Origin of the sequence: Sphingopyxis sp. Root154 (assembly GCF_001427105.1) — a bacterium.
In the GTDB taxonomy this organism is placed as follows: Bacteria; Pseudomonadota; Alphaproteobacteria; order Sphingomonadales; family Sphingomonadaceae; genus Sphingopyxis.
This window is the reverse complement of the sequence record NZ_LMGI01000003.1, coordinates 339,737-795,446: the sequence shown is the minus strand read 5'-3', so window position 1 is coordinate 795,446 and position 455,710 is coordinate 339,737. Positions and strand designations below refer to the sequence as shown.

At 64.3% G+C, this 455,710-nt stretch carries 426 protein-coding genes, 9 tRNA genes and 1 pseudogene (2 of these 436 cut by a window edge); 197 read left to right on the top strand and 239 right to left on the bottom strand.

Annotation, left to right across the window (positions count from 1 at the left end; translation table 11 throughout):
- Both ASD73_RS19320 and ASD73_RS19315 read left to right on the top strand, forming a co-directional pair.
- Positions 1–366, top strand: partial view of a YARHG domain-containing protein gene (locus ASD73_RS19320; protein WP_056374999.1) — the final stretch only. Its footprint begins 816 nt before the window's first position; 366 of the gene's 1,182 nt are visible here — the last part of the coding sequence; its start codon lies beyond the left edge, outside the window; its stop codon occupies positions 364–366.
- Positions 363–2,144 (top strand): adenylate/guanylate cyclase domain-containing protein, encoded by a 1,782-nt coding sequence (locus ASD73_RS19315; RefSeq protein ID WP_056374997.1) that lies wholly within the window; start codon positions 363–365, stop codon positions 2,142–2,144. The genes ASD73_RS19320 and ASD73_RS19315 overlap by 4 nt, the downstream gene beginning before the upstream one ends.
- Here the strand turns inward: ASD73_RS19315 and ASD73_RS19310 are convergent.
- Entirely contained in the window at positions 2,136–3,437 is a 1,302-nt protein-coding gene (locus ASD73_RS19310) for an RsmB/NOP family class I SAM-dependent RNA methyltransferase (protein ID WP_056374995.1), read from the bottom strand. The two genes, ASD73_RS19315 and ASD73_RS19310, sit on opposite strands and share 9 nt — an antisense overlap.
- Positions 3,438–3,492: 55 nt before the next feature.
- On the opposite strand from ASD73_RS19310, the gene ASD73_RS19305 reads away from it, so the two are divergent.
- Positions 3,493–3,702, top strand: a complete 210-nt coding sequence (locus tag ASD73_RS19305; protein WP_056375317.1) for a DUF1674 domain-containing protein — start codon at positions 3,493–3,495, stop codon at positions 3,700–3,702.
- 95 nt (positions 3,703–3,797) lie between these two features.
- On the opposite strand, the gene ASD73_RS19300 is transcribed toward ASD73_RS19305, so the two are convergent.
- Positions 3,798–4,577, bottom strand: a complete 780-nt coding sequence (locus ASD73_RS19300; RefSeq protein ID WP_056375315.1) for a SapC family protein — start codon at positions 4,575–4,577, stop codon at positions 3,798–3,800.
- Between the two features lie 132 nt (positions 4,578–4,709).
- The gene (locus tag ASD73_RS19295) at positions 4,710–6,134 is read right to left on the bottom strand and encodes an FAD-binding oxidoreductase (RefSeq protein ID WP_056374993.1); all 1,425 of its coding nucleotides are present in this window, start codon (positions 6,132–6,134) and stop codon (positions 4,710–4,712) included.
- A 189-nt stretch (positions 6,135–6,323) separates the two neighbouring features.
- Here ASD73_RS19295 and ASD73_RS19290 point away from each other — a divergent pair, with 189 nt between their 5' ends.
- Positions 6,324–6,848, top strand: coding sequence for a hypothetical protein (locus tag ASD73_RS19290; RefSeq protein ID WP_056374991.1), 525 nt, complete (start codon positions 6,324–6,326; stop codon positions 6,846–6,848).
- A 114-nt stretch (positions 6,849–6,962) separates the two neighbouring features.
- Positions 6,963–8,378, top strand: a complete 1,416-nt coding sequence (locus tag ASD73_RS19285; protein ID WP_056374989.1) for a DEAD/DEAH box helicase — start codon at positions 6,963–6,965, stop codon at positions 8,376–8,378.
- 23 nt (positions 8,379–8,401) lie between these two features.
- Here ASD73_RS19285 and ASD73_RS19280 read toward each other — a convergent pair whose 3' ends face one another.
- A complete protein-coding gene (locus ASD73_RS19280; protein WP_082521685.1) occupies positions 8,402–9,418 on the bottom strand; it encodes an NADP-dependent oxidoreductase in 1,017 nt (338 codons plus the stop codon).
- A gap of 97 nt (positions 9,419–9,515) precedes the next feature.
- On the opposite strand from ASD73_RS19280, the gene ASD73_RS19275 reads away from it, so the two are divergent.
- Positions 9,516–9,591, top strand: a tRNA-Ala gene (locus tag ASD73_RS19275).
- Positions 9,592–9,608: 17 nt separating this feature from the next.
- Here the strand turns inward: ASD73_RS19275 and ASD73_RS19270 are convergent.
- The 5 genes from ASD73_RS19270 to ASD73_RS19250 all read right to left on the bottom strand — a co-directional run bounded on the left by ASD73_RS19270 (position 9,609) and on the right by ASD73_RS19250 (position 16,116).
- Entirely contained in the window at positions 9,609–10,772 is a 1,164-nt protein-coding gene (locus ASD73_RS19270; protein ID WP_056374987.1) for an acyl-CoA dehydrogenase family protein, read from the bottom strand.
- Between the two features lie 19 nt (positions 10,773–10,791).
- Entirely contained in the window at positions 10,792–11,841 is a 1,050-nt protein-coding gene (locus tag ASD73_RS19265; RefSeq protein ID WP_235534605.1) for an aspartyl/asparaginyl beta-hydroxylase domain-containing protein, read from the bottom strand.
- Positions 11,842–11,893: 52 nt separating this feature from the next.
- The gene (locus ASD73_RS19260; protein WP_056374983.1) at positions 11,894–12,835 is read right to left on the bottom strand and encodes a DUF4349 domain-containing protein; all 942 of its coding nucleotides are present in this window, start codon (positions 12,833–12,835) and stop codon (positions 11,894–11,896) included.
- A gap of 73 nt (positions 12,836–12,908) precedes the next feature.
- On the bottom strand, positions 12,909–15,221 hold the full coding sequence (locus ASD73_RS19255; RefSeq protein WP_235534604.1) for an ATP-dependent helicase: 2,313 nt from the start codon (positions 15,219–15,221) through the stop codon (positions 12,909–12,911).
- Between the two features lie 10 nt (positions 15,222–15,231).
- Positions 15,232–16,116, bottom strand: coding sequence for a Rossmann-like and DUF2520 domain-containing protein (locus tag ASD73_RS19250; RefSeq protein ID WP_056374981.1), 885 nt, complete (start codon positions 16,114–16,116; stop codon positions 15,232–15,234).
- A gap of 131 nt (positions 16,117–16,247) precedes the next feature.
- Between ASD73_RS19250 and ASD73_RS19245 the strand changes: the two genes are divergently transcribed.
- From ASD73_RS19245 to ASD73_RS19230, 4 genes are all read left to right on the top strand, one after another.
- Positions 16,248–16,454 carry a ParD-like family protein gene (locus ASD73_RS19245; RefSeq protein WP_037515180.1) on the top strand — a complete coding sequence of 69 codons (207 nt, stop codon included), beginning with the start codon at positions 16,248–16,250 and terminating at the stop codon, positions 16,452–16,454.
- A gap of 1 nt (position 16,455) precedes the next feature.
- Entirely contained in the window at positions 16,456–17,235 is a 780-nt protein-coding gene (gene map, locus ASD73_RS19240) for a type I methionyl aminopeptidase (RefSeq protein WP_056375309.1), read from the top strand.
- Positions 17,236–17,305: 70 nt separating this feature from the next.
- The gene (locus ASD73_RS19235) at positions 17,306–17,872 is read left to right on the top strand and encodes a septal ring lytic transglycosylase RlpA family protein (RefSeq protein WP_056374979.1); all 567 of its coding nucleotides are present in this window, start codon (positions 17,306–17,308) and stop codon (positions 17,870–17,872) included.
- A 78-nt stretch (positions 17,873–17,950) separates the two neighbouring features.
- The gene (locus tag ASD73_RS19230) at positions 17,951–19,210 is read left to right on the top strand and encodes an MFS transporter (protein ID WP_056375307.1); all 1,260 of its coding nucleotides are present in this window, start codon (positions 17,951–17,953) and stop codon (positions 19,208–19,210) included.
- Positions 19,211–19,215: 5 nt separating this feature from the next.
- Here the strand turns inward: ASD73_RS19230 and ASD73_RS19225 are convergent, their stop codons facing one another.
- The 3 genes from ASD73_RS19225 to ASD73_RS19215 are packed head-to-tail and all read right to left on the bottom strand — an operon-like array spanning position 19,216 to position 21,619.
- Entirely contained in the window at positions 19,216–20,160 is a 945-nt protein-coding gene (locus ASD73_RS19225) for a DMT family transporter (protein ID WP_056374977.1), read from the bottom strand.
- A gap of 56 nt (positions 20,161–20,216) precedes the next feature.
- A complete protein-coding gene (gene rsmD, locus ASD73_RS19220) occupies positions 20,217–20,759 on the bottom strand; it encodes a 16S rRNA (guanine(966)-N(2))-methyltransferase RsmD (RefSeq protein WP_056374974.1) in 543 nt (180 codons plus the stop codon).
- Positions 20,759–21,619, bottom strand: a complete 861-nt coding sequence (locus ASD73_RS19215; RefSeq protein WP_056374972.1) for a pseudouridine synthase — start codon at positions 21,617–21,619, stop codon at positions 20,759–20,761. Before ASD73_RS19215 ends, rsmD begins: the two co-directional genes overlap by 1 nt.
- 131 nt (positions 21,620–21,750) lie before the next feature.
- On the opposite strand from ASD73_RS19215, the gene ASD73_RS19210 reads away from it, so the two are divergent.
- Both ASD73_RS19210 and ASD73_RS19205 read left to right on the top strand, forming a co-directional pair.
- Positions 21,751–22,212, top strand: a complete 462-nt coding sequence (locus tag ASD73_RS19210) for a response regulator transcription factor (RefSeq protein ID WP_235534603.1) — start codon at positions 21,751–21,753, stop codon at positions 22,210–22,212.
- A 122-nt stretch (positions 22,213–22,334) separates the two neighbouring features.
- Complete coding sequence (locus tag ASD73_RS19205) at positions 22,335–24,047, top strand: AmpG family muropeptide MFS transporter (RefSeq protein WP_235534602.1); 1,713 nt, start codon at positions 22,335–22,337, stop codon at positions 24,045–24,047.
- Here the strand turns inward: ASD73_RS19205 and ASD73_RS19200 are convergent.
- The 8 genes from ASD73_RS19200 to purB form a co-directional block, all read right to left on the bottom strand.
- Positions 24,019–25,335 carry a bifunctional folylpolyglutamate synthase/dihydrofolate synthase gene (locus ASD73_RS19200; RefSeq protein WP_056374968.1) on the bottom strand — a complete coding sequence of 439 codons (1,317 nt, stop codon included), beginning with the start codon at positions 25,333–25,335 and terminating at the stop codon, positions 24,019–24,021. The genes ASD73_RS19205 and ASD73_RS19200 overlap by 29 nt on opposite strands.
- 148 nt (positions 25,336–25,483) lie before the next feature.
- Positions 25,484–26,335, bottom strand: coding sequence for an acetyl-CoA carboxylase, carboxyltransferase subunit beta (gene accD, locus ASD73_RS19195; RefSeq protein ID WP_056374966.1), 852 nt, complete (start codon positions 26,333–26,335; stop codon positions 25,484–25,486).
- Complete coding sequence (gene trpA, locus ASD73_RS19190; protein ID WP_056374964.1) at positions 26,332–27,123, bottom strand: tryptophan synthase subunit alpha; 792 nt, start codon at positions 27,121–27,123, stop codon at positions 26,332–26,334. Before trpA ends, accD begins: the two co-directional genes overlap by 4 nt.
- 187 nt (positions 27,124–27,310) lie before the next feature.
- Positions 27,311–28,522 (bottom strand): tryptophan synthase subunit beta, encoded by a 1,212-nt coding sequence (gene trpB / locus ASD73_RS19180; protein ID WP_056374960.1) that lies wholly within the window; start codon positions 28,520–28,522, stop codon positions 27,311–27,313.
- Positions 28,519–29,151, bottom strand: a complete 633-nt coding sequence (locus ASD73_RS19175) for a phosphoribosylanthranilate isomerase (protein ID WP_056374958.1) — start codon at positions 29,149–29,151, stop codon at positions 28,519–28,521. The genes trpB and ASD73_RS19175 overlap by 4 nt, the downstream gene beginning before the upstream one ends.
- Positions 29,152–29,266: 115 nt before the next feature.
- A complete protein-coding gene (gene pyrF, locus ASD73_RS19170; RefSeq protein ID WP_056374956.1) occupies positions 29,267–29,941 on the bottom strand; it encodes an orotidine-5'-phosphate decarboxylase in 675 nt (224 codons plus the stop codon).
- Positions 29,938–30,282, bottom strand: a complete 345-nt coding sequence (locus ASD73_RS19165; protein ID WP_056374954.1) for a lipopolysaccharide assembly protein LapA domain-containing protein — start codon at positions 30,280–30,282, stop codon at positions 29,938–29,940. The genes pyrF and ASD73_RS19165 overlap by 4 nt, the downstream gene beginning before the upstream one ends.
- Before the next feature lie 68 nt (positions 30,283–30,350).
- Complete coding sequence (gene purB / locus ASD73_RS19160) at positions 30,351–31,667, bottom strand: adenylosuccinate lyase (protein ID WP_056375303.1); 1,317 nt, start codon at positions 31,665–31,667, stop codon at positions 30,351–30,353.
- A 515-nt stretch (positions 31,668–32,182) separates the two neighbouring features.
- On the opposite strand from purB, the gene ASD73_RS19150 reads away from it, so the two are divergent.
- The gene (locus ASD73_RS19150) at positions 32,183–32,650 is read left to right on the top strand and encodes a hypothetical protein (protein WP_056374950.1); all 468 of its coding nucleotides are present in this window, start codon (positions 32,183–32,185) and stop codon (positions 32,648–32,650) included.
- 62 nt (positions 32,651–32,712) lie between these two features.
- Here the strand turns inward: ASD73_RS19150 and rnk are convergent, their stop codons facing one another.
- Both rnk and radC read right to left on the bottom strand, forming a co-directional pair.
- Complete coding sequence (gene rnk, locus ASD73_RS19145) at positions 32,713–33,078, bottom strand: nucleoside diphosphate kinase regulator (RefSeq protein WP_082521726.1); 366 nt, start codon at positions 33,076–33,078, stop codon at positions 32,713–32,715.
- Between the two features lie 251 nt (positions 33,079–33,329).
- The gene (gene radC / locus ASD73_RS19140; RefSeq protein ID WP_056374948.1) at positions 33,330–34,007 is read right to left on the bottom strand and encodes a RadC family protein; all 678 of its coding nucleotides are present in this window, start codon (positions 34,005–34,007) and stop codon (positions 33,330–33,332) included.
- 169 nt (positions 34,008–34,176) lie between these two features.
- On the opposite strand from radC, the gene ASD73_RS19135 reads away from it, so the two are divergent.
- From ASD73_RS19135 to ASD73_RS19100, 8 genes are all read left to right on the top strand, one after another.
- Positions 34,177–37,335 (top strand): YdbH domain-containing protein, encoded by a 3,159-nt coding sequence (locus ASD73_RS19135; RefSeq protein ID WP_082521684.1) that lies wholly within the window; start codon positions 34,177–34,179, stop codon positions 37,333–37,335.
- Positions 37,332–37,547, top strand: coding sequence for a YnbE family lipoprotein (locus ASD73_RS19130; protein WP_056374946.1), 216 nt, complete (start codon positions 37,332–37,334; stop codon positions 37,545–37,547). Before ASD73_RS19135 ends, ASD73_RS19130 begins: the two co-directional genes overlap by 4 nt.
- Positions 37,547–37,963, top strand: a complete 417-nt coding sequence (locus ASD73_RS19125; protein ID WP_235534601.1) for a YdbL family protein — start codon at positions 37,547–37,549, stop codon at positions 37,961–37,963. Before ASD73_RS19130 ends, ASD73_RS19125 begins: the two co-directional genes overlap by 1 nt.
- Before the next feature lie 233 nt (positions 37,964–38,196).
- Positions 38,197–38,526, top strand: a complete 330-nt coding sequence (locus ASD73_RS19120) for an AtpZ/AtpI family protein (protein WP_037515490.1) — start codon at positions 38,197–38,199, stop codon at positions 38,524–38,526.
- A gap of 60 nt (positions 38,527–38,586) precedes the next feature.
- A complete protein-coding gene (locus ASD73_RS19115; RefSeq protein ID WP_056374944.1) occupies positions 38,587–39,339 on the top strand; it encodes a F0F1 ATP synthase subunit A in 753 nt (250 codons plus the stop codon).
- 42 nt (positions 39,340–39,381) lie between these two features.
- Entirely contained in the window at positions 39,382–39,612 is a 231-nt protein-coding gene (locus ASD73_RS19110; protein ID WP_037515205.1) for a F0F1 ATP synthase subunit C, read from the top strand.
- 71 nt (positions 39,613–39,683) lie between these two features.
- Positions 39,684–40,181 carry a F0F1 ATP synthase subunit B family protein gene (locus ASD73_RS19105; protein ID WP_056374942.1) on the top strand — a complete coding sequence of 166 codons (498 nt, stop codon included), beginning with the start codon at positions 39,684–39,686 and terminating at the stop codon, positions 40,179–40,181.
- Complete coding sequence (locus ASD73_RS19100) at positions 40,174–40,719, top strand: F0F1 ATP synthase subunit B family protein (protein ID WP_056374940.1); 546 nt, start codon at positions 40,174–40,176, stop codon at positions 40,717–40,719. Before ASD73_RS19105 ends, ASD73_RS19100 begins: the two co-directional genes overlap by 8 nt.
- A gap of 167 nt (positions 40,720–40,886) precedes the next feature.
- Here ASD73_RS19100 and ASD73_RS19095 read toward each other — a convergent pair whose 3' ends face one another.
- Positions 40,887–41,540: a glutathione S-transferase family protein gene (locus tag ASD73_RS19095; protein WP_056374938.1), complete on the bottom strand. Its 654-nt coding sequence runs from the start codon at positions 41,538–41,540 to the stop codon at positions 40,887–40,889.
- 10 nt (positions 41,541–41,550) lie between these two features.
- A complete protein-coding gene (locus ASD73_RS19090; protein WP_056374936.1) occupies positions 41,551–42,270 on the bottom strand; it encodes an SDR family oxidoreductase in 720 nt (239 codons plus the stop codon).
- A 68-nt stretch (positions 42,271–42,338) separates the two neighbouring features.
- Between ASD73_RS19090 and uvrC the strand changes: the two genes are divergently transcribed.
- From uvrC to ASD73_RS19050, 8 genes are read left to right on the top strand one after another with little or no spacing between them, the layout of a single operon-like run.
- Positions 42,339–44,273 (top strand): excinuclease ABC subunit UvrC, encoded by a 1,935-nt coding sequence (gene uvrC, locus ASD73_RS19085; RefSeq protein WP_056374935.1) that lies wholly within the window; start codon positions 42,339–42,341, stop codon positions 44,271–44,273.
- Positions 44,274–44,283: 10 nt separating this feature from the next.
- Positions 44,284–44,676, top strand: a complete 393-nt coding sequence (locus ASD73_RS19080; RefSeq protein WP_056374933.1) for a PaaI family thioesterase — start codon at positions 44,284–44,286, stop codon at positions 44,674–44,676.
- Positions 44,664–45,401, top strand: coding sequence for a DNA repair protein RecO (gene recO, locus ASD73_RS19075; RefSeq protein WP_056374931.1), 738 nt, complete (start codon positions 44,664–44,666; stop codon positions 45,399–45,401). Before ASD73_RS19080 ends, recO begins: the two co-directional genes overlap by 13 nt.
- 48 nt (positions 45,402–45,449) lie before the next feature.
- The gene (gene leuB / locus ASD73_RS19070) at positions 45,450–46,496 is read left to right on the top strand and encodes a 3-isopropylmalate dehydrogenase (RefSeq protein WP_056374930.1); all 1,047 of its coding nucleotides are present in this window, start codon (positions 45,450–45,452) and stop codon (positions 46,494–46,496) included.
- Between the two features lie 5 nt (positions 46,497–46,501).
- Positions 46,502–47,710 (top strand): trans-sulfuration enzyme family protein, encoded by a 1,209-nt coding sequence (locus ASD73_RS19065; protein ID WP_056374928.1) that lies wholly within the window; start codon positions 46,502–46,504, stop codon positions 47,708–47,710.
- A gap of 23 nt (positions 47,711–47,733) precedes the next feature.
- Positions 47,734–48,135: a Co2+/Mg2+ efflux protein ApaG gene (apaG, locus tag ASD73_RS19060; RefSeq protein ID WP_082521724.1), complete on the top strand. Its 402-nt coding sequence runs from the start codon at positions 47,734–47,736 to the stop codon at positions 48,133–48,135.
- Complete coding sequence (locus ASD73_RS19055; RefSeq protein WP_056374926.1) at positions 48,132–48,926, top strand: LysR family transcriptional regulator; 795 nt, start codon at positions 48,132–48,134, stop codon at positions 48,924–48,926. The genes apaG and ASD73_RS19055 overlap by 4 nt, the downstream gene beginning before the upstream one ends.
- Before the next feature lie 57 nt (positions 48,927–48,983).
- A complete protein-coding gene (locus ASD73_RS19050; RefSeq protein ID WP_056374924.1) occupies positions 48,984–49,463 on the top strand; it encodes a YkgB family protein in 480 nt (159 codons plus the stop codon).
- Between the two features lie 6 nt (positions 49,464–49,469).
- Here ASD73_RS19050 and ASD73_RS19045 read toward each other — a convergent pair whose 3' ends face one another.
- From ASD73_RS19045 to parE, 4 genes are all read right to left on the bottom strand, one after another.
- Positions 49,470–50,786 carry a serine hydrolase gene (locus ASD73_RS19045; RefSeq protein ID WP_056375290.1) on the bottom strand — a complete coding sequence of 439 codons (1,317 nt, stop codon included), beginning with the start codon at positions 50,784–50,786 and terminating at the stop codon, positions 49,470–49,472.
- Between the two features lie 2 nt (positions 50,787–50,788).
- Positions 50,789–51,358, bottom strand: coding sequence for a hypothetical protein (locus tag ASD73_RS19040; protein WP_056374922.1), 570 nt, complete (start codon positions 51,356–51,358; stop codon positions 50,789–50,791).
- Entirely contained in the window at positions 51,355–51,879 is a 525-nt protein-coding gene (locus ASD73_RS19035) for an RNA polymerase sigma factor (RefSeq protein ID WP_056374920.1), read from the bottom strand. The genes ASD73_RS19040 and ASD73_RS19035 overlap by 4 nt, the downstream gene beginning before the upstream one ends.
- A gap of 81 nt (positions 51,880–51,960) precedes the next feature.
- Positions 51,961–53,940: a DNA topoisomerase IV subunit B gene (parE, locus tag ASD73_RS19030; RefSeq protein ID WP_056374918.1), complete on the bottom strand. Its 1,980-nt coding sequence runs from the start codon at positions 53,938–53,940 to the stop codon at positions 51,961–51,963.
- A 158-nt stretch (positions 53,941–54,098) separates the two neighbouring features.
- Between parE and ASD73_RS19025 the strand changes: the two genes are divergently transcribed.
- Entirely contained in the window at positions 54,099–54,932 is an 834-nt protein-coding gene (locus tag ASD73_RS19025) for an outer membrane protein (protein WP_056374916.1), read from the top strand.
- Between the two features lie 54 nt (positions 54,933–54,986).
- Here the strand turns inward: ASD73_RS19025 and ASD73_RS19020 are convergent, their stop codons facing one another.
- Genes ASD73_RS19020 through ASD73_RS22960 form a run of 3 tightly spaced genes read right to left on the bottom strand, consistent with a single transcriptional unit; the run spans position 54,987 to position 56,322 of the window.
- Complete coding sequence (locus ASD73_RS19020; RefSeq protein ID WP_056374913.1) at positions 54,987–55,385, bottom strand: PaaI family thioesterase; 399 nt, start codon at positions 55,383–55,385, stop codon at positions 54,987–54,989.
- A gap of 10 nt (positions 55,386–55,395) precedes the next feature.
- Positions 55,396–56,088 carry a GcrA family cell cycle regulator gene (locus ASD73_RS19015; protein WP_056374910.1) on the bottom strand — a complete coding sequence of 231 codons (693 nt, stop codon included), beginning with the start codon at positions 56,086–56,088 and terminating at the stop codon, positions 55,396–55,398.
- Between the two features lie 3 nt (positions 56,089–56,091).
- The gene (locus ASD73_RS22960) at positions 56,092–56,322 is read right to left on the bottom strand and encodes a hypothetical protein (protein ID WP_162248165.1); all 231 of its coding nucleotides are present in this window, start codon (positions 56,320–56,322) and stop codon (positions 56,092–56,094) included.
- Here ASD73_RS22960 and ASD73_RS19010 point away from each other — a divergent pair.
- Positions 56,213–57,085, top strand: coding sequence for an ABC transporter permease (locus ASD73_RS19010; protein WP_056374909.1), 873 nt, complete (start codon positions 56,213–56,215; stop codon positions 57,083–57,085). The two genes, ASD73_RS22960 and ASD73_RS19010, sit on opposite strands and share 110 nt — an antisense overlap.
- A 6-nt stretch (positions 57,086–57,091) precedes the next feature.
- Here ASD73_RS19010 and hspQ read toward each other — a convergent pair whose 3' ends face one another.
- Entirely contained in the window at positions 57,092–57,466 is a 375-nt protein-coding gene (gene hspQ, locus ASD73_RS19005; RefSeq protein WP_037515235.1) for a heat shock protein HspQ, read from the bottom strand.
- A gap of 180 nt (positions 57,467–57,646) precedes the next feature.
- Here hspQ and ASD73_RS19000 point away from each other — a divergent pair, with 180 nt between their 5' ends.
- Entirely contained in the window at positions 57,647–58,270 is a 624-nt protein-coding gene (locus ASD73_RS19000; protein ID WP_056374907.1) for a Yip1 family protein, read from the top strand.
- Positions 58,271–58,334: 64 nt separating this feature from the next.
- On the opposite strand, the gene ASD73_RS18995 is transcribed toward ASD73_RS19000, so the two are convergent.
- Both ASD73_RS18995 and ASD73_RS18990 read right to left on the bottom strand, forming a co-directional pair.
- A tRNA-Ser gene (locus ASD73_RS18995) sits at positions 58,335–58,424 on the bottom strand.
- 91 nt (positions 58,425–58,515) lie between these two features.
- Positions 58,516–61,758, bottom strand: coding sequence for an amidohydrolase family protein (locus tag ASD73_RS18990; RefSeq protein ID WP_056374905.1), 3,243 nt, complete (start codon positions 61,756–61,758; stop codon positions 58,516–58,518).
- 141 nt (positions 61,759–61,899) lie between these two features.
- Here ASD73_RS18990 and ASD73_RS18985 point away from each other — a divergent pair, with 141 nt between their 5' ends.
- The 7 genes from ASD73_RS18985 to ASD73_RS18955 all read left to right on the top strand — a co-directional run bounded on the left by ASD73_RS18985 (position 61,900) and on the right by ASD73_RS18955 (position 69,915).
- A complete protein-coding gene (locus tag ASD73_RS18985; RefSeq protein ID WP_056374903.1) occupies positions 61,900–63,078 on the top strand; it encodes a CaiB/BaiF CoA transferase family protein in 1,179 nt (392 codons plus the stop codon).
- Positions 63,079–63,152: 74 nt separating this feature from the next.
- The gene (gene yghU, locus ASD73_RS18980; RefSeq protein ID WP_056374901.1) at positions 63,153–64,028 is read left to right on the top strand and encodes a glutathione-dependent disulfide-bond oxidoreductase; all 876 of its coding nucleotides are present in this window, start codon (positions 63,153–63,155) and stop codon (positions 64,026–64,028) included.
- Between the two features lie 170 nt (positions 64,029–64,198).
- Positions 64,199–64,642 carry a TadE/TadG family type IV pilus assembly protein gene (locus tag ASD73_RS18975; RefSeq protein WP_056374899.1) on the top strand — a complete coding sequence of 148 codons (444 nt, stop codon included), beginning with the start codon at positions 64,199–64,201 and terminating at the stop codon, positions 64,640–64,642.
- A gap of 2 nt (positions 64,643–64,644) precedes the next feature.
- A complete protein-coding gene (locus ASD73_RS18970; protein WP_056374897.1) occupies positions 64,645–66,288 on the top strand; it encodes a TadG family pilus assembly protein in 1,644 nt (547 codons plus the stop codon).
- Positions 66,289–66,408: 120 nt separating this feature from the next.
- A complete protein-coding gene (locus ASD73_RS18965; protein WP_056375288.1) occupies positions 66,409–67,308 on the top strand; it encodes a PAS domain-containing protein in 900 nt (299 codons plus the stop codon).
- A gap of 172 nt (positions 67,309–67,480) precedes the next feature.
- Positions 67,481–68,674: an acyl-CoA dehydrogenase family protein gene (locus ASD73_RS18960; RefSeq protein ID WP_056374895.1), complete on the top strand. Its 1,194-nt coding sequence runs from the start codon at positions 67,481–67,483 to the stop codon at positions 68,672–68,674.
- A gap of 101 nt (positions 68,675–68,775) precedes the next feature.
- Positions 68,776–69,915, top strand: coding sequence for an acyl-CoA dehydrogenase family protein (locus ASD73_RS18955; protein ID WP_056374893.1), 1,140 nt, complete (start codon positions 68,776–68,778; stop codon positions 69,913–69,915).
- Between the two features lie 50 nt (positions 69,916–69,965).
- On the opposite strand, the gene ASD73_RS18950 is transcribed toward ASD73_RS18955, so the two are convergent.
- The 5 genes from ASD73_RS18950 to ASD73_RS18930 all read right to left on the bottom strand — a co-directional run bounded on the left by ASD73_RS18950 (position 69,966) and on the right by ASD73_RS18930 (position 78,347).
- Positions 69,966–72,473 carry a TonB-dependent receptor domain-containing protein gene (locus ASD73_RS18950; protein ID WP_056374891.1) on the bottom strand — a complete coding sequence of 836 codons (2,508 nt, stop codon included), beginning with the start codon at positions 72,471–72,473 and terminating at the stop codon, positions 69,966–69,968.
- Between the two features lie 2 nt (positions 72,474–72,475).
- On the bottom strand, positions 72,476–73,408 hold the full coding sequence (locus ASD73_RS18945; RefSeq protein ID WP_056374889.1) for a FecR family protein: 933 nt from the start codon (positions 73,406–73,408) through the stop codon (positions 72,476–72,478).
- Positions 73,398–73,919 carry a sigma-70 family RNA polymerase sigma factor gene (locus ASD73_RS18940; RefSeq protein ID WP_056374886.1) on the bottom strand — a complete coding sequence of 174 codons (522 nt, stop codon included), beginning with the start codon at positions 73,917–73,919 and terminating at the stop codon, positions 73,398–73,400. The genes ASD73_RS18945 and ASD73_RS18940 overlap by 11 nt, the downstream gene beginning before the upstream one ends.
- Before the next feature lie 234 nt (positions 73,920–74,153).
- Complete coding sequence (locus ASD73_RS18935; protein WP_056374884.1) at positions 74,154–77,369, bottom strand: autotransporter outer membrane beta-barrel domain-containing protein; 3,216 nt, start codon at positions 77,367–77,369, stop codon at positions 74,154–74,156.
- A 126-nt stretch (positions 77,370–77,495) separates the two neighbouring features.
- Positions 77,496–78,347, bottom strand: coding sequence for a class I SAM-dependent methyltransferase (locus ASD73_RS18930; protein ID WP_056374882.1), 852 nt, complete (start codon positions 78,345–78,347; stop codon positions 77,496–77,498).
- A gap of 152 nt (positions 78,348–78,499) precedes the next feature.
- Between ASD73_RS18930 and glk the strand changes: the two genes are divergently transcribed.
- The 4 genes from glk to ASD73_RS18910 all read left to right on the top strand — a co-directional run bounded on the left by glk (position 78,500) and on the right by ASD73_RS18910 (position 82,740).
- Positions 78,500–79,471 (top strand): glucokinase, encoded by a 972-nt coding sequence (glk, locus tag ASD73_RS18925; RefSeq protein WP_056374880.1) that lies wholly within the window; start codon positions 78,500–78,502, stop codon positions 79,469–79,471.
- Positions 79,472–79,548: 77 nt separating this feature from the next.
- On the top strand, positions 79,549–80,289 hold the full coding sequence (locus ASD73_RS18920; protein ID WP_056374874.1) for a gamma-glutamyl-gamma-aminobutyrate hydrolase family protein: 741 nt from the start codon (positions 79,549–79,551) through the stop codon (positions 80,287–80,289).
- A gap of 118 nt (positions 80,290–80,407) precedes the next feature.
- Positions 80,408–81,781 carry an aspartate aminotransferase family protein gene (locus ASD73_RS18915; RefSeq protein WP_056374872.1) on the top strand — a complete coding sequence of 458 codons (1,374 nt, stop codon included), beginning with the start codon at positions 80,408–80,410 and terminating at the stop codon, positions 81,779–81,781.
- A 20-nt stretch (positions 81,782–81,801) separates the two neighbouring features.
- Entirely contained in the window at positions 81,802–82,740 is a 939-nt protein-coding gene (locus ASD73_RS18910; protein WP_056374871.1) for a DUF808 domain-containing protein, read from the top strand.
- Positions 82,741–82,755: 15 nt separating this feature from the next.
- Here ASD73_RS18910 and ASD73_RS18905 read toward each other — a convergent pair whose 3' ends face one another.
- The 9 genes from ASD73_RS18905 to ASD73_RS18865 form a co-directional block, all read right to left on the bottom strand.
- On the bottom strand, positions 82,756–83,415 hold the full coding sequence (locus tag ASD73_RS18905; RefSeq protein WP_056374866.1) for a hypothetical protein: 660 nt from the start codon (positions 83,413–83,415) through the stop codon (positions 82,756–82,758).
- Between the two features lie 20 nt (positions 83,416–83,435).
- On the bottom strand, positions 83,436–84,566 hold the full coding sequence (locus ASD73_RS18900; protein ID WP_056374864.1) for an ABC transporter ATP-binding protein: 1,131 nt from the start codon (positions 84,564–84,566) through the stop codon (positions 83,436–83,438).
- A 2-nt stretch (positions 84,567–84,568) separates the two neighbouring features.
- Positions 84,569–85,411, bottom strand: coding sequence for an ABC transporter permease (locus tag ASD73_RS18895; RefSeq protein WP_056374863.1), 843 nt, complete (start codon positions 85,409–85,411; stop codon positions 84,569–84,571).
- Positions 85,411–86,316 carry an ABC transporter permease gene (locus ASD73_RS18890; RefSeq protein WP_082521683.1) on the bottom strand — a complete coding sequence of 302 codons (906 nt, stop codon included), beginning with the start codon at positions 86,314–86,316 and terminating at the stop codon, positions 85,411–85,413. Before ASD73_RS18890 ends, ASD73_RS18895 begins: the two co-directional genes overlap by 1 nt.
- A 22-nt stretch (positions 86,317–86,338) precedes the next feature.
- A complete protein-coding gene (locus tag ASD73_RS18885; RefSeq protein ID WP_056374860.1) occupies positions 86,339–87,445 on the bottom strand; it encodes an ABC transporter substrate-binding protein in 1,107 nt (368 codons plus the stop codon).
- Positions 87,446–87,537: 92 nt separating this feature from the next.
- Positions 87,538–88,929, bottom strand: coding sequence for a glutamine synthetase family protein (locus tag ASD73_RS18880; RefSeq protein ID WP_056374859.1), 1,392 nt, complete (start codon positions 88,927–88,929; stop codon positions 87,538–87,540).
- Positions 88,930–88,936: 7 nt separating this feature from the next.
- Positions 88,937–90,280 carry an aspartate aminotransferase family protein gene (locus tag ASD73_RS18875; RefSeq protein ID WP_056374857.1) on the bottom strand — a complete coding sequence of 448 codons (1,344 nt, stop codon included), beginning with the start codon at positions 90,278–90,280 and terminating at the stop codon, positions 88,937–88,939.
- Complete coding sequence (locus ASD73_RS18870) at positions 90,277–91,545, bottom strand: NAD(P)/FAD-dependent oxidoreductase (RefSeq protein WP_056374855.1); 1,269 nt, start codon at positions 91,543–91,545, stop codon at positions 90,277–90,279. Before ASD73_RS18870 ends, ASD73_RS18875 begins: the two co-directional genes overlap by 4 nt.
- Positions 91,546–91,559: 14 nt before the next feature.
- A complete protein-coding gene (locus tag ASD73_RS18865) occupies positions 91,560–92,906 on the bottom strand; it encodes a glutamine synthetase family protein (RefSeq protein ID WP_056374853.1) in 1,347 nt (448 codons plus the stop codon).
- Between the two features lie 256 nt (positions 92,907–93,162).
- Here ASD73_RS18865 and ASD73_RS18860 point away from each other — a divergent pair, with 256 nt between their 5' ends.
- On the top strand, positions 93,163–94,479 hold the full coding sequence (locus ASD73_RS18860; RefSeq protein ID WP_056375284.1) for an aspartate aminotransferase family protein: 1,317 nt from the start codon (positions 93,163–93,165) through the stop codon (positions 94,477–94,479).
- A gap of 12 nt (positions 94,480–94,491) precedes the next feature.
- On the opposite strand, the gene ASD73_RS18855 is transcribed toward ASD73_RS18860, so the two are convergent.
- The gene (locus tag ASD73_RS18855; RefSeq protein WP_037515273.1) at positions 94,492–94,704 is read right to left on the bottom strand and encodes a hypothetical protein; all 213 of its coding nucleotides are present in this window, start codon (positions 94,702–94,704) and stop codon (positions 94,492–94,494) included.
- Between ASD73_RS18855 and ASD73_RS23320 the strand changes: the two genes are divergently transcribed.
- On the top strand, positions 94,703–94,906 hold the full coding sequence (locus ASD73_RS23320; RefSeq protein ID WP_156407338.1) for a hypothetical protein: 204 nt from the start codon (positions 94,703–94,705) through the stop codon (positions 94,904–94,906). The genes ASD73_RS18855 and ASD73_RS23320 overlap by 2 nt on opposite strands.
- A 24-nt stretch (positions 94,907–94,930) precedes the next feature.
- Here the strand turns inward: ASD73_RS23320 and infA are convergent, their stop codons facing one another.
- The 3 genes from infA to ASD73_RS18840 all read right to left on the bottom strand — a co-directional run bounded on the left by infA (position 94,931) and on the right by ASD73_RS18840 (position 96,835).
- Entirely contained in the window at positions 94,931–95,194 is a 264-nt protein-coding gene (gene infA, locus ASD73_RS18850) for a translation initiation factor IF-1 (protein WP_056374851.1), read from the bottom strand.
- Between the two features lie 4 nt (positions 95,195–95,198).
- The gene (locus ASD73_RS18845) at positions 95,199–95,405 is read right to left on the bottom strand and encodes a cold-shock protein (protein WP_056374849.1); all 207 of its coding nucleotides are present in this window, start codon (positions 95,403–95,405) and stop codon (positions 95,199–95,201) included.
- Positions 95,406–95,584: 179 nt separating this feature from the next.
- Entirely contained in the window at positions 95,585–96,835 is a 1,251-nt protein-coding gene (locus tag ASD73_RS18840; RefSeq protein WP_235534599.1) for a sensor histidine kinase, read from the bottom strand.
- Between the two features lie 131 nt (positions 96,836–96,966).
- Between ASD73_RS18840 and ASD73_RS18835 the strand changes: the two genes are divergently transcribed.
- A complete protein-coding gene (locus tag ASD73_RS18835; RefSeq protein ID WP_056375280.1) occupies positions 96,967–97,380 on the top strand; it encodes a hypothetical protein in 414 nt (137 codons plus the stop codon).
- A 57-nt stretch (positions 97,381–97,437) separates the two neighbouring features.
- Positions 97,438–98,439 carry a fumarylacetoacetate hydrolase family protein gene (locus ASD73_RS18830; RefSeq protein ID WP_056374847.1) on the top strand — a complete coding sequence of 334 codons (1,002 nt, stop codon included), beginning with the start codon at positions 97,438–97,440 and terminating at the stop codon, positions 98,437–98,439.
- Positions 98,440–98,498: 59 nt separating this feature from the next.
- Here the strand turns inward: ASD73_RS18830 and ASD73_RS18825 are convergent, their stop codons facing one another.
- From ASD73_RS18825 to ASD73_RS18795, 7 genes are read right to left on the bottom strand one after another with little or no spacing between them, the layout of a single operon-like run.
- Complete coding sequence (locus tag ASD73_RS18825; RefSeq protein WP_056374845.1) at positions 98,499–99,542, bottom strand: type II secretion system F family protein; 1,044 nt, start codon at positions 99,540–99,542, stop codon at positions 98,499–98,501.
- A gap of 14 nt (positions 99,543–99,556) precedes the next feature.
- Positions 99,557–100,525, bottom strand: coding sequence for a type II secretion system F family protein (locus ASD73_RS18820; protein ID WP_056374842.1), 969 nt, complete (start codon positions 100,523–100,525; stop codon positions 99,557–99,559).
- Between the two features lie 57 nt (positions 100,526–100,582).
- Complete coding sequence (locus ASD73_RS18815) at positions 100,583–101,854, bottom strand: pilus assembly protein CpaE (RefSeq protein ID WP_056374840.1); 1,272 nt, start codon at positions 101,852–101,854, stop codon at positions 100,583–100,585.
- Positions 101,851–102,492 (bottom strand): CpaD family pilus assembly protein, encoded by a 642-nt coding sequence (locus tag ASD73_RS18810; protein WP_056374838.1) that lies wholly within the window; start codon positions 102,490–102,492, stop codon positions 101,851–101,853. The genes ASD73_RS18815 and ASD73_RS18810 overlap by 4 nt, the downstream gene beginning before the upstream one ends.
- Before the next feature lie 25 nt (positions 102,493–102,517).
- On the bottom strand, positions 102,518–104,080 hold the full coding sequence (locus ASD73_RS18805; RefSeq protein WP_056374836.1) for a type II and III secretion system protein family protein: 1,563 nt from the start codon (positions 104,078–104,080) through the stop codon (positions 102,518–102,520).
- Position 104,081: 1 nt separating this feature from the next.
- On the bottom strand, positions 104,082–105,119 hold the full coding sequence (gene cpaB, locus ASD73_RS18800; protein ID WP_056374834.1) for a Flp pilus assembly protein CpaB: 1,038 nt from the start codon (positions 105,117–105,119) through the stop codon (positions 104,082–104,084).
- Between the two features lie 54 nt (positions 105,120–105,173).
- Positions 105,174–105,656, bottom strand: coding sequence for an A24 family peptidase (locus ASD73_RS18795; protein WP_056374832.1), 483 nt, complete (start codon positions 105,654–105,656; stop codon positions 105,174–105,176).
- A gap of 96 nt (positions 105,657–105,752) precedes the next feature.
- Here ASD73_RS18795 and ASD73_RS18790 point away from each other — a divergent pair, with 96 nt between their 5' ends.
- Together ASD73_RS18790 and ASD73_RS22460 are read left to right on the top strand one after the other, a co-directional pair.
- Positions 105,753–106,883, top strand: a complete 1,131-nt coding sequence (locus tag ASD73_RS18790) for an NAD(P)/FAD-dependent oxidoreductase (protein ID WP_056374829.1) — start codon at positions 105,753–105,755, stop codon at positions 106,881–106,883.
- Between the two features lie 89 nt (positions 106,884–106,972).
- On the top strand, positions 106,973–107,149 hold the full coding sequence (locus ASD73_RS22460) for a YegP family protein (RefSeq protein ID WP_082521682.1): 177 nt from the start codon (positions 106,973–106,975) through the stop codon (positions 107,147–107,149).
- 2 nt (positions 107,150–107,151) lie between these two features.
- Here ASD73_RS22460 and rnhA read toward each other — a convergent pair whose 3' ends face one another.
- Genes rnhA through ispH form a run of 3 tightly spaced genes read right to left on the bottom strand, consistent with a single transcriptional unit; the run spans position 107,152 to position 109,546 of the window.
- Positions 107,152–107,625 (bottom strand): ribonuclease HI, encoded by a 474-nt coding sequence (rnhA, locus tag ASD73_RS18785; protein ID WP_056374827.1) that lies wholly within the window; start codon positions 107,623–107,625, stop codon positions 107,152–107,154.
- Positions 107,622–108,584 carry a homoserine kinase gene (gene thrB / locus ASD73_RS18780; RefSeq protein ID WP_056374825.1) on the bottom strand — a complete coding sequence of 321 codons (963 nt, stop codon included), beginning with the start codon at positions 108,582–108,584 and terminating at the stop codon, positions 107,622–107,624. The genes rnhA and thrB overlap by 4 nt, the downstream gene beginning before the upstream one ends.
- A complete protein-coding gene (gene ispH, locus ASD73_RS18775; RefSeq protein WP_056374823.1) occupies positions 108,584–109,546 on the bottom strand; it encodes a 4-hydroxy-3-methylbut-2-enyl diphosphate reductase in 963 nt (320 codons plus the stop codon). The genes thrB and ispH overlap by 1 nt, the downstream gene beginning before the upstream one ends.
- A gap of 194 nt (positions 109,547–109,740) precedes the next feature.
- On the opposite strand from ispH, the gene ASD73_RS18770 reads away from it, so the two are divergent.
- The 9 genes from ASD73_RS18770 to tatC all read left to right on the top strand — a co-directional run bounded on the left by ASD73_RS18770 (position 109,741) and on the right by tatC (position 117,015).
- Positions 109,741–110,412, top strand: coding sequence for a hypothetical protein (locus ASD73_RS18770; RefSeq protein WP_082521681.1), 672 nt, complete (start codon positions 109,741–109,743; stop codon positions 110,410–110,412).
- Positions 110,413–110,545: 133 nt separating this feature from the next.
- Complete coding sequence (gene argS, locus ASD73_RS18765; protein WP_056374820.1) at positions 110,546–112,273, top strand: arginine--tRNA ligase; 1,728 nt, start codon at positions 110,546–110,548, stop codon at positions 112,271–112,273.
- The gene (locus tag ASD73_RS18760; protein ID WP_056374818.1) at positions 112,273–113,043 is read left to right on the top strand and encodes an SPOR domain-containing protein; all 771 of its coding nucleotides are present in this window, start codon (positions 112,273–112,275) and stop codon (positions 113,041–113,043) included. Before argS ends, ASD73_RS18760 begins: the two co-directional genes overlap by 1 nt.
- 107 nt (positions 113,044–113,150) lie before the next feature.
- Positions 113,151–114,158: a beta-N-acetylhexosaminidase gene (nagZ, locus tag ASD73_RS18755; RefSeq protein ID WP_056374817.1), complete on the top strand. Its 1,008-nt coding sequence runs from the start codon at positions 113,151–113,153 to the stop codon at positions 114,156–114,158.
- Between the two features lie 6 nt (positions 114,159–114,164).
- Entirely contained in the window at positions 114,165–114,938 is a 774-nt protein-coding gene (locus ASD73_RS18750; RefSeq protein ID WP_056374816.1) for a segregation and condensation protein A, read from the top strand.
- The gene (scpB, locus tag ASD73_RS18745) at positions 114,935–115,528 is read left to right on the top strand and encodes an SMC-Scp complex subunit ScpB (RefSeq protein ID WP_056374815.1); all 594 of its coding nucleotides are present in this window, start codon (positions 114,935–114,937) and stop codon (positions 115,526–115,528) included. The genes ASD73_RS18750 and scpB overlap by 4 nt, the downstream gene beginning before the upstream one ends.
- 25 nt (positions 115,529–115,553) lie before the next feature.
- The gene (locus ASD73_RS18740) at positions 115,554–115,790 is read left to right on the top strand and encodes a twin-arginine translocase TatA/TatE family subunit (protein WP_056374813.1); all 237 of its coding nucleotides are present in this window, start codon (positions 115,554–115,556) and stop codon (positions 115,788–115,790) included.
- 32 nt (positions 115,791–115,822) lie between these two features.
- Positions 115,823–116,218 (top strand): Sec-independent protein translocase protein TatB, encoded by a 396-nt coding sequence (gene tatB / locus ASD73_RS23470; RefSeq protein ID WP_056374811.1) that lies wholly within the window; start codon positions 115,823–115,825, stop codon positions 116,216–116,218.
- Positions 116,219–116,259: 41 nt separating this feature from the next.
- Positions 116,260–117,015 (top strand): twin-arginine translocase subunit TatC, encoded by a 756-nt coding sequence (gene tatC / locus ASD73_RS18730; protein WP_056375276.1) that lies wholly within the window; start codon positions 116,260–116,262, stop codon positions 117,013–117,015.
- 22 nt (positions 117,016–117,037) lie between these two features.
- Here tatC and ASD73_RS18725 read toward each other — a convergent pair whose 3' ends face one another.
- On the bottom strand, positions 117,038–117,166 hold the full coding sequence (locus ASD73_RS18725) for an entericidin A/B family lipoprotein (RefSeq protein ID WP_037515306.1): 129 nt from the start codon (positions 117,164–117,166) through the stop codon (positions 117,038–117,040).
- A gap of 220 nt (positions 117,167–117,386) precedes the next feature.
- Positions 117,387–118,838 carry a magnesium transporter gene (mgtE, locus tag ASD73_RS18720; RefSeq protein ID WP_200934979.1) on the bottom strand — a complete coding sequence of 484 codons (1,452 nt, stop codon included), beginning with the start codon at positions 118,836–118,838 and terminating at the stop codon, positions 117,387–117,389.
- A 156-nt stretch (positions 118,839–118,994) separates the two neighbouring features.
- Between mgtE and ASD73_RS18715 the strand changes: the two genes are divergently transcribed.
- Positions 118,995–119,441 carry a peptidylprolyl isomerase gene (locus ASD73_RS18715; RefSeq protein WP_056374810.1) on the top strand — a complete coding sequence of 149 codons (447 nt, stop codon included), beginning with the start codon at positions 118,995–118,997 and terminating at the stop codon, positions 119,439–119,441.
- Between the two features lie 36 nt (positions 119,442–119,477).
- Here the strand turns inward: ASD73_RS18715 and ASD73_RS18710 are convergent, their stop codons facing one another.
- Entirely contained in the window at positions 119,478–120,614 is a 1,137-nt protein-coding gene (locus tag ASD73_RS18710) for an NAD(P)H-dependent flavin oxidoreductase (protein WP_056374808.1), read from the bottom strand.
- A gap of 95 nt (positions 120,615–120,709) precedes the next feature.
- Between ASD73_RS18710 and nadC the strand changes: the two genes are divergently transcribed.
- From nadC to ASD73_RS18695, 3 genes are all read left to right on the top strand, one after another.
- The gene (gene nadC / locus ASD73_RS18705; RefSeq protein ID WP_056374806.1) at positions 120,710–121,558 is read left to right on the top strand and encodes a carboxylating nicotinate-nucleotide diphosphorylase; all 849 of its coding nucleotides are present in this window, start codon (positions 120,710–120,712) and stop codon (positions 121,556–121,558) included.
- Complete coding sequence (locus tag ASD73_RS18700; RefSeq protein ID WP_056374803.1) at positions 121,545–122,267, top strand: ribonuclease T2 family protein; 723 nt, start codon at positions 121,545–121,547, stop codon at positions 122,265–122,267. The genes nadC and ASD73_RS18700 overlap by 14 nt, the downstream gene beginning before the upstream one ends.
- Before the next feature lie 94 nt (positions 122,268–122,361).
- Positions 122,362–122,586 carry a hypothetical protein gene (locus tag ASD73_RS18695; protein WP_056374801.1) on the top strand — a complete coding sequence of 75 codons (225 nt, stop codon included), beginning with the start codon at positions 122,362–122,364 and terminating at the stop codon, positions 122,584–122,586.
- Positions 122,587–122,592: 6 nt separating this feature from the next.
- Here ASD73_RS18695 and ASD73_RS18690 read toward each other — a convergent pair whose 3' ends face one another.
- Positions 122,593–123,888 (bottom strand): MFS transporter, encoded by a 1,296-nt coding sequence (locus ASD73_RS18690; protein ID WP_056374799.1) that lies wholly within the window; start codon positions 123,886–123,888, stop codon positions 122,593–122,595.
- A gap of 135 nt (positions 123,889–124,023) precedes the next feature.
- Here ASD73_RS18690 and pgsA point away from each other — a divergent pair, with 135 nt between their 5' ends.
- The 3 genes from pgsA to ASD73_RS18675 are packed head-to-tail and all read left to right on the top strand — an operon-like array spanning position 124,024 to position 125,301.
- Entirely contained in the window at positions 124,024–124,596 is a 573-nt protein-coding gene (gene pgsA, locus ASD73_RS18685) for a CDP-diacylglycerol--glycerol-3-phosphate 3-phosphatidyltransferase (protein ID WP_056374797.1), read from the top strand.
- 7 nt (positions 124,597–124,603) lie between these two features.
- Positions 124,604–124,861 (top strand): molybdopterin converting factor subunit 1, encoded by a 258-nt coding sequence (gene moaD, locus ASD73_RS18680; RefSeq protein WP_056374795.1) that lies wholly within the window; start codon positions 124,604–124,606, stop codon positions 124,859–124,861.
- Positions 124,858–125,301 carry a molybdenum cofactor biosynthesis protein MoaE gene (locus ASD73_RS18675; protein ID WP_056374794.1) on the top strand — a complete coding sequence of 148 codons (444 nt, stop codon included), beginning with the start codon at positions 124,858–124,860 and terminating at the stop codon, positions 125,299–125,301. The genes moaD and ASD73_RS18675 overlap by 4 nt, the downstream gene beginning before the upstream one ends.
- On the opposite strand, the gene ASD73_RS18670 is transcribed toward ASD73_RS18675, so the two are convergent.
- A complete protein-coding gene (locus tag ASD73_RS18670) occupies positions 125,298–126,203 on the bottom strand; it encodes a hydrogen peroxide-inducible genes activator (protein ID WP_056374792.1) in 906 nt (301 codons plus the stop codon). The genes ASD73_RS18675 and ASD73_RS18670 overlap by 4 nt on opposite strands.
- Before the next feature lie 137 nt (positions 126,204–126,340).
- On the opposite strand from ASD73_RS18670, the gene ASD73_RS18665 reads away from it, so the two are divergent.
- Positions 126,341–126,808 carry a hypothetical protein gene (locus tag ASD73_RS18665; RefSeq protein ID WP_056374791.1) on the top strand — a complete coding sequence of 156 codons (468 nt, stop codon included), beginning with the start codon at positions 126,341–126,343 and terminating at the stop codon, positions 126,806–126,808.
- On the opposite strand, the gene trmFO is transcribed toward ASD73_RS18665, so the two are convergent.
- Positions 126,805–128,151, bottom strand: a complete 1,347-nt coding sequence (gene trmFO, locus ASD73_RS18660; RefSeq protein WP_056374789.1) for a methylenetetrahydrofolate--tRNA-(uracil(54)-C(5))-methyltransferase (FADH(2)-oxidizing) TrmFO — start codon at positions 128,149–128,151, stop codon at positions 126,805–126,807. The two genes, ASD73_RS18665 and trmFO, sit on opposite strands and share 4 nt — an antisense overlap.
- 74 nt (positions 128,152–128,225) lie before the next feature.
- Here trmFO and ASD73_RS18655 point away from each other — a divergent pair, with 74 nt between their 5' ends.
- Entirely contained in the window at positions 128,226–128,891 is a 666-nt protein-coding gene (locus ASD73_RS18655; protein ID WP_056375274.1) for a lysoplasmalogenase, read from the top strand.
- On the opposite strand, the gene ASD73_RS18650 is transcribed toward ASD73_RS18655, so the two are convergent.
- The 4 genes from ASD73_RS18650 to ASD73_RS22860 are packed head-to-tail and all read right to left on the bottom strand — an operon-like array spanning position 128,892 to position 132,295.
- A complete protein-coding gene (locus ASD73_RS18650; RefSeq protein WP_056374787.1) occupies positions 128,892–129,353 on the bottom strand; it encodes a host attachment family protein in 462 nt (153 codons plus the stop codon). It abuts the gene before it with no gap.
- A 51-nt stretch (positions 129,354–129,404) separates the two neighbouring features.
- A complete protein-coding gene (locus tag ASD73_RS18645; RefSeq protein ID WP_056374786.1) occupies positions 129,405–130,247 on the bottom strand; it encodes a TauD/TfdA dioxygenase family protein in 843 nt (280 codons plus the stop codon).
- A gap of 31 nt (positions 130,248–130,278) precedes the next feature.
- Positions 130,279–132,096 (bottom strand): DUF885 domain-containing protein, encoded by a 1,818-nt coding sequence (locus tag ASD73_RS18640; RefSeq protein ID WP_056374783.1) that lies wholly within the window; start codon positions 132,094–132,096, stop codon positions 130,279–130,281.
- A gap of 28 nt (positions 132,097–132,124) precedes the next feature.
- Positions 132,125–132,295 (bottom strand): hypothetical protein, encoded by a 171-nt coding sequence (locus ASD73_RS22860; RefSeq protein ID WP_156377456.1) that lies wholly within the window; start codon positions 132,293–132,295, stop codon positions 132,125–132,127.
- Between the two features lie 28 nt (positions 132,296–132,323).
- Between ASD73_RS22860 and ASD73_RS18635 the strand changes: the two genes are divergently transcribed.
- The gene (locus ASD73_RS18635) at positions 132,324–132,884 is read left to right on the top strand and encodes a peroxiredoxin (protein ID WP_056374782.1); all 561 of its coding nucleotides are present in this window, start codon (positions 132,324–132,326) and stop codon (positions 132,882–132,884) included.
- A gap of 31 nt (positions 132,885–132,915) precedes the next feature.
- Here the strand turns inward: ASD73_RS18635 and ASD73_RS18630 are convergent, their stop codons facing one another.
- The 3 genes from ASD73_RS18630 to gyrA form a co-directional block, all read right to left on the bottom strand.
- Entirely contained in the window at positions 132,916–134,985 is a 2,070-nt protein-coding gene (locus ASD73_RS18630) for an amidohydrolase family protein (protein WP_056374780.1), read from the bottom strand.
- Between the two features lie 150 nt (positions 134,986–135,135).
- Positions 135,136–135,447, bottom strand: a complete 312-nt coding sequence (locus ASD73_RS18625; protein ID WP_056374777.1) for a DUF952 domain-containing protein — start codon at positions 135,445–135,447, stop codon at positions 135,136–135,138.
- A complete protein-coding gene (gyrA, locus tag ASD73_RS18620; RefSeq protein WP_235534619.1) occupies positions 135,444–138,119 on the bottom strand; it encodes a DNA gyrase subunit A in 2,676 nt (891 codons plus the stop codon). The genes ASD73_RS18625 and gyrA overlap by 4 nt, the downstream gene beginning before the upstream one ends.
- A 304-nt stretch (positions 138,120–138,423) precedes the next feature.
- Between gyrA and ASD73_RS18615 the strand changes: the two genes are divergently transcribed.
- Genes ASD73_RS18615 through ASD73_RS18605 form a run of 3 tightly spaced genes read left to right on the top strand, consistent with a single transcriptional unit; the run spans position 138,424 to position 141,956 of the window.
- The gene (locus ASD73_RS18615; protein WP_056374773.1) at positions 138,424–139,638 is read left to right on the top strand and encodes a hypothetical protein; all 1,215 of its coding nucleotides are present in this window, start codon (positions 138,424–138,426) and stop codon (positions 139,636–139,638) included.
- A gap of 58 nt (positions 139,639–139,696) precedes the next feature.
- A complete protein-coding gene (locus ASD73_RS18610; protein WP_056375271.1) occupies positions 139,697–140,596 on the top strand; it encodes a hypothetical protein in 900 nt (299 codons plus the stop codon).
- The gene (locus ASD73_RS18605; RefSeq protein ID WP_056374770.1) at positions 140,589–141,956 is read left to right on the top strand and encodes a sensor histidine kinase; all 1,368 of its coding nucleotides are present in this window, start codon (positions 140,589–140,591) and stop codon (positions 141,954–141,956) included. The genes ASD73_RS18610 and ASD73_RS18605 overlap by 8 nt, the downstream gene beginning before the upstream one ends.
- Before the next feature lie 58 nt (positions 141,957–142,014).
- Here the strand turns inward: ASD73_RS18605 and ASD73_RS18600 are convergent, their stop codons facing one another.
- On the bottom strand, positions 142,015–143,298 hold the full coding sequence (locus ASD73_RS18600; protein ID WP_056374768.1) for a citrate synthase: 1,284 nt from the start codon (positions 143,296–143,298) through the stop codon (positions 142,015–142,017).
- A 38-nt stretch (positions 143,299–143,336) separates the two neighbouring features.
- Complete coding sequence (gltX, locus tag ASD73_RS18595) at positions 143,337–144,791, bottom strand: glutamate--tRNA ligase (protein ID WP_056375269.1); 1,455 nt, start codon at positions 144,789–144,791, stop codon at positions 143,337–143,339.
- Between the two features lie 83 nt (positions 144,792–144,874).
- Between gltX and ASD73_RS18590 the strand changes: the two genes are divergently transcribed.
- Positions 144,875–147,034, top strand: coding sequence for a ComEC/Rec2 family competence protein (locus tag ASD73_RS18590; RefSeq protein WP_056374766.1), 2,160 nt, complete (start codon positions 144,875–144,877; stop codon positions 147,032–147,034).
- Here ASD73_RS18590 and lexA read toward each other — a convergent pair.
- The 9 genes from lexA to ASD73_RS18545 all read right to left on the bottom strand — a co-directional run bounded on the left by lexA (position 146,988) and on the right by ASD73_RS18545 (position 156,482).
- Positions 146,988–147,668: a transcriptional repressor LexA gene (lexA, locus tag ASD73_RS18585; protein WP_056374764.1), complete on the bottom strand. Its 681-nt coding sequence runs from the start codon at positions 147,666–147,668 to the stop codon at positions 146,988–146,990. The genes ASD73_RS18590 and lexA overlap by 47 nt on opposite strands.
- Before the next feature lie 65 nt (positions 147,669–147,733).
- The gene (locus ASD73_RS18580) at positions 147,734–148,924 is read right to left on the bottom strand and encodes a molybdopterin molybdotransferase MoeA (protein ID WP_056374762.1); all 1,191 of its coding nucleotides are present in this window, start codon (positions 148,922–148,924) and stop codon (positions 147,734–147,736) included.
- Complete coding sequence (moaC, locus tag ASD73_RS18575) at positions 148,921–149,391, bottom strand: cyclic pyranopterin monophosphate synthase MoaC (protein ID WP_056374760.1); 471 nt, start codon at positions 149,389–149,391, stop codon at positions 148,921–148,923. The genes ASD73_RS18580 and moaC overlap by 4 nt, the downstream gene beginning before the upstream one ends.
- Entirely contained in the window at positions 149,388–150,182 is a 795-nt protein-coding gene (gene trpC, locus ASD73_RS18570; protein ID WP_056374758.1) for an indole-3-glycerol phosphate synthase TrpC, read from the bottom strand. Before trpC ends, moaC begins: the two co-directional genes overlap by 4 nt.
- A complete protein-coding gene (gene trpD, locus ASD73_RS18565) occupies positions 150,179–151,177 on the bottom strand; it encodes an anthranilate phosphoribosyltransferase (protein WP_056374756.1) in 999 nt (332 codons plus the stop codon). Before trpD ends, trpC begins: the two co-directional genes overlap by 4 nt.
- Complete coding sequence (locus ASD73_RS18560; RefSeq protein ID WP_056374754.1) at positions 151,174–151,764, bottom strand: anthranilate synthase component II; 591 nt, start codon at positions 151,762–151,764, stop codon at positions 151,174–151,176. Before ASD73_RS18560 ends, trpD begins: the two co-directional genes overlap by 4 nt.
- A gap of 151 nt (positions 151,765–151,915) precedes the next feature.
- On the bottom strand, positions 151,916–152,980 hold the full coding sequence (locus ASD73_RS18555) for an alpha/beta fold hydrolase (RefSeq protein ID WP_056374752.1): 1,065 nt from the start codon (positions 152,978–152,980) through the stop codon (positions 151,916–151,918).
- A gap of 35 nt (positions 152,981–153,015) precedes the next feature.
- On the bottom strand, positions 153,016–154,533 hold the full coding sequence (locus ASD73_RS18550) for an anthranilate synthase component I family protein (protein WP_056374750.1): 1,518 nt from the start codon (positions 154,531–154,533) through the stop codon (positions 153,016–153,018).
- 2 nt (positions 154,534–154,535) lie between these two features.
- Positions 154,536–156,482, bottom strand: coding sequence for a peptidylprolyl isomerase (locus ASD73_RS18545; RefSeq protein ID WP_082521680.1), 1,947 nt, complete (start codon positions 156,480–156,482; stop codon positions 154,536–154,538).
- A 182-nt stretch (positions 156,483–156,664) separates the two neighbouring features.
- On the opposite strand from ASD73_RS18545, the gene tpiA reads away from it, so the two are divergent.
- The 10 genes from tpiA (at position 156,665) to ASD73_RS18495 (ending at position 168,937) form a co-directional block, all read left to right on the top strand.
- Positions 156,665–157,417, top strand: a complete 753-nt coding sequence (tpiA, locus tag ASD73_RS18540; RefSeq protein WP_056374746.1) for a triose-phosphate isomerase — start codon at positions 156,665–156,667, stop codon at positions 157,415–157,417.
- Between the two features lie 70 nt (positions 157,418–157,487).
- Entirely contained in the window at positions 157,488–157,931 is a 444-nt protein-coding gene (gene secG, locus ASD73_RS18535) for a preprotein translocase subunit SecG (protein ID WP_056374744.1), read from the top strand.
- Positions 157,932–158,039: 108 nt separating this feature from the next.
- Positions 158,040–159,671 carry a CTP synthase gene (locus ASD73_RS18530; protein WP_056374742.1) on the top strand — a complete coding sequence of 544 codons (1,632 nt, stop codon included), beginning with the start codon at positions 158,040–158,042 and terminating at the stop codon, positions 159,669–159,671.
- Positions 159,672–159,696: 25 nt separating this feature from the next.
- Positions 159,697–160,380 (top strand): Crp/Fnr family transcriptional regulator, encoded by a 684-nt coding sequence (locus ASD73_RS18525; RefSeq protein WP_056374741.1) that lies wholly within the window; start codon positions 159,697–159,699, stop codon positions 160,378–160,380.
- A 407-nt stretch (positions 160,381–160,787) separates the two neighbouring features.
- Complete coding sequence (locus ASD73_RS18520) at positions 160,788–162,038, top strand: lipoprotein-releasing ABC transporter permease subunit (protein ID WP_056374738.1); 1,251 nt, start codon at positions 160,788–160,790, stop codon at positions 162,036–162,038.
- Positions 162,031–162,708 carry an ABC transporter ATP-binding protein gene (locus ASD73_RS18515; RefSeq protein ID WP_056374736.1) on the top strand — a complete coding sequence of 226 codons (678 nt, stop codon included), beginning with the start codon at positions 162,031–162,033 and terminating at the stop codon, positions 162,706–162,708. The genes ASD73_RS18520 and ASD73_RS18515 overlap by 8 nt, the downstream gene beginning before the upstream one ends.
- Positions 162,709–162,735: 27 nt before the next feature.
- A complete protein-coding gene (locus tag ASD73_RS18510; protein WP_056374733.1) occupies positions 162,736–163,212 on the top strand; it encodes a glutathione peroxidase in 477 nt (158 codons plus the stop codon).
- A 39-nt stretch (positions 163,213–163,251) separates the two neighbouring features.
- Positions 163,252–166,764: a DNA polymerase III subunit alpha gene (dnaE, locus tag ASD73_RS18505; protein WP_056374731.1), complete on the top strand. Its 3,513-nt coding sequence runs from the start codon at positions 163,252–163,254 to the stop codon at positions 166,762–166,764.
- Between the two features lie 59 nt (positions 166,765–166,823).
- The gene (locus ASD73_RS18500; protein ID WP_056374730.1) at positions 166,824–167,231 is read left to right on the top strand and encodes a GFA family protein; all 408 of its coding nucleotides are present in this window, start codon (positions 166,824–166,826) and stop codon (positions 167,229–167,231) included.
- Between the two features lie 107 nt (positions 167,232–167,338).
- The gene (locus ASD73_RS18495) at positions 167,339–168,937 is read left to right on the top strand and encodes a long-chain fatty acid--CoA ligase (protein ID WP_156377475.1); all 1,599 of its coding nucleotides are present in this window, start codon (positions 167,339–167,341) and stop codon (positions 168,935–168,937) included.
- Here ASD73_RS18495 and ASD73_RS18490 read toward each other — a convergent pair.
- From ASD73_RS18490 to ASD73_RS18475, 4 genes are read right to left on the bottom strand one after another with little or no spacing between them, the layout of a single operon-like run.
- The gene (locus ASD73_RS18490; protein WP_200934978.1) at positions 168,934–170,022 is read right to left on the bottom strand and encodes a PA0069 family radical SAM protein; all 1,089 of its coding nucleotides are present in this window, start codon (positions 170,020–170,022) and stop codon (positions 168,934–168,936) included. The genes ASD73_RS18495 and ASD73_RS18490 overlap by 4 nt on opposite strands.
- 46 nt (positions 170,023–170,068) lie before the next feature.
- Complete coding sequence (gene moaB / locus ASD73_RS18485; RefSeq protein WP_056374727.1) at positions 170,069–170,593, bottom strand: molybdenum cofactor biosynthesis protein B; 525 nt, start codon at positions 170,591–170,593, stop codon at positions 170,069–170,071.
- The gene (locus ASD73_RS18480; protein WP_056375266.1) at positions 170,583–172,337 is read right to left on the bottom strand and encodes a lytic transglycosylase domain-containing protein; all 1,755 of its coding nucleotides are present in this window, start codon (positions 172,335–172,337) and stop codon (positions 170,583–170,585) included. Before ASD73_RS18480 ends, moaB begins: the two co-directional genes overlap by 11 nt.
- A 12-nt stretch (positions 172,338–172,349) precedes the next feature.
- Positions 172,350–173,138, bottom strand: a complete 789-nt coding sequence (locus tag ASD73_RS18475) for a uracil-DNA glycosylase family protein (RefSeq protein ID WP_056374725.1) — start codon at positions 173,136–173,138, stop codon at positions 172,350–172,352.
- 120 nt (positions 173,139–173,258) lie between these two features.
- On the opposite strand from ASD73_RS18475, the gene ASD73_RS18470 reads away from it, so the two are divergent.
- The 8 genes from ASD73_RS18470 to ASD73_RS18435 are packed head-to-tail and all read left to right on the top strand — an operon-like array spanning position 173,259 to position 183,028.
- Positions 173,259–174,914 (top strand): electron transfer flavoprotein-ubiquinone oxidoreductase, encoded by a 1,656-nt coding sequence (locus tag ASD73_RS18470; protein ID WP_056375263.1) that lies wholly within the window; start codon positions 173,259–173,261, stop codon positions 174,912–174,914.
- A gap of 37 nt (positions 174,915–174,951) precedes the next feature.
- Positions 174,952–176,568 carry a tetratricopeptide repeat protein gene (locus ASD73_RS18465; protein ID WP_235534597.1) on the top strand — a complete coding sequence of 539 codons (1,617 nt, stop codon included), beginning with the start codon at positions 174,952–174,954 and terminating at the stop codon, positions 176,566–176,568.
- Positions 176,565–177,413: a 4-(cytidine 5'-diphospho)-2-C-methyl-D-erythritol kinase gene (locus ASD73_RS18460; protein ID WP_056374723.1), complete on the top strand. Its 849-nt coding sequence runs from the start codon at positions 176,565–176,567 to the stop codon at positions 177,411–177,413. Before ASD73_RS18465 ends, ASD73_RS18460 begins: the two co-directional genes overlap by 4 nt.
- Positions 177,410–178,141, top strand: coding sequence for an N-formylglutamate amidohydrolase (locus ASD73_RS18455; RefSeq protein WP_056374721.1), 732 nt, complete (start codon positions 177,410–177,412; stop codon positions 178,139–178,141). Before ASD73_RS18460 ends, ASD73_RS18455 begins: the two co-directional genes overlap by 4 nt.
- A 59-nt stretch (positions 178,142–178,200) precedes the next feature.
- Positions 178,201–180,060, top strand: coding sequence for a dihydroxy-acid dehydratase (gene ilvD, locus ASD73_RS18450; protein WP_056374719.1), 1,860 nt, complete (start codon positions 178,201–178,203; stop codon positions 180,058–180,060).
- Positions 180,057–180,446, top strand: a complete 390-nt coding sequence (locus ASD73_RS18445; protein WP_056374716.1) for a hypothetical protein — start codon at positions 180,057–180,059, stop codon at positions 180,444–180,446. The genes ilvD and ASD73_RS18445 overlap by 4 nt, the downstream gene beginning before the upstream one ends.
- A 25-nt stretch (positions 180,447–180,471) precedes the next feature.
- The gene (locus ASD73_RS18440) at positions 180,472–181,836 is read left to right on the top strand and encodes a bifunctional ADP-dependent NAD(P)H-hydrate dehydratase/NAD(P)H-hydrate epimerase (RefSeq protein WP_056374714.1); all 1,365 of its coding nucleotides are present in this window, start codon (positions 180,472–180,474) and stop codon (positions 181,834–181,836) included.
- Entirely contained in the window at positions 181,829–183,028 is a 1,200-nt protein-coding gene (locus tag ASD73_RS18435; protein WP_056374712.1) for a class I SAM-dependent RNA methyltransferase, read from the top strand. Before ASD73_RS18440 ends, ASD73_RS18435 begins: the two co-directional genes overlap by 8 nt.
- A gap of 1 nt (position 183,029) precedes the next feature.
- On the opposite strand, the gene ASD73_RS18430 is transcribed toward ASD73_RS18435, so the two are convergent.
- The 5 genes from ASD73_RS18430 to ASD73_RS18410 all read right to left on the bottom strand — a co-directional run bounded on the left by ASD73_RS18430 (position 183,030) and on the right by ASD73_RS18410 (position 187,813).
- The gene (locus tag ASD73_RS18430; RefSeq protein ID WP_056374710.1) at positions 183,030–183,464 is read right to left on the bottom strand and encodes an MAPEG family protein; all 435 of its coding nucleotides are present in this window, start codon (positions 183,462–183,464) and stop codon (positions 183,030–183,032) included.
- Positions 183,465–183,475: 11 nt separating this feature from the next.
- The gene (locus ASD73_RS18425; RefSeq protein WP_056374709.1) at positions 183,476–183,907 is read right to left on the bottom strand and encodes an MAPEG family protein; all 432 of its coding nucleotides are present in this window, start codon (positions 183,905–183,907) and stop codon (positions 183,476–183,478) included.
- A 66-nt stretch (positions 183,908–183,973) separates the two neighbouring features.
- Positions 183,974–185,128 (bottom strand): CaiB/BaiF CoA transferase family protein, encoded by a 1,155-nt coding sequence (locus tag ASD73_RS18420; RefSeq protein ID WP_235534595.1) that lies wholly within the window; start codon positions 185,126–185,128, stop codon positions 183,974–183,976.
- 77 nt (positions 185,129–185,205) lie between these two features.
- A complete protein-coding gene (locus tag ASD73_RS18415) occupies positions 185,206–186,531 on the bottom strand; it encodes an MFS transporter (RefSeq protein ID WP_056374705.1) in 1,326 nt (441 codons plus the stop codon).
- 88 nt (positions 186,532–186,619) lie between these two features.
- Positions 186,620–187,813, bottom strand: a complete 1,194-nt coding sequence (locus ASD73_RS18410) for a type III PLP-dependent enzyme (RefSeq protein ID WP_056374702.1) — start codon at positions 187,811–187,813, stop codon at positions 186,620–186,622.
- Between the two features lie 218 nt (positions 187,814–188,031).
- Between ASD73_RS18410 and ASD73_RS18405 the strand changes: the two genes are divergently transcribed.
- Entirely contained in the window at positions 188,032–189,726 is a 1,695-nt protein-coding gene (locus tag ASD73_RS18405; protein ID WP_200934977.1) for an FAD-dependent oxidoreductase, read from the top strand.
- Here ASD73_RS18405 and ASD73_RS18400 read toward each other — a convergent pair.
- The 4 genes from ASD73_RS18400 to ASD73_RS18385 form a co-directional block, all read right to left on the bottom strand.
- A complete protein-coding gene (locus ASD73_RS18400; protein ID WP_056374699.1) occupies positions 189,707–190,879 on the bottom strand; it encodes a carboxynorspermidine decarboxylase in 1,173 nt (390 codons plus the stop codon). The genes ASD73_RS18405 and ASD73_RS18400 overlap by 20 nt on opposite strands.
- Positions 190,880–190,894: 15 nt before the next feature.
- A complete protein-coding gene (locus ASD73_RS18395) occupies positions 190,895–191,245 on the bottom strand; it encodes a DMT family protein (protein WP_056374698.1) in 351 nt (116 codons plus the stop codon).
- Positions 191,242–192,330 (bottom strand): alpha/beta fold hydrolase, encoded by a 1,089-nt coding sequence (locus ASD73_RS18390; protein WP_056374695.1) that lies wholly within the window; start codon positions 192,328–192,330, stop codon positions 191,242–191,244. Before ASD73_RS18390 ends, ASD73_RS18395 begins: the two co-directional genes overlap by 4 nt.
- 99 nt (positions 192,331–192,429) lie before the next feature.
- Complete coding sequence (locus tag ASD73_RS18385; RefSeq protein ID WP_056374693.1) at positions 192,430–193,638, bottom strand: saccharopine dehydrogenase family protein; 1,209 nt, start codon at positions 193,636–193,638, stop codon at positions 192,430–192,432.
- Positions 193,639–193,702: 64 nt separating this feature from the next.
- Here ASD73_RS18385 and ASD73_RS18380 point away from each other — a divergent pair, with 64 nt between their 5' ends.
- From ASD73_RS18380 to ASD73_RS18360, 5 genes are all read left to right on the top strand, one after another.
- Positions 193,703–194,692, top strand: coding sequence for a threonine ammonia-lyase (locus tag ASD73_RS18380; protein WP_056374691.1), 990 nt, complete (start codon positions 193,703–193,705; stop codon positions 194,690–194,692).
- A gap of 53 nt (positions 194,693–194,745) precedes the next feature.
- Positions 194,746–195,195, top strand: a complete 450-nt coding sequence (locus ASD73_RS18375) for a hypothetical protein (RefSeq protein ID WP_056375257.1) — start codon at positions 194,746–194,748, stop codon at positions 195,193–195,195.
- Between the two features lie 124 nt (positions 195,196–195,319).
- Entirely contained in the window at positions 195,320–196,537 is a 1,218-nt protein-coding gene (locus ASD73_RS18370) for a DUF3419 family protein (RefSeq protein ID WP_056374689.1), read from the top strand.
- 2 nt (positions 196,538–196,539) lie between these two features.
- Positions 196,540–197,199 (top strand): class I SAM-dependent methyltransferase, encoded by a 660-nt coding sequence (locus tag ASD73_RS18365; protein WP_056374688.1) that lies wholly within the window; start codon positions 196,540–196,542, stop codon positions 197,197–197,199.
- Positions 197,200–197,246: 47 nt separating this feature from the next.
- The gene (locus tag ASD73_RS18360) at positions 197,247–197,837 is read left to right on the top strand and encodes a GNAT family N-acetyltransferase (protein WP_056374685.1); all 591 of its coding nucleotides are present in this window, start codon (positions 197,247–197,249) and stop codon (positions 197,835–197,837) included.
- Positions 197,838–197,841: 4 nt separating this feature from the next.
- On the opposite strand, the gene ASD73_RS18355 is transcribed toward ASD73_RS18360, so the two are convergent.
- From ASD73_RS18355 to murI, 4 genes are all read right to left on the bottom strand, one after another.
- Positions 197,842–199,095, bottom strand: coding sequence for a YceI family protein (locus tag ASD73_RS18355; RefSeq protein WP_056374683.1), 1,254 nt, complete (start codon positions 199,093–199,095; stop codon positions 197,842–197,844).
- Between the two features lie 74 nt (positions 199,096–199,169).
- Entirely contained in the window at positions 199,170–199,859 is a 690-nt protein-coding gene (locus tag ASD73_RS18350) for a nitroreductase family protein (protein ID WP_056374681.1), read from the bottom strand.
- Complete coding sequence (gene hemA, locus ASD73_RS18345) at positions 199,856–201,076, bottom strand: 5-aminolevulinate synthase (RefSeq protein ID WP_056374679.1); 1,221 nt, start codon at positions 201,074–201,076, stop codon at positions 199,856–199,858. The genes ASD73_RS18350 and hemA overlap by 4 nt, the downstream gene beginning before the upstream one ends.
- A 137-nt stretch (positions 201,077–201,213) precedes the next feature.
- Positions 201,214–202,020 (bottom strand): glutamate racemase, encoded by an 807-nt coding sequence (gene murI / locus ASD73_RS18340; protein ID WP_056374677.1) that lies wholly within the window; start codon positions 202,018–202,020, stop codon positions 201,214–201,216.
- Positions 202,021–202,167: 147 nt separating this feature from the next.
- Between murI and plsY the strand changes: the two genes are divergently transcribed.
- From plsY to ASD73_RS18315, 5 genes and pseudogenes are all read left to right on the top strand, one after another.
- Positions 202,168–202,788, top strand: a complete 621-nt coding sequence (gene plsY, locus ASD73_RS18335; RefSeq protein WP_056374675.1) for a glycerol-3-phosphate 1-O-acyltransferase PlsY — start codon at positions 202,168–202,170, stop codon at positions 202,786–202,788.
- Positions 202,785–203,870 (top strand): annotated as a pseudogene (dprA, locus tag ASD73_RS18330) (DNA-processing protein DprA). The gene plsY and the pseudogene dprA overlap by 4 nt, the downstream one beginning before the upstream one ends.
- 142 nt (positions 203,871–204,012) lie before the next feature.
- A complete protein-coding gene (locus tag ASD73_RS18325) occupies positions 204,013–204,681 on the top strand; it encodes a hypothetical protein (RefSeq protein ID WP_056374673.1) in 669 nt (222 codons plus the stop codon).
- A gap of 67 nt (positions 204,682–204,748) precedes the next feature.
- Entirely contained in the window at positions 204,749–207,313 is a 2,565-nt protein-coding gene (gene topA, locus ASD73_RS18320) for a type I DNA topoisomerase (RefSeq protein WP_056374672.1), read from the top strand.
- 164 nt (positions 207,314–207,477) lie between these two features.
- On the top strand, positions 207,478–208,602 hold the full coding sequence (locus ASD73_RS18315) for a lipase family protein (protein WP_056374669.1): 1,125 nt from the start codon (positions 207,478–207,480) through the stop codon (positions 208,600–208,602).
- Between the two features lie 9 nt (positions 208,603–208,611).
- Here the strand turns inward: ASD73_RS18315 and ASD73_RS18310 are convergent, their stop codons facing one another.
- The 4 genes from ASD73_RS18310 to lepB are packed head-to-tail and all read right to left on the bottom strand — an operon-like array spanning position 208,612 to position 211,446.
- Positions 208,612–209,049, bottom strand: coding sequence for a hypothetical protein (locus ASD73_RS18310; RefSeq protein ID WP_056374667.1), 438 nt, complete (start codon positions 209,047–209,049; stop codon positions 208,612–208,614).
- Between the two features lie 11 nt (positions 209,050–209,060).
- Positions 209,061–209,954 carry a GTPase Era gene (era, locus tag ASD73_RS18305; protein ID WP_056374665.1) on the bottom strand — a complete coding sequence of 298 codons (894 nt, stop codon included), beginning with the start codon at positions 209,952–209,954 and terminating at the stop codon, positions 209,061–209,063.
- Positions 209,951–210,631, bottom strand: coding sequence for a ribonuclease III (rnc, locus tag ASD73_RS18300; RefSeq protein ID WP_056374663.1), 681 nt, complete (start codon positions 210,629–210,631; stop codon positions 209,951–209,953). The genes era and rnc overlap by 4 nt, the downstream gene beginning before the upstream one ends.
- Positions 210,628–211,446 (bottom strand): signal peptidase I, encoded by an 819-nt coding sequence (gene lepB, locus ASD73_RS18295; RefSeq protein WP_056375255.1) that lies wholly within the window; start codon positions 211,444–211,446, stop codon positions 210,628–210,630. Before lepB ends, rnc begins: the two co-directional genes overlap by 4 nt.
- 197 nt (positions 211,447–211,643) lie before the next feature.
- Between lepB and pgi the strand changes: the two genes are divergently transcribed.
- The 3 genes from pgi to ASD73_RS18280 all read left to right on the top strand — a co-directional run bounded on the left by pgi (position 211,644) and on the right by ASD73_RS18280 (position 215,779).
- Positions 211,644–213,149, top strand: a complete 1,506-nt coding sequence (pgi, locus tag ASD73_RS18290; RefSeq protein WP_056374661.1) for a glucose-6-phosphate isomerase — start codon at positions 211,644–211,646, stop codon at positions 213,147–213,149.
- Positions 213,150–213,258: 109 nt separating this feature from the next.
- Positions 213,259–214,605, top strand: coding sequence for a glutathione-disulfide reductase (gene gor / locus ASD73_RS18285; RefSeq protein WP_056374659.1), 1,347 nt, complete (start codon positions 213,259–213,261; stop codon positions 214,603–214,605).
- 157 nt (positions 214,606–214,762) lie between these two features.
- Entirely contained in the window at positions 214,763–215,779 is a 1,017-nt protein-coding gene (locus ASD73_RS18280) for an NAD-dependent epimerase/dehydratase family protein (protein ID WP_056374657.1), read from the top strand.
- Between the two features lie 131 nt (positions 215,780–215,910).
- On the opposite strand, the gene ASD73_RS18275 is transcribed toward ASD73_RS18280, so the two are convergent.
- Positions 215,911–217,320, bottom strand: a complete 1,410-nt coding sequence (locus ASD73_RS18275) for a helix-turn-helix domain-containing protein (RefSeq protein ID WP_056375253.1) — start codon at positions 217,318–217,320, stop codon at positions 215,911–215,913.
- A gap of 203 nt (positions 217,321–217,523) precedes the next feature.
- On the opposite strand from ASD73_RS18275, the gene ASD73_RS18270 reads away from it, so the two are divergent.
- The 11 genes from ASD73_RS18270 to ASD73_RS18220 all read left to right on the top strand — a co-directional run bounded on the left by ASD73_RS18270 (position 217,524) and on the right by ASD73_RS18220 (position 228,521).
- On the top strand, positions 217,524–219,059 hold the full coding sequence (locus ASD73_RS18270; protein ID WP_056376122.1) for an acyl-CoA carboxylase subunit beta: 1,536 nt from the start codon (positions 217,524–217,526) through the stop codon (positions 219,057–219,059).
- Between the two features lie 124 nt (positions 219,060–219,183).
- The gene (locus ASD73_RS18265; protein ID WP_156377454.1) at positions 219,184–219,933 is read left to right on the top strand and encodes a hypothetical protein; all 750 of its coding nucleotides are present in this window, start codon (positions 219,184–219,186) and stop codon (positions 219,931–219,933) included.
- A 10-nt stretch (positions 219,934–219,943) separates the two neighbouring features.
- A complete protein-coding gene (gene mce, locus ASD73_RS18260) occupies positions 219,944–220,381 on the top strand; it encodes a methylmalonyl-CoA epimerase (RefSeq protein WP_056374652.1) in 438 nt (145 codons plus the stop codon).
- A gap of 187 nt (positions 220,382–220,568) precedes the next feature.
- Complete coding sequence (scpA, locus tag ASD73_RS18255) at positions 220,569–222,716, top strand: methylmalonyl-CoA mutase (protein WP_056374650.1); 2,148 nt, start codon at positions 220,569–220,571, stop codon at positions 222,714–222,716.
- Positions 222,713–223,150, top strand: coding sequence for a hypothetical protein (locus ASD73_RS18250; RefSeq protein ID WP_056374648.1), 438 nt, complete (start codon positions 222,713–222,715; stop codon positions 223,148–223,150). The genes scpA and ASD73_RS18250 overlap by 4 nt, the downstream gene beginning before the upstream one ends.
- Positions 223,151–223,172: 22 nt before the next feature.
- Positions 223,173–224,204, top strand: coding sequence for a biotin synthase BioB (bioB, locus tag ASD73_RS18245; RefSeq protein ID WP_056374646.1), 1,032 nt, complete (start codon positions 223,173–223,175; stop codon positions 224,202–224,204).
- A gap of 20 nt (positions 224,205–224,224) precedes the next feature.
- Positions 224,225–224,593: a lysozyme inhibitor LprI family protein gene (locus ASD73_RS18240; protein ID WP_235534593.1), complete on the top strand. Its 369-nt coding sequence runs from the start codon at positions 224,225–224,227 to the stop codon at positions 224,591–224,593.
- A 5-nt stretch (positions 224,594–224,598) separates the two neighbouring features.
- On the top strand, positions 224,599–226,605 hold the full coding sequence (locus tag ASD73_RS18235) for an acetyl-CoA carboxylase biotin carboxylase subunit (RefSeq protein WP_056374641.1): 2,007 nt from the start codon (positions 224,599–224,601) through the stop codon (positions 226,603–226,605).
- Between the two features lie 4 nt (positions 226,606–226,609).
- A complete protein-coding gene (locus ASD73_RS18230; RefSeq protein WP_056374639.1) occupies positions 226,610–226,981 on the top strand; it encodes a tRNA-binding protein in 372 nt (123 codons plus the stop codon).
- A 68-nt stretch (positions 226,982–227,049) separates the two neighbouring features.
- Entirely contained in the window at positions 227,050–228,060 is a 1,011-nt protein-coding gene (locus tag ASD73_RS18225) for an alpha/beta hydrolase (RefSeq protein WP_056374637.1), read from the top strand.
- Between the two features lie 53 nt (positions 228,061–228,113).
- Positions 228,114–228,521, top strand: coding sequence for an MAPEG family protein (locus ASD73_RS18220; protein ID WP_082521679.1), 408 nt, complete (start codon positions 228,114–228,116; stop codon positions 228,519–228,521).
- Here ASD73_RS18220 and ASD73_RS18215 read toward each other — a convergent pair.
- The gene (locus ASD73_RS18215) at positions 228,518–229,282 is read right to left on the bottom strand and encodes a cyclase family protein (protein WP_056374634.1); all 765 of its coding nucleotides are present in this window, start codon (positions 229,280–229,282) and stop codon (positions 228,518–228,520) included. The two genes, ASD73_RS18220 and ASD73_RS18215, sit on opposite strands and share 4 nt — an antisense overlap.
- Positions 229,283–229,390: 108 nt before the next feature.
- Between ASD73_RS18215 and ASD73_RS18210 the strand changes: the two genes are divergently transcribed.
- The gene (locus tag ASD73_RS18210) at positions 229,391–231,016 is read left to right on the top strand and encodes an MFS transporter (RefSeq protein ID WP_056374632.1); all 1,626 of its coding nucleotides are present in this window, start codon (positions 229,391–229,393) and stop codon (positions 231,014–231,016) included.
- A 43-nt stretch (positions 231,017–231,059) separates the two neighbouring features.
- Entirely contained in the window at positions 231,060–232,109 is a 1,050-nt protein-coding gene (gene alr / locus ASD73_RS18205; RefSeq protein ID WP_056374630.1) for an alanine racemase, read from the top strand.
- Between the two features lie 167 nt (positions 232,110–232,276).
- Here alr and ASD73_RS18200 read toward each other — a convergent pair whose 3' ends face one another.
- Positions 232,277–235,516 carry a TonB-dependent receptor domain-containing protein gene (locus tag ASD73_RS18200; RefSeq protein WP_082521678.1) on the bottom strand — a complete coding sequence of 1,080 codons (3,240 nt, stop codon included), beginning with the start codon at positions 235,514–235,516 and terminating at the stop codon, positions 232,277–232,279.
- A gap of 492 nt (positions 235,517–236,008) precedes the next feature.
- Here ASD73_RS18200 and phaR point away from each other — a divergent pair, with 492 nt between their 5' ends.
- The 6 genes from phaR to ASD73_RS18170 all read left to right on the top strand — a co-directional run bounded on the left by phaR (position 236,009) and on the right by ASD73_RS18170 (position 242,292).
- Positions 236,009–236,551, top strand: a complete 543-nt coding sequence (phaR, locus tag ASD73_RS18195; protein WP_056374627.1) for a polyhydroxyalkanoate synthesis repressor PhaR — start codon at positions 236,009–236,011, stop codon at positions 236,549–236,551.
- Positions 236,552–236,594: 43 nt separating this feature from the next.
- Entirely contained in the window at positions 236,595–238,121 is a 1,527-nt protein-coding gene (locus ASD73_RS18190) for an aminoacyl--tRNA ligase-related protein (protein WP_056374624.1), read from the top strand.
- Positions 238,122–238,192: 71 nt separating this feature from the next.
- On the top strand, positions 238,193–238,543 hold the full coding sequence (locus ASD73_RS18185; RefSeq protein WP_056374623.1) for a DUF6152 family protein: 351 nt from the start codon (positions 238,193–238,195) through the stop codon (positions 238,541–238,543).
- A 10-nt stretch (positions 238,544–238,553) separates the two neighbouring features.
- Positions 238,554–239,039 (top strand): DUF6644 family protein, encoded by a 486-nt coding sequence (locus tag ASD73_RS18180; protein WP_056376120.1) that lies wholly within the window; start codon positions 238,554–238,556, stop codon positions 239,037–239,039.
- 152 nt (positions 239,040–239,191) lie between these two features.
- Positions 239,192–239,926, top strand: a complete 735-nt coding sequence (locus ASD73_RS18175; RefSeq protein ID WP_056374619.1) for a hypothetical protein — start codon at positions 239,192–239,194, stop codon at positions 239,924–239,926.
- 47 nt (positions 239,927–239,973) lie between these two features.
- Positions 239,974–242,292 (top strand): ribonuclease R family protein, encoded by a 2,319-nt coding sequence (locus ASD73_RS18170; RefSeq protein ID WP_056374616.1) that lies wholly within the window; start codon positions 239,974–239,976, stop codon positions 242,290–242,292.
- A gap of 81 nt (positions 242,293–242,373) precedes the next feature.
- Here the strand turns inward: ASD73_RS18170 and ASD73_RS18165 are convergent, their stop codons facing one another.
- Positions 242,374–243,156, bottom strand: coding sequence for a helix-turn-helix domain-containing protein (locus ASD73_RS18165; protein ID WP_056375251.1), 783 nt, complete (start codon positions 243,154–243,156; stop codon positions 242,374–242,376).
- On the opposite strand from ASD73_RS18165, the gene ASD73_RS18160 reads away from it, so the two are divergent.
- Positions 243,130–243,663 (top strand): hypothetical protein, encoded by a 534-nt coding sequence (locus ASD73_RS18160; protein ID WP_156407337.1) that lies wholly within the window; start codon positions 243,130–243,132, stop codon positions 243,661–243,663. The two genes, ASD73_RS18165 and ASD73_RS18160, sit on opposite strands and share 27 nt — an antisense overlap.
- On the opposite strand, the gene ASD73_RS18155 is transcribed toward ASD73_RS18160, so the two are convergent.
- Complete coding sequence (locus ASD73_RS18155) at positions 243,660–244,115, bottom strand: universal stress protein (RefSeq protein ID WP_056374612.1); 456 nt, start codon at positions 244,113–244,115, stop codon at positions 243,660–243,662. The genes ASD73_RS18160 and ASD73_RS18155 overlap by 4 nt on opposite strands.
- A gap of 173 nt (positions 244,116–244,288) precedes the next feature.
- Between ASD73_RS18155 and ASD73_RS18150 the strand changes: the two genes are divergently transcribed.
- From ASD73_RS18150 to ASD73_RS18130, 5 genes are all read left to right on the top strand, one after another.
- Entirely contained in the window at positions 244,289–245,596 is a 1,308-nt protein-coding gene (locus ASD73_RS18150; RefSeq protein WP_056374611.1) for a pyruvate dehydrogenase complex dihydrolipoamide acetyltransferase, read from the top strand.
- 1 nt (position 245,597) lies between these two features.
- Positions 245,598–246,995: a dihydrolipoyl dehydrogenase gene (gene lpdA, locus ASD73_RS18145; RefSeq protein WP_056374609.1), complete on the top strand. Its 1,398-nt coding sequence runs from the start codon at positions 245,598–245,600 to the stop codon at positions 246,993–246,995.
- 21 nt (positions 246,996–247,016) lie between these two features.
- The gene (locus ASD73_RS18140) at positions 247,017–247,613 is read left to right on the top strand and encodes a hypothetical protein (RefSeq protein WP_056374607.1); all 597 of its coding nucleotides are present in this window, start codon (positions 247,017–247,019) and stop codon (positions 247,611–247,613) included.
- Positions 247,610–248,230 carry a phosphatase PAP2 family protein gene (locus ASD73_RS18135; protein ID WP_082521677.1) on the top strand — a complete coding sequence of 207 codons (621 nt, stop codon included), beginning with the start codon at positions 247,610–247,612 and terminating at the stop codon, positions 248,228–248,230. The genes ASD73_RS18140 and ASD73_RS18135 overlap by 4 nt, the downstream gene beginning before the upstream one ends.
- A 74-nt stretch (positions 248,231–248,304) precedes the next feature.
- Positions 248,305–249,639 (top strand): Xaa-Pro dipeptidase, encoded by a 1,335-nt coding sequence (locus tag ASD73_RS18130; protein ID WP_056375249.1) that lies wholly within the window; start codon positions 248,305–248,307, stop codon positions 249,637–249,639.
- A gap of 3 nt (positions 249,640–249,642) precedes the next feature.
- On the opposite strand, the gene ASD73_RS18125 is transcribed toward ASD73_RS18130, so the two are convergent.
- Together ASD73_RS18125 and ASD73_RS18120 are read right to left on the bottom strand one after the other, a co-directional pair.
- Positions 249,643–250,422, bottom strand: a complete 780-nt coding sequence (locus ASD73_RS18125; RefSeq protein WP_056375247.1) for a tyrosine-protein phosphatase — start codon at positions 250,420–250,422, stop codon at positions 249,643–249,645.
- Positions 250,423–250,424: 2 nt separating this feature from the next.
- Entirely contained in the window at positions 250,425–251,228 is an 804-nt protein-coding gene (locus tag ASD73_RS18120; RefSeq protein ID WP_056374603.1) for a crotonase/enoyl-CoA hydratase family protein, read from the bottom strand.
- Between the two features lie 51 nt (positions 251,229–251,279).
- Between ASD73_RS18120 and ASD73_RS18115 the strand changes: the two genes are divergently transcribed.
- The gene (locus ASD73_RS18115; RefSeq protein ID WP_056374601.1) at positions 251,280–252,419 is read left to right on the top strand and encodes an acyl-CoA dehydrogenase family protein; all 1,140 of its coding nucleotides are present in this window, start codon (positions 251,280–251,282) and stop codon (positions 252,417–252,419) included.
- Positions 252,416–253,117, top strand: coding sequence for an acyl-CoA dehydrogenase family protein (locus ASD73_RS18110; RefSeq protein ID WP_056374598.1), 702 nt, complete (start codon positions 252,416–252,418; stop codon positions 253,115–253,117). The genes ASD73_RS18115 and ASD73_RS18110 overlap by 4 nt, the downstream gene beginning before the upstream one ends.
- A 3-nt stretch (positions 253,118–253,120) precedes the next feature.
- On the opposite strand, the gene ASD73_RS18105 is transcribed toward ASD73_RS18110, so the two are convergent.
- From ASD73_RS18105 to ASD73_RS18080, 6 genes are all read right to left on the bottom strand, one after another.
- On the bottom strand, positions 253,121–254,251 hold the full coding sequence (locus ASD73_RS18105; RefSeq protein WP_056374596.1) for a CaiB/BaiF CoA transferase family protein: 1,131 nt from the start codon (positions 254,249–254,251) through the stop codon (positions 253,121–253,123).
- Positions 254,252–254,267: 16 nt separating this feature from the next.
- Complete coding sequence (locus ASD73_RS18100; protein WP_056374594.1) at positions 254,268–255,518, bottom strand: acetyl-CoA C-acetyltransferase; 1,251 nt, start codon at positions 255,516–255,518, stop codon at positions 254,268–254,270.
- Between the two features lie 56 nt (positions 255,519–255,574).
- Positions 255,575–256,357, bottom strand: a complete 783-nt coding sequence (locus ASD73_RS18095) for an SDR family NAD(P)-dependent oxidoreductase (RefSeq protein WP_056374592.1) — start codon at positions 256,355–256,357, stop codon at positions 255,575–255,577.
- A 12-nt stretch (positions 256,358–256,369) separates the two neighbouring features.
- On the bottom strand, positions 256,370–257,575 hold the full coding sequence (locus ASD73_RS18090) for an acyl-CoA dehydrogenase family protein (RefSeq protein ID WP_056374590.1): 1,206 nt from the start codon (positions 257,573–257,575) through the stop codon (positions 256,370–256,372).
- Positions 257,572–258,666, bottom strand: a complete 1,095-nt coding sequence (locus tag ASD73_RS18085) for an acyl-CoA dehydrogenase family protein (RefSeq protein ID WP_056374588.1) — start codon at positions 258,664–258,666, stop codon at positions 257,572–257,574. Before ASD73_RS18085 ends, ASD73_RS18090 begins: the two co-directional genes overlap by 4 nt.
- Positions 258,667–258,775: 109 nt before the next feature.
- Entirely contained in the window at positions 258,776–259,957 is a 1,182-nt protein-coding gene (locus ASD73_RS18080) for an acyl-CoA dehydrogenase family protein (protein ID WP_056374586.1), read from the bottom strand.
- 121 nt (positions 259,958–260,078) lie between these two features.
- Here ASD73_RS18080 and ASD73_RS18075 point away from each other — a divergent pair, with 121 nt between their 5' ends.
- Together ASD73_RS18075 and ASD73_RS18070 are read left to right on the top strand one after the other, a co-directional pair.
- Complete coding sequence (locus ASD73_RS18075; RefSeq protein WP_056374583.1) at positions 260,079–261,059, top strand: NAD(P)H-dependent flavin oxidoreductase; 981 nt, start codon at positions 260,079–260,081, stop codon at positions 261,057–261,059.
- A 114-nt stretch (positions 261,060–261,173) separates the two neighbouring features.
- On the top strand, positions 261,174–262,256 hold the full coding sequence (locus ASD73_RS18070; protein WP_056375246.1) for a flavin reductase: 1,083 nt from the start codon (positions 261,174–261,176) through the stop codon (positions 262,254–262,256).
- 1 nt (position 262,257) lies between these two features.
- Here ASD73_RS18070 and ASD73_RS18065 read toward each other — a convergent pair.
- Positions 262,258–262,347, bottom strand: a tRNA-Ser gene (locus tag ASD73_RS18065).
- Positions 262,348–262,559: 212 nt separating this feature from the next.
- Between ASD73_RS18065 and ASD73_RS18060 the strand changes: the two genes are divergently transcribed.
- From ASD73_RS18060 to mazG, 9 genes are all read left to right on the top strand, one after another.
- Positions 262,560–263,555 (top strand): lytic murein transglycosylase, encoded by a 996-nt coding sequence (locus ASD73_RS18060; protein ID WP_056375243.1) that lies wholly within the window; start codon positions 262,560–262,562, stop codon positions 263,553–263,555.
- Positions 263,539–264,540 carry a septal ring lytic transglycosylase RlpA family protein gene (locus tag ASD73_RS18055; protein WP_056374581.1) on the top strand — a complete coding sequence of 334 codons (1,002 nt, stop codon included), beginning with the start codon at positions 263,539–263,541 and terminating at the stop codon, positions 264,538–264,540. The genes ASD73_RS18060 and ASD73_RS18055 overlap by 17 nt, the downstream gene beginning before the upstream one ends.
- An 11-nt stretch (positions 264,541–264,551) precedes the next feature.
- Positions 264,552–265,775, top strand: coding sequence for a D-alanyl-D-alanine carboxypeptidase family protein (locus ASD73_RS18050; RefSeq protein ID WP_056374579.1), 1,224 nt, complete (start codon positions 264,552–264,554; stop codon positions 265,773–265,775).
- The gene (gene tmk, locus ASD73_RS18045; protein WP_082521674.1) at positions 265,772–266,389 is read left to right on the top strand and encodes a dTMP kinase; all 618 of its coding nucleotides are present in this window, start codon (positions 265,772–265,774) and stop codon (positions 266,387–266,389) included. Before ASD73_RS18050 ends, tmk begins: the two co-directional genes overlap by 4 nt.
- Complete coding sequence (locus ASD73_RS18040; RefSeq protein WP_056374576.1) at positions 266,380–267,369, top strand: DNA polymerase III subunit delta'; 990 nt, start codon at positions 266,380–266,382, stop codon at positions 267,367–267,369. Before tmk ends, ASD73_RS18040 begins: the two co-directional genes overlap by 10 nt.
- Before the next feature lie 38 nt (positions 267,370–267,407).
- Positions 267,408–268,997, top strand: coding sequence for a methionine--tRNA ligase (metG, locus tag ASD73_RS18035; RefSeq protein WP_056374574.1), 1,590 nt, complete (start codon positions 267,408–267,410; stop codon positions 268,995–268,997).
- Positions 268,997–269,773, top strand: a complete 777-nt coding sequence (locus tag ASD73_RS18030) for a TatD family hydrolase (RefSeq protein WP_056374572.1) — start codon at positions 268,997–268,999, stop codon at positions 269,771–269,773. Before metG ends, ASD73_RS18030 begins: the two co-directional genes overlap by 1 nt.
- Positions 269,774–269,786: 13 nt before the next feature.
- On the top strand, positions 269,787–270,551 hold the full coding sequence (locus tag ASD73_RS18025) for an MBL fold metallo-hydrolase (protein WP_056374570.1): 765 nt from the start codon (positions 269,787–269,789) through the stop codon (positions 270,549–270,551).
- A 238-nt stretch (positions 270,552–270,789) separates the two neighbouring features.
- Positions 270,790–271,563 carry a nucleoside triphosphate pyrophosphohydrolase gene (gene mazG, locus ASD73_RS18020; RefSeq protein WP_056374568.1) on the top strand — a complete coding sequence of 258 codons (774 nt, stop codon included), beginning with the start codon at positions 270,790–270,792 and terminating at the stop codon, positions 271,561–271,563.
- On the opposite strand, the gene hflX is transcribed toward mazG, so the two are convergent.
- From hflX to dusB, 7 genes are all read right to left on the bottom strand, one after another.
- Positions 271,541–272,830 (bottom strand): GTPase HflX, encoded by a 1,290-nt coding sequence (hflX, locus tag ASD73_RS18015; protein WP_443027987.1) that lies wholly within the window; start codon positions 272,828–272,830, stop codon positions 271,541–271,543. The genes mazG and hflX overlap by 23 nt on opposite strands.
- 59 nt (positions 272,831–272,889) lie before the next feature.
- Positions 272,890–273,390, bottom strand: a complete 501-nt coding sequence (gene hfq / locus ASD73_RS18010; protein ID WP_056375239.1) for an RNA chaperone Hfq — start codon at positions 273,388–273,390, stop codon at positions 272,890–272,892.
- A 118-nt stretch (positions 273,391–273,508) separates the two neighbouring features.
- A complete protein-coding gene (gene ntrX / locus ASD73_RS18005) occupies positions 273,509–274,888 on the bottom strand; it encodes a nitrogen assimilation response regulator NtrX (RefSeq protein ID WP_056374564.1) in 1,380 nt (459 codons plus the stop codon).
- Entirely contained in the window at positions 274,878–277,169 is a 2,292-nt protein-coding gene (locus tag ASD73_RS18000) for a sensor histidine kinase (RefSeq protein ID WP_235534590.1), read from the bottom strand. Before ASD73_RS18000 ends, ntrX begins: the two co-directional genes overlap by 11 nt.
- Positions 277,170–277,262: 93 nt before the next feature.
- Entirely contained in the window at positions 277,263–278,672 is a 1,410-nt protein-coding gene (locus tag ASD73_RS17995; protein ID WP_056374560.1) for a sigma-54-dependent transcriptional regulator, read from the bottom strand.
- The gene (locus tag ASD73_RS17990; RefSeq protein WP_056374558.1) at positions 278,669–279,760 is read right to left on the bottom strand and encodes a two-component system sensor histidine kinase NtrB; all 1,092 of its coding nucleotides are present in this window, start codon (positions 279,758–279,760) and stop codon (positions 278,669–278,671) included. Before ASD73_RS17990 ends, ASD73_RS17995 begins: the two co-directional genes overlap by 4 nt.
- Entirely contained in the window at positions 279,757–280,755 is a 999-nt protein-coding gene (gene dusB, locus ASD73_RS17985) for a tRNA dihydrouridine synthase DusB (RefSeq protein WP_056374556.1), read from the bottom strand. The genes ASD73_RS17990 and dusB overlap by 4 nt, the downstream gene beginning before the upstream one ends.
- A gap of 97 nt (positions 280,756–280,852) precedes the next feature.
- Here dusB and ASD73_RS17980 point away from each other — a divergent pair, with 97 nt between their 5' ends.
- A complete protein-coding gene (locus tag ASD73_RS17980) occupies positions 280,853–282,031 on the top strand; it encodes a bifunctional 2-C-methyl-D-erythritol 4-phosphate cytidylyltransferase/2-C-methyl-D-erythritol 2,4-cyclodiphosphate synthase (RefSeq protein ID WP_056374554.1) in 1,179 nt (392 codons plus the stop codon).
- A gap of 3 nt (positions 282,032–282,034) precedes the next feature.
- Complete coding sequence (locus ASD73_RS17975) at positions 282,035–282,592, top strand: CinA family protein (RefSeq protein WP_156377453.1); 558 nt, start codon at positions 282,035–282,037, stop codon at positions 282,590–282,592.
- On the opposite strand, the gene ASD73_RS17970 is transcribed toward ASD73_RS17975, so the two are convergent.
- Together ASD73_RS17970 and lipA are read right to left on the bottom strand one after the other, a co-directional pair.
- The gene (locus tag ASD73_RS17970; RefSeq protein WP_056374552.1) at positions 282,535–283,014 is read right to left on the bottom strand and encodes a type II toxin-antitoxin system RatA family toxin; all 480 of its coding nucleotides are present in this window, start codon (positions 283,012–283,014) and stop codon (positions 282,535–282,537) included. The genes ASD73_RS17975 and ASD73_RS17970 overlap by 58 nt on opposite strands.
- A gap of 7 nt (positions 283,015–283,021) precedes the next feature.
- Positions 283,022–283,957, bottom strand: a complete 936-nt coding sequence (lipA, locus tag ASD73_RS17965; protein ID WP_056374551.1) for a lipoyl synthase — start codon at positions 283,955–283,957, stop codon at positions 283,022–283,024.
- A gap of 62 nt (positions 283,958–284,019) precedes the next feature.
- Between lipA and ASD73_RS17960 the strand changes: the two genes are divergently transcribed.
- The 3 genes from ASD73_RS17960 (at position 284,020) to ASD73_RS17950 (ending at position 286,045) form a co-directional block, all read left to right on the top strand.
- Positions 284,020–284,658: a carbonic anhydrase gene (locus ASD73_RS17960; RefSeq protein ID WP_056374549.1), complete on the top strand. Its 639-nt coding sequence runs from the start codon at positions 284,020–284,022 to the stop codon at positions 284,656–284,658.
- A 13-nt stretch (positions 284,659–284,671) separates the two neighbouring features.
- Positions 284,672–285,250 carry a hypothetical protein gene (locus ASD73_RS17955; RefSeq protein ID WP_056374547.1) on the top strand — a complete coding sequence of 193 codons (579 nt, stop codon included), beginning with the start codon at positions 284,672–284,674 and terminating at the stop codon, positions 285,248–285,250.
- Between the two features lie 93 nt (positions 285,251–285,343).
- Complete coding sequence (locus tag ASD73_RS17950; RefSeq protein ID WP_056374545.1) at positions 285,344–286,045, top strand: DUF899 family protein; 702 nt, start codon at positions 285,344–285,346, stop codon at positions 286,043–286,045.
- Positions 286,046–286,411: 366 nt separating this feature from the next.
- Here the strand turns inward: ASD73_RS17950 and ASD73_RS17945 are convergent, their stop codons facing one another.
- On the bottom strand, positions 286,412–286,744 hold the full coding sequence (locus ASD73_RS17945) for a PaaI family thioesterase (protein ID WP_235534589.1): 333 nt from the start codon (positions 286,742–286,744) through the stop codon (positions 286,412–286,414).
- A gap of 118 nt (positions 286,745–286,862) precedes the next feature.
- On the bottom strand, positions 286,863–288,542 hold the full coding sequence (gene ettA, locus ASD73_RS17940) for an energy-dependent translational throttle protein EttA (protein ID WP_056374544.1): 1,680 nt from the start codon (positions 288,540–288,542) through the stop codon (positions 286,863–286,865).
- A gap of 130 nt (positions 288,543–288,672) precedes the next feature.
- Here ettA and ASD73_RS17935 point away from each other — a divergent pair, with 130 nt between their 5' ends.
- The 3 genes from ASD73_RS17935 to ASD73_RS17925 all read left to right on the top strand — a co-directional run bounded on the left by ASD73_RS17935 (position 288,673) and on the right by ASD73_RS17925 (position 291,206).
- Positions 288,673–290,073: a M20/M25/M40 family metallo-hydrolase gene (locus ASD73_RS17935; RefSeq protein ID WP_056375234.1), complete on the top strand. Its 1,401-nt coding sequence runs from the start codon at positions 288,673–288,675 to the stop codon at positions 290,071–290,073.
- A gap of 204 nt (positions 290,074–290,277) precedes the next feature.
- On the top strand, positions 290,278–291,090 hold the full coding sequence (locus ASD73_RS23310) for a VOC family protein (protein WP_235534588.1): 813 nt from the start codon (positions 290,278–290,280) through the stop codon (positions 291,088–291,090).
- 39 nt (positions 291,091–291,129) lie between these two features.
- Positions 291,130–291,206, top strand: a tRNA-Pro gene (locus ASD73_RS17925).
- A 17-nt stretch (positions 291,207–291,223) separates the two neighbouring features.
- Here the strand turns inward: ASD73_RS17925 and ASD73_RS17920 are convergent.
- The 4 genes from ASD73_RS17920 to ASD73_RS17905 form a co-directional block, all read right to left on the bottom strand.
- The gene (locus ASD73_RS17920; RefSeq protein ID WP_056374542.1) at positions 291,224–292,699 is read right to left on the bottom strand and encodes a M20 family peptidase; all 1,476 of its coding nucleotides are present in this window, start codon (positions 292,697–292,699) and stop codon (positions 291,224–291,226) included.
- Positions 292,700–292,778: 79 nt separating this feature from the next.
- Positions 292,779–292,854, bottom strand: a tRNA-Ile gene (locus tag ASD73_RS17915).
- Between the two features lie 69 nt (positions 292,855–292,923).
- Positions 292,924–293,961 (bottom strand): polysaccharide deacetylase family protein, encoded by a 1,038-nt coding sequence (locus ASD73_RS17910; protein WP_056374540.1) that lies wholly within the window; start codon positions 293,959–293,961, stop codon positions 292,924–292,926.
- A gap of 34 nt (positions 293,962–293,995) precedes the next feature.
- Positions 293,996–295,621 (bottom strand): histidine kinase dimerization/phospho-acceptor domain-containing protein, encoded by a 1,626-nt coding sequence (locus ASD73_RS17905; protein WP_056374537.1) that lies wholly within the window; start codon positions 295,619–295,621, stop codon positions 293,996–293,998.
- 184 nt (positions 295,622–295,805) lie between these two features.
- On the opposite strand from ASD73_RS17905, the gene ASD73_RS17900 reads away from it, so the two are divergent.
- Positions 295,806–296,279, top strand: a complete 474-nt coding sequence (locus ASD73_RS17900; RefSeq protein WP_037510868.1) for an Lrp/AsnC family transcriptional regulator — start codon at positions 295,806–295,808, stop codon at positions 296,277–296,279.
- A 76-nt stretch (positions 296,280–296,355) separates the two neighbouring features.
- Here the strand turns inward: ASD73_RS17900 and ASD73_RS17895 are convergent, their stop codons facing one another.
- Positions 296,356–297,657 (bottom strand): hypothetical protein, encoded by a 1,302-nt coding sequence (locus ASD73_RS17895; protein ID WP_056374536.1) that lies wholly within the window; start codon positions 297,655–297,657, stop codon positions 296,356–296,358.
- Between the two features lie 202 nt (positions 297,658–297,859).
- Positions 297,860–298,156, bottom strand: a complete 297-nt coding sequence (locus tag ASD73_RS17890; protein WP_056374534.1) for an Hpt domain-containing protein — start codon at positions 298,154–298,156, stop codon at positions 297,860–297,862.
- A 215-nt stretch (positions 298,157–298,371) separates the two neighbouring features.
- On the opposite strand from ASD73_RS17890, the gene ASD73_RS17885 reads away from it, so the two are divergent.
- The gene (locus ASD73_RS17885; protein WP_235534586.1) at positions 298,372–300,585 is read left to right on the top strand and encodes a hypothetical protein; all 2,214 of its coding nucleotides are present in this window, start codon (positions 298,372–298,374) and stop codon (positions 300,583–300,585) included.
- Positions 300,586–300,665: 80 nt separating this feature from the next.
- Here the strand turns inward: ASD73_RS17885 and ASD73_RS17880 are convergent, their stop codons facing one another.
- Genes ASD73_RS17880 through ASD73_RS17795 form a run of 19 tightly spaced genes read right to left on the bottom strand, consistent with a single transcriptional unit; the run spans position 300,666 to position 318,792 of the window.
- Positions 300,666–300,929 carry a DUF1467 family protein gene (locus ASD73_RS17880; protein WP_056374530.1) on the bottom strand — a complete coding sequence of 88 codons (264 nt, stop codon included), beginning with the start codon at positions 300,927–300,929 and terminating at the stop codon, positions 300,666–300,668.
- A 17-nt stretch (positions 300,930–300,946) separates the two neighbouring features.
- Positions 300,947–302,581 (bottom strand): ribonuclease J, encoded by a 1,635-nt coding sequence (locus ASD73_RS17875; RefSeq protein WP_056374528.1) that lies wholly within the window; start codon positions 302,579–302,581, stop codon positions 300,947–300,949.
- Positions 302,578–303,363: a type III pantothenate kinase gene (locus ASD73_RS17870; RefSeq protein ID WP_056374526.1), complete on the bottom strand. Its 786-nt coding sequence runs from the start codon at positions 303,361–303,363 to the stop codon at positions 302,578–302,580. The genes ASD73_RS17875 and ASD73_RS17870 overlap by 4 nt, the downstream gene beginning before the upstream one ends.
- Before the next feature lie 2 nt (positions 303,364–303,365).
- Positions 303,366–304,073, bottom strand: coding sequence for a biotin--[acetyl-CoA-carboxylase] ligase (locus tag ASD73_RS17865; protein WP_327196935.1), 708 nt, complete (start codon positions 304,071–304,073; stop codon positions 303,366–303,368).
- 17 nt (positions 304,074–304,090) lie between these two features.
- Positions 304,091–305,524: an NADH-quinone oxidoreductase subunit NuoN gene (gene nuoN / locus ASD73_RS17860; RefSeq protein WP_056374523.1), complete on the bottom strand. Its 1,434-nt coding sequence runs from the start codon at positions 305,522–305,524 to the stop codon at positions 304,091–304,093.
- Positions 305,521–307,074, bottom strand: a complete 1,554-nt coding sequence (locus ASD73_RS17855) for an NADH-quinone oxidoreductase subunit M (RefSeq protein ID WP_056376118.1) — start codon at positions 307,072–307,074, stop codon at positions 305,521–305,523. Before ASD73_RS17855 ends, nuoN begins: the two co-directional genes overlap by 4 nt.
- Positions 307,071–309,119, bottom strand: a complete 2,049-nt coding sequence (gene nuoL / locus ASD73_RS17850) for an NADH-quinone oxidoreductase subunit L (protein WP_056374519.1) — start codon at positions 309,117–309,119, stop codon at positions 307,071–307,073. Before nuoL ends, ASD73_RS17855 begins: the two co-directional genes overlap by 4 nt.
- 4 nt (positions 309,120–309,123) lie before the next feature.
- The gene (gene nuoK, locus ASD73_RS17845; RefSeq protein ID WP_039573822.1) at positions 309,124–309,429 is read right to left on the bottom strand and encodes an NADH-quinone oxidoreductase subunit NuoK; all 306 of its coding nucleotides are present in this window, start codon (positions 309,427–309,429) and stop codon (positions 309,124–309,126) included.
- Positions 309,426–310,037 carry an NADH-quinone oxidoreductase subunit J gene (locus tag ASD73_RS17840; protein WP_056374517.1) on the bottom strand — a complete coding sequence of 204 codons (612 nt, stop codon included), beginning with the start codon at positions 310,035–310,037 and terminating at the stop codon, positions 309,426–309,428. The genes nuoK and ASD73_RS17840 overlap by 4 nt, the downstream gene beginning before the upstream one ends.
- 12 nt (positions 310,038–310,049) lie before the next feature.
- Positions 310,050–310,538, bottom strand: coding sequence for an NADH-quinone oxidoreductase subunit NuoI (nuoI, locus tag ASD73_RS17835; RefSeq protein WP_037510831.1), 489 nt, complete (start codon positions 310,536–310,538; stop codon positions 310,050–310,052).
- Entirely contained in the window at positions 310,535–311,578 is a 1,044-nt protein-coding gene (nuoH, locus tag ASD73_RS17830; RefSeq protein WP_056374515.1) for an NADH-quinone oxidoreductase subunit NuoH, read from the bottom strand. Before nuoH ends, nuoI begins: the two co-directional genes overlap by 4 nt.
- Positions 311,575–311,712, bottom strand: coding sequence for a hypothetical protein (locus ASD73_RS22855; RefSeq protein WP_156377452.1), 138 nt, complete (start codon positions 311,710–311,712; stop codon positions 311,575–311,577). Before ASD73_RS22855 ends, nuoH begins: the two co-directional genes overlap by 4 nt.
- Entirely contained in the window at positions 311,709–313,721 is a 2,013-nt protein-coding gene (nuoG, locus tag ASD73_RS17825) for an NADH-quinone oxidoreductase subunit NuoG (protein WP_056374513.1), read from the bottom strand. Before nuoG ends, ASD73_RS22855 begins: the two co-directional genes overlap by 4 nt.
- A complete protein-coding gene (gene nuoF / locus ASD73_RS17820; RefSeq protein WP_056374510.1) occupies positions 313,721–315,010 on the bottom strand; it encodes an NADH-quinone oxidoreductase subunit NuoF in 1,290 nt (429 codons plus the stop codon). The genes nuoG and nuoF overlap by 1 nt, the downstream gene beginning before the upstream one ends.
- A 3-nt stretch (positions 315,011–315,013) precedes the next feature.
- Positions 315,014–315,682 (bottom strand): complex I 24 kDa subunit family protein, encoded by a 669-nt coding sequence (locus ASD73_RS17815; protein WP_056374509.1) that lies wholly within the window; start codon positions 315,680–315,682, stop codon positions 315,014–315,016.
- On the bottom strand, positions 315,682–316,938 hold the full coding sequence (locus tag ASD73_RS17810) for an NADH-quinone oxidoreductase subunit D (RefSeq protein ID WP_056374506.1): 1,257 nt from the start codon (positions 316,936–316,938) through the stop codon (positions 315,682–315,684). Before ASD73_RS17810 ends, ASD73_RS17815 begins: the two co-directional genes overlap by 1 nt.
- Complete coding sequence (locus tag ASD73_RS17805) at positions 316,935–317,834, bottom strand: NADH-quinone oxidoreductase subunit C (protein ID WP_056374505.1); 900 nt, start codon at positions 317,832–317,834, stop codon at positions 316,935–316,937. The genes ASD73_RS17810 and ASD73_RS17805 overlap by 4 nt, the downstream gene beginning before the upstream one ends.
- Positions 317,834–318,388: a NuoB/complex I 20 kDa subunit family protein gene (locus tag ASD73_RS17800; RefSeq protein WP_056375229.1), complete on the bottom strand. Its 555-nt coding sequence runs from the start codon at positions 318,386–318,388 to the stop codon at positions 317,834–317,836. The genes ASD73_RS17805 and ASD73_RS17800 overlap by 1 nt, the downstream gene beginning before the upstream one ends.
- A gap of 29 nt (positions 318,389–318,417) precedes the next feature.
- Positions 318,418–318,792: an NADH-quinone oxidoreductase subunit A gene (locus ASD73_RS17795; protein ID WP_056374504.1), complete on the bottom strand. Its 375-nt coding sequence runs from the start codon at positions 318,790–318,792 to the stop codon at positions 318,418–318,420.
- A 229-nt stretch (positions 318,793–319,021) separates the two neighbouring features.
- Here ASD73_RS17795 and ASD73_RS17790 point away from each other — a divergent pair, with 229 nt between their 5' ends.
- On the top strand, positions 319,022–319,504 hold the full coding sequence (locus tag ASD73_RS17790; protein ID WP_056374501.1) for a YbjN domain-containing protein: 483 nt from the start codon (positions 319,022–319,024) through the stop codon (positions 319,502–319,504).
- A gap of 134 nt (positions 319,505–319,638) precedes the next feature.
- Here ASD73_RS17790 and ASD73_RS17785 read toward each other — a convergent pair whose 3' ends face one another.
- The 4 genes from ASD73_RS17785 to thiE all read right to left on the bottom strand — a co-directional run bounded on the left by ASD73_RS17785 (position 319,639) and on the right by thiE (position 324,150).
- Positions 319,639–320,457, bottom strand: a complete 819-nt coding sequence (locus tag ASD73_RS17785) for an inositol monophosphatase family protein (RefSeq protein ID WP_056374500.1) — start codon at positions 320,455–320,457, stop codon at positions 319,639–319,641.
- Between the two features lie 123 nt (positions 320,458–320,580).
- Entirely contained in the window at positions 320,581–321,144 is a 564-nt protein-coding gene (gene efp / locus ASD73_RS17780) for an elongation factor P (protein ID WP_056374498.1), read from the bottom strand.
- Positions 321,145–321,252: 108 nt separating this feature from the next.
- Positions 321,253–323,211, bottom strand: a complete 1,959-nt coding sequence (locus ASD73_RS17775; protein WP_056374496.1) for an OPT family oligopeptide transporter — start codon at positions 323,209–323,211, stop codon at positions 321,253–321,255.
- Between the two features lie 300 nt (positions 323,212–323,511).
- Positions 323,512–324,150, bottom strand: a complete 639-nt coding sequence (gene thiE, locus ASD73_RS17770) for a thiamine phosphate synthase (protein ID WP_056374494.1) — start codon at positions 324,148–324,150, stop codon at positions 323,512–323,514.
- 35 nt (positions 324,151–324,185) lie between these two features.
- On the opposite strand from thiE, the gene ASD73_RS17765 reads away from it, so the two are divergent.
- Positions 324,186–324,584 (top strand): hypothetical protein, encoded by a 399-nt coding sequence (locus tag ASD73_RS17765; protein WP_235534583.1) that lies wholly within the window; start codon positions 324,186–324,188, stop codon positions 324,582–324,584.
- Here ASD73_RS17765 and ASD73_RS17760 read toward each other — a convergent pair.
- The 5 genes from ASD73_RS17760 to tkt form a co-directional block, all read right to left on the bottom strand.
- On the bottom strand, positions 324,581–325,237 hold the full coding sequence (locus ASD73_RS17760) for an O-methyltransferase (protein ID WP_056374491.1): 657 nt from the start codon (positions 325,235–325,237) through the stop codon (positions 324,581–324,583). The genes ASD73_RS17765 and ASD73_RS17760 overlap by 4 nt on opposite strands.
- A gap of 3 nt (positions 325,238–325,240) precedes the next feature.
- A complete protein-coding gene (locus tag ASD73_RS17755) occupies positions 325,241–326,110 on the bottom strand; it encodes a fructose bisphosphate aldolase (protein WP_200934985.1) in 870 nt (289 codons plus the stop codon).
- Between the two features lie 100 nt (positions 326,111–326,210).
- Positions 326,211–327,407: a phosphoglycerate kinase gene (locus tag ASD73_RS17750; protein ID WP_056374488.1), complete on the bottom strand. Its 1,197-nt coding sequence runs from the start codon at positions 327,405–327,407 to the stop codon at positions 326,211–326,213.
- A 17-nt stretch (positions 327,408–327,424) separates the two neighbouring features.
- Positions 327,425–328,432, bottom strand: a complete 1,008-nt coding sequence (gene gap, locus ASD73_RS17745) for a type I glyceraldehyde-3-phosphate dehydrogenase (protein ID WP_056374485.1) — start codon at positions 328,430–328,432, stop codon at positions 327,425–327,427.
- A 35-nt stretch (positions 328,433–328,467) separates the two neighbouring features.
- Entirely contained in the window at positions 328,468–330,435 is a 1,968-nt protein-coding gene (tkt, locus tag ASD73_RS17740) for a transketolase (protein WP_056374483.1), read from the bottom strand.
- A 168-nt stretch (positions 330,436–330,603) separates the two neighbouring features.
- Between tkt and ASD73_RS17735 the strand changes: the two genes are divergently transcribed.
- The 4 genes from ASD73_RS17735 (at position 330,604) to ASD73_RS17720 (ending at position 332,286) form a co-directional block, all read left to right on the top strand.
- Positions 330,604–330,810: a hypothetical protein gene (locus tag ASD73_RS17735; RefSeq protein WP_056374481.1), complete on the top strand. Its 207-nt coding sequence runs from the start codon at positions 330,604–330,606 to the stop codon at positions 330,808–330,810.
- Positions 330,803–331,249 (top strand): cell division protein ZapA, encoded by a 447-nt coding sequence (locus ASD73_RS17730; RefSeq protein WP_056374479.1) that lies wholly within the window; start codon positions 330,803–330,805, stop codon positions 331,247–331,249. Before ASD73_RS17735 ends, ASD73_RS17730 begins: the two co-directional genes overlap by 8 nt.
- A 216-nt stretch (positions 331,250–331,465) precedes the next feature.
- Complete coding sequence (locus tag ASD73_RS17725) at positions 331,466–332,059, top strand: 5-formyltetrahydrofolate cyclo-ligase (protein WP_056374477.1); 594 nt, start codon at positions 331,466–331,468, stop codon at positions 332,057–332,059.
- Complete coding sequence (locus tag ASD73_RS17720) at positions 332,056–332,286, top strand: DUF2842 domain-containing protein (protein WP_082521669.1); 231 nt, start codon at positions 332,056–332,058, stop codon at positions 332,284–332,286. The genes ASD73_RS17725 and ASD73_RS17720 overlap by 4 nt, the downstream gene beginning before the upstream one ends.
- 81 nt (positions 332,287–332,367) lie before the next feature.
- Here the strand turns inward: ASD73_RS17720 and ASD73_RS17715 are convergent.
- Both ASD73_RS17715 and ASD73_RS17710 read right to left on the bottom strand, forming a co-directional pair.
- Positions 332,368–332,444 (bottom strand) — tRNA-Asp (locus tag ASD73_RS17715).
- Positions 332,445–332,487: 43 nt separating this feature from the next.
- Positions 332,488–333,687, bottom strand: coding sequence for an AI-2E family transporter (locus ASD73_RS17710; protein WP_082521668.1), 1,200 nt, complete (start codon positions 333,685–333,687; stop codon positions 332,488–332,490).
- A gap of 259 nt (positions 333,688–333,946) precedes the next feature.
- Here ASD73_RS17710 and ASD73_RS17705 point away from each other — a divergent pair, with 259 nt between their 5' ends.
- The 4 genes from ASD73_RS17705 (at position 333,947) to ASD73_RS17690 (ending at position 341,658) form a co-directional block, all read left to right on the top strand.
- Positions 333,947–334,885, top strand: coding sequence for a hypothetical protein (locus ASD73_RS17705; RefSeq protein ID WP_235534581.1), 939 nt, complete (start codon positions 333,947–333,949; stop codon positions 334,883–334,885).
- 11 nt (positions 334,886–334,896) lie between these two features.
- Positions 334,897–335,361, top strand: coding sequence for a hypothetical protein (locus ASD73_RS17700; RefSeq protein ID WP_235534579.1), 465 nt, complete (start codon positions 334,897–334,899; stop codon positions 335,359–335,361).
- A gap of 74 nt (positions 335,362–335,435) precedes the next feature.
- Positions 335,436–336,500 carry a DUF11 domain-containing protein gene (locus ASD73_RS17695; RefSeq protein ID WP_056374467.1) on the top strand — a complete coding sequence of 355 codons (1,065 nt, stop codon included), beginning with the start codon at positions 335,436–335,438 and terminating at the stop codon, positions 336,498–336,500.
- A gap of 97 nt (positions 336,501–336,597) precedes the next feature.
- Positions 336,598–341,658, top strand: coding sequence for a hypothetical protein (locus ASD73_RS17690; RefSeq protein ID WP_235534577.1), 5,061 nt, complete (start codon positions 336,598–336,600; stop codon positions 341,656–341,658).
- 86 nt (positions 341,659–341,744) lie between these two features.
- Here the strand turns inward: ASD73_RS17690 and ASD73_RS17685 are convergent, their stop codons facing one another.
- The 4 genes from ASD73_RS17685 to thyA form a co-directional block, all read right to left on the bottom strand.
- Positions 341,745–343,016 (bottom strand): dihydrolipoamide acetyltransferase family protein, encoded by a 1,272-nt coding sequence (locus tag ASD73_RS17685; RefSeq protein WP_056374462.1) that lies wholly within the window; start codon positions 343,014–343,016, stop codon positions 341,745–341,747.
- Positions 343,017–343,020: 4 nt separating this feature from the next.
- Positions 343,021–344,025 carry an alpha-ketoacid dehydrogenase subunit beta gene (locus ASD73_RS17680; RefSeq protein WP_056375225.1) on the bottom strand — a complete coding sequence of 335 codons (1,005 nt, stop codon included), beginning with the start codon at positions 344,023–344,025 and terminating at the stop codon, positions 343,021–343,023.
- A 44-nt stretch (positions 344,026–344,069) separates the two neighbouring features.
- Positions 344,070–345,365, bottom strand: a complete 1,296-nt coding sequence (locus tag ASD73_RS17675; RefSeq protein ID WP_056374461.1) for a 3-methyl-2-oxobutanoate dehydrogenase (2-methylpropanoyl-transferring) subunit alpha — start codon at positions 345,363–345,365, stop codon at positions 344,070–344,072.
- A 93-nt stretch (positions 345,366–345,458) separates the two neighbouring features.
- Complete coding sequence (thyA, locus tag ASD73_RS17670; protein WP_268801118.1) at positions 345,459–346,394, bottom strand: thymidylate synthase; 936 nt, start codon at positions 346,392–346,394, stop codon at positions 345,459–345,461.
- A gap of 154 nt (positions 346,395–346,548) precedes the next feature.
- Between thyA and ASD73_RS17665 the strand changes: the two genes are divergently transcribed.
- Together ASD73_RS17665 and ASD73_RS17660 are read left to right on the top strand one after the other, a co-directional pair.
- On the top strand, positions 346,549–346,977 hold the full coding sequence (locus ASD73_RS17665; protein WP_056375223.1) for a JAB domain-containing protein: 429 nt from the start codon (positions 346,549–346,551) through the stop codon (positions 346,975–346,977).
- Positions 346,978–347,084: 107 nt separating this feature from the next.
- Positions 347,085–347,161, top strand: a tRNA-Pro gene (locus ASD73_RS17660).
- A gap of 182 nt (positions 347,162–347,343) precedes the next feature.
- Here ASD73_RS17660 and ASD73_RS17655 read toward each other — a convergent pair.
- A complete protein-coding gene (locus ASD73_RS17655; protein WP_082521666.1) occupies positions 347,344–348,219 on the bottom strand; it encodes an N-formylglutamate amidohydrolase in 876 nt (291 codons plus the stop codon).
- A 140-nt stretch (positions 348,220–348,359) separates the two neighbouring features.
- Here ASD73_RS17655 and cpdR point away from each other — a divergent pair, with 140 nt between their 5' ends.
- Both cpdR and ASD73_RS17645 read left to right on the top strand, forming a co-directional pair.
- Positions 348,360–348,737, top strand: a complete 378-nt coding sequence (cpdR, locus tag ASD73_RS17650; RefSeq protein ID WP_037510756.1) for a cell cycle two-component system response regulator CpdR — start codon at positions 348,360–348,362, stop codon at positions 348,735–348,737.
- Between the two features lie 71 nt (positions 348,738–348,808).
- Positions 348,809–348,883, top strand: a tRNA-Val gene (locus tag ASD73_RS17645).
- A gap of 43 nt (positions 348,884–348,926) precedes the next feature.
- On the opposite strand, the gene ASD73_RS17640 is transcribed toward ASD73_RS17645, so the two are convergent.
- Positions 348,927–349,718 (bottom strand): SDR family oxidoreductase, encoded by a 792-nt coding sequence (locus ASD73_RS17640; protein WP_056374457.1) that lies wholly within the window; start codon positions 349,716–349,718, stop codon positions 348,927–348,929.
- A gap of 106 nt (positions 349,719–349,824) precedes the next feature.
- Between ASD73_RS17640 and ASD73_RS17635 the strand changes: the two genes are divergently transcribed.
- The 4 genes from ASD73_RS17635 (at position 349,825) to ASD73_RS17620 (ending at position 354,746) form a co-directional block, all read left to right on the top strand.
- Positions 349,825–350,694: an alpha/beta fold hydrolase gene (locus ASD73_RS17635; RefSeq protein ID WP_056375219.1), complete on the top strand. Its 870-nt coding sequence runs from the start codon at positions 349,825–349,827 to the stop codon at positions 350,692–350,694.
- Positions 350,695–350,740: 46 nt separating this feature from the next.
- Positions 350,741–351,466 carry an energy transducer TonB gene (locus ASD73_RS17630; RefSeq protein WP_056374455.1) on the top strand — a complete coding sequence of 242 codons (726 nt, stop codon included), beginning with the start codon at positions 350,741–350,743 and terminating at the stop codon, positions 351,464–351,466.
- Between the two features lie 161 nt (positions 351,467–351,627).
- The gene (locus ASD73_RS17625; RefSeq protein WP_235534573.1) at positions 351,628–354,003 is read left to right on the top strand and encodes a TonB-dependent receptor; all 2,376 of its coding nucleotides are present in this window, start codon (positions 351,628–351,630) and stop codon (positions 354,001–354,003) included.
- Between the two features lie 59 nt (positions 354,004–354,062).
- Complete coding sequence (locus tag ASD73_RS17620; RefSeq protein WP_056374452.1) at positions 354,063–354,746, top strand: Fe2+-dependent dioxygenase; 684 nt, start codon at positions 354,063–354,065, stop codon at positions 354,744–354,746.
- Here ASD73_RS17620 and ASD73_RS17615 read toward each other — a convergent pair.
- The 14 genes from ASD73_RS17615 to ASD73_RS23445 form a co-directional block, all read right to left on the bottom strand.
- On the bottom strand, positions 354,743–355,675 hold the full coding sequence (locus ASD73_RS17615) for an FAD:protein FMN transferase (RefSeq protein WP_235534571.1): 933 nt from the start codon (positions 355,673–355,675) through the stop codon (positions 354,743–354,745). The genes ASD73_RS17620 and ASD73_RS17615 overlap by 4 nt on opposite strands.
- Before the next feature lie 26 nt (positions 355,676–355,701).
- Positions 355,702–356,544: a DUF4198 domain-containing protein gene (locus ASD73_RS17610; RefSeq protein ID WP_056374448.1), complete on the bottom strand. Its 843-nt coding sequence runs from the start codon at positions 356,542–356,544 to the stop codon at positions 355,702–355,704.
- A gap of 19 nt (positions 356,545–356,563) precedes the next feature.
- Positions 356,564–357,094, bottom strand: coding sequence for a DUF2271 domain-containing protein (locus tag ASD73_RS17605; RefSeq protein ID WP_056374447.1), 531 nt, complete (start codon positions 357,092–357,094; stop codon positions 356,564–356,566).
- Between the two features lie 12 nt (positions 357,095–357,106).
- On the bottom strand, positions 357,107–357,751 hold the full coding sequence (locus tag ASD73_RS17600) for a PepSY-associated TM helix domain-containing protein (protein WP_056374445.1): 645 nt from the start codon (positions 357,749–357,751) through the stop codon (positions 357,107–357,109).
- A 114-nt stretch (positions 357,752–357,865) separates the two neighbouring features.
- Entirely contained in the window at positions 357,866–359,227 is a 1,362-nt protein-coding gene (locus tag ASD73_RS17595) for an HlyD family type I secretion periplasmic adaptor subunit (protein WP_056374444.1), read from the bottom strand.
- Positions 359,224–360,978: a type I secretion system permease/ATPase gene (locus ASD73_RS17590; protein ID WP_056374442.1), complete on the bottom strand. Its 1,755-nt coding sequence runs from the start codon at positions 360,976–360,978 to the stop codon at positions 359,224–359,226. Before ASD73_RS17590 ends, ASD73_RS17595 begins: the two co-directional genes overlap by 4 nt.
- A 66-nt stretch (positions 360,979–361,044) precedes the next feature.
- Positions 361,045–366,762: a peroxidase family protein gene (locus tag ASD73_RS17585; protein ID WP_056374439.1), complete on the bottom strand. Its 5,718-nt coding sequence runs from the start codon at positions 366,760–366,762 to the stop codon at positions 361,045–361,047.
- 330 nt (positions 366,763–367,092) lie between these two features.
- The gene (locus ASD73_RS17580) at positions 367,093–367,848 is read right to left on the bottom strand and encodes a LuxR C-terminal-related transcriptional regulator (protein WP_235534569.1); all 756 of its coding nucleotides are present in this window, start codon (positions 367,846–367,848) and stop codon (positions 367,093–367,095) included.
- A gap of 162 nt (positions 367,849–368,010) precedes the next feature.
- Positions 368,011–368,973, bottom strand: coding sequence for a sensor histidine kinase (locus ASD73_RS17575; RefSeq protein WP_156407336.1), 963 nt, complete (start codon positions 368,971–368,973; stop codon positions 368,011–368,013).
- A gap of 82 nt (positions 368,974–369,055) precedes the next feature.
- A complete protein-coding gene (locus ASD73_RS17570; RefSeq protein WP_056374433.1) occupies positions 369,056–369,733 on the bottom strand; it encodes a winged helix-turn-helix domain-containing protein in 678 nt (225 codons plus the stop codon).
- 423 nt (positions 369,734–370,156) lie between these two features.
- Positions 370,157–370,789 (bottom strand): LysE family translocator, encoded by a 633-nt coding sequence (locus ASD73_RS17565; protein WP_056374431.1) that lies wholly within the window; start codon positions 370,787–370,789, stop codon positions 370,157–370,159.
- Between the two features lie 95 nt (positions 370,790–370,884).
- Entirely contained in the window at positions 370,885–372,048 is a 1,164-nt protein-coding gene (locus ASD73_RS17560) for an epoxide hydrolase family protein (RefSeq protein WP_200934975.1), read from the bottom strand.
- 4 nt (positions 372,049–372,052) lie between these two features.
- Positions 372,053–372,913, bottom strand: coding sequence for an MBL fold metallo-hydrolase (locus ASD73_RS17555; RefSeq protein ID WP_056375214.1), 861 nt, complete (start codon positions 372,911–372,913; stop codon positions 372,053–372,055).
- A 47-nt stretch (positions 372,914–372,960) separates the two neighbouring features.
- Positions 372,961–373,278, bottom strand: coding sequence for a cupin domain-containing protein (locus ASD73_RS23445; RefSeq protein ID WP_056374428.1), 318 nt, complete (start codon positions 373,276–373,278; stop codon positions 372,961–372,963).
- Between the two features lie 117 nt (positions 373,279–373,395).
- Here ASD73_RS23445 and ASD73_RS17545 point away from each other — a divergent pair, with 117 nt between their 5' ends.
- The gene (locus ASD73_RS17545; RefSeq protein ID WP_156377449.1) at positions 373,396–374,337 is read left to right on the top strand and encodes a LysR substrate-binding domain-containing protein; all 942 of its coding nucleotides are present in this window, start codon (positions 373,396–373,398) and stop codon (positions 374,335–374,337) included.
- A 286-nt stretch (positions 374,338–374,623) separates the two neighbouring features.
- Here the strand turns inward: ASD73_RS17545 and ASD73_RS17540 are convergent, their stop codons facing one another.
- The 10 genes from ASD73_RS17540 to ASD73_RS17495 form a co-directional block, all read right to left on the bottom strand.
- Positions 374,624–377,440: a TonB-dependent receptor plug domain-containing protein gene (locus ASD73_RS17540; RefSeq protein ID WP_162248172.1), complete on the bottom strand. Its 2,817-nt coding sequence runs from the start codon at positions 377,438–377,440 to the stop codon at positions 374,624–374,626.
- A gap of 132 nt (positions 377,441–377,572) precedes the next feature.
- Positions 377,573–378,469, bottom strand: coding sequence for an ROK family protein (locus tag ASD73_RS17535; RefSeq protein WP_056374421.1), 897 nt, complete (start codon positions 378,467–378,469; stop codon positions 377,573–377,575).
- Positions 378,466–379,329: an acid phosphatase gene (locus tag ASD73_RS17530; protein ID WP_082521662.1), complete on the bottom strand. Its 864-nt coding sequence runs from the start codon at positions 379,327–379,329 to the stop codon at positions 378,466–378,468. The genes ASD73_RS17535 and ASD73_RS17530 overlap by 4 nt, the downstream gene beginning before the upstream one ends.
- Before the next feature lie 43 nt (positions 379,330–379,372).
- On the bottom strand, positions 379,373–380,758 hold the full coding sequence (locus ASD73_RS17525; protein WP_056374419.1) for an alkaline phosphatase family protein: 1,386 nt from the start codon (positions 380,756–380,758) through the stop codon (positions 379,373–379,375).
- An 85-nt stretch (positions 380,759–380,843) separates the two neighbouring features.
- The gene (locus tag ASD73_RS17520) at positions 380,844–382,040 is read right to left on the bottom strand and encodes an SGNH/GDSL hydrolase family protein (RefSeq protein WP_056374417.1); all 1,197 of its coding nucleotides are present in this window, start codon (positions 382,038–382,040) and stop codon (positions 380,844–380,846) included.
- A gap of 146 nt (positions 382,041–382,186) precedes the next feature.
- The gene (locus tag ASD73_RS17515; protein WP_056374415.1) at positions 382,187–382,954 is read right to left on the bottom strand and encodes an SDR family NAD(P)-dependent oxidoreductase; all 768 of its coding nucleotides are present in this window, start codon (positions 382,952–382,954) and stop codon (positions 382,187–382,189) included.
- On the bottom strand, positions 382,954–383,946 hold the full coding sequence (locus tag ASD73_RS17510) for an ABC transporter ATP-binding protein (RefSeq protein ID WP_235534568.1): 993 nt from the start codon (positions 383,944–383,946) through the stop codon (positions 382,954–382,956). Before ASD73_RS17510 ends, ASD73_RS17515 begins: the two co-directional genes overlap by 1 nt.
- A gap of 70 nt (positions 383,947–384,016) precedes the next feature.
- Entirely contained in the window at positions 384,017–384,805 is a 789-nt protein-coding gene (locus ASD73_RS17505; protein ID WP_200934973.1) for a carbohydrate ABC transporter permease, read from the bottom strand.
- Positions 384,806–384,840: 35 nt separating this feature from the next.
- On the bottom strand, positions 384,841–385,728 hold the full coding sequence (locus tag ASD73_RS17500) for a carbohydrate ABC transporter permease (protein ID WP_056374410.1): 888 nt from the start codon (positions 385,726–385,728) through the stop codon (positions 384,841–384,843).
- On the bottom strand, positions 385,725–387,038 hold the full coding sequence (locus tag ASD73_RS17495) for an ABC transporter substrate-binding protein (protein WP_082521660.1): 1,314 nt from the start codon (positions 387,036–387,038) through the stop codon (positions 385,725–385,727). Before ASD73_RS17495 ends, ASD73_RS17500 begins: the two co-directional genes overlap by 4 nt.
- Positions 387,039–387,346: 308 nt before the next feature.
- On the opposite strand from ASD73_RS17495, the gene ASD73_RS17490 reads away from it, so the two are divergent.
- Genes ASD73_RS17490 through ASD73_RS17480 form a run of 3 tightly spaced genes read left to right on the top strand, consistent with a single transcriptional unit; the run spans position 387,347 to position 390,560 of the window.
- Positions 387,347–388,012 (top strand): response regulator transcription factor, encoded by a 666-nt coding sequence (locus ASD73_RS17490; protein ID WP_056374406.1) that lies wholly within the window; start codon positions 387,347–387,349, stop codon positions 388,010–388,012.
- The gene (locus tag ASD73_RS17485) at positions 388,009–389,421 is read left to right on the top strand and encodes a sensor histidine kinase (RefSeq protein WP_056374404.1); all 1,413 of its coding nucleotides are present in this window, start codon (positions 388,009–388,011) and stop codon (positions 389,419–389,421) included. The genes ASD73_RS17490 and ASD73_RS17485 overlap by 4 nt, the downstream gene beginning before the upstream one ends.
- Complete coding sequence (locus ASD73_RS17480) at positions 389,418–390,560, top strand: ABC transporter substrate-binding protein (protein WP_056374402.1); 1,143 nt, start codon at positions 389,418–389,420, stop codon at positions 390,558–390,560. The genes ASD73_RS17485 and ASD73_RS17480 overlap by 4 nt, the downstream gene beginning before the upstream one ends.
- A 187-nt stretch (positions 390,561–390,747) precedes the next feature.
- On the opposite strand, the gene ASD73_RS17475 is transcribed toward ASD73_RS17480, so the two are convergent.
- The 3 genes from ASD73_RS17475 to ASD73_RS17465 form a co-directional block, all read right to left on the bottom strand.
- Complete coding sequence (locus tag ASD73_RS17475) at positions 390,748–392,481, bottom strand: DUF885 domain-containing protein (protein ID WP_056374400.1); 1,734 nt, start codon at positions 392,479–392,481, stop codon at positions 390,748–390,750.
- Between the two features lie 73 nt (positions 392,482–392,554).
- On the bottom strand, positions 392,555–394,720 hold the full coding sequence (locus tag ASD73_RS17470) for a PQQ-dependent dehydrogenase, methanol/ethanol family (RefSeq protein WP_056374398.1): 2,166 nt from the start codon (positions 394,718–394,720) through the stop codon (positions 392,555–392,557).
- Positions 394,717–395,121 (bottom strand): penicillin acylase family protein, encoded by a 405-nt coding sequence (locus ASD73_RS17465; RefSeq protein WP_056374396.1) that lies wholly within the window; start codon positions 395,119–395,121, stop codon positions 394,717–394,719. Before ASD73_RS17465 ends, ASD73_RS17470 begins: the two co-directional genes overlap by 4 nt.
- 149 nt (positions 395,122–395,270) lie before the next feature.
- On the opposite strand from ASD73_RS17465, the gene ASD73_RS17460 reads away from it, so the two are divergent.
- The 6 genes from ASD73_RS17460 (at position 395,271) to ASD73_RS17435 (ending at position 403,555) form a co-directional block, all read left to right on the top strand.
- Positions 395,271–395,759, top strand: a complete 489-nt coding sequence (locus ASD73_RS17460) for an RNA polymerase sigma factor (protein WP_056374394.1) — start codon at positions 395,271–395,273, stop codon at positions 395,757–395,759.
- A gap of 13 nt (positions 395,760–395,772) precedes the next feature.
- Positions 395,773–396,699, top strand: coding sequence for a FecR family protein (locus ASD73_RS17455; RefSeq protein WP_056374392.1), 927 nt, complete (start codon positions 395,773–395,775; stop codon positions 396,697–396,699).
- Positions 396,700–396,766: 67 nt separating this feature from the next.
- Positions 396,767–399,301, top strand: a complete 2,535-nt coding sequence (locus ASD73_RS17450) for a TonB-dependent receptor domain-containing protein (protein WP_056374389.1) — start codon at positions 396,767–396,769, stop codon at positions 399,299–399,301.
- Positions 399,301–401,247: a serine hydrolase domain-containing protein gene (locus ASD73_RS17445; protein ID WP_056374387.1), complete on the top strand. Its 1,947-nt coding sequence runs from the start codon at positions 399,301–399,303 to the stop codon at positions 401,245–401,247. The genes ASD73_RS17450 and ASD73_RS17445 overlap by 1 nt, the downstream gene beginning before the upstream one ends.
- Before the next feature lie 98 nt (positions 401,248–401,345).
- Positions 401,346–402,260, top strand: a complete 915-nt coding sequence (locus tag ASD73_RS17440) for a dipeptide epimerase (RefSeq protein ID WP_156377447.1) — start codon at positions 401,346–401,348, stop codon at positions 402,258–402,260.
- On the top strand, positions 402,254–403,555 hold the full coding sequence (locus tag ASD73_RS17435; protein ID WP_056374385.1) for a peptide MFS transporter: 1,302 nt from the start codon (positions 402,254–402,256) through the stop codon (positions 403,553–403,555). Before ASD73_RS17440 ends, ASD73_RS17435 begins: the two co-directional genes overlap by 7 nt.
- Before the next feature lie 149 nt (positions 403,556–403,704).
- Here ASD73_RS17435 and ASD73_RS17430 read toward each other — a convergent pair whose 3' ends face one another.
- Genes ASD73_RS17430 through ASD73_RS17415 form a run of 4 tightly spaced genes read right to left on the bottom strand, consistent with a single transcriptional unit; the run spans position 403,705 to position 409,114 of the window.
- The gene (locus ASD73_RS17430; RefSeq protein WP_056374382.1) at positions 403,705–404,691 is read right to left on the bottom strand and encodes a hypothetical protein; all 987 of its coding nucleotides are present in this window, start codon (positions 404,689–404,691) and stop codon (positions 403,705–403,707) included.
- Positions 404,692–404,747: 56 nt separating this feature from the next.
- Positions 404,748–407,168 carry an ABC transporter permease gene (locus ASD73_RS17425; RefSeq protein WP_056374380.1) on the bottom strand — a complete coding sequence of 807 codons (2,421 nt, stop codon included), beginning with the start codon at positions 407,166–407,168 and terminating at the stop codon, positions 404,748–404,750.
- Positions 407,169–407,170: 2 nt separating this feature from the next.
- Entirely contained in the window at positions 407,171–407,851 is a 681-nt protein-coding gene (locus ASD73_RS17420) for an ABC transporter ATP-binding protein (RefSeq protein ID WP_056374378.1), read from the bottom strand.
- A gap of 9 nt (positions 407,852–407,860) precedes the next feature.
- A complete protein-coding gene (locus ASD73_RS17415; RefSeq protein ID WP_056374377.1) occupies positions 407,861–409,114 on the bottom strand; it encodes an efflux RND transporter periplasmic adaptor subunit in 1,254 nt (417 codons plus the stop codon).
- A 47-nt stretch (positions 409,115–409,161) separates the two neighbouring features.
- On the opposite strand from ASD73_RS17415, the gene ASD73_RS23440 reads away from it, so the two are divergent.
- The 5 genes from ASD73_RS23440 (at position 409,162) to ASD73_RS17390 (ending at position 416,257) form a co-directional block, all read left to right on the top strand.
- A complete protein-coding gene (locus ASD73_RS23440) occupies positions 409,162–409,869 on the top strand; it encodes a response regulator transcription factor (RefSeq protein WP_082521659.1) in 708 nt (235 codons plus the stop codon).
- Positions 409,859–411,184, top strand: a complete 1,326-nt coding sequence (locus ASD73_RS17405) for a sensor histidine kinase (RefSeq protein ID WP_056374373.1) — start codon at positions 409,859–409,861, stop codon at positions 411,182–411,184. The genes ASD73_RS23440 and ASD73_RS17405 overlap by 11 nt, the downstream gene beginning before the upstream one ends.
- Positions 411,185–411,441: 257 nt before the next feature.
- Positions 411,442–413,733, top strand: a complete 2,292-nt coding sequence (locus ASD73_RS17400) for a TonB-dependent receptor plug domain-containing protein (RefSeq protein ID WP_056374371.1) — start codon at positions 411,442–411,444, stop codon at positions 413,731–413,733.
- Complete coding sequence (locus ASD73_RS17395) at positions 413,733–415,250, top strand: alkaline phosphatase D family protein (RefSeq protein ID WP_056374370.1); 1,518 nt, start codon at positions 413,733–413,735, stop codon at positions 415,248–415,250. Before ASD73_RS17400 ends, ASD73_RS17395 begins: the two co-directional genes overlap by 1 nt.
- A 65-nt stretch (positions 415,251–415,315) precedes the next feature.
- Positions 415,316–416,257: a LysR substrate-binding domain-containing protein gene (locus ASD73_RS17390; protein WP_056374367.1), complete on the top strand. Its 942-nt coding sequence runs from the start codon at positions 415,316–415,318 to the stop codon at positions 416,255–416,257.
- A 116-nt stretch (positions 416,258–416,373) separates the two neighbouring features.
- Here ASD73_RS17390 and ASD73_RS17385 read toward each other — a convergent pair whose 3' ends face one another.
- The 6 genes from ASD73_RS17385 to ASD73_RS17360 all read right to left on the bottom strand — a co-directional run bounded on the left by ASD73_RS17385 (position 416,374) and on the right by ASD73_RS17360 (position 425,861).
- Positions 416,374–417,333 (bottom strand): ABC transporter ATP-binding protein, encoded by a 960-nt coding sequence (locus tag ASD73_RS17385; protein WP_056374365.1) that lies wholly within the window; start codon positions 417,331–417,333, stop codon positions 416,374–416,376.
- A complete protein-coding gene (locus ASD73_RS17380) occupies positions 417,330–418,364 on the bottom strand; it encodes an iron ABC transporter permease (protein ID WP_082521657.1) in 1,035 nt (344 codons plus the stop codon). The genes ASD73_RS17385 and ASD73_RS17380 overlap by 4 nt, the downstream gene beginning before the upstream one ends.
- Positions 418,361–419,596: an ABC transporter substrate-binding protein gene (locus ASD73_RS17375; protein ID WP_056374363.1), complete on the bottom strand. Its 1,236-nt coding sequence runs from the start codon at positions 419,594–419,596 to the stop codon at positions 418,361–418,363. Before ASD73_RS17375 ends, ASD73_RS17380 begins: the two co-directional genes overlap by 4 nt.
- Positions 419,593–421,683 (bottom strand): TonB-dependent siderophore receptor, encoded by a 2,091-nt coding sequence (locus ASD73_RS17370; RefSeq protein WP_156377446.1) that lies wholly within the window; start codon positions 421,681–421,683, stop codon positions 419,593–419,595. Before ASD73_RS17370 ends, ASD73_RS17375 begins: the two co-directional genes overlap by 4 nt.
- Before the next feature lie 329 nt (positions 421,684–422,012).
- Positions 422,013–424,883 carry a TonB-dependent receptor plug domain-containing protein gene (locus ASD73_RS17365; protein ID WP_235534565.1) on the bottom strand — a complete coding sequence of 957 codons (2,871 nt, stop codon included), beginning with the start codon at positions 424,881–424,883 and terminating at the stop codon, positions 422,013–422,015.
- A gap of 885 nt (positions 424,884–425,768) precedes the next feature.
- Positions 425,769–425,861: transfer RNA gene (locus tag ASD73_RS17360), tRNA-Ser, on the bottom strand.
- Positions 425,862–426,104: 243 nt separating this feature from the next.
- On the opposite strand from ASD73_RS17360, the gene ASD73_RS17355 reads away from it, so the two are divergent.
- Together ASD73_RS17355 and ASD73_RS17350 are read left to right on the top strand one after the other, a co-directional pair.
- Positions 426,105–426,875: a DUF1134 domain-containing protein gene (locus tag ASD73_RS17355; RefSeq protein ID WP_056375208.1), complete on the top strand. Its 771-nt coding sequence runs from the start codon at positions 426,105–426,107 to the stop codon at positions 426,873–426,875.
- A gap of 103 nt (positions 426,876–426,978) precedes the next feature.
- Positions 426,979–427,356 (top strand): RidA family protein, encoded by a 378-nt coding sequence (locus ASD73_RS17350; protein ID WP_056374361.1) that lies wholly within the window; start codon positions 426,979–426,981, stop codon positions 427,354–427,356.
- On the opposite strand, the gene ASD73_RS17345 is transcribed toward ASD73_RS17350, so the two are convergent.
- The 4 genes from ASD73_RS17345 to petA are packed head-to-tail and all read right to left on the bottom strand — an operon-like array spanning position 427,353 to position 430,632.
- Positions 427,353–427,907, bottom strand: a complete 555-nt coding sequence (locus ASD73_RS17345) for an adenine phosphoribosyltransferase (protein WP_056374359.1) — start codon at positions 427,905–427,907, stop codon at positions 427,353–427,355. The genes ASD73_RS17350 and ASD73_RS17345 overlap by 4 nt on opposite strands.
- A gap of 23 nt (positions 427,908–427,930) precedes the next feature.
- Positions 427,931–428,743 (bottom strand): cytochrome c1, encoded by an 813-nt coding sequence (locus tag ASD73_RS17340; protein WP_056374357.1) that lies wholly within the window; start codon positions 428,741–428,743, stop codon positions 427,931–427,933.
- 31 nt (positions 428,744–428,774) lie between these two features.
- Positions 428,775–430,061, bottom strand: a complete 1,287-nt coding sequence (locus tag ASD73_RS17335) for a cytochrome b (RefSeq protein ID WP_056374355.1) — start codon at positions 430,059–430,061, stop codon at positions 428,775–428,777.
- 13 nt (positions 430,062–430,074) lie between these two features.
- Positions 430,075–430,632 (bottom strand): ubiquinol-cytochrome c reductase iron-sulfur subunit, encoded by a 558-nt coding sequence (petA, locus tag ASD73_RS17330; RefSeq protein WP_056374353.1) that lies wholly within the window; start codon positions 430,630–430,632, stop codon positions 430,075–430,077.
- A 222-nt stretch (positions 430,633–430,854) separates the two neighbouring features.
- On the opposite strand from petA, the gene ASD73_RS17325 reads away from it, so the two are divergent.
- Together ASD73_RS17325 and hemF are read left to right on the top strand one after the other, a co-directional pair.
- Entirely contained in the window at positions 430,855–431,313 is a 459-nt protein-coding gene (locus ASD73_RS17325; protein ID WP_056374350.1) for a tRNA (cytidine(34)-2'-O)-methyltransferase, read from the top strand.
- The gene (gene hemF, locus ASD73_RS17320) at positions 431,310–432,170 is read left to right on the top strand and encodes an oxygen-dependent coproporphyrinogen oxidase (RefSeq protein WP_056374349.1); all 861 of its coding nucleotides are present in this window, start codon (positions 431,310–431,312) and stop codon (positions 432,168–432,170) included. The genes ASD73_RS17325 and hemF overlap by 4 nt, the downstream gene beginning before the upstream one ends.
- A 56-nt stretch (positions 432,171–432,226) precedes the next feature.
- Here hemF and ASD73_RS17315 read toward each other — a convergent pair whose 3' ends face one another.
- Entirely contained in the window at positions 432,227–433,027 is an 801-nt protein-coding gene (locus ASD73_RS17315; RefSeq protein ID WP_156377445.1) for a hypothetical protein, read from the bottom strand.
- Between the two features lie 190 nt (positions 433,028–433,217).
- A complete protein-coding gene (locus ASD73_RS17310; protein WP_056374343.1) occupies positions 433,218–433,955 on the bottom strand; it encodes a glycerophosphoryl diester phosphodiesterase membrane domain-containing protein in 738 nt (245 codons plus the stop codon).
- A 133-nt stretch (positions 433,956–434,088) separates the two neighbouring features.
- Between ASD73_RS17310 and lipB the strand changes: the two genes are divergently transcribed.
- Both lipB and ASD73_RS17300 read left to right on the top strand, forming a co-directional pair.
- Positions 434,089–434,742, top strand: a complete 654-nt coding sequence (lipB, locus tag ASD73_RS17305; RefSeq protein WP_056374341.1) for a lipoyl(octanoyl) transferase LipB — start codon at positions 434,089–434,091, stop codon at positions 434,740–434,742.
- Positions 434,743–434,751: 9 nt separating this feature from the next.
- A complete protein-coding gene (locus ASD73_RS17300; protein WP_056374338.1) occupies positions 434,752–435,096 on the top strand; it encodes a hypothetical protein in 345 nt (114 codons plus the stop codon).
- A gap of 3 nt (positions 435,097–435,099) precedes the next feature.
- On the opposite strand, the gene queE is transcribed toward ASD73_RS17300, so the two are convergent.
- The 8 genes from queE to ASD73_RS17260 all read right to left on the bottom strand — a co-directional run bounded on the left by queE (position 435,100) and on the right by ASD73_RS17260 (position 441,865).
- Entirely contained in the window at positions 435,100–435,732 is a 633-nt protein-coding gene (gene queE, locus ASD73_RS17295; protein WP_056375206.1) for a 7-carboxy-7-deazaguanine synthase, read from the bottom strand.
- Positions 435,733–435,736: 4 nt separating this feature from the next.
- Positions 435,737–436,435, bottom strand: a complete 699-nt coding sequence (queC, locus tag ASD73_RS17290; protein WP_056375204.1) for a 7-cyano-7-deazaguanine synthase QueC — start codon at positions 436,433–436,435, stop codon at positions 435,737–435,739.
- 176 nt (positions 436,436–436,611) lie between these two features.
- Positions 436,612–436,995, bottom strand: a complete 384-nt coding sequence (locus tag ASD73_RS17285) for a hypothetical protein (RefSeq protein WP_327196932.1) — start codon at positions 436,993–436,995, stop codon at positions 436,612–436,614.
- A 161-nt stretch (positions 436,996–437,156) separates the two neighbouring features.
- On the bottom strand, positions 437,157–438,080 hold the full coding sequence (gene hslO, locus ASD73_RS17280; protein WP_235534562.1) for an Hsp33 family molecular chaperone HslO: 924 nt from the start codon (positions 438,078–438,080) through the stop codon (positions 437,157–437,159).
- A gap of 10 nt (positions 438,081–438,090) precedes the next feature.
- Entirely contained in the window at positions 438,091–439,017 is a 927-nt protein-coding gene (gene argF, locus ASD73_RS17275; RefSeq protein WP_056374335.1) for an ornithine carbamoyltransferase, read from the bottom strand.
- Positions 439,018–439,045: 28 nt separating this feature from the next.
- Positions 439,046–440,233, bottom strand: a complete 1,188-nt coding sequence (locus tag ASD73_RS17270; protein WP_056374333.1) for an aspartate aminotransferase family protein — start codon at positions 440,231–440,233, stop codon at positions 439,046–439,048.
- A gap of 116 nt (positions 440,234–440,349) precedes the next feature.
- Positions 440,350–441,336, bottom strand: coding sequence for an LLM class flavin-dependent oxidoreductase (locus tag ASD73_RS17265; RefSeq protein ID WP_056374331.1), 987 nt, complete (start codon positions 441,334–441,336; stop codon positions 440,350–440,352).
- A gap of 67 nt (positions 441,337–441,403) precedes the next feature.
- Complete coding sequence (locus tag ASD73_RS17260) at positions 441,404–441,865, bottom strand: Lrp/AsnC family transcriptional regulator (RefSeq protein WP_235534559.1); 462 nt, start codon at positions 441,863–441,865, stop codon at positions 441,404–441,406.
- A gap of 64 nt (positions 441,866–441,929) precedes the next feature.
- Between ASD73_RS17260 and ASD73_RS17255 the strand changes: the two genes are divergently transcribed.
- Together ASD73_RS17255 and ASD73_RS17250 are read left to right on the top strand one after the other, a co-directional pair.
- A complete protein-coding gene (locus ASD73_RS17255; protein WP_056374326.1) occupies positions 441,930–442,520 on the top strand; it encodes a LysE family translocator in 591 nt (196 codons plus the stop codon).
- A 68-nt stretch (positions 442,521–442,588) separates the two neighbouring features.
- Positions 442,589–443,605, top strand: a complete 1,017-nt coding sequence (locus ASD73_RS17250; protein WP_056374323.1) for an aldo/keto reductase — start codon at positions 442,589–442,591, stop codon at positions 443,603–443,605.
- Here ASD73_RS17250 and ASD73_RS17245 read toward each other — a convergent pair.
- The gene (locus ASD73_RS17245) at positions 443,590–444,159 is read right to left on the bottom strand and encodes a hypothetical protein (RefSeq protein WP_056374320.1); all 570 of its coding nucleotides are present in this window, start codon (positions 444,157–444,159) and stop codon (positions 443,590–443,592) included. The two genes, ASD73_RS17250 and ASD73_RS17245, sit on opposite strands and share 16 nt — an antisense overlap.
- 47 nt (positions 444,160–444,206) lie before the next feature.
- On the opposite strand from ASD73_RS17245, the gene ASD73_RS17240 reads away from it, so the two are divergent.
- Both ASD73_RS17240 and ASD73_RS17235 read left to right on the top strand, forming a co-directional pair.
- The gene (locus ASD73_RS17240) at positions 444,207–444,674 is read left to right on the top strand and encodes a DUF411 domain-containing protein (protein ID WP_056374318.1); all 468 of its coding nucleotides are present in this window, start codon (positions 444,207–444,209) and stop codon (positions 444,672–444,674) included.
- A 15-nt stretch (positions 444,675–444,689) separates the two neighbouring features.
- A complete protein-coding gene (locus ASD73_RS17235) occupies positions 444,690–445,265 on the top strand; it encodes a winged helix DNA-binding protein (RefSeq protein WP_056374317.1) in 576 nt (191 codons plus the stop codon).
- A 5-nt stretch (positions 445,266–445,270) separates the two neighbouring features.
- Here ASD73_RS17235 and ASD73_RS17230 read toward each other — a convergent pair whose 3' ends face one another.
- Both ASD73_RS17230 and ASD73_RS17225 read right to left on the bottom strand, forming a co-directional pair.
- Positions 445,271–446,143, bottom strand: coding sequence for a dienelactone hydrolase family protein (locus ASD73_RS17230; protein WP_056374314.1), 873 nt, complete (start codon positions 446,141–446,143; stop codon positions 445,271–445,273).
- Positions 446,144–446,308: 165 nt separating this feature from the next.
- Positions 446,309–446,971 (bottom strand): HAD family hydrolase, encoded by a 663-nt coding sequence (locus ASD73_RS17225; protein ID WP_056374312.1) that lies wholly within the window; start codon positions 446,969–446,971, stop codon positions 446,309–446,311.
- 69 nt (positions 446,972–447,040) lie between these two features.
- Between ASD73_RS17225 and ASD73_RS17220 the strand changes: the two genes are divergently transcribed.
- Positions 447,041–447,229, top strand: coding sequence for a hypothetical protein (locus ASD73_RS17220; RefSeq protein ID WP_056374310.1), 189 nt, complete (start codon positions 447,041–447,043; stop codon positions 447,227–447,229).
- Position 447,230: 1 nt separating this feature from the next.
- On the opposite strand, the gene ASD73_RS17215 is transcribed toward ASD73_RS17220, so the two are convergent.
- The 8 genes from ASD73_RS17215 to glmU are packed head-to-tail and all read right to left on the bottom strand — an operon-like array spanning position 447,231 to position 452,852.
- Entirely contained in the window at positions 447,231–447,722 is a 492-nt protein-coding gene (locus ASD73_RS17215; protein ID WP_156407335.1) for an STM3941 family protein, read from the bottom strand.
- Positions 447,723–447,724: 2 nt separating this feature from the next.
- On the bottom strand, positions 447,725–449,548 hold the full coding sequence (gene glmS, locus ASD73_RS17210; protein ID WP_056374306.1) for a glutamine--fructose-6-phosphate transaminase (isomerizing): 1,824 nt from the start codon (positions 449,546–449,548) through the stop codon (positions 447,725–447,727).
- Between the two features lie 15 nt (positions 449,549–449,563).
- The gene (locus ASD73_RS17205) at positions 449,564–449,932 is read right to left on the bottom strand and encodes a PIN domain-containing protein (RefSeq protein WP_056374304.1); all 369 of its coding nucleotides are present in this window, start codon (positions 449,930–449,932) and stop codon (positions 449,564–449,566) included.
- Positions 449,929–450,153, bottom strand: coding sequence for a CopG family transcriptional regulator (locus tag ASD73_RS17200; protein ID WP_056374303.1), 225 nt, complete (start codon positions 450,151–450,153; stop codon positions 449,929–449,931). Before ASD73_RS17200 ends, ASD73_RS17205 begins: the two co-directional genes overlap by 4 nt.
- 30 nt (positions 450,154–450,183) lie before the next feature.
- The gene (locus ASD73_RS17195; protein WP_056374300.1) at positions 450,184–450,648 is read right to left on the bottom strand and encodes a GNAT family N-acetyltransferase; all 465 of its coding nucleotides are present in this window, start codon (positions 450,646–450,648) and stop codon (positions 450,184–450,186) included.
- Positions 450,645–450,959: a hypothetical protein gene (locus ASD73_RS17190; protein ID WP_056375200.1), complete on the bottom strand. Its 315-nt coding sequence runs from the start codon at positions 450,957–450,959 to the stop codon at positions 450,645–450,647. Before ASD73_RS17190 ends, ASD73_RS17195 begins: the two co-directional genes overlap by 4 nt.
- On the bottom strand, positions 450,956–451,495 hold the full coding sequence (locus ASD73_RS17185) for a GNAT family N-acetyltransferase (protein ID WP_056374299.1): 540 nt from the start codon (positions 451,493–451,495) through the stop codon (positions 450,956–450,958). Before ASD73_RS17185 ends, ASD73_RS17190 begins: the two co-directional genes overlap by 4 nt.
- 4 nt (positions 451,496–451,499) lie before the next feature.
- Positions 451,500–452,852: a bifunctional UDP-N-acetylglucosamine diphosphorylase/glucosamine-1-phosphate N-acetyltransferase GlmU gene (gene glmU, locus ASD73_RS17180; protein WP_235534558.1), complete on the bottom strand. Its 1,353-nt coding sequence runs from the start codon at positions 452,850–452,852 to the stop codon at positions 451,500–451,502.
- Positions 452,853–452,911: 59 nt separating this feature from the next.
- Here glmU and ASD73_RS17175 point away from each other — a divergent pair, with 59 nt between their 5' ends.
- Entirely contained in the window at positions 452,912–453,574 is a 663-nt protein-coding gene (locus ASD73_RS17175) for an HAD-IA family hydrolase (RefSeq protein WP_056374295.1), read from the top strand.
- On the opposite strand, the gene ASD73_RS17170 is transcribed toward ASD73_RS17175, so the two are convergent.
- The 3 genes in view from ASD73_RS17170 to ASD73_RS17160 are tightly spaced (each overlapping or abutting the next) and all read right to left on the bottom strand, a layout consistent with a single transcriptional unit that may run on beyond the window.
- Positions 453,571–454,584 (bottom strand): nucleotidyltransferase domain-containing protein, encoded by a 1,014-nt coding sequence (locus ASD73_RS17170; protein ID WP_056375198.1) that lies wholly within the window; start codon positions 454,582–454,584, stop codon positions 453,571–453,573. The two genes, ASD73_RS17175 and ASD73_RS17170, sit on opposite strands and share 4 nt — an antisense overlap.
- The gene (locus ASD73_RS17165) at positions 454,581–455,447 is read right to left on the bottom strand and encodes an HprK-related kinase A (protein WP_056374293.1); all 867 of its coding nucleotides are present in this window, start codon (positions 455,445–455,447) and stop codon (positions 454,581–454,583) included. Before ASD73_RS17165 ends, ASD73_RS17170 begins: the two co-directional genes overlap by 4 nt.
- Positions 455,444–455,710, bottom strand: the 3' portion of a protein-coding gene (locus ASD73_RS17160) for an HPr-rel-A system PqqD family peptide chaperone (protein WP_056374291.1). 15 nt of this gene lie beyond the right edge of the window; the window shows 267 of its 282 coding nt (coding positions 16–282); the start codon falls outside the window, past its right edge; the stop codon is at positions 455,444–455,446. The genes ASD73_RS17165 and ASD73_RS17160 overlap by 4 nt, the downstream gene beginning before the upstream one ends.

Below are 455,710 nucleotides of genomic sequence, written 5' to 3'. Positions count from 1 at the left end.
GTGCGCAAGGCCGACGGCACGACGGGCTTCATGTTCCGCAAATATATCCGGCTCGTCGAAGGCCGCACGCCGGCGATCCCCGCCGGTGCCGCGCCGACCGGCGTCGGTGGCAGCGGTGTCGTCATTCCCGATTCCTCGGAGCGGCTGCTTTCGACCGACGAGTTGGGCAATTACAGCGCGCTCGAACTCCGGATCGCGCGCAACGAGATTTTCGCACGTAACGGGTTCCGCTTCAGCGATCCCTCGCTCCGTGCGCATTTCAACCAGTTCGACTGGTATCGCCCGACGAGCGACACGGTCGAGCTGTCCGCCACCGAGAAAGCGAATATCGCGTTGCTCAAATCGGCCGAGACAGCGGCACGATGACAGGATCGGCGGACCCGATTGCGGCCGCCGAAGCCGAGGTCGCGCACCGGCTGGCCGAGGGCGATGCGCTGAGCGCGTTCGATTGCGCCGCTGCGGCCCGGCGCGATGGCGTTGAAAGCCCGCGCCTGCGCTATCTGATGGTGCGGGCGCTCGCCGCTTCGGGCGACAGTCTGGGCGCGATGCACCTCTATGAGCAACTCGATCTTGCCGCCTCGGGCGACGTCGACAGTCTCGCGCTGGCGGGGCGGATCTGGAAAGACGCCGCCTTCGACAATAGCGGCGACCGCCGCGCAGCGCTGCTGGGGCAGGCCGCGGCCGCCTATCATCACGCATGGACGCTTTCGGGCGCCTCCTTTCCGGCAATCAACGCTGCGAGCCTCTATGCGCTGCTCGGCGAGCGCGAGCGCGCCGCCGCGCTGGCGGGGCCGATCGCGGCAAATGGCGCCGCCGACAATTATTGGGACCTGGTGACGCTGGTCGAGGCGCTGTTGCTGTTGAACCGCGGCGAGGAAGCACTGCGGCCCGCACAAGCGGCCAAAAATCAGGCGGGAAATCGCGCCGGAGATCGCGCTTCGACGTGCCGCCAGCTGTCGCGACTTGCCGCGAGCGGTGCGATCGATGCGCGTCATACCGGAGCGATCGTCGACCTGCTCTGCCCGCCCCCGGTTGGGGTCTATTGCGGGCGGATGTTCCGCGCGGGCGGGTTCGGCGAGGCAAAGGCCCACGCCGCCATCGCTGCCGCGCTCGATGCGCAGCCGCTTTCGGCGCTGATCGGGCCGCTGGCTTGCGGCGCCGACATTTTGTTCGCCGAAGAAGCGCTCGCTCGCGGAATCGACCTGACTGTCGTGCTGCCCTTCGCCGAGGATGATTTTATCGCCCAATCGGTGCTGTCGGGCGGCGAGGCATGGCTGGCGCGCTATGTCGCATGCCGCGACCGGGCCGCGATGGTGCATTTCGCCAGCGGCTCGCGCTATGTCAGCGACGATTGTCAGTTCGTCCTCGGTTCGCACACGATGATGGGCCTGGCCAAGCTGCGCGCGCGCGAATTGGAGACGACGGCAATCCAGCTCGCTGTGGTCGACCCTGAAATGTCTGCACGTTCGTCGGCCGCAATCGCCGGAACGAATGCCGATGTTGCGCTGTGGCAGCGGCACGGCGGTGAGACGGTGACGATCCCGGTCGGCGCTCTCGACCGTAATCTCGATTTCCCGCCGGCGCCTAGGCCCCCCGAGGGTACGCGCCGAGGTCTCTATGCTATCTTATTCGCGGACTTTGCGGGCTTTTCGAAACTGGGTGAAGCCGAATTGCCGATCTTTGCGAGCGAAGTGATGGGCAGAATCGGTCGCATTCTCGACGACTTCGGTGATGCGGTGCTGTTCCGAAATACCTGGGGCGATGCCGTCTACGCGATCATCGGCGACCCGGCTACGGCGGCGCGGATCGCGCTCGCGATGCAGGAGCAGCTCGATATCCTGCCGCCGGGTCTCGGGCTAGAAGGGCAAAAGGCCGGTATGCGGACCGGCATACATTTTGGGCCGATCTATCGCGGGATCGATCCGGTCGTCGGAAACGAACTCTGGTACGGCACCGAAGTGACGCGCACCGCGCGGATCGAGCCGGTCACATTGGTCGGCCAGGTCTATTGCACGCAGCCACTCGCCGCGATGCTGGCGCTTGGCAACGCGCAGGATTTCGATTGCGACTATGTCGGCAAGGTGCAGCTCGCCAAAGATTATGGCGAGCTCGCCCTCTATCGATTGTCGCGCGGCTCAGTCTGACGGCGCGCGCAGCCGCGCGACGAAAAAGCCATCGAGGCCGCCCTGGTCGGCGAGCATGGCTGGGAGCGTGCGGATCAGCCCCTGGTCGTCGGCGACAACCGCCTCGGGCAGTTCTTCGGCGCGCGCGGGATCGATGATCCATCCGGCATGGTGATCGAGGAAGGTCGACACCTGATCCTCCCCCTCGGCTTGTTCGAGCGAGCAGGTCGCATAGATCAGCGTTCCACCCGGCTTGACCCAACGCGCCGCGCGCGACAGCAGTTCGGTCTGCAGTTCGGCCATCTCCGCTATCTGCCGCGGTTCGATGCGGTGGAGCACATCGGGATGACGGCGGAAGATGCCGGTGGCCGAGCAGGGCGCGTCGAGGAGCACCGCGTCGGCCCGATCCGCGGGCGCCCACGAGCGGATATCGCCCTGGACGATGTCGGCTGTCAGGCCCGTGCGTTCCATATTGGCGCGGAGCCTTTCGAGGCGTTTCGCGCTGGAATCGACCGCGACAACGTTCCACCCCGCCGCGGCGAGTTGCATCGTCTTGCCACCGGGCGCGGCGCAGAGGTCGAGCACGGTTCGGCCCTCGCCCGCGCCGAGCAGGCGTGCGGGAATGCTTGCGGCCAGATCCTGTACCCACCAGCCGCCTTCGCGATAGCCGGGCATCGTTTCGACTGCCTGGCCGCGGGGCAAGCGGCGGTGCCGCGGTGCGAGTGAAACGGCATCGGGCCATTCTTCCGCACCCGGTTCGGCGGCGAAGCTGAGGTCAATCGGCGGCGGCGCACTCCAGGCCGCTTCGGCGGCTTCGACCATCGACAGGCTCCATTGCTCGGCCCAGCGTTCGGCGGTGGGCAGGGGAAGCGTGGCGCGACCCGGCAACTGCCATTCTTCCTGCTGCGCGCGCGACAGGATTGCGTGAACCAGCCGTCGCGGCCCGCCATCGACGAGCGGCAGGGCGGTCGATACGACCGCATGACCGGGGCTTTTGAGGACCAGCAGCTGCGCCAGCGCGATCCGCAAAGCCGCGCGTGATTTGACGTCGTCAGGGAGGATTTGCGCCGTCGCACCGTCGATCAGCGCGTCGAGGTCGACCATCCAGCGCAGCGTTTCGGACACGATCGCCACGGCGAAGGCGCGGTCGGTGGCCGTTAGGCCCTGGGTGGCGGCATGCATCGCGACATCCAGCGGGTCGCCGCGTCGCAGGATCGCATCGATCAGGCGCAGCGCGGCGCGGCGCGTCGCCGTGCCCGCGGGATCGGCGCCGCCGGACGATCGCGGGCGCCGGGGCGGGCGGCGATCAGCCATGATGGGTAACGGCGTGGTTGGCGTGACGCATGAAAAATCCTATAGGGCGGGCATCATGACCGACAGCAGCCAAAATGGAACCATCGGCGGAACGCCGCGCGCTGTAAAGCGCCCAGCGCATGTGAAGGCTCCCGCGGGCTGGACGAACAGTGCGGTGCCGTCGCCCGAACCCATCAGCGAGGATAAGGCCGAGGATCAACCCGGCGGGCGCAACCCTGTGCGCTACGGCGACTGGGAATTGAAAGGGGTCGCGGTCGACTTCTGATCGGGGACGCCGCGGTCGGACGACAATCTGGAGACAGCGCCGGAATTTAAATGGCCGCCCTTGTTAAGTACAGGGGCGGCCACAGTTTTTCGTGATTAAACAGCCGGAAGTTCGGTGTTGAGGGGCATCTTGCCGCTCTTGACCTGTTCAGCGAACACTTCGCGCATCAGCTGCAGCGAGAAGAGGTGCGCGAAGATCAGGCCGAGAATGCCGTTCTGCATCAGCTTGCGCAGCACGTCGCCGCGCAGTTCGCGCAGTTTGTTCTCGTCGACCATCTGGAAGCCGCGATAGACGTACGGCTTGTCATTGCCTTCCTGCTGGATGGCGACTTCGCCGTCCATCAGGAGGTCGGCCTTCTTCAGTTCATCCATGAACATGCCGGTGCGCTGGCCGGCTTCTTCGAAATTCTTGCAGAATTCGAGCACAGCCTGAACCTGCTCCGACGGCTGGCCGTCGACGAACAGCGCATCGCCCTCGTCGAATTTTCCGATCGCACCCGACGTCGGGTCGAAGCACAGCGACAAATCTTCGGAATCGGGCTGGAGCCGCGCGAGAAGGAAGGGGTAGCGGCGGACGTAGGCCGGGACATAGACCGGATTGATCAGCTTGCCTTCGTCGTCGACGAAGGTGTTGATGCCTTCATTGAGGCCCATCAGCGCGAGCGGAACCGGATTGTCGCCGGCCGAAAAGACGATCGGGAAAAAGCGACAGGCTGACACGAACTCGTCCGAGGTCAGCGGGATGGCGTGCTGGCCCACCAGAAATTCGGCGCTGTCGAGCGGACGGGCGTGGAAATCGGCATGCTCGACGCTCGAAAGCGGGGCGAGGTCCTTGTAGAATAGCGGCAGATTGGCAGGTGCGGGCGCGGTGGCCATGTTTGAACTCCGGTAAAGGTCCCGAAGCTCGGGACGAAAAAGATAAAGCGCCTTATTGACCCGCGCCGCGCGGCGCAAGAGGGCGATGATGCAGGCGCGCGATATGCGCGGCGCGGCGGGGCCGAGCGGTAGTCAGGCAACCAGTTTGCCGGGATTGAAAATGCCCGTCGGATCGAGCCCGGTCTTAACCCCGCGCAGCGCGGACAAGCGCGCCGGACTGTCCAGTTCGGCCAGGATCTCGCGCTTCATCTGGCCGATGCCATGTTCGGCCGAGATCGACCCCCCGAGTTCGAGGACGTGCGAATAGACCAGCCGGCTGACGGCTGCGCCATGCTCGGCGAGCCATGCCGCGCCATCGGCGTCGGCGGGCGGCTGAACATGATGGTGGACATTGCCGTCACCAAGATGCCCGAAAGATAGCGCGCGAGCGCCCGAAAAGGCCGAAGTCAATCGGGCTGGATTCTCGGCGATGAAGGCAGGCATCAAATCGACGGGCACGCTGATGTCATGCTGTAACGCCGGACCCTCGGCCCGTTCCGCTTCCGAGATGGAATCACGCAGGCGCCAGAAGTCTTCGCTTTCACGGTCGCTCTTGGCGATCACGACATCGCGGATCAGCCCGGCGTCGAGTACAACTGCGAGTTGCCGTTCTAAGGCTTCACCCAAGGCCTGATCGCTTTCGCCAGCGAGTTCGAGGAGGACATACCATGGCTGTGGGGTCGCAAGCGGTGCCCGCGTCTGCGGAATATGGCGCAGCACCGCGTCGAGGCAGGCGTGCGGGATCAATTCGAACCCCTCGAGCTCGCGCCCGATCGCGGCATCGACTTGGCGCAGCAGCAGCAGCGCGCTTTCGGGCGAATCGATCCCGATCCACGCGGTCCGCCGGGCTGTCGTAGCGGGGACCAGATGAACCGATGCAGCGGTCACGATCCCCAACGTTCCTTCGGCACCGCAGAACAGATGCCGCAGGTCATAGCCGCGATTGTCTTTCTTGAGCGGGGCCAGGCCGTCGAAAATACTGCCGTCGGGCAGAACCGCTTCGATCCCCAGGGTCAGCGCGCGCATCGATCCGTGGCGTAGCACCTGGGTGCCGCCCGCGTTGGTCGACACCAGCCCGCCGATCGTTGCCGACCCCTTGCCTCCCAAGGTGAGCGGAAAGCGGAGTCTGTGCGCGAGGACGGCGTTGTGGAAATTCTCCAGGATCACGCCGGCTTCGGCGATGGCAAGCTGCGCCGCCTCGTCGATATGGCGTATCCGGTTCAGGCGCCGCAGGCTGAGCAGCAACTGGTCGCCGCTGGCATCGGGGGTCGCGCCGCCGACCATGCCGCTGTTGCCGCCCTGCGGGACCAGCGCAACCTCGGCCTCAGCGCAGAGGCGCACGATGGCGGCGGCTTCTTCGGTGCTCGCGGGCGACAGCATCGCGGCGGCACGGCCGTGATATTTGCCGCGCCAGTCGGTCAGCCAGGGCGCCATCGCATCGGGGTCGGCGCTATAGCCTCTGGGGCCGAGCAAATTTGCGAATGCGTCGAGCAGCGATGCAGATGGCGGGCGCGTCATGCCGGTCCACTCCGGAAATTTCCTGCTCCGCAAGCGGGCAGGGGGTGACAGCAGTTCATTTGATGTTCAATCATCCTTGTTAAAGGGAGCGATGGACGAATAGTATCTTTTCGTCCAGCGGGCATGGACGCGGGAGCCATAGGTGAGCGAAATCTTCGGTCAGGACGCTAAAGGAGCGGCAGCGGCGCTGTGCTGACGGCGGCATTCCTGTGGTTCGTGGCCGCTGCACCAGCGGCGGATGTGGCGGTGCCCGTTGCGGCGCCGGAACCGCTTGTCGCAATTTCCGCGCCGACGCCCGAACAGGCTTCTTCCTTTTGGCAGGTGGTGATCGAGCAACAGCTCATCATTCGCGTGCCGGCGCAGCGTTCGCAGCTCAATAATTTTGCCGCGGGTCCTTCGGCTTCCAGGCGCGCGACCGAATTGCCCGTTGTCTGGAAAGAGAAAAAGGCGCCCAAATGCGTATCGATGCGCAATATATTGGGCATGCAGGCGGTCCAGCGCGATAGCATCGATATCATTACGCGGCAGAAGCAGCGGCTGCGCGCGCAGCTCAACCGTGGTTGCCGTGCGCTCGATTTTTACGCCGGTTTCTACATGCAGGGCAGCAAGGACGGAAAACTGTGCGAGGATCGCGATCAGATCCATGCCCGGACCGGCGCAAAATGCGAGATCGACAAGTTCAAGCTGATGGTTCCGGTCCGCGAAGACGATTAATCGCGTTTATCGCGGCCTTTCCTTGACTTTTCCCAGCCATTTGCCCATTGGCCGCGGCAACGTCCGCCCGCGTGGGAGGCTGGGCGCCAACTCTTTTCCGGACATGATGATCTTATGAAATTTGCCGACATCGGCCTTTCCGACGAACTTTTGCGCGCCATCGACGAGTCGGGGTATAACGAAGCGACCCCGATCCAGGCGGGAGTCATTCCGTCGGTATTGATGATGCGCGACATCATCGGCATCGCCCAGACGGGCACCGGCAAGACCGCGTCGTTCGTGCTGCCGATGATCGACATCCTTGCCCACGGTCGCGCCCGCGCGCTGATGCCGCGCTCGCTGATCCTTGCGCCGACGCGCGAACTCGCGGCGCAGGTCGCTGAAAACTTTGAAAAATACGGCAAGTATCACAAGCTTTCGATGGCGCTGCTGATCGGCGGCGTCCAGATGGGCGATCAGGTCAAGGCGCTCGAAAAGGGCGTTGACGTGCTGATTGCAACCCCGGGCCGCCTGATGGACCTGTTCGAACGCGGCAAGATTTTGCTGACCGGTTGCAACCTGCTCGTTATCGACGAGGCCGACCGGATGCTCGACATGGGCTTCATCCCCGACATCGAGAATATCTGCACCAAGCTGCCGGCGACTCGGCAGACCTTGCTCTTCTCGGCGACGATGCCGGCGCCCATCAAGCGGCTGGCCGATAAGTTCCTGTCGAACCCGAAGACGATCGAAGTCGCACGTCCGGCAAGCCGGAACGAGAATATCGAGCAGTTCCTGGTCAAGACATCGGAACGCAGCAAGCGTGACACGCTCCGCAGCCTTATCGAGGCCGAGAAGGTCGGCACCGCGATCATCTTCTGCAACCGCAAAACGACCGTGCGCGAACTGGCGAAATCCCTGCAACGCTATGGCTATAAGGCGGGCGAGATCCAGGGTGACATGGACCAGTCGAGCCGCACTGCCGAACTCGAGCGGTTCAAGAACGGCACGATCAACATTTTGGTCGCGTCCGACGTCGCGGCGCGCGGTCTAGACGTCAAGGGCGTCAGCCATGTCTTCAATTTCGACGCACCGTGGCATCCCGACGATTATGTCCATCGCATCGGCCGTACCGGCCGTGCAGGTGCGCAGGGGCGCGCGTTCACGCTGGTAACGCCATCCGACGATGAGGCGATCGACAATATCCAGAAGCTGACCGGCTACAAGATTCCTGTTCATGGCGGCGGCGCGCCGGTGGCGGATGTCGCCAAGCCCGATCGCGATGAGGAAGAAGGCGAGCCGCGGCGCGGACGTTCGACGCGCGGTGGACGCGGCAAAGCTGCTGCTAAGCCCGAGAAAGCGCCGGCGCGTCCGGCACAGGCCGCCGAAGCGCAGCCTGCCAAGCCGCACGAAGACCGGAAACCACGTGATGACCGGAGGCCGCGTAACGATCGCAAACCGGCGCACGCCAGGCAGGATGATCTGGACGGCCCCGACGACGGCTGGAACGGCCCGATGCCGGGCTTCCTGTCAGTCGGCTTCGATACCTGACCGCAGGCCGAAAGGCGTGCTGGTCAGATCTTGACCAGCATCTTTCCCATATTCCCGCCGGAGAACAGGCCGAGGAAGGCGTCGGGTGCCGACGCCAGCCCATCGTGTACGGTTTCGCGCATCGTCACTGCCCCGCTGGCGATTAAACCACCCATGTCGGCATAGAACTCCTCCATGCAGTCAATGAACTGGTCGGTGTAGATGAAGCCTTCCATGCGGATCCGCGCCGGAATGGCCCGGATGATATATTTCATCTCCTGCGGCCTCGCGTCGTTGTAGACATCGATCATGCCGCAGATCGCGAAGCGCGCAAAATCATTCGCCGTCGCAAAGGCCGCGTCGAGGTGCTCGCCACCCACATTGTCGAAATAGACGTCGATGCCCGGTTTGCCGAGGCGTTCGAGCGCGGCGGCGAGTTGGGCGAGCACCGGGCCGGCTTTGTAGTCGATCGCCGCGTCTGCACCGAGATCGAGGGCCCAAGCGCATTTGTCCGGGCCGCCGGCAGAGCCGATCACCGTCATTTCGCGCGCCTTGGCGATCTGCACGACCGCCGAACCGACCGCACCCGCGGCGGCCGAGACGAATATCGTATCTCCAGGCCTGGCCGCCGCGACACGGAGCAAGCCGATCCATGCAGTTCCGCCGGTCAGACCCATATTGTGCAGAAAGGTTTGCGGGGTCAGGCCCGCAGCCAGCATGTCTGCAGGCAGCTTGTTCGGCATCATGTCGAGGCCGATGACGCCGCCGTCGCGCCAACCGCCCATGTGGAGGATCAGGTCGCCCGGCGAAAAGCCTTCCATCGTGCTTTCGATGACCTCGCCGATCGCTCCGCCGGTCATCGGCTGGTCGATCTGGAAGCTGGCGGCATAGCTTTTGGCGTCGTTCATCCGCCCGCGCATGTACGGATCGACCGACAGCCAGAGATTGCGGATACGAAGCTGGTCCTTTTGGAGCGGCGCGTCGGGCACCTCGCGCAACGCGAAATTATCGATCGTCGGCAGCCCCTGCGGACGACTGGTCAAATGCCATGCCTTGGCCATCGGAATCCCCCCATTCCCAATTTTTCCGGTGACGGCGGCAATCGTCAGAAAAGCCGTTGCCACCGCCAATCAGCGTCGTTAAGACCCTGCCCGTCGCGGGGCCGTAGCTCAGATGGGAGAGCGCTGCAATCGCACTGCAGAGGTCAGGGGTTCGATTCCCCTCGGCTCCACCAGCGACCCTTCCAACACATCAACCCGCAAAATCGCGGATCATGTTCTTCGCGATGACGAGCTGCTGGATCTGCGTCGTCCCTTCATAAATGCGATAAATTCGGCAGTCGCGATAGAAGCGTTCGGCCAGATATTCCTTGAGATAGCCTGCGCCGCCGTGGATCTGGACGACGCGGTCGGCGACGCGTCCGCACATTTCGCTGGCGAACATCTTTGTCGCCGCTGCTTCGACGAGTATCTTTTCGCCACGGTCGGCGCGCGCGCAGGCGTCGGCGAGCATGCATTCGGCGGCGTAGATTTCGGCCTTGCTGTCGGCGAGCATCGCCTGAATCAGCTGGAAATTGGCGATCCGCTCGCCAAATGCCTTGCGCTCCATCGCATATTTGAGGCCGGCGTCGAGCATGCGCTTTGCATAACCGACGCTGGCTGCGGCGACCGACAGGCGGCCGTTGTCGAGGCTTTGCATTGCCGCACGGAAGCCGATGCCTTCCTCGCCGCCGAGCAGCGCGTCGCCGTCAACATGGACATCCTCGAGGATGACGTCGGCGATCTGCGACCCCGCCTGGCCCATCTTGCCGTCGGGCTTGCCGATCGACACGCCCGGCGCATCGCGCGGAACCATGAAGGCGCTGACATGGGCGTTCTTCGGCAGCGCCTCGGCATTAGTGCGGGCCATGACGAGGATGACGTCGGCGAAGGGGGCGTTGGTGATGTAGCGCTTGGTGCCGTTGAGAACATAGCCGTTGCCGTCGCGCACCGCGCGGGTCTTCATCGCGGCGCTGTCCGATCCGCTATCGGGTTCGGTGAGGCCGAAGGCCGCGATTTCGCCGGCCGCGAGTTTGGGCAGCCAATGTTCCTTCTGCTGCGCAGTGCCGAAGCCAACGAGCGATTTGCACACCATGCCGATGTTGATCGAGATGATCGAGCGATAGGCGGGGGAGGCGTAAGCGATCTCGCGGATAAAGCCGACATATTGGCTGACGTTCATTCCCGCGCCGCCATATTCCTCGGGCATCGTGACCCCGAACAGGCCCATGTCGCGCATTTCCGTTAGGATATCGTCAGGGACGCGGCCGAGTTCTTCGAGCTGGTCTTCCGCGGGGATCAGGCGCTCGCGGACGTAGCGCTGCAGCTGTTCGATGAAGGCGTCATAAATTTCGGCGTCCATTCCCGGGTTGCTCATTATCTTCCTGTCCCTTGATTTATTGTTCGGCGTAAGTGTTGATCGCCGAGAAAATCCGTGTGAGTTGCGCGCGTTCGTCGGCGTCGATGTCGGGGCGCCAGATTTCGAACAGCAGGATCGTGCGGTCGCTGGTGCCGCGGTTCCACGCTTCATGTTCGAAGCTGTCGTCGAACATCAGCATCTCGCCCTCGCGCCACCCTCGCGTTTCGGCACCGACGCGGATGCCGCAGCCATCGGGAACGATCAGCGGCAGATGGCAGATAAGGCGCGTGTTGAGCAGGCCGTGATGCGGCTGGATATGCGTGCCGGGCGTGAGGCGTGAGAAGAGCGCGATCGGTGCGCGGCCCGGGATTACCGGCTGCGGCGCCAATTCGAGCGCGGCGAGGGTGGCGGGGCAGATTCCGTCCATCCCGTCGGCGACCTTCCCGTCCTTCCACAGCCACGCAGCGCCCCAATCGGGCTTGTCGAGCAGCGGATTATTGGGCGGCGGTCGGTCGGGGCTGGCGGTCACATACGGGCCGAAGCGATCGGACGAATTGCCGATCATGGCCAGCAGTTCGGCACGGATCGCATCCGTCGCGGCTTCGACTGCGGGAACCCAATCGAAATCGGCACGGTCGAAAAAGGGCCGCTGCGCGAGGCCGGGAAAGTAAAACATGCTGGGCTGTTGCAAATAGAGCGGCTGTTCGCCCGCCATCATTCGAAGGGCCTCGGCGACGCGCGGCGTTGCTGTGCCGGCGTTGATCCCTGCGCTGCGCAATTGGCCGAGCAGGTGCTCGGCAAAGGCGCGGTCGGTTTCGGCGAGGAATTGTTCAGCGCGCTGGAGGCCGGGATGAAGGGCAGGGGGGACGCTCCGGGCTTGTGCTGCGGCGCCGAGTGCCAGGCGATAGAAACTGCCGGCCGCGCGACCGTCGGTGAGGCGGCGCTTGAGTTCGGCCATGGCAAGCAGCGCGCCGATATTCCCGCGGTCGGCGCGGATCGCATCGTCGAGCGCCGCGGTTTCCGCCGCAATATCGCCGCGGCGATGGGCGTCGCGTGCCCGGTCCAGCCATGTCGTCTGCTGCGTCATGGCTCTTGCCATAACGCAGCATCGGACCTTTGCAAGCGACGCCCCGCGTGCCTCAGGCTGCCGTAAGGGAAGCTTCGGGCGGCCGGGTTGCGCCGCGGAGCCATTTCCGGGCGACGAGCATGGGCGGGGTCCGCCAGATCATCAGCAGAAGCGCGAAGAACAGCGCCCACGGCAGGACGGCGGCCCCAACGACAAGGATGAAGGACAGCATCACGCTGCCGCTGTGGACGAGCATGTTCAACGCGTCGCTGAACGGGTTGCCATAGCCGATGCCGGGCAGTCCGCCGGTGCCGACGTAATCGAATTGCATCGGCGTCGTGGCGAGCATGGCCTCGTCGGTCCGGCGCGTGTCGCGTTCGCCGTCGAGTTGGCGGCGCATTCCGGCGATCTGCTGCTGCAATTCGGCGCGCTCGCGATCGCCGAGACCACCCTGTTTCAGCCGCGTTTCGAGACGCGCGATCTCGGCATTGAGGTCGGCGCTGCGGCGCTGCGAGTCGCTGATCTGTGTCCCGACGTCCTCCCCGCTGATCCGCGTCGCCGCGAGCACACCTTCCGCCTTTTCGACGCTTGCGAGGGCATCGCGGCCGAATTTGCGGGCTATCGCAGGATCGAGCTTGAAGAGGAGTTGGGCTTCAACCTCATTTTCGCGCACCAGGCGATACGTCATCCCGGCGATGCGGCAGCGGTTGATGCCAAGTGCTTCGCATGCGGCGGCATGATCCTCCTGCACCTTTGCGATGCGATTGTCATCGAGACGGAAGGCGTAGGAATAGTTGAACGCGACGCCGGGCGCCGCCGAGACGCCGATATTGGGACTGCGCATCGCGCCCGGGGGAGCGGCCACGGGCGCGGGAATGGACTGGGCCGGCACCGTTTCGGAGGCATCGATCGGGGCCATGTCGTAAGCGGGGGCTTCTCTCCGGGATTCCGAGTTTTTTTCCGAACAGCCGATCAGGGCGAGCGCCATCGCGCCCGCTAAGAGCTTGGTTTTCATGAAGTCTCTCCCAACACGCGACTCATGATCGCATGATATGACATATCATAATTGAAAGAGTCGACAATCGATTTCAGGCGAGCGTGATAAAGCTATCCAATACCCTCTTGGTGCCCGCGTGTTCGAACTCGACCTCGAGCTTGTTGCCGTCAATGTCGGTGATGTCGCCATAGCCGAATTTCTCGTGGAAGACGCGCATCCCGATCGCGAGATCCGAGCGAGCCTTGGCGCCGATCGAGGCGGCGGGTCCCTTTTCACTGGGCGCAGACGCGCGCGTGACGGTCGATGATGAAGCGACTGCGCGCTGCCACGCGGGGCCGCGCGTCATCGTGCGCGCGGGTTGACGTTCGGCGACATGTGCGAAGGGGTCGCCCTGCGCCGACCAGTTAGCGCGCCACAGGCTCTGGCCGCCGCCGAAGCTGTTTTCGCTGTCGACATGTTCGGGCGGGATTTCGGCGATGAAGCGGCTGGGGATGCTGCTGACCCACTGGCCATAGATGCGCCGGTTGGCGGCGTGATAAATGCTCGCGCGCTCGCGTGCCCGCGTGATCGCTACATAGGCGAGGCGGCGCTCTTCTTCGAGGCTTTGTGTCCCGCCTTCGTCCATCGACCGTTGCGACGGGAAGACGCCATCCTCCCAGCCAGCCAGGAAGACATGGTCGAATTCTAGCCCCTTGGCGGCGTGGATCGTCATGATCGTAACCGTTTCGGTAGTGTCGTTGTTGTCGCGGTCCATGACGAGGCTTACATGTTCGAGGAACGCCTCAAGCGATTCATATTCTTCCATCGCGCGGACGAGTTCGGAGAGGTTCTCAAGCCGTCCTGCGGCTTCGACGCTGCGGTCGGCCTGAAGCATCGCGGTGTAACCCGATTCGTCGAGGATCAGTTGCGTCAGTTCGGGGTGTGACAGCTCGTTGGCCTTTGCCTGCCAATTACGCATCTGGGCGATGAAGTTTGCGAGCTGGCGGCGCGCCTGCGGTGTCAGCTCGTCGGTTTCGGTGATACGCGACGCGGCATGGAGAAGCGGCGCCCGCTCGTGGCGTGCGAACTGGTGGATGCGTGCGAGCGCCTTGTCGCCGAGCCCGCGCTTCGGTGTGTTGATGATCCGTTCGAACGCGAGATCGTCGGCGCTCGACTGGACGAGACGGAGATAGGCGAGCGCGTCGCGGATTTCGGCGCGTTCGTAGAAGCGGAAGCCGCCGACGATGCGGTACGGCATGCCGATCGCGATAAAGCGGTCCTCGAACTCGCGTGTCTGGAACTGTGCGCGCACGAGAATCGCCGCGCGGTCGAGCGAGACGCGGCGGCGCTGGAGCGTCTCCAGTTCCTCGCCAATCCGCCGTGCCTCCTCGGGCCCGTCCCACACGCCGACGACGCGGAGCTTGTCGCCGGGTTCGAGGTCGGTCCACAGCGTCTTGCCGAGGCGACCCGAATTCTGCGCGATCAGCGCCGATGCGGCGGCGAGTATCTGCGGCGTCGAGCGGTAATTTTGTTCGAGGCGGATCACGGTCGCGCCGGGGAAATCCTTTTCGAAGCGCAGGATGTTCGCCACCTCGGCGCCGCGCCACGAATAGATCGACTGGTCGTCGTCGCCGACACAGCAGATGTTCTTCCGTTGCTGCGCAAGCAGTCTAAGCCACAGATACTGGCTGGCGTTGGTGTCCTGATATTCATCGACGAGGATATATTTGAAGCGGTCCTGATATTGCGCGAGCACGTCGCGGTGGGTCTTCAGGATCACCAGCATGTGGAGCAACAGGTCGCCGAAATCGCAGGCGTTCAGCGTCTTTAGCCGGGCCTGATACAGCGCATAGAAATGCTGGCCCTTGCCGTCGGCGTAGGATTCCTTGTCGGCGGCGTCGAGATCGGCAGGAACGAGTCCGCGGTTCTTCCATTTGTCGATCAGCCCGGCGAGCTGGCGCGCGGGCCAGCGCTTCTCGTCGAGCCCTTCGGCCTGGATCAGCTGCTTGAGAACGCGTAGCTGGTCGTCGGTGTCGAGGATGGTGAAATTGCTCTGCAGCCCGACAAGCTCGGCGTGACGACGCAGCATCTTGGCAGCGATGCTGTGGAAGGTGCCGAGCCAGGGCATGCCTTCGACCGCGTCGCCGATCATCCGCCCGATGCGCTCGCGCATTTCGCGCGCCGCCTTGTTGGTGAAGGTCACCGCGAGGATTTCGGACGGCCACGCCCGGCGCGTCGCCATGATGTGCGCGAGGCGCGCGGTCAGCGCGGCGGTCTTTCCGGTCCCCGCGCCTGCGAGCATCAGGACCGGGCCTTCGGTGGTCAACACCGCCTGGCGCTGCGGGCCGTTGAGGCCCTGGAGATAGGGCGGGTCCGACGGGTCGGGCGTGGGCAGGTCGGGCAGGGAGGCAGGGGTGTCGTTCACGCGCGAACGATTAGGGAACAGCGAGCAGGCTGTCCAGTGCGGTGAGGCGGGAGGAAACGCCCGTCCCGGTGCGCCTCAGCTCGTCCATCGTGGCGAGGGCCATTGCGCGATAGGCGGGCAAAAGCTTTGGCGAATATGCGGCGAGCGCGTCGATATGGTTGCTTATCGTCCGGTCATCGCCGCGTAGCAACGGTCCCGATAAACCTGCAAAACCCTGATCGAGACTGTTTTCCAGCGCTGCCCGGACAAGCGGAGCGAGCAGCGCCGCCGGATCGTCGACCCCGGCATCGGCCAGCGCGTCCGATGCACCGGCGATCAGCGTCACCAGATGGTTGGACGCATGGCACAACGCCGCGTGATAGAGCGCGCGCCGTTCCTCGGCGATTTCGACGGCGACGCCGTTCAACAGGTCGACAATATGTTTCGCCTGACCGGTGGCTTCGGGCGTCGAGCCGGTGATCGCGAACCGTGCCCCGGCCATGCGCCGGGCCTCGCTTTCGGGGTGTCCGGTAAAGGTCATCGCAGGATGCACCGCAGCCGTCAGTCCGCCCGCTATGCGGACCGGTTCGAGAATCGCGGCGCCGCTGCGCCCGCTGACGTGGAAGACGAAGGGAGTGCGGTCCGTCGGCAGCATCTGTCCAATGTCAGAGGCAATCTCCGCCAAGGCGTCGTCCGACACCGCGATAGCGATGATGTCGCACGCGGCCATAACGTGACCGGCGCCCGCGGCGACGTCGGCACAGCCGATCCGCGCCGCGGCAGCGCGCGCCGGTCCGGGGGAGCGGCTCCAGAGCAGCGGCGGGGCGGCTGAATGTGCTGAGAACGCGATGGCGAGCGCCTGCGCGACGCGGCCCGCGCCGATGATGCCGAACCGACGGGATGAGGGATTGTCCATGTCAGCGCTGTAACGTGTCGGCGGCGGTTTCGCCAACGCATGGCGAGCGGGCCTCCTGGTCACGCTTCCGATTGACCTACGTGCATACGAACCATATATGATTCGTATATCGATCAACCGGAAGAGAAGCCATGGGCATTGTGAAAATCGACGACGACCTGCATGAGGAAGCGCGGCGGGCCAGCACGGTGATGTGCCGGTCGATCAATGCGCAGGCCGAATTCTGGATGAAGATCGGCATGCTGGCCGAAGCCAATCCGACCCTGTCTTTCAACGATATCGTACAGTCGCAATTGGTTGCGGCGCAGGTGCGCCTCGTGGATGTGGCGGCCGCCTGACATGGTCAAGACCCCGGACGAACTGGCGCTGATGCGCGTATCGGGCAAGTTGCTGGCGTCGGTTTTCGAAATGCTGGACGGGCTGGATCTGACCGGCATGTCGACGATGCAGGTCAATGACCTTGTCGATCGCTTCATCAGCGTCGACCTTGCCGCGCGCCCGGCAAGCAAGGGGCAGTATGGCTTCAAATATGTCCTGAACTGCTCGATCAACCATGTCGTCTGTCACGGGGTGCCCGATCCGCACGAGATCATCGGCGACGGCGACATCATCAACCTCGACATCACGCTCGAAAAGAACGGCTTCATCGCCGATTCGAGCAAGACCTATCTGGTGGGCGATGTTCCGCCGGCAGCAAGGCGGCTGGCGCGCGTCGCGCAGGAGGCCATGTGGAAGGGCATCGGTCAGGTGCGGCCCGGGGCGCATCTGGGGGACGTCGGCTTCGCGATCGAGCGGCATGCCAAAAAGAACGGCTATTCGGTCGTGCGCGAATATTGCGGGCACGGCATCGGCCGCGAGATGCACGAGGAGCCGCAAGTGCTGAATTACGGACGGCCGGGAACGGGCCTGAAGCTGCGCGAGGGCATGGTTTTTACCATCGAGCCGATGGTGAACCAGGGCACCCGCAAGGTCACGACGACGAGCGACGGATGGACCGTCGTGACCAACGACCGGAAGCTCTCCGCGCAATTCGAACATACGGTCGCGGTGACGGGCAGCGGCGTCGAGGTCCTGACGCTGCGCCGCGACGAGACACCGATGCTGGAACGACGGGGGTAATATCCGAACGAGCGTCCTTTAGCGAAGGTCGGGTCTTTATCTCGACATTCTCTGCATCTACGGTCGGGCGATGCACGCATATCACACAATCCGGCTGGCGAGTGCCACCGCGGCGATTTCGATACTCTCGGCCTGTGCCGGCGGCAATTTCCGGCCGGTAGCCGACGCCCCGGTCCGGATCGGGCCAGCCTATTCGATCCGCGGCACGACCTATGTACCCGCCGCGGCCCCGGCCTATGACGCGGTCGGCTATGCAAGCTGGTACGGGAGCGAATCCGGCAACCGCACCGCCAATGGCGAACAATTCCGTTCGGGCTGGATAACCGCGGCACATACCACGCTGCCGTTGCCGACCTATGTCGAGGTGACCGCTCTAGATACCGGCCGCCGCATCATCGTGCGCGTCAATGATCGCGGCCCATTTGCGCTGGGGCGGATTATCGATCTCTCGCGCGGCGCTGCCGAAGAGCTCGGTATCAAGGCACAGGGCCACGCCCCGGTGCGCGTGCGCCGGGTCGAACCGTCGGAAAAGGACCGCAAACGGCTTCGCGAGGGCAAACCCGTCGCGGGGCTCCGGCCCCTGTCGGGGCAGGAACTGCAACGGCTTCGGGCACAGCTTCCGGTGAGAGGGCGCTAAGCGGGTGCATTCCGGCTTGCGCCGGACCCGGGAACGCGTTCAAAGCGGCGCCGGTATCGAAAGGCGTTCACCTTGGATCTGGCACCCTATCGCGCGCATCGCCGCATCTTGACCGCGAGCCTCGTTGGCACGGCGGTCGAATTCTATGATTTCTATATTTACGGCACCGCGGCGGCGCTCGTCTTCGGGCCGCTTTTCTTTCCTGCCGAGTCGGCATCGGCGCAGCTGATGTACAGCTTCATGACCTTCGGCCTCGCTTTCTTCGCACGACCGATCGGGGCGATCGTCTTCGGTCATTATGGCGACCGGATCGGACGCAAGTCGACGCTTGTCGCTTCGCTGATGCTGATGGGCGCCTCGACGCTGCTGATCGCCTTTCTGCCGACCTATGCGATGGTCGGGTGGGTTGCGCCGTTGCTGCTCTGCATCCTGCGCTTCGGGCAGGGGTTCGGACTCGGCGGCGAGTGGGGCGGGGCGGCCCTGCTTGCGGTAGAGAATGCGCCGTCGGGATGGGAATCGCGCTTTGGCATGTTCCCGCAGCTTGGTGCTCCAGTCGGATTCATAGCCGCGAACGGGCTGTTCTTGCTGCTGGGCCTTGGCCTCAGCGACGCCGATTTCGCGGCTTGGGGCTGGCGTATTCCGTTCCTGCTCTCGGCGGTGCTTGTCGGCCTGGGGCTGTGGGTGCGGCTGAAGATCGGCGAGACGCCGGACTTTGCCGAGGCGCTCGAGACGGGCGCGCCGGTGGCGGTGCCGCTTGGCGATCTGTTCCGGCATCATCTGGTTGCGACGCTCGCGGGAACCTTCGCGGTCGTTGCCTGTTTCGCGATCTTCTATCTCGCGACCAGCTTCGCGCTCGGGCACGGCACAACGGCACTTGGATATCCGAAGGAGCAGTTTCTGCTGATCCAGCTCGGCGCGATCCTGTTCATGGCGGCGGGGATCATCTTTGCAGGGTATGTCAGCGATGCGTCGAGCGCACAGCGCGTGCTGACCTGGGGATGTGGCGCGACGGTGCTTGTCGGATTCGTGTTCGGGCCGTCGCTGGCGTCGGGAAACTGGTTTCTCATCTTCCTCGGCCTCGCCGTGGCATTATTCGTCATGGGGCTTGTCTATGGCCCTCTCGGTAGCTGGCTGACCGGCCTGTTCCCGGTGCAAGTCCGCTATACGGGCGCGTCAGTCGCTTTCAATGCGGGCGGGATCTTGGGCGGCGCGATGGCGCCGATCATCGCGCAGGCGCTAGCCGACCGGGGCGGGACCGCGGTGGTCGGGCTGTATCTGGCGCTTGCCGGGGTGCTGAGCTGGGCGGGTCTGGCTATGGTACGGCGGAGGCCCGGCTGAACTTCTTATCCGGTTTGCGCCGGACCCACCGGCCTACGGCGAAAGCGGTCGAAAAGCCGCCCGTCGATCGCGGCGAGCCCCGCGGCGATGAACGCCATGCCCGCCCAGTGGCGCGGACGCAGAACCTCGCCGAGCACGAGGGTTCCGAGCAATATGGCGGTGGCCGGGATGAGCAGGGTGACGAGCAGCGCATTGGTTGCGCCCGCGCGCTGGATCAGGCTGAAGTAGAGGAAGTAGGCGACCGTCGTCGACAATAGCGCGAGCCCGGCCAGTGCCAACAATGTCTGCGTTCCCGGGAAGGGGAGGTGCCAGGGTGTTTCGATCAGCAGCGCGAGCGGCAGGATCAGAACCGTCGCGGCGATCAATTGGCCCGTTGCGACCTCCAGCGGGCCTACACCCCATGTGCGGAACCGGCGTCCGTAGACCCCCGCCAGCGCGTAGGAGAAGGTCGCCACGAGACAGGCAAGCTGCGCCGTCAAGTCGCCGTCCAGCCGGGTCCACAGGTCGCCGCCGATCATGATTGCGACGCCGAGGATGCCGATCGATACGCCGGCAAGTTTCGCCGGAGTCGCCTTTTCGTCGGCGGTCAGGAAATGGGCGACGATGACGCCCCAGAGCGGCGTGGTCGCATTGAGGATCGACGCGAGGCCGCTGGCGATGTGCGTCTGGGCATAAGCGAAGAGCGAGAAGGGGATCGCATTGTTGAGGGCGGCGAGCAGAAATAGCGCCGGCCACAGCCCCCGGTGCTTCGACATCGTCCTTCGCGTGATCGCCATGAATGCGACCATGAGCAGGGCCGACAGGCCGACGCGGCACAGGACAAGCGTCAGCGGTGGCAATTCACCGAGCGCGACCTCAAGGAAGAAAAACGAGCCGCCCCACAGGATCGAGAGAAGGATGAGGATGCCCCATTCGCTGGCGCCCATCCGGAATCGTATCGGTTGCATCATGGGAATGCCCTAAGTTCAGGCGCCCGGCGATGACGTCCCGTTTCTTGCGATCAATGTCAAAGGGGTGTCAGCAACGTCAATCTTGCCTTGCCGACCTTGCGTTCGGCGTCGATGGCAAAGCCTGCGACATCAAGGGTTTCATTGTGCGCAGTTTCGATCGAGATCCAGCTGTCGGGGCCAATCCAGCCGAGGCGGTTGAGCTTGTCGAGCGCGACGCTGCCCGCCCCGGTGTCGTAAGGCGCATCGATCATCAACAGATCGTAGGCGCGCTTGGCGGGGCCGAGGCTCATCACCGAGCCGGCGCGGATGTCGGCGCGTGCGGTCGCTTCCAGAGCGCCCAGATTCTTGCGCAGCACGTCCAGCGCGTCGCGATCCTGCTCGGCGAACAGGCATTGTTCGGCGCCGCGCGACAGCGCCTCAATGCCGAGCGCGCCCGATCCTGCAAAGAGGTCGGCGACGACCAGCCCCTCGAAACTGCCGACGCGGCTCGTCAGCATCGAAAAGAGCGTTTCGCGTGTGCGGTCGGCGGTCGGGCGCGTCGCGTCATTCTTGGGCGCGAGCAGCTTGCGGCCACGCCATTCACCGGAAATCACGCGCATCAGCCGAGGTGCCGCCGGAATTTGAACAATTCGTCGCGCGGCACGACATCGACCGCGCCGAGCGGCATGCCGCCGAGTTCGAACGCGCCGTAACGCGTGCGGATCAGTCGGCTGACCTGAAGCCCGAAATGTTCGAGCACTTTGCGGACTTCACGGTTCTTGCCTTCGGTCAGCGTCATTTCGACCCACTGGTTGCGGCCGGTGCGGCGTTCGAGATTGGCGTCGATCTTGCCGTAACGGACGCCGTCGATCTCGATTCCCATCGCGAGCTCCTCGAGCTGCGCCTGGCTGATGTCGCCAAAGGCGCGCGCGCGATAGGTGCGCTCGACGCCGCTTGCGGGCAGTTCGAGCTGGCGCTTGAACTCGCCGTCGTTGGTGAGGAGCAAAAGCCCTTCGGTGTTATAGTCGAGACGGCCGACGGGCATCAGGCGCGGAAGGTCCTTGGGCAGCAGGTCGTAGATCGTCTTGCGCCCCTTGGGATCGCGCGCCGCGGTGATGCAGCCCGCGGGCTTGTTGAAGCGATACAGGCGCGTCGAGACGGGCTTGGCGACGGGATTGCCGTCGACGGTCAATCCTTCGAGCGAGGTGAGCAGCGGCGCGGGGTGGACGATGACCTGGCCGTTCAGCGCGATGCGCCCCTCCTCGACCATGCGTTCGACATCGCGGCGCGAGCCGACGCCGGCGCGCGCGAGCAGCTTGGCGATGCGCTGCGGTCCGTCCTCGCGCTCGGCCTCGGCGGGTTTGGTTTTGAGCGCGGTTGCAGCGCCGCGTGCGGCACGGCGGCCCTTAGGGACCTCGCGATCGTCAGGGGCTTTCGACGCCGAGCGGGGCGCGGAGCGGGGTGGACGGCGTGTCGTCATCGGAACGGATGCGGCTTTCTTGTCGTTTTCAAGGAAAATAGTGTTGCGTTGTGATCACGCTCATAGCCGGAAAAGACTCGCTTCGTCGATGGCAAGCAGAAGCAATCTTGCAGGACGGCGCGGAGCGAGTCATGGCGATGTTAAAGGGAGTCATCATGCTCTTCGCCCACCGCCCTTCCTGCATCAAGCGGTTGCTAATCATCGAGGATGATCCGCTGACCGCATTCGACAACGAGCACACGCTGAAACTCAGCGGGTATGACATCGTCGCAACGGTCGATTCGGGCGAGGCGGCGGTGGCGATCATGGCCGCCGAGCCGATCGATGCCGTCGTTCTGGACCTTGGCCTTGCCGGGCATATGACGGGGCGCGAAGTCGCGCGTCTGGCGCGAGATCGCGGCATTGCAGTGCTGCTGGTGACCGGCCAGTGCCCCGAGGACGGCGCCGACATTGCGGTCGCTTGCCTTGGCAAGCCGCACAGTGCCTCGGCGCTCGTCGCGGCGCTCCGCGCGGTCGAAACGATGACGTGCAAGAATCAGGCGCCGCGAAAGGTCAGCGGCCTCACCACCTTCTGGCGTCCCGAGGCGGCGTGAGATGCGACGGACCGACCGCGCACGGCGGATCGGCAACCAATTAGCCGCTTCCAATTTGTCTCCAACGCTTTAGGCCAAGATGTGACCGGCCGCGGCCCGTCACAGGTCCAAAAGGGGGGAATATGATGGCGACAGATGCGGCGATGCCGGCACCGAAGGGGTGGCGCGACAGTCTGCGACCCTATCTGGAGCCCGCGCCCCTGGCTGCGCTGTTCCTCGGCATATCGTCGGGTTTCCCGTTCGCGATGATCGGCGCGACGCTGACGACGCGCCTTGCACAGGATGGGATCGAGAAGTCGTCCGTCACCGCCTTTGCGCTGACCTTTCTCGCCTATAATCTGAAATGGGCGTGGGCACCCGCGATCGATCGGTTCCGTATCCCGGTCCTCGGGCGGATCGGCCAGCGGCGATCGTGGCTGATCCTTGTCGGCGCGCTTGTTTTTGTCGCTGTGTCGGTGCTGGGCAATCTCGATCCGGAGGCTTCGCTGGCGGTCGTCGCGCTCGCGGCGATTGCGGTAGGGCTCGCCGGCGCGACCTATGACATCGTGATCGACGCGTATCGAATCGAGCTGCTTGCGCCTGAACAACTGGGCACGGGTTCGGGCATGTCGCAATATGGCTGGCGCATCGGTGCGGCACTGGCGGGCGCCTTGGCGCTCGTTGTCGCCGAACGCGCCGGTTGGGGCGTTGCCTATATGGTATGCGCCGCGCTGGTTCTCCCGGCGATTATCACCGGGTTGGTGATGGGCGAGCCCGAACGCAAGATCGAGCGCCATTGGCCGGCCTTCCTGTCGCGTGCGCATTATGCGCTCTTCATCGGCAGCTTCCCGGTGGCATTTCTGATCGCACGGCAGATCGACCAGTGGCTGGGCGTCGACATTCTGACGCTGATGGTCCTTGTCGGGTATTTGTTTCCGCTGTTCGACCTCAGTGCCCGGCGCGCCCGTGACATCGGATGGAGCGGGCACGTCAACTGGATCATCGCGCTCCCGGCGCTGGCGCTGGTCGCCGTGCTGGCGGCGGATTGGGGGACGATCGCTGCCTATGTCGGGTCGACGCTCCTTTGGGTGGTCCTTGCCGTGGGCGGGCTCGTCATCGGGGCGCTGGTCGCCTTGCCGACCAAGTCGCGCGAAGGGCAGGCAGCCGACAAGGGCGCCGTCGGGCCGTTGGCGGAATTTTTCTCGCGCGAGGGGGCGATCCTGATCCTGTTCTTCCTGCTGTTGCACAAGATCGGCGACACGCTCGCCAACCTGACCTTCCGGCTATTGTTCGAGGATCTCGGCTACACCAACGACGAAATCGCCTTTTACGATGTCGGCCTGGGGTTCTGGGCGCTGCTCGCGGGAGTGTTCGTCGGGGGTATCGTCTATGCGCGGCTCGGTATGAAACGGTCGGTGCTGCTCAGCCTTGTCCTGATGGCGATTTCCAATTTCAGCTTTGCGGGCCTTGCCGCCGCCGGACACAGCAATTGGGGCATGGCCGGCGCGATCGGGTTCGAGAATTTTGCCAGCGGGATCGGCGGCGTCTGCGTTGTCGCCTATCTGTCGGCGCTTGCCGATCTGCGTTTTACCGCGACTCACTTTGCGCTTTTCTCGGCCGCCGCAAGTATTCTCGGGCGGTTTCTCACCGGGACCAGCGCGGGCAAGCTGATCGAACAGTTCGGCTATGTCGATTTCTATCTGCTGACGACCGCGTTGGCGATTCCCGGCATCCTGATCTTCTGGTGGATGATGCGCTCGGGGCTGGTCGATCGCTCGATCGGTACAGCGGGCGAAATCGAGATACCCGAGGCGTCGCCTCAGGCCGTCAGTCCGGAAACTGCAGGTTCGCGCTGAGCACTTCGCCCGCGAGGTAGAGCGAGCCGGCGATCAGGACGATTTCGCGCGTCGGATCGACATCCAGGCGGCGCATCGCATCGACGACCGATGCAGCGGCTTTCGCCTCCGGGCCGAACGAGTCGGCGCCATGATGCTCGTGCCCCGGGACGGGGACGGCCGTCAGGCTGGCGAGGCGGTCGGCTAATGGCGCGATGATAGCTGCCGGATCCTTGTTCGAAAGCATCCCGGTGATCAGATGGACGCGCCGCGGTTCGTCCGCGAACTGGCGCGCAAGCGCGAGCCCCGCGTCGACATTATGCGCGCCGTCGAGCCAGATTTCGGTTCCGTCGGGCAACAGCGCGGCGAGGGGACCGGTGCCGAGGCGTTGCATACGGCCCGGCCAGAAGGCGCTCGCGACGCCGCGCGCAATCGCTTCGTCGGTTGGCTGCGGGCCGGGGGCGAGACGCAGCATCGCGATGGCGAGGCCGGCGTTGCGCATCTGGTGCGACCCGGCCATGCGCGGACGCATCGGTTCTGCGACCGAACCCAGTTTCGACGTCCAGCGAAAGCTGTCGCCCTGGGCCTCTATGGTCCAGCCATTTCCTTCGGGAAATAGCGTCGCGCCGACAGAGGCGACCTTGGCGGCGATCGTGTCGCGTACGCCGGGCGGATAGTTGAACGTTGCCACGGGCGTGTCGGGTTTGATGATCCCGGCTTTTTCCCACGCGATGCGCATCGCCGGATCGTCGGGCGTTCCGGCTTCGGCGGCCAGCAGGAACGCTTCATGGTCGATGCCGAGCGAGGCGATACCACAGACCGCGGGCGGCGGAATGATGTTGGTGGCGTCGAGCCGCCCGCCAAGCCCCACCTCGATGATGCAATCGTCGGCGGGAATGCGCGCGAAGGCAAGGAACGCAGCGGCGGTGGTGACTTCAAAAAAGCTTGCTTGCAGGTCCGCGGCCTCGTCGAGCACTTCTTCGAGCAAGGCGGCGAGCAGCTCGTCGTCGATCAGCCTTCCGGCGAGGCGGATGCGTTCGTTGAAGCGGACGAGATGCGGGCTGGTGTAGCTGTGGACCTTGCGTCCCTGCGCTTCGAGGATCGCGCGGAGGTAGGCGCAGGTCGATCCCTTGCCGTTGGTGCCCGCGACATGGAAGGTGCGCGGCAGCTGAAGCTGCGGGTTGCCGAGGCGTGCGCACAACTCGGCGATGCGTTCGAGGCCGAGGATGTCGCGGCCCGGCGACAGCGCTGCGAGGCGATCGAGCTGGGTCTGGACGGCAGGATCGGAGCTATGGGCGTGGTCGGGCATTTTTTCCTCCCCTCCCTGCAAGGGAGGGGCTGGGGGTGGGTGCGCGGCGGAGCCGCGCGGCAACGTCGGATCATATTCGTCGTTCGGGGCATCGAGCCCCGATCGCCGAGACCCACTCCTGACCCCTCCCTTGCAGGGAGGGGAATGCTCAGGCGGCTTTTTCGGGCGCGAGGTAACCGATCAGTCGGCCCAATGTTTCGGGCAGCTCCTTGCGGTGCACGACCATGTCGATCATCCCGTGATCGAGCAGATATTCGGCGCGCTGGAAGCCTTCGGGCAGTTTTTCGCGGATGGTATTCTCGATCACACGCTGACCCGCAAAGCCGATCAGCGCCTTGGGCTCGCTGATCTGGATGTCACCGAGCATCGCATAGCTGGCGGTGACGCCGCCGGTGGTCGGATCGGTGAGGAGCACGATATAGGGCAGGCCGGCGCGGCGCAAGCGGGCCAAGGCCACCGTGGCGCGCGGCATCTGCATCAACGACAGCGTGCCTTCCTGCATCCGCGCGCCGCCCGCGGCGGTGATCGCGATATAGGGGACACCGCGCCGGATCGCATCCTCGACGCCCGCGACGAAAGCCTCGCCCACGGCGACGCCCATCGACCCGCCCATGAACGCGAAGTCCTGCACGCCGATCACCACGCCCTGGCCCGAAATGCGGCCGAACGCGTTCTGATAGGCATCGCGGTCGCCGGTTTGCGCGCGCGCCGCCTTGATGCGGTCGACATATTTCTTGGTATCGCGGAATTTGAGCGGATCTTCGGGCGCTGCGGGCGCGCTGATCATCTCATGCAGGCCGCCGTCGAACAGCTGCGCAAAACGCTCGGTCGCGCCGATGCGGTCGTGGTGGTCGCAGCGCGGGCAGACGTTGAGATTGTCTTCCCATTCCTTGACGAACACCATCTGCTGGCACTGGCGACATTTGTGCCAGAGATTGTCGGCGGTGTCGCGTTTCGCCCCGAAGGGCAGCGCGTTGCGAACGCGGTCGAGCCAGCTCATGCGGCGATCTCCTTTGCGCCGTGGATAGCATCGACGAGCGAACGGGTGAAGGTCTCGACATAAGGCGCGGCGGCGTCGCCATGCTCGGCAATGATGTCGATGAAGGCCGATCCGACGACGACGCCGTCGGCGACGCGTGCGATCTGGGCGGCCTGTTCGGGGGTGCGAACGCCGAAGCCGACTGCGACAGGGAGGTCGGTCGCGGCCTTCAAGCGCACGACGGCTTCGTCGATACTCGCCTGCGCGGCTTGTTGCTGGCCCGTGATGCCTGCGACCGAGACATAATAGAGAAAGCCACCCGCGCCGCTGAGCACAGCGGGAAGACGGGCGGTGTCGGTGGTGGGAGTGGCTAGGCGGATGAGGTCGAGGCCCGCGGCGCGGAGCGCGGGGCCAAGTTCGGGGTCTTCCTCCGCAGGGATGTCGACGCAGATGACGCCGTCGACGCCGGCCTTGGCGCACTCGGCAGCGAACCAGTCGTCGCCGCGGATTGTCATCGGGTTGGCATAACCCATAAGGACGAGCGGGGTGTCGGGATGGCGCGCGCGGAAGAGGGTAGCGATCGCGAAGATGTCGGCGGTCGTCGTGCCTTTGGCGAGGCTGCGCAGGTTCGCCGCCTGGATTGCGGGACCATCGGCCATCGGGTCGGTGAAGGGCATGCCGAGTTCGATTACATCGGCCCCGCCCGCGACGAGCGCGTCGAGGTTCGCAGCGGTGTCGCCGTCACCCGCGGTGATGAAGGCGACGAGCGCGGTGCGCGGCTTGCCGAAGGCGGCGGTGAAGCGGGTCATCGAGAAGAGCCCCTCAGATAAAAGACAATCGCGAAAACGGCAGCGATGCTCGCATTATAGGCCAACCTCGCCGAAGCGAGATTCCATGCGCCGAAATTCAGGCCATGACGAAACAGGAGATCGGCAAACGACAATATGACCAGAAACAGACAGAAATCGGTGACAATCCGGACCAGGTTCGATTGCTTCACAGCTCAACCCCCAACGCATCCGCCACCGTGAAGATATCCTTGTCGCCGCGGCCCGAGCAGTTGACGATGATGATCTTGTCCGGGCCCAGCGTCGGCGCGATGCGTTCGGCGGCGGCGATCGCGTGCGCGCTTTCGAGCGCGGGGATGATACCTTCGAGCTTGGTAAGCTTCTGGAAGCTCGCGAGGGCTTCAGCGTCGGTGACGGGTTCGTAGCGCACGCGGCCGATTTCGTGGAGCCAGCTATGCTCGGGGCCGATGCCCGGATAGTCGAGGCCGGCCGAGATGCTGTGCGCCTCGGTTATCTGGCCGTCTTCGTCCTGCAACAGATAGGTCTTGTTGCCGTGGAGGATGCCGGGGCGGCCGCCTGCGAGGCTGGCGGCGTGCTTGCCGTCGAGACCCTCGCCCGCGGCTTCGACGCCGACGATCTCGACATCGGCGTCATCGAGGAAGGGATGAAACAGGCCGATCGCGTTCGATCCGCCGCCGACAGGGGCGATCAGCATGTCGGGGAGGCGGCCCTCAGCTTCGAGTATCTGTTCGCGCGCTTCGTCGCCGATCACCGACTGGAAATCGCGGACGAGCTCGGGATAGGGGTGCGGGCCCGCAACGGTTCCGATGATGTAAAAAGTGTCGTGAACGTTCGCGACCCAGTGGCGCAGCGCCTCGTTCATCGCGTCCTTCAGCGTCTTGGCGCCCGATTCGACCGCGACGACTTCGGCGCCGAGCAGCTTCATGCGGAACACATTGGGCTGTTGCCGCGCGACGTCGACCGCGCCCATGAAGATCGTGCAGGGCAGGCCGAACAGCGCGGCGACGGTCGCGGTCGCAACGCCGTGCTGGCCGGCGCCGGTTTCGGCGATGATCTTCGTCTTGCCCATGCGTTTGGCGAGCAGGATCTGGCCGATGCAATTGTTGATCTTGTGCGCGCCGGTGTGGTTGAGATCCTCGCGCTTGAGGTAAATCTTCGCGCCGCCGAGATGCTCGGTCAGCCGCTCGGCGAACCACAGCGGGCTGGGGCGGCCGACATAATGTTTGAGCAGATAGTCGAACTCGGCCTTGAACGCCGGATCGGCCTGCGCGGCGCGATAGTGGCGCTCGAGGTCGAGGATCAGCGGCATCAGCGTTTCGGCGACATAGCGGCCGCCGAACTGGCCGAAATGGCCGCGTTCGTCGGGTCCGGTGCGGAGGCTGTTGGGTAAGTCGGTCATCGACCGGCGGCTTTAAGGAAAGCGGCGATCTTGTCCACATCCTTGACGCCCGGTGCGCTTTCGACGCCCGAGGAGACATCGACGAGCGGCGCGCCGGTTTCTGCGATGGCCTGCGCGACATTCTCGGGGGTAAGCCCCCCGGCGATCCCCCAGTCGATGCTGTGGCGATGGTTTTTGAGCAGCGACCAGTCGAAGCGCGTGCCGGTGCCGCCGGGCATCGCGGCGGCGGGAGCATCGAACAGGATGCGGTCGGCAACGCCGTGATATTTTTGCATCCGCACGAGCGTTTCGGCGTCCTTCAGACCGACGGCCTTCCAGATCTCCGCCGGGGTCAGCCGCTTCACGACACCCAGCCATTCGGGAGTCTCGCTGCCGTGGAACTGGATGATGTCGGGGCGGACCATGCCGAGCGCGTCGCCGGTAAGCTGCTGCGAGGCATTGACCAACAGCAACGCGACCTTCACGTTGCCCGTGCCTGCACGTTTGCGTAGCTCGGCCGCGGTCTTGAGGTCGACATAGCGCGGGCTCGGCTCATAATGATTGAGGCCGATGTGCGTCGCGCCGTGGCGGATGGCGGCATCGACCTCTTCGATTGTCTTGAGGCCGCAGATTTTGACGAGTGGGGGCATGGTCAGACTCTAATTTGTCCGTTCGCATCGAGCGAAGTCGAGATGTCTCTCGATCTTGCGCTGCTCCGATGGGTGTCTCGACTTCGCTCGACACGAACGGGAATGGGAATGGGGCTTACAGCGTCGCTTCAATTTCGCGCGCGGCGAGGTCGGGGTCCGCCGACTGGCTGATCGGGCGGCCAACGACGAGGATCGAGGCGCCGTCGGCCATCGCCTGCGCCGGGGTAACGACGCGCTTCTGGTCGCCGATCTTGCCGTTCGCGGGGCGAACGCCGGGGACGACGTAAAAGCCGCCGGGCCACGCCTTGCGCGCCGCTTTCACTTCCTGTCCCGAACAGACGATACCGTCGAGGCCGGCTTCGCGGGCGAGCGCCGCCAGGCGGACGACTTGATCGTGGGGGTTGCCGCCGACGCCGATGTCTTCCAGATCGGGCGCGTCGAGGCTGGTCAGCACGGTGACCGCGACGACCTTGGTGTTCGTGCCCGCGGATGCCTTCGCCTCTTCGAGCATTGCGCGTCCGCCCGCGGCGTGGACGGTGATGATTGCCGGTTCGAGCGAGCGCAGCGCCTGGATCGCCTTGGCGACGGTGTTGGGAATGTCGTGGAGCTTGAGGTCAAGAAAGATCGGCAGGCCGAGCTTCGCCATTTCATGCACGCCGTGGTGCCCGTTGGCGCAGAAGAATTCGAGACCGAGCTTCAGCCCGCCGACGTGACGCCGCACCTTTTGCGCCAGCGTCAGCGCGGCATCGAGGTGCGTGGTGTCGATGGCGAGATAAAGCGGTGAAGTCATGGCTTGTCCGTGGAGAAAAGATCGGAGGGGGCGGGCGGGATGTCGTTGACCGGCGCCGCGGCGGGTGTGACCTCGACGGGGCGGTTGGCGAGCGCGCGCAAATCGGCCGCCTGCCGCTCGCTGGCGTCGAGGCGGCGCTTCATCGACCAGCGCGTCGTGCGCAGCGCGATCCACATCGGCACGCTGCCGATCAGGAAGGCTGTGAGGATCAACACGGGCAATTTGGTGTCGAGCACCTGCCCCGGCCAGATCGTGACGGTGACCGGAATCCAGTTGGCCATCGCGAAAATGACGAGGACGGCGGTCAGCAAGACCCAGATGATCGTTCGCAGGATGCCCACTTCGTCTTGCTCCTCTGTCGGTCTGGTGCCGACCCTATGACAGATTGCCGCGCGATTCCAGTCCGGGGCTACGCCGCCCCGAACACCCGGTCGAAGATCGTGTCGACATGCTTCATGTGATAACCAAGGTCGAACAGCGCAGTCAGTTCGTCGGCCGACAGCTTCGCGGTGACGTCGGCGTCGGCCTTGAGCAGTTCGAGCAGCGAGAGCTGGCCGTCCGATTCCCACACCTTCATCGCGTTGCGCTGGACGAGGACATAGCTTTCCTCGCGGCTCGCGCCCGCCTGCGTCAGCGCAAGCAGCACGCGCTGCGAATGGACGAGCCCGCCCATGCGGTCGAGATTCTTCTGCATCCGCGCGGGGTAGACCAGCAGCTTGTCGACGACGCCGGTCAGGCGCGCGAGGGCGAAATCGAGCGTGATCGTCGCATCGGGGCCGATGAAGCGTTCGACCGACGAATGGCTGATATCGCGTTCGTGCCAAAGCGCGACATTTTCCATCGCGGGGATGGCGGCGCTGCGCACCATGCGCGCGAGGCCGGTGAGATTTTCGGTCAGGATCGGGTTCCGCTTGTGGGGCATCGCCGACGAGCCTTTCTGGCCCGGCGAGAAATATTCTTCGGCCTCGAGCACCTCGGTGCGCTGAAGGTGGCGGACTTCGACCGACAGGCGTTCGATCGACGAGGCGATGACGCCGAGCACGGCGAAGAACATCGCATGGCGGTCGCGCGGGATCACCTGCGTCGAAACCGGCTCGATCGCGAGGCCGAGCTTGGCCGCGACATGCGCTTCGACGCGCGGGTCGATGTTCGCGAAGGTGCCGACCGCGCCCGAAATGGCGCAGGTCGCGATTTCGGCGCGCGCGGCCTGGAGGCGCAGCTTGCAGCGCGAGAATTCGGCATAGGCTTCGGCAAGCTTCAGCCCGAAGGTGACGGGCTCGGCGTGGATGCCGTGGCTGCGGCCGATCGTCGGGGTGAGCTTATGCTCATAGGCGCGGCGCTTGATCGCTTCCAGGAGCGCGTCGAGGTCGGCGAGCAGGATATCGGCGGCCTGGCTGAGCTGGACCGCGAGGCAGGTGTCGAGCACGTCCGAGCTGGTCATGCCCTGGTGCATGAAGCGGGCTTCGTCGCCGACATTCTCGGCCACCCAGGTCAGGAAGGCGATGACGTCATGCTTGGTAACCGCCTCGATCGCGTCGATCGCGGCGACGTCGATTGTCGGGTTCGTCGCCCACCAATCCCACAGCGCCTTGGCGGCCGATTTCGGCACAGTGCCGAGTTCGGCAAGGGCATCGGTCGCGTGCGCTTCGATCTCGAACCAGATGCGAAACCGATTCTCGGCCGACCAGATCGCGGTCATTTCCGGCCGTGCGTAACGCGGAACCATTGTTTTTCCTTCCTTTTCGGGCGCCTTGTCGCGGAATCCACGCGGAACCACGATGGGGCGCCCCGTAGCAGGGACGGGGCGTTTCGCCAAATGCCGAGGGCGCGCAACTTTGCGGAAAGACGATGGGTTGCTCCCATGCCCCATCAGAAAGGCGACGGGTCGCAGTGACCATCGAAGTCGCCGTTACAGGAGAATAAATGTGTTGAAACAAGTGCTTTTGATCGGTGCGGCGGCTGTCAGTTTCCCCGCTTTGGCCCAGACGACTGCCCCTGCCGAAGAGCCGGCCCCCACGACGCAGTCGCAGCCCGCGCCGACCGACACCACGGCCCCCGCGCCCGATAGCAAGCCGACGGACGAAACGAAGCCGACGGATGGAACGGCGCCGACCGAGGATGCGACCCCAAGCGATACGCCCCCTGCGGCTGAGCCCACCCCTCCGGCTGACCAGCCCGCTCCGGATTCCGAAGAAAAGCCCGAATCGGAACCCGAATAATCCCGCACACAGGAGATAGACCATGTTGAAACAGATGCTTTTGATCGGCGCTGCTGCCGTGAGTTTCCCGGCCTTGGCGCAGACGACTGCCCCGGCGTCGGATCCGACCACCCCGCCGGCCGCCAGCGAACCGGCTCCGGCTCCCGACGCGTCGACGCCTCCGGCCGAGCCCGCCCCGGCACCGGATGCGTCGACCCCGCCGGCTTCGAGCCAGCCTGCACCTTCGGGTGGGGCGGCAACGCCGACCCAGATCGCGCAGATCGTCGAGCAGGAATTCCCTACCTATGACGGGGACAAGAATGGCGACCTGAACGAAGCCGAGTTCGGCTCGTGGATGAAGAAGCTGCGTGCAGCGACCGACCCGAGTGCCGACGTCGAATCGGCCGAGGTGAAGACCTGGATTGGTCAGGCTTTCGCATCGGCTGATGGTGACAAGTCGGGCGCGGTTAACAAGACCGAATTGACCGGTTTCCTGTCGCGCGGCGCCTAAACGGCGTCCCGCGGGGTGGTGCAGCCGTCGGAGCGATCCGGCGGCTGCATCGCTGTTTGGAGCTAAACGGGTTGCTCGACCGCGACGATCGTCAACCGGTGTTCGATGCCACCGCGATCGGGCCAGTTGATCGACTGGCCGACGCTGAGGCCGATCAGGCCCGCCCCGATCGGGGTAAGAATCGACATCCGCCCGGCCGATATGTCTGCTTCGGCGGGATATACGAGGCGCACGGTGCGTTCGGCGCGGCTCTTTTCATCGATGAAGGTGACGCTGGAGCCCATCGTCACGACGTCGGGCGGGATATCGGTGCGTTCGCAGATCGCGGCGCGATCGATCTCGCCGAGCAACAATTCATAGAAGCGGACCGAATCCCGCTGCTGCTGCAGCGTCAGTTCGGTGAGCGCGTCGGCTTCGCTATCGATCATGCGGATATGAGGCATCGCGGCCCCGCTTTTTTTCTTGGTCATGGCGCGGACTTTCCGGCTGGCGCGCAGCATCGGGCCACGCGCGGCAATATCTGGACGGAAGGTGCCCCGGGCTCGGGGCGATCGCGCCGGAACCCGGGGCTAAATGCCCGCGAGAAGTTGCCCCCCATGATGGCGGAAGCGGAGAAGGCCGCGTCGAATCTGCATGGCCATGATGATGTGGCCGCGCGCGGCGGAAGTCAAATGGTGCGCTAGAGCAGCCCCATCGCGCGAAAGCTTCGATAATCGGACCCGCCGATGATGATATGATCGTGGAGCGCGATTCCGAGCTTCGCGGCGGCGCTCGCGACATCCTTGGTGATTGCGATATCTTGCCGGCTCGGCTCGGGGCTGCCGCTCGGGTGATTATGGACGAGGATGATCGCCGAAGCGCCGAGTTCGAGCGCGCGCTTGATCACCTCGCGGACATAGATCGCCGACTGGTCGATCGAACCCTCGCTCGCGAGTTCGTCGCGGATCAGCATGTTGCGCGAATTGAGATAAAGGACGCGGACGCGCTCGACGTCGATCGGCCCCATATCGGCGCGCAACCAGTCGAGCAGCGCGTCCCAGCTCGAGAGTAGCGGCTTGTCGCGAAATTCGCCCTTGAGCAGGCGCAGGCTCGCGGCCTGGACGATCTTTATTGCCGCAATACCGGTATCGCCGAGCCCGTCGACGCGGCGCAGCGATTCGGGATCGGCGCTGACAAGCTGTGCCAGCGAACCGAATTCGCGGAGCAGCGCTTTCGCGAGTGGCTTGGTGTCGCGGCGCGGGATTGCGAGCGTGAGCAGATATTCGATCAGCTCGTAATCGGCGAGGCCTTCGGCGTCGTCGAGCAGGCGAGCCCGCAACCGCGCGCGATGCCCAAGATGGTCCGGCGTATCCCCCATGGCGCGGCAATAACCGCCTTGTGAGGCGCACTCAACGGTCATAGGGAAAGGAAGATGGCGAACCGGATCAATTTCCTGCATCGAAACGGGATTTCCGGCGTTTGTGCCCTGAACAGGGCTCGGGTCGAGGGACGAGATTTTGCCGCCATGACGTCATCGGCCATATTCCATGACTGACGCGGCAGAGGCTACGAAGCCGCACTTTAAATACCGGACGCTGCTGTTCAAGAAGCGGTGGCTGACCGCGGGCGCGGTGATCATTCTCGTCGCGGGGGTCTGGATCGCGCGCGAGCCGATCGCCGATGAATTCATCCGCGACCAGCTCGACAGCCGCGACGTGCCCGCCCGCTATACGATCGACCGGATCGGTTTTCGTAGCGAGCAATTATCCAACATCGTGATCGGCGATCCGAAGCATCCCGATCTGACCGCGAAGCGCGTCGAGGTGCTGCTCGGCTATGGCTGGCGCGGCCCTTATGTTTCGGGGATCAATGCCGAGGGCGTTCGTCTCTATGGCCGCTTCGTCGACGGCCGCCTGTCGTTCGGCTCGCTCGACAAATTCCGCGATCCGACGAGCAAGGATCCGTTCGCCTTGCCCGACCTGTCGGTTGCGTTGCGTGATGCGCGGGCACGCGTCGAAACACCGTGGGGCAATATTGGTGCGGCGCTGCACGGTGGCGGCAATCTGCGCCGCGACTTCACGGGCAAGCTCGCACTCGTCGCGCCGCGCATTGCGGCGGCGGGGTGCAGCGGCGACGATATCAGTTTCTACGGCACGGTTCTCGTCCGCGACGTCCGGCCGCAGCTCGTCGGTCCCTTGCGTGGTGGTTCGCTGCGCTGCGCAGACGGCAGCGTTACCGCCGCGTCCCCGCAAATCGCGCTCGACCTTTCGCTCTCCGAAGATCTGCAAAGCTGGAAGGGCAAGGCCGACGCGAGCATCGCGCGGCTTGTCGCGGGACCCGTCGCGGCCGACCGGATGGGCGTGGTCGCTCGCTTCGACGGCACCGCGGTGCTGACGAAGTTCGACGTCGAAGCCGACATGGCGCACCTTCGCGGCGCCGATTTTGCGGCCGAGACGGTGAACCTCGAAGCCAAGGGCAGCGTCGGCAGCGCGGCGCCGAAGTTCGACGGGCGGATCAGTTTTGCTCGCGCTAGCGGCAGCGCCGATTTGCGCCGCTCGCTCGCCGAAAGTACGCGCGGGCTGGCGGGCACGCCGGTCGGACCGCTGGCAGCGAAGGCTGTCGGCGCCCTGAGCCGCGTGCTGGCCGATGCGAGCGGCAGCGCGGGCTTCGCGCTCGCGGGTGAGGGGCCAACGGCGCGCGTCGACCTGATCGCGCCCGAACTGACGAGTGCGAGCGGCGCGCATTTCACCGGAAGCACCGACAGCCGCATCGGCTATCTCTATGGCGCCGACGAACCCGCGGTGATCGCGACGGGGCGCTGGAGCATCGCCGGTGGCGACCTGCCCTCGGGAACGCTGCGCCTCGATCGCAGCGCCGAGGGGAGAGTGACCGGCCTCGCCAGCCTCGATCCCTTTGACGCCGAAGGCGCGCGGCTGGCGCTGACGCCCGTGCGTTTTTCGGGCGGTGCGGGCGGGTTGCTGCGCTTCGCAACGGCGGCGACGTTGTCGGGTCCGCTCGCGGACGGGCGCGTCGAGCGGTTGACGTTGCCGCTGAATGGCTTTCTCGCTCCGACGGGTGCACTCGCGTTCGACGGCGGGTGCAGCCGCGTCGCGGCCGATCGGATCGAGATCAGCGGTTTCCGGCTCGGCCGCAGCGCGATCGACCTGTGCAGCCGGCCCGGCGCGCCGCTACTCAGTGCCGGTCCCGACGGGCTGCGCGGCGATATTCGCATTCCCGGCATCGCGCTGCGCGGGACGAGCGGCAGTTCGCCATTCAGCCTGAAAAGCGGGCCGGCGAATATCGACCTGTCCGCGATGCGCTGGTCGCTGGCGCGCGCCGATATCCGGCTGGGCGAGGGGGAAAGCATAACGCGCTTCGCCGCCGAAAGCCTGACCGGGCGCAGGGCACCGCAGGGAATGGTGGGCGATCTGCGCGGTGCGAGCGGCAAGATCGGCGCGGTGCCGCTCAACATGAGCGAGATTGCGGGGCAATGGCGCTTCGCGAAGGGGGCGCTGACGCTCGACGGTGGTGTGTTGCTCACCGATGCGGCACCCGATCCGCGCTTCTTTCCGCTGGTCAGCAACCGGGCCAGCCTGAGCTTTGCAAATGGGGTCATCGAGGCAAAAGCGGGTTTCAACGAACAGAAGACAGGAACGAAAATCCTCGACACGCTGATCCGGCACCGGCTAGCCGACAGCAGCGGTTCGGCGGACCTTTCTGTTAAAGAACTGCGCTTCAGCGAAGCCTTCCAACCCGACCAGCTTACCAGTCTCGCGCTCGGCGTCGTCGCCAATGTCCAGGGTTCCGTGGTCGGCGACGGGCGGATCGAATGGACCGCCGACGGCGTCACGAGCCGCGGCACCTTTGCGACCTCCGACGCCAGCCTCGCCGCGGCCTTCGGCCCGGTGACGGGGCTAACAACGACGATAAGCTTCGACGATCTGATCGGCCTCAAATCGGCGCCGGGCCAGATCGCGAAGATCAAGGAGATCAACCCGGGCATCCCGGTGGTCGACGGCGAGATCGAATATCGGTTGCTCGGCGACAATCGTGTGCGGGTCGAGGGCGGGAGCTGGCCTTTTGCCGGCGGGCAGTTGCTGCTGCATCCGACGACGCTCGATTTCGGCACGGAGAAGGCGCGGCGGCTCTCGTTCGACATCGTCGGGGTCGATGCCGCAGTGTTCCTGCAAAGCTTCGGCTTCGAGAATATCAACGCGACGGGCGTGTTCGACGGGACATTGCCGGTCGAATTCGACGGGATGGGCGGGCGGATCGTGGGCGGCCGCATCGATTCGCGCGCCGGCGGCGGCACGCTTGCCTATGTTGGCGAATTGTCGAACCGCAATCTGGGTGTCATCGCCAATTTTGCCTTTGGCGCGTTACGCAGCCTCAAATATGACGATCTGACGATCATCCTGAACGGGGACCTCGATGGCGAAATGGTGACCGATATCCGTTTTGGCGGCGTAGGGCAGGGCGAAGGCGCGACGCGCAATTTCCTGACCAACCAGGTCGCAAAACTGCCGCTCGTCTTCAATGTGAAGATCCGGGCGCCGTTCCGCCAGTTGCTGACTTCGGCCAAGGGCTTTTATGATCCGTCGCTGCTAATTGAACAGAATCTTCCGGCGCTGATCCGCGCGCAGGAAGACGCGAAAAAAGCAACAATCGTCCCCGTTCAGCCCCCAGAAAGCGAGCCCGTGCAATGAAGACGACCAAGACTGGAGCTAGGAGGCTGGCCATAGGCGGTAGGTATGTTGCGGTGATGATAGGTGCGTCGGCCCTGGCGGGCTGCGTCCAGATCGAAACGCCCGACAAGCCGATCGAGATCAACCTGAACATCAACATCCGTCAGGAAGTGGTGTACAGGCTGGATGGCGATGCCAAGAAGCTCATTGAGCAGAATAGCGAGATATTCTGATGGGGAAGACCAAGATGACGAAGACGATGTGGAAACCGACCGGACTGGCGTTGGCCGCGATCGCGGCGACTGCTGCGGTTGCACTCGCGGTGCCGTCGGCAATGGCGCAGCGCGATCCGGCCTATGCCGCCGCGCGTGCAGCGGGACAGGTCGGCGAGCAGCCTGACGGCTATCTGGGCTTTGCGACGACGCCGACCCCGGCGATCCGCGCGCTGGTGCAGGATCTCAATATCAAGCGCAAGGCGGCTTATACCGCAAGCGCGCAGTCGACCGGCAGCACGGTCGAGCAGTTTGCTTTCACCAGCGGCTGCAACCTGATCGCGCAGACCAAGGCAGGCGAGAAGTATCAGACGCCGAGTGGCGCCTGGAAAACGCGCGACGGTAGCCCGCCCGAGCGCGACGCACGCTGCCCTTAAAAGATTAAGCTGCACAACGGGGGCTGCGGGCCCTCAGATGCCGCCGCGCCCCTAAACGCGGCGGCATTTTTGCGCGCCTCGGCGGCGTCAATTTTGTGCACCTGCGCACAAGCATTGACTTAATCGGGTGTCGTTCCTAAACGGACCGCGCCTTAGGGGTCCCCCGAATTTTCGGGCCTTTTTTCGCAGGCGGAATCGATGGATATCGGCTCTGTTTCAGGAGGATGGCGCAAATGACGGGGAATGGCAGCGATCCGGAACCAGCTTCGGAGGATTCGCGCCTGGTCTCGCTCGAAGAGCGATTGGACCGGGCCGAAGCCGCAGAAGCGAAACGGACCGCAGTGAACGCCGGACCGGAGACCGATGCGAATTACAAGCTCGGTAACCGCGTTCTGGCCGAACTGCTGGGCGGTATCGGTGGCGGCGCCTTGGTCGGTTGGACGATCGATCATTTTGCCGGCACCGCACCCTGGGGCCTGTTGGTGGTGCTGTTCCTCGGAATAGTCGTCGCCTTCAGAAGCATATTTCGAATAGCGAATATCCGGCCTTCAAAGCCGGATTGAAGCTGGATTACTGGGATTTAGGCGAGGTATCGCGTGGCGGATCAAGGTAAAGTGGACCCGATGCACCAGTTCGAGGTGCAGAAGATGTTCGACATGTTCCATGTCGGCAATCATGAGGTTGCCTTTACGACCAGCGCGATGTGGATGCTGATCGCCGGCCTGTTGCTGTGGGTCTTCATGATCGGCGGGATGAAGCGTCAGCTCGTTCCCGGTCGCTGGCAGGTCGCGGTCGAAGGCTTCACCGGCTTTATCTCGAGCATGATGAACGCGAATATCGGCCCTGAAGGCCGCAAATATACGCCCTATGTCTTCTCGCTGTTCATGTTCATCCTGATGTTGAACGTGATCGGCCTGATGCCGCTCGGCCTGTTCGGCGTGCACCCCTTCACCGTGACGAGCCACTTCACGATCACCGGTTTCCTCGCGATCCTGAGCTTCTCGATCGTCCTGATTGTCGGTTTCTGGCGCCACGGCCTGCATTTCTTCTCGCTTTTCGTCCCGCACGGCACGCCCTGGTGGCTGCTGTGGCTGATCCCGGTGATCGAGCTGGTGTCGTTCCTCGTCCGCCCGTTCAGCCTCGCGCTGCGACTGTTCGTCGCGATGACCGCGGGCCACGTGCTGATGAAGGTGTTCGCCTCGTTCATCATCGACGGGATCGCCGCCGGTCCGGCTGTCGGCCTCGGCGTCGGCATCCCCAGCATGGCGCTGATGGTCGGCATCAGCGGCCTCGAGCTGCTGGTCGCGGGTATCCAGGCTTATGTGTTCGCGCTGCTCACGTCGCTCTATCTGAACGATGCGGTCAATCTGCACTGATATTTCAACTGTATAATCAACGTTTTTCCCAAGGAGTATAAAATGGACGTTCAAGCTGCTTCGCTCATCGGCGCCGGTCTGGCCGCTATCGGTGCCGGTATGGCCGCCATCGGTGTGGGCAACGTCTTCGGTAGCTTCCTCGAAAGCGCGCTGCGTAACCCGGCTGCTGCCGACGGCCAGCAGGGCCGCCTGTTCATCGGCTTCGCGGCCGCCGAACTTCTCGGCCTGCTGTCGTTCCTGATCGCAATCCTGCTGTACCTCAAGGCAGCCTGATTTCGTCTGCGGGGCTGGCTCTCTAAGGGCCGGCCCCGCGACTGCTTTTCTTTTGTCGGTCGAGTAAATCCATGCCTCAAATCAGCCAATTCGCTGAAAGCTGGTACGCCGCATCGCAGATTTTCTGGGTGCTGCTGACCTTCGGCTTCGTCTTTTTCGTCATCGGCCGCGGCATGCTGCCGAAGATTGAGGCGACTGTGGACGCGCGCGACCGCAAGGTGGCGGACGACCTCGCCGCGGCGAAAGCCGCGCATGCCGCCGCCGACAACCTCGAAGAAAGCTACCGCCAGCAGAGCGACGCAAGCCGCGCCGCCGCGCAAAAGGCGGTGACGGACGCCAAGGACAAGGCCGCGAAAGACGCTGAAAAGCGCCTGGCAAAGGTCGACGCCGAACTCTCCGACAAGCTGTCGGCGGCCGAAGCTGACGTCAATGCGGCGCGCACTTCGGCGATGGCCGAAATCGAATCGGTCGCGGCCGAAGCAGCGGGCGATCTCGTCGCCAAGCTGTCGGGCGTGAAGGTCGCCGCGGCGGACGCCAAGGCAGCGGTGAAGGCGGTGCTCCATGGCTAATGTTCTGACCATCTTGTCCGAAGCCGCGGGTGAAGTGCACGTCGAACCGGCGTCGTTCGGTTTCATCGACGCGACCGTCTGGGTCTCGATCGCGATGGCGATCTTCATCGCTATCCTGCTGTGGAAGAAGGTGCCGGCGATGGTCGCGGGCATGCTCGACAACAAGATTGCCGAGATTTCGAAGCAGCTCAAGGAAGCCGAAGCGCTGCGCCTCGACGCCGAATCGCTGAAGGCAGAATATGAGGCGAAGCTCGCCGACGCCGCGAAGGAAGCTGACGAAATGCGCGCCCGCGCCGATGCCGAGGCTGAAGCGCTGGTCGCCAAGGCCAAGGCCGACGCAACCGCGTTGATCGGCCGCCGCAAACAGATGGCCGAAGACCGTATCGCCGCGGCTGAAGCCGGGGCGCTTGCCGAAGTCCGCGCTGCGGCCGCGAAGGCCGCGACCGAAGCGGCAGCGAAGCTGATCGCCGACAAGCATGATGCCGCGGCCGACAAGGCTCTGGTCGATCAGGCTATCGCGGGCGTCGCCAAGGGCTGAGCCTTTCGACATCGCCGAAAACAGAGCGCCCGCGGATTTCCGCGGGCGTTTTGCTTCGAGGGGCGTGCCAATATCTTCTCTTTCGTCACGTCGGACCTGATCCGGGGTCCCGCTTCGCGATTTGGCGGAAAGAAGCGGGATCCCGGGTCAGGTCCGGGATGACGATGCTAGGTTGCGGTTGATCCGGCCAACCCCGCGACCCACGCCTTTGTCGCGGGAAAATTGTCCATTGCGCGCTGATATCCCGCGCGCGCGGTGGTTCGTTCGATATAGTCCAGTTCGGTCGCGCCGAAGGTGAAGCCGATCGTGCGCTGGGCGAATTGGAGCGCGTAGGTCACCGAAATGTCGGCTGCGGAAAAATCGTCGCTCGCGATATGGGGTGTACGCGCAAGCTGGCGGCTTACGAGCCCGAGACGGCTCTTGAAGACGCCGAGTGCCCAGTCGGTGGTCCAGTTTTCCCGTTCGGCTTCGGGGGCGAGGATGTGCGTCGCGACGATGGCGTTGATCGGGCCCGCGAGGCCCGCCTCGCCCATATGAAGAAACTGCTGGTAGGTCGCGAACGCCGCGTCGTCCGGCCTCGGTGCAAGCGCGCCCGGTCCGTAACGCGCGAGCAGATATTCCATGATGGCGATCGATTCGACCATCACCGTATCGCCGTCGACGATCGCAGGAATGAAACCAGCGGGATTTATCGCCAGGAATTCAGTGTCCTGTTCGACACCGTCGAGCAGATCGACCGGCCGTACACGATAAGGGCGCCCCATTTCTTCGAGCAGCCAGGCAACACGGAAGCCGCGGCCTTCGCCATAGAGGGTGATCATGCCGGCTACCTCAAAATTTGATCATGATCCGCCGCGCGAGCGCGGGCGAGACACTGTGGACGAACTGCAACATCTTCACCATCCCGGCGTTGATCTCGCTCTTGCCGGTACGGATGCCGCGGACGATCTCGGCGGCGCAGTCGTGCGCGCTCATCTTCTTGCCTCCGCGGCCCGCGGTCATGTTTGTCTCGACGACGGGCGGCAGCGCTTCGATCACGCGGACATTGCTGTCTTTCAACAGATGCCGGATCGCCTGCGTATAGCTGCGCAGCCCCGCCTTGGTCGCGCAATAGATCGAGCCGCCCGCGCGCGGCGCGATCGCGAGGCCCGAGGTGAGGTTGACGATTGCCGCTTCGGGCTGTGCGCGCAGTACCGGCAGCAGCCGCGTACACAGCATGATCGGCGCGTCGAGGTTGGTGCGGATGCATTGCGCCGCATTCTCTAACGTCGCGGCATCGTCGAGCTCATATTCGCTGCCTACCCCGGCATTGTTGACGAGCAGCGCAAGCGGCTTGCCCGCCACCCCGCTCACGACGGCATCGACGCCCGTCGGGGTCGACAGATCTCCCGCGATCGTCCCGAAACCGAGCGCCGCCATGGCGTGTAACTTCTCGGCTGATCGCCCCGTCACGATGACGTTTGCGCCGGTGCCCTGCAGTTGCAGCGCAATCTCGCGCCCGATGCCGTCGCTGCCGCCGGTCACCAGCGCGAGCTTTCCACGAAGTTCCATAAGACCCCTCCTATGTTTTACTTCGCACACTATGGCGGGTCGCACCGCCATCGCCTACATGCAAAATCATGGCTCGCCCGAACGCTCCCGACCGATTCAACGAAGAAAAAGCGACCTATGTGATGCGCGGCGGCGACGGGGAGGGCGACCAGCCCGACCTCGAACGCGGTGCCGAGGCGATCCGCAGCGTGGTGCGCAAATTGCCGACGCGTCCCGGGGTGTACCGGATGCTCGATGCGCGCGGCGACGTGCTGTACGTCGGCAAGGCGCGCGCGCTCAAGAACCGCGTCGCCAATTATACGCAGGTCGCGCGGCTGCCGCAGCGGCTGCAGCGTATGGTGTCGCAGACGCGTGCGATGGAGATCGTCACGACGACGAGCGAGGCCGAGGCGCTGCTGCTCGAGGCGCAGCTCATCAAGCGCTACCGCCCGCCGTACAATGTGCTGCTCCGCGACGACAAAAGCTTTCCCTTCATCCTGCTGCGCATGGATCATGATTTCCCGCGCGTGCAAAAGCATCGCGGCGCGCGGCGTGCGAAGGGGCGCTACTACGGGCCGTTCGCAAGTGCCGGCTCGGTCCACCAGACGCTCAACGCGCTGCAGAAAACCTTTCTGCTCAGGAGCTGCACCGACAGCTTCTTTGCGAACCGCTCGCGCCCGTGCCTGCTCTACCAGATCAAGCGGTGCAGCGCGCCATGCGTCGATCGCATCTCAAAGGAGGATTATGCCGGGCTGGTGAGCGACGCGCAGGACTTCCTCGAGGGGCGCTCGACTGCGGTCCAGAAACGGCTGGGCGATGCGATGACGCGGTCAGCCGAAGCGATGGATTTCGAACAGGCGGCGGTGATCCGCGACCGCCTGAAATCGCTGACCTTCATTCAGGGCAGCCAGTCGGTCCACGCCGACGGGCTGGGCGACGCCGACGTATTTGCGCTCGCGGCGAAGGGCGGGCAGCTGTGCATCGCGGGCTTCTTTATCCGCGGCGGGCAGAATTGGGGGCATCGCAGCTTCTTTCCCGCGCACGTCTCGGGGGTGCCCGAAGAGGAAGTGATGGCGAGCTTCCTGATGCAATTTTACGAGGGTGTGCCGCCGCCGAAGACGATTCTCGTCGACCGCGAGCCCGCCGAATGCGACCTGCTGGCCGAAGCGCTGGGCGAAGTTGCCGAGCGCAAGATCGAGATCAGCGTGCCGCAGCGCGGCAACCGGCGGCGGTTGCTCGAACAGGCGGTGCGTAACGCGGGCGAGGAACTCGACCGGCGGCTCGCCGAAAGCAGCAGCCAAGCGAAGCTGGGGCGCGAACTCGCCGAATTGTTTGACCTTGAAAACCCGCCGCGGCGGATCGAGATCTACGACAATAGCCATATTCAGGGCACCAATGCGCTGGGCGCGATGGTCGTTGCGGGGCCGGAGGGCTGGATCAAGGGCGCGTATCGCAAGTTCAACATCAAGCGCGCCGAGACGATGCCGGGCGATGATTTCGCGATGATGCGCGAGGTGTTCGAGCGCCGTTTCGCGCGTGCGATCGAGGAGGATCCCGAGCGGACGAAGGGCGAATGGCCGGATCTGGTGCTGATCGACGGCGGCAAGGGGCAGGTGTCGGCGGTTGCCGCGGTCTTTGCCGAACTGGGGATCGACGATCTGACCTTTGTCGGGGTGGCCAAGGGGCCTGACCGCAATGCCGGGCGCGAGACTTTCTACCATCCCGACGGGCGCGAATTCACGCTGCCGCCGAATAATGCGGTGCTCTTCTATATCCAGCGGCTGCGCGACGAAGCGCACCGCTTCGCGATCGGCGCACACCGGGCGAAGCGATCGAAGGCGATGGGAGCATCGCCGCTCGACGAGGTGCCGGGGATCGGACCGTCGCGCAAGAAAGCGTTGCTGATGCACTTCGGCACCGCGCGCGCGGTGCGCGGTGCGAGCCTTGAGGATTTGCAGAAGGCGCCGGGGGTGAGCGCGGCGGTCGCGCAGGCGGTGCATGATTTCTATCATTCGGGACGTTGAGGGGAATATTATGGATTTTGCAGCCGCCATGCCGCTCGCGGGAACGCTTGGGGTAACGATCCATGAAGGCAACAAGGAGCGCGTCGCGGGCAAGCTCGCCGTGCGCGCTGAAATCTGCACGACGGGCGGGATCGTCCACGGCGGCGCGATCATGGCCTTTGCCGACTGCCTTGGTGCGGTCGGCGCCTTCCTGACGCTGCCCGAGGGCGCGAACGGTACGACGACGATCGAGAGCAAGACCAATTTCCTCGGCGCCGGGCCGGTCGGATCGGTGCTCATCGGCGAAGCGACCCCGGTGAAGGTCGGCAAACGGCTGTCGGTGTGGCAGACGCACATCCGCACCGAAGATGGCGCCGACGTCGCGCTGGTGACGCAGACGCAGATGGTGCTTTGGCCAGCCTGACCGCCGATGCCATCGTCTGCGCGGTCCGTGCGCATGGCGAGCATGGCGCGATTCTGCGCGCGTTGACCGAGGAAGCGGGTCTGATCGCGGGTTATGTGCGCGGCGGACGCTCGCGGCGGCTGCGACCGATTCTGATGCCCGGCAACCTGATCGCGCTCGAGCTGCGCGCGCGTACCGAGGAACAGCTTGGCGGTGCAACCGTGGAGTTGCTGGAAAGCCGTGCGCCGCTGCTCGCCGAGCCGTTGGCGTCGGCGGCGATCGATTGGGCGACGAGCCTGACGGCGGCAACCTTACCCGAAAGCCAGCCCTATCCGGCGCTTTACTCTGCCCTGTCGGCCGTTCTGGACGCGATCGGCGTGGCCTCTTCGGCGCGGCAATGGGCCGCGGCGCTGGCGCGCTACGAGTTGCTGCTGCTCGCCGAATTGGGTTTCGGACTGAACCTCGATGAATGCGTCGTAACGGGCTCTGGCGAGAATCTCGCTTTTATCAGCCCAAAATCGGGCGGCGCGGTGAGTGTCGGCGCGGCGGCGGGTTATGAGGAGCGTCTGTTTCGCCTGCCACCCTTCCTGCGCGGGCAGGACGCCAGTCCGTCACTGGGCGATATCCTCGACGGCCTGATGATCACCGGCCACTTCCTCGACCGCGACGTCCTCGACGGGCGCAACCGCGACTTGCTGACCGTAAGGGAAAGATTGGTCTCCAGGCTGGGCAGGGCGGTTGCGTGATCCTCCGCCGCTGTCTAAGCGGCTGGCGAGACACGAAAGGGCGAGACGTTGAAAATCCTGCTGTTGGCTGGCGATGGTATCGGTCCGGAAATCATGGTGGAGGCCGAGAAGGTCCTGACCGCGCTCGCATTGCCGGTGACGCTCGACCGCGCGCTCGTCGGCGGGGCGGCGTATGAAGCCACAGGCCACCCGCTGCCCCCCGAAACGCTGGCGAAGGCGAAAGCCGCCGATGCACTCCTGTTTGGCGCCGTCGGCGATCCGCGCTTCGACAATGTCGAGCGCCATTTGCGCCCCGAGCAGGCGATCCTCGGCCTGCGCGCCGAACTCGGCCTGTTCGCCAACCTGCGCCCCGCCAAGCTGTTCGCTGGGCTGGAGGATAGCTCGGCGCTGCGTCCCGAAGTCGCATCGGCGATCGACCTGCTGATCGTCCGCGAGCTCAACGGAGATGTCTATTTTGGCGAGAAAGGCACGCGCACGACGGCGAGCGGCGAGCGCGAAGGCTATGACATCATGTCATACAGCGAGAGCGAAGTGCGGCGCATCGCGCATGTCGCTTTCCGCGCCGCGCAAGGCCGGCAGAAACGGCTCTGCTCGGTCGACAAGGCGAATGTGCTCGAAACCTCGCAGCTGTGGCGCGACGTGGTGATCGAGGTCGCTGCGGACTATCCCGACGTGACGCTCAGCCATATGTATGTCGACAATGCCGCGATGCAGCTGGTGCGCAATCCCGGCCAGTTCGATGTCGTCGTCACCGGAAATCTGTTCGGCGACATCCTGTCCGATCAGGCTTCGATGTGTGTCGGCTCGATCGGGCTGCTCGCCTCAGCGTCGCTGAGCGAAGGCAAGCTGGGATTGTACGAGCCGATCCACGGCAGCGCGCCCGACATCGCGGGCAAGGGCGTTGCCAACCCGCTGGCGATGATCCTGTCGCTCGCGATGCTGCTGCGCCATTCGGGCGGTGACGAGGCGAGCGCGGCGCGGATCGAGGCGGCGGTCGCGAAAGTGTTGGCGGACGGGTGCCGCGGCGCGGATCTGGGGGGCAATATGGGAACGGCGGCATTGGGCGATGCGGTTGTTTCGGCTTTGAACGGATAGATGAGATGAAAAAAACGACGGGTTTCGACCGCAGCAAGACGAGAAACTGGCACCCCGCGACGCAGGCGGTGCGCGGCGGGACCTGGCGCAGCGAGCATGGCGAAACGTCGGAAGCGCTCTTCCTGACCTCGGGCTATACCTATGACAATGCCGAGGAAGTCGCCGCGCGCTTTGCCGGCGAAGAGCAGGGCATGACCTATTCGCGGCTGCAGAACCCGACCGTCGCGATGCTCGAGGAGCGGATCGCGCTGATGGAGGGCTCGGAGGCATGCCGCGTCCAGGCGACCGGTATGGCGGCGATGACGACAGCCTTGCTCTGCCAGCTTTCGGCGGGCGACCATATCGTCGCGGCGAAGGCGGCCTTCGGGTCGTGCCGCTGGCTCGTCGACCATCTCTGCCCGCGCTTCGGCATCGAGACGACCGTCGTCGATGGCCGCGACAATGACGCGTGGGAAAAGGCGATCAAGCCGAACACCAAGGTCTTCTTCTTTGAAACCCCCGCAAACCCGACGATGGACATCGTCGACATGAAGCATGTGTGCGGCCTCGCGAAAGCGCATGGTATCACGACCGTGGTCGACAATGCCTTTGCGACCGCGGTGCTCCAGCGTCCGATGGATTTCGGCGCCGACGTCGTCGCTTATTCTGCGACGAAGCTGATGGAGGGGCAGGGGCGTGTGCTCGCGGGCGCGGTGTGCGGGACTGAGAAATTCATCAATGACGTACTGCTGCCCTTCCAGCGCAACACGGGACCGAACCTGTCGCCGTTCAACGCGTGGGTGGTGCTGAAGGGGCTCGAGACGCTCGACCTGCGCGCGCGGCGCCAGTCGGAAAATGCGCTCGCGGTCGGCAAGGCGATCGAGGGCCGCGTGGCGCGGATGCTCCACCCGGGGCTCGCGAGCCATCCGCAGCACAATCTGGCGATGAGCCAATCGAGCGCGTGCGGCCCGATCTTCTCCTTCGTGCTCGACGGCGGCCGCGAGCAGGCGATGGCGTTCCTCAACGCGCTCGAACTCGTCGATATCAGCAACAATATCGGCGATTCGCGCAGCCTCTGCTGCCACCCTTGGTCGACGACGCATTATGGCGTGAGCGAAGAAGCGCGCGTCGATATGGGCGTCGTCGAGGGTATGCTGCGCATCAATATCGGGCTCGAAGATCCGCGCGACGTGATCGCCGATCTGGACCAGGCATTGACCAAGGTCGGGCTTTGAGCGACGCTGACGCCATGAGCACGATGATCGACTCCTTCTTCCCCTTCGCGGCGACCACCGGGTCGATCACCGTGCGCGTGGCGGTCAGCTATTTGCCCGAACAATCGCATCCGGCGCTGGGCCGCTGGTTCTGGGCCTATCATGTGCGTGTCGAGAATCATGGCGAGGGCGCGGTGCAGTTGATCAGTCGCCATTGGCGGATCAGCGACGGGCGCGGTCAGATCAGCGAAGTCGAGGGCGAAGGCGTCGTCGGTGAGCAGCCGTTGATCGTGCCCGGCGGCGCGTACGACTATGTCTCGGGCTGCCCGCTGCCGACCCCCGAGGGGTCGATGGTGGGGAGTTATGCGATGGAACTCGGCGACGGATCGCAATTGCTCGTCGCAATCCCGCATTTTCCGCTCGTGGCGCCTGCGACCGCGTCATGAAGCGCACGCACCTGCCCCTGAACGCCCTGCGCGTGTTCGACGCCGCTGCGCGGCACCTGAGTTTCACGCGCGCCGCCGACGAGCTGGCAGTGACGCCCGCCGCGGTCGGCCAGCAGATTCGCGCGCTAGAGGATATGCTCGGCGTCGTGCTGTTCCGCCGCACGCCCAAGGGGCTTGAGCTTACGGGTGAGGCCGATGCCGGGCTTGACGCGCTGCGGCAGGGCTTCCTGCAGTTCGAAGAGTCGGTGCGCGCGATGCAGGCCGGGCAATCGTCGCAATCGCTGACGATTGCCGCACCGCGCGACCTCACAGCGAAATGGCTCGCGCCGCGCCTGGCACGCTATAGCCAGCAGGCGCCCGATGTGCGCTTCACGCTGGTCTCTGCCGACAGCGGCATCGACTTTACCGAGGCGAACCTCGATCTCGCGATCTTCTGGACCGACGGGGCGGGCGAGCATGAAGGTGTGGCGCTCGCCGACGCGCTGATGGTCACCGTTTCGGGTCCGGGCAGTAACAGCGACACGCGCATTGCGTGGCCCGGCTGCCCCGTGGCCGACGGCGAACCCGCGCTGCGGCTCGGCGATGCCGGGCTGGCGATCGACGCGGCTGCCAACGGTCTCGGGCAGGCGAATGTTCCTGCAATGCTCGCCGAGGCCGATATCGCGACGGGACGTGTCCGGCAGGTGGGTGAGACGGTTGCGGTGAAGCGCGGCTATTGGCTCGTTGCCCCCACCCCGCAATGGCGGCAGGCGAAGGTCAAGGCGCTGGTTGCGGCGCTGACGGCCCCCTGATGTAACCATGTCGTGACAATGCGCGAATAATCCCGAAACGATCATTCGGGGTCATTCATGCTCAAAGTTCTGGACAAACTGCCGCCTGAAACATTCGCGATCGGCGCGCTCCGCTGGTCATTGTTGTTCATCTTCGTCCTTTTCGGCGTAGCCAAATTTGCCGCCTATGAAGCCGAAGGCGTGGCGGGCATCGCCATGCACTATCCGCTGTTTTCCTGGATGTACCCGCTGATCGGCATTCAGGGGACGAGCAATGTCATCGGCACGATAGAGTTGGCGACGGGAGCGTTGATCGCGCTCGGGGCATGGTCGCATCGTGCCGGGCTGCTCGGCGGCCTGATGGGCATGGCCACCTTCCTTGTCACGCTCAGCTTCAGCTTCGGCGTACCGTTGTGGGAGGAGGGCTATGGTTTCCCCTTCATGGGATCGACCGCGCAGTTTCTGTTCAAGGACGCCGTCCTGCTCGCGGGCTGTTTGGCCCTGACGCTGCACGCGGGCAACGGACTGCGTCACCGTGGCGCCGGTTTTATGGCCTGATCGCGTTCATTTTGCCGCGAGGGCAAGCAGGCGTGTAACTAGTCCGGTAAATGGCTCGGTCGCAACATTGGCATCGGGGTTGTTCCAGCTCGCGGTGACGACGAACCATTTGCTGTCCGAATTACGCTGGCCGAGCAGACTCATCGACAAAACGCCATTTTCCGATCCGCCTTTGTAGCCGAGATATTTCCAGTCGGCCGCGGCGACTGGACCGACCCCATTGTTGATAGCCATCGCGGCGAGCAGGGTTTTCGACTGGCGCGCGCGCAAATCGACCATCAGCCGCGCAATATCGTTCGGGCTGGCGAACCATTCGAGGCTGTCGATGAAACGCGGGCCGTCGGTGAAACTGATCCCGTCGACATTGGCAAGGGTCAGGCGGTTCTGGTTTCTCTCGATCAGCTTGCGCTGCGCGGCATCGTCGCCTTTAATAAAGATGGGTCGTAAATCATTGAAATTATTTCCCTTGAAAGCAAAGGCTTCGACCGTCGTGAGCAGCGGGATGTTGCGCGACGGATCGCTGTGTCCCGCGCCCTTCATCCGCGCCTCGATCGGCGCGCGGCCGAGCAAGTGGATCAACGTGTCGGTCGCGCCATTGTCGCTGACCGAGATCATCCAGTTGGCGAGCGTCTGCAGCGTCACCGGCGTGTCGGCGGGCCAGTTCGCCGTCCCCGCCGACGAGAAGCTGAAATGCGACAGCGGGACGACATCGGACCATTTACGCTTGCCGGCGGCGACCTGCGCCGCAAGCTCGTCGAGGATATAGAGCTTGATCGTCGATCCGACCGCGAACTGCCGGTCGGGGTGCGCGGAGGCGAGGGGGTGGATGCCGGCATCGCCCAGTTCGGCAACGAGGAAACCCGTTTGCCCGGGCAGCGCGGCGATTTCGGCTGCGACCTTGTCGAAGCTGTCGTTCGCCACGGCAACGCCAGTCACGCGCAGTCCCGTCACACGCGCATCGGCCGCTGCGCCGACGTCCAGCACCACGGTTGCAACGCCCCTTTCGAGGCGTAGCAGGACGGTTCCCGAACGGCCGCCGGTCGGCGTGGCCTTGTCGACGGCAACCGGCCGGCCATATTGCGCGATCAGGCCGGTGATGAACGTCTTGAACTGCGCCTCGGGCACGGCCTTCTGAAAGGATGGGTCGAAATAGCCGGCGAAGGCGATCTTGCCGTCCAGCAGGTCTACTAGCTGCGCCGCGCGTTTGTCGAATTCGCTGCCGGCCGCAGGCGCCGATGCGGGCGGCTGGAGCGCGAGCGTCGCCGACGGCGTGCCGAGCGCGATGGTCGCCGCGATCGCGGCAGATGCGAGCAAGCGGATCATTTTCACTCTCCTTCCGTTGCGGCGTCGAGCCGGGCGATCTGTTCGCGGAGCATGGCGGCGGCGCGGCGGTTGAGCAACCAGATGCCCAAGATCACGAGAGCGGGAATGGCCGCGAAGGCCGCGAAGCCGAGCGCGCTGCCGAATTGGCTTCCGAGGCCGGCCATGAACACGGCAAGACCGGGGATCAGCGGGCCGATATACCAGAGGCCGACGCGCGCCAGCATATGCTCCTCGGTGACCAGCCGCGCGCGGTAATAGGCACGCACGTCGGCCGCCTCGGCGCCGGGATCGGGCTGCGAGGTGCGGCGCGACAGCTGCCACACCATGACGAAGCTTCCGATGATCACGAGCAGGCTGCCGATCTTGAGCAGCATGTCGGGCAGGATCAGCGCGTAGACGCCGAAGATGACGGTGACGAAGGCCGTCGCGATATATTCGCGGCGGCTGCGCTTGCCGATCGCGCGGTCGAAGGCTGCGGCGCGCGACTTGACCTCGGCGAGCGGCAGCGGTGCCAGGGCATCGCTATCCTGCCGCCACAGGCTGTGCAGGCTGTCGTCATTCGGGCTGGTCATGATGCGTCTCCCGTCCGGGCAAAGCGGCGCGTCAGCATGGTCTTGAAACGGTGGATCTTGGTTGCGACGACCTCGGGCGAGGCGCCGGTAATCTCGCCGGTTTCGGCGGCCGAGATCCCTTCGAGATAGAGCAGCAATATCTGCCGGTCGGGCGGGTCGAGCCGGTCGATGATCGACAGGATCAGCGCCATCGCCTGATCGCTCGTCGCGCGCTCGAACGGCGTCGGGTCGTCCGCGACAAGATCGATATCTTCGATGTTTGACCAGTGGCGCCGGGTATGGCGCCGCCGCGCGATGATGTGCGAGGTCGCGCGGTTGTGCGCGACGCGCCACACCCATGTGCTGAGTGCGCAGCGCCCGTCGAAGCGAGCAAGGCTTTGCCACAGCGCGGCCTGGATATCCTGCTCAAGGTCGCGGCGAAGGTCAGCATCGGCCTCATAGCCGCGCGCCATGCGGGCGATCGCGCCGCCAAAGCGTGCGATCGCGTCGGAAAATGCCTGATCCTGTTCGGCTTCGGTCACCCGAAATCTCCAGCAACTATCGTCGTCTGGTTATTAGTCGGCCGCGGTCGGGCTTTCTGACAGGGAGGGGCGATTTTTTCGTCAGGCGTCGATGGCGGCCTCGTCGAGCGTCGCGGCATTGGCCTGGATGAACTGGAAACGGTGCTCGGGATGCTTGCCCATCAACCGGTCGACCAGATCCTTGACCAAGTGCCGCTCCTCATATTCCTGCGGCAAGGTGACGCGCAGCATCGAGCGCGTCGTGGGGTCCATCGTCGTTTCTTTCAATTGGTTGGGGTTCATCTCGCCGAGCCCCTTGAAACGGCCGACATCGACCTTCTTGCCCTTGAACTGGGTCGCCTCGATCTCGGCGCGATGCGCATCGTCGCGCGCATAGACCGAGGTGTTGCCCGAGGTGATGCGATAGAGCGGCGGCTGCGCCAGATAGACGTGGCCGCGGCGCACGATGTCGGGCATTTCCTGGAAAAAGAAGGTCATGAGCAACGTCGCGATATGCGCGCCGTCTACATCGGCATCGGTCATGATGACGATCTTTTCGTAACGCAGCCGGTCGGCGTCGCAATCCTTCCGCATCCCGCAACCGAGCGCGAGCGCGAGGTCGGCGATTTCCTGATTGGCGCGGATCTTGTCATTGCTGGCGCTTGCGACATTCAGGATCTTGCCGCGGATCGGCAGGATCGCCTGCGTCTTGCGGTCGCGCGCCTGCTTGGCGCTGCCGCCCGCGCTGTCGCCTTCGACGATAAATAATTCCGTGCCTTCGGGGCCGTCGTTCGCACAGTCCGTGAGCTTGCCCGGCAGGCGCAGCTTGCGGCCGCTGGTTGCGGTCTTGCGTTTGACTTCACGCTCGGCCTTGCGTTTCAGTCGCTCGTCCATTCGATCGAGAACGAGACCGAGGAGCGCGCGGCCGCGGTCCATATTGTCCGACAGGAAATGGTCGAAATGGTCGCGCACGGCATTTTCGGTGAAGCGCGCGGCTTCGGGGCTCGACAGCCGGTCCTTGGTCTGGCTCTGAAACTGCGGGTCGCGGATGAAGACCGAGAGCATCATCTCGCCGCCGTTGAAGACGTCCTCGGCGGTGATCTGCGCGGATTTCTTCTGGCCGATCAGCTCGCCAAAAGCGCGCAAACCCTTAGTCAGCGCCGAGCGCAGCCCGGCTTCGTGCGTGCCGCCCGCGGGGGTCGGGATCGTGTTACAATACCAGCTATACGATCCGTCGGACCAGAGCGGCCAAGCGATCGCCCATTCGGCGCGGCCCTGATCGCCCGGGAAATCCTGACGCCCGACGAAAGGCTCGGCGGTCGCGCATTCGCGCGTGCCGATCTGTTCCTTGAGGTGATCGGCAAGGCCGCCGGGGAATTGAAACACCGCCTCGGCGGGGGTGTCGTCGCCGATCAGCTCGGGCGCACATTTCCAACGGATTTCGACGCCGGCGAACAAATAGGCTTTCGAACGTGCCATGCGATAGAGGCGCTGCGGCTTGAACCGCCCATGGTCGCCGAAAATCTCGGGGTCGGGAACGAAGCTCACGCTCGTCCCGCGCCGGTTAGGCGTCGGCCCGAGTTCATCGAGCCCGCCGAGCGGGGTTCCGCGCGAGAAGCGCTGGCGATACAGTTGCTTGCTTCGCGCCACTTCGATTTCGGTTTCGACCGACAGCGCGTTGACGACGCTGACCCCGACGCCGTGGAGGCCGCCCGAAGTCGCATAAGCCTTGCCCTCGAACTTGCCGCCCGAGTGGAGCATGGTCATGATGACCTCGAGCGCCGATTTGCCCGGGAATTTCGGATGCGGATCGACCGGCATGCCGCGGCCATTGTCCACGACGGTCAGCCGGTTCCCGACGTCGAGTTCGATCTCGATCCGCGTCGCATGACCCGCGACCGCTTCGTCCATGCTGTTGTCGATGACTTCGGCGGCGAGGTGGTGGAGCGCGCGCTCGTCGGTGCCGCCGATATACATGCCGGGACGTCGGCGGACGGGTTCGAGCCCTTCCAGCACCTCGATCTGCGAAGCGTTATAGCTGTCGGTGGCGGGGTTCGCGGCGTCGAACAAATCGTGACTCATGGCCCAGCTATAGGGGGCGGGAAAGGCCGCTGGCAAGGGCGCTTTTCGGCGGCTGCGCGCGGCTCGGTTCATCCGTTTTTCGGGACAGGGCGGAACCTTGGTCGAATGCGAAGGGTTTGGGTGCCGACTGCAAAGTCATTCAAAAAGTGGAGTAAAAAATGAAAAACCTCTCTCTCCTCGCCGCCCTTGCGGGCACCGCGATCGCCATGCCCGCAGTGGCACAGGAAGGCCGCGACACCTCGCAGGATTTCAACGGACCCTATATCAGCATCGGCGGCGGCGGCACGCTTCAGGGCAGCGACCGCGGTGAAACGCTTGTCTTCGATACCAACCGCGATGGCGTCTATGGCGACCAGGTGACCACGTCGGGCGGCACAAACGCCTTTTCGCCGGGATTCTGCAACGGCGCGGCGACGGGCACCGCGAACCTCGGTTGCCGCAACGACAAGGATGGCCCCGAATTCTTCGGCCGCATCGGCCTTGATCAGCGCATGGGCAACTTCGTCGTCGGCGCGCTTCTGGAAGGCGGTCGCAGCGTCGCGCGTGACAGTGTGAGCGGCTTTTCGACCACGCCCGCGAGCTATACGATGAGCCGCGAGGCCGATTATCAGGGCAGCTTGCGCGTCCGCGCCGGCTACACGCCCGGCGGCGGCGCGCTCTTCTATGTCACCGGCGGCCCGGCTTACGCGCGCCTCGACAACAAGTTCGTGACCTCGAACACCGTGAACAGCTTTGCCGACAATGGCAAGACGCATGCTTGGGGTTACGCCGCCGGCGGCGGCGCCGAGCTGATGCTTACCAACAAGATCGCGGTCGGGCTGGAGTATCTCTATTCCGACGTGAAGGACAATGACTACCGAGTGAACGTCGGGCCAGGCACTGCGCCGCCGACCAATCCATTCCTATTGAACGGTGGCGGCACCGACATCCAGCGCAGCGGCTCGCACTTCCGGACGCACAGTGTCCGCGGGAGCATCAGTTACCGCTTCTGACCTCTTGGGAGCGGGAACGGGAGGCGTCGGGTCGAAAGACCCGGCGCCTTTCGCCTATCGGGCCGATGGCGCCGCGAAAATCGCGAAATTGCCGTTCGCGCTGCTGACGAGGCGGACGTCCTGATAAAGGCGCGCGTCGATATTGGCGATCCGTTTGCCCTGGTGAAGGACGGTGGCCTCGCACGTCAGCCGGCCTTCGCGCACGCCGACATGATAGTTGAATTTGATCTCCAGCGTCGCACAGACCAGCCCGTCTTCGAGCATGCTCATCAGCGCGCCGCCCATTGCGGTGTCAGCGAGCGAATAGGCAACGCCGCCGTGCGCCACGCCGTTCGGGTTGAAGTGACGTTCGCGTTCGATGTCGATCGCCATCGTGCAGCGCCCGTCGCCGCGCTCGACCATTTGCAGGCCGAGCGCACGCGCGAACTGGAAATCCTGGCTGAACGGCCTCACCGGGCGCGTCTTAACGAACCCGGGGACCACCGAACGGCGGGGGCGGGGGCGGGCGGCGCGTGCCGCGCGGCAGCTGCGCCTGATAGGCGCGGCCGCAATGTTCGACGCAATAGGGGAAACCGGGGTTCACCGCTTCGCCGCAGAAATGGAAATCGGGCTCGCCCGGATGCCCCATCGGCCAGCGGCAGATGCGGTCGTTGAGGTCGAGCAAAGTCGTCTTGTCGGCGATCTCGGGGCTGGGCTTGGCGGGCACCAGGCGGCGCGGCGGCGCGGGCGGAATCGGCGCCTGCTGATCGCCGGGTCCCTGGCGAATAAACCCGCCCGGACCGATCGAGACGATGCGCGGCGCATCGGCTTTAGGCGTCGGATCACCCAATCCGCCGTCAGCGTTCGGCGTGTCGACGACCGGCTTGGCATCGGGTTTCGGGGCAGGGGCCACCGGGCGCGGCGCCACCGGCGCGGCCGCACGCGGCGCGGAAACGGAGGCGGCGGGTTTCGGCGTGGCGGGCGCTGCCGCCTTGACCGGCTTCGCCTTCTCCGTCGCCTTGACGGGCGAGGGGCGCGATTTGAGGCCGAGGCGATGCGCCTTGCCGATCACCGCATTGCGGCTCACGCCGCCGAGTTCGTCAGCGATCTGGCTGGCGGTCAGCCCTTTTTCCCACATGGTGCGCAGGCTTTCGATGCGCTCGTCGGTCCATGACATAATCTATTCCTCATCATTCACGCTGCGGGCGGTCAGGCGATCCGCGTTGTCGATCCTTTCGGGACCGGCATTCAGTCGTTGCCCAGCTTGCGGTAAGATCGGGGAGGCGATAGGCGAGAACGCCATGAACGACCAGCCCCAAATTTCGCGCCCCGACTCGACAAATTCCGCCGCGACTCCAAGTTTTGCCGAACCCGGCGTTCCCCATATTCGAACGCTGAACGTGCCCGGCATGCACGCGCTATATGTCAAGGAGGTGCGGCGGTTTTTCAAGGTCCAGCTGCAAACAATCTGGGCTCCCGCGATTACCACGCTCCTGTTCCTCGTCATTTTTACCGTCGCGCTGGGCGGCGCGGGGCGGACGGTCATCGGCGTTCCCTTCGCCGATTTCATCGCGCCCGGCCTGATCATGATGGCGATGCTGCAGAACAGCTTCGCCAATTCGAGCTTTTCGCTGCTCGTCGGCAAGATCCAGGGGACCATCGTCGATTATCTGATGCCGCCGCTCGCGGTCGGTGAATTGATCATCGCGTTGGTCGGTGCTGCGATCACGCGCTCGATCCTCGTTGGCCTGGCGCTGTGGCTCGCGATGCTGCTGTGGCCCGGTGTGCATGTCGTGCCCGACCATCTGTGGGCGGTCGCGGTCTTCGGCGTGCTCGGCGCGTCGATGCTCGGTTTCCTTGGCCTGATCACCTCGGTCTGGGCCGAGAAGTTCGATCATGCCGCCGCGGTGACCAATTTCGTGGTGACTCCGCTCGCACTGTTGTCGGGAACCTTCTACTCGGTCGACAAGCTCGCGCCGTGGTTCCAGACGATCGCGCACGGCAACCCGGTCTATTATGCGATCATGGGTTTCCGCTACGGCTTCATCGGCACGGTCGATTCGACGATTGCAAACCCGGTGGTCACCGCGGCGCTCGTGCTGGTCGGGGTCAATATCGGACTGGGCCTGCTGACTTACCGCCTGCTCGCTTCGGGATGGAAGCTAAAAGCCTGATTGCTTTTAGTGGCGATGGATGGCGCGGACGCGGTAGCGGCCGCGTTCCAGACCCTCGAACATCGCGTCGATTTGCGGATGGTCGATCGGTCCGCTGTCGCCATCGGCGACCAGATTCTGCTGGCTGACATAGGCGATGTACGACGAATCGCCGTTTTCGGCGAGCAGATGGTAATAGGGCTGCTCCTTCGCCGGGCGGATATCCTCAGGGATCGCTTCATACCATTCGTCGCTGTTCGCAAAGACCGGGTCGATGTCGAATACGACGCCGCGGAAGTCGAACATCCGGTGGCGCACGATATCGCCCGGCGCGAAACGCGCGCGGCCGATAAGCGGTGCAGTAACGGTGGCGGGAAGTTCGGAAGTGGATTCGGGCGTCATAGGGTCAATCTATGGCAGTTTACGCACGTTTCAAGTCCGTTACATTCCAATTCGGCTGTGGTTTGCCGAATCGGACTGTGATCAGCGTTACAGATGCATTGGCGATGCGGGCTAAAGTGCTCTTCTGGCTTTTGCATATCCCATTCGGGTTGTGGGCCGCACGATCAGGGGAGACGCATTATGACGGACGTACCACCCAATATCTCCGGCCCGGCTTCGGGCATCATCCAGCGCGCGAAGGACATCCTTCTCAAGCCCAAAGAGACATGGCCGATCATCGCGGCCGAGCCGGCGACAACGCAATCCATCTATGTGCCCTATGTGCTGGTACTGGCGGCGATCGGCCCGCTCGCCGGGTTCATCGGCGGGCAGGTTTTCGGTTTCACCATGCTCGGCGTGACCTATCATCCGCCGCTAGTGGGCGCGCTGGTGTCGGCGATCGTCTCTTACGGTCTCTCGCTGGCGACGATCTTCATCCTCGCGCTGGTCATCGACGGCCTCGCGACGAACTTCGGCGGCCAGAAGAATCAGGTCCAGGCGCTGAAGGTCGCGGCCTATTCGGCGACCGCCGGCTGGGTCGGCGGTATTTTCGGGATATTGCCCGCGCTCGCCGTGATCGGCCTCTTGTTCGCGCTCTACGGGCTCTATCTGCTGTATCTCGGCCTGCCGGTGCTGATGAAGGCGCCAGAAGACAAGGCGCTCGGCTACACGGTGGTCGTGGTCATCGTTTATATCGTGTTGTTCCTGATCGTCGGCGCAGTCGTCGCGACGCTCGCCGCGCCGTCGCTCGTTACCGTCAGGTAACGGCCCCCGCGAGCTGCCCCGGTTGTGCGCCGGGGCGGCTTGCTGTGGTCGAATTGTAGAAAAATGGAGGAGAGTGAGGGATTCGAACCCTCGGTACCGTTGCCGGCACTTCGCATTTCGAGTGCGACGCTTTCGACCACTCAGCCAACTCTCCTCGCTGAGAGGAGACGCCCCTAGCGGCGGTCCGAACGTCTTGCAACCCTCTCGTCACAAAATTACGGCCCGCCGCAGGGTGATGGGATAACTCAGGGCTTGTCGGCTTCCCACCAATAGGGCTGACGCTTGCGCGTTCCCGTCTCGGCCTCGTTCATCGTCAGCGGATCGTAGAGGCGCCCGCCGAGCATCACGCGGTGGATTTTGTCGGTGTTGCGGATGTCCTGCGTCGGATCGGCGTCGAGTATCAAGAGGTCGGCGAGCTTCCCGGCCTCGAGCGATCCGACATCCTTTGCGTAGCCCAATGACGTTGCAGGCATGATCGTCGCGGCGCGAAGGGCGTCGATATTGCTCCACCCGCCGCGAACGAACGACCAGATTTCCCAATGCGCGCCGAGACCCGATTGCTGGCCGTGCGCGCCGATCGAGACCATGCGCCCCGCTGCGGCGATCTTGCCCGCCTCGCGTGCCGAATCATCGTCGACATAATCGCTTTCGGGCGCGATCACGCGGCGCTTGTTGTTCGCGGCGAGCTCGGTCGGCGGTGCATGGCGCGACAGGATCGGGTGCTCCCACACATTGGTATGTGCGCGCCAATAGGGATCGCCTGCGGGTCCGCCATAGGTCACGACGAGCGTCGGGGTGTAATCGACCTGCGTCTGTCCCCACAGCTGCACCAGATCCTTGTAGAAAATGTGGAGCGGGACATTGTGCTCGACGGTCGAATTGCCGTCCTGGATCAGCGAGACGTCCTGTGTAAACAGCGAGCCGCCCTCAGGCACGACCGTCATGCCCTCGACCTGCGCCGCCTTCACGACCATCTGTCGCTGGTCGCGGCGCGGCTGGTTGTAGTTTTTGACGCTATGCGCACCTTGCGCCTTCAGGCGGCGAACGTGGGCGAGCGCGTCGTCATAACCATTGATCTCGGCATAAACGCCCGCCGCCTTGGCGCCATAGATCACCTCGCCGGTCGAGAAGATGCGCGGCGCGAGGATCAGCCCGGCGCGCTGCATTTCAGACGAAACGAAGATTTCCGATGCGCGCGACGAGGGATTGTGGCTCGTCGTGGTGCCCATCGCGAGGTTGACGATCTCCGACCAATTCTGTTGGGGCACCAGTTCGTCGTCGCCGTGCGAGCCGTGCGCATGCGCGTCGACGAAGCCGGGAACGATCGTCTTGCCGGCCGCATCGACGGTCACTGCGCCCGTGGGCACGGTGATCGCGCCCGCCGGGCCGACGGCGGTGATACGGTCGCCGTCGATGACGATCGTGCCATTCTCGATCACGCCGCCGTCCTTGTCGGCCATCGTCACGATCTTCGCGCCGGTGACAACGACAACGCCCTTATGCTTCGACGCCGCCTGCGTCATCGACAGCGATACGCCGTCGGTCGGCGGGGTGAACTTGGGCGCTTTATCGTCGGCGGGGGCATTGGTGAAGAGGCTCGCGAGATCGGCGCTGAACAAGGTGGCGCCGCGGCTCCAGTGCAGGCGGCGGCCGCCGTCGGACCAGTGCATATATTCTGCGCCGCTGCCGCTGACCCGCGTGACGGGGAGCGCGCCGCTCTTGGTGCCGAGCGAGACGTCCTGTCCGCCGGGCATCAGCGGGGTGACATAGGCGTCGTAGTTCTGCCGGAATGCCAACGTGCGGCCGTCGGGCGAGATTTCATAGTCGCTGACCAGTTCGCCATTGGCGTGGACGCGCTTGTCCTGGCCGTGGAGGTCGGTGCTGACGAGCTGGCTCTTGCCGTCGCTCGCGGTGACCATGAAGACGCGGTCGCTGGTTGAAGCGAACTGCGGCTTGGCGCCGTCGGCTGCGATCCGCTCGGCGGTGCCGCCGCTTGCGGCGATGCGATAGACGCCGGGATCCTCGCTCCAGCGCGCCGAGGTGAGACCCCCGCTACCGCGCCGTTCGAACACGATCGTCTTGCCGTCGGGCGAGAAGCGCGGTTCGGCATAATGGCCGGGGGTGGCAGTCAGCTTGCGCGAGGCGCCGCCGCCGGCGCCGACGACATGGATTTCGCCCATCCCGCCGTCGGTCCAGCGCACGAAGACGAGCGACTTGCCGTCGCGCGACCAGTTCGGCCAGAGCTCCATCGCGTCGTCCTTGGCCGCGGTCAGCCGCCGTGCGCTGCCCCCGGTCGCGGGCTTGACCCATAGCTTGCCGAGCGTTTCGAAGACGACGCTGCGGCCGTCAGGCGACACCTCGGCCCAGCGCGGCATCTTGGTCGCGAAGCTGTCGGGGGCAACTTCGACTGCCGGGTGCGTCGCATCGACGATCGTGCGATCGTCGTTGACGCTGAACGGGATGATACGCGCGTCGCCGCCGGCACCGCTCACGCGGCGCAGCTTGCCGCCGGCCCAGAAGAGGATGTAGCGGCTGTCGGGGGTCCACGCCATGTTCGGATAGACGCCGGTGACCGCCCAGGTTTCCTGCATATCCTGATCGAGCGCGTCATAGACCTTTTTCTCGGCGCCCGAGGCGAGGTCCTTCACATAGAGTTTCGACTGCGTCCCCTCGCGGCGCACGAAGGCGAGGCGGTTGCCGTCGGGCGAGGGCGTCGGGCGGACCGCGCCGCCGGGACCCGAAGCCGCGGTGCTGACCTCGCCATCCTCGAGGCTGTAGCGTTCGATGTGGAAGAGGTCGGTGTTGCTGTCCTGCGCATATTCGAAGATCGGCCCCGGGGTGACGTTGCGCGTGTAAAAGACGCTCTTGCCGTCGGCGGCGAAGATCGGCTCGCCGAGCTCCTTCTGGTGGCGCTCGTTCGGCTTCTTGACCAGCGGCACGCCCGCGCCGCCCGAGACATGGTATAGCCACACCTCGCCGGTGCCGAGCGAGCGGCCCGTCGTGAAATGCTTCTTGGCAACGATGAACTGCCCGTCGGGGCTCCAGCTCGGCTGGTTGAGCAGGCGGAAATCTTCCTTCGAGATCTGCTTCTTGTCGCTGCCGTCGCGGTTCATCAGCCAGATATTATCGCCGCCCGCGCGGTCGGAGACAAAGGCGATACGCTTGCCGTCGGGCGAGAAACGCGGCTGATGTTCATAAGCGAGCCCTTCCGCGATACGCGTCGGCGTGCCGCCCTCGATCGGCATCGTATAGATGTCGCCGAGCAGGTCGAACGCGATCGTCCGGCCGTCGGGCGCGACGTCGACATTCATCCAGCTGCCCTCGTCGACCGCGAGTTGGACCTTCCGCGTCGCGAGGCCCGGCGGGGCGTTGACGTCCCACTTGTCGGGTTTCGTGTCGGCGGCCGGAGGAGAAGCGGGCGCACTCTGCGCCCAGACCGAGGTTGAACAAGCCAAAGTCGCCGCAAGGGCGAGAGCGAAGCGCGCCATGAAATTATCCCTGTTTGAAATTATGTGCCGACCATATGGTTCGCCCGCGAACATGCAAGCGGCAGCTTTCGATGAAGGCACTGGCAGGGTCGACAAGCGGCTGCTAGCCCGGTTGAAAGAACGGGATTGGGAGAGCGATGCGTGCCGTTGCAGGGAATCAAGGTACTGGATTTCGGCCGCTATATTGCCGGTCCCTATTGCGCGGCGTTGCTCGCCGATTATGGCGCTGACGTCATCCGCATCGAGGCGCCGGGGGGCAATGACGATCGATATACCGTGCCGGTCGCCGCGGATGGGTCGGGCGCGATGTTCATGCAGATGAACCGCGCCAAACGCTGCCTGACGCTGAAGCCCGGTAGCCCCGAGGGGCGCGAGATCGTTCGCCGGTTGGTCGAAACCGCCGATGTCGTGATAGCCAACCTGCCGCACGATGCGCTGGTCAAGCTGAGGCTCGATTACGACAGTCTCGCTGCGATCAACCCGCGCATCATTCTCGCGACCGCATCGGCATTCGGTAGCGAAGGGCCGCTCGCGAGCCGCGTCGGGTTCGACGCGGTGGGGCAGGCGATGTCGGGAACGGTGCACCTTACAGGCACAGCTGACCAGCCCTATCGCGCGCAGGTCAATTATGTCGATTTCGGAACCGCGCTCCATTGCGCGTTTGGCGTCATGCTTGCGCTGCGCGAGCGCGAGACGACGGGGAAGGGGCAGTGCGTTTCGGGGTCGCTGCTGGGCACCGCGCTCGCGATGTCGAACGCGCTGACGATCGACCATGCGCTGAACGGCATCGATCGCCAGCCGATCGGCAACCGCGCTTTCAGCTCGGGGCCGACCGATGTGTTCCGTACGCGCGATGGCTGGATACTCACCCAGATTGTCGGCGCGCCCATCTTCGCGCGCTGGTGCGAACTGGTCGGACGGCCCGAATTGGTGGACGATCCGCTGTATGCCAGCGACATTTTGCGCGGCGACAATGGCGAGGAACTGAGCGCGATCATGCAGCGCTGGTGCATCGAACGGACGAACGAAGACGCGATCGCTGAACTGGCCGCCGGACGGGTGCCCGCGGCGCCGGTGTTGCAGGTGGGTGAAGCGCTGGCGCAGCCGCAGGTAAGGGCGATGGGGCTGGTCGAGCCGGTCGACTATCCGGGCGCCGCTGGCGCCGTGCCGGTCATCCGCACGCCGATCCGCTTGTCCGACAGGGACAAGGTTGATCCGCAACGCGCACCGCAAGTCGGCGAGCATAGCGACGCGATCCTCGCCGAGCTCGGTTATGACGGCGAAGCCATTTCGGCTTTGCGGGCGGCAAAGATTATTTGAGCCGGGGAGGGTGGACAACCGGCAATCGCTACTTAAGTTACCGGTCAGTATAAAAATCAGCCCAGGAGTTCTCCATGACCGACAATAGCGAATATGTGCCGCCGAAAATCTGGACTTGGGACAAGGAAAGCGGCGGGCGTTTCGCCAATATCAACCGGCCCATCGCGGGACCGACGCATGACAAGGAGCTGCCGATCGGCAAGCACCCCTTGCAGCTCTATTCGCTTGGGACGCCTAATGGGGTGAAGGTCACCGTGATGCTCGAGGAACTGCTCGCGGCGGGGCATGGTGGCGCCGAATATGACGCGTGGCTGATTAATATCGGCGAAGGCGACCAGTTTTCGAGTGGCTATGTCGCGGCCAATCCGAACAGCAAGATCCCCGTGCTAGTCGATCGCAGCGGGGCCGAGCCGATCCGTGTTTTCGAATCGGGCGCGATCCTGATCCATCTCGCCGAGAAATTCGGCGCCTTCCTGCCAACCGAAACCGCGAAGCGTGCCGAGGTGCTGTCCTGGCTGATGTGGCAGATGGGTAGCGCGCCGTTCCTCGGTGGTGGCTTTGGCCATTTCTACGCCTATGCGCCGACGAAGCAGGAATATCCGATAAACCGCTATGCGATGGAAGTGAAGCGCCAGATGGACGTGCTCGATCGCCGCCTTGCGGAAAGCGAATATATTGCGGGTGCCGATTATACGATCGCCGACATGGCGATCTGGCCCTGGTATGGCGCGCTCGCCAAAGGTCTCGTTTATGACGCCGGCGAATTCCTGCAGGTCGATGACTATAAGAATGTCCAGCGCTGGACCGACCAGATCGCGACGCGCCCGGCGGTGAAGCGCGGGCGGATGGTCAACCGCGTGACGGGCGATCCGGCGAGCCAGCTGCGCGAGCGGCACGACGCGTCGGACTTCGAATTGCGCACGCAGGACAAGTTGGAGGACGCCGAATAATTCACATTATCCGTTAGAAGCGGCCGCGCCGAAATTAGCGGTTCTTCAACAAGAGGCGGCGCGCCACCAAATCAGACCGGTTCAGGCGCGAAAAAATCCTGCAAAATACGCAAAAGCGGCGTCGGGCTCTCTCGACGCCGCTTTCATTTGCGGGCGGCCATTCTGCCGGCATGGCAGGTTCCATCCGACTTCCGCGGCGCGTCCGCAAAATTGCCCTGACGGGTCTTACCCTGGCGCGCGGGGAGCGTGGCGCCGCCATCGTCGAAATGGCGCTGGTGCTGCCGCTGCTCCTCGCGTTGCTGATGGGGGTATTGGTCTACGGTCAGTATTTCATGCTCGCGCATAGCGTTCAGCAGGCGGCAAACGACGGCGCCCGCGCGTCGATCGTCGGTCTCGACGCGGCCGATCGCAGCGCGGTCGCGTCGCGCGCCGTCGGTCGGAGCCTGCAGGCGGTCGACGGCGCGCACAGTGTCGCCGTGTCCGAAACGACCGAGGCGATCACCGTCGCGGTAACTTTCACCGCGCCTGAGGACAGTTTCCTGCGATCAAGCTTCGTTCCGTCACCGGGCAACGTCATCCGTGCCCGAGCGACGTTTGAATTGCCGGTGGATTGAACATGACGATCCTGTCCCTGCTTCGCCGCCTTGTCCGCCATCGCGGCGCCAGCATCAGCATCACGACGGCGTTCGGCATGACGATGCTGATCGGGGCGGCAGCGTTCGCGGTCGATCTCGGCTCGCTTTATCTCGACCGCCGTAAGTTGCAGGGCATCGCAGATGCCGCGGCAATGGCGGCGGCGGCGGCGGCGGCGGCGGGGCGGCCCGGCGAGGAGCGGGCGGCGGCGGAGCGGATCATCGCAGCCAATTGCGATTGCGGCATTCGTATCGCGGTGCTCGACCCCGGAACCTACACCGCCGATCCGTCGATCCAGGCTGAACAGCGCTTTGCCGGCGGCGGCGCGTCGCCGAACGCGGTGCGCATCACGTTGACGCGCGATCGTCCGCTGTTCTTCGGCAGCTTTCTGACGGGCCGGCAGGACAGCATCATTCGTGCGACAGCAACCGGGGCGCGACGCGGTTATGCGGCCTTTTCGCTCGGATCGCGCGTCGCGGCGCTGAACGGCGGCCTCCCCAATGCGCTGCTGTCGAGCCTCACCGGCAGCCAGGTCAACCTGTCGGTGATGGACTATAATGCGCTCGCGAGTACCGATATCGATCTGCTGGCTTTCTCCGACGCGCTGCGGGCCGAACTCGACGCCGACGTGTTGACCTTTGGTCAGACGCTCGACGCGCAGGCGACGTTGCCGCAGGTCGTGACGGCGCTCGCCAATGCGTCGGACGGGCAGGCGGCGACCGCGCTTGAGCATATCGCGGATCGCGCGCTGCCGCGCACCCTGCTGCCGTCGCGTGCGATCGACCTTGGCCCGCGGTCGTCCAGCATCCGCGTCGATGCGGCGAATCCGGTGAAGGTCAACGCGCTCAGCCTGCTGCGCACGATGCTGCTGCTCGGCAACGCGAACCGGCAGGTCGACCTGTCGCTGGCGGGCAGCCTGCCCGGCGGCTCGGGGGTCAATATCGCGCTGATGATCGGCGAGCCGCCGGTGGACTCGCCATTGATCGCGGTGACCGACACCAATGATGTCATTGTCCGCACCGCGCAGGTGCGGCTGAAGATCGATACGCGCGTCGCGACGCCGCTCGCCAGCGTCCATATCCCAGTGCTCGCCGAACTCGGGTCGGCGTCTGCGCGGATCACGGGCATCGATTGCCGCGCGAACAGCACAGCCGCGGTGTCGCTTGGCGTCGTGACCTCCCCCGCGATGGTGGCGATCGGAACGGTGCCCGACAGCGATTTTCAGGATATGAAGCGCCCGCTGGATCCGGGGCCGGCGCGCGTCGTCAAATTGCCGCTCGTCAGCGTCGATGCGGAGGCGGAACTCATCCTGTCGGACCTCAATGAAAAGCCGGTCGCCTTTTCGCGCGCCGAGATCGACGACGGCAAGGTGAAGACCGTGTCGAGCACCGGCCTCGTCGCGGGCGCCGCGAAATCGCTTTCGGACCGGATGGAGCTCGACGTCAATGTCCTCGGACTTGTCCTCAATCTGAAGGCGCTGACGACAGTGGTCGGCGAGACGGTTGCGCTCGCTGCGCCCGTACTGGACACCGTCTTGTCCGACCTTACCGGGCTACTCGGGGTGCATGTCGGGCAGGCCGATACACGGGTCAACGCGCTGCGCTGCGGGAGAGCGCGGCTCGTTTGATCGCTCGCGCAATGGCACCGTTCCGGACGCGACAGCCCGCCGATTGATCCCTTCCAGATCGAATGCAGGCCGCCGCCGGGTTATAAGAACAGGGGGATGACCGGCTTGCAGGGGGATATGGTGGCAACGGCACAGGAACCACAGCGCGTCTCGGCGGCCGATTTTATCCGCGGCTTCGCCAATTGGCGGCTACAGTCTGCGCGCAAGCCCGTTGTCGTGACGCACCACGGCAAGGATGCGCATGTGCTGATTTCGCTCGACGACTATCGCCGTCTCGACGGCGACGTTGCGCGGGAGGTCGCGGCGGCTTCCGACATCCTGCAATCCTCGCTTGCCGCTCTCGTGGAATCGGTTCGCGATGGCGTGATCCTGATCGACCGGCAACGGCGTGTCGCCGCGCTCAACCCCGCGGCGTCGGATATGCTGGAGGTCCCGGCCGCCGGTCTGGTCGGGGAGGCGTTGACGGTGGCGGTGCCGGGGCTCCGGGACAGCCTGATCCTTCATCACATCAATCGGCTGCTCGACCATCGCGAGCGATTCTCGGGCGACCTCCCCGGCATGCTCCGCCCGCGGCAATGGCTGCATGTCGACCTTGTTCCCCTGCCGGTCGGCGGCGCGATCGTCCTGCGCGATGTCAGCGACGCGATCGATGGCTTTGCCGCCGGCGATATGCGGCAGGCAATGCTCGACGCCGTCGAGATCGATGGCGGCATCGGCCACGCCCGCATCTCGGTGCGCGAAACGGTCGAGGCGGCGAACGCCATGCTGACCGACCTGCTCGGGGTGGATGCTGCAGCGATCCGGCGTGTCCGCTTTTCGGCGCTGCTCGCGGTCGGGCAGCGGCCGGCCTTTGTCGAGGCGCTCGAATCGGTCTTTCGGTCGGGCGCCCCCGCACGCATCGCATCGCAGATGGTGACGCGCGACGGTTCGGCCGTCGACGTTGCCCTGACGATAGCGGAGGTCCGCGGACCTTATGCCAGCGACGGCGCGGTGGTGCTCGTCACGCACCGACCCGGTTAAAACCAGCTTCCGCGTTCGATAGCCGTGTTGCCGGAGGGCAGCTGCGCGTGCTGGACAAGCCGGGATGTTAAGCGCAATCATTGGGGCAAGGAAGGTTGCAAGCGACAACTTACCGTTTACGTAAAGGTGAGCGCTCAGTATAAGTGCGCCATTGCCCAATGGGAGATTCGTGATGGACATGGAATTCAGCCCCGAAGATCTCGCCTTCCAGCAGGAAGTGCGCGACTTCATCGCCGAAAATTACCCCGCCGACCTGCGCGATAAGCAGGATGAGGGCGAAGAGATGTCCAAGGAGGATTTCCTCGCCTGGCACAAGATCCTGTACAAAAAGGGCTGGATCGCGCCCGCATGGCCGGTCGAATATGGCGGCACCGGCTGGACGCCGACGCAGCGTTTCATCTGGTCGGAGGAAACCGCGCGCGCCGATTGCATTCGCCTGATGCCCTTCGGGCTCGCGATGGTCGGCCCGGTGATCTACACCTTTGGCACCCCCGAGCAGAAAGCCCATTTCCTGCCGCGCATTCTGTCGGGTGAGGATTGGTGGTGCCAGGGCTATTCGGAACCCGGTTCGGGTTCGGACCTTGCCTCGCTCCGCACCACCGCGGTTGCCGATGGCGACGATTATATCGTCAACGGGCAAAAAACCTGGACGACGCTCGCGCAGCATGCCGACTGGGGCTTTTTCCTTGTCCGGACTGACAAGGAAGCGAAGCAGCAGGAAGGCATCAGCTTCCTCCTGATCGACATGAAATCGCCCGGCATCACCGTGCGCCCGATCATCACATTGGGCGGCGAGCATGAAGTCAACGAAGTGTGGCTCGAAGATGTTCGCGTGCCGCAATCGCAGCGGGTTTACGATGAGAATAAGGGCTGGACCTGTGCCAAGTTCCTGCTTGCGCACGAACGCACCGGCATCGCCGGCGTCGCGGCGTCGAAGCGCGGGATCGAGAAGGTGAAGGCGATCGCCCGAACCGAACTCGACGGCGACAAGCCGCTGCTCGCCAACGCCTTCTTCAAGCGCAAGGTGGCTGAGCTCGAAGTTGACCTGGCGGCGCTCGAATTCACCGAGTTGCGCAGCCTTGCCGGCCCCAACGCAAATCGCGGTCCGGGGCCGGAATCGAGCTTGCTCAAAATCAAGGGCAGCGAAATCCAGCAGCGGCTGACCGAACTGACGCTCGAAGCCGTCGGCCATTATGGCGCGCCCTATTTCCGTGGCTTCGGCGAGGGAGATAACGAGCATCCGATCGGGCCCGATTATGCCCATCGCGCCGCGCCGACCTATTTCAACATGCGCAAGACGACGATCTATGGCGGGTCGAACGAGATTCAGCGCAACATCATCGCGAAGATGGTTTTGGGTCTCTGAGCAGTGCGTCGCCCCCGCGAAGGCGGGGGCCTCCACCGACCTGACGCCGCAGCATAAACCTACAGCGGCCCCCGCCTACGCGGGGGCGACGGGGATAAAAAATGGATTTCACCTACACCGAAACGCAGGACATGATCCGCGACACGCTCGCCCGTTTCCTCGGCGACACCTATGATTTCGAAACGCGCCAGAAGTTCATCAATAGCGATAGCGGGCGCGATCCGGCGATCTGGACCGCGCTCGCGCAGGATCTCGGCATGCTGGGCGCGCCTTTCGCAGAAGAGCATGGCGGCCTTGGCGGCGGCGCGCTCGAAAATGCGATCGTGATGGAGGAACTCGGCAAGGTCATCGGGATCGAACCTTATCTTCCGACCGTCGTCATCGCGGGCGGTGCGCTCAAGGCTGTCGGCGGCGCGCAGGCCGATGCGATGATCCCCGAGATCATCGCGGGTAATGCGATCATCGCCTTCGCCTACGCGGAGCCGCAGGGCCGCTACGACCTTGCGAACCTGCGCACAAGCGCGAAGAAGGATGGCGCGGGCTATGTGCTGAGCGGGCATAAATCGGTTGTCTATGCCGCACCCTGGGCGACGCATCTGCTTGTCACGGCGCGCACCGGCGGCAATGCGCGCGACCGCGACGGTGTGTCGCTGTTCCTGATCGACGCGAACCTGCCGGGCATCGTCCGCCGTGACTATCCGACGGTCGATGGCGGCCGCGCATCGGAAATCTATTTCGAGAACGTCGCGATCCCGGGCGATGCACTGCTCGGCGGCGAAGGCACCGGCCTGCCGCTGATCGAACAGATCGTCGACGAGGCGACCGTTGCGGTGTGCGCCGAAGCGACCGGCGTGATGCAGAAGCTGCATGAAGGCACGTTGGAATATACCCAGCAACGCAAGCAGTTTGGTGTGCCGATCGCGAAATTCCAGGTGCTGCAGCACCGCATGGTCGACATGTTCATGGAGGTCGAACAGGCGCGCTCGATGACGATCATGGGGACGTTGAAGCTGGGCCTGCCCGCGAACGAGCGCATGGCGGCGGTCTCGGCCGCGAAGGCAAAGGTTGCGCGCGGCGCCAACTTCGTCGGGCAGAATGCGATCCAGACGCATGGCGGCATCGGCATCACGCAGGAACTGGCGATCGGCCATTATTTCAAGCGCGCGACGATGATCGAGGGCCAGTTTGGTAGCCACGATTATCATATGGACCGCTATGAGCGGATCACGCTTAACGACTGACGGCTCCGCCGTCGGGGGGCGATTGATTTGGGAGAATTGTCGGCGTCGCTTTAATAGGCGACGTCGACGGCGATCCGGAGCGTGCGCGGGCGAAGCGGGGTGAGGAAGCCCTCATTCCCCTCAAGGAACGGTGTTCCGAGCGAAAAGCGATTGCCACGCGAATCGAAGAGATTTGTGAGCGTAAGCGACAGGCCGCGACGTTCGTTGCCCACCCGCATCGCAACCCCGGTATCGATATAGTCACCCTGGCTTTCGCCGAGCACCGGCCCGATTCCGAGCCGCGACGGGCCGATATAATTGGCCCAGCCGTTCACGCGGAAATCCTCGTCGCCGATCATGGTCGCGTAGTTGACCGACCCGCGTACCGCGTGGCTCGCGACATTGGGGATGCGTCCGAGACGGCCCGGTGCGGCGTCGAACACCGGCAGAATCTGCGGCGCGAGATCGTCGACCCGGCTATGGTTGTAGACCGCGCCAAGTTCGAAGGTCAGCGCAGCGGTCGGCCGCATGGCGACCGCCCCCGAGAGGCTCGTGATGCGGCCGTCACCGATATTGGCGGTGGTCGGGAAGCCCGTGCTGTCGATGAAGTCGGCCTGAATGTTGCGCCAGCGGCTGTGCGAAATCGAAATGCTGGCGTCGAGCAGGTTCTGCCCCTTGTCGCCGAAACGCATTCCCGCTTCCCAGGTGCGGACCTGGTCGTTGAGGAAACGCCGCACGAAATTGCCATCGACCGCGAGTCCGCCGGGGCGAAAACCTTCCTGATAGCGCGCATAGAGCCGGACATTGTGGAGCGGCGTCGCGAGCAGCGAGAAGGACGGCAGCAGGTCGGTTTCTTTGCGTGAAGCGGTCGTCGCACGATTTGCCTGTGCCAGGGCAAAGGACACGCCTTCGGCCGCGCCGCCGAGCTTCGCATGTGACAGGCGGACGCCGCCCGACGCGATCAGGTCGGGCATCACTTCGACGGTTGCTTCGGCATAGCCGGTGAATTCCGTGATCTTGTTCGTCACGCCGGGCAGGATTGCGCGCAGCGGGCCATAGCCATATTCGCGGTCCTGCCGCGCGCGATTGTCGATAAAGCTGGCGCCGACAACCCAGCCAAGGCCGTCGCGATATGGGCGCGACAAGCGGTTTTCGCTGACGAACATGCGTGTCGCATTATGCTGGTCGAGCACGCGTGGAACATCGTTCAGCGGAATGACCTGGATTGGCGCGAACAGGCGCTCGACATCGACTGTTCCAACCGACGGCGGAGCGGATACGCCTCCGTTGGACATGTCGGTTCCTTGCCGCGCTTCGGGCAGGCTGGCGTCGAAGCGTTCGAACAGGCGGTGATCGATATAGGCATTGGACGACTGGAAATGCAGATCGTCCCAATCCTTCATCACGACGACCGTGCCCATGCCGTAGCGCGCGGTCGCATTCTGTTCGACCATCGAGTTGCGGGTGAGCGGCGCGCCATTCTTGTCGGCATATTGGGCGTCATCGGAGGTGATCGCCTGATAGACGCCGCCCAGATCGATCGTCCAGTCATCGCCCGCCTCGAACCGGAAGGTGCCGCGCCCGCCGCGGACATGCACGCGGTTGACGTCGTTCTGGCCGCGCAGCGGATTGTCGATATAGCCGCCGTCGGTGAGCATATAGCCGACAAGGCGCAGCGCGTGCCCGTTCTCGCTGACGGGGATATTGGCGATGGCGGCGATGTCCCCGCCGGGGTCGCCGTGCTGGGTGATCGAGAGGCCGGCGATCGCCTGAACCGTCATTTCGCGCGGGTCGGGGGCTTTCGGGATGACACGGATGATCCCGCCGAGCGACCCGGCGCCATAAAGCGTGCCCTGCGGCCCTTCGAGGATTTCGACATTGTCGATGTCGTAGAGGCGGAGATCCGGGTCGGGCGCATTGTAGCTGAGCCGGATGTCTCCGAGATACTGGCCGACGGTCGATTGCGTCGGGCCGGTGAAGCTGGAATCGGCAATGCCGCGAATGAACAGCTTGTTGCGCCCCGAACCCAGGTGGGTCGAGGAGACGGTGGCGGTTCGCGACAGAATCGAATCCATCCCGCGCTCACCGCCAAACGCCAAATCGCCGCCATCCAATTTGGTGACGACGCCGGCGAAGTGCGAAAGGGGCAGGTCGGTCTTCGACGCGGTGACGATGATTTCGTCCCGCGCCGCGGCGACCGCATCTTGCGAAGGCTCGCGTGCCCTTGGCTGGGGGGTGTGTCGCGTTGCCGGTGCCGGGCGTGCGGCGCGGAAGGCGGCAGGGCGGCGCTCGATACGCCAGCTCGTCGCGCTGACCCGCACGGCGCGCGCGTCGGACCCCGCGAGCAGGCGCCGGATCGCCTCTTCGACACTCATCCGCCCGCGCACCGGTTTGACGCGGCCCTGCCACAGTTTCGCGTCGCCGACGCTGATGCTGACCCCGGCCTGCCGGCTGATGACGGGCAGCGCCGTCGACAGGCTGCCTTTGGGCACGTCGAACGCGCGCTCCTCTGCCGCCTGCGCCTGCGCGGGCAGGCACAGCGCTATCGCTGCTGCGGCAAGGGAAAGGCGCGGGCGCATGGTCAGCGGGTCAATATCCAGCCATCACCTTGCCGCTCGGCCCTCGTTCCCGACAGCGCGGCAAGATCGGCGATCGTGCGGTTCCGGTTCTTGTCGATGATCAATGCGCCGCGGAACGACAGGTCGCTCGCTTCGGGCGCGATACGGACTTGCATTCCGGCGGTGCGCTTCAAATCCTCGGCTACGACGGCGAGGGGCGTGCCGTTGTAGACGAGCAGGCCGCTGCGCCAGCCGCCGATGCTGGCAACATCCACATCCTGCACGACCGGGGGCTGGCCGTCGCCATCGCGAGCCTCGATGCCCTTGCCGGCGACGAGGCGGACCTTCTCGCGATCGGGGTTGTAGAGGACGATGCCTTCGGACACCGCGACCGACGTCTGGCGATCGCGGCGCACGACATTGAACGCAGTGCCGAGGTCGACAATCTTTGCGTCGCCGGTTTCGACCACGAACGGGTCGTTGTCGCGGTGGACGACATGGAACATCGCTTCGCCCGATTCCAGCCGGGCAAAGCGCGGCCGATCCTTGTCGATCTCGATCACCGAGGCGCCGTTGACCTCGATCTTCGACCCGTCGGCGAGCGCGATCGTGCGATGTTCGCCCGCCACTGTCTCGATCCGGCTATCGTTGCCGAACAGGCCGAGGCTCGACAGGCTGATCGCGCCGACCAGTGCCGCGGCCATGGCGCCGCCGAACCAGGCGCGTCGTGACGGACGGCGCGGCGTTTCGGGTACGATCACGATCGACGGTTTGGGCGCCGCGGGCAGGGCGTCGAGGTCGCGGTCGAGGCTCGCGACCGCGTCATAAATCGCGTTATGCTCCGGATTCTCGGCGAGCCAGTCGGAAAAGCCATCCCAGTCGTCGAAAGCGGGGTCGCGCTGGCGGATCAGCCAGTCGATCGCGCGGGCTTCGGCGTTTGTCGCGTCAGCTTGCATCGAACTGCCTCCGTATGGTGGCGAGCGCCGCATAGACCTTGCGTAAATCGGCTTCGACGGTGCTCAGGCTGACCCCCATTTCACTGGCGATATCGCGTTGATGGATGCCGTCGACGCGGAATCGGCGAAAGATGCGTGCGGGTCGCTCGCCGGTCGCGGTGATCGCGGTTTCGACGAGCGCCAGCTGCTCGCGCGAGATTAGCGAGGTCTCGGTCGACGGGCTTTCCGCCGCGGCGGCTTCGCCCCACGCCTTGTCGCGCAGATCGCTCTGCCGGGCCGACCGATAGCGGTCGAGCATCAGATTGTTCGCGGCGCGCATGATATAGGGGAGGGGGTCAGCGATCGGGCCGGTGCGTCGGTCGGTTAGTCGCATCCACAGATCCTGGAACAGGTCTTCAGCTGCATCGCCAGCACCGCGCACTTCCAGAAAACGCACGATGCGGTCCCGGTTGGCGAGCAATACGCCTTCAATGCCCTGGGTGGCGCCGGTTCGATCACGCGACTCTGTCATGGATTGCTTGCTTTGGAACGCCATCTTCTGTCGATAAGCGCCGTTTCGCCCCGCGCCATACGTCCCCCTGATGACGCCGTCATATAGCGTCCACGCTCGGCCGCGCAACTGCGGCGCTTGGAAAGAGGGGGTGGACCGTGCAAGCATCTGTTTCTTTGTTTCTTTATCCCAAGGCAAGGGGGAAGCGTGGGTAGGGGTAACGCTTCCCCCTTGCGGGCGGGGCCGGCCGGGGGGCTAGAGGCCGACCCGCAAGCTCGCACGGAAAGCCCAGCCGATATGGCTTTGCTGTTCTTCCGCAGACACTTCGCCGGCGACCTGGAAGGCCGAATTGCCGGCGATGCCACGGAAACGGCCGACCCAGCCGCTCGTGCGATCATCAGGAACAAGGGTGAAAGGCGTGCCGTTCTTGAACGACGCCGTCGTCGTGCCGAGGGTGCCGCTGACGATCTGGCGGCGGCCGCCTTCGAGTTCGAAGCGCGTCCACCCGTCATATTCGTCGGCACCGCCGAAATCGAGGCCGACGGCGACGGTGCCCGACACGGCAAGTTCGTCGCTGTCACGGCCCAGTACCTTGAGGTCGAGCGCGTCGCCGCCGCCGGTTTCCTGGTAGCCGTCTTCCTTCAACTTGAAATAGTCGACCGCGACCATCGGGCGGAAGCTCAGGCCGCCGACGCGTGTGTCATAAGCCACCGAACCCGACGCCGACCACAAGGTGCCGTCCCACTTGCCCTTCATCGTCTTTTCGATGTCCTCGGCGCCCGCTTCGGCGCGGAAGATGCGCGTGCCTTTCAGGCTGATCGGCGCGCCCGAAACGCGGGCACTCGCCATGAAGCCGTCGGAGCGCAGACGCCAGTGCAACGCGCCTTCGAACTGGCTGGTGCTGACTTCGTTGGCGTTGCTGCCATTGCCGTCCTTGCCGTTGAGAAAGGCAATCGAGCCGCCGAAGTTGCCGAGGTTGCTCTCGATTTCTGCGCCCGCCGAAATGCCCCAGCCGCTCACGTCATAGCTCGCGGTGTTGCCGACGCCTTTCGACGTACCCCATACGGCCTGGTTGACCCAATAACCCCATTTGCCCTCGTCCTGATACGGGGCGTTGGGGTCCTGCAGGTAGCGCGACAGTGCGCGCGAGCCCGAGGTAACGGTTTCGAAGACGCCGCCTTCATGTTCGGGCAGCATCTGGCCAAGCTGGTTGTGGAACTGCTCGCCGTCGGTGATGCCGAGGAAGACGTCCTCGATCTTCTGGTCGGCGACCACGGCGTCGAGTACCGCGTCGAACGCGCTCGATTCCGAGCGATTGAGCCCGAGTTCGCTGGTGCTCTTGCGCGACACATCGACGATCAGCTGGGTCGCATTCGACGTCAGCGTGCCCTTGTAGAGGAAGGGCAGCAACGTCTGCGATGCGGTGAGGTTGCTCGCGCCGGTGAGCGTCCCTGCGGTCAGCACGATATGCTGGCCCTCGGCCTTTTCGAGGCTCGACAGCTTGAGCGCGAGCTTCGATTCAGCGCCGAAGCTGGCGTTACCCGTAACCTGAAGATTGGTGCCCGTGGTCCCGGTGTCGAGCAGGACGCCAAGCGTGCCCTTTTCGGTGATCGCGAGCGACGAAATCGTCGCGGCGCCGCCGACGTCGAAGGTGCCGCCGGCGACCGAAACCGCCAGGCCCTGCGAATTGGCGAGCGTGCCCGAGAAGATCGAGGTGCCGCCGATCGTCAGCGTATCGGCGCCGCCGCCAAAGTCCGCGAGACCCGTGAACTTCGAGGTGCCGGCGAGCGTCATCGTGTCGCTACCGGCGCCGAAGCGGGCGTTGCCGGCGTAGGTCGCGTCACCCGACAGCGCGAGCTTGTTGTTGCCGGCACCGAAGAAGCTGTTGCCCTTCACCGACCCGTCAGCGATGTCGAACACGTCGTTGCCGCCGCCGAAACGGACGTCGCCGACGATGCTGGGGGCGGCGATGCCTGCAGCGACCGCGGTCTGCTTGACCGTTGCGCCATTGTTGTTCGCCGACAGGTCGATCGCGATGTTACGATCGGACGAAGCGAGAGCGCCGGTGGCGCTGATCGTGCCGCTGTTTTCGACCATGCCGACCGTGCCCGACAGATCGACGATGCCGCGCGCCGTGCCATTGTCGCCGCCGGTCTTGGCAGTGATCGAACCGCTGTTGCGGATTAGCGGGACATTGCCTCCGGCCTCGACCAGAACCGCGGTTGCAACCGCACCTGCGGCGTTGCCGCCGGTCGTCGCTTCGATCTTGCCCGCGTTGCGGAGTTCGGGGGTCGTCGCACCGCTGCCGATGCGGATTGCGGTTGCCGCCGTGTCTTTCGACAGCGCCGTCACGCTGCCGGTCGCACCGATGCCGATGCCGCCCGCGATGGTGACCGCACCGCCGAGGCCGCCGATCTGCAGGCCGTTGCCGTCCTTGCCGGCGTAGAGGCCGTTGCCGAGCACCGCGCCGTCGATGATGAGGCCGAGGCCGGTGCCCGTTCCGGCGACCGGCCCGATCGTGACGGCGCGGTCGGCCGAGCCGATGCGGATCGCGGCGGCCGAACCGAAGGAGCGCACGACGGCGTTTCCTTCCTTGTCGTCGTCGATGCCGTCCTTGTCCTCGTCCTTGTCGTCGGGCTTCGTGTCCTTGGGCGCGACGGCGAGGACGATGCCGCCGGAGACATTGCCTTCGATCGACAGCGCGCTGCCGCTGATCAGCAGGTCATCGGCGTCGAGCTTCGACGGATCGGCAGGCGGCGTCGTGAAGCGGTAGCCGGTGGCGGTCAGGTTGCCCTGGACGACCAGTGCGCCGGTGACGTTGCCGGCAACCCGCGCGCCGATCGCATCGACGCCCTGTGCGCTGATCGTGCCGGCGAGGCGGACGTTGCCCGTGACATCCTGCAGCCCGACACCGAGCGCGCGGTCGCCGATGACGCTGATGGTGCCGTCATTTGTGAAATTGCCGGTCAGCGGCCCGCCGAGGCGGATGCCCGCCGAATTATTGCCTTCGATCGCGATCGCCCCCGAGTTGACGATATTGCCGGTAAAGGCGCCTGCGGTCGCGATGCCGACGCGGTTGCTGCCGATCGCAAAGGCGCCGTCGATGTCGCCGTCATTGTCGATGTCGGTCGGCGCATAGGTTTCGCCTATGGTAATCTTGCCGGTCGCGCTGTTGGTGATCCCGCCCGACGTGCCGGCATTCGCAAGGATGCCCGTGGCGCCGTCGACGTTGCTGAACTCGATCGTGCCTTCGTTGACGACCTTGTGATTGCTGTCGATGGTGACAGCCGGCCCGGTGACAGTCGGCTTGATCGAGCCAGCTGCGACGATCTTGATGTCGTCGGCGGCGCCCGATTTGATCGTCGACGTCCGCACCGGCGCCGTGGTGGCGGTGCTGATGGTCGTTTCGGCATAGGCGGCGGTCGAAATGAGGGTGGCCAGGCAGGTGGAGGCCAGCAAGGTTTTGCGCATTGGGTTCCTCTTGAGATCGGGGCCGGGATGTTTTCCCGGCGACAATCACAAGACGGAGCGGTGTCGGCGCAGCCTTGGAAAAAAATTGCCTCACTCGCGCCGCGCGCAGAAGCTTGCCGAGCGCGGCTAATTCCGTGCAGTCACAATCCACGCGGCGCCGTCGATCTGCACCGACGTCTCTCCGGGGCGTTTCGCGAACGCCGCGCGAACAGCTGCCGCCGATTTCGCGCGAATTTCGTCGGATTGGTCGGCAAGCGCGCGCGACAGCGGCCCCACCTGGAAAGCCATGTCGAGTGCATCGTCGATCGCCTCTTCGCGCGTTGCGCCGCGGCCATAGGAAATACTCGTGTCTAAGGGCGTGATGTCGATCGCGGTAAAGCCTGCTGCCGCAAGAATATCCGCGACCTTCTGCCGATCGCCAAAGGCGAAAGGCCCGGGGGCATTCGGATCGGCAGGCGCCGGCTGCACGATGTCGCGGATCGCCGCCATCGGCAGCCGGACCCAGTCATTCTCCTGCGCCCCGCGCCAGCACACGAACGCCAGCCGCCCGCCGGGTTTCAGTGCCCGGCGCATATGCGCGAAGGCTGCAACGGGCTCGTCGAAGAACATCACGCCGAACCGCGAGAAGAGAAGGTCGAACTTTCCTGCGGGCAGGGGGGCCGTCGCGGCATCGGCGCATCGGAATTCAACTGGCATGCCCGCAGGGGCAGCGGTGCGGGCGATCTCGACAAGCTGCTCCGATATATCAATGCCGAGGACGTGGCCGCCGGGCCCGGCCTGTTCGGCAAGCGGAAAGGTCGAGGTGCCCGATCCGCTACCAATATCGAGAATCTGTTCGCCCGGCCGGGCATCAGCCGCCGCGATCGCGGCCTTGCCGAAATCCTCGAGCATCACATCCAGCCGCGCCAGATTCGCGGCCCAGCGGTTGCCGCTGTCGCCGTTCCAGTCATGTGTGGGGACGGTCTCGACATCGGACATGCGCTTGCTCCTTTATTGCGAATAATTCGCAACTACGTCAAGGTCGGGCCGAGCGCAAGGCTTCTCCGAATAGCTATGCCCTGTTGCATCGCTCCCGGCCATGCGACATTCCACGGGCAGGACCGGCCGCGTGGGACCGGCAAGGGAGAGTCATGAGCGAACAGATCGTCACGGTGGACATCGGCGGCACGCATGCGCGCTTTGCTATCGCCGAAGTCGGAGGCGGCCGCGTCCTGTCGCTCGGCGATGTCACGACGCTCCATACAAAGGACCACGCAAGTTTCCAGACCGCCTGGCAGGATTTCGAACGTCAGCAGGGTGGAACTTTGCCGCGGGCGGTTGCGATCGCCATCGCGGGGCCGACGCGCGGCGAGATCATCCGCTTCACGAACAATCCGTGGATCATCCGCCCGGCGTTGATCAACGAGAAGCTGAACGTCGATCGTTATGCGCTGGTGAATGATTTCGAGGCGGTCGGACATGCCGTTGCGCAGGCCGACGAGAGCTATTTCGAGCGGTTGACGGGCCCCGACGAACCGCTTCCCGCGACCGGGACGATCACCATCATTGGCCCCGGCACCGGCCTTGGCGTTGCGCATATCTGGCGCGACGGCGCCGACTATCGCGTCCAGGCGACCGAGGGGGGGCATATCGACTTCGCGCCGCTCGACAGCATCGAAGACGCGATCCTCGCACGGCTACGCAAGCGCCACCGACGCGTGTCGATCGAACGGATCGTGTCGGGACCGGGAATCGTCGACATCTACGAAACGCTGGCGGCGCTTGAAGGGCGCGCGATCCCGCGGCTCGACGACAAGGCGATCTGGACCAATGCCCTGGCCGGCGGGGACAGCCTTGCGGCGGCGGCGGTCGATCGCTTTTGCTTGTCGCTGGGCAGTGTCGCGGGCGACCTCGCGTTGGCGCAGGGCGCCGGCGGGGTTGTCGTTGCGGGCGGGTTGGGCTTGCGTATCCGCGATAGCCTGGTGCGTTCGGGTTTCCCCGAACGATTTATCGAAAAGGGGCGTTTCGAAGGCTTTATGTCCGCGCTGCCGGTCAAGCTCATCACCCATCCGCAGCCGGGGCTGTTTGGTGCCGCGGCGGCGTTCGCGCGCCAATACGCCTGAACCCGCAAATTCCGCTGGCATCGGGCCACGAAAATCGGCAGCAATGATACTTCAATTTTTGAAGGATTCTACGCCAAGTGTCCGCCCGTCCCGTCCTCGGCATCATCGCCTGCAACCGACAGGTCGGCGCCGAATATGCGCAGGCGGTGATGAACCGTTATGCGAAGGCGGCGATGCGCCATGCCGATTGCGCCGCGCTGCTGATTCCCTCACTTCCCGACTATATGCGCGCCGACGAGATCGTCGGGCGGCTCGACGGCGTTTTGCTCACCGGCTCGCCGTCGAACGTCGAGCCGGCCCGTTATGGCGAGGATAGCCAGGGGGAGGGGCCGTTCGATCCCGACCGCGACCGCATGATGCGCGATCTGGTAGATGCGGTGATCGCGGCGCAGCGGCCCTTGTTCGGCATCTGCCGCGGGTTTCAGGATATCAATGTCGCGCTCGGCGGGACGCTGCGCCGTGATACCGCGACGAACGGCGAACTGCTGCGCCACCATACCCCCGACGGCACATTGTTCGACGCGATGTTCGATCATCGCCACCATGTCGATCTGGTTGAGGGCGGGATGTTGGCCTCGGCCTATGGCGCGCCGTCGCTCGACGTGAATTCGGTCCATTATCAGGGCGTCGGGCGGCTTGCCGACGGGTTGTCGGTCGAGGCGCGCGCCCCCGACGGGCTGGTCGAAGCGTTCAGTGCGCGACCGAATGGCGCGCCCTTGCTCGCGGTGCAGTGGCATCCCGAGTGGTCGGTCGACGGCAACGAAGAGAGCCAGACCTATTTCCGCCTGCTCGGGCAGGCGCTGCGGGGTGCGCTGTGAACCGGCACGTCACCCGCTATGACCGCTATCTCGCGCGGCTCTGCTTCTCCCCCTGATCGACGGGAGTCTTTCCCGTCGTTTCGCCGCCCTGCGCGGTTTTCAAGATCAGGAGTTTTCCATGCCCCGCAATCACGACATTGCCGAACTGCGCCGCCTCGACGTCGCGCACCACTTGCCCGCACAGGCCGACTGGGCCGAAATCGAAAAGCTTGGCGGCAGCCGCATCATCACGCACGCCGAGGGCTGCTATATCCACGACGGTGACGGCCACCGCATCCTCGACGGCATGGCGGGCCTGTGGTGCGTCAATGTCGGCTATGGCCGCGAGGAACTGGTCGAGGCAGCTGCAGCGCAGATGCGCGAGCTGCCCTTCTACAACACCTTCTTCAAGACCGCGACGCCGCCGACCGTGATGCTCGCGGCAAAGATCGCCAGTCTGACGGGCAATCGCCTGCCGCACATCTTCTTCAACGCATCAGGCAGCGAGGCGAACGACACGGTGTTCCGGATGGTGCGCCACTATTGGAAGCTGAAGGGCGAGCCGAAGCGCACGGTTTTCATCAGCCGCTGGAACGCCTATCACGGCTCTACGGTCGCGGGCGTGTCGCTCGGCGGGATGAAGGCGATGCACGCGCAGGGCGACCTGCCGATCCCCGGCGTCGAGCATGTGCGCCAGCCCTATGCCTATGGCGAAGGGCAGGGGATGACCGAGGAGGAGTTCTGCGACGCCTGCGTTCAGGCGATCGAGGACAAGATCCTCGAAGTCGGCCCCGAAAACTGCGCCGCTTTCATCGGTGAGCCCGTGCAAGGCGCCGGCGGCGTGATCATTCCGCCGAAGGGCTATTGGCCCAAGGTCGAGGCGGTGGCGCGCAAATATGGCCTGCTGGTGGTCGCCGACGAGGTCATCTGCGGGTTCGGGCGCACCGGCAAGATGTGGGGGCATGAGACGATGGGCTTCACCCCTGACCTGATGCCGATGGCGAAGGGGCTTTCGTCGGGCTACCTGCCGATTTCGGCCACCGCGGTCGCGGCGCATGTCGTCGAGGTGCTGAAGACCGGGGGCGATTTCGTTCATGGTTTCACCTATTCGGGGCATCCGGTCGCCGCGGCGGTCGCGCTCAAAAATATCGAAATCATCGAACGCGAAGGCCTCGTCGAGCGCACCGGCAGCGTTACTGGCCCGCATCTCGCCAAGGCGCTCGCGACGCTGAATGATCATCCGCTCGTCGGCGAAGCCCGCTCGATCGGACTGCTCGGCGCGGTCGAGATTGTTGCCGACAAGGAAACGCGCGCGCGTTTCGGCGGCGCAGAGGGAACGGCGGGGCCGATGGCGCGCGATGCGTGCATTGCCAACGGGCTGATGGTGCGCGGCATCCGCGACAGCCTGGTCATGTGCCCGCCGCTGATCATTTCGACCGAGCAGATCGACGAGATGGTTGCCATCATCCGCAAATCTCTCGATGAGGTGCTGCCGAAACTCCGCGCGCTTTAAACAGGAAAGATCAAACCCCTATGCCCTCCGGCCTTTTTGCCCTGCTCGACGATATTGCGACGATCGCCAAGGTCGCCGCGGCGAGCATCGACGATATCGGCGCCGCGGCGTCGAAGGCCGGGGTCAAGGCGGCGGGGGTGGTGGTCGACGATACCGCGGTGACGCCGCGTTACGTCACTGGCTTCACCCCCGACCGCGAGTTGCCGATCATCTGGCGGATCACCAAGGGATCGATCTTCAACAAGCTGGTGCTGATCCTGCCCGCGCTGCTGCTGCTGTCGACATTCGTGCCATGGGCGATCACGCCGCTGCTGATGCTCGGCGGCGCCTATCTTTGCTTCGAGGGCGCCGAAAAAGTGCTGCATTCGTTGCAAGAAGACAAGACCAGCCTCGAGGAAGACGCCGAGATCGTCGCCGACAAGGATCATGAGGAATTGATGGTGAAGGGCGCGGTGCGAACCGACTTCATCCTCTCGGCCGAGATCATGGTGATCGCGTTGAACGAGGTTCTCGACGAGCATTTCGCGATGCGCGCGGCGACGCTCGCGGTGGTGGCGGTCGCGATCACCATTGCGGTTTATGGTGTCGTCGGGCTGATCGTGAAGATGGACGACATCGGTTTGCACATGGCGAAAGAGGGCAATAGCTCGCGCCGGGCAATCGGGCGCGGGCTTGTCGCCTTCATGCCCAAGCTGCTCGCCGCGCTCGCGGTGATCGGCACCGCGGCGATGCTATGGGTCGGCGGGCAGATCGTTCTGCATGGCCTCGACGAATATCATATCGGCAACATCGGCCACGGCCTCCACGACTTCGCGCATTCGGTCGCAGGCAATTTGCCCGGCGCAGGATTGTGGGAATGGCTGATCAACGCCGGCGGCGCTGGCGTCTTCGGGCTGATCCTCGGCGGCGTGATCGTCGGTGCGCTCCACCTGCTGCCGGGAAAGAAGGCCGCGCACTAGACGCGGCCGTTCGCCCTATTGCGCTGCGCGGCGGGCCTCGTTGGCCGCGATGATCGTCTTGCAGCCGGGTTCGGCGGCGTTGGCGCACAGCCGCACGTCGCCGAACATTGCGGTCAGTTTCGCTTTTGCGCTGTCGAGCGTGAAGGGCGCGACCTTGTTCGCGAGCGGCGAGCGTTCGGCATAGTTCAACGTGTAGAGCGTGTCGGCGTCGCGAAAGAAGAGGATCGCATCGCGTTCGCTCGCGCCCTTCATCGCCTTGGGATAGGCGCCCGCGGGCAGCGAGGCACAGCCGTTGACGACAAGCGATCGCTTGAGCGCGCCGTGCGCGACCTGCTCGCCGCCGAACAGATAGACTGGCCCGATGGTACAGGCCTTGGGCTCGAATGCGCCGCGCGCGATGTCGGCGCTGCTCGTCGGCTGCCGCGCCGCGCCCTTATAGGCCTGGACCGTCACCAGCCGGGTCCAGTTTTCGACCGTCTCACCCTTCGGCACGAACTCCATCAGGAAATTGGTCCCGTTCGATTTGGGCGCCTGTGCAACGAAACCGTCGGGCAGATGGAAGCCGAGGACGCGGCCATAGAGCGGAATCACCGCATTATAGCTGGTATCCGACGTGGTTTCGGCACCCGATGTCCAGGGCACCGCTGCGAGCAGCAGCGCCGCGGCTGCGAGCATCGGTGACCCGCCGGATGCGGTCACCCGAGCAACACCACCGGGCTATCCGCCCGCCAGTGCATGCTGACCTTGTCGCCCCAAGTAAAATCCTCCTGATCATGGCGCGACAGGTTCGGGCGCGAGACGCGGAGGCAAGCGCCCGATTCCAGCTCGATCTCGAACAGGGTGATATCGCCGAGGTAGCTCATGCCTTTGATCTTGCCGCGCGCGAAATTGTAACCGTCGGGTGCGTCCTGCGCAGCCGCCTTGACGGCTTTGCCTTCGCCTGGAACGTGGAGATAGATTTTCTCGGGTCTGAGGGCGATCCACACGTCGGCGCCGTGCGGGCCAGTGACACCGTGGTTGAGGTAGACTTTGCCGAGCCCCGGACAATCGACCGCGGCCTTGTCGGGGTCGTCGAGGGTCAGCTTGCCCTCGAAGATATTCACCGACCCGACGAAATCGGCGACGAAGCGGTTGGCAGGATATTCGTAGAGGTCCGACGGGGTCGCGAGCTGCGCGACCTCGCCCTTGTTGATCACGCCGATACGGCACGCCATCGACAGCGCCTCGTCCTGATCGTGGGTGACGGTGACGAAGGTGATGCCGACCTTTTCCTGCAGGTCCGACAGCTCGAACTGCATCTGCGCGCGCAGCTTCGCGTCGAGCGCCGACAGCGGTTCGTCGAGCAGCAGCACCTTGGGCCGCATCACGAGGCTGCGCGCGAGCGCGACGCGCTGTCGCTGGCCGCCCGACATCTGGTCGGGCATGCGCGTCTCGAACCCGCCGAGCTTGACGAGTTCGAGCGCCTCGGCAACGCGATCCTTGATCTCGTCGCCCTTTACCCCGGCGATCTTCAGGCCATAGGCGACATTGTCGGCCACGCTCATGTGCGGGAACACGGCATAGCTCTGGAACACCATATTCACCGGTCGCTTGTTCGGCGGGACGCCGGTGACGTCCTGTCCGTCGATCAATATCTTGCCTTCGGTTGGCAGCTCGAACCCCGCGATCATGCGTAGCAACGTCGTTTTGCCGCAGCCGGAGGGGCCGAGCAGCACGAAGAATTCGCCGGCATTGATGTCGAGGGTGACATTGTCGACCGCGGTCACCTTGCCGAAGCGTTTCGAGACATTCTGGATCTGGATGATCGGGCGTGCGGTTTCGGTCATGGTCAGTGGGTTTCCGCAATGGCTTTGAGGCCCTGGAGCTTGAGCGCGACGAATGTCAGGGCGACGGTAAGGAGAATGAGCAGCGTCGAGGCGGCGTTGACCTCGGGCGTCACCGAGAAGCGCACCATCGAATAGACCTTCACCGGGAAAGTGATCGTGTCGGGGCCGCTGGTGAAATAGGTGATCACGAAATCGTCGAGGCTGAGGGTGAATGACAAGAGCGCCCCCGCAACGAGCGCGGGTTTGATGTGCGGGATCAGCACGTCGCGGAACACCTGCCACTCGCTCGCGCCGAGGTCCTTCGCGGCTTCCTCCTGCTCGCGGTTGAAGGTCGCGAGGCGCGAGCGCACGACCATCGTCACAAAGGGAAAGCAGAAGGTGATATGCGCGATGGTGATCGCGCCGAGATTGAAAGGCCATACAAGGTCGGTCGGCCAGTCGACGGCGGCGAAGAACATCAGGAAGGCGACACCGAGGCAGATTTCGGGGACGATGATCGGCAGCGAGATCGTCCCGTCGATCGCGCTTTTGAGCGGGAAGCGGAAACGCCAGAGCATCACTGCGGCGACAGCGCCGAGAACGAGACTGGCGATCGTTGCCAGCGCGGCGATGGTCAGCGAGTTCAGCAAAGCCTCGACCAGCTGGTCGTTGCCTATCGCTTTCTCGTAATATTTGGTTGTGAAACCGCGCCACACGACGTTGCGCTTGCTGTCGTTGAAGCTGAAGATCATCAGCACGACGAGCGGCGCGTAGAGGAACACCATCACCGCGCCGACCCAGAGCCGCATCCACAAGGTGCGGCTATATTCGAGCGGGGCTACGGGCGTGCGGGCGAAGAGCGCCATCAGCGGACCTCCGGCACTTTTTTGCGCATCGACTGGATCGCGATCAGCGCGAACATCGCATAGATGAGCAGGAAGGAGAGGGCGGCGCCGAAGGGCCAGTCATTCGCCTTCTTGAACTGTCGCTCGATCACGTTGGCGATCATCTGGCTGTCGGTTCCGCCCATAAGGTCGGGTGTCAAATACGCGCCGAGCGCGGGGATCAGCGTAATCATCACGCCGGCGACGATACCCGGTGCCGCGAGCGGTACGACGATGCGCATGATCGTACGGAAGTGACCCGCACCAAGGTCCAGGCTCGCCTCGATCAGGCTGCGGTCGAGGCGGTCGAGCGCGGCGTAGAGCGGCAGGACCATGAAGGGCAGATGGACGTACACGAGCCCGAACACGACCGCGAAATTGTTGAAGAGCAGCTGCACCGGCTCCCATGTCGGGAGCGGCTGCAGCCCGACGAGCGTCTTGATCCAGCTTGCGCTCTCCCAGAGCGCCCCGAGCCCCTTGTTCGCAAAGCCCTGCGTTCCGAGCAGCATCATCAGCGCATAGGTGCGGATGAGCAGGTTCGTCCAGAAGGGCAGCATGATGCCGAGCAGCAGCCAGGGCCGCCATTTCTCGCTGGCAAAGGTGATCGCCATCGCGACGGGAAAGCCAATAATCAGGCAGATCAGGGTGACGAGCGCCGCAACCGCGAAACTCTTGCCGAAAATGGTCAGGTACAGCCACTCGGTCGCGCGCTTATAATTGTCGAGCGTGCCCGAAATGTCGATTTCGGTCAGCCCCTTGTTCTCGCCGAAGCTGTAGAGCCAGACGATCGCCATGGGCACGAGGAAGAACAGGATTATCCAGAACAGCGTCGGCAGCGATACCGCCGCAAAGACCCTTTTGTTCGTTTTCCAGTCCTGTTCGGCCACCCCCCGATGCCCCTTCAGACCGTCAGGCCGCCCGGACCCGCGTAAACGCCTCTTCGTACAGCGGCTGTAGCTCGGGATTGAAGCGCGCATATTCGCATTTCGCGAGCGCCTCGGCAGGCGGGAAGATCACCGGATTGTTCTTGTAGCTGTCGGGCATCAGCTTCTTCGCGGCAGCATTCGGCGTCGGGTAGAGGATCGTCTCGGTGATTTCCTTGTCGACGTTGGCGTCGAGGATATAGTTGATAAAGGCGTGCGCATTCTTCGGATGCGGCGCGCCCTTCGGGATGCACAGATTGTCCGAATTGAGCTGGCTGCCCTCCTTGGGCACGACGAAATCGATGTCGGCGTCTTCGACCATCGCCTGTGCGATGTCGCCATTATATTCGAGCACGACGTCTACATCGCCCTTGAGCAGCAGGTCCTGCCCGTCATCCTCGTGGAATTTCTTAACATTGGGCTTTTGCTTGATCATCATCTTTTCGATCGTCGCGATGTCCGCGGGGGTCAGCGCATTGACCGATTTTCCGAGATATTTGCCGTAGAGGCGGAACATGTCGCCGGCCTCCGATAGCCAAGCGATGCGGCCCGCATATTCGGGGCTGTCGAACAGCACCTTCCAACTGTCGGGCTTCTCCGACACTTTCGACTTGCGATAGCCGATCCCGAGCGCGAGCCAGGTGTAAGGCATCGAAAATTTGCGCTGCAGATCATATTCGACGTTGATGTATGCCGGGTCGATATTCTTCTTGTTCGGGATTTGCGCATGGTCGAGCGGCAGCAGCATGCCCGCCTTGCTCATCCGCTCGACAAAATCGTTCGAGGGCACGATCACGTCGTAACCGGGGTTGCCGGCCTTGAATTTCGCGAACAGCACGTCGTTGCTGTCGAACAGGTCCATCGTGACGTCGACGCCCGTCGCTTCCTTGAAATTGTCGAGCGTGTTCTCACCGATGTAGGTGTCCCAGTTGTAGAAGTTGAGCTTGGCTTCCTCGCCGTTCGAGAGCTTCTTGCCGCCCTCCTTGCTGCACGCGGCGAGGCCGCCGAAGCTGATCCCGATTGCCGCGACCCCCATCGCTTGAAGAAGCGAGCGGCGCCCGCGGGTTTGCTTGATCAGTTCGAACGGATCCATGTCGCAGCCTCCCTGTATGTGACGTCAAGCTGACTCAATACGGTCGGCTTGGAAAGAGCTTTTTTGCGCTGCACCAAGTTTCTTTGAAACTTTCATGCGTTGCGTAGATACCAATCGTAATCGAGTGTCGGGACGACGCCGAAATAGCGGTCCTGCTCGACGCGCTTCACGATGCTGAACATGTCGACGAAGCGCGCGCCGAGATAGTCGCGCATCAGCGCCGAATCGTGAAAACGGTCGACCGCGGCGAACCAGTTCGACGGCGGCTTGTCGTCGCCGCTATTGTCGCGGTCGTAACCGTTGCCGACCACCGCGGTGCCCGGATCGATCTTGTTCGTCATGCCGTGGTGCATGCCGGAGAGGACCGCCGCGACCGCCAGATAGGGGTTCGCGTCGGCGCCGCATGCGCGATGCTCGACATGGCGGCTCGGCGGCGGGCCCGCTGGGATACGGAACGATACGGTGCGATTGTTGACGCCCCAGGTCGGCGCGACGGGAGCGTAGCTGTTCGCCTTGAAGCGGCGATAGCTGTTCGCATGTGGCGCGAAGAGCGCGAAGGCGTCGCCGACGCTGCCGATCATCCCGCCGATCGCGTGGCGCAGCGCCGGGGTGCCTTCGGGGTCGGCACTGGCAAAGATATTGGCGCCGCTGGCATCGTTGACCGAAACATGGATGTGCATGCCGCTGCCTGCCTGCTCGGCGAAGGGCTTGGCCATGAAGGTCGCCTCGAGTCCGTGTTGCTGTGCGATCGCCTTGACGAGCCGCTTGTACATGATCGCATCGTCGCAGGCGCGAAGCGCGTCGGGCTTGTGGCGCAGCGTCAGTTCGAACTGGCCGGGGGCGAATTCGGAGATCGCGCTTTCGAGCGGCAGACCCTGCACATCGGTTGCCGCATAAAGCGCGTCGAAGAAAGGACGGAAATCGTCGAGTTCGCGCAGGCCATAGACCTCGACATTGCGCGGGGTGTCGCGGCTGTAGCCGGGGCGGGCGGGGCGGATGGCGCCATCGCGCGCGCGGCGCGGATCGACGAGATAGAATTCGAGCTCGACCGCGAGCACCGGGGTCAGTCCGTCGGCGGTAAAACGGTCGATCACGCCGCCGAGGACATGGCGCGGGTCGAGGTCGTGCGGCGTGCCGTCGAGCTCGTAGAAATCGACGAGGAACTGCGCGGCATGGTCGCCGCCCCATGGCGTGCGGACGAGGGTGCCGGGGATCGGCTTCATCGAGCGGTCGGCGTCGCCATCCTCCCACACGAGGCCGGTTTCGACGGTGTCCTGTCCGGTGATGTCGACGACGGTGATCGATCCGGGGAACATGCGCCCACTTTCGTAAACAGCCATCACCTCATGCTGGCGCAGCCGCTTGCCGCGCGGCACGCCGCCGAAGTCGGTGTAGATCATCTCGATCGAATCGACGTCGGGATTCGCCTTGAAAAAAGCCTCGGCCTCCGAACGCGGCGCGATCACGCCCGATGACTTCGACATCGCCCCTCTACTCCTTCAATGCTCGCACGCAGTCAGCAAATGCGCCGACCAGCCCGTCGATCTGATCGTCGCCGGTAACCGGGCTCACCAACATCATATTGTGAAACGGCGCCAGCAAAATTCCGCGGGCCGCGAGGAAGAGATGGATTGCGGCTTCGAGTTCGGGATGCATCGCCGCCTTCGCCTCGCCGCCGTTGCGGGGCGGGACCGGGCAGGTCAGGAATTCGACGCGTGCGCCGACTTGGGTGACGTGCCAGTCAAGGCCGACGATGGCGATTTCCTGCTCCAGCCCGGCAACAAGCCGCGCCGCACCGCGCAGCATGTGATCATAGGCGGCGGGTGTGATGACGTCGGAAAGCATCGCATCCATCGCGGTGATGGCGAGCGCGTTGGCGGATAGCGTGGTGCCGATGCCGCTGTGTCCGGCGGGGCGCAAGGCGTTCAGTGCCGCCATGCGATCACCGACCGCCGCCGAAAATCCGTAGACGGCGCAGGGCACGCCGCCGCCGATCGACTTGCCGACGACGATCAGGTCGGGGGTGGGCCCGTGCGTGATGGCATGCCCGCCATAGCCGGAAGAAATCGTGTGCGTTTCGTCGAAGACGAGGAGCGTACCGGCCTCGTCGCACAGTCTGCGAAGCGTCATGAGAAAACCCGGCGCATCGCGCACCATGCCGACGTTGGTCATCACCGGCTCGGCGAGTACGCACGCGACGTCGCCGTCGCGAAGTGCCGTCACCAGTGCTGCCTCGTCATTGAATTCGATTACCGACGTGGTGTTGCGTAAATCGTGAACTTGCCCGACCAGACTTGGCCGCATAACCGGCGCGGCGCCTTTCAGATCGACGAACGCATCGTCGACCGCGCCATGATAGGCGCCGTTGAAAGTCAGGATTTTCGGCCGCCCGCTGATCCCGCGGCACCAACGGATTACGGCGCGATTGGCTTCGCTGGCGGTCGTCGTGACCTGCCATAAGGGCAGGCCGAACATCGCGGCGAGGCGCTGCGACAGCGCCGCACCCCGCTCGGTCGGAAGCATGTAGCTTAGCCCTTCGCCGGCTTGCTTCGCGAGCGCGACCGCGAGCGCGGGCGGCGAATGGCCGAACAGGCTGGCGGTGTCCCCGAGGCAGAAATCGTCGTAGCGCTGCCCGTCGATGCTGGTCAGTGTCGCGTCTTTCGCCGAGACGGCGATGATCGGCACCGGGCTCGGCCAGTCGCGCATCCAGTGGAAGGGAACCGACTGGAACCAGCCCGTCGCGGCCGCATGATGCGCGAAGGCTTGGCGGTTGGCGGCACGGAAACGCTCGGCCTCGCGGCTCGCGACGCGGGCGATGGCCGCATCAGATATCACCCGAGCTTGTCCCTCACGGCATAATAGAGCAGCCCGAGTGTCGCGAGCGGCTGGCGCAGCCATTTGCCGCCGGGGAAAGGCTTTGACGGCAGGTTTGCCAGCACATCGAAGCGTTCGGCGGTCCCCGCCATCGCCTCGCCAATCAATTCCCCCGCGAGCGTCGTGACCAGCGCGCCGTGCCCTGAAAAGCCGTGCGCATAAAACACGTTCCCGCGCCGCCCGATATGCGGGAGCCGGTTTATCGTCACCGCGACCGCACCGCCCCAGCCATAGTCGATCGGCGCGTCGGCGATCTGCGGGAACACCTCGGCCATGAAGGGCCGGACGAAGGCAGCGATATCGCGCGGCGGGGTCTGCGAATAACGCTCGCCGCCGCCAAAGATCAGACGCTTGTCGGCGGACAGGCGGAAATAGTTGAGCACGAAGCGGCTGTCGGCAACAGCCGCATCGCTGGGTAGCAGCGCATCGGCGTTTGCGAGCGGGGCGGTCGCGATATTATAGTTCATAATCGGCACGGTGTAACGGCCGAGGTCGGGCTCGAGGTCGCCGATCCAGCTATCGGTGGCGTCTATCACATAGCGTGCGGCGATATTCGCCTGGTCGGTCATTATGCCGAGCCCGCCAGGTGTATCGGTGATCCTGCAAACACGCTGATGCTCCCAGATGCAAACACCTGCGGCTTGGGCGGCGCGCGCAAGGCCGATCGCATAGTTCAGCGGGTGGAAATGCCCGCCATGCGGATCGTGGATGCCGCCGTGATAGAGCAGGCTGGCGATATGCGCGCCCATGTCGTTCTTTGCGACGACATCGCTTTGGTAGGCGAAGCGCGTCGCCAGAAATTCAGCCTCGCGCTTCATCGCGTCGAAGTCTTTGGGCGTCCACGCGGCTTCAAGATGCCCGGTCTTCAGGTCGCAATCGATGCCGTGTTTTTCGATACGTGCCTTTACCGGGTTCGCGCGCCAGCACAGGTCGAACAACGCATCTGCGCGGTCGCGGCCGAATTCCGCCTTCAGTTCGGACGCCGACCAGCGAAGGCCGGGGATCAACTGCCCGCCGTTGCGGCCCGACGCGCCGAAGCCGACATGCTCGCGCTCGAGCAGGATTACCGAAAAGCCGCGCTCGGCGCAGGCGAGGGCAGCGGACAGCCCCGTGAAGCCGCCACCGATCACCGCGACATCGAACGAAAGGTCTTCGCCCATTGCATATGCCGGACGCCACCGATGCGCGGTCGCGGCGTAATAGCTGTTGGCGAGCGGATCGGTCATGGCCGGCGCGCGGGTCAGACCCGCATCAACAGATGTTCGCGTTCCCAGCTCGACACGACCGACTGATAGTTGAAGAGCTCATAGTCCTTCACCGCGAAGAAGATTTCGAAGAAGTCGTCGCCGAGCAGGTTGCGCACCTTCTTGCACGAAGCGAAGCGATCGAGCGCCGCCTCGAGCGTGCGCGGCAGGGTGCGGGCGCGATTATACGCGCTGCCGGTGATCGGCTTGGCCGGCACCATGCGATCGACCATCCCGATATAGCCGCAGATCAGCGAGGCGGAGATTGCGAGATAGGGGTTGCTGTCGGCGCCCGGCAGGCGGTTTTCGACGCGGCGGTTGTTCTTGTCCGAGATCGGCACGCGAAACCCGCATGAGCGGTTATCCTCGCCCCACTGGACGTTGATCGGCGCCGCGCTGTCGGGGCGCATGCGGCGGAAACTGTTCACATTGGGTGCCCACAGCGGCGAAATTTGGGGCATGTATCGCACGAGCCCGGCAATATAGCTGCGGAACATCGCGCTATCGCGGCCGTTGGCAGTCGAGAACAGATTCTTGCCCGTCGCGGCATCAACAATCGACTGGTGGATATGCATCGCGCTGCCGGGCTGGCCCGCCATCGGGTTCGCCATGAAGGTCGCATAGACATTGTGCTGCTTCGCGACGTTGCGGACGACACGCTTGAAAAGAAACACTTCGTCGGCGAGCCGCAGCGGGTCGCCATGCTCGAAATTGACCTCGAGTTGTGCGGCGCCCATTTCATGGATCATCGTGTCGATATCGAGCCCCATCAGCTCGCAATCGTCATAGATATGATCGATGATATCCTCATATTCGTTCATCGCTTCCAGCCCGTAAGGCTGGCTCGCGGTCTCGCTGCGTCCCGACTGGCCGACGGGTGGGGTCAGCGGGAAATCAGGGTCGGCATTCTGCGAAACGAGGTAGAACTCGACCTCGGGCGCGATGATCGGTTTCCAGCCCTTTTCGGCATAGAGGCCGAGCACTTTTTTCAGGATCGTGCGCGGCGCGATGTCGACCTCGCTGCCGTCGGCGTTATACGCATCCGCGATGACGAAAGCGGTTGGCGAAGTGAAGCCCGGCGCGACGCAGATCGTGCTGGGGTCGGCGATCAATATCTTGTCGGGATCCTTGTCCCAGATATCGTCGATATCCTCGGGATAATGGCCGTCGATCGTGCAGATGAAAACGCTGCCCGGAATGCGCAGCGACTTGTCTTTCACCGAAGAGAGGAACTTCTTGGCCGGCAGCACCTTGCCGCGCTGGACCCCGTTGATGTCGGGGACGATACATTCGACTTCGTCGATTTTATGGTCGCTGATCCATTGTTCCAGATTGACTGACATGAGCCCCCGATTGGGCCGAGGAGTCGGCCCGTTGTGGAGCGGGCAGCGTATCGCAAGCTTTGGGAGAGCGCCAGAGGGGGCAGCTATTCGGCCGTTTTCGGTGTGATTATATGTCCAATTCTTTGCTTGCTCGAAAGCCGGTTGTCATAGCGGGCGAAGCGAAGCAATCTCTACCTATCGGCCATTCCCGACGCCGAGAGCTGGAGATTGCTTCGTCGCTGCGCTCCTTGCAATGACAGGTTTAAAGGAGATCGTGATGAGGGGTGAAAACGACCAGCTGGCCTCCTTCTGGATGCCCTTTACCGCCAATCGATCGTACAAGGCGCATCCGCGGCAACTCGTGTCGGCGAACGGCATGTATTACCAGTCGGACGACGGGCGGCAGATTCTCGACGGCACGTCGGGCCTCTGGTGCAGCAACGCCGGCCATTGCCGGATCGAGATCACCGAAGCGATCGCGAAGGCCGCGGCGACGCTCGATTTCGCACCCACGTTTCAGCTCGGCCATCCGCTGCCGTTCGAGCTCGCGCAGCGCCTGGCCGCGCTGATGCCCGACGGGCTCGACCGGATATTCTTTACCAATAGCGGCTCCGAATCGGTTGATACGGCGCTGAAAATCGCGCTCAACATCCAGCGTGCCAAGGGGCAGGGAACACGTACGCGGCTGATCGGACGCGAGCGCGGCTATCATGGCACCGGTTTTGGCGGGATCAGCGTCGGCGGCCTTGTGAACAACCGCCGCGCCTTTGGCGGGGGGCTGCCCGGCGTCGACCATATTCGCCACACCCACGACATCGAACGCAATGCTTTCACGCGCGGTTTCCCGCAGCATGGCGCCGAACTCGCCGACGACCTTCAGCGACTCGTCGACCTGCACGGCGCCGACACCATCGCGGCGGTGATCGTCGAGCCGATGGCGGGCTCGACCGGGGTACTAATCCCGCCGGTCGGCTATCTCCAGCGCCTGCGCGAAATATGTGACAAGCACGGTATCATCCTGATTTTCGATGAGGTTATCACGGCGTTCGGCCGCGTCGGCGGCGCGACGGCCGCAGGCCAATGGGGCGTGACGCCCGACATCATCACCATGGCGAAGGGGCTCACTAACGCGGCCGTGCCGATGGGCGCCGTTGCGGTGAAACGCGAACTCCACGATGCGGTGATCGAGAGCGTGTCGGGCGGGATCGAGCTGTTCCACGGCTACACCTATTCGGGCCATCCGCTCGCGAGCGCCGCGGGGCTCGCGACGCTAGATCTCTATGCGCAGGGTGGCCTGTTCGACCGCGCATCCGAACTCGGCAGCTATTGGGAAGGCGCGGCGCACAGCCTGAAAGGCGCGCGCCACGTCATCGATATTCGCACGATCGGTCTGGTCGCCGGGATCGAACTCGAGCCGCGCGCGGGAGCGCCAACCGCGCGGGCAATGGAACTGTTCCACACCTGCTTCGACAACGGCCTGCTCGTCCGCGCGACCGGCGACATCATTGCGCTGTCGCCGCCGCTGATCGTCGAAAAGGCGCAGATCGACGAAATTTTTGGAAAAATCGGGGAATTTCTGGGCCGCATCGACTGACGGGAAGGCCCGTCAGTCGGCGGCGACGTTGGCTTCCGCCTTGGCTGCCGCTGCGGCGACCTGCCGCGCACGCGTGGCTTCGGTCTGAATCAGGCGCTCGGCCATCGTGCGCCACGCCTGTTCGGCGCGCAGGTTGCGGTCGCGAACCTGCGACAGCGTGCTTTCCGCCGCGTCGGCCGCGCATTTGTCCGCCTGGATCAGGTAGAAATCGCTGGTGTTCGACATGGCGGAAATCCTTAGTGTAGAGGTTGTTGAGGGTCGGAACCTGGAAAAGTCAGTCGACCATTTGAGCGATCAGGCGGCGAAGTTCGCGCCGCGTCAGCGTCGGCGATTGCCGGGCTGGCTTATCGGCCCGCGCATCGATCGCGGAATAGGGCCGAAGAAGGGAAGGAAATGCATTCAAATTGAAGTTCATAATATCCTGTAATCATTGTTTTGTTCTGGTTGGCATTTAGCGCCGATTGCCCTTGCGGGGGCCGCCTCCGGCCGGACCGGCGCCGCGATCGCGATAAACGATGCGGCCCTTGGTGAGGTCGTAAGGCGTCATTTCGACGCGTACGGCGTCGCCGACGACCGACCGGATGCGAAAACGTCGCATCCGGCCTGCCGTGTAAGCGATGATCCGATGATCATTTTCCAGAACGACGCCAAAGCGTCCATCAGGAAGGATTTCATCGATCTGGCCGTCGAGGGTCAGTAGTTCCTCTTTGGCCAAAAGATCAGGCCGACTGGATGTTGACGGCGGCGACTTTGCCGCGCTGGTCGGTTTCCAGATCAAAGGAAACGCGCTGATCCTTGTTCAGCGTCGTCATCCCGGCGCGTTCGAGGGCGGTGATGTGGACGAAGTTATCGCCCGAACCGTCTTCGTTCGCGATGAAGCCATAACCTTTTTCGGTGTTGAAGAATTTTACGGTGCCGATCGGCATGGGGTCGTTCCTTTCACGGAAGCGGAGTTACCACCGGCCAAAATGCCAATGGCGCCAGGTAGCGTGAGGATGGAAGTGTCCGCCAATCAGGCAAAAAAATCCGTCGTAGGCGACGATAGCCTGTTGAAGATGGGGCTTGAGCTATGAAAAGTCAAGGATAGGCTTGGATTCGCACACCGTCATGCCGGCGCGAGCAGGGGGAAGGCCACCGAAACGCGGGTGCCTTTGCCGACTTCGCTGTCGATGTCGAGCTGCCCCTGATGGCGCTCGCTGATGTGCTTGACGATGGCGAGGCCGAGGCCGGTGCCGCCGACCGAGCGGCTGCGCGCCTCGTCGACACGATAGAAGCGTTCGGTCAGGCGTGGCAGATGATCGGGTGCGATGCCATCACCCTCGTCGCTGACCGAAAGCCGCACGCGGCGCCCCTCGCGGACCAGTTCGACCGTCACCGGTGTTCCCGCATGACCATATTTCATCGCGTTCGAAATGATATTGTGCGCGAGCTGTCCCAGCTGCGCCTCGTCGCCCAACATCGGTTGCGCGGCGTCGCCGAGCCGCGCCACGATGTCTTTCGTGCGCGGCTGTTCGCTATCGCGCAGTTGCGCAATCGTGGTCTGGACGATCACGGCCAGGTCGACAGGCGTCGTCGGGCGGCGAAAGCGGTCGGCCTCGACCCGTGAAATTGACAGAAGGTCGATGACGAGCTGCTGCATCCGCCGCGCCTCGCGATCGATGATCGAAAGGAAGCGATTGCGTGTCGGCGCGTCGGCCTCGCCGTTCATTTCCTGCAGCGTTTCGACATAGCCGAGGATTGCGGCGAGTGGCGTGCGCAGTTCGTGGCTGGCGTTGGCTACGAAGTCGGATCGCATGCGGTCCGCGGCATCGATCGCCGATCGGTCGGACAGGAAGATGATATATTCGCTGCCCGACAGCGCGGCGATGCGCATCGTCCAGCGCTGGCCGGGGCGCGGGAAGTCGATGAGATTGACCGTTTCGAGCTGTTCTTGACCCTCGATCCGCGACAGCCAGTCGGTCGCCGCGGGATGGCGGATCGCGGTGCGGACGTCGGCGCCGACGATATGCCGGCCCAGCAATCGGATTGCTGCGTCGTTGGCGATGGTGACGATATTGTCGGCGGTGCCGATCAAGGGCTCCTTTTCTTGATCGACCCAATGGGCAAAATCGGGATGGCGGAGCAAGGAGACGGGCGGGGCGACGGCAGGTTCGGCCCCGGCGCCCTTCGGGTCGGGCAAGGCAACGGGGAGGGCGCTGTAGACGGTGGCGGCGGCGAGGAAGCCGGCGAGCACCATGATGGCGATCGACAGGGGGTCGCCGCCCGTCAGCGTGGCGAAAATTGCCGCGATGGCGACCAGAGTCAAAGCGATGACCAGGCTGGAAAGGCGATCGAACATCGCCATCGCGCCTCGCACGAAGAGGCGACGATGCGCAAGGATGTTTACGGCAATTAACGTTCTGACCGCTAATGTCCCAAAGCGGGAAGGGCAAGGCGGCGACCCGTCTTTTGCTTTTCCTTGGCGCTTCATTGGGTTATGCGCGCGACATGGAAAATAGCGACATTCCCGCCGAAAACCCCATGGAGACGGACGAGGCCATCCCGTCGCGGCGCAAGATGCTCGCGCTCGGTGCCGTTGGCGTTTCCGCCGCGCTGACGATCCGTCCCGCCTTTGCGCAAACCGCGGTATCGGTGATGAATTGCCAGATTCCCGTTCCCGGCCCGACGGGCGCCGGCAAATATATCGATACTGCGGGCAAGCTGGTTCCGCCGGGCACCAAGGGCGCGTTTCCGGGCTCTGCCCGCCCGTTCACGGGCGAGGAAGTGAAGCGCGCGTTCCGTGGGCAGACGCTGCCCGGCACGACGTACAATCAGTCACAGGCCTATCTCCAGTATATCCGGCGCTTGCAGGCGGGGCAGAGCGGCTTTACCTGTTTCGCATCGATCACGATGACGCGCTGATTTTCGCCCCTTTGTGGTGACGTCGGTTCAGCCGCGTCGTCAGCCAAAGGAGTTCCCGTGAAACTAGCTTCGCTCAAACAGGGCCGCGACGGACGTCTGGTCGTCGTTTCGGACGACCTTGCCTGGTACGCCGACGCCGGCCAGATCGTCCCGACGATGCAGGCGGCGCTCGACAATTGGGCCTATGCCGCCCCCCGCCTCGCGGCGCTGGCCGAAGATCTCAACCATGATGCGATCCCGAAGGAGCGTTTTCACGAACATGATGCCGCGTCGCCGTTGCCGCGCGCCTATCAATGGGCCGACGGCAGCGCTTATGTGAACCATGTCGCACTGGTGCGGCAGGCGCGCGGCGCCGAAATGCCCGACAGCTTCTGGCACGATCCGCTGATGTACCAGGGCGGCAGCGACGCTTTCCTGGCACCGCGCGACCCCATCCCGCTCGGCGATCCCGCCTGGGGCTGCGACATGGAGGCCGAAGTGGTCGTCGTGACGGGCGACGTGCCCAAGGGAATCAACGCCGCCGCAGCGCGCGAGACGATCCTGCTCGTCGGGCTGACCAACGACGTGTCGCTGCGCGGCCTGATCCCGGCGGAACTCGCCAAGGGCTTCGGCTTTTTCCAGTCGAAGCCGTCCAGCGCGATGTCGCCCGTGTTCGTGACGCCCGATGCGCTGGGTGATCGCTGGAAGGACGGCAAGCTGCACGGTACATTGTCCGTCGATCTGAACGGCCAGCCGCTCGGCCGCGCCGACGCCGGCGTCGACATGACGTTCGATTTCGGCGCACTGATCGCCCATGCGGCCAAGACGCGCGATCTGGGCGCGGGCACAATCATCGGGTCGGGCACGGTATCGAACCGTGATGCCGATGGCGGGCCGGGCAGGCCGATCGCCGCCGGCGGCCTCGGCTATAGTTGCCTGGCCGAAGTCCGGACGGTCGAAACGATCCATCAGGGCGAGCCCAGGACGCCGTTCATGCAAAAGGGCGACACGGTTCGTATCTGGATGGACGATGACCGGCATCACAGCATCTTCGGCGCGATCGAACAGAGCGTAGGCTGATAGCAAGAGAGGGCGGAATCGCTTCCGCCCTCTCTCGATCTCGTGCCGCTGTTGCCGGGCTATTTAGCGCCCAGGCTGCCGCCGGCCATCGCGTCGCTCAGCGAACAGGCGGCCGGGCCAAGAATGACGATGAACAGCACCGGCAGAATGAACAGGATCAGCGGCACTGTCATGATCGCGGGCAGGCGCGCGGCCTTTTCCTCTGCGCGCATCATGCGCTCGTTGCGGAATTCGGCCGACAGGACACGAAGCGCGCTGGCGAGCGGCGTGCCGTATTTCTCGGTCTGGATCATGGTGGTGACCACGCCCTTCACCGATTCCAGATTCACGCGATAGGCGAAGTTTTCGAAAGCCTGACGGCGTTCGGTCAGAAAGCCGAGCTCGATCGACGTCAGCGCGAATTCTTCGCCGAGTTCGGGATAAGCCCGCCCCAGTTCCTTCGAGACGCGTGAAAAGGCGGAGTCGACGGTCAAACCTGCTTCGGCGCAGATGACGAGCAGGTCGAGCGCGTCGGGCAAGCCTTTGCGGATCGCGTGGGTACGCTTTTGCCGCTTATTGTCCACGAAAAGGTCGGGTGCCTTGTAGCCGAGTATTAAAGCGCCCATCGTATACATGGACCGCTTGAACGAGGTCAGGTCGGGCCACATGTCGACCCCATAGATCAGGAAAAGGGCGAGGCCGCCGAAGATGATCGGCAGGACCATGCGGCCGAAAATGACCGCCACGGCGAGATCCTTCGACCGGATGCCGGCCTGTGCCAGCTTTTGCTGAACCTCCTTGACCTGTTCTTCCTGCAGCACCTGAAGCCGGCCAAGAAAGGTGCGCATCTTGTCGGCGGTCTGGTTCTTGCGGACGAGCCGTGCGCGGCGTTTCGCGGTCGAGGCGGTGATGCCCGCCTTCAACTGTTCGCGCCGATCGTTCAGTGCCTTGACGCGCTTGGTCATCGGATTGCGAACAGTCAGCGCGTTGTAGATCGCGAACAGGACGGCAAAGACGCCGACCGCCGCGAGCATTGTACCGGCCCATACGACGTCGATACCGAGGATTTTCGGCCCGGCTTGTGCGCCAGAGAAAGCCGATGAGAGAAGGAGGCCGCTGTTCATTTATATGCCCCCCGTCAGATTTCGAAGTTGACCATTTTGGCCATGATGCCGGCGCCGATGCTCATCCAGACAAGCCCTCCCAATCCGGCAATGATGAGCCGCTCTTCGACAAAAAAGCCCGCCAGATAGCCGGGGTTCACCGACCAGACGACGCCGAACACAAAGAAGGGCAATGCGCCGACGATATAGGCGGAAGCTTTCGCTTCGGACGACATCGCGCGAATTTTGAGCTTCATTTGCGCGCGCTTGCGCAGAACGTCCGACAGATTGGCGAGCGTTTCCGCCAGGTTACCGCCCGTTTCGCGCTGGATCTGGATGGTGATGCAGAAGAATTGGAATTCGGGGGTGCCGAGCATTTCGGCTGATTCCTGCAATGCGGCTTCCATCGTATTGCCGATACGGATGCGTTCGATGACGCCCTTGAATTCCTCTCCGACCGGCCCGGGGAGTTCCTGGCTCACCACCTGGAAGGTTTCGGTGACCGGCAGGCCCGATTTCAGGCCACGTACCAGCAGGTCGATGGCATCGGGAAAGCGGGCGTTGAATTGCGTGACACGCCTTTTGATCGTCATGCCGACGATGAGATATGGCAAGCCGAGCCCGAGGAGCAATCCAACCAGCCCGGCCATCAGGAATGGCGCCCGCACGATGAGCATGCCGCCGGTCGCAACGACGAACACGATCATCGAAGCGAACATATATTGCGTCAGCGTCCAGCTCTTGCCGGTCCGGCGGATGCGCTTTTCCAGCTCATCCCGGCGCGGCAGCAACGCGGTCAGCGATGAATCGCCTTGGCGGCCCGACTGGATCGTCTTGCGCATCTGCGCCGCCACCACCGCTTCGGTCGAGGCCGCATGGCGGTCTTTCACCATCGCCAGCCGTCGTGTCTTCGCTTTGGCGGCCGACGGGCCGCCAAGCAGGATCATGAGGATGGCAAAGGCCAGGAAGGCCCCGGCGATGATAAGGATGACTGGCAGATTCATGGTCAGCTGATGTCCGCTTCTATCGCTGGAGGTGGTGACGGCCCGTCAGGCGCGCCGTCACGCCGCCTGTTTCACACCCTTTTTCGTCAGACCGAGCTTGCCTAGCAGCGAGCCGCCCGATTTGCCCTTTGCGGTGACAATCTGCGCTTCCTCGGCTTCGACATCGGCGCCGTCGAGGATAATGCGCATCAGGTTGCTCCACACCTGCGCCGACTTGGTGCCCTTGCAGGTTTCGGCATAGGATTTTCCGAGCTTTGCCGATTGGGCGACCAGCTTTGGGTCGAACGGGATGACGATATCGATCGGTCGTTCGATCGACGCTTCGAATTCCTTGCGCGACAACTCGCCGATGGCGTTCTGGAACTTGTTCGCGACGAGTACAACGCGCGCGCCCGGGATGTTCTGCTTGAACCAGGACAAGAGGCGGATCGTGTCGCGTGCCGCGGCGAGCGTCACATCGCTGACGAGCAGGATCGTGCCGGCTTCCGACACGAGGTGTGGGAAGGGGATCAGCACCTGGCGCGGGATGTCGACGATCGTCATCTCGAAGGCGGAGCGCAGCTCTTCTTCCAGCTGGAAAAAGGCCGAACCGTCGGTCATCACCGGCTGATGGATCGGCGCTTCGGCCGACAGCAGGCTAAGCTTGTCCGACGCTCGCACCATCGCGCGCTCGATGAACAGCCCGTCGATGCGGCTGGGATTGTCGATCGCGTCGATCAGGCCGCGCCCCGGTTCGAGGTCGAGCGTCAGCGCGCCCGTGCCGAAATGGATGTCGAGATCGAGCAGCGCCGTCTGACGGCCCGCTTGTTCGCTGATCGCCCAGGCGAGCGAGGTCGCCACCAGCGACGCGCCAACACCGCCGCGGACGCCGACAACGCCCATCATGTGATGCGGCTTGTCGTCGTGCATATCGGCATGCTTCGGCGCCGACAGCAGGGCTTGCGCCATGGTGAGTGATTCGCGGACCTGTTCGAGCGACAGCGGCTTCAGCAGATAATCCTGGATGCCGCTGGAAAGAAGGTCGCGGTACAGGCGAACGTCGTTCACCTGGCCCGCGGCGATCACGACCGTGCCCGGCTCGCAGACTTCGGCCAGCGCATTGATGTCGTTGATCGGATCGCCCGATTCCGACATGTCGACGAACAGGATGTTGGGGCTGGCAGACACCGAAAGCGACTGCACGGCATTGCGCAGGCCGCCCTTGTTACATTTTTCGATCGGCCAGCCCATGTCGTTGGCCGCGGCGCGGATCAGCTCCAGCGTATCGTCGTCGCAGACGAAGGCGTTGAAGGGATCACGCACACCTGCTGATTTGAAAGGAGCGTTCACTGGCTGCCTCCACTAGTGGGTGTCTTGGTCAATTCGCCTGCACCGGTTTGGGGTTTGGTACGATAGGTCTGGATCGCGCGCGTCGCCGCCGTCGGATCGCTGCCCGTGTTGCTGGCACCCTTGATCAGGTCGTTCGGATCGGCGACCATCGAGGCGAGATTGCTGTTGATCGCGCAGCCATAGTTCGACGACGTCGAGTTGGTCGGGTTGATCGACGACTTGCTGTCCCAATTGGGGCAGCCCGGTACGGACGCCGTCGCCCGCGTCACGACGACGCGCAGGTGGTCCTGCGGCACCGCTCCGGTCGTTACCGGGACATCCCTGCTGAGCAGCAGCCCGCGGCGTTCGACCATCGACCGGACGGTCGCCAACGCGGAGCCGGCGCCATAGGCCGACGGATCCTCGATCGCGACACGGTCGCCATAGCGAACCCCCATCGAATCGAGCCAGCCTTGCAGGCGGCCCTGTTCGCTGGGCGGCAGGTCGCCGTTCGAAGCGGCAACATCGAATTGATAGATGGCGTTGCGTACGACGGGCTGGTGGACAGAATCGAGGCTGCGGTTGCTGACCGCCGCGCCAGTGCAGCCGGCGAGCGACGTGGCCAGAGCCAAGACCGTCCAAGTTGCGATTTTTTTCATCACTTTGCTCCTGAATTCCGGCGCGTCACTTGATACTGAAACCGGGCGATGCGTCGCCGCTGCCCCGCGGGCGATCGGCGTCGCCGACCGAAGTGTCGAGCCGCGGTTTCGGCCGGTCCCCGCCCGTCACCCCGTTGCTCGTCTGGTTGAGTAGAATCCGCTGCAGGTCATCGGAATCCTGGAATGCGTCGGTGGGCAGTTTGATGTCGTTCGCCGACACCGGCTGGACCAGATAGGGGGTCACGACGATGACGAGTTCGGTTTCGCCGCGGCGGAAGCTGTCCGATTTGAACAGCATGCCGAGCAGCGGAACGTCGCCGAGGCCGGGCATCTTGTCGATCGCACCGATCGAACGATTGTTCATCAACCCCGCGATCATGAAGCTTTCGCCCGAGCCGAGTTCGACCGTCGTTTCTGCGCGGCGGATCGTCAACGCGGGAACCTGGAACCCCTGCATCACGATCGCGCCTTCGGTCGACAGTTCGGATACTTCGGGGCGAACGCGCAGGCTGATCCTGCCATTCGACAGCACTGTTGGCGTGTACGCGAGGCTGACGCCGTATTTGCGATATTCGATGGTCGTACCGGCAAAATTGCCGGGGACCGGAACCGGGAACTCGCCGCCGGCGAGGAAGTCGGCGGTTTCGCCGGAAATGGCGGTCAGATTGGGCTGCGCCAGCGTCGCGACCAGACCCGACCGCTCGCCGATGTCGAGCGAAGCCATCAGGTCGAGCCCGAACAGGCGGCCAGCACCGGCCAGGCTCCGTTTGCCGGCGGGCGTATTGAACTGGTAACTAGTGCCCAGCGTTGTCTGGCCGGGGGGAAGCGGCAGGCCGGTCGAAGGATCGTAAGGCCGCGCAGCGGGGCTTCCCGGAAAAACTGCGGTCGGTGCGGGGATGCTGGCGATTTCTCCCGGATTGCGGCCGCCGAACACGCCGCCGAGGAAGCCATTGCCCAGCGGGCCATCGGTATCGCGCGTCAGCAGGTTGCCGCTGATTTCCTTGACCAGCGAGCGGTTTACTTCGGCGATGCGGACCTGCAGGTTGACCTGTAGCGGCGTGGCCGTGCGAAGGCGCGACAAGACCTTGGTCGGCTCGCCGACGAACGCCTGGACGAGTCGTTCGGCTTCGGCGGCATCGTCGGGTGACTGGACCGTCCCGGTGAGCAGCACGAAGCCGTTCATCGTGTTCGCCGAAATGCTGGCGTCGGGCATGGCGAGCGACAGCATCTGGTCGATCGTCTCGATATTGTTGCCGACGCGGGCGACGGTCGAGAAAACGACACGGCCGCTGGCGTCGGTGGCATAGATGCTGGTTTCGCCCGGCTTCTTGCCAAAGATATAAAGCTGGCGGCCCGAACGCACCTGGACGTCAGCGACCTCGTCATTGGCGACAAAGACGTCGGACATCGAGGCCGGAAGGCTGACGAGGCGGCCGCGGCCCACCGAGAGTTCGATGCTGCTGCTGGCATTCTGGACGGCCTGGGCGATGGCGGGCGCCGAAGGTGCCGCTGCCAGCGTGGCTGCCACTAGGCCGATGGCCAAGGTGCGGGCCAGAGCCATCGCCTTGAATTTGGCTGTGCTGTTCATCTTACTTACCCCCAACCGGAACTTCGGTCATTTTGTCGCCGCGGGTCACGCGCACGACCGGACCGGTCGGAACGGACACGGCGCCCCCATTTGACGGCATGGAGCCGCCGCCATTCATCGCAGCCTGCGGCGCCCGCGAGGAGTTCACGCGGCCGCGCACCGGGATCCAGAACCGCGACACGTCGCCGCCCGTGGTCACTGTCGAGCGGCTGGCAACCGGACGTGCGGCGGCTTCGGCCAGCATCCTCTTTTCCGCTGCGGAGCCGCCCCTGGCCGGCACATTGATGTCGCCCGATGCGATGGCCGCATCGAGTTCGCCGGCGCTTTCGGCCAGCGGACGCAGTGCGAGCGACAATTTGCCCATGTCCTGCGCGACGGCGATCTTCTCGGCGATTTCGGGCGTGGCTTCGAGCGTTACCGAGCCGAAGGTGCGAACCGGGGTCTTCCCGGTTTCATCCTCGGCATCATAACGCTGGTCGGTCGCCAATATGCGGACATTGCGAACGATCGTCTCGGCCGTGAATATCTGCTTGTCGGGAAAGCTGCTGCCTTCCTCGACCGAGATCGTCTGGGCCAGCACCACATCGACGCGGTCGCCAGGAAAGACGAAACCGGCAACGCCTTGCTCCTGTGACACCTTGACCGTGACGGCACGCATGCCCGGGCCAAGCGCCGCGGCGAGGAAGCCGCGATCGTCGGGATGGACCAGCGCGCCCTGCGTCAGCGGCTGGCCCGCCGTGATCGGATAGCGTACGACGGTGCCGACCAACGTGTTCACGTCGGTCTTGTCCTTCATGAAATAGGCTTTTTCGACCAATTCCTTGGGCCAGGGCTGGAAGCGGAAGCTATCAGGGCCGACGATCGTGCCCACGGGCAACTGCCGCGTCGCGACAAGGATCATCGGTCCGGTAATATCCGGCGCCGCGGCTGCACGCGCTTGCGGAGTTGCTGCCCCGCGCATCATCAGGTTGACCCCGAACGCTGCGCTGATGGCAATGACCAGCGCGCCGACGATCAGCATAATCTTTCGCGTATCCATGACGATTTGTCGCCCTCCTGCACCCACCAGAGACGGTCGTGCTTTTCCCTCAGGTCATCCGATAACCTGAAACTGGTTAAGATATTGTTGGTGAAGCGCCCAAAGGCCCGCAGCCGCGATGGCAACCCCATAGGGAACCTCGACCGGCTTGTCCGAAGGGCGCAATTTCATATGGATAAGCATCACCGCCGACAGGATGCCGCCGCCGATGGCCATGACCGTGAACGTCGGCATGAACAGCGGAAGCGGGATCCAGAGCATCACGGCGCCGATCATTTTGACATCCCCCCCGCCCATTGCGCCGATCGCGAACAGGCCGGCAAAGACGAGAAAGACCGCAAAGGCCGCTCCGAACTGCAGCGGCACATCGGGCCAGAGCGCGAGACCGCTCGTAATCCAGAAGGGGATTGCGAGCAGCGCCATCGTGGCGTTGAGCTCGTTTGAAATGGTGCGCGACCGGACGTCGCTGATTGCCGCGGCAATCATCAGCAAGCCGAGTATGGCCATCAGGCCGAGCGCGATTGTGCCGTTTTCCATCGGCTTTCTCCTACCCAACATGGCTTACCAAAGAGTAACCATGTTGCCGGGGACGCTGCGGCTTGCATTCCGCGGGCCAACCGATATGCGGCGGGCATGACCGACGCGCCGCCTTCCGCCACCGATGTGCTGATTGTCGGCGCCGGGATCGCCGGTGCAAGCCTGGCGGCGGCGCTGGCCCCCTGGCGCCGCGTCCTGCTGGCCGAGGCCGAGGATGCTCCCGGCTATCACGCGACGGGACGGTCAGCCGCCTTCTGGCACGAAAGCTATGGCGGGGTGAGGGTGCAGCCCCTGACCCAGGCGTCGCTGGAGATATTGAACAGCCCGCCCCCCGAATTCTCGGATCATGGCTTCCTGTCGCCGCGCGGCGCATTGACGCTGGGCCAGCGGTCCGAGAGCGCGGCGGTCGACGCCTTCGCCGCCGAGTTCGCGGCGCAGGGTGTCGATGTCACAAGAATGTCGGGCGAGGCGATTGCCCGTATGGTTCCGGGCCTTCGCCCCGAATGGAGCGAAGCCGCCTATGAGGCGGCGTGCCGCGACATTGATGTCGGCGGCCTTCATGCGGCCTATCTTCGCGCGGCCAAGCGCGCCGGCGCGAAACTGGTGACGCGCGCGCCGTTGCGGCGGGCGCGCCGTGTCGGCGACGGCTGGGACGTCGAACTGGGCAGCGGCCGGGTTCGCGCGGCGCTGATCGTCAACGCGGCGGGGGCATGGGCGGACGAGGTTGCGGCGGCGTGCGGCATCGCGCCGGTCGGCATCCAGCCCTATCGCCGCACGGTGATGCAGGTCCGGCTGGGCGTTCCGGTTCCCGCCGACCTCCCGCTCGTCATCCACGTCGGCGGCGAATTCTATTTCAAGGGTCAGAGCGAGGGACGTGTCTGGCTGACACCCCACGACGAGACGCCGACCGCACCCCACGACGCGGCACCGGAGGAACTGGACGTCGCGCTCGCGATCGACCGAATGCAGTCGGTCGTCGACTGGCCGGTCGTTGCGGTCGAACGCAAATGGGCGGGGCTGCGCAGCTTCGCGCCCGATCGCATCCCGGTTTTCGGCGCCGATCGACATGATAGCGCCTTCATCTGGTGCGCAGGGCAGGGCGGCTTCGGCATCCAGACCGCGCCGGCGATCGCCGCCTTGCTTGCGGCCGAGCTGGGCGCCCCGCCGCCCGGCGGCGCCATCGGTCGCGTCGATCCGGGGCCCTTCGCGCCATCGCGCTTCGCGTGAACCATCTGGCTGCTTGCACAGCGAAACGACTGGATTAACATGGGCTTGGCTGTGCCACCCCCGGCATGGCGCGACCTGTGGAGGATGGCATGGCCCATTATTTCGAGATCAAGAATAACAAGGCCGGCGAATTTGTCGCCTATTTCAAATATAATAGCGAACCCATCTTCTGGACCGAAGGCTATAGCAGCAAGGCCGCCGCAAAAAATGCGATCGAGTCGATCCTGAAGAACGGACCCACCGCAGAAGTGCGCGAAACGGAATAGTCTTAGCGCGCGGGTGCCCTGCGCGCCCGCGCGACTTCGAGGGCCGCGTCGCTCGCCAGCTGGTCGGCCAGCTCATTGTCACCGTGGCCCGCATGGCCCTTGACCCATATCCACTCGACCTTGTGCCGCGCGTTTTCCTTGACGAGGCGCTGCCACAGGTCAGCATTGGCCACCGGCTTCTTCGCCGCGGTTTTCCAGCCGTTCTTTTGCCAGCCGAAAATCCATTTGGTGATGCCGTCGCGGACATAGACGCTGTCGGTCGACAATTCGACGTTGCAACTGCGCTTGAGCGCCGCGAGCGCTTCGATCGCGGCCATCAGCTCCATGCGGTTGTTCGTCGTATCGGGCTCGCCGCCCGACAGCTTTTTCACCACGTCGCCCCAGCGCAGCACGGCGCCCCAGCCACCGGGGCCGGGATTGCCCTTGCACGCGCCGTCGGTCGCGACGATCACGGTCTTGCCGGTGGTTTCGCTCATCCGACAGCGAACAGGCTGGCGGCATCGGAGGCGCTATAGCGCTGCAAGCGGGCAAGGAACGGCGACGGATCCTTGCGCGTGACGAGCGCGTCGGCGGGCGTGTGCACCCAGTCGTGCGCGCGCGTGAGAAGAAAGCGCAGCGACGCCCCGCGCGCCAGCAGGGGCAGCGCGGCGACTTCGGCGTCCGACAGCGCGATTTCGCGTGCATAGCCGCGCATCAGCGCTTCCGCCCGCGCAGGGTCGCAATGCTTTCCGTCGGCGGAAAAGGCCCAGGACGCGTGTGTGATGACCAAATCATAGGCGCGGAAGTCGCTCGCGGCGAAATAGAAGTCGATGAGGCCGGTGACCCGGTCGCCGAGCATCAGCACATTGTCGGGAAACAGGTCGGCGTGGATGACATGCGCGGGCAGGTCACTGGGCCAATGGGCATCGAGGTAAGCCAGTTCCTGGTCGACGGTCGACTGAAGTCCCGGCAACACCGCGTCAAGGTCGCCGGTCGCTTCGGCAACGGCGCGCCAATGCGCGTGACCCATGCTGTTCGCGCGCGCACCCGTATAGCCTTCGAGCGCGCGGTGCATCGCGCCGAGCGCGGCGCCCGTCGCTTCGCACTGGGCCGGGGTGGGCTGGGTCAGCGAAATGCCGGCCAGGAACTGGATGACGCACGCCGCGCGGCCCGAGATCTGCTGGATCGCGACGCCGTTCCGGTCGCGGATCATCGCCGGGACCGGACAGTTCTGGCTGGCGAGATGGCCCAGCAGATCGACAAAGAAGGGCAGGTCGCCTTCGCTGACCCGCTTTTCATACAGCGTCAGGATGAAGCGGCCGCCCGTCGTTTCGAGCAGGAAGTTGCTGTTCTCGACGCCCTCGGCAATGCCCTTGCACGACACGACGGTGCCGATGTCGTATCGGGCGACGAGGGTGGCAAGATCGTCGGGCTCGACGTGCGTATAGACCGCCATCAGGCTGCTTCGAGCCCGCGCGGCAGCTTGAACACCATATTCTCTTCGGCGGTGACCACCACCTCTTCGACGACCGGACGGATCGAAGCCACGGCGTCGATCACTTCACGAACCAATGTTTCCGGAGCGCTCGCGCCAGCGGTGATGCCGAGCGTGGCGATATTCTCCAGCCATGCCGGATCGACGTCGGTTCCGCGCTGGACGAGATGCGCGGGCGTTCCGAGCCGTTCGGCCACTTCGACAAGACGCAGGCTGTTCGAACTGTTGGGCGCGCCGATCACGATCATGCGATCGCACTGCCCCGCGATCGCCTTCACAGCATCCTGCCGGTTCGACGTCGCGTAACAAATATCTTCGCCGCGCGGTCCGGTAATCGCCGGAAAACGATGCTGGAGCGCCGTGATAATGTCGCGCGTATCGTCGACCGACAATGTCGTCTGTGTCAGGAACGACAGCATTTCGGGATCGGGCGGCGACAGCGCTGCGACGTCGTCGACCGATTCGACCAGCGTCATCGCGCCCTCGGGCAATTGACCCAGCGTCCCGATGACCTCGGGGTGGCCGGCGTGGCCCACAAAGACAATATGGCGCCCCGTTTCGTGCGCGCGCTCGGCCTGGCGATGCACTTTCGATACCAGCGGGCAGGTGGCGTCGATATAGTCGAGCCCGCGCATTTCGGCTTTCGCCGGCACCGCCTTGGGCACCCCGTGCGCGCTGAACACCACGGGCACGCCATCGGGAACCTGGTCGAGCGATTCGACGAAAATCGCGCCCTGCGCCTTCAGCGAGTCGACGACATAGCGGTTGTGGACGATTTCATGCCGCACATAGACCGGCGCGCCATATTTCTGCAGCGCCAGTTCGACGATGCGGATCGCGCGATCGACCCCGGCGCAGAAACCACGCGGTGCCGCGATCAAAACCTTGAGTTCTGCCGCTTCGCTGCCTTCAGCTTGCGTCATCGGATGGGGAGCGTTCATGATGCGCGCGCTCTAGCGCAGCAAGCCATCCGGGGTAAAGCCGCTTCGTCCCCCCTTACGCATTGTTCTTCTCTTTGTTGCGCCGCGTTCATCGCACCGATAAGAAGCGGCGCGCATGAAGCGGGATCAACTGTCCCGATGCCTGTCAAAGCGCCTGTTTGGAAAGCCCGTTTATCATGATGTCCATTTCGTTTCCGTCCCGTAAGTTTCTGACCGTGCTGTGCGGCACGGCAGCCATGGTGACGGTGGCGGGCTGCGCGAAGGACAATGAAATCGACCTCGCCGGCGGCGTTGGCATCACCTCGACGCGCAGCGCCTGCCCGGCAGTGGCCGTTCCGCTGCACACCGGCGACATCACGCTGTTCGACCCCGCGACGAGCCGCGATGCGCGTGCTGTCGATGTCGTCGCCGCGATCACCAATGTGGTGCCGGTTTGCAACGACGCTGCGGAAAAGGTTTACCAGCTCGCGAGCTTCGACGTGGTCGCGACGCGCCGCGACGCTGGACCCGCTCGCACCGTGACCTTGCCCTATTATGCCACCGTGCTGCAGGGCGGGACCGCGGTCGTCGCCAAGCGGCTGGGCAATGTCGCGGTGACATTTGCCGAGGGGCAGGTGCGCGGCACCGGCCGTGCGCAGGCGTCGGCCTATGTCGATCGCGCCGCGGCGACGCTGCCCGCCGATATCCAGGAACGCATCACCCGCAAACGCAAGGCGGGCGACCAGGACGCCGCGATCGATCCGCTGAGCCAGCCCGAAGTGCGTGCCGCGGTCCAGCGCGCGAGCTTTGAGCTGCTCGTTGGCTTCCAGCTGACGCAGGAACAGCTCGAATATAACGTTCGACGATAGGACCGCGGCGGCGCTACGGTGCCGTTCGCTTAGTTTCGCCCCGCGCGCCGATTGGCGACGCGGGGCTTTTCGCGCCCGCCCAGCTGTTATAGGGCGCGCGCAAGACTTTCCTGATCGAAGATAGGCCAGCCCCGTGACCCTGTTCAGCCGCTTTTCCGACCATATCGGCGCCGCGCTCGATGCGCTTGCCGCCCGCGGTGCCCTGCCGGGCGGCCTCGACCGCGGCGCGATCAGCGTCGAGCCGCCGCGCGATCCCGCGCATGGCGACGTTGCGACCAACGCCGCGATGGTGCTCGCCAAGCCCGCGGGGATGAACCCGCGCGCGCTCGCCGACCTGCTCGTCGCCGAACTCGGAGCGCTCGATGAAGTGACCGAGGCGAGCGTCGCCGGCCCCGGCTTCATCAACTTGCGCCTCGTCGGTGACAGCTGGCGCGACGAACTCGCGCTGATCTTCGGCGAGGGCGGCGACTATGGGCGTTCGACGATGGGGCAGGGACGGCGCGTCAATGTCGAATATGTCTCGGCGAACCCGACCGGCCCGATGCACGTCGGCCATTGCCGCGGCGCGGTCGTCGGCGATGCGCTCGCGGCGCTGCTCGAATATGCGGGGCACAAGGTGATCCGCGAATATTATGTCAACGACGCCGGCGCGCAGGTCGATGTGCTCGCGCGCTCGGTGCATATGCGTTATCGCGAAGCGCTCGGCGAGGACGTCGGCGCGATCCCCGAGGGGCTGTATCCGGGCGACTATCTGATGCCGATCGCGGGCAAGCTCGCCGTCGAATATGGCGACCGCTTCGTCGGCGCCCCCGAAAGCGCGTGGCTCGGCCTGTTCCGTGCCGAGGCGGTCAGCGCGATGATGGACATGATCCGCGCCGACCTCGCCAAGCTCGGCATCCATCACGATCTTTTCTCGTCGGAAGCCGAATTGCAGGCCGAGGGTAAACCCGCCGCCGCCGAAAAATGGCTGCGCGAGCATGATCTGGTCTATGACGGCCAGCTCGAGGCGCCGAAGGGCGAGACGCCCGAGGATTGGGAGCCGGTCGAACTGCCGCTGTTCCGCTCGACGCAGTTCGGCGACGACCAGGATCGTCCGATCAAGAAGTCGGACGGCAGCTGGACCTATTTCGGCGCCGACCTCGCTTATCATTTCCAGAAGAGCCAGAATGCCGACGAACTGATCGACATCTGGGGTGCCGATCACGCCGGGACGGTCAAGCGGATCAAGGCCGCGGTTGCGGCGCTTACCGGCGGCAAGACGCGTTTCGACGTCAAACTGGTGCAGATGGTGCGGCTGCTCAAAAATGGCGAGCCGTTCAAAATGTCGAAGCGTGCGGGCAACTTTGTCACGCTCGCCGATGTTGTCGACGAGGTTGGCAAGGATGCGGTGCGCTTCACGATGCTGACGCGCAAGGCCGACGCGCAGATGGATTTCGACTTCGCCAAGGTCGTCGAGGCGTCGCGCGACAACCCCGTCTGGTATCTGCAATATGCCAATGCCCGAATTTCGCGGCTGCGCAAAAAGGCCGCGGATGCGGGGATCGTGTTGCCTTCACCCGCGCCCGGGCGCCTCAATGCGCATGAATTGGGGCTGGTAAAACTGCTCGCGCAATTCCCGCGGATCGTCGAAGCCGCCGCCTCGGCGCGTGAACCGCACCGGATTGCCTTTTACCTCGCCGACGTCGCCGCGGCGTTCCACGCCTGGTACAATCTCGGCAACGACGACCCGGGTTTGCGCATCGTTCTCGACAATGACCCCGAATTGACCGCGACGCGCCTTTATTTGGCCGACGGAATCGGGCAAGTCATCCGTAACGGGCTGTCCCTGATGGGGGTAGAGGCGCTCGAGGAGATGAACTGATGGCGGGCGACAAGAATGCAGAGCAGGGGGATGCAGGCCTCGGTCTCGAAGACGAGGATCGGCTGCCCTGGCTCGAAGCCGCCGACGGGTTCGAGGAAGATGGAGAGGTTTCGCCCGCGCGCCTGCTCGTGATGGTTCTTGGCGGGCTCTTGCTGATCGGCGTCGTCCTCGGCGGTCTGTGGTGGGTTCAGAACGGCGGCACGCGCAGCGACGGCGAACTGATCGCGGCGCAGGAGGGCGACTATAAGGTCGTGCCCAAGAATGACGGTGCCAAGGCATTCGAGGGGGAAGGCGATGCCAGCTTCTCCGCCAGCGAAGGCGCCGAACCCGCGGGTCGTGTCGATCCGACGCGCATGCCCGAAGAACCCGCGGTAACGCCCCAGGAACGCGAAGCGGCGGTAAAGAAAGTCGCAGCGGACAAGGCGGCCGCAACGAAAGCCGCTGCCACCAAGACGGTGCCGGCGGACAAGGCCAAGCAAGCTGCCGCGCCGGTGAAGACCGCTGACGCTCCAGCCAAAGCCGCGCCTGCGCCGGGTTCTCCGATGATCCAGCTCGGCGCGTTCAGCAGCGACGCCGCGGCGGCGAAGGCATGGACGAACCTGTCGAAGCGCTTCGCCTATCTCGCGGAACTCAACAAATCGGTTTCTCCCGCAAAAGTCGGCGACGGCACCGTTTACCGGCTGCGCGTGTCGGCAGGAACAGCCGCCAATGCCAAGAATTTGTGCGAAAAATTGCGCGTTGCCGGTGAAAATTGCGTCGTCGTTCGCTGATTCGGCCCGCTTGGCCGCAGACTCCGTTGGTGCAATCGTGCCGCTATGGCATGGTTACAGCTTGGTCATCGCTTGAGGGGGCGGCGATCGATGGAGTTTGATGGACGATGATACCGGCAATTTTTGGCCTGTCGGGCCTGACCCTCACCGACGACGAGCGCGCCTTCTTTCGCGACAGCGATCCCGCGGGCTATATCCTGTTCGGCCGCAACATCGAAAACCGCGAACAGCTGCGGAGGCTGACCGATGAGCTGCGCGATCTCGACGGGCGTACCAATTTGCCGATCCTGATCGATCAGGAAGGCGGGCGCGTTGCGCGCATGCGGTCGCCCGAATGGCCACTTTTTCCGAGCGGTGCGGCGTTCGATGCGCTGTACGACCGTGCGCCCGCGAGCGCGATCGAGGCCGCGCGGCTGAACGCGATGGCGCTAGCCGCCATGCTGTCCGAGGTCGGCATCACCGTCGACTGTCTGCCGCTGCTCGATGTGCGTCAGCCGGGCGCGAGCGACGTCATCGGCGACCGCGCGCTCGGCAGCGAGCCGATGCGCGTTGCCGCGCTCGGCCGCGCGATCCTGGGCGGCCTGCAGGCCGGCGGCGTCGTTGGCATCGTCAAACATATCCCGGGCCATGGCCGCGCGCTGCTAGATACGCATGAAGCCTTGCCGACCGTCGCCGCCCCCGACCGCGATCTTCAGACCGATCTCGCGCCCTTTGCGGCGCTCCGCGATGCGGCGATGGCGATGACCTGCCACGTCATCTTCGAAGCGTGGGATCCCGACCGGCCCGCAACGCTGTCGCCGATCGTCATCGACAGCGTCATCCGCCAGCGGATCGGCTTTCACGGCCTGCTGATGACCGACGATCTCGACATGAAGGCCCTGTCGGGCGACGTGCCGTCGCGCGCCGCCGACGCCATTGCCGCCGGGTGCGACATCGCGCTCAATTGCTGGGCGAAGATGGACGACATGGTTGGCATCGCCAACGCGCTCGACCCGATCAGCACTGTGTCGCGCGCGCGCCTCGAAGGCGCGATGGACCGGATTTCGGGTGACAGCGACGCGCGCGCGTTCGCGACGCTCGTCGACCAGCGCGACGCGCTGCTGGCAACGGCCTGATCGTCGATGGAAGAACTGCCGCTCGATTTTGAAATCGTACCGGCAGCGCCCGAGCGCGACGATGCCTTGCAGCTTTCGTTCGAAAGCTGGGAAGGCCCGCTCGATCTTTTGCTTACGCTCGCGCGCAGCCAGAAGGTCGATCTCAAGCAGATTTCGATCCTTGGGCTGGTCGAGCAATATCTGACCTTTATCGCCGAGGCGCGCGAACTGAAGCTGGAGGTCGCGGCCGATTATCTCGTGATGGCGGCATGGCTCGCCTATCTTAAATCGGCGCTGCTGCTGCCCAAGGACCCGCTCGAGGATCCGTCGCCCGACGAACTGGCGCTGCGCCTGCAATTGCGTCTGCAACGGCTCGCGGCGATGCGCGAGGTCGCGGCGCGGCTGCTCGCGCGCGACCGCGTCGGCCGCGACGTCTTCCTGCGTGCGAAGCCCGAGGGACTGCGCGACATCAAGGTGCGGCGCTGGGACGCCAGCCTTTACGATCTTCTTTCGGCATATGGCCAGGTCAAGCTGCGCTCCGAGCCTGTCGTCCATATGGTGTCGCGGCGCCCGGTGATCACGCTCGACGCCGCGCTGCATCATCTCCAGCGAATGCTCGGCGTAAAGCTCGACTGGGCCGAGTTGGCCGATTTCCTGCCGCCCGATTATGACGGCCCGCTGCGCCGCTCGGCGATCGCGTCGAGTTTTGTTGCCGCGCTCGAGTTGGCGCGGCAGGGCCGCGTTGACCTGAAACAGGATGGCGCGTTCGAACCTCTTTATCTGAAGGCATCCGGGGCATGATCGACGATCTCGAACGCGCGATAGAAGCCATGCTGTTCGCCAGCGACGCGCCGCTGGACGCGCGTCAGGTTGCGGGGCGGCTGGGCGACGAGATGACGCCGGGCGAGGTTCGCACGATCATCCAGACGATCGCCGCTCGCCATGCGGGAAGCGGGATCGAACTCGTCGAACGCGGCGGGCACTGGCATTTCCAGACGCCCGCCGATCTGGCGCACCTGCTTCGCCGCGAACGCGACGATCCGCGCAAGCTGTCGCGCGCGGCGGCTGAAGTGCTCGCTATCGTCGCCTATCATGAGCCCGTCAGCCGCGCGGAAATCGAGGCTATCCGCGGCGTTCAGACATCGAAGGGCACGCTCGACGTGCTGATGGAGGCCGAATGGGTCGCGCCCGCTGGACGGCGCGAGGTGCCTGGGCGGCCGCTGATTTACAAGACGACCGACGCGTTCCTGCAACATTTCGGCCTCACGAGCCGCAAGGACCTGCCGGGAATCGAGGATTTGCGTGCGGCGGGTCTGCTCGACCCGGTCGATCTCGCTTTCGAGGAAGCGATGGGCGATCTGGACCTAGTAAAAGACGGCGAGGAAGCCTAGATAGCGGCCTCAAGGAGAATTTGAGATGGGTAGCTTCAGCATCTGGCACTGGCTCGTGGTCGGGATTCTCGTCCTGCTGCTGTTCGGCAAGGGCCGTTTTTCGGACATGATGGGCGACGTCGCCAAGGGTATCAAAAGCTTCAAGAAGGGCATGTCGGAAGACGACGCGCCGACGACGCCCGCACCCAAGCATATCGAGGGCCAGCGCGCGCCCGATGTCACCCCGGTTTCGACCCCGACTGCCGAGCACGACAAGCTCTGATCGCCGTCTGCCTGCGGGGAAAGTTTTAGGTCATGTTTGACGTCGCGCCGACCGAGTTGCTGCTCGTCGTGTTGGTGGCCTTGGTGGTTATCGGCCCCAAGGATCTGCCCAAGGCGATGCGCTTTGTCGGCAAATGGATGGCGAAAGCGCGCGGCATGGCGCGCCATTTCCGCTCCGGGCTCGACACGATGATGCGCGAAGCCGAACTAGAAGAACTCGAAAAGCAGTGGCGCGAACAGAATGACGCGATCATGCGCGAATTCCCGCGCATCGACGATGTGAACGCATCGCCGGCAACACCTTCGAATGCAGCATCGACAGAACCGGCGACGACCGAACCCGTGACAGAAGCAGGGATTGACGAGGCCGCGGCGGCCAACCCGCCCGAAACGCACGCGATCCCGCCAAAGGACGGCCCGCTGCCGTGACCGAAGAGATAGCCACAGATGAGGATGGTGCCGGCGGCAAGATGCCGCTGCTCGATCATCTGATCGAACTGCGTTCGCGCTTGCTGAAATCCCTGCTGGCGATCGGCCTCGCCTTTGGCATATGCCTTTATTATGCCAAGCCGATTTTCGGCATTCTCGTCCAGCCGCTCGTCCGTGCGGGGCAGGGGAAGCTGATCTATACCCAGCTGTTCGAGGCGTTTTTCGTCGAGATCAAGGTCGCGCTGTTCGCGGCGATGATGATCGCCTTTCCGGTGATCGCGAACCAACTGTGGAAGTTCGTCGCGCCGGGCCTGTTCAAGCAGGAGAAGCGCGCTCTGCTGCCTTTCCTGCTCGCCACCCCGATTCTTTTCGCGATCGGCGCCAGCTTCGCCTATTTCATCACCATCCCGATCGCACTCAAATTCCTGCTCGGATACCAAGGCAATGTCGGCGGTATCACGCAAGAAGCGCTTCCCTCGGTCGGCAATTATCTTAGCTTCACGATGCAGTTCATCATGGCGTTCGGCATCGCCTTCCTGCTGCCGATCCTGCTCATGCTGATCGAGCGGTCGGGGCTGGTGACGCGCGAGCAACTGGTTTCGGCGCGGCGCTATATGATCGTCGCCGCCTTTGCGATCGCCGCGGTGTTCACGCCGCCCGATATCCTGAGCCAGCTGTTGCTCGCGGTGCCGCTTGTGTTCCTGTACGAAATGTCTTTGCTCGCGATCTGGTTCACCCAGCGCCGACGCAAAACAGGCGCCGAAGAGGCGCCTGTCGAGCCTCTCGAAGAGGCTTAGGGTAAGTTAGTCTCAGTCCTGATTAGTCGATGGCATCGCTGCCAGCTTGACCGACAGATTCGATGTCGCGACCGGCACCCTTTACCGTGTTGCAGCCAGCGACAAGAAAGCTTGCCATCAGGGCGAGAAGGATTGCGCGGTAACTCGTCATATTTCTACCTCTCAGGATTTGTTGCAAAATGGCCCGGCACGCTTCGAGGGGGGGGAGGGAATGCGGGCCGGGCCAATGTTGCTGAGCAGCGCTGCGGGGGGGCGATGACCGCTGCTCGAATGGGAAACGACCAAAGTGGCGGATAAGTTCCGAAAAAAAATTGCGACAATTAATTTTTTTTCGGAGCTTTTTGAATCGCTTGAATTTCAGTAACTTGCCCTCAGAGTGTGGTCAATCCGCTGAGCACCGCGAGGCCCAGGAAGGCCAAAAATCCCATGGAATCGGTCGTCATCGTGACGAAAATCGAACTCGCGACGGCGGGGTCCTGGTCGAGCCGATCGAGTAGCAGCGGGATCGCCACCCCGGCCACGCCTGCCACAAATATGTTCACTACCATGGCCGCCGCGATAACAGCGCCAAGCTGAGGATTGCCGAACCATAGCGCGGTCGCCGTTCCCGCGATCAGCGCTATCGTGCCGCCGTTGAGCAGGGCGATCTTCATTTCGCGCCAGATCGCGCGCCAGCTGTTGGAATCGGTGAGCTGGTTCATCGCGAGCGCGCGCACGGTTACCGCCAGCGTCTGCGTTCCCGCGTTGCCGCCGACACCCGCCACGATCGGCATCAGCGCCGCGAGCGCGACCATATGCTCGATCGCGCCGCCGAACATTGCGACGATTGACGAGGCGACGAGCGCGGTGCCGAGATTGGCGATCAGCCAGCGCACTCGCGCGCTGTATGTCTCACGGATCGGTTCGTTGATGTCGCCGTCGCCGGCACCCGACAGGCGCAATATGTCTTCGCCGGCCTCTTCCTGGATGATGTGGACGACGTCATCGACCGTGATCATGCCGACGAGCCGTCCGCCCTTGTCGACCACTGCGGCAGAGATCAGCGCATATTTCTGAAAGCGCAGCGCGACCTCTTCCTGGTCCATGTCGACCGGGATTAGCGTCTGCTCGCGTTTCATCACGTCGCTGATCGCGATATCGCGCGGCGTGCGGAGAATCCAGCTAAGCTGGCACGTACCGACCGGGCGGTGTCGCGGGTCGACGACGTAAATTTCCCAGAAATCGCTGGTGAGGTCGGTATCTTCGCGCAGCCGATCGATGACGTCACCGACGGTCACATGCTCGGGCACCGCGACCAGATCGCGCTGCATCAGGCGCCCGGCGGATTCCTCGGGGAAGGAGAGGGCGTCCTCGATCGCGGCGCGATCTTCGGGTTCCATCGCCTGGAGAACGGCCTGCTGCTCGTCCTCCTCCATATCCTCGATGATCGCGACGGCGTCGTCGGTATCGAGTTCGGCGGCGAGTTCGGCCACTTGCTCGGGAGCGAGGAGATCGATCAGTTCCTCGCGAACATAATCGTTCATTTCCGCCAGCACATCGGCGGACAGCATGTCGCCGAGGACGGCGGCGAGCATCGGCCGCTCGTCGGCGCGCGCGAGTTCGAACAGGTCGGCGATATCGGCGGGGTGCAGGCGGCCGATGCGTTCGCGCGCCGCTTCGCCTTCGCCGGCTTCGGCCAGCTCGATGACGTCGCGCACGAATTCGGGCTTCAGCCGGTCGTCTTCGTCGAGTTCGGTGTCGGTTTCGCGTGCCAGCTGTTCGCGGTCGCGGTCGTCGGTGATGACAACATCTTCCGGCGGCAGGGATTCTTCGCGTTTGTCCATCGCGCGGTCCTCCCTGACAGTTGCGGCGTTCGAGCTTTCCCCTAGTGCTGCGGCCCGCGGATAGCAACGCCGCGAACGCCCTTTCGCGATTTAATGCGTGGCTTTGGCCACCGCCCCGGCTATGGGACCGCCAACATAGACCACAGGAGCTCTACCATGTCCGACACTCTCACCCTTTCGCTGTCGACCGGCGATGTTGTCATCCGCCTTCGCCCCGACCTTGCTCCGCAGCATGTCGAGCGCATTACCGGCCTCGCGAGCGAAGGTTTCTACGACGATGTCGTGTTCCACCGCGTGATCCCCGGCTTCATGGCGCAGGGCGGCGACCCGACGGGCACCGGCATGGGCGGCAGCGAGCTTCCCGACCTGCCGCAGGAATTCAGCAGCGAACCGCATGTCCGCGGCGTGTGCTCGATGGCACGCGCGCAGAACCCGAACAGCGCGAACAGCCAGTTCTTCATCTGCTTCGACGACGCGCGCTTCCTCGACAAGCAATACACCGTCTGGGGCGAAGTGATCGAAGGCATGGAAAATGTCGACGCTCTGCCGAAGGGCGAGCCGCCGCGCGAGCCCGGCAAGATTGTCAAGGCTACTGTCAGCTGATTTAGGAAAATCCCCGCTTCGGCGGGGATTTTTTGCCTAGTCACCGATAAAACCGTTGAGCCGCTCACACGCGGCGACCCAGTCTCGCTTGAACTCCTGCACGACCTGCCCGGCGCCCATCGCTTCGTTCATCAGGCCGACGCCCTGACCGACCCAATAGGTCGCAAGTGCCTTGGCGCCTTCATGGCCGCCCTCGGACAATTTATCGACCTTGCGCAGTGCGGGTTCGCTGACCAGCGACTGAAGCGGCATCGGCAGCGGTTTCGGCGCGCCTTCGGCCTCCCATGCGTCGGTCCATGGCGAGCGGAGCTGGCGCGACGGTTTGCCGGTACGGCTCTTCGAGCGCACGGTGTCGCGCGACGACGCCGCGAGCATCTTTTCTTTTACGACCGGATTGGTTTCGGCCTCGGCGGTGGTGAGCCACACCGATCCCGTCCAGGCGCCGTGCGCGCCCATCGCCATCGCTGCCGCCATCTGGCGCCCGGTGACGATACCGCCCGCGGCGAGGATCGGCGTGTTCGCGCCGACGGCTTCGACCGCAGCTGCGACCTCGGGCACGAGCACCATCGTTGCGACTTCGCCGCAATGTCCGCCGGCTTCGCCCCCCGCGACGACGAGGATATCGACCCCGGCGCGGACCTGTGTCAGCGCATGATCGCGCGTCCCGACGAGCGCCGCGACGGGCACGCCGTGGCGCTTGCCGAGTTCCAACATCAACGGCGGGGGCACGCCGAGCGCGTTGGCGATCAGCGCGATCGGGTGGCGGAACGCGACCTCGAGCAATTTTGCGGCGCCGTCCTCATGCATATTGTCGCCGAAGCTCCGCCGACCCCCCATCGCCTCGGACAAGCCAGCTGGATCGACACCATGTTTTTCAAGCAGGCCGACGGCAAAGTTCAGATGCGTCTCGGGCACTTTCGCGATGGCGGAGGACCGCGCCTCACCCTTTCCGACGAAACTGTTGGGGACGATAAGGTCGACGCCATAAGGGCGCCCGCCAATATGCTCGTCGATCCACGCGAGCTCTTCCTCAAGCCGCTCGGGGGGCAGCGCTGCGGCGCCAAATACGCCCATGCCCCCGGCCTTTGACACGGCAACGACGACGTCGCGGCAATGCGAAAAGGCGAGCAGCGGAAATTCGATGTCGAGCATCGCGCAGATCGGGGATTGCATGGGGACCTCTCCATTTGTCTATTTGCACCCATGTCAGCGCCAGTTGACGTAAACGTCAAGTTGATTTGCTGGGCGGGCTGATTATCGCAGGGTCCATGACCCAATTTTCCTTGCCCGATTTCGACCTCGATGCCTTCGTCCGCGCCACGCTGGCCGAGGATCTGGGGGCGGGAGGCGATATTACCTCGATGGCGACCATACCCGCCGACGCGCGTTTCGGCGGGGTGATGGACAGCCGCGATGCGATCACCGTCGCCGGACTGCCGATCGCCGAGCGGTTCTTTCGGGCGCTCGAACCCGGCATGGAAATCGAGATATTGGCCAAGGAAGGTGCGCAGGTCGAATCGGGAAGCGACCTGATGCGCCTGTCGGGCAATGCGCGCGCGATGCTGACAGCCGAACGGTCGGCGCTCAACACCGTCCAGCATCTGTCGGGCATCGCGACGATGACGCGGCAATATGTCGACGCGCTCGCCGGGACCGGCGCGACCTTGCTCGATACGCGCAAGACGATCCCGGGCCTGCGCGTGCTGGAGAAATATGCGACGCGCATGGGCGGGGCGACCAACCATCGCATGGGCTTGTGGGACGCCGCGATGATCAAGGACAATCATGTAGCGGTTGCGGGAACGGTTGAGGAAGCCGTGCACCGCGCGGTCAAAGCGGGAATCGCGGACATCATCGTCGAGGTCGATCGCGTCGCGCAGGTCGGACCCGCGCTGAGCGCCGGGGCGACGCATCTGTTGCTCGACAATATGACGCTCGACGAGCTTCGCGAATGCGTGGCGCTGGTCGGCGGCAAGGTGCCGACCGAGGCGTCGGGCGGGGTACGGCTCGATACGATCCGGGCGATCGCCGAAACCGGCGTGACCTATGTGTCGGTCGGGCGGCTGACCCAATCGGCGCCGGCAGCGGACGTCGGGCTCGATTTTGCGCTGGCTTAGCGCCGCTGCGCTGGCGTTAATGCCGGTCGCGGCGCAGGCGCAGACGCAATCGCTAGCTTGCTCGCCGCCCGACCGGATTCCGGTGCCGCGCCTTGAACAGCCCAAGCGCGGCGAAGCCGCCCGCAATCCAGCGATCACCGGTTATCTGTTAGCCATGAGCTGGTCGCCGCAGCATTGCGCCGATGTACGCAATCCGCGCGATGCGCGCGACCGCTTTCAATGTTCGGGCGAGAATGGCCGTTTCGGCTGGGTGCTGCACGGACTGTGGCCCGAAACGGATAACCCGGGTTATCCGCAATGGTGCCGCCCGGCGAAGATCGTACCGCAGCCGGTGCTGAAAAAGCATATGTGCATGACCCCGTCGGCACAGCTGCTCCAGCACGAATGGGCGAAACACGGCACCTGCATGAGCCCGAACCCTGCGGCCTATTTTCGCTCGGCCGAAATCCTTTTCCGCGCCGTCCGCTTTCCCGACATGAAGGCGCTCGCCGCCAAGCCGCAAACCGCAGCCAGCATTCGCCGCGCCTTTTCCGCGGTCAATCCGGGGGTGGCCGCGCCGATGATCGCCGTGTCGGTCGACCGGCAGGGATGGCTCGACGAGGTGCGACTGTGCCTGGGGCCGCGCATGAAGCCGACAAGGTGCAAGCCGTTTCAGGCGGGGGCGAAAGACGGTCGCCAGATCCGGGTTAGACCGATGCCCGCGCGTTAAGGCGAATCCGGGAAAGCGTGCCAGTGCGGGACGGCGCCGCGTTAACTCTCTTTTAACCTTATCGACTCGTTAACATGGTCCTAGCTTCGCCAGCATGGACTCGGACGATCAAATCGACATTCGCAGCCGCGTTCGCGATCATGGCAAGCGGCAGCTGGTCATCGCGCGGCTCAGCGCGCCGGCCGACTGGCAGGGCGAGTTGCGAGCCGCGCTGGCGGCTCATCGCCAGCCCGTCACAATCTTTTCGGCCAATGATTTCCGCTTGTTTCTTCAGAGCTTCGCGATCTTCTTTACCGCGACGATGATGTTTCTGCTCTGAATTCGATCAATCGCAGGCGCGGTGCAGCTTCTGCGCGAGCCACGCCGACACCAGGCACATCGCAGCGCTCATCAGCAACTGGTCGACGACGCCGACGCCGGCGAAGCCCAAGCCCATCGCGAGCAGCGATCCCGCGACCATCGCGCCCGAATTGACGATATTGTTCGCGGCGACGGTGCGTGCGGTCTGGTCCTTGGGTACGGTGGTCGTGAGGAAGGCATAGAGCGGCACGACGAACATGCCCCCGCTGATCGCAATGCCGAGCAGGCTGAGCAGCAGCGGAATGACGTCGGCGTGGTCCAGGAAGCCCGATATGCCGTACATCACGCCCGACGGATCATGCTCCCAGTTGCGGCAGACCCAATAGAAGGCGACGACGAACAGGCCCATGACAATGACGCTGGCGGGGCTGTATCGCGCCGATACCTTCCCCTTCAGCAACCGGTTCACCGCGACCGAGCCGATCGCGATACCGATCGAGAAGATTGCGAGGAAAAGGCTGGCGACGCTTTTGTCGGCGTGCAGGATATTCTTCACCAGAGGCGGGAACTGGATGAACAGCACGGCGCCGATCGTCCAGAAAAAGCTGATCGACAGGATCGCCAGATAGAGCCTCGGGATGTGCATCGTGCCGCGAACGAGCGTGATCGACGAGCGGACGATATGCCAGTCGATGCCCGTTTCTTCATGTTCGGGCGGGGCGGGCGGCACCTTTCGACCGGTCCAATAGCCGATCGCGGCGACGAGGACGACGCCGAGCGCGGCCCATTCGACGTCGATGATCCCGGCGAGGATCGTGCCGGCGAGAATCGCGATATAGGTTCCCGCCTCGACGAGCCCGGTCCCCGCGAGAACTTCGTCGCTTTTCAGATGCTGCGGCAGGATCGCATATTTGATCGGGCCGAAGAAGGTCGAATGGATGCCCATCGCGAACAGCGCGAGCATCATCAGCGGGATCGCGATCAGGTGGACCGCGAAACCCAGCCAGGCGAGCACCAGCCCGGTGCCGCCGACGAGCATGATCAATATCTCGCAGAATTTGACGATGCGGATGATCCGCGCCTTGTCGCGCGTGTCTGCGAGTTGTCCGGCGAGCGCCGAGAGCAGGAAGAATGGCAGGATGAACAGGCCGGTCGCTACCGCGCTGAACAATGTTTCGGACGCTTCGTCGTTGAACACGCCATAAACGACGAACAGCACCATCGCGTTCTTGAACAGATTGTCGTTGAAGGCGCCGAGGAGCTGCGTGACAAAGAGCGGAAGGAACCTGCGTTGTTTCAGCAGCGCAAAGGAACCGGTCATTGAATATCCATTTTTACAGCCCGACATGTCAACACCGGCCGCCGCCTCAGGCAATTCGGTTGTCGCCGGGGGGGCTTATCGGTTAGGGCATTCGGGGTCAAAGCCCATTTTGGAACGGACACGCCGACAGCGAACATGCTCAGCCTTCCTAACATCCTGACATTATCGCGTATCCTGGCGGTGCCGATCCTGCTGTTCCTGCTGTGGCCCGGAGTGGTCGAAGGGTCGCACCAGCCGAAGCCGATCGACTATGCGCTCGCCTTTGGCCTGTACTGCCTGATGGGCATTACCGATTATTTTGACGGCTATGTTGCACGCTCGCGCGGAATCGTGTCGCGGCTGGGGGCATTTCTCGACCCGATCGCCGACAAGATCATGATCGCGGCCGTTATCCTGCTGCTGGTCTTCACCCGCGACATCGCCGGCTATCATGTCATCGCCGCGCTGATGATCCTGCTGCGCGAAATCATCGTATCGGGCCTCCGCGAATTCCTCGCGACGCTGCAGGTGTCGATGCCGGTGACGCAGCTCGCCAAATGGAAGACGACGTTTCAGCTCGTCGCGTTCGGCGCGCTGATCCTGGCGGGGGCGTTGCCTGAAATGGCGTGGATCAAGACCGTCGGGCTTGCCTCGTTGTGGGGCGCCGCGGTGCTGACGCTGATTACCGGCTGGGACTATCTGCGCGTCGGCCTGAAGCATATGGATTGAACGTCGGGTGACACTCGAGATCGCCTATTTCGCCTGGGTGCGCGAACGCATGGGAGTCGCCGACGAGACGGTCGATGTCCCGGCGAACGTCACGCATGTGGGCGCGCTGATCGCGTGGCTTGCGGCGCGTGATGCGCGCGGACAGGTCGCTTTTGCCGAACCGCAGCGTATCCGTGCCGCAATCGACGGCGTGATGATGGGCCTCGACGCGCCACTTACCGGGGCACGCGAGGTCGCGCTGTTTCCGCCGGTGACCGGCGGATGATTCGCGTCGCGGTCCAGCCCGCGGCGATCGACATCGCCACCGAACTCGACCTGCACGATGCGGGCGGGCATGGCGCAAGCGCCAGCTTCATCGGGCGGGTGCGCGGTGACGGCGACCTGACCGAGCTGTTCCTCGATCATCATCCCGCGATGACCGCGGCGGGGCTCGCCGATCTGGCGCATGCCGCGGCCGATCGCTGGCAGCTTTCGGCGCTGACCCTGATCCACCGCGTCGGCGCGATGGTGCCGGGCGAGACGATCGTGTTTGTCCTCACCAGCAGCCCGCACCGCGCCGAGGCGCTCGCGGCATGCGAGTTCCTGATCGACCGGCTGAAAACCGACGTCATGCTGTGGAAGCGCGAGACCTTTGCCGACGGGCGGGTTCGCTGGGTCGAACCGCGCGAGGGCGATGGGACGCGCGCGGATCGCTGGAACGCCTAATCGGCCTGATGCTTTCGGAAGATGTCTGCGAGCATCCGGAACTCGTCGGCGCGGGGGCTGCCCTTGCGCCATACCAGCGCGATCGTACGCCAGTCATGATCCGAATCGAGCGGGCGGGTGTCGATGTCGGTGTGATCGAGAATACCTGCCTCGATCGCCATCTGCGGCAGCATTGTGATGCCGAGGCCGTTATCGACCATCTGCACCAGCGTGTGCAACGAGGTCCCCATCATCCGCGCGCCGGCGCGCAGTTCGGGCCGGTTGCATGCCGCGAGGACATGGTCTTTCAGGCAGTGCCCGTCCTCGAGCATCAGCATCTGTGACGGATCGATCTGGTCGGCGCTGACCATCGCGGGCAGATCCTCCGACTGGTCGCCCGGAAAGGCGACGAACAAGGCATCGTCGAACAGATTTTCGGCTTCGACGTCGCCGCAGGCATAGGGGAGCGCGAGCAGCACGCAATCGACGGTGCCGTGGTGCAGCGATTCGCACGCCTGCGCGCTCGGTTCCTCGCGCAGGAAAAGTTTGAGCGACGGGCGTTCCTTGCGCAGCCGCGGCAAAAGCCCTGGGAGGAGGAAGGGGGCGATCGTCGGAATGACGCTCATGCGCAGTTCGCCGACCAGCGGCGCGGCTGCGGCGGCGGCCATGTCGGCGAGTTCCTCGGCCTCGCGCAGTACGCGGTGTGCCTTTTCGACGATCGCGTTGCCGAGCCCGGTGAAGCGGACGACGCGGCGGGTGCGTTCGACGAGCGTCTGGCCGAGCAGCGTTTCGAGTTCGCGAATCCCTGCCGACAGCGTGGACTGGGTGACGTTGCAGCCGTCGGCGGCGCGGCCGAAATGGCCGTGCTCGTGCAGCGCGACGAGATATTGCATCTGCTTCAGCGAGGGGAGGTAATTGTGCATTGATCGGATATAGCAATTATTGAGGCGATTTTGAACAAGTTTGCCGATTAAAAATTCGCCGCCAATATGGCGCGGTTTGTTGTCGCTATCCGGCGTGTCGTGGTAGCCAGTTGCATCAACCGGCGCGGAGGGGGCGTATGGCAGTTTCCCGTTTTCTGATTGGCGGCGTCGCGAGTGCGCTGTTGCTCACCGGCGGGCTCTTCATGTGGAAGGGCTATACGCAGATCGCCGAGGAAGAGGTGTTGCCCGATCCGCCGCCCGCCTTGCCCGCGATTCCGGTCGCGGCGGCGGGGGCACCCAAGCGCGGACCGGCGCCGCCGGCATTGCCCGCCGCCAAGGAAGCCTCGCGCGAAGAGCGGCGTTTCAATCGCTTCGACCGCGATCGCAACGACCGGATCAGCCGCGTCGAGCTGATGTCGTCGCGCACCGCGGCCTTCCGCAAGCTCGACAAGGACGGCAATAATCTGCTGACCTTCGAGGAATGGGCGGCGGCGACGGGGCAGCCCTTTGCGGGCGCCGACGGTGACAAGTCGGGCGATCTGACCCGCGCGGAATTTTCGACGACCGCGCCGAAACAGGCGGCGAAACCGAAGTGCAGCTGCTAGGCAACGACGCTGTTTGCTTGCCTGATCCACGCCGCGAGTGAAACGCCGGCGCGTGCGGTGTAACCGAGCTTGCGGTCCTTTTTCCGCACATCCTCGGCGAGCGGCGGGAAAAGGCCGAAATTGACGTTCATGGGCTGATAGCTCGCGGCATCGGCGCCGCCGGTGATGTGGCCGAGTAGCGCGCCGAGCGCGGTTTCGGGCGGCGGCGGCGCGAGGTCGCGTCCCGCGAGTTCCGCGGCGGCAAAGCGCGCCGCGATCAGGCCGATGGCCGCGCTTTCGACATAGCCTTCGCAGCCGGTGATCTGCCCCGCGAAGCGGATGTGTGGCGCCGACTTGAGGCGGAGCTGCGCGTCGAGCAGTTCGGGCGAGCGGATGAAACTGTTGCGGTGGAGCCCGCCGAGGCGGGCGAACTCGGCCTTTTCGAGCCCGGGAATGGTACGGAACAGCTCGACCTGCGCGGCGTGCTTCAGCTTGGTCTGGAAACCGACCATGTTCCAGAGAGTGCCGAGCGCATTGTCCTGACGCAGTTGGACGACGGCGTAAGGCCAGCGCCCGGTGCGCGGATTGTCGAGCCCGACGCCCTTCATCGGGCCGAAGCGCAATGTTTCGGGACCGCGCTCAGCCATCACCTCGATCGGCATGCAGCCTTCAAAATATGGCGTGTCCTTTTCCCAGTCCTTGAACTCGGTCTTGTCGCCGTCGACGAGACCCTGGACGAAGGCGTGATACTGGTCCTTGTCCATCGGGCAGTTGATATAGTCCTTGCCGTCGCCGATCGGGCCGACCTTGTCCCAGCGGCTTGCCATCCACGCGACGTCCATGTCGATGCTGTCGCGGTAGACGATGGGGGCAATGGCGTCGAAGAAGGCGAGGGCGTCCTTGCCCGTCGCGGTTCCGATGCTCGAGGCGAGACCCGCTGCGGTGAGTGGGCCCGTGGCGACGATCGTCAGGCCTTCCGACGGCAGCGTATCGACGCGTTCGCGCACAATGGTGACGTTCGGGTGATTTTCGAGCGCATGCGTGACACCGCCCGAGAAAAGGTCGCGATCGACCGCGAGTGCCGATCCTGCGGGCACCTTGTGGACATCGGCCTCACGCATGATGATCGAACCGAGGGTGCGCATTTCGCGATGGAGAAGGCCGACGGCATTGCTATCGCCATCGTCGCTGCGAAAGCTGTTCGAGCAGACCATCTCGGCGAGCGCATCGCCCTGATGCGCCGGGGTCATGTCGCCCCCGCCGCGCATTTCGGAGAGGCGGACCCGAAAACCGGCCTCGGCAAGCTGCCATGCGGCCTCGGATCCGGCGAGGCCGCCGCCGATGATGTGAATGTCGTAGCTCATTTACCGTATCCGTTGACTTGCCCTGCGTGCGCCGCGCACTAGGCCGGTTGAAGACAAGATGCAAAGGGATGACGATGAGCGGGGAACGGACTTGGGATCGGGCGCGCTGGTTGTGGCTGTTGGCGCTGGCCGGCGGGATCAGCTTTTTCGCCGCGGTCTATCTGCGGCTCGATGGCCCCGCCATCTGGGCGTGGAAGACGAGCGGCGTCGGCTTGCTGGCGGTTTGGGCGGCGGTGAATGCACGCGAAAAAAATGGCTGGCTGATCGCAGCCGTTCTCGGTTTCGGCGCGCTTGGCGATTATTTGCTCGATGCGAAGGGGCTCGAGACGGGCGCGGTGGCGTTCGTGATAGGGCATGTCATCGCCATCGCCCTGTATCTGACCAATCGGCGAGCACAGGTGACACCGTCGCAGCGCCTTCTAGGCTGGCTGGCCATGCCCGCCACGCTGGTGATCGTCTGGGCGATGCTGAGCCCCGCGGCGGGCTGGTGGCACGCCGCCGTCTATTCGCTGTTCGTCGCAGCGATGGCAGGGGCCGCATGGACCAGCCGCTTTCCGCGTTATCGCACCGGGATCGGCGCGATGATGTTCCTGGCCAGTGATCTTTTCATCTTTGCGGGCGAGGGCGGGGTGCTGTCCAAGGACGTCACGATGTGGCTCGTCTGGCCGTTCTATTTCGCAGGGCAGGCGTTGATCGCATGGGGCGTCGTCGGCACGCTCGCGAAGGAAGCGCGCGGCTAGTCAGGAAGGAGGCGCCGCTTCGCCGACGAGCAGCGCTTCGATGTCCGCGACCGGGCGATCGGTCATCTCCTTGACATGCTCGCCGACGAGGCGGGCGGTCACTTCCTTGTGCCAGAGCGGGCGCAACTCACCCATCGTGCGCGCGGGCGCGATCACGACCAGCGCGTCGAATTTCCCGGCGAGCGCCATCGCGTTGATCTTTTCAGCGAGGTCGCGTGCGAAGCGGTCTTCCTCCTGCTGGTGGAAATCGGGTTCGCCCATCGTGCCGCCGCTAAGGCCGGTTCCGGCGGGGGCGGGCGATTGGCCAGAGGCATCGGTCTTGATGTCGCTATCTTTGCGATCGTCGCGTTCCTGATGTGACGTGGTGCGCAGATCGATCTGCCGCGCGTCGCCTTGATTGCGCAGAAACAGGGCTTTTCGGCCATCGGCGACAAGAACGAGGGTGTTGGGGGCGAGAGTCATGATGTTGCTCCTTCTACGGCAAGCAACGCATGGGCTATCGCCGAAGTTTCTCTATCCGTCCCACGCCGCAATCGTCGTACGGTGGAGCAGGCGGTCGTAGCCGTCATAGCCGCCGGTCGCGCGATGAAGGACCGATCGATTGTCCCACATGATCAGCATGTCGGGTTCCCATACGTGGCTGTAGCGAAACTCCTCGCGCCCCTGCCACTGGATCATTTCGTAGAGCAAGGGCAGGCCCTCGGCATCGTCGAGGCCGTCGAAGCCGATGATATAGCCCGCGCAGCCGAACAGACCGAGACGTCCGGTTTCGGGATGCGCGCGGACGAAGGAATGGAGCTGCGTCTCGAGCGCCTCTTCGCCCGAGCGGATGTCCATGCTGCGATCCTTGTCGTTCGCACCGTACATGCCCGAGGGGGCGTAGCCGGCGCGGGCGCTGTGGATCGCCTGCAGCCCCTCAATGCGCGCGCAGAGGTCGGCGGGCATCGCGTCGAGCGCGGCGTGCTGGTTCGAAAATTCGGTGTTGCCGCCGACGGGCGGGATGGTGATGCCGAACAGGCAGGTTCCCGCGGGCGGGCGGGCCTGAAAACTCCAGTCGCTATGCCAGTTCTCGGCGAAGAGCGGCGCGGTCTCGTCGGCCTTTCGCTTGACGGCGATGATATGCTCGTGGCCCGGGATTGGGCGGATGAACGGATCGTCGCCGAAGCCGCCGAAATAGCTGGTGAAACGCTCAAGATCGTCCTCGCTCATCTTCTGATCGGGAAAGGCCAGGACATGATGGTCGAGCCATGCCGAACGAATCTCGGCAATGATCTCAGCGTCGAGCGGATGCGTCAGGTCGACGCCGGTCACGCGCGCGCCGCACGCCTGACCGCTGGGGGTGATGGTAAGCGTCATGACGCGATGCTGCGCCGATCGGGACGCGGGGTCAATCGGACGCGGCGATCCAGCGGTCGATCTGCGCTTCGAGCACCGGCAGCGGCACCGAACCCCGGCCGAGGACGATCTCGTGAAACACGCGCTGGTCGTATTGTGCGCCCAATGCCGTCCGCGCCCGGTCGCGCAATGCGAGGATGCGCTGCATTCCGACCTTGTACGAGGTCGCCTGACCCGGGGTGACGAAATAGCGGCGGATTTCGGAGCGGATCTTGCCAATCGGTTGCGGCGAATTGGCGGTATAGAAGGCCAGTGCCTCCGCCTCGCTCCATCCCTTGGCGTGGATTCCGGTGTCGACAACCAGACGGATTGCGCGCCAGATCTCGCGCCCAAGCCGGCCAAAATCGCTGTAGGGGTCGGTGTAGAAACCCATCTCTTTCGCGAGCCGTTCGACATAGAGCGCCCAGCCCTCGCCATAGGCGCCGTAGAAACAATTCTTCCGGAACTCGGGCGTGCCGGTCATTTCCTGCGCAAGCGCGATCTGCATATGATGGCCGGGGTGGCCTTCGTGATAGACGGTGCCTTCGATTTCATAGGTCGGAGTCGCGCGCGTGTCGGCGAGATGGACATAAAAAATGCCCGGCCGCGATCCGTCGAGCGCCGCGGGCGAATAGTGCGCCGCGCCGCCCGGCTCCTCGCGAAACGCCTCGACGCGCTTGACGATCAGGTCGGCCTTGGGCAGCCGTCCGAATTGTTCGGGCAGCCGCGCGCGCATGCCGGCAAGATAGTCCTCGGACTTCTTGAGATAGATCGCGCGGCCCGCGTCGTCGTTCGCGACGTAGAAGCGGTCGTCGCTGCGCAGGAAGACGAAGAAATCCTCGAGCTTTCCTTCAAATCCGATTTTCGCCTTCAGCGCCTCCATCTCGGCGCGGATGCGCGCGACCTCCGACAGGCCGAGTGTGTGGATGTCTTCGGCAGTCATGTCGGTCGTCGTTTGCAGGCGCAGCATCGCGTTATAATAAGCCACGCCATCGGGGAGCGCCGCTGCGCCGCGCGGTTCGGCCGACGCCCTGGACCGGTCGGCGGTGAGCCATGCGCTGAGCCGGTCGTAAGCGGGCTTCATCGACCCGGTCATCGCCGCGGCCGCCTGCGCGATGTAGCGATCGGCCGCGGCGGCGTCGATCTTTCCGGCGGTCACGAGGCCTGTCGCCTTCGTCTTTGCATCGGCGAACAGCGCATTGTCCGCACCATCGCCGAACGGCGCCCCGGCGGTAAGACGCCCGACGAGTTCGATCGACTGGTCGTAGGCGAAGGCGGGCATGCGCACGCCCTTCGCTGCCGACGCCTTGGCGCGATCGAGATAGGCGTCGAGCGTCGGGCCGAGCGCGGTGACCCGCGCGATATAGGCCTCCATGTCGGCAGGCGTGTCAACGCGGTGCTGGTTGATCAGGAAATTGGGCAGACCGGTATGCGGCCCGTTGCGGTCGAAGATGTAATTATGCCCGCGCCATTTCGTCGACGCCTCGGCGCGCTCGAGCTCGAGCACCCACATGTCGTAGGAGACCCGCGCGTCCTCGCCGAGTTTCGCGCGCTCGAACTGCCGCTTCATCGCGGCAACATTATCCCGGCGCCACTTGAGGCGCGCCGCGGCCGCCGCATCGCTGGGGTCGGTGAGCCGATCCTGCTGTTCCTTGCGGCCGAGCTGGGTTAGTTGTTCGGGATCGAGCGCCAGCTCGGCCTCGAAAGCCGCGTCGAGAAAGGCGGTGAGCGCCGCGTCGCTTGCGCCTCCCTTGGCTGCCGCGCGCGCCGCGGGTGCCGCAACCAGACTGGTTGCCAGCGCCCATGAGAATTCCCGTCGTGATAGCCGCACCGGACCCCTTTCTCTGTTATTTTCAGAATCATCGGTAACGCGATTGGCGTCGGACGGCCAAGGCTAAATTGGCCGGTCGCTGCCAGGCCGCCTTTGGCGCGTCCGTGCAGCGCGGACGATCGATGTAGACGCCGCCATATTTTTTCATCATCTTGATCCGGCGCCGCAACTTTTGCCCCATGCCGGCGAATATGGACATGCTCCATGTCCAAGCTGGAGAACCTCAGATGAAAACCCTGATGAAGATTGCGATGTCGTTTGGCCTTGGTCTGTCACTCGCGGTCGTTCCGGCGCAGGGTATCGCCGCCCTCCAGCAAGGCGCGAAGGCGCCCGACTTCACCCTGAATGCTGCGCAGGGCGGTAAACCCTTCGTCCTGTCATTGAAGCAGACGCTGAAGAAGGGACCCGTCGTGCTCTATTTCTTCCCTGCTGCCTTTACGCCGGGCTGTACGATGGAAGCGCATCTGTTCGCCGAATCGAGCGACGACTTCAACCGGCTGGGCGCCCGCGTCGTCGGCGTCACGGCCGGCAACATTGAACGCGTCGCGGAATTTTCGAAATCCGAATGCCGCGACAAATTCGCCGTCGCCGCCGACCCGGGCGCGAAGATCGCCGCGAAATATGATACCGTCCTTCAGCGTCCGAACCAGCCGGCGATCTCCAACCGGACGTCGTTCGTCATCGCGCCGAATGGAACGATCCTGCTGAGCTATACCGACAGCAAGCCGCAGGCACATGTCGAAAAGTCGATGGCGGCGGTTCGTGCGTGGAAGGCTCGGCAGCGCTGATTTGGGTTCGGGCGTCGATAGCAGTCAACCTCTACTTCGGCGTGCCGCTGTAGCCCGCGGCTTTCCGCAGTTCGTTTGCGTCCATCACATAGCCGTCGCTGACGACCGTCACCACGCGGCGGAGCGCGCCGAGGTCGGTCGAGGGGTCGCCGTCGACTAAAACCAGATCGGCTTCCTTGCCCACCGCTATCGAGCCGGTGCGCTTGTCGGCGCCCACGACGCGCGCAGGGACGATGGTGGCGCTCTGGATAGCTTCGGCGGGGCTGAACCCGGCCTGCCGATAGATTTCGAGTTCGCGGATCAACTCGATCCCCCAGCCGTCGGTGCCGGCGACGATCGGCACGCCTGCCTTGTGCAACCGGCCGACGAGCTCGACCATTTTCGCGTAGCTCTTGCGATAATCGTCGCGCGTCAGTCCTTCGACCAGCGGATAGCCGCCGGCGGTGAACACCGAGCGTTCGAGGACGGGGGAGATGATGCCCATATAGGGTGCGTAGGCCGGCTGGGGTTGCCCGCCGTCTTGCGTCAGCATGCCCTCGAAGATGACGATCGTCGGATCGACGAGCGTTTTCTTGGCCGCAAGGTCGGCGACGAAGCGCGACATCACGGGGCCGTCGAGGTCGACATCCTTGAAATAGCGCGCCGGCCCTTCCACGCGTTGCCGCGTGTTCGCCTTGTCGATCACTTCGCGCGGCATCGACTCCATCACCACGAAATTGAGGTGAGTAAGTTCGTCATAGCCCGCAGCGACGGCTTCGCTCGGTTTCATCGTCGCGGGGACATGGCCGTGGACATGCAGGCCAAGGCGGTGCGCCTCGGCGGCGGCGGGCGCGATCCACGCCGGATTCATCGAGGTGTAGAATTTGACGCCCCACAGCCCGGCATCCTTGACGCGCCGCACCGCGGCGATGGCCTCTTCGGCGCTGCTGACCACCTCGGCGCCCTGCGCCGCCAGCGGATCCTTCTTGTCGATGATGACCGAAATGAAGGGTTCGCCCATCAGCAGGCTGCCGTCGGCGCGCCGCTTGGTCGCCTCGACCGCACGGTCGAAGGTCGTCCCGGGGCTGCGGAAGCTGGTGATCCCGTTGGCCATGTTCGAGAGCACGTCCCAATCGTCGCCGATGTGAAGATGGCTGTCCCAGATGCCTGGCACCAGCGTCTTGCCGCGCCCGTAGATAACCTGCGCTCCTGCGGGCGCTTTCAGCGATCCCGCCGCGCCGATGGCAGCAATCTTGCCGCCTTGGGCGAGCACCGCGCGGGCGGGAAGGAACACGCCCTTGTCGGCGTCGAACAGCTGGACATTGTCGAACAGCACAGGAGCTTTCGCGGCGGGCGAAAGGAAGCGTTTGGCGATGCCGGCGACGGCTTCGGCGGTCGCCGCTTCCTGTGCGTTGCGCAGCTGTTTCAGCGCCCCCTCATATCCCGCCGGGATCACCGAGATATAACTGATGTCGGCGAAATAGCGCTTGTTCTCATCGAGCCAGACGGGGAGCGGCGAGGGCAGGATGCCGCTGACGAAGGCGAGCTGGACCTTCTTGGGGCCGCCGGGCCCCTGGATCGTGTGCACCGGGCCAAGGGTCATCCGACCCTTGCCGCTCGGCAGGAAATTCAGCCCGGCGTCGCCCGCCGCGGCGAGCGCGTCCATCAGCGGGGCATTCGCGATGCCGACTCCGCCGGCTGGGATGTACCAGCCACCGGCAGTCGCTTCGCCCGAGTCATTCGCCGTTTTCCAGGTCGCGCGGCCGTTCGCGATGCGAAACTCCTCGGCGGCGTCGCCCGAGGTGGTGACACCGCGGACGGTCAGCGCCTCGATTGCGCCGCCGGGCCCAAAGGTCGTGACCTGATCCATCTCGGTGATCCAGCCGCGCAATTCCTGCGACCAGCGATAGGCGGTGCGGCCGTCGGGAAGCTGCCAGCGCCACTGGCTGCCATGCTGGCCGGCTTCGGACACGACCACATATCGTACCGCGTCGGCGGGTGGCTTCAGCAGCTGTTCCTTGGGGACGGGTTTCGATTGCGCGACCGGTACGGCCGTTTCATGCGCATAGGCGGGGCCGGATGCGGCCGAGGCCAGCAGGGCGGCAATCAAAACGAGGCGCATCTTCTATCTCCCCATGCACGGACGGTGCAAAGCCCGACACTGGTAGGAGTATTTCGGCGCGCGAAGCAAGATGCGACCAACGCAGACGGGCGTTCGACCAAAAGGGTATCGCTCGCGCGCCAGTATTCGCATCCCTTCGCAGGGCGAGGATTACTGGTCGCGCTTCTGCAACCCCACCACCGCGTGGATCGGCAGTTCCGCATAAATGTGCGGGAACAGTTCGCCGCCGCGCGCCGGTTCCCAGCGGATCGCGTCGCCGAGGCAGATCAGGTCCACCTCGGCGATCATCAGGCAGCTTTGCCCGGCGAAATATTTGGCGATCGTCGTTTCGAGCTGCTCGGCGGTCGACAGGTGGATATAGCCGTCGGCGATATCCACCGGAGCGCCGCGGAACACGCGTTCGCGCTCGAAATCGGCCCATTGCTGCTGTGTCAGCACCTTAAAGGCCGTCGCGGCGGTCATTCGGGCGCCGCCTCGGTCGGGGTCTCGGCCTCGGGCGTTGCTTCGCCTTCAGCGCCTTCGACCTCTTCCTCGTCGCTTTCCTCGATCAGCGCCGCCGAGACGACATGCTCGTCCTTCGCAACGTCGAACAGGCGTACGCCCGCCGATCCGCGCCCGATGACACGCATCGAATCGAGACCCATACGGATCAGCTTCGCCTGGTCGGTCACCAGCATCAGCTGGTGCACCTTGGTTGCGGGGAAGCTGGCGACGACAAGGCCGTTGCGCGCGATATTGTCGATATTGGTGATGCCCTGACCGCCGCGGCCCGTGCGCCGATATTCATAGGCCGAGGACAATTTGCCATAGCCGTTGGCGCAGATGGTCAGGATGAACTGTTCGCGCGCGGCCAGTTCGGTCATGCGCTCGCCATCCAGCGTCGGTTCGTTTTCATTATCCTTCCATGGTGCGGCGCGCAGATAGGCTTCGCGTTCGTCGCCGCTGGTCCCGACACGGTGCAGGATCGAGAGCGAAATGACCTCGTCGCCGTCGGCGAGGCGCATGCCGCGCACGCCGGTCGAATTGCGGCTCTGGAACTCGCGAACGTCGTCGCCGGCGAAGCGGATCGCCTTGCCCTGGCGCGTCGCGAGCAGCACATCGTCGCTTTCGTCGAGCAAGGCGACGCCGATCAGGCGATCGTCCTCGTCCTCGCCCTCGAACTTCATCGCGATCTTGCCGTTCGAGGGCACGTTGGTGAAAGCGTCCATGCTATTACGACGCACGCTGCCCTTCGCGGTTGCGAACATGACGTGCAGCTTGCCCCATTCGGCCTCGTCCTCGGGAAGCGGGAGCACGGTCGAGATCGTCTCACCCTGCGCGAGCGGAAGCAGGTTAATCATCGGGCGACCGCGCGTCGCGGGTCCGCCTTCGGGCAGGCGCCACACCTTCATGCGGTACACCTTGCCCGCGGTCGAGAAGAAGAGCACCGGCGTGTGCGTCGAGGTGACGAACAGCTCGGTGACGACATCCTCGTCCTTCGTCGCCATGCCGGCGCGGCCCTTGCCGCCGCGGCGCTGAGCGCGGAAGGTATCCAATGGCGTGCGTTTAATATAGCCGTCGAGGGTGACGGTGACGACCATCTCCTCGCGCTCGATCAGATCCTCGTCATCGATGCCGTCGGCGGCGGGGGCGAGCAGCGTGCGGCGCGGCGTCGCGAATTCTTCACGCACCGCAACAAGCTCTTCGCGCATCACGCCATAGAGTTTGACGCGGTCGGCGAGGATCGAAAGCAGTTCCTCAATCTCGGTCGCCAACTCACCGAGTTCCTTGCCGATTTCATCACGGCCAAGCGCGGTCAAACGATGGAGGCGAAGGTCGAGGATGGCCTTTACCTGCACTTCAGAAAGACGGTAGGTGGCGCTTTCCTCCATCTCGCCCTCGATCGCTTCGACCAGGCGGATGTATGGCGCGATTTCACCGATCGGCCATTCGCGCAAGAGCAGCGCTTCGCGGGCGGCGGCGGGCGAGTTCGAGCCGCGGATAATGCGGACGACTTCGTCGAGATTGCTGACCGCGACGACGAGGCCGAGTAAGATATGCGCTCGGTCGCGCGCCTTCGCGAGTTCGAACTTGCAGCGGCGGGTGATCACTTCCTCGCGGAAGGTGATGAAGGCCGAAAGAATGTCCTTCAGCCCCATCATTTCGGGGCGTCCGCCCCGGATCGCGAGCATGTTCGCGGGGAAGCTCGACTGCGCCGGGGTGTGGCGCCAGAGCTGGTTGAGCACGACCTCGGCGGTCGCGTCGCGCTTCAGCTCGATGACGACGCGCACGCCTTCGCGGTTCGATTCGTCGCGAATGTCGGCGACGCCCTCGATGCGCTTGTCGCGCGCTGCCTCGGCGATCTTCTCGACGAGCCCCGACTTGCCGACCTGGAAAGGAATCGACGTCAGAACAATCGATTGGCGGTCGTTCCGGCCTTCTTCGATGATGTGCGTCGCGCGCATCATGATCGAGCCGCGGCCCGTGGCATAGGCGTTGCGCGCACCGCCCTGGCCGAGCATCATCGCGCCGGTCGGGAAATCGGGACCGGGGACAATCGCCATCAATTCTTCGAGCGTGACCGGCTCGCCGCCTTCGAGCTGGCGGTCGATCATCGCGAGCGTCGCGTCGATGATTTCGCCGAGGTTATGCGGCGGGATATTGGTCGCCATGCCGACCGCGATACCGCCCGCGCCGTTGACGAGCAGGTTCGGGAATCGCGCCGGGAGCACGGTGGGCTCTTCGCGGCTCGCGTCATAGTTGGGCTGGAAGTCGACGGTGTCCTTGTCGAGATCGTTCAACAGCACCATCGCAGTCTTGGCGAGGCGCGCTTCGGTGTAACGCATCGATGCGGGCGGATCGGGGTCCATCGAGCCGAAATTGCCCTGACCGTCGATCAGGGGCACGCGTAGCGACCAGTCCTGCGTCATGCGCGCGAGCGCGTCATAGATCGCGCTGTCGCCGTGCGGGTGGTAGTTGCCCATCACGTCGCCAACGATCTTCGCCGATTTCTTGTACGGACGCCCCGGAATGAAGCCGCCTTCCTGCGCCGCATAAAGGATGCGGCGATGAACCGGCTTCAGCCCGTCGCGTACGTCGGGGAGCGCGCGGCTGACGATCACGCTCATCGCGTAATCGAGGTAGCTCGTCTTCATTTCGTCGACGATGTTGATCGGCGAAACGCCATCCTCGGACGGCGGCGTAGGCGTATTTTCTTCGGTCAAGACCCGGCCTTTTTTCTGCTTTTCGGGAGATGATTTTTTTCTAGCCGATGGTGGGTGGAAAGGCCAGCGATTCGGTCATTTTTCCCGCATTTTTTTGCGCGCAGAAATGACGCGTAAAGCGCGGGAAAATGGGGTGAAGGCGTGACGTCATCGGGCTCCATCGCGGGGCTTGCCAATCGCTTCGTCGTCCCTAAAGCTGCGCGCCGATGACCGCTGTTCAATACCCCCGGCGCCGATGGCCCTGATTGCGCTGGTCGGCGCCAGCGAAACGCTGGCTGACGGGTCGCTCCGCGCGCTCGTCACCGTGGCTGGCGAAACGCTGATCGAGCGGCAGGCAGCGCGTCTCTCCGACGTCGGCGTGACGCATATCGCGGTGGCGGTCGGCGCGGTTCCCGCCGAGTTGCTAACGACGTGCGACCGTATCCGCCGCCGCGGACTGAAGGTGACGGCGGTCCGTGCCGCCTCCGACCTGATGGGACTGGTCGAGCCCGATGATCGCATCATCCTGGTCGCCGACGGCCTGCGTGCGGGAGGGACGCATTATGCGGCGATCGCCCGGCCCGGGTCGCCCGCGATCCTCGTGACCGGCGATACCCCGCTGACACAGGGGTTCGAGCGCATCGACGCGACCCGCCGCTGGGGCGGGCTCGCGTGTATTTCGGAACCGATGGTCGCCGAACTCGCCGCGATGCCGGGCGAGTGGGACATGATGCTGACGCTGCTGCGGCTTGCGGTGCAATCGGGCGCGCGGCGGCTTTACTGCGAGCCCGCGCTGTTCGAACAGGGCGAGATCGCGATCGTCGCCGATCGCCCCACCGCGGCGCTGATCGAGCAGTCGAGCCTGCAACAGGTCGAATATGGCGGCATGGGGCTGGGCCGTTCGGCGATCATGATGCCGCTGATCCGGCTCGCCGGGCCGTTGCTGGTCAAATCGCCCGCCACCGCGCGCTATCTGCCCTATGCCACCGCGGCGTTATGGGTGATCGTCGGGTTGCTGGCCGCGACCGGGCTCGCTGCGGCGGGCGCGCTGGTGGCGATCTTCGGCGGCCTGGGACTTGCGGCGATGCGCTTCCTGTCGGCGTTTCGAGCCGAAAGCGCAGCACAGGACCGGACCCGCGAGGTGATCCGTACCTTTGCCTGGGTGCTGCTCGCCATTTTCCCGTGGCTCCTGTCGCTCGCCGGTCCGGCGCACAAGATGCCGTTGTTTGCCGAGGCCGCACTGGCGCCGTGCCTCGCCGCAACCATCCTGCTTGCACGATGGCTTTACGAGGATTCGGGCGAGCGCCGCCGGTTCCACTGGCTGCTGCCCGACGCCGATCAGGCGTGGATCATGCTCGCCCCGGCACTGTTGTTCGGGGTTGCTCCATTGATGTTCGCTATCCTGCCGCTGCTCGCGCTGCTCCAGATATTGCTCTGGCTGCGGCTCGCGCGGCGCCCGGAAGGACGCTAGAACAATGGCCTTGAAGGTTTAAGGCCTATTAACGCCATGCTGTTATTGGCGGATGCGCATGAGTGAATCCGTCTCCTCTCCCGGCATCGATCCGCCGTCGCCGACCCTGTCGGCGCGCCTGCGTGAACTGGCGGACTATCTGGCCGCGCCCGCTGCCGGGCGGCTCACCGAGGAGCAGCGCGCGCTGTCGCTGGGCGTTGCGCGCCGGCTGGTCGTCGAAGTCGCGGCAAGGCTCGATCCCCGTATCGATCCGGGCCTACTGTGGAACGAGTGGCTGCGCGGCGGATTGCCCTGCGCGGCGCGGCTGGCGGGTATTTGTTTCGCGCGCGCCGAGGAGCATCGCTGGCGCGAGCAATCGGGGCAACGAACCAGCCCGCCGCCGATCCTGTCCGAACCCGCAACAGCCCACCCCGATGCACCAGCGGAGAGCGTGCCGCTATCCGATATCGATCGCGCCTATCTGGCGCTGCAGATCGCCGACCGCCGCCGCTTCGACGTGCTGGGCAATCCCGCGCTCGCGATTGCCGATCTCGACGGCGAAACGTTCCGCACCCTGCTGCTCGATATCGCGGCCTGGCGGCTGGCCGAGGTGAGCGGGGACAAGCGCCGTGCCGCCGATCTGGGCGACGCGGTGCGGGTCGCGATCGAACGGCAGGCCGAAGAAACCGGGATGGCGCATGCGGGACAGGCCTATTACGAGATTTTGGGAGCGGCATTGCCCGGCGCGGCCGCCGCGGCGATCGCACGCCACAATTGGCCCACGCTGATCGCGCTCGCCGCGGCGGCGCACCGCCGCGCCTATGACGATATGGCGATGACGCTCCTGACCGCCGAAACCGCCGCGCTGCCATCGCTTCTTGCACCGCTGCGCCTCGATCACTCGGCGCTGGCGCCGATCGAGGCGTCGCTGGTTATGCTGCCCGCACGCGCGGTGGCCGATGTGAGCAGCGATGAGTGAGCGCATCATCCGGGGCCGGATCGATCGGTCGGGGGTGCTGGTCAGCGCCGATGCGCCACTGTTGCGCCTGCAGCAGCGTGCGGGCGCGGGGCTCGATAAGCCGCTCGCGCTGCCGCACCTTGCGCGGCTCGTTGCGCTGGCGCAGCGGCTTCACCGCGACATCAGCCGGCCGCTATATGCCGCGGACGATCATAGTGACATCCACGCGATCGTCCGCATCACGCCCGATGCCGACGGCGCGAGTCTCGAGATCAGCGACTGGCGTACACGCCCGGTGAGGCAGCCGCAGGTGCCCGTGATTGCCGACAGCGCCGCCGTACCACAAAGCTGGACGTGGGAATGCGACCAGCAGCTGCGCCTGGTCGCGCTGCACGCCGCGCCCGATGCGCCCCCCATCCCCGACGGCTGGGAAGGTCGCTCGCTTTCGGAGCTGTTCGAACTCCAACCCGACGAAGACGGGCGCTTTCCTGTCTTGCGCGCGCTTGCACGCCAGTCGCGCTTTGAAAGCCAACGCGTGCAGGCGGCGGGTATCGCGATGACTTTGTCGGGCGAAGCCTTGTTCGACGCCACGGGGCGTTTCACGGGTTTTCGTGGGCTTGCAGTCGTCGCTGAAGGTCAGGTGCCCGCCGAGCCGAAGGGGGGCGGGGCGCTCGTCGATCCGGCGTTTGGATCGCTCCCGCTGTCCGATCCGCAGTTCGGCCGCCGCATCGATGGCGCGTTGCGCGGCCCGCTCAGCCGAATCATCGCGACGGCGGAGACGATTTCGGGCCAGTTCGACGGCCCGATCCGCGCCGATTATGCGCGCTACGCCGGCGATATCGCGCATGCGGGGCGCCACCTGCTCGGCCTCGTCGACGATCTGGCCGATCTCCAGAATATCGAGCGGCCCGGGTTCAAGGCGGCCGCCGACGAAATCGACCTGGGGGATCTGGCGCGCCGCGCGGTGGGCCTGCTCGGCATGAAGGCAGAGGAAAAGGGCATCCGCATCGATGCGCCGCGCACCGACGACCGGGCGCCGGCCACCGGCGAGTTTCGCCGCGTTTTGCAGGTGCTGCTCAACCTGCTCGGCAATGCGATCCGCTACTCGCCCGATAATTCGCAGATATGGATCCGCGTAGACCGTGACGGCGACCGCGCGATGGTTACTGTCGCCGATCAGGGGCAGGGGATCGATGCCGAGCAGCAGGCCGTGGTGTTCGAGAAGTTTGAGCGGCTCGGCCGTACCGACAGCGGCGGTTCGGGCCTCGGCCTCTATATTGCCCGCCGCCTTGCGCGCGCGATGGACGGCGAACTGACCGTCGACAGCGCGCCGGGGCAGGGCGCGCGCTTTACGCTGAGCCTGCCGGCGCGCGACGCCTGAATCGAAACGGCGGCACAGTCGCCTGCGCCGCCGCTCGAAATTTCCTATCTTTGAGCGCTTAGCGCTGGCCGACCGGAACGAACGGGCGATGCGCCGCGCCGGTGTAGAGCTGGCGCGGACGGCCGATCTTCTGCGCGGGGTCCGAAATCATTTCGTTCCACTGCGCGACCCACCCGACGGTGCGAGCGAGGGCGAAGAGTGCGGTGAACATCGTCGTCGGGAAACCGATCGCCGACAGGATCACGCCCGAATAGAAGTCGACGTTCGGGAACAGCTTCTTCTCGATGAAATAGGGATCGTTCAGCGCCATTTCCTCGAGCTGTAGCGCGACTTCGAAGACGGGGTCGTTGACCTTCAGCGCCTCGAACACTTCGCGCACCGTCTTCTGCATCACGGTCGCGCGCGGGTCGTAGTTTTTATAAACGCGGTGACCGAAGCCCATCAGGCGGAACGGATCGTCCTTGTCCTTCGCACGCGCGATATATTCGGGGATGCGTTCCGGACGGCCGATTTCGCGGAGCATGTTGAGCGCGGCTTCGTTCGCGCCGCCATGCGCGGGTCCCCACAGGCACGCGATGCCCGCCGCGATGCAGGCAAACGGATTGGCGCCCGACGAGCCGGCGAGGCGGACGGTCGAGGTCGACGCATTCTGCTCGTGGTCGGCGTGGAGGATGAAGATGCGGTCGAGCGCGCGTTCGACGACGGGGTTCACCTCATAAGGTTCCGCGGGCACGCCGAAGGTCATGCGCAGGAAATTGCCGGTGTAGCTCAGCGAATTGTCGGGATAGACGAAGGGCTGTCCGACCGAATATTTATACGCCATCGCGGCGATCGTCGGCATTTTCGCGATCAGGCGGTGGCTGGCGATCATCCGCTGGTGCGGATCGTGGATCTCGGTCGAGTCGTGATAAAAAGCGCTAAGTGCGCCGACGACGCCGCACATGACGGCCATTGGGTGCGCGTCGCGACGGAAACCGCGATAGAAGGTCGCGAGCTGTTCGTGCAGCATCGTGTGGCGCGTAATCGTCGTATCGAAATCGGCCAGTTCCTGCGCATTCGGCAGTTCGCCGTTGAGCAGCAGGTAGCAGGTTTCCATGAAGCTCGAATGTTCGGCGAGGTCGCCGATTGCATAGCCGCGGTGGAGCAGCACGCCTTCGTCGCCGTCGATATAGGTGATCTGCGATTCGCAGCTCGCGGTAGAAGTGAAGCCGGGATCGTAAGTGAACGCACCGGTCTGGGCGTAGAATTTGCGGATATCGACGACGTCGGGGCCGACGGTGCCCGACAGGACAGGGCTGTCGACGGTCGTGTCGCCCAGCGTGATTTTCGCGGTGTCGGTCATATTTTATTCCCTGTACTGACGGCGGGGAGAGAGAGTGGCTACGCCCCTGCCGGATAATGTTGCGCTGCGTCAAGTCGGGCCAGACTGACATCTCGTCCGAGCAACAGCAGCACGTCGAAAATTCCCGGGGAAATGGTTCGGCCGGTTAGTGCAGCGCGTAGGGGTTGCGCGAGTTTTCCGAGCCCCAGTTCGGCGGCTTCGGCTTCGGCGCGCACGGCCGCATCCAGCTCTTCTATCGTCCAGTCGTTCAGCCCGCGCAGCCGCTCTGTCACGGCGGCAAGCAAGCCTTCGGGCGAGGCCTTTAGCACCTCGGCCGCCTTTTCGTCCACCGGCAACGGGTCGGGTTGGAACAGGAAAATCGCGCCATCGGCGATTTCGTCGAGCGTCTTGGCACGCGGTTTCAGCGACTCCATCGCACGCGTCAGCAGATCGCGATCCACGCCGTCCAGTGCACGGCCAACCAGATTTTCGACCCGCGGCGCGACCAGAGCGGCGAGCCGGGCATCGTCGGCCTCACGGAGATAATGGCCGTTCAGATTCTCGAGCTTTTTGAAATCGAAACGCGACGGAGAACGGCCGACATGCGCGAGGTCGAACCACTCGGTCGCCTGTTCGCGGCTGATGATCTCGTCGTCGCCATGTCCCCAGCCGAGGCGGAGGAGATAATTGTTCACCGCTTCGGGCAGATAGCCCATTTCATCGCGATACGCGTCGACCCCGAGCGCGCCGTGGCGCTTCGACAATTTCGCGCCGTCGGCACCGTGGATGAGCGGGACATGCGCATAGACCGGCTCGCGCCAGTTCATCGACCGGATCAGCGCGAGCTGGCGGAACGCATTGTTGAGATGGTCGTCGCCGCGGATGACGTGCGTCACGCCCATATCATTATCGTCGACGACGACGCTGAGCATATAGGTCGGCGTGCCGTCGCTGCGCAGCAGGACGAAATCGTCGAGTTCGGCATTCTGGACGGTCACCTCGCCCTGAACCTTGTCCACGATGGTCGCTGCGCCGTCCTGTGGTGCGCGCAGGCGGACGACGTGCGGAACCGACGGATCGCCGTCGTCGCGGTCGCGCCACGGGCTGCGGACGCGGAAGGGCAGGCGCTTTTCCTGCGCCTCGGCGCGCATCGCGGCGAGTTCGTCCTGCGTCAGGTAGCAGCGATAGGCTTCGCCTTTCGCGAGCAGTTCCGCGGCAACCTCGGCATGGCGCGGTGCGCGCGCGAACTGGAACACCGTCTCGCCATCCCAATCGAGGTCGAGCCACTGCATCCCGTCGATGATCGCGTCGATCGCCGCGTCGGTCGAACGCGCACGGTCGGTATCTTCGATCCGCAGCAGGAATTTCCCGCCGTGATGCCGCGCGAACAGCCAGTTGAACAAGGCGGTGCGCGCGCCGCCGATGTGCAGGAAACCGGTCGGCGAGGGGGCAAAGCGCGTCACCACGTCGGCGCCGGTTGCCTCGCCGGTTGTCTTGGGGGTCGCTTCTGCCACTTTGGTTTGGTTTTCGGTTGCCACGATGGCCTCTTTCACTCAATTTGCCGCTCTTCTGGGCGGGGATCGGGGGAGCCCCTAGCATGGCGACAAGGCAGCTTCAAACGCCCATTGCCGTACGCTGGACAAGTATCTGGCGCGGCGCGGGCGACGCGCTGGAAGCGCGGCTGGAAGCGGAGCGCGAGCGGATCGGGCTCTGGCTGCCGGTCGCGCTCGGCGCCGGTATCGCGGCCTGGTTCGCGCTGCCCGCGAAGGCGCACTGGATCGGGTTGCTGCTCTTGCTCGCGGGCGGCTTGTGCGGGGGGCTGTTGATCGGCTGGCAAAGCCGCCTCGGACGGCTTGTTGTCGTGGGGTGCGGCGTGATGGCGGCGGGCGTGCTGCTGATCTGGACGCGCGCCGTCTGGGTCGCGGCGCCGGTGCTGGCGGGACCGGTCGTGACCGAATTCTCCGCGATCGTCGAGCGCGCCGAACCGCTGCCCGCCAAGGGGCAAATTCGTATTCTCGCTCTACCGCAGAACCGTGCCGACCTGCCGCCGCGCGTGCGGTTGACGCTGCGTAGCGAGCAGGCGGCGACGCTTACCGACGGCGAAACAATCGGGGTCAGGGCGCGGCTGATGCCGCCACCGACGGCGAGCCTGCCTGGAGGGTATGATTTCGCACAGCGGGCCTGGTTCGACCGGATCGGAGCGGTCGGGACGGTGCTGGGCGACGTTTCGCGGGCGCCGGGAGCGGGGGCGACAACGCCGCCGCTGCGCGCGCGGCTCAGCGCGCATATCCATGGGCGGGTCGATGGGTCGGCGGGGGGCATCGCCGCGGCGCTGGTGACGGGCGACCGCGGCGCGATCAGCGAAGCGGACGAGGAGGCGATGCGCCGCAGCGGACTGGCGCATCTTCTGTCGATCAGCGGGTTGCATGTAACCGCCGTTGTCGGTTTTGCGATGTTTCTGACGTTGCGATTGTTCGCGTTGAGCCGGCGGCTTGCGCTGGCGGGTTATGTCCTGCCGCTTGCTGCCGCTGCCGGGGCGCTCGCTGGCGGAGGATATACCTGGCTGGCAGGGGCGGAGGTGCCGACGCTGCGCTCGTTTATCGCCGCGCTGCTCATCCTCGTCGCCTTCCTCATGGGGCGCGAGGCGCTGACGCTGCGGCTGGTTGCGGCGGGCGCGTTGATCGTATTGGTCTGGCGGCCCGAATCGCTTGCCGGACCCAGCTTCCAGCTGAGCTTCGCGGCGGTCACCGCCATCATCGCGCTGCACGAAAGCCGCCCGATGCGATCTTTTCTGATGCGCCGCGAGGAGCCCTGGCCGGTTCGTTTCGGCAGGGCCGTTGCGGGATTGCTCCTGACCGGCCTTGTCGTCGAAGTGGCACTCGCGCCGATCGCGCTGTTCCATTTCCACAAGGCGGGGCTGTACGGCGCGCTCGCCAACGTGGTCGCAATCCCGCTGACGACCTTCGTCATCATGCCCGCCGAGGCGCTCGCTTTGCTTTTCGACAGCGTCGGGCTCGGCGCACCCTTCTGGTGGATCACCGAACAAGCCCTGCTTGCGCTGATAGGGCTGGCGCACGGTGTCGCCGACGCACCGGGTGCGGTCGCCATGATGCCGAGTTTTCCGCGCTGGGGCTTTGCCCTGGCGGTATTCGGCGGGCTCTGGCTGCTGCTTTGGAAGACAGGGTGGCGCCGCGTCGGCGCGGTCCCGTTGGCGATCGGCATGGCGGCGCTGCTTGTCCAGCCGCGCCCCGACCTGCTTGTCACGAGTGACGGCCGCCATATCGCAGCCGCGTTGCCCGACGGCAGCTATGCGCTGCTCCGCGACAGGGCGGGCGACTATGTGCGCGACAGCATGGCCGAAGCCGCCGGAGTCGATGCTCCGCTCACCGCCCTCACCGATCTCGATCACGTCGAATGCAATCGCGATTTCTGCCGCTGGAGCCAAGGCGCAGGTTCCGCGCGGCGCATCATCCTCGCCTCGCGTGGCCGCGACCGGATCGAGGGTGCCGAGATGGCGGCGGCCTGTGCCGCGGCCGACGTCGTGATCAGCGACCGCTGGTTACCGCGCGAATGCGTGGGGCGTTGGAGGACGATCGATCGCGACAGTCTTGCCACAAGCGGCGGGCTGGCGCTTTATCTGGGCGAAAAGCCCGAAGCGGTCGCCACGCTGCGTGCGGGCGACGGGCATCCGTGGCGTTTGCCGCAGCAGCTTAGTGGTAACGACGAAGCAATCCCGATAGGCGGCCCTGCACGATGACGCGATCTGCGGGGTAGCGCTGCGGTTCGTAGGCGGCATTCGCCGGGTCGAGGCGGATCATCTGTCCTTCGCGGCGGAAATATTTGAGCGTTGCGTCCTGCCCGTCGACGAGCGCGACGACGATGTCGCCTTCGCGCGCGGTGCTCGCTTTCTGGATCAGCGCATAATCGCCGTCGAAGATGCCCGCCTCGACCATCGAGTCGCCCGACACTTCGAGCGCATAATGTTCGCCCGAGCCGAGCAGTGCGGCGGGAACCGCCAGATTATTATGTTCTTCGAACGCCTCGATCGGGACGCCGGCGGCGATCTTGCCATGCAGCGGCACCTCGATGATGTCGTTGGCGGCGATCGGCCGTAGCGCGGGAGCAGGCTTGCGCAGCGGGACGATATTGTCGCGATCATTGCGTACAGGCTTGGCCGCTTCGGGCACCTTGAGCACCTCCAGCGCGCGTGCGCGGTTGGGCAGGCGGCGGAGAAAACCTCTTTCTTCCAAAGCACTTATCAGACGGTGTATGCCCGATTTCGACTTCAGGCCCAGCGCCTCCTTCATCTCCTCGAACGATGGCGAGATGCCGCTCGTGTCGAGACGTTCCTGGATGAAGTGGAGCAGCTCATGCTGCTTTGCGGTCAACATCGGTCGTTCTCCATGATGCCAATTCCGGACATAGAGAGAACGATAGTGGAACAAAGCGGAACTTGTCAAGCGATGACGATATAGTCCGCCATGTCGTCTGCCGTGCGGGCGGGCGCGCCAATCTCGCGGATCAACAAGGCATTGGCCGATGCGAGCGGCAGCGTGAGACCGCTCTCCTGCCCGAAGAGCGGAGTCAGCCGTCCCCCTTCGAGTCGCGCGCGGAGATAGTCGCGGCGCGTCCCGCCCTCGGCCAGCGCCGCGGCGAGCGGCGCCCGATGCATGGCGGGAAAAGGATCGCGTGCGCCGGCGAGGTGGCGGACGAGCGGCAGGAGGAACAGCGTCGCGGTGACATATGCTGACGACGGATTGCCGGGCAGGCCAAGCAGGATCGCATCGCCGATCGTCCCGGCGATCAGCGGCTTGCCCGGGCGCATTGCGATTTTCCAGAAATCGAGCTGACCGCCGGCGTCTTCGAGCGCGCCACGGACATGGTCGTGATCGCCGACCGAGGCGCCGCCCACCGTGACGATGACGTCGTGACGTCGCGCCAATTCCTCGAGAAGCTTGGCAAGTGTCGAGCGATCGTCGCGGATATGGTGCGGCAAGATGGCTTCGGCGACCTCGCCGACGAGCATCGCGGCGAGCATCGCGCCATTGCTGTCGGGAATCTGGCCGGGGGCGAGCGGGTGTCCCGGCTGGACGAGTTCGTCACCGGTCGTGAGGATCGCGACGCGCGGACGGCGGCCGACGACAAGCTGGCTCGCGCCGCTCATCGCCGCGGCGGCGATCGCACCCGGGGTCAGGCGCGCGCCCGCCGGCAGCAGGCAATCTCCCGTCGCGAAATCGATAGCGCGCGCGCGGATATGGCGACCATACGCTCCGGGGCCATCGCCCATCAGGGTCAACCGCGCGCCGTCGCGTGCGACGTCCTCCTGAACGATCACCGTGTCGGCGCCGGCGGGAAGCATCGCGCCGGTGAAAATCCTCATTGCCTCGCCGGATTCTACGATGCGTTCCGGCGCGGCCCCGGCGGCGGCTTCGCCGATGACCGACCATGGCCCGGGCAGGTCGTCGAAACGGATTGCATAACCGTCCATCGCCGACATGGGAGCGGCGGGCTGGTCGCGCAAAGCGACGACATCGTTTGAAAGATAACGGCCAAGCGATTCGGAAAAGGCGATATTTTCGCTCGCTAGCGGCGCACGCAGCGCGAGCAGCCGGGCTTGCGCTTCCTCGACGGGAAGCAGTTCGCTCATTCGGCGCGCCAGTCGCCCGAGCGCCCGCCGCTCTTTTCGAGCAGGCGGATGTCGCCGACTATCATCGCGCGGTCTAGCGCCTTCGCCATGTCGTAGAGCGTGAGCAGCGCAACCGACGCGGCCGTGAGCGCCTCCATCTCGACCCCGGTCGGGCCGGTCGTCTGTGCGGTAGCAGAAACCGATATGCCGCTGTCTTCCCATGCAAAATCGACGCCAATCTTGGTCAGCGCAAGCGGATGGCAGAGCGGGATGAGGTCGGCGGTGCGTTTCGCAGCCATGATCCCGGCGATGCGTGCGGTCGACAGAACGTCGCCCTTGGGCGCATTGCCGCTGCGGATCGCTTCGAGCGCGGATGGCGACATGGTGATGCGGCCACCGGCGACCGCACGGCGCTGCGTTGCGGGTTTGGCGCCGACATCGACCATTGACGCAGCCCCGCTTTCGTCGAGGTGCGTCGGCCGCGTCACGCTGCGTCGCCCGTGAGCAACGTACGCGTTGCCGCCGTGACGTCATCCTCGCGCATCAGGCTTTCACCGACGAGAAAGGCGCGGACGCCGCTTTCCGCCAATCTTTCGCAGTCGGCATGGCTCGCGATGCCGCTTTCGCCGACGAGCAAGCTGCCCGGCGGGACCAGCTTTGCAAGGCGTTCGGTAACCGCGAGGTCGGTTTCGAAGGTACGCAGGTCGCGGTTGTTCACACCGATCAGCCGCGACTCGAGCTGGGCCAGCGCGCGGTCGAGTTCGGCTTCGTCATGCACCTCGACCAGCACGTCCATGCCGCGCTCGATCGCTGCGGCCTCGATCTCGCGCATCACGCCATCTTCGAGCGCGGCGACGATGATCAGGATCGCGTCGGCGCCGATCGCGCGGGCTTCGGCGACCTGCCAGGGGTCGACCATGAAATCCTTGCGCAGCGCGGGAAGCGGGCACGCCGCACGCGCTGCGATCAGATAATCCTCATGCCCCTGAAAATAAGGCGCGTCGGTCAGGACCGAGAGGCACGCGGCCCCGCCGGCGGAATAGGCACGGGCGTGATCGGCAGGATCAAAATCCTGTCTTATCAGTCCTTTGGACGGCGAAGCCTTCTTTACTTCGGCAATCAGGCCGAAGTCGCCCGCGTCGATCTTTGCCCGCAATGCAGCAGCGAAGCCGCGCACCGGACCAGCGTCGATCGAATCGAGGTCCGCCAGGGAGCGCGAGGCGCGGCGCTCGGCGACTTCGTCGGCCTTGGTGGCAAGGATTTGGGTGAGCTTGTTCATTTATAGGCGATCCAGCAGTTGAGCAGCGCGTTGGCAAGACCCTTGTCAATCGCTTCGGCGGCTTCCTCGACGCCTTCGAGCAGCGTTTCTGCCGCACCCGCGACAACGAGCGCTTCGGCGGCATTGTAGAGCACCGCATCGCGGTACGCTCCCGGCTCGCCCTGAAGCAGGCTGCGCAGCGCCTTGGCATTATATTCGGCGTCGCCGCCGCGGATTTCTTCAAGCGACCGCGTCGGGAGACCCGCATCCGCGGCCACGCTGCGCTGCATGCGTACGCCTTCGGGCAAGATCACCGCCACCTCGTTGCCACCAGCAAGCGACAGTTCGTCGAGCCCCTCGTCGCCCGAAATAACACGTGAATGCTCGGTGCCGAGCCGATGCAGCGCCTCGGCATAGACTGGGACATAGGCGGGGCGTGCGATGCCGACGAGCTGGCGCGTGACGCGCGCGGGGTTGGCGAGCGGGCCCATCAGGTTGAAGATCGTGCGCCGCCCGATCGCCTTGCGGATCGGCATGATACGCTTCATCGCCGGATGGCGCGTTCCGGCGAAGAGAAAGCAGATGCCGAGGTCGGCGAGCTGTTCCTCGGCTTGCCGGTCGGCTCGCTCCATATCGAGCCCAAGAGCTTCCAAAGTATCGGCCGCACCAGATTTGGAAGAAGCCGCACGATTTCCGTGCTTTGCGACCGGAACCTCGCAGGCCGCGACGACGATCGACACCGCGGTCGAGACGTTGAGCGTATGATGGCCATCGCCGCCGGTGCCGCAAACGTCGATCGCGCCTGCGGGCGCGTCGATCGGGATCAGCCGGTCGCGCATCGCCTGTGCAGCGGCGGCGATTTCGACCATCGTTTCGCCGCGGTCGGAGAGCGCGGTCAGAAATTCGACGATATTTTCGTCGCTGGCACCGCCATCGAGCATCGTGGCGAAGGCATCGGCCGCCTCGTCATGTTCGAGCAACCCGGCGGGGTCGGGAAACGGACCGAAGCGGCTCATGCGGCTTTCCGTTCGCCGACCGGCAACCCCGCGATTTTCAGGAAATTGGCGAGCATCGCATGACCATGTTCGGTCGCGATGCTTTCGGGGTGGAACTGAACGCCGTGGATCGGCAATTCAACATGGCGGAAGCCCATGACCGCGCCGTCGTCGCTGGTCGCGTTGATCACGAGATCGGCGGGAATGTCGACGACTTCGAGGCTGTGATAGCGCGTCGCCTGAAAAGGCGAGGGCAGGCCGGCGTAAAGCCCGCTGTTGTCGTGGCAGACGGGCGAGGTCTTACCATGCATCAGATGGCCGCGCTGGACGGTGCCGCCAAAATGCTGGCCGATCGCCTGATGCCCGAGGCACACACCGAGCAACGGACGAGACGCTTCGGCGCAGGCAGCGACGAGATCGAGGCTGATCCCCGCTTCGTTCGGGGTGCAGGGGCCGGGAGATATGAGGATCGCGTCGGCGCCGGTCGCGAGCGCGTCGCTCGCAGTCAGCGCATCGTTGCGCTCGACACGCACGTCGACTCCCAGCTCGATCAGATAATGAACGAGGTTGAAGGTGAAGCTATCATAATTGTCGATGACGAGGATCATGGGGGCGCACTAACGATTTTGCCGGGGTTGGGGAAGGGATAGAAGCTTTTCTGCACCCAAACCCAACTTCGTCATTCCGCGAAAGCGGGAACCCAGTTGGCACGGCTGCTCGCTGGGTTCCCGCTTTCGCGGGAATGACGAAGGGGCTGTGTTACTGGGCCATCAGTTTCGCAAGGTCGTCCTTCCAGAATTTCGCCCAGGTGTGGGTGCTGTGCCCCCTGGTTTCGGGGCTCGCCGCGATGAGGATGAAGGTCGTCGTCTTCAGGCGCGCCGCGGCCTTTTCGGTGATGCCATAGGCGGGCGGGTTGATGAAATCGTCGGCCGAGTTAATCCAGAGCACCGGCACCTTGATCTTTTCGAGGTTCGGCCAGGGATTATACGTTCGCGAGCTGTCGAGCTGATAGATGGTGTCGTTCGCGTCGTTGCGGCCGTAGGTGCGGGCGAAAGCCTCATCCTTGTATTTCTCCGCTGCTTCGCGCGTCGGATATTGTGCCTGCAGCGCGTAAGGATTGGCGCCTGCGATCAGGCTGAGCGATGCTGCGGTGCGCAGGCCCGCCGCGGGTGGGTCGGTGTAATTGCCGCCGTTCCACGATGGATCGGCCTTGATCGCGTCGATCGACAGCACGCGCCACATACGGTTCTGACCCGCGATCTCGACGGGCAGGCACGCGAAGGGCGCGAGCTTTTCGGTGAAATCGGGCCAGGTCTCGCCCCAGACGAAGGCGTGCATACAGCCCATCGACGTGCCCAGGATCAGCTTCAGTTTCTGCACGCCGAGCTTCTCGGTGAGCATCCGGTACTGCGCGCTGACCATGTCGTCATAATCATATTTGGGGAAGTTCATCCGCATGCCGTCGCTCGGCTTTGACGAGCCGCCGTGACCGATATTATCAGGCAGGATGATGTAATATTTTTTCGTGTCGAGCAGCTGGCCGGGGTCGAATAATTCGTTCGCGAACTGCGGCTGGAAGAATTGTTTCCCCGTACCGCCGGTGCCGTGGAGGATCATCACCGCATTGGTAACATGGCCCTTTTTGTCGCGCTGCGGCGTGCCGAGCGTCGTATAATGCATCTTGAGTTCGGGCAGTTTTTCGCCCGTGGCGAAGGTGAAATCCTTGAGGATCGCGTCGCCTTCGACGGCTCCTTCGACAGTCTGGGCATGGGCTGGCGTGACGCTGGCGAACAGCAGGGCGAGCGGAGCGAGGAGTTTGTGCATGGCGGGACGCTAGCGCGCGGCCCGATCAGGTCAAGTTATTGCCCGTACCCCGGCGTACCCGCGAGCCGCACCGCCTCGCGCGCTGCGGCGAAGAGCGCGCCCGCCTTGGCCTCGCATTCGCGCTGTTCATAGGCGGGGTCGCTGTCGGCAACGATGCCCGCGCCTGCTTGCACATGCATTTCGCCGTCCTTGACGATCGCGGTGCGCAGCACGATGCAGCTGTCCATATTGCCGTCGGGCGCGAAATAGCCGACGCCGCCGGCATAAGGCCCGCGCGCATCGGCTTCGAGTTCGGCGATGATCTGGCACGCGCGGACCTTGGGCGCGCCGCTGACGGTGCCCGCCGGGAAGCCCGCGAACAGCGCGTCGATTGCATCCTTGTCGGGCGCGATGCGGCCGATGACGTTCGAGACGATGTGCATGACGTGGCTGTAGAATTCGACGGTGTAGCTGTCGGTCACCGTGACGCTGCCGCCGATTGCAGCGCGGCCAACGTCGTTGCGGCCGAGGTCGAGCAGCATCAGATGTTCGGCGCGTTCCTTGGGGTCGGCGAGCAGGCTCTCGCGGTTCTCGACATCCTCGGCGCTGGTACGGCCGCGCGGGCGGGTGCCGGCGATCGGGCGGATGGTGATTTCGCCGTCCCTGACCCGGACCAGGATCTCGGGCGACGAGCCGATCAGCGCGAACCCGGGCAGGTCGAGGAAATAGAGGAAGGGCGAGGGGTTGATGCGGCGAAGCGCGCGGTAAAGATCGAAGGGCGGCAGGTCGAACGGCGTCGAGAAACGCTGCGACAGCACGACCTGAAAAATGTCGCCCGCGGCGATATAGTCCTTCGCGGTCGCGACCATCCTGGCGAAATGCGCGGGGGTCGTTGCGGCGTTTGCGGCGATATCGGTCGGCAGCGCGTCGGTCGCGGCGCGCTCGGCGTGGGCGCTGACGCTCGACAGGCGCGCGGCGATGGTGTCGAGCCGGTCCTGTGCCGCCTCGATCATCCGGTCGATGGCGCCCTCCGGATCGGGCCAGATCGGCGCGATCAGGAAGAGTTCGTCGGCGAGGCGGTCGAACACCAGGATAACCGTCGGGCGCACGAACACCATGTCGGGAAGGCCGAGACCCGGCCCCGGCGCGCGCGGGATGCGCTCGACGAGGCCGATCGTTTCATAGGCGAAGAAGCCGACGAGCGTCGCGAGCGCCTTGGGTAGCCCCTCTGGCACGTCGAAGCGGCATTCGGCGACGAGATCGCGCAGCGCCTGCAGCGCAGGGGTGGCGAGCGGCTCGAACGCCTCGCGGTCGCGGCGCCAGTCGCGGTTGATCCGCGCGGCGTCGCCGGTGACTTCGAACATCAGGTCGGGGTCGAGTCCGAGCAGGCTGTAGCGCCCGCGCGTCTCGCCGCTTTCGACCGATTCGAGCACCCAGTCTCCGCGCCCCGGCTCGATCAGCTTGAGCGCCGCCGAAACGGGGGTTTCGATGTCGGCGATCAGCCGCTGCCAGACGACCGCGCCGCGGCCCTGCGCCAGCGCTTCGAGCGCTGTTGCTCTGCCTTCGAGGCTCACCCTTATTCGGAGACCGGCGCGGTGCCGGTCAGCTCGGCGCGCAGCTGGTTGACGAGATCCTTGTTGATCGTCACGCCCACACGGCGCTTGGCTTCGGCGGCGAGCTGCTCGATCAGTTCATTGCCGAAGGCGGGGGCGAGCGGCTGCGCGATCGCGGCGACGCGTGCCGGCTCGATCGCTTTCGGATCGGGGCGCTGAACGTCGTTGAGCGCGATCACCATCCAGCCGCGGTTACCGGGGATTTCGAGCGTCTTGACGCTGTTCTTCGCCATCGAGAAGAGCAGGGCAAGTTCGGGCGGAACGGGCTTGCCGCCAGCACCGAGTTCGGCGCGGCGGCCGCCGATCGTCTGGACATTGCCGATATTTGGGCCGGCAGCGGCGACGGCTTCGTTCAGGCTCTTGCCGCCTTCGACCGCCTTGACGATCGCGCGGGCTTTCCCACGGGCGACCTTCTGCCCCTCGGCAAAACGCCATTCGCTGAGCAAGTCGCCGCGAATCTGCGCGAACGGCGGCGGCGCCGCGGCGGTGATCGATTTCACGGCATAGACGGCGAATTTCTCATTCTCGACGAGCGTGGCGATATGGCCTTCGCCTTCGCCGGCGGCCTGGAAAGCCTGTGCGACGAGCGGTGCCAGCTCGGGCGCCGGGACGAAAGCGGGCTGGGCGGGGGCGCGGCCGCTGGGCAGGATTGCGGGCGTCTCGACAAGCTGGAGCTTGCGGTCGGCGGCGACTTCCTCGACCGACGCGCCGCCGTTCACGGCGTCCTGGATCGCGTTATAATAGTCGACGATCGCCTCGTTCGCCTTGTTCTTGGCAAGCTCAGTGCGGATCTCGGCGCTGGCGTCGGCGAGGCTGCGCGCGGGCTTCGCGGTCACATCCTCGACGCGCGCGACGGTCCAGCCGAGGCCGGTCTGCGTCGGGCCGATCAGGTCGCCCCGCCTGGCGGCGAAGGCGGCCTTGGCCGCCGCGGCGCTGCTCGTCGCGGCAAAGGCCGACTGGGTCAGGTCGCCGGTGGTCGAAGCCGAGAGGCCCGCGGCCTGCGCCGCGGCGGCGAGCGGAGTCCCGCCGCGAACCTTGGCGGCCAACGCGGTGGCTGCGGCCTGATCGGGGACGATCACCTGCGCGAAGCGGCGCGTCTCGCTCGCGGTATATTGCGCGGCATTGTCCTTGTAGACCTTGGCGATTTCGGCGTCGGTGACGGCGGGCACCGGCACTGCGGCGCGGTCGAACAGCGCGTACTGGATCACGCGGCGCTCGGGGACGGTGAACTTGGCGGTATTCTGCGACAGGAACGTCTTCAGCGCGGCGTCGCCGGGATCGGCGGTCGGCGCGAAGGGGCTCGCCGGAATGAAGGTCGCCTGCCCGCGACGCTGTTCCATCAGCAGCGCGGCATAGGGCTGGGCCATGCCCGGCGCGATGCGGGGCATCATGGCGATCGGTGCGGCGAGCTGCTCGATCAGCAGCTGCTGGCGCAGGTCGCGACGAAGCTGCGTTTCGGTGAGGCCGTTCTGGCGCAGGAAATTCTCGAAGACCTTCTGGTCGAACTTGCCTGATACGCCGGCAAAGGCGGGCAGATCGGCGATGCGCCCGTCGATCAGCCGCTTGCTGACGCTGAAACCCATGTCGGTCGCGAACTGGTCGAAGGCGCTCCCCTCGACGAGTTGATCGAGCACCTGGTCGAGCCCGCCCGCTTCAACGAACGCGGCCATCGTCAGGCCCGGTTGCCGCTGCCGCGCCTGATCATAAGCCTGGCGCGCGCGGTCGCGCAGTTCGCCGACGCCGATCTGTTCGCTGCCGACCTTGGCGACATTGGCGCCGCCGAGCCCGCCGAAACTCGAATTGCCCGTCACATCGCCCAGCGCGAAGGCGAGGCCGACGAGGACGACGAAGCCGAGGGCAAGGAATTTGCCGATCGTCGAGGAAAACATGGCGCGGATAGCGGTAATCATGGAGCAGGCATTCTTTCCGGCAGGGCGCGGGTCACGCGCGATTGCGCGCTGCTTTAGGCGGGAGGCGGGGCCGCATCAAGGCCGGAAAGGGGCTTTATCGCCTGTGCGCGACGCGGCTTGCCTATCGCGCCCGTGCGCCGCTAGGGCGGGGGCAAGGTTCGAATAGAGGGAGACGCAGATAAATGACGCGGCGCAAATATGTGGTCGGCAACTGGAAGATGAACGGGCTTTCGGCGGCAATAGGCGAAGCGCAGGCGATCTTTGCCGCGGCGGACGAGCATGCCGCCGTCGACGTCGCGATCTGCCCGCCCTTCACGCTAATAGGCGCGATGGTCGCTGCCGCGCCGGGGAAAGCGGTCGGCGGACAGGATTGCCATAGCGCTTCCTCGGGCGCCTTCACCGGATCGGTCGCGGCGGCGATGCTCGCCGACATCGGCGCGAGCGTCGTGATCGTCGGGCATAGCGAGCGCCGCGAAGGCTTCGCCGAAAGCGACGCCGACGTGCGCGCGAAAGCCGAAGCTGGCCTTGCCGCCGGCTTGTCGATGATCCTGTGCGTCGGCGAACCGCGCGAGGTCCGCGAATCGGGCGGTGCTATCGACTATGTCCTCGCGCAGATCGCTGGATCGGTGCCCGAAAGCTTCGACCCGTATCGCCTTGCCATCGCTTATGAACCGATCTGGGCGATCGGGACCGGGCTGGTGCCGACGGCCGCCGATGTCGCGGCAATGCATGGTGCGATCCGTGGGGCACTGGCGGCGCGGTTCGGCGGCGCGGCAGAGGATATGCGTATTTTGTACGGCGGGTCGGTCAATGGCGAGAACGCCGCCGAACTGCTGGATGTCGGTGACGTCGATGGTGCGTTGGTGGGCGGCGCCAGCCTGACGGCTGCCAAGTTCGTACCAATCATCGCGGCAGCGGCGACACTCGCGGGTTGAAGCGAAGCCGCTTCGTCTCTATGTGCGCCGCGGGCGCGGTCCGTTTGAGGCCGCGCAAGTTCGGGAAAATATGATGTCCAGTCTCTTCACCTTCATCCTCGTCCTGCAGGCGCTCGTCGCCGCGGTGATGATCGGCGTCATTTTGATGCAGAAGTCGGAAGGTGGCGGTCTGGGCGTCGGCGGCAGCCCCGCGGGCCTGCTTTCGGCGCGCGGCGCGGCGGATTTCATGACCCGTGCGACGACGATCCTTGCGACGGCTTTCGTCGCACTGTCGATCGTGCTTGCGGCGATGGCCTCGGTTGGCCGCAGCGGTTCGACGATCGACACTTCGCTGTCGAAAACGGCGCAGACGAGTGGCGCGGCTCCGGCCTCGTCGCTAACCGGCGCGACGCAGCCGGCCCCTGCTGGCACAGCGCCGGCGAGCGACGATCCGTTGGCAGCCGCAGCCGCAGCCGCTGCTGCAAGCCAGGAAGCCGCCCCGGCTCCCGCTCAGGCACCGCCCGCCAAGAAATAACCGGCGGCTTCGGCCTCCACCTTAAACCCGCCCGGCGGAAAATATTTCCGCCGGATGCGATTCGACGGCTTGCGCCGTCCCCCTCCCGTTGAGTAAGTCTTTCCTCCCATGGCGCGGTTCATTTTTATCACCGGCGGCGTGGTCTCCTCGCTTGGCAAAGGTTTGATGGCGGCTAGCCTCGCGGCTTTGCTGCAAGCGCGTGGATATCGCGTCCGTATCCGGAAGTTCGATCCGTATCTGAACGTCGATCCGGGCACGATGTCGCCCTATCAGCACGGCGAGGTCTATGTGACCGACGACGGCGCCGAAACCGACCTCGACTTGGGGCATTATGAACGCTTTACCGGCGTTGCAGCGCGCCAGAGCGACAATGTCACCTCGGGCCGCATCTATCAGGGCATCATCGCCAAGGAGCGCCGCGGCGACTATCTGGGCGCGACGGTGCAGGTCGTCCCGCACGTCACCGACGCGATCAAGGAATTCGCGCGCACCGACATCGACGACCTCGATTTCGTGCTGTGCGAAATCGGCGGCACCGTCGGAGATATCGAATCGCTGCCCTTCATCGAAGCGATCCGCCAGCTCAAGAATGAAGAGGGGCGCGAAAATGCGATCTCGGTGCATGTCACGCTGGTGCCGTACATCGCGGCCGCGGGCGAACTGAAGACCAAGCCGACGCAGCACAGCGTGCGCGAACTGGCGTCGCTCGGCGTTCAACCCGATATCCTGCTCTGCCGCTGCGAAAAGCCGCTGCCCGAGACCGAGCGCGCCAAAATCGCGCTCTTCTGCAACGTCCGCAAGGAAGCGGTCATCCCCGCACTCGACGCCGACAGCATCTATTCCGTCCCGGTCCAATATCATGGCGAGGGGCTGGACAGCGAGGTTTTGCGTGCGTTCGGCATCAAGGACGCGCCCGCGCCCGACCTGTCGCGCTGGTACGACATCATGGACCGCAAACAGCATCCCGAAGGCGAAGTCACTATCGGCGTCGTCGGCAAATATGTTTCGCTGCCCGACGCGTATAAGTCACTGAACGAAGCGCTGGTCCACGGCGGCATGGCGCACCGGGTCAAGGTCAACATCCGCTGGCTCGATGCCGAAATGTTCGAGCGCGACGAGGATCTCGCCGCCAATCTCGAACCGATGCACGGCATTCTCGTCCCCGGCGGCTTCGGCGAGCGCGGCTCCGAAGGCAAGATTTCGAGCGTGCGTTTCGCGCGCGAACGCAATGTGCCCTTCTTCGGCATCTGCCTCGGCATGCAAATGGCGTGCATCGAGGGGGCGCGGAACACGAGCGGTATCGCCGACGCATCGAGCACCGAATTCGGCCCGACCGACGAGCCTGTCGTCGGCATGATCACCGAGTGGATGAGCGACGAAGGCTTGCAGAAGCGCGGCGCCGACACCGATCTGGGTGGCACGATGCGGCTGGGCGCCTATGAAGCGAAACTGTCGCCGAACAGCCATGTCGCGAGCGTCTATGGCGCGAACGACATCAGCGAGCGGCATCGTCACCGCTACGAGGTCAACAACGCCTATCGCGAGCAGCTCGAGAAGGGCGGTCTCGTCTTTTCGGGCATGTCGCCCGACGGCATGTTGCCGGAAATCGTTGAGCGCCCGGACCATCCGTGGTTTATCGGGGTGCAGTTCCACCCGGAACTCAAATCGAAGCCGTTCGATCCGCATCCCTTGTTTGCGGGTTTCATCGAAGCGGCGGTGAAACAGAGCCGGCTGGTCTAGACCGGGGCAAAAGGGGTGTAGGGGAATGGATCACGCGAGACTCGCCGAGTTGCAGGGCCCCGACAGCATTTTTTCCGGGCTCTCGGTCGAAGATTGGGCCGAAATCGCGAGCCGGGCGGTGCATGTCAATTTCGTCAAGGGTAAGGAATTGCTCGTCCAGGGCGACCCGGGCGACATGATGCTGATCCTGACCGAAGGCACCGCGCGCGTGTCGATGCTGACCTCGGGCGGCCGCGAAATCGTGCTCGCCTATGCCGAACCCGGCGCGATCCTGGGCGAGATCGCCTTGCTCGACGGCGGCGAACGCACCGCATCGGTAACCGCGACAAGCGCGGGTAGCGCGTTGCAGCTTGGCCGCAATGCGCTCAAGGATTTCGCCGCGAGCCACCCCGAATTCGCATGGTCGCTGATGCAGCAGCTTGCGCGGCGGCTGCGCACCGCCGACCAGACGATCGAGAGCGACCGCGCCTATGCGTCCGGCCCGCGGCTCGCGCGCTATCTCAAGCGCCTGATTCGCAAGGATGTCGAGGCGTCGCACCGCGTCGAGCTCAGCCAGACCGAGCTTGGCAATTTCGCGGGTATGAGCCGCGAGCATATCAACCGCCAGCTCAAGAGCTGGGAAGAGTCGGGCGTGATTTCGCTGGAGCAGGGACGCGTGCGTGTGCTCGATGCCGATATGCTGGAAGATATCAGCGAGAGCGAGGGATAACAAAGGCTCGCCGGGTTCCCGCTTTTGCGGGAATGACGAATTTGAAGTGCGTTGTGATTGGCCGGAATCACAACGCCCGGGCCTCGCTTTGCGAAACCCGGGCGCCTGTGACGAACACTCGCCATCCCCCTTTGTTGCAGACCCGGCGAAAGGTCTGCACTCCCTGGAGCCGGGCCTTTGGGCCGCGTTGAACCAGAAGCAGCGTGGGTAGGTCCGCAGGGGGGCTTTGTCACTCTCTGACGGGCACTTGGCCCTGCTTTTGCCGGGCGCTGTGACCTATCGGCAACACATTCCGCAAATCATTTGCCGTTTGACGCCATGCCGGCGGCCATTGCCAGCGGTGCCGGCGCTGCTTAAAGCGGCGCTATGCGTGTCATTCCTCATGCGCCGCAAAGGCACATCGCTCCATGATCCTGCGTCCGTACGAACGCACCATCTTCAAACGCTATATGCTTCCGCAGCGCGGCGAAGGGTTCATCTTCGTCGCGGCGGCGTTCAGCTTTATGGCGGTCACGCTGGGCGTCGCGGCGCTGGTGATCGTGATGAGCGTGATGAACGGCGTGCGCAGCGACCTGTTCGACAAGATCGTCGGGCTCAACGGCCATGCGGTGGTGCAGGGATTTGGGGGGCGGCTCGACGACTGGCAGGACGTACTGAGACAGGCGAAGGCGACGCCGGGCGTCGTTTCGGCGACGCCGCTGATCGAGCAGCCGTTGCTCGGCACCTTCAGCGGGCGCGTCGAGGGCATTTTGGTGCGCGGTATGCTGGTGCCCGACATCCGCAAGAACGAGACGCTGAACGGCAAGGTGCTGCAGGGCAGCCTCGACACGCTGACCGCCGGATCGGGCAATATCGCGATCGGTAGCGAGCTGGCGCGCAACCTTGGCGCAACCGTCGGGTCGAACCTGACGATCATCAATCCGGCGGGCCGCTCGACGCCATTCGGCACCGTGCCCCGCGAAATCAGCTATCGCATTTCGGCTATTTTCGAGATTGGCGTCTATGATTTCGACAAAGCCTATGTCGTGATGCCGATGGAAGATGCACAGTTGCTCCTCTTGACCGGCGATCAGGTCGGGATGATCGAGATCAAGACCACCGACCCCGACAAGGTCGGCGAGATATTGCGGCCGCTCGCCGAAAAGGTCGCGGCGCAGGCGGTTGTATCCGACTGGCGGTCGATGAACGCCAGCCTGTTCGAAGCGCTGTCGATCGAACGGGTGGCGATGTTCGTCATCCTGTCGCTGATCGTGCTGGTGGCGGCATTCAATATCGTCTCGTCTCTGATCATGCTGGTGCGGGCGAAGACGCGCGACATGGCGATCCTGCGCACGATGGGGGCGCCGCGCGATGCGGTGCTGCGTATCTTCATGACGATCGGTGTATCGATCGGCGTCGCGGGGACGCTCGTCGGCATGGGCTTCGGTTTCGGGCTGCTCTATTTCCGTGCCGGCGTGCTGCGCGGGGTAGAGTTCCTGACCGGCCAGCCCTTGTGGGACCCCTCGATCCGCTTCCTTACCGAATTGCCGTCGAAACCCGACCCGTTCGAGATCACCGGGATCGCGGTGATGGCGATCGTCTTCAGCTTCCTCGCGACGCTCTATCCGGCGTTCAAGGCGGCGAACACCGATCCGGTGCAGGTGCTGCGTTATGAGTGACATGATCCTCGAACTGCATGCGCTCAAACGCAGCTTTACGCAGGGCGACGTCACCATCGACGTGCTGCGTGGGGTCGATGCCCATCTGAAGCGCGGCGAAATCGTCGCGCTCCTCGGGCCGTCGGGGTCGGGAAAGTCGACGATGTTGCAGGCCGTGGGCCTGCTCGAAGGCGGATTCGACGGAACGATCAGCATCGACGGCCATGACGTCACGCGATATGATCAGGGCGAGCGGACGAAGACGCGGCGCGAGAAGATCGGCTTCGTCTATCAGTTCCACCACTTGCTCCCCGATTTCAACGCGATCGAGAATGTGATCCTGCCGCAGTTGATCCGCGGGGCCGGGCAAGCTGAGGCCGAGGAACGCGCTGCAGACCTGCTCGGACGGCTGGGGCTGGCCGAACGATTGCATCACAAGCCGAGCAAGCTGTCGGGCGGCGAGCAGCAGCGCGTCGCGGTGGCACGCGCGCTCGCGAACCGGCCCTTGTTGGTCCTCGCCGACGAGCCCACCGGCAATCTCGACGAGGCGACGGCGGATCGGGTGTTCGACCAGTTCGTCAAGCTGGTGCGCGATCATGGCTCGGCCGCGCTCGTCGCGACTCACAATGAGCGGCTCGCGGCGCGGATGGACCGCGTGCTGCGCTTGCACGACGGGCGGATCGAGGCGTAGGCTCGCGCGACAAGAAGGGGACGGACTATGTCATTGTACGATCTTTCGGCGAAGCTGCCCGGCGGCGGCGCCCAATCGCTGGCCGACTATCGCGGAAAGGTGCTGCTGATCGTCAACACCGCGTCGAAATGCGGCTTCACCCCGCAATATGAGGGGCTGGAGGAGCTTTACCGCGACTATAAGGACCGCGGGCTCGAGATCCTCGCCTTTCCATGCAATCAGTTCGGTGCGCAGGAGCCGGGCGATGCGGCGGAAATCGCGAATTTCTGTTCGCTGACCTACGACGTCAGTTTCCCGCTGATGGCGAAGATCGACGTCAATGGCGACGATGCCGATCCGATCTTCAAGCATTTGAAGAAGGAAAAGACCGGGCTGCTCGGCAGCGGGATCAAGTGGAATTTCACCAAATTCCTTGTCGACCGCGAAGGCAGGACAGTGTCGCGCCACGCGCCGACGACCAAGCCCGAGCAATTGCGCAAAGAGATCGAGGAACTGCTGGGTTAAGCCTTGGCAGAATCAGTGCTGTCACTGTAGCGTCATCTGATGGCCTTCAGCCCCTTTGTCCCCCTGCGCGTCTTTTCCAGTTTCACCATGCTGGAGGGGGCGATCGAGCCCAAGCTGATCGCCAAGGCTGCGCGCGAGCGCGGGTTTCCGGCGATCGCAGTCGCCGATCGCAACGGCCTTTACGGCGTCATGGCATTCGGCGAGGCGTGCAAGGCGGCGGGCGTGCAACCGATCGTCGGCACGCTGCTGAGCGTCGCGCGCCCGGGGCAGCGGCTCGCGAACGGCGCGCCGCTGATCGACTGGCTGGCGCTCTATGCGCAGGACAATGCCGGATATGACAATCTGTGCGCACTGGTTTCGGCGGCACATCTCGGCCGCCCGGTCGAGCAGGACCCGCATGTGCTGCTGTCCGACATCGCGGGCAGGACCGATGGGCTGATCTGCCTCACCGGCGGCGGCGAGGGTGCGCTCGCGCGTTTGCTCGCGGGCGAGCAGAAGAGCGCGGCCGACGACTATGTCGAGCAATTGGAGGCGCTGTTCAGCGGGCGGCTCTACATCGAACTGTCACGGCGCGGCGATGCGACCGAGATCGCGGCCGAAGCGGCGCTGATCGATCTGGCTTATGCGCGCGCGCTGCCGATCGTCGCGACCAACCCCGCGAACTTTGTCGAACCCAATTTCCACCCCGCGCACGATGCGATGCTGTGCATTGCGCAGTCGGCGTATGTCGAGAGCGAGGACCGCCGCGTTTCGAGCCCGGAAGCCTGGCTGAAACCGGCCGAGGCGATGGAAGACGCCTTTTCGGATCTGCCCGAGGCGATCCGCAACACGCTCGTCGTCGCACAGCGCTGCGCATTCATGGCGCCGAAGCGCGCGCCGATCCTGCCGAGCCTCGCCGGCGACCGCGAGGGCGAGGCGGCACAGCTCAAGGCCGACGCGCATGCGGGTCTCGACGCGCGGCTCGCGCATTATCCCGAGCTGACCGACGAGGAGCGTGAAGCCTATGTCACGCGCCTCGATTTCGAAGTCGACGTCATCACCCAGATGGGGTTCCCGGGCTACTTCCTGATCGTTGCCGACTTCATCAAATGGGCGAAGGCGCACGACATTCCGGTGGGACCGGGGCGCGGTTCGGGCGCGGGCAGCGTCGTCGCGTGGGCGTTGACGATCACCGACCTCGATCCGCTGAAGCTCGGCCTGCTGTTCGAACGCTTCCTCAACCCCGAACGCGTGTCGATGCCCGACTTCGACATCGATTTCTGCGAAACGCGGCGCGGCGAAGTGATCCGCTATGTGCAGGAGAAATATGGCCGCGATACGGTCGCGCAGATCATCACCTTCGGTAAGCTGAAAGCGCGCGCGGTGCTCAAGGACACGGGGCGTGTGCTCCAGATGAGCTATGGTCAGGTCGATCGCCTCGCCAAGCTGGTGCCGAACCATCCGACCGATCCGTGGACGCTCGAGCGCGCGCTGAACGGCGTTGCCGAGCTGATGACTGAGTACAAGCAGGACGACGGGGTGCGCCGCCTGTTCGATATGGCACGCCAGCTCGAGGGCTTGCCGCGGCACAGCTCGACCCACGCTGCGGGCGTGGTGATCGGCGACCGTCCGCTCGACCAGCTCGTCCCGCTCTATCGCGACCCGCGTTCGGACATGCCGGTGACGCAGTTCGACATGAAATATGTCGAGAGCGCGGGGCTGGTCAAATTCGACTTCCTCGGTCTCAAGACGCTGTCGGTGCTCAAGGAAGCGCGTCGCCTGCTCGCGCTGCGCGGGATCGACGTCGATCTCGATGCGCTGCCATGGGAAGACGCCGACGCGACGCCCAAGGTCTACGAACTGCTCCAGCGCGGCGAGACCGTCGGGGTGTTCCAGCTGGAATCTGAAGGCATGCGGCGCACGCTGTCGGCGGTGAAACCGACCAATTTCGGCGACATCATCGCGCTCGTCGCGCTCTATCGTCCGGGGCCGATGGACAATATCCCGCTGTTCGGAGCGCGCAAGAACGGGCGAGAAGCAATCGCTTACCCGCACCCCTTGCTCGAAGGCATCCTCGCCGAAACCTATGGCATCTTCGTCTATCAGGAACAGGTGATGCAGGCGGCGCAGATCCTCGCCGGCTACAGCCTCGGCGGCGCCGACCTCTTGCGCCGCGCGATGGGCAAGAAGGTCCAGGCCGAGATGGACGCTCAGCGCGACACGTTCGTCAAGGGCTGCGGCGAGCATAACCAGATCGCGCCCAAGGCGGCGAACGAGCTGTTCGACTTGATCGACAAGTTCGCGGGCTATGGCTTCAACAAGAGCCACGCCGCCGCCTATGCGCTGCTATCGTACCAGACGGCGTGGCTAAAGGCGCATTATCCGCACGAATTTTTCGCGGCATCAATGTCGTTCGACAGCCACCAGACCGATAAATTGTCGATCTTCATCGACGATATGCGGCGCCTCGAAGTCGAGATCTCTCCGCCGTCGGTCAATGACAGCGAAGCCGATTTCTCGGTCGGGCGGAGCGGAGAGGGCTTGGCCGAGGGGGGGCTGACGGTCCGTTATGCGCTCGGTGCGCTCAAGGGCGTTGGCGAGAAGGCGATGGAGGCCTTGGTCGCCGAGCGCGCGAAGGGCGATTTCGCATCGCTCGACGATTTCGCGAGCCGCATCGATCCCAAGCTGCTCAACCGGCGCCAGATCGAGGCACTGGCCGGGGCGGGGGCGTTCGATCCTATCGAGCCCGACCGTCCGCGCGCCTTCGCCGGTGCCGAGAGCCTGCTCGCCTGTGCCAACAGCTCGGCACACGAGCGCTCGACAGGGCAGGGCGGCCTGTTCGGCGGCGACATCGCGATCGCACCGGCGCTGCAACTGCCCGCAGCGGAACCGTGGACGCTCGCCGAGCGGATGACGCGCGAGAAGGATGCCTTCGGCTTCTATTTCTCGTCGCATCCGGTCGAGCAATATGAAGCGATCATCTCGGCGCGCGGCGCCCGGACCTACGGTGATATTTGCGCGAACGTCGAGATGACGCCCGGCACGCGTATTCCTATGACAATGGCGGGCATGGTCGAAAGCGCGCGGCCACGCGTGTCGCAGCGCGGCAATCGGTTCCTCAACCTGACGCTTTCCGACCGCAGCGGGCAATTCCAGTCGAGTTGTTTCGACGAGCAGGCGAGCAAGATATTGGAGGCGCTCGCAGCCGATGGCGGCTGCGCCATCCTTTCGGTCGAGCTCGACCTGCTCGAGGGCGAAGAAACGCCGCGCGTGACGGTGCGCGGCGCGCAACCGCTGGCCGAAATGGCGGCGACCGCAGCGCTGGAACTGACCTGTCGCGTCGTGCTGCCCGATGCGATTGCGGAGATGGCGCGCCTGCTCGAACGGCGCGAGGATGCGCGCGGGCGCGTGTTCATCCTGACCGAGGATCCCGACACCGGAGATGAACTTCGCATCAACCTTGGCCGCGGCTTTGCGCTGGGCCCCGATGTCGTTTCGCGGTTCGAAACGGTCGTGGGGGTTAGCGACGTGGCGCTGTCGCTGTTCACCCCCAAGGACTTTCGGGCGCGTTAGCGATCCACGGTCGCCGGGTTCCTTCGGCAACCGTCCAGCATGAAACAGGAGGGGGCGGAATGACCCGAACGATTACCGGTGCGTGTCTTTGCGGGGGTGTCAGCTTCGAGATCGTCGGCGAATTCGACGCCTTCTATCTTTGCCATTGTTCGCGATGCCGCAAGGGCAGCGGGTCGGCGCATGGCGCGAATCTGTTCTCGGCAACGGCAAAGCTCAACTGGTTGTCGGGGCAGGACAAGGTGAAGTCCTATCGTATTCCCGCGACCCGTCATCAAAGAGATTTTTGCTCCGAATGCGGGTCGGGGCTGCCGCGCGAGGTGATGCAGGGAGCGATGCTCGTCGTCCCGGCTGGAAGCATCGACAGCGCGATCGATATCCGGCCGACCGCGCATATCTGTTGTGACAGCCGCGCCGGATGGGACGCCGATCTGGAGACGGTTCCAAAGATTGGCGAACTTCCCGGCTGATCGCGCGGCTCGGTTTTCGCGCCGACCGATCCGTTGACGCTTGCGTAAACCGCATTCCTCGCCTTATCCCTAGGGCAAAGAAAAGAGAGGAATGCCCGATGTCCGGAATGCAGAGCCAGCCGCTGCTGGTCACCAGCCTGATCGACCATGCCGCGCGCGAGCATGCGGATCGCGAGATCGTCTCGCGCTGGGCCGACGGCAGCCAGACCCGCACGACGTGGGGTGAGGTCGGGCACGACGCGCGCCGCTTCGCCGCGGCCATGGTCAAGCTCGGGATGAACAAGGGCGACCGCATTGCGACGCTGGCGATGAACCATGGACATCATCTCGTCAGCTGGTACGGCGGCGCGGGCATCGGCGGGGTGCTCCACACGGTCAATCCGCGGCTGTTCGACGAGCAGCTGATCTATATCGTCAACCATGCCGACGACCGCGTGCTGCTGTTCGATGCGATGTTCCTGCCGATCGTCGAGCGGCTGCGCCCGCAATTGCCGACGGTCGAGCATTTCATCCTGTTCGATGCGCCGGCGCGCGAAGGCTATCTGTCGTACCGCGACCTGATCGATGCCGAGGATGGCAGTTTCGAATGGGTCGAACTCGACGAGCGCGATCCGGTCGGGCTTTGTTATACCAGCGGGACCACCGGCAATCCCAAGGGCGTGCTCTACGAACATCGCTCGAACGTCATCCATGCGATCACCGAAATCCAGCCCGACGTCTTCGGCCTGTCGAACCGCAGCGTGATCCTGCCGATCGTGCCGATGTTCCATGCCAACAGCTGGGGCGTGCCCTTCGCCGCCGCGACGGTCGGGGCCAAGCTGGTGTTCTCGGCGACCAACGATGCGCAGGTGCTGTGCGACCTGATGCACGACGAGGGCGTCACCCACAGCGCCGGCGTGCCGACGGTGTGGATCGCGATGTTCGCGCATATGGATGCAACCGGGATCGGTTACGGTAAGCTCGAGCGCGTGATCATTGGCGGTTCGGCGGCGCCGCGCGCGATGATCGAACGCTTCATGCGCGCCGGGATCGCGGTCGGTCATGCGTGGGGGATGACCGAAACCAGCCCGATCGGGACGATGGGCAAGCGGCCGTGGAACTGGGACGAACTGAGCTTCGACGAACAGGTCGACATCGTATGCCGTCAGGGCTGCCCGCCCTTCGGGGTCGAACTGCGCATCGTCGACGACGAGGACAAGGAACTGCCGCGCGACGGTGTGACCAGCGGGCGGCTGCAATGCCGTGGGCCGTGGATCATCCAGCGCTATTTCAAGGCCGATGTTGACGCCGCCGATGGCGACGGCTGGTTCGACACCGGCGACGTCGCGGTGCTGCACCCCGACGGCGTCATGCAGATCACCGACCGCGCGAAGGATGTGATCAAGTCGGGCGGCGAGTGGATCAGCTCGATCGAGCTCGAAAACGCCGCAGTCGGCGCGCCCGGAGTGCAGGAGGCAGCTGCGGTCGGCGTCTATCACCCGAAATGGGACGAACGGCCGATCCTGTTGATCGTCAAAAAGCCTGGGTCCGACGTGAGTGAGGCGGCGATCGTCGAATACCTCAAGGACAAGGTCGCCAAATGGTGGCTTCCCGACGAAATCGTCTTTGTCGATGAACTGCCACACACCGCGACGGGCAAGATTTTGAAGCGCCAGATCCGCGACGATTACAAGGATTACAAGCTGAAGTCGCTGGCAGCCGCCTAGAACAGCTCCATCTGCCCGTCGCGTTCCGGTGGACGGAACAGGTCGCTCCGGATCGGCGGAAAGCTCCGGTCCATGCCATGGTCGCGCGCCGCGCGTTTGACGCGCGTCCGGATAAGTTGCGCCCAGACGCCTTGACCTCTCATCCGTGTGAAGAAATCGGGGTCGTTGTCGCGGCCGCCGCGGATGTCCTGCACCATATGCATCACCTTGTCGGCGCGGTCGGGATAATGCGCCGCAAGCCAGGCGCGGAACAAGGGCGCGACCTCGAACGGCAGGCGCATCAATATATAGGATGCGCGGATTGCTCCGGCTTCGGCTGCGGCGGCCATGATTGCCTCGATCTCATAATCGGTGATCGCTGGGATGATCGGCGAGATGTTGACCTGCGTCGGCACACCCGCGTCGATCAGCTTGCGGATCGCCGCGAGCCGGCGGCGCGGGTGCGGCGCGCGCGGTTCGAGCGTGCGCGCGATGGCAGGGTCGAGCGTCGTTACCGACACCGCGACGCCGACCAGATTGTCGCGCGCCATGTCGGCGAGCAGGTCGATATCGCGCAGGACGCGATCGGACTTGGTGGTGATGATCAGCGGGTGGCGCGTTTCGGCAAGAACTTCGACGATCGAACGGGTGATGCCCCATTCGCGCTCGATCGGCTGGTAGCCGTCGGTGTTGGTGCCGATCGCGAGCGGTGCCGCCGTATAGCCGCGCTTCGCAAGTTCGGCGCGGAGCAGCTTGGCCGCGTCGGGTTTGGCGAAGAGCTTGCTTTCGAAATCGAGCCCTGGCGACAGGTCATGGAACGCGTGCGTCGGGCGCGCAAAGCAATAGATGCAGCCATGCTCGCAGCCGCGATAAGGGTTGATCGAGCGGTCGAAGCTGATGTCAGGCGACTTGTTGCGCGATATGATCGTCTTGGGATGCTCGATCGTGACCGTCGTGCGCAGCGGCGGGGCGTCGCCGTCGATCTCCTCCGCCGCGTCGAGCCAGTCGCCGTCGAGGACGCGCTCGGCCGATCCGGTGCGCGTTGGGCGCAGATTGGTCGGCGCGCCGCGGCCCGCGATCGGGGGGAGAGGTTTGGGCGATTCCACCGGCGGAGGATAATCCTCCGGTGAGAACAAATAAAGAACAAATCGACTATTCGGTCAGCCTCGGCATCAGCTCGACGAAATTGCAGGGCTTGTGGCGGCTGTCGAGCTGGGTGGACAATATGCCTTCCCACGCGTCGGTCACCGCGCCGGTCGAACCGGGGAGCGCGAAGATATAAGTGCCGCGCGCAACGACCGCACAGGCGCGCGACTGGATCGTCGAGGTGCCGATCGTCTGATAGCTTAGCCAGCGGAAGAGCTCTCCGAAGCCGGGGATGTCCTTGCCGTCGAGCCGGTGCAGCGCCTCGGGCGTCACGTCGCGTCCTGTCAGCCCTGTGCCGCCGGTGGTGATTACGACATCGACCTGCGTGTCGTCGATCCAGTTATGGAGGCGCGAGACGATCAGGTCGGTTTCGTCCTTGATGATCGCGCGCGCGGCCAGAATATGCCCCGCGCCGGTCAGCAATTCCTCGAGCTTGTCGCCAGACCGGTCATCCGCGGCGCTGCGGCTGTCCGAGATGGTCAGCAGCGCGATCCGGACGGGTTTGAAGACGAGGCTCTCGTCAATCGGCATTCGTAAGATCGCCGGCATAGCTCAGGCGCGTGCGGTCCTTACCATCGGGGAAACGCGGCCATTTGCCCTGCGCGAGCGCGGCGCGGCTGACCGATGGCTTGCCTTGCTGCGCTTCGTACATCCAGTAATTGCGCAGCACGATGCCGACATATCCGCGCGTTTCCCAATAGGGGATCGATTCCATGTAAAGCAGCGGGTCGCCATTATCGCGGATTTCGGTCTGCCAGCGCGCGACGGGCGCGGGGCCGGCGTTATAGGCGGCAATCACCTTGGGAAGCTGGCCGCCGGTCGACGGATCGCGGCTGAGATATTGCAGATAACTCTGTCCCATATCCATATTGACCGCGGGAATGCGCAGGTCGCCGGTGCCGCTGTCGCCGCGCCAGCGCGCCACGTCGCGCGCGGTGCCGGGGCGAACCTGCATCAGCCCGAAAGCGCCTGCGGGGCTGACGACGGCGCGCTGGAAGCGCGATTCCTGCAGCGTGTGCGCGAAGACGAGCGCCGGATCGACCTTCCATCCGCCATTGGGTTCCCATTTGGGCTGCGGATAGCGCGTCTGTGCCGCGAGCTTGCGGCCCTGCGGCGTGTTGTGCGCAAGATAGAGCTGCACCTCGGGCAAGCTGAGCGCGCCTGCCATCGCGAGCAATTGTTCATGCTGCCGCGCGTCGCCGATCAGCGCCTGATGGCGGAGCAGCGTCCCGGCATATTTATCCTCGCCGATCTCGGCGAACGCCATCGCGGCGCGGACATTGGGCAGGTCTTCGAGCGCGCGCCAGGCGCTGCGGTCGGCGCGCACATTTTCGCGCTGACGGTTCGGCTCGACGCCAAGTGTTTCGGCGGCCAGCAGGCCGTAGAAGGTTTCCTCATTGGACGCGGCAGCGCGCAGGCGCGTTTGCACCGACGCGGGCTCGCCCGCGGCGATCGCGGCACGTGCGGCCCAATAATAGGCGGCGGCGCGCAGCTCGCTGTCGGGCGCTTCCTTCGCGACGCGGTCGAAGGCGGTGAGCGCGGTGCGATAGTCGCGGGTGCGCCACGCGGCGAGCCCCTTGACCCATGCGCCCTGCGTCGACCAGGCGCCCTGACCGCTGCTGCATTCGTTCGCCAAGCGCAGCGCGTTGGCGTCATCATTCTCGATATAATAGGACCAGGCGACTTTCTGCCGCCATTCGTTGCGCGCCTCGGGGCTCAGTTGGTCGCCAACGGAGTTGAGTAACGCTTCGGCTCCCGCGGGATCGTCATTCTTGATCCGCTCCGGAATCGAACGGGCGAGCGCGGCCGCCGCGGGGTCGCCGCTGATGGCGTCGGCGCCAAGGCGGCGCGGGGCGCTGCCGGACCAGGCCAGCCTAGACTGGAACGGGAGCGTCGGAAGGTCGGTTGCGCCGCGCCGCGTCGCAAGCCGTCCGAGTTGGTCGGCCTGCGGCAGGAAAGGCGAGCGCGACAGGATCGGCATAATGTCGGCGATTTCGGCACGCGGGCTGTTCGCGGCGGTGAGCAGTTCGGCGCGCAGGAAATCGGAGAGCGGGCCGTTATCCGAACCGTCGAGCAGCGATTTGGCTTCGGCCCAGCGCTGGCCGCGGATCGCGGTGAGCACCTGCGTATAAAGCTGTTTCTGCTTCGACGACAAGATCTCGGGCACCGTCTGGGGCGCCGAGGCGAGGTCGCGGTCGCCCGCATCGGCGGCGAACGCCGGCGCGGAGATCAAGGAGATCGCCAGCACGGCGCATGAAATCATGGTTTTGGTCATATTCTGCATCCGTCAACGTCCCCGGTTGAACAGTTTCAGGCTATCCCATGCCGCCGCTTTCTGGGCGGGCCGAGCCAGCAGCATCGCGGGATGGGCGACTGCTACGGCCTCCATCTTGCCGCCATCTTGGTTAATATTTAGTAACTTTCCGCGCGCGTCGGGCAGCGGCAGGCTGGCAGCCATGCGGACGATATCGCTGCCGATCAGCAGCAAACGTTCCGGTTTCGCCAGTCGCAAGTGATGCCAAAGCAGCCGGTCGAGCTCGGCCGCCTCTTCGCCGTCGCAGCGGCCGCCGGCGGGACGCGTCACCGCGAGGCTGGCGACATAGCAACCGCCACGCGCCATTCCGATTGCCTGTAACATCGCGTCGAGCAGCTTGCCTGCCGGGCCCGCAAAGAGCGTGCCGTCGCGCTGGTCGTCGATTTCGGGCCATGCGGTGAGCAGCATCAGCGGCGTACCCGCTTCACCGGCAGGAAGCACGCGACGCGCATCCCACTGGCTTCCCGGCACATAGTCGGCCGTTGCAAGCCAGTTTTGAAATTCGGTCCAATCGTCCGGAAACACGACCGGCCCCTTCGGTTCGGCCGCTTCGGGCGTCTCCTGCCGCTGGAGCACAGCGGGAAGCGGGGGCAGTTCGGGTTCGGCGTTTGCGGCCCGTTTGGGCTTGGACGCCGCAGCGTCATTTGCGGGCGGCGTGACGAGCCAGCCTGCCGGCTGTTCGCCGACGAGCGCGTCGACTCCCGCCAGCGACCACCAGTCGCAAGTGCTTTCGGCCAGCAACGCTGAATATGACCCACCCATCGATTTACACCAAACAGGTGGTTGACGGACCCGTCAATTGGCGGGCATCGCATTTCGTGACAGAATGAGCGCGGGACACGATGAATGATCCCGTGCGGGGACGGCAGAAAGGTATTTGCGGTGAGCGAACGGGAATCGATGCCCTATGACGTGGTCATCGTTGGCGCAGGGCCGGCGGGGCTTTCGGCGGCGATCCGCCTCAAACAATTGGCGAATGACGCGGGCAGCGAATTGTCGGTGTGTATCCTCGAAAAGGGGTCCGAGGTCGGCGCGCACATCCTCTCGGGGGCGGTGATCGATCCTAAATCGCTCGATGAGCTGCTTCCCGAATGGCGCGCGCAGGGCTGTCCGCTTGCCGAAGTCCCCGTGAACGACAACCAGCATTGGGTGCTGACGAAGGCGAAAAAATTCGCGCTTCCCGAATTCATCTCGCCCGGCTTTATGCATAACAAGGGCACCTATACCGGCAGCCTCGGCAATCTTTGCCGCTGGCTCGCCGAACAAGCCGAAGGTCTTGGCGTCGAAATCTTCCCCGGCTTCCCCGCCGCCGAGATTCTCTACAATGAGGATGGATCGGTCAAAGGCGTCGCAACCGGCGACATGGGCGTTGCGCGCGACGGCAGCCACAAGGGCGACTATGCCCCCGGCCTCGAACTCCATGCGAAATATACCTTTTTCGCCGAGGGCGTGCGCGGTCATCTGACCAAGATGCTCAAACCGCAGTTCGCGCTCGACAGCGATTGCGAGCCGCAGGTCTATGGCCTTGGCGTCAAGGAACTGTGGGACATCAAGCCCGAGAATCACGCCGCGGGCCGGGTGATCCACACGCAGGGCTGGCCGCTCGACCAGAACGCCAACGGCGGCGGTTTCCTCTATCATCAGGCGAATGGGCAGGTTGCGTTGGGCTTCGTGACCTGGCTCAACTATCGCAATCCGCACATTTCCCCGTTCCAGGAAATGCAGAAGTGGAAGACGCACCCCGAGATCGCGAAGATTTTGAAGGGCGGCAAGCGCGTGTCCTATGGCGCACGCGCGATCAGCGACGGCGGGCTTCAGTCGGTGCCAAAGCTTGCTTTCCCGGGCGGGGCGCTGATCGGCGATACCGCGGGTTTCCTGAACGTCCCGCGCATCAAGGGCACGCATACCGCGATGAAGTCTGGCATGATGGCGGCCGAAGCGGCATTCGCCGCGGTGACTGCGGGCCGCAGCAGCGACACGCTTGATGCCTATCAGGCCGCCTTTGACGACAGCTGGGTCAAGAAAGAACTCAGCGTCGTGCGCAACGTGTTGCCGCTCGTCGAGAAATATGGCGACCTGGCGGGGACGCTCCTGTCGGGTATCACGATGTGGCTCGAAACCCTGAAGATCAAAGTTCCCTTCACGATGAAGCATCATCCGGACAATGAGAGCCTGTACCGGGCCGACATCATGCCGAAGCCCGATTATCCGAAACCCGACGGCGTGCTCACCTTCGACCGCCTCTCCTCGGTGTTCGTTTCGAACACTAATCATGAGGAGGACCAGCCGGTACACCTGCAGCTCAAGGATCCGTCGATCCCGGTCGCCTACAATTTGCCACTCTATGACGAGCCCGCGCAGCGTTATTGCCCGGCAGGGGTTTACGAGATTGTCGGCGAGGCCGAGGGCGACCCGAAATTCGTCATCAACGCGCAGAATTGCGTCCATTGCAAGACGTGCGACATCAAGGACCCGACCCAGAATATCAACTGGGTCACCCCCGAAGGCGGCGGAGGCCCCAATTACCCGAACATGTAAGCCCGCGCGCTTCTTTCTGACTGCCGCCGCGATTGCGGTGGCGGTTCCGGCGCATGCCGTCGACGACAATGGCGCCGCGCTCAACGCGCTCGTGCGGGCGCGGCTGGCGGAAGAGAGCGGCGAGCCCGCTGCGGCGCTTTCGGCGCTCACCGCGGTGTCGAGCGTCGCGCCCGACCTGCCGGGCCTGCGGGGACGGATGCTCGAACAGGCGATCGAGGCGGGCGACCTGGTTGCCGCGCGCGCAGCCGCGCTGCGTTTATGGACGGCAGGCGACCGCCGCTTCGACGCGCAGCTCGTGCTAATGGTCGACGCGATGCGCCGGTCCGACTGGAAGGCCGCGCGCGACTATGCGGCGGGCCGCATCGACAAGGCAGGGGCCGACACGATCGCGCGGTTGATCCTGCCCACGGTGAACGCCTGGCTCGATGTCGGCGCCCGCGAAAAGCTGCCCGAACGGCACCTGATTGCCGTTAACAGCCGCCAGCGGCCCGAACCGGCGCTGACGCTGCAGGTCGCGCTCGTCCAGATCGCGACGAAACGGGTCGGCGAGGCGGCGACGCTGACCGACGGCGTCACGCTGACCGACCGGACAAGCCAGCTTGTTGGACTGCGACTTGCGGCGACGCTCGAGCGGGCGGGCTCGCGCGATGCGGCGCAGCGGCTGCGCGGGCGGATCGCGCTCGCGACGGGGCAGCGCGAGGACCCGATGCTGTTGCTGCCAGACCAACCCGTTACGACGCCGCAGGCGGGTGTAGCGCAATGGCTTGGCCTGCTTGCCGATGGGCTGGCCCGCACGCCGGGGGGCAGCGCCAAGCTGCCGCTGCTGTTCGCGCGCGCCGCCTATTGGCTCAACGATGAGGATCTGGCGGTGCGCACGACGCTGGTCGAGGCGCTCGATCGCAATAGGCAGCGGGGCGATGCCATGGTGCTGCTCGAAACCGGGAGGGTACCGCTCCCGCCGGTTCTCGCGATGCGGCGCGCCGAGTTGATGGCCGATGCCGGCGACCTGCCCGGTGCGGCCAAGCTGGCCGAGGCTGCGGCCAACGAGAATACCGCGCGTAGCCTGCTGGTCCGGCTCGCCGACATCGCGCGGCGATCGGGCGATTCGGCAGCGGCGGCACGCGCCTATGAGCGCCTCGAAGCTTCACTGGGGAACAGCGCGGGCGACAATATGCTCCGTGGTACATTGCTGATCGCACGCGCCGAACTGTTGCTGCAGGCGGGGCAGTGGGATGCGGCGGCGCCGCTGATGGAACGCGCCGTCGCGCTGCGGCCCGACGATGCTTCGATCCTCAATTTTGCCGGCTATTCGGCGCTCGAACGGCGCAAGGATGTGAAGCAGTCGCTCGCGCGGATCGAGGCGGCGTGGGCGCAGGAGCCGCAGAATGCGAGCATCGCCGACTCGCTCGGCTGGGCCTATTTCCTGACCGGGCGTACCGACGACGCCGTGAAGCTGCTCGAAAAGGCGCAGCTCGGCGAGCCGGGGAATGCGGTGATCGTCGAGCATCTGGGCGACGCCTATTGGAAGGCGGGGCAGAAGTTTCAGGCGCGCTACAATTGGCGCGCGGCCGCGCTGCTCGCCGAGGCCGAGATGGCGACGCGGCTTGAGGCGAAGCTGCGCGACGGGCTGACCCCCGCAAACACCGCGCCGTGACCGCGTTTCGCGAGACGGGCTGGGCCAAGATCAACCTCGCGCTCCATGTCAGAGGGCGCCGGGCCGACGGCTATCATGCGATCGAGACGCTGTTCGCCTTTGTGGGTGACGGCGACGCGATCGCCGCCGAGTTCGCCGATACCGATGCGCTGACGATCGACGGTGAATTCGCAGAAGGATTGAGCGCAGGCCAGGACAATCTGGTGATGCAGGTGCTCGCATCGCTGCGCGGCCGCTATGGCGCCGATCGGTTGCCGCCGCTTGCCGTGACGCTGACGAAGCGACTGCCGGTCGCGGCGGGGATCGGCGGCGGGTCGGCGGACGCAGCGGCGATGGCGCGGCTGATCCGGACTCATTTCCTGCCCGAACTGGGCGATACGGCGCTGGCGCGGCTCGTCGGCCCGCTCGGCGCCGACATCGCCGCCTGTGTGGCGAGCACGACCTGTCTCGGTATCGGCGTCGGAGAAGAATTGAGCGCCGTGCCCGAGTTGCGGCTTGGCGGAACGCCGGTGCTGCTGGTCAATCCGCGCCAGCCGGTTGCGACGGGGCCGGTTTTTGCGGCGTGGGACGGGATCGATCGCGGACCGCTGTTCACCGGTGCTGATCTGCGCGCGCAATTGCTAGGCGCGCGCAACGATCTGCAGCGCCCGGCGATCGCGCAGTGCCCGGCGATTGCCGACATATTGCTCGAACTCGGCGGACTGCGCCCGTGGCTGGCGCGTATGTCGGGGTCGGGCGCGACCTGTTTTGCGCTGTTCGACGCGGCCGCCGACCGCGACACGGCGGCGGCAGCGCTGACAGAGCGGTATCCGGGCTGGTGGTCGATGGCGGGGACATTGCGATGAGCGAAGCGTGGCGGCAGATCGGCGAAGCGCGCACGGATGGCATCTTGCTGATCGCCGACCATGCTTCGGCCTTTGTGCCCGGCGACGTCGGCCTCGGCATCGATCCGGCACTGCTGGCCAACCATATCGCGATCGATATCGGAGTTGCGGAAGTGGCGGCATTGCTCGTCGAGAGCGGCGCGGTCGATGCGGCGATTCTCGGCGGCGTGTCTCGCCTCGTCGTCGACTGCAATCGCGACGAGGATGCACCCGGCGTGCTGCCGATCGCGAGCGACGGGCATGCGGTGCCGGGCAATGCACTCGACGATGATGCCCGCGAGGCGCGGTTGGCGCGTTTTTTCCGTCCCTATCACGACCATATTGCGGCGACGATCGCCGCGCAGCGCCCGGCGATGATCCTGTCGCTGCACAGCTTCACACCATCGCTCGCGGCGCATCCCGAGCAGGCGCGGCCGTGGCACGTCGGGGTGCTCTATAATGAGGACGACCGGCTCGCGGCGGCGGCAATTGGGGCTTTGGAAGCCGAAGGCATGATCGTCGGCGACCAGCAGCCCTATTCGGGCAAGCTTCTCAACGCGACGATGAACCGCCACGCCGAGGGCAATGGCATTCCCTATGTCGGGATCGAGATGCGGCAGGATCTGGTCGGCGATGCGCCGGGGCAGGCGCTCTTTGCCGAGCGGCTTTCTCGCATGTGCAGCAAAGTTGCATTGAATCTGGCGGAATAGGCGTGTAGAGGCGCGTCTCTTCGCTTATTTTTGAAATAAAATTATCAGGACTGTTAAAAATGCCTTCATATCGTTCGCGCACCACGACCCATGGCCGTAATATGGCCGGTGCCCGCGGCCTTTGGCGTGCGACGGGAATGAAGGACAGCGACTTCGGCAAGCCGATCATCGCTGTGGTGAACAGCTTTACGCAATTCGTTCCTGGCCACGTCCATCTCAAAGACCTCGGCCAGATGGTCGCGCGCGAGATCGAGGCCTCGGGCGGAGTTGCCAAGGAATTCAACACGATCGCTGTCGATGACGGCATCGCGATGGGGCATGACGGCATGCTCTATTCCCTGCCCAGCCGCGACCTGATCGCGGATTCAGTCGAATATATGGTCAACGCGCATTGCGCCGACGCGATGGTGTGTATCTCCAACTGCGACAAGATCACACCCGGCATGCTGATGGCGGCGCTGCGCATCAATATCCCCGTCGTATTCGTCTCGGGCGGACCGATGGAGGCAGGCAAGGTCGTGATCAAGGGCAAGGAAGTGGCGCTCGACCTGGTCGACGCGATGGTTGCCGCCGCCGACGACAAATACACCGATGCCGAGGTGGACGAAATCGAGCGCGCGGCGTGCCCCACCTGCGGGTCCTGCTCGGGTATGTTCACCGCGAACTCGATGAATTGCCTGACCGAAGCGCTGGGCCTTTCACTGCCGGGCAATGGCTCGACGCTGGCAACGCACGCCGACCGCAAGGAGCTGTTCCTGCGCGCCGGGCGGATCGTCGTCGAGATCTGCAAGCGCCATTATGAGCAGGACGATGACAGCGTGCTGCCGCGCAATATCGCGACCTTCGAGGCGTTCGAAAATGCGATGAGCCTCGATATCGCGATGGGCGGGTCGACCAACACGGTGCTCCATCTGCTCGCCGCGGCGTTCGAGGCCGGGGTCGATTTTACGATGACCGACATCGACCGGCTCTCGCGGCGCGTGCCGTGCCTGTCGAAGGTCGCACCCGCCAAATCGGACGTCCATATGGAGGATGTCCATCGAGCCGGCGGGATCATGGCGATCCTCGGCCAGCTTGAGCGCGCGGGCCTGCTCCATGCCCATCTGCCGACGGTGCACAGCGCGACGCTGGGCGATGCCCTCAACAAATGGGACATTTCGCGGACCAACGACCCCGACGTGCAGAAATTCTTCATGGCGGCGCCGGGCGGGGTTCCGACGCAGGTCGCGTTCAGCCAGGACCGGCGCTGGGACTCGCTCGACCTCGACCGCGAAGCCGGCGTGATCCGTTCGGCCGACCATGCATTCAGCCAGGATGGCGGGCTCGCGGTATTGTCGGGCAATATTGCGCTCGATGGATGCATCGTGAAGACCGCGGGCGTCGACGAATCGATCCTGAAATTTTCGGGTCCGGCGAAGGTTTATGAAAGCCAGGATGCATCGGTCGCGGCTATTCTCACCGGGCAGGTCGTGGCGGGCGATGTCATCGTCATCCGATACGAAGGACCGAAAGGCGGGCCGGGGATGCAGGAAATGCTTTATCCGACGAGCTACCTCAAGTCGAAGGGGCTTGGTGCCGCGTGCGCGCTGGTCACCGACGGGCGCTTTTCGGGCGGCACGTCGGGGCTGTCGATCGGTCATGCCTCTCCCGAAGCGGCCGAGGGTGGAACGATCGGGCTGGTCGAGAATGGCGACCTGATCGAGATCGATATCCCGAAGCGCACGATCAACCTGATGGTCTCCGACAATGTGCTCGCCGACCGCCGCGCCGCGATGGAAGCGAAGGGCGACGCCGCCTGGCAGCCCGCGAAGCCGCGCCCGCGCAAGGTTTCGGTAGCACTTCAAGCCTATGCCGCGATGACGACAAGCGCCGCGCGCGGTGCGGTGCGCGACCTGTCGCAGTTGAAGGGCAAGGGATGAGAAGACTCGGGGGGGCATTGCTGGCGCTGATCGCGCTCGCTGGCTGCAATCGCACATCCGACAACAGCGACCTTGCCGAAGCCGAAGCACGCGGTTCGCGCGAAGCCGCCGAGAATGGCCGCATCGAATGCGCACTCGAGGGCGCCAAATTGTTCGACCGAACCTGCACCGTCGAGGAAATGAGCGGCGAGGGCGGGGCAGTTCTCGTCGTCGGGCGCAGCAACGTCGGCTATCGCCGCCTGCAGATCACCACCGACGGGCGCGGCGTGGTGTCCGCCGACGGCGCGGAACCGGCGAAAGTGAGCATCGTCGGCGACAATGTCATCGAAGTCGCGGTCGGCAATGATCGCTATCGCCTGCCCGCCAATACGGGCGGCGCGAAGTAGCGGAAATCATGCTAGGGAAGCGGCGATGTCCGTTCCTGCCGACGCCCCGATCCTGACCGCCAAGGCTATGCGTGAGGCCGAGGCCGCGTGCGCGATCCAGGGCACATCGCTCTCCGAACTGATGGAGCTTGCGGGCGCGGCAGTCGCCGATACCGCATGGCGTATGGCGGCGGGCGCGCCGATCCTGATCCTGTGCGGCCCCGGCAACAATGGCGGCGACGGTTATGTCGCGGCGCGCTTGCTCGCGGCGCGCGGGGCCTCCGTGCGCGTTGCCGCGCTGGCCGAGCCTGCAACCGATCTGGCGAAGGCGGCGCGGGCAGGATGGAGTGGGCCTGTCGAGCCGCTGAACGGCCGCCTTGCCCCCGCTCCCCTGATTGTCGACGCGCTGTTCGGAGTCGGGCTGTCGCGTCCGATCCCGGACGCGCTTGCCATAATCCTCCGGCATTTTTCCGACCGGCGCATATTGGCGATCGACCTCCCCAGCGGGGTAGAAAGCGATGGCGCCGAAAACTGGCTCCCGCCGCTCGTCGCCGATGTGACGTTGGCGCTGGGGGCGTTGAAGCCCGCGCACGTCCTGCTGCCGACCGCACCGGCGTGCGGGCGCGTCCTGCTCGCACCCATCGGCATATCGGCGAGCAAAGCGGTGCGCACTTTGCCCACGCCGCGGACGCCTGCACCTGATGTGACGGCGCACAAGTTCACGCGCGGCATGGTGCTGGTCTTCGCCGGGCCGATGCGCGGCGCCGCCGGACTGACGGCAGCGGCGGCGCAGCGCGCAGGCGCGGGCTATGTTGTGCTCGACGGCGCCGAGCGCGCGCCCTTTTCGGCGATCATTACCGAAAGCGACGAAAAATTCGGCGAGCGGCTCGACGATCCGCGCGTCGGCGCGGTCGTGATCGGACCCGGGTTTCCGGCGGGCGATGAATTGCTGTTCGATGTCGAGGCGGCGCTCGATTCGGGCAAGCCGCTTGTGCTCGACGCGGCCGCGATCGATGCCGCGTTGCCGCGCCTGTCCGAAACGCCGCGCAAGGCGATCCTGACCCCGCATGAGGGCGAATTCACGCGCGCTTTTCCACAGCTCTACGGCAGCAAGATCGACCGCGCGAAGGCGGCCGCGGTCCGGACGCAGGCGGTGGTGATCTACAAGGGCGCCGACACGATCATCGCCGCGCCCGATGGCCGCGTTGCCGCCGCCTGGCCGGGCAGCCCCTGGCTCGCGACGGCGGGGACGGGCGATGTGCTTGCGGGGGCGTGCGGCGCGATGCTCGCGCGCGGCGGCGATGTCTTCGACGCTGCGGTCGCCGCGGTGGGCTGGCATATCGCGCAGGCCGCGCGTATAGGCCCCGGCCTTGTCGCCGACGATCTGGTAGGAAAGCCCCTGTATGACTGAAGCCGCGCTGATCGAGCGCATTGCCGCGCGCGGCGATGGCGTGACGGGCGACGGCCGCCATGTGGCGGGCGGCGTGCCAGGCGACCGCGTGCGCGACGACGGGATCATCATCCCGGGGCCCAACCGTACCGATCCGCCGTGCCGGCATTTCGGCAAATGCGGCGGCTGCCAATTGCAGCATGTGGCGGAGCCCGCGCTCGCCGATTTCGTGCGCGATCGCGTGGTCGGTGGGCTGGAGGGGCAGGAAGTGACCGGCATTCAGGTCTTGCCCGCCATACTGTCACCCGCGCAAAGCCGCCGGCGTGCCGTCCTTACAGCGCTTCGCACCGGCAAGCAGGTCGCGCTCGGTTTCAACGCGGCGCAGAGTAATCAGATCGTCGACATGCGGATGTGTCCGCTACTGCTCCCCGAATTGTTCGCGCTGATTGCGCCGGTGCGCGAATTGCTGGTGATGATCGCGCAGCCGCGGCGCCCGGTGAAGGTCAAGCTGCAGATGCTCGATCAGGGTGTCGAACTGATCCTTGAGGGCGTGAAGGCCGAGGGGCTCGATGCCGCGATGGCGCTGCAGGATTTTGCCGGCGCGCACCAACTGGCGCGCTTCGCGATCGATCAGGGCGATGGGCTGGAAATCCTCTGGCAGCCCGAACCGCCTACGATGCGCTTTGGCGATGTGACGGTCGAAGTGCCGCCCTTTGCTTTCCTGCAGCCGACGGCGACCGGGCAAGCGGCGCTGGTCGACGCGGTGGCCAGGGCAATCGGCGATGCCGGCGCGGTGGCTGACCTGTTCGCGGGTGTCGGCACCTTTGCGCTGTCGGTGCAGGGGGGACGCAAAGTCTATGCCGCCGAAGGCGCGCGCGATGCGATCGCGGCGCTCACCGGCGCGGCGAACCGCGCGCGCGCGCTCGTCGCGGCCGAACATCGTGACCTGTTCCGCCGCCCGCTTGTTCCCGCCGAGCTCAACCGCTTCGGTGCAGTCATCCTCGACCCGCCGCGCGCGGGAGCGGAGGAACAGGTGAAACAGCTCGCGGCATCGGCCGCGCCGGTGATCGCCTATGTCAGTTGCAATCCGGCAAGCTTCGCGCGTGACGCAAAGACGCTCATCGAAGGCGGCTATGCGCTCGACTGGGTACAGCCCGTCGGCCAGTTCCGCTGGTCGACCCATGTGGAACTGGCCGCGCGTTTCTCACGCTAGATCAGTGCAGCACGAAGCCCATGAAGGCGTGGATGCACAATGCGAGGAGTGCGAGGCTGGCGAGCGCGAAGACAGCGAAACGCCATAGCACTCGGTTAACCGTGACCTGGATCAGGCTGTGGACGATGCGCAAGGCGACGTAGGCCCAGGCGATCTGCGCGTTGAGCCCGCCGCCCATGCCGCCGATCGCGAGCGCGAGCGCCACCGCGTAGAAAACCGTCGGCTGTTCCATCAGATGATTATAATTGTGCGCCTTCCACTGCACTTCCTGCGGTAGCACATCGTCGAGCCCCTTGCCGGTGCCGCCGACCATCTTGGCGGCGTCGATCCTGGCGCGGCTCATGGCGGGGATGCGCGTCGCGTACATCCATACCCACATGACCATCGACCATAGCGCGAGCGTCGCGACCGGTCCCAGGATTACATTATTTTCCATGATCTTTCCCCTCAACCCAAAGTGGCAATAACCGCCAGCAACGACAATGCGAGCAGGCAGAAGGTCGACAGCCCGAAGATCGCGAAGCGAACGGGTACGCGGTTCACGCGCGCCTGCCACAGGCTGTGGACGATCCGCAGAACGACATAAGCCCATGCAAGGCCGCGGGTCAGATCGGTGCTGCCACCCGAAAGGTGCAGGAAGACGACCACCGCATAGAAAAGCGTCGGCTGCTCGAGCAGATGCGTATAATTATGCGATTTCCAGTTCACCTGCGGCGGCAGGATATTTTCGAGGTCGGCCCCGCGGCCGCCCGGCGGCGCCACTTTCAAATCGATGCCCGACTTGGCGAGCGCGGAAAAGCGCGTCGCGGCGACCCAGCCGAGCATGATGAGTGTCCACAGCGCGAGGACCGCGCCGGGCGCGAGCAGGCTTTCAGGCATATATGTTCCCCCATATTTGTGGGCCGGGATGCTAGAGCGCATCGCCGACAATGCAAAGGCAGACGTTTAAGCTTTGTCGCTCGCCAGTTCTGCGCGGATAACCGCCCCGTCGCCATCGACCCGCGGCGCAAAACCGAGGTCGCGTGGCGGCATCGCGCCATATTTCACCGGCGGCTGCATTTCGTGGAACGCGCCAACATCGGGATGCGTGCGGTGGCGGAAGAAACCCGTCGCGACGAAATGGGGATCCTCCCGGATGTCCTGAAGGTCGCGCGCGGCCATCGCCGGAATGTCGTTGGCGGCAAAGAGCGCCAGCCACTCGGCACTGGTCTTCGCCGGGGTTTTGCGCGCGATTTCGCTGTAGATGATCGGCATATGCTGTCCCTTCGCTTTCGCGGCCGCATATTCAGGCGTTTCGAGCAGGTCGGCGCTTCCGAGCAGCGCCATCAGCCGCGCGGTCGATTCGGGCGTATAGGGGACGATCGCGAGATGCCCGTCGTTGGTCGGGAACGGCTGGCGCGTCGGGTCGAGCTGGCGCGGATAGCCCGCGGGCCCGATCGGCGGATCGAGCGTCGCGTCGCGCAGATGCTCGGTGAGCATGAACGATGCGAAGCATTCGAACATCGGCACCTCGACTTGCTGGCCTTCGCCGGTCCGAAACTTGTGGACGAGCGCGGCGAGAATTGCCTGCGCGCCGAACTGGCCGGCGATTTTGTCGGCGATGAGCGAGGGGAAATAGCGCGGGCTGGGGTTCCCGTCGACGCGGGGCAGCAGGCTGGTCGTCCCCGTCGCGGCCTGGATGACGTCGTCATATGCCTGAAGATCGGCATAGGGGCCGTCCTGTCCAAAGCCCGTGCCATGGACGTAAATGATGTCGGGCTTGAGCGCCTTGCAGCCTTCATAATCGAAGCCGAGCCGCGCGATCGCTCGGCCACGGACATTATGGAAGAACACATCGGCGGTCGCGATCAGATCGCGCAGCGTCGCGGCGTCTTCGGGCTTTTTCAGGTCGAGCGCGATCGATCGCTTGCCCCGGTTCACTGTCAGGTGGATCGATCCCATCGTCGGGTCGGGAACCCCGCTGCCGAGGTAGCGCGAAATGTCGCCCGTCCCCGGGGTTTCGACCTTGATCACTTCGGCGCCAAGGTCCGCGAGCATCTGCGTCGCGTAGGGTCCGAAGATGACCGTCGTCAGGTCGATAATCCGGATTCCCGACAGCATAGGCATAGCTCCTCCTCTTCCGGCGTGCAGGATAGAATGATTGCAAAGTAAAACGGAAGAGGCTTCCGCGATTTTCCTTACGCCGCAGCCGGCGCCGTTTCGCCACTGCCATTTCCGGCAGCATAGGCGGCCGAAATCCGGTGATAGGATCGCGAGCGCAAGGCGATGATTGTGAGGATCACGCCGAGTATGCCGGCGATGGTGAAAACGATCGCGATCCCGCGTTCGGGGCCGCGTCCGTACCAGTCGCCGATCGCCTGCGCGCCCGTGCCGTCGGTCATGAAGGGCACGAACACGAACTGCGTCAGCGGCGCGATCAGGAAAGCGGTGAGCGGCGAGGCGGCAAGTTCGACCGACTGGGCAAAGCCGAAGACGCGTCCCTGCCGCTCGAACGGCACGACCTTTTGCAGCGTCGTCTGCTCGGCAGCCTCGGCATAGGGGCCGAGGAACATCCAGATGAAGCAGCCGATCGCCAACAGCAGGATCGACGACTGGACCGTGAACACCGCCGCGACCGCCCAGGTCACGAGGTTGACGAGAAGCAGGGTGCGCACCGGGTTAGCGCCGAGCCCGGTCCGCGCGATGAGCGCGCCGCTGAGGATGAAGGCGCTCGACGTGACCGCCCATAGCAGGCCCCATGCCTCGACCTTCATCAGCGACAGGCCGTAAGCGTCCATCAGCGCCATGAAGACGCCGCCGAGCAGGTTGTTGAAGGCGGAAAAGAGGATCAGCGCGAACAGGCCGGGAATGCTGAGGACGATGCGGAAGGTGCCGGCAAGGTCGATACGGCGCGGCTCGGCGTGCTCTTCCGTCTCGCGCGGCTCGTCGATATGGACGAAGAGCAGGTCGATCGCGGCGATCAGCGAAAGGGCGATGGCGAAGACGAGCGTCGCGACCATGCCGCCCCACGCGACGAGAAAACCGCTGATCGCCGAGGTGGTGAGGAAACCGATACCGCTGACCATCCCAACGAGGCCGTTTGCCTTGTCGCGCCGGTCTTCGGGCACGAGCAATGTCACCAGCGTTGGCAGCGCGATCATCCGGATATTACCGACGATGACCGCGAGCATCGAGACGAGGACGAAGAGCCAGAACGTGACGCTCCGCACTTCGGCCTTCTGGATGTCCGGATCGAGCAGATAGCCGCCGAGCGCGGCCGCATAGAGAATCAGCGACGCGATGCTCGACACCAGCATCATGTTGCTCTTGCCATGATGGTCGACGAGGCTGCCGAACCAGATGCCGAGCGCGGCGGTCAGCACGAGGTAGATGCCCGCGATCATCCCCGTCGCGAACACCGACTGGGTTTCGAGGAAGGTCCAGAAGGTCAGCGCGAACCACACCGTGAAATTGGTGATGTTGGCGACCAGATTATTGGCGAGGAGGTGATGGAAGGGTTGCATGGGCCGCGCAATCTAGCGCCTTGCTCCAAAAGGAAAAGGGCCGGTCGCATCGCTGCGCCGGCCCTTTCTTTTTCCGGGTGGCTGCCCGTCAGAACAGCTTGGTCACCGTCGCGCTGCGGCGTTCCTGCTCGACTTCGCCGGTGTAGAGGCTGACCATCGGCTCGTCGCTGACGACATGGGTCTCGTCGGCGCCAAAGCCGTTGAATTTGGTCCGCATCGCGCAGCCATAGGCGCCGAGCATACCGATCTCGATGAAATCGCCCGCCTTGGTGTCGGCGGGCAGGAAGAAGGGTCCTGCCATATGGTCGAGGTCGTCGCAGGTCGGACCGTAGAAGCTGAACGGCACCATCTCGGCGTCGCTTTCGGCATCGCGCTGCAGCGTGACGGGAAAGCGCCAGCCGACATGCGCGGCGTCGAACAGCGCCCCGTAAGCACCGTCGTTGATGTACAGTTCTTCGCCGCGGCGCTTTTCGACGCGGACGATCAGCGAGCTGTACTCGGCCGACAGCGCACGGCCCGGTTCGCACCAGAGTTCCGCCGAATAGCTTATCGGCAGGCTTTCGAAGCTGCGGTGGATCGTGTCGAAATAGGCGTCGAGCGGCGGAGGTTCCATGCCCGGGTAGGACGACGGGAAACCACCACCCACATCGATGATGTCGACCGTGACCGACGCCGCGACGATCGCTGCACGGACGCGCTCCATCGCCTGTGCATAGGCATGAGGGGTCATCGCCTGGCTGCCGACATGGAAACAGATGCCGAGCGCGTCGGCCGCCTGACGGGTTGCCATCAGCAGTTCGACGACTTCGTCGGCTTCGGCGCCGAACTTGGCAGCGAGGCTGAGCTTCGAATGGTCGGACGAGACACGGAGGCGCACGAGCAGATTAAGGTCGGCGGCGCCTTCGGTCGCACGGACGATCTTCTCGAGTTCGTCGAGCGTGTCGAGCGAGAAGGTGCGCACGCCATGCTTCCAATAGGCTTCGGAAATCGCTTCCTCGGCCTTTACCGGATGCATGAAGCAGAGCGTCGCTTCGGGAAGCGTGCGCGCGACGAGTCGGACCTCGGCGATCGAGGCGACGTCATAATGCGTGACACCCGAATCCCACAGCACGCGCAGCAGGTCGGGCGACGGATTCGCCTTGACCGCATACATGGTCGTGCCGGGAAATCGCTCGATGAAGAAACGCGCTGCACGCCGCGCGGCGTGCGGGCGGACAAGCGTAACAGGTTCGATCGGCGAAAGTGCCTGAATCAGCCCGTGGGCGCTATGATGCTGGTGCAACTCAAGGGACCCCCAAAATTAAACGGTAAACGACAAGGCTGCCTTGCGGTTATTGGAAGTCCCCCTGGGGCAGCGGAGCGCGATATATGCAGGGGGGTCCCCCCTGTAAAGACCCTATCGCGCAATTTTGTAATAGAGCGGTAAGACGAAGGGCGAACCGGGGCCGATGTGCGCCAAACCGCGCGAATGCGAGACAAGGCCGCTTCGCGGCGCTAGGGATGAACGTTATCGAACCCGGAAAGGATCAGCTCGCCATGGTGTCTCGCGCCGAGGTCAATTACAATTTCACCGACGCGGAACTGGACGAATTGCGCGCGTTCGGCACGGTCGAATCGCACAAAGCAGGCGATCTGATTGTCGAGGAAGGCGCGATGGCGCCCGACTGCATCATCACCCTGTCGGGGCACACCGACATCTTTGCGTCGACCGACGAAGGGCGTAAGCGCGTCGGCTGGATGGAGCATGGGCAGTTCGCCGGCGACCTGTCGGTGCTGACCGGCCAGCGCCATCTGTCGCGCGTCGAGATGGGCGCCGACGGCGAGATCATCCGCATCGCTCATCCCGATTTTCAGCGGCTGATTGCGGGTAACAGCCATTATTCGGACATCTTCATCCGCGTGCTGTCGGCGCGGCGCGAGTTCAGCAAGCATCGCGGCTTTGCGGTGACGATCGTGATCGGCGCGGCGATGGATCGCAGCGTCTACGCGCTGCGCGACCTGCTCATGAAGCACGGCGTCGCGCATCGTTGGTTCGACCCCGCCGACGGCCCCGTCGCCGCGCATCTGATGGCCGAGCGCGGGTTGACCGAAGACCAGCTTCCGGTGGCGATCCTCGGCGCCGCCGATGTGCTGATCCAGCCGACGCCCGAACAACTCGCGGCGGGGCTCGGACTCGACCTGCTGCCCGACGGCGCGACCGCCGATGTGCTCGTCGTCGGCAGCGGCCCCGGCGGGCTTGCAGCGGCGGTTTATGCCGCATCCGAAGGGCTTACGGTGATCGCGCTCGATTCGCTCGCACCCGGCGGACAGGCGGGGACCTCGTCGAAGATCGAGAATTACCTGGGTTTCCCGACCGGCATTTCGGGCAACGAGCTGGCGCGCCGCGCAACGGTGCAGGCGCAGAAATTCGGCGCACGGCTGGTGTCGCCGGTGCGCGCGGCATCGATCAACCGCGACGGCGATGCCTATTGCCTGCACCTCGCCGACGGACGAAAGCTGCGCAGCCGCGCGGTGGTGGTCGCGAGCGGCGCGAAATATCAGAGCCTGCCGATCGACGGCATCGAGTCTTATGAAGGCCGCGGCATCTATTATGGCGCGACGCCGATGGAAGCGCAGCTGTGCAGCGACGCCGAGGTAACGATCGTCGGTTCGGGCAATTCGGCGGGGCAGGGCGCCATCTATCTCGCAAGCGTCGCGAAGAAGGTCCATGTCATTTTCCGCCGTGGGAGCCTGCGCGAGACGATGTCCGAATATCTCGTCAAACGGCTTGAAGAACATCCGAATATCGAGATTATCCCGTCGACCGACGTCGTCGCGCTGCACGGTGAGGACCGGCTCGCCGGGCTGACCTATCGCTGCCGTGACACGGGCGACGAGGGGCATTGCGATTGCGGCTTCCTATTCCTCTTCCTCGGCGCGAGCCCGAACACGACGTGGCTGCCGAAGGAAATGGTGTGCGACGAGCGCGGCTTCGTGAAGACCGGCACCGACATCGCGCCGCTGGAACTGGTCAAGGCAGGCTGGTCGCTCGACCGCATGCCGAGCCGGTTCGAGACGAGCTGGCCGCGCATCTATGCCGTCGGCGACGTGCGCAAGGGATCGGTGAAGCGCGTGGCGTCATCGGTTGGCGAGGGATCGGTGGTGGTCAGCGACATTCATCAGGCGCTGGCGGAAATCACCCAAGCCGCGTCTTGAAATCCTCGTAGCCGAATTCGCGGATCAGCTTGAGCTCGTCGCTCTTGCTGTCCCACAACCAGATCGACGGTAGCGGCACCCCGTTGAAGGTGTTCGTCTTCACCATCGAATAATGCGCCTGGTCGAGAAAAGCGAAGCGCTGGCCAATGCGTGCGCCGCCGGGCAGGCGATAGTCGCCGATGACGTCGCCGGCGAGGCACGAGGGGCCGCCGAGGCGCGTCGGCATGCCTTCGCTGCCTTCATCGAGCATCGCGGGGCGATAGGGCGCCTCGATCACGTCGGGCATGTGGCACGTCGCCGAAATGTCGGTGATGCCGATCGCCATGCCGTTGTCGAAGAGGTCCAGCACTTCGCCGACGAGGATCCCGGCGTCGAGCGCGATCGCCTCGCCGGGTTCTATCATCACGTCGCAGTCGGTCGATGCGCGGACCTGTTTCAGAAAGGCGATCAGATCGTCGACCTGATAATCGGCGCGCGTCACATGATGGCCGCCGCCGAAATTGATCCATTTGAGCTGGCTGAAGAAGGGACGCAGCATCGGCTGCACCGCTTCCCATGTCCGCTGGAGCGGCGGAAAATCCTGTTCGCACAGGCTGTGCATATGGATGCCGTCGATGCCCTCCATATGCTCGGGGAGCAGCTGGGTTACGGGGAAACCGAGGCGGCTGCACGGCGCGGCGGGGTCGTACTTCGGGGTCTCGCCCTCGCTGTGCATCGGGTTGATGCGGAGGCCAATGTCGAAGCTCTCGCCCCTTGCGCGGAGGTCGTCGAGCAGCGGGCGGAAACGCGCGATCTGGCCGGGCGAATTGAAGATAAGATGGTCGGACAGCGCCGCGATCTCGGGAAGGTCGGCTTCCTTGTAGCCGGCGCAATAGGTTGCGACTTCGCCGCCATATTCGCCGCGGCCGAGCCTGGCTTCGTAGAGGCCAGAGGCGCAGACACCGTCGAGATATTCGGCGACCACCGGCCCTAGCGACCACATCGAAAACGCCTTGAGCGCCGCAAGGACACGCGCGCCCGACGCATCGCCGATATGGCGAAGCACCGACAGATTCGCGCGCACTTTCGCGGCGTCGACGACAAAGGCGGGTGAGGGCACGCTGGTCAGGTCGAAGCGGGCAAAGGCTCCGGGATCGCCGGCACGGGTTTCCATGTCGCTATATTTACCTCAGACCGCAATCGGTCCCTTGAAAATGAAGAACGCCCCCGCCGCAATCAGACCGAAGCCGACGAGATGGTTCAGGGTCAGCTTCTCACCGAGCCAGAAGACCGCGAACCCGGCGAATATGACCAGTGTAATCACTTCCTGCAAGGTCTTGAGTTCGGCGGCGGTGTAAACGCCATAGCCGATGCGGTTCGCGGGCACGACGAGGCAATATTCGAAAAAGGCGATTCCCCACGCGATCAGCACCGCGAGCCAGATCGGCCGCGACACCGCGCCGAGCTGTCCGTACCAGGCAAAAGTCATGAAGATGTTCGAGACGAACAGCAGGCCGATCGGCGCGAGATAGGCGGTCATTTGGGGTCTTTCGTCAGCGGCAGTACATCGCGAAGCAGCGCGGCAAATAAATGCCCCGGTTCCTCGACCATCGGCATATGCGCCGAATGTTCGAGCCAGACGAGCTTCTTCGAGGGTGCTTCAACCTGTCCGAACCACTGGGCCGCCACCGGCGAAGGGACTGTATAGTCATGCCGTCCGAGCAGGAAGACGAGCGGGACATCCATCCTCTTCACCTTGGTGAAGCTGACGTCGGCGAGGCGCGGCCACAGCGTCGTGACCGAAAATTCGCTGCCCTTGCCCCATGCCTTGCGGTCGGCCTCGCTATACTCGGGCGAGGGGCGCGGGGTCTGGAAATAGAGGTTGAGGTCGGGCTTATTGTACATCAGCGAGCCATAGGGGATCGCATATTTGCGCCAGCCATCGGCCTTGGCGATGATGAACTCGCCCTGCGGATAGGGCGCGAGCGCGTCGATCGCGGTCACTGCTTCCTTGTTGCCCGCCGCGAGCGCCTTGGCGCGGGTCCACGCCATGCCCGCCTTTTCGCCTTCACGAAAGTCGATCCCCTGACCGACGCCGACATAGGCGTAGAGCAGGTCGGGCCGCTTCACCGCGACCGATAGCCCGACGATCGAGCCCCAGCTATGGCCCATCAGCACGACCTTGCGCTTGGCGTAGCGCTTTTTCATCAACTCGATCAGTTCGATGGCATCGTCGCGGTAGCGCTCGGGCGTCATCGTCGGAGCGAGCGTTGCGGGATCGTTGAGCGGATAGCTGCGCCCCGCGCCGCGCTGGTCATATTGCACGACGGTGAAGACGTCTTCCCAAGGCCGCTGGAACGCCCACGCGAAGGGCATTTCGACCGCGCCGGGTCCGCCATGGACGAAGATCAGGATTGGATTGTCGCGGTCCGACCCGCGCACGTTCACGACCTGTCGCGCGCCGCCCAGCGTGACCTCGAACGTCTCCTGCACTCCGTCTGGCGTGACGATCTTGCCGATGTCAGCGACGATCGCGCGCGCCGGGGCGTAAGCGTCGTCGGTTTGAGCTGCCGCAGGCGCGGCGAAAGCAGCAAGCAAGGCGAGCGCTCCCCATCGCAATTTCATTCGGACTACCTTTCGTCATTCCCGCAAAATCGGGATCCCAGTTTCGCCGTGGCTACCGGGTTCGTGCTTTTGCGGAAATGACGAAAAACGTAAAATCGATCAGAAATCGAGCGGACCGTCCAATTCCTTCACCTGCCAAGGCAGGCCATGCTTGTTCAGCATGTCCATGAAGGGATCGGGGTCCATCTGCTCCATGTTGAACACGCCGTCGCCGCTCCACGTGCCGGTGACCATCATCGCGGCGCCGATCATCGCGGGAACGCCGGTGGTGTAGCTGACCGCCTGATTGCCGGTTTCGGCATAGGCATCCTCATGGTCGCAGATATTGTAGAGGTAGAGCGTCTTTTCCTTGCCGTCCTTGGCCAAACCGGTCGCGATGACGCCGATGTTGGTTTTGCCCTTGGTCGTCTCGCCAAGGCTCGATGGTTCGGGAAGCACCGCTTTCAAAAACTGCAGCGGAACGATCTCGCGGCCTTCGTAGATCACCGGGTCGATGCGCGTCATGCCGACATTCTGCAGCACGGTGAGGTGCGTGATATAGGCCTCGCCAAAGGTCATCCAGAAACGGATGCGCTTGATCTCGGGCAGGTGCGTCTTCAGGCTTTCGATCTCCTCATGATACATGAGGTACATCGTCTTTTCGCCCACCGCCTCGAAGTCGAACTTCTGCTTCACCGACATCGGCGGGGTTTCGACCCAGTCGCCATTTTCCCAGTGGCGCGCGACCGCAGTCACTTCGCGGATATTGATCTCGGGGTTGAAGTTGGTTGCGAAATGCTGGCCGTGATCGCCGCCGTTGCAATCGAGAATGTCGAGCGTGTCGATACGGTCGAAATGATGTTTCTTGAGCCAGGTGGTGAAGACGCTGGTCACGCCGGGGTCGAAACCCGAGCCGAGCAGCGCCATCAGCCCCGCGTCCTTGAAGCGATCCTGATACGCCCATTGCCAATGATATTCGAACTTCGCCTCGTCGCGCGGTTCGTAGTTCGCGGTGTCGAGATAATGCGCGCCGGTCGAGAGGCACGCCTCCATGATCGTGAGATCTTGATAGGGGAGCGCGAGGTTCACGACGTGCGTCGCGCCGATCGAGCGGATCAACGCCGCGGTGGCGTCGATATGGTCGGCGTCAACTTCGGCGGTCTTGATCGTCACGCCAGTGCGTTCCTTGACCGAATCGGCGATCGCGTCGCACTTGAACTTGCGGCGGCTCGCCAGCGTGATGTCGGGAAAAATGTCGGGGTTCATCGCCATCTTGTGCACCGCGACCGAACCGACGCCGCCTGCGCCGATCACCAGAACCTTGCTCATCGAAAAATCTCCTGCGCCTGTCTATGTGGCTTGTCTTGTATGGCCGGCCCTATAGGACGAAGCCATGACACAGCAAAGCCCCGATCCCTTGCTCAACCCGAACCGCGCACCCACGCTCGCGGGTGTCGAACGCGCCGCGGCGAAAGTCGCTGCATTGCTGCCCCAAACACCGCTGCTGCCGCTCGAAGTCGACGGCAAAACCATCTGGTGCAAGGCCGAATGCCTGCAGCCCGTCGGCGCGTTCAAGATCCGCGGCGCCTGGCACCGGCTGACCGACCTGACGCCCGAAGAGGCGGCGGCGGGGGTCGTCGGCGTGTCGAGCGGCAATCATGCGCAGGGCGTCGCCTGGGTGGCGAAGCGGCTCGGGATCAAGGCGACGATCGTGATGCCGAGCAATGCGCCGGCGATGAAGCTCGCCGCGACGCGCCAATTGGGCGCCGAGGTCGTGCTTTATGACCGCGTCACTGAATCGCGCGATGCGGTCGCGGCGAAATTGCTCGAACAGCGCGGCGGGACGCTCGTCCATGCCTATGGCGACCCGTGGATCATCGAGGGGCAGGGCAGCGCCGGGACCGAGGCCAGGGCGCAGATGGCCGGGCGCGGGATTGCCGGCCCCGACAAGGTGGTCGCTTGCTGCGGCGGCGGCGGCTTGTCGGCGGGGCTCGCGCTCGCGCTGCCCGACGCCGAAATCATCGCGGTCGAGCCCGAGGGTTGGGACGATGTGACGCGCAGCCTCGCCGCCGGCGAAATCCTGTCGGTCGAGGATATGGCCTATCCCACCGAGTGCGACGCGCTCCAGACCCCTGAAACCTGGCCGATCAACTTCGCGGTGTTGCAGGCGCGCGGCGTGCGCGGTGTCGTCGTGACGCGGAACGAAGTGCGCCACGCGATGCGCACGGTGTTCGAGAAATTGCACCTCGTCGTCGAGCCCGGCGGGGCAGCCGCGCTCGCCGCGGTGCTCGCGGGCAAGGTGCCGCTGACCGACGCGACGCTCGTCACGCTGTCGGGCGGTAACGTCGACCCGTTGAAGTTCGCGGAGATCATCACCGAATAGGCTGGCGGAAACTAATCCGCTGACATGCGTTTGGACGGGGAAGGAGAAGCATGATGCAGAAAAGTGCAATTTTGGCGAGCGCCGCGGCTCTGGTGTTGTTGGCCGGCTGCGAAAAGGCCGAGGCGCCCGCGCCTGCGCCGACCGATGCGACGACGACCGAGGTTCCGGTCGAAACCATGCCGCCTGAGGGCGCAGAAGCCACCGATCCCGCGACCGCGCCGCATCGCTTCGCGAGCTGGGCGGGCAAATGGACCGGGGTCGAGGGCATGTACGCCACGATCACCCCCGCCGCACCGGGCAAGTATAAGCTGGAAATGCAGTCGGACCTCGACACAAAGGGGACCTATGACGGCGAGGACAGCGAGCATGGCATCAAGTTCAAGCGCGGCGCCGAGGAACTAAGCTTGCGCCGCGGCAATGGCGACGAAACCGGCCTCAAATATCTCGCCGGCAAGAAGGAATGCCTGATCGTCAAGACCGGCGAGGGTTATTGCCGCGATTGACCCCGATCCGGCGGCGTATCTTTTTTTGATGCTGTCGCCGGATTGTCATCGAACCGGCACGGAAATCGCATGAAAGCCTGCCATGCGCAGCCCCGGATCAACATTGTCGGGGGAACCCATTCGCATGGCCAGCCAACCCAATCGCAAGATCGCCGCCGCCGTCGTTCGTGAAGATGGCGAGCAGAAACAACGCCTGCTCGACCGCGCTTTTGCGCTGGCCTTCAAGGGCCTCGTCTATGCCCAGATATGGGAAGATCCGGTCGTCGACATGGAGGCGCTGGCGATTGCGCCGGGCAACCGGATCGCGACGATCGCGAGCGGCGGCTGCAACGCCTTCTCCTATCTGACCGCCGACCCGGCGGAGATCGTCGCGGTCGACCTCAACACCGCGCATGTTGCCCTCAACAATCTGAAACGCGTCGCGATCCAGCGGCTGCCCGATCACGCCAGCCTTCGCCGCTTCTTCGCCGACGCCGACAGCAGCGGGAATATCGCCGACTATCGCGCGTTCGTCCGTCCGCATCTCGACGAACTGAGCCGGCGCTATTGGGAGGGCCGCGATCTCGTCGGGCGGCGCCGGATCAACGGCTTCGCGCACGGGCTTTACAAGCGCGGACTGCTCGGCGGCTTCATCGGGCTTGCCCACCTGGTCGCCCGGATGCACCGCGTCGATCCGCGCCAGTTCCTCGAAGCCAGGACAATCGAGGAACAGCGTGCGATTTTCGAGACGAAATTTGCGCCTTTCTTCGACCGCAAATTCATTCGCTGGGTCACCGACCAGCGATCGTCGCTCTTCGGGCTCGGCATTCCGCCGGCCCAATATGACGCGCTGGCGGACGGGAAGCCGATGGCCGATGTCCTGCGCGGACGCCTCGAAAAACTGACCTGCGACTTCCCGCTCAAGGAAAATTACTTCGCCTGGCAGGCATTTGGCCGCGGCTATGGAAAGGGTGCGACGGCCTCGCTGCCGCCCTATTTGCAGGCGGCGCATTATGCCGCTGTCCGCGCGCGCGCCGAGCGGGTGACGATGCTCCACGCGAACATGACCGACATGCTGGCGGCCGCCGATGCGGCGAGCTTCGACCGCTATATCTTCCTCGACGCGCAGGACTGGATGAGCGACGCGCAATTGACCGCGCTGTGGAGCGAGGTCACGCGCACCGCTCGGCCCGGCGCACGCGTACTCTTCCGCACCGCCGCCGAACCGACCCTGCTCCCCGGGCGGCTTCCCGACGATTTGCTGCGACGGTGGGATTATCGCGCTGCGGAATCAATCGATTATACGCGGCGCGACCGCTCGGCCATTTATGGCGGGGTCCATCTCTACATCCTGCGAGACTGAGCATGACTGTGGGGGAGGGGCACGCAGCGCGCATGGACGGCGTTTATCGCGGTCAGCGTCATATCTACGATCTGACGCGCAAATATTATCTGCTGGGACGCGACCGGCTGATCGACGAGTTGACGCCGCCGGTCGGCGGGCATGTGCTGGAGATCGGCTGCGGCACCGGGCGCAACCTGATCGCGGCGGCGCGCTGCTGGCCCGGCGCGAAATTCCACGGCATCGATATTTCCGAAGAGATGCTGAAGACCGCTCGCACTGCGATCGCCCACGCGGGGCTGACCCGGAGGGTAAGCGTGGCGCAGGCCGACGCGACGGGTTTCGACCCGAACGCGCTATTCCGCACCGCCAGTTTCGACCGCGTCTTTCAAAGCTATACGCTGTCGATGATCCCCGACTGGCAAGGCGCGATCCGCGAAGCCATGCGCCACCTGTCGACCTATGGATCGCTGCATATCGTCGATTTCGGGCAGCAGGAGGATATGCCCGACTGGTTTCGCGGCGCGCTGTTCGCGTGGCTCGCGCGCTTTCATGTCGAACCGCGCGCGCTCTTGATCGAAGCCGCCCGCGAAGCCGCGAACGACTCCGGCGCGCGGCTCGCGGTGACGCGCCTTTATCGCGGCTATGCCTGGGCGCTGCGGCTCGAAAAACGCCCGCGCTAGCCTTGCCAAGCGGCGCGACAACTGCTCCTCTCGCGGCGGGAGGCGCGATGACCGATATGATCTTGCCGGCAGGGCCGACCGAACTGACGTCAGTAGCCGAAACACTGGCGCAGGCGTTCCAGAGCGATCCGGCGCTGTCGTGGATCTTGCCTGACCCCGATCATCGCGCCCGCGCGCTTCGCAGCCTGTTTCGGACCCTCGTTCCTGCCGACGTCCGTGCCGGGATCGCGCTGCGCTCGCCGGGCAACGAGGCGGCGGCGCTCTGGCGCACACCGGGACAGGCGCATAGCGGTCCAGTCGAATTCCTGCGCACCGTCATCCCGCTCGTCGCGACCTTCGGCACCGCGTTGCCGCGCGGGCTGAAGGTGCAGGGCGGCATCGATGCCCACCGGCCCAAGGGGCGCTTCTGGTATCTCCATTATGTCGGCGTCCGCCCCGGGCATCAGGGCAAGGGGCATGGCGGGCGGATTATCCGCGCGCAGACCGCTGTTGCGGATGCCGAAGGTCTGCCCTGTTGGCTGGAGACCGCGACGCCCGAAAATGTACCTCTCTACGAGCGGCTGGGCTTCATCACGCAAGTGGAGTGGGACGTCCCCGGCGGCCCGCATTTCTGGGGCATGATGCGCCCGTCATCCTGATCGGTCACGACGCCGGGCGCGTCGCGTTGAAGGAAAAGGCGATATCCACCCCGGCGGCGATCGCGTCGGTTGCGGCCCATTCGCCCTGGCCGACACCGAAGGCGGTGCGGTCGATGCGCGCGGTTCCGGCAACGCGTGCGCGGTCGCCATCGATGCGCAGCGTGAAGCGTAGCGTCGCTGGCTTGCTGGCGCCGCGCAGGTCGAGCGTGCCGCGCGCCTCATATTTATCCCCGCCAAGGTGGCGGATGTCGCGCGCGGTAAAGACCGCGCTCGGGTGCGCGCCGACATCGAAGAAATCGCTGCTCTTCAGCGAATCGTCGCGCTGGCCGTCGCCGGTGTCGGCCGAAGCGAGGTCGACCGTGACGCGAATGGCCGATTTGGCGAGTTCGTCGGGGCTGAAGCGGATCGCGGCGCGCCAGCGATCGAACCGGCCATCGACCGCCTCGCCGTTCCAGCGCGCCGTAAAGCCGAGCCGTCCGCCCGACGCGACCGTCCAGTCAGCGAGCGGCTGGCTTGCGTCTTCGGGTACTTCCTCGGTCGCCTCGATCGCGGTTGTTTCGTCATCCTTCGCCACGGGAGCGATGGCCGGCGTGGTCGGCGTGTCGACGGGCGGCGGCGATGCTTTTTCGGCAGCGGGCCGGGGCCGTTCGGGATAGATCGCCTGGCCGGCGACAAAGGCGCCGCCGACGAGCGCCAGCGCGCCGATCGCGACCCCCGCCGCCTTGCCGCGCGCAAAGGGAATCATCCGCTGGAGTTCGGGCTTACCGAGCAGCCACTGGTGACGTAGCGCGCCTGCGATATGGAGCGCGAACAGCCCGATCGCGAGCCACGCCATCGCGCCGTGGATCGATTCCGCGGGCTCGTGCCAGCTGCGGCCGACGGGCAGGTGCGGCCAGGGGATTAGGCCATAGAGCAAAGTCGGGACCTGAACGCGCCCGGTTGAAACGAGCAGCCATCCCGTGATGGGGGCAAGGATCATTACCAGATAGAATAGCCCGTGCACCGTGCCGGCGAGCGCGCGCGTCCATGCCGGGCCGTCGGACGCGGGCGGACGCGGTGTGAACAGGCGAGCGGCAAGGCGGGCGAGGCTGAGCAGCAGGATCGTGATGCCAACCGATTTGTGCAGCTGGAAGCGCGCGAACAATTCGGGACTGTTGTTCCCCTCAAGCGCCCAGCCGAGCGCGATCTGGAAGGCCAGCAGCAGCGCGATGAGCCAGTGAAGCGTGATGGCGGTGTGGCTATAACGCTGTGTCGGCATGACAATCTTTCGCGACCGGGCGGGGGATTCGGCCTCCACCCTATCGCGTCATGCCGACCTTGTCGAAGGGTGCGCTAATCGTCGAAACCGACGAAGCGCACCGCGTCATTGACGCTCTTGCGGTTCGACACCACCGCATTGGCCGGGAAATCGGCGTCGGGCCAACCCATCGCGACGCAGATCATGATGACCTGATCGTCGGGGATGCGTGCATGTTCGCGCACGACGGGGCTTTGCATGATACCCTGGCTGTTGATCACGCATCCGAGCCCGCGCGACCACGCGGCGTTGACGAGCGCATTGGTGACTGCGCCGCAATCGAACGGTGCGATGTCGCTGCCCAGCAACACGCGGTCATAAGTGACGACGACGCTGACCGGCGCGTCGAACTGGCGGAAACCGCGGAGCACCCAGTCTTGCCGTCCATCCTTGTCATCGCGCTGAATGCCCATCGCGCCGAAGAGTTGCTTCGCGATCTCGATCTGGCGGGCGCGGTGGTCGTCGGCGATGCCGTCGAAGCGGCGAAATTCGCGGCTGTCGGGCTGTCCCGCGAGGATGCCGTCGGTGTTGCCTTGCCGGATCGCCGCGAGCGGCGCACCCGTGACGACCGAGAAATTCCAGCACTGGTTGTTGAACGACGAGGGCGCGCGCATCGCGACCTCGAGGATTTCGGCGATCAGCGCTTTCGGAACGGGCTTGTCTAGAAAGCCGCGGATCGAGCGGCGTCCGACGACGACGTCATCGAAACCGGGTGCGCCCGTCACGCCGCCTTCTGAAGCTGCAGTTCGAGCCGGTCCCAGATCTCGACCAGCGCGCTCGTCAGCTCGCGCATCATCGCCTCGTCATGCGCCGGGCCTGGCGTGAAGCGCAGGCGTTCGGTGCCGCGCGGCACGGTCGGGAAATTGATCGGCTGCACATAGACGCCATATTCGGCGAGGAGGATATCGCTGATCTTCTTCGCGCGCACCGGGTCGCCGACCATCAGCGGGACGATATGCGTCGTCGAATCCATCACCGGCAGGCCGGCGTCGCGGAAGCACTGTTTCAGGTAAGCGGCGGCTTCCTGCTGCGCGTCGCGCTCGACGCTCGACGCCTTGAGGTGGCGCACGCTGGCGAGCACGCCCGCGACGAGCACCGGCGACAGGCTGGTCGTGAAGATGAAGCCCGGCGCATAGCTGCGGATCACGTCGATGATATTCTTGTCGGCCGCGATATAGCCGCCCATCACGCCGAACGCCTTGCCCAGCGTGCCTTCGATGATGGTGATACGGCTCGCTGCTTCGTCGCGATCGCTGATACCGCCGCCGCGCGGGCCGTACATGCCGACGGCATGGACTTCGTCGCAATAGGTGAGCGCGTTGTATTTTTCGGCAAGGTCGCAGATCGCGTGGAGCGGAGCGACGTCGCCGTCCATCGAATAGACGCTCTCGAACGCGATCAGCTTCGCCGCCTCAGGATCGTCGGCGGCGAGCAGTTCCTCGAGATGTTCGAGGTCGTTGTGGCGCCACACGCGCTTTTCGCAGCCCGAGTTGCGGATGCCGGCGATCATCGACGCGTGGTTGAGTTCGTCCGAATAGATGATGCAGTTCGGGAGCAGCTTGCCGAGCGTACCGAGCGTCGCTTCGTTCGAGATATAGCCCGAGGTGAAGAGCAGCGCCCCGTCCTTGCCGTGCAGGTCGGCGAGTTCATGCTCAAGATCGATATGATAATGGGTGTTGCCGCCGATATTGCGCGTGCCGCCCGAACCCGCGCCGACGTCGTGCAGCGCGCCTTCCATCGCCTCGATCACCTTGGGATGCTGGCCCATCGCGAGATAGTCGTTCGAGCACCAGACGGTGATCGGCTTCGGCCCGTTGTGGCCGGCAAAGCAGCGCGCGTTCGGAAAAGCGCCGCGATTGCGCAGGATGTCGATGAAGACGCGGTAACGCCCTTCTTCATGCAGCCGGTCGATTGCCCGAGCGAAAATATCGTTATAGTTCACGTTCCAGCCCCGCAGTCAGGTGCTAATGCAGCTGTTGAGCCGCTCCCTCCGGCGGCTGTTAACAGGCGGGCCAATAACGCCGAATCTGGCTGAAATCCAGTGCGAACGATTCGCAACTTATGGGACAAATTGTCCTATCAGATCGTCTCGATCAACCCGATGCCATAGGGCGCCAGTGCGGCGAGCGGCGGCGGCGGGCGATGGTCGCTACGCGTGAAGACCGCGATGCCGGGCGCGGCCGCGGCGGGCCAGCTCTGGCCTTCGGTCAGATGGGCGATGCGCCGCGCGATGCCCGCGGCGCCGTCGATCAGCATCACCCCAAGCCCCGCTGCAGCCTGCAATTCGTCCTGCAACAGCGGAAAATGGGTGCAGGCGAGGACGATCACGTCGATCCGGTCGCCCCCGGGCTGATCGCGCAGCCCTGCGATCGCCCGCGCGATCGTGTCGGGATCGACCGCCTCGCCGCGCAGCTTTGCTTCGGCGCCGGTGACGAGGCCGGGACTGCCGTGGCGCAGCACGGTCTTGCCGGCAGCGAATTTTGCGCTGAGGTCGTCGACATAGGGCTGGCGCACCGTCGCCTCGGTGCCGAGCACGCCGATGACGCCGCTTTTGGTCAGCTCGGCGGCGGGTTTGATAGCCGGCACGGTTCCGACGATCGGCAGGTCGAGCGCAGCGCGAACATGGGCGAGCGCGATCGTCGAGGCGGTGTTGCACGCGATGACCGCGAGCCGCGGCTGGTAGCGTTCGACGAGGCGGCCGAGGAGCGCGGGGACCCGCGCGGCTAGTTCCTCGTTGCTCTTCTTGCCATAGGGCAATCCGGCATAATCGGCGGCGTAGACGATCGGCGCGGTCGGCAGCAACGCGCGCGTTGGGCCCAGAACGGTGAGCCCGCCAAGGCCGCTGTCGAAGAAGAGAATGGGGGCGTCGGGCGCGGGAGCGTTCATGGGGTTTCGCCTAGCAGCGACCCGAGGGGCACTCAATGGGGCGCCGAATGGGCGCCGAGTTCGTCCAATTTGGTTGCCACTCTTGCCGAATCCATTGATTGATTCGGGTAACGGCGCCACATTGATCCAAAGCGAGCGGGGAGCGCCATGACTTTATATTTGCTTATTGCCGCGGGGTATCTGTTGGGGTCGATCCCGTTCGGCGTGATCCTCACGCGGATGTTCGGTGCCGGCGATCTGCGCCAGATCGGGTCGGGCAATATCGGCGCGACCAATGTGCTGCGCACCGGGCGGAAGGGGCTGGCGGCGGCGACGCTGATCCTCGACGGCGCAAAAGGCGCGGTGGCGGTGCTGCTCGCGCGGCATTTCGTTCCCGAATTCGGCGACCATGCCGCGATGATTGCGGGCGCTGCAGCGATGATCGGCCATTGCTATCCGGTGTGGCTGAAGTTCCGCGGCGGCAAGGGCGTTGCGACGTTGCTGGGCCTTGCGCTCGCGCTCGCCTGGCCGATCGGCCTTGTGTTCGCCATCGTGTGGCTTGGCACCGTCCTGTTGCTGCGCATCTCGTCGCTCGGCGGGATGCTTGGTGCGGTTTCGGCGCCGCTGGCCGCGCTCGCATTCGGCCATCAGGTCTATGCCATCGGCCTTGCGGGTCTCGCGGTGATCGTGCTGTGGCGGCACCGCGAGAATATCGCGCGGTTGCGCGCCGGGTCCGAGCCGCGGGTCGGCGGAAAGAAAGACGGCCCAAAAGGAGCCGGCGGAGCGTGACCGACGCAGAGCGGCTGGCGCGGCTACGGCTGATCCGCACGCCGCATGTCGGCCCGGTGAGCTGGCACCAGCTCATGCTGCGCTTCGGGTCAGGCGAAGCGGCGCTTGATGCGTTGCCCGACCTCGTGCTGCGCGGCGGGGCGGGGAAGGCGCGCATCGCGCCGGTCGAGGTCGCCGAGCGTGAGATCGAGCGCGTGGCTCAATTGGGCGCCCGCCATATCTTCAGCGACGAGGATGATTATTCGCCGATGCTGCGCGAGGTCGAGGGCGCGCCGCCCGTTGTTGTCGTGCGGGTCGATACCGCGATGCTGCGGCGCCCGTGCGTCGCGATCGTCGGCGCGCGCAATGCCTCGGCGATCGCGTGCCGTTTCGCGCGCCAGCTCGCGGCCGATCTGGCGGCACGCGATGTGACGGTGGTCAGCGGGCTCGCGCGCGGGGTCGACACCGCGGCGCATATCGGCGCGCTTGGCGGATCGACCGCCGGGGTGATCGCGAGCGGGATCGACATCGCCTTTCCGCCCGAAAACGCCGCGCTGCAGGAAAAGATCGCGAGCAACCAGTTGCTGATCGCAGAACAACCGCCGGGAACCGAGCCGCTCGCCCCCCACTTCCCGTCGCGCAACCGCATCATCGCCGGGATCGCGCACGGGACGGTGGCGATCGAGGCGGCGCCCTAATCGGGATCGCTAATCACCGCACGGCGCGCCGGCGATTATGGCCGCGAGGTGATGGCAGTGCCGGGCTCGCCGCTCGACCCGCGCGCGCAGGGTTGCAACCTGCTGATCCGTGAAGGGGCGACGCTGATCCAGACGGTCGACGACGTGCTCGAAGCGGTCGGACCGATCGATACGCGAATGGTGCGTGAACCGTTGCAACGCTATGCCGCCGCTCCCGCGCCGGTGGACGCGGGCGAGGGCGAACGGCGGTCGCTGATCGACCTGCTCGGCCCGACGCCAGTCGCGGTCGATGAATTGGTGCGACAATCCGGGCAGGACGCTGCGACAGTGCAACTCGTCCTGCTCGAACTCGAGCTTGCCGGGCGCGTCGAGCGCCATGCCGGAGCGAAGATTTCGCTCATGTAACCGCCCGCGCAGCCGGCCAATCCTCGACAATCTAATCCCACGTCGGCCCGCCAAACGGAAATCTTCGCGCTCCAATCCCTCTTGACGGGATATGGCGGTACCCGCCACTTTCGCGCCTAGCGGGCGAAGGGGAATATCGTAAATGCAATATGACGCGAGCTTGCTCGTCCCAACCTTTCGGCGGGCGTGGAATCTGGCGATCGCAATGCCGGGCGTCTTCGTGATCGCGTGGCTTGCCACAATGGCCGCCGGCGTGGCTTCAGACGCCGCGATCGAGCGGAGCGGGGGAACCGGAAGCGGGATCCTGATCGCATATGGCATCGCCATCACCTTCGTCCAGGTCTGGATCACGCGTGAAGCCTTCCGGCGTTCGGGGGTCGAGCCCGCCATGCTGGTGGCAAATTCGCTGAGCGTCTATTTGCAGGGCATCCTCACCGGACTTGGCATCGCGCTGGGCCTGATCCTTCTCATCCTGCCGGGGCTTTATATCTTCGCGCGCTGGTATCTGGCGGCCGCGCTGTTGATCCGCGACCAAGGCGGGCGCCGGGCCGCGATGCGACGCAGCTGGGAGATGCTTGCGGTGCATTGGCCCGCAGCGCTTGGCGTTGGGCTGATCCTTTTTCTGCTGTCGGTCGCCCCTCTGGCGCTCGAGTTCATCGCGCCCTCGCTGGCCGCCGAATTCGGTTTCGGATGGCTGGTCGCGACGAACCTTGTTTCTGCACTCGGCATTGTCGGCGCATATCTTGCCGCGGTGGCGCTGCTATTGAACATCGAGCAACCGGCATCGACATTACAGGAAATTTTCGGTTGACGCGGCGGCCGTCGACGCCACCCTCACGCGTACGTACGTAAGGGACAGCTAGGACTAAAGGTTTTTCATGCAATTGGTAATTGTGGAATCGCCCGCAAAGGCGAAGACGATCGAGAAATATCTGGGGCGCGACTTCAAGGTGCTGGCGTCCTATGGCCATGTCCGCGACCTGCCGCCCAAGGATGGGTCGGTCGATCCCGACGACGGCTTTGCGATGCAGTGGCAGCTGTATCCCGACAAGACGAAGCGGATGAAGGAAATCCAGGACGCGGCGAAGGGCGCCGATCGATTGATCCTCGCGACCGACCCTGACCGCGAGGGCGAGGCGATCAGCTGGCACGTGCAGGAATTGTTGCGCAGCAAAAAGGCGCTGCCCGCCGAGGTCGACCGCGTCACCTTCAACGCGATCACCAAGGATGCGGTGCTGACCGCGATGGCGAGTCCGCGCGCGCTCGACGAAGATTTGATCGACGCCTATCGCGCTCGCCGCGCGCTCGATTATCTTGTCGGCTTCACCCTCTCGCCGGTGCTGTGGCGCAAGCTGCCGGGCGCCAAATCGGCGGGGCGCGTGCAGTCGGTTACGTTGCGCATGATCGTCGAACGTGAGCGCGAGATCGAGGCTTTTGTTGCGCAACAATATTGGTCGGTCACCGGGCTGTTCGAGATGTCGGGCACGCCGTTCAAGGCGCGTCTAGCACGCTGGCGCGGCGACAAGATCGAGCGACTGTCGATCACCAGCGAAGCCGACGCGCGCGCGGCCGAGGCCGATGTGAAGGCGGGTCATTTCACCGTCGACCTCGTCGAAACCAAGCCGTTGACGCGTAACCCGCCGCCGCCGTTCACAACGTCGACCTTGCAGCAGGAAGCCGCGCGCAAGCTCGGCTTCTCCGCCAGCCACACGATGCGGATCGCGCAGGGCCTCTACGAGGATGGCGCGATCACCTACATGCGAACCGATGGCGTCCAGATGGACGGCAGCGCGATCAGCGCGGCGCGCAAGGCGATCGCGACGCGCTACGACGGCGGCTATGTCCCCGACCAACCGCGCCAGTATCAGACCAAGGCAAAGAATGCGCAGGAAGCGCATGAAGCAATCCGGCCGACCGATTTTTCGAAGGACAAGGCCGGCGGCGGCGATCACGCGCGGCTGTACGAGTTGATCTGGAAGCGCGCGATGGCGAGCCAGATGGCGTCGGCGCGCCTCGAGCGCACGAGCATCGACCTGACCGACGGCACCGGCAAAACGATGCTGCGCGCGACGGGGCAGGTGATCAAATTCCCCGGCTTCCTTGCGCTGTATGACGAAGGCCGCGACGACAGCGAAGACGAAGATGCGCGCCTGCTGCCCGCGATGGCCAAAGGCGATGCGCCCGCCAAAACGGGCATCGAGGTCGAGAAGCACGAGACTCAGCCGCCGCCGCGCTATTCGGAAGCGAGCCTCGTCAAGAAGATGGAAGAGCTCGGCATCGGGCGCCCGTCGACCTATGCGTCGATCCTGCAGGTGCTGAAGGACCGTGCCTATGTGACGGTCGAAAAGAACCGCTTCATTCCCGAGGAGAGCGGGCGCTTGCTGACGGCGTTCCTCGAACGCTTCTTCGAACGTTATGTCGGCTATGATTTCACCGCCGGACTCGAAGAAGAACTCGATGACGTGTCGGGCGGCCGCGCCCAGTGGCAAGCGGTGCTTGAACGTTTCTGGCGCGACTTCAAGCCGCGCACCGGCGAGGTGATGGAGCAGAAGCCGTCGGAGATCACCGCGGCGCTCGACGAGTTCCTCGGCCCCTATCTCTTTCCCGACAAGGGCGACGGCAGCGATCCGCGCATCTGCCCCAATTGCGGCACCGGCAAGCTGGCGCTGCGCGGCGGCAAGTTCGGACCGTTCATCGCGTGCAGCAATTACCCCGACTGCAAATTCACGCGGAAATTCGCGCAGCCGGGCGGCAGCGACGGGGCCGACACCGGGCCCGAAACGATGGGCACCGACCCCGATAGCGGGCTGGAAGTCACGAAGCGCAGCGGGCGTTTCGGTCCGTACATCCAGCTCGGCGACGGCAAGGAGGCGAAACGCTCGTCGATCCCGAAGGATATTGCGGGTGAGGATTTCGACCTCGATTATGCGCTGCGGCTACTGAGCCTGCCGCGCGAGGTCGGGGTGCACCCCGAAAGCGGCAATGTCATCATGGCAGGGCTGGGACGCTATGGCCCCTATCTGCTCCACGACGGCAAATATGCGAAGCTGACCGGCACCGCCGAAATCTTCGACATCGGCATGAACGCCGCGGTCGTCCGCATCGCCGAAGCCGCTGCGGGCGGCGGGCGCGGTCGTACCAAGGCCGAGCCGCTCAACACCTTCGGCCCGCATCCGACGAGCGGCGGCGAGATGAAGCTGATGGAAGGGCGTTTCGGCCCGTACGTCAGCGACGGCACGACCAATGCGACACTGCCCAAGAGCGCCGATCCGGCGACGCTCACGCTCGAAGAGGCGATCGCGCTGATCGACGCGCGCGCGGCGAAGGGGCCGGCAAAGGGCAAGAAGAAAGCGGCGCCGAAGAAGGCCGCAGCGAAGAAGGTGCCGGCCAAGAAAGCGCCTGCAAAGAAGGCTCCGGCGAAGAAAACGACCGCGACCGAGTAGCAGCGAATCTTTCTATTCGTCAGTCCCGCGAAAGCGGGAGCCCGGCAGCAACATCAGGCTGGGTTCCCGCTTTCGCGGGAATGAGGAAGTTTGGAGAAGCTTGAAGCGCGGCGTTTGCGACGCCGCAAACCCATGATAGGGATGGCGTATCCGGGAGACTGTCCATGCGCCACCTGCTTGCCGCCGTCCTGCTCACCATCCTCTCCATATTTTCATTGCCCGCCGCGGCACAGCCATCGCGATACCTGATCTCGGCCCAGCCGATGGCTGACACGCCGCCCGGCGTGCAGGCGTGGCGCGTGCAATATTGGACCACCAACGGAAACGGGACGCGCTTCGCGGTCACTGGCATTGTCGCCGCTCCGATGGAGGCGATCCCGCCGCGTCCGCGCCGCGTGATCGCTTGGACTCACGGCGCCTGGGGCGTCGCCGAGAAATGCGCGCCGTCGCTCAGCCCGAATTTCTTCGCCGCGACCGCGGGGATCGATGCGGTGCGGAGCGGTTATGTCGTCGTCGCGCCCGATTATATCGGGCTTGCCAACCCGACGATGCATCCGTTTCTCGTCGGCCCCGACACCGCGCAGTCGGTCCTCGACGGCGTGCGTGCGGCGCGCGAAATTCCCGGCGCCGCGGCGGGCGGCGACTTTGCGGTCTGGGGTGAATCGCAGGGGGGCCATGCGGCGCTCTGGACCGCAATCGCCGCCCGGTCCTATGCCCCCGATTTACGGCTAGTAGCGACCGCGGCGGCGGCCCCGCCGACCGATCTCGCCGCCAATTTGCGCGAAGGCAGCGACAAGAATGCGCGCGCGCTGCTCCTGTCCTTCACGCTGCATAGCTGGTCGACGCTCTACGGCTTTTCGCTCGATACCATCGCCAACCGCACAAACCAGGGCATCATTCATCGGCTCGCCGAGAATAACTGCGTGAGCTTCGACAAGAAGCCGAAGCTCGGCACGATCCTCGGTATCCTCACCATCGTCCGCGCAACGAAGAACAAGGACATCGCGCAGATCGAACCCTTCGGCTCCTTTGCGCGCACCAACAGCGTCGATGCGTCGCGTGTGCCGGGGCCGCTGCTGATTGCGCAGAGCCGCAACGACACGATCGTCGCGCCTGCGGTCACACGCAAATTCGCTAAGGCGGTGTGCCGGCGCGGAACGCCGCTGCGCTGGATCGACATGACGGGCGATCACGGCGCCAGCGCGCGCGAAAGCTCGCAGGAAACAATCGGCTGGATCACCTCGCGCTTCGACGGCAATCCACCGCCGAACGACTGCCGGCGGATTTAGCGATTGATGCTAGTCGAAAACGCTCGACTCTGAGCGCCCCTTGCGAGCAAACCAAGCCACCGCATCTGGCCGAAAAAGGCAGATCATCGATGCAATCGTCAAAGCCGTCGACACGAGCGACGCGACCAACGCCGCGCCCTTGAAACCGGCTGGATCATTCAACGACATCAGCGTCGAAATCGAGCCGAAACCCATCCATACGACATAAATCCATTTGGCGATCGTGCTCGCCCGTCTTGCAATCGCATACCAGAATGCGATCGATATCGAAGCGAAGAAGGCCAGCATGATGATGACTGCGGCCATGCCGGTTGAGGTGGCGAGACGGGGGCTTTCACGCTCAAGCGCCGTCGTCATTTCACCCCAAGCAAAGTAGGTGCTGGCAAAGCCGACGACCATCGAAATCCAGAACAGGCGTTCGAAAGCGACGACAGATGTTGGCTTCAACCTCTTCCCCCTTAGTCGACCCAGTCGAGCCCCATGTCGCGGTACACGCCTCGATCCTCGTCCCAGTTCGCCTTGACCTTCACATGCAGGAACAGGTGAACCTTGCGCCCCAACAGCTCGGTCAGTTCGGCACGCGACTTGCTGCCGATTTCCTTGATCCGTTCGCCCTTGTGACCGAGGATGATCGCGCGCTGGTTGTCGCGCGCGACGAGGATCTGCTGGTGGATTTCGGCGCTGCCGTCGGGGCGCGTGGTGAATTTCTCGGTCTCGACGGTCGACTGGTACGGCAGCTCCTCGTGGAGTTGGCGATAGAGCTGTTCGCGCGTGATTTCGGCGGCGAGCATGCGTTCGGGAGCGTCGCTGACCTCGTCCTCGGGGAAATGCCAATGGCCTTCGGGCATCAGCGCCGCCAGCGTCGCCTTGAGTTCGGGAACGCCGTCGCCGGTGCTCGCCGAGATAAAGAAGGTCTCGTCGAATTTGACCCGCTCGTTGAGTTGCGTCGCGATCGTCAGCAATTTGTCTTTCTTGGTCAGATCGACCTTGTTCAGCACAAGAAACTTCTTCTCGGGCCGTCCCTCGATCCCCTGCAGCACACGCTCGGCGCGCTCGCCGAGCTTCGCCGCGGCATCGATCATCACAAGGATCGCTTCAGCCTGATCGAGACTGTTCCACGCCGCGGCGACCATTGCGCGGTCGAGCCGGCGGGTAGGGGCGAAGATGCCCGGTGTGTCGATCAGTACGATCTGCGTTTCGCCGTCCATCGCGACGCCCATCAACCGTGTGCGCGTCGTCTGCGCCTTCGGGCTGACGATCGCGACCTTCTGGCCGACGAGCGCGTTGACGATGGTCGATTTGCCCGCGTTGGGCGCGCCGACAACGGCGACAAATCCGCAACGATGGGTCATAGCTTCATTCCTTCGAGTTCGGCGAGCAGGGCTGCCGCCGCGGCCTTCTCGGCCGCCTGTTTTGATGCGCCTTCGGCTTCGGCACGCGCAAGCTTGCCGATACTGACCGCGATGCGGAAACGCGGCGCATGGTCGGGGCCTTCGCGCGCGATGATCTCATATTCGGGCGGACGGCGTTTGCGCGCAAGCGCCCATTCCTGCAGCGCCGCCTTCGGATGTTTCGGCGCCGCCTGCTGCCCGTCGATCATTTCGCCCCAATGAGTCAGGATAAATCGGCGCGCAGCGTCGGCGCCCTGATCGAGGTACAGCGCGCCAATCAACGCCTCGATCGCGTCGGCGGCGATATTGTCGCTGTAACGCCCGCCGTCGCTCCGCGCCTGCGCGCCGAAACGGACGAGGTCAGTGAGCTTCAGCCGCTGCGCGATCACGGCGCAGGTCGCGCCCGACGCGAGCACGTGCAACCGCGACGACATCTCGCCTTCGCTCGCGGTGGGAAAGCGCGTGTAGAGTTCAGAGGCGATGACGAGACCAAGCACGCGGTCGCCGAGAAACTCCAGCCGCTGATAGTCGGCGCGCCCCGTGCTCCCATGCGTCAGCGCCAGATCGTAGAGCGCCGGGTCGTCCGGGGTGCAGCCGATGATTTCGGCGAGCGCCCCGGTGTCGAGGGGATCGTTCAAAAACCTTCCCCGATGCGGCCCCAGCGCGCCGCGGTGAACCAGCTGATCGGGTTGATCCAGCTCGCCGATCCGTCGGTCGAGAACATGCCGACGAGCGCGTGGCCGACCAGATTTTCCTCGGGGACGAGGCCGATGCCCTGGTTTTCCATCGCGGGGAAGCGGCTGTCGGCGCTGCGGTCGCGGTTGTCGCCCATCAGGAACAGATGTCCCGCAGGCACGACGACGAGCGGCGTGTTGTCTTCGGGGATCGTCGTGATGTCGAGGATGTTATAGCTTTTGCCGCTCGGCAGCGTTTCCTTGAACTGCTTGTACCGGCACTGGCGCTGGCCGTCGGCGGTGACTTCTTCGAACTCGGGCGAATAGCAGGGCAGGGTGCCCGTCATGCGCGAGGCTTCGACCATATTCGGCGTCACCGGGATCACGAAATCGGCGATGGTTTCGCGCTTTAGCGGCTTGCCGTTCAGCCAGACGATGCCGTCCTTCACCTGCACGCTGTCGCCAGGCAGACCGATGACGCGCTTGATATAATCATTGTCGGCAACCGGCGGCGCCTTGAACACGACGACGTCGCCGCGTTCGGGGGTGCGCGCGAAAATTCGGCCCGGAATCAGCGGCGCGCTGAACGGCAGGCTGTATTTCGAATAGCCATAGGCCATCTTGTTGACGAGCAGATAGTCGCCGATGAGCAGTCGCGGCTGCATCGATTCCGACGGAATGTTGAACGGTGACAGGAAAAAGCTGCGGAAAATCAGCACCGCGATCGCGAGCAGCGCGAGGAAGCGGACGGTGTCGACGGCCTCTTCCTTGGCGGACACGGGTGCCGGGGTCGGGGACGACGGCGCGGGTCCGGTCGGGGGCGTCACATCGGCGGTAAAGCTGGCATTGGTCATGCCGCGCATTGGCGATGAATAGGTTGCCACGTCAAGCAAATATCGGTCGACGACACTGGCGCGCGGGGGAGGCCGGGCTTAGAGAAAGTCCGCGATTCACTCCCTTTCGAGGACAATAGACGATGACAACCGCATCCGACGCCTGGCAGGCCCTTTCGAAGTGGCAGCCGCAGAAGCTGACCGATCTGGTCGCCACCGACCCCGAAACGCGCTTGCAGGCGCTGGTGCGGAGCGTCGCCGACATCCGCTTCGACTTTGCCAAGACGCATCTCGACACGGCGGCTGTCAAGATTCTATCTGGCCTTGCCGATGCGCAGGATTTCGCGGGCCGGCGCAAGACGCTCTTCTCGGGCGGCATCGCCAATCCGACCGAAGACCGCGCCGCCGAGCATAGCGCCGAACGCGGCGACGGTGCGCCCGAGTCGGTCCACGCCGCACAGGCGCTGCACCAGCGGATGCGGATGATGATCGATGCGATCGAGGCGGGCGCATTCGGCGAGATCCGCCACCTGCTCCACATCGGCATCGGCGGATCGGCGCTCGGCCCCGATCTGCTCATCGACGCGCTCGGCCGCCACAGCGACCGCTATGACGTCGCGGTGGTGTCGAACGTCGACGGCGCCGCTCTCGACGAGGTCTTCGCCAAATTCAGCCCCGAACATACGCTGGTCGCGGTCGCATCGAAGACTTTCACCACGACTGAAACCTTGCTCAACGCCAATTCGGCGCTGCTCTGGCTCGAAGAGGCCGGGGTCGCCGATCCGCTCGGCCGCTTCATCGCGCTGACCGCGAAGCCCGAACGCGCGATCGAATGGGGCATCGACGAAACGCGCATCCTGCCATTCAACGAAAGCGTCGGCGGGCGCTATTCGCTCTGGTCGTCGATCGGCTTTCCCGCCGCGCTCGCGCTCGGCTGGGACGCCTTTGCCGATTTGCTTGAGGGCGCGGCCGAGATGGACCGCCATTTCCGCCTCGCCGACGGCGCCGACAATATCTGCCTGCTCGCGGCGTTCGCCGACCAGATCTATGCGAACCGCCTTGGTTGCCAGACGCGCGCGGTCTTCGCCTATGACGAGCGGCTGCGGCTGCTTCCCGATTATCTGCAGCAGCTCGAAATGGAATCGAACGGCAAGTCGGTCACCCTCGATGGTCAGCCGGTCGGCCGCGAGAGCGCACCGATCACCTGGGGCGGCGTCGGCACCGACGCGCAGCATGCGGTGTTCCAGCTGCTGCATCAGGGCACGCACCTGACCCCGGTCGAGTTCGTCGTCGCGCGCGAGCCCGACCATCTGCTCGACGATGCGCATCACGAAACGCTCGTCGCGAACTGCATCGCGCAGGGCGCGGCGTTGATGACGGGACGCGCCAGCGCCGACGGCGCGCGCAACTACCCGGGCGATCGTCCGTCGACGACGATCCTGCTCGACCAGGTCACGCCGCGCAGCCTCGGCGCGCTGATCGCCTTTTACGAGCATCGCGTGTTCGCCAACGCCGTGCTGCTCGGCATCAACCCGTTCGACCAGTTCGGGGTCGAACTGGGAAAGGAAATGGCGAAGGGCCTTGCCGAAGGAACGGTGGAATTCGACGCAGCGACGCAAGCGCTGATGAAGGCCGCGCTCGGCGAATAGCCCTTCGGTCCATCACTGTAACCGCAAAATTCGATTGGCATCGCAGGCCTGCGTAACCACATAGGCCGCCGACGCGAACTACACGCGACCATAAGATCAGGGGTTTTGAATGAGCGAGTTTGATTACGACCTGTTTGTCATCGGCGCCGGGTCGGGCGGGGTTCGCGCCTCGCGCATCGCCGCTTCGCACGGCGCGCGTGTCGCGCTGGCGGAGGAGTATCGCGTCGGCGGCACCTGCGTCATCCGCGGCTGCGTCCCCAAGAAGCTCCTCGTTTACGGCGCGCATTTCGCCGAGGATCTGAAGGACGCGCGCAAATTCGGCTGGGACGTCCCCGACTGCAAGTTCGACTGGAACCGCCTCCGCGACAATGTCCTCGCCGAGGTCGACCGGCTCGAGGGCCTCTATGGCCAGACTCTCGACAATCACAAGGTCACGCTGTTCAAGACCCGCGCGACCGTTATCGGCCCGCAGAAGGTGCACCTCGCCGACGGGCAGGAAATCAGCGCCGAGCGCATTTTGATCGCGACCGGCGGCTGGCCGCACGTCCCCGAATTTCCGGGCAGCGAGCATGCGATCACGTCGAACGAGGTCTTCCACCTCGAAACGCTGCCGAAGCGTGTCGTGATCGCGGGCGGCGGCTATATCGCCAATGAATTCGCCGGCATCTTCAACGAATTCGGCAGCAAGGTGACGATCGTCAACCGCGGCGACACGATCCTGCGCGGCTATGACGAGCAGATCCGCGACCGGCTGCTCCAGATTTCGATGACCAAGGGCATCGAGTTCAAGTTCAACGCGCCGTTCCAGTCGATCGAGAAGAATGACGATGGGTCGCTGACGGTCCATCTCGAGAATAGCGATCCGATCCATGCCGATGCGGTGCTTGTCGCCGCAGGCCGCGTGCCGAACAGCAAGGGGCTCGGCCTCGAAGAGATCGGCGTCGAGCTCGACAAGGACGGCGCGATCAAGGTCGACGAGACGAACCAGTCGTCGGTGCCGAGCATCTATGCGGTCGGCGACGTCACCAACCGCATCCAGCTCACGCCTGTCGCGATCCGCGAAGGGCAGGCGTTTGCGGACTCGGTGTTCGGCGGCAAGCCGACAGTCGTCGACTATGCCAATGTCCCGAGCGCGGTGTTCAGCCATCCGCCGATCGGCGCGGTCGGGATGACCGAGGCCGAGGCGCGTAACAAGCTCGGCTCGATCCGCGTCTATACCAGCGACTTCCGCGCGATGAAGAATGTGCTCGCGGGCCGCAACGAGCGCGCGCTGTACAAGATGATCGTCAACGCCGCGACCGACCAGGTCGTCGGCCTGCACATGATCGGCCCCGATGCGCCGGAGATCCTGCAAGCGGCGGCGATCGCGGTAAAGGCGGGGCTGACCAAGGCCGACTTCGATAACACCGTTGCGCTGCACCCCAGCATGGCCGAGGAACTCGTGCTGCTGAAGTAGCTATAATCATCGTCACCCCGGCGAAGGCCGGGGTCTCGCCCTCGCGCTCAAACTCGGCGGTGAGATCCCGGCCTTCGCCGGGATGACGAATGAGGGATTGGTTCCAAAACACAACGCATCTGTTATCCTCCGCTAAAGTTAGCGAGGGGAGGGTCGCATGACGGGCACGGCATTGATCACCGGGGGCAGCGGCTATATCGCGGGCTTCCTGATCCGGCAGCTGATCGACAATGGCTGGACCATCCACACGACCGTCCGCAGCCTGAAACGCGAGGCAGAGGTCCGCGGCTGGCTGAACGTCGACAACGACAGGCTCGGCTTCTTCGCCGCCGATCTCGAAAATGACGCCGGCTGGGCCGAGGCGATGGCGGGATGCAGCCATGTTGCGCATGTCGCGTCGCCCTTTCCGCTCGACGTGCCGAAGCATGCCGACGAACTGGTCGTCCCGGCGCGCGAAGGCGCATTGCGTGCCTTACGTTTCGCCAAAGCGGCAGGGGTCAAGCGGTTCGTCCTGACCTCGTCGATGGCGGCGATCGCTTATGGGCATGGCAAGGGCCGCGACATCTATAACGAAGCCGACTGGACCAATCTCGATAACCCCGAGGTCATGCCCTATCCGCGCTCGAAGACCGTCGCCGAGCGTGCGGCGCGCGACTGGGTGCGAGCCGAGGGCGGCGGCATGGAGTTCGCCTCGGTCAATCCCGCCGCGGTGTTCGGGCCGTTGCTGTCGGACGACCTCTCGACCTCGATCGAGCTGGTGAAACAGTTGCTCGAGGGCAAGGTGCCGATGTGCCCCGATATCGGTTTCGGGATCATCGACGTCCGCGACGTCGCCGACCTTCACTATCGCGCACTGACGACGCCCGGCGTTCACGATGAACGCTATGTCTGCTCCGGGCCGTTCCTGAAGATGATCGATGTCGCGAACCTGCTGCGCGCGAACCTTGGCGAGCAAGCGCGGAAAGTGCCGAAGCGGAAGATGCCCGACTGGCTGCTCAAGCTGCTCGCGCTGGTGCGTCCCGAGCTCAAGCAGCTCGTCGCCGAACTCGGCAATGTCCGCGGCGGCGATAGCAGCCATGCGATGCAGTCATTGGGCTGGACGATGCGCACGCCTGAGGAGGCGATATTGGCGACGGCGCATAGTCTGATCGAGCGCGGGATCGTGAAAGTCTGATTTCCCCTCCCGCATGCGGGAGGGGCCGCGAGGCTTACGAGCTTGCTCGTTAGTCGCAGCGGGGTGGGGGTGGGCATGGCCGTGTCGTTGTTGCCCACCCCCACCCCTCCCGCAAGCGGGAGCGGAGAAGGTCACCCAATCCGGTACGGCACCACGTCGCGCCGATCCGGATCGACCAAAATCGGACGGTCGCTCGGCGGGAAGGCACGCTGGTCGCAATCGTCGCGCGGGCAGATACGGCACGACAAGCCGATGCGCGTCGCCGCCTGCGGCGCGGCGACATCGACCCCGTCGGCATAGACGAAATCGCCCGCATATTGCGCCTCGCACCCCAGCGCGACGGCGTAGCGGCGGGGCGAGCGCGCATAGCTGCCCGACGGCTTCACCAGACCCTTCGCCATCGACACATAGCGCAGCCCGTCAGGCGTCTCGGCGAGTTGGAACAGGATGCGGTCGGGGATCGCGGCGGCTTCGTGGACGATCCACAGCGGACACGCGCCCCCGAAGCGCGCGAACTGCAGCCGTGTCGCCGAATGCCGCTTGGTGATATTGCCCGCCATGTCGACGCGGCAGAAGAACATCGGGATGCCGCGTGCGCCGGGGCGCTGGAGCGTTGAAAGACGGTGGCACGCCTGTTCGAAGCTCACCCCATATTGCATCCGCAGCCGGTCGATATCGTGCCGCACTGCGCGCGCGCTGGCGCGGAAGGGCGCATAGGGCATCAGCACCGCGCCGGCGGCATAATTGGCAAGGCCGACATGGAGCAACTGTCGCGCCGCCGCCGTACGCAGCGGCGACGCCTCGACGACCGCTGCAATCTCGTCCGCGAGCGCGAGCGCGGCGAGCTGGTGCGCGAGCTGGAAGCGCCTGCTTTCGGCAGGCAGCGACGGATCGATCACCAGATGTCGCATCGTCGCATCGAAATCTCGCAGCGCTTGCGTCTTGCTGTAGACGATCGAAATGCCGAGCGCATCGCGCAGCCGTCGCTCGATCGCCTCGATAGCGGGGGAGGGGTCTCGCCCGCGCAGCTGTCCCGCCAGCGCCTCTGCCGCGCGGTCGATGCTGTCGACATAATTGCCCGCGTCGTGGAACCAGTCACGCACCTCTTCCCACGGCAGGCGGCTGCCCTCGGCGGTGCCGCCCGTCAGCGCTTCGTCGATGATCTGGAGCCGCTGCCCCGCGCGGCGATAGGCGGCGTGGAGCGCGACGAACTGGTCGGCGAGCTGCGGCTGCTGCAGCGCGGCACGTTCGAGCTGTTCGGGGGTGAGGGGCAAGGCAGCGAAAAGCGGGTCTGCCGCCGCTTCGCGAAGCGCTCCCGCGCGACGGTCGCCGGCATCCGCCGCGACTTCTTCCCATTCCAGCGGAAACAGCTTTTGCAACCTGTCGAGCAGAGCGGGCGTGAGTGGGCGGTCATCATGCTCGATCTGGCTAAGGTAGGAAATGGAAATGCCAAGCCCGCCCGCGAAATCGGCCTGCTTGGCTCCTCGAGCAATTCGGAGTTCCCGGAGCTTTGCTCCAGCAAAAATGCGCTGCCGTGCCATCCAAATGGGCTCCATTGCGATGGTGTCGAGCCGTCGCGGGGGTTTAGGGAGGGGTATTGCGACGCCTCGACAACCTTAAAACGAATGAGCCGACAATATACGGCTGTTTGCAAAGTATCAATTTACAACTTTGCAAATTCACATTTGCGTGGGGGACGCAATCAGCGCAGACGACGCTCTTCCAAATCCAGTGGAGAGTCGCTTTGTCCGCCAATATCGCCGAAATGGAACGCCGTCGCGCCGCCGCCGCTCTGGGTGGCGGGCAAAAGCGCATCGATGCACAGCACAGCAAGGGCAAGCTGACCGCGCGCGAGCGACTCGACGTGCTGCTCGACGAAGGTTCGTTCGAGGAGCTCGACACTTATGTGGAGCATAATTGCACCGATTTTGGCATGCAGGACCAGATCGTCCCGGGTGACGGCGTCGTTACCGGTTCGGGCACGATCAACGGCCGCCTCGTCTATGTCTTCAGCCAGGACTTCACTGTCTTCGGCGGCTCGCTGTCGGAGCGCCATGCCGAAAAGATCATGAAGGTGATGGACAATGCGATGAAGGTCGGCGCGCCGGTCATCGGCCTCAACGACAGCGGCGGCGCGCGGATCCAGGAGGGCGTGGCATCGCTCGGCGGTTATGCCGAGGTGTTCCAGCGCAACGTGCTCGCATCGGGTGTCGTGCCGCAGATCAGCCTCATCATGGGCCCGTGCGCGGGCGGTGCGGTCTATTCGCCCGCGATGACCGACTTCATCTTCATGGTGAAGGACAGCAGCTACATGTTCGTCACCGGCCCCGATGTCGTGAAGACCGTGACCAACGAGGTCGTGACGCAGGAAGAACTCGGCGGCGCGATCACGCACACGACGAAAAGCTCGGTCGCCGATCTGGCATTTGAAAATGACATCGAGGCGCTGCTCGCGGCGCGCGATTTCTTCGATTACCTGCCCGAAAACAACCGCAGCGGCGTTCCGGTGCGCCCGACGAGTGACCCCTTCGACCGCGCCGAGCCGAGCCTCGATACGCTGATCCCGCCCAATGCGAACCAACCGTATGACATGCACGAGCTGATCCGGAAGACCGTCGACGAGGGCGATTTCTTCGAGGTGCAGACCACGCACGCGGCGAACATCATCTGCGGCTTCGGGCGTATCGAAGGGCGCACGATCGGCATCGTCGCGAATCAGCCGCTGGTGCTCGCGGGCGTGCTCGACATCAACTCGTCCAAGAAAGCCGCGCGCTTCGTGCGCTTCTGCGACGCCTTCGAAATCCCAATCATCACCTTCGTCGACGTCCCAGGCTTCCTGCCCGGCACCGCGCAGGAATATAACGGCATCATCAAGCATGGCGCGAAGCTGCTCTTTGCTTATGCCGAGGCCACGGTGCCCAAGATCACGGTGATCACGCGCAAAAAAGCCTATGGCGGCGCCTATGACGTGATGGCGTCGAAGCATCTGCGCGGCGACCTCAACTATGCCTGGCCGACCGCCGAGATCGCGGTGATGGGCGCGAAGGGCGCGGTCGAAATCATCTTCCGCAGCGACATCGGCGATCCCGAAAAGATTGCACAGCGCACGAAGGAATATGAGGACCGCTTCGCGAACCCGTTCGTCGCGGCGTCGCGCGGCTATATCGACGAGGTCATCCACCCGCACAACACGCGCAAGCGGATCGCACTGGGGCTGCGCAAGCTCAGGAATAAGCAACTCGAAAATCCGTGGAAGAAGCACGATAATATTCCGCTCTGATTGCGAGCACGGATATTATTCGTGTGTGTGATGCCCGGCACATAAGAAACACCGGACTGGAGGCAAGGACGGGAGGCGGTTAGAACATGGCCGCCATGTCCTTGATTCCGAAAGAGGTTTGAAGATGCGTAAATTCCTTCTTGGTGCTCTGATTGTTCCCGCCCTGCTGGCGTCGCCGGCGGCGTTCGCGTTCGACCCCGATACCCCTGTCGCCGAGCCGAAACCCGCTTTTCCAGTGACGCTGGACAGCGAAGAGAACACCACGATCGGCCTTGCATTCCGGACGGCTTTCGGGCTTCCGAAGGGCGCCGAAGCAACGGCAACTCGTGAGATCGACGGACGCACCTACACATTCCGTCCCGCCACGATCCACCTGCTGTCGAACAACGTCGGCGTACTGCTGAGCCTCGGCAGCCTCGAAGAAGCGGGGCACAGCGAAGGCGGGATCAACGCGATCCATTATCTACAGGGCGGTCCGTCGGGCTGGCAGCGCAAGGGGGAGTGGCTGAACCTCGGTTCGGTCGGCTCGGTCGGCAATGCGGCGACCGCGTGGGGGTTCAGCAACGCGCTGGGCAAGAACGCCTATCTCGTCACGTCGGGCGGCGGGGTATGGCAGGGCTGCGCGATCAGCAGCGCGACGCTGACCGAGCTGGCGCCCAATGGACCGGTCGATCGCGCGAGCTTCACCGATAGCATGAGCTCGGGTGCCGGTCTGAACCAGAAGGAGCAGGGCTTCGACGGCCAGATCACCGCGGCCGTTCCCGACAAAAGCTTTACCGTGACCTACACCGGCACGCGCGCGATCAAGCAGCAATACCTATTGAAGAACGGCAAGTATGAGCTAGTCGGCAAGGACCAGATTCCGGGCTGCTGAGGAGAATGTCATGAAACTGGGTCGCCTCAATCATATCGGCGTCGCGACGCCATCGATCGCCGACAGCATCGTCTTTTATCGCGATGTGATGGGGGCGACACAGATCCATGAGCCGTTCGACCTGCCCGAACAGGGGGTCAAGGTGTGCTTTGTGGATACGCCGACCCAAAGCGGCCTCAACGGCACACAAATCGAGCTGATCGAACCATTGCCGGGCAATGCATCGATCGCGACTTTCCTGCAAAAGAACCCCGCAGGGGGGCAGCATCATCTGTGCTACGAAGTGCCCGACATCCACGCCGCCAAGGCCGAGTTCGAGGCGAAGGGGAAGCGCGTGCTCGGCGAACCGCGGATCGGGGCGCATGGGACGTTGATCTTCTTCCTCCATCCCAAGGATATGGGCGGGGTGCTGACCGAGATTATGGAGACGCCGAAAGCGGCGCATTGATTTTTCTCCTCTCCCCTTGCGGGAGAGGAAAGTGAAGGTCGGGGACCTGTCCCTTACCGGAACTTGGAGAAGGGTTGATTGCGTGCCCGAGGCTCGCGACCCCTCTCCCAGCTTCGACTAGCCAGCAAGCTGGCAAGTCTTCGCATCCCTCTCCCGCAAGGGGAGAGGGAGATTGGGAATTGAGACTATGACCGACAAGCCAACGCTGGACCAATGGGCGGCCGCCGCCGACAAGGAAGTGAAGGGCAAGGACCTGACCTGGGCAACGCCCGAGGGAATCGACGTCAAGCCGCTCTATACCGCCGAAGACGTCCAGACCGACCCCGGCCTGCCCGGCTTCGCCCCTTTCACGCGCGGCGTGCGCGCATCGATGTATGCGGGGCGGCCGTGGACGATCCGGCAGTACGCGGGCTTCTCGACCGCCGAGGAATCTAACGCTTTCTATCGCCGCAACCTTGCCGCGGGACAAAAGGGGCTGAGCGTCGCCTTCGATCTCGCGACGCACCGCGGCTATGACAGCGACCATCCGCGCGTCGTCGGCGACGTCGGCAAGGCGGGGGTCGCGATCGACAGCGTCGAGGATATGAAGATCCTCTTCGACGGCATCCCGCTAGACCAGATGTCGGTTTCGATGACGATGAACGGCGCGGTAATCCCGATCCTCGCCTTCTTCATCGTTGCGGGCGAAGAGCAGGGGGTCGATCGCAAATTGCTCGACGGCACGATCCAGAACGACATCCTGAAGGAGTTCATGGTCCGCAACACCTATATCTACCCGCCCGAACCCTCGATGCGGATCATCTCGGACATCTTCGGCTATACCAGCCGCGAGATGCCGAAGTTCAACAGCATCTCGATCTCCGGCTATCATATGCAGGAAGCCGGCGCGACGCAGGTGCAGGAGCTGGCCTTCACCATCGCCGACGGCGCCGAATATGTACGCTACGGCGTCGCGAGCGGCCTCGACATTGACAAGTTCGCCGGGCGCCTGTCCTTCTTCTTCGCGATCGGCATGAACTTCTTCATGGAAATCGCGAAACTGCGCGCCGCGCGCGTGCTGTGGCACCGCGTAATGACTAACCTTGGCGCCAAGGACGAGCGCTCGAAGATGCTCCGAACCCACTGTCAGACGTCGGGCGTCTCGCTCACCGAGCAGGACCCCTACAACAACGTCATGCGCACGACGATCGAAGCGATGGCAGCGATGCTCGGCGGGACGCAGAGCCTGCACACCAACGCGCTCGACGAGGCGATCGCGCTGCCGACCGATTTCTCCGCGCGCATCGCGCGCAACACACAGATCGTCATCCAGGAAGAGACCGGGATGACCAAGGTCGTCGATCCGCTCGGCGGCTCTTACTATGTCGAGGCGCTGACGCAGGAGCTGGTCGACAAGGCGTGGGCGATCATCGAGCGCGTCGAGAAGGAAGGCGGGATGGCGAAAGCCGTCGCCGCGGGCTGGCCGAAGGCGATGATCGAGACCGCCGCTGCGGCGCGGCAGGCGCGCGTCGACCGCGGCGACGATGTCATCGTCGGGGTGAACAAATATCGCCTCAAGGACGAGGATCTGCTCGAAACGCTCGAGGTCGATAACGCCAAGGTGCGCGAAGGGCAGATCGCGCGGATCAACAGGATCAAGGCGAGCCGCGACGAAGCGGCGTGTGCCGCCGCGCTCAAGGCGCTCCGCGACGGCGCGGCGCAGCCTTCGAGCATCGAGAACAACCTGCTCGCGCTCGCCGTCGAGGCCGCGCGTGCGCGCGCGACGCTCGGCGAAATCTCTTCGGCGATGGAGGAAAGCTTCGATCGTTACGGCACCCAGCCGACCCCGGTGAAGGGCGTCTATGCCGCGCCGTACGAAGGCGACAACCGCTGGCAGCAGGTGCTCGACGGGGTGAAGGCGGTCGAACGCCGCATGGGGCGCAAACCCAAATTGCTCGTCGCCAAGATGGGGCAGGACGGCCACGACCGCGGCGCCAACGTCATCGCATCGGCGTTCGGCGACATGGGCTTCGACGTGGTTTCGGGGCCGCTGTTCCAGACCCCTGACGAGACGGTCGTGCTCGCGCTCGACAGCGGCGTCGATGTCGTCGGCGCGTCGAGTCTCGCGGCGGGGCACAAGACACTTATCCCCGAACTTATCCACAGGCTGAAAGAGGCGGGGCGCGGCGACATCAAGGTCATTGCGGGCGGCGTCATCCCGCCGCAGGACTATCAATATCTCCGCGACGCGGGGGTGCAGGGCATCTATGGGCCCGGCAGCAATGTGGTCGAATGCGCCGCAGACGTGCTGCGCCTGCTCGGCCATAATATGCCGCCGCTGGAGGACGCCGCGTGATCGGTTCGCTCGGTCTGATGCTCGCTGCCTTTTCGGTCGCTTCGGCGCGTGCCGAACCCGCGAGCCGTCCGAGCGAGTTCCGCAAAAATGTCGCGGTCGAGTGGATCTACCGGCAACAGATCGACGACGTCTATTTCACCGACTGGTACGGCCGTGTCGAAAAGAGCGACGGCCCTTGGCGCGACATCTATTTCGAGACGAGCGACAAATATGTGAACAAGGGGCTGGTCCGTCTCAACTGCGACGATCCCGAAGCCGATATCGACTTCACGCTCTACGGCGTCGGCGAATATGGTGATGCCGAAACCGCGCGGCAGATAACGATCAGCTATGGCGACCGCAGACCATGGGCCGACGGCAATTATCAGCAAATGTTCGGCGAAACGCCGACAATCAAATTTTACGGCGCCGCGCTCGAGCGCTTTTGCAAATAACATCAAAGAAGGTCGACAATCCATGAACCTCTCCCAAACTGCCCCGCAAGAAGATCTGCCGCGCACCGACTGGACGCGCGAAGAGATCGCCGAGCTGTTCGACCTGCCGTTCGACGAACTGATGTGGGAGGCGCAGGGCGTCCACCGTCGCCATCATGCGCGCGGTGAAGTCCAGCTTTGCACCCTGCTCAGCATCAAGACCGGCGGCTGCGTCGAGGATTGCGGCTATTGCTCGCAGTCGAAGAGCGCCGACAGCGGATTGAAGGCGACCAAGCTGATGGATGTGCGCGCTGTGCTGCAATCCGCGGCACAGGCGAAGGATTCGGGCTCGAAGCGTTTCTGCATGGGCGCCGCCTGGCGCAACCCCAAGGATCGCGACATGCCCGCGATCGTCGAGATGATCGAGGGGGTGCGCCAGATGGGCATGGAAACCTGCATGACGCTCGGCATGCTGACCAGGGAACAGGCGCAGACGCTCGCGGTCGCGGGGCTCGATTATTACAACCATAATATCGACACGAGCCCCGAGAATTACGAGAATATCATCTCGACCCGTACCTTCCAGGACCGGCTCGACACGCTGGAAGAGGTACGCAACGCCGGGATCAACGTCTGCTCGGGCGGCATCGTCGGGCTGGGCGAGAACCGGCAGGATCGCGTCGGCTTCATCCACGCGCTCGCGACGCTCGAACGTCACCCCGAAAGCGTTCCGGTCAACGCACTCGTCCCGGTGAAGGGCACCGTGCTCGGCGACATGCTCGCGGACACCCCGCTCGCGAAGATCGACGATATCGAATTTGTCCGCACGATCGCGGTCGCGCGTATCACCATGCCGAAATCGATGGTTCGCCTGTCGGCTGGCCGCGAAAGCATGTCCGAGGCAACGCAGGCGCTCTGCTTCATCGCGGGTGCGAACAGCATCTTCACAGGCGACAAGCTGCTCACCACCGGCAACCGCGGCGACAATGCCGACGCGGCGCTGTTCGCGAAGCTGGGTATCGTCCCGATGGTGAGCGAAGAGCCGATGCGCGCGCAGATGGAAGCCGCGGAATGATCCTTTCCGCCCTCCTGGCGTTGGCCGCCGCCGCGCAGGATCCCGAGATCGACTGCGACAACGCGATGGCGCAATTCGAGCTCAACGCCTGCGCCTACAAGGAATTTGAGCGCGCCGACGCCGCGATGAACGCGCAGTGGAAGGTGACGGCGGCGCGTATGAAGGCCATCGACGCCGACTTCGACCGTACCCAGGACAACCGCCCCGGCTATTTCGACACACTGCTGGCCGCGCAGCGGGCATGGCTGACCTATCGCGACAAGCAATGCGCGAGCGAGGGCTACACGATGCGCGGCGGCTCAGCCGAACCGATGGTGATCAGCGGATGCCAGACGCAACTCACCGATGCACGCACCAAACAACTCAAAGATTTGATCGAGGAATATTGAGGGCCATGTTCAAGAAAATCCTGATCGCCAATCGCGGCGAAATCGCCTGCCGCGTCATCAAGACCGCCCGCCGCATGGGCATCGCGACCGTCGCCGTCTATTCGGACGCCGACGCGCGCGCGCCCTTCGTGCAGATGGCTGACGAGGCGGTGCATATCGGCGCTTCGCCCGCATCCGAATCCTATCTGATCGCCGACAAGATCATCGCCGCGTGCAAGTCGACGGGCGCTGAGGCGGTGCATCCGGGCTATGGCTTCCTCTCCGAACGCACCAGCTTCGCCGAGGCACTGGCGAAGGAAAATATCGCCTTCATCGGCCCGCCGGTGAACGCGATCGCCGCGATGGGCGACAAGATCGAGTCGAAGAAGCTCGCCAAGGAAGCGGGCGTCAACGTCGTCCCCGGCTTCGTCGGCGAGATCCGCGATACCGAGCATGCGGTCGAGATTTCGAACGAGATCGGCTATCCGGTGATGATGAAGGCGTCCGCCGGCGGCGGCGGCAAGGGCATGCGCCTCGCCTATGACGAAAAGGACGTCCGCGAAGGCTTCGAGGCGACCAAGCGCGAAGGGCTCAACAGCTTCGGCGACGACCGCGTCTTCATCGAGAAGTTCATCCTCAACCCGCGCCACATCGAGATCCAGATCCTTGGCGACCAGCACGGCAACGTCCTCTATCTCAACGAGCGCGAATGCAGCATCCAGCGCCGCCATCAGAAGGTCGTCGAAGAGGCGCCGTCGCCCTTCGTCACCGAAAAGATGCGCAAGGCGATGGGCGAACAGTGCGTCGCGCTGTCGAAGGCCGTCGGCTATTATAGCGCGGGTACGGTCGAACTGATCGTCTCGGGCGCCGACCCGACGGGCGAGAGCTTCTACTTCCTCGAAATGAACACGCGGCTTCAGGTCGAGCATCCCGTGACCGAGGCGATCACCGGTATCGACCTCGTCGAACAGATGATCCGCGTCGCCGCGGGCGAAAAGCTCGAGATGACGCAGGACGACATCAAGATCGACGGCTGGGCGATCGAAAACCGTGTCTACGCCGAGGACCCGTACCGTGGATTCCTGCCTTCGACCGGACGCCTCGTGCGCTACCGCACCCCCGTTCCGGCATGGGAAGGTGATGAGCGCGGTGTCGACGGCGTACGCGTCGATGCTGGCGTCGAGGAGGGCGGCGAAGTGTCGATCTTCTACGATCCGATGATCGCCAAGCTGGTGACGTGGGGCGAAACGCGCGACGAGGCCGCTGATCTGCAAATCGCGGCGCTCGACCGTTTCGAGATCGAGGGACTCGGCCACAATATCGATTTCGTCTCGGCGATCATGCAGCACCCGCGCTTCCGCTCGGGCGAACTGACGACGGGTTTCATCGCCGAGGAATATCCCGAAGGCTTCCACGGCGCACCGACCGACGCGGCGGTCACGCGCGCGCTTGCGGCAATCGCGGGCTTCATGGCGAGCGCCGAGGCCGACCGTGCGCGGCGCACCGACGGCCAGCTCGGCGACCGGCTCGAACCGCCCGCGAAATGGCAGGTTTCGATCGACGGCACCTCATACAAGGTCAAGATCGGAGAGAAGCATATCAAGGTCGAGGGCGACCGGATCGACATCGCGCTCGAGTATACGCCGGGCGACCGTCTCGTGATCGCCGAGATCGACGAGACCGAGCTCGCGGTAAAGGTCGCGAAGACGCGCACCGGCTGGAAGATGACGACGCGCGGGCATATCCATGACGTCCAAGTGCTGCCATGGCACATCGCGCCACTGACCGCGCACATGATCGAAAAGATCCCGCCCGACCTGTCGAAATTCCTCATCTGCCCGATGCCCGGCCTGCTCGTCACGCTGCACGTTGGCGAGGGTGACAAGGTCGAGGCGGGCCAGCCGCTCGCGACGGTCGAGGCGATGAAGATGGAGAACATCCTTCGCGCCGAAAAATCGGGAACGGTGAAGAGCGTCAACGCCGCGCAAGGCGACAGCCTTGCCGTCGATGCGGTGATCCTCGAGATGGAATGACGCGATGCACGTCAACCACGACCAGGATGCCCATGCGGCGGAGGCGATCGGCTTCGACGATTTTCTCCGCGTCGACATCCGCATCGGCACAATCGTCGAGGCCGAGCCTTTTCCCGAGGCGCGCAAGCCCGCGTTCAAGCTGAAGATCGACTTCGGCCCGGCGATCGGCGTGAAGAAGAGCAGCGCGCAAATCGTCGACCGCTATGCGCTGGAAGAGCTTGCGGGGCGGCAGGTCGCCGCTGTCGTCAACTTCCCGCCGCGCCAGATCGGCAAGTTCATGTCCGAGGTACTGACACTGGGCTTTGCCGACGAGGCGGGCGCGGTGATACTCTTCGCGCCTGATCATCCGGTTCCGAACGGATCGCGCCTCTTCTGATTTTCGTCCGCTGTTGCTCTCGCTCCTTTCGCCGCTAGGCTGGCGCAAAGAAGAGAGGGAGAGGGGCGATGACCTTGCTGAAAGCCGCCTTCGCGGCGGCTGCCTGCGCGATGCTGCTGCCCGTATCGGCTGCGGCCGAGACGGAGCTTGGGCACAACTACTATGACGTCCAACTGACCCGCGATCTTGTTTATGGCCGCGCGCCAATCAACGCCACGGGGAATCGGCCACAGGAGCGCGACCTGCTGCTCGACGTCTATCGCCCCGTAGCCGACGGCAAGCCACTCGCGAACCGTCCCGCGGTCATCATGGCGTTCGGCGGCGCCTTCCATCGCGGCAGTAAGGGCGAGGAGCGCTTTACCGAAGATGGCGCGCAGGACAATTCGATGGCCGACTATTGCCGCCGCTTCGCGCGCGATGGCTATGTCTGCTTCTCGATCGACTATCGGCTGGCGCAGGAGGACCCCGGTCTCGTGAAACCGGTCGAGGAAAAGAAGCTGGTTCCGAAGTCGGTTAACCTGTCACCCGCCGCCACCGCGCGCGTCGAAATCGTGCGCCAGCGCATGGGGCTGCCGCCACTCGACGATAGGACGCGCGACCAATATTGGCGCAGCATACTTGGCGCGGCCGAGGATATGGCGATGGCGACGGAGTTCGTCCGCAGCCACTCGGGCAAGTTCGGCGTCGATGCCGAGCGAATCGCGCTGGGCGGCTTTTCGGCGGGCGCGATCACCGCGCTTAACGCGGCTTATGGCATCGGCACGCCGGTCAAGGCGGTCTTCGCCCTGTCCGGCGCGGTTGGCGGTTATAACCCGTCGCAAACCGTCGAGCCCGGCATGCCGCCGGCGCTTTTCTTCGTCGGCCAGAACGACCTGGAAGGCATCCAGGCGGGAACGCGGTTCATCGTCAAGGCACTGACCGATAAGGGCATCGCCGCCGAGACCGCGTGGGTGCCGGGCTTCGGCCATTTCTATCCGATGGGCGCGGTCAGCCTGGGCAGCGACGTCAGCCGCACGCCGGTGGAGACGCGCATCCTCGTGTTTCTGGAGGCTAAGCTGGGCAACAAGCCACGCGAATAGCCAACCGGCTAACGACCGGCTAGGCTGGGCGCGGGAAGCAGGGGAGAGGGATCATGACTTTACCGGTAACCGCGTTTGTGGCCGCCATTTGCGCGCTGCTGCTGCTCGCAACTGCGATCGATACGGTGCGCCAGCGGCTGCGCTTGAAGGCTGCGTTCGGCGATCACGGCGACGCGAAGCTCATCAGCGCCAGCCGCAGCCACGGCAATCTGGCCGAATATGCGCCGATCACCATCATCCTGCTTGGCTTGCTGGAGACGGCGCGCGCCAATCATATCGCGCTTATGGTCATCGGCGCGATTTTCCTCGTCGGCCGCGTTGCGCATGTGATCGGGCTCTATACGCCGTCCGAGCCGGGGAAGGCGCCGCTGGGGCGCCAGGTCGGCGTCGCTGCGACCTTTGGCACATTGCTCATACTTGGCCTCTGGACGTTGTGGATACTGGCGACGACGAACCTTTAGTCGATCAGCGCCACCGCGCGGATCCATCCCGCGCTCGCGCGCTCGATCTTCACTGGAAAGCAGCTGAAGGTGAAACCCGTCGCCGGGATCGCGGCCAAATTGGTGAGCTTCTCGATCTGATAATAGGGGCGGATGCGGCCTGCCTTATGGCCTTCCCAGATGATCGACGGGTCGCGCGTTTCGGCCCAGCGCTTCGCGGTGTGGCTGAACGGCGCGTCCCAGCTCCACGCGTCGGTGCCGACGACCTGTACGCCGCGCTCCGTCAGGTACAGCGTCGCCTCGGCGCCCATGCCGCAACCCTGATCGGTGAAATTGTCGGTGCCATAGATCGCGCCCGACTGCACGAGCACGATGTCGAGCGGCTGGAGCTCATGCCCGATGCGTGCCAGCTCGGCTTCGACCTCGCCGCCACTCACGACATGGCCGTGCGGGCGATCCGAAAAGTCGAGCTTCACCCCGGGACGGAAGAAAAGGTCGAGCGGCGCTTCGTCGATTGACGGGGCAGACGAGGCGCCGCTGTCGGTGGTCGAATGATAATGCCAGGGCGCATCCATATGCGTGCCGTTGTGCGTGCTCAGCGACAGCATCTCGACCGCCCAGCCTTCGCCGTCGGGCAGATCCTCCTTTGTCAGCCCGGGAAAGAACATCGCGATCTGCTCCCACGTATTTTCGTGGGTCATATAGGTGATGTTCGGGCGCATCACCGGCGGGTCGGACACGACGTCGTTGGTGATCGGGATCGAAAGGTCGATGAACTGCATGGCGGTGTCCTGCCACCGGAATGACGCTACGCCAAGAAGGCTTGCGCGGCGGCGCTTGCCGGGTAGAGAAGGGCGAAAGCCCCATGCAATGGGGTGGGGGAGAGCTTGATGACCGAAAGTGCCGCCGCCGGACCGGGCGCCGTTTATGAACCCACCGCGAAAGACATCCGCATGGTCATCGCCGCCTCGTCGGCGGGCACCGTGTTCGAATGGTACGACTTCTTCATCTACGGCACGCTCGCGGCGATCATCGGCAAGGCTTTCTTTCCCAGCGACAATGCGACGCTCGAAACCCTTCTTGTCTGGGCGGGCTTTGCGGTCGGCTTCGGTTTCCGGCCGTTGGGCGCGGTGCTCTTCGGCTTCCTCGGCGACCGCTTGGGGCGCAAATATACCTTCCTCGTCACCGTCACGCTGATGGGCATTGCCACGGCAGGCGTCGGCATGATCCCTTCGGCCGCCACTATCGGTATCGCCGCACCGATCATCGTCATCCTGCTGCGCGTGCTCCAAGGGCTGGCGCTCGGCGGCGAATATGGCGGGGCGGCGGTCTATGTTGCCGAACATTCGCCGCCCGGAAAGCGCGGTTTCTACACCAGCTTCATCCAGGCAAGCGTCGTAGGCGGTTTCGTATTGAGCCTGATCGTCGTGCTCGGCTGCAAGGCATTGATGTCAGACGCGATCTGGGAAAGCTGGGGCTGGCGCGTGCCCTTCCTGCTCTCGATCATCCTGCTCGCCATTTCGCTGTGGATGCGCCTCAAGCTGTCCGAAAGCCCCGTGTTCCAGGCGATGAAGCAACAGGGTGAACTCGCGAAGAATCCACTGAAGGAAAGCTTCACTTATCCCGGCAACCCGCGCCGCATCTTCATCGCGCTGTTCGGCATCGCAGCGGGTCTCACGGTCATCTGGTACACCGCGATGTTCTCGGGCCTGTCGTTCCTCAAGGGGCCAATGAAAGTCGAAGACACCCCCGCCGAAATCATCGTCGGATGTGCCGCCGCGGTCGGCATGGGCTTCTTCATCTGGGCGGGGCGTCTCTCGGATCGAATCGGGCGCAAGAAGCCGATCGTCTGGGGTTATGGCGTTACGCTGGTGCTGCTTTTCCCGCTCTTTTGGCTGATGGGCAGCGTCGCCAACCCCGCGCTGTCCGCCGCCGCCGGGCGCGCACCGGTGACCGTCACCGGATCGCAGTGCAGCTTCGACCCGTTCGCGCAGAAACAGGGAACCGCATGCGGCCGCACGCTGGGCGAACTGACGAAACTCGGTGTCCCCTATACCGTCGCGCAAACCGATAGCGGTTTCGACAGCGTCAAGATCCGTATCGGCAATCGCGAGGTTGCCAGCGAAGATCCCGCGCTGCTGCAGCCCGCGCTCGAAGCGATGGGTTATGATTTCGCCAAGCAGATCCCGAGCGTCGGAAGCATTGCCGTGATCTTCCTCGCCTTGCTCGGCCTCAGCGCGCTGTCGGGCTTCACCTACGGCCCCGTCGCGGCGCTGCTCTCCGAAATGTTCCCGCCGCACGTCCGCTATTCGTCGCTGTCGATCCCCTATCACCTCGGCACCGGCTATTTCGGCGGCTTTCTGCCACTGATCGCAAGCTTCATCATAGCGAAGACCGGCAATGCCTATTCGGGCCTCTGGTACACCTGGGGCGTGGTGCTCGTCGCTTTCCTCGTGACGGCGTTCATGCTCAAGGACCCGGTCGAAGGGCAGTGGGACAAGCCGGCGGCCGGCTGATCACCCCATTGGCGGAGCCAACGAAGCTGTATAGGGGCAGGGCATGATCCAAGTCCCGTCGCCGCTCCGCCTCCGTCTCGACAGCAATGCCCTCATCGCCAATTGGCGCTGGCTGGCCGCCCGGAGCGGCAGCGCGGCGTGCGGCGCCGCGATCAAGGCCGACGGCTACAGTCTTGGTGCGCGCAGCGTCATGCGGCGCCTCACCGCCGTCGGATGCCGCGACTTTTTCGTCGCGACCTGGGGCGAAGCGGCGGCGTTGATGCCCTTGCCCGAAGGCGTATCGCTGTCGGTCCTGCACGGCGTCGGCGCGAGCGACATGATTGCCGCGCGCACCCTCCCGGTACGCCCCGTGCTGAACAGCCTCGAACAGGTCGCGCGCTGGCGCGAAGCGGGCGAGGGGCGCCCGTGCGATGTGATGATCGATACCGGGATGAACCGCCTCGGCCTGCGCGTCGAAGAAGCCTTGGGCGGCACGCTCAATGGCCTTCGCATTGAAGCATTGCTGAGCCATCTTGCCTCGGCCGATGAGGATAGCGATCAGAATGCCGCGCAACTCGCGGCCTTTCGGGCTGTTCGCGAAGCGGTTCCCGCCCGGCGCTACAGCCTCGCGAACAGCGCCGGCATTTGCCTGGGCCGGGATTTTGCCTTCGACCTGACGCGCCCCGGCATTGCCCTCTATGGCGGCACGCCGCGCGACGAGGCGGCGGGGCATATCCGCCAGGTCGTCTATCCCGAAACGCGCGTGTTGCAGGTGCGGGAGGTCGTCGCGGGCGAGAGCGTCGGTTATGGTGCAACCTGGACGGCCCCGCGAAATTCCCGGATCGCCGTCGCGAACCTCGGCTACGCCGACGGGTTTCTGCGCTGCCATGCCGCGGCGGATGCGGGCGCAAGCTGGCAGGGGCGTGCGCTGCCGCTGATCGGACGCGTCTCGATGGACCTGATTGCGTTCGATGCCAGTGACGCCGGTGCGATCGACGAGGGCGACTGGCTAGCGCTCGACTATGATTTGCCGCGGACCGCTGTGCGTAGCGGATTGTCGCAATATGAATTGCTGACCGGGCTGGGCGCGCGGTTCGAGCGCATCTGGATTTAGCCCCGGGCTCTCCCGCTCAGCGCCGGCTGGTGCCAAATTTCCAGAAACTTCCTGAATCTGGCTGACCGATGCACCGTGCCGTGCGCCGGTCGTCGCCCTGATCCGGCAAAGAAAAAGGGGGACGAGAGCAAGCTCTCGTCCCCCGAATTCCGCAAATGTTCCGCGAATCAGAAGCGGGCGCGGAAGCCAGCGTACATGTTGCGTCCGCGGATGCTGTAGATCGCGCTGCCGACACCCGTGGCCGTCGAACCGAGCGGCGGCTTGGTGTTGAGCACGTTGTCCATGCCGATGTAGAAGTTCAGACCACTATCTTCTTCGCCAATCCGGAAATCGGCCCGGATGTCATGATAGAAGACCGCCGGATACTTGTAGATTTCGAAGGCGTCGGCGTTGAGCGGCGGACACACAGGCGGAGTGCCCGAGCAAGCCGAATCCAGCGGATAGAAATTTTCGTAGGTCGAGGTCAGCTGCGGACCGATGTAACGCATTTCATATCCGAAGGTGAACCGGTCGAAGGTCAGGTCCATGTTCCAGCGGAATTCATCCTGCGGATCGCCCAATTCGCTGAGGATGCGGTTTTCGAGATTCGGGAAGGTGGGGTTCTCAAAATTGCTGTTCTTCAGCTGGTGGGTGTAGATGAAGCGGGTGCTCAGCTTGACGTCGTCCGTGATGTTGGTGCGATAGGCAGCTTCGATATCGATGCCTTCGCGGACACGCTTTGCAAAGTTGTTCGGACCCGAAACCGTCGAATAGTTCAGGATTTGACCCGGCAGTTCGCCTCCCAATCCGTTGCCGCTTCCGAGGTTACGCTGGAACAGCGAGCAGACCGGGCTGCTGAGACCGGGCGAGTCGTAACACGAGTTCAGAATGGTCTGTGCAGACAGCGAAACGATCACGTCCTTCACTTTGATATTGAAGTAATCGATCGTGAGCGACAGGCCCGGAACCCAGCGCGGCTGGATGACCGCGCCGATCGTGTAGGTGTCGGCCTTTTCCGCGCTCAGGTTCGGGTTGCTTCCCGAAATGATGCCCAGCGAATACCCACCCGGAGCCAGGTTCGCCAACTGCGCAGGCGTCAGCTGTCCGGTGCAGTTTGCGGTACGAATCGCGTTTGCGCCGATTGCATTGACGTTACAGGGATCGATGAAATTGTTGGCGAAGTTTTCAACCGACGGGAAGCTGGTTTCCGTAACGTTCGGCGCGCGCACCGCGCGACCGAAGTTGGCACGGAACCGGATATCCTGGATCGGAGCATATTCAACACCAGCATTATAGGCCCAGGCCGTACCGATGGTGTTGTAGTCCGAAACCCGACCTGCGCCGCTAACGGTCAACTCGTGAGCGAAGGGCATGTCCTTGAGCAAGGGAATCCGGATTTCGCCGAAAGCTTCCTTCACTTTCACCGGATCCGCATCGACATCGCCAAGGAACACGGCATTGGAAATGCCGTTGTCAGCGGCGTCATCGCTGTCGTTGAATGCCTTCTCGCGACGATATTCACCACCGAGAACAAAGCTGACCGGACCGCCGGGCAGTTCGAACAACTGGCTGAGATCGCCCGAGACGAAGCCCTGAAGATTCAGCTGTTCGATCGACGACCGGTTACGGATCGCCAGGCTGAAATAATCGACCGCCGCGCGATTATCGCCCGCACCAAACAGGTTGTAGGGAACGCAGGCCGCGACATCGCCCGCCAGCGTGGCAGCCGAATTGGCGTAGCCAGGCGCGCCGACACGTGCTGCGGGGTCAAATTTCGACCGGCACTGAATGCCGGCGCCCGGGTTCGCCGGATCGATGGCGGCATCAAGCGACAGCAGGAAGCGCTGACGATTGACGAAACCGGCCATATCGGCCCGTTCCTTCATTTTGCCGTAATTGACCGAAAGCTCGTAATTCCAGTCGTCGTTGAAGGTGCCGCGGGCACCACCAACGACCCGGAAGGTGTCGCGACGGAAGAATTCGTCACGATCCGCAGCGTCGGTCAGGTTGCGCGAGAAAAGGAAGCGATACGAGCCGTTGCTGATATTGGTGGTTTCAGCCGCGGTGAGCGGACGGCAGGTGACGGTCGCTAGCGACGTACCCAAGGCGTATCCACAACCAGATGCCAGAATGGCGTTAGCAATCGTCGAACGATCCGCAGGATTCAGGAACGGATTGTCAAGCCGCGGGGCGATGCGGGAATCGTTGCCCAGCGATGCCGTCGTGTTGTTCAGGAACGTCGGGCCAAGCTGGTTGCCGACCGTGTCGATGCGCGTGAACTTGGCTTCACCGAACAGTTCGAGCGCGTCGCTGACCGTGAAATGCGCAAGCAGGTTGCCGTTGTAGCGCTTCATATAGGGGAGGATGGCAAGCTGGGTGCCTTCGCGCGACGTCTGGCCGTTACCTCCCACGAACGTGCCGCCCGGACCGGAACCGAAACGCGTTCCTGTCTGGGGAGTGAGGCGTCCACCTTCGGTGAAAATATAGTTGCAGTGGAAAGCAGTACCGTTGGTATTCGCCGGGCCGTTGTTGGAAAGCGTGCCTTGCCCGCAAGGACGCGATCCGGTCTGCGACTGCGGAATTGCCACCATGCCGAAGCGGTGGATCGAGGCGCTACGAATATCGCGGACGAATACCGCGTCAGGAAAGCCATCACTTGCGTTCGGCGTGCCCGCGCTATCAACGTCCACCGTTGCGAAGGCATTGTTCTGACGAAGGAACGGAATGTCCGACGCATAAATACGCTCTTGGCGAGCGTATTCGACGTGAGCCGTAATGTTACCGCGGTCATCGGCGAAATTCTTGCCGACCATGGCCGAGGCATATTGGTTCGCGCCGTAACCGGCGGCCGAAATCCCCGCGCTGCCGCGAAGCTGGACACCGTCGAAATCGCGACGAAGGATGAAGTTGACCACGCCCGCGATAGCGTCCGAACCGTAAACGGCAGAATTGCCGCCGGTCACGATTTCCACGCGCTCGATCAGGTCGTTCGGAATGGTGTTGACGTCAGGCGACGCCGCATTGTTCAGGATGTCGGCCGGAACGTGACGGCGGCCATTGACCAACACGAGGGTGCGAACCGTGCCCAGACCGCGAAGGTCGAGCAAGTTAAGCCCGGCGATACCGACGCCGGCGCCCGGGTTCTGCTGCGCGAAGGTGCTGCGCAGCTGGGGCAGTTCGTTCAGCGTGTCGCCGATGTTCGTCTGGCCCTGCTGGAAGAACTCTTCTCCACCCAGAGATGTGACGGGCAGATTCGACTCGACGTTCGGACGACGGATACGCGATCCCGTCACGACGATGGTCCCTGCTTCGGCGGTTTCTGCCGCATCGTCGGCGGGAGCGACTTCGCTCTGCGCAAACGCCGGCATGGCGCTGAACAAAGCAAGCGTCAGTGCGGAACCCCGCACCAAAAGGCTGGTTTTCTTCATGATGATGTTCCCCGGTTGGCCGCTCAATCGATATGATTGAACGACTTACTTCCATAAGAAGACGGAAATCGTTGAGCGCACAAGACTTAGGTGAATTTTTTTTGACAGCTTTGTAGTATCGGCAAGACATTGTGCCATTTTTGCAACAGCCGGGCGCATCGCCGAGAATAACAAGCTTGTCGCGACATGAAATGATTTGCCGGCGAAAAGGGTTAAGGCGATCCGAATATATCAATGAGTCGGTTTCATAAGAAACTAAATTGTTTTTGCCATTCCGCGAAGCGGGTGGCGGGATCGAGCCGGTTCGGCCAATTGGGTCGGTCAGCAAGTGGATGCCAGTCTATCTCGCGTCGCATAGTTGCCGAATCGGCCCGGTTCGTGAGGCCCCGGGAGCCATGTTGCGATGCGTCATATTTTGATGCTAATGCAGGATTCTGGAAGACCGGATGGCGCGGTCGCCATTGCACCGGAATATAAGGAGCGCAGGTCAAGATGGCGAAGTCCAGGGCGGGGGCGACGGAAGATGACGTCGTCACGATCAAGAAATACGCCAACCGGCGGCTCTATGATACCGAGCGCAGCTGCTACATCACGCTGGAGGATCTGGGCGCCATGGTCCGCGACGGCCGCGATTTCCGCGTCGTCGATGCCAAGAGCGGCGACGACATCACGCACAATGTCCTGACGCAAATTATCATGGACGAGGAAACGCGCGGCGAAACGCTTCTGCCGGTCAACTTCCTGCGCCACCTGATTGGCATGTACGGCGACAAGATGCAGTCGATGGTGCCGCAATATCTCGAAGCGTCGATGACCGCCTTCCGCAAGAACCAGCAGGACGTCCGCTCGGCGCTCGAAGGCGCCTTGGGCTCGAACCCGCTCGCCGAGCTGACGCGCCGGAACATGGAAATGTTCCAGCAGGCGGCGGGGGCGTTCATCCCTGGCGCCGGCGGCACCAAGGCCAAGGATGCCGAGATCGCCGCGCTCAAGGCCGAAGTCGCCGAACTCAAGGCGGCACTCGCCAAGAAGAATTAATCGGGCCGCCACGGCGCCCCAGCTACGGAAAATACGAAATATCATGGCCAAACATGCGCTCAGCGTAACCCGGCAGGCCGACTTCGCGGCCTGGTATCAGGATGTCATTGCCGAAGGCGATCTTGCCGAGGAATCGGGCGTTCGCGGCTGCATGGTCATCAAGCCGTGGGGTTATGGCATCTGGGAACGCATCCAGACGGTGATGGACGCCGCGATCAAGGATGCCGGGGTCCAGAACTGCTATTTTCCGCTCTTCATTCCCTTGAGCTTCTTTGAAAAGGAAGCCGACCATGTTGATGGTTTCGCAAAGGAAATGGCGGTCGTCACGCACCACCGCCTGATCGCCGACGGCAAGGGCAAGCTGATCCCCGATCCCGAGGCAAAGCTCGAGGAGCCGCTGATCGTCCGCCCGACTTCGGAGACCATCATCGGCGCCGCGATGAGCCGCTGGGTGCAGAGCTGGCGCGACCTGCCGCTGAAGGTCAATCAGTGGGCCAATGTCGTCCGCTGGGAAATGCGCACGCGCATGTTCCTGCGCACCACCGAGTTCCTGTGGCAGGAAGGCCATACCGCGCATGCCGACCGCGACGACGCGATGAAGGAAACGCTCCGCGCGCTCGAAATGTATCGCAGCTTTGCCGAAGATGTTCTCGCCATGCCCGTGATGGCGGGCGAAAAGCCCGAGCATGAGCGTTTTCCGGGCGCGGTCGCGACCTATTCGATCGAGGCGATGATGCAGGACGGCAAGGCCCTGCAGGCCGGCACGTCGCACTATCTCGGCACCGGCTTCGCCGAGGCGGCGGGCATCCGTTATCAGGACAAGGATGGTGGCCACAGCCTGTGCCACACGACGAGCTGGGGTACGACGACACGGATGATCGGCGGCGTCATCATGACGCATGGCGACGACGACGGCCTGCGCTGTCCGCCGCGCATCGCGCCGCACCAGATCGTCATCGTGCCGATGCTCCGCGACAATGACGAGGATCAGGCGATCCTCGACTATTGCGCCGCGTTGCAGGCTGACCTCAAGGCGCTCGACGTATTTCGCGAACCCCTGCGCGTCCATCTCGACGCTGGCGCTAACAAGGCGCAGACCAAGCGCTGGGGCTGGGTCAAGAAGGGCGCGCCGATCATCGTCGAAATCGGGCCGCGCGACGTCGCCGGCGGCAATGTCGCGGTGATCCGCCGCGACCGGCTGTACAAGGACGACGGCAAGCTCAATTCGGCGTTCGTCGCCAAGGGCGACTTCGTGGCCGAGGCTGTGGCGACGCTGGAGAATATCCAGTCGGGCCTCCATGCCGAGGCGAAAGAGCGGCTGCATGCGAACATTCGCCGCGACGTCATCGACCTGAAGGCGCATTTCGCCGGTGACGACAAATTCGTCGGCTGGGTCGAGGTGCAATGGTCGCGCCCGACCGGTGCGGCGCTCGACAAGATCGTCGAGCAGCTGAAATCGCTCAAGCTGACGATGCGCAACACCCCGCTCGACGCCGCGCCCGCCGACGGCGCCTGCTTCTTCACCGGCCAGCCTGCGGTCGAGCGCGTGCTGATCGGGCGGACCTACTGAGCCAGGCCGCCCTTGCACCAAGGGCGCCGCGCCTTTAACCTTCGCGCCGAGGGGCTCGAAGGAGACTGTCGATGCGCTTTTCCATGTTGATCGCGGCGGCGACGCTTGCCTTCGCCGCGCCTCCCGCTGCGGCCCACCATGGCTGGTCGTCCTATGACGAGACCAAACCGGTCACCCTGACCGCGTCTTTCTCCGAATTGTCGTGGGGAAACCCGCATGGCAGCGCGAAGATGCGCTGGCAGGGCAAGGTCTGGGACGTCATATTGGCGCCGGTCGGCCGCATGGAAGCGCGCGGGCTGACGCGCGCGGAGATCGAGCCCGGCAAACGCGTTCGCCTGATCGGCTATCTTCGGCGCGACGGCACCGCCGAAATGCGGGTCGAGCGCGTGATGGTCGGCAAGAAGACAGTCGAGCTGCGCTGAGCGGGGCCGCATGGAGCCCATCCTGACCGCCGCCGCGGCGTGGCTCGACATGGCCGGCATCGGGCCGTGGTCGCGCGGATCGGCGCTGGCCTATCCCATTGCCAACACGCTGCACCTCTTGGGCCTTGTCATGCTCGTCGGCGGAATCGGCGTCGTCGACCTGCGGATCGTGGGTTTATGGCACAGGCTGCCGGTGGCGGAACTGTCGCGCGCGCTGACGCCGGTTGCCGTCGCCGGGCTGATCCTGATGGTGGCCAGCGGCGTGATCTTGTTCGCCGCCGACGGCGCTGCGCTGGCACGGTCGGCGATATTCGAACGGAAGCTGATCATCATCGCGGTCGCGCTGTCGAACGCCGCCGCCTTCCGGCTGATATGGCGCGCGCAGCTGTCGGAATCGGCAGGTACGGCACCCGCCGCAGCCCGCGCCATGGCCGCGGCCTCGCTGTTCCTGTGGCTCGCGGCGGGAGCGTCGGGCCGCTGGATCGCCTATAGCTGACATAGGGCGGACCTGCTGAGCGATCGCGCGCCACGGCCGTGAAAACGGTTCGGCGCCTGTCATAAATCTGGTAGGATGCGGCGGCAAGATCGGGGGATGAACCCGGCCTGCGGCGGGCGCATCCCATCGGACGTTTGACAGGGGAAAAGGTCATGAAAAGACAGATTGCCGGATCGACGATCATCGCGGCGATGCTGCTTGGTAGCATCGCGCCGGCCGCGGCGGAACCACCCTCGGACATATCCGACCTGCCCGGTTCGCGCGCCGCCGGCGCGGAAACCGCGATGGAATCGCGCGGATATGAGATGACGAAGACCAGCGGCGGCGCGCAATATTGGTGGAACAGCGGGACGAAGACTTGCGTCAGCGTCATCGTCTCCAACGGACGCTACGCCAACGTCGACAAGACCGATTCCGGCAACTGCGGCCATGGCGGCGGAGGCTCGGGTGCCGGGGCGGCGATTGCGGGCGTGGCGGCGATCGGCCTGATCGCGGCGCTCGCCAGTCACAAGAAAAAGCATGGCGATCATGGCGACGCCAATCACGACGGCGAATATTCGCGGGGCTATAATGACGGTCTATATGGCGGTCAGTATGACCGCAACGACAGCGAAGGCTATCACGACGGTTTCATGGCCGGCGAGGCCGAAGCGTCCAATCGTCGCGCCGCGAACCGCAGCTATGCGCGCGGCGGCCCCGACGCGGCCCGAACCGCGTGCGAACGCCGCGCCGATCAATATCAGAACGCGCCCGGCGGCAGCAGCGTCGCGGTCAGCCAGCGCAGCGGCCGCGGCGGCAACTATGTCTTCACGATGGCGACCGGCCATTATCGTTCGACCTGCACGGCTTCGTCGAACGGCCAGGTCATCGACATTTCGCCCTATTGATCCGCGTTGGGGGTGACGGACCGATCGTTACCCCCTATCCGCAGACAATGGCCCGCAAACAATATCACGGACTGCCGACGCCCGAGCAGATCCTTCGCTTCATCGAAGAGAGCAAGGACGCCGTCGGCAAGCGCGAGATCGCGAAGCATTTCGCGCTCCACGGCAACGACAAGATCGCACTGAAGGCGCTGCTCAAGGACATGACCGACGAGGGGCTCGTCGATCTCGCGCCCGGACGCGCGTTCCACAAACATGGTGGACTGCCGCGCGTCACAGTGCTGCGCGTCGCGGCGATCGAGGGCAGCAATGTCTGGGCGGTGCCCGAGCGCTGGGAAGCCGCCACACCGGCACCGCGCCTCCGCGTGATCGAGCAGGGTCGCAAAGGCGCGCTCGGCGTCGGCGACCGCATCCTCGCGCGCACCGAGGAACGCGGCACCGGCCATGTCGCGCACCCGATGAAGCGGCTTGAAGCGGGCGGAGAGACGGTGATCGGCGTGCTCGTCGAGGATATGGGGCCCGGCGGCAAGCCGATCCTGTGGCTGCGCCCCGCCGACAAGCGCGCGCGCTACGACTTCGCGGTTGCGGACAAGGGCGATGCCAATGTCGGCGATCTCGTCCGCGCCGAACTGACCGGGCGCGGCCCCGCGATCAAGGCCAAAGTCGTCGAGCGACTCGGCGATCCCTTCGCGCCGCGCGCGCTGAGCATGATTGCGATCGCACGCCACGAAATCCCGCATGTCTTCGGCGCCGAAACGCTGGCCGAGGCCGAGAAGGCAGCCAACCTGCCGCTCACTCCCGAGGGCCGCGAGGATTTGCGCGAACTGCCGATCGTCGCGATCGACCCGATCGACGCCCGCGACCATGACGATGCGGTCTGGGCCGAACCCGACACGGAGGGGCTAAACAAGGGCGGTTTCCGAGCGATCGTCGCGATTGCCGATGTCAGCTATTATGTCCGCCCCGACAGCGATCTCGACCGCGAAGCGCGGCGGCGCGGCAACAGCGTCTATTTCCCCGACCAGGTCGTCCCGATGCTCCCTGAAACATTATCGGCAGGCGTCTGCTCGCTGAAGGCGGGGCAGGACCGCGCCGCGATGGCCTGCCATCTCGTCATCGACAAGCATGGCAAGGTGACGTCTTGGAGATTCACACGCGCGCTCGTCCGGCTTCGCGCCAACATCGCCTATGAACATGCGCAGGCGGCCTATGATGCCGATGCGCCCCGCGACGAATGGGATGTCGATGTGCTCCCGATGCTCAAGAATCTGTGGGCCTGCTGGGCGCTGCTTGCCAAGGCGCGAGCGGCCCGCGCGCCGCTCGATCTCGATCTGCCCGAACGCCAGGTCATCCTCGACGAGCAGGGCGGCATCGCCGAGATCCGCGTTCGCGACAGGCTCGATTCGATGCGGCTGATCGAGGATTATATGATCGCGGCGAACGTCGCGGCGGCGAAGGCGCTCGAGGCGAAGAAATCGCCCGTGATGTACCGCATCCACGAGCCACCTAGCCGCGAAAAGCTCGTCAGCCTCAAGGACTATCTCGAAACCTTCGAACGGAGCTTCGCGCTCGGGCAGGTGATCACGCCAGCAGTCTTCAACCGCCTCATCGACGGGTTTTCCGAAGACGACCGGTTGCCCGAGATCATGCAGGCAATCCTGCGCAGCCAGACGCAGGCATATTACGGCCCCGCCAACGCCGGCCATTTCGGGCTCGCGCTCGGCAGTTACGCGCATTTCACGTCGCCGATCCGCCGCTACGCCGACCTGGTCGTCCACCGCGCGCTCGTCGACAGCTACAAACTCGAAGTGCCGGGCAAGCCCACGGGCCTGCCCGCGCGCACCGGGCTGGGCGAGGCCGACGCCAAGGGTCTGTCGCGCATCGGCGAGACGATCAGCGCGCTCGAACGCCGCGCGATGGAGGCCGAACGCGAAACCGTCGACCGCTATGTCGCGGCCTATCTGTCGACCAAGAAGGGCGAGATCGTTCAGGCGCGCATCACCGGGGTGCAGCCCTTCGGCTTCTTCGCGACGGTCGACGGGCTGGGCGGCGACGGGCTGGTGCCGGTCTCGACGCTCGGCAACGAACGCTTCTTCTACGACGAAGCCGCGCGCAGCCTCGATAGCGAACATGGCCGCGTCAGCTTCACGACCGGCCAGCGACTCGACCTCCGGCTGATGGACGCCAACCCGATCAGCGGCGCCTTGCGTTTCGAACTTCCCGATGCGCCCGAGGGCGGCTTCCGCAACCGCCCGCCGCGACGCGACGGGGTGAAAGGGAAGGGGACCGGGAAAGACGGAGCCGGCAAGCATATGGTCGGCAAGCGCGGGCGGCCGGCGAATATCAAACACAAGGGCAAGCGGCGCTAATGCATCCCTTCGTCATTCCCGCGAAAGCGGGAACCCAGCAGCAACGCCAGACTGGGTTCCCGCTTTCGCGGGAATGACCAGCTATTTGTTTGCCAGCGTCTGCAACAATACCGCGCTCTCCGCATCCGCCGGGAAAAACGCCTCGATCGCCAGTTCGGACAACGTGATATCCACCGGCGTTCCGAAAATGGTCACCGTCGACACAAAGCGAATTTGACCCATCGGCGTGTCGAGAATTAGCGGCACCGCAATACCATTCGCCGCGCTTCGTTGATGCTCGTCTTCCACGGCGGGATAGCCCGCAAGTTCCTCGCGCAGCGCGATCAGCCCGGCGTCGGCGCTCGCATCGATCTGGTGATCGAGCCGTTCGAGAAGATGCGCGCGCCATTCGCCCTGATTGACGATATGCGGCGCGAGCCCCTCCGGGTGGAGCGCAATGCGAAGCACGTTGACAGGCGGTTCGAACAGGTGCGGCGCGGCAAGCCCCGCGAGGATTGCGACGGCGCTGTTCGCCGCGACCATATTCCAATGCCGGTCGACCGCGAGCGCGGGGTAGGGCTCGTGCCCCTTCAGCACATGCTCGACGATCGCGCGCATCCCGGCCATTTCGGCGCTATCGAGCGGCCGTTCCTGATAGTCGGGAGCATAGCCCGCCGCGAGCAGCATCGCGTTGCGCGCGCGGTGCGGCACCTCGAGGCAGTCGGCGATTCGCTGCAACATCGCCGCGCTTGGCTTCGACCGCCCTGTTTCGATAAAGCTCAGGTGGCGCGTCGAAATCTCGGTATCGAGCGCGAGGTCCATCTGGCTCATCCGGCGGCGGGTGCGCCATTCGCGCAATTGCTCGCCCAGCGTCGCGACTTGCATGATCGTCTCCTTCATCCGGAGAGCTATACCTCCGCCTTCCTGTTTTCCATTACCTCCGGCGTAATCGACGCCATTCACTTTCGAGTCCAGTTTGAGGAGGTCGAAAGGAGAACCCATATGTCGATCCTCAACCTGAAGAACATCCTCGTCGCCGACGCCATCACCTGCGGAGGCGTTTTTGCCATCGGCCTGTTCGCCGCCGCACCCGTCGGCGCGCTGCTCGGGCTGCCCGAAAATATCGTCGCGATCGGTGGCTGGATCTGCCTCGCCGCCGCGCTGCTGATGATCGTCGCCGCGCGGCAGGCGGTGCCGAATCCGGCGCTGGTCAAGCTGATCGCAATCGGCAACCTCGGCTGGGTCGCGGCAAGTTCCGCGGTCGTCGCGACCTTTGCCGGGCAGATGACCGGCCTCGGCATCGCGGTCGTCATGGCGCAAGCCTTCGGCGTTCTCGGCTTTGCTATTCTCGAATGGAAAGACGCGGGCTCGCCGCGCAGCCTGGTCGTCTAACTCAATGCATCGAGCCGGGCGATATCGATCCCGCCCGGCACCAGCATCACCGGACAGGGAAGCGTCCCCGCATCCTGTCCGGTGAAATGCGCAACCAGCGGCCCCGGCGCGCCGCTCGCTGCCGTCGCGAGCACCAGCGCCGCGATCTCGTCGCTCGCGCCGATTACTTCGCGCACCACCTCGGCGGGTTTGCCCGACTTCACCATGATCTGCGGGGTGACGCCCGCTTCCTGCACCACCGCATCGGCGGCAGCGGCCACCAGTTCCTCGGCATGCTCGCGCGCTTCGGCTTCGATCGTCGCCTGGACACCACCGAACGCGACGAAATCCTGCGGCGGGATGATAGCCAGTACGATGACGCCGCCCCCCGTCCGCGCCGCACGCCGCGCGGCAAAACGCAGCGCCAGTGTCGCCTCCGGACTGTCGTCGATCACTACCAGATATGTCCGCATCACCCCGACCCCTCGTGTTTTTGCTTGGGGTAAAGAGTGCGTCACATTCGTATGAAACGCAAGTTGGCCCGCTAGACCTTGACCGACGCAAGGCTTATGGCGAGGAACAAACCGTAGCGGCAGGCGACGCCTGCGAGACTGACGCCCAAGGTTCAAGAGGGACACGCCTAACCATGCCAATCGAACTCAAAATGCCCGCCCTCTCGCCGACGATGGAGGAAGGCACCCTTGCCAAATGGCTGGTCAAGGAAGGCGACACGGTCAAATCGGGCGACCTGCTCGCCGAGATCGAAACCGACAAGGCGACGATGGAATTCGAAGCGATCGACGAAGGCATCGTCAGCCAGATATTGGTGCCCGAAGGCACCGACAATGTGAAGGTCGGCACCGTTATCGCAGTGATCGCGGGCGAGGGCGAAGATGCCGGAAGCGCGAAGGCTGCTCCGGCTCCCGCGCCGGCCCCGGCGGCGACTCCTGCCGCTGAACCGAAGGCCGAAGCGCCCGTCGCTGCGCCTGCGCCGACGCCCGCGGCGGCTCCGGCAGCCGCCCCCGCCGCGTCGGGCGACCGCATCAAGGCAAGCCCGCTTGCCAAGCGCCTCGCCGCCGAACAGGGCATCGACCTCAAGAGCCTGACCGGCACCGGCCCGGGCGGCCGCATAGTCAAGGCCGACCTTGAAGGCGCGCCCGCTGGCACCACGGCATCTGCCGCAACCGCCGCGCCGGCCCCCGCCGCCGCTGCTCCGGCGGCAACTCCTGCACCGGGGACTGCTGGTTCCATCCCCGATTTCGGCATCCCGCACGAGGATGAGAAGCTCAGCGGCATGCGCAAGACGATCGCGCGCCGCCTGACGGAATCGATGCAGCAATCGCCGCACATCTACCTGACCGTCGACATCCGCCTCGACGCGCTGCTCAAGCTGCGCGGCGAGCTCAACGCCAGCCTCGAAAGCCGCGGCGTCAAGCTCAGCGTTAACGACATGCTGATCAAGGCGCTCGCGGTCGCGCTCGAACGCGTGCCCGCATGCAACGTCAGCTTCGGCGGCGATGTGATGCGCCAGTACAAGCGCGCCGACATCTCGGTCGCGGTCAGCATCCCCGGCGGCCTGATCACCCCGATCATCGTCGATGCCGGCGGCAAGTCGATGTCGAAAATCTCGACCGAAATGTCCGAACTCGCGGCGAAAGCGAAGGAAGGCAAGCTCCAGCCCAATGAATATCAGGGCGGCACCGCCTCGATCTCGAACATGGGCATGATGGGGATCAAGCAGTTCACCGCGGTAATCAACCCGCCGCAGGGCATGATCATGGCGATCGGCGCGGGCGAAAAGCGGCCGTATATTGTCGACGACGCGCTCGCGATCGCAACCGTCATGTCGGCGACCGGCAGCTTTGACCACCGCGCGATCGACGGCGCCGACGGCGCGCTCTTGATGAAGACCTTCAAGGAGCTTGTCGAAAGCCCGCTGGGACTGGTGGCGTAAGATGGCTGACATCAATTACGACCTCATCGTCCTCGGCTCGGGGCCCGGCGGCTATGTCGCGGCGATCCGCGCCGCTCAACTGGGCCAGAAAACCGCGATCGTCGAGCGCGAGAATCTTGGCGGCATCTGCCTCAACTGGGGCTGCATCCCGACCAAGGCGCTGCTGCGCTCGGCCGAAATCTATCACTATATGCAGCATGCGGGCGATTACGGCCTCGTGGCGGCACAGATCAGCGCCGATATCGACGCGGTGGTGAAACGTAGCCGCGGCGTTGCGAAGCAGCTGAGCCAGGGCGTCGCCTTCCTGATGAAGAAGCACAAGATCACCGTCCATATGGGCGAGGGCAAGCTGACCGCGCCGGGCAAGCTCGAGGTCAAGGGCGAGAAGGGCACCGAGACCCTCACCGCCAAGAATATCATCGTCGCCACCGGCGCCCGCGCCCGCGACCTGCCGTTCGCCCCGGCCGACGGCAAGCGCATCTGGACCTATCGCCACGCGCTCGTCCCGCCCGAAATGCCCAAAAAGCTGCTTGTCATCGGATCGGGCGCGATCGGGATCGAGTTCGCGAGCTTCTACAGCGACATGGGCGTCGACGTCACCGTCGTCGAAATGCTCGACCGCCTCGTCCCCGTCGAGGACGCCGATGTGTCGGCTTTCCTTGAAAAGGCGCTCAAGAAGCAGGGTATGACGATCTTCACCGGCGCCGGCGTCGAGGAACTGAAAGCGACTGCTACAGGCGTCACCGCGAAGATCAAGACCAAGGAAGGCAAGACCGAAAGCGCCGAGTTCAGCCACGCGATCGTCGCGATCGGCATCGTCCCGAACACCGAGAATATCGGGCTCGAAGCGCTCGGCGTGAAGACAACCAAGGGCCATATCGACACCGACGCGATGTGCCGCACCAATGTCCCCGGCATCTGGGCGATCGGCGACGTCACCGCGCCGCCGTGGCTCGCGCACAAGGCGATGCACGAATCGGTGATTTCGGTCGAGGCGATCGCGGGCAACCATCCGCACGCGATGGACCCACGCAACATCCCCGGCTGCACCTATTGCCGCCCGCAGATCGCCAGCGTCGGGCTGACCGAGGCGAAGGCGAAGGAACTCGGCTACGAGGTCAAGGCCGGCACCTTCCCGTTCATCGGCAACGGCAAGGCGATTGCGCTCGGCGAGTCCGAGGGTTTCACCAAGACGGTGTTCGACGCGAAGACCGGCGAACTGCTCGGCGCACACATGATCGGCGCCGAGGTCACCGAACTGATCCAGGGCTATACGATCGGCAAGACCGCCGAGCTGGTCGAGGATGATTTCATCGGCACCGTCTTCCCGCATCCGACGCTCAGCGAAACGATGCATGAGGGTGTGCTGGCGGCATTCGGGCGTCCACTCCACATCTAGGGCCGGACGAGGCATCACCGCTTGAATCCGTCGATCCTTCATTTCTCCCGGACGGGCAGCATCCTCAAGATGCTGTTCTTTCTGGGGGTGGCGGCGATCGCCCTTGTGGTCGCTGGCCTGATGCACGTCGAGCGCGAGGCGCCACCGCAAAGCCTGCACCTCTCCGGCATGGAACTGCCTGCACCCGCACCGCACCGCGACCCGCTGGCGCCGTTCAAGATTCCCTTGCTGATCGTCGCGGGGGGCGTGTGCCTTTTCTACGCCGGCCGGCATGGCTTGCGAGCGGTAACCCGCGAGGTGGCGGCAAGGATCGAAGGCGGCCGCCTCCATCTCCATTCGAGCTACGGAGCGAAGGCCGACCCGTTGCCCGTCGAGGCGATCATCGACGCCATATTCGATCGCGCCGACCGTTTGCCGGGGGACGCCTCCGGATCGGCAAAACTCGGCGCCCGGCTGCGGCATGGTCTCTATCTTCGCTATCGCGCCGGTGGCGTGACCCGCGAACTCAGGCTGATCGACAACGATATCGACGGCGGGACGGAACAGCTACGTCACTTTGCGGCCCACCTCGATGCCTGGCGCCAATCGCGGCGCACACCGGAAGCGGCCGAAGGATGACGGGTACGTCTCGGCCACTGGCGGCATCAGCGGCGTTGATCGCCGCGACGATCCTGTTGGGCTTTGCGGTCGGTGCAGGCTGGACGCAGGCGGCCGATTGGCAGGTCTCGCACGCGCTGGCACTCCGCGTCGATGAAAGCGCCCCCGCCTTCATCGCTTTCATGCAATGGGCAAGCTGGATCGGGGGCGGCACGCCGCGCTGGATCATCGTGATCCTGCTCTGCGGGCTCGTCTGGCGCTGGTGCGGCCCGCGCTGCGCCGTCGCGCTCGGCGGTGCGTCGCTGCTCTCGAATCTCGCGTCTAGCCTTATGAAACTCGGCTTCGGCCGGGCGCGTCCCGACCTGATCGATCATCTCGACCATCAGACAAGCTATTCCTACCCCAGCGGCCACGCGACGAGCGCCGCGGCCGTCTATCTGCTCCTCGCCTGGCTCGCGCCGCCGCGCTGGCGCCCCTACGCCTGGACGCTCGCGGCGGCGATGATCATCCTCAACGGCTTCTCGCGCATCATGCTCGGCGTCCATTGGGCGAGCGACATCGCCGGCGGCACGATGCTCGGCACCGCCTTCGCGCTGCTTGGCGCCTGGTGGGTGGCAAGGCACAGGGCGGCCGCCTGACGCATTTTCCGCTGTCCTATTTCGCACCGCTTTGCCATCACGATAGCCGGGCACCAACAACGGGCGGGGTAAACATGCAATCGCGAGTGAAGTTAGGCAGTTTTCTGCGGGGAATCGCTTTGGGTTCGACGGCGCTTTTTGCCGCATCAATCGCCCCTGCAAAGGCACAGGACACGGCCGGACAGACCGTCATCACCGCGGCGCGCTATATCGACGTGCTCACCGGCAAGACGGTCGAGTTTCCCGCGATCTTCGTCGGCGCCGACGGCCGGATCACGAACATCGCCGACGCGCGCACCGTCCGCTGGGGATCGAACGTCAAACATATCGACCTTGGCGACAAGACGCTCGTCCCGGGCCTTATCGACATGCACGTCCATCTCGACGGCCCTGCCGACATCGGCGGCTATCGCGGGCTCGAATTCACCGACAGCTTCTGGGGCATGACCGCGGTCAAGAACGCCAACGACATGCTCGGCGCCGGCTTCACCACCGTGCGCAACGTCGGGTCGGACAACCGTAACGACATCGGGCTCAAGCAGGCGATCGACGCGGGCTATGCAACAGGGCCGCGCATCGTTCCTGCGGGCTATGCGCTCGGCGCGACCGGGGGGCATTGCGACAGCACCTTCCTGCCGCCCAGCCTCGAAAAGAAGGACGGCAAGGAAGAGGGGATCGGCGACACGCCCGAGGAACTGCGCTTCCAGGTTCGCCGCCAGCGCAAATATGGCGCCGAGGTGATCAAGGTCTGCGCGACCGGCGGGGTCTTTTCGCGTAACACCGAACCCGGCCAGTTGCAGGTCTCCGAAAAAGAACTCGCCGCCATCGCCGACGAAGCGCATCAATGGGGCCTTCGCGTCGCGGCGCATGCGCACGGCGCGTCGGGCATCCGCGCCGCGATCGCCGCGGGTATCGACACGATCGAGCATGTCAGCCTCGTCGACGACGAAGGCATCCGCATGGCGCTCGCGCGCAAGCAGCCGGTGTGGTTCTCGATGGATATCTACAACACCGAGTATACGCAGGCCGAAGGCGCGAAGAACGGCGTGCTCGAAGATAACCTCCGCAAGGACCGCGAAGTCGCGCAGATCCAGCGCGACAATTTCCGCAAGGCGGTGAAGGCCGGCGTGCGCATGGTGTTCGGCTCCGACGCCGGCGTCATGCCGCACGGGCAGGTCGGCGGCCAGTTCCGCGTCATGGTCGAATATGGGATGACGCCGCTGCAGGCGATCCAGGCCGCGACGAAGAACGCCGCCGAGGCGCTCGGCCGTGAGAAGGATGTCGGCGCGATCGCCGTAGGGCGCTACGCCGACATCGTTGCGGTCGACGGCAATCCGCTGACCGACGTGCGCCAGCTCGAAAGCGTCGACGCGGTGGTGAAGGGCGGGGTGCTCGTCAGGGGCAAATAGCCCCTACAGCACCAGCCGGTCGATGATCGCCTCGCGCATTTCGGGGGTGAAGTTCAGCACGGCCTCGGCATAGGTCGGGATATCGCCATGGTCGCGCCGCACCGTGGCAAGCGCGGCGTCGAGGTAGGCGGGGTTGACCGACATCAGGGCGCGGATCGCATCGTCGTGGATTTCGGCGCCGTAACGCGAGCGGATATGCGCCGCGCCCTGCGCGATGCGTTCCTCGATCTTGCCCGCGGTGTTGGTGAGGAGATAATCCTGCATCAGGTCATCTTCATGGACCCCGAGCAACCGGTGGACGATCGCGACGGCAAAGCCGGTGCGGTCCTTACCCGCAACGCAGTGGACGAGGCTGGGTGCGTCATATTCGGCGAGCGCGGCCAGATAGAGCCGCAGCGTCGCGACGAGCGCGGGGCGATAGGGCATGCCGGCATAAGTATCGATCATCCGCTCGCGTGCCGTCTCGACGTCGATCGTCCCGCCCGCCGCCTGCAGATGTGGTGCGAGCCCGGCGGTGATCCCGCCCGCGAACAGCACGCGCGCCGAGAAAGTCTCGGAGCGGCGGCACGGATGCAACTCGCGTTCGTCGTCGCCGCGCAGGTCGATCACCGTCTCGAGCCCCAGCGCATCGAGTGCGTCCAGATCATCGTCGGTCGCCGCCTCGTGGTGCGCCGAGCGCCACAGCGTCCCGTCGCGCAACCGCCCGCCACCCTCGACCGCGTAACCACCATAGTCGCGGAAATTGTGGACGCCGGCCAGTGACAGGACACGCTCGGCAATCATCATCATTCTCCTGTAAACACCGGGGGACGCTTTTCGACGAAGGCATTGATCGCCTCGCGGTTATCCGCGGTTTCGTGGACGATCGCCTGATAGGCTGCGCTCAATTCCAAAATATCGCTCATCCGGCTGTGCTGCGCTTCGCGCAGCAAACGCTTCGTCAGACGCAGCGCGCGCGGCGGGTTGCAGACGATCCGCTCGGCGATCGCGATTGCACGGTCGAGCAGCTCCGCATCGGGCACGACGTCGGTCACCAGACCATATTCCTTTGCCTGTGCCGCGTCAAAGCGGTCGCCCGTCAGGAAAAGTTCGGCAGCCCGCGCATAGCCGAGGACTTTCTGGAGCAGCCATGCCCCGCCGTCGCCGGGAACGATCCCGACCTTGATAAAGCTGCACGCGAATTTCGCGCTCTCCGCCGCGATGCGAATGTCGCAGGTGCAGGCGAGATCGCAGCCGAGCCCGATCGCATGGCCGTTGACCGCGGCGATCATCGGCACTTCACAATCCATAAGCGCGCGGATCACCGCCTGCACGCCCTTGCGGTAATTGGCGCGGGTGGAATCGGGCTGGTCGAGCACGCCGATGCCCTGGCGATCCTGCATGCCTTTGAGGTTGCCGCCGGCGCTGAACGCCTTGCCGCTACCGGTCAGTATGATCGCGCTGACGCCACGGTCGTCGCCGAGGGTACGGAGCGTATCGATGATGTCCTGGCAGTCTTCGTGCGTGCCGATCGCGTTCATGCTCTCAGGCTTGATCATCGTCAGGATCGCGATCTTGCCCCGCCGCTCGACACTCAGAAATTCGCCCATCTTCAATTATCCTTTGCTGCCTAACCAAAGCTATTGCATGGCTGGTGCGACATGCAAGGCTTTGCGCTCTATCCGTTCGATCCACCCGGCGACATTGCCGCACTGCGCGCCGATTTGCGGGCTTGGCTTGCGGTGAACCAGCCGCAGGATGACGTGGTGGCGCGGGCGAATTGCTGGGCAAGCTTCGATGCCGATTTCAGCCGCGCGCTCGGCACTGCCGGCTATGTCGGTATGACCTTGCCGGCGCGCTACGGCGGTGGAGACCACCACCCACTCGAACGTTATGTTGTGATCGAGGAGTTGCTCGCGGCCGGCGCCCCGGTTGGCGCGCATTGGATCGCCGACCGTCAGACCGGCCCCCTTATCCTGCGCTATGGCAGCGAAGAGCAGCGCGAGCGCTACCTGCCCGGCATCGCGAAGGGGGAGCTTTACGCCTGCATCGGTCTGTCTGAACCGGGTGCGGGCTCCGACCTCGCGGCGGTGCGAACGACTGCGCGTGAAACGGCGGAAGGTTGGCGGATCAACGGCCAGAAGATCTGGACCACCGGCGCGCACTTTTCGCAGATTATGCTCGCGCTCGTCCGCACCGAAGAGGGTAGTGAGCGGAACGCCGGGCTCAGCCAATTGCTGATCGACTTAGACACCCCCGGCATCACGATCCGTCCGATCATCGACATGGCGGGTCATCACGACTTCAACGAGGTCTTCTTCGACGATGTCCTCGTCCCGCATGGAGCCCTCATCGGCGAGCGGGGGCAGGGGTGGAAACAGGTCACCGCCGAACTCGGCCTCGAGCGGTCGGGTCCCGAACGCTATCTGTCGAGTCACGCGCTCCTCGTTGCGCTGATCGATGCCGCGGGCTCCGACCCCGATCCGGCGCTCGCGACTTTGATCGGCGAACTCACCGCTGAAATGTGGACGCTGCGCCAACTGTCGATGTCGACCGCGGCCAAGCTCGCGGCGGGCGAGGACCCGATGGTCGAGGCGTCGGTGGTCAAGGAACTTGGCAATGCCTTCGAACAGGAGATGCCGCGCCGCGTGCAGGCGATCGTCGACTGCGCTTGGGCCGATGATGATGATCTTGCGAAACTTCTCCGCGCCCTCCTCATCGCATCACCCAGCTTCTCGCTGCGTGGTGGAACGCGTGAAGTGATCCGCGGGATCATCGCACGCGGACTGGGCCTGCGATGAGCGCGGCGCGCGACCTGCTCTGCGACACCGCGCGCGCGGTCTTCGCCGAGGCCGCGACCGCAGGCATCGCGCCGGTCGAGGAGGCGGGATTCGGGCTGTTGCTCGTGCCGGAAGAGCAGGGCGGTTTTGGCGGCGACTGGGGCGATGCGAATGCGGTGTTACAGATCGCAGGCGTGCTGGCTCCCGATCTTCCGGTCGCCGAACTGATCGCCGTTGAAACCCTGCAACCCGCAGCGACCGTGAGCCTGATGGCGGGCGCAATGGGGCAGGCGCTTGCGCTCTCGATCGACCATGTGAACACCCGCCAACAATTCGGCCGGCCACTCGGTAAGTTTCAGGCGGTGCAGCAATCGCTCGCCGTGATGGCGTGCGAAGTGCGCGCGGTCGAAGCCGCAGCATCGGCGCTCGCGACGCGGCTCGACGCCCTGGAGCTCGATGCAGCCGTCGCGGATTTCGAAATCGCGGCGGCGAAGTTGCGCGCAAACCGCGCGGTCGGGGTTGTCACCGCCATCGCACACCAAGTGCATGGCGCTATCGGCTTCACCGAGGAATATGACCTCCACCGCGTCACCGTGCCGTTGATGCGCTGGCGTGGCGCCCACGGCAACGACGCTTATTGGGCGCAGCGGCTCGGCCGCCAAGTGGCGGACCTCGGCGGGCGCAGTCTCTGGGAAACGATGACCGCGCGCGGCGCCTGAGCCCTAACGCACCGCGCCGCCGTCGCGTAGCTCGGCGATTTTTCCTGCATCATAGCCAAGACCCGCGAGCACCGCTTCGCTATCGGCACCGACTGCGGGCGCCGGACGCGGCTTGTCATTGACGCTCGCCGAATAACGCGGTGCGGGGGCGGGCTGCACAGCCCCACCGACCGTGAGGAAGGTTTCGCGCTCGACATTATGCGGATGCTGGGGTGCTTCGCTCAGCGACAGGATCGGCGCGAAGCAGACGTCGGTCATTTCCATGATCGCGCACCATTCGTCGCGCGTCTTTGTTGCGAACAACGCGGTCAGTTTTTCCTTCAGCGGACCCCATTGCGCGGGATCCATTTGCGCATCGAAGTCGGCATCGTCGGTGAGGCCGGTCTTCTCGCGCAGTAGCGCATAGAATTGCGGTTCGATCGACCCGACCGAGATATATTTGCCGTCGGCGCAGGCGTAGCTGTCATAGAAATGCGCGCCGCCGTCGAGCATGTTGACCCCGGCCTGATCCTGCAGCCTCCCGGCCGCATGGAACCACCAGCTCATACCCGCGAGCAGCGCCGAGCCGTCGGTCATCGCACAATCGATCACCTGACCCTCACCGGTGCGCGCGGCGTGGACAAGCGCGCTCGACATGCCGAAGGCCAGCATCATCCCGCCACCGCCGAAATCGCCGACATAATTGGCCGGCGGCACCGGCTTTTCGCCCGCACGCCCGATGCCGTGGAGTACGCCCGACAGCGAGATGTAATTGATGTCGTGCCCGGCCGCCTGCGCATAGGGGCCGAACTGACCCCAGCCGGTCATGCGGCCGTACACAAGCTTAGTATTGTCGGCGAGCAGCACCTCGGGCCCAAGTCCCAGCCGCTCCATCACCCCCGGCCGATAGCCCTCGATGATCCCGTCGGCGCTTCTGCAAAGATCGCGCGCGATCTGCACCGCCTCCGGCTTTTTCATGTCGAGCACGATCGAGGTGCGATTGCGGCTCAGCGGGTCGCGCGGATCCATGAAGCCGCCGGGGCGATCGATGCGGATCACCTCGGCGCCATGGTCGGCCAGCATCATGCCGCAAAAGGGTCCGGGACCGATGCCCGCAAACTCGATGATCCTGATACCCTTCAGCGGCCCGGTCATATGATTCTCCTGTCGCTCAGATACGTTCGATGATGATCGCGGGCGCCATGCCGCCGGCGGCGCACATCGTCACGAGGCCATAGCGGCCGCCCGATCGTTCGAGTTCGTCGAGCGCGGTGCCGATCAGGATCGACCCGGTGGCGCCGATCGGATGGCCGAGCGCCATCGCGCCACCGTTGATGTTCACCTTCTCGCGGTCGAGATCGAGATCGCGAATGAACTTCTCGGCAACGACCGAGAAGGCCTCGTTGATTTCCCAGACGTCGATGTCTTCCTTCTTGAGACCCGCCTTTTCGAGCACCTTTTTCGCGGCCGGGACGGGGGCGTTGAGCATCAGCGTCGGATCGTCGCCGATATTGGCATAGGCGACAACGCGCGCACGCGGTTTCAGGCCGTGCTTGTCAGCATAGTCCTTCGATGTCAGCAGCAGCGCCGCGGCGCCGTCGACGACTCCCGACGAATTGCCCGCGTGATGGAAATGCTGGATTTCGACATCGGGATAGCGCCGGTTGACCTGTTTGCGAAAGGTGAAACCGCCGCCGAGGTCGAAATCGGCAAGGCCGGTGAAAGCGGGCTTCAGCGAAGCGAGGCCTTCGGCGGTCGTTTCGGGCCGCGGGAACTCCTCATGGTCGAGCGCGACGCTGCCATCGGTATTGAGAACCGGCACCACCGACCTAACGAAACGGCCTTCCCTGATCGCGCGGTCGGCGCGCTGCTGGCTGACGAGCGCGAGCGCGTCGAGCGCCTCGCGGCTGATCCCTTCGATCGTCGCGATGGCATCGCCGCAGACACCCTGGTGCGACTGCGGATGCAATTCGTCGAGCGCTTCATGCCCTGAACCCATAAGGCGCGGCGGGAGGCCGGCATTGGCCTGCTCGGCCGCATGGGCGGTCGTATAGCTCATCATCTCGGTGCCGCCTGCGATGACGCAATCTTCCATACCGCTCATCACGCTCGCCGCGGCGAAATTGACCGAGCTGATCCCGCCTCCACAAAAACGATCGAGCGTCGTGCCCGATGCCTTCGTATCATAGCCCGCCGACAGCGCCGCCATACGGCCAAGGTCGCCGCCCTGCTTGCCATTCTGGCTCGACGTCGACCAGACGATGTCGTCGACGGTCGCAGTATCGAGATTGTTGCGGTCGCGGATCGCGGCGAGCACGGTCGCAGCGAGATGCTGCGGGTGAAGGTGCGACAACGCGCCTTTGCCGGGCTTGCCGATCCCGCGCGGGGTGCGGACGGCGTCGATGATATAGGCTTCGGCCATGAGAATATTCCTTTCGGTCGGGGAGTTAGCGGGGGGCCATGCGACCACCCCGAGTTTTAACGAGGGGCCATTCTGATCGCGCCGTCGAGGCGCACCGCCTGGCCGTTGAAATAGGTGTTGCGAACCATCTCCATCGCAAGGCTTGCATATTCCTCTGCCTTGCCGAGGCGCTTGGGGAAGGGGACCGAGGCTTCGAGACTCTCTTTCACCTTCGGGTTCATATTGCCGAGTAGCGGGGTTCCGAACACGCCGGGCATAATCGAATTGACCCGGATGCCGACGTCCATCAGGTCGCGCGCCATCGGCAGGACGAGGCCATTCACCCCGGCCTTGGCCGATCCATAGATGACCTGCCCGATCTGCGCGTCCTGCGCGGCGACCGATGCGGTGAAGATGATCGCGCCGCGCTCACCGTCGTCGAGTTCGGGAAGGCTCGCCATACCTTCGGCGGCGATCGATCCGATGCGATAGCTCGCGGTCAAAATACCCGCGACGCCGAACGCGTAATCCTCGGTCGGGGTGCGGCGGAACTTGCCCGTTTCCTTATCATAAGCGAGCGTCTTGCCGCGGCGCGAGGTCATCGCGCAATGGACGCATACGCGTTCCTGCCCATGCGCGGCGCGCGCCTTGGCGTAGCCATCCAAGACCGACTGCTCGTCGGTGATGTCGACGTGCACGAACAGCCCGCCGATCGACGTCGCGACTTCCTCGCCGAGCGCGTCGTTGATGTCGAAGATCGCGACCTTCACGCCCGATGCGGCCAGCGCTTCGGCGGTGGCGCGGCCGAGACCCGATGCGCCGCCGGTGACAACTGCCGAAATAGTGGAATCGATTTTCATGGGCGCGCCTCCTCAGGCCGGAATCTGGTTGAACGGAATGCCCTTGTCGGGACGATGGTCCTGCGGCAGCCCGAGGACTTTTTCGGCGATGGTATTGAGCAACGTCTCGTCGGACCCGCCCGCGATGCGGCCGGTGGGGGCGTTGATCCAGCTCGACGCCCAATCCTCCTTCTGCGACGCATGTTCGTCGAAGAGGAAGCCGTCGCTGCCTTGCAGGTCGATCGCAAGCTCCGACAGCTTCTGCCTCGAACGCACCGCGACCAGCTTGTTGAGCGAGCCCTCGGGTCCCGGCATCATACCCGCCTGCATCATCAGCCGCGCACGCACATTGATCGAATCGAGCCCCGACCGCATCGCATGGTTGCGCGCGATCTGCTGCCGGATGCGGCCGTCCTCGATCGCGGGGCGGCCGTTGAGCTGCACATCTTTCGCCAGTTCGACGAACAGGTCGAGATGCGGGCCGAAACCCGCGCTGTCGGTCGCGACATAGCGTTCGATCATCAGAGTCGCGATCGCAACGGCAAAACCGCCGCCGACAGGCGACATGCGGTGATCGTCGGTGATCTTCACATCGTCGAAGAACACCTCGTTGACATGGCTGTCGCCACCCGCGAGCTTGATCGGACGCACGGTAACCCCCGGCGCCTTCATATCGACCCAGAAGTAAGTGAGCCCCTTGTGTTTCGGCACATTGGGATCAGTGCGGACGACGATTACGCCATAATCGCTATAATGCGCCCAGCTCGTCCACACCTTCTGCCCGTTGATCTTCCACCCATTGCCGTCGGGTTCGGCCTTGGTGCGCAGCCCCGCAAGGTCCGAGCCGCCTGAAGGTTCGGAGAAAAGCTGGCACCAGATTTCCTCGCCCTGCAGCGCCTTCAGAACGCGTTCCTTGACGAACTCCTTGTCGCTGCCGAACTGCATCAGCACCGGCACCGGCATGCCGAGCGAAATGCCGAAATAGAAACTTGGAAAGCCGTGCTTCATTTCCTCGGCATCAAAGGTGACCTTTTCGAGGTGGCCGAGGCCCTGGCCGCCATATTCGGTCGGCCAATTGATGCCGGCATAACCCGCGTCGAACTTCGCCTTCTGATAGCGGCGGCCGAGCGCGAGATCGTCGGCTTCCGACAGGCCCTTGCGCGCGTCGCGCCCAAAGGTTGGCTCCATCGAGGCCAGCCACCCTGCGGCCTTGGCGCGATAGCCTTCGAGATCACTCATGCCGCTTCTCCCGCAAGCTGGTCGACGAGGACATCCTCCCAGAACAAGCCGCTGCCTTGCTCGATCGCGAGGCTGCGTGCGCGGCGCATATGGAGGTGTAGGCCGATCTCCCATGTCACGCCGATGCCGCCATGGATCTGGATGCAATCGCGCGCCGCGGTGTCATAGGCCTCGGTCGCCGACAGGCGCGCGGCGGCGGCGGCAGTGATGAAATCGGGGGCGCCTTCGCGTGCTGCAGCGTGGATGCAGTTCGCGCGCGCCAGTTCGACGAGGCCGTAAAGTTCGGCGATCCGATGCTTCACCGACTGGAAGGCGCCGATCGGCTGGCCGAACGCCTTACGCGTCAGTGCATAGTCGCGCGCAATTTCCATCAGCGCCTCGGCGCCGCCGGTCTGCTCGTGCGCGGTGACGACCGACTGCAATGCCAGGATACGAAGTGCCGCATCGCGCGCCGCGCTACCGATCGCGAGCATTTCGGCCGGAGCGCCGGAAAAGCTGAGGTCGGCGACCAAACGGCTGTTGTCGAAGCTTGGAACCGCAGAGCGCTGAACGTCGCCCAGATCGACAAGCGCGAGCACCGGCATGCCCTGGCCGTTCGCAAAGACGATCGCGACGTCGGCGGCCAGCCCGGCCGGAACGCCACGCATCCCGCCTTCGATCCGGTCGCCGGCGAAGGTCAGGTCGGGCTGGCGCGGCAGCGCGTCAGGACCCGCCGCAAAAGCGATTGCACCGATAAGTTCGCCGCTCGCCAGCCCCGGTAGCCAGCGCGCCTTTTGCGCGTCCGATCCGAAAAGCTCGATCGCTTTCGCCGCGCCGAAACTTGATGTCAGAAACGGCGCGCCGCTGATGCTGCGCCCCGCCTGATGCGCGATCAATCCCAGCTCGATCAGGCCAAGGCCCAGCCCACCATCGGCTTCAGGAAGCGCGAGCGCGGTCCAGCCCTGTTCCTTCGCGGTATCCCAGAAGGGGCGATGATATTCGCCGACCGTTTCGAGAAGCGGCAGCAACGCGTCCTTGTCAACTCGCGCCTCCAATACGCGTCGCGATTCGGTCGCGATCGCCTGCTGGCCTTCGTCATAGAGGATCGTCATGCGCGCACCCGTCCTTCTCCCATTATCTCGTTCCGACCAGTGAACCGGACGTTGACGTAAACGTCAAGCACTTTGACGCTACGCCTTTCTACCGCAACTGATGGTCGTATCAGGCGCGCCCGGCTTTCCAGTCGCGGCGGATTTTCTTCGCGAGGCTCCATTTGTGGACCTCGGTCGGGCCGTCATAGATGCGGAAGGCGCGAACCTCGCGAAAGACCTGTTCGACGATCGTCTTGTCGGTGACCCCGGTGCCGCCCATCACCTGTACACAGCGATCGGCGATCCGCATCAGCGCCTCGGACACCGCAACCTTCGCCATCGAGCTTTCGACCGTGCCGAGCGATCCGGTGTCGAGCACCGACGCGCACCAGTCGATCATCAGCTCGGCCTGCTTCAGGTCAATCATATTCTCGGCGAGCATGAAGCCGACGCCCTCATGGTCGATCAATGGCTTGCCGAATGCTTCGCGGCGGTTGGCGTAATCCGTCGCGATCTCGTGCGCGCGGATGCACGCGCCGAGCCAGCGCATGCAATGCGACAGGCGGGCAGGGGACAGGCGTACCTGCGCATAGCGGAAGCCTTCGCCAGCCTCGCCCAGCATCTGGTCAGCGGGCACGCGCAGATTGTCGATCGTCAGCGTCGCATGGCCGCCGGGCATCGAACTGTCGATCGTGTTCGGCACATCGTCGATACGGATCGCCGGATCGGGCAGGTCCACGAGGAACATGCACGCGCCCTGTTCGGACTTCGCCATTACGATGCCGACGCGCGCACCCTGCGCGCCGGTAATGAAGGTCTTGCGGCCGTTCACCACCCAATGATTGCCGTCGAGATGGCACGTCGTCTTCATCATCGACGGGTCGGACCCCGCACCGCCGTCCTCGGCCGGCTCGGTCATGAAGAAGGCCGAGCGGACGCGGCCTTCGACCATCGGCTTCAAAAAGCGCTCCTTGAGTTCGGGGCTGCCTTCCTTGCCGAGAAGGTACATATTGCCCTCATCGGGCGCCATCGTGTTGCACGCGAGCGGGCCGAGCGGCGACAGGCCGCTCTTGATGAGCACGACCGCGGTCTCGCGCTGGTTCAAATGATCGCCGTCGCCAAGGATGTGCGGGGTCAGCACGCCCGCCGCGCGCGCGTGCTCGCGCATTTCCATGACGAGTTCGTCGGTTGGGGCGTTATGATGGTCACGGCGCGGATCCTTCTCAAAAGGGACCACCGTCTCACGGACGAACGTTTCGACCTTTGCGGCGATGGCCAGCGCCCGATCCGATATGCCTTCGCCCGCCGTCATTTCGATTCCCTTCGTTATCTAACTATTTTCCTAGTCAACCCGACGTTGACGTAAGCGTCAAGTTATTTCATGGACCGGAGCGAAGATGCCGTAAGGGCAGTATCGCGCAGGAGAGATCGAAATGGCTTTCAAGACACGCATCACCGAAATGCTGGGCATAGAGCATCCGATCGTCCAGGGCGGGATGCAGAGCGTCGGCTACGCCGAACTGGCGAGCGCGGTGTCGAACGCCGGCGGCCTTGGGATCATCACAGCGCTGACGCAGCCGAGCCCTGAAGCGCTGCGCGAGGAAATCGAACGCTGCCGCGCGATGACCGACAGGCCCTTCGGCGTGAACATGACCGTATTCCCGACGATCAACGCCCCCGATTACAAGGCCTATGCGCAGGCGATCATCGATGGCGGGGTGAAGATCGTCGAAACCGCGGGGACGCAAGCGGTGCGCGAAATCTGGGAGATGCTGAAACCCCACGGCGTCACCATCCTTCACAAATGCACCGCGGTGCGCCACGCGCTGTCCGCCGAACGCGCGGGCTGCGACATCATCTCGATCGACGGCTTCGAATGCGCGGGCCACCCGGGCGAGGACGATATTCCGGGCCTGATCCTGATCCCCGCCGCCGCCGACAAGGTGAAGATCCCGATGCTCGCCTCGGGCGGCTTCGGCGATGGTCGCGGGCTGGTCGCGGCGCTGTCACTGGGCGCCGAGGGCATCAACATGGGAACGCGCTTCTGCGCCACCGTCGAGGCGCCAATCCACGACAATGTGAAGCAGGCCTATGTCGACAATGACGAGCGCGGCAGCTTTCTGATCTTCCGCAGCCTCAAGAACACCGCGCGCGTCGGCAAGAGCGAAGTGAGCGAAGAAGTGGTGCGCCGCCTCGCGGTGCCCGACGCCACCTTCGCCGACGTCGCCGAACTGGTGAACGGGAAGGCAGGCCGCGAATTGCTGGAGACCGGCGACCTCAGCAAGGGCGTGTTCTGGGCGGGCATGGTGCAGGGACTGATCCACGACATACCGACGTGCCAGCAGCTCATCGACCGCATTATCGCGGAGGCCGACGCGATCGTCGACCAACGGCTCGCGTCGATGCGCGCGTAATCCACCTCGTACGCTGGCGCGACGCGTCGGCTTTCGATATGACTCGATTCATCGCAATTTTTGGTCATATCGAATGCCGCCGGCGTCAGCCCGCCGGCGCGGCAAGGGGGATTTTTGAGCCTCATCGAATATAAGGGTTTCGGCGGCATCCCTCTGTCGGCCGATATGCTGGGCGACGAAAACGACCCCACCGTGCTTCTGATCCCCGAGGTTGGCCAGGGCCGCGCCGCGTGGCGCGAAGTCGCCGACGCGTTGGTGCTTTCGGGGCGCCGCGTCGTCAACCTCGACCTGCGGGACGGCGGAGACTTGGCGCCGCATATCGAGGATATGCGCGCGGTGCTCGCACAAATGGGTTCGCGCCCGGTCGTCGTGACCGCGGGGCGCGGCGGATGGATCGCAACACGCGCGCTCGCCCTCGACGGTACGCTTCTCGCTGCCGGGCTGGTCATCGTCGACATGCCCGCCGACGAAGATGCCGTTGCGAACGGCGTCGCCGCCCAATTGGCCTTACCTACGCTCGTCGTGCGTGGTGGCTTTTCCCCCGCGCAAAGCAGCGCCGTCGGTGACATATTCAACGAAGCGCTACCGATCGGTCAAATCGCCGATATCAACGAAAGCGACCTTGAACTCGCTTCCGACCGAAAAGAAGCCTTGCTCGGCCAGTTGCTCGAATTTCTCGAACGGCGTCAGCCGCGCGAGGCGGTGGAATTTAAAGCTGGATCCGATCCGCGGACGCTACGCGACGCGATGGGCTGCTTTGCCACCGGGATCACGATCGTCACCGCGCTCGACGCCGCGGGAACGCCGGTCGGCCTTACCGCGAACAGTTTTACGTCGGTCTCGCTCGATCCACCGCTGCTGCTGGTGTGCATTGCCAACACCGCGGGAACCGCGCCGACGCTGCGCGAGGCCGCCCATTTCGGCGTGAATGTCCTGCAGATCGGCCAGCAACCGACGTCGAACCGCTTTGCGGCAAGGGGTGAGGACCGCTTCGCCAACCAGCCGTGGGCGCCGGGACAAACGGGCGTGCCGCTGCTCGGCAGCTCGCTCGTCTCGTTCGAGTGCCAGCACGAATCGCTGCACGAGGCGGGCGATCATTTCATTCTCGTCGGCCGCGTCGTGCGCGCACAGTTCGAACCGCACCGCGATCCTTTGCTCTATTTCCGCGGGAAATATCGGCGGCTGCATTTCGCCTGACTGGCGGACAGGGTGGGATTCGAACCCACGGTGAGCTTGCACCCACGGCGGTTTTCAAGACCGCTGCCTTAAACCACTCGGCCACCTGTCCGCACGGCGTCGCCATAGCGCTTGATGCCCTTGCGGCAAGCGAAACCTTGCGCGCTCGGCCCGCCCCGCGAATGACTCGCTTTGTCTCGCGGCAACCTAGTCAAGCCGCTCGCATCTGTGCGAGACACGTCTTATGGTGGGGACATGATGCACGCTACAGGTTTCAGAATCGGACGCCTTTTCAAATTCGTCACGGCATTTCTGTCGGCATGGATGCTCACCGCGTCGGCGCCGCTCCATGCACAGAGTAGCGAGTCCGGCTTCGATACCTATGTCCAGTCGCTATGGCCGAAGGCGCAGGCGCGCGGCGTATCTCGCACCACCTTCGACCGCGTGACCGCAGGGCTTACCTACAATCCGCGCGTTGTCGCGCTCGACCGCGACAACCTCGGCAGCCCGCCCAGCCCCAACACGCCGATCCCGGCCTTCGCGCCGTACAAGGCGAAACATGTCGACACAGCGCGCATCGGCGGCGGGCGCCGCGTCCACGACCGGCTGCTCCCGCTGCTCTCACGCATCGAGCAGCGGACGGGCGTTCCGACCAGCATCATGATCGCGATCTACGGTCACGAAACTGCCTATGGCCAGGTCACCGGCAATTTCGACCTCCCCGAAGCCTTGGCGACGCTCGCCTATGAAGGGCGCCGCCGCAGCCTGTTCGAGCCCGAACTGATCGCAACGATGGTGATGGTCGAACGCGGCGTCCCGCGCAGCGCGCTGAAGGGCAGTTGGGCCGGGGCCTTCGGTTATCCGCAATTCCTGCCGTCGGTCTATCTTCAGGTCGCCGAGGACGGCGATGGCGACGGCGTCGCGCGAATATGGTCGAGCGAAGCCGACGCCATCGAATCGATCGGCTCCTACCTTCGCCGCGCCGGCTGGCGCGCCGGGCAGCCATGGGGCGTCGCGGTAACCGTTCCCGCAAGTTTCAACCGCGGCGCGGTCGCCAATCGCCTCGCACCCACGCGTTGCCCACGCGTTTTCGATCGCCACAGCCGCTGGCGCTCGATGGCCGAATGGCGCGCCGACGGCATCGCGCCGCTCGGCGGGCGCTGGCCCGATGGCAATGTGCAGGCGACGCTTCTTGAACCCGATGGCCCCGGCCGGACGGCTTATTTGCTGACCGGTAACTATCGTGCGATATTGGACTATAATTGTTCCAACTTTTACGCACTGTCTGTGGGGTTACTGGCGGATGAAATCGATCGTTAAGGGCGGGGGCCTGATGGCGGGGGCAATGTTGTTGCTCTCCGGCTGTGGCAGTATGGACGGCAAGCGCGAAGGGGGGGCGACGGCGAGCCCGCCCCCTTCTGCGGCAGCAGGCGTGGCCGATGTGCCGGTCAAGGTCGGCGATCCCTACACAATCGCGGGCGCCACATACACGCCCGCCGATATCCCGGACTATGACGATGTCGGCTATGCCAGCTGGTATGGCGAGGAACTCGCCGGGCGGCCCACCGCGAATGGCGAGATTTTCGATCCCGCGGGCATATCGGCGGCGCACAAGACGCTGCCGCTGCCCAGCTATGTCGAGGTCACCGCGCTCGATACCGGGCGGACGATCCTCGTGCGTGTCAACGACCGCGGCCCGATGGTCGGCGACCGCCTGATCGATCTGTCGCGCGGCGCCGCCGAACAATTGGGCCTCACCGACGGCGTCGCCGCGGTCCGCGTCCGCCGTACCAATCCGCCCGCAGCCGAACGCGCGCAGCTTCGTTCCGGCAAGCCCGTTCCCGAACGCATCGCGACGCCCGAATCGCTGCTCGCGATCCTGCGCAGCAAGGCAAAGGCGCTGCCGGTGCCCAAGACCGCGGTCGCTGCGGTAACGCCGGTCACCGCTCAGCCGGCGGCGCCGATAGCATCGGGCAAAGCCAAGCCCGGTGACGACCGTTTCGTCGTCGAAGGACCGGGGACGACGAAACCTGCGTCCAAGCCCGCCCCGGTAGCAAAACCGGCAACAGCGACGACCAAGCCCGCGGCACCGGTCGCTGGGAAATATGCTATTCAGGTCGGAGCGTTCAGCAGCGAGACCCGTGCCAATGCGGCCGCAAAGGCGGTCGGCGGCCATGTCGCCAAAGCGGGCACCCTGTGGCGCGTGCGCGTCGGCCCCTTCGCAAGCGACGCCGAGGCGCGAGGCGCGCTTGGCAAAGTCAAAGCCAAAGGCTTCCGCGACGCGGTGGTCCAGCGCGACCGCTGACGGGCCTGCGGGTGGGGAAGCCGGGCATCATCGTGAAAGGCGGAGCGGCAGGTCTGACCGCGCTCGCGCTGACGCTGGCTTTTCCGGCGGCATCGGCGGGCGATACCCGCCCCAAGAGCGCGCCGGTCAGCCGCCCGCTATATGTCACGCAAGCGCCGATCGTGATGCTCAAGGATCTCGATTCGGGCGCGATCCTCTTTTCGCGCGGCGCCGACAAGCGCTTCGCCCCCGCGTCGATGGCGAAGGTGATGACCGCCTATGTCGTGCTCGACCTGATCAAAAAGGGCGAACTCGCGCGCGATAAGCAATTCACCGTCAGCGAGGCGACGTGGAAGAAGTGGAACGGCAGCACCGGCGGGTCGACGATGTTCCTGCGCCCGAACGAAAAAGTCTCGGTCGACGAATTGCTTAAGGGACTGATCACCGTCTCGGGCAATGACGCCGCCGCGGTCCTTGCGGTCGGCATCGACGGAAGCGAGGATGCATTCGTCAAAAGAATGAACGTCGTAGCGGCCAAAATTGGGATGTCATCGAGTCGCTTCGGAACGCCGAGCGGCTGGCCCGACGGCGGCATCACCAAAGTCAGCGCGGCTGATCTCATAACGCTTGCCGACCGGCTGATCCGCGACCATCCGGATGGCTATAGTCGATATTTCTCGCTGCCGAAGCTCCAACACGGCAAGTCGCTCGAGGGCAAGCCGATCATTCAGCCCAACCGCAATCCCATTCTCGGACGTTTCGAAGGGGCTGACGGCCTGAAAACCGGCCACACCGCCGAGGCCGGCTATTGTTTCCTCGGTTCGGCGAAGCGGAACGGCCGCCGCCTGATCATGGTGGTCGCCGGCATGAGCAGCGAAAAGGCACGGCGCGACGAAGCCGAACGGCTGATGAAATGGGGCTTCGACGAATGGGAGGGAAGGGAACTCGTCCCCGCGGGCGCCAGCCTCGGCCGAATCGACGTCCGAAAGGGCGCCATTCCAACGGTCGACACCCAGGCCGGTATCGCCGTGCGGATGACGGTTCCCAAGGGCTATGAGGGCAGCTATCGCGCGGTGATGCGCACACGAGCCCCCATTGCAGCGCCGCTCATTCGCGGGACGCCGGTCGCCGACCTCGTCGTCACGCCCGATGGCTTGCCACCGCAGACGACGCCACTGATCGCCGCCGCAGATGTAGCCGAGGGCGGCTGGTGGGCGCGTGCCCGAACGGGATTCTACCGGCTGACCGGGCTGTGACCGGTCGGTTCATCACGCTCGAGGGCGGCGAAGGGGTCGGTAAATCCACCCAGATACGCGCGGTCGCGGCCGCGATCGAGGCGCGCGGCATCGAAACACTCGCTACCCGCGAACCCGGCGGCAGCGCGGGCGCGGAGGCGATCCGCACGCTGCTGATGGAGGGAAGCGACGATCGCTGGGATGCGCGCAGCGAAGCCCTGCTCTTCGCCGCTGCGCGCGCCGATCATGTCGCGCGGACGATCCGTCCCGCGCTCGAACGCGGCGCGTGGGTGCTCTGCGACCGTTTCATCGATTCGAGCCGTGCTTATCAGGGCGGCGGCGGCGGCATCACGGATAGCGACATCCTGACGCTGCACGGTTTCGGCTCGAACGGCCTATTGCCCGACCGCACCTTCCTGCTCACTGTCAGCGCGGACGAAGCCGCGCGGCGGCTGATCGAACGCGGCGGTAGCGACCGCATGGGCAACAAGCCTGCCGACTATCAGGCACGGCTGGCAGCGCGCTTTGTCGAAATGGCGAAAGGCGAACCCGCGCGATGGCGTATCGTCGATGCCGACGCAACCGCGACGGCTGTCACCGCCGCGATCCTCGCTGAACTCGCGGAATGGCTATGATGATCGGCCATCTGGACGCCGAAAACGCCTTTCTCGAAGCGTGGCAGGTCGGTCGCCTGCATCATGCATGGCTCCTCGCCGGACCGCAGGGGATGGGGAAGGGCATCTTCGCCGAACGCGTTGCGCGATTTCTTGTTACCCATGGCCGCGGCGGCGATGGACAGGCGATGAGTCTCGACGACCGCGGAGACGACGCAGCGGCCCGGCTGGTCGACGCCAGAAACCATCCCGAGATCCTCCGCATCGCGCGCCAGCCGAAGGACAAGGCCAAGGAACTCGCCCGCAACATCACGATCGAACAGGTCCGGCAAATGATCCGCCGCCTGCACCTCTCGCTGTCGCTCGGCGAGTGGCGTGTGATCATCGTCGATGCGGTCGACGATCTTGAAACCGATGGCGCCAACGCACTGCTCAAGACGCTTGAAGAACCGCCGGCGAAAACGCTGTTTCTGCTCGTCAGCCATTCGCCGGGGCGCTTGCTCCCAACGATCAGATCACGGTGTAGAACGCTGCGTTTTCAGCCGGTTGAACGTGACGTCATGACACCGTGGCTGCACGAGTTACGCCCGATGCTGGAGATGGCGGATGTGCGCGCGATCGTCGCTGCATCGGGCGGCGTACCAGGCAAGGCGCTTGCGCTGATCGACAGCGATGTCGCGGTGATGGAAAAGAAGCTGCTCGCCATTGCGACGAGTGGAGATCCGGAAAACCGGCTGCGCGAGGCGCTCGCGCGCGAGGTCGGCGGGACCAGCAATCGCGCCCGGCTCGAACTGGTCATCGACATTGTTCCCGGGCTGCTTGCTCGCTTGGCGCGCGAACGTCCGGTGGCCGAGATCGCACCGATCCTCGCGCAGTGGGACCGCGTCCAGCGCACCGTCCGCGATGCGATCCGGGGTTCCTACGACGGCGCGATGGTGGGCTTCGAAATCGGCAATTGCCTCGCCGAATTGGCGCCGAGGACGGGTCAGTCGGCACGCTGACGCTTTCCCTCGCGCGCGCCAGCGGCTAAGGCGCGCGCATGTCCGAAAACACCGAACCCTTCTATATCACCACCGCGATCAGCTACCCCAATGGCCGTCCGCATATCGGTCACGCTTATGAAGCGATCGCGACCGACGTCATGGCGCGTTTCCAGCGCGCGCGCGGCCGCGACGTGCGGCTGATCACCGGCACCGACGAACATGGGCTGAAGATGTTCCAAACCGCGCGCGAACAGGGGCGCGCGACGATCGATCTCGCTGACGAAATGTCGGGATATTTCCGCGAGATGTATGCCAGGCTGAATATCAGCTATGATAATTTCATGCGGACATCGGATGCGGCGCATCATGCGGCCTCACAGATGATCTGGAAAGCGATAGAAGCCAATGGTGACCTCTACCTCGACCGCTATGAAGGCTGGTATTCGGTCCGCGACGAAGCCTTTTATGACGAAAGCGAACTGACCGACGGGGAGGGGGGCGTACGCCTCTCGCCGCAGGGAACGCCGGTCGAATGGACCGTCGAGGAAAGCTGGTTCTTCCGTCTGTCCAAATATCAGGACAAGCTGCTCGCGCTCTACAACGACCAGCCCGATTTCATCCGCCCCGATAGCCGCCGCAATGAGGTGCTGCGTTTCGTCGAGGGCGGCCTCAAGGATCTCAGCGTCTCACGCACCAGCTTCGACTGGGGTGTGCCGGTGCCGGGTTCACCGGGACATGTGATGTATGTGTGGGTGGATGCGCTCACCACTTATCTGTCGGGACTGGGCTATCCCGACCCGGATAGCGATTTCGGAAAATTCTGGCCGGCGAATATCCATATGATCGGTAAGGATATCGTGCGTTTTCATACGGTTTACTGGCCGGCCTTCCTGATGAGCGCAAACCTTCCCTTGCCGAAGCAGGTGTTTGGACACGGGTTCCTGCTCAATCGCGGCGAGAAGATGTCGAAGTCGCTCGGCAATGTCGTCGACCCGATGGCGCTTGCCGATCAGTTCGGGGTCGACGGGCTGCGCTATTACCTCCTTCGCGAAGTCAGTTTCGGACAGGATGGTACCTATTCGGCCGAGGCGATCGTGCGCACCGTCAACGCCGACCTCGCAAACAGCTTCGGCAATCTCGCTCAACGAAGCTTGTCGATGATTTTCAAGAATTTAGATGGCAAGATTTCGGCTGACTATACGCCAGCGCAGGACGATATCGATCTGCTCGCCGACGTCACCGACATGGCGGCGGTCCGCCTGCCGCGCGAATTCGAGCAGCTCGCTTTCTCGGTCGGCATCGAAGACTGGATCCGTGCGGTTTTCGCCTGCAATCAATATGTCGACACGCAAGCGCCTTGGGCGCTGCGCAAGACCGATCCCGAGCGCATGCGCGCAGTGCTGATGACCTTGTTCCAAGCCGTGCGCGCGCTGGCGATCGCGATCCGGCCTGTCGTCCCGGCGGCGGCGGACAAATTGCTCGACCAGATGGGCATCACCGCCGACGCGCGCGACTTCACCGCGTTGGACGATCGCGACTGGCTGGCGAAACTCGCCGCAAGCGGTTTCACCGTCGGCCAGCCCGTGCCGATCTTCCCACGCCTCGAGCTGCCCGTCGAGGAAAATGGGGGGGAAGGGGAGGCCTGATGCTCGTCGATTCGCATTGCCACCTAAATTACAAGGGGCTCGCCGAACAGCAGAGCGAGGTGCTGGAACGCGCCCGCGTTAAGGGCGTCACCGCGATGCTCAACATCGCGACGCGCGAGAGCGAGTGGGACGATGTGCTCGCTGCAGCGGAAGCGAACGATGATGTCTGGGCGAGCGTCGGCATTCATCCGCACGACGCCGATCATCACCCCGACGTCGATACCGCGAAGCTGGTCGAACGCGCGGCGCATCCCCGCGTTATCGGGATCGGCGAGACCGGGCTCGACTATTATTACGACAAGAGCGACCGCGCGCGGCAGCAGGACAGCTTTCGCCGTCATATTCACGCGTCGCAGCAAACCGGCCTGCCGATCATCGTCCACACGCGTGATGCCGAAGGCGACACGCTGGCGCTGCTCGGCGAAGAGATGGGCAAGGCGACTTTTCCCGGCGTCATCCACTGCTTCACCGCGAGCGACGATTTTGCGCGGCAAGCGCTCAATCTCGGGCTCTTCATATCGATCTCGGGCATCGTCACGTTCAAGAACGCCGCCGATCTCCAGGCCACAGCCAAGTGGTTGCCGCAGGACCGGCTGCTGATCGAGACCGATTCCCCCTTCCTCGCCCCCGTCCCGCATCGCGGCAAAACCGGTGAGCCCGCGTTTGTTGCCGATACACTCGCTTTCCTCGCCAAGCTGCGCGGCGAGGAGGAAGAGGCGCTGGCCGCCGCGACAAGTACCAATTTTTACACGCTTTTCAACAAGGCGCGGCCATGACGTTCCACGCATCATGAGGTTGAGAATCCTCGGCTGCGGGACATCATCGGGTGTTCCGCGGATCGGCAACGACTGGGGCCAGTGCGATCCCGACAATCCACGCAACCTGCGCAGCCGGGCGTCGATCATGGTGTCGCTCGGCGGCTTTCGCATCCTCGTCGACACTAGCCCCGATATGCGGTTGCAGTTGCTCGATGCAGGCGTCGGCGAGATCGATGCCGTCATCTGGACTCACGAACATGCGGACCATACCCATGGTCTCGACGATCTGCGCCAGGTCATGCACCTGCGCCGGTCCGCTGTGCCCGTCTATGCGCGCGATCACGTGCTCGATATTCTCAAATGGCGCTTTACTTATGCCTTCGCGGGCAATGCCGGCTATCCGGCGTCGGTTGATCCAATCGACCTGCAAGATCATCAGTCGATCGGGCCGATTGAAGTGTCGGCGATCGAAATGCCACACGGGCCGATCAAGGCATCCGGACTGATCTTCAGCGACGGTGCGCACAAAATTGCCTATGCGACTGATTTTTCTAAGTTTACTGACGAAATGGTCGACTTCTTCCAAGGCGTCGACCTGTTTGTGATCGACGCGCTGCGCCGTTATCCGCATCCGACGCATCCCCATCTGGCAATGACGCTCGAAGGCCTTGCCAAGGTCGGCAATCCGCGCGCAATCATCACGCATATGGACAACACGATGGATTATGACGACCTTGCGGCCGAATTGCCGCCGGGTGTCGAACCCGGATATGACGGGTTGGAGGTGCAGCTATGAGTGGCGACACGACGATTCAGATCCTGTGGTTCGCAGGCGCGTTCACATTGGTCCTGAGTTCATTGCTGGCACGACGCTTGCCGATGGCGGACTGGCTCAAGATGACGCTGGCGTGGGTGGCGATCTTTGGGCTCGTATTCCTCGTCATCCGTACCTGGCAGGCGGTGACGTAGTGAAGGGCCTTACCTCTTCTCCTACGCTCTACCGTTTAACATAATATATATTATCGGATAATCATATGACCGAGACGGCAGCCCAATCCCCCATCGACCGCCTGCTCGCCATCATGCGCCAGTTGCGCAATCCCGATGGCGGCTGCGAATGGGATTTGGCGCAGGATTTCTCGACCATCGCGCCTTACACGATCGAAGAAGCCTATGAGGTCGCCGACGCCATTGCCGGCGGCGATCCCGTGGCTATCTGCGACGAGCTTGGTGACCTGCTGCTCCAGGTCGTTTTTCACAGCCAGATTGCGACCGATGACGGCCTGTTCGGTTTCAACGATGTCGCTAACGCCATCAGCGACAAGATGGAACGCCGCCATCCGCATATCTTCGGCGGCAGCAAGATCGGCGATGTCCGGCAGCAATGGGAGCAGATCAAGGCGGCCGAGCGCACCGCCGATGGCCCGGTTAGCGCGCTTGCCGGTGTAGCGCTGTCGTTGCCCGCGCTGCTTCGCGCGCAAAAGCTGCAAGGCCGAGCCGCACGCGTCGGTTTCGACTGGCCCGACACCGATGGCCCGCGCGACAAGATTGCCGAGGAACTTGCCGAGGTCGCGGCTGCAGCGACCGATGCCGAACGCCACGAAGAGGTCGGCGACTTGCTGTTAGCGGTGGTCAATTATGCGCGCCACCTTGGCGTTGATGCCGAAAGCGCCTTGCGCGATGCCAATGCCAAATTCGCGCGGCGTTTTGCTGCCATGGAAGATCGCGCCGGCGGCAGCCTGTCGGGCCTGCCGCTCGACACGCAGGAAAGCCACTGGCTGGCGGTTAAGGCGTCGGAACGTCCGTAGCCGGCCAGAGCCGCTCGAACCGCGCGCTGTCGGCGGGATCGAGCCGCACCGTCAGCACATGGCCTTCGGCTTCGGGCTCGTCGGCGAGCACTTCGCCGCGGGCATGAAGCCACGCCGCCGCTTCACCCTGGCTATAAGACAGATAGACACGCTGTATCTTATGCAGCGCGGTCAATTGTGACGCCATAAGGGTCCGCGCGGCTTCGACACCCTCGCCCGTTACGGCCGAGATCACTGCGACGTCGGGACGCCGCGCCGCCATTTCTTCAATGTCCGCCCGGCGGTCGCTATCGGCGGTGTCGATCTTGTTCCAGATTTCAATCTGCTGGATCACCGGTGGTGCATCACCCTCCCCGCCGTCTTGCGGCCCATTGACGCCGAGCGAGTTCAGGATGGCGCGCACGTCGTCATATTGCGCGTCGCTGTCGGGATGGACGATGTCGCGGACATGGACGATCAGGTCTGCGGTGGTGACTTCCTCCAGCGTCGCGCGGAACGCCGCGACGAGTTCGGTCGGCAGGTCGGACACAAAACCCACCGTGTCTGACAGGATCGCCTTGTCGATGCCGGGCAGCCGGATTTCGCGCATCGTCGGGTCGAGCGTCGCGAAAAGCATGTCTTCCGCCATGACGTCACTTCCGGTCAACCGATTGAAGAACGTCGATTTTCCAGCGTTGGTATAGCCAACGAGCGCGACCACAGGCCAAGGCGCGCGCTGCCGTTTCGACCGCTGCAGCTGGCGCGTGCGTCGGGCATCCTCAAGGCTGCGCCGGATACGCGCCATGCGGTTGCGGATCATCCGCCGGTCGGCCTCGATCTGCGTTTCGCCCGGGCCACCAAGGAAGCCGAAGCCACCGCGCTGACGTTCGAGGTGGGTCCAGCTACGCACCAGTCGCCCCGCCTGATAATCGAGATGCGCGAGCTCGACCTGCAGCCGTCCCTCGGCGGTCGCGGCGCGCTCGCCGAAGATTTCGAGGATCAGGCCGGTGCGGTCGATCACCTTCGTGCCGAATGCGGTTTCGAGGTTACGCTGCTGGATCGGGCTGAGCGCCGCATCGACGACGACGAGTTGCACATTCTTTGCCGCGATATCGGGCGTGATCGCGTCGATCTGTCCGACGCCAAGCAAAGTCGCGGCGCGCGTCTGGCGCAGCCGGAGCGTATGCACCGCGACGACATCAAGCCCGATTGCCAGCGCAAGTCCTCTCGCCTCCTCGGCGCGCGCGTCGATGTCGCGTGCGAGCCGCTGGCTATGCCATTCGGGCACGACGATAAGCGCGGCGGCGCCGCGCGTTACCTCGTCTTCATTGTCGATTATCGGGTCGATCAGGCGTTGTCCGCTTCTGCGTCCGGCTCGCTGTCGGTCAGGTTGATCGGACCGTTCGGCTGAACGGTGGAAATCGCGTGCTTGTAGACAAGCTGCACCTGGCGCTCGCGCTCAAGCAGCATGCAGAACAGGTCGAACGCGACAATATCGCCTTGCAGCATCACTCCGTTGACAAGGAACATCGTCACCGACTCGTCCGACTTGCGTACCGCGTTCAGGAACACGTCTTGCAACGCTTTGCCCTTGCTCGCCGGCGCATCGCGCAGATTGTCGCCGAGCAGCGACAGGTCGAAATCGTGCGACGGCATCACCGTCGAGATCGCGTGCTTGTACACAAGCTGCGACTGACCATCACGGCGGAGCAGCAGCGAGAAGTTGTCGAACCAGGTGATGATGCCCTGCAGCTTCACACCCTTGACCAGGAACATGGTCACCGGGGTTTTGCTCTTGCGGAGGGCGTTGAGGAAAATATCCTGGAGATTCTGATTTTTATCGGACACATTTGCCTCCTGTTTTTGGCGGTTAAACCGCGGGTACGGCGCCGGTTTTCCGGCTTTCAAGACCTTCTTTGCAGACACAATATGCGGCAAAGGACGCGCAAGGTCTAGCGCAAAGCCGCTATCCCTCGCCGTCCGAACTCTCGGTAAGCCCCAAAAGTTTCAGTTTGCGGTGCAGTGCCGAGCGCTCCATGCCGATGAAGGTCGCGGTGCGCGATATATTGCCCGAAAAGCGGTTGATTTGGATGCGCAGATATTCGCGCTCGAAATTCTCGCGCGCTTCCTTGAGCGGGATTGCGGTGATCGATTCCGAATTGGGCAGGATGTCAGTCCCGCCGCGCACCAGTTCGGACGGCAGCATATCGGCGTCGATCCGCGCGAGGCGGTCGCTCGGTGCCAAAATCATCACGCGTTCGATCACGTTACGCAATTCGCGAACATTGCCCGGCCACTCATGCGCCTGGAGCGCCGCCATCGCCTCGGAACTGATTTCGGGCGGCGCGACGCGGCGGTCGGCGGCATAACGGCGGATATAATGGTCGCAGAGGCTGGCAATGTCGTCGCGCCGCTCGCGCAGCGGCGGGATATGCACCGGCACCACGTTCAGCCGGTAATAGAGATCCTCGCGAAAGCGGCTTTCGGCAATTTCGGTCATCAGGTCGCGCGCCGACCCCGAAATGATGCGGACATCGACGCGGATCATCGTGCGGCCGCCGACGCGAGTGAAGCTCTGATCGGTCAGGACGCGCAAGATCTTGCCCTGTGTGGTCAGCGGCATGTCTGCCACCTCGTCGAGGAACAAGGTGCCACCATGCGCCTGTTCGAGCAGCCCGACCCGGATCGATCCGTCTTCGGCCTCGGACCCGAACAATTCGGTCTCGACCGTTTCAGGGTCCATTCGCGCTGAAGAAATAACACGGAAAGGCGCCGTCTGCCTGCCGCTCCATCCATGCAACACGCGCGCGGCCACCTCTTTGCCGACGCCGGGCGCGCCTGTAATCAGCACCCGGCTTCCCGTCCCCGCCACGCGCTTCAGCGTCGCGCGAACATTGTTGATCGCGGCGCTGGTGCCGGTCAGTTCGTCCGACGGCCCCGCCTTCTCCCGCAGTTGCTCATATTCGAACTTCAGCCGCTCGTTTTCGGTCGCGCGCGCGACAAGATGGAGCAGACGCGAGGCTTCGAACGGCTTTTCGATGAAATCGAACGCGCCGCGGCGGATCGCCGCGACTGCGGTGTCGAGACCGCCATGGCCCGAAATGACGATGATCGGCAGCGTGGGGTCGAAAGCCTTGATCGCCTCGACCAGCCCCAACCCGTCGAGCCGCGACCCCTGCAACCATACGTCGATCAGCGCGAGCGATGGCCGTCGCTGGCGGATCGCCTCAAGCGCGGAGTCGCTATCCGACGCGGTGCGCGCCTCATAACCTTCGTCTTCCATGACGCCGGCGACGAGGTCGCAAATGTCGCGTTCGTCGTCGACGATCAGAATATCAAGCGCCATGATCTTCTCTGTCCTGCCGGTTCCGGATGCGTCCGGGAACCGATTCACTATGCCCCATGCCTTGTTCCCCGCCCTTGCCGGCCAATGGCCTTAGCCGGTCGGGATGGAGCGTCAGGGTGACGCACGTCCCCTGCCCCGCCGGATTGTCTGAAAATTCAAGTTCGCCATAATGTTGCTCGACGATCTTCTTGACGATCGCGAGCCCGAGGCCCGTCCCGCCCTGACGCGTGGTCATGTAGGGCTCGGCAATGGCATCGCGCGCCTCCGGAAGCCCGATGCCGTCGTCGGAGACGCGAATGACGATCTCGCCTTCTGCACCGGCAAAAAGTTCGGCAGCGACATGTCCGGTGACAGTCAAATCTGAACTTTTATATTTTTCTTCAATCGCTTCGACAGCATTTTTGACAATATTCGTCATGGCCTGCGACAACAGGCGACGGTCGCATACAAGCGGCTCTATCTCGGCGGGCGTTTTGACTGCGAATGCGATGTCGGGCTTTGCGACTTCGAACAGGAACACCGTCTGGCGCAGGATATCGCGGACATCCTCGACTCCGAAGGTCGGTTTCGGCATCCGGGCGAAGCTGGAAAATTCGTCGACCATGCGACGCATGTCGTGCACCTGCCGGATCACCGTATCGGTGAGCTTGCGGAAGGTGGCACCATCGCCCTCAACCTTGTCGCCAAACCGCCGCTGAAGGCGCTCGGCCGCGAGCTGGATCGGCGTGAGCGGGTTCTTGATCTCGTGCGCGATGCGCCGCGCCACGTCGGACCAAGCCGCCCGGCGCTGATCGAGCAATTGCTGGGTAATATCTTCGAAACTCAGGACGAAGCCGTCGCCCTGCGCCACCGCTTTCGCCGCGAGCGTCGCGGGCTCGGCATCCTTGCGCGAGAGCTGAACGATCGCCTCGCGCTCTTCGCTGATCAGCAGGCGCGCCAGTTCGGGCGCGACATCGTCGAGAGGCTGCCCCGTCAGGCATTCGGCCGACTGGCAAATCAAACGCTCGGCCGCAGCATTGGCGAGCAGAATGCGGCGATCGGCATCGACCGAGACGACCGCCGACGACACACCGCTCAGCACCGCCTCGATAAAGCTGCGCCGGGCTTCGAGTTGCTCGTTCACACTGACGAGAGCGCCGGTTTGGCCCTGCAACTGCTCGGTCATCCGATTGAACGCGCGCGTCAGGACCGCGATTTCATCGTCGCGCGCCGGCGGGGTAACCCGAACCGACAGATCGCCGCCGGCAGCGGTGCGCGTCGCACCGATGAGCGTGCCGAGCGGGCGGACGATACGGTCCGCAACCACGATCGCCGCGATGACGGCAAGCGCCAGAAGCAGCAGCGAGCCAAGATAGAGGGCGCCGTTGAATTGCAGCTGAAGCTGCTGCGACCTTTCGAACAGGTTGTTATAGTCCGCGAGTACAGCACTCGCGCGCGCCGACTGCTGGAAGCCCGGGACATTGGTATCGCGTGAGGCATAGACATAGGCGCGGCGGGTGCCGGGCAGGCGCGCAGCAGCTTCGATCCGGTTTGCCTGACGAACCACGACAACATCCTCGCCCGCGTCGAGGCGGCCGACCATTTCCAAACCGAGGCGGCTTTCGGCCGCTCTGTCGTCAGGATTGATCGCCGTCGCGGTGCGCGCGACGCCATCCTTGCCAATCTCGATGATCGCCGATTCATTCAGGCTGCGCACCACGACCTGTTGCAGATAATAGTTGCTGAAAGCCGGAGTATCGATCGGAACCAGGCTCAATTGCTTGCCGAGGTCGGTCGCCATTGCATAGGTGTTCGCCCCGACCTGACGCTGATTTTCCTGATAATAGCCTTCGGCAAGATTGGCGGCATTTTCGAACATGCCGCGCGAGCGATCCGAAAACCAGAAATCGACGCCGAATTGGAAAAGCAGTGAGGCGAAGATCACGACGAGCAGGGTCGGCGCCGCCGCGATCAGCGAAAAGAGCGCGACGAGGCGGACGTGGAGACGGCCGTTGCCGCCGGCCATCGACCGCACGGCCCGTGCGCGCGCAACGCGGCTGCCGATGAGCACAATCAGCGCCATGGCCGGCACGAGATTGACGACCATGATCGCAGCCACCAGCGCCGGCGTCAGCAGGCGCTCGCTCTGCGCATCGCCGGTCACGAAGATATAGGTCGCAATGGCGACGCTGATGATGATGGCGAGCGTATAATATTCCGGGGCCGCAAAACGCCAGAAGCCCGAACGCACTTCCTGGCCGTCCGAATCCATATCGAGAGCCAGAGAGGGGGATTGCGCCATTATTGCTACGCTACGACAATCCTGTTGCATAGAAAACACACAATCTACGCGAGTGTCGCCTAATTGCCCCGATTCCGTGCTTATCCTTGCCAATCAAGGCCGGGCTGGATCGATATCAAGCTGCCCGAGGCGTTTGCGTAGCGTGTTGCGGTTGATACCAAGGCGCCGCGCCGCCTCCAGTTGGTTGCCACGGACGTCGCGCAAGACGCGGCGAAAAAGCGCCGCCTCGACGATCGCTTCGAGCCGTTCGTGAATATCGCCGTCGCTCACCGTATCCGCCATTTGCTCGCGCGCCCAATCGTCGACCGCGCGGGCGATCAGGGTGGCGGGCTCGACCGCGCCGCCCCCCTCACCACTTTCGTGCAGCACCGTCTCGACATCGCGGACGGTCACGACAACGTCGCGCGACAAGACAGCGAGCCGCTGGACGACATTGCCGAGTTCCCGAACATTGCCCGGCCAGTCGTAGCGTTCGAGCCATTGCATCGCGGCGGGCGCGAATTGGCGATCGGGCAACCCCGAGCTGCGCCCGGCCTCGACAAAGTGGCGGACGAGCGCTCCGATGTCGCTGCGCCGGTCTCGCAGCGGTGGCAGCGTCACGGGAATGACGTTGAGACGATAGAAGAGATCCTCGCGAAACCGGCCATCGGCGACAAGGGTGCGCATGTCGCGGTGCGTCGCGGCGACGACGCGGACGTCGGCGCGCAACGCCTGGTTGCCGCCAACCGTCGAATATTCATTGCTTTGCAGGACCCGAAGCAGGCGCGTCTGCGCCTCGAGCGGCATGTCGCCGATCTCGTCGAGGAAGAGCGTGCCGCCCGCCGCCTGTTCGAAGCGCCCGGCATTGCGGCTGTGTGCGCCGGTAAAGGCGCCCTTTTCGTGGCCGAACAGCTCGGCTTCGATCAACTCGCGCGGAATTGCGGCCATGTTGATTGCCACGAACGGTCCGCCGCGGCGCAGGCCGGTTGCGTGGATCGCGCGCGCCACGACCTCCTTGCCCGTTCCTGATTCGCCGAGGATCAACACCGCCAAATCGTTCGAAGCGAGCCGCGCGATCGTGCGATAGACCGCTTGCATCGCCGGGGCACGGCCAACAAGCCCGTGGCTGTCGGCCGCCACCGCGGTGTCCCTTGTCGCAGTTTCCGCCTTTCGCTGTAACGCGGCGCGGACGCTCGCCGTCAGTTCGTCGAGATCGAACGGCTTGGGCAGATAGTCGTAACTACCGATCCCCGTCGCACGCACTGCGGTATCGAGCGTGTTCTGCGCCGACAATACGATTACCGGTGTAAGGGCGTCGACCCGCAGTGAATCGATGCCATCGCCATCGGGCAGGACGACGTCGGTGATGACGAGATCGGGCCGGTTGTCGGCGAGCCAGGCGTTGCGTTCGGCGATGCTGGCGACCGACACGAAGCGGCCACATTCGCCAACCAATGTCTCGCGAATGATCATTGCGATCGCGGGATCGTCCTCGACCAGCAGGATCGTCTTCGCCTTGCTCATGCCGGCCGTCCCTTTTGCGCGACGGGAAGATGAACGCGGAAGCGCGTCCATTCGCCGTCGCGGATATGCTGGACGGTGCCGCCCATGTCGCGCGCCAGCTTGGCGACGAGCGCGAGGCCGAGCCCCCTTCCCTCGCGTTTGGTCGTGACGAAGGGATCGAACAGGTCGCCGCGAATATCGGCGGGAACGCCCGGACCATTGTCGCTGACGCTGACCTCGATCGGGAGTGCAATGCGGCCGCGCCCGTCGCCATTGTCGATCGACAGTCCGTGCCGATAGGCCGTCGTCAGCCGCACGACGCCATCGTCGCGCCCGCCCAGTGCCTCGCACCCATTAGTGAGCAGGTTGAGCAATATCTGCACCACGGCGTCATGGTTTCCGTGGACGAGCGGCAGCGAGGGGTCAAAATCCTCGGCAAAGCGCAAGCCCGGAAACTGCCGTGCGCGCGCGGTTTCCATCGCCTGATGGATCGGCTGATAGAGGTTGATCGGGCCGCAGGTGATCGGTTGCCCGCGCGAGAAATGCTCCATCTGGTCGATCAGCGTTGCGATCCGGTCGACCTCGGCACAGATCAGCGTCGTGAAGCGCTCGCCCCCCGCGTCGGTCTTGCGCGCGAGCAGCTGCGCCGCGCCCTTGATGCCCGCGAGGGGATTCTTGATCTCGTGCGCCAGCATCGACGCCGCCGCGCCCGCCGCGCGCCCCGAACGCCCGATCGCGCCGCCCATCAACTCGGCGTCGCTCTGCGACGGCACGAGCGCGAGGATACGGTGACCGCTCTGGCCAAAGGGCACCATCTGCATATCGACGAAGAAGGACCGGCGACCCCCCGCCGAAATCTCCGTGCGATGCGCGAAGAGCGCCGACGTCGAGGCGTCGCTCATCCGCTGCCGATAGCTGCGGTCCATCTCGATCACGTCATAGACGACGCGGCCGACCATCGCCGAGCGGCTGACATTACAGAGTTGTTCGGCGGCGGCGTTGACGAACAGCACCACCCCGCCGCCGTCGATCAACAGCGTGGGAACGGGGTGCGACTGGATCAGTTCGTCGTGGTCGAAACTCGGAATGCTCGACGTGAGCGCGGTCACGCCGCCGCCTTGCTCAGGAACGGCGTGTAGAAACGCTCGAGAGCGTCGAGCACGTCGCGGCTGTTCGGGATCTGGTTGACCTTGTTCCGGAACTCGGCCGAGCCATGCAGGCTCTTGACGTACCAGCCGAGATGCTTGCGCGCCATATTGACCCCGGTCACTTCGCCATAATGGTCGATCATCGCGCGATAATGCGATGTAATGACGTCATATTGCTCGTCGATGCCGGGGTCGGGCCGATCGCCCTCGCCGCGCAGCGCCGTCATCACCTGACCGAGCAACCAGGGGCGGCCATATGCGCCGCGGCCGATCATCACGCCGTCGGCGCCGCTCTGCGCAAGCGCGGTGCGCGCGTCGTCAGCCGAGCAGATATCGCCATTGACGATGACCGGGATCGACACGGCATCCTTAACGCTGCGGACAAAGCCCCAGTCGGCCTCGCCGCGATACATCTGGTTGCGCGTGCGGCCGTGAACCGTCACCAGCTTCGCGCCCAGATCCTCGGCGATATGCGCAAGTTCGGGCGCGTTGAGGCTGTCGTGGCACCAGCCCATGCGCATCTTGACCGTTACCGGTACTTTGACCGCCTTGACGCAGGAATCGATCAGCGCCGCGGCCAGCTTCAGGTCACGCATCAGCGCCGAACCCGCGTCGCCGTTGGTGACCTTGCGCACCGGGCAGCCCATGTTGATGTCGATGATCGACGCACCGCGATCTTCGTTGAGCTTTGCCGCTTCGCCCATTTCATAGGGCGTGCAGCCGACAAGCTGCATCGACACCGGCTCTTCTACCGGGTCCCACGCCGCTTTCTGGATCGACTGGCGCGTTTCGCGGATCGCCGCCTGGCTGGCGATCATCTCGGTGACGTTGAGCCCCGAACCATAATAGCGGACGAGCTTGCGGAACGGCAGATCGGTGACACCGGTCATCGGCGCGAGGATCACGGGATCCGCGATGGTGATGTTGCCGATCTGAATGGGCCGCAGCGGCGCCATGGCGGGGAGCTTTCGTTTACATTGCCTAAAATTTGAGCAGCCCGTACACGCTAAGCCGCTTTCCCGCAAGGCGCGGCTGCGCTAACCGGCGCGCACGATGACCGAGTCCGCCCCTTCCGTTTTGCCGCGTGTCGCGGTCATATTGCTCGCGGGCGGTCAGGGAACGCGCGCCGGACTGGTGGTGCCGAAGCAACTCGCAATGCTGGGCGGCAAGCCGATACTTCAGTGGAGCGTCGATGCCTTTGCCGCGCATCCGGCCATAGGTGGCGGCGTGTTGGTGGCAAATAGTGACGTCATGGCCGCACTCGGCGACCTCCCAAATGGCTGGATTTCCGCCGACCCCGGCACCGAACGGCAGCAATCGGTCGCGAACGCGCTTGCGGCTCTTGCCGATTGGGACGACGGCGCCTTCGTCCTCGTTCATGACGCCGCGCGGCCCGGGGTAACCGCCGAGGTGGTCGATCGCCTGCTCGCCGCATTGCACAATGCCGAAGCGGCGATCCCGACGCTGCCCGTTCCCGATACACTCGTCGAGCAGACCGCCCAATCGGCCGGCGAGGTCGTCGACCGCAGCGCGCTTGCACGCGTTCAGACGCCGCAAGCGTTCCATCTTGGCACATTGCGGCGCGCCCATGCCGAGGCTATCGAGGCCGCCGCTACAGACGATGCGCAGCTGGTACGCCGGCTGGACGTATCGGTTGCGACCGTTCCAGGCGACGCGCGCCTCCATAAACTGACATATGCCGAGGATATGGCGATCCTCGCGGGACTATTGGGGATTGGCACGATGACGCGAACCGCCGTCGGCATGGGATATGACGTCCACCGTCTTGTGACGGACAAGCCGCTGTGGATCGGCGGCATAGAGATCGCATATAGTCATGGACTTGAAGGACATAGCGATGCCGACGTCGGGCTTCATGCGCTGACCGATGCGATCCTCGGCGCGCTCGGCGACGGCGATATCGGCGACCATTTCCCGCCGAGCGATCCGCAATGGCGTGGCGCAGCCTCGCACCGCTTTCTCGGCTTTGCGGCCGAACGTGTGAAGGCGCGCGGCGGGCGCATCGACCATGTCGACCTGACGATCATCGCCGAAGCGCCGAAGATCGGCCCTCACCGCGCCGCTATGCGGGCACGGATTGTCGAAATCCTTGCGATTCCGCTCGAACGGGTTAGTGTCAAAGCGACTACGACAGAGCGGCTGGGCTTTACCGGTCGCCGCGAGGGGATCGCTGCCCAGGCCGTCGCGACCCTGCAACTTCCGGAGAATTGAACCTTGCTGTCCGATGCTGAAACGCGCCTTGCCGCGCGCGACGACCTTGCCACCACCGTCCTTGCGAACAACCGCGCCGCAGGACGAAAAGTCGCCGTCGCCGAAAGCTGCACCGGCGGCATGGTGTCGGTCGCGCTGACCGATATTGCCGGAAGTTCGGATGTGTTCAGCGCCGGCTTCGTTACCTATTCGGGCCATGCGAAGCAAAGCCAGCTCGACGTCAGCAGCGAAATCCTCGAAACCTTTGGCGAAGTCTCGCTCGCGACCGCGTGGGCGATGGCAGCCGGCGCGCTTGCCAACAGCGACGCCGATGTCGCGGTCGCGATCACCGGCATTGCGGGACCGGGCGGCGGGTCGGAGAAGAAGCCCGTCGGCCAGGTCGTCTTTGCGCGCGCGCTGCGCGGGCAGGACCCTGACGATTATTTCACCCAGCGCGTCCAGTTCGAATCGACCGACCGCGCGGCGATCCGTCATCACGCGACCCTGTTCGCGCTCGACCTGCTTCAGCCCGAAAGGGACGAACTGCGGCCGTCGGAAGACATCGCCCTTCCCGCGCCGTAAAGTTCGTCGGCGCGCGTTTCGAACGCCGCGATCATCTTGCGCAGGGCCTTGTCGAACATCTGTCCCGCCAGCGCCTCGAACATGCGGCTGCGGAACGAGAAATCGACGAGGAAATCGACGCGGCATCCACCACCCTCGGCGGGCTGGAAATGCCATTCGTTGTTCAGATGCTTCATCGGCCCGTCGATGTAGCTCACGCAAACCTCGTGCGGCCGCTGCTTGTGGACGCGGCACGAAAAGCTTTCGCGCAACCCCTTGAAGCCGACGATCATGTCGGCGACCGCCTCATGCTCGCTGTCGCTGCGGAGGCGCAGCGCGATCACCCACGGCAGGAACTCGGGATAACGCGAAATATCGGTGACTAGCGCGAACATCTGCTCGTCGCTGTACGGCAGGACGCGGGTTTCGTGGTGTCGTGGCAAAGGCCGGTCAGCCGGCCTTGACGCGCGCCAGCTGCGCTTCGCGGGCGGCGCGCATCCGTTCGAAATCGTCGCCGGCGTGATAGCTCGAACGCGTGAGCGGCGACGAGGCGACCTGCAGGAAGCCCTTGGCGCGCGCGATCTGTGCATAGGCATCGAACGCCTGCGGGGTCACGAAGTCGATGACCTTGGCATGCTTCGGCGTCGGCTGGAGATACTGGCCCATCGTCATGAAATCGATGTCGGCGCTGCGCATGTCGTCCATCACCTGATGCACCTCCATCCGCTCCTCGCCGAGGCCGAGCATCACACCCGACTTGGTGAAAATCGAGGGATCGCGGCGCTTGACGCTTTCGAGCAGGCGGAGCGATGCATAATAGCGCGCACCCGGACGGATCGTCGGATAGAGCCGCGGGACGGTTTCGAGATTATGGTTATAGACGTCGGGCCGCGCATCGACGATCGCCGCGACCGCGTTTTCGGGCTTGTTGCGGAAATCGGGCGTCAGGATTTCGATCGTCGTCTGCGGCGTCTCGCGGCGCAGCGCGTTGATGACCTTCACGAACTGGCTTGCCCCACCGTCGGGCAAGTCGTCGCGGTCGACCGAGGTGATGACAATGTGGCTGAGGCCCATCTTCGCCGCGGCGATTGCGGTATGCTCGGGCTCGAGCAGGTCGACGGGGCGCGGCATCCCGGTCTTGACGTTGCAGAAGGCGCAGGCGCGGGTGCAGGTGTCGCCGAGGATCATCACCGTCGCGTGCTTTTTCGTCCAGCATTCGCCGATGTTCGGGCACGCGGCTTCCTCGCACACGGTATGCAGGTTGAGTTCGCGCATCAGTTTGCGCGTTTCGGCATAACCCGGGCTGGTCGGGGCCTTGACGCGGATCCAGTCGGGCTTGCGCTGGCGCTGGCTGGGAGTGGCGGCGGTGGATGCGGGAGCGTTCATTTCGCCCACATAGTCGTGCACGCGCCTCTTCTCAACCTCTCTACCTATGCTAAGGCGCCTCCATGACTCACTTTGCAGATATGATCGATGGTTACCGGCGTTTCCGTAACGGCGGCTGGCAGCAACAGCGCGAACGCTGGAACGAACTCGCGGAAGGGCAATCGCCCAAGGTGATGATCATCGCCTGTTCGGACAGCCGATCCGAACCCTCGCAGATTTTCGACACCAATCCGGGCGAGATCTTTGTCGTCCGCAACGTCGCGGCGCTGGTGCCGCCGTTCGAAACGACGCCCGGACGTCACGGCGTCTCTGCCGCGCTCGAATTCGCGGTCCAGTTCCTGAAGGTCGAGGAAATCGTCGTGATGGGTCACGGCATGTGCGGCGGCTGCCACGCCGCGCTGCACCGCTCGATGGCGGGCGCCGAGCCGGGGCGCGGCGGCTTTATCGCCGACTGGATCGCGATGCTCGACGACGCCAGCGAGCAGGTTCGCAGCGCTCATATAGACATCGACAACCGCGAGGCCGGCCGCGCGATGGAATTGGCGGCGGTCCGCGTAAGCCTTGACAATCTGATGACTTTTCCCTGCATTCAGGAAAAGGTCCGGCGCGGGACGCTGACGCTGCGCGGCGCCTTTTTCGCGATCAGCGACGGGGTGCTGCACGTGATGGACGAGGCGACGGGAGAATTTGCTCCCGCCTGAACAGGAGGGCGATATGAGCAAGAATGCTTTCTGGGTCACCATGATATTTGTCGCGGCGATCGTCGGGGCGTTCCTGGGGCCTGCACTTGCCCAGTCACTCTCGACCGGCGCGATGCTGACCTTTTCGGTGGTCACGCTGGTTGCAATCGTCGGGCTGATCATCTGGTCGCTGTCGAGCAACAAGTCGGGCAAGAAAGCCGACACCGCCGCGCTCGCCGACGCCCGGACGATGCGCGCGCCCGCAGACAAGGCGCGCATCTATGTCACGCGCCGCGGCTTCGTCGCCGCGCTGCAGGGCATGAACGTCACGCTCGACGAGACCGCAAAGGGCCAGATCAAGTCGGGACAGATGCTGATGGCCGACGTCGAGCCGGGCGCGCATCGACTGCACGCCGCGATGGCCAAGGGCCTTATGGCAAATGCCGGCACGATAGAGCTTGAGGTCGGCGCCGGCGAAGTCGTCGTGATCGATGCAATGTTCGAAATGAGCGCGCTGAAAGGCGACGCCAAGCTGACGCGGCTGGAAGGCGCAAAGGCGCGCGAGAATGTGGGCGCGACGAAGTTGATCCTGTGGGAAGTCGCGCTCGCCTGATCGGCGACGAAGCGAAGCATATCTGCGGGCAGCGGTGGGACGCCGCTGCAACAATGACGCCCACGGCACGTTCTCCCGAAAAAGGAGAATTGGATGGCCCTTCGCCAAACCCTGTCGGCTGCGCCGGCGCTTGCTTCACGTAGACGTGCTTTTCCCGGCGAAGACGAATCCTACACCAAGGCCCGAAAATCCCTGCTGGCCGAAGAAATCGACCTGCGGCGCAAGATGACGCGGATTGCCGAGCAGCGGCGCCAGCTGCCGCCGGGTCCGCTGATGCAGGATTACCGGTTCAAGGACGCAAACGGCGCCGAATTGGGACTGGCCGAGCTGTTCGGCGGGCATGATACGCTGGTCGCCTATTTCTGGATGTACGGCCCCGAGCGCGAGCGCCCCTGCCCGATGTGCACCAACTGGCTGGGTTCGGTCGACGGCAATGCCAACGATCTGAAGCAGCGCGTCGCGTTCAAGATCTTCGGCCGCAGCCCGGTCGAGCGGCAAAAGGCGTTTGCGCTCGAACGCGGATGGCAGGCGCTCGATTTCTTGCAGCTGGTTGGCGATGATTACGCCCGCGACTTCCGCCTGCTGAATGCCGATGGCGGCGAAAATCCCGCGCTCGCGGTGTTCAAGAAGAGCGGAAACGCGGTGCGGCTGTTCTGGAGAAGCGAGATGACGAGCGAGATGGCCGATCCGGGGCAAGACCCGCGCGATGCGCCCGATATCGCGAGCCTGTGGAATATCCTCGACCTCACGCCTTCGGGCCGCAGGACCGACTGGTATCCGTCGCTGGAATATTGAGGCTTTAAAGCCACAAAAGCCCCGCATATGCGCATCGGAATCGTGTCTTTTGTGGCCGTAAGGCGACAAAGGATGCGCATGCGCGCGCCGAGGATGATCTCCTTTGTCGCTTTAAGCGAAGGAGCGGAATTTTGACGAGCTCAAAAAGCCGGAGTTGACGCTGGCATACCGGAATAATGCAGGAAAGCTGCGACTCGAGGGGTCACGGGTCGTTTTGAGGTGGGAGACAGACGTACGCTCGACCTCTTCGTCATCCCGGATTTGATCCGGGATATATCGTTGTGCCGTCGTCATGGACCCCGGATCGAGTCCGGTGTGACGAGGATGATAGGCAGCATCGGTCGCCATCGGACACTCGGCGAGCAGTCAGGGAATTGCGTAGGTCACATTCGCCTGCCCGACGGGCTTGTCGGCGTCGTCGGTCCAGATGCGGACATCCATCACCGCGAGCCGCTTGCCGAGGCGCAGCATATACGCGTCGGCGAACAGCGGCCCCGGGCGGCACGGGCGCAGGAACTGGTAGTTGAGCGCGCTCGTCACCGCCATCGCGACGGGGCCGATGTGCGCGAGGACGAGCGCATAGGCCGCCATATCGGCGAACCCCATCTGCGTCGGACCCGAAATCAGCCCGCCGGGACGTAGCGCATTTTCAGTGGGGTCAAGCCGCGCCCGGATATGGCCGGGCGCGGCGGAGGCCACATGACCGCGCGAACCCGGCGCCGAATGGGGGAAAGCCTCCGCCATGAAAGCGTTGAGCGCGTCCGCATCCAAACGGAGCGCGCTCGACGATATCGGTGCCGCCTCCCCCATCATCCGGTCAGCGCGTCAGTTTCTTGTACGACGTTGCGTGCGGGCGCGTGGCATCGTCGCCGAGGCGGCGGATCTTGTCTTCTTCATAGGATTCGAAATTGCCTTCGAACCATTCGACGTGGCTGTCGCCTTCGAACGCGAGGATGTGCGTCGCGAGGCGATCGAGGAAGAAGCGGTCGTGGCTGATGACCACCGCGCAGCCCGCGAAATTTTCGAGCGCCTCTTCGAGCGCCGCGAGCGTTTCGGTGTCGAGATCGTTGGTCGGTTCGTCGAGCAGCAGGACGTTGCCGCCCTGTTTCAGCATCTTGGCCATGTGGACGCGGTTGCGTTCGCCGCCCGAGAGCTGGCCTACCTTTTTCTGCTGGTCGACGCCCTTGAAGTTGAAGGCGCCCACGTACGCACGCGTCTGCATCTCATGCTTGCCGATGTTCATCATCTCGGCGCCGCCCGAGATTTCCTGCCAGACATTATTGTCGGGCTTCAGGTCGTCGCGGCTCTGGTCGACGAAGCCGAGGTGGACGGTGTCGCCGATCGTGACTTTACCGCTGTCGGGCGTTTCCTGCCCCGTGATCAGCTTGAACAGGGTCGACTTACCCGCGCCGTTCGGACCGATCACGCCGACGATGCCGCCGGGCGGAAGCGAGAAAGACAGATTTTCAAAGAGCAATTTGTCGCCAAAGGCTTTCGAGATATTCTCGACCTCGATCACCTTGCCGCCGAGACGCTGGGGAACCTGGATGACGATCTGCGCCTTGCCGGGGATGCGCTTTTCCTGCGCTTCGACCAGCTGGTCGAAGCTTTTGATACGCGCCTTCGATTTGGCCTGGCGGGCTTTCGGCGACTGCCGGATCCACTCGAGCTCGTCCTTGATCGCTTTCTGGCGACCGGCGTCCTCGCGCGATTCCTGTTCGAGGCGCTTGCCCTTCTTTTCAAGGTAGGTGGAGTAGTTACCCTCGTAGACGAAATAGCGACCGCGATCGAGTTCGAGGATCCAGTTCACGACATTGTCGAGGAAGTAGCGATCGTGGGTGACGAGGATGACGTTGCCCGGATAGTCGACGAGATGCTTTTCCAGCCACGCCACGCTTTCGGCGTCGAGGTGGTTGGTCGGTTCGTCGAGCAGCAGGATCGACGGCTTTTCGAGCAGCAGGCGGGTGAGCGCGATGCGGCGCTTTTCACCGCCCGACAAGCTTTCGACGCTCGAATCGCCCGGCGGGCAGCGGAGCGCTTCCATCGCGATTTCGAGCTGGTTGTCGAGCGTCCAGCCGTCGACCGCGTCGATCTTTTCCTGAAGCGTGCCCATTTCTTCCATCAGCGCGTCGAAATCGGCGTCGGCGGGCGGATCGGCCATCAGCGTGCTGATCTCGTTGAAGCGGTCCATCATGTCGGCGACGCCACGGACGCCGTCCATGACGTTTTCCTTGACCGTCTTGGTCGGGTCAAGCTGCGGTTCCTGCGCGAGATAACCGACGGTGATCCCCTCACCCGCCCACGCTTCGCCCGTAAATTCCTTGTCGATGCCGGCCATGATCTTCATCAGCGTCGATTTACCGGTGCCGTTCGGGCCGACGATGCCGATCTTGGCGTCGGGATAGAATTGCAGGCTCAGATCCTTGAGCGTCGGCTTTTGCGCGCCGGGATAAGTCTTGTTCAGACCCTTCATCACGAAACTATATTGGGCGGCCATGAAAATGCTCCGGTATGGGCTGGGCCGCGGGCGCGGCCGGGAGAGTTTTGAGTTGCGCGCCGGTTAGCGAATGGGCGCGCGATTGGCAATCGGCGCTTGCGCGCGCGAGGCGCGCCGTTACGAAAGCGGTATGAAAATCTCCCACACTTCCACCCGCTTGGCCGGGATCGCCGCCCTTCTCCTCGGCTCCGCCAGTTTCGCTGCATCCGCCCAGCCGGCGCAAAGCGCAGCCGACCTGGCGCAGCAGGGCGACGATCCCGCGTGGGCGATCACCCGTGATCTGACGACCGAGATCGGCCCACGCATGGCCGGGACCGACGCCGAAGCCGTCGCGCGCCGCTGGGCCGTGCGGCGGCTGCAGGCAATGGGCTTTGCCAACGTCCGCGAGGAAGCGTTCGACATGCCCGTGTGGGTACGCGGCAGCGAAGAGGCATGGCTGACGAGCAGTCTCGTGCCGCAGAAGCTCGCGATCACAGCGCTCGGGAACAGCGCCTCGACCGGTCCCAAGGGGCTCGAAGGCGAAATTGCCTATTTCGAAAGCTTCGACGCGCTGGCGGCCGCACCCGATGCGGCGGTGAAGGGCAAGATCGTCTTCATCGACCATGATATGAAGCCGACGCAGGACGGAAGCGGCTATGGCTATTATGGACGCGGCCGATTCACCGGTCCCAATGTCGCGGCGAAAAAGGGCGCGATCGCGATCGTGATCCGCTCGATCGGCACCGACAACCACCGCAACCCGCATACCGGCGTCACCAATTTCGACGTCGGAGTGAAGCCGATCCCGGCGGGCGCGATCTCGAACCCCGATGCCGATCAGTTGGTCCGGCAATGGCGACGCCCGCAGCCGGTGCGCTCTGATAAAGCGCCGCTGCTCAAGATGAAGCTTGTCCTCACGCCGCAGGACCTCGGCACCCGCAAGTCGGGAAATGTCATCGCCGAAGTGCCGGGCAGCGACCCCGCCGCAAGCCCGGTGGTTGTCGCTTGCCACCTCGACAGCTGGGACCTCGGCACCGGCGCGATCGACGACGCCGCGGGCTGCGGTATCATCACCGCGGCCGCGAAGCATATCATGACCGCCGGTCAGCCGCGCCGGACGATCCGCATATTGTGGGCGGGCGCCGAAGAAGTCGGCGTGTTCGGCGGCAAAGCCTATTTCGACGCACATGGGAAAGAGAAGCACGCCGTCGCGCTGGAGTCAGATTTTGGTGCCGACCGCGTGTGGCGGGTCGACTTCAAGCTGCCCGACAGTGCCAAGGCGCTTTCCGACCGGATTGCCGCCGCGGTGATGCCGTTCGGGGTCGTGCGCGGGAAGCAGCCGGCGAACGGCGGAGCGGATATCGGCGCGCTCGTGCAGGCCGGCGTTCCGGCGATCGATCTGGCGCAGGATGGGACACGTTATTTTGACCTGCACCACACGCCCGACGACACGCTCGACAAGATCGACCCCGCGCAATTGCGGCAAAATGTGACAGTTTGGGCCGCGACTCTGGCGATTCTGGCGAACAGCACGAAGGACGAGCTCCCCTAGTGTGACGGAGAAATGACAGAATCCCGCCGCCGCCGACCATCTCAATTATTTTTGTTGACGATTCATGCGGAACGGCTAAATCCCGCGGCTCGCGGTACGGGAAGTTTTCCCGGACGCGTTAAGGCATTTTAGGGAGCCCACACATCATGAAGAAGTTTGCTGCTATCGCCGTTGCTGCCAGCATGTTCGCCCTCGCCGCTTGCGGTGAAAAGGCTGCTGAAGAAGCCACCACCGAAGCTCCGGCCGCTGAAGCGGTTGCTGAAGAAGGCGCCGACGCCGCTGCTGCTGGCGCTGAAGCCGCTGCCGCTGGTGCCGACGCTGCTGCTGCTGGTGCAGAAGCTGCTGCTCCGGCTGACGCTGCTGCAACCGCTGCTGCTCCGGCTGATGCCGCTGCTGCTCCGGCCGCTGCTGCTCCGGCTGAAGAAAAGAAGTAAGTCGCAGCCCTTCGGGGCGTTGACTGAAACGAGAAACGGGCGGTCTTCCTTCGGGAAGGCCGCCTTTTTCTTTGCCTGCACGGCGGACATGAAACCCGACGGGGAGATGGAACGTCATTGCATCGTCCCGACCTTCGCAAGGATAGCGCTGATGCCGATCGCCAACCCGCCCTTTTCGCTGAAGGGGCTCGATCATATCGTCTTGCGGGTCACGAACCTCGACCGCATGCTCGCCTTCTATCGCGAGGTCGTCGGCTGCAGCGACGAGCGCGAACAGGCTGAAATCGGATTATTCCAGCTTCGCGCCGGCCATTCGCTGATCGACCTGGTGACGATCGACGGCCAGCTCGGCGCTACCGGCGGCACCGCACCGGGGGTCGAGGGACGCAACGTCGACCATTTCGCGCTCGCCATCGGCTCGTTCGACGAAGCCGCGATCCGCGCGCACCTCGATCGCCACGGCGTCGCGATCGAGCAGTCGGGATCCCGATACGGCGCAGAGGGCGAAGGGCCGTCGATCTATTTCCGCGATCCCGAAGGAAATCTGATCGAACTAAAGGGTCCCGCGACAAGCAGCGTATAGACTTGCGGCCCGGGGCTGTCTAAGGCGCGGGGCAGTAGTCGGGGAGTAGCGCAGCCCGGTAGCGCGCCTGCTTTGGGAGCAGGATGTCGCAGGTTCGAATCCTGTCTCCCCGACCACTATCTTCCCAGACCAGTTATCCGGCAGAGGTTGCAATCAACCGCGCGTAAAAGTCGATCATCCGCCGGAAACTGTCGATCGTCATATGCTCGTTGGTGCCGTGGATCATCGCGGTTTCCTTGAGCGTGAAGTGCATCGGCATGAAGCGGTACACATCCTCTGAAATCGGCTCCATGCTGCGGCTGTCGGTCGCCGCAACGACCAGATAGGGTGCGACGACCGCATCGGGCGCATCGGCGCGCGCTGCGGCGACGACATATTTCCAGCCCTGCGAGCTGCTCGACGACACGCGCGACGGCTCGTTGGGCGGCTTCACCCAGCTGAGTTCGACCGGCGCATCGCCAACCGCCGCTTTGGCGCGCGCCATCACGTCGGCCGAGCTGTTCCACGGCGCGATGCGATAGTTGATCAATGCGCTCGCCGATTGCGGCAGCACATTTTCCTTGGGGCTTCCCTGGAGCATCGTCGGCGCGATCGTTGTGTGGAACGCCGCAGCGGAAGACGGCGAAGCCGAAAGCTGCTTTTTCAGCACTGGACCGAGCAACCACTGGTTCGCGACCGCGAGCTTTGTCGTGCCGCCCTTGTGCGCAGCAAGCGCCTCGACCATTGCCGCGCCCGGGCCGCGCATCTCGATCGGGAACGGACTTTCGGTGATCGCCAGCACCGCGCGCGCCAGCGTCGTCACGCCGGTTTCGGCGGGCGGCATCGAACTGTGCCCGCCGGGCGCATTGGCCGTGACCTTCAGCGTTGCATAGCCCTTTTCGGCGACGCCGATCAGGATCGCGGGCCCGTCGATCACCGGCGTGTCGCGCAGCACGACGCTGCCCTCGTCGAGCGTGTAGAGCGCGCGCACGCCCTCCGCCTTCAGCTTGGCGGCCGCCGCAACGGCGCCCGATCCGCCGGCTTCCTCGTCGTGCCCCGACACGAGGTAGATACCGCGCTTGGGCTGGAACCCATGTGCCGCCAGTGCCTCGATCGCTTCGAACAGGCCTATGAGCGAGCCCTTGTCGTCGACCGTACCGCGGCCCCAGACCGCCTTTTCGGCGATCGTCCCGGCAAAGGGCGGATATTTCCAGTCGCCTTCGGTCCCCTCGGTGACCGGCACGACATCCTGATGCGCCATGACGATGATCGGCGCGAGCGACGCGTCGCTGCCCGGCCAGTGATAAACGAGCGTCCGGTTGGGAAGGATCGTGCGCGCCATCGCCCGGTGCGTCGCCGGATAGGTGGCCTCGAGCCAGCTATGAAGCCGGTCCCATTCGGCGACGTCATTCTCGGCCGGGTTCTGGTGCGAGATCGTCTTGATCTGCGCCGCGGCGCTCAGATGCCCGACGGCGGCGTCGAGATCATAAGCGGGTACCGCGGCGAGCCGGATGGCGCTGCCGTCGGCGATGTCCCTGGGCGCGAAGGTCGCGGTCCGTACCGCCACCGCCCCCGCAACCACCGCAACGATCGCAAGACCGCCGAGCAAAATCGTCCGCCGCTTCCCCATGTCCCTCTCCTTCTGCCGGCGCAATGGAGAGGTATCGGTTTCGATTTGCAAGGGAAATGCTGTGGAACATGGGGGAAAATGGTGGGCCCGGCAGGACTCGAACCCGCAACCTAGCCGTTATGAGCGGCCAGCTCTAACCGTTGAGCTACAGGCCCCCCTTTTGAAACCCGGTGGGGGTGTGCGGGCGATAGCGGAGGCCGCGCCGCATTGGCAAGCGCCAACGATCAAGATGCGGGCTTTGGAGGAGCCCTTCGTTCGGCCATCGCCAATATTCCCGCGGCGGTCGTCGCCTCTACGCCGCGGCCCGCGAGATGATCGAGCACAATGTCCCACCAACGATAGAAGAGGTCGAGATCCGCAACGCTGCGGACGTAAGGCGTGTTACCCGGCTGCAGCGATGGCGAGTGGAACGAGAAGTTGAGCACCGGCAGGCGCGCCGCGATGGCGATATCGATCGCTTTGCACGCGCTTTCGGCGGGAATTCCTTCGGGGGTCAGTGCGATCCGTTCGACGAGCCCCAGACGGGCGAGCGCTGCGCCCGCATGCGTGCCGTTTCGTGCGACGCGGTGATAGACGCGGCGCCCCGCTTCCCCGAGCAAACCGCCGAAGACCGTCGTAACCGGCATCTCAAGTACGGTGCCCTGCCCGGTGCGAACCCACCATGGATGCAGCGGGGCGTCGCGATAGTCGGGGCCGTGCCCGGCGCGATAATCGAACCCGCTGCGAACCGATGTGTCGCAGCGGAAGCCCAGTTCGGAAAGCATCGCGGCGCTATCGGGACCCAGACCATATCGTCCGGCGCGATAAACGGCCGGTGCAACGCCGAAGCGGTCGCGGATCGCATCGCGCAACGCCGTCATTTTCGCGCGCTGCAACGCGGCGGGCAGGTTTCCGGTATAGCTGTTGCGTTCGTTCACATCCTCGTCGTGCGGCGGCGTCACCCAGGGGTGAAGCTGCGCACCGATTTCGCAGCGGCCGCCATCCTGCGCTGTACCGAGGATGTCGACCGCGCGGTCGTCGGCGACGACCGGCCAGTCGACCAGATAGATCGGCTGAACCGCGGCACGCTCAAAATAGCTCTGGCATTCGGCGAGCGCGGGAACCGACGCGAGACGGTAGCCCGAGCGCGCGAAGGGTGCGGCCCAGTCGAAATCCTCTTCGGTATCGATCGTGACCCAGAATCGAGGGCGCTCACCGGCGTCCAGTTCGATCAGGTCCGATGCGGCCGGATACGCAAAGAAATTGCCCGCAGGCTGCACCATGCTCCCCTCTTGCCGCGAAGACCGGCCGACCGGCCTATTCGCCGTGCTGGGCTTCCAGCTCGGCTTCGGCCTTCGAGTTGGCGGAGGGCAGGTGCAAGGTCAAGGCGTTATGCCCGATATCGAGGCGTCCGCCGCTGCTGCGCGCGAGGCTGTCAACGAGGCGGAGCGAGAAACCGAGACTGAGCACCGCGGCGCCGGGCGCTTCGCCTTCTGGGCTGAACCCCGGGTCGAGCAGGTCTGCCGCCGTGGCAAAGCGGATCGTCGCGGGGCGGACGATGCGCAACTGGAGCATGTCGTCGTGCCGCGATTCGGTCACCAATTGTCCAACCAATATTGCCCCCGGTTCGGACACATCGACCAGCGCAGTCAGCAGACGGCCGACCATCCGCCGGGCATCGGCGTCGCTGGCGAGCCCGAGGAACGGTCCCCCGACCCGCGAGATACTGAGATCGACGCGCTGGTCGGCGAGAAGTGCCGCAAGTTCGATTTCGACCTGCGTTACCACCGACCCGATGTCGACGACTTCGTCCGACCGGACATCAGCACTCGCCGAGCCGCTTCGTGCCGCGGTCTCCAGATCGTCGATGATCGACTGTACCGACGCGGCATCGGCGACGATCGTTTCGGCCATCCCTCGATAGCCGTGGCTGACCGGGCCGAACATCTGTCCGGAAATAATCTGCGCAAAACCCGAAATGGCATTCAGCGGGCTGCGGAGCTCGTGGATGAGCTGGCGGATCGAATCGCCCGAATCCTCCGCCGCCGGCCGCCCATAGGGCATTTCATTGCGGTGCGGGCGGCGCGCGCTCGCGCGGTAACCACGGAACTGCCCCGTCGCCGGGTCGAACCAGGGCAGCGCCGAAAAGCGCCATTCGCCCGCCTCTGCCGGCGTTCCCTCCAGCAGCATGCGCGCATTGATGATTTCGGCGCGCTGGCGAAAGGCGCCCGCGGCAACGCCATCGGTGCCCGGCTCGCCGCCAAAGGCCGCCTCGGCGATCGACAGCCCGATCACCGCGCCGCGCGTCACGCCCTCGACCCAGTGGACTACGCCGTCGGGGCCGGTTTCAAACAAAAACGCCGCGCGCGGCGCCCGCGATTGCGCGGGCTGGGTGCGCGTCGACTGATATTTGTCGATCCGGCGAACGAGTTCGCTGATCTGGCTGGGATGGCTCTCGGTCGCAGGTTCGGGCGCCGCTTCCGCCGCTGGAGCGGGTTCCTCTTGCGCGGCCGCTTCGGGCTGGGGTAGCGCGACTGACGCGCTGCCAAGGCTGGCGAGCGCGCGATAAACACCACTTGGCAGGTCGGAGCGCCCCGCCAGCACCGATCGCGCCATGGCGCTCGTCGCCGGCAGCAGCGCCAGCCAGTCAGCTTCGGCGAGCCGCGCATCGCGAAGCATGATCGCGGACACCGCCGGAACATCATTGGCGTAAAGCGCGACGAGCGGTGCAAAACGGCCATGGCGCGCGACGGCGTGCGCGCAGTCGCGGCGTACGGATTCGGGGACGCGTGGCCTGAGCACGGCGAGCGCGTGCAGGCTGCGGCGAATATCGTCATCGGACAGTTGATTGCCGCGCTGAGCCAGAATATCGGTAAGTTGTCGCCAGGCAGTGATGCTCGCACGGCGATCCAAAGGCGCCTGGCGCAAGATGGTCGCAATCATCGAGTCAGCAGTCACGCGAAATCAGCCCCACAGCCCTGGTCGTTGGTTAGCATATGCTTACCGGCTAGCGTGAATCATCCGGTCATGAAAGTGCCTTAACCCTCCACGTCGCATTGTGGGACAATTGCAATCGCCTGAAATAATATTATGGTCATCGCAGTTTTGGAAAGCGGATGTTTCAATGATGGCTAGTCAGAAATTCGATCAGATTGATTTGCAGATACTGGGCGAGCTGCAAAAAAACGGGCGGATGACGAATGTCGAACTGGCACAGATGGTCGGGCTGACAGCTCCGCCATGTCTCCGCCGGGTCCGGGCGCTCGAAGAATCGGGAGTCATCCGATCCTATCACGCCGACCTCGATGCATCGAAGCTCGGCTATGGAATTACCGTCTTTGCGATGGTCAGCCTGCGCAGCCAGGCCGAATCCGACCTAAAGGCGTTCGAGGATTATGTCGGCGGCCTCGCCGAGGTGCGCGAATGCTATATGCTGAACGGCGAGATCGACTTTTTGCTAAAAGTCGTCGCGCGCGATCTACAGAGTTTTCAGTCCTTTCTGACCGCGCATCTGACGTCGGCGCCCAACGTCACCAGCGTGAAAACGTCGTTGACGATTCGCACCGCGAAACAGCTGGCCGGGATTCCCGTCGAACCCTGACCGTTCGTACTAAATGCATAAAAAAGGCGCCGCTCCATCGGAGCGGCGCCTTTTTTTTTAGCATGGGCCGAAGCAATCAGTTGCCGGTCGCGGGGGCCGCGGCGGGAGCCGCCGGAGCGGCGGGCGGGGCATCTATCTTTGCCGTCCACAATTGGGCAAGCCGCTTGCGGGGGCCGTTGATCTGCGCGAAACTCGCCTTCGCACCCGCGACATCGCCCGAATGGGCCTGCGCGACGCCCAGGCGATAGGTCCACAATTCCTTGTCGCCGCCGGCGGCCAGCGCCGCCTTGTACAACGGAATGGCGTCGCCATAGCGGCCATAACCGACCATCGCGTCGCCCGTGGCGCCCGCAACCTTCGGATTCGACAGCGTCGAAGGCTTTTGCGCATATGCGGTCAACGTCGTTTCCTCGTCGCCCATACGCTCGGACTGGCTTTTGAGCAGCTCGTTGAACTGCGCGTCGCTGTCGGGGATCACCTTGCTCTGCTTGCCGGCCTTGATAAGCGACACGACCTCGCCTGGCAGGGCGGCTTCGGTCGCAAGCGCGGCATATTCCGCATATTCGGGGCGCTGCTGCATCGAATTCGTCGCGCGCATCAGGCGGAGGACATCGAGCCCGATTTCCTTATCGGGGTTGGCCTGCAACAAGGTGAAGAGCGTCTGACGCCAGACGGCGGGCAGGTTATAGTCGCGCATGCGCAGCGTCATCAGGTCAAGCACTTCATCGGTGCGCTTTGCGGCCTGCAGAGCCTTGATCGGCCGGACATAAAGTTCGTCCGACGGACGCTGGCCGGCGGCACGGCTTGCCTCGATCGCGGCCTTGGCGGTTGCGATGCCCTGATCGACCTGACCCGAGCTGAGGTAACTGTCCATCAACAGAACGGGTACATTGGCTTCGGTTGACCCCGCGGCGCGCGCGGCTTCGAGCCGCTTGATCGCCTTCGGATAGTCCTTCGCCGCATAAGCGAAATTGCCCGAGAAGAAGCTGTAGACCGCGAGATTTTCCGGCGGGGTCAGGCCCGAATCGAGCATCGCATCGAGCGCCTGTCCCTGAACCGCCTGGTCCTTGTTCAGGATGCCGAGCTGGAGCTGGTAGAAGCCGACGAGATATTTATCGTCGGGCGTGGTCGCGGTCCCCTGCCCTTCGGTCAGCGCCGCCTGCAACGCCGCCGCGTCCTTGGCGGTGGTCGCGTCGGTCATTTTCTTGAGCGCGGGGCCGAACCCCTTGCTCGCCGACAGGCCCTTGCCCTTCGCCTCTTCTTCCTTCTTCGGCTTTTCTTTCTTCTGAGCAGTAGCCGGGGTCGCAGTCGCCATCAGCGCGCAGCCCAGCACAGCGGCCATCGCCGTTGCGGGCATCGAGCGGAAACGGTTGAACATCGAAATCTCTCCTTTAACTCGGCCGCCTTCGCCCAAGCATGCGCCCTTGGCGCACACAGGTTCGGCCGCGCGTCGTTAACGCGGCTAAACCCGTCGCGTTGCCAAGGCAAGACAGGCGGTATCGATATTTCAATGGGGAAAAGCGGCTGAACCGAAATTGAACCCGGTCTGCCGGTCCGGGCCGCACCCGTCGGGGCGGTGGTCAGGCGATCGCGTCGATTGCCGAATTGATCTGACGCAACACGGCGGGGTCTCCCGGCGCGCCGTCTATCGCCGCTTCGGCGAGCTGGATCAGCGGGATGATGCCAAAGGTCGCGGCAAGCCCTTTCAGGCGGGTTGCCGCCATTTCCCAGTTCGCATCGCAGCGCGATCGGCGCATCAGGTCAGAGAGGTCGCGCGCGCTGCCGGTGAAGGCGGTGCGCAGATCCATCGCCATCGCCGGGTCATCGCCGAAAGCCGCGCTGAGATATCGATCAAGGGGGCCGCTGTCGAAAGACATTCCACAGGATTGGCAGCTTGTAGTTAAGTTTCCGTTTCATGGCGGCCATTTGATGCTAAGATGGCAGGATGACGGGGGAAAAGAAGATCGTCGGATTGTGGCGGAATTCCGCGACAAACCAGGAAGCGGACAGCGCGGAACCGGCAGAAGTGACGGCGCCCGAAGCCACGTCTGTGCCCGATAGCGAGGCACCCACCGAACGGAATTGGCTCGACATGTCTTCGCTCGATGACGCCGAGGATATTGACGAAGCGCCGCGCGCCGCGCCGGCCTGGCGCGAACGCGGAGCCCCTGCGCTGCTTATCCTTTTGGCGATCGGCTGGACGGGGTTCGCACTTTCTGTCGCAACGGGCGGCTTTGCACGCAGCCCGGCCCTCTCCGCCTGGCCGACGCTCGTCGCGACGATCGCGATGCCGCTGACTCTGCTCGCGGTGCTGTGGATGGCCTTGCTCCGATCGGGCCGGTCCGAACAGGCGCGCTTCGCCCGGGTCGCGACCGCGCTTCGCGAAGAGAATATGGCGCTCAACCAGTCGATGCATTCGCTCGGCCTGCATCTGGCCGATGCGCAGAAGCAGCTCGGCGAGCAGGCGAAGATCGTCCAGCAGCTCGGCCTCGACACAGTATTGCGGCTGGGTGAAAGCAGCGACAAGCTCGCCAGCAATGCCTCGGTCATCGCCAATGCGCACGACCAGCTCGCACGCTCGGGCGACGTCGCGCTGCAACGGATGGACGGGCTCCTCGCCGGCCTTCCGCGGATCGACGACGTCGCACAGCGGCTCGCGGTGAATTTCCGCGAAGCCGGACTCGTCGCGCACCAGCAGGGCGCCAACCTCGAAGCCCGACTCGCGGCGCTCGGCGAGGAAGCGGCCAAGGCGGCGCAGACCGGAACCGAAACGACTGAGACCATGCTCGAGGCGATCGTCGCGTTGCAGGAACAGGCGAAGGAAACCGAATCGGACCTGCTCGCTGCATCGGCACGGGTCGCAGACGTGCAAGGTGCGGCGCTCGCACAAATGACGAATGTGGCCGCCTCGGCACGCGCTGAAATGGCCTCGACCGTCACGGCGATGACGGGCCAGATGGATCAAAGCTGGCGGCAGTTCCGCGAAGGCGTCGACGACGCAGGCGCGCTGATGGAAGCGAAGCTCGGCGTCGCTCGCGACGCCGGCAATGCGATGGGCGCGCAGCTCGCGTCGCACGCCGACGCCAGCGATGCGCTCGCCTCGCGCATCACCGCGCATGTAACCGAAGTCGGCAAGCAGCTCGAAATCCTCGATGTCAGCGTCACAGCCAGTACCGGGGTCATCGGCCGCTCGATCGACGACACCAAGACGCAACTTGGCGCATTCATGCAGGAAGTGCAGAGCGGCAACGCCTCCGCGCATCAGCTTATCACCCATGCTGAATCGCTGCTCCTCGCACTCGATGCCGTCACGCGCGAACTCGACGAAACGCTGCCGCACGCGCTCGACCGCATCACCTCGCACGGCAAGACCACACAGACGGCGCTGTCGCAGCTCCGCCCGATCCTCGACGCGTCGGAACTCGTCGCGCAGTCGACGGCGTCGCACGTCAATGCCGTCCAGGCGACGCTCAAGGCGAACGAGGAACAGATGGCGGGTCATGCGACCAGCCAGCAGGAGCTTGTCGACCGCATCAACGGCTCGCTCGCCGACGCCGAGACGGCGCTCGCCAAGCTGCGCGAAGGTGCCGACGAATTCGCCGAACAGGGCGGCGCGCGCATGATCGCGACGTTAAGTGAAGTGCGCGCCACCGCCGATTCGGCCGCCGACGAAGCTCGACTGACGCTCGAAAAGCTGGTGACGAGTGCTCGCGAGACGATGCAGGCGACCGCGACAGATGCGATCGACGCCGCTTTCAAGAACGAGATCATGGCGCAGCTGAGCGCGATCGAGGATGCCTCGGCGCGCGCGGTCGCGGCCGCCAATGGCGCCGCCGACCGGCTGATGCGCCAGCTGATCACGATCATGGACACCAGCGCGAGCGTCGAGCAACGCGTGAGCGAAGCCGAACAGGCGATCGCGGCTTCGGACCGCGATTCGCTCGCGAAACAGGTCAGCCTGCTGACCGAGTCGCTGAAATCGACTGCCATCGACGTCACCAAGATATTGTCGAGCGAAGTCAGCGATATCGCATGGGACGCTTACCTCAAGGGCGATCGCGGCGTGTTCGCGCGGCGTGCAGTCAAGCTGATCGACAATAGCGAGGCCAAAGAAATCCTGCGCATTTATCAAGCCGACGACGGTTTTCACGCCGCCGTGAACCAGTTCATCCACGACTTCGAGGCGATGCTGCGCGTACTCATCGGCGCGCGCGACGGGTCGGCGATCAGCGTGACCCTGCTCTCATCGGATATCGGCAAGCTGTATGTGGCGCTGGCGCAGGCGATCGACCGGCTGCGGAACTAGGGATCAGGTTATCCGCACTGGGTTCCCGCCTTCGCGGGAATGAGCATGTTGGGGGCCGGCAGAGTTCGATCCACCGCCGGCTATCGAGCCCGCCCGCTCAGTACGTCCGGATCGGCCCAGCCATTCACATAGGCGACGTAGTAAAGGACGAAGGCGACCGTCGCGGCGATCGTCATTTGCAGCAGGATACGCTTGGGGCGAAGGACCGCGGGCGCGCCCGGCTCCTGCCCGCGCACCAGCGGCGTCGCGTCATCGCTCGCGCGGCGGCCATGGAAGGGCAGCACGAAAAAGGCGCTGAACGCCCAGAAGAGCAGGTAGATGGCGAGCGCCGAAGTCCATTTCATTGTCGTGTTTCCGTGCGTCAGATAGTGACGAGCATGACATCGACAACGGGCTTTTTACCCGTCCAGTCGGTTGCGATGCGGCGCACGCCAAGGCGGATCGCCTCGCGCAGCTTTTCCTCGTCGCGCGCGGGGCCGGTGGCCGCCTGTTCGGCGGCTTCGCGCATCTCGTCGATGAAGGCTTCGCGCTCATCCTCGACCGGGACGCCGCGATAGCTGATCGCGCTTTCGACGAAACGTTTGTCGGAGAAGATCGCCGCAACGGTAATGTGGCCGTGAAGCGAGAGTTTGCGCCGTTCGTTGATCGTCTCGCCATCGGCAGGCAGAATCACGTCGCCGTCAAGGATCAGGCGGCCGGAATGAACGCGCTCGACGATCTTCGCCGCGCCGGGGGCGAGACGCACCAAATCGCCATTTTCCTGGACCAGCGCATCCGGCACGCCGCGTTCGAGCGCGAAACGCGCCTGTTCGTGCATGTGACGGATTTCGCCGTGCACCGGCAGGACAAGCTTGGGCCGCAGCCAGCCGTAGAGCGCCGCGAGTTCGGGCTGGCCCGGGTGACCGCTGACGTGGATATGCGCCTGTTTTTCGGTGACGGTCAGCACATCCTTCGCCGCAAGCTGGTTCATGATCCGACCGATCGCGACCTCATTGCCGGGGATTTGCTTCGACGAGAAGACGACGGTGTCGCCCGCCTCAAGCTTGATCTGGTGGATGTCGGAAGCCATGCGCGCCAGCGCGGCCCGCGGTTCACCCTGCCCGCCGGTCGCGATCACCATGACTTTGTTCCGCGGAAGCCGCATCGCTTCGTCAAAATCGACCGTCGGCGGGAAATCCTTGAGGTAGCCCACCGACCGCGCAACGCCGAGGATGCGGTCGAGCGAGCGGCCCGCGACGCAGAGCGTGCGTCCCGTCGCCTTCGCCACCGCGCCCAGCGTCGCAAGCCGCGCTGCATTGGATGCAAAGGTCGTGACGACCACCCGGCCCTTCGCCGCGCCGACCGCCTGCTCCAGCCCTGCCCGCAGGCCGCCTTCGCTACCCGAGGCTTCGGGGTTGAAGGCGTTGGTCGAATCGCAGACAAGAACGTCGATGCCCTCGTCGCCGACCGCGGTCAGTGCCGCGGCGGTTGCAGGAACGCCGAGGATCGGTTCCTCGTCGAGTTTCCAGTCGCCGGTGTGGAAGACACGGCCATAGGGCGTATCGATCACCACCGCGCTCATTTCGAGGATCGAGTGCGCGAGCGGGATCAGCCGGATGCCGAACGGGCCCAGCTGAAAACTGTCGTCGATGTCGACCGTCTTGAGCGTAACCGCCTTCTCCAGCCCCTCTTCGGCCAGCTTGTGCGCGATCAGCCCCGCGGTGAAACGGTTGGCATAGAGCGGCACACCGAGGTCGGCGGCGAGATAAGGCAAGGCGCCGATATGATCCTCGTGCCCGTGCGTCAGCACGATGCCGAGCAGGTCCTTCTTGCGATCCTCGATAAATTCGAGGTCGGGCATGACGATGTCGATGCCGGGATAATCGTGGCTACCAAAGGTCACGCCCAGGTCGAGCATGATCCATTTGCCGTCACAGCCATAGAGATTGGCGTTCATGCCGATCTCGCCCGATCCTCCCAATGCGAGGAAAAGCAGCTCCTTGCCCGGAGTCGTCATATTTTTGGCTTCCATTGATGATAGAGGTGCATCAGCCCGTTCAGCGTCAGGTCGGGCTCGATACGATCGAACAGGTGCGCCTGCTCCTGAAAAAGTGTCGCAAGGCCGCCCGTCGCGATGACGGTGAGCGGCCTGCCGATTTCGGCCTTCATGCGCGCGATAAGCCCTTCCATCATCGAGACATAGCCCCAATAGACGCCGATCAGCATCTGGCTTTCGGTAGTGCGCCCGATAACACTGCTCGTTGCCGGTGCCTCGATCGCGATGCGCGGCAGTTTCGCCGCCGCCGCGACAAGCGCCTCGAGCGAGAGATTGACCCCCGGCGCGATGATCCCGCCCAGATAGGCGCCGTCGGGGCCGATATGGTCGAGCGTCGTCGCGGTGCCGAAGCTGATGACGAGCTTGTCCTTGCCGGGTTCGACCGCCTGCGCCGAAATCGCGTTGCACGCCCGGTCGGCACCGACCGACTGCGGCTCGTCGACCTTGAGCGCGATGCCCCAGGTTACGGGTTCGCGCCCCGCAACCAGCGCGTCGACGCCGAAATATTTATGCGCAAGCAGCTGGAGATTGTGGAGCGCGCGCGGCACCACGGTCGAGATGATGACCGCTTCAACATTGGCGCGGTCGTGGCCTTCGATGCGCATCAGCTGGTCGAGCCACACCATATATTCGTCGGCGGTGCGCCGATCGTCGGTCGCGATGCGCCAGCGCGCGAGCAGCTCAGTGCCGCGAAACAGCGCGAATTTGGCGTTGGTGTTGCCGACGTCGATCGCGAGCAGCACGGTCAATTCCCCTCCTTGACGGGTCGTTGCAGTTCGACATCGCCCGCGTGGATCAGCATGACCTCTCCACCGTCGCGGCGCAAGCGCAGCGCCCCGTCGGGCGCGAGCCCGTCGAATGTCCCGTCGATCCCCAATTCCGATACGCGCAGCGGTGTGCCGATCGGGTGCGCCTGCGCCGTCCAGGCAGCGGTGATGCGGTCGATCCCTTCGTGCCGCCACGTCCACAACGCGTCGGTCAAGGCGACCGCGAGCACCTCGGCGAAACGGTCGCGGTCGATCGACACACCCCTGTCGGCAAAACAGACGGTCGGGCGATCGGGCAATTCGGGCGCCGAAACCAGATTGACGCCCATGCCGATGACGATGCTGTCACCCGCGCGTTCGAGCAGAATGCCGGTGCATTTAACGCCCTCGATCAGCAGGTCGTTTGGCCATTTGAGCCAGGCGCCGACACCGGGCGCGAGCGTATCGACTGCCTTCGCCAGCGCCACGCCCGCGACCAGCGACAGACCCGCCGGCGACGGATCGCCCGCGGTCAGGTGAACCACCGTCGATCCCATGAAATTGCCGTGCCCGTCGCCCCAAGCACGGCCCAAGCGCCCACGTCCGGCGGTCTGGCGATCGGCGACCAGCCAATGACCTTCACCGACATGCTCGCCACTGGTCAGCCGCGCCAGCAGGTCGGCGTTGGTCGAACCTGTCTGCGCGATCCGCTCTATGGGCGGTATCAGAACAGCACCGCTGCGGCGCTGGCCGAAAGGACCGCCAGCACGGGAATGAAGAGATAGCCGATGACCGACAGCCACAGAGCGCTCGCGGTGATCACCGCATCCTCGACGATGGCACCGCCGCCCTTGGGGAATTCGGTGTCCGACTTGTCGTCGAAGTACATCGTCTTGATGATCGCGATATAATAGAATGCGCCGATCACCGAGGCGACGATGCCCGCAACCGCCAGCGGCACGAGGTTCGCGTTCACCGCGGCCTCGAACACCAGATACTTCGGCCAGAAACCGAACAGCGGGGGGATGCCGGCGAGGCTGAAGAGGAACACCGCCATCGCCGCCGCCAGGCCCGGGCGGCGCTGCGACAGGCCGGCGAGCGCCGGAATGCTTTCGACCTGATTGCCGTCGGCATCGCGCAGCTGGAGCACAACGAGAAAAGCGCCGAGCGTCGTCAGCATATAGACGAGCAGATAGGTCAGCACGCCCTCGACACCCTGCTGCGTTCCGGCAGCTAGGCCGACGAGCATGAAGCCGACGTTGTTGATCGACGAATAGGCCAGCAGGCGCTTGATATTCTTCTGTCCGATCGCACCGACCGCTCCGAGGATGATCGAGGCGAGCGACAGGAAGATGATGATCTGCTGCCATGCGCCGACCGCAGGGCCCATCGCGTCGATCACGACGCGCGTCATCAGCGCCATCGCCGCCACTTTCGGGGCGGTGGCGAAGAAGGTCGTCACCGGGGTCGGTGCGCCTTCATAGACGTCGGGGGTCCACATGTGGAACGGTACGGCGCTGATCTTGAAGCCAAGACCTGCGAGTACGAACACGATGCCGAAGATCAGGCCGATGTTGAGCTCACCGCCGAGCACCTTCGCGATCCCGGCGAAATCGGTGGTGCCGGTGAAGCCGTAGAGCAGCGAGATGCCGTAAAGCAGCATGCCCGACGCGAGCGCGCCGAGGACGAAATATTTGAGGCCCGCTTCGCTCGACCGTTCGTCGGTGCGCATGAAGCTCGCGAGCACATAGGCCGCGAGGCTGTTGAGCTCGAGCCCGACGTAAAGCGTCATCAGGTCGCGCGACGAGGCCATGATGCCCATGCCGAGCGCGGCAAAGAGGATCAGCGTCGGATATTCGGCGCGCATGCCGCCGTTGAAGAAGCGCGGCGCGACGATGATGCAGACGAAGCTCGCAGCATAGATCAAGAGCTTGGCGAAACCGCCGAAGCTGTCGACCGACAGCGTGCCCGAAAAGACCGTCGTTTCGATGCCGAACAGCGCGACGACGGCGAACACGGCGGCGGCGAGCGTCAGCAGCGAGCTCAGCTGATAAAGGCCGACATTGCGGTCACCAAGGAAGGTGCCGAGCATCAGCGTGATGAGCCCGCCGATCGTCAGGATCAGTTCGGGCCAGATGAGCATCAGGTCGGCGGTCATTGGACGCCTCCTGCATGGCTCGATCCGTGGGCCGCTTCTCCATGCGCCGCGGCAGGCTTCAGCTTACCGGCGGCAAGATGCGCGTCCCCAGCGGGCTTCGCCGGAGCGAGGCGCGCGACAACCGTGGTCACATCACCGCGCATCGGCGCGAGGAAGCTTTCGGGATAGACGCCCATCCACAGCGCCACGGCGGCCAGCGGCACCATGATCGTCCATTCGCGGGGATTGAGATCGGCCATCGCCTTCACATCGTCCTTGGTCAGTTCGCCGAACACGACGCGGCGGTAGAGATAGAGCATGTATGCGGCGCCGAGGATGATCCCCGTGGTGCACACGAAGGCGACCCAGCTCGAGGCTTCATAGATGCCCGCGAGGCTCAGGAATTCGCCGACGAAACCGCTGGTCCCCGGCAGGCCGATCGACGCCATGGTGAACAGCATGAAGAAGAGCGCGTAGGCCGGCATGTTCACCGCGAGGCCGCCGTAACGATCGATCTCGCGCGTGTGGAGCCGGTCATAGATCACGCCGACGCAGAAGAAGAGCGCGGCCGACACGACACCATGGCTGAGCATGATGATCAGCGCGCCTTCGATGCCCTGCTGGTTGAACGCGAACAGGCCCGCGGTGACGATCGCCATGTGCGCGACCGACGAATAGGCGATCAGCTTCTTCATGTCGCTCTGCACCAGCGCGACGAGGCTGGTGTAGACCACCGCGATCATCGACAGGCCAAAGACGATCCACATCAGCTGCCCCGATGCGTCGGGGAACATCGGCATCATGAAGCGCAGGAAGCCATAGGCGCCGAGCTTCAAGAGCACGCCCGCCAAGATCATCGAACCCGCGGTCGGCGCCTGCACGTGCGCGTCGGGAAGCCAGGTGTGGACGGGCCACATCGGCATCTTGACCGCAAGGCTGGCGAAGAAGGCGAGCCACAGCCAGGTCTGCATCTGAACCGGGAAGTCATAGTTCAGCAGCGTCGGGATGTCGGTCGTGCCCGCCTCGTGGATCATCGCGATGATCGCGATCAGCATCAGCACCGATCCGAGCAGCGTGTAGAGGAAGAATTTGAACGCCGCATAGATGCGGTTCGCGCCGCCCCAGATGCCGATGATGAAATACATCGGGATCAGGCCGGCTTCGAAGAAGATGTAAAAGAGCAGCAGATCCTGCGCACAGAACACGCCGATCATGATCGTTTCCATGACGAGGAACATCGCCATGTAGAGGCCGACACGGCTCTTGATCGCGTCCCAGCTCGCCAGAATGCACAGCGGCATCAGGAAGACGCTGAGCATGATCAGCATCAGCGCCATACCGTCGATACCGAGCGCATATTGGAAACGGCCGAACAGGTCGGCGCGCTCGGTAAACTGCCACTGCGCCCCGCCAATGTCGAACTGCGCCCACATGATGCAGCCGAGGACAAAGGTCGCGAGCGTCGCGCCGAGCGCGACGAAGCGCGACATCTTGTCGCCAACGAACAGGCAGGCGATGGCGGCGATCGCGGGGACCGCCAGCATCAGCGAAAGGATCGGAAAGCCGCTCACAGGAAATTCACCATGGCCCAGCTGGCGAGGCCGACAAGACCGAGCAGCATCACAAACGCATATCCATAAACATAACCCGATTGCAGCCGGACCGCGAGACGGGTCCCCCCAGCGACGAGCGCGGCGGCGCCATCGGGACCGAAGCGGTCGATGGTGCCTTCATCCCCGCGCTTCCAGAAGAAGCGGCCGATCGCGAAGGCGGGCTTCACGAAGAGGATGTTGTAGAGCTCGTCGAAATACCATTTGTTGTACAGGAACTGGTGGAGCAGCTTGAACTGCGCCACGAAGCGCGCCGGCAGCGTGGTGTTGCGGATATAGCTGTTCCACGCCAGGAATAGCCCGATCGCCATCACCGTGAACGGCGTCCATTTGACCCACAAGGGAACTTCGTGCGCGGCGTGCATCAGATGCTCGTCGAACGCGAGGCTACCCTGCCAGAACGCCATGCCCTCTTCGGGGTAGATGAACTGGTGGTGGAAGACGATGCCCGCGAACACCGCGCCGATCGACAGCACGACCAGCGGGATGAGCATCGAGATCGGGCTTTCGTGCGGGTGATAGCCCGCGGTGCCGTCGCTATGCGCGTCATGGTGGTGCGCGTGTGCATGATCGTCGCCCGAATGCTCTTCGGAGGGATCTTCATGCTCGCCATGAACCGCATGCTGGATATGCTCGCTCTGTTCCCAGCGCGGCTTGCCATAGAAGGTCAGGAAGACGAGGCGCCACGAATAGAAGCTGGTGAGGAAGGCCACGAAAATGCCGACCCAGAAGGCCACCACGCCGCCGCCGCCGCTCGCGAAAGCCGCCTCAAGTATGCCGTCCTTCGAATAGAAGCCCGCAAAGCCCGCGACACCCGCGATACCGACGCCGGTGATCGCCAGCGTGCCGAGCATCATCGCCCAATAGGTGATCGGGATCGATTTCCGCAGATTGCCGTAATAGCGCATGTCCTGTTCATGGTGCATCGCATGGATGACCGAACCGGCGCCGAGGAACAGCAATGCCTTGAAGAAGGCGTGCGTGAACAAATGGAACATCGCGGCGCCATAGGCGCCCGCGCCCGCGGCGAAGAACATATAGCCTAGCTGCGAACAGGTCGAATAGGCGATGACGCGCTTGATGTCCCACTGCGTCGTCGCGACGGTCGCGGCGAAGAAGCAGGTCGCCGCGCCGACGAACATCACGACGCCCTGCGCGACTTCGCTGGTTTCGAACATCGGCGACAGGCGGCAGACCATGAAGACGCCCGCGGTGACCATCGTCGCGGCGTGAATCAGCGCCGACACCGGGGTCGGGCCTTCCATCGCGTCGGGAAGCCAGGTGTGCAGGCCAAGCTGCGCCGACTTGCCCATCGCACCGATGAACAGCAGCAGGCAAAGGATCGTCATCGTGTCGAGACGCATGCCCATAAAGCTGATCGTGCTGCCAGCCATGCCCGGCGCGGCCGCCAGAATCTCGGGGATCGAGACGGTGCCGAACACGAGGAAGGTGCCGAAGATGCCAAGCATGAAGCCAAGGTCGCCGACGCGGTTGACGACGAACGCCTTGATCGCGGCGGCATTGGCGCTCGGCTTCTTGTACCAGAAACCGATGAGCAGATAGGATGCGAGGCCGACGCCTTCCCAGCCGAAGAACATCTGGACGAGATTGTTCGCGGTCACGAGCATCAGCATCGCGAAGGTGAATAGCGAGAGATAGGCGAAGAAGCGCGGCTGATCCGGGTCCTCCTCCATATACCCCCAGCTATAGAGGTGGACGAGCGCCGACACCGTCGTGATCACAACGAGCATCACCGCGGTCAGCGCGTCGACGCGCAATTCCCAGTTGAACTGGAGCGCGCCCGACGAAACCCAGTGCAGCACCGGCGTCACGCCCGCTTCGCCGCTGCCCGTCACGAACGACAGGAAGATCGGCCAGCTCAAAGCGCAGCTGGTAAACAGCGCGCCCGTCGTCAGGATTTTCGACGGCACATTGCCGATCACGCGCTGGCCGAGGCCTGCGATGACTGCCGCCAAGAGCGGCAGGAAAACGATCGCCTGGATCACCGGTTTACCCCTTCATCCGGTTGGCATCGTCGACGGCAATGGTGCCGCGGCCGCGGAAGTAAATAACGAGAATGGCAAGGCCGATCGCGGCTTCGCCCGCAGCGACGGTCAGCACGAACATCGCGAACACCTGCCCGACGAGGTCGCCGAGCGCCGCGCTGAACGCGACGAGGTTGATGTTCACGGCGAGCAGGATCAGTTCGATCGACATCAGGATGACGATGATATTCTTGCGATTGATGAAGATGCCGAGCACGCCGAGCGTGAAGAGCACCGCCGAAACGGCGAGATAATGGCCGACCGAAATCACAGTTCCATCCCCTGCCCGACGCCCGGATCGACAAGCCGCGTCGCATCCTGCGGACGGCGCTGGTTCTGATGCGAGATATTCTGCGTGCGCACGCCGCCACGCTGGCGATGCGTCAGCACGATCGCGCCGATCATCGCGACGAGCAGGACGATACCCGCCGCCTCGAACAGGAAGATATAGCGCGTGTAGAGAAGCTCACCGATCTGCTGGATATTGCTCTTGTCGCTGACGACCGGCGCCGCGCGCGCCGCGAGATCGACCCCGCCGGCGCTCCATGCACCGACCGCAAAGATCAGCTCTGCCGCGAGGATGATCGCGACCAGCGCGCCCAGCGGCAGGTAGCGAACGAAACCGGCGCGGAGCTCGGCGAAATCGATGTCGAGCATCATCACGACGAACAGGAACAGCACCGCGACCGCGCCGACATAGACGATGACAAGCAGCATCGCGATGAATTCGGCGCCCGCGAGCAGCATCAGACCCGCCGCGTTGAAGAAGGCGAGGATAAGCCACATGACGCTGTGGACCGGATTGCGGGCCAGAATGACCATCGTCGCCGAAGCGATGACCATGAAGGCAAAGAGCCAGAAGGCGATGTATTGGATCATGTGCGCGCGCCCTTATCGATAGGGCGCGTCGGCGGCAAGATTCGCCGCGATCGCGCGTTCCCATTTGTCGCCATTGGCGAGAAGTTTGGCCTTGTCATAGAGCAGTTCTTCGCGCGTTTCGGTCGCGAATTCGAAGTTCGGCCCCTCGACCACCGCATCGACCGGGCACGCTTCCTGACAGAAGCCGCAATAGATGCACTTGGTCATGTCGATGTCATAGCGCGTCGTGCGACGCGAACCGTCTTCGCGCGGTTCGGCCTCGATCGTGATCGCCTGCGCCGGACACACCGCTTCGCACAGCTTGCACGCGATGCAGCGTTCCTCGCCGTTCGGATAACGACGCAGCGCATGCTCGCCGCGAAAGCGCGGCGACAGCGGATTCTTCTCGAACGGATAGTTGATCGTCGCCTTCGGCTTGAAGAAATACTTCAGCGTAAGGGCGTGCGCCTTCACAAACTCCCACAAGGTGAAGCTTTTGATCAGGTGGGCGATGGTGCTCATGAGTACCTCGTCAGCATCAGATAGCCGGAGATCAGGAAGATCCAGAGAAGCGAAATCGGCAGGAAGATTTTCCAACCCAGCCGCATCAGCTGGTCATAGCGGTAGCGCGGGACCGTCGCCTTGACCCAGCTGAAGACGAAGAAGAAGAACAGGATCTTCGCGAACAGCCAGATGACGCCGGGAACGGCATAGAGTGGCGCCCAGTCGATCGGGGGTAGCCAGCCGCCCCAGAAGAGCACCGCGTTGAGCGTGCACATCAACAGGACGTTGGCATATTCGCCGAGCCAGAAGAGCGCGAAGGCCATCGACGAATATTCGGTCTGATAGCCCGCGACGAGCTCGCTTTCCGCTTCGGTCAGATCGAATGGCGCGCGCGCTGTTTCGGCGAGCGACGAGATCAGGAACATCACCGCGAGCGGGAAGAGCAGCAGGTTGAAGCCGAAGGCGTTGACGATGCCGAGCCCGTGGCCCTGCTGCGCTTTCACGATTTCGTTCATGTTGAAGCTGTCGGCAAAGAGCACGACGCCGATCAGGATGAAGCCGATCGAGACTTCATAGGAGATCATCTGCGCCGAGGCGCGCATCGCCGAAAAGAACGGATATTTCGAGTTCGACGCCCAGCCCGACAGGATCACGCCGTACACACCGAGCGACGAAATCGCGAGGATGTAGAGCAATCCGACGTTGATATCGGCGAGCACCGCGCCTGAATTGAACGGGATCACCGCCCACGCCATCAATGCGACGGTGAAGGTGATGATCGGCGCGATCAGGAACAGCCCGCGGTTCGCCCCCGTCGGGATGATCGTTTCCTGCAGGAACACTTTCAGGCCGTCGGCGAAGCTCTGCAGCAGGCCGAAGGGACCGACTACGTTCGGGCCACGGCGCAGCGCGATCGCCGCCCAGATCTTGCGGTCGGCATAAATGATCATCGCGACGCTGAGCATCAGCGGCAGCGCGATCAGCAAGATGCCGCAAATCGTCGCGACGCCCCACGCCCAATTCGGATCCATGCCCCAGGAGATAAAGGTCTCGGTCATTTCCGGGTCCCGTCCTGATTGCGCCAGCCGTTATGCGGGCCGGGCTTCTCCGACTTGCGCGGATTGAACCCGCGCCACACCGAATAGCCCATCCCGACCAGCAACACGCTGGCAATCGCATGCACCGGGTTCATTCCGCGGCCTCCGCAAAGTCGACGCCATGGACCAGCTCTTCCGAGCAGCGCTGCATCGTCGGCGACGCGCGGCAGATGGCGTTGGTGAGATAGAAATCCTTGATCGGCGATGGGATCGCTCGCGCCTCGGGTTTCGCCGGCAGCTTTGGCACCGTCCAGCCATAGTCGGCGAGACCCTCGACGCCGAGCGCAGGCACCGCGGCGATCATCGCCGCGCGGCATTGCGCAAAGCTGTCGAACCCGAGCGATACGCCAAGCGCATCGGCTAGTGCGCGGAAAATGCTCCAGTCCTCGCGCGCATCGCCGGGTGCGAACACCGCTTTCTCGCTGCGCTGGACCCGGCCCTCGGTGTTGACCGTCGTGAAGTCCTTTTCGGTCCATGCCGCAGCGGGCAGGATGACGTCGGCGGCATGCGCGCCCTTGTCCCCATGATGCCCGACATAGACTTTGAACGTGTCGGGCAGCGCCGCGAAATCGACCTCGTCGGCGCCGAGGAAAAAGGCGAGCTTCGGCTTCGCCGCGATGACATCCTTGATGCCGCCGGGCAGGCCGTAACCAAGCATCAGCGAACCCATACGCGCGGCCGAGAAATGTACGACGTTATAGCCGTTCCAGCCGTCCTTGACCGCATTCACCGACTTGGCGAGCGCGAGGCCTGCGCCGTGAACGCCGGGCACCGACAGCGCGCCGCCGCCGAAGATCAGCATCGGCCGCTCGGCGCCCTTCAGCGCGTCGAGCACCGCCGTGGGCAGCTTCGTAACGAGCGAAGCGTCGTCGCCCAGCCACTCAGCCTTGTACGTCAGGTCGGTTTCGGGGCCGATCGCAAAGACCTTCGCGCCCTTCTTCCACACCGCCTTGCGGATGCGCGTGTTGATCAGCGGCGCTTCCCAGCGCAGGTTCGTGCCGACGAGCAGGATCACGTCGGCGTTCTCGGCCTCGGCGATGCCGGTGTTGAAATTGACCGCCGACAGGCTCGTCACGTCATAGTCGAGCCCGGTCTGGCGCCCTTCGAGCAGGGCGCCGCCGAGCGCGTTCACCAGCGACTTCGCCGCGAACATCGTCTCGCAATCGGCGAGGTCGCCCGCGATTGCGGCGACCGAAGAGCCGGCGCCCACCGCCTTGATGGCGGCGAAGGCTTCAGCCCAACTTGCCGGCTGAAGCGTACCATTCACGCGAACATAAGGCTGATCGAGGCGGCGGCGGACAAGGCCATCGACATGGTGGCGGGTCTTGTCGTTCGCCCATTCCTCGTTCACGTCATCATTGACGCGCGGCAGCACGCGCAGGACCTGACGGCCGCGCGCATCGATACGCACATTGGTGCCGACGGCGTCCATCATGTCGATGCCGAGCGTCTTGGTAAGTTCCCAAGGACGCGCTTCGAACGCATAAGGCTTGCTGGTCAGTGCGCCGACCGGGCAGAGGTCGACGATATTGCCCGACAGCTCGCTGCCGACCGCGCGTTCGAGGTACGACGTGATCTGCATATTCTCGCCGCGATAGATCGCGCCGACATCTTCGACGCCCGCGACTTCCTCCGCAAAGCGGACGCAGCGCGTACACTGGATGCAACGGGTCATCACCGTCTTGACGATCGGCCCCATATATTTCTCGGTGACCGCGCGCTTGTTCTCGTCATAGCGCGTCGCGCCGCGGCCATAGGCGACCGACTGGTCCTGCAAGTCGCATTCGCCGCCCTGGTCGCAGATCGGACAGTCGAGCGGGTGGTTGATGAGCAGGAACTCCATCACCCCTTCGCGCGCCTTCTTCACCATCGGGCTGTCGGTCTTGATTACCTGCCCCTCAGCAGTCGGCAGCGCGCACGACGCCTGCGGCTTCGGCGGACCGGGTGCGACCTCGACGAGGCACATGCGGCAATTGCCGGCGATCGACAGGCGTTCATGATAGCAAAAGCGCGGGATTTCCTTCCCCGCCAGCTCGCACGCCTGCAGAACGGTCGCGCCCTGCGGGACGTCGAGTTCTACGCCATCTACGGTAACTTTAGGCATTATTCGGCTGCCTCCAGCGCGCCGCCATTCTCGCGGATGCGGCGTTCGATTTCGGGGCGGAAATGTTTGATCAGACCCTGGATCGGCCAGGCAGCCGCGTCGCCGAGCGCGCAGATGGTGTGGCCTTCGACCTGCTTGGTCACGTCGAACAAAGTGTCGATCTCGCTGATGTCGGCGTCGCCGGTGCGCAGACGCTCCATCACGCGCCACATCCAGCCGGTGCCTTCGCGGCACGGGGTGCACTGGCCGCAGCTTTCATGCTTGTAGAAATAGCTGATGCGGCTGATCGCCTGAACAACGTCGGTCGACTTGTCCATCACGATCGCGGCCGCGGTACCAAGACCCGATCCGACGGCCTTCAGCCCGTCGAAGTCCATCGGCGCGTCCATGATCTCGGCCGCGGGTACGAGCGGAACCGACGAGCCGCCGGGGATCACCGCCAGCAGATTGTCCCAGCCGCCGCGGATGCCGCCGCAATGCTTGTCGATCAGTTCGCGGAAGGGGATACCCATCTCTTCCTCGACGACGCACGGGCGCTCGACATGGCCCGAGATCTGGAAGAGCTTGGTGCCCTTGTTGTTCTCGCGTCCGAAGGAGGCGAACCACGGCGCCCCGCGGCGCAGGATCGTCGGGACGACCGCGATCGATTCCACGTTGTTCACCGTCGTCGGGCAGCCATAGAGGCCCGCACCCGCCGGGAACGGCGGCTTGAGGCGCGGCTGGCCCTTCTTGCCCTCGAGGCTTTCGATCATCGCGGTTTCTTCGCCGCAGATGTACGCGCCGGCGCCGCGGTGGACGAAGACGTCGAAGTCATAGCCCGACTTCGCGGCATTCTTGCCGAGCAGGCCGGCGTCATACGCCTCCTGCACCGCGGCGAAGAGCGTCTCGGCCTCGCGGATAAACTCGCCGCGGATATAGATATAGGCCGCACGCGCGCGCATCGCGAAGCCCGCGATCAGCGCGCCTTCGATCAGCTTATGCGGATCGTGGCGGATGATTTCGCGGTCCTTGCACGAACCCGGCTCGGATTCGTCGGCGTTGATGACGAGGAAGCTCGGGCGGTCGGCGCGCGGCTCCTTCGGCATGAACGACCATTTGAGCCCCGTCGGGAAGCCCGCGCCGCCGCGGCCGCGCAGGCCCGACGCCTTGATCTCCTCGATGATCGCGTCCTGGCCGCGCTTCATCAGGTCCCTGGTATTGTCCCAATCGCCGCGCGCCTGCGCGGATTTGAGGTTCCACGGCTGAAAGCCGTAGAGATTGGTGAAAATGCGATCCTTATCGGCCAGCATGGCTTACCATTCCTTCCGATAGTCGTGGTTCGAAGACACCATTTCCTTCAGCGTCGTCGGACCGCCGTCGGGCTCGCTCGTGTGACGGTTCGCGAGCTGCGTTCCCGCCTTCGGCAGCTCGCCCGCAGCGAGCGCATCGAGGATGCGGACGGTGCTGTCGTAGTCGAGGTCTTCGTAATTATCGTCGTTGATCTGGACCATCGGCGCGTTGGTGCAGGTGCCCATGCACTCGACCTCGGTCAGCGTGAACAGGCCGTCGGGCGTCGTCTTGCCCTTGACCATGCCGCGGTTCTTGCACGCGGCCATCACATCGTCCGACCCGCGCAGCAGGCACGGCGTCGTGCCGCACACCTGCACATGATAGCGGCCGACCGGCACGAGATTGTACATCGTGTAGAAGGTCGCGACCTCATAGGCGCGGATGAAGGGCATATCGAGCGCGGCGGCGACATATTCGATCACCGGCACGGGCAGCCAGCCCTGCGTCTGCGTCTCGGCGCCGACCTGGCGCTGCGCGAGGTCGAGCAAAGGCATTACCGCCGAGCGCTGGCGTCCCGCGGGATAGCGCGCGATAACCGCTTTCGCCTTTTCGGCGTTTTCCGCCGTCCACGCAAAAGCGCCCCAGCGCGCGCGGGTTTCGGCTTCGTCGGGAATATTGGGTGCGTCGGCCATTAGCGGTCACACTCTCCGAAAACGACGTCAATGGCGCCGATAATTGCAGTGGTATCGGCGAGCATGTGGCCTTTCGACATCATGTCCATCGCCTGGAGATGCGAAAACGCCGTCGGGCGGATCTTGCAGCGGTACGGCTTGTTGGTGCCGTCGCTGACCAGATACACGCCGAATTCGCCCTTGGGGCTTTCGGTCGCAACATAGACTTCGCCCGCCGGGACGTGGAAGCCCTCGGTATAGAGCTTGAAGTGATGGATCAGCGATTCCATCGACTGCTTCATCTCGCCGCGCTTCGGCGGGACGACCTTGCGGTCGAGGCTGGCGATCGGGCCCGTGGGCATGTCGCGCAGGCACTGCTTGATGATCTTGGCCGACTGATAGACTTCCTCGACGCGCACCATGAAGCGGTCGTAGCAGTCGCCGCGGGTGCCGACGGGAATGTCGAATTCCATCGCGGCATAGGCGTCATAGGGCTGCGACTTGCGCAGATCCCACGCAATGCCGCTGCCGCGGATCATCGGGCCCGAGAAGCCCCATGCCAGCGCATCTTCCTTCGACACCGTCGCGATGTCGACGTTGCGCTGCTTGAAGATGCGGTTGTCGATCACGAGGCTCATCGCGTCGCCGAACAGCTTCGGCAGGCGCGTTTCGACCCATTCGCCGATATCGACAAGCAGCTTTTCGGGGACATCCTGATGGACGCCGCCCGGGCGGAAATAGGCGCTGTGCATGCGCGCGCCCGAGGCGCGTTCGAAGAAGTTCAGGCAATCCTCGCGCAGCTCGAACACCCACAGGTTCGGGGTCATCGCGCCGACGTCCATGACGTGCGACCCGATGTTGAGCATGTGGTTGCAGATACGCGTCAGTTCGGCGAACAGCACGCGCAGATATTGTGCGCGTGCCGGAACTTCGAGGTCGAGCAGCTTCTCGATCGCGAGCACATAGCTGTGTTCCATGCCGAGCGGCGAGCAATAGTCGAGCCGGTCGAAATAGGGCAAAGCCTGCAGATAGGTCTTATATTCGATCAGCTTCTCGGTGCCGCGGTGGAGCAGCCCGACGTGCGGGTCGACGCGCTCGATGATTTCGCCATCGAGTTCGAGCACGAGACGCAAGACGCCGTGCGCCGCCGGATGCTGCGGGCCGAAGTTGATCGTGTAGTTGGTGACAGCCTGATCGCCCGCGGTATTGGCGGTATCGACCGGATAGCCTTCGAACAGGTCGCCACCATAATGATGGACGTTCGGAGAGTCGGTCATGCGTCACCTCCCTTGGGCTTGCGAGGCGCGCGCGGCTTTGCCGGCGCCTTATCGGCCTTAGTCGTCGCAGGCGTTTTGGCGGTCCTGGTCGCAGGCTTGGCGCTGGCGCCGTCACGGCTTGTCTTTGCGGCCTTGAGGTTGGCCTTCGCCCCCGCCCCGGTCTGCTCGGGTTTTTCAGTCGTCTTCGGCGTCGGCGGCGGCGACGCCTTTGCTTGATCGTCGGCCTTCTTGACCTCGGCGGCAGTCATCGGCGTCGGCGCCCCCTTGCCCGGCGCTTCGCCGGTGCCGCCGGCCTTTTCATCGCCGGGCAGCACATAATCGGCGCCTTCCCACGGCGACATGAAGTCGAAATTGCGGAAATCCTGCGCGAGCTTCACCGGCTCGTACACGACGCGCTTGTCCTCTTCGCTGTACCGCAGCTCGGTATAGCCGGTCAGCGGGAAATCCTTGCGCTGTGGGTGCCCCTGGAAACCATAGTCGGTCAGAATGCGGCGCAGGTCAGGATTGCCCGCGAAGAGCACGCCATACATGTCGAACACTTCGCGTTCGAGCCAGCCCGCGTTCGGCCACACGGGAACGATTGTCGGCACCGGCGTCGCTTCATCGGTCGAGACGCGCACGCGCAGGCGGTGATTCCGCGTGACACTGAGCAGGTGATAGACGACTTCGAACCGTTCGGCGCGGTCGGGATAATCGACCCCCGCAATCTCCATCATCTGCTGATATTCGAGATTATCGCGCAGCGCGATCATCACCCCGGCGATCGCATCGCGTTCGACGGTGATGCTGTCTTCGTCGACGGTGAAGACATGCGCCAGCAGATCGGTGCCGAGCAGCTTTTTGAGCGCGTCGGCGAGCGCCGGCTGCGGCGCCACGAGAGGAGCAGGATGGGCCATCAGCGTTCGATCGTCCCGGTACGGCGGATCTTCCGCTGCAACTGCATCACGCCATAGAGCAACGCTTCGGCGGTCGGCGGGCAGCCGGGGACATAGATGTCCACGGGCACGATACGGTCGCAACCGCGCACCACCGAATAGCTGTAGTGATAATAGCCGCCGCCGTTGGCGCAGCTGCCCATCGAGATGACGTACTTCGGGTTCGACATCTGGTCGTACACGCGGCGGAGCGCCGGAGCCATCTTGTTGCAGAGCGTCCCCGCGACAATCATCACGTCGGACTGGCGTGGGCTCGCGCGAGGCGCGGCGCCGAAACGCTCCATGTCATAGCGCGGCATGTTGACGTGGATCATCTCGACCGCGCAGCAGGCGAGGCCAAAGGTCATCCACCACAGCGAGCCGGTGCGCGCCCAGTTGAACAGATCCTCGGTCGAGGTGACGAGAAAGCCCTTGTCGCCGACTTCGCTGTTGAGGTCGTCGAAGAACGCCGCGTCGGGGTTGGTCCCCGGAGCCACTGGCATCAATCCGGGGTTGGTCCCCGGGGCAACCGGCATCTGGCCGGGCGGCAGGATGATCGAGCTGCTCATTCCCAGTCCAACGCCCCTTTCTTCCATGCATAGACAAGGCCGAGCGTCAGTTCGGCGAGGAAAATCATCATCGTGGCCCAACCGGCCCAGCCGATTTCCTCAAGGCTCACCGCCCAGGGAAAGAGGAAGGCGGCTTCAAGGTCGAAGATGATGAAAAGAATGGCGACGAGGTAGAATCGCACGTCGAACTGGCTGCGCGCGTCCTCGAACGCCGGGAAACCGCATTCATATTCGGTCAGCTTCGCCGGATCGGGCTTGTGCGCCCCGGTCAGCCGCGCGACGCCCATCGGCAGGAAGACGAAGGCGGAGGACAGGCCGATGGCGACGACCAGAAAGATCAGGATCGGCAAATATTGCGTCAGATCGACCATGGGAGCTCGCAGTTCTGTTGTTCATATTTTGGGGTGTCTCGCACCCGTTTATCGGGGGCGCTTTAGGCCACGAAGTCGCGTGTCGCAAGCACCGCGGGCAGGATTTTCGTATCCCGTGTGACCAAAAGCACAAAGGCCGCTGGCGACAGCCCCTATCGCTGTGATACCTCACGCAAAAAGGGTCGGTGTGCCGCGCTTTCCGGGCGCAACTTCGATAAAGGGAGCTTTCATGGGACCAATTACCACTCGCGCAGCACTAGCCTTGGGCGTCGCCGCACTTTTCGCGGCGACTCCGGCCCAGGCCGAACTGATCAACGCGTCGAATCCCGCAACGATCAAGGCGATCCTCGAGTCGCAAGGCTGGCCCGCGACGCTGATCAGCAAACCCGGCGATGATCCCTATCTCGAAAGCAATCGCAACGGCCTGAAATTCCTCGTTCTCTTCATGAACTGCGAAGAGGGCAAAAAGTGCAAGACACTGCAATATTATATGGGGTTCAGCGACGCCAAAAACGTCTCGCTCGACAAGCTCAACAAGTGGAACAAGGACAAGCGCTTCGCCCGCGCGTATAAGGATGACGAGGGCGATCCGGTCCTTGAAATGGACGTCGACCTCGATTTCGCGGGCATCCCGCGCGAGAATGTCGGCGAGACCTTCAACACTTGGGCGTCGCTGATGGACAGCTTTCGCGAATATGTTTTCGAGAAGTGACGCCGACGTTCGTTGATGCGGAAAAAACCTCACTCGTCACCCCGGACCTGATCCGGGGTCCATGACTTCAACGCTGCCATGGATGCCGGATCAAGTCCGGCATGACGAAATGGGGGAATATCTTTAAGTGCTCGTCAGGCGTTACGCAGCGCGCCCGCGACCAGCTTCTGCAGCTTCGAATGCACCGCGGCGCTACCGGCAATGAATTCGCTGCGCTCGATCGCACGGTCGCCGCCGCGGAAATCGCTGACGAAGCCGCCGGCTTCGCGCACGAGCAACATGCCCGCCGCGACGTCCCATACCTTGAGGTCGCTTTCCCAGAAACCGTCGTAACGGCCCGCCGCGACCCATGCCAGGTCGAGGCTGGCGGCGCCGAAGCGGCGGATGCCGGCGACTTCGGGCGCGACCGCACCGAAAATGCGACTCCACTGCGCCATATTGCCGTGGCCCATATAGGGGATGCCGGTCGAGATCAGGCATTCGTTGAGGTGGCGGCGCGATGCGACACGCAGGCGGCGGTCGTGCAGCCAGGCGCCGCGGCCGCGTTCGGCCCAATAGCTTTCGTCGGTGACGGGCTGATAAACGAGCGCCGCGGTAACGTCGCCCCAGCCGCCGCCGGGTTTCGGCTCCTGTACCGCGATCGAGATCGCGAAATGCGGGATCGCGTGTAGGAAGTTCGACGTGCCGTCGAGCGGATCGATGATGAAGCGCGGCTTGCCCGGATCGCCTTCGATGGTCCCGCCTTCTTCGAGCACAAAGCCCCAGCCCGGACGATCGCGGCCGAGTTCGTCATACAGCGTGCGCTCGGCGGCCTGATCGGCCTTCGAGACGAAATCGGCCGGCCCCTTCTGCGAAACCTGCAAATGCTCGATTTCGCCGAAATCGCGGCGCAGCTTCGTGCCGGCCTTGCGCGCGGCGCGTTCCATGACGGTGATGATGCCGGATACGGCCATTGTTCATTCTCCCCCCTCCCGCTTGCGGGAGGGGTCGGGGGAGGGATTGTTTCCATCACGGCGGGGGCCCGTCCCTCGACAGGCCCTCCCCTAACCCCCTCCCGCAAGCGGGAGGGGAACTAATCAGTCCGCGCGGCGGACATATTCGCGGTCGTACACATGCACGACGATCTTGGTTCCGCTGGTGATGTGCGGCGGCACCATCACGCGCACGCCATTGTCGAGGATCGCGGGCTTGTATGACGACGACGCCGTCTGCCCCTTCACCACCGCGTCGGCCTCGACAATCGTCGCTTCGATCGTTTCGGGCAGCTCGACCGAGATCGGACGCTCTTCCCAAAGCTCGAGCACGACGTCCATGCCGTCCTGCAGGAATTCATGCGCTTCGCCGACGACATCCTTCGAGATGTTGATCTGCTCGAACGTATCCTTGTCCATGAACACCAGGTCGTCGCCCTCGGCATAGAGGAACTGGAAATCCTTGGTGTCGAGGCGGACCTTTTCGACCGTGTCGGCGCTGCGGAAACGGTTGTTGAGCTTGCGGCCGTCGATCAGATTCTTGGCTTCGACCTGCATATAGGCGCCGCCCTTGCCCGGCTGGGTGTGCTGGATCTTGGTGACCTTCCAGATCCCCTTTTCATATTCGATAATATTGCCGGGACGGATTTCAACGCCGGTGATTTTCATCGCGCACACTCACAGTTCAAGGATGGAAAGAGCAAAGCAGCGCCCGCCAGGCACAGCTATCAGGTGCGCGCCTTTAGCCGCGCCAGCGCCGAAGGGCAAGCCGCAGCGTCAGGGCGTGGCGACGACCAGCCGGCGCGTGCGCCGATAGCTGGCCCAGACGAGCACGACAAAGAGGATCAGCCCGATCCACGGCGCATAGGGCGCATAGCCGTCGCCGGTCACCGCAAGCGGCGCATCATTGTCGGTGACATAGACGGTGCCCGCGTAGAATACTCCGAGCAAGCTTTCGCCCACGATCATCCCCGTCGCGGTCAGCACACCCATGCGGTGCGCAAAGCTCGCGTTCGGACGCTTCGATGCCCAACGATCATAGAACCAGCCGCCGACCGCGCCGATCACGACGGGCAGGATCACCGCCATCGGCAGGTAAATCCCGATCCCGATCGCGAGCGGCGGCAGCCTGAGCTTGCCGGCGCGGCCCAGCAGCGCATCCACGATGATGAAGCCGATCCCCGCGAGCACGCCATAGCCGAGCATCGTCCAGTTGAGGTCGCCGCCGAGCACGCCCTTTGCGAGTGACGAAATCAGGCCTGCCTGCGGCGCCGCCAGTGCTTCGGGTCCGGCACCGGGGACGCCGACAAAGCCGACAGTCTCGTTAAGTACATTGAGCACCGGCGGGACGACGAGCGAGCCGAAGATCACGCCAATGATCAGCGCGACCTGCTGTTTCCACGGCGTCGCGCCGACGAGCTGGCCGGTCTTGAGATCCTGGAGGTTATCGTTCGAGATCGTCGCGATGCCGAAGACAAGGCCGGTGACGATCAGCGCATAGGCGACCATCGCAGCAATCTCTTCTTCTCCGCCGCCACGGCCGAGCAGACCGAGAAGCAGCAGCGACGAGGCAATGATCGCGAGGATGCCGATTCCCGACACCGGCGAGTTCGACGCGCCGATCAGGCCCGCCATATAGCCGGTGACCGACGCGATCATCAGCCCGATCACGATGATGAAGAGGAGCGCGCCCGCGATTAGAATCATCGCCGATCCCGCGAGCGGCCCGCCGGCGAGCACGGTCCAGAGCAGCCAGCCGATCGGCAGCATCAGCGCGAGCGATCCGCCGAACACCCAGTTGATCGAAATATCCTGTTCCTCGATCGCCAACGCCTGCCCGCCCTGCCGCGCGCGGCTGGCCGCCATCGCCGAGCGGATGCCGCCGAACACCGGCCCGGCAATCTTGATCAGCGTCCAGATCGCCGCGACCGCGATGACGCCGGCGCCAAAGAAGCGCACGTCGGCGCGGAACACAGCGTTCGCCAACGTCTCGGCATCGCCCGCTCCGCCCTGCGTCAGGATCGGCAGCAGCACCCACCAGCCGGTGACCATTCCGACGAGCTGCGCCATGCCAACCGACAGGCCGACGAGATGGCCGACGCCGAACAGCGCAAAGGCGAGCCCGCCAGCGATACCGGTCGCACCGGTGCCGACCGCGAACCAGCGCGCAACCTCGGCGCCCGCGAGCTTCATTTGAGTGAGCAGTGTGAAGGCGGCCGCGACGATGCTGTTCCACATCAAGGCCGACAATCCGGCGCGATTTTCCTCGGCGCCTTCGGCGCTCGCGGCGCCGACCTGCAGCACTTCGGCGGCGGCGCGGCCTTCAGGATAGGGAAGATCCGAATCGACGACGAGCGCACGGCGCAGCGGAACCGAGAATAGCACGCCCAAGATCCCGCCGAGCATCGTGATCGCGGTGGTTTCGAGCATCGGGAAGCCCTGCCAGTACCCGACCATGACAAGCCCCGGCAGCACGAAGATGATCGCCGCCAGCGTGCCCGCGGCGCTCGCGATCGTCTGGACGATGTTATTTTCGAGGATCGTCGACCCGGCCATATAACGCAGCAGCGCCATCGAAATCACCGCTGCGGGGATCGACGTCGCAAAGGTCAACCCGACCTTCAGCCCGAGATAGACGTTTGCCGCGGTGAACATCAGCGTCAAAATGCCGCCGAGCAGAATCGCGCGGAGCGTCAGTTCGCGCCCGCGTGCGGCCGTTGTGGTGATTTCGGTCATAAACTTCTCCCCGCCCGCTGTGTCGCGACACGCCGGGCCCAGCGCAAGTCAAAAACAGATGCAAGCCAAAAGGCGACGAACCGACGCCGATTTGACGCATCGATCCAATATGAGGCGTGACATCAATGCCATATCGGCGGCCATGATAAGTATCGATCTTCCGGACCTTACTCCGCCGCCCCCTCGCGGCAACGCAGCACCTTCGTCGCGCGGGGCTCCTTGCGCCGGCCTTTTTGGCTGGCGCAAGGATGCGGCGCCGCCGCATGTGCCGAAGGATGCTCCGAAGACGCCAGGGTGCGATTACCCGGCGGGCTGATCTTCGAGAAGGGCGCTGAACGCGCGCACGGCTTGCCCGGGCCCTTCCGGGTGTGCCCAGACACCGCCCGATACGGCAAGGAAGTCGGCGCCCGCTTCGACCAGCACCTGTGCATTGTCGACCGTGATGCCGCCGATCGCAACGCACGGCAGCTCGAACATGCCCTGCCACCATTCGAGGATTTCAGGGTCGGCGCGATGCTCGACCGTCTTGGTCGCTGTGGGGTAAAAAGCGCCGAAGGCGACATAGTCGGCCCCCGCTTCGCCCGCTTCCATCGCCATATGGCGGCTCGCGTGACAGGTCACGCCAATCTGCGCTTCGGGGCCCAATATCCGGCGCGCCTCGCGCGGATCGCCGTCATCCTGTCCCAGATGCACGCCATCGGCACCGAGCCGTTTCGCCAGCGCGACATCGTCGTTGACGATGAACGCCACATCATGCGCCGAGCAAAGCGCCTGCAACGGCTCGGCGAGCCGTGCCGCTTCGTGCTGGTCGAGATCCTTCACGCGAAACTGGAACGCGGCGACCGGACCGGCGTCGAACGCTTCGGCAAGTCGGTCGGGAAAATCGCCGCCGACATCGAGCGGCGAAATCAGGTAAAGCTGGCAGGTCGGTGTTTTCATGGCGCGTTCATAGCGGCGCGGTCACAGACGGGCAAATGCAGAACATACACCGCCTCGCGATCATCGCCCTCCCCGCCGCCCTCGCCCTTTCCGCCTGCGTCACGACACGCGGCGCGGCGTTTCCGGACGGCAGCGATGTTGCGCTAGGGCAGAAAGCCTATGTCGACGGCCCGCTCGTCCAGCCCGTCGAAGTGCTCGAAGACAGCCGCTGCCCGATGAACGCGCGCTGCGTCTGGGCCGGGCGCGTCCGGGTGAAGATGGTCTGGATCCGCGGCAATGGCCAGAAACAGCTGTTCGAAGCCACGCTGGGCGAGCCGGTCCAGCTTGCCGATGGCCAATTCACGCTCGAATCGGTGCGCCCCGAAAAGATGACCAATGTGACGATCAAGCCTTCGGACTATCGCTTCTCGTTCCGCTTCGCGGGCGGGCTTTAAAGCACCCGCCCCAGCAGGAACCCGTCCCAGCCCTTCGCGCCGACCGTCTGGACGGCGGTCGCGTCGAGGCGCGGGCCGTTGCTCAGCATATCGAAAAGCGCGCGCGTGCCGGCGATGCGCTCGTCGTCGCTGTCCACGTCGATTACGCCACCTTCGCGCACGACATTGTCGACGATTATCGTCGTGCCGGGGCGGCCGAGCCGGATCGCCTCTTCGACGTAGCGAACGTTGCTCTGTTTATCGGCGTCGATGAAAACGAAATCGAACGGCGCCTCATCGGTCATCGCCGCCAGGCTTTCGGCAGCCGGGCCAACGCGGATGTCGACCTTGTCGGCCAATCCGGCAGTTTCCAGATTCGCTTGCGCAACACGCGCATGATGCGCTTCGAGTTCGAGCGTTACGAGCGACCCGCCCTCAGGCAGCGCGCGGGCGAGCCAGATCGTCGAATAACCGCCGAGCGTCCCGACTTCGAGGATGCGCTTCGCGCCCGCCACCTGCGCGAGCAGGAAGAGCATCTTGCCCTGCGCCGCCGACACGTCGATCGGCGGCAGACCTTCTTCGGCATTGTTGGCGAGGGTGGTGGCAAGCGCGTCATCATCGCCAAGCAATTTGGCGGCGATATAATCGTCGACGGCTTGCCACCTCTCTCCCATCACCTAGGCCACGGAGGCCGCGTGAATTTCCTTGATCGCGCCGCCGAGCGACGCGTTGAACTCTTCATCGTTCATCTGATGGCGCAGATCTTCGAGCAGCGCACGGCTGAAGCTCGCGATGATGCCCGGGTTCTTTGCCAGCTCGGCGCACGCTTCGAGGCGGGCAAAGCCGCCCGACAGCGCAACGACGCGCAACACCTTCGGATGATCGACGAGCGGCTGGAACAGGCCGGCCTCGGTCGGCAGCGATAGCTTCAGCATCACCGGCGCACCGGTCCAGGCGTCGAGCGCCGCGAGCGTTTCCTCGAGCAGCAGGCGATCCGCCGCGTCGCGCTCGGCGCTCTTGATGTTCACTTCGGGCTCGATGATCGGAACGAGGCCATGCGCCGCGATGCGCGCGGCTTCGGCGAACTGCTGTTCGACGATCGCCTTGATACCCGCCGGATTGGCGAGGTTGACGACGCTGCGCATCTTGGTGCCGAACACGCCCTTGGCGACCGCACGCTCGCAAAGCGCATCGAGACCCAGGTTGGCCTTCATCAGCTGGACGCCATCGGCTTCGTCCTCAAGCCCCTTGTCGACCTTCAGGAACGGCACCACGCCGCGCTCCCAGAGCAGCGCCGGAACCGGCTTTCCGCCGGCATCACCATCCATCGTTCGCTCGAACAGGATCGCGCCGATCACCTTCTCGCCGTTGAAGCAGGGCGCGGTAACGATGCGGCTGCGCATGTCGTGGATGAGGCCGAACATTTCCTCGTCGTTCGAGAAGGCGTCGGCTTCGATGCCGTAACCCTTCAATGCCTTGGGCGTCGAACCCCCGCTCTGGTCGAGTGCGGCGATAAAGCCCTGCCCCGATTTGATCTGGTCAAGCATGGCGGCATGAACGGTGGTCATAGGATCTCCGGTTGTTTGCATACGTATGTGGCGCTGCGCATAGCGACCCCGTGGGCACGATGCAATGCGACGGGGAAGTCTAAGCCTTCAGCGCGTCGACGCCCGGCAACGGCTTGCCTTCCATCCATTCAAGGAAGGCGCCGCCGGCGGTCGAAACAAAGGTGAAATCCTTGCCAACGCCAGCATGGTTGAGCGCGGCGACAGTATCGCCGCCACCCGCGACCGAGATCAACGAGCCTTCGCGCGTCAGTGCCGCTGCGGTCTTAGCAAGCGCGACGGTCGCAGTGTCGAACGGCGGCGTCTCGAACGCGCCGAGCGGGCCGTTCCACACGAGCGTGCGGCAATTCTTGAGCACATCCGCAAGCGCCTCGACCGCCGCAGGGCCGACGTCGAGGATCATCTCGTCTGCAGCGACTTCATGGACATTGACCGTGCGCGTCGGCGGGTTCGGCGCGAACTCTTTCGACACCACGACGTCATAGGGCAAATGGATCGTGCAGCCCGCTGCATCGGCCGCGTCGAAAATCGCATTCGCGGTATCGACGAGATCGTGCTCGCACAGCGATTTACCGACATCGACCCCGCGCGCGGCGAGGAAGGTGTTCGCCATGCCGCCGCCGATGATCAGATGATCGACCTTGCTGACGAGGTTGCGCAGCACGTCGATCTTGCTCGACACTTTCGCGCCGCCGACGACCGCGGCGACGGGATGCTCGGGATTGCCGAGCGCGGCGTCGAGGGCCTTGAGTTCGGCCTCCATCGCGCGGCCGGCGTACGCGGGAAGCCGGCGAGCAATGCCCTCGGTCGACCCATGCGCGCGGTGCGCCGCCGAAAAGGCGTCGTTGACGTAGAGATCGCCGATCTCGGCTAATGCATTGGCAAAGGCCGGATCGTTCGTTTCCTCACCGGGATAGAAACGCGTGTTTTCCATCACCGCGACGTCACCCGCCGCGAGCACTGCGATTCCTGCCTTCGCGCCCTCGCCCACCGCTTCGGGGATGAACATCACCGAATGGCCAAGCACATCCTCGACGCCGCCCATGACGAGCGACAGCGACTGAGTCGGGTTCTTCGCGCCTTTCGGCCGTCCGAAGTGCGCGAGAAGCAGGACGATCGCGCCCTTGTCCGACAGCTCGCGGATCGTCGGCATCGCTGCCTGAATCCGCGTCGCATCGCTGACCGCGCCTTCGAACAGCGGGACGTTGAGGTCGACGCGCACGAGTACGCGCTTGCCGGTGACGTCACCGATATTGTCGAGGGTCTTGAACGCGGTCATCGACGTTTCCCTTCAGCTCAGAGGAACTTGGCGATCACGCCCGCGGTGTCGATCATGCGGTTCGAGAAGCCCCATTCATTGTCGTACCAGCTCAGCACGCGCACCAACTTGCCGTCGATCACCGAGGTTTCGAGGCTGTCAATCGTCGAGCTCGCCGCATTATGGTTGAAGTCGATCGAAACCAGCGGCTCTTCGGTATAGCCGAGCACGCCCTTCAACGGGCCTTCGGCAGCCGCCTTGAGCACCGCGTTGACTTCTTCCTTGGTGGTGTCGCGGAGCGGCGTGAAGGTCAGGTCGACGACCGACACGTTCGGGGTCGGAACGCGGATCGACGAACCATCGAGCTTGCCCTTCAGCTCGGGCAGAACCAGCCCGACGGCCACCGCCGCACCGGTCGAGGTCGGGATCATCGACATCGCGGCAGCGCGGGCGCGGCGCGGGTCGTCGTGGATCTGGTCGAGGATCTTCTGGTCGTTGGTATAGGCGTGGATCGTGGTCATCAGGCCGCGTTCGATACCGATCGCCTCGTGCAGCACCTTGGCAAAGGGCGCGAGGCAATTGGTTGTGCACGACGCGTTCGAGATGATCAGATGATCGGCGGTGATCTTGTCGTCGTTGACGCCGTAAACGACGGTCAGGTCGACTTCCTTAGCGGGCGCCGAGATCAGCACGCGCTTCGCGCCAGCGTCGAGATGCTTCTGGCCGCCGGCCTTGTTGGTGAAGAAGCCGGTGCATTCCATCACGATGTCGATGCCGTTCGCAGCATGCGGCAGAGCGGCGGGGTCACGCTCAGCGGTCACCTGGATGCGCTTGCCGTTGATGATCAGGTCGTTGCCGTCGACTTCGACGCTGCCGTTGAAGGCGCCGTGGACCGAGTCATGGCGAAGCAGCCGGGCATTCGCCTTGGCATCGCCCAGATCGTTGATCGACACCAGCTCGAGATCGTGGTCGCTACGCTCCAGAATGGCGCGAGCCACATTGCGGCCGATGCGTCCGAAACCGTTGATTGCAACCTTCACTGCCATGTCGAAACGTCCTTTCTGCGTGGGATAAGCCGGTCCTAGTTGCCGAGCCGAGCCATGATCTGGGGGGTGATAGCATCGGCGGTAAGGCCGAAATGCTTGAATAGGTCTTCAATCGGAGCCGAGGCGCCGAAGCTGTCGATGCCGAAGCGCAGGCCGTGACGGCCGGTATAGCGTTCCCAGCCGAAGGTCGTGCCCGCCTCGATCGAGACGATCAGCACATCGTCGGGGAGGATATCGGCCTGATAAGCAGCGGTCTGCTCGTCGAAGAGTTCGGTCGAGACCATCGAGACGACATCAGCGCCGTGTCCCGCGGCCTCAAGCTTGTCGGCGACTTCGATCGCGAGCGAGACTTCAGAGCCGGTTGCGACGAGCACGACTTTGCGCACGGACGCAGCATCGCGAAGGCGGTAACCGCCTTTCAGGCACAGATTTTCGGTGACGTCATGGCGCAGCGGCGGGAGGTTCTGGCGCGTCAGGGCGAGCAGCGATGGCCGGCTTTCCTGCGCGAGCGCCAGCGCCCAGCATTCGGCGGTTTCAACCGCGTCGGCGGGACGCAGCACCAGCAGGTTCGGCATCGCGCGCAGCGACTGGAGATGCTCGATCGGCTGGTGCGTCGGACCGTCTTCGCCCAGCCCGATGCTGTCGTGCGTCATCACATAGACGACGCGCTGCTGTTGAAGCGCCGACAGGCGGATCGCAGCGCGGCAATAGTCGGCGAAAACGAGGAAAGTGCCGCCGTAGGGGACGACGCCGCCGTGTAGCGCCATGCCGTTCATCGCCGCGGCCATGCCGAATTCGCGGATGCCGTAATAGATATAGCGGCCCGAATAATCGTCTTTGGTCAGCGGCTTGGTCGACGAAGTTTTGGTATTGTTCGAACCCGTCAGGTCGGCGCTGCCGCCGACAAGCGCCGCAATATCGGCGGTCAGCGCGCCGAGCGTATTCTCCGAAGCCTTGCGCGTCGCAACCTTCGGGGGTTCGGCGACGAGGCCGTCGAGATAGGCCTTGAATGCCTCGCCCGGAACGATCTTGCCGCTCAGCCGATCCTCAAATTCCTTTTTCTTTTCGTAGCTTGCGAGACGATTATTCCAGTCAGAATGAAGCGCCTTGCCCTTTTCGCCAAAGGCAGCCCACGCCGACGCTATGTCGGCGGGAATGTCGAACGGCTCGGCGGTCCAGCCGAGTTCCTTGCGCGCGGCCGCAACCTCGTCGGCGCCGAGCGGCGAGCCGTGCGTCGCCGAAGTGCCCTGCTTGTTCGGCGCGCCGAAACCGATGACGGTGCGGCATGCGATCAACGACGGGCGCGGATCGGCGAGCGCGGCGTCGATCGCGCGACGAATATCAGCGGGATCGTGGCCGTCGCAGCTTTCGACATGCCAGCCGGTCGCCGCATAGCGCGCCAGGATGTCCTCGCTGGTCGACAGGTCCGTCGATCCGTCGATGGTGATCTTGTTGTCGTCCCACAATACTGTCAGGCGACCAAGGCCAAGGTGGCCGGCGAGCCCGATGGCTTCGTGGTTGATCCCTTCCATCAGGCAGCCGTCGCCCGCGATCACCCAGGTGCGGTGGTCGACGAGGTCATCGCCGTAGATCGCATTGAGGTGGCGTTCGGCGATCGCCATGCCGACCGAGGTCGCGAGTCCCTGCCCCAGCGGCCCGGTCGTCGTTTCGACGCCCGCGAGCTCGAAATTCTCGGGATGTCCCGCGCACGGGCTGTGCAGCTGGCGGAAATTGCGGATGTCGTCCAAAGTCGGCCGTGCATAGCCGGAGAGATGCAGCGTCGCATAAGCGAGCATCGAGCCGTGCCCTGCCGACAAAACGAATCGGTCGCGGTCGGCCCATTTGGGGTCCGCCGGATCGAACTTCAGATAGTCCGAGTAAAGGACGGTGGCGACGTCGGCCATGCCCATCGGCATCCCCGGGTGGCCGCTGTTTGCGGCCTGTACGGCATCCATCGCAAGCGCGCGGATTGCGTTGGCGAGCTGACGTTCGGGCAGTGTCATTGGTCCCCCGGGAAATGGCTGGGCTGGCACCGGACGCTACGTCCGGTTCGATGCGGACAGCCCTTTGCGGCGGCGGGGGCAGGAGTCAACCGCCCGTGACGCAAAATCGGCGCATTTTCGACCGACAGGGCAATTGCACGCCCTCCCCGGCACTGCTAACCCTTCGTCATGGAACTCGATCTCGACGAATCCAGCTTGGCCATAGGCCGCATCGAACGCGCACTGAGCCGCATCGAAAAGGCACTCGCCGACCGGGCGAACCGGCCCGAATCGGCCGTCGCAGCCCCCGCCGCCGACCAGTCGGCGCTGAAGGCCGAGGTTGCCGCTGTCATCGGCGAACTCGACCGGCTGATCGCGGAGGCCGACCGTGGCTGACGTGAAACTCACGATCGCGGGACGCCCCTATGACCTCCATTGCGAGGATGGGCAGGAATCGCAGCTCCTTCAGCTTGCCGACGTCGTCGACGAAAAAGCCCGCGCGATGCCGGGGGGGACCGAGGTTCGCCAGCTTCTTTTCGCCGCGCTGATGCTCGCCGACGATGCGCAGGAAGCGAAGGGCAAAGTCGAAAAGGCCGAGCCCCAATCCGATTCGCTGCGTGCTGCGGTTGCGCTCGCCGAAAGCCGCGAGGCGGCGGCGCGCGACGAACTGCGCGCGGCGATGACGCGCGAGCAGTCGGCACTCAAGGAGCTGGAGACCGCGCGTCAGGCGAGTTCGGCCGCAGCCCCTTCCGCGAAACCATCGCATGATCGTGCACTGCTGCAAATTGCCGACCGCATCGAGGCACTAGCTGCGAAAGTCGAGCAACTCCCTTGAGCAAGCGGGCCCGCGCCCCTACATAGGGGATGGCGGGTACTGCCCGGCACGAGCTTTTGCGAAAATCCCTGAGGCGATACATCATCCTAGGGGGCTGTCCCTGCCCGGACCCTGGTCCGACGTACATGGTCCCCACCTGACGTTACTGGCGTCAGAGGACTTTCCAGCAAACGACCTCGGCGGTCCCGCCAACCACCCGAAGTCCCAGAGGAGGCGATGACCAACTTGTCCGCCAATCTGGTCCAGCAAAAACAGAAGTTGCGCGAAAAGCTGCGCTTTCGCCGCAAGCATTTCGCGGCGAATCTCGACGGGATGGCGCAATTGGCAGCCTTTCGCGCGCTGCCCGCTCCGCTGTCCGATCTTCTCGCCGATCATGCCGTCGTTGGCGCCTATGCCGCGTGGGGCGACGAGCCCGATATTATGCCGATGTTCTCCGGTCTTGCAGAAGCGGGCGCACTCGCCCTGCCCCACCATGCCGGGCGGATCGCCGAAATGGACTTTCGCCATTGGCGGCCCGCCGAAACGCTGGTGAAGGGCCCTTGGGGCACGCGCCAGCCCGCGGACGATGCGCCCTTGGCAACGCCCGACCTCATCTTCTGCCCGCTCGTCGGGTTCGATCGCCAAGGCGGCCGGATCGGCCAGGGAGGCGGGCATTATGATCGCTATTTCTCGGCGCACCCCGATGCCTTGCGGATCGGGATTGGATGGTCGGTGCAAGAAATCGACGACGCCCCGAGCGAATCGACCGACATCGCGCTCGACGCGGTCCTGACCGAACAAGAATTCATCCTTTGTGGAGACCGTTTGTGAGCCAACCACCCGCCGATCCCCAGCCCAGTTGGCGCAAGCCTGCCGGCATGTTCCTGATTCTGGCGCTAATCGCGGTGTGGACGGGCATTGTCGTCAGCGTGTCACCCTGGGTAGGTACATGGCCGGTACTGGTGCAGGCGATCTTCTATCTGGTTGCGGGGATCGTCTGGATCCTGCCACTGAAGCCGCTGCTGCGCTGGATGGAATTGGGGAAATGGCGCGGCTGAAGCGCCGCGCCATTTTTCCCGATTTCCAGCGATGGAATGGTCCCAAGACGCGGTGGCCATTCCGTCCTAAAATGGAAGGAATGGCGCGAGTGACGGGGCTCGAACCCGCGACCTCCGGCGTGACAGGCCGGCACTCTAACCAACTGAGCTACACCCGCGTGTGCTTGGGAGCCGCGCCAATATGGCGCTCGTCCCGACCTGTCAACCGTCGCTTTCCTCATGCGTGCGATTTAATCGATCGCGCACATCGTCGGTCGTCGTCAAAGTGCCATGTTCGAAGAGGAAACCCGCCAGATCGGGGGTGCCGGTCGATGCGAGCACCGTCTGCAGGATGAGCAGCAGCGGCACCGCCAGCAGCGCGCCCGGCGTCCCCCACACCCATCCCCAGAAGCTCAAGGAAACGAGAATCAGCAGCGGATTGATCGTCAGGCGCTTGCCGAGCACCAGCGGCGTGATCAGATTCGCCTCAACCAGATGGACGCCGATGAAGATCAACGCGGGCAGCAGCGCGAGTCCGACGGCGTCGAACGTCATCAGCCCGCCGAGCCCGAGCAGCACCGCGGCGACGATCGGCCCCAGATAGGGGACGAAATTGCAGATGCTGACGATCCCACCCCACATGAAGGGCGATGGCATCCCCAGCGCCCAGAGCAGGAGTGAGACGGTCAGGCCGAGAATCGCGTTGATCATCGTGATCGTCGCCAGATAGTCAGCGGTCGCATCGACGACATTCTGGATCACCCGCGCGGTCTGCATCGCGCCGTCGAAGCTGCCGCGCCGCCGGATCGTGCCTTTGCGCAGTCGCGTCCAGCCCGACAGGAAGAAGAAGATCACGAGCACCGCGAAAAAGAGCTGTATCGCGGCCGAGGGCGCCGACGAGATGAAATAGTCGACCACCGACGTCGGCGCTGTCGCGGCCACCGCCTGCGCCGTCGCCTCGGTCCCGCTCGCCACTGACATCAGCGTGCGATCTACGAAGCGTTGCAGCGTTGAATAAAAGTCGATGAGCGGCGCCAGATTGCTCTGAATGCGGGGGATCGATTCAGGAATGCGCGCAAACCAGCCGGTGGCGGGCACGACGATGATCGCGAGCGCTGCGTTGATAATCGCCAGAAAGACAGCAAGCGCGAAGAAAGCCGCGAGCGCCGACGGCAGGCCGCGCCGTTCGAGCCATTCGAGCAAGGGAACGAGCGCGATCGCAATAACGATCGCAGCCGTAAGCGGCAGGAAGAATTCGGCGCCCGCCTGCAAAGCAAACGGCAGTATGAGACAGAAGCTGGCGCCAAAAAGGAGTGCGAGCGCGGCGAGGAGCCGGTCGCGGCGGAAATCGTCGATCTCGATCTGGTGCAACGGATTGAGGCGCGGTGGACGCCCATCCTTGCTGCCCCGCTCCTCCGCCACCCCTGCTCTCCTCGTTAACTGCCTCGTCTTACGCGAGCTTTGGTTTCCGCGCCAGTCGCCCCGTTTTGCGACGAAATCGGCACACGCCCTGTCCCTATCTGGGTCAAAACGCGTCTTCCTTCCCGCTTTTTAACCAGAAATTACCCTTTATCGGCGACTGACGGCTCCAAGGACCAACCTATTCGGAGTCAAAGTGATGGTGATAGCGCCTGTGGGGGGCGCGAAGCATCGGCTTCTTCCCTCTTATTCAATCATTCCCGTGCTGGCCGCGCTCGCGCTGCCGACACAGGCTGAGGCCGCCGGCACACGCGCCGGCTCGACCATCAGCAATACCGCGAGCGCGAGCTTCGATACGGGCGGCGGCACGGCGACGGTCGATTCGAACCGCGTCGACCTGCTCGTCGACGAACTGCTCGACGTAACGGTCGATTCAAGCAATCCCGCCGACGTTCCGACGACGCCGGGGGCGACGGGCCAACTGCTGACCTTCTTGGTCACCAATAACGGCAACGGCGTCGAAGCGTTCGGGCTCGCGACGATCGCGAACGCCGGCGGCGACAATTACGATCCCGCCGTCGCGCAAATCTATCTCGACAACGGCGACGGTCTTTTCGACGCGAGCACCGATACGCTCTATACTGCGGGCGCGAACGATCCCTCGCTCAATCCCGACCAGAGCATCGCCGTCTTCGTTCTCGCGACGACGCCGGGCACCGTGGTCGACGGCAATCGGGGCATCGTCAGCCTCGTCGCGGCGGCGAAGACGGGCACCGGCGATCCCGGTGACAGCTTTGCCAGCGAAGGCGAAGGCGGCGGCGACGCCGTCGTCGGCTCGACCGGCGCCGACGGGCAGGATGCGGGCGCGTTCATCGTGTCGGCCGCGACCGTCACGCTCGTCAAATCGGCGGTGGTCACCAATTCGCTCGGCACGGCCGGCCCGGTCCCGGGCGCGACGATCACCTATACGATCGTCGCCACGGTCGCGGGCAGCGGTTCGGTCAGCGGCCTTGCGATCACCGACAATATTCCCGCGGACACCAGCTATGTTCCCGGCTCGATCGCACTCGGCGGCAGCGGGCTGTCCGACGCGGCCGACGCCGATGCGGGCGACTATAACGGCACGCGAGTCAACGTCGCGCTCGGCACCGTCGCCGGCGGCCAGACCCGCACCGTCACCTTCCAGACCAAGATCGATTGATGGAGATGCGTATGCGCACCGCCCTTTTCCTTTTGCTCGCCATGCTCGCACCCGGCCAAGCGTTCGCGGCAAACCAGGTCGCGCTCGACAATGCGGTGTTCGTCGAACGCGTGTCGACCGACGCGCAGGGCAAACAGCGGATCATACTCGAAGAACCGAAGGTGGTCGTTCCCGGCGACCGGCTCGTCTTCGTGCTCAACTATCGCAATGCCGGTGCGCAGCCGGCCGACAAGTTCGTGATCACCAACCCGCTGCCCGCAGCGGTCCGCTTCGCGGACGCGGGCGATACACGGCCCATGGTTTCGGTCGACGGCGGCAAGCAGTGGGGACTGCTCGCCGACCTCTCGGTTCCGATGACCGACGGCACGCACCGCGCGGCGCAGCCCGCCGACGTCACGCACGTCCGCTGGGCTTTCCAGAAGCCGATCCCGGTCGGCGGCTCGGGCAAGCTCATCTTTCGGGGAGTTGTCAAATAGCGAAGGAATAAAACCGCTTAACGGTTGCCAGCGGTGGGGAAACGGCAACCAACATAAAGCCCAGGAGCTCAGCTATGACCAGCAAGCTGACTTATATGGGTGCCATCGGTCTGGCGGCGCTTTCGAGCGTTGCCGCCACGCCGGCGTTTGCCGCCGGAACGACCGCGGGCACCACGATCACGAATACCGCCACCGTCGACTATCAGGTCGGGGGCGTCGCACAGGGACAGCAGTCGGCGTCGAACAACTTCACCGTCGACCGCAAGATCAACCTGCTTGTCGAAGAGGTGGGGACGGTCACGACCAGCGTCGTGCCCGGCCAGACAAACGCCGTCACGACGTTCCAGCTGACCAACAGCTCGAACGAAGTCCTCGACTTCGCGCTCGTCGCGTCGCAGATCACGGGCGGGACCGCCGCGCACGGCGGCACCGACACGTTCAACGCCAATAACTTCCGTATTTATCGCGACAATACGGTAACGGGCACCATCGGCAGCTGGGACGCGGGCGACACTCTGCTTACCGGCTATGTCGACGAACTCACCGTCGATACAGCGATCCGGCTCTTTGTCGTCGCCGATATCCCGGCGGCGCTCGCCAATAATGCCGTCGCCGGTGTGACGCTGCGCGCAACGGCGCGCGAAGGCGGGCTTGCCGGCACACAGGGCACGGCGATCACCGAAACCACCGGTGCGAACACGGCGGGCAAGGATACGGTCTTTGCCGACATCGCCGGCGTGGCGGGCGACGTCGCGCGCGACGGTTCGCATAGCGACAACGACGACTACACCGTGCAGACGGCGACGCTGACGGTCACCAAGAGCAGCCGCGTCATTTCGGATCCGTTCAACAACACAACGAATCCGAAGCTGATCCCGGGCGCGGTGGTCGAATATTGCATCGCGGTCGCCAACACCGGCGGCGCCGCGGCGACGTCGGTGGTGATCAATGACCCGGTTCCGGGCCAGTTGACGTTCAATGCGGGCACGATCCTGCTGGGCGGCACGGTCACCAGCGGCACGTGCGATTTCAACGGCACCGCGGGCGGCAGCTACGCCGCACCGAACGTGTCGGGCACGATCGCCTCGATCGCCGCCGGCGCTGCTAGCACGCTCGTCTTCCGCGCGACCGTCAACTGATCGGACAACCGATGGAGCAGCGGGTGCGGCCCAAAAACCGCCTCCCGCTGCTCCCTTCGGGGCTGAAATGGCACTCCGCTCGAAATTTTCCGGCCTTGTGACCGCCTTGGTCGCGGCAGCGATGCTGCCTGCGATATCCCCGGCGTATGCACAGGTGATCACGAACACGGCTTCGGCGCAGTGGACGCATGACGGGCAGCCCGGTCAGGCGCTGTCGAACCGCGTCGACGTGACGGTCACGGCGCGTCCGCCCGAGCCGCCGACGATCACCACCTATCGGCTGGTGGATGGCGGCGGCAACAAATCGGTAGCGCTCGCACCAACGCAATGCAGCCGTCCCGCAGCGCGCAGCGCGACGAACACGATCGATCTCGGCGGCGTCTATGAGAGCATCTCGACCGCTCCTGCATCGCTGCAAAGCACCGACAATTTCCGCGCCGGCGAAGTACTTGTCGTCGGGGTCACGCTTGCATCGGCGAACGCCGATCCACAGGTGCGTGATACCCTTCCGGTCGTCCTCGAACTCGAAAACGGCGATCGCGAGGCGATCACCCTGACCGAGACCGCAAATGACAGTGGCGAATTCGTCGGCATCATCAACACGATCGGCGTCCCGCCAGCCGTTGTTGCCGGCGATTGCCGCCTGTCGGTCAATCCCGGTGCACCGCTGACGCTACGCGTCACCGATCAGGCGAACGCCAGCCTCGTTGCGCTCGCGACGATTGACTTCCTCGTCGATCCGTTCGGCATTGTGTTCGACAGCGGGGACGGCGCCCCCATTGCCGGAAGCCGCGTGACGATCATCGACGCCGCGACCGGCCGGCCCGCGCAGGTATTTGGCGACGACGGCGTCTCAGCCTATCCGTCGAGCGTCGTCACCGGCCAGCCCGTCACCGATGCAGGCGGCACGACTTACAATTTCCCGCCGGGCGACTATCGCTTTCCCTTTGTCGCGCCGGGAACCTATCGCCTGATCGTCGCGCCGCCTGCGCCCTATACCGCGCCGTCGAAATCGAGCGCCGCCGACCTCGCCGGCCTGCGCCGCCCCGACGACGGCCTCCCCTTCACGATCACCGGTGCGAGCTATGGCAATGCCTTCACGCTCAACAGCCCCGCGCCCGTCCGCGTCGACATTCCCGTCGACCAGCCGGGCCTGCCGCTGATCCTGCGCAAAACGACGTCGACTCAGGTCGCGGTGCCCGGCGACGTGATCCAGTATCGGATCGAGGTCGCGAACCGCGACGCGCGCCGCAACACTGGGGCGGTGACGGTGCGCGACGTGCTCCCCGCCGGCATGCGCCTGCGCGCCGATACGGTGCGCGTCGATGGCGTGCGTGTGACGGCCGATGTCACCGCCAACGGCCGCGAGTTCGCTGTCACGCTGCCCACCATCGCGGCGTCGCGCTCAGCGCTGCTGACCTATCTGGCCGAAGTCGTCGTGTCGGCGCAGCCCGGCAATGCGCTCAATCGCGCCACCGCGACCGATAACCGCGGTTCGACGAGTAACGTCGCCGAAGCGACGATTTCGATCAAACGCGACCAGCTCGGCGACCGCATGACAGTCATCGGCCGGATCACCGACGGCGGCTGCACCGTCGATCCGGGTAAAGCCGACGGCATTATGGGCGTCCGCGTGATGCTGCAGGACGGCAGCTATACCGTCACCGACGAGGATGGGCGCTATCATTTCGAGGGCGTGCGCCTCGGCCTGCACGTCGTGCAAATCGACCCGTCGACCTTGCCGCTCGACCGCGAGGCGATCGACTGCGCGCGTTCGACGCAGAGCGCCGGCAGCCCGATCTCCCGCTTCGTTGAAGGCCGCGGCGGTGCGCTGAAGCGCGCCGACTTCCGCGCCGTCGCGAGTGCGCCCCGCGCCGCGCCGATCAAGGCGGCCATCGAGGCGCCGAAGGTGCTGAGCGATCCCGAAGCCGCTGGCGCGGGTCGCGACTGGCTCGCGGGTCAGGCGCGGGGCATCGGCTGGCTGTTCCCCGACACCGACCACAACCCGCGCGCGAAAGCGATCCGCGCCGCGATCAAGCACGCCCCCGGCCAGAAAGTGATGCTCCGCGTCAACGGGAAGCCCGCCGACGCGCTGACGTTCGAGGGCGTGAACAAATCCGCCGACGGCAGCGTCGCAGTCAGCCTGTGGCGCGGGCTCGAAATCCGCGAGGGCGAAAACCGTCTCGTGGCCGAAGTGACGGACGCGAACGGCGTGACCATCGAAACGCTCGAACGCACCGTCCATTATTCGATCACCCCGATGCGCGCGTCGCTGATCCGTGAAAAGTCGGTGCTGGTCGCCGATGGCGTGACGCGCCCGGTGATCGCGGTGCGCCTGACCGATCGCGACGGCAAGCCGATCCGCGCGGGACTGACGGGCGATTTCGCCGTCCCCGCGCCCTATTATCCCGCGGTCGAAGCCGATGCGCAGCAGGCGCGCCAGCTCGCTGGCCTCGAACGCGCGCAGCCGGTGTGGAAAATCGATGGCGACGATGGCATCGCCTATATCGAACTCGAACCGACCACCGCGTCGGGCACGCTCGCGATGGACTTCACCTTCCGCGACGACAAGGTGACTCGCAAGCAGACGATCGAAACCTGGCTCGACCCGGGCAATCGCCCGTGGACGGTGGTAGGTTTTGCCGCCGGCACCCTTGGCTATAATACGCTCGATGACCGGATGGAGCCGGTGGCGGAGACGCTCGACGATCTAAACGCAGACGCCCGTCTTGCCCTGTACGCAAAAGGCCGCGTGCGCGGAAAGTGGCTGATGACGCTGGCCTATGACAGCGACAAGGACAAGGATGACACGCGGTTCGGCGGCGTGATCGATCCGCGCGCCTATTACACCATCTACGCCGACCGCAATGAGACGCGTTACGACGCCGCGTCGGTGCGCAAGCTCTACCTCCGCCTCGAACGCCCGCAATTCTATGCGATGTTCGGCGATATCGAGACAGGGATTTCGGAACCCGAGCTCGCCCGATACCAACGCGCGCTCAACGGCGGCAAGGCCGAATACCGAGGCCGCAACATCGCGGCGACCGTCTTCGTCGCCGACACGCCATACCGTTTCCGCCGCGACGAGATTCAGGGCAATGGCCTGACGGGTCCGTACCAGCTCGGCGCCAAAGACATATTACCGAACAGCGAGCGGATCGTCATCGAGACGCGCGACCGGCTGCACAGCGAACGCATCGTCGACAGCGTCAGCCTGTCGCGCCACGTCGATTACGACATCGACTATCTGTCGGGCACCATCCGTTTCCGCGAGCCAGTGCTCAGCCGCTCGTCGAACCTCGATCCGCAGTTCATCGTCGCCGAATATGAGGTCGATGGCGTTGGCCAGCGCGTGCTCAACGCCGGTGGGCGCGTCAGCTATCAGTCGAACGAAGAGAAATTGCGAGTCGGCGCGACCTTCATCCACGACGAGGACGGAAACGCCAAGACCAACCTCGGCGGCGTCGATGCACGCTATCGCCCGACCATCGAGACCGAGGTCCGTGCCGAACTCGCGGTCAGCGATGCCAAGGCGACCAATGACAGCACCGCCGCCGGTGGCACTGCAAAGGCATGGTTGATCGAGGCCGAGCATCACAGCAGCAACGCCGACTTCCTCGCCTATGTCCGCGAGCGTGAGGCCGGCTTCGGCACCGGCCAGCTCAACAGCAGCGAGAATGGCACGCGCAAATTCGGTTTCGACGCACGCGTAAAAACCAGCCGCAACCTGTCGGTGACCGGCAGCGCATGGCAGGAGGATTATCTCGAAACGAGCGCACGTCGCCGCGCCGCCCGCGCCCTGATCGAATATGACAATGGCACCAGCGTCGCGCGCGCCGGGCTGACGCACGCCGACGACCGCCTGACCGACGGCACGCGCAATCGCTCGAATATCGTCCAGCTCGGCGCGACGCAGCGGCTGTTAAACAAGCGGCTCGAACTCGACGCACAGACCGAGTTCGCGCTCGGCAGCAAGGATGCCAGCATCGATTTCCCGATCCGTCATCGCCTCGGCGCGCGCTACGCGATCAATCGCGACGTCAATCTGGTCGGCAGCTACGAAATCGCCGACGGCGACACGATCAAGGCACGCACCGCGCGGCTCGGCTTCGACCTGACGCCCTGGTCGGGCGCGCGCCTGCTCGCGACCGCGAACCAGCAGGAAATTGGCGAATATGGCCCGCGCAGCTTTGCCGCTTATGGCCTGTCGCAGTCGCTGAAGCTCGGCGAACGCTGGTCGGTCGATGTATCGGTCGATGGCAATCGCACCATCGGCGGCATCAACGCGCGCGACGTGCTCAATGTCGACCAGCCGATCGCCTCAGGCGGGTTCCTCGGCGGCAACGGCACACTGACGGAGGATTTCCTCGCGATCAGCACCGGCGCCACCTACCGCGCAGACCGCTGGACGCTCACGGGCCGCGCCGAATATCGCGATGGCGAGATCGCCAATCGTTACGGCCTGACGCTCGGCGGGCTGCGTCAGCTTGGCGAAGGCCGTGCGCTCGGCGCACTCTTCACTTACGCGAAGGCAAGCGGTGCCGGCGCCGCGCCGACGACCGAGGTGATCCAGTTCGAAATGAGCTGGGCGCATCGCCCCGCCGATTCGCAGATTTCGTGGCTCAACAAGAGCGAGTTCCGTTCGGATAAGGTTCGCCACGCGGTCGCGGGTCAGGCCGGCCCGATCGGCGGCCCGTCGCTGACGATCGACGGCGACGCGACGAGCCGCCGCCTGCTCAACAGCCTGTCGGTGAACTGGATGCCGCTCGGCGAGCGCGGATTCGGCGACGGCTCGTACGAGCGTACCGAAATCGGCTTTTTCTGGGGCACACGCTATAATTTCGATCGTTTCGGCGCCGATGACGTCAAGGGCTGGTCGAATTTGATCGGCGCCGACTTCCGCTTCAACCTAGGCGAGCATGTCGACGTTGGTGCATCGGGCACCGCGCGCGTCGGCACCGATGCCGATACCGTCAGCTGGGCGGGCGGCCCGACCGTCACGCTGGCGCCGATGACGAATGCGAACATCACCTTCGGCTATAATTTCGCGGGCTTCCAAGACCGCGACTTCGAAGACGCGCGCTTCTCGCGCTCGGGCGCCTATGTGACCTTCAAGCTGAAGTTCGACCAGACGAGTTTCGCGGGGCTGGGATTGTAACCAGCTCGCGCGCGTAGCGAAGCAATCCGGGGCGAGCGTCCACGGCCCCGGATTGCTTTGTACTAATCTCAGTCCGCGTACTAATCTCAGTCCGCGAACAGCAAGACCGGCGTCTCGACCAGCTTCTTGAGCGCCTGCACATAGCTCGCTGCATCCCAGCCATCGACGACGCGGTGATCGCAGCTGATGGACAGGTTCATGAGCTTTGCCCTGCGAATGTCGTCGCCATCGAAGACGGGGCGTTCGACGATCTTGTTCGGGCCGATGATCGCGACTTCGGGACGATTGATGACCGGGGTCGTTGCGATGCCGCCGAGCGGGCCGAGCGAGGTCACGGTGAGCGTGCCGCCGGTCAATTCCTCGACCTTCGCCTTGCCGGTGCGCGCGGCTTCGGCAAGACGCGTGATCTCGCTCGCGAGCTGCCACACATTCTTGTCCTGCGCGTCGCGGATCACGGGGACCATCAGCCCGGCGTCGGTCTGCGTCGCCATGCCGAGATGCACCGCGCCATAGCGCGTTACCACGCCGGCCTCATCGTCGTAGCGGGCGTTGATCATCGGGAATTGCGGGATCGTGCGGCAGATCGCGACGATCAGGAAGGGCAGCATCGTCAGTTTCGGGCGGCCGCCGCGATTAGCATTCAAATCAGCGCGCATCGCTTCGAGCGCGGTGACGTCCATTTCCTCGACATAGGTAAAGTGCGGGATCGCGCGCTTCGAGGCCGCCATATTCTCGGCGATCTTGCGGCGCATGCCGATGACCTTGATCGGCTCGTCGGCGCGGGCGCGGCTGGCGCCGGGGGCGTGATAGCCCTGCCCACCGCTGTAGCGCAGGAAGGCGTCGAGATCGGCATGGCGGATGCGGTCGCCTTCGGCCTGTACTTGGCCAAGATCGACGCCGAGATCCTTGGCGCGCGCGCGGACTGCGGGAGAAGCCAGAACCGGCTTTTCATGATCGGCGGCAGCAACCGGCGTCGGCGCGGGTGCCGGAGCGGGAGCCGCAACGGGCGCAGGCGCAGCAACCTCGGCCACCGAGATTTCCTCCGCGCCCGGCGTTTCCGCTAAGATTTCCTGTTCGACCGGCGTGTCAGCCGGCGGCGCTTCGACATCGCCGTCGCCATCGGTCTCGATCACCGCGAGCGTCGATCCGATCGGGATCAGGTCGCCGACCTCGCCCGCCAGTTCGACGACGATCCCCGAAACGGGCGATTCCATTTCGACGGTCGCCTTGTCGGTCATCATGTCGGCAAGCTGCGCGTCTTCCTCGACGCGCTCGCCGATCTTGACGTGCCAGGCGACGATTTCGGCCTCGGCAATGCCTTCGCCGATGTCGGGCAGACGGAATGAATAACGGGCCATGGCGTCAGTCCTTCAAAATCTTGGTCAGCGCGGTCGCGATGCGCACCGGGCCGGGGAAATAGGCCCATTCGAGGCTATGCGGATAAGGCGTGTCGAAGCCGGTGACGCGTTCGACCGGCGCCTCGAGGTGATAGAAGCAGCGTTCCTGCACCAGCGCGGCGAGTTCGGCGCCGAAGCCCGAAGTGCGCGTCGCTTCGTGGATGATCAGACAGCGGCCGGTCTTTTTCACCGACGCCTCGATCGCGTCGATATCGAGCGGCAGCAGCGTGCGCAGATCGATGATCTCGGCATCGACGCCCATTTCCTCGACGATCGTCCTGGTGACATGGACCATCGTGCCATAGACGAGAATGGTGAGTGCTTCGCCCGAACGCACCGTCGCGGCCTTGCCGAGTTCGATACGGTAATAGTCTTCGGGTACCGCGCTGGCATCATGCTTCGACCAGGGCTCGACCGGACGATCATAGTAACCGCTGAACGGGCCGTTGTAGATGCGCTTGGGTTCGAGGAAGACGACGGGGTCGTTATCCTCGATCGCCGCGATCAGCAGGCCCTTGGCATCATAGGGATTCGACGGGATCACCGTCTTCACGCCGCAGATATGCGTCATGATGCTCTCGGGCGACTGGCTGTGCGTCTGGCCGCCGAAGATGCCCCCCCCGAACGGCGTGCGCACCGTCATCGGACAGATGAAGTCGGCCGCCGAGCGGTAACGCAGGCGCGCCGCTTCGCTGACAAGCTGGTCGAGCCCCGGATAGATATAATCTGCAAACTGGATCTCGGGGACCGGGCGCAGGCCGTACGCGCCCATGCCCACCGCAACACCGATGATCCCGCATTCGTTGATCGGCGTATCGAACACGCGCGTCTTGCCATGCTTCTTCTGCAAGCCAGCCGTGGCGCGGAACACGCCGCCGAAGAAGCCAACGTCCTCGCCCATCACGACCATGTTCGGGTCGCGTTCGAGCATGACGTCCATGGCGCTGTTGATCGCCTCGATCATGTTCATGGTCTTGGTGGCGGTTTGGGTTGAGCCAAGATTTTCGGGCGTCATCATTCGGGCTTCCAATTGGGGCCGAACTTGGCCTCTTGCTCGGCGAGCATCTGCGCGCATTGTTCCTTGAGATGCCAGGGCAGCTCTTCGAATACGTCATCGAACATCGTCTCGAACGGCTGATGCATACCGTGGCCGAGAATGCCGAGCTTTTCGGACTGTTTCTGGGTCGTCTTCACCAGATCGTCGAGTTCCTTCGCCTGCGCCTCATGGCGTTCCGCATCCCATTCGCCGAGCGTTTCCAAATGCTGGCGAAGCCGCGCGATCGGGTCGCCGAGCGGCCATGCAGTCGCTTCGTCGGCGGGACGATAGGCACTCGGATCGTCCGAGGTGCTGTGGCCTTCGCTGCGATAGGTGAAATGCTCGATCAAGGTCGGGCCGTTGTTCGTGCGCGCGCGATCCGCAGCCCACTGCGTCGCGGCATACACCGCAAGCGGATCGTTGCCGTCGATGCGCAGCCCGGCGATGCCGTAACCCACGGCACGCGCCGCAAAGGTCGTGCGTTCGCCGCCGGCGAAGCCCGAGAAGCTGGAAATCGCCCACTGGTTGTTGACGACGTTGAAGATCACGGGGGCGTTATAGACGGTCGCAAAGGTCAGCGCCGAGTGGAAGTCGCCCTCGGCGGACGATCCTTCGCCGCACCATACGGTCGCGATCCGGCTGTCGCCCTTCGAGGCCGAGGCCATCGCCCAGCCCACAGCCTGAGGATATTGCGTCGCGAGATTGCCCGAGACGCTGAAGAAGCCATGCTCGGGCGCCGAATACATGATCGGCAGCTGGCGGCCCATCAAATGATCGCCGCGGTTCGAGTAGATCTGGTTCATCATCTGGATCAGCGGATAATCGCGCGCGATCAGGATGCCCTGCTGGCGATAGCTGGGGAAACACATGTCGCCGCGGTCGAGTGCCATCGTCGAGGCGACCGAAGTCGCTTCTTCGCCGGTACATTTCATATAGAAGCTGGTCTTGCCCTGCCGTTGCGCGCGGAACATGCGGTCGTCGAACGCGCGCACCAGCATCATATAGCGGAGCATGACGCGCAACCGCTCGGGGGTCAGCTTCGGATCCCACTGCCCCTTTGCCTGCCCGTCGAAATCGAGCACGCGAACGAGGCCATAGCTCAGCTCGCGCATCGCATCGGGCTTGGTCGCTTCGCTCGGGCGCGGGGTCGCTTCGACCGGGGGAACTTCAATATCAACAAAGTCCGGGGTATCGCCGGGGCGATAGCGCGGTTCGGGGATATGAAGCGACAGAGGCGGCAAATTGCTCGCAGGGCGCCGAGGCGTCTCAGGCATATCTTCTTCCCTTTGAGGCGCGAATCGGCGCCTAGTTATATTTCAACCTGGCGACATATTATTACGGTCGCCATACGAATGCAACGATGGCGCTCAGACTGCGACAGGCGCGGAAATATGCGCTTGCGGCGCATATTCCTCGACTGCGAAATCCTCGAACCGATAGTCGAAAATGCTCGAAGGGCGGCGAAGGATGCGCAGCTTCGGGGCCCCGCCCGGAACGCGCGACAGCTGCTGTTCGACCAGCTCGGCGTGGTTCAGATACAAATGCACGTCGCCGCCGGTCCAGACGAGTTCGTGGGCATGAAGGCCCGCCTGCTCGGCAACCATCCGCGTTAGGAGCGCCGCTTCGAAGACATTGAAGGCAAAGCCCAGGCCAAGGTCGCACGAGCGCTGGAACAGCAGGCACGACAGGCCGCCATCGCTGCGCACATGAAACTGATAGGTCATGTGGCACGGCGGCAGCGCCATGCGATCGATGTCGGCGACGTTCCAGCCGGTAAAAATGTGCCGCCGTGACCCCGGATTACTCCGCAGCGAATCGATCAGCGCCGCGATCTGGTTATGTCCCTGGTCGGCGCGGCGAAAAAGTCCCTCGCCTGCCGCTTCGTAACGCGGCCAGTTGACCCACTGGTGACCATAGACCGGGCCTAGGTCACCCCATTTGGCGGCGAAATCATCATCGGCGATGATCCGCCCCTCGAAATCCGCGGCACTGATCTCCTCGCCGGTCGCGCGGCGATATTTGTCGAGCGGCCAGTCGGTCCAGATCTTCACGCCCTGCGAAACGAGCGACTGGATATTGGTATCGCCGGTCAGGAACCACAGGAGTTCGCGCAGCCCCGTCTTCCAATAGACGCGCTTGGTCGTGAGCAATGGGATCGCATCGTCCTTGAGCGAGAATCGCATCGTCTCGCCGAACAGCGAGCGCGTGCCCACGCCGGTTCGGTCGACGCGCTCGTCGCCTTCGACCCAGATGCGCCGCATCAGGTCCAGATATTGAAGTTCATAATGGATGGAATCAGGCAAGACTCGGCTCCCGGCTTTGTCCCTTGGTGCTAGGCTCCGCGCCGCGGGGCGACAAGGGAGCAACATCGGGAACCACATGGCCAGCACCACAAACCCTCCGATGCGGGCCAGTCGGCCGTTGGGAATCACACGCACTGGGCGCATGGGGACGGCGATGACCCTGTTCGAACCCCTCGGCAAAGCGCCGGATCCGTCGGCGCTGACTGGCTTCGTGCCGTGCCAGCTTGAGGATGATGTCGCGCGCCTGTTGCTGCGCCCGATGTTCGATGACGGGCGGGAAACCTTGCTCCTTGCCGCATTCGACGCCTTCGAACGCCTCGTGCGGATCGAACGCGTCGATGGCGACAGCTCGGGCCGCTGCGTTATCCTGCCGCGCGCTTGGCGCACGCTCATCGACGGCGGCATTGCGACGGTCGTTATGGCGCACAACCACCCCTCCGACACGCCCTGGCCGAGCGATGCCGACATCGGCACGACGCACGATGCCGCGCTTTTCCTGCGGACCATGGGCATCGATCTGGCCGATCATCTGATTTTCATTGCGGACGGTCATTTCAGTTTTCGAACTGCCGAAATGCTCTAGTTCCGGCAATCATCTTCAATGTGCCGATTGGCGCTTGAAGTTCACAGATTGCGCGTCTAGAGGACCGCCCTGCCTTCGCGGCGACCCCGGTCGGCGCGCAGATCGGTCGGGGAGTAGCTCAGCCTGGTAGAGCACTGTCTTCGGGAGGCAGGGGCCGGAGGTTCGAATCCTCTCTCCCCGACCAATTTCTTGCATATTGCAGATTCTGCACCGTCTCTTCTTGTAAGTCGGGGCGCAACATCCTAAATCTCTTCTACGCCGCCGTGGTTTTCCCCCTTTCCATCGCGGCGAGTGTCCCGTCATCACTGACGCGGACGCGTCCTCCCTGGACCCTGGCCACCTCGTACTTCGGTACGAGGTGGTTTTTTATTCAGCGGCTTGCGTGAGTATTTCAGCCTCGGGACGCGCGTATCCGGCCGCAGCAACAAGATTCGAGAACCAGCGCGCCAGCCGCGCGATCCGGGCCGCGTCGGGCAAACGCTCGGGCGTCAGATAGAGGCTGCGGTCGATTTCGATCTGCACCGCGTGGATGGCCTCCGCCGGGCGGCCGTGCGTCCGGATGATATGGCCGCCGGCATAGGGCTGGTTGCGCGCGACGGGCTCGTTTAATCGCTCTGCCGACGCCACCGCCAGATCGATCAGCCAGTCACCTGCGGTTTCGCCAAAACGATCGCCGACGATGATTCGCGCGCCGTGCCCCGGCTGGCCCGCCGGAATCGACGGCATCGAATGGAGATCGATCAGGATCGCACGGCCATATTCGTTGCGCGCCGCGGCGAGCACGTCGGTAAGAGCGGCATGATACGGCCGATGGAAGGATTCGAGGCGCCACTCGAGCGCCGCGCCATCGATCGGCCGCTTCCATAGCGGACCGCAATCGGCGAGCCGCGTCGGCACGACACCAAGCCCCGCCCGTTCCTTCCGCCCCGGAGCCGAAAATTGCGCCCGCAACGGCATGGCAACCTCGCCCGGCGCCATCTGTCCCTCGCCGCGATTGAGGTCGGCGACGGCGCGCGCCCACAGGGCATGGACGACCGTCGCACCCGCATCGGCGGCGCCGGCCGCGATCAGGTCGCACCAGCTGTCTTCGAGTCGCTCGAGGTCTGGCCGGCCGACCCGCGCCGCGCTCAATATCTCGGGCGGATAGAGGCGTCCGGCGTGCGGTACCGACACGACGACGGGCCCACTCGCCGCGGGCCGGTTGACAGCGATGGCGGCGGGCGGGATGGTGCGGGACGGCATGATGGATGGGTGGCAAAAAAAGCCGACCGAATCCAGCGCCGCGCGTCAATTTGTTAAATCTCTGACGTTATAGAGGGCGTGACAGAGGGGGCAGCCGACCGGAACCGGCTGCGCCGAAGGACCAGGGAACAGATTTCAACATGATTCGCATTTTGCTGGCCGAAGATGATGACGTGATGCGCGAGTATCTCGCGCGCGCGCTGACCAGCGCCGGCTATCACGTCACCGCGGTCGATCGCGGCACCGCGGCGGTCCCCTATATCGATTCGGGAACCTTCGACCTTTTGCTGTCGGACATCGTGATGCCCGAAATGGACGGGATCGAACTCGCCCAGCACACGGCCAAAGCGGCGCCGCAGACGCAGGTCATGTTCATCACCGGCTTTGCCGCGGTTTCGCTGCGTGCCGAGGAAAATGTGCCGCAGGCGAAGCTGCTGTCGAAACCCTTCCACCTCAAGGATCTGGTGCGCGAGGTCGACAATATGTTCGGTCGCAGCGACCGCTCGAGCCAACAATAACGACGCCGCCGCGCGCGAAGGGCTTGCCAAGTCGCGCCGAGGCATTTAGGGGGCGCGTCACCCCAAGGGATGGGCGTGTAGCTCAGTGGTAGAGCACTGTGTTGACATCGCAGGGGTCGCAAGTTCAATCCTTGCCACGCCCACCATTAAAAACGCCGCCACCCCAACGGGTTGGCGGCGTTTTTGCTTTCAGGCCATGCCTTTCGCCAGGTCGCCGCGCGATGCGTCGCCGATCTGGCTGCCGCCGTCGCAGTCGAGGATCGTCCCGGTGATGTAGCCCGCCGCAGGCGAGCAGAGAAACACCGCCGATTCGGCGACCTCCTCGACCTTGCCCCAGCGCTTCATCGCGATGCGGTCATAATGCGCCTGACGCGTTTCGGCGTCGGGGGCGAGGCGCTTCATCCCCTCGGTATCGGCGATCGGCCCTGGCGAGATACCGTTCACGCGCACGTCGGGCCCCCATTCGAGCGCAAGGACGCGAATCAACTGGTTGATCCCGGCCTTGGCTGCACAGGCATGCGCCTGCAGCGCTGACGCATTAACCGCTTGCCCCGCGGTGATCGCGATCAGCGAAGCGCCCGGACGGCCCAGCAGATCGTGGCATCCGCGGAACACGTTGAACGTCCCGTTGAGGTCGATGTCGACCACGGTGCGAAACGCGTTCGCCGACATGCCGAGCGCCGGGGCGAGAAAATTGCCGGCTGCGCCCGAAATGACGATGTCCATCGGCCCGAGTTCGCCCGCGACACGCTCCATCACGCCGCGGATCGCCGCATAGTCGCGGACATCGCCCGACAGGCCGAGCGCGCCCTTGCCGATGTCCGCCGCCGCGCGTGCCGCCTTGTCGGGGTCGCGCCCGGCCACCGCAACCCTGGCGCCGAGTTCGGCAAAACGCTTGGCGATGCCGAGGTTGATCCCGCTGGTGCCGCCGGCGACGAAGGCAGTCTTGCCCGCCAGCAGATTGTCCCGGAATGTCGTCATGCTACTCTCCCTTCGCTTGGCTCTGAACGACGACGGCACCGATGCGGGGTTGACGGATCGAAACCAGTCGCCTTTTGAAACTGGAACAGACAGCAAGGATGATCCGATGGCAAGTGCCGGCCCGACCTCGAACAGCTTCATCTCGCAGCGGCTGAAGCTGCATTATGTCGACTGGGGCAATCGCGGCGCCCCGCCGCTGCTGCTGGTCCACGGCGGCCGCGACCATTGCCGCAACTGGGACTGGGTCGCGGAGAAATTGCGCGACCGCTATCATATCATTGCGCCCGATCTGCGTGGTCATGGCGACAGCGCATGGTCGCCCGACGGCAATTACGCGATGGACACTTTTGTCTATGACCTCGCGCAGTTGGTCCATCAGCTCGACCTCGGCCCGCTCTCGATCGTCGCCCACTCAATGGGGGGCAATATCGCGCTGCGCTATACCGGCCTCTATCCTGAAAATGTGCGCAAGCTCGTCGCGATTGAGGGGCTCGGCCCCTCGCCCAAGGTGATCGCCGAGCGCGCGAAGACGGGCTATCCCGAACGCTTCCGCAAATGGATCGACGACAAGCGGCAGGCGGCGGGGCGCACCCCGCGCCGCTACGCGACCCTCGAGGATGCGCTCGCGCGCATGATGGGCGAGAACAGCTATCTGACCGAAGCCCAGGCGCGCCACCTGACCGTCCACGGCATCAGCCGCAACGAGGATGGCAGCTGGAGTTGGAAGTTCGACAATTACCTCAACGTCTGGCCCGCCTTCGACATGCCGCACGATGACATCGCCGCGCTATGGGGCGCGATCGCCTGTCCCACGCTTTTGCTCTACGGTGCGAACAGCTGGGCTTCGAATCCCGAGAAGGACGGACGCCTCCGGCATTTCAACACCGCGACGGTGATCGAGTTCGAAAATGCCGGCCACTGGCTGCACCACGACCAGTTCGACCGGTTCATGTCCACGCTAGACGAATTCCTCTAAACGGGTCGCCGGTTGCGCGCCGTGGCGCGCGATGAGAGGCGGCGTGATGGCCTATACGGGGCAGGTTTCGAGGCAGCAGAAGCTCTTGGCGGGCGGCGGAGCGCTGATCGCCGTTGTCGCGGTCGGATTTGGCCTGGCGAGCGGCCTCGATCTCGATGTCGTCCGCAAGGCCAGCGAAGCGATTACCGCAATTGCCCTTCCCGCACCGCCACCACCACGCAAGGAGGTCGTGCCGGTAAAGGCGCCGAGCGAAAAGGCCAGCGGCAAGGCGTCAGCTGCGAACAAGCATGCCAAAGCCGCCGCGGTTGCCGCGCCGCCGCCCAAGCTACCCCCCATCACATCGCCGATTGCTGCCGCTCCGCGCCCCGGCACTGGGAACGACGCGTCGGCCGGCGCGACGCCGAATCCCGGCCCCGGATCGGGCGCAGGCGGACGCGGCGATGGAACGGGCGCGGGCGGCGCGGGCAGCGGGACCGGTGGCGGAACCAAGGCCATCTGGCGCAGCGGTACGATCCGCGACCGCGACTATCCGCGCGAAGCCAGCCGCGCAAAGGCGGGGGGCGAGGTCGAAGTGCGCTTCACCATCGAAACCAGCGGCCGCGTCAGCAGATGCCGGGTGACCCGGTCGAGCGGCGACGCCTCGCTCGACGCTACGACGTGCGACCTGATCGAGGAGCGTTTTCGCTTCAAGCCTGCGACCAATGCCGCCGGCGAACCCATCGCGAGCCAGTATGGCTGGCGACAGAGCTGGTGGCTCGAACGTCGACATTAGGCGTCTTACTCAATTGGTATCGATTGCGACAATATCGCGAATGATTCGCATTAAAGTTGACTTTGCAATCGACTCTCAATAGCGGCGCCCCGAACCAATCACAAAACAGGGGGTTTACTGTGAAGCCATCGACATCTGCCTCGTTCCTCGCACTCTCCTGCGTGGGCAGCCTTATCAGCGCTCCGGCATTTGCAGCCGAAACCGGCGAGGCACAGGACGCGCCCGGCGGCCGCGGCGAGATCGTCGTCAACGGCGCGCTTGCCAATGAGGTGGAATCGCCCAAGTCGACCGCTCCCCTCGTCGACACGCCGCAGACGGTCACGGTCGTCTCGCAGGAACAGATTCGCCAGCAGAACCTGCTGACGCTGCGCGACGCGCTCGCGACGATCCCCGGTATCACCTTCGGCGCCGGCGAAGGCGGCGGCGGTTATGGCGACTCGATCAACCTGCGCGGCTATTCGGCGAACAACGACCTGACCGTCGACGGCGTGCGCGACAGCGCACAATACAGCCGCACCGATCCCTTCAACCTGCAGCAGATCGAAGTCTATAACGGCGCCAACTCGGTGTTCAACGGATCGGGCAGCGTCGGCGGCACGATCAACCTCGTCAGCAAGATCCCCTTCGCACGCAACGCCACGACGGTGCAGGCGGCGGTCGGCACCGACAATTATTATCGTGCCGCAATCGACAGCAACTGGCGCCTCAACGACCTGATCGCCGTCCGCCTGAACGCGATGTATCACGAGAATGACGTCCCGGGCCGCGACGTCGAATCGTACCAGCGCTGGGGCGTCGCGCCGTCGATCACGATCGGCGTCGACAGCGACACCAGCCTGACGCTCGCTTATATCCATCAGGATGACGACAATACGCCGATCTATGGCGTTCCCTATTTCCTGAGCGGCGTGAACGATGGCCCCCTCGCCGGCGTCGACGACAGCGATTATTTCGGCATCGTCAATCTCGACGAACAGAAGACGAAGGTCGATCGGCTGACCGCGACCTTCCGCCATGCGTTCAGCGACAATGTCTCGATCCGCAACCTGACCCGCTGGCAGCGCGTCCACCAATATAGCCAGACGAGCGCGCCGCAGGGCGTCTTCTGCCTCGCAAGCGGCCTGCAGCCGATCGGCAGCAGCGCCAACGCGACCGTAGGCATCCCCTGCGCCGCCGGGCAAAATACGCCCGGTTTCTATTACCCCGCCGGTCCGCGCGGCCTTGTCCGCGATCAGGTCAACGACCTGATCCACAACCAGACCGACCTGACGGTGGTCAATGGCGCCAAGGGCGGCCTGTTCAACACGCTCGTCATCGGCGCGTCCTACAGCCAAGAAGATTATTCGATCGAGAATGCGCAGCTTCTTCGCAACCCCGGCGGCGCGCTGCCCAACCCGGCCCAGCCGCCGATCAGCCTGTCGAACCCGAACACGATGTGGAACGGCCCGGTCAACTATGTCCGTACCGGCAACAGCTATGGCGACACGCGCAACTTCGCCGTCTATGCGTTCGACACGCTCGAAATCTCGCCCATGTTCGAACTGAACGCGGGGGTTCGTTATGAAAGCGTGCGGACCATCTTCCGCGCCGACACCGTAACGACGCCCGCGACCGGCGCGGTTTATGTCCGCGGCTCCGATCAGGTGAGCAACGAGAATCTCTTCTCCTATCGCGCCGGCGCGGTCTTCCACCCTGTCGAGAATGTCAGCCTCTATGCCGCCTATGGCAATGCCAAGACACCGACCTCGGCCACCGTCCGCGCGGGTTGCGGCCTGCCGGCGGCGCCGGGTGCGGCCGATCCGTGCGCCGTGGCGCCCGAAAAGGCGCGCACCTACGAGATCGGGGCCAAGGCCGAGCTGTTCGACAAGAAGCTGCTGCTGACCGCCGCCCTGTTCCGCAACGAACGCACCAACTTTCGCATCCCCTCGAATGATCCCGCGCAGCCGAACTCGCTACAGGTGCTCGACGGCAAATCGCGCGTCGACGGCGTCGCGCTCGGCATCAGCGGCAACGTCACCCCCGAATGGGCGATTTTTGCCAACTATACCTATCTCGACAGCGAAGTGCGGCAGAGCGTTTCGGACTTCTGCCTCGCCACGCCCGGAGCAACAGGCTGCCTCAACAACGCCGGCACGCCGGACCCGCAGCGCGGCGATCGCCTGATCCAGACGCCGAAGCATTCGGGCAGCCTGTTCACCACCTATGCTTTCCCGTTCGGGCTGCAGATCGGCTATGGGCTGACCTATCAGGGCAAGTTCGCCACGAACCAGCGCAACCTTGCGCAGCGCACGCAGTTCATGGTCGACGATTATCTGATCCATCGCGCGTTTGTGTCGTATGACTTCAAGAACGGTTTGGTTGCGCAGGTGAACGTCAGCAACTTCACGGACGAGGATTATTACACCGGCGTCCGCAACAATGTCGGCGCGGCGACGATCTCGGGCACGGGCGTGGTTGGCGGCGGTGCGGTGAGCGGCGGCTGGGCGACCCCCGGCGATGCCCGCTCGGCGGTGTTCAGCCTCTTCTACAACTTCTGATCCCGGTGGGGCGGGTCCGGCGATTGCCGTTCCCGCCCCTTTCAGACTAGAAGCGGCGCATGATCCGCATCATTCCCGACGTGCTCGACGCTGATGGCGTCGCAAAGCTCCGCTCGATCCTCGACGCTGCCGACTGGGTCGACGGCAACGAGACATCTGGTCCGCAAGCCGCGCTGGCCAAACGCAACCAGCAGCTCCCCGAATTCGCCGAGGTGGCCGCAGAGGCGGGCCGCGTCGTGCTCGACGCGCTGGGCCGGAACCCGCTGTTCATCGCCGCGGCGCTGCCGCTCAAAATCTACCCGCCCTATTTCAACCGCTATGCCGGCGGCGAGAATTTCGGTGATCACATCGACAATGCCATTCGCATCCGGCGCGGCAGCGATTTCCGCCTCCGCAGCGACCTGTCGGCGACGCTCTTTCTTGCTGATCCCGACAGCTATGAGGGCGGGGGACTCGTCGTCGAAGGCTTTGCTGAGGCCCCGGGGATCAAACTGCCCGCCGGGCATCTGGTCCTTTACCCTTCGACCACCGTCCATCGCGTCGAGCCGGTGACCGCAGGCGCGCGCGTCGCGAGCTTCATGTGGATCCAGTCGATGATACGCGATCAGGGACAGCGAAACCTGTTGTTCGATCTCGATATGGGGGTGCAAGGCGCCGCGGCGGCACTGGGTCAGGGTGACGCGACGGTCGTCCGCCTGACCGGCGTCTATCACAATCTTCTACGGCGCTGGGCCGACAGCTAGCCGAGCATATCGCGCCACGCGCGCGATATATATTCTCGGTCGCCCGCGACGATACACGCCGCGAGCTCCTGTTCATCGGCGAGCGCGACCGCCGCCTCGGCCCCCAGGACCGTCAATGCGGTTGCCCAGCCATCGGCCCTGATGCAGTCACGGTGAAGCACGGTAACCGACGACACACCGTTGACGATCGGGCGTCCGGTCGCCGGATCGAAGCTGTGCGAATAATGCTGTCCGCCCGCGCTGAAGCCGCGGCGATAATTGCCCGAGGTCGCCACCGACAGGTCGTGTAGCGCGATGCGCCAGGACGGGATGGACGATGTCGGCGGCATCTCGACATCGACCCACCAGGGCTGCCCGTCGGGGCGGATTCCCTTGCCGCGCAGCTCGCCGCCGACTTCGAGCAGAAAATGCCGCACGCCGATGTCGAGCAGCCATTCGGCCACGAGGTCGACGCCATAGCCTTTGGCGATGCCCGACAGGTCGAGTGCCGCCGCTTCGCCGCGCCGGATGCGCCGCGTTGCGGGGTCGAAGTCGATCGTGCGGCCTGCAACGGACTTGCCAGTCTGCGGCACCCGCCCCGGACGTCCGGCGCTGCCGAAGCCCCAAGCTTCGGTGATGCCGCCGAGGCCGGGATCGAAGGCTCCGCCGCTGGCTCGCGCGATGTCGAGCGTAACCGCCATGACATGGGCGAATTCGGCCGGGATTTCGTACCATGTGCCCGGCGCGGTGCGGTTGAAGCACGAGACGTCGGATTGCGGCTCCCACTGGCTCATCTGCTCGACGACGAGATCGAGCGCTGCCTGAACGCCGTGCAAGGTCGCTGCGGGCGGCGAGACCGCCTGCAGCGACCAGCTCGTGCCCATCGTTTCGCCGGTGAAGCGGTCGATGGGCGCCCCCGCGCCGCGCCCGGCGAAAGCCGCGGGCGTCAAGGCGCGGGGGATGAGGATGCGGTCGGTCAGGGCGCGAGCACTTCCAACGTCGTGACATAGCTCGCGCGGCGCTGTGGCGCGGGCGGTGTCGCGCGTTCGGGTGCGCCTTCTTCGCGCGCGGCTTGCGGCGTCGTGACGTTCAGCCAGTACAGGCCGGGTTCGGCCCAGTTGATCGCAACCTTGCCGTCGGCGCCGGTCTTGAGGTCCATCTGGCCGAGCTGGTCGCGATAGCGGATGCCGCCGGGAATCACCGTCACCGGAAGGCCCGCGGCGGGCTTGCCGTCGAGCAGGAACTGGAAGGTCGCCGCCTCGCCCGCGATCAGGTCGTTGGGGTGCGTCACGGGAACCAGCTCGATGCCCTTTCCGGTCGGCTTGAACAAGGTCGTCGTCGGTTCGCCGACCGTCACGAAAATCTCGTTGCGGTTGTTCGATTCGGCGGTGTTCACATTGGTCGCACCGGCAGGGATGCGCTCGGCGAGGTTGGCGGTCGTCGTCCCGCGTGGCAGCCGCTCGGTTTTGCCATTCAGGTCATAGCTGCCCATCACGCCATCGGCGACCGAGGCGATCCGCCAGGTGCCCTTTTTGGTCAGATGGACGTCGAAGGTGCTGCGATAGCGGCCCGTCGCCTTGTTCTCGATCGCCGCTTCGGTGCCGTCGGGCGCCCACGCCTTCAGCGCGTCGAGCCGCATCGGCTGATGCTCGAAATAGAAGAGGTCATTCGACACCGCGGCGTCGACGGTGACCCAGACGTCATCGCCCGACAGCACGGTCGACGACGGCAGCATCCACTGGCGGTGCGCCGAAGCCGGAACGGCGACCAATGCCGCCAGCGCGGCTGTCGCGGCGAAACCCCAAATTCGCTTCTTCATTTCCCTGTCCTTTCAAGCTTTAGCGGAAGGCGACCGAGACGGCCCCCAGTTCAGTCGTTCCGGCAGCGCGCCCGCCCGCACCGGCCTTCGCGGGCCAGGTGAAGGGGATGCGCAGAAGTTCGCGGCCGCCGACCTCGCGCGCCGCTTCGATTACCAGCGTGTATTGGCCGGGCGCGCCCGCACCGAGCTGCGCACGCGAGAAGGAGACTTTGTGCGCGCCGGGTGCACGCGTCGCGCCGGTGATACCGTTCGCGGGGAAGGTCATCGAGCGCCCCGCGGCGCGCCACCACTGACGCACATCGCGGAGCCATTTCGTACCCTCGTTCGCCTTCATGTCATAATCGTACCAGACCGCGACGGTCTTCGCCGACGCGCCAGCCTTCTCGACCCAGATCGCGACATAGGGTTTGTGATATTCGGCGACCTTCAGCCGCGGGATGTTGATCGTCACGTCCATCGTGCCCGGAGCGGCGGCGAAGGCGGGCGCGCCGAGCATGGCGCCGAGGCCGATCGTGCCGCCGAGAATGCGCGCTGGGGTGGAAAGCTGCATGGACTGGTCTCCCTAATGAATGAAGATGACGGCGATGGCCGCAGGAATAGCGAGACCCAGGCCGACGAGCGGCCAGGTGCTCTTGCGCTTCGCCGAATGCAGCCAGAGAAGAACCAAGCCGGTGATCGCGAAAACGAAACAGGCGAAAGCGAAGATGTCGATGAACAGGCTCCACTCGCCGCCCGAATTGCGGCCTTTGTGGAGGTCGTTGAGATAGGAGATCCACCCGCGGCTGGTGACCTCGCTCGACGCCGAGCCGGTCGCGAGGTCGATCGCGACCCACGCGTCGCCACCGGGACGCGGTGCGGGGAGATAGACTTCATCGGCGGACCATTCGGCTTCACTCGCTGCTTTCACCGGAAAGCTCTGCTCGATCCACTCGGCCGCGAAGGGTGGCAACGGGGCCTTTTCCGTTGTCGGGACCGCCGCCTTTAGGCGCGCAAGCAAAGCCGGCGGCATCTGCGCCGATTTCTGGGTGACGACCGGCGACCCTTCGATATCGGCGGCGTGATTAAGCGTAAACCCGGTGATCGCGAACAGCAGCAGGCCGATCAAGCTGACGGCCGAGCTCATCCAGTGCCACATATGCAGCTGCTTCAGCCAAAAGGCTTTCCGGCTTTTCTTCGTCGCCGTTCGCGGGGTTGTCGGTGCATGCATCCGGAAGTTCCAACAAAAGGATGCACGGCCATTATCGAGAACGATTCGCAATTACAATATGATTCCGGATCGCCCGGCGGACGAAGAATTATGTCGCAGCTGGTTAGCCGGCGCCTAATTCTCGCGCCCGGCCATCCAAAGCGTCTGAGTGAGCGGTTCGATGAGATAGGAGAGCGCCGTCCGCTTGCGCAGCGGGATCATGATGTCGACGGGCAGGCCGGCACGAAGCCCCCCATCCTCGCGAACCCGCCGGAGTTTCGCAAGTTCGCTGGGCGGCACGACCAGCTCGATCTTGAAATAGCGCATGCCCGAACGCTCGTCCTCGAAGCTGTCAGCCGAAATCTTGGATATTTTACCGACGAGGATCGGCAGGTTGCGTTCCTGCAACGCGGGAAAGCGGATCTGGGTCTCCATCCCCGGCGCAAGATCGTCGGCATCGGTGGGCGAGGCCTTGCCATCGATGACCAGCGCACGGTCTTGCGGTACGATCTCCATCAGCGTGTCGCCCGCCGCGACGACGCCGCCGACTGTGAAAACCTTCAGCCCCACCACCCGGCCTTCTGCCGGAGCGCGCACCGTAGACCGGGCCAGCTGTTCGCGCACGGCGATCAGCTTAGGCTGGAGTTCGTCGAGACGGACCTGCCCCGCCTGTTTCGCCGTCGCCACTTCCTCGAGCATCTGCTTGTCGATGCCGACCATCTGCATCTGCGCTTCGCCGATCGCTTCCGAAGAGCGGGCGATGTCGGCGCGATACGCGCCATAGGAGCCATCGAGTTCGGCCGCGGAACGTTCCATGCTGCGGACCCGGTTGATCGATACGAAGCCTTTCGGAAGCAGGGTGCGCAACCCCTGCAGCTCGTCGCCGATCAACTGTTGCTGCACCTTGTTGGAATTCATCTGATAGCTGTATCCGTTGATCTGTTCCGAATGCTGGCGCATCCGCTGGCGCAACACGTTGCGCTGTGTATGCACCGAATTGCGCCGCGCTTCGAAAAGCTGGCGCTGGCCGCGCAAGGCTTCGGCGGCCAGTTCCCGGTTTTCGGGCGCCAGCGAGGCAAATTCTGCCGGTTCGGCGACGCTTCGCAGGCCGCCGAGTTCGGCCACCAGTCGCGCGCGCTGCGCCAGCAAGGCGATGACTTCGCCAGTCAGTCCGCGTTCGGCCGCAACCAGTTCCGATGCCGAGATCGTGAGGAGCGGCTCGCCCTTTTTCACTGTTTGCCCCTCGACGACGTGAAGCTCGGTAACGATGCCGCCTTCGCGGTGCTGGACCGCCTGGCGACTGCCCGACACCGCAATCACGCCGGGCGCATAGGCGCCGGCGTCGAGGGGCGTCAGCGACGCCCATCCGAGCATGCCGACAAAGAAGAAGGCCACGATAAGGCCGCCGATGCGCAGTTCGCGATGCGGTCGGTCGGCGGAGTCATGGCCCGAAGGGTGACCGCCGCCGATCGGCGGCTTCCAGGTCATATCGGTCATGGCCGCGCTCCTTCATGGATGGGAACGACATTTTGCTTTGCCGCGGAATTCTGCAGCGCCTGGAGGATTTCGTCGCGTGGCCCCACACCGACGATCGCGCCGTCGGCGAGGATCGCCAGCCTGTCGGCGCTGGCCAGGACGGCGGCGCGATGGGCGACGATCATGATCGCCGCGCCGTGCAGCTTCGCGGCACCAATCGCCCGCGACAGCGCTTCCTCGCCATCGCTGTCGAGCGCCGAGTTCGGCTCGTCGAGAACGAGGATGCGCGGGCTACCATAGAGCGCGCGCGCCAGCGCGACGCGTTGCGCCTGTCCCGCCGACAGCCTGTGGCCATTCCCTTCGATACAGGTGTCGTAACCGCCTGGCAGATGCAGGATCATCTCGTGGACGCCGGCCATGCGCGCAGCCCTTACGACCTCCTCGTCAACCTCCGTCTGCGGAATACCGCGCGCGGCACCGAAGCGCGAGACGTTCTCGCTGATCGTTCCGGGGAGAAGGCCGCAATCCTGAGGAAGATAGCCGATATGTTGCGCAAGCTCTTCGGGATCCCAATCGGCCATACTGGCGCCATCGATCCTGATTTCGCCGAGGTCGGGCGGCAGCGCGCCGGCGACAACACGCGCGAGGGTCGTCTTGCCCGCCCCGGACGGGCCGACAACACCCAGCACCTCTCCGGGGGCGAGTTTCAGGAAAATATTCTTGAGCAGGATCGCACTGCCGTCGGCATTACGGACGACAACGCCCTGAAGCTCCACCTGCCCTTCCGGATCGGGCAAGGTGGTGCGTACCACCGGACCGGTTGCTTGATCGAACAGCCTGCCGAGCGTCTGAATCGCCTGACGCGACTGGACGATATTCGGCCACAAGCCGACCAGCTGCTCGATCGGCTGCAGGGCACGGCTGAGCAGCACCGAGGCGGCGATGATCGCGCCCACCGAAATCTGCCCGTTGATGGCAAGCCAGGCACCGACGCCCAGCGCGAAGGATTGCATGAACATCCGCACGAATTTGACGAGCGAATTGTAGCGGCTGCCCGAAAACTGGAGGTCGGCCACGGCGTTCAGGCCGACGCTGCGCTGCTGGATATGGCGCGAGACCAGCGCGCGCCGCATCCCGAGCGCACGCACGATCTCGGCCTTGCGCAACATCGCCTCGTGCGATTCATACGCTGCCGCATTGGCATGATGCGCCTCTTCGGCTTTTGCCTTGCTGCGCCTTTCGTTGGCGATCGCAAGCGTGACCAGCACGCTTCCGGCGCCAAGCACCAGCAATCCCAAAAGCGGGTGAATGAGGAAGGCCACCAAGAGATACAGGGGCGTCCACGGGACGTCGAACAAGGCGGTGGCCGCCGGTCCGGCAAGCGACTGGCGCAGCAGGTCGAATTCGCGCATCGCCTGGTGGGTCGAAGGGTCGCCGGGGCCCGCGCGCGACCGCGCGAGCAGCCGGTCCAATATCTCGCCCGAGAGCAATCGGTCGAGGCGCAGCGACGCGCGTGCCATCAGCCGCATACGGATCGCATCGAGCGCCGACAGCGTGGCGATCGCGACGCCCACGACGACGGTGATGAAAACTAGTGTCAATACGCCGTTGGTCGGCACAACCCGGTCATAGACCTGCATCATGTAGATGGTCGGTGCGAGATAGAGAATGTTGATCAGCGCACTGAATGTTGCTGCGAGGATGAAGTGAGTCCGACAGGCGCGGACGGCTTCTGATAATGCCGGTGGAACGGGCATCCAGAACAGTCGCATGCAAATCCTCCCTTATTATCGAAAAAGTGGCGCCGGGCCGGGGGGGAGGTCCCGGCGCCAAGCTGGTTATGCAAAGGGATAATCCATGTCGAAATAGTGCCGGGCGTGGCGCCCGTGCACTTCCATCCAGTCGTCGATCAGCGCCCGGATCATCTGGAAGGGATTGTCCTGCTGATGGGCGGAACCGCCGCCGTGGCCGTTGCCATTCCCATTGGAGGAGTTGATGACGTCTTGGGGCCGAGTACCACCGACAAACTGATCCGCGCCGCCGCCCGTATTGAATACGAGCCGATGGTCGGACGTCAGTCCGGATATATCGACCGTGTCGGCGCCCCGGCCACCGTTGACGGTGATCGTATTGAAGTTGAGGCTGGTCGGATTGAAATCGCCGATGACGAGGATCGTATCGCCACCGTTCACTCCTGATCCGCCCGGCGGGACGCCTCCCGGCGACGACACGTTGAGCGCGTTGACGTTGATCTCCTCGATGTTGTCGAGTTCGGCCACAATCTGCGCGTTTCCGGTGCCGTTGCGCGTGACGACGATTTCCGTGTTGGCATTCAGTCCGGTTATGCCCGCAGCTTCGGCTGCGGCCCGGGCATAGATACGGAAGGTTTCCGCTCCCGCCACGCCGTTGAGCACGAATGTATCCGTGCCCGCGCCGCCATCGACCAGATCCCGGCCACCGGTGGATCCGGTCTGCGTTATGGTATCGGTCCCGTCGCCGCCATTGACGATGTCGTTGCCGGCACCACCGTTGATCGTGTCGGTGCCAGCAAATCCAAACACCGCCTGCGAGCCCGCGGCACCACCGGCGCCATTGAGGTTGTTATTGTTGCCGCCGGTTCCGGCCACAACCGCATAGTTGACGCCATTGAACCGCAGCGTTTCGACATTGCTCACCGTATCGACGCCCTCGGCGCCGGTGTTGTCGGTGACGACAAGTGACGTTCCGGTGGTCGTGACGCTGTAGTTTCCGACCGGTCCGGCGAACACCGCGACGTCGTTGTCGCCATTGCCGTTGATCGTGTCGTTGCCCGCGCCGCCGGTCAGCGTGTCATTTCCTGCCCCGCCGGTCAGCGCGTCGTTGCCAAGACCGCCGGTGACGGTGTCGTTGCCGCCATCACCATTCAGCGTATCATTACCGTCGTTGCCCGACAGCGTATCATTGCCGCCGCCACCGTCGCCGGTGTCGTCGCCGGCCGTGCCGACCAGGCTGTTGTTGGCGCCATTGCCGTCCCAGTTGACCCCCGTCGGTCCGGTCGCGGCGGATATGACCTGCTCGGCCGTACCTCCGCCATCGGTGAAGTTCACCGCGACGCGCAGTCGAAGCCCGGCCTGATCACCGAACACGAGTCCGGCATTGTCGTCGGGCGTGAACGTCGCAGCGGTCGCCCCGGCGATATTGGCCCAGGTGACACCGTCGACCGACTGCTGCCATTGGTAGCTGAAGGCGCCGAGCCCGTTCGGGTCGGCAATCGCCGCCGTATTGACGGTCAGCTGCAGCCCTTCCCTCGGCGTCAGGTCGCTGATGACGGGCTGGCCTGTCGCCGGCTGGTTGACCGCGATCTCGACGTCCGAGAAGCGCATGCGTTCGATGTTGCGCAAATTGTCGGTGCCGTCGAGCTGCGTGCCGCGCGCATGCGCCACGCTGATCGTGCCATTGGCATTATAGGTGATGTCGTAATTGGCCCTGAGGTCCGAGAACACGGCGATGTCGGTGTCGCCCGCCGTGGTGTCGGTCAGGATTTCGCGGACAATCACAAGCTGTCCCGGATTGAATGTCCGGTTGAACATCCGCGTCACCAGCTCGGTCATGCTGTTGGCCGTGGCGATTTCCGCGCCGGTGCCGCCATCGGGACCGATATTCTGGCGAACGCTGATCCGCACGTTCAGCCATTTGTCGCCATCGATGATGTCGTCGCCGGCATTGCCGCGGATAAGGTCGCTGCCATCGCCGCCGAGGATGATGTCGCCGGCGTTATACGAGGTGACACCCGCTCCGACGACGGCCTGAAGACCCGCGATCCGCGCGATGCCCGCGGCGTCGAGGTTGCTTCCCGTATATCCTTCCGACCCGCTGATCGCCGGGTCAGGATCGAACGGCGCGCGTTCTGCCGCGGTGATGTTGGAACCCGACAGGATATCGTTGAACCGCGACCCCGACAGCCCTTCGACGCTTTCATAGGCGTCCTGCGTCGCATTTGGCGGCGGCGTCGGATTCTCGTCGAACACGATCCCGCGCGTCAGATCGGCGTCGGTGCCCGCGATGTTATCCTTATAAATCGCCCAGTCCCAACCGGACATGCCGGCCATCTTGGCGCGACCCGGGCTGCCGACCATGATGTCGTCACCGCCTTCAGCGATGAACTCGTCGAAGCCGCCGAGCCCGAAGAACACGTCATGGCCCACGACACCGTCCTGCGCGAAAATTTCGTCGAAATTGTCGCCGGGCGCGCCGTCGAAGGTGCCATGCTCGATCCAGTCGTCCCCCTCGTTGCCGAGGATGCGTTCGGCGGTGATGTTGCCGAGGATGAAGTCATTGCCTTCACCCGCAAAGACTTCCGACCCGGCGTCGCTGCCGAGCACGATGAAGTCCTGACCGCGCCCGCCGAGCACCAGGTCAAGGCCGGGTCCGGTGTTGATCGCATCATGGCCGTCGCCGAGCTTGATATTGTCATCGCCGCCGATGTCGCGGACGACGTCGTCGCCTGCCCCGGCATTGATGATGTCGTTGCCAGCTCCGCCTTCGAGCGTATCGTTGCCGCCATCACCGAAGATCGTGTCGTCGCCTTCGCTGGCGATGATGATGTCGGCGCCCTCGGTGCCGCCCAGAACCACATGCTCGTCGCCCGTATAGCGAAGATAGTTTGTGTCGGGACCGACGGTGCCGGGGTTGTTGCGAACGACAAGCGGGGTCAAGATGCCGCCGCCGGTCGGGTCGGTGCTCTCGAGATCGCCGTCACCGTCCAGATCGTTGAACTGGCGCGTCGGGTCGACCTCCAGGATCAGTCCGGGCGTCGAGAAGACGTCGGAAGGAAGATGCGTCGCATTGGTGTTGCGCATGATCATCCCGGCGAAGCTGTTGCCTTCCATCTCGCTGAACAGGTGCAGGCCGTCGAGACGCTGGAGATAATAGAAGCGGTCGGCGTTCTGCAGCTGCTCCATCTGTACTTCGAAGACGAAATTGAAGGTGGAGCCGAGCATGCCGCCAAAGGGCAGGATCTTTTCGGCAAGACCGCCGATCCAGAGATCGACATTGTCGAGGCCGGTGGTGGTGACTCCGTTCGGACCACTCGCCCAGGCCCCCTCGCCGTTGAGGAAGTCGAACGCATCGGGCGCATCGGCCGCCAGGATGACGCGATCGTCCAGCGGATCGTCGGGATCGCCCAGCACTGTCTGATCGGTGCCGAAGATGATCGCCATCGCCGCGGCACGCTTGCCCTCTACCGTCGTTTCTCCGGTGATCAGCGAATGCGTGCCATAAGCCGCGACGAAGTTGATGATCGACGCCTCATTCTTGAGATTACCGGCGAAGTCGACCCAGCTCTCATAGGGTTTCAGCCGCGCATCATTGTTGGTCACCTCATAGAATTCGCGGCGCGCGGCGTTCAGCGAGGGAACGCCGGTATCGCGTCCGCGGGCAAGGTTGATCGTCGCGAGGTCGAGCGGCAGGCCCAACAAATTGTTGCGCAGCGCGCTGGTGACGAATTCGTCGATCTCGTTGCCGACCTGACGGGTCATACCGCGGATGATGTCGCCCGCTGCCAACCCGTCCGCGATAACGCCGTTAACTCCGTTGAACGCCGTGGGATTGAGGAAGCCATCGATCAGGCTGATGTCGTCGGGCGTGAAGGTCGGGCCGAACCGGGAGATATCTTCGGTCAGCATCGAGTGGCCGAAGCGATAGACGACGTGCGCGAATTCGGCGACGATGTCGGGATTGATCGTCGTGTCGAACCCGTCGGGCACGATGAAGAAGTCGACTTGCGGCTGAATCTTGCGCGCGAACTCCTCGAACACGAGATGCTGATACTGCATCTCGGTGCCGAATTTCGCGGCCTGGAACAAGCGTTCGCCGTCCCATACCAGCGCCGCGACTTGAGCCGGGGTGGTCGGCAGCGACGCGACGTCATCCGCCAGCCATTCGTTGAGGAACGCAAGGTCGCCGGAAGCCAGAACGACCTCCTTGGTGTGTTCGACCAGGCGGTTATGCTCGGCATGGAACACATGGTGGACCGCGGTCAGGCCGATGTTCTCGTTCACGCGGCCGTCGCCCGCCATAAAGTGCGCGTCGAGCAGCTCGTCGTCATAAACCAGCGGGTTGTTGCCCGGATTCTGCAGGCCAATCGTGATATCGCCATCCTCAATGCCATTCGGCACCGCGGTGTGGGCGATGTCGGCAAGGAACGCGCTGTTGGTGCGGATCGCGGTGGCAAGACCCACCGGCGCGCCCGGCGTGCCCGATATCACGATGTCGTCGGCGGTGTTCGGAATCCCGTCGACGCCGACGCCCGTGATCACCTGCGCATAGCCCGCGGCGTTGGGGATGAAATTGCCGTACGCGTCGGTCCGCAGCAAGGGCACCTTGCCCACGTCCTGATCGGTGAGCAGGATGCCGAGCATCAGCGCCTGTTCCTTGACCTCGCCCCAAGTCGCCATGCCGCCGGGGGAGCCGCCGGCGCCCTCGATCAGCTTGCCCGTCGCAACCGGATGGCCCGCCGCGTTCACTTCATACTGGCGCAGGAACACCTGATGCGACGCGTGTGAAGCATAGGTCTGGTTCTGATCGACGTAAGAGGTGGTCGTATTGACCGGCCGCACATCGTCGGCGGTTCCCATGATGCCGTCGGTGCCCGCTGAAACCGTGGCGCGGGTCAGCACCATGAAGTTGGTTTGGCTTCCCTCGACATAGAGCGGGTCGTCGGGCTGGAGCGGGATGAAGACGGTGCCGCTGCCCCCCTTGTTGACGAGATCGAGACCATGATCGAAGAATTGGCCGAACAGGGTAAACCACGAGTTGAACGAGGCCGACAGGCCGCCGTCGGGCGAAATGTTCGGCAGATGAACGTTGTCGCCGTCCATCTCGAGCCCATATGGCGCGAGCGCCGCGTCGCGGACGACGCGCGCGGCCTCCAGATCGGCAACGGTCAGGTCATGCGCGGCGGTCGCGGCGGCTAGGGCGGCCTGCGCGGCGACCTCGGCGGGCGTGTCGCCTGGCAGTCCATCGTCCGCGACGGTCGCCGCCGTCTGCGCGTTCTGTTTTACGACGCGTGCCTGATATTCGGCGTCGGAGGCGGGTTTGAAGGTTTGATAGATGGCCGTGATCGCTGGCAGATCGCCCAACGGATCGGCGCTGCCCGCGCGATCGAGTCCTTCCAGGATGGCGGCGGGATTGCCCAGCGTCTGATCGACCAGCAGGTTGGAGATCGTCCTCAGACTGCTATCGAAGACGAGCGAGTTCGGGTTGTTCGACGGATTATAGTTCGGCGATGTCGGCATCGCCGGAGCCGGTCCCGGCCCATCGGGGTCGAAAAGCGTGCCGTCGGCCGGTCGGTAAACCGGATCGAGCAGCGTCGGGAACGGCACGTTGGACGCCCCCCATTTTTCCTGACCCGGGAGTAGATGGTTGTTGCTTCCATCGACCGTGCGCAATCCGAAAGAAAGATTGTACGCCGGGACAAGTCCGCCCGGTCCGTAAAGCGGCTGCCCTGCAGCATGCGCTTCGGCAATCTTGATCTGATCAAGAATGAATTCGAGATCGCTGCGGATATACGTAACCATGCTTACCTCCCTGCAGTAAACCCGCCCACGCCGCCCACCTGCCGGCGCGGTCTTCGACTCGCGATACGCGGTCGATCTGCGGATTTTGAGGTTGCAAGCTAAGTCTTATATTGTGTCGCCGTCGAGTTGGACTGGCGACCTACTACGTTCCCGCCTTTCTATATTCACGCGGTATATAACGATGTCACAATCGATATAGTACTTTTGATATAGGTGCTCGCGCAAGACGCAAACCAAAGGGCCCGCGACGGGCGGGCATGGAAAAAGAAGAGAGGGAGGCTGGTTTCAGGCGGCGACGAAAATGGTCGGCCGGTGGCGACGAAGCCTGGCTCAGCGCCGGTACGAGATTTGAGACACGCCGCTAAAATTGCGCTGCAACATCGGCCTTCCCCGCTTCTCTTCGAGAAGGCCGGGCAGATATGTCTCGTCCGCGCTGTCATTATACGCCCGCGCCTGCATCACGGCGACCGCGCTGACCCGGTTGTGCACACCCAGCATGCGAAATGCCGCGGCAATATGAACCTTCACCGTTCCCTCGGCGATGCTCAGAAGCCGCGCGATTTCCTTGTTCGAGCGCCCGGCTGCGAGGAGGTTCAGAACCTCGAATTGACGCCCCGTCAGCGCCGTCTCGTGCGCCCCGCCGTCGTCGTCGGCGATGCTCGCCTTCCGGGCATGCAGGTCGGAAAGGAACGACGGGACATATATCTGCCCCCCCAGCACCTTCAGCAAGGCGTCCGCCATCTCGTGGACCGGATAATCTTTTGGTATATAGCCGTGGACGCCAGCCCCCAGCGCGTCGAGCACCATCTCGCGGTCGCGGGATGCGGTCACGACGACGACGCGGACGTCGGGATATTTGACGCGCAGATCGCGCAAGCCTTCGCGCTTGTGCATTCCCGGCAAGCCGAGATCGATCGTCACAAGATCAATCGAACGCCGCGACGCCAGTCGAGCGATGACGGACGGAAAGTCCCAGGCTTCGCTCAGATCGGATAGGCCGAGATTTCGCGCGAAAAGTGTGGTCAATCCTTCGCGACAAAGCGGATGGCTATCCGCAACCAAAATTTCACCTATTTCCTTCGCCACGGATTTGCCCCCCACGGGTACTTGCCTAGGCACGCGCCGACAAACATACGCCCGCTTGACCCCCTTCCCGCCGCCGCGACCCGTGCGAGAAGGCACTCTTTTTGTTAAGAAACGAATCGGTCTCGTTAAGACTATGCGCCTAAGCTGACGCCAACCTGACGGTTAACTTAGCTGACGATCGGATTGTTCAGCAATTTGGTGGACGCCTTGAAATAACAGCCCAATTTCTTTTCGGTCAGGATTTGTCACCAGCCTGGCATGGTGGATTTCGGCAATTCGCGCCACGATCGCGAGGCCCAGCCCCGCTCCGCCAGCGTTCGCATGATCGGCGCGAGCGAACCGCTGGCTGAGCGCCGCAAGGTCCGCAGCCGACAAGCCACCCCCCTCGTCCCTGACACAAATTCGGGCATCCGGGCCGACCGAGATCACGACCGTCCCGCCCTCGGGCGTCACCCGCAGCGCATTCTCGACGAGGTTCGACACCGCCGCCGCAAGCGTTTCCCTTATTCCCGAAACCATGGGTTCGCCCTCGACCGCCAACGCGACATGCCTGCCCTGCTCCGCCCCCAGCGGCGCAAAGCGGTTGGTCACGTCAATCGCCACGTCGGAAAGCGAAACGATATCGTGGGGGACGGGGCGCGCCACATGGGCCTCCACCTGCGCCATCATCATGATCTGACCGACAAGCCGCTTCATCGCGGCGACGTCCTTCTTGAGCCTGAGAGCATCGGGCGAACCCAGCCGGTCCAGTTCGATCATCAGGATCGCCAGCGGCGTCCGCAGTTCGTGGGCGACATTGGCGGCAAAGGCTTCGCGCTGCTCCGCAACGTCGTCGAGGCGCGCCAGCAGATCGTTCAGCGCGCGCGCGAACGGCTGTGTTTCGAGAGGAAATTCCTCGAGACTGACCCGAAAACCGCGATCGGTGCCTACCACCGAATCCATGCGGGCAGCTGCCGTGCCAAGCGGGGCGAGCGATGTCCGAATGACCCACCTGACCGCGAAGAACATCGGCACCATAAGCAGGAGGAGCGGCAGGACGACATGTTCCGCGATTTCGAGCCATTCGCCACGCCAGCCATCCGACGCCGACTTTTGCTCGAGCATGACCTCGACATCGAAGCTCACGAAAATGATCAGCGCAAGACCGCCAAACACACCCGTCCATGCAAGACCGCGCGTCAGGCGACGGGATACGGAATGCGGCGCCTTAATCCCCGTAGTCCCGGAGCAGATAGCCCATTCCGCGGACGGTCACGAGCCGGTCGGGATCATCGGCATCGCTGAGCTTGTGGCGAAGTCTGGACACAATGGCTTCGACCGCATTGGGCGTAACCGGTTCGTCGAACCGGTACAGCGCTTCCTCGATGGTCGATCGGCGCACGACCGCCCCGGCCCGGCGGATCAGCAGTTCCAGCAAATCGGCTTCGCGGCGGGTCAATTCGATGGCTTGATCGCCGCTTCGCGCCGTCCGCGCTGCCACGTCGAACGCCAGCTTCCCGGCCCTGATGACCGGCGGACTGCGGGTTCCCGGCCGGCGCAGGAGCGCGCGAAGGCGGGCGGCGAGTTCCTCGATTTCGACAGGTTTGACCAGATAGTCGTCCGCTCCGCCATCAAGGCCGGCGACCCGATCCCCCATTCCGTCGCGCGCTGTCAGGATCAGAACGGGCGGCAGGGGGTGGCCCGGCCGTTCGCGGCGCAGCCATTCGAGCCCGTCACCGTCCGGCAGCCCAAGATCCAGAATGATCGCATCATATGTCACGCTGGCAAGAGCGGCCTCGGCTTCGTCGATATTCCCGACACCGTCCCCGCTGAATCCATGCTGAGCAATGCCATGCGAAACGAGCCCCGCCAAACGGTCGTTGTCCTCTACAATCAGGACACGCATGTCGCACCAATCGGCAACGGAGCCCCCCACGGTCATCGCCAGGCACGCCCCCAAAACGAACCCCCGCATCAAGGGAAGCTGTTGCCGGTCCGCCGAGTATGAACTCATTATTCGCGAAATCAAGAAGGCCTACATTAGCATCATCGATGCAGTTGGCAGGAACGCCGCCAATCAAACTGTGAATGCCGGGCCTTCCGCTAACCGGAATTATCCCGCTGACTTCCGGTCGCACCGCGAACAAACAATTCCAAGTGAGGGAAGCTGCGTTAAGCGGGGCGGCTCGTCCGGGTCGGCGGACGGCATCTGCCGGGCAAGGTGGAAACTCTCACGGCGTCGAGGCTCCGCGACCGCGCGCATGGCCCCGTAGCGGAACGCCTATGGGATCATATCCGCTCGCGCTACGCGTAACCCCGCCGTGACAGGTTATCGGCGCGCCTCCGTTGCCATCCTGACGGCGAGGCCGGCGAGTACTGCTCCCATCATCCAGCGCTGGACGATGGCGAATGTCGGACGCCGCGTCAGAAACACTGCGATCGACGCTGCGGAGATCGCAATTACGGCGTTGACGAAAACGCTGATGACGATCTGAGTCATCCCCAGAACAAGCGCCTGCCCCAATATGCTCCCACGTGCCGGATCGATGAACTGCGGTAGCAACGACAAATACATCACGGCGATCTTGGGATTCAGCAGATTGGTCAGAAATCCCATGAGAAAAAGCTTGCGCGGGCCGTCCCGAGGCAGGCTCCTGATCTCAAAGGGCGAGCGCCCCCCGGGGCGGACCGCCTGCCAGGCGAGCCATAGCAGATAGAGGGCGCCGACGATGCGGATCGCGTCATAGGCAAAAGGCACTGCCATCACGAGGGCGGTGATGCCCAACGCCGCACAAAGCATGTAGAAAACGAAACCCAGCGCGATGCCGCCCAGAGAAATCAGGCCCGCGGCCTTACCCTGAGCGATGGACCGCGATATGAGATAGACCATATTCGGCCCCGGCGTCAGGACCATACCGAGAGCGATGGCGGCGAATGTCAGCAGGCTGGTCATCTCGGGCATAGGCCCACTCCATTAAAGGATGCGCGAAGGAAATGCCTCTCCGATGATCCCGCTGAACTCCCGCCAGACAATCTGTCGTGAAATGAATCGGCGGGTCACACTCGAAGAGGGCGAAAGAAGGCGCGGATATCCTCGGCAAGCAACTCGGGCTGTTCGAAGGCAGCAAAATGCCCTCCCCGTGGCAAGCTGGTCCAATGAACGATGTTGAAGGCACGCTCCGCCCAACTCCGTGGCGGCATAGGCAATTCGCGCGGCAGGGTAACAACGCCGCATGGCGGCAGTATCTTTTCACCGGCCGCGAGATGAAAGGGACGCTCACGCGACCCGCTGTAGAAGCGCGCTGCGGAATGGGCCGTGTTGGTTACCCAATAGATCATCACATTCGTCAAAAGCTCATCCAATGCAATGGCTTCGTCTGGAACCGAAACGCAATCGCTCCACGATCTGAATTTTTCCAATAACCATGCCGCGAGCCCCGCAGGGGAATCGGTGAGCCCATACCCAAGGGTCAGCGGCTTGGTCGACTGTATTGCGATATAGGCGCCTTCGGTCTCAGCCCACTTACCCACGCGGTCGAGATAGACTTGTTCCTCGTCGCTCACGGGCGGGTCCGATGAACTTATCCCGGGTCGGAAGCGGGTCGACAGATAGTTCAGATGCAGGCCGCGAATGCGGTCCGGGTATTGCAACGCCAGCGCAGCGCTGACCCACGACCCCCAGTCGCCTCCCTGTGTCCCGAACCGGCTGTAACCGAGCCGCTCCATCAACGTGACCCACATGTCGGCAACCACCGAATAGTTCATGCCCGGTCTGGTTGGACGGGCGGAAAAGCCGTGACCGGGTATCGAGGGAACAACGACGGTAAACGCATCTTCGGCGCGGCCCCCATGGGCCACGGGATCGGTCAAGATCGGAATGATCCGCAACATCTCCACGAAGCTTCCAGGCCAGCCGTGGGTAAGCACCAGCGGCATCGGTTCCGGCCCGACGCCTCGTTCGTGAATGAAGTGAATCGCGAGGCCATCGATTTCGGTGGTGTATTGATGAAATCCGTTAATCCGCGCCTCCTGCTGTCGCCAGTCATATCGATCGAGCCAGTATCGAACGACATCCTGCATGTATGAGACCGGGGGACCATATTGCCATGGTTCGGCACTCACTTCGTCGGGCCAGCGGGTGGCGCGTAGACGATGCCGCAAATCAACAAGGACATCTTCTGCGATTGCCAGCGAGAAGGGACTTATTTCAAAGCAGGACAATGATTTATCCCGGCAAGCGAGGCGAGCGATCCGACAGAGGCGGCGCTTGCCAGTTCAACCACTCGCCCGGTTTCAGGACGGTCACGGATGATCCACCGGGCCGGCTCGCATCATGTAAAGCGCCCAGAGGATCAGGCACCTCCGAGTAGCCGTCGGCGCCAACAACTCCGTAATGGATCGGCACGATCCGCTCCGCACCGAGGATCGCAGCCGCGGCGACAGCCTGTTTTGGCGTGAGCACGGCGGGTTCGTCCGTCGCCGGCTGGCGCCATGAAAAGGCAGCGCCGTTGATTGGCAGGAACGCAGCGTCAAAAGAACCGAACTGCCGGCCTACCCGCCACCAGCCACCGTGCATCATCGTGTCGCCGCCGTGAAATATTCTGCGTCCGCCGCCTGATACGACCCATGAAACCTGAAGATCGCCATAACCATCGGATGCGGGAACCGGAGTCGCGGTAAAATCGCCGAAGATTTGCGGCTCCCAAAGGGGGCACGACCGCTGGCGCACATTGGCTGGAAGCCCGCCGAAAGGCTGCGTCCCGGCGGCATATGCCAACGTCCCGCCATTTTTCAGCGCTGCTGCAATGGCGGCCGCGTCGCCATGATCCGAATGCCTGTGGGTGATCAGGACGATACTCTCGCCGACCGGATCATCCACGGCAATCAGCTTGTCGGAAAGGGCAGCCCCCCAGACAGCCGGATCGATCAGCGGGTCGATGAACAACGTCGCGGCAGGCAGCTGAAGGCGCATGCCCGCCCAGGCCAGACGTTGAACACGCAGCTGCTGCGGCGGCGTCGCCGCGCGCGCTGCGGTGCGCCCCGACGATGCGACGATCGCTGCAGCACCAATGGCGCCGCAGATCATTTGCCGCCGGCTTGAGCTTTCGCCGATGCGGTATGGCGAGGGCAAGATCACAGGAGGTTGAAACCGATGAGCCGCACGCCTGTCTCCGTCCGCGGCTGATGCTGGCTGTCGGGATCGAAATGAAGGTAGGTGCCGACACCGAACCGCTGGTCGCCCTCAATAACTTCTCCATCGAGAATGAAGACGTCCTCGCCCCCACCCTGATGATGGTCAACATGCGGCCATTCGCTGCCGGGCGCCATTTCGACAATCCATGTGCGGACGCCGGGACGCGAGGGCAGATCGCGTCGAATGCACCCGGGACCGATAACGATTGCTTCGCAACTGTCGAATGAAACGGGCGTGAGCCCTTTTGGCTGGAACATGAATTTCTTCTCCGATCGCCGCCATTCTATGTATCGGGAGATCGTGCAGATAGTTTATCAGGCGACATGCTTCGGTGCATAAAACTCACCGCTTGTCATCGGGCAGAGGAGTAGAACTTGTTGAATATCCCGCCTTCAGAGGCCTTGATCGCTGCGATAGAAGCCGCCCGGACAGGTTCGATGACCGCTGCAGCGGAACGGCTGGGGATAACGCATGGCGCTGTCAGTCGCCGGATACTTTCACTTGAACAGTGGCTTGGAACGCCCGTATTCGAACGGCTCGGTCGCGGCGTTCGGCCGACACCCCAAGGCACTATCTTCCTGCGCCGCGCCGAGCGATCGCTAAATGCGATCGAAGCGCTTCGGTCCGAACTTGGCAGCCGACGCGATCCCGGCGCCATCCGCATTTCCGCGCTTCCATCGATGGTCCGGCTATGGCTGATGCCGCGGCTACGCCGCCTCGAAGCGATCGCCCCCGGACGCACGATAGAAATCATTCCCGAACATCGGATGGCGCAAGTCCAGAACCGGGATATGGATATCGCGGTGCGGTATGGCACCGGATCGTGGCCCGGTGTCGATACACATCTCCTCTTCCCCGACATCGCGATTCCCGCCGCCACACCCGAACTTGCGGCGCGGTTGGCCGGAATTTCAGCGCGGGACCTGATGAAAGAGACATTATTAATCGACGGTGACAGCTCAGATTGGCAGGAATGGGGCCGTCGTGCCGGGATACAAAGAACCTTATTGGGGTCGAAGCGCCAGTTTCTTGATCACGATGTCGCGATCGAAGCCAGCCGCCAGGGACTTGGCGTGATCTTGCTGCGCGCGCCGATGGCGGCCTCGGCACTCTATGACAAAAGCCTGCAGGCGCTGCCCTTTCCCGCCATACTGAGCATGCGCGCACATTATATCGCCGTCCGTGCGGGCGAACGCCGTCCGGACGTACTCGCGCTGATTGACGAATTAAGATCAATCGGTGCTGAAGCCACGGCGCATTTCAATGGCGCCTTTCCCGAAATTGCCGCGCAAGCCTTCGACGCGCAGGGCAATTAGCTTCGCAGGTCAGTGCGACAACTTCGGCATTCGACTCCAGACGTACCGCTGCGACCGCTGCCGACTATTCCATTTAACCAGCCGTACAAAGGGCAAACCGACACTTCGGGGCGGGTGAAACCCAATTCTGTAGCGGGCCGTTGGCGGTCGGTCGGCATTTAGGTGTGAATCATGCGGAGCGGGCATTGCAATTGCCGTTCCGCTACGACGCGAAGCTCGCGAGACTATGCGATGATCGGCAGGCCCGGAAAGCCGTGCGAGCTTCCCGGGCGCCTTGGTATGGTCGTCAGAGGCTGACCTTCACATTGGCATAGAAGTAGCGTCCGACGATATCGTACATGCTGCTGTTGTAGTAGAGCGTCGGCATATAGGGCGGCTTGACATTGCCGATGTTCCTGACGCCGAAACCCACCATATGGTCGTCATCGATATCAAAGCTGAGGGCCAAGTCGTTATAGAGCCGCGACGGGACGCTATTGTCGTCATAGGATTCGGGCGAGTCGACATTCTCTTCATATTTGCTGGCGCTGATAAAGCGGGTGTCGAGGCTGATGTTGAAGCCGCCAGTCTTGTACGACACGAGCAACGTCCCGCGGAAACGGGGATTCTGCCAGCCTCCGTCGTTGATGACGTCGCCGGCCGAAATGCCTGGCGTCGTCTCGGTCACATTTTCGAGCAGATAGCTGCCCTTGAAGCCGAGCCGCAGCTGCCCACCGCCAAGCGACGCCCGGTAGTTGGCCCCGACATCGATACCGCGCGCATACATGCGCGAGGCATTCACCTGCGTCGAGGTGATCGACACCGGATTACCCAGCGGCGCCTCGCGCTGCGAAAGCTTGCAGAAAGGATTGTCGATCGTCGGCAGGTCGACGCAGAGATAGAGGAGGCGCGAATAGTTGAACTGGGTGATGACATCCTTGATGTCGATGCTCCAATAATCCGCGGTCAGATCGAACCCGGGAAGGAATTTCGGTTCGAAAATGACACCAAGGGTCAGGCTGTTTGAGGTTTCGGGCTTCAGATCCGGATTACCACCGGTCGTCACCCACGGACCGACCTTGACGTCGGGTAGCGGGGTGGTGACCCCGAGCGCCGCGCAATTGGCAGCCCGCGTCGCGCTGGCATAATAGGCGCCGAGTTCGCAGGGATCGTCGATCGAACCCTGTTGGGTGATGATCTGTGCTTCATAGAGCTCGCCGAAGTTGGGCGTGCGCACGCTGCGTGATCGTACGCCGCGGAAGGTCAGACCATCGATCGGCGCCCAGGTCGCGCCCGCCTTCCATGTATGGGTGCCGCCGACCGTGCTGTAATCGGAATAGCGATAGGCGCCTTCGACCTCCAGCCGGTGCACAAAGGGCAGGTCCCGGAGCACCGGAACGACGACTTCGCCGTAGAATTCGGTCACGCTGGACTTGGCGTCAAGCTCGGGGTGGGCGGCAGGGCCGCTCGAATAGACCAGCTCGCCAGTGAGCGCGAGCGGATCGTCTCGCGTCTTGAGCGTATCCACGCGATATTCGGTCCCGACCGCGATCGAGACGTCGCCATAGGGCAATGCAAAGAGATCGCCGTTTACGCTGGCGCCGAATACCTTCTGCGTGTTGACGCGTCGTTCCTTGCGATCCGCCATCACATAATTGAGCAACGCCTCGCTCGGCGCATCCTGTCCGAAAATATTGAGCGGCAGGCAGCCCGCCGCCCGTGCTGCGGCATCGCGGCATATCGGCGCGCCGGTCACGGGATCGGCGATGACGTCGCGCGCGGCGATCCAGCGCGACTTGTACGGAATGTTTCGCGTGGTCACATTATCCACGGCGCGGCCATATTGGGCGAAAGCCTGCCAGCGGAAATTGTCGGTGAGCTTGCCGCCGAGCGTCTGACCGAAGGTAAAGGTGTCGCGATCATGATCGTCGGTGCGGATGGGGAAATTGCCGAAGGTCCGCGAGATCCTGAGCTTGGTCAGATTGTTCGCCAGCATCACCTGCCGGATGGAATCCGGCAGATAGGGATTGTCGAGAGAAGCGACTGACCCGCCCGCGCCGCCGAGAAAGGTTGCGCGGCTGTCGTCGCGATAGGGCGAGGCGGTGCCCCGATATTCGGTGCGCGCGTATGAGAAATAGCCGCCATAATCGATCGCGTCGGTCAGCTCATAATCGTAGCGCCCCATGACCGCGAGCGCCTGCTGACCGCCGCGTAGCTGGCGCTGGTCTTCGAGGTTACGGCCGTCGCCGCCGTCGCCCAGCGCAAACTCGCCCCGGCCGTAATAGACGTCGTGCACGGCTTCGCGGACATTATTGCCATCGAGAATATAGTTCTTGTTGTTGAGGAAGAAGGTCGGCTCGTAAGAATAATAGATCTGACGATAGTGATAGAGCGTGACGCGATCTGGGATGCCGTCGCCGATGCCGGTGTTGGCGGGATTGGGCAGGTACAGCGGCTGGTCATCCCAACTGTAGCGGTCCTGCATCATCAGCGGCGTTGTCTTCGAATAGGTTGCGCCGAAGGTAAAGGAACCGCGGTCGTCGGCGAACTTGCCGCCGGTCGCCAGCGACACCTGAAATTCCGACCCGTCGCCCTGCTGCGAAATGCCGCCAGTCGCCATCAGCGTGGTCTTGTCGATGTTGCGCTTGGTGATGATGTTGACCGCGCCGGTGACGGCGTCGGCGCCATAGATAGCGGCTGCACCGCCGGTGACGACCTCGATCCGGTCGATCATCCCGGCAGGGATCATGTTGATGTCGACCGCCGAGGATCGCGCCGAGCCCGAGACCCGCCGCTGGCCGTCGATCAGGGTCAGGCTGCGATTGGTGCCCAGGTTGCGGAGATTGATCGAAGCAACACCGCCATCCCAATTCTGGCCAAAGCTGCTGTTGAGGCCGACACCCAGCCCCACCGCGGGATCGCGGGTCAGCGCATCATAAGCGCTGATGCGGCCGAGATCGAATGCCTCGTCCATGCTGGTTACGCTGACCGGCATGGCCGAGTCGATTTCGGGGCGCGCAATGCGCGACCCCGTGACGACGATGGCTTCGCTCGCGTCTGCCTGGCCCCCATCGCTGGTGTCCTGCACGGGCGATGCTACCTCCTGCGCCCTGGCATGGGCCATATTGGATGCCACCAGCGCGGCAATCGCGGTTGACAGGCAGGCGCGTACAATTGAAGCTCTGGACGTCATAGGAAACCCCTCCATGTTGGTAATGGATCGCCGGTCTTTCGCCGGGATCTGTTCAAGCGGATATTATTTGCAGGTCGCGAGCCGGGTCATCCCGAGCGCGATGGCGCCCAAAGGGCCGGCGCGATCCCCAAGCGCGGTAACTTCGATCATTCTATTGATATCTCTAGATAAATTATCAAAATAGCCGCCTAGCGAGGCGATCACCGCCCCGCGCGCCCGTTCGACCAGCCAGGGACGCGCGCAGACGATTCCCCCGCCGAGCGCGATCCGTTCGGGCGACAGGGCAAGAATGAGGCCGACGAGCAACTCGCCGAGATCGTGGACGACGCCGTTCCAGACAGGATGCGCGTCTTCGACCTGCTCGCCGGTCATAGCGCTTCGCTTGGCGATCGCCGGCCCTGAGATCAGTCCCTCGATACAGTCGCCGTGAAATGGGCAATTCCCCGGAAAATCGTCGCCCGGCATGCGCCGCGCCTTCAGATGTCCAAATTCGGGGTGCAGCCATCCGTGCAAAGGCTCCCCGCGCACCACGCAGCCGACGCCGATACCTGTTCCAAGCGTGATGTAGGCGTTGCACGACGTATCGGCCGCGCCGCCCCACAACGTCTCGGCCAGCGCCGCCGCGTTAACATCCGTGTCAAAGCCTATCTCAACATCCAGAAGGCGCCGATAGCGTCCGGCGATATCGGTGCCGACCCAGCCCGGCTTCGGCGTGTTGAGCACGAACCCCCAGTCGGACCGGCCACGATCGACGCCGACAGGCCCGAAACTGGCGATGCCGAGCGCGTCCGGCTGCCGCTCGCGCCGCCACCGTGCGAACAATTCATCGACGGTGCCGAGCGTCGAGCCGGGGTTGGTCGTCGGGATCGGGACCGCCTCGACGATATGATGCCCCTCCGCTCGCAAGGCGACGCATTTCGTCCCGCCAAGCTCAAGGCCGAAGATATAGGGGCCCGTCATCGGTTGCTTCCCTGCATCCCGGGGGCGCCCATCGCGGCTTGACGGTCACCGTTGGTCGAAAGATGCGGCATCACGCGCTCTTTGAGGAGATCGGTTTCGGCGGCGCAGCCCTGCGGCGGCTTTCCGCTGACGCGCAGCACGGCCAATTCGGTGCGCGCATCGGCCAGCTCGGCTTGATAGGCCGGCTTGCCCGCGACCGCGGTCATTGTCGCGGTCGCCGACACCATTCCGGCCTCGACCGCGCTCTCGTTATGCGCGCCGCAAACGAAGCGGCTGTCGCCATAGGCGCGTCCCCGCTCGAGGATCCGCTGCGCCCGGTCGGGGGCCAGCGACGCCAGCACCAGCGCATAGGTCCAGCCGCGCGTCGTGTGGCCCGACGGATAATCATAGCTGACGCGGTGGGCCTTCGCGTCATAAAGTTCTTCGCGGGCCTGGCATATCTGACCCTCGTCGATCGTATAGGGACGGTGGCGCTGAAAAACCGCTTTCGCTTCGTCGGTTTCGCGCGCGGTGTCGATGCTGGCGCGATCGAGCAGGCGGGCGAGCCTCGGCGCCTCCTCAGGCGTGAGCGCGACACCGGCGGCGCAGCTGAAGTCGCGGAGCAGCGACGCCGTGTCGAGCCTTGCGTCGCTGGTCGCGAGCGCCCAGCGCGGCGTTCCGATCAATGCCCTTGTCGCCCGGAAGATTTCGCGATCGGTCTCGTAGCGCGGGTCGCCGGGCCGCGGCGCGGGCTCGACAATATCCACGACGCCGAACTCGTCGGGCGCGAGATAACCCGCGATCGGCTCGGCGCTGCCCGCGCCAGCGGCGCAAGCCAGGGCGAGCGCCGCGCCCAGTGAAGCCTTGATCCGTTTCGGCATCTCTTGCCTCCCTTCCCTTCGCGCCTTCGCTATTCCGCCCGCTTCACTGTCCGCGCACCGGCAGCGCAGGCAGCTTCGCCGTGGGCAGCGAGACCCCCATTTCGCGCGCGATCGTCGGTGCGATCTGCCGCATGTCGATGATTCCAAGATCCTTTCCAGCGGCGATGCCCGGCCCCTTCATGAAGAAGGCGGAGTGCACGTCGGGCCGGGTCGTCGGACTGGTCAACGCGCCGTGATTGCCGCGCACGGTCGTGAATTTCTCGACCAAAGGACCGGTCAGCCCGCTGCCCATGGCGTAGCCTTCCTTGAAACCCACGACGAACGAAGCATTGGGCGCCATGCCGAGCGCAGCGATTTCGCCGCCTTCATAGATGTGGTCGATCCCGTTGACCGGGTCCTGCGCCAGCGTGCGCAGCAATTGTCGTACCTGTGCCTTGACCTGTTCGTCGTCCGGCTTTTGCAGGACGATCATCCCCGTGCCGCCGTTCCACGCGAAGGCTTTCCACGATTCGACCGACTTGCCCGCAGGGTCGCGCAGCGCGATCAGCCCCGCCTTCACCAGCGCCGCATTGAGGTGAACGGCATGGGTCCAGCGATAAAAGCCATGGTCCGAGGCGATGACGATTTTGGCGTCGGGATGCACCTGCCGTTCGGCGGCGATGAGGCGGCCGACCGCGGCGTCGATCCGCTCGAGCTCGGCGAACGCCTCGGCGCTCTCCGGACCGTGGTCATGCTCCTCATGGTCGAGTGCCCCGAGATGGATCGTCAGGAGATCGGGGTGCTTGTCCGCGATGATGCGGAGCGCGGCCGCTTCGATCCGCCGGTCGTTCGCCGCGACGTCGGGTTCCAGATAATAAGGGCCGATCGACTTCTCGAGCTGTTCCAGATAGCCCGGCGGCTGCGACACCGCTTCCATCAGATATTGCGCGCGTTCGGTGCCGTTGCGGCCGAATTCGGGAAGATTATAGTCGATGTCGGCCGCGTGGGCGGTGACGGGCCAGCACAGGCTGGCCGTGACCCCTCCCGCCTGATGCGCGGCGTGCCACAGGGTCGGCGCCTTGATTTCCGAATAATAGGAATGCCACTCGCCGCGCTCCTTGCCGAGCGGGTCGAACACCGCATTATTGTAAATGCCGTGTTCGGAAGGATGGACGCCGGTGATGAGGGTCGTGTGGTTGGGATAGGTCACCGTCGGGCTGACGTTGACGACCCCCTTGGCAAAAGCGCCCTCCGCGAGGAAGCTGCGCAGTACCGGAATCGACAGCTTATACTTGTCGGCCTGAAGGACATGGTCGGGCATGAGACCGTCGATCGTGATGAGCAGGACCGGCCGGGGGCGAGCGATGTCCTGACGGGCCATCGCCGGGCCCGACGCGAGCACCGAGCCGGCGACAACCGCCGCGATCGCGCTTTTCCATGCAAGTTTCACTAATTTTCCTTTCCGGCGAAATAATCGTCGTCAGCAGCAGAATAGGCGCCAAGAATTGCTCGAAATTCTGCTGCTTCGTTCAAATTTATCTGAATAGCTTCAGGTCGATCGACTGGACGACCGCGGTGTATCCGGCATCGCTGCCGTGGAGGTGATCCCCGGAATGATAGTCGGCGCGCATGCTGGCCGGATCGGCCGGGTCGGCGAGCGCCCTGTCGAAATCGAACACCGCATCGAACGCGCCGCTGGTGCGGATGAAGCGGTTGATTTCCTGACGGGCCGCCTCGCCCTCCGGCGACCAGTAGCTTGCGCCCTTGAACGGCGCGATCGTCGCGCCAAAGACCTTGATATCGTGCTGGTGCGCGCGGTCGATAATCTGCCGGTAGGCGGCGATCATCTGCGCAGCGTCGGTCAGGCGGCCTTGGAGCAGCCTCTGGGTCTCGGCGGCCTCGCCCTGATAATGCGCGTAGGAACGGCCGATGTCGTTTATGCCTTCGAACAGGATCAGCGTCTTGACGTTCGGAAGCGAGAAGACGTCGCGATCGAGCCGCGTCAGCGCGCTTTCGCCGGTGCCGTCGCCCAGCACGCGATTGCCGCTGATGCCGGCGTTCGCAACGCCCCAGACACGGCCGCCCCGTGCCGAGAGACGGTCGGCGAGTTGATCGGGCCAGCGCCGGTTGCCGCCCCAAGTCGAACCGGTGCCGTTGGTGATCGAATCGCCGAACGCCACGACCGTCGCGGCATCGCCCGGTGCGTCGACATCGACCGAGGCGAGAAAGGCCCGATCCTTGACGATCGCGGCAGGCTCGAATGGCCCGGCGGTGAAATCGCCCGGACCCGATACCTGGGTATCGTCGAGCGCGTTGTTGTGGCAGGTGCAGGGGCCGGTGTCGCCCGGCAGATAGAGGCTGATCGCCATCCGCGCACGCGCCGGCACCGCGATCTTCACGCTGTCGCTGAGCAGCGGCGCACCGCGCGCCATCGTCGCGGTGCGGGCGCCGCCAAAGGTCAGCTCGCGGGCCGTGCCGGCAATCTCCTTGCCGTCATCGCCTACGAAGACGATGCGCGCCGCGCCGATCGCGAGCGGTGTGGCGCCAAAGGCATTGGTGAAGCGTACGCGCAGCGCATTGCCGCCTGCCGAGAGGCGAACGACCTGGCGCAGCGTCTGGTTCGAAAAGGAGGCAGCCTTGGGCCCGGGCGGGATCGAGCCCGCCGCCCAGCTCGCCACCCATTTGGCCTCCGCCGTCGCGCTGAATGCAAGCGCAATGACAGGAACAAACATTCCCAACATAATTCTATTCGATTTGCGCATTACCAATATCCTCACCACGAATCATTATTTTCTATTTTAGAAATATTATTATATATTTGTTACATACCCGATTTTATTCTGTTTCCACTGTGATGTATTATTTCATCTACGAATCTTTACCAACAGGAATAGCCACCGTCGGCGAGGACGATGCTTCCCGTCATCAGGCTCGATGCGTCGGACGCCAGGAACAGGACCACCGCCGCCACCTCATCGACCTCGCCCATCCGGCCCATCGGCGTACCGTCGATCCAGCGGTGGTACATGTCCGGTTTGGTCTTCACGAAGGCGTTGAGCGGGGTATTGATATAGGTCGGCGCAACGGCGTTCACCCGGACACCGCGCGGCGCCCATTCGGCGGCGAGCGAGCGCGTCAGATGATGGACCCCCGCCTTGGAGGCGTTGTAGAAACTCTGTTCCTGCGGGCGGTTGACGATGAAGCCGCTCATCGAACCAACATTGACAATGGCGCCGCTGCCTTGCGCCAGCATGTGCCGCCCCGCTGCACGCGCGCACCAGAAGGTGCCATTGAGGTTGACGTCGATGACGTTGCGCCAATGTTCGTCGGGGACGGTTTCCGCGGGCGTTTCACTGCGCGCAATGCCGGCATTGTTGACGAGGACGTCGATGCGGCCGTGCCGCGCGACCACATCGTCGATCGCGGCGGTTACCGCGTCGGGGTCGGTGACATCGAAAACAGCGGAGGAAAGCCGCGCTCCGGGCCGTTCGCGCAGCGCCTCGTCCAGCGGCCCCGCTGCCCGATCGGCGAGAATCACCGTTGCGCCGGCCTCGAGCAGCGCATCGGCAATCGCAAGTCCGATCGCGCCAGCACCGCCGGTGACGAGTGCGACCTTTTGAGGCAGACGAAAACGATCAATATACACTAGACGGTCTCCTCAAAAATGTTGGCCCCAGGAGCCGGCGCCGGCGCCGGCATGGCGCGGTCGTCGGCGTCGAAACGGTGGACGGCCCCCGGCGCGATACGCAGCTGGACGGTATCGCCGGAGCGAAAGTCGAGGTCGGGCACACCGCGGGCGATGAGCGTTTCGCCGGATTGCGCGCCCAGATGAACGAAGCTGTCGCTGCCAAGATATTCGATGGCCTGAACCGCGGCCGATATCGTCCCGGCGGGATCGATAGCCAGATGCTCGGGCCTGACACCGATCGTCACCGCCCCGTGTTTGGCGGCGATCGCGCCGCCAAGGAAATTCATGCGCGGCGAACCGATGAAACCCGCCACGAAACGGCTCGCGGGGTTGCGGTAGATCTCGCCCGGCGAGCCCGCCTGCTCCACCCGGCCGTCGCGAAAGACGACGATCCGGTCGGCCATTGTCATCGCCTCTGCCTGGTCGTGGGTGACGTAGATCGCCGTAATGCCCAGTTGCTGCTGGAGACGCCGGATCTCGATGCGCATCTGCGCGCGCAGTTCCGCGTCCAAGTTGGAAAGCGGTTCGTCGAAGAGGAACGCCTTGGGTTCGCGCACGAGTGCCCGGCCGATTGCGACGCGCTGCCGCTGCCCGCCGGACAGGGCCCCTGGACGCCGATCGAGAAACGGCGTCAGGTTGAGCATTTCGGCGACTTGCTCGGTGCGCTCTGCAATCTCGGCGCGCGGCCGGCGCGCGACCTTGAGCGCGAAGCCGAGATTGGCGCGCACCGTCATGTGCGGATAAAGCGCGTAGGACTGGAACACCATCGCCAGCCCCCGCGCCGCGGGTGACGTCTGCGCGGCATCGACCCCGTCGATCAGCAACCGGCCCGAGTCGATATCCTCGAGCCCGGCAATGAGCCGCAGCAGCGTCGTCTTGCCGCAACCCGACGGGCCGACGAAAACCGTGAACGCGCCATCGGGTATGACGAGATCGATGGCATCGGTCACCAGATGGTCACCGAAACGCTTCGTTACGCCTTCAAGGACAATGCCGCTCATCGCGAACGGGTCCGATCAATCATTTGACAGCTCCAAAGGTAAGACCGCGAACGAGCTGCCGCTGGCAGAGCCAGCCGATCAGCAGGACCGGGACGATGGACAGGATCGACGCCGCCGACAGGCGTGCCCAGAACAGCCCCTGGGGGCTCGAGAAGGCGGCGATGAAGGCGGTCAGCGGCGTGGCCTCGGTGGTCACGAGATTGAGGGTCCAGAAGGATTCGTTCCACGCCAACGTGAAGACCAGGAAGAAGGTGGACGCGATGCCCGGCAGCGCTAGCGGCGCGAGCACCGACACGAGTTCCTGCCACAGCGAGGCGCCATCCATGCGCGATGCCTCCAAAATTTCGCCGGGCACCTCACGGAAATTGGAGAAGAGCATCCACACCGCGATCGGCAGATTGGCGGCCGCGAGCAGCAGCACCAGCCCGGTCCGGCTGTCGAGCAGCCCCCAATCGCGGTAAAACAGGAAGATCGGAATGAACACGCCGACCGGCGGCAGCATCTTGGTCGACAGCATCCAGAGCAGGATACCGCGCGTCCGGTGCGTCGGCGCGAACGCCATCGACCAGGCAGCCGGGATCGCCAGCGCAAGAACCAGAGCCGAAGATCCGCCCGCGACGATCACCGAATTGACCAGCGAATGGAGATAGTCTCCCTCGGCGAGGATTCCGCGGTAGTTCGCAAGCGTCCAGTCGAACGAGAGGAAGCGCGGGGGAAAGGACACGGCTTCGAGTTCGGTCTTGAAGCTCGTCAGCAGCGTCCAGAGCAATGGAAAAGCGATTGTGAGCGACGCGGCCCATGCGAACATGGTTGCGATCGCGCGATGTCTGCGGCGCGTGCGCATCATGCCTCCAGCGAGCGGCCGACCGCCCTGATAAGAAAGATGGCAAGGATGTTCGCGAAGACGACGGCAACCAGCCCGGCGGCGGAAGCGGCCCCGATGTCATATTGGAGCATCGCCTGCGAATAGACGAGGAACGCCAGGTCGGTGCTGGCGGTGCCGCCGCCGGTCGTCACGAGGATTTCGGCGAAGACCCCGATGAGGAAGATCGTCTCGATCATCACGACAATGGCGATCGGGCGCGCGAGATGCGGGAGCAAGAGGTGGCGCAGGATCGCGGCCGCCGAGGCTCCGTCAAGCTGCGCCGCCTCGCGCAATTCGCGGTCGAAGGATTGCAACGAGGTGAGCAGGATCAGCGCCGCGAACGGCAGCCATTGCCAGGCGACGATCAGCGCGATCGACAGCAGCGGCGCATGCGAGAACCAGTCGTACGCCGGGAGCCCGAAAAGCGCCGCCAGCCAGGCGAAGAAGCCCGACACCGGCTGCATCAGCAAATTCTTCCAGAGCAGCGCGCTGACCGGCGGCATGACAAAGAAGGGCGATATGACGAGGAGCCGCAGCCCCCCCCGCCCGATCACCGGGCCGTCGAGCAGCAGCGCCAACCCGAGGCCGCCGGCGATGCTTGCCGCGAGCACGACCGCGATCAGCATCAGCGTGTTGACGAGCGCAGGCACGAAATCGGGACTCGCTACAAGCCGCGCATAGTTGCTCAATCCGACGAAGCCGCTGCTGTCAGGGAAAAGCAGCCGATAGTCACTCAGCGAAAATTTGATCGTCACGAGCAGCGGCGCGATCGACGCCGCGAGCAGCAGAAGGATCGCGGGAGCCAGCAGGAGGCGGCCCGGCCCCTGCAAATAGCTGCGCTGGCGAATAGCAACGCCGGCAGTCATTGATAATATCCCGCGTCGGTGAGCTGGCGCCGGGTCGCGGCCTGTGCCTCGGCCAGGGCGTCGCCCGTTGACACGCGTCCGGCGATCGCAGCGGAGAATTGCTGGCCGATCTCCGTTCCGATCCCCTGCCACTCGGGGATCGCGGCATATTGCACCCCGATATAGGGCACGTGCAGGCGGGAGGGCTTGCCAGGATTGGCGGCATTGATCGACTGCAGCGTGACGTCGGCGAATGGCGCCGCACGCCGATAGGCGGGACTCTGATAGAGCGACAGGCGGGTTCCTGGCGGCACGGCAAGCCAGCCCGCGCGCCGGGCAGCAACCGCGGCATAGCCAGGACCCGCCGCCCAGCTGATGAACTCTTTCGCGGCCGGGACTTTCTTCGAGCTGGCCGGTATGGCGAATGCCCAGGTCCACAGCCAGTTCGCGCTACGCCCGAGCCCCTGGTCGGGGGCCGGTGCGAAACCGACGCGATCGGCCACCTTCGACGTTTCGGGATCACTGAGAAATGGCGCCGCCACGGTGGAATCGAACCAGATCGCGCAGCGCCCCTGCGAAAAAAGCGCGAGATTTTCGTTGAAGCCGTTCGCGGCGGCACCCGGCGGCCCCCATTGCCGCAGCAGGCCGACATACATGTCGATCGCCTTGCGCCACTCGGGAGAGTCGAACTGCGGCCGCCACTTGTCGTCGACCAGACGGGCTCCATAGGAATGGGCGACGGTGAGGATCGAAGCCATATTCTCGCCCCATCCCGCCTTGCCGCGCAGGCAGATGCCGTAGACGCCGCTATCCGGATCGTTCAGCGCTTCCGCCGCACGCGCCAGATCTTCCCAGCTCGGCCTGGCAGGCATGGTCAGCCCGGCACGCCGGAAGAGATCGGTACGATACATGATCATCGTACCCTCGGCGTTGAACGGCGCGGCATATTGCACGCCGCGATAGGACACCGCCGCGCGAACCGGCGCGATGAGATCGTCGGCGCGATAGTCGGGGCCAAGGTCGTCGAGGGACTTGAGCCAGTTCCGCTTTGCCCAGATCGGCACTTCATACGCGCCGATCATGACGACGTCGTACTGGCTGCCGCGGATCGCGACGTCGGTCGTCACCTTCTGGCGGAGAATATTCTCCTCCAGCACCACCCATTTGAGTTTGATGCGCGGGTGCCCGGCTTCGAAACCCGCGGCAAGCCCCTTGAGGCGGACCATGTCGCCATTGTTGACGGTAGCAATCGTCAGCGTCGTGCGCGCGCCCTCGTCCGGCGCGCAGCCCGACAATGCGATCACCGCCAATAATGCCCAACCTGCCCGCATGCCTGCGGCCTCCCCTTATCATTGATCGCGAACATCGAGGCTCGCTGTTGCTGCCCAGATGGGAGCCCAAACTTTCATTATCCTGACAATCCGAAAGAAGCCTCGAGAGCGTGTCAGGTTAAGCCCCTGATCGATCGTCGATTGACGGACGACGTCATTTCCATGCAGATGCGCCACCATTTGGCGGCGTGCCGCACCCATAGGAGTTCGTTATTCAATCACAAAAAAATGGCGCTTTTTCAGCGTTAAACACCTGATTCTTACGGTTGGAAGCTCGCCTTCCCGCCGCGCACCGAACGGAGAATTGAATGCGCATTCTCGTCGTCGAAGACACGGCCGATGTCGGCGAAGGCGTCGTCGAATGCCTCGAAGCGCTGGGCCACGCCGTCGATTGGGCACGTGACGGCGAAACCGCCGACGAATGGCTCCGCGATACCGGCTATCAGCTCGTCGTGCTCGATCTCATGCTGCCTGGATTCGACGGGCTGACCCTGCTGAGGCGCCTGCGCGAGCGCCGATGCGAAACGCCGGTCCTGATCCTGACCGCGCGATCCGCGATCGACGATCGAATCGGATCGCTGGATATGGGCGCCGACGACTATCTGGTGAAGCCGTTCGACTTTCGCGAACTGCAAGCGCGGGTGCGGTCGCTGCTGCGGCGTCATTCGGGCGGGCGTGCCGCAGAACTCAAATGCGGAAAACTGGTTTTCGATCGATCGGCCCGCACCGTCCGGATCGACGATGTTCCGGCAAAATTGACGCGGCGCGAGCTGTCGCTGCTGGAAGTCTTCCTCGCAAGACCGACGATGGTTTTCAGCAAGGCGCAGCTGCTTGACCAACTCTTCGGCTTCAGCGCTGAACCGACCGAGAACAGCATCGAGGTCCTCATCACTCGGCTTCGGCGAAAGTTGGCCGGCTCCGGGGTCGAGATCACCGCGCAACGCGGGATCGGCTATCATATCGTCGAGACATGACGGTCGCTCTTGCCTCCCGCCTCGAACTTCCCCCCTCCATTTTCGGCAGGCTGCGCCTGCTGCTCGCAACGGTCTTCCTGATCGGCGCTCTGGGCGCACTGGCGGCGGCTTGGACACTCTCCAAAAGAGCCGCCACCGATGCCTACGACCAACTCCTGATCAGTTCGGCGACCCAGATCAGCGAAGCTATTACCGCCGAAAACGGCCAGTACTCGGTTCTTCCGCCCGATTCCGCCTTCGAAACGCTCGCCCAATCGAAGGACGACCGCTTTTTCTTCGCGGTGCGCGCGCCCGATGGTTCGCTTTTGACGGGGGAGCCGGGACTTTTGCCTGGATCTAGACACCAGGTTGATGGGCTGCCATCGCTCGATTATATCGATGATGACGGCGAGACGATGCGCACCGTCACCATTCACCGTTTCATCGCCTCGCTCGATACCAAGGGGTGGAGCAGCGTCGTCGTCGCCCAGTCGCTGGGCGCTCGCTACCAACTTGTAGCGCGGCTGATGCTGCGGATCGGCGCGATCATCATCTTTGTCGCGGCGCTCGGTTTCCTAGCATCGCTCGAGGCTGTCAAACGCGCCTTGCGGCCGTTCGATCGCATCGGGCACGCGCTCTCGTCGCGGCGAGCCCAGGATATGGGGCCCATCGAGGTCGAGAGTCCTACGGAAACCCGAGCGCTGGTGGATACGATCAACCACACTTTCCACCGCCTCAACGAGCGTTTGAACAAGCTGCAGAATTTCGCGGGCGTGGCAGCGCATCAAATCCGCACGCCGCTCGCCGCGCTTGGCGCACAGACCGAGTTGCTCCTGACCGACCAGACGGCGCAATCCCGCCGCAAACGCGTCGAGCGGATCCGCGCGCATCTTGGCAAGATCAGCCGCCTGACGCATCAACTGCTTGGCCAGGCGATGGTCAGCTATCGCATCGACCGCATTCCGCACCAGGAAGTCGACCTCGTCGAGCTCGTGCGCCATGTACTCCGCGATGCTGTCCCCGAATCGCTCAGTCGCGACCTCGTCGTCGAGTTCGACTACGCGGCCCCGCGCATCCCGGTTCCGGGCGATGACATCAATCTGCGCGAGGCACTGGCGAACCTCGTCAACAATGCAGTGACGCACGGCGCGGTGACGATGCTGCGCGTGCGGATCGACGAAGGATCGGATCAAATCTGCATCGCGATCGCCGATGACGGACCGGGGATTGCATCTCAGCTCTGGGACACAGCGACGCAGCCGTTCCAGCTTCCGCGAACTGAGGGCGAGGGCGCCGGGCTGGGTCTATCGATTGCCGCCGATGTCGCGAAAGCCCATGGCGGCATGCTCGCCTTTGCGTGGACGGCGGAGAAACTTTTCGAAATCAGCTTCATCGTGGCTCGGTCCGCACCGCTGGAGAAGGCGGCATGAGGCGGCTGCCCGCCATCATCGGGGCTGCCATACTCCTTCTGGGAATCGGAGGGGCGGTCGCGTTCCACGCCGCGTCCGATCGCGATCCGGAAGGCGATTACTCGCCGCCTGCCGGGGCACTGGTCACCTATCTCCCGGCGGACGAAGATGACCAAGGCCTGCCCTTAGTGATTTCGGGGTCAATCGAGGCGGGTTTCATGCGCCCATTTCTCCTCGCCTTCCAACGGCACAATCCCCGTCTTTCGCTCGTGTATATCCAGTCACGTAATGACGCGCTTCTTGAACGCGCACTATGGGCGTGCCAGCAGCGCGAGCGTACGGCAGATATCTATCTCACCTCCTCGACGGACCATCTCGTGCGGCTCGCCAACGAGAATTGCGCTACAACGCTTCCCTCCGCTATCGGCCAGGCGGCACCGGCAAAGGCAAGCTGGCGCGATCAGGTGGTTGCGTTCACGGTCGAGCCCGCAGTGTTCGTGTTCACCCGGGAGCTTGAGGGACCGCTGCCGCCCAGCCATATCGCCCTGCTCGACTGGCTACGCGGGTTTCCCAGTGACCGCGCCCGCGTCGGCACATACGACATCGAACTGTCTGCTGATGGCTACGACCTGGCCGCATCCGATTCAAATCAGGATGCGCTTTACGGCCGGCTGCTAGAAGGTCTGGGACGCTCCAACATTCGCCTTTACTGCTGCTCCAACGTGATGGTCGACGCCCTCGATCGCCGCGAGATTTTCTTCGCGTACAATGTACAGCTCTCCTATGCCTACAAAGCACAGCGTGCAGGGAGCCGGATCACAGTGATCCTGCCCGACGATTATCAGGCGCTGCAGACCTTGTCATTCATGCTGCCCAAGCGCCCGCGCGATCCGGACAGGGCGCTAAAACTTGCCCAATTCCTGGTGTCCGACGAAGCGCGAGCGATTGCAGGCCACAACCTCGTACCCCCCGGAATGTCGCCCAAGCTCGCCGCCGCGCAGGCCGACCGGCTGCTTGCGCAAGCATCGGTCACGCCTCTATTGCTAAGCCTGCAGGATCGGGCCCGTCGCGAGCATCTTATTCGCGAATGGCGTGAAGCCATATCGCCTGTCCGGCCCGAAGGCGGGAACTCGGTCTCCCGAACGAGCGCGCGGAACTGAAGTTGTCCCGTCTAACATCCGTGGCACCTTGGGCAGCTGCGGTCATCACATCTTTTCCGGCCTAGTAGCTCAACCTGCTGCCGCGATCGAACCGATCGCTCACCATTTACTCCGATCGACACAGGTTTAGTCAATTGAACCGTGCCATGCTCCGAGGCCGGTTCCACTATATTGCAAATGCCGAAGTTCAGTCCTTTCGATGGCCCTGTCGGCTTGCGATCCATGTGCCCACATGCCGCCGCAGCTCCGCAAGCGGTACGACGCCCGGCGCCAGGATCGCCGCATTGAAACCTTTCAGATCGAAGACCGGCCCGAGCGCAGCTTCCGCTTCACGCCGCAGCGACAGGATTTCGAGCGCTCCGCTGTCATAGGACGTCAACTGGCCCGGCAACACCGCAATCCGGTCTACCATTTCATCCGCCCGCGCGTCGTCGAATCGCCCCGTGGAGACCAGATATGCGATCGCTCTTTGCCGACTCCATCCAAGCGCGTGCAGCCCCGGATCGACCACCATGCCGCGCGCCGGCCAGATGCGTCGGAATACACGTGCATCATCGCCTTCGTAGAGGCCGATATCCTCGGCCAGCCCCTCCGCGTAGCGAGCCCACCCCTCGACATAGGCGGAATTCATGACGAGGTCGCCGAGCAGCCGTGAAGGCTGCTGCTCGCGCGCATAGGCGATCTGCAGATGGTGGCCAGGCCATGCTTCATGCACCGCGACGATCGTCGCCTCGCCTTTGGTCTGCGTCTTCCACGGGCCCATCTGCAGCCGGTATGTAGCCGGCGCGGTGGCGTCCCCGTTGATGTCGTAATGAGACGAAACACCCGCCGCTTCATCGCCACTGCGGTTTGGCTCGACCACGACATCCTGGCGGGGCAGCGCCGATATGATCGTCGCTGTGCGGATCTTCGCCTTCGCAACGATCGCGCGCGAAAACGAAAGCAAATCCTGCGCGGATTCGAAATGATTTGCGGGATCGGCTTTCAGTCTATCGACGATTTCAAGGACATTGGTGGTCCCGAAGCGCCGTTCGCCAATGGCGCGAATGGCCGACAGATTCTCTTCGACCGCCCTTTCCCCCAAAGCATAGACTTGTTCCGGGGTCCGATCGAGCGTTGTGTTCGCCCGGAGCATCGCCTGATAGCAGGCCCGGCCATCAGGCAGTTCGGTCACGGCCACGCCGTCGCGGGCGCGCGGTAAATAGACCGTCTCGAGATAGTTGCGATACTGGCGAAGCGCTGGCACGACATCTTCGTCGACAACCCCGGCAAAGCGACGCTTGAACTCTGGATCCTCGCTCCTCGTCGCTGGCGACAACAGCGGGGGCGCGGCGCCATTGGCCGGCAACAGTGAGTCCAGTTGTGCGATCACGCGGCGAACGACCGATTTCGGCGCCGCATAATGCTCCGCCAATCCGCGGTCGAGGTTTGCGATCTCGACCGCGACGAACGCGGGAAGCGACGACCAGCGCGCGAGCGCCTCGGTTCGGTCCTTGGTCGTCGCGACGGGCTGGCCTTCCGCGACGGGCACGAGCAGCGCTTGCCATCCGGTGAAATGGTTGACGTTCCAAAGCTCGCCCCGGCAGACCCGAAGTCGCAAATCCGACGAAATCTGCTCGAGGAGAACGGCGCGGAGCGCTCGCTGCTGATCGGTCAGCGCATCCGCTTCAATTGTCTCGAGTTTGCGCAGCATGACGCCTTTCCAAGCGTCGCTGGCATTCAACGCCGCCGCGCGACGGTCGGCGAACCGGTCGTTGTGACTGGGAGGCAGTCCGGAGAAATAGGTGACGATGGGATCGTCGGCGATGGTTTGCAGGCGATACTCAGCCGCCATCTGATCGAGAGTAGCCGGCTCCTGCGCCAGCGCCATCGTCGTCGAGAAGAGCGAGAGTGCTGCCGCCGCGCGAAGCAGGTCGAGCATGCCGTGTCGCCTTGACCGGCGCTTCACCCCTTCCGTTCCAACGATCCGTCCGCGTCGTTTCGAATAGGTCTTTTCAGTTCGCACGGGCGGGAATCTTTCCTTGTGTTGAACCACGATAGGCTGATCTGGTCTGATCGATCAGATAGGCGTGCACCGCCTCGGCGTCGGAGCGTGAGAGTATATCATCGAATCGTCCCATCCCGTTTGCGCTGAGCGCGCCGCCGAGCACGATGGCCTCGAAGGCATCGTGCGTCGCCGGCGCCATGCGCCTCAGGTCGGGCACCAGACTTCGATCCACATTGGCGTGACAGCGCGAGCAATGGGCAGCGAAGAGCCGCTCGCCGAGCGCAATATCGCGGCTCGTGCCAGGCTGCCGCGGCGGAGCTGCAAGCGGGGGCACTGCGATTGTCTTTCGCGCCGGCATGTTTGCTCCATCAAGACGGAATACGAGTATGCGGTTCTCATTCCCAAATTTATTGGCTGCCGAACCGGGCGGGAACGCCCAGCCTGCAGCACCGCCATATCCCGCCATGACGGCAACATATTGCACGCCGTCGACCTCATAGCTCATCGGCGCCGCCATGATGCTGTATCCCGTATCGAGCGCACGCAGGATTTTTCCCGACGAGGCGTCGCGAAAGACCAGCATCCCGTCTGAGCGGCCCTGAATCACCAGTCCGCCTGAGGTCGTCATCACGCCGCCTTGCCAAAACTCCGGTTCCGGCGCTTCCCACACGGTTCGTGCCCTTACAGGATCCCATGCCCGCAGTACGGCGCGCCGAGCCGGATACGGACGCCCCTTCAGCACTTTGGCCAGCGGCGGCAAACCGAGGCTCGGGACGCCGCCCCGCGGATAATCCTCGACGAACACGGCGTTGACATTCCATTTTTCGGCGAGCGTCCGGCCTGCCGGATCATAGCCCTTGGCAAAGATCATCGCGCCTTCGATGACGGGAATATAGACGAGGCCCGTGTCCGGATTATATGCCATCGGCTGCCAGTTATGCGCGCCGCTTGCCGCCGGATAGACCAGCGCCGGGCCATCGCGATATTCGGCCTCACCGGTCAGTATCGGCCGACCGGATTTCAGGTCGATACCGGAGGCCCAGTTTACCGGCGCATACGGCTTGGCCGACAGCAACTCACCCGTTGCGCGGTCGAGGACATAGAAGAAACCGTTCTTCGGCGCCTGCATCAGCACCTTGCGTTGCCGTCCACCAATCTCGAGGTCGGCGAGAATCATTTTCTGGGTGGCGGTATAATCCCAGCGTTCACCGGGGACGGTCTGATAGTGCCAAACCAGCCGGCCCGTCTTGGGGCGGATTGCGAGGATCGACGAGAGGTAGAGATTATCCCCTCCCCCGGGACTGCGGTCCCACCAGGAAAAAGGCGCGGCATTCCCGGTCCCGACATAAAGCAGGTCGAGCTTCGGGTCATAAGCCATGGCATCCCAGGCCGTCCCGCCTCCACCTGTTTCCCACAAGCTGCTCCGCGACCATGTCGTCGCCGCGCGCGCCATCTCCGGGCTCTCGTATGGATGGCGCGGATCGCCCGGCACGGTGAAGAACCGCCATTTGAGCTTGCCAGTCGCAAGATCGAAGGCCGATACATAGCCGCGGCTATCGGCGAAATCCGCGCCGCCCTGTCCGATCACGACGACATCGCCGGCGATTTGAGGCGCGCCGGTCACGGTCGCAGGCCGCTTACGATCGACAAAGCTGTCGGTACGCCACAGTATCCGACCGTTCTTTGCGTCGAGCGCGTATAGCCAGCCGTCCAGCGCTGCGACATACACCCTGCCCTTCCACACCGCGACGCCGCGGTTGACGACGTCGCAGCAAGTGTAGCGGCCATATTGACCGTCGACCTCGGGGACAAAGGTCCAGCGCTCCGCTCCGGTCCGGGCATCGAGCGCATACACCCGGCCCCAATTGCCCGACGTGAACATGGTGCCGTCGACGACAAGGGGCGTGGCCTCCTGACCGCGGCTGGTGCCGGGATCATAGGTCCAGGCGAGGCCGACCCGGTCAACGGTTCCGGCATCGATCTGCGTCAACGGAGAGTGATAGGTGCCGCGCCAATCGCGACCCGACGCCAGCCATTGATCCGGCTCGCCGTCGGTATCGAGCAGTCGCGCGCGGTCAACCTGACCGGGTTCGGGATCGGATCGACCGCAGCCCCCCGCCGCGAAGAGACACAGGCCAAGCAGAACGGTCAGCGAAAGAAGACCCCGGCTCATCGTTCGTCGGCTCCAATGGTCAGGATCGTCGGCGGAGCGATCGCCGCTGCCTCCACCTCGGTGCGGGTAAAAGGGAGACGGACCCAGGTCTTGGTAGCGTAGAGCCGTGTCTGGTCGGAATGGAATGGCGATGACGGATCGGGTGTTTGCGAACTCGCAAGGATCGCCTCGGCCACGGGGCCGTCTTTATGTAACGTCACGACCTGAATATAGGGGTTCGACGGGCCGAGTGGCTCGGTAAACCCCACGTCGGGCACGAGGCTCGCGGCCATCATACTGAACATCGCGCCGCCATGGAGCGGAACGCGCTCGCCCGGGTGGCCGGCGCCGAGCAGAACCGAGGCGATCGCCACAGCCGGCAATTGGCCCCATTTCAAAAAACGCGCGCATCGAACCGCCATTCCGCCCCCAACCTCTTCAAATTCTTTCCCGTTAGTGTGACGACTGGCGAAGAAATTTCCTCAGCCCGCGAGGGGATTTGACGACATGGTTGCAAATTACGGGGCTCCGCCCCTATTCACGCGGTGCCAATCTCAATGGAGGGCATGCGATGGGGGATTTACCGCAGGATCGATCGGGCTGGCGCGCGCTGCTTCGCCGCATCGCGCGTGCGACCCGCGATCCCGAGCGCGCTGAAGACCACCTCCACGCCGCTTTCATCAAGCTGACCGAATATGCGCGCAAGCATGCAGTGGAGAACCCAACGGGCTTTCTGGTCCGGACTGCCGTCAACGTTTCGATCGACGCGGGCCGCCTCTATGACAACCGGCGCGACCTTCACATTCCCATCTTCGAGATTGACGACATGATCGACGATCAACCGCTGCAGGATGAAGTAATTGCCGTCCGCGATCGTCTGCACAGAGTGCAACGCGTACTTGCGGAGTTGAGTCCAAGGACAAAAGAGATCTTTCTGATGCACCGCGCGGACGGAATGAAATATCGCGAGATAGCCGAGACGCTGGGGATCACAGTGAGTGCGGTCGAGAAGCATATCGCCAAGGCCGCCCTTCACCTTCTCGATCGTGCGGATGATTGAAGTTTAAAGACCCATGGAAAACGAGACTCAAAAGACGATCAATGCGCAGGCCGCGGCCTGGCTCGCGCGCCTCCATTCGGAAGCGCGCCTGCCGGCCGACGAGGCCGGATTCCAGGCTTGGGTTGCCGAGGACGACCGGCACCGCGCCGCCTTCGAGAAGCTGACGATGATGTGGGACGCGGCAACAGGCGATGGTCATGTCGCCGCCCGGCCCCGCGTTTCGCGCCGCGCGGTCCTCGCCGGCAGCGTAGTTGCAGCCGTTGCCGCGGTCGGCGGCGGATTGATGGTGCTGAAAAACAGGGGTTCGCAAAGCTTTGAAACCGCGCTCGGCGAGCAACGCAAGGTCCTGCTGGATGATGGCACACAGCTGACCATGGACACCGGCACCAGGCTGGTCGTGACGATGGGCGATCAGCGGCGGGCGGTCGATCTCCTGTCCGGCAGGGCCCATTTCGTTGTCGCCAAGGACTCGTTGCGACCGTTCGTCGTCACCGCGGGCGACCGGCAGGTGGTCGCGGTGGGAACCGCATTCGATGTCGCGCGGGACGGCGATGAACTGTCGGTGACAATGGTCGAGGGCAAGGTCATCGTTCACCAGTCGGGACATTCGGTTCGCGATCGAACCTTGGTAGCCGGAGATCGACTGCGACTGGGCCGCGCTCCGGGCGATACGAAACAGGACCGTCCGGACGTGCTTGTCGCCACCGCGTGGCAGGCCGGGCGCGCGGTGTTCGACAATACGCCGCTCAACGATGCCATCGTCGAGCTCAACCGCTACGACCGCCGGCAACTGGTCATCACCGACCCTGCCGTCGGCGATCTACGGATCAGCGGGAGCTATGAAACCGGTGCTTCGGAAGCCTTTGCCAGTTCGGTCGCAGAACTCCTGCCGGTCGAGGTATCGCACCAGTCCGGGAAGATCGTCCTGAACCGCAAATAGGGCACCGCCTGAGGAAAAATACGTCCCCATCCGTCCTTTCTTTCAAGGACAGTAAAAGGGGGAAACCATGCATCTTTTCGACAACAACCGGATCATCCTGTTTTCGACCGCCGCGGCCGTCATGGCAGTGAGCCAGCCTGCTGCGGGACAGGAACAGGCGCGGCAATTGCGGATCGCTGCCCAGCCGCTTGCCTCGGCGTTGCAGCAGGTCGCGCGCCAGACCGGCACGAACATTCTCTTCCAGCCCGAGATCGTGAGCGGCCGCGAGGCCCCGGCTCTCAACGGCCGATACACCGCGGCGCAGGCTGTCGGCAGGCTGATCGGCTCGTCCGATCTCGTGGTGCGCAAAGACAAGGCCGGAGCGCTGATCATCAGCCGGCGCGAACGCACCTCGCTCGCTCCGGCGACGGACAATCGGGCCGTCGATGCGGTCTGGTCGGATTCGTCCCCGCCTGTCGACGAGATTGTCGTGACCGCGTCGAAGCGCACGGAGCGGCTCGTCGAAGTGCCGCAGTCGATCAGCGTCGTGACCGGCGAGCAGTTTCGCAAGGAACAGTCCGTCCGCTTCACCGACTATCTTAATAAGATCCCGGGCGTGAACTTGGTCTCGTTCGCGCAGGGCAATGCCCAGATCGTCTTTCGTGGCCTGACCACGGGCAGCGATCAGCTCAGTTCGACGGTCGGCATCTATGTCGACGAGGTGCCCTATGGATCGAGCACGATCTTCACGATCGGCGCTACCAATACCCCCGATTTCGATCCGCGCGATCTCGATCGTCTCGAGGTGCTGCGGGGCCCGCAGGGGACGCTCTATGGCGCAGATTCGCTCGGCGGCGTCCTCAAATATGTCACGACACCGCCCCGCCTGAACAAGTTCGAGGGGCGCATCCAGGGCGGAATAAGCGACATTGCCGATGGCGGGACCAGCTATGATGTCAACGGCATGCTGAACGTGCCCCTCGTCGAGGGGAAGCTCGGATTACGCGTGACCGGATATGGCCGCGGCGACGCTGGATATGTCGACGACGAAAGCCGGGGACTCTCCGATATCAATGATTCCCGCGTTTATGGCGGACGCGCCACGTTTCTTTGGGAACCGACGAGCGACCTTAGCATCCGCCTGTCGGCGCTGGGCCAGAACCTAAAGACGGACAATGCCGCGATCGCGGACATACGATATGATACGCTCCAGCCGCTCTACGGCGATCTGCAGCTCCGCCGGCTGATCAACACACCGATCGATTCGAAATACCGGCTCTACAGCGGAACGCTCAACTGGACCCTCGGGTGGGCCGAGCTAATTTCGGCGACCAGCTACTCGACGCTCAACTCGGATAGCATCGGCGATCTCACCTTTTCCTATGGCCCCATTTTCTCGGGCGCGATCGGCGTTCCTCTCGGCGTCGCGCTCGATCAGCGCATCCGGCAAAACAAGTTCACGCAGGAAATTCGCCTCCAATCGTCGTCGGACGAGACATTGGAATGGCGCGCCGGCATCTATTATACGCGCGAGAATGCGCGGACCGAGCAGCGGCTGTTACCATTCGATCCGGCAACTGGCGAAATCTACGATCCGCTGACAAATCGGCCCGGCCCGACCGACGCCTTCTTTTTCTACCGTGGCCCGTCGCGCTATAGCGAGATCGCAGGCTTCGGCGATCTGACCTACCATGTCTCGCCGGCATTCGAAGTGACCGTCGGGGGCCGCTACAGCGAGAACCGGCAACGCTTCCATCAGGTTCAAACAGGTCTCCTGCTTGGTGGACAGAACATCGATTTCCGGCGCAAGTCGAAGGACGACAGCTGGACTTATCTCATCAATCCGAAGCTCCGCATCGCGCCCGATGCGATCGTCTATGGACGGGTCAGCAGCGGATACCGTCCCGGCGGACCCAATATCGGGCTGCCCGCGGGAAATGGACCGGCAACCTTCTCGCCCGATACCGTGGTGAGCTATGAAGCCGGCATCAAAGGAGATGCGCTCGACCGGAAGCTGTCGTTCGATGTCGCCGCATTCCGTATCGACTGGAAGGACATCCAAGTCGCCCAGAGCTTTGGCGGTTTCGTCTATGTCGTCAACGGGCCGAGGGCGCGCAGCCAAGGTGTCGAGGCAAGTGCCTCGATCCGGCCGATCAAGGGCTTGAGCTTCTCGGCGACCGGGACGTACACCGACGCCGAACTGCGGGCTGACGCCCCCACTTCGGTGGGCGGTTTCGCCGGAGAGCGCCTTCCCAATGTTCCCCGCTGGACCGGAACGATCGACGGCAGCTATGACTGGCGCATCGGCGAATGGAATCCTTTTGTCGGTGCCAGCCTCCGGTATCAAGGCAACCGCAAAACCGAATTCATCTCGACGCCTGCGGGGCCGGTGAGCGACCGCGCCACATTGCCCGACTATGTCACGCTCGATCTTCGCGCCGGCATTTCAAACGAGCGCTGGTCGATCAACCTCTTCGCGAAGAACATCACCGACAAGCGCGCGATATTGGGTATCACGCCGCTGACGCCCATTCCCGATCCGGCTGCTTTGTCTGCGATCCCCTTCTCGGCCGGCATCCTCCAGCCTCGTACAATCGGCGCTTCGCTCAGCGCGAGTTTCTGATGACCACGCCCTTTCGTCTGGCGGCGGCTGTTGCGATCGGGCTGGTCCCTATCGCAACCGCCGGGTCCACTCCGGCCTCCCCGAACGCGATCGTGGCGCCAGCACCGACGGCGGAGCTCGACGTCAGGGATGTGTCGGCGTTTATCGACGGCTTCATACCCTACGCGCTCGCGCGCGGCGATATCAGCGGAGCGGCGGTCGTTGTCGTCAAGGATGGCAAGGTTCTCGTCGCAAAGGGGTTCGGCTACGCGGACCGCGCCTCACGCCGTCCGATCGACGTCGAAAACACCCTGTTCCGCCAGGCGTCGATCTCCAAGCTCTTTGCCTGGACTGCTGTGATGCAGCTGTCCGAGGCGGGCAAGCTCGACCTCGACCGGGATATCAACACCTATCTCGACTTCGAAGTGCCTCCCCGCTTCGGCCGGCCGATCACCCTCCGGCATCTTCTCACGCACAGGTCGGGCTTCGCCGAGACCTATCGCGAGTTGATGACGCCGGACCGGGCATCGACGCCGACGCTCGAGACCTATGTAAAGCGGCACCTCCCCGACCGGATCTATCCGCCAGGCACGAACGTCGCTTACTCCAACTATGGGGCGACGCTCGCCGGCTACATCGTCCAGCGCGTGTCGGGCGAACGCTTCGAAGATTATGTGGCGCGGCATATTTTCGCACCGCTTGGCATGCGGCATTCGACGTTCGAACAGCCGCCGCGGCGAGCAGTCGGCGAGATGGCAACGGGATATATCGGCGCTTCGGGCCAGCCTTACGCCTTTGAATATGCCGGCGACGTCCCGGCGGGCGGGCTTTCCGCGAGCGCGGGTGACATGGCGCGCTTCATGATTGCGCATCTCGATGAAGGCGGTCCGCTACTCTCGCCCACCACAACATCGCGCATGCATGCGCCGGCCTTTCGCCAGATCCCGCAGCTGCCCGGAATGGCGCTTGGCTTCTACGAAGAGGATCGAAATGGCCGGCGCGTTATCGGCCATGCGGGAGACCTTGTCAGCTTCCACACCGACCTTCACCTCCTGCCCGCAGAACGCGTCGGCGTGTATATCGCGATGAACAGCTGGGGCCGCGAGGACGCCAGTTCGTCGCTTCGGCGGGCCTTCTTCCATCAGTTCATGGATCGATATTATCCTCGCGCGGCCGGGCCGACGGCTCCGCCCCCCAAAGGGAGCGCGGAGCGTGCGCAGGCCATGTCCGGGACCTATGCATCGACCCGGCGGTCGGCGAGCAACCTCGGGACACTGGTCGACCTCTTCGGTCAAGGCCGGATCGAGACCGGTGAGGGAGGCACGATCAGCTTTTCGCAGTTCCGCGATGCAGCCGGTGTTCCCAAGCGCTGGCGCGAGGTGCGACCCAATATCTGGCGTGAAGTCGGTGGGACGGCGATCCTCGCGGCCGAGGTAAAAGGGGGTCAGGTCTACCGGCTCTATGCGGACGACCAGCCAGCGGTGCTGACCTTCGTGCGCACGACGCCGTGGCAATCCGCCGCGTGGCGCCTGCCGGCCTTGAGCGCGCTCGTCTTGCTCATGTCGCTAGCGGCGCTGGCCTGGCCTGCCGGGGCGCTGCTGCGCTGGAAGTACGGCATTCCGGCAGCCTCCCATCTACGGCCACGAGCCGAGCGCTGGGCTCTCCGCACCATGGCGCTCGGAAACAGCCTGTTTGCAGGTGGCTGGCTTGGCATATTGACGTCGGCGGGCACCCAGCCGTCGCTGCTCGGGCCCGGGCTGGATCCGTGGATCAGATTGCTGCAGGCTATCGGCATTGTCTCATTCGTCGCCACGATCGTTTTCGCCTCACGTGTCGGGCGGCGGTGGCGCGCGCGCGCAACGACCGTCGGCGGGGGGGTGATCGATCTGATACTTATCGTGGCCGGATTAGCGACGGCATTCTTCGCCTTCGACTATCACCTCTTCAATTTCGGCTTGCGATACTGACATGGCCGCATCGCGCCGCGACCTGAGATGCCGGATCGTCCGGCGCGCCTTGCGCGAGCCCTTCAGCATCGCCGGCGTGATCTAACGCCTTCGAGACCGTGGTCGTCGAGATTTCCGAGGGCGGACGGTCCGGCCGGGGCGAAGGCGCGCCGCTTGGCTACAAGGGCCAGACGGCCGAGAAACTGCTCGCATGGATCGGAGCTGCGCAATCGCTGGTCGAGGACGGCTGCGACAGGCATGACCTGCGCAAGGCCATGGCGCCGAGCGGCGCGCGGAACGCGATAGACTGCGCGCTGTGGGACCTCGAAGCGCAGCAGACCGGTGCGCCGGTGTGGGCGATGGCCGGGCTCGCCGAACCATCCCCGATACGCACGACCTTCACGATCGGATGTGACAGTCCCGACGCTATGGCGGCCTCCGCGTTGCGCTGGACCGAAGCCCGCGCGCTCAAGCTGAAGCTGTGCGGCGACGAAGACGACGCAGCGCGCATCATGGCGGTGCGGGCCGCCCGGCCCGAAGTGTGGCTCGCGGTCGATGCTAACCGGAGCCTGTCGCCGGTATCGTTCGGCGCGCTGTGTCCAGCGCTGCTCGCGGCCGAAATTACCCTTGTCGAGCAGCCACTCGACGTGGTTGCGGACGATGCGATCGCGGGCCTCGGTTCACCCGTTCCGGTCGTGGCCGATGAAAGTTTCCAGACGCTGACCGATCTTGCCGGCCTCGGCGGCCGTTTCGATGGAATCAACATCAAGCTCGACAAATGCGGCGGCCTCACCGAGGCGATCCTCATCGTGGAGCAGGCCAGGACGCTCGGTCTTTCCGTGATGGTCGGCAACATGGGCGGCAGTTCGCTCGCGATGGCCCCGGCGGCGATGATCGCGGGATATTGTGATCATGTCGATCTCGATGGGCCAATCTATCTCGAAAGCGACGAGGCCCCCCCGGCCGATTATGGCGCCGGATTGTTCTCGGTCCCGCCCGGTCTTTGGGGTAGCCAGCGGGTCGAGGCATGCTGAGCGCCGCTGCGGCCGAACCGAAGCGCTGGTTCGGGCACCCGCCCGGGCTGACCATTTTGTTCCTCACCGAGATGTGGGAGGTCTTCTCCCTGTATGGAATGCGCGCGATTCTCGTGCTCTATCTGACGACGGAACTCGGCTATTCGCCGGCGAAGGCATCGCTCATCTTCGGCTTCTACGCCGCGAGCACCTATTTCACGCCCCTGTTCGGTGCCCTGGCCGCCACCAAATGGCTGGGACAACGGCGCTCGGTTCTAATCGGCTCGGTTATCATGGCCGCCGGACATTTCATGATGGCGTTCGACGCCCTGCTCTACCCGGCGCTTACCGTTATCGCGCTGGGTAACGGACTCTTCATGCCCAATCTCGCAAGCCAGATCCACGGGCTGTACAGGTCCGGCGATCCGGCGCGGGAGCGCGGCTACAGTCTGTACTATGTTGGGGTCAATCTAGGCGGCTTCCTTGCGCCCCTGATTTGCGGAACCTTGGGCGAAACACTGGGCTGGCACTGGGGTTTTGGTGCCGCCGGGGTGGGGATGCTCATAGGGCTCGGCGTGTTCTCGGCAGGCTGGCGCCACCTCCCCGAACGATCTGTCTCGACCTCCAACAAGGAAGAAGAACCACGCGCCGATCGCCGCGCGGCTTATCGTTTCGGCATTCTGGCGTGGGTGCTTGTTCTCGTCGTGGTCTACCGCATCGGATATGAGCAGGCAGGAAATACGAACATATTATGGACGTCGGGGCACGTCGATCGCGGCTGGGCCGGCGACAGCGCGATCCCGGTCAGCTGGTTTCTATCGCTCAATCCGCTCTTCGTCTTCGCTCTGACGCCCATCCTGTTATGGCGCTGGAGCCGCAGCGCGGCCGCGGGGCGCCCTGTGCAACCGCTTCGCGCGATGGCGAAAGGCGCTCTCACGACCGCCACTGGCTTCCTGATCCTCGCAGCGGTCGCAGCGGCGAGCGGGGGCGCACCGGTGCACTGGTCGTGGCTGGTCCTGTTCTTTCTCTTTTACACCGCGGGCGAGATCCAGATTCTCCCGCTGGGCCTTGCGATGTTTGGCGGCGCCGTCCGAGGAAGAGGAGCCTCTCTCGCGATCGCCGTCTGGTTCGCCGCGGCGTTTGCGGGCAATCTCGCCGCCGGGCTTTTCGGCACATTGTACGGAGCCATCTCGCCGCAATTCTTCTTCAGTATCGCCGCCGCGATAATCGCACTCGCCGCCGCGGCGCTCGCGCTGCTGCAGCAACTCGATTCCAGCCACCGCACCCTATCATCGAGCTCGAATGACGATCCCTAGCCTGGCATCATGACGTTGCCGCCCGGCAATAGTGCTGACGCAAGACACCCCCGCGCCAAAGGAGAGATCAAGATGAGGTGCAAAGGCAGCTGTCACTGCGGTACAGTATCCGGGTCCGTGCCCGTCGAGAGTGGACGCCAGGCGTGCCGTCATTTCGGCCCCCACAATATCTGGCAACGGTCGCCCTCGGTGAAATAATCCTCGAGCACGCCGTTGCGGAAACCGAGCGTCAGGTCGCAGTGGAACTGATTTTCGCGTTTTTCAAAATAGCCGGTTTTGCCCACCTGTCCGACCTGCGCATCGTAGGTTTCGCTGTGGGTCCGGCGATAAACCAGCGCACGCAATGCGCCACGGTCGCTGCTGCTTGCGGGCGGGCCAAATGCCGAAACGACCTCGGCCTCGCTTTTGCCGATCCATTCTTCCAATGCTGGCGCGACTTCTTTTTCACGCTTGAGCCGGTCCTTGCGGCGCGTTTGCGAGGCTGCGATCGTGTCGGCATCGCGCTGGCTTTGCTCGGCAATCTGACCGGCCTGGGAAACCAGCGCCTGTTTTTCCTTCATGATCTTTTCGACCTGCGCGTTCTGGTCGGCGATCGAAACATTGCTCGAATAACCGGGTCGTTTGCCGTCAGTCCATAACTTCTCCCACGCGGCATCGACGACCTTGGGCAGGCTCATCGGCCCCATGTAGATGAAGTTGCGTGGATCGTTGTTCGCGTCGCGTTCCTTCGCGCGCTGCGCCTGGCTTTTAGTCCCCTTGTCGCAGGCAAAAGTCAGGATCTGGAGTTCGGTAACATTCGCGGGCGCATGGTCGCCAACATCAGTGCCGCGGCGGAGCGCACCATCGCGCGGGCTGATCTGAATAAGGTCGACGCGGAGCGTTTTGCGGGTGCAATCGACATGATAGTTGGCGGTCATCCAGTCGGGCTGCGTCGGCGCTTCATAGATTGTCGCGGCTTCCACCTTGAAGCTTGTGTCGCTGTTGAATTCGGGATTGATATAATCCTCGTCGATCACCGTGAAAGTCCGGTTTGGCCGCTCGCCGCCGGTGTAGACGAGCCATTGGTTGGCGTGCGCCGGTACCGCGGTGCCCATGGCGAGCGCCGCGGCAGTCAATCCGTATTTATTGAAGGGCATTAAAATCTCGCTTCTGGTGAATGAGTTGCGACGCGTTTGGTAGCATAGCAACCCTGCTATTCGTGTCGCAAGGCATCTACGGGCCGGCCGCGGGCGGCCGCAAAGACCTGCACCGACATCACGGCCAAGGCGAAGGCGATCGTTCCGATTGCGATGCTCACTAGCAGCCAGAGGCCGATGTCGATACGGAGCGCAAATTGCTCAAGCCAACGCGTCATGATGCCATAGCTTAAGCCGATCCCCAACCCACAGGCGACCAGCACCGGCAGCAGGAACTGCCAGAGCAACAGGGTGACGATCGCGCCGGACGGCGCGCCCATTGCGCGCCTAATGCCGATTTCCTTCGTACGGCGATCGACGGTGAAGGCCGACAGCGCGAACAGTCCCATCGCGGCAATCGCCAGAGCGACGAGGGCGCAGGCACCGATCACCCGGCCCTGGACGATCGTCGCGCGATAACGGTCCGCTTCGATCTGCGTGAGCAATCGTGCCTCTATCGGCCCGCCATCGCCCATGCCGCGCCACAGCCTATCAAGGCCGCGGCGGACGTCGCCGAGGGCTGCGGGAGTGGTCTCGACCGCCAGCACACCCCATTCGGGTGTCGCGGCGTTGTAGATCAGCTCGCCGGCGGGCTCGAGCACGCTCGCCGCGGCGTCGGGCACGACGCCAATGATGACATAAGCTTCGGTCGGCGGATTGGGGCCCACCTGCAACGAGATCGCGAGCGGCTGGCCGATCGCGGCCTGCGGCGACGCGAAACCGAAATGCTTCGCGGCGGTCTGGTTGATGACAAGTTCGCGCCTCGCGGCATCACCGCCACGCTCGGACGAAAAAGCACGTCCGGCGAGCGGCTTCAGCCCGGCGAGCGCGAAGAAATGCGGATCGACGTCGACAAAGCCCGGGGTGAAGCGCCGGCCTTCGCGGTTGATCGCGGTGACGGCGCCCTGCGGCGCGAGGTTGAACGCCCCCTCGGCAACGCAGCTGGCGCCGCGCACGCCGGGCAGTTCGCGCACCGCCTGCGGCAGGCCCGCGCGGCAATCGGTGCCGACCATAAGAATCGGTCCCCGTCCCGCCCCGAGCGCGCGGTCGATCGCGAAGCCCGTCTGGCGATAGATGGTGACCGCCGCCACCAGCAGGGCCGCCAGCGTCGCGAACTGGACAATCACCATCGCCTTGCCGATCCATGCCGGCGCCGCAAAACCGGCGGCGCTTCCGCCCAAGACAACCGACGGCCGGAACGACGACAGGATGACGGCCGGATAGAAACCCGACGCCAGCCCGACGGCGATCCACACAGCGAGCAAGGGCGCAAGTAGCCCCCGCTCGCGCGTCAGATCGAAGGTGAGCGACAGCCCGAGCAAGCCGTTGACCGCTGGCAACGCGAGTTCGACAAGGCCCATGCCAAGGACCAGCGCGACCAGCGTCACCAGCAGGCTCTCGCCCAGAAACTGCATGAGAAGCTCGCGGCGCCCGGCGCCGCACGCCTTGCGCACCGCGACTTCGACCCCGCGCCGCCCGGCGCGCGCCGTCATCAGCGCAATGAAGCTGGTCGCCGCCATTACGAGGATGAGCAGTCCGACCGCGCCGATCGCGACGACGACCGTCGGGTCGATGCTCGGCTTGCCGTGCGGGCTGTCGTCGGGCGGGCCGAAGTGGATGTCGGTGATCGGCATCGCATAGCCGCCGACCTTGGTCCCGCTCGCCGCCGCCATCGCCTGAAAGGGGCGGATGATCTCGTCGAGCACAGGCTGCAAGTCGGCCGCGCCCATGCCGGGCTTCGCGCGGACATAGGTCAGGATCGGCAGGTTGATCGTCGGTACGGGGCTGGCGTCGGCACGCGCGAGCGGCGATCCGGCGCCAAGCCCCGACGCAATGATTTGCAGGTCGAGATGCGTCTCGGGCGGCAGGTCCGCGATCACCGCGGTGACGCGCAGGCGTTGCGTCGCGCCCGCCGCGCCGACGATGTCGAGCGGTGCGCCGAGCGGCGCATCGCGCCTGAACAGGCGACGTGCGGCGCTCTGCGACAGGACGATGGTGCCGGGCTCGGCAAGCGCCCTGGTGGGATTGCCTGCGACCGCCTTCAGCGGCAGCACGCGAAAAATAGTGGGGTCGGCCCAGACAAAGCCCTTGGCGCGAAATGGGTCGGCGCCTGCGCCGGCGCCGACGAGCGGATCATCCTGATAGAGACGCGCGACGGCCTCGATCCGGTCACCGCGCAAAGCGAGCGCCCCGGCAAGCACCGATGGCGTCACCGCCGAAACGCGCTCGGGCTGGCCGGGCTGCGCCACCGTCCCGGTCATGCGGAAGATGCGCTCGTGACCCGGAATGAAGGCTTCATAGGCATATTGCTGCCGTACGAAGAGTGCCGTCAGGATCGCGGCGGCAAGCGCCATCGCCAGCCCGATCAACGTCACCGCGGCATAAAGGCGCCCGAGCGCAAGATTGCCGAAGGTCGAAGCGAAAATATTGCGCAGCACGGTCAGACGCCAAGCTGCGTCTGGCTGACCACCCGACCGTCGAGCAGCTGGATCTTGCGGTTGGCGCGATCGGCCTGCGCGAGCGAGTGGGTGACCATGACCACGCTGGTGCCGCGACCGACCGCCTGTTGGAGCAGGTCCATCACCGCTTCGCCATTGGCGGTGTCGAGGTTGCCGGTCGGTTCGTCGGCGAGAATCAGCTTCGGATCGGACACGATCGCGCGCGCGACCGCGATGCGTTGCTGCTGGCCGCCCGATAACTGCTTCGGCAAATGCCGCGCGCGGTGGCGCATGCCGACGCGGTCGAGCGCCGCTTCAACGCGTTCGCGCCGCTCGCGCGCATCGACGCCGCGGTACAGCAGGCCGAGCTCGACATTCCGGGTGACGTTCAGTTCGTCAACGAGGTTGAAGCTCTGGAACACGAACCCGATCGCGGCGCGGCGCAGCCGGGTGAGCTCACGTTCGTTCGCGCGGCTCACATCCTCGCCGAGCAATTCGATCCGCCCGTCGTCGGCGCGGTCGAGCAGCCCGAGGATGTTGAGCAAGGTCGACTTGCCGCAGCCCGAGGGCCCCATGATCGCGACGAACTCGCCCTCGCCGATGGTCAGCGACACGTCACTTAGCGCGTGCGTACGCACGTCGCTGGTCTCATAGCTCTTCGAGATGGCTTCGACGCTCAACATTACGGGCTCCTAACGAAGGTTGATGCGTTGATACGCGTCCCAGCCGTCATAGCTGGACGTGATCACGCGGTCGCCGGGGCTGAGCCCGGCCAGGATTTCGACCTGCTCAGCGTTACGCCGGCCGATCCGGATGGGCTGGCGTTCGGCATGCTCGCCGCCCGGTGCCAGCACGAACGCCCATTGCCCGCCCGACGCCTCGAGAAAGGCGCCGGCGGGGAGCAGGATCGCGCGGCGATGAGCACCCAGCGATAGTCGGCCCCGCACCGCCTCGCCGGCGACAAGCCCGACCGGCTGTTGGCCCGCAAAATCGAGGTCGACACCAAAGCTGCCTTCGGCGACCTGCGGATAGATGCGCGTCACGACCAGCGCCAGCCGGCGTCCATGCGCCTCGGCCTCGGCGCGTTGGCCGACCTGCACGCGACCGAGATAATATTCGTCGACGCGCGCAGTCACGCGAAAGCCGGTGTCGAGCGCAAGTTCGCCGAGCCGGTCGCCGCGATTGCGATTTTCGCCGAGTTCGACCTCGAAGGCCGCAAGACGGCCCGCAGCGGGCGCGCGGACGGTGAGGTCGCCCAGCTTGGCGCGCGTCACCGCAAGGCTCTTGCCCAATGTCGCGAGCTGGGTGTCGATCTGCGGCTGCTGGAGCGCGCTCAGCCGGGTTTGGCGCTGGCCGCGCGCTTCCTGGATCGCATGCCGGTCCTCGACCGATTGCAGTTCGTCCTTCAGGCTGTCGATCGTCTTTGCGGCAACGAAGCCGCGTTCGGCGAGCGGCAGGCTGCGGTTGAGATCGCGATGGACGCGGGTGCGGTCATAGCGCGTGAGTGCGAGCGCCTGTGCATTGTCGCTCCGGTTCTGTTCGAGCTGCTGCTGATAGGCCTGAAGCTGGGTGATCGATTCGATAAGCCGCGCTTCCTGCGACAGGATGTCGAGTTCGAGCGTCGTGTTGGTGAATTCGACGAGCGGCTGCCCCGCCGCGACATGATCGCCCGACCGCACGAACAGGCGGCGCACGCGCCCGCCCTCGGCCGCATCGAGATAGATGGTGTCGCGCGGTTCGATGCGGCCTTGCAGGCTGGTCGTATCGTGGAACAGCCCGCGCTCGACGCGTGCGACGACGATCTCGCCCGAGGGTACCGCCAGCGACGGCGCCGCGAACTGGCGCACCCCGAAGGCAAGCGCCAGCATCACGCCCACCAGCCCCAACGCCAGCCATACGCCACGGCGGTGCCGGCGCAGCCAGTTTTGCCGGAGGGGTTCGTCCATCGCGTCATCTGCTCCTCATCCCCCGAGTATCACTCGCGGCGGAGAAAATGGGAAACAACACCAAATCAGATGCTTGGGGTGCTTTTTGCTCAAAGTGGCCGGCGCCACTGTCCGGCATCGGACAGCGTGGCGCCGCGATTCGCGGCGCACTGGCGACAAGCCGTTGCTTTTGCGCCGGTTCCTTACCTTCGCGACATCCGGTAGCATGGCCTATGCCTTCCTCCTTCCGAATCCTGCTGATCGAAGACGACGCCGCCGTGACGCAAGCGATCCGGCTCGCGTTGCGCGGCGTCGGCGAGGTGGAGGCCTTTGCCGATCCCGACGCGCTTCCAGCATCATTGTCGCTCGAAACCTTTGACGCCGCGCTGCTCGACATGAACTTCCGGCCCGATCAGCGTGACGGCCGGGCCGGGCTCGAGGCGATCGACCGGCTGCGCGCCGCCGATCCGTCGCTCGCAATCGTCATACTCACGGTGTTCGGCGGGGTGGCGATCGCAGTCGAGGCGCTCAAGCGCGGCGCCTCCGACTTCCTGCTCAAGCCGTGGCGCAACGATCGGCTCCTCGAGGCGATCCGCGCCGCGGCCGCGCTCACCGCGCGCCAGCGCGCGGGGGCGGCGATGAGTCTCGAGGAGATCGAGCGCCACGCGATCATCCGCGCGCTCGCCCGCGCCGATGGCAATATCAGCCACGCCGCCGCCGCGCTGGGGCTGACGCGCCCTGCCCTCTATCGGCGTATCGAGAAACATGGGCTTTAGCCCGCCGCGCCATTGGCCGTTCGCGGCGGGGCTCGCGATCCGCGGACTTCTCGCGGGATGCCTGGTCGCGGGCAGCGCGGCACTGGCGGTCTCGGGCCGCCCTGCTCTCGGGCTGATCGCCGGGGCGCTTGCCATATTGACGGTCATCGCGCTCGTCCGCGCCGCGGGCCGCGCCGAGCGGGCGATGCGCGAGTTGATCGACCAGTTTGCGAGCGACGCCCGCGATCGTCCGTCACCGCTTCCGCCCGCCTTCGCCGATCTCGACACCGCGATCACCCGCGCGGTCGACGCGATGCAGGCGCGCGAGACGCGGCACGGCTTCGAAACCGACACCCATGCGGCGCTCCTCGACACCGTGCCCGCCGCGCTCTTCGTGACCGATGCCGACGGCCGCCTCATCCGCAGTAATCGCGCCGCACGCGCCCTCGGCCCCGCCCAGTCGACGCGCTTCGCCGATCATCCGGCCTTCCTTCCCGAAGACACCGCCGCGCTGCTCGCAAGCGGCCCCGCGGCCGGCCGCATGCTTCGCTTGGCCGACGGCCGCGCCGCGCATGCGTCGGTCACGCTGTTCGATCTCGCCGATGGGACGCGGTGGCGATTGATCGCAGTACAGGGCGTTTCCAAGGAGCTGGGCGCGGTCGAAGCCGACGCCTGGCACCGCCTGAGCCGCGTGCTCGCACACGAAATGATGAATTCGTTGAGCCCGGTCATTTCGCTCGCCGAGTCTATGGTCACGCTGGCCCAGAATCCCGCCGCCGACTCCGATCGCCGCGAAACGGCGGCGGCGGCAACGACGATAGCAAAGCGCGCGCAGCATCTAATGGGGTTCGTCCAACGCTACCGCCAGTGGCTCACCATTCCCGAGCCCGAATTGGTGCCCGTCGACCTCACGGAGTTCATGGAGGAAATGGTCCGGCTCGCGCGCCGCTTCGACCCGCAGGTCGATGTGCACTTAATGGAGACACTTCCTCAAGCATCGGTCGCAATGGACCGCGAGCTGATCGAGCAAGCCCTTCTGAACTTGCTCAAAAATGCCGTCGAAGCGGCGCGCGAGCAGCCGCAACCTACCGTAACCTTTTGCTGCCAGATAGATGGCGGCGCGCTCACCTTGGCTATCGAGGACAACGGGCATGGGCTTCCGGTCAACGCAGAAGACATCTTCCTGCCATTCTATACCACAAAGGCTGAAGGCGCGGGTGTTGGCCTGGCCGTTGCCCGGCAAATTGCGATCTCCCATGGCGGCTCGTTGACGGCCCAGCGAATGGCCGAAGGCGCACGCTTTTCATTGCATCTGCCAGTCCGGCAATCGGGATAAATGAATTCGTGCAGAGCCATTCCCTTGATGGTTGCGACCTCGTTTGGCCGGAAACGAACAGGCAGCTTGCAAACGAAATTCGCGGTAAACTGTCGTGCCGGCAAAGGATCATTGTCGGCTAAGGCTGTTGCCCCGTCCAGGCATTGATCGGATTAGGGTGTTGCCCTCCACGCAACATCTGTCGCCGATAGAGCGATACCGACCCCTGTTCGGCCGCAGCTAGAGGCAGCCCCGAACTTGCACAGCCGGGGGCGATCATGATTCGGACAATTCTGCTGACTACTGCCGCATTTATTACATGCGAGGCATATGCCCAAGAAGCCGGCGTCGAGCCGCAGCGTGAAGGCGACATCGTGGTAACGGGCACGCGCAGCCAAGGGCGCGCGGCGCTCGACTCCTCGGCGCCGATCGACGTCGTTTCGGGCAAAGAGATACTCGAAAGCGGCTATCCAGACCTCGGGCGCGCGCTCAACTTTCTCGAGCCCGGCGTGAATTTCGCACGGGCTGCGACCACCGCGAGCGCAGCCAACACGCGCCCCGTGACGCTGCGCGGGCTGTCGCCGGACCAGACGCTGGTGCTCGTCAACGGCAAACGCTGGCACGCCAACGCCGTGCTCAACGTCAACAACAGTATCGGCCGGGGTTCGGCGGGCGTCGATCTCGACACGATCCCGCAAAGCGCGATCGAACGAATCGAGGTGCTGCGCGACGGCGCCGCCGCGCAATATGGCTCTGACGCGATCGCCGGCGTCATCAACATCATCCTCAAATCGAACGCGGCGGGCGGTTATGGCGAACTGCTTGCCGGCATCACCGGCGAAGGCGACGGTACCCACGCGATGGCAACGGCCAGCGCGGGCTTCGGTCTTGGCGAAGGCGGTCATCTGACGCTCACGGTTCTGGCACGCGGGCAGGAGGCGACTAACCGCGCCTTCGTCGACCAGCGCTTCGATCGCGTGACCTATCGCATCGGCGACCCCGAAGCGCGTGTGGCCAATGTCGCCTTCGACGCCGGGTTGCCGCTCGGCACGGCGGAAATCTATGCGTTCGGTGCGATCACGCGAAAGGTTTCAAATAATGCGGCGGGGTTCCGGACGCCCGGCTTCTCGCCGCTTTATCCCGACGGCTTCCTGCCGATCATCGAACCGCACATCCGCGACGTCGGCGCCACCGTCGGGATACGGAACGAGTTCGGCCGACTGCGTGCCGAGCTCAGCTATGGCTATGGCGAGAATCAGGCGGCCTTTCGCGTCTATGACACCGCCAATGCCTCGCTGGGGCTGGCAAGCCCGACGCGCTTCGATTCAGGCGGCGTCACCTATGGCCAGCATGTCGGAGACCTTGCCCTGTCGCTGCCGATCGACGGCGTGCTCGCGGGCGGCAATATCGCGGCGGGCGGCCAGTATCGGCGCGAAAGCTACCGCATCCGAAGCGGCGAGCCCCAGGCGTATTTCGGCCTCGGTGCGGACGGTTTCGCGGGCTTCAATCCCAGCAATCCGACCGATGCCGGCCGCGATGCCTATGCCGCCTATCTGGACGTCGAGTTGCGACCCGTGGCGGCGCTGCTGCTCGGCGGCGCGATGCGTTATGACCATTATGACGATTTCGGCGGCAAGACGACGTGGCGCGCGACGGCGCGGCTCGATGCGGCCGACGGGGTTGCTGTGCGCGGCACAATCGGCACCGGATTCAAGGCCCCGTCGCTCCAGCAGCAATATTTCAGCGCGGTGCAGGGCGCGACGAGCCAAGGGCAGCTCGTCACGGTCGGCACGCTGCCGGTTTCGGACCCGGTCGCCCGCGCGCTCGGCGCCAGCAACCTCATGCCCGAGCGATCGCGCAACGCCACGGTCGGGGTCGTGTTCGGGCCATTCGACGGCTTCTCCTTCACCGCCGACTGGTTCCATATCCGCATCCGCGATCGCATCGCGCTCAGCGAGCAGCTCGGAGGCGCGGCGGTGCAGGCGATCCTGACGCGGGCGGGCATCACCGGGTTCCAGCAGGTGCGCTTCTTCACCAACGCGGTCGACACGACGACGCGGGGCGTCGAAGTGACGGCGCGCTGGCAGGGCGATATCGGCGCAAAGACGCATGCATCGGTGCAGCTCGGCTATGGCTGGTTCGATTCGAAACTCGACGCGCTACGCCCGAATCCGGCGCTGCCGGCGCTGCCGCTGCTGAGCACCAAGTCGATCCTGTTCCTGACCGAGGCGCAGCCGCGCAGCAAATTCACCGCGCAGGCGAGCCTGGTCCATGGACCGTTCGATCTTCAGGCCAATGTGGCCGCGTTCGGCACCTATACATCGGCGCCGCTGACCGGGGCCCAGACGTTCGGCGGCAAGGAAACGGTCGATCTCGCCGCAGGCTATACGCTGGCCGACGGCATCCGCTTCGTGCTCGGCGTGCAAAATCTGTTCGACGCGCTCCCCGACGAGATCGACGGGCAGCAACTGGTGATCGGAGCGACGGGCGGCAGCTTTCCGACCGGCGAGGAGACGCCGATCGGGCTCAACGGCCGCTCGTTCTATGCCCGCCTGACGGCGCGTTTCTGATGCTCGGACGGCGGCAATTGATCGCGCGCGCGGCGGCGCTCGCCGCAACGCAGTTCCTCGCAGGGCCGCTTCACGCACGCCCGGCCGCCAGCCGCGTGCGCACCGCCGTCGATCCCTTCGCGCTGGGGGTCGCCTCGGGCGAGCCGTCGACCGACGGCTTCGTGCTGTGGACGCGGATTGCCGGCCTCGGTGAGGACCGGCTGGTCGGCTACGAGATCGCCGAAGACGACGGGTTTCGCCGTATCGTCAGGCGCGGAACGGCCCTTGCCCCGGTGGCACGCGGCGGGGCCGTTCATCTCGAAGCACATGGGCTCGGGGCGGGCCGCCGCTATTTTTATCGCTTTCATTTCGGCGAGGCCGTCAGCCGGACCGGAACGGTTGCGACGATCGCCGCGGCGCCCGATCGGCTGCGGATGGCGCTCACCTCATGCCAGCACTGGGAACAGGGCTGGTTCACAGCCTATCGCGACATGATCGCGAACGGCGTCGAGGCGGTGCTGCAGGTCGGCGACTATATTTACGAGCGTTCGTTCGGCGCGGGTCCGAACATCCGCAGCTTCGGCGCCCCCGATCCGGTCACGCTGGACGACTATCGCGCGCGCCACGCGCTCTATCGAAGCGATCCCGACCTCAGCGCGGCACATGCCGCCATGCCCTTTCTGGTCAGTTGGGACGATCATGAGGTCGAGAACGACTATTTTGCCGACCGCGCGGGTTACACCGGCGACCCGAAGGCTTTCGTCGACCGTCGTGCCGCCGCCTATCGCGCCTATTTCGAGCATATGCCGCTGCGCCCCTCGGCGCTCCATCCCGGCGGCGAGGTGCGCCTTTATCGCAGCAGCTTCTGGGGCGACCTCGCCGCGGTCCATGTCCTCGACACCCGCCAGTACCGGACGCCGAGCACTTGCATCGTGGAAGGTGCGACCGCCGACGGCCCGATCGCGCGATGCGCGCGGCCGGATAGCGACCAGGGATCGATGCTGGGACATGTACAGGAAGCATGGTTCAAGCAAGCCACTGCAACGCGACCGGCACGCTGGTCGCTGGTGACGCAGCAGACGCTGTTTTCCCGGCTCGTGCTGCCCGCCGGAGCCGATTCACTCTATCCGCAATTCTGGGACGGCTACGCCGCCGCGCGCACGCGCCTGCTCGATGCGCTCGACGCCGCGGGTACGCGCAATGCCGTGATTCTCGGCGGCGACGTGCATTCCTTCTGGGTCAACGACGTGAAGCGCGATTTTACGCGCCCCGAGGGCGCGACCGTCGCAACCGAAATCGTCACGAGCTGCCTCGCATCGCGCAGCGGCCCCGAAGCGCTGTTCGGACCCGCGCCGGATTTGAACCCCCATGTCCGTTTTCGCGACAATGCGCACGCCGGCTATGTCCTCCTCGACATTCGTAGTGACCGCATCGAGGGCGCGATGCGCGCCGTCTCCGACCTTGCAGATCCCCGTGCGACGTGCCGCACGCTGCGCAGCTTTGTGATAGAGGACCGCCGGCTGGGCGCATCGCTCTAGCCGGCGCGTATATGCGGTGTGCGCCTTGTCGCATAATTGTGACATGGCCACGCTATGCCGAGGCCATGCTTCGAAAGGCACCGCCGCTCGAGTCGATCGAGATTTTCGTCGCCGCGGCGCGGGGCGAAAGCCTGCGCGCGGTCGGGCGCCGGCTGGCGCTCAGCCCGTCGGCGGTCAGCCGGCGGGTCGCAGCGCTTGAACAATTCCTGGGGCGCCGTCTATTCGATCGCGCCGACCAGTCGCTCATCCTGAACGCGGTCGGTGCGCGCTATCTGGAGGACGTAGCCCCTGCGATCAGGAGCATCCAATATGCCACCGACGCAATTCGTTGCGGCGACGACCGCCCGCTACGCGTCGCGACCTCGCACAGCCTTGCGACCTGGCTTCTGCCGCATCTCGCCGCATTCCAGCGCCAGACGGGCATTCCCGTCGAAATATCCGCCACACGCGATGTCCAGACGCTGGCCAGCGGCGAGGTGCATCTCGCCTTCTGGGGCGATCTCGCGGTGCCGCCCAGCATCGAGGCGATTCATCTTCTGACCCCCGAAGCCATCCCCGTCTGCGCCCCGCGCCTGGCGGACGGGCGGGCCGCGCCGCAGACCGAAGCGGAAATTTCCCGCTATCCGCTCGTCTCGGTCCGCGTGCCTGACGGTCTCTGGCAACGGTGGTTCGCCATGGCCGGTCTCGAGGCGCGCGAATTGCGCCTGCAGAGTTTCGACACGCAGCAACTCGCCTATGAGGCCGCAGCAGCCGGCGCCGGCGTCACACTGGCCGTACCGCTGGCATCGAACAGCTTCCTCGCCGGCAAAAGGCTGGTAGCCTGCACGCGCCGCGCCTTTCGGCTGGGTGTGCGCTACCAGCTCTACCGTTCGATCGAACGCCCCATGCACCCGCAGGTCGAAATCTTCACCGCATGGCTCCGCACCCAGGTCGACGGGTCGACAGCGGAGTTTCGGAATATGCTGCTCCTCGATGACGACGCCTATTATGCGCGTAGCGCGATATAACCGGAACGGGCGCGCGACGGCACTATTGGTCGGGCGCTGGCCGTTAGCCGCCAAGCAGCTTTTGTGCCGCAGCCGGAGAAAGCAGACACCCCCATCGTCAAGGACGCAGCGCCGCTTCACAAGCAATCAAGCCGCCCAAGCATCGCGGCGATGCTGTCGGCGCGCTCCGGCCCGACCGACCATCCTGCGGCGTGGACCGAGACGCGCACGGATGCCGCAGGGTCGACCGCGAATCCAGCGCGCTCGAGCGCACGGCGCGTCCAAGCGGCGCGAACGCCCTCCCCCTCCAGCGCCACTCGGCGGCTCGCCGGACGCCGCAGCTCGAAATGGCCCGCATCCTGGTCAAAGCTGACGCCGTCGGCGGCGAAAATCCGCGCGAAATCGCCCGAGAGAATCAGGTCCTCGGGCGCGCCATCGAGAAGCCGCGTGCCGTCGTAGAGCCACAGACGGTTCGCACAGCGCAAGGCGAGCTCGAGTTCGTGCGTCGAGAGGACGATTGCATAGCCCCTTTGCCCGGCGAGTTCGCCGAGCAGCGCGAAGAAGGCCACGCGCCGCGGCACGTCGAGAAAGGAGGTGACCTCGTCGAGGAGCAAGAGGCGCGGCTGCTGGGCGAGCGCCCGCGCGACCATAACGCGTTGCCTCTCGCCGTCGGAAAGGCTTGCTACCGGGCGATCGCGGAACGCCGCGGCGCCGACGAGGGCCAGCGCCTCGTCGACAATCGCGACATCCTCGCCCGCGAGCCGCCCCTGCCAGCCGGTGTGCGGATATCGGCCCGCCGCCGCGAGTTCGAAGCCGGTAAGATAGCCCGTCTGTGGTCGCTCGGTCAGGACGACCCCGAGCCGCTGCGCCTTCTCGCGCGCCGACAAGAACGCAAGAGGCTCACCCTCAAGCGCAATCGCCCCTGCCAGCGGCGGGAGGAGGCCCGCAAGTGTGCGCAGCAAGGTCGTTTTACCCGTCCCGTTAGGCCCGACGAGCGCAACGACATCACCCGGATGCAGATCGAGCGAGAGATGCTCGGCAACGAGGCGGTCCGGATAGCCGATTGCGAGCTCATCGGTCGAAAGGATCGCGCTCATGCCGTGGCTCCGAACCGGGCATGCCGGCGCAATAGCACCCAGAGAACGATCGCGCCGCCGATCAGCCCGTTCACCGCATTGAGGTGAAGGAGGTGGCGCGCCCACGGGAGATGGGTGATGAGGTCGGTCGCAAGCGCAAGCGCGCCTCCCGCCAGCGCCGCTGCCGGGAGCAGGATACGGTGATCCTCGGTCTGGAGCAGGCCCCGCGCCGCATGGCCGGCGATCAGTCCCAGAAAGTTGATTGCGCCGCAGAAGGCAGTGACGGTGCCGACAAGAAGCGCGACCACGCCGAAGCAGGCGTAGCGCAATGCCTTGAGGGGCACGCCGAGGCTCTGCGCATAGGTGTCGCCCAACATCAGGATGTTGAGCGGTTTCGCGAGCGCCATCAGGAGGAGCAGCCCGAGCGCGCAGGCAGGAAGCAGGATGATGTGCTGCGCCCAGGTCACCCCTGCGAAGCTCGCATCGTCCCATCCCTTGAACGCCGACGCCTGGGTTTCGTCGATGAGGTGGAGCGAGAGGCTGATAAGCCCCGCCGCGATATAGCCGAGCATGAGGCCCGAGAGCAGCAGGGTGACATTGTCGACCCGTCGCGCGAGCAGCGTCAATAGCCCCATGACGACGAGCGTCCCGCCCGAGGCCGCGACCGCGAGCCCGACGTCGCCGACGAGTCCGAAACTTTCGGCGAAGGCAGGTCCTGCAAGTCCCGTCGCGACGACGAGCAGCGCGACCCCCAAGCGGGCGCCATGTGCGATACCGAGCACGAAGGGGTCGGCGAGCGGGTTACGGAACAGCGTCTGGAGCATCAGCCCGCAGGCGCCGAGGCTGGCGCCGCCGACGAGCGCGGCGAGCGCGCGCGGAAGCCGATATTCGCGGACGATATGACCCCAGCCCTCTTGCGCGATCGTACCGCCGCTCAGGCTCGCAGCGATCGCGTCGAGGGGAATATCGACGACGCCGAGCGACAGCTCGGCGAGGAAGAACGCCGCGATGACCCCACCGATGACGAAGGTGAAGGATATGGGCTTGATCATGCCGGGCCTCCCGGAATCTTGCGGATGAAGCGTGGACGCGCGGGCGGCTGGAGCAGTTCGGGATGGAGAATGGCGACCAGCTCTGCGAGCGCATCCTGCGGTTCGGTCATGCCCTGGTCCGACCAGCTGTTCGCGAACGGCCCGACCTTACCGGCGTCGAACCAGTAAACGCGCCCGTTGCGCACCGCGCGGAGCCATGCGAGCCGCGGATGATCGCGTCTGAGCGTCACCATGTTGGCGGCGCCCGGCATGAAATTACCGAGCCAGACATCCGCCCCCGCAGCGCGGTCGAACAGCTTCTCCATCGGTGCGTAAGTGAGGCTCCCCGCTATTGAATTGTCATGCCAGGCGTGGCGCCCGCCGGCATCCTCGATCATGCGGTAGAGCTGGTTGCGTCCGCCGGCCTGGCTCCACTCGTCACGGCTCTCGGGATAACCGAGTTGGACGAGCGGCCGCGCGTCGACATTGGCCGCGAGCGCGCGCAGCTTGGCGTAGCGTGCCGCGCGCGTGTCGAAGAGCTGGTTAGCGCGCGCTTCCAGATTGAAGAAGAGCGCGACATATTTGATCCACTCGGCGCGCCCGAGCGGGGTCGGTTCGGTATGGTCCGACTGCGGCGCCGACACGACGCCGAGACGTTTCAGGAGCGGATGAATATTGGCGTCGGGATAGGCGGAGTAGAAAGTGAAGAAGAGATCGGCGCCGAGCGCGGCCGCCTGCTCGCCATTGCCGTGCTGCGCAGCATGGATGGGAATCGTCTCGCCCCGCTCGATCTGTCCGGCAATCGCCGGGATCGAGACGTTGCGCGTCGGCACGCCCTTTAGCCGATCGTCGATACCGAGGAGATGTGCGGCACCAAGCAGCGACACATTAGCGGTCGCGAAGTCGCGCACGGGAACTTTGACGAGCGTATCGCGCGGACCAAGTTTCGGCGGCGGCGTGCCGCACTGGACAAGGACGAGGCGCAGCACCTCGCGCGTGTCGACCGAAGGTGTGAAGGTCACGCGCTTCCAGTTCCGGTGATATTCGACCTTGAGCTGCGCCGAATGGAGGAAGGCCGCCTTGTCGGGAAAATAATCGGTGTCCTCGCGATAGTCGGCGACGCAGCCTGCGATGAGGTTGGCGGCGGGGCGCGCGCCTATCGTGACCGTGCTGCGCGCGGGCGGCTCGCGCATCGGGATCGGCGCGCAGGCCGCGAACGCGGCGAGTGCCCCGAAGGCGAGCAGCAGCCTCACCGGCTTCCCCCGAAGCGGTAAGAAAGGCTCGCCGTGACCGTGCGCGGCGCGCCCGGGTAGAGCGGGATGAAGGCGCCGCCGCTGTCGTAATAGAATTTGTCGAAGAGGTTGAGTATATTGAGCTGCGCGCGGAGCGGCCCGAAGCCGGCGTCGAACGCGTAAGCGAGATTGGCATCGACGCGCGTGTAGGCCGGCAGCAGGATGGAATTGTCGGTATTGCCCGCGCGGCTCCCGATATGCTGGACCCCGAAGCCGGCACTCGCGCCCTTGAGTGATCCGGCGAAATCATATGTCGTCCAGAGGCTTGCCGAGTGTCGCGGCGCATTGACGAGGCGCGCGCCCGGCGCCGCAAAGCTGTCCTCGAGGATTTTCGCATCGAGATAGGTGTAGTTGGCGATGAGCCGCCACTGCGGCGTCAGCGCCGCCGGGACCTCGACCTCTATCCCGCGCGAACGCGACTTGCCGATCTGGATCACGAGATCGAAGTCGACCGGGTCCGATACCGCGGCATTGCGCCGAGTGATGTCGAAAAGCGCGAACGTCGGTGTCAATCTGCCGCCGAAAAGCTCGGCCTTCGCGCCGACCTCCCAGCTTTCGCCGATGAGCGGCTTGGGAAGCGAACCATCGCGAAGGCGGCCGACGTCGACCTGCGCGCGGAACGAGCGCGCCCAGCTTCCGTAAAGCGAGAGTGCCCGCGCCGGCGTCCAGGTGAGACCGGCACGCGGCGAAAAGGCCCCGCGCTTCGTTGCCTCTTCCCCTGTGCTGGCCAGATAATCGCGATTCCGGAGCTCGTTCCAGTCATAGCGACCGCCGACGAGGAGGCGCCAGTTGCCGAGTTCCATCTCGTCCTGCGCATAGACGGCGGTGGAGTCGCTGTTCCATGCGCCATCGGAGACAAGGACCGTCGGGTCGGCGCGCTGCCCATAGACCGGATTGTCGAAGTCGATCGGGATATTCACGCCGAAGGGCGGGTTGCGGACGTCGAACCGCCAGTGATCATAGCCATATTCCACGCCGACAAGCGCCTTGTGCTCGACCGCGCCGGTCGTGAAGCGCGCATAGAGCTCGGCCTGTGCGGTCAGATCGGTCTGGCGATCGTATGCCTGGCTGGTACGGCGATTGACCTTGGGGCCGGCAGCAGCGGCGCGGCTGACCGGCGGAAAGCCGAAAGCATAATAATAGCTGTCCTTGGTGAAGTCCGAATAGCCGAAGGCAACGCGCCCCGAGAGAGCATCCGAGAAACGATGATCGACGAACAGGCTCGCGACGCCGCCCCTGTTCGTGTAGCGCGCGTCGGCCTCGCCGAACTGCCGCTCGCGCGGGGCTTCGAGGAACAGCGGGTCGTTGGCGAACCCTCGGTCGAAATAGCCACGCTTGCGGGCATATTCGCCTTCGAGCGTCACGCTCGTCGCGTCCGAAGGCTTCCACTGGATAACGGGTGCGATGAAGGTGTCGCGCGAAAAGGTGAAATCGCGAAAGCCATCGCGGTCGTCATGCGAAACATTGACGCGGAGGCCGACAGTCCCAGAAAGCGGCACCGAGACATCCCCCGTCAACCGCAACTGATCGAACGAGCCGTAGAGCGCGCTCACCTCGGCAAAGGGCTCATCGAGCGGCTTCTTCGTGACGAAGTTGACGACACCGCCGGGTTCGAAGCGGCCATAAAGCGCCGAGGCAGAGCCCTTCAGCACTTCGACCTGCTCGACATTCTGCAACTGCTCGTCGGGCGCATAGGCGGAACGGCGAAGGCCGTTCTTCAAATTATAGGGGGTGATGAAGCCGCGGATATAGAAACGGTCGTTGGTCGCGCCAAAGCCCACTTGCGGGCTGAACCCCGGCACATAGCGCAGCGCCTCGCCGATCGTCGTAATGCCGCGGTCGCGAATGAGTTCGCGTGTCACGACCTGCACCGAATAGGGCGTTTCCTTGATCGGCGTGTCGGACTTGTTCGTCTGCGGCGCGACCGTCGCGCGATACCCCTGTTCGCGCGTTCCCAGAACGACGATCTCGTCGTCTGAATCCACTTGCGCAAAAGCCGCCGTCGGAGCCGCAAGCGCGGCACCGGTGGCAATAATAGTCCGAAACATTGAACCCCCTCTAGAAACCGTCTTGAGCACCCGGCGCCATGGTCTACCGGATGACTCGAATCATGATATATAATATCGTATCATTGCTTTAGGGGGGATTGTCTAGCCCTAGGTGCCGGGCTGGTCGCAATCGGCGGTGACCCTCCGGCGGAACTGGCCGTTTTCACCCGGGCAGCTTTCAGCGTCGAAACTAAAGGAGCAGCCGTTGGCGAGTTGCTGAAACACGTGGTCGCCATGCGCGACCATTTATCGATGTTTGGCTCTGCCCTGTGAAAGAGAAAGGCCGGGGAGTGTCCCCGGCCTTTCCATTTCCCGGCAGTCTCCTCGAATCAAAAGACCGTGGCTTTGATCCCTACGAAAAAGGACCGGCCTTCGGCGCTGATCGGGTAAGCGACGGCGCCGACATCCGGCTTCCGGTCCCAGAGGTTGTTAATGCCGCCGTAGATTTCAAAACGGTCGCTGACCTCCACATTGGCGTAAAGCCGCTGGTTCAACTTGTCGCGATACCAGAAATAGCCGGGCTCGATATAATCGGGGTTGGCTGCCTGCTGTTCGCGGGTGACGCGGCGGGTCTTAGAAAACCAGTCTACGCCGTAGTTGAGCGTGACCGCCCCCTTGGTCCAGGTCAGATCGAAGGTGCCGCTATACCGCGGCGCCGGATAGGCCGCCGAATGCATTTCGTTCTCCGGTTCGGCGCCCAGGCTGGGCACGAAAGAGAGCTTGTCGAGATAGTTGCCGGCCACGCGGACATTGAACCTGCCGCCATTGTCGAACGGTTCGAACGCATAGTTGAGCGTTACGTCCAGGCCCGAAGTCTGGAACGACGCCACATTCGCCGGGATAACCGAAAAGTCGGAGACATAACCGGTCGTCGCGCTACGCTCGATCAACGCGCAATAAGTGTTGTCCAGCGTAGGCTGATCATAGCACAAATCGACGATGTCCTGCGCGGTCGAGTACTGGATCGCTTTCTTCAACTGGATATCATACCAGTCGGCGGTGATCGCGAGGCCGGGAATGAAGCTGGGGCGCAGCACGAACCCGGCAGTCCAGGTCTTTGCCGTTTCCTCATTCAGGTTCCGGTTGCCGCCCTGCGTGCCGAGCAGGCTGCTGTTCTGCGGCGAGGTCTGATCGCCGGAGGGGTTGAATGTCGCCGGATTGATGCCAAGCGCGGTCAGTGCCGCCGAACAATTGGCGGCGCGCGATGGCTTTCCTTCGGCCAATCGGTCAATGCCGCACGGATCGTTGATGAATTCGTAGGTGCCCGACGTCGCCGCGAACAATTCGGAAATGTTCGGAGCCCGGACAGCCTGCGAATAGGTGCCGCGGAACATGATGTCGCGAACCGGCGCCCAGGTGCCATCGACTTTCCACGTCGTCGTCGTGCCAACGGTCGAATAGTCCGACAGACGAATTGCGCCGCCGATCGACAGGTCATGCGCGAAAGGCAAGTCCTTGAGGATCGGCAGGTTGATTTCGCCGTAGACTTCCTTGACGTCGAAACTGCCCCTGTTGACGAGCGACTGCGAGCTGTCCATCAGCTGGCCCGCCAGCGTATAGTCGGACGGGATCGAGTGGCTGCTTTCCTTGCGATATTCGGCGCCGACTGCAAAGCCCACGGGACCACCCGGAAGCTTGAAGAAGGAGCCGGTATCTCCCGACACGGACGCCGAAACGACATGCTGCCGGATGCGGGCCCAGTTCTTATGGTCGACCGTGACGAAGTCGAGCGCCTCTTGCGACGGCGCCCCCTGGCCGAGGATGTTGAGCGGGACGCATTCGCCGGGACGGAAGGTGACCGGCGCGCCGTTGAAGGTGGGCTGACCGCCATAGTTGCCACCGTAAATCTCCGTCTCGCCGGGGAGGTTGATCCGGCAGGTGATATTGCCGTTACCGTCATCCACGGCGTCGAGAGCTGCATAATAACGGTCGGTGAGGCGGTCGTTGCGATCGGTCGCCTTTTGCGTCGACTGGCCGAAGACATAAGAAATGTCATATTTCAGGCCCGAGCCGATTTCCCCGGTGGCGCCGACGACGGTACGCCACAATTCGCGGTCCATTTCGGACTGGCGAACGCCAAAATCGAAATTGTCGCGACTGAACAGCGCGCCATCCGCCCCGGCGGCACCGAAGCGCTCGATCAGATACGGGTTGCCCGGCAACAGTTCGGTATAGAAATCATAGGTCGGCTGGGCAAAGGTATTGGCGGTCGACTTGACATATTTACCCTCGGCATAGACTTCGAACGCCGGGCTAAATTCGTAGTGCGCCATCACATTGGCGATGTGTCGGCGGCTATACGGCGTGAAATCGCCATAATAGATTTCGCGCGGGGTGTTCGTTCCGCCGATGGCGAGCCCGCCGCCGCCGGGCAAGGCAATGCCGCGGTCGTAAACGCCGCCTTCGCCGGTGCGGTCCGGAATGCCGTCGAAGTCGAGGTCGATGGCGCCGCCCATCCAGCTGTCGGCCCAGGTCAGGTTGGTGTAGAGAACGCGATCGGGGATGCCGTCGTTATCCGTCGGACCGTCGAGGTCCTGATTGTTGCGGATGAACGAATAGGACGGCCCCGTCCGGCCGTAGTTCAGGCGCTGGCGCTGGCTGAAACGATCGGTTTCGTTAAATTCATAGGCCAGGGTGATGTTACCCCGGCCATCGGCAAAATTCTTGCCGAAGGTCGCCGCGACATAACGGTCGCCCGCATCGCCTCGTTGCGAAATGCCGGTCTGGGCGCGCAATCGCAGGCCGTCGAAATCCTTCTTCAGGATGAAGTTCACCACCCCGGTCACGCCGTCGGCGCCATAGACGGCCGAGGCACCACCGGTCAGTACATCGACGCGCTCGACGAGATCGGTGGGGATGGTGTTGATATCGACCGCGGCGTCGCCCGGTATGCCCGCGACGTGGCGGCGCCCGTCGACGAGGACCAGCGTGCGGCTGCTGCCCAGGTTGCGAAGGTCCAGCGTGTTGACGCCGACGAGCTGCGAATTGGGCAGATTGGAACCGGCGACGTCGATGTTGCTCATCGAACCGAGAAGCGCGGGGTTTTCTATCAGATAGTCCGTCAGATTGACATTACCCGTCCGTTGGATTGTCTCGGCGGTGATGATCTGGACCGGATTGGGCGAGGACAGCTCAGGGCGCGCAATGCGTGAGCCGGTGACGACGATGACTTCCCCTTCATCCGCCGTGGTGCCTGCCATCGGCGCATCCTGGGCAATGGCGGGGGCCGCGACAAGCATTGCAATCATGGCCATCGGAGCGGTGCCAAGGCGCAAGCACCGCGCGTTGATATTCTTTTTCACAGCGAGAATCCTTCACTCGTGGACAAAAGCGGGCATACACCGCGGGGGGCATAGGATGCGCCACGAGCATACCCCCACGGCGTCCAAGTGCCCGTCACCCAACGGCGAGTAAAGAAATTACCTAGAACTTTCCGTCATTTCGTGGCTCTCTGTGACGAAAATGCAACAGATCAGAGCGTCTCCGACGGGACTTCAAGCCCAAGACATGCATCGCACCGTCGCAGCCGGGCGCTGGGCTCCGATTCAGCAGCGCGATTGTTCAATCCGTAACGGAATAGGCTGTTTTTCGGCCGTTTGAAGACGGTCAGCTTTAGTGGGAAATCGAGAGAAGCAGCCGTTCACGCTGCGTCGGTTGACTATGGCTGATAGCGACCATTTACGGAAGTTTGACATTCGCGATCCACATTCCCTTCGAAGCCTTCTCCTTATGAGCATTAGAATGCCGGAGGAAATGTAGTGATGGCCAGACTACGTTGGCTATGCCGCCCTCGCCGCCACTTGCGGAAGCTGCATCTATCACGAGACCATTAAAGCGCGGGTGCATGTCGGATGCTGGTGTCGCCTTGGCCGTAAAAGCTGGTCGGAAGGCCGGCAGGCGTTCGTGATAGATTCCGAACGCGATGGCCTTTTTGCTTGCCGTCGCAGGCGTAATTCCACTTCCAGAACTTGGAGCCATTCGGCGTGGCTACGAACGGCTGTGGACGAGCTGACCCGAGAATCATCGGTTTTCTGTGAAAAACATCAATCCCGGTGGACCGATACGACTCCCTGCGGAAGGGTAGTTGGCGGAGACGGAGGGATTCGAACCCTCGGTACCGGATTTACCAGTACGACGGTTTAGCAAACCGTTGGTTTCAGCCACTCACCCACGTCTCCGCATGGCCTGTCGCGCTAACGACAGTCTGGCCTAGGCGGGTCGCTATAGCCATGCACTTCGCACCCCGCAACGCCAAAGATTGTGCAATTTTGCGGTCGAAGCGGGCATTTCGTCGCCCGGATGATTCGGTCCGGCGTAAATTCGACTCAAGTCATCGCCGGTTCATTGCCCAAGCGCGAAAGCGAGTCATGATTAACGCAGAATTCGGCGCGCGTGCGTCGCTCGATCTTTGGGGGTCCAATATGCGGAAAACGTTCACCAGCCTTGCCTTGGCAGCAATGGCATCACTCGGCCTCGCGCTGACACCGCTTCCGGCAGCCGCACAGATGCGCGAAGTCGACCCCAACAGCACGGCGATCGATTCCGATATCGACAATCCTGCGCCGCCGGTATCGAGTGATTCGACGGCCGGCACGTCGTACGACAGCGACCTTGCCACCGGCGACCAGCAGACCAGCGAGACGCCGCCCGTGGACGGCACCGCGACCAGCGCCGACGTCTCGGCAACCACGGTCGTGGCGGCGCCCGGATCGACCTATAAGAAGGACGACCTGATCGGCGCTGCCGAAGGGGTGTTCGGCAAGGGCGCGCAAGGCCTTGCGGGGCTGATCGAGGACATATTGAAGAAGCAGGGCGAACCCAACGCCTATATCGTCGGGCGCGAGGCCGGCGGTGCGCTCGTGCTCGGCGTGCGCTACGGCTCGGGGACGCTGCATCACAAGATCGAAGGCGAACTGCCCGCTTACTGGACCGGCCCGTCGATCGGGTTCGACGCCGGCGCCAATGCGGGCAACACCTTTGTCCTCGTCTATAACCTGTTCGACAGCGAAGACCTCTACAAGCGTTACCCCGCGGGTGAAGGCGCGGCCTATCTGGTCGGCGGCTTCAACGCGAGCTACATGCGCCGTGGCGACGTCGTCCTGATCCCGATCCGCGTCGGCGTCGGCGCACGGCTGGGCGTGAACGCCGGCTATATGAAGTTCCGCAAAAAGCAGAATTGGGTTCCCTTCTAAGCACAACCCGTTTGCCACGGGGGCGACAGCCCGCGCTTCGGCGCGGGCTTTTTCTTTGTGCGGGTGATATCGTGCCAGCCCATCCGAGAGGGAGATCGACCACATGACTTCGAAGCCCGCTGGCGGCCCGCATTATTCGCCCTTCACGGTGGGTGGGGGTCTCATCTTCGTGTCGGGCCAGCTGCCGCTCAAACCGGGACGCGACACCTCATTGGCCAATGCGCCTTTCAGGGAACAGGTCGAACAGACGCTGCAGAATCTGAAATCCGTCCTGGCGGACGCAGGCGCCGACCTGACGCGGGTGATCAAGACGACCGTCTATCTCAGTGACATATCCGACTGGGACGAACTGGACGTGGTCTATGGCGAATTCTTCGGAGCAACGCGGCCGTCGAGGAGCGTGGTGCCCACCGGACCGCTTCACTTCGGCTTCCTGATCGAGATTGAGGCTATCGCTTTGGCTACGCCAGGCGCCGCCTAGTCGCCATCGAAGGCGATCAGCGTTTCACACGTGAGGCCCGCGGCCGCGAGCCGCTGCGACCCGCCCAGATCGGGCAGATCAATGACGAATAGCGCCGCCGCCACCTCGGCACCGACGTTCCGCATCAACGCCGCAGTCGCGAGGATCGTGCCGCCCGTCGCAAGCAGATCGTCGACTAGCACGACGCGGTGCCCCGGCAAGACCGCACCCTCGTGCAGCTCAAGCCGGTCGACGCCATATTCTAGTTCATAATCGACGCCGATGGTGACGCCGGGCAGCTTGCCCGCTTTGCGCACGGGAACGACGCCCAGCCCCATCGCCGTCGCCATTGCGGCACCGAACAGGAAGCCGCGTGCCTCGACCGCGACAATGAAGTCGGGCCGGTGGGCTGCGGCGAGCGCGCTCAGCCGGCGCACGCTTTCGCTGAAACCGGCGGCGTCGCCGATCAGCGTGGTGATATCGCGAAACTGGATTCCCGGCTTGGGAAAGTCCGGGATGGTGCGGACGAGCGACGCGAGGTCGAGGTCCGGCTGGGGCGGGAGGGCGATCATGTTGGCCGCCCTCCCCTATGCCCTCAATGCTTCTTGTCGGCCCAGATGTTCCGGTACGACAGATAGGTCAGCACGGTGAAGATCAGCAGGAAGAAGAACACTGCATAACCCACCTGGATGCGCTTGATCAGCTTCGGCTCGGCGGTCCAGACGAGGAATGCCGTGACGTCCTTCGACATCTGGTCGACGGTCGCCTTGGTCCCGTCGGCATAGGTGACCTGATTGGGCGCCAGCGGCGGAGCCATCGCGAGGTTGAGGTTCCCGAAATAGGGGTTGTAGTGCAGCCCCGTGCCCGGCTTCAGTTCCGCCGGCAGATTCTTCGGCGGGTTCTGGAAGCCCGTCAGCAGCGAATAGACATAGTCCTTGCCGCCTTCGCGCGCCTTGGTGATCAACGAAAGATCTGGCGGCAGCGCGTTGTTGTTCGCGGCGCGGGCAGCCGTTTCGTTCGCATAGGGCGACGGGAAATAATCCGACGGCAGGCCGTCGCGCGTCGCCGGTTCACCCGTGTCTGGGTTGATCGACGGGACCTGGAAGCCCTTGGCGAAGGTCTTGATCTGGCCTTCGGTGTAGCCGAAGTCCGCGATGTCGCGGAACGCGACAAGGTGCAGGCTGTGACAGGCCGAGCAGACCTCCTTGTACACCTGCATGCCGCGCTGCAGCTGAGCCTTGTCCCAATGCGGCAGGACGATGCCGTCGCTGGCCAGCTTCAGATGCCGGGGGTGTTTGTGAAACTCGTGCGCGACATTGGCTTCATTGCTGAGCGGCGTCGTGAAAATCGCGAGCACCAGCGCGGTAATGAAACCGAGACCGACGAGAAAACCGAGCGGACGAACCATGGCTGTATCAGCTCCTATTAAAGTCCGGCGCTCAGGCCGTTGCCGAAGCCGACGAGGTGTCGGTGGCGTGTTTGGCGAGGACCGCTTCGGTGATCGAATTCGGCATCGGAAGCGGGCGTTCGATCCGCGACACGATCGGCAGGATCACCAGGAAGTGCGCGAAATAGTAGATCGCACCCAGCTGGCTGAGGATCACCCACGGCTGTTCCGCCGGCTGCATGCCGCACCAGCCGAGGAGCAGCACGTCGACGACGAGGATCCAGAAGAAGATGCGGTACAGCGGGCGATAGTTCGACGATTTGATCGGCGAGCTGTCGAGCCAGGGCAGGAAGAACAGCAAAGCGATCGAGCCGAACATCGCGATGACGCCCCACAGCTTCGCGTCGATCCACAGGAAGTTGAAGGTGAAGGCCTTCAGGATCGCGTAGAAGGGCAGGAAATACCATTCGGGAACAATATGTGCCGGGGTCGAAAGCGAGTTCGCCGGGATATAGTTGTCGGCGTGGCCGAGCGCGTTCGGGCTGAAGAAGGTCAGCGCAACGAAGATCAGCAGGAAAATGCCGACGCCGAAGCCGTCCTTCGCGGTGTAATAGGGGTGGAACGGGACGGTGTCCTGTTCGTCCTTCACCTCGATGCCCGTCGGGTTCGACGAACCCGGGATATGCAGCGCCCAGATGTGCAGGATGATGACACCCAGGATCACGAACGGCAGCAGATAGTGCAGCGAGAAGAAGCGGTTGAGCGTGGCGTTGTCGGGGACGAAGCCGCCGAGCAGCCATTCGCGCACCGGTTCGCCGACGATCGGTATCGCCGAGAAGAAGCCGGTGATCACCTGCGCGCCCCAGAAGCTCATCTGGCCCCACGGAAGCACATAGCCCATGAAGGCAGTCGCCATCATCAGGAGGAAGATCACGACGCCGAGCAGCCACACCATTTCGCGCGGCGCCTTGTATGAACCGTAATAAAGGCCGCGGAAGATGTGCAGATAGACGACGATGAAGAACATGCTCGCGCCGTTCATATGCGCATAGCGAATGAACCAGCCGGCGTTCACGTCGCGCATGATATGCTCGACCGAGTTGAACGCGACGCTCGCGTTCGCGGCATAGTGCATCGCCAGAACGATACCGGTGATGATCTGGATCATCAGCGCGGCGCCGGCGAGGACGCCGAAGTTCCAGAAATAGTTGAGGTTACGCGGGACCGGATAGCCGGGGCCCGTGGCATTGTAGACGAGGCGCGGAATCGGCAGCTTCTCGTCCATCCACTTCATCAGCGGATGCGTCGGCTCATAGGGTTTGGCCCAGGGAAAGCTCATCTTATCTCGCTCCTCAGCCGATCGTCACGACGGTGTCGCTGTTGAATTCATAGGGCGGCACAACCAGATTCTTGGGCGCCGGCCCCTTACGGATGCGCGCCGCGGTGTCGTAGTGCGAACCGTGGCACGGGCAGAAATAACCGCCGAAATCGCCCTTGTTCTCGCCTTCCGCAGCACCAAGCGGCACGCAACCGAGGTGCGTGCAGACGCCCAGCGTGATCAGCCAGTTTTCCTTGCCGGGCTTGGTGCGCTGGTCGATCGTTTCAGGATCGCGCAGGTCGCCCAGCGGAACGGCCTTGGCTTCGGCGATTTCCTTGGCGACGAGGTTGCGCACGAACACCGGCTGCTTGCGCCAGCTGGTCTTGATCGCCTGGCCGGGCTGGATCGCCGAAATGTCGATTTCGGTCGTCGACAGCGCGAGCACGTCGGCCGACGGGTTCATCTGGTTGAGCAGCGGCAAAACGACGGCGACCGCACCGACACCAGCGAAACTCACCGCCGCAATATTGATGAAATCCCGGCGGCGTACGCCATCCTCGATACCGGCGTTGAGTTCAGATTCACTGGCCATTCGACTGCCCTTGCATGGGTGAACTAACAAAAGTTCTCGAAGTTATGGCCGCCCTGTTGCACGCGCACGAAAGCGCACAACCCGGCGGCCCCTCCGGGAATTGCGGGCCTGATAGCCGCACTGTCCGGGCTTGCCAACAGGCAATTTCCGCATAACGCACTGTACCAAGCGACGGCCGCCAAGCCTCTCGATTCCCGGCGCCTTCGCCTTTATGGGGGCACCATGGAAATCGCCCTGTTTCAGCCGGACATCGCCGGTAATGTCGGCACCATATTGCGCACCGCCGCCTGCTTCGGCGCGCCCGCGCATATCATCGAGCCATGCGGATTCCCGTTTGGCGACGCCGCGCTGAAGCGCGCGGGAATGGATTATGCGGTGCGCGCCAATGTGCGCCGGCACGCCGATTGGAATGACTTCATGCACTGGCGCGCCGAGGCGGCTCGGAGGCTCGTACTGTTGACCACCGCGGGGGCGACGCCCCTGCCCGCCTTTACGTTCGAGCCCGGCGACCTGCTGTTGCTCGGCGCCGAATCCTCGGGCGTGCCGCCTTATGTCCATGATGCGGCCACGGCACGGGTCGCAATTCCCATGCGTGAGGGCTTTCGCTCCTTGAATGTCGCGGTCGCGGCTGGCATCGCGCTCGCCGAAGCGCTCAGGCAAACGAAAGGCTTTCCGGCATGATCTCGCTCGACCCGCAGCAACAAACGGCACGTAACTGGTTCGAATCGCTCCGCGACCGAATCTGTGCCGAATTCGAGAAGATCGAGGCCGAGGCGGGCAGCGACGCCCGCTTTGCCTATACACCGTGGGACCGCGAGGCCGAGGGGCTGGCGCCGGGCGAAGGCGGCGGCGGCGTGCGCGGAGTGATGACGGGCAAAGTGTTCGAAAAGGTCGGCGTCAACGTCTCGACCGTCGCGGGCGAGTTCGCCCCCGACTTTGCCGGGTCGATCCATGGCGCCGGCGAAGACCCGAGCTTCTTCGCGACGGGGATCAGCCTGGTCGCGCATATGGCGAACCCGCACGTCCCCGCGGTGCATATGAACACGCGTTTCCTGGCGACGACAAAGCGCTGGTTCGGCGGCGGCGCCGACCTCAATCCGCCGATTCCCTATCAGGAAGACACCGACGCCTTTCACGCGCGGCTGCGCGCCGCGTGCGCGCCCTTTGGCCCCGACGTTTACGAACGTTACGCCAAATGGGCCGAGGATTATTTCTATATCCCGCATCGCGGCGTGCATCGCGGCGTCGGCGGGATTTTCTACGACCATCTCGAATGTGGCGACGACGCCGAGTTCGACCGCAACTTCCAGCTGACGCAGGCGGTCGGTGAAGCCTTTCTCGACATCTTCCCGCAAATCGTGCGGCGTCGGATGGGCCTGCCCTTCACCGAGGCCGAGCGCGAGGAACAGCTCATCTGGCGCGGGCGCTATGCGGAATTCAACCTCGTCTATGACCGCGGGACGCTGTTCGGGCTGAAGACCGGGGGCAATATCGACGCGATCCTGATGAGCCTGCCGCCGCTCGCCAAATGGAACTGACATAAAAAGGGCGCCCCGTTACCGGCGGCGCCCTTTTCATTTTCCGTTGGCCTGGATCAGGCGAACACATCCCCCGATGCGCGCGGTGCGAGGGCGCGATAAACGCCGACCGGCATCGAGAAGGAAATCATGATGACCGGCAGGTAGACGACCGCCGCCATGACGATCATCGTCAGGATCGCGCCGACCGCCGAACCGCCCAGGATCGCGCCCAGGATGCCGCCGAAGATCATGCCCGCGATCATCGCATAGATGAATATGCCGATCGTGAAGAGCAGATAGAAACCGACGATCGTCCACTGCGACGGTCCTGTCAGCCGCCACGATTCACCTAGGCCCGTTACCGGATTGCGTGTCAGCTGATTGGCCATAACCGGGCCGGCCACCATGAAACGAGCCTGCACCCACAGCAGGAAAACGATCATTGCGATATAGAGGAGGACGATCAGGAATATCGCGCCGCCACCGATTGCGCCGATTCCACCCGACTCCAGCGCACCCGGTGAGAACGCCCCCATGCCGCCGAGCGCTGCGCCAAAAATCAGCGTCAGGATGAACATGATAATGAAGATGACGATATAGGCGGCAATCATCACCACGAACATGCCAAAGGCCAACGCTGGCCCGGCCTGAAACGCCCATGCAAAATTCGGCGCTTCTCCGGGGTGCATGCCGCCGCGCCAGATGAGCATCGAAACGCCATAAAAAACAATGGCGGCGATCAGCGCAAAAAGAGCAATCTTGCCGAACGCGCCCATCACGAGCGACGGGTCATTGGGCGCTAGCGCCATTGCCGAGAAGGTCGATCCGAGGAACAGATAACCAAGCAGACCAACGACGACCAGCGCGCCGCCCACCCATATCAGCATCTGCATCCAATTGGCCCTGAGAAACGCGAAGGTTTCCGAGAAGGCCGCCCCGATACTCATTTTCGTCATATCACTTCCCCCTGTTTTTAAATCAGACTCTCACTCTCCATAAGACGGGCGAAGCCTGAACGGCGTCGCCCCGTTTGCGACACATCATTATTATTGGCGGCGACCCGCATCACTTGAACACATCGGACGATGCAAGCTGGCGATAGGCGGCCGCCGAAACGGCAATCGACGCCAGGCTGCCGACGGCGCTGAACGCGGCCTCGATGAAGCCGCCCAGCATCCGCCCCAACCCCGGTCCGCTTCCCGCGATGACCGAGACGATGCCCCCGATGATCAGCGCCGCGATCACGATTACCAGCGCGACGAGAAACAGGAAAAAGAAGATCGCCCAGCCGTTGCCTCGCGTCAGCTCCCAGCTCGTCCGGATCGCTTCGAAGGGATTATAGAGGCTCCGGTCAGCCACGGCCGGAGTGACGAGCGCGAGGCGCCCGAGCAAATAGAGGCCGGGGACGAGCAACAGGATGAAGCCAAGACCGATCGCGATGCCGCACAATATCTGGATCGCGAGCATCGTCGGGAAAAGCATCAGCGCGAAGGTCAGCGCCTCGCCGACGCTGGTCCCGGTCCGCGACAACCAGAGCCGAAGGATTCCCGCCGTGCCGATGAGCGCTGAGAGGGCGATTGCCAGCTGCCCCGGGATCATCTGGCGAAAGCTCTCGCGAAAACTCTCCATGACCTGATTGAAATCGGCGCCAGCTGCGGGCTCGATCGGCACCGGGCCGAACCATGCGACCGCGAGAGCGGGCAAAAACAGGAAAACACCGGCGATCGTGCCGACCAGCGCCGTGTGCGATTTCAAAAGCTGCAGCGTGTCGTCCCACGCGGCGCCCATGTCGAATTTTACCATTGATACCCCGTCATTTTTTCGATTTCCCAGTTGCGGCGAAGGTGACGATCTTCGGCGCTCCTGTCCAGCCCCGTCGGCAACGGGTGCAGAGGGTCTTGCGCGCGACGCCGCGGCGGGCCAGATAGCCCGCGCAATGCTCCCCCTTCCCCCGCCCGAATGGACCATCAGTCCCGGCCTGACCGACTATGACGTCGCGCTCGCCGACATGGAAACGCGTGCGGCCGCGATCCACGCCGGCGAAGCGGGCGAGCGCATCTGGCTGATCGAGCATCCCCCGCTCTATACCGCCGGGACGAGCGCCGATCCCGCCGAGTTGCTGAGCCCGCAATTTCCGGTTTATGATGCCGGGCGTGGCGGCCGCTATACCTATCACGGCCCCGGCCAACGCGTCGGCTATGTCCAGCTCGACCTGACAAAACGCGGGCGCGACGTGCGCGCCTATGTCTCCGCGCTCGAAGGCTGGGTGATCGACGCGCTCGCGCTGCTCGGCGTCGAGGCGCGCCGCGCCGACGGGCGTATCGGCATCTGGACCGATGACGCCGACGGCCGCGAGGCCAAGATCGGAGCGATCGGCGTGCGCGTAAAGCGCTGGGTGACGATGCACGGCTTCTCGCTCAACGTCGCGCCCGATCTTGCGCATTTCGGCGGCATCGTGCCGTGTGGCATCGCCGAATTTCCGGTGACGAGCCTCGCCGCGTTGGGGCGGACCGCATCCTTTGCCGACGTCGATGCGGCGCTTGTGCAAACGCTGCCTGCCTTTCTCGACAAGCTTTCGCCGAAAGACTAGGAACGCCGCATGACCCGCACTCTTCTCGCATCGCTCTCCCTGCTCGCGCTCGCTGCCTGTGGCGGCGGCGACACCGCCGGCAAGTCGACGACCAAGCTCAACGCGGTCGAGGTCCAGCCGGGATCGGTGAGCGATTCGATGATCATCCTCGACGACGCGGCGAGCGACGGCACCGCGGTCGATAACAGCGTCCCCGACGATGGCACCAAGAAGGATGCCGCCAAAAGCGATGCGGCGGACACGACGGATGAGCCGGCCGAAGAAATCGCCGAAGCCGATAATCCCGATGCGGTCGACATGCCGGTGGCGAAAAGGACGATCACCGCCGATCCCGCCGCGAAAAAGGGCGAATAGCTCCTAACGTAATCCCAGATTCTTGTGCGTCTGCAGCGACAGGCGCCAGCGCGGATCGTCCATCACCAAATCGATGCACGCCTGAACATTGGCGGCGGCGTGCGGATCGTCGAGCGGCTGGACGAGCAGATGCTTGAAATCAAGCGTCGCGAGCCGCGCGACATCGCTGCCCGGCTGCGGCCAGACGAGCTTCAACTCGTCGCCGCTCGTCTGCACCAGATCGCTGCCCGCCTTCGGGCTGACGCAGATCCAGTCGATGCTGCGCGGGACCGGAAGGGTGCCGTTGCTTTCGATAGCGATCGTGAAGCCGCGCTCGTGCAGCGCGTCGATCAACGCGCCATCGACCTGCAACATCGGCTCGCCGCCGGTGAGCACGACATAGCGGTCGTCGCTGCCCTGCCCCCAGCTTTCGGCGATGACATCGGCGAGCGCAGCCGCCGTGCTATATTTTCCACCCAAGGTTCCGTCGGTGCCAACGAAATCGGTGTCGCAGAATTGGCAGATCGCCTTGGCACGGTCCTGTTCGCGGCCCGTCCACAAATTGCAGCCGGCAAAGCGGCAGAAGACGGCACGGCGTCCTGCCTGCGCGCCCTCACCCTGCAGCGTGAGGAAAATCTCTTTGACGGCGTAAGTCATCGGCTCAGGCGTAGCGTGTCGGGTCGGCGAGCCCCGCATCGGCAAAGCCCTTGGACCGTAGGCGACAACTGTCGCACGACCCGCAATGCAGCCCCTCGGGCGTCGGGTCGTAGCATGACCAGCTCATTCCGGCGTCCATGCCCAGCCGCGCCGCTTCGGCGGCGATATCGGCCTTGGTCATATGCTGGAGCGGTGCGTGGATATGGAAGTCGACCCCCTTGTCGCCGTCGCGCGTCGCGAGCGCTGCGAGCTTTTCGAACCCCTGGATGAATTCGGGGCGGCAGTCGGGATAGCCTGAATAGTCGAGCGCATTGACTCCGATAACGATGTCCTGCGCCTGCCGCGCTTCGGCAAGGCCGAGCGTCAACGACAGGAAGATGAGGTTGCGCGCCGGAACATAGGTGACCGGAACGTCGCCGCCGCCCTCGACCTCGGGCACGCCGTCCTTCGGAACATCGATATCGGCGGTCAGTGCAGAGCCGCCGAAGCGGCGAAGGTCGAGCGGGAGGACGATATGCTCGGCCGCGCCGACATAGTCCGCGATCCGCGTCGCTGATTCCAGCTCGACGCGGTGGCGCTGGTTATAATCGATCGTGAGCGCGACGATACGCGCACCTGCTTCGTGCGCGATGCCCGCGCAGACCATCGAGTCGAGGCCGCCCGACAGGAGGACGATCACCGTTTTTCCGGAAACTTGCTGCATCGGCGCCAGATAGTCCCGCACCGCGAGGCGTGCAAGTGCTGCGCTGCATCAAAGAAAATGGGCCGCGAGGCGCTTGCCACACGGCCCAGTTCGGCATGACAGCCGTTAGGGAGAAGGGCACTCATGAAGAAAGCCCTGCACCTCGTTTAACGCAGCATGGTTAATATTTCGTTCGCTCAGCAGCCGCCGGTGCGGCGCGCTTCGATCGCCTGCGAAAACGGCCTGCCCTCGGCGATGCCCTGCGTGTCGATCTGGACGAGCCGGTTCGTTTCGCTGCGGATGCTCGTGCGGCCATGCCCTGCACCGGGGCACGTATAATGGACGGTCACCGAATTCGGCGTGTCTTCGATGACATAGCGCGAACAGGTCGAACGTGGATGCCGGATCTGGATCATCCGCCGCGCGTCGCCGACGCAAATCGTCTGCAACACCTCCTCCTTGCCGCGTTCGCGAAGCTGCCAGCTGCCTTTTTCGAGGCGGTCGAGCATGGCGAGCGAAGGCGCCTGCGCCGGTACTGCGCTCCCAGCGGCGCAGCCGAGCGCAAGGAGAGACATTCGCATTGTGGGAGAGAAGATCGCCATTCCACCTGTTCCATTGGCCGCCCGCGAACGAGCGAATATGCGACCCTGTTTCCATTTAGGTAGCAAGCCGGAGATGCGTTTTCAACCACTTGGCGCCGAATCACCTCGCTTCGTCGCCCAAATTGGCGGAAATTCCGTCGCTATTCGGCGCGATTGTGGGCCGAGATTTCATCGAGCGGGATCGGAAAGAAGCGCGAACAAAAGGCGCAGTCGACGACGATCCGGCCATTTTCATCGGCCATGTCCGCACGCTCGGCTTCCGGAAACTGCGCGAGCACCCCGGCGAAATAGCCGGTGCTGCACCGGCATCCGCGCGACACTCCGATGCCCGGCTCGACGCGCACCTCATCCTCGTGGAACAGCCGCCACGCGAGCGTCTCGAGCGACGTCGCCGGATCGGTGAGTTCCTCGTCCTTCAGCGTCGCCGCGATGGTCTTGGCATGCTCCCATTCGGCATTGTCGTGACGCACGTGCAACCGGTCGCGGCCAACTTCGCCCTCGGGCAGATGCTGCAAGAGCAATCCGCCGGCGAGGCAGCCCGCCTCGGGATCATGGCGCGCGGCGAGCTTGATCAGGCTGGGGATCTGCTCGGATTGTTCGAAATAATGCTCGGCCGCCTCGCCGATCGACGCACCTTCGAGCGGGACGATGCCCTGATAGCGCTCGGCGGTCGTAGCCTGGTCGAAGGTGATCGCAAGGAAACCCTCACCGAACAGCGCGAACAGGGTCGGATCGGACCCGACTTCGGCCAGCCGCTCGGCATCGAATTTCAGGTAACCGCGCAGTTCGCCGCCGCGATAGTCGCAGACGAGCAGCTCGATCGGGCCGCCGCCGGTCTGCGCCTGCAGCGTCATCTGGCCGTTCTCGTCCTTGAGCGTCGAGCCGAGCAGCACGGTAAGCACCAGCGCCTCCGCCAGCAGCTTTTCGGCCACCGGCGGATAATTATGCGCCCCCATGATCGTCTGGAGCGTCGGCCCGAGCCGCACCAGCCGCCCGCGCACATGGCGCTCGGCGATCGTGAACAGCAGGGGCCGGTCGAACCAGGTTTCGATGATTTCACTCACGTCTTCGAACTCACAATTTTTCGAGCGCCCAGAGCAGGATCGACTTTTGCGCATGAACGCGGTTTTCGGCTTCGTCCCAGACGCGCGACTGCGGGCCGTCGATGACCGCATCGACCACCTCGTCGCCGCGATGCGCGGGCAGGCAATGCAGGAAGATCGCGTCGGTCTTGGCGCCCGTCATCAGCCGTTCGTCGACCTGATAGGGCGCCATCGCCGCGATCTTGTTGTGCGCATGGTCCTGCCCCATCGACACCCAGGTGTCGGTGACGACCAGGTCGGCGTCCGCCACGGCCTCGCGCGCATCGCGCACGACGTCGATACGCGAACCCTTCGCCCGCGCGGCTTCGACAAAGTCCGTGTCTGGATCATAGCCCTGCGGAACGCCTGCCCGCACATGGAAACCGAACAGCCCGGCCGCCTCGATCAGCGAGGAGAGGACATTGTTGCCGTCACCAAGCCACGCGAGCTCAAGCCCCGGCAGCGCCTTGCCGCTCTCGACGATCGTCAGCAGGTCGGCGACGATCTGGCACGGGTGCGACAGATCGGTCAGGCCGTTGATCACCGGCACGCTCGCATATTCCGCAAGCTCTTCGACTTTCGCATGATCGTCGGTGCGGATCATGATCGCGTCGGCGTAGCGCGACAGTACGCGCGCGGTGTCGGCGATCGTCTCGCCGCGCCCGAGCTGGGTCACGCCGGCGTCCATGATCATCGGCGTGCCGCCGAGCTGGCGGATCGCGATGTCGAACGAGGCGCGGGTGCGCGTAGAATTCTTCTCGAACACCATCGCGAGCACATGACCCGCAAGCGGCGCGTCGACATCGATCTTGCCCTTTGGCCAGCCCGTGCGCGCCGCTTTACGGTCGATCGCGTCGGCGAGCATCGCGGCGACCGCGTCCCCGCCCGCGTCGGACAGGTTCAGGAAGCGCCGCATCATGCCCTCCGTTCTACAGGAACGGAAAACATCAGGACTCGGGCGGCGTATAGCTCGCCGCGCCCGCCGACAGTTTTTCGATGAATTCGTCGATATGCCCCTGCTCGATGTTGAGCGGCGGCAGCACGCGAACGACATTCTCGCCCGCCGCGACGGTCAGCAGCCCGTGGTTGTCGCGCAGATGCGCAACGAATGCGCGGCTGTCCGAATTGAGCTTGAGCCCGAGCATCAGGCCGACGCCGCGGACGCTGTCGAACAGCTGGTCGTGGTTGGGAATGAGCTGCTCGAGCGCCCCGCGCAGACGTTCGCCGGTCGCCTTGACCTGATCGAGAAAGCCCTCCTCGAGCACGACGTCGAGCACCGCTTGCCCCGCCGCGCAAGCGAGCGGGTTGCCGCCATAGGTCGAGCCATGCGTGCCGATCACCATGCCGCGCGCGGCTTTTTCGGTTGCGAGGCAGGCGCCCATCGGGAAGCCGCCGCCGATGCCCTTGGCGGTCGCCATGATGTCGGGCGTCACACCGAAATGCTCATAGGCATAAAGATGGCCGGTGCGCGCGACGCCGCACTGGACTTCATCGAACACCAGCATCAGGTCGCGCTTGTCGCAAATGTCGCGGAGCGCCTGAAGGAAAGGCTGCGACGCCGGACGAATGCCGCCCTCGCCCTGGATCGGCTCGACGAGGAAGCCCGCGGTGTTGTCGTCGACCAGGTCGAGCGCGGCGTTGATGTCGTCGAACGGCGCATAGGCGAAGCCGGGAAGCAGCGGATCGAAACCCTTGCGCAGCTTTTCCTGATTGGTCGCCGAGATCGTCCCGAGCGTACGTCCATGGAAGGCGTTGTTAAAGGTGATCAGCGTATGCTTTTCGGCATTGCCCGCGCTCGAATGATAGGCGCGCGCAGTCTTGATCGAACATTCGACCGCCTCGGCGCCCGAGTTTGTGAGGAAGACCGTGTCGGCGAACGTATTCTCGACGAGGCGCGCGGCATAGGCCTCGCCCTGCGGGCTGCCGTAGAGGTTCGACACGTGCATCAGCGTCGCGGCCTGATCCTGGATCGCCTTCGTCAGGTGCGGGTGGCCATGACCGAGCAGGTTGACCGCGATGCCGCTCGCGAAGTCGAGATAACGCTCGCCTCGCTCACCGATCAGGTACGCGCCCTCGCCGCGAACCGGACGCACACCGCACCGGGGGTATACGGGCATCAGCGGCGTGATCGTCATGGCAGGCACCTTTCAGTCAAAAGTAAAAAGGCGACCCTTCTGCGGGCCGCCCTTGGTCGGGGCGCCCCTATACCGCCGCAGCCGGAGGTGCGTCAACAAGCGGGGACGTTCGTCGATCAGAACGCCTTGGCGGCTTCCATCGTCAGCGCGAGCGAGTGCTTGCGCGCATCATGGTCGTACATCGATGAGGCGATGATCACCTCATCGACCCCGGTGCGCGCGACGAAGGCCTTAAGTCCCGCCGCGATATCGTCGACCGTGCCGACCGACGAGCATTGGAGTACATGGTCGAGGATTGCGCGCGCATTTGGCGGCAGGCTGTCCTTATAGCCGGCCAGCGGCGGCTGCATCTTGCCAGGATTGCCGGTGCGCAGCGCGACGAACGCCTGCTGCTGCGACGAAGCGAGCAGTTCGGCTTCCTTGCGTGTGTCCGCAGCGAAGCTATTGAACGCCGCAGCAACATACGGCTCAGCGAGCTGCGCCGACGGCTTGAACTGGCGGCGATAGATTTCGAGGGCCTCGTCGAGCGCGTCGGGCGCGAAATGGCTGGCAAAGGCGTAGGGCAGCCCGAGCATCGCCGCGAGTTGCGCCCCAAATGTGCTCGAGCCCAATATCCACAGCGGAATATGCGTGCCCGCCCCCGGCACCGCAGTGATACCGAGTTGCTCGTCACCGGCCAGAAACGCCTGAAGCTCCAGCACATCCTGCGGGAACTGACGCTCGTCGCTGGCGAGCGTCCTGCGCAAGGCGCGCGCAACGCGCTGATCCGATCCGGGTGCGCGGCCCAGGCCCAGATCGATGCGGCCGGGGAACAAGGCTTCGAGCGTCCCGAACTGCTCGGCGATCACCATCGGCGCATGATTGGGCAGCATGATACCCGCCGAACCGATCCGAATGCTTTTGGTGGCCTGACCAAGATGCGCGAGCACGACCGAGGTCGCGGCGCTCGCGATCCCCGTCATGCCGTGATGCTCAGCCACCCAATAGCGCGCGTAGCCCAGCGCCTCAGCGTGGCGCGCGAGATCGGCGGCGTTGGCGAGCGACTGGGCGATCGTGCCAGTGTCCGTGACGGGCACGAGGTCGAGGAAAGAGAGTTTTGCCATGAAACCGATATGCGGTCGGGTGTGGCGCGGTTCAAGCTCAGCGCTTCGCGGGTATGGCGAAGAAAAACTATGCCCGCTCGTCCTTTGGCGAGTCCATCAGCACATAGGTGGTGATCGAATGGACCTGCGGCAGCATCCCGAGCACCTCGGTATGGAAATGCTTATACGCTGCCAGATCCTCGGTCTCGATGCGCAGCAGATACTCGATCGCGCCGGTGATGTTGTGGCATTCGCGCACCTCGGCGGCATCCGCCATCGCCGCCTCGAAATCGGCCTGCGCCTTTTTGGTGTGCGTCGACAGGCCGACGGTCACATAGGCGAGGAAGGTCAGACCAAGCTTCGCCGGGTCGATCCGCGCGCGATAGCCCGCGATCACGCCGTTGCGTTCAAGCTCCTGAACGCGGCGCAGGCACGCCGAGGGCGACAGCCCGACGCGCTCGGCGAGCTCGATGTTCGAGATTCGCCCATCGCGCGACAATTCATGCAATATCTTGCGGCCAATGGCGTCAATCTTGGTCATAGATTGCATAATCTACCTCCTCGGCGCCGATCTTTGCAATCCATAGCATCGCAAAACGCATTATGTTGCGCGCATGAACCAGACCACCCTCCTCGCGCTCTCCGCCTTCGCGCTCGTCTCGTCGATCACGCCGGGGCCGAACAACATGATGTTGATGGCGTCGGGCGCCAATTTCGGGCTGCGCCGCACCGTGCCGCATGCGCTGGGGGTCGGTATCGGCTTCACGCTGATGATCGTGCTGGTCGGGGTCGGGCTTATGGGCCTGTTCGACCTGTTTCCTGTGCTGAACATCATACTCAAGATAGTCAGCGTGGCCTATCTGCTGTGGCTGGCGTGGAAGATCGCCAACGCCGCGGCGCCCGACACCGAAAGCGGCGCGCGCGGCAAGCCGATGACCTTTTTCCAGGCAGTGCTGTTCCAGTGGGTGAACCCCAAAGCCTGGTCGATGGCGCTGACCGCGATCGCGCTCTACGCGCCCGACCGCAATCTCGGCGCGGTGCTGCTGGTCGCAGTCGTCTTCGGGATCATCAACTTGCCCTCGACCAGCCTGTGGGCGGTGATGGGACAGGTGCTGCGCGGCTGGCTGTCGAGCCCCGCCCGGCTGCGCGCCTTCAACTGGACGATGGCGGCGCTGCTGGTGGGATCGCTCGCGCTTTTGATCTGATCCGATTGCAAGGTTGCATCCCGCAACCTATGGACGGCGCTCCCCTCTTCTGACCGGAGAACAAGAGCATGCAGAGTCGTCGTCTCGGCAAGAGCGCCATCCATGTGTCCGACATCTGCATGGGGACGATGACCTTCGGCAGCCAGGCCGACGAGGCCGAGGCGTTCCGCGTGCTCGATCGCTGCTTCGACGCGGGGATCAACTTCTACGACACGGCCGAAGGCTATCCGGTGCCCCCCGACGTCAAATGGGTTGGCCGTACCGAGGAGATCGTCGGGCGCTGGTTGAAGACCAAGCCGCGCGACGCGATCATCCTCGCGACCAAGGTGTCGGGGCCAAGCCATGTGTGGTTCAAGTCGCCGTGCCGCAACGGCATGACGGCGCTCGACCGCAAGAATATCATGCAGGCGGTCGACGACAGCCTGACGCGGCTGCAGACCGACTATATCGACCTCTACCAGACGCACTGGCCCGACCATGACGCGCCCTATGACGAGATGATGGACGCGCTCGACGAACTCGTCCGCGTCGGCAAGGTGCGCATCCTCGGCTGCTCGAACGAGACGAGCTGGGGGCTGATGAAGTCGCTCGCTGCATCGGAGCGGCTGGGCGGCGCGCGCTACCACACGATCCAGAATAATTTCAGCCTCAACAACCGCCGCTTCGAGGATGAACTGGCGCAGGTGTGCCGGCAGGAAGGCGTCAGCCTGATCCCCTTCTCGCCGCTCGGGGGCGGCGTCTTGTCAGGCAAATATCAGGGCGGCGCGCGGCCCGACGGCGCGCGCTTTTCGCGCTATCTCGCCATGGAAGGGCGGCAGGCGGCAATGGGCCGGCGTTTCGTCAACGAAAAGAGCCTCGCCGCGACCGAACGCTATCTGAAGATTGCGGAGGATGCGGGCCTGCATCCGGTGACGATGGCGACCGCCTGGTCGAAGCAGCATGACTTCGTCGCCTCGACGATCGTCGGGGTCAGCGCTTATCACCAGGTCGATCCGATCCTCGACGCGATGGAACTCGTGCTCAGCGATGATGTGATGAAGGCACTGTACAAGGTCAGCAAGGACATCCTCTACCCGATGGGCTGAGCGGACGGCCATTCGAGGACCAGCGCCTTGCCGACCGACAGGGCGCGCCATGCCGTCGAAAGCCGCTCGAAATCGGCAAACACCCGAGAGCGCGCCGCGTCGATCCGGGCGCGCTCGTCGGCGCTCAGCGACCGGCGCGTTCGTTCGGCCTCACCGAGCGCCGCGCGCTGCGCCGCGCTGTCGGGGCGCGACTGGCTCCGCCACGCAATGTCGAACAGGAAGGCAGCGAGTTCGGACAATTCGCCTTCGCGGCCCTGCCCCTTGATCAGCTTCGCGCCCTTCGCGACCTGTTTGCGCGCGGCACGCTGGCGCTCCTTTGCCGATAGCGCACCGCTTGCCTCGACATGGAACGAACCCGCATCGCCGCCCGCGGCGATCTGGCCGAACACGCCGGTCTTGAGGCCCAGCGCCGCCTCGACGACGAAATGCACCATGTCGTGCGGCAGGTCGGGATCGAAACCGGGTGCCGGGTCCATGACCAGCACCGGTGCATCGGCGCGCTCGATCCGCATGCTGTAGCGGCGCTCGCCCGACCGGATGAAATGGACTTTCATGGGGTCCGCCTGTAGCTTCATCTTTCGTTCTGCCAAAAGGATTTGCGATGACTTCTGCCCGCCGCGCGTTTTTCGCCCTCGCCGCTTTCTCCGCCGTCATCGGCACCGCGCACGCCGCGAACCCGACGATGTTTCGTGACGCCGGCTGCGGCTGCTGCCTCAAATGGCTCGAGCAGGTGAAGGCGTCGTTCGGGCAGAAAGCCGTCGTGGTGAACTCGCCCGACATGAACGCGGTGAAGGACAAGCAGGGCGTGCCGCAGACGCTGCGCAGTTGCCACACCGTGCTCGTCGGCGGCTATGTGATCGAGGGGCATGTGCCCGCCAAGGAAATCAGCCGCCTGCTCCGCGAAAAGCCCAAGGGTGTGAAGGGCCTCGCGGTCGCCGGCATGCCGACGGGGTCGCCCGGTATGGAGCATGGCGACCACCGCGAAGCCTATAAGGTCATGACCTTTGGTCCCGCAGGCCAGCGCGTCTATGCGAGCTATGCCGCAAGCGGCGGCGCGCACGCGCACTGAGACGGCGGCGGCTCGATGCTGTTCCGCGCCGCCATTCTCGAACGGATCAGGACCGGCGAGGTCACGCTCGCCTTTCGGCGGTGGCGCCGCCCGACCGTCAAGGCCGGCGGGCGGCTGCGCACCGCGATCGGCGAACTGGCGATCGAAAGCGTGAGCGCCTGTACGTCTGCCACGATTACCGACGTCGATGCGCGCGCGGCCGGTTTCGCGTCGTGCGCCGAATTGCTAGCCGAACTCGACGCCCGGCAGGAAGGCTACATCCATCGCATCGCCTTCCGTTTCGATCGGCCCGATCCGCGCATCGCGCTTCGCGAGGCCGGCGATCTTTCGGCGGACGAGGTGGCGTTGCTTGCGCAGCGGCTCGACCGCCTCGACCGGGGCGCGGGTCCATGGACGCGGCCGGTCCTGCACCATATCGCCGCGCACGAAGGACAAGCGGCGGCCGACATCGCAAAGTCGCTCGGCGTCGAGAAGGTTTGGCTGAAGCAGAATATCCGCAAGCTCAAGGAGCTCGGCCTGACCGAAAGCCTCGAGACCGGGTATCGGCTGTCGCCGCGCGGTAAGGCCCTGCTCAGGGCCCTGTCACGCTAGCGACGTCAGGCCAGCTCGGCCTTGAACAACGCCAGCATCCGCGCCCACGCCTTTTCCGCCGCGGCTTCATTGTAGGCGCGGCCGTCGGGAGGGCACCAGCCGTGCATCGCGCCTTCGTAAACCTCGACCTCGTGCCACTGCTTGCGCGGTTCCAGCACCGCCTTCAGCAGCACCTTTTCGTTCGGGGTTTCCTTGTCGTCGTTGTCGGCGATCGCGAACAGATAACCGGCATTGGTTTTCGGGATCAGCAGGTGCGGGCTGTCGGGTTTGTCGGTGCCGACCCCACCGCCATGGAAACTGCCCGCCGCGCCGACGCGGTCGGGCTTCAGCGCCGCGGTATAGATCGTCATCGCACCGCCCATGCAGTAACCGGTGGTGCCGATCTTGCGCTTCGTGTCGACCTCCTTCTGCGCGTCGAGAAAGGCGAGGTGCGCGATCGCGTCGGTCGTGACGAGTTGCTCGTCGAGCTGCTTCAAATAGCCGAACAATTTCTCGCGGATCGCCGGATCGTTGAAATCGCTCGTCGCGGTCACGACCGGCGATTTCTGCCAGCGGTAGAAGGGATTGACGCAGAGCACCGCATAGCCCTCGCCCGCCAGCCGGTCGGCCATCTGGCGAAAGGCAGGCCGAAGCCCGCGAATGTCGGGCCAGATGAGCACGCCGGGATGCTTGCCGCTCCCGGGCGCGACGAAATAGGCGTCGCAGGTGCCGTCGTCGGTCTTGATCTCGACATCGCGGCCCTTCACCGGCTTGCCCGCGATCGCACGCGCGGGCAGCGCCGCGACCAGCGCACCGCCACCCGCGAGCGCGGCAAAACTGCGCCGCCCGACGGACATGCCGGCGCGGTCGAGATCGGCTTCGGTATTCTCGGTGCACATATCTCTCTCCTTGGGAGGGTTTCTGAAAAGTCGCGGAAAACTGCGCAACTTCACTCGGGATTCGATTGTTCGTCCCATCGTTGGGATGCGAACCGAAGGCAAAGCTAATCCAGCCCGCTTTTATAGGACAGCGATTTTTGAAAGGCTTACCGCCCGTCGCCTTGATCAGAAAATAAGCGCAGCGACCTCGTCGAACGTCAGCGCCACATGATGCACGCCCACTTCGCGGAGCATCACGCCATGCGCGGCGTGATCGACGATATGCCCTGCCCCGCAAAAACCGATGACGGTCATACCCGCCGCGATTGCTGCCTGCGCCCCGGTCGGCGAATCCTCGATCGCGATACACGCCGCCGGATCGACGCCCAGCCCTTTCGCCGCAGCAAGATAGATATCGGGAAACGGCTTTCCGCGATCCCAACCGTCGGCGCTGTAGACATGCTCGCCGAAATGATGGCCGAGCCCGAACACCCCGAGCGCCCAGCCGATATATTCGGCCCGGCTCGACGAGGCGATCGCGCGCGGCATGGCGCCGAGCGTGTCGAGGAAGTCCGGTGCGCCGGAGACGGCGTCGAAGCCCTCCATGTAGCGCGCACGAGCACGCTCGCGGTGCGTCTCGCGGAAATCGGCGGGTAGCGGACGCCCGTAACGCCGGGTGATGCGCCGCTCGGTTTCCTGCCAGTTGTGGCCGTAATAGTCGCGCAGGCAGTCGTCGTACGTCGCGGGCATGCCGGCGGCGGTCAGGCTCTCCGCCAGCGACAGGTTGGCGCGCACCTCGCTGTCGGCGACAACGCCGTCGAAATCGAAGATGATCGCGGCGAAGCTCATCGATGCGCGTCCCGTTTATGCGAATGCAACATGTTGCTTCCAAAGAGCGAAGCATCAGGAGACAGCATCATGAAATTCATTTCTCTCAACTCGCGCGGCGGCAATTATCTGGTCGTCGCCGAAAATGTCGCCTGGCTCCGCGACTATGAAAATGGCCAGACCCAGGTCGGCATGGTCGGCGGCGCACCGCTGCTGGTCGCGGGCAGGGTCGAGGATGTCGCGGCGTCGATTTTGGCGCAGGTGAATGGCGCGGAGTAAGTCACGCCGTCTTTCGAAAATATTCCACTGCGCCAAGCACATCGGCAAAGCTGCGATCCATCCCCGTCAGGCTGATAGCGACGTCACCACCGGTCAGCGCCCGGTTCACCGCGGCCATTTTGCCGAGCAGCGTTGTCGATGGGTACCGCTCGGGATGGGCGAGTTGCAGGATGAGCGATTTCTGCCGCTTGAACTCCCAGACCGATATGTCGGTGATTTCGGACCAGGGGATCGTCTGTTCCGACCATTGCTTGCAATAAATTCCGAAGCTGGAGATCTTTACCTGCTCGCTGGAATCAAACACCCTCCGGAAACCGGTAATTCCGCAAAAGCCGAAGAAGATGATGCTGGCCCAGCCGATCCATTCGCGGCCCGGCTTTGGCGGCGGTCCGGCAATACCCGCGATCCAGACACCCAACGCCACAAAAGCGAGCGCGCCTGCGACGAGCAGCAACAATCTCCATGGCGAGGAGCGGGCGACAAAGCTCTGCATCGCTACTCCACCGTAACCGACTTCGCCAAATTCCGCGGCTGATCGACGTCAGTCCCCTTCGCCACCGCCACATGATAGGCCAGCAACTGCACCGGCACCGCATACACCAAAGGCGCGATAAGCGGGTGGACCTTGGGCATTTCGATCGTCGCCATGCAGCCGTCGCCGGCTTCGGCGAGGCCCTCGGCATCGCTGATCAGCACGACCTTGCCGCCGCGTGCCATGACTTCCTGCATGTTGCTGACGGTCTTTTCGAACAGCGGCCCCGAGGGCGCGAGGACGATGACGGGCACCGCCTCGTCAATCAGCGCGATCGGGCCGTGCTTCATCTCGCCCGAGGCATAGCCTTCGGCGTGGATGTACGAGATTTCCTTGAGCTTCAGCGCGCCTTCGAGCGCGAGCGGATAGTCGGGGCCGCGGCCGAGATAGAGCACGTCGCGCGCCGGAGCGACGAGGTGCGCCATCGCGGCGATATCCTCATCGTGCGCCAGCGCGGCGTTGAGCGCGGCGGGCGCCTCGATAAGATGCCTGACGATCTCGCGCTCTTCGTCGGCGCTGAGCTTGCCCTTCTTGAGCGCGAGGTGCGCAGCGAGCGCGGCGAGCACCGCGAGCTGGCAGGTGAACGCCTTGGTCGACGCGACCCCGATCTCGGGGCCGGCGTGGGTCGGCAGCAGCAAATCGGCCTCGCGCGCCATGCTGCTGGTCGGGACGTTGACGACGACCGCGATCGTCTGCCCGTTCGCCTTGCAATGGCGGAGCGCCGCGAGCGTGTCGGCGGTCTCGCCCGATTGCGAAATGAAGAGCGCGAGCCCGCCGGGCTGGAGCACCGGATCGCGGTAACGGAATTCGCTCGCGACATCGATGTCGACGGGGACGCGCGCGAAGGTTTCGAACCAGTATTTGGCGACCATGCCGGCATAAAAGCTGGTGCCGCACGCGACGATCGTGATGCGCTCGACGGTCGACAGGTCGAAATCCATCTGCGGCAGCGCGACGGTCTGTTCGAGCGGGCGGATGTAGGAGGAGAGCGTCTGCGCGACCACCGTCGGCTGCTCGAAAATCTCCTTCTGCATGAAGTGGCGGTAATTGCCCTTTTCGACCGCCGCGGCGGTGACACCCGACGTCGTGATCTCACGCGTGACCGGATTGTTTTCGGCGTCGTAGATCTGCGCGCCTTCGCGCGTGATAATGACCCAGTCGCCTTCGTCGAGATAGGCGATCTTTTGCGTGAGCGGCGCGAGCGCGAGCGCATCCGAGCCGAGATAGGTTTCACCCTCGCCATATCCGACGACCAGCGGCGAACCGAGGCGCGCGCCGATCAAGAGGTCCGGATGCTGGCGGAAAGCGATCGCGAGCGCGAACGCGCCGCGGAGTTGCGGCAGGACCGCCTTCACCGCATCCTGCGGCGACTTGCCCGCCTCGACCTGTTCGGACACCAGATGTGCGACGACCTCGGTGTCGGTCTCGCTTTCGAACTTGCGGCCGCGCGCGGTCAGCGCCTCGCGCAGCGCCTTGAAATTCTCGATGATCCCGTTGTGGACGAGAGCGACTTCGCCCGTCGCATGCGGGTGCGCGTTGCTCGTCGTCGGCGCGCCGTGCGTCGCCCAGCGCGTGTGCGCGATGCCGACGGTGCCGGGTGCGGGGTTGACGGCAAGCTCCTTGACGAGATTGCCGAGCTTGCCCTCGGCGCGGCGGCGGATCAGCTGGCCGTCCTCGACCGTGCACACGCCCGCCGAGTCATAGCCGCGATATTCCATGCGCTTCAGCCCGTCGACGAGGCGGTCCGCTACTTGGTCCTTGCCGATGATTCCGATAATTCCGCACATGGATACTGGCTTTCGTTAGAGCGTGTAGGGGACGCGAATACCCGGCATCGCAGCCGGAAACACTTTGATATTGCGCGTCACGAGAATGCGTCCCGATATTTGCGCGGTGGCTAAGACGAAAGCATCGGCCAGCGTCAAGCCTTTGCGTTCGGCACGCAGCGCCGCCGCACGGCGTGCGACCGCATCGCCGACCTCCTCGAGCGCGAAACAGCCGAGGAAGGCCTCGACTGCCTTGACCGACGCGGGATCGGCGGCGGACATGACTTCGGTCCAGCTGATCCGGCTGATGCTCTTGCGCCCGGCGCGGCGGATTTCGGTACGCGCCGCCTCGACACCGTTGAGCGCGTCGATCAAAATATCGCTGTCGAACTGCGCGTCGATCATTCACGCTTGCCCCGCAGGCGTCGCTGATATTTCAGCCCGTCGCCGATATCGTCGCGCGCGCGCCAGATGCCGAACGCATTGTCGATCGCATCCCCTGACACATCGGCGCGATAGGCCGTAACGGCGCGGCGGACGAGCTCGGCACGCGAAACGCCCTGCTCGGCCGCCAGCGCGTCGAGCCACTGGATATCGTCATCGGGAATGTCGGCGAGGAAGCGCATGCGGCAATGATATCATATCATGATATCAAATCAAGGCGGCAGCATCTTCCGGTAGACAAGAAATCCGGATTTTTCGGCGATGCGGTCATAGAGCATCATCGCTGTGTCGTTTGTTTCATGCGTCAGCCAATAGACGCGCGGCAGCGAGCGTTCCTTTGCCGCGTCATAGACCGCCTCGATCAGCGCGCGGCCGACACCCTTCCCACGCGCTTCGACGGTGGTGAACAGGTCTTGCAGGTAAAGCGACGGCAGCAATGACGTCGTGCTGCGATGCAGGAGATAGTGGGTCAGACCAAGCAGCGCGCCGTTCTGCTCGGCGACTAGGGCGAACATCGGTTCATAGGGATCGAAGAAACGCTCCCAAGTCGCGGCCGTGATCTCCGGCGCCAGCGCGGTCTCGCCGCTGCGCCCGTAAAATGCGTTGTAGCCGTCCCATAAGGGCAGCCAGCGATCATAATCGGCGTGCGCCGCCGGACGGACGATCAGGTCGCTCATGCCCGCCCGAAATTCCGGTCGACGAAGATCATCGCGAACTGCACCGGATCGGGCGCCTCGCCATTGCCCGCGGCAAAGCGCGCCTTGCCGTCGGTCCAGATTTTCAGGATCTGCGCCTTCAATTCGGGTCCGAACTTCATCTGCTGCTCGACGATCTGTTCCCAGCTTCCCTTGACGCCGAAACTCTCTTCGAGCTGCGGCACCATCGCCTTGCAATAGGTCTCGGTCGCGGGGTCGAGATGGCCGATCGCCTTCAGCACCCAGGCGTCGACAAAGCGCAGGAAGGGCTTGTCGGTATAGCGGTCACTCACGTTGTCTTCTCCATCATCCATTCGTCGCGAAGCAGGCCATAGATCAGCGAATCGCGCACGCCGATATGCGTTTCCCACTCGCCGCGCAGCCGGCCTTCGCGCTGGAAGCCCAGCCGTTCGAGCAATCCGATCGAGCCGGGGTTTTCGGGGTCGGTGTCGGCAAAGATGCGGCGCAGGCCCATCTCGCCGAACCCATGGTCGATCACCCGCGTCACCGCCTCGCGCGCGATGCCGCTGCCCCAGCGGTCGCGTCGGAGAATATAGCCGATTTCCTTCACGTCGGGCTTGCCGTCGATCAGGATCACCCAGCCGAGCGCGACATCGTCGCCCGCGGTGATCGCCCAGCAAAGATAACCCTGCCCTTCGCTGGCGTTGCCTTTGACATAATCCGCGGTCTCGGCGGGCGACGCGTGCGGCCCGCTCGACCACCAGTTCATCACCTCGGGATCGGATAATACCGGGAACAGCGCGGGAGCGTCATCCTCGCGAAGCTGGCGCAGCACGAGGCGCGCGGTCATCAACGTCGGTGCGGGCATCGGCCTATTTCTTTTCCGCCGCCTTTTTCTTGCGCATTGCGTCGTGGAAGCGGTCGGCCCAGCCGGGCTTGACCAGCTGCTCGGCGCGAACGAGGCGAAGCTCGCCGTCGGCGACGTCGAGCGTCACCGCGCTGCCCGCGGCGACGATCGCGTCGCGGCCGATCCTGACCGGCGCGATCAAGGCGCTGTTGGATCCGATAAAGGCATTCTCGCCGATCTCGGTCTTATATTTGAAATAGCCGTCGTAATTGCAGGTGATCGTGCCCGCGCCGATGTTCGCGCCTGCCCCCACCGTGACGTCGCCCAGATACGTCAGATGGTTCGCCTTGGCGCCCTTGCCGAGCACCGCTTTCTTGGTTTCGACGAAATTGCCGATCTTTGCCTTCTCGCCGAGGATCGTGCCGGGGCGCAGCCGCGCAAACGGACCAACCTCGCAGCCCGTGCCGACGATCGCGCCTTCGATATGGCAGTTCGCGCGGATCTTCACATTGTCGGCAATCGACGTGCCCGGACCGAAAAAGACATTGGGTTCGATCAGCACGTCGCGGCCAAGCTCGGTATCCCAGGCAAACCAGACGGTGTCGGGGGCGATCAGGCTGGCGCCGTCGGCCATCGCCCGGACGCGGCGCCGCGCTTGCCACTCGCCTTCCGCCGCCGCTAGCTCGCCGCGGCTGTTGATGCCCGCAACGTCATAGGGGTCGGTGACAACGACCGCGCAATGGCGCCCGTCGGCGTTCGCGATATTGACGATGTCGACGAGATAATATTCCTTCGCGGCGTTGTCGTCGGTGACGCGCGCGAGCAGCGCGAAGAGGTCGGCCGACTTCGCCGCCATCAGCCCTGAATTGCAGAGGCGCACCGCGCGCTCGACGTCGGTTGCGTCCTTATGCTCGACCATCTTCACGACACGGTCGCCTTCGGTGATGACGCGGCCATATTGCTGCGGATCGGCGGGCTCGAACGCGAGCACGACGACCGCGGGCGCATCGGGGGCGTTCAGGCGGTCGATCATCGCACGCATCGTGGCGGCTGGAACGAAGGGCACGTCGCCGTAGAGGATCAGCACGTCGCCCTCGAACCCCGCCAGTGCGCCCTCGGCCTGCTGCACCGCATGGCCGGTGCCGAGCTGCGGATCCTGCACCGCCAGGTCGGCGCTGCCCACCAGCGCCGCTTCGAGCTGGTCGGTCTTGTCGCCGACGACTACGACCTTCTTCGCGGGGCTGAGTTCGTCAACGCTGGCCATCAGGTGCAGCAGCATCGGGCGCCCCGCGATCGGATGCAAAACCTTGTGCAGGTCGGACTTCATGCGGGTGCCCTTGCCCGCGGCAAGGACGATAGCGGCGATCTTGTTGCTCATGCGCGTTGCCATGCCAGCAAATCATTGCGGTTTCCAGAGCATCGCGCCATGCGCGGCAGATGAACGGATTTCCTTTTGCGATCGTCGGCTTCGACCTCGACGGCACACTCCTCGATACGCTCGGCGACCTTGCGGCGGCGGTCAATCATACGCTGGGACTGATGGACCGCGCCCCGCTGGCCGAGGCCGACGTGCGGCCGATGATCGGGCGCGGCGCGAAGCATATGCTCGAGGAAGGACTGCGCGCGTCGGGCGGCGTCCCCGATGGCGCGGTCGAGCGGCTCTATCCCGAACTGCTCGATTTCTACGAAGCGCACATCGCGGTCCACAGCCGCCCTTTCCCCGGTGTAATCGCCACGCTCGACCGGCTCGACGCGCTGGGCGTGCACACTGCGGTCGTCACCAACAAGGCGGAGAATCTGGCGCGCGTCCTGCTCGGCGAATTCGATCTTGCCGGCCGCTTGACGACGATCATTGGCGGCGACACGTTGGGTGTCCGCAAGCCGTCGCCCGAACCAATCCATGCCATGACCCAGCGATGCGGCGGCGGGCGGGCGGTCTTCGTCGGCGACAGCATCTATGATGTGATGGCGGCAAAGAATGCGGGCGTGCCCAGTGTCGCGGTCAGCTTCGGATTTCTGGACCGGCCTGCTACTGAGCTTGGCGCCGACCATGTGATCGATCATTATGATGAGCTGATCCCGCTGCTCGAAACGCTCTAACGTTTCCGCCATTTCGTCCAGAGATGCTTCGCAAGCATAACCGGCGGCATGCGAAGCCAGTGCGAGCGGATGTAGAACGCCTGTTCGAGCAGCGGATCGGTCACGCGGCCCCAATCGTCGCGCGCGAAGAGGCGGCGGCGGAACCAGGTGTCAGCCGGATCCTGCCGATCCCACCCGTCCGGCAGCGCCGCGCCATAAAGGTCGCGCGACAGCCGCGCGGCGCGGTGCACCGCACTTTGCAGCCCGTGCAGCGACGCCCGCCCGTCGAGCTGTCCCCAGAAGCCCGGATCGGCGGCGACGAAATCGCGCGTCATCGTGTGAAAATCCCACAGATTGCGTAAGCCCCCCTGCAGATCGCCATCGGCGAGCATATGCGCGGCGCAGTGGCACGCCATGTCTGCGGGATTGAGCACCGCAAAACCCGCGCTACTGGTCACCGCATCGCTGACGAGCGCCAGCGCGTCGGGGGTGATCCGGTGGGTGCGCGGCAGGATCGTGTGGTGGACGTCGATCATCCGGTCGCGCGCCTTGTGGATCATCGGCGGCAGCTCGTGCATATGCTGGCGGTAATAGGCGTCGTCATAAGGGTCGGACTTCACCCATTCCCACCCCGCCTTGAGCAGCAGGTTTTCGGCGCGGCGGATGTCGTGCGCGAGGACCAATATGTCGAGGTCGCCGATCTGGCGCCCTGCGGAGCACGCCATGTTGGCGGCGGCATAGGCCGCGCCTTTCAGCAGCACGAACTCGATCCCTGTCGGCGCGAGCGCGCGCCGCGCCATCTCGGCCTCCCACAATGCCTGCGCCTGCGCGACCTTCGCGGCGGCGCGCTGATCGGCGAAGAGCGTAGCGACGGCCGGTGGCAGGCCGGCATCGGCGAGGCTGTGCGCGAGTGTCGCGAGCATCGCCTCGCTGCGCGCAACGCCGATCACACCGTCCCAGTCGCGCGGGGCGAGCGCGGCCGGGTCGCGGCGGCCGGCGAGCAGGTCGACGAAGGTTCGTACCGCGCTCACTTGGCGGCCTCCGCCCATAGCTGCTCGACCAGTGCGATACCGGCGGCGCTGTCGGGATAGGAAATGCCGAAAGCCGGGGTTTCGCGAACGAGCCGCGTCAGCGCGGCGAAACCCGCCTCGCCGAGCGCGACATAGTTGGTCGACGCCTCGGTCAGCCGGACAAATGCCTCGCCCTCGCCCATCGGCTCGACCGCCACCTCGCCGCCGAAGCGCGGGAACAGCAGCAGCGCGGGGCGCAGGGGTTCGTGCATCGCCGCGATCGCGTCGGCACGCGGGATCAGGTGACGAATATCGCCCTTCGGCGTTGCGGCGAGCAGCGGGCCGAGCCGCGCTGGGTCGACTCGAGCCGCAACCTCGGCGATTGCTTCGTTCTTCAGGCTGACCGCGCGCGGGAAAGCCAAGGTATCGCCGCCGAATAGATCGATCAGCGTGAACTCGTCGCCCATCAGCCGCCAGTCGCCCTCGCCAAGCAGCGCCGCAAGGGTCGATTTGCCCGAGCCCGATTCGCCCGACATGATCAGCGCGCGGCCACCCTGCGCCACCGCGCTCGCGTGCAGTAACATATGCCGCCGCCAGCCGAGCGCGATCTGCAAATTCATCCCCATCTCGGCGGCGAGCAATCCCATCGAGAGCGGCAGCGGCAGCGCGTCGGGAACGACGAAATCTCCGCCGATATGCACCGAGGGCCGCAGCCACCGCCGCCACGGCCGCGCGGCGAACAGGCGAACGGTTGCATCGGCGGGGCGCGTATCGTCCTGGGGATATCCCGCGTACAGCCGCGCAAGCGCCGCGATCGGTTCGGCCCAGTCGCTTCCGATCCGGAACTGCACCGGGCCGACGGCAATGCGCAGCTTATTCTTCACGCACGCTCCACCAGCCCCATCGCCGCGAGCTCGCTCAGCCGTTCGGCCAGGATAGGCTTCACATCCTCTGCCACGTCGAGATCAAACGCGGCGGCAAGGCGCGTGGCGAGACCGGCGGCATTGCAGGCATCGGCGCCCATCGCGTCCAGTATCTCGGGCATCGGTGAGACGACCAGATGCGTCTGCATCGAACGCCGGTCGAAGATCGCTGTCAGCTCGCCGAGCGGCTCGATACGCAGCGCGCCCGGCGGCGCGGCGCGATA

Excerpts from the sequence above, each read along its gene's own strand:
- ASD73_RS19315 (WP_056374997.1), top strand. The coding sequence starts at position 363 with ATGACAGGATCGGCGGACCCGATTGCGGCCGCCGAAGCCGAGGTCGCG.
- ASD73_RS19310 (WP_056374995.1), bottom strand. The coding sequence starts at position 3,437 with ATGGCTGATCGCCGCCCGCCCCGGCGCCCGCGATCGTCCGGCGGCGCC.
- ASD73_RS19305 (WP_056375317.1), top strand. The coding sequence starts at position 3,493 with ATGACCGACAGCAGCCAAAATGGAACCATCGGCGGAACGCCGCGCGCT.
- ASD73_RS19300 (WP_056375315.1), bottom strand. The coding sequence starts at position 4,577 with ATGGCCACCGCGCCCGCACCTGCCAATCTGCCGCTATTCTACAAGGAC.
- ASD73_RS19295 (WP_056374993.1), bottom strand. The coding sequence starts at position 6,134 with ATGACGCGCCCGCCATCTGCATCGCTGCTCGACGCATTCGCAAATTTG.
- ASD73_RS19285 (WP_056374989.1), top strand. The coding sequence starts at position 6,963 with ATGAAATTTGCCGACATCGGCCTTTCCGACGAACTTTTGCGCGCCATC.
- ASD73_RS19280 (WP_082521685.1), bottom strand. The coding sequence starts at position 9,418 with ATGGCCAAGGCATGGCATTTGACCAGTCGTCCGCAGGGGCTGCCGACG.
- ASD73_RS19270 (WP_056374987.1), bottom strand. The coding sequence starts at position 10,772 with ATGAGCAACCCGGGAATGGACGCCGAAATTTATGACGCCTTCATCGAA.
- ASD73_RS19265 (WP_235534605.1), bottom strand. The coding sequence starts at position 11,841 with ATGACGCAGCAGACGACATGGCTGGACCGGGCACGCGACGCCCATCGC.
- ASD73_RS19260 (WP_056374983.1), bottom strand. The coding sequence starts at position 12,835 with ATGAAAACCAAGCTCTTAGCGGGCGCGATGGCGCTCGCCCTGATCGGC.
- ASD73_RS19250 (WP_056374981.1), bottom strand. The coding sequence starts at position 16,116 with ATGGACAATCCCTCATCCCGTCGGTTCGGCATCATCGGCGCGGGCCGC.
- ASD73_RS19245 (WP_037515180.1), top strand. The coding sequence starts at position 16,248 with ATGGGCATTGTGAAAATCGACGACGACCTGCATGAGGAAGCGCGGCGG.
- map (WP_056375309.1), top strand. The coding sequence starts at position 16,456 with ATGGTCAAGACCCCGGACGAACTGGCGCTGATGCGCGTATCGGGCAAG.
- ASD73_RS19235 (WP_056374979.1), top strand. The coding sequence starts at position 17,306 with ATGCACGCATATCACACAATCCGGCTGGCGAGTGCCACCGCGGCGATT.
- ASD73_RS19225 (WP_056374977.1), bottom strand. The coding sequence starts at position 20,160 with ATGATGCAACCGATACGATTCCGGATGGGCGCCAGCGAATGGGGCATC.
- rsmD (WP_056374974.1), bottom strand. The coding sequence starts at position 20,759 with ATGCGCGTGATTTCCGGTGAATGGCGTGGCCGCAAGCTGCTCGCGCCC.
- ASD73_RS19215 (WP_056374972.1), bottom strand. The coding sequence starts at position 21,619 with ATGACGACACGCCGTCCACCCCGCTCCGCGCCCCGCTCGGCGTCGAAA.
- ASD73_RS19210 (WP_235534603.1), top strand. The coding sequence starts at position 21,751 with ATGGCGATGTTAAAGGGAGTCATCATGCTCTTCGCCCACCGCCCTTCC.
- ASD73_RS19205 (WP_235534602.1), top strand. The coding sequence starts at position 22,335 with ATGATGGCGACAGATGCGGCGATGCCGGCACCGAAGGGGTGGCGCGAC.
- ASD73_RS19200 (WP_056374968.1), bottom strand. The coding sequence starts at position 25,335 with ATGCCCGACCACGCCCATAGCTCCGATCCTGCCGTCCAGACCCAGCTC.
- accD (WP_056374966.1), bottom strand. The coding sequence starts at position 26,335 with ATGAGCTGGCTCGACCGCGTTCGCAACGCGCTGCCCTTCGGGGCGAAA.
- trpA (WP_056374964.1), bottom strand. The coding sequence starts at position 27,123 with ATGACCCGCTTCACCGCCGCCTTCGGCAAGCCGCGCACCGCGCTCGTC.
- trpB (WP_056374960.1), bottom strand. The coding sequence starts at position 28,522 with ATGACCGACTTACCCAACAGCCTCCGCACCGGACCCGACGAACGCGGC.
- ASD73_RS19175 (WP_056374958.1), bottom strand. The coding sequence starts at position 29,151 with ATGCCCCCACTCGTCAAAATCTGCGGCCTCAAGACAATCGAAGAGGTC.
- pyrF (WP_056374956.1), bottom strand. The coding sequence starts at position 29,941 with ATGACTTCACCGCTTTATCTCGCCATCGACACCACGCACCTCGATGCC.
- purB (WP_056375303.1), bottom strand. The coding sequence starts at position 31,667 with ATGGTTCCGCGTTACGCACGGCCGGAAATGACCGCGATCTGGTCGGCC.
- ASD73_RS19150 (WP_056374950.1), top strand. The coding sequence starts at position 32,183 with ATGTTGAAACAGATGCTTTTGATCGGCGCTGCTGCCGTGAGTTTCCCG.
- rnk (WP_082521726.1), bottom strand. The coding sequence starts at position 33,078 with ATGATCGATAGCGAAGCCGACGCGCTCACCGAACTGACGCTGCAGCAG.
- radC (WP_056374948.1), bottom strand. The coding sequence starts at position 34,007 with ATGGGGGATACGCCGGACCATCTTGGGCATCGCGCGCGGTTGCGGGCT.
- ASD73_RS19135 (WP_082521684.1), top strand. The coding sequence starts at position 34,177 with ATGACTGACGCGGCAGAGGCTACGAAGCCGCACTTTAAATACCGGACG.
- ASD73_RS19130 (WP_056374946.1), top strand. The coding sequence starts at position 37,332 with ATGAAGACGACCAAGACTGGAGCTAGGAGGCTGGCCATAGGCGGTAGG.
- ASD73_RS19125 (WP_235534601.1), top strand. The coding sequence starts at position 37,547 with ATGGGGAAGACCAAGATGACGAAGACGATGTGGAAACCGACCGGACTG.
- ASD73_RS19120 (WP_037515490.1), top strand. The coding sequence starts at position 38,197 with ATGACGGGGAATGGCAGCGATCCGGAACCAGCTTCGGAGGATTCGCGC.
- ASD73_RS19115 (WP_056374944.1), top strand. The coding sequence starts at position 38,587 with ATGCACCAGTTCGAGGTGCAGAAGATGTTCGACATGTTCCATGTCGGC.
- ASD73_RS19110 (WP_037515205.1), top strand. The coding sequence starts at position 39,382 with ATGGACGTTCAAGCTGCTTCGCTCATCGGCGCCGGTCTGGCCGCTATC.
- ASD73_RS19105 (WP_056374942.1), top strand. The coding sequence starts at position 39,684 with ATGCCTCAAATCAGCCAATTCGCTGAAAGCTGGTACGCCGCATCGCAG.
- ASD73_RS19100 (WP_056374940.1), top strand. The coding sequence starts at position 40,174 with ATGGCTAATGTTCTGACCATCTTGTCCGAAGCCGCGGGTGAAGTGCAC.
- ASD73_RS19095 (WP_056374938.1), bottom strand. The coding sequence starts at position 41,540 with ATGATCACCCTCTATGGCGAAGGCCGCGGCTTCCGTGTTGCCTGGCTG.
- ASD73_RS19090 (WP_056374936.1), bottom strand. The coding sequence starts at position 42,270 with ATGGAACTTCGTGGAAAGCTCGCGCTGGTGACCGGCGGCAGCGACGGC.
- uvrC (WP_056374935.1), top strand. The coding sequence starts at position 42,339 with ATGGCTCGCCCGAACGCTCCCGACCGATTCAACGAAGAAAAAGCGACC.
- ASD73_RS19080 (WP_056374933.1), top strand. The coding sequence starts at position 44,284 with ATGGATTTTGCAGCCGCCATGCCGCTCGCGGGAACGCTTGGGGTAACG.
- ASD73_RS19065 (WP_056374928.1), top strand. The coding sequence starts at position 46,502 with ATGAAAAAAACGACGGGTTTCGACCGCAGCAAGACGAGAAACTGGCAC.
- apaG (WP_082521724.1), top strand. The coding sequence starts at position 47,734 with ATGATCGACTCCTTCTTCCCCTTCGCGGCGACCACCGGGTCGATCACC.
- ASD73_RS19055 (WP_056374926.1), top strand. The coding sequence starts at position 48,132 with ATGAAGCGCACGCACCTGCCCCTGAACGCCCTGCGCGTGTTCGACGCC.
- ASD73_RS19050 (WP_056374924.1), top strand. The coding sequence starts at position 48,984 with ATGCTCAAAGTTCTGGACAAACTGCCGCCTGAAACATTCGCGATCGGC.
- ASD73_RS19045 (WP_056375290.1), bottom strand. The coding sequence starts at position 50,786 with ATGATCCGCTTGCTCGCATCTGCCGCGATCGCGGCGACCATCGCGCTC.
- ASD73_RS19040 (WP_056374922.1), bottom strand. The coding sequence starts at position 51,358 with ATGACCAGCCCGAATGACGACAGCCTGCACAGCCTGTGGCGGCAGGAT.
- parE (WP_056374918.1), bottom strand. The coding sequence starts at position 53,940 with ATGAGTCACGATTTGTTCGACGCCGCGAACCCCGCCACCGACAGCTAT.
- ASD73_RS19025 (WP_056374916.1), top strand. The coding sequence starts at position 54,099 with ATGAAAAACCTCTCTCTCCTCGCCGCCCTTGCGGGCACCGCGATCGCC.
- ASD73_RS19015 (WP_056374910.1), bottom strand. The coding sequence starts at position 56,088 with ATGTCATGGACCGACGAGCGCATCGAAAGCCTGCGCACCATGTGGGAA.
- ASD73_RS19010 (WP_056374909.1), top strand. The coding sequence starts at position 56,213 with ATGAACGACCAGCCCCAAATTTCGCGCCCCGACTCGACAAATTCCGCC.
- ASD73_RS22960 (WP_162248165.1), bottom strand. The coding sequence starts at position 56,322 with ATGCCGGGCACGTTCAGCGTTCGAATATGGGGAACGCCGGGTTCGGCA.
- hspQ (WP_037515235.1), bottom strand. The coding sequence starts at position 57,466 with ATGACGCCCGAATCCACTTCCGAACTTCCCGCCACCGTTACTGCACCG.
- ASD73_RS19000 (WP_056374907.1), top strand. The coding sequence starts at position 57,647 with ATGACGGACGTACCACCCAATATCTCCGGCCCGGCTTCGGGCATCATC.
- ASD73_RS18990 (WP_056374905.1), bottom strand. The coding sequence starts at position 61,758 with ATGGCGCGCTTCGCTCTCGCCCTTGCGGCGACTTTGGCTTGTTCAACC.
- yghU (WP_056374901.1), top strand. The coding sequence starts at position 63,153 with ATGACCGACAATAGCGAATATGTGCCGCCGAAAATCTGGACTTGGGAC.
- ASD73_RS18975 (WP_056374899.1), top strand. The coding sequence starts at position 64,199 with ATGGCAGGTTCCATCCGACTTCCGCGGCGCGTCCGCAAAATTGCCCTG.
- ASD73_RS18970 (WP_056374897.1), top strand. The coding sequence starts at position 64,645 with ATGACGATCCTGTCCCTGCTTCGCCGCCTTGTCCGCCATCGCGGCGCC.
- ASD73_RS18960 (WP_056374895.1), top strand. The coding sequence starts at position 67,481 with ATGGACATGGAATTCAGCCCCGAAGATCTCGCCTTCCAGCAGGAAGTG.
- ASD73_RS18955 (WP_056374893.1), top strand. The coding sequence starts at position 68,776 with ATGGATTTCACCTACACCGAAACGCAGGACATGATCCGCGACACGCTC.
- ASD73_RS18950 (WP_056374891.1), bottom strand. The coding sequence starts at position 72,473 with ATGCGCCCGCGCCTTTCCCTTGCCGCAGCAGCGATAGCGCTGTGCCTG.
- ASD73_RS18945 (WP_056374889.1), bottom strand. The coding sequence starts at position 73,408 with ATGCAAGCTGACGCGACAAACGCCGAAGCCCGCGCGATCGACTGGCTG.
- ASD73_RS18940 (WP_056374886.1), bottom strand. The coding sequence starts at position 73,919 with ATGACAGAGTCGCGTGATCGAACCGGCGCCACCCAGGGCATTGAAGGC.
- ASD73_RS18935 (WP_056374884.1), bottom strand. The coding sequence starts at position 77,369 with ATGCGCAAAACCTTGCTGGCCTCCACCTGCCTGGCCACCCTCATTTCG.
- ASD73_RS18930 (WP_056374882.1), bottom strand. The coding sequence starts at position 78,347 with ATGTCCGATGTCGAGACCGTCCCCACACATGACTGGAACGGCGACAGC.
- glk (WP_056374880.1), top strand. The coding sequence starts at position 78,500 with ATGAGCGAACAGATCGTCACGGTGGACATCGGCGGCACGCATGCGCGC.
- ASD73_RS18915 (WP_056374872.1), top strand. The coding sequence starts at position 80,408 with ATGCCCCGCAATCACGACATTGCCGAACTGCGCCGCCTCGACGTCGCG.
- ASD73_RS18910 (WP_056374871.1), top strand. The coding sequence starts at position 81,802 with ATGCCCTCCGGCCTTTTTGCCCTGCTCGACGATATTGCGACGATCGCC.
- ASD73_RS18905 (WP_056374866.1), bottom strand. The coding sequence starts at position 83,415 with ATGCTCGCAGCCGCGGCGCTGCTGCTCGCAGCGGTGCCCTGGACATCG.
- ASD73_RS18900 (WP_056374864.1), bottom strand. The coding sequence starts at position 84,566 with ATGACCGAAACCGCACGCCCGATCATCCAGATCCAGAATGTCTCGAAA.
- ASD73_RS18895 (WP_056374863.1), bottom strand. The coding sequence starts at position 85,411 with ATGGCGCTCTTCGCCCGCACGCCCGTAGCCCCGCTCGAATATAGCCGC.
- ASD73_RS18885 (WP_056374860.1), bottom strand. The coding sequence starts at position 87,445 with ATGGATCCGTTCGAACTGATCAAGCAAACCCGCGGGCGCCGCTCGCTT.
- ASD73_RS18880 (WP_056374859.1), bottom strand. The coding sequence starts at position 88,929 with ATGTCGAAGTCATCGGGCGTGATCGCGCCGCGTTCGGAGGCCGAGGCT.
- ASD73_RS18870 (WP_056374855.1), bottom strand. The coding sequence starts at position 91,545 with ATGACCGATCCGCTCGCCAACAGCTATTACGCCGCGACCGCGCATCGG.
- ASD73_RS18865 (WP_056374853.1), bottom strand. The coding sequence starts at position 92,906 with ATGTCAGTCAATCTGGAACAATGGATCAGCGACCATAAAATCGACGAA.
- ASD73_RS18860 (WP_056375284.1), top strand. The coding sequence starts at position 93,163 with ATGAGGGGTGAAAACGACCAGCTGGCCTCCTTCTGGATGCCCTTTACC.
- ASD73_RS23320 (WP_156407338.1), top strand. The coding sequence starts at position 94,703 with ATGGCGGAAATCCTTAGTGTAGAGGTTGTTGAGGGTCGGAACCTGGAA.
- ASD73_RS18855 (WP_037515273.1), bottom strand. The coding sequence starts at position 94,704 with ATGTCGAACACCAGCGATTTCTACCTGATCCAGGCGGACAAATGCGCG.
- ASD73_RS18845 (WP_056374849.1), bottom strand. The coding sequence starts at position 95,405 with ATGCCGATCGGCACCGTAAAATTCTTCAACACCGAAAAAGGTTATGGC.
- ASD73_RS18835 (WP_056375280.1), top strand. The coding sequence starts at position 96,967 with ATGGAAAATAGCGACATTCCCGCCGAAAACCCCATGGAGACGGACGAG.
- ASD73_RS18825 (WP_056374845.1), bottom strand. The coding sequence starts at position 99,542 with ATGAACAGCGGCCTCCTTCTCTCATCGGCTTTCTCTGGCGCACAAGCC.
- ASD73_RS18820 (WP_056374842.1), bottom strand. The coding sequence starts at position 100,525 with ATGAATCTGCCAGTCATCCTTATCATCGCCGGGGCCTTCCTGGCCTTT.
- ASD73_RS18810 (WP_056374838.1), bottom strand. The coding sequence starts at position 102,492 with ATGAAAAAAATCGCAACTTGGACGGTCTTGGCTCTGGCCACGTCGCTC.
- ASD73_RS18805 (WP_056374836.1), bottom strand. The coding sequence starts at position 104,080 with ATGAACAGCACAGCCAAATTCAAGGCGATGGCTCTGGCCCGCACCTTG.
- cpaB (WP_056374834.1), bottom strand. The coding sequence starts at position 105,119 with ATGGATACGCGAAAGATTATGCTGATCGTCGGCGCGCTGGTCATTGCC.
- ASD73_RS18795 (WP_056374832.1), bottom strand. The coding sequence starts at position 105,656 with ATGGAAAACGGCACAATCGCGCTCGGCCTGATGGCCATACTCGGCTTG.
- ASD73_RS18790 (WP_056374829.1), top strand. The coding sequence starts at position 105,753 with ATGACCGACGCGCCGCCTTCCGCCACCGATGTGCTGATTGTCGGCGCC.
- ASD73_RS22460 (WP_082521682.1), top strand. The coding sequence starts at position 106,973 with ATGGCCCATTATTTCGAGATCAAGAATAACAAGGCCGGCGAATTTGTC.
- rnhA (WP_056374827.1), bottom strand. The coding sequence starts at position 107,625 with ATGAGCGAAACCACCGGCAAGACCGTGATCGTCGCGACCGACGGCGCG.
- thrB (WP_056374825.1), bottom strand. The coding sequence starts at position 108,584 with ATGGCGGTCTATACGCACGTCGAGCCCGACGATCTTGCCACCCTCGTC.
- ispH (WP_056374823.1), bottom strand. The coding sequence starts at position 109,546 with ATGACGCAAGCTGAAGGCAGCGAAGCGGCAGAACTCAAGGTTTTGATC.
- ASD73_RS18770 (WP_082521681.1), top strand. The coding sequence starts at position 109,741 with ATGATGTCCATTTCGTTTCCGTCCCGTAAGTTTCTGACCGTGCTGTGC.
- ASD73_RS18760 (WP_056374818.1), top strand. The coding sequence starts at position 112,273 with ATGGCGGGCGACAAGAATGCAGAGCAGGGGGATGCAGGCCTCGGTCTC.
- nagZ (WP_056374817.1), top strand. The coding sequence starts at position 113,151 with ATGATACCGGCAATTTTTGGCCTGTCGGGCCTGACCCTCACCGACGAC.
- ASD73_RS18750 (WP_056374816.1), top strand. The coding sequence starts at position 114,165 with ATGGAAGAACTGCCGCTCGATTTTGAAATCGTACCGGCAGCGCCCGAG.
- scpB (WP_056374815.1), top strand. The coding sequence starts at position 114,935 with ATGATCGACGATCTCGAACGCGCGATAGAAGCCATGCTGTTCGCCAGC.
- ASD73_RS18740 (WP_056374813.1), top strand. The coding sequence starts at position 115,554 with ATGGGTAGCTTCAGCATCTGGCACTGGCTCGTGGTCGGGATTCTCGTC.
- tatB (WP_056374811.1), top strand. The coding sequence starts at position 115,823 with ATGTTTGACGTCGCGCCGACCGAGTTGCTGCTCGTCGTGTTGGTGGCC.
- tatC (WP_056375276.1), top strand. The coding sequence starts at position 116,260 with ATGCCGCTGCTCGATCATCTGATCGAACTGCGTTCGCGCTTGCTGAAA.
- ASD73_RS18725 (WP_037515306.1), bottom strand. The coding sequence starts at position 117,166 with ATGACGAGTTACCGCGCAATCCTTCTCGCCCTGATGGCAAGCTTTCTT.
- mgtE (WP_200934979.1), bottom strand. The coding sequence starts at position 118,838 with ATGGACAAACGCGAAGAATCCCTGCCGCCGGAAGATGTTGTCATCACC.
- ASD73_RS18715 (WP_056374810.1), top strand. The coding sequence starts at position 118,995 with ATGTCCGACACTCTCACCCTTTCGCTGTCGACCGGCGATGTTGTCATC.
- ASD73_RS18710 (WP_056374808.1), bottom strand. The coding sequence starts at position 120,614 with ATGCAATCCCCGATCTGCGCGATGCTCGACATCGAATTTCCGCTGCTC.
- nadC (WP_056374806.1), top strand. The coding sequence starts at position 120,710 with ATGACCCAATTTTCCTTGCCCGATTTCGACCTCGATGCCTTCGTCCGC.
- ASD73_RS18695 (WP_056374801.1), top strand. The coding sequence starts at position 122,362 with ATGGACTCGGACGATCAAATCGACATTCGCAGCCGCGTTCGCGATCAT.
- ASD73_RS18690 (WP_056374799.1), bottom strand. The coding sequence starts at position 123,888 with ATGACCGGTTCCTTTGCGCTGCTGAAACAACGCAGGTTCCTTCCGCTC.
- pgsA (WP_056374797.1), top strand. The coding sequence starts at position 124,024 with ATGCTCAGCCTTCCTAACATCCTGACATTATCGCGTATCCTGGCGGTG.
- ASD73_RS18675 (WP_056374794.1), top strand. The coding sequence starts at position 124,858 with ATGATTCGCGTCGCGGTCCAGCCCGCGGCGATCGACATCGCCACCGAA.
- ASD73_RS18670 (WP_056374792.1), bottom strand. The coding sequence starts at position 126,203 with ATGCACAATTACCTCCCCTCGCTGAAGCAGATGCAATATCTCGTCGCG.
- ASD73_RS18665 (WP_056374791.1), top strand. The coding sequence starts at position 126,341 with ATGGCAGTTTCCCGTTTTCTGATTGGCGGCGTCGCGAGTGCGCTGTTG.
- trmFO (WP_056374789.1), bottom strand. The coding sequence starts at position 128,151 with ATGAGCTACGACATTCACATCATCGGCGGCGGCCTCGCCGGATCCGAG.
- ASD73_RS18655 (WP_056375274.1), top strand. The coding sequence starts at position 128,226 with ATGAGCGGGGAACGGACTTGGGATCGGGCGCGCTGGTTGTGGCTGTTG.
- ASD73_RS18650 (WP_056374787.1), bottom strand. The coding sequence starts at position 129,353 with ATGACTCTCGCCCCCAACACCCTCGTTCTTGTCGCCGATGGCCGAAAA.
- ASD73_RS18645 (WP_056374786.1), bottom strand. The coding sequence starts at position 130,247 with ATGACGCTTACCATCACCCCCAGCGGTCAGGCGTGCGGCGCGCGCGTG.
- ASD73_RS22860 (WP_156377456.1), bottom strand. The coding sequence starts at position 132,295 with ATGTCCATATTCGCCGGCATGGGGCAAAAGTTGCGGCGCCGGATCAAG.
- ASD73_RS18635 (WP_056374782.1), top strand. The coding sequence starts at position 132,324 with ATGAAAACCCTGATGAAGATTGCGATGTCGTTTGGCCTTGGTCTGTCA.
- ASD73_RS18630 (WP_056374780.1), bottom strand. The coding sequence starts at position 134,985 with ATGCGCCTCGTTTTGATTGCCGCCCTGCTGGCCTCGGCCGCATCCGGC.
- ASD73_RS18625 (WP_056374777.1), bottom strand. The coding sequence starts at position 135,447 with ATGACCGCCGCGACGGCCTTTAAGGTGCTGACACAGCAGCAATGGGCC.
- gyrA (WP_235534619.1), bottom strand. The coding sequence starts at position 138,119 with ATGAAGACGAGCTACCTCGATTACGCGATGAGCGTGATCGTCAGCCGC.
- ASD73_RS18615 (WP_056374773.1), top strand. The coding sequence starts at position 138,424 with ATGGCCCTGATTGCGCTGGTCGGCGCCAGCGAAACGCTGGCTGACGGG.
- ASD73_RS18610 (WP_056375271.1), top strand. The coding sequence starts at position 139,697 with ATGAGTGAATCCGTCTCCTCTCCCGGCATCGATCCGCCGTCGCCGACC.
- ASD73_RS18605 (WP_056374770.1), top strand. The coding sequence starts at position 140,589 with ATGAGTGAGCGCATCATCCGGGGCCGGATCGATCGGTCGGGGGTGCTG.
- ASD73_RS18600 (WP_056374768.1), bottom strand. The coding sequence starts at position 143,298 with ATGACCGACACCGCGAAAATCACGCTGGGCGACACGACCGTCGACAGC.
- ASD73_RS18590 (WP_056374766.1), top strand. The coding sequence starts at position 144,875 with ATGGCGACAAGGCAGCTTCAAACGCCCATTGCCGTACGCTGGACAAGT.
- lexA (WP_056374764.1), bottom strand. The coding sequence starts at position 147,668 with ATGTTGACCGCAAAGCAGCATGAGCTGCTCCACTTCATCCAGGAACGT.
- ASD73_RS18580 (WP_056374762.1), bottom strand. The coding sequence starts at position 148,924 with ATGAGCGAACTGCTTCCCGTCGAGGAAGCGCAAGCCCGGCTGCTCGCG.
- trpC (WP_056374758.1), bottom strand. The coding sequence starts at position 150,182 with ATGAACAAGCTCACCCAAATCCTTGCCACCAAGGCCGACGAAGTCGCC.
- trpD (WP_056374756.1), bottom strand. The coding sequence starts at position 151,177 with ATGAGCCGCTTCGGTCCGTTTCCCGACCCCGCCGGGTTGCTCGAACAT.
- ASD73_RS18560 (WP_056374754.1), bottom strand. The coding sequence starts at position 151,764 with ATGATCCTCGTCATCGACAATTATGATAGCTTCACCTTCAACCTCGTT.
- ASD73_RS18555 (WP_056374752.1), bottom strand. The coding sequence starts at position 152,980 with ATGCACAAACTCCTCGCTCCGCTCGCCCTGCTGTTCGCCAGCGTCACG.
- ASD73_RS18545 (WP_082521680.1), bottom strand. The coding sequence starts at position 156,482 with ATGATTACCGCTATCCGCGCCATGTTTTCCTCGACGATCGGCAAATTC.
- tpiA (WP_056374746.1), top strand. The coding sequence starts at position 156,665 with ATGACGCGGCGCAAATATGTGGTCGGCAACTGGAAGATGAACGGGCTT.
- secG (WP_056374744.1), top strand. The coding sequence starts at position 157,488 with ATGATGTCCAGTCTCTTCACCTTCATCCTCGTCCTGCAGGCGCTCGTC.
- ASD73_RS18530 (WP_056374742.1), top strand. The coding sequence starts at position 158,040 with ATGGCGCGGTTCATTTTTATCACCGGCGGCGTGGTCTCCTCGCTTGGC.
- ASD73_RS18525 (WP_056374741.1), top strand. The coding sequence starts at position 159,697 with ATGGATCACGCGAGACTCGCCGAGTTGCAGGGCCCCGACAGCATTTTT.
- ASD73_RS18520 (WP_056374738.1), top strand. The coding sequence starts at position 160,788 with ATGATCCTGCGTCCGTACGAACGCACCATCTTCAAACGCTATATGCTT.
- ASD73_RS18515 (WP_056374736.1), top strand. The coding sequence starts at position 162,031 with ATGAGTGACATGATCCTCGAACTGCATGCGCTCAAACGCAGCTTTACG.
- ASD73_RS18510 (WP_056374733.1), top strand. The coding sequence starts at position 162,736 with ATGTCATTGTACGATCTTTCGGCGAAGCTGCCCGGCGGCGGCGCCCAA.
- dnaE (WP_056374731.1), top strand. The coding sequence starts at position 163,252 with ATGGCCTTCAGCCCCTTTGTCCCCCTGCGCGTCTTTTCCAGTTTCACC.
- ASD73_RS18500 (WP_056374730.1), top strand. The coding sequence starts at position 166,824 with ATGACCCGAACGATTACCGGTGCGTGTCTTTGCGGGGGTGTCAGCTTC.
- ASD73_RS18495 (WP_156377475.1), top strand. The coding sequence starts at position 167,339 with ATGCAGAGCCAGCCGCTGCTGGTCACCAGCCTGATCGACCATGCCGCG.
- moaB (WP_056374727.1), bottom strand. The coding sequence starts at position 170,593 with ATGCCGATTGACGAGAGCCTCGTCTTCAAACCCGTCCGGATCGCGCTG.
- ASD73_RS18480 (WP_056375266.1), bottom strand. The coding sequence starts at position 172,337 with ATGACCAAAACCATGATTTCATGCGCCGTGCTGGCGATCTCCTTGATC.
- ASD73_RS18475 (WP_056374725.1), bottom strand. The coding sequence starts at position 173,138 with ATGGGTGGGTCATATTCAGCGTTGCTGGCCGAAAGCACTTGCGACTGG.
- ASD73_RS18455 (WP_056374721.1), top strand. The coding sequence starts at position 177,410 with ATGAGCGAAGCGTGGCGGCAGATCGGCGAAGCGCGCACGGATGGCATC.
- ilvD (WP_056374719.1), top strand. The coding sequence starts at position 178,201 with ATGCCTTCATATCGTTCGCGCACCACGACCCATGGCCGTAATATGGCC.
- ASD73_RS18445 (WP_056374716.1), top strand. The coding sequence starts at position 180,057 with ATGAGAAGACTCGGGGGGGCATTGCTGGCGCTGATCGCGCTCGCTGGC.
- ASD73_RS18440 (WP_056374714.1), top strand. The coding sequence starts at position 180,472 with ATGTCCGTTCCTGCCGACGCCCCGATCCTGACCGCCAAGGCTATGCGT.
- ASD73_RS18435 (WP_056374712.1), top strand. The coding sequence starts at position 181,829 with ATGACTGAAGCCGCGCTGATCGAGCGCATTGCCGCGCGCGGCGATGGC.
- ASD73_RS18430 (WP_056374710.1), bottom strand. The coding sequence starts at position 183,464 with ATGGAAAATAATGTAATCCTGGGACCGGTCGCGACGCTCGCGCTATGG.
- ASD73_RS18425 (WP_056374709.1), bottom strand. The coding sequence starts at position 183,907 with ATGCCTGAAAGCCTGCTCGCGCCCGGCGCGGTCCTCGCGCTGTGGACA.
- ASD73_RS18420 (WP_235534595.1), bottom strand. The coding sequence starts at position 185,128 with ATGCTGTCGGGAATCCGGATTATCGACCTGACGACGGTCATCTTCGGA.
- ASD73_RS18415 (WP_056374705.1), bottom strand. The coding sequence starts at position 186,531 with ATGCAACCCTTCCATCACCTCCTCGCCAATAATCTGGTCGCCAACATC.
- ASD73_RS18405 (WP_200934977.1), top strand. The coding sequence starts at position 188,032 with ATGAACGTTATCGAACCCGGAAAGGATCAGCTCGCCATGGTGTCTCGC.
- ASD73_RS18400 (WP_056374699.1), bottom strand. The coding sequence starts at position 190,879 with ATGGAAACCCGTGCCGGCGATCCCGGAGCCTTTGCCCGCTTCGACCTG.
- ASD73_RS18395 (WP_056374698.1), bottom strand. The coding sequence starts at position 191,245 with ATGACCGCCTATCTCGCGCCGATCGGCCTGCTGTTCGTCTCGAACATC.
- ASD73_RS18390 (WP_056374695.1), bottom strand. The coding sequence starts at position 192,330 with ATGAAATTGCGATGGGGAGCGCTCGCCTTGCTTGCTGCTTTCGCCGCG.
- ASD73_RS18385 (WP_056374693.1), bottom strand. The coding sequence starts at position 193,638 with ATGAGCAAGGTTCTGGTGATCGGCGCAGGCGGCGTCGGTTCGGTCGCG.
- ASD73_RS18380 (WP_056374691.1), top strand. The coding sequence starts at position 193,703 with ATGACACAGCAAAGCCCCGATCCCTTGCTCAACCCGAACCGCGCACCC.
- ASD73_RS18375 (WP_056375257.1), top strand. The coding sequence starts at position 194,746 with ATGCAGAAAAGTGCAATTTTGGCGAGCGCCGCGGCTCTGGTGTTGTTG.
- ASD73_RS18370 (WP_056374689.1), top strand. The coding sequence starts at position 195,320 with ATGGCCAGCCAACCCAATCGCAAGATCGCCGCCGCCGTCGTTCGTGAA.
- ASD73_RS18365 (WP_056374688.1), top strand. The coding sequence starts at position 196,540 with ATGACTGTGGGGGAGGGGCACGCAGCGCGCATGGACGGCGTTTATCGC.
- ASD73_RS18360 (WP_056374685.1), top strand. The coding sequence starts at position 197,247 with ATGACCGATATGATCTTGCCGGCAGGGCCGACCGAACTGACGTCAGTA.
- ASD73_RS18355 (WP_056374683.1), bottom strand. The coding sequence starts at position 199,095 with ATGCCGACACAGCGTTATAGCCACACCGCCATCACGCTTCACTGGCTC.
- murI (WP_056374677.1), bottom strand. The coding sequence starts at position 202,020 with ATGAACGCTCCCGCGCCCGACGCCCCCATTCTCTTCTTCGACAGCGGC.
- plsY (WP_056374675.1), top strand. The coding sequence starts at position 202,168 with ATGACTTTATATTTGCTTATTGCCGCGGGGTATCTGTTGGGGTCGATC.
- ASD73_RS18325 (WP_056374673.1), top strand. The coding sequence starts at position 204,013 with ATGCAATATGACGCGAGCTTGCTCGTCCCAACCTTTCGGCGGGCGTGG.
- topA (WP_056374672.1), top strand. The coding sequence starts at position 204,749 with ATGCAATTGGTAATTGTGGAATCGCCCGCAAAGGCGAAGACGATCGAG.
- ASD73_RS18315 (WP_056374669.1), top strand. The coding sequence starts at position 207,478 with ATGCGCCACCTGCTTGCCGCCGTCCTGCTCACCATCCTCTCCATATTT.
- era (WP_056374665.1), bottom strand. The coding sequence starts at position 209,954 with ATGACCCATCGTTGCGGATTTGTCGCCGTTGTCGGCGCGCCCAACGCG.
- pgi (WP_056374661.1), top strand. The coding sequence starts at position 211,644 with ATGACAACCGCATCCGACGCCTGGCAGGCCCTTTCGAAGTGGCAGCCG.
- gor (WP_056374659.1), top strand. The coding sequence starts at position 213,259 with ATGAGCGAGTTTGATTACGACCTGTTTGTCATCGGCGCCGGGTCGGGC.
- ASD73_RS18280 (WP_056374657.1), top strand. The coding sequence starts at position 214,763 with ATGACGGGCACGGCATTGATCACCGGGGGCAGCGGCTATATCGCGGGC.
- ASD73_RS18275 (WP_056375253.1), bottom strand. The coding sequence starts at position 217,320 with ATGGCACGGCAGCGCATTTTTGCTGGAGCAAAGCTCCGGGAACTCCGA.
- ASD73_RS18265 (WP_156377454.1), top strand. The coding sequence starts at position 219,184 with ATGCGTAAATTCCTTCTTGGTGCTCTGATTGTTCCCGCCCTGCTGGCG.
- mce (WP_056374652.1), top strand. The coding sequence starts at position 219,944 with ATGAAACTGGGTCGCCTCAATCATATCGGCGTCGCGACGCCATCGATC.
- scpA (WP_056374650.1), top strand. The coding sequence starts at position 220,569 with ATGACCGACAAGCCAACGCTGGACCAATGGGCGGCCGCCGCCGACAAG.
- bioB (WP_056374646.1), top strand. The coding sequence starts at position 223,173 with ATGAACCTCTCCCAAACTGCCCCGCAAGAAGATCTGCCGCGCACCGAC.
- ASD73_RS18235 (WP_056374641.1), top strand. The coding sequence starts at position 224,599 with ATGTTCAAGAAAATCCTGATCGCCAATCGCGGCGAAATCGCCTGCCGC.
- ASD73_RS18230 (WP_056374639.1), top strand. The coding sequence starts at position 226,610 with ATGCACGTCAACCACGACCAGGATGCCCATGCGGCGGAGGCGATCGGC.
- ASD73_RS18225 (WP_056374637.1), top strand. The coding sequence starts at position 227,050 with ATGACCTTGCTGAAAGCCGCCTTCGCGGCGGCTGCCTGCGCGATGCTG.
- ASD73_RS18220 (WP_082521679.1), top strand. The coding sequence starts at position 228,114 with ATGACTTTACCGGTAACCGCGTTTGTGGCCGCCATTTGCGCGCTGCTG.
- ASD73_RS18215 (WP_056374634.1), bottom strand. The coding sequence starts at position 229,282 with ATGCAGTTCATCGACCTTTCGATCCCGATCACCAACGACGTCGTGTCC.
- ASD73_RS18210 (WP_056374632.1), top strand. The coding sequence starts at position 229,391 with ATGACCGAAAGTGCCGCCGCCGGACCGGGCGCCGTTTATGAACCCACC.
- alr (WP_056374630.1), top strand. The coding sequence starts at position 231,060 with ATGATCCAAGTCCCGTCGCCGCTCCGCCTCCGTCTCGACAGCAATGCC.
- ASD73_RS18200 (WP_082521678.1), bottom strand. The coding sequence starts at position 235,516 with ATGAAGAAAACCAGCCTTTTGGTGCGGGGTTCCGCACTGACGCTTGCT.
- phaR (WP_056374627.1), top strand. The coding sequence starts at position 236,009 with ATGGCGAAGTCCAGGGCGGGGGCGACGGAAGATGACGTCGTCACGATC.
- ASD73_RS18190 (WP_056374624.1), top strand. The coding sequence starts at position 236,595 with ATGGCCAAACATGCGCTCAGCGTAACCCGGCAGGCCGACTTCGCGGCC.
- ASD73_RS18185 (WP_056374623.1), top strand. The coding sequence starts at position 238,193 with ATGCGCTTTTCCATGTTGATCGCGGCGGCGACGCTTGCCTTCGCCGCG.
- ASD73_RS18180 (WP_056376120.1), top strand. The coding sequence starts at position 238,554 with ATGGAGCCCATCCTGACCGCCGCCGCGGCGTGGCTCGACATGGCCGGC.
- ASD73_RS18175 (WP_056374619.1), top strand. The coding sequence starts at position 239,192 with ATGAAAAGACAGATTGCCGGATCGACGATCATCGCGGCGATGCTGCTT.
- ASD73_RS18170 (WP_056374616.1), top strand. The coding sequence starts at position 239,974 with ATGGCCCGCAAACAATATCACGGACTGCCGACGCCCGAGCAGATCCTT.
- ASD73_RS18165 (WP_056375251.1), bottom strand. The coding sequence starts at position 243,156 with ATGCAAGTCGCGACGCTGGGCGAGCAATTGCGCGAATGGCGCACCCGC.
- ASD73_RS18155 (WP_056374612.1), bottom strand. The coding sequence starts at position 244,115 with ATGCGGACATATCTGGTAGTGATCGACGACAGTCCGGAGGCGACACTG.
- ASD73_RS18150 (WP_056374611.1), top strand. The coding sequence starts at position 244,289 with ATGCCAATCGAACTCAAAATGCCCGCCCTCTCGCCGACGATGGAGGAA.
- lpdA (WP_056374609.1), top strand. The coding sequence starts at position 245,598 with ATGGCTGACATCAATTACGACCTCATCGTCCTCGGCTCGGGGCCCGGC.
- ASD73_RS18135 (WP_082521677.1), top strand. The coding sequence starts at position 247,610 with ATGACGGGTACGTCTCGGCCACTGGCGGCATCAGCGGCGTTGATCGCC.
- ASD73_RS18130 (WP_056375249.1), top strand. The coding sequence starts at position 248,305 with ATGCAATCGCGAGTGAAGTTAGGCAGTTTTCTGCGGGGAATCGCTTTG.
- ASD73_RS18125 (WP_056375247.1), bottom strand. The coding sequence starts at position 250,422 with ATGATTGCCGAGCGTGTCCTGTCACTGGCCGGCGTCCACAATTTCCGC.
- ASD73_RS18120 (WP_056374603.1), bottom strand. The coding sequence starts at position 251,228 with ATGGGCGAATTTCTGAGTGTCGAGCGGCGGGGCAAGATCGCGATCCTG.
- ASD73_RS18115 (WP_056374601.1), top strand. The coding sequence starts at position 251,280 with ATGCAAGGCTTTGCGCTCTATCCGTTCGATCCACCCGGCGACATTGCC.
- ASD73_RS18110 (WP_056374598.1), top strand. The coding sequence starts at position 252,416 with ATGAGCGCGGCGCGCGACCTGCTCTGCGACACCGCGCGCGCGGTCTTC.
- ASD73_RS18105 (WP_056374596.1), bottom strand. The coding sequence starts at position 254,251 with ATGACCGGGCCGCTGAAGGGTATCAGGATCATCGAGTTTGCGGGCATC.
- ASD73_RS18100 (WP_056374594.1), bottom strand. The coding sequence starts at position 255,518 with ATGGCCGAAGCCTATATCATCGACGCCGTCCGCACCCCGCGCGGGATC.
- ASD73_RS18095 (WP_056374592.1), bottom strand. The coding sequence starts at position 256,357 with ATGAAAATCGATTCCACTATTTCGGCAGTTGTCACCGGCGGCGCATCG.
- ASD73_RS18090 (WP_056374590.1), bottom strand. The coding sequence starts at position 257,575 with ATGAGTGATCTCGAAGGCTATCGCGCCAAGGCCGCAGGGTGGCTGGCC.
- ASD73_RS18085 (WP_056374588.1), bottom strand. The coding sequence starts at position 258,666 with ATGACGATCCTCTATGACGAAGGCCAGCAGGCGATCGCGACCGAATCG.
- ASD73_RS18080 (WP_056374586.1), bottom strand. The coding sequence starts at position 259,957 with ATGACGGCGGGCGAAGGCATATCGGATCGGGCGCTGGCCATCGCCGCA.
- ASD73_RS18075 (WP_056374583.1), top strand. The coding sequence starts at position 260,079 with ATGGCTTTCAAGACACGCATCACCGAAATGCTGGGCATAGAGCATCCG.
- ASD73_RS18060 (WP_056375243.1), top strand. The coding sequence starts at position 262,560 with ATGCTCACCGCGTCGGCGCCGCTCCATGCACAGAGTAGCGAGTCCGGC.
- ASD73_RS18055 (WP_056374581.1), top strand. The coding sequence starts at position 263,539 with ATGAAATCGATCGTTAAGGGCGGGGGCCTGATGGCGGGGGCAATGTTG.
- ASD73_RS18040 (WP_056374576.1), top strand. The coding sequence starts at position 266,380 with ATGGCTATGATGATCGGCCATCTGGACGCCGAAAACGCCTTTCTCGAA.
- metG (WP_056374574.1), top strand. The coding sequence starts at position 267,408 with ATGTCCGAAAACACCGAACCCTTCTATATCACCACCGCGATCAGCTAC.
- ASD73_RS18030 (WP_056374572.1), top strand. The coding sequence starts at position 268,997 with ATGCTCGTCGATTCGCATTGCCACCTAAATTACAAGGGGCTCGCCGAA.
- ASD73_RS18025 (WP_056374570.1), top strand. The coding sequence starts at position 269,787 with ATGAGGTTGAGAATCCTCGGCTGCGGGACATCATCGGGTGTTCCGCGG.
- mazG (WP_056374568.1), top strand. The coding sequence starts at position 270,790 with ATGACCGAGACGGCAGCCCAATCCCCCATCGACCGCCTGCTCGCCATC.
- ntrX (WP_056374564.1), bottom strand. The coding sequence starts at position 274,888 with ATGGCGCTTGATATTCTGATCGTCGACGACGAACGCGACATTTGCGAC.
- ASD73_RS18000 (WP_235534590.1), bottom strand. The coding sequence starts at position 277,169 with ATGGCGCAATCCCCCTCTCTGGCTCTCGATATGGATTCGGACGGCCAG.
- ASD73_RS17995 (WP_056374560.1), bottom strand. The coding sequence starts at position 278,672 with ATGAGCAAGGCGAAGACGATCCTGCTGGTCGAGGACGATCCCGCGATC.
- dusB (WP_056374556.1), bottom strand. The coding sequence starts at position 280,755 with ATGGCGCCGCTGCGGCCCATTCAGATCGGCAACATCACCATCGCGGAT.
- ASD73_RS17980 (WP_056374554.1), top strand. The coding sequence starts at position 280,853 with ATGACCGAGTCCGCCCCTTCCGTTTTGCCGCGTGTCGCGGTCATATTG.
- lipA (WP_056374551.1), bottom strand. The coding sequence starts at position 283,957 with ATGAACGCTCCCGCATCCACCGCCGCCACTCCCAGCCAGCGCCAGCGC.
- ASD73_RS17960 (WP_056374549.1), top strand. The coding sequence starts at position 284,020 with ATGACTCACTTTGCAGATATGATCGATGGTTACCGGCGTTTCCGTAAC.
- ASD73_RS17955 (WP_056374547.1), top strand. The coding sequence starts at position 284,672 with ATGAGCAAGAATGCTTTCTGGGTCACCATGATATTTGTCGCGGCGATC.
- ASD73_RS17950 (WP_056374545.1), top strand. The coding sequence starts at position 285,344 with ATGGCCCTTCGCCAAACCCTGTCGGCTGCGCCGGCGCTTGCTTCACGT.
- ettA (WP_056374544.1), bottom strand. The coding sequence starts at position 288,542 with ATGGCCGCCCAATATAGTTTCGTGATGAAGGGTCTGAACAAGACTTAT.
- ASD73_RS17935 (WP_056375234.1), top strand. The coding sequence starts at position 288,673 with ATGAAAATCTCCCACACTTCCACCCGCTTGGCCGGGATCGCCGCCCTT.
- ASD73_RS17920 (WP_056374542.1), bottom strand. The coding sequence starts at position 292,699 with ATGGGGAAGCGGCGGACGATTTTGCTCGGCGGTCTTGCGATCGTTGCG.
- ASD73_RS17910 (WP_056374540.1), bottom strand. The coding sequence starts at position 293,961 with ATGGTGCAGCCTGCGGGCAATTTCTTTGCGTATCCGGCCGCATCGGAC.
- ASD73_RS17905 (WP_056374537.1), bottom strand. The coding sequence starts at position 295,621 with ATGATTGCGACCATCTTGCGCCAGGCGCCTTTGGATCGCCGTGCGAGC.
- ASD73_RS17900 (WP_037510868.1), top strand. The coding sequence starts at position 295,806 with ATGGCTAGTCAGAAATTCGATCAGATTGATTTGCAGATACTGGGCGAG.
- ASD73_RS17895 (WP_056374536.1), bottom strand. The coding sequence starts at position 297,657 with ATGTTCAACCGTTTCCGCTCGATGCCCGCAACGGCGATGGCCGCTGTG.
- ASD73_RS17890 (WP_056374534.1), bottom strand. The coding sequence starts at position 298,156 with ATGTCTTTCGACAGCGGCCCCCTTGATCGATATCTCAGCGCGGCTTTC.
- ASD73_RS17885 (WP_235534586.1), top strand. The coding sequence starts at position 298,372 with ATGTCTTCGCTCGATGACGCCGAGGATATTGACGAAGCGCCGCGCGCC.
- ASD73_RS17880 (WP_056374530.1), bottom strand. The coding sequence starts at position 300,929 with ATGAAATGGACTTCGGCGCTCGCCATCTACCTGCTCTTCTGGGCGTTC.
- ASD73_RS17875 (WP_056374528.1), bottom strand. The coding sequence starts at position 302,581 with ATGACGACTCCGGGCAAGGAGCTGCTTTTCCTCGCATTGGGAGGATCG.
- nuoN (WP_056374523.1), bottom strand. The coding sequence starts at position 305,524 with ATGACCGCCGACCTGATGCTCATCTGGCCCGAACTGATCCTGACGATC.
- ASD73_RS17840 (WP_056374517.1), bottom strand. The coding sequence starts at position 310,037 with ATGATCCAATACATCGCCTTCTGGCTCTTTGCCTTCATGGTCATCGCT.
- nuoI (WP_037510831.1), bottom strand. The coding sequence starts at position 310,538 with ATGAGCACCATCGCCCACCTGATCAAAAGCTTCACCTTGTGGGAGTTT.
- nuoH (WP_056374515.1), bottom strand. The coding sequence starts at position 311,578 with ATGACCGAGACCTTTATCTCCTGGGGCATGGATCCGAATTGGGCGTGG.
- ASD73_RS22855 (WP_156377452.1), bottom strand. The coding sequence starts at position 311,712 with ATGAACCCGGTGCATGCGATTGCCAGCGTGTTGCTGGTCGGGATGGGC.
- nuoG (WP_056374513.1), bottom strand. The coding sequence starts at position 313,721 with ATGCCTAAAGTTACCGTAGATGGCGTAGAACTCGACGTCCCGCAGGGC.
- nuoF (WP_056374510.1), bottom strand. The coding sequence starts at position 315,010 with ATGCTGGCCGATAAGGATCGCATTTTCACCAATCTCTACGGCTTTCAG.
- ASD73_RS17815 (WP_056374509.1), bottom strand. The coding sequence starts at position 315,682 with ATGGCCGACGCACCCAATATTCCCGACGAAGCCGAAACCCGCGCGCGC.
- ASD73_RS17810 (WP_056374506.1), bottom strand. The coding sequence starts at position 316,938 with ATGACCGACTCTCCGAACGTCCATCATTATGGTGGCGACCTGTTCGAA.
- ASD73_RS17805 (WP_056374505.1), bottom strand. The coding sequence starts at position 317,834 with ATGGCCCATCCTGCTCCTCTCGTGGCGCCGCAGCCGGCGCTCGCCGAC.
- ASD73_RS17800 (WP_056375229.1), bottom strand. The coding sequence starts at position 318,388 with ATGCCGGTTGCCCCGGGGACCAACCCCGGATTGATGCCAGTGGCTCCG.
- ASD73_RS17795 (WP_056374504.1), bottom strand. The coding sequence starts at position 318,792 with ATGGTCGATCTGACGCAATATTTGCCGATCCTGATCTTTCTGGTCGTC.
- ASD73_RS17790 (WP_056374501.1), top strand. The coding sequence starts at position 319,022 with ATGGGACCAATTACCACTCGCGCAGCACTAGCCTTGGGCGTCGCCGCA.
- ASD73_RS17785 (WP_056374500.1), bottom strand. The coding sequence starts at position 320,457 with ATGGCCGTATCCGGCATCATCACCGTCATGGAACGCGCCGCGCGCAAG.
- efp (WP_056374498.1), bottom strand. The coding sequence starts at position 321,144 with ATGAAAATCACCGGCGTTGAAATCCGTCCCGGCAATATTATCGAATAT.
- ASD73_RS17775 (WP_056374496.1), bottom strand. The coding sequence starts at position 323,211 with ATGACCGAAATCACCACAACGGCCGCACGCGGGCGCGAACTGACGCTC.
- thiE (WP_056374494.1), bottom strand. The coding sequence starts at position 324,150 with ATGAAAACACCGACCTGCCAGCTTTACCTGATTTCGCCGCTCGATGTC.
- ASD73_RS17765 (WP_235534583.1), top strand. The coding sequence starts at position 324,186 with ATGCAGAACATACACCGCCTCGCGATCATCGCCCTCCCCGCCGCCCTC.
- ASD73_RS17760 (WP_056374491.1), bottom strand. The coding sequence starts at position 325,237 with ATGGGAGAGAGGTGGCAAGCCGTCGACGATTATATCGCCGCCAAATTG.
- ASD73_RS17755 (WP_200934985.1), bottom strand. The coding sequence starts at position 326,110 with ATGCTTGACCAGATCAAATCGGGGCAGGGCTTTATCGCCGCACTCGAC.
- ASD73_RS17750 (WP_056374488.1), bottom strand. The coding sequence starts at position 327,407 with ATGACCGCGTTCAAGACCCTCGACAATATCGGTGACGTCACCGGCAAG.
- gap (WP_056374485.1), bottom strand. The coding sequence starts at position 328,432 with ATGGCAGTGAAGGTTGCAATCAACGGTTTCGGACGCATCGGCCGCAAT.
- tkt (WP_056374483.1), bottom strand. The coding sequence starts at position 330,435 with ATGACACTGCCCGAACGTCAGCTCGCCAACGCAATCCGCGCGCTTGCG.
- ASD73_RS17735 (WP_056374481.1), top strand. The coding sequence starts at position 330,604 with ATGGAACTCGATCTCGACGAATCCAGCTTGGCCATAGGCCGCATCGAA.
- ASD73_RS17725 (WP_056374477.1), top strand. The coding sequence starts at position 331,466 with ATGACCAACTTGTCCGCCAATCTGGTCCAGCAAAAACAGAAGTTGCGC.
- ASD73_RS17700 (WP_235534579.1), top strand. The coding sequence starts at position 334,897 with ATGCGCACCGCCCTTTTCCTTTTGCTCGCCATGCTCGCACCCGGCCAA.
- ASD73_RS17695 (WP_056374467.1), top strand. The coding sequence starts at position 335,436 with ATGACCAGCAAGCTGACTTATATGGGTGCCATCGGTCTGGCGGCGCTT.
- ASD73_RS17685 (WP_056374462.1), bottom strand. The coding sequence starts at position 343,016 with ATGGCCCGTTATTCATTCCGTCTGCCCGACATCGGCGAAGGCATTGCC.
- ASD73_RS17680 (WP_056375225.1), bottom strand. The coding sequence starts at position 344,025 with ATGAACATGATCGAGGCGATCAACAGCGCCATGGACGTCATGCTCGAA.
- ASD73_RS17675 (WP_056374461.1), bottom strand. The coding sequence starts at position 345,365 with ATGCCTGAGACGCCTCGGCGCCCTGCGAGCAATTTGCCGCCTCTGTCG.
- ASD73_RS17665 (WP_056375223.1), top strand. The coding sequence starts at position 346,549 with ATGACCCTGTTCGAACCCCTCGGCAAAGCGCCGGATCCGTCGGCGCTG.
- ASD73_RS17655 (WP_082521666.1), bottom strand. The coding sequence starts at position 348,219 with ATGCCGTCCCGCACCATCCCGCCCGCCGCCATCGCTGTCAACCGGCCC.
- cpdR (WP_037510756.1), top strand. The coding sequence starts at position 348,360 with ATGATTCGCATTTTGCTGGCCGAAGATGATGACGTGATGCGCGAGTAT.
- ASD73_RS17640 (WP_056374457.1), bottom strand. The coding sequence starts at position 349,718 with ATGACGACATTCCGGGACAATCTGCTGGCGGGCAAGACTGCCTTCGTC.
- ASD73_RS17635 (WP_056375219.1), top strand. The coding sequence starts at position 349,825 with ATGGCAAGTGCCGGCCCGACCTCGAACAGCTTCATCTCGCAGCGGCTG.
- ASD73_RS17630 (WP_056374455.1), top strand. The coding sequence starts at position 350,741 with ATGGCCTATACGGGGCAGGTTTCGAGGCAGCAGAAGCTCTTGGCGGGC.
- ASD73_RS17620 (WP_056374452.1), top strand. The coding sequence starts at position 354,063 with ATGATCCGCATCATTCCCGACGTGCTCGACGCTGATGGCGTCGCAAAG.
- ASD73_RS17610 (WP_056374448.1), bottom strand. The coding sequence starts at position 356,544 with ATGAAGAAGCGAATTTGGGGTTTCGCCGCGACAGCCGCGCTGGCGGCA.
- ASD73_RS17605 (WP_056374447.1), bottom strand. The coding sequence starts at position 357,094 with ATGCAGCTTTCCACCCCAGCGCGCATTCTCGGCGGCACGATCGGCCTC.
- ASD73_RS17600 (WP_056374445.1), bottom strand. The coding sequence starts at position 357,751 with ATGCATGCACCGACAACCCCGCGAACGGCGACGAAGAAAAGCCGGAAA.
- ASD73_RS17595 (WP_056374444.1), bottom strand. The coding sequence starts at position 359,227 with ATGACCGATATGACCTGGAAGCCGCCGATCGGCGGCGGTCACCCTTCG.
- ASD73_RS17590 (WP_056374442.1), bottom strand. The coding sequence starts at position 360,978 with ATGCGACTGTTCTGGATGCCCGTTCCACCGGCATTATCAGAAGCCGTC.
- ASD73_RS17585 (WP_056374439.1), bottom strand. The coding sequence starts at position 366,762 with ATGGTTACGTATATCCGCAGCGATCTCGAATTCATTCTTGATCAGATC.
- ASD73_RS17570 (WP_056374433.1), bottom strand. The coding sequence starts at position 369,733 with ATGCGTGTCCTGATTGTAGAGGACAACGACCGTTTGGCGGGGCTCGTT.
- ASD73_RS17565 (WP_056374431.1), bottom strand. The coding sequence starts at position 370,789 with ATGCCCGAGATGACCAGCCTGCTGACATTCGCCGCCATCGCTCTCGGT.
- ASD73_RS17555 (WP_056375214.1), bottom strand. The coding sequence starts at position 372,913 with ATGATCTGCGGCGCCATTGGTGCTGCAGCGATCGTCGCATCGTCGGGG.
- ASD73_RS23445 (WP_056374428.1), bottom strand. The coding sequence starts at position 373,278 with ATGTTCCAGCCAAAAGGGCTCACGCCCGTTTCATTCGACAGTTGCGAA.
- ASD73_RS17540 (WP_162248172.1), bottom strand. The coding sequence starts at position 377,440 with ATGGCCCATGCCAGGGCGCAGGAGGTAGCATCGCCCGTGCAGGACACC.
- ASD73_RS17535 (WP_056374421.1), bottom strand. The coding sequence starts at position 378,469 with ATGACGGGCCCCTATATCTTCGGCCTTGAGCTTGGCGGGACGAAATGC.
- ASD73_RS17530 (WP_082521662.1), bottom strand. The coding sequence starts at position 379,329 with ATGCCGAAACGGATCAAGGCTTCACTGGGCGCGGCGCTCGCCCTGGCT.
- ASD73_RS17520 (WP_056374417.1), bottom strand. The coding sequence starts at position 382,040 with ATGTTTGTTCCTGTCATTGCGCTTGCATTCAGCGCGACGGCGGAGGCC.
- ASD73_RS17505 (WP_200934973.1), bottom strand. The coding sequence starts at position 384,805 with ATGTTCGCATGGGCCGCGTCGCTCACAATCGCTTTTCCATTGCTCTGG.
- ASD73_RS17500 (WP_056374410.1), bottom strand. The coding sequence starts at position 385,728 with ATGACTGCCGGCGTTGCTATTCGCCAGCGCAGCTATTTGCAGGGGCCG.
- ASD73_RS17495 (WP_082521660.1), bottom strand. The coding sequence starts at position 387,038 with ATGCGGGCAGGTTGGGCATTATTGGCGGTGATCGCATTGTCGGGCTGC.
- ASD73_RS17490 (WP_056374406.1), top strand. The coding sequence starts at position 387,347 with ATGCGCATTCTCGTCGTCGAAGACACGGCCGATGTCGGCGAAGGCGTC.
- ASD73_RS17485 (WP_056374404.1), top strand. The coding sequence starts at position 388,009 with ATGACGGTCGCTCTTGCCTCCCGCCTCGAACTTCCCCCCTCCATTTTC.
- ASD73_RS17480 (WP_056374402.1), top strand. The coding sequence starts at position 389,418 with ATGAGGCGGCTGCCCGCCATCATCGGGGCTGCCATACTCCTTCTGGGA.
- ASD73_RS17475 (WP_056374400.1), bottom strand. The coding sequence starts at position 392,481 with ATGCTCGACCTGCTTCGCGCGGCGGCAGCACTCTCGCTCTTCTCGACG.
- ASD73_RS17470 (WP_056374398.1), bottom strand. The coding sequence starts at position 394,720 with ATGAGCCGGGGTCTTCTTTCGCTGACCGTTCTGCTTGGCCTGTGTCTC.
- ASD73_RS17465 (WP_056374396.1), bottom strand. The coding sequence starts at position 395,121 with ATGGCGGTTCGATGCGCGCGTTTTTTGAAATGGGGCCAATTGCCGGCT.
- ASD73_RS17460 (WP_056374394.1), top strand. The coding sequence starts at position 395,271 with ATGGGGGATTTACCGCAGGATCGATCGGGCTGGCGCGCGCTGCTTCGC.
- ASD73_RS17455 (WP_056374392.1), top strand. The coding sequence starts at position 395,773 with ATGGAAAACGAGACTCAAAAGACGATCAATGCGCAGGCCGCGGCCTGG.
- ASD73_RS17450 (WP_056374389.1), top strand. The coding sequence starts at position 396,767 with ATGCATCTTTTCGACAACAACCGGATCATCCTGTTTTCGACCGCCGCG.
- ASD73_RS17445 (WP_056374387.1), top strand. The coding sequence starts at position 399,301 with ATGACCACGCCCTTTCGTCTGGCGGCGGCTGTTGCGATCGGGCTGGTC.
- ASD73_RS17435 (WP_056374385.1), top strand. The coding sequence starts at position 402,254 with ATGCTGAGCGCCGCTGCGGCCGAACCGAAGCGCTGGTTCGGGCACCCG.
- ASD73_RS17430 (WP_056374382.1), bottom strand. The coding sequence starts at position 404,691 with ATGCCCTTCAATAAATACGGATTGACTGCCGCGGCGCTCGCCATGGGC.
- ASD73_RS17420 (WP_056374378.1), bottom strand. The coding sequence starts at position 407,851 with ATGTTGAGCGTCGAAGCCATCTCGAAGAGCTATGAGACCAGCGACGTG.
- ASD73_RS17415 (WP_056374377.1), bottom strand. The coding sequence starts at position 409,114 with ATGGACGAACCCCTCCGGCAAAACTGGCTGCGCCGGCACCGCCGTGGC.
- ASD73_RS23440 (WP_082521659.1), top strand. The coding sequence starts at position 409,162 with ATGGGAAACAACACCAAATCAGATGCTTGGGGTGCTTTTTGCTCAAAG.
- ASD73_RS17405 (WP_056374373.1), top strand. The coding sequence starts at position 409,859 with ATGGGCTTTAGCCCGCCGCGCCATTGGCCGTTCGCGGCGGGGCTCGCG.
- ASD73_RS17400 (WP_056374371.1), top strand. The coding sequence starts at position 411,442 with ATGATTCGGACAATTCTGCTGACTACTGCCGCATTTATTACATGCGAG.
- ASD73_RS17395 (WP_056374370.1), top strand. The coding sequence starts at position 413,733 with ATGCTCGGACGGCGGCAATTGATCGCGCGCGCGGCGGCGCTCGCCGCA.
- ASD73_RS17390 (WP_056374367.1), top strand. The coding sequence starts at position 415,316 with ATGCTTCGAAAGGCACCGCCGCTCGAGTCGATCGAGATTTTCGTCGCC.
- ASD73_RS17385 (WP_056374365.1), bottom strand. The coding sequence starts at position 417,333 with ATGAGCGCGATCCTTTCGACCGATGAGCTCGCAATCGGCTATCCGGAC.
- ASD73_RS17380 (WP_082521657.1), bottom strand. The coding sequence starts at position 418,364 with ATGATCAAGCCCATATCCTTCACCTTCGTCATCGGTGGGGTCATCGCG.
- ASD73_RS17370 (WP_156377446.1), bottom strand. The coding sequence starts at position 421,683 with ATGTTTCGGACTATTATTGCCACCGGTGCCGCGCTTGCGGCTCCGACG.
- ASD73_RS17365 (WP_235534565.1), bottom strand. The coding sequence starts at position 424,883 with ATGGCAGGCACCACGGCGGATGAAGGGGAAGTCATCGTCGTCACCGGC.
- ASD73_RS17355 (WP_056375208.1), top strand. The coding sequence starts at position 426,105 with ATGCGGAAAACGTTCACCAGCCTTGCCTTGGCAGCAATGGCATCACTC.
- ASD73_RS17350 (WP_056374361.1), top strand. The coding sequence starts at position 426,979 with ATGACTTCGAAGCCCGCTGGCGGCCCGCATTATTCGCCCTTCACGGTG.
- ASD73_RS17345 (WP_056374359.1), bottom strand. The coding sequence starts at position 427,907 with ATGATCGCCCTCCCGCCCCAGCCGGACCTCGACCTCGCGTCGCTCGTC.
- ASD73_RS17340 (WP_056374357.1), bottom strand. The coding sequence starts at position 428,743 with ATGGTTCGTCCGCTCGGTTTTCTCGTCGGTCTCGGTTTCATTACCGCG.
- ASD73_RS17335 (WP_056374355.1), bottom strand. The coding sequence starts at position 430,061 with ATGAGCTTTCCCTGGGCCAAACCCTATGAGCCGACGCATCCGCTGATG.
- petA (WP_056374353.1), bottom strand. The coding sequence starts at position 430,632 with ATGGCCAGTGAATCTGAACTCAACGCCGGTATCGAGGATGGCGTACGC.
- ASD73_RS17325 (WP_056374350.1), top strand. The coding sequence starts at position 430,855 with ATGGAAATCGCCCTGTTTCAGCCGGACATCGCCGGTAATGTCGGCACC.
- hemF (WP_056374349.1), top strand. The coding sequence starts at position 431,310 with ATGATCTCGCTCGACCCGCAGCAACAAACGGCACGTAACTGGTTCGAA.
- ASD73_RS17310 (WP_056374343.1), bottom strand. The coding sequence starts at position 433,955 with ATGGTAAAATTCGACATGGGCGCCGCGTGGGACGACACGCTGCAGCTT.
- lipB (WP_056374341.1), top strand. The coding sequence starts at position 434,089 with ATGCTCCCCCTTCCCCCGCCCGAATGGACCATCAGTCCCGGCCTGACC.
- ASD73_RS17300 (WP_056374338.1), top strand. The coding sequence starts at position 434,752 with ATGACCCGCACTCTTCTCGCATCGCTCTCCCTGCTCGCGCTCGCTGCC.
- queE (WP_056375206.1), bottom strand. The coding sequence starts at position 435,732 with ATGACTTACGCCGTCAAAGAGATTTTCCTCACGCTGCAGGGTGAGGGC.
- queC (WP_056375204.1), bottom strand. The coding sequence starts at position 436,435 with ATGCAGCAAGTTTCCGGAAAAACGGTGATCGTCCTCCTGTCGGGCGGC.
- ASD73_RS17285 (WP_327196932.1), bottom strand. The coding sequence starts at position 436,995 with ATGCGAATGTCTCTCCTTGCGCTCGGCTGCGCCGCTGGGAGCGCAGTA.
- argF (WP_056374335.1), bottom strand. The coding sequence starts at position 439,017 with ATGATGCGGCGCTTCCTGAACCTGTCCGACGCGGGCGGGGACGCGGTC.
- ASD73_RS17270 (WP_056374333.1), bottom strand. The coding sequence starts at position 440,233 with ATGACGATCACGCCGCTGATGCCCGTATACCCCCGGTGCGGTGTGCGT.
- ASD73_RS17265 (WP_056374331.1), bottom strand. The coding sequence starts at position 441,336 with ATGGCAAAACTCTCTTTCCTCGACCTCGTGCCCGTCACGGACACTGGC.
- ASD73_RS17260 (WP_235534559.1), bottom strand. The coding sequence starts at position 441,865 with ATGCAATCTATGACCAAGATTGACGCCATTGGCCGCAAGATATTGCAT.
- ASD73_RS17255 (WP_056374326.1), top strand. The coding sequence starts at position 441,930 with ATGAACCAGACCACCCTCCTCGCGCTCTCCGCCTTCGCGCTCGTCTCG.
- ASD73_RS17250 (WP_056374323.1), top strand. The coding sequence starts at position 442,589 with ATGCAGAGTCGTCGTCTCGGCAAGAGCGCCATCCATGTGTCCGACATC.
- ASD73_RS17245 (WP_056374320.1), bottom strand. The coding sequence starts at position 444,159 with ATGAAAGTCCATTTCATCCGGTCGGGCGAGCGCCGCTACAGCATGCGG.
- ASD73_RS17240 (WP_056374318.1), top strand. The coding sequence starts at position 444,207 with ATGACTTCTGCCCGCCGCGCGTTTTTCGCCCTCGCCGCTTTCTCCGCC.
- ASD73_RS17235 (WP_056374317.1), top strand. The coding sequence starts at position 444,690 with ATGCTGTTCCGCGCCGCCATTCTCGAACGGATCAGGACCGGCGAGGTC.
- ASD73_RS17230 (WP_056374314.1), bottom strand. The coding sequence starts at position 446,143 with ATGTGCACCGAGAATACCGAAGCCGATCTCGACCGCGCCGGCATGTCC.
- ASD73_RS17225 (WP_056374312.1), bottom strand. The coding sequence starts at position 446,971 with ATGAGCTTCGCCGCGATCATCTTCGATTTCGACGGCGTTGTCGCCGAC.
- ASD73_RS17220 (WP_056374310.1), top strand. The coding sequence starts at position 447,041 with ATGAAATTCATTTCTCTCAACTCGCGCGGCGGCAATTATCTGGTCGTC.
- ASD73_RS17215 (WP_156407335.1), bottom strand. The coding sequence starts at position 447,722 with ATGCAGAGCTTTGTCGCCCGCTCCTCGCCATGGAGATTGTTGCTGCTC.
- glmS (WP_056374306.1), bottom strand. The coding sequence starts at position 449,548 with ATGTGCGGAATTATCGGAATCATCGGCAAGGACCAAGTAGCGGACCGC.
- ASD73_RS17205 (WP_056374304.1), bottom strand. The coding sequence starts at position 449,932 with ATGATCGACGCGCAGTTCGACAGCGATATTTTGATCGACGCGCTCAAC.
- ASD73_RS17200 (WP_056374303.1), bottom strand. The coding sequence starts at position 450,153 with ATGCGCTTCCTCGCCGACATTCCCGATGACGATATCCAGTGGCTCGAC.
- ASD73_RS17195 (WP_056374300.1), bottom strand. The coding sequence starts at position 450,648 with ATGAGCGACCTGATCGTCCGTCCGGCGGCGCACGCCGATTATGATCGC.
- ASD73_RS17185 (WP_056374299.1), bottom strand. The coding sequence starts at position 451,495 with ATGCCCGCACCGACGTTGATGACCGCGCGCCTCGTGCTGCGCCAGCTT.
- glmU (WP_235534558.1), bottom strand. The coding sequence starts at position 452,852 with ATGAGCAACAAGATCGCCGCTATCGTCCTTGCCGCGGGCAAGGGCACC.
- ASD73_RS17175 (WP_056374295.1), top strand. The coding sequence starts at position 452,912 with ATGAACGGATTTCCTTTTGCGATCGTCGGCTTCGACCTCGACGGCACA.